General features: G+C 67.6%; 429 protein-coding genes, 10 tRNA genes, 2 pseudogenes and 1 riboswitch (2 of these 442 cut by a window edge). Of the genes and pseudogenes, 221 read left to right on the plus strand and 220 right to left on the minus strand.

Going from position 1 to position 452,728, the window contains the following annotated elements:
• On the minus strand, positions 1-10 hold the 5' end (the start) of the coding sequence (locus tag ACYVN4_RS09955) for an NAD-dependent epimerase/dehydratase family protein (protein ID WP_460719514.1). Its footprint begins 977 nt before the window's first position; 10 of the gene's 987 nt are visible here — the first part of the coding sequence; it begins with the start codon at positions 8-10; its stop codon lies beyond the left edge, outside the window.
• Positions 11-171: 161 nt separating this feature from the next.
• On the opposite strand from ACYVN4_RS09955, the gene ACYVN4_RS09960 reads away from it, so the two are divergent.
• The gene (locus ACYVN4_RS09960; protein ID WP_379361787.1) at positions 172-501 is read left to right on the plus strand and encodes a type VII secretion target; all 330 of its coding nucleotides are present in this window, start codon (positions 172-174) and stop codon (positions 499-501) included.
• Positions 498-2,057, plus strand: coding sequence for a hypothetical protein (locus ACYVN4_RS09965; protein ID WP_460719517.1), 1,560 nt, complete (start codon positions 498-500; stop codon positions 2,055-2,057). Before ACYVN4_RS09960 ends, ACYVN4_RS09965 begins: the two co-directional genes overlap by 4 nt.
• Before the next feature lie 144 nt (positions 2,058-2,201).
• Here the strand turns inward: ACYVN4_RS09965 and ACYVN4_RS09970 are convergent, their stop codons facing one another.
• Positions 2,202-2,951: an SDR family oxidoreductase gene (locus tag ACYVN4_RS09970; protein ID WP_460719519.1), complete on the minus strand. Its 750-nt coding sequence runs from the start codon at positions 2,949-2,951 to the stop codon at positions 2,202-2,204.
• A 247-nt stretch (positions 2,952-3,198) separates the two neighbouring features.
• Here ACYVN4_RS09970 and ACYVN4_RS09975 point away from each other — a divergent pair, with 247 nt between their 5' ends.
• Entirely contained in the window at positions 3,199-4,071 is an 873-nt protein-coding gene (locus tag ACYVN4_RS09975) for a TIGR03619 family F420-dependent LLM class oxidoreductase (RefSeq protein WP_460719521.1), read from the plus strand.
• Here the strand turns inward: ACYVN4_RS09975 and ACYVN4_RS09980 are convergent, their stop codons facing one another.
• The 3 genes from ACYVN4_RS09980 to hisS all read right to left on the minus strand — a co-directional run bounded on the left by ACYVN4_RS09980 (position 4,072) and on the right by hisS (position 7,486).
• A complete protein-coding gene (locus ACYVN4_RS09980) occupies positions 4,072-5,079 on the minus strand; it encodes a malate dehydrogenase (RefSeq protein WP_460720549.1) in 1,008 nt (335 codons plus the stop codon).
• Positions 5,080-5,245: 166 nt separating this feature from the next.
• Entirely contained in the window at positions 5,246-5,893 is a 648-nt protein-coding gene (locus ACYVN4_RS09985) for a hypothetical protein (RefSeq protein ID WP_460719523.1), read from the minus strand.
• A gap of 312 nt (positions 5,894-6,205) precedes the next feature.
• The gene (gene hisS, locus ACYVN4_RS09990) at positions 6,206-7,486 is read right to left on the minus strand and encodes a histidine--tRNA ligase (protein WP_460719525.1); all 1,281 of its coding nucleotides are present in this window, start codon (positions 7,484-7,486) and stop codon (positions 6,206-6,208) included.
• A 171-nt stretch (positions 7,487-7,657) separates the two neighbouring features.
• On the opposite strand from hisS, the gene ACYVN4_RS09995 reads away from it, so the two are divergent.
• Both ACYVN4_RS09995 and ACYVN4_RS10000 read left to right on the plus strand, forming a co-directional pair.
• Entirely contained in the window at positions 7,658-8,515 is an 858-nt protein-coding gene (locus ACYVN4_RS09995) for a peptidylprolyl isomerase (protein WP_460719527.1), read from the plus strand.
• 395 nt (positions 8,516-8,910) lie between these two features.
• Positions 8,911-9,480, plus strand: a complete 570-nt coding sequence (locus tag ACYVN4_RS10000) for a hypothetical protein (protein WP_460719529.1) — start codon at positions 8,911-8,913, stop codon at positions 9,478-9,480.
• A gap of 77 nt (positions 9,481-9,557) precedes the next feature.
• On the opposite strand, the gene ACYVN4_RS10005 is transcribed toward ACYVN4_RS10000, so the two are convergent.
• From ACYVN4_RS10005 to ACYVN4_RS10070, 14 genes are all read right to left on the minus strand, one after another.
• Complete coding sequence (locus ACYVN4_RS10005; RefSeq protein ID WP_460719531.1) at positions 9,558-9,944, minus strand: DUF4913 domain-containing protein; 387 nt, start codon at positions 9,942-9,944, stop codon at positions 9,558-9,560.
• Complete coding sequence (locus ACYVN4_RS10010) at positions 9,941-11,863, minus strand: type IV secretory system conjugative DNA transfer family protein (RefSeq protein ID WP_460719533.1); 1,923 nt, start codon at positions 11,861-11,863, stop codon at positions 9,941-9,943. The genes ACYVN4_RS10005 and ACYVN4_RS10010 overlap by 4 nt, the downstream gene beginning before the upstream one ends.
• Positions 11,864-11,900: 37 nt before the next feature.
• Entirely contained in the window at positions 11,901-12,485 is a 585-nt protein-coding gene (locus tag ACYVN4_RS10015; RefSeq protein WP_460719535.1) for a hypothetical protein, read from the minus strand.
• The gene (locus ACYVN4_RS10020) at positions 12,482-12,790 is read right to left on the minus strand and encodes a transposase (protein ID WP_460719537.1); all 309 of its coding nucleotides are present in this window, start codon (positions 12,788-12,790) and stop codon (positions 12,482-12,484) included. Before ACYVN4_RS10020 ends, ACYVN4_RS10015 begins: the two co-directional genes overlap by 4 nt.
• Positions 12,787-15,723 carry a hypothetical protein gene (locus tag ACYVN4_RS10025; protein ID WP_460719539.1) on the minus strand — a complete coding sequence of 979 codons (2,937 nt, stop codon included), beginning with the start codon at positions 15,721-15,723 and terminating at the stop codon, positions 12,787-12,789. The genes ACYVN4_RS10020 and ACYVN4_RS10025 overlap by 4 nt, the downstream gene beginning before the upstream one ends.
• A gap of 6 nt (positions 15,724-15,729) precedes the next feature.
• A complete protein-coding gene (locus ACYVN4_RS10030) occupies positions 15,730-17,220 on the minus strand; it encodes an SCO6880 family protein (protein WP_460719541.1) in 1,491 nt (496 codons plus the stop codon).
• Positions 17,217-18,701 carry a hypothetical protein gene (locus tag ACYVN4_RS10035; RefSeq protein WP_460719543.1) on the minus strand — a complete coding sequence of 495 codons (1,485 nt, stop codon included), beginning with the start codon at positions 18,699-18,701 and terminating at the stop codon, positions 17,217-17,219. The genes ACYVN4_RS10030 and ACYVN4_RS10035 overlap by 4 nt, the downstream gene beginning before the upstream one ends.
• A 31-nt stretch (positions 18,702-18,732) precedes the next feature.
• The gene (locus tag ACYVN4_RS10040; protein ID WP_460719545.1) at positions 18,733-19,563 is read right to left on the minus strand and encodes a hypothetical protein; all 831 of its coding nucleotides are present in this window, start codon (positions 19,561-19,563) and stop codon (positions 18,733-18,735) included.
• Positions 19,564-19,635: 72 nt separating this feature from the next.
• Complete coding sequence (locus tag ACYVN4_RS10045) at positions 19,636-19,908, minus strand: hypothetical protein (RefSeq protein ID WP_452401876.1); 273 nt, start codon at positions 19,906-19,908, stop codon at positions 19,636-19,638.
• Positions 19,909-19,919: 11 nt separating this feature from the next.
• Positions 19,920-20,210 carry a hypothetical protein gene (locus tag ACYVN4_RS10050; RefSeq protein ID WP_460719547.1) on the minus strand — a complete coding sequence of 97 codons (291 nt, stop codon included), beginning with the start codon at positions 20,208-20,210 and terminating at the stop codon, positions 19,920-19,922.
• The gene (locus ACYVN4_RS10055) at positions 20,207-20,365 is read right to left on the minus strand and encodes a hypothetical protein (RefSeq protein ID WP_460719549.1); all 159 of its coding nucleotides are present in this window, start codon (positions 20,363-20,365) and stop codon (positions 20,207-20,209) included. Before ACYVN4_RS10055 ends, ACYVN4_RS10050 begins: the two co-directional genes overlap by 4 nt.
• Positions 20,366-20,367: 2 nt before the next feature.
• Entirely contained in the window at positions 20,368-21,036 is a 669-nt protein-coding gene (locus ACYVN4_RS10060; protein ID WP_460719551.1) for a hypothetical protein, read from the minus strand.
• Positions 21,033-21,908 (minus strand): MinD/ParA family ATP-binding protein, encoded by an 876-nt coding sequence (locus ACYVN4_RS10065; RefSeq protein WP_460719553.1) that lies wholly within the window; start codon positions 21,906-21,908, stop codon positions 21,033-21,035. Before ACYVN4_RS10065 ends, ACYVN4_RS10060 begins: the two co-directional genes overlap by 4 nt.
• A gap of 17 nt (positions 21,909-21,925) precedes the next feature.
• Positions 21,926-22,585, minus strand: a complete 660-nt coding sequence (locus tag ACYVN4_RS10070) for a hypothetical protein (protein ID WP_460719555.1) — start codon at positions 22,583-22,585, stop codon at positions 21,926-21,928.
• A gap of 291 nt (positions 22,586-22,876) precedes the next feature.
• On the opposite strand from ACYVN4_RS10070, the gene ACYVN4_RS10075 reads away from it, so the two are divergent.
• A complete protein-coding gene (locus ACYVN4_RS10075) occupies positions 22,877-23,638 on the plus strand; it encodes a 3-hydroxyacyl-CoA dehydrogenase (RefSeq protein ID WP_460719557.1) in 762 nt (253 codons plus the stop codon).
• An 84-nt stretch (positions 23,639-23,722) separates the two neighbouring features.
• Here ACYVN4_RS10075 and ACYVN4_RS10080 read toward each other — a convergent pair whose 3' ends face one another.
• A complete protein-coding gene (locus tag ACYVN4_RS10080; protein ID WP_460720551.1) occupies positions 23,723-24,475 on the minus strand; it encodes an ArsR/SmtB family transcription factor in 753 nt (250 codons plus the stop codon).
• Between the two features lie 230 nt (positions 24,476-24,705).
• Between ACYVN4_RS10080 and ACYVN4_RS10085 the strand changes: the two genes are divergently transcribed.
• Entirely contained in the window at positions 24,706-25,755 is a 1,050-nt protein-coding gene (locus ACYVN4_RS10085) for an alpha/beta hydrolase (protein WP_460720553.1), read from the plus strand.
• Positions 25,756-25,791: 36 nt separating this feature from the next.
• Positions 25,792-26,592 carry an SDR family oxidoreductase gene (locus ACYVN4_RS10090; RefSeq protein WP_460719559.1) on the plus strand — a complete coding sequence of 267 codons (801 nt, stop codon included), beginning with the start codon at positions 25,792-25,794 and terminating at the stop codon, positions 26,590-26,592.
• A gap of 4 nt (positions 26,593-26,596) precedes the next feature.
• Here the strand turns inward: ACYVN4_RS10090 and ACYVN4_RS10095 are convergent, their stop codons facing one another.
• From ACYVN4_RS10095 to ACYVN4_RS10120, 6 genes are all read right to left on the minus strand, one after another.
• Positions 26,597-26,881: a hypothetical protein gene (locus ACYVN4_RS10095; protein ID WP_460719561.1), complete on the minus strand. Its 285-nt coding sequence runs from the start codon at positions 26,879-26,881 to the stop codon at positions 26,597-26,599.
• 160 nt (positions 26,882-27,041) lie between these two features.
• Positions 27,042-27,449, minus strand: a complete 408-nt coding sequence (locus tag ACYVN4_RS10100; protein WP_460719563.1) for a hypothetical protein — start codon at positions 27,447-27,449, stop codon at positions 27,042-27,044.
• Between the two features lie 58 nt (positions 27,450-27,507).
• On the minus strand, positions 27,508-28,872 hold the full coding sequence (locus tag ACYVN4_RS10105; RefSeq protein ID WP_460719565.1) for a lipase family protein: 1,365 nt from the start codon (positions 28,870-28,872) through the stop codon (positions 27,508-27,510).
• Positions 28,873-29,124: 252 nt separating this feature from the next.
• Positions 29,125-31,137: a LuxR C-terminal-related transcriptional regulator gene (locus ACYVN4_RS10110; RefSeq protein WP_460719567.1), complete on the minus strand. Its 2,013-nt coding sequence runs from the start codon at positions 31,135-31,137 to the stop codon at positions 29,125-29,127.
• Positions 31,138-31,368: 231 nt separating this feature from the next.
• Complete coding sequence (locus ACYVN4_RS10115; RefSeq protein ID WP_460719569.1) at positions 31,369-32,295, minus strand: hypothetical protein; 927 nt, start codon at positions 32,293-32,295, stop codon at positions 31,369-31,371.
• A 4-nt stretch (positions 32,296-32,299) separates the two neighbouring features.
• Positions 32,300-33,346, minus strand: coding sequence for a 3-oxoacyl-ACP synthase III family protein (locus ACYVN4_RS10120; RefSeq protein WP_460719571.1), 1,047 nt, complete (start codon positions 33,344-33,346; stop codon positions 32,300-32,302).
• 419 nt (positions 33,347-33,765) lie between these two features.
• Between ACYVN4_RS10120 and ACYVN4_RS10125 the strand changes: the two genes are divergently transcribed.
• From ACYVN4_RS10125 to ACYVN4_RS10140, 4 genes are all read left to right on the plus strand, one after another.
• A complete protein-coding gene (locus ACYVN4_RS10125; protein ID WP_460719573.1) occupies positions 33,766-35,433 on the plus strand; it encodes a fatty acid CoA ligase family protein in 1,668 nt (555 codons plus the stop codon).
• Positions 35,434-35,515: 82 nt separating this feature from the next.
• Positions 35,516-36,550, plus strand: a complete 1,035-nt coding sequence (locus ACYVN4_RS10130) for an NAD-dependent epimerase/dehydratase family protein (RefSeq protein ID WP_460719575.1) — start codon at positions 35,516-35,518, stop codon at positions 36,548-36,550.
• A gap of 139 nt (positions 36,551-36,689) precedes the next feature.
• Positions 36,690-37,520 (plus strand): alpha/beta fold hydrolase, encoded by an 831-nt coding sequence (locus ACYVN4_RS10135; RefSeq protein WP_460719577.1) that lies wholly within the window; start codon positions 36,690-36,692, stop codon positions 37,518-37,520.
• Positions 37,521-37,605: 85 nt separating this feature from the next.
• Positions 37,606-38,523 (plus strand): oxygenase MpaB family protein, encoded by a 918-nt coding sequence (locus ACYVN4_RS10140; protein ID WP_460719579.1) that lies wholly within the window; start codon positions 37,606-37,608, stop codon positions 38,521-38,523.
• On the opposite strand, the gene ACYVN4_RS10145 is transcribed toward ACYVN4_RS10140, so the two are convergent.
• The gene (locus tag ACYVN4_RS10145; protein ID WP_460719581.1) at positions 38,471-39,415 is read right to left on the minus strand and encodes a helix-turn-helix transcriptional regulator; all 945 of its coding nucleotides are present in this window, start codon (positions 39,413-39,415) and stop codon (positions 38,471-38,473) included. The genes ACYVN4_RS10140 and ACYVN4_RS10145 overlap by 53 nt on opposite strands.
• Positions 39,416-39,478: 63 nt before the next feature.
• Here ACYVN4_RS10145 and ACYVN4_RS10150 point away from each other — a divergent pair, with 63 nt between their 5' ends.
• On the plus strand, positions 39,479-40,627 hold the full coding sequence (locus ACYVN4_RS10150) for an epoxide hydrolase family protein (protein WP_460719583.1): 1,149 nt from the start codon (positions 39,479-39,481) through the stop codon (positions 40,625-40,627).
• A gap of 1 nt (position 40,628) precedes the next feature.
• On the opposite strand, the gene ACYVN4_RS10155 is transcribed toward ACYVN4_RS10150, so the two are convergent.
• The 3 genes from ACYVN4_RS10155 to ACYVN4_RS10165 all read right to left on the minus strand — a co-directional run bounded on the left by ACYVN4_RS10155 (position 40,629) and on the right by ACYVN4_RS10165 (position 42,830).
• The gene (locus ACYVN4_RS10155; protein ID WP_460719585.1) at positions 40,629-41,501 is read right to left on the minus strand and encodes an LLM class flavin-dependent oxidoreductase; all 873 of its coding nucleotides are present in this window, start codon (positions 41,499-41,501) and stop codon (positions 40,629-40,631) included.
• Positions 41,502-41,573: 72 nt separating this feature from the next.
• Positions 41,574-41,882, minus strand: coding sequence for a pyrimidine/purine nucleoside phosphorylase (gene ppnP / locus ACYVN4_RS10160; protein WP_452402301.1), 309 nt, complete (start codon positions 41,880-41,882; stop codon positions 41,574-41,576).
• A 48-nt stretch (positions 41,883-41,930) separates the two neighbouring features.
• Positions 41,931-42,830, minus strand: a complete 900-nt coding sequence (locus tag ACYVN4_RS10165; protein ID WP_460719588.1) for a patatin-like phospholipase family protein — start codon at positions 42,828-42,830, stop codon at positions 41,931-41,933.
• 100 nt (positions 42,831-42,930) lie between these two features.
• On the opposite strand from ACYVN4_RS10165, the gene ACYVN4_RS10170 reads away from it, so the two are divergent.
• Positions 42,931-43,905 (plus strand): dimethylarginine dimethylaminohydrolase family protein, encoded by a 975-nt coding sequence (locus ACYVN4_RS10170; protein WP_460719590.1) that lies wholly within the window; start codon positions 42,931-42,933, stop codon positions 43,903-43,905.
• A 54-nt stretch (positions 43,906-43,959) separates the two neighbouring features.
• Positions 43,960-44,589, plus strand: coding sequence for a hypothetical protein (locus ACYVN4_RS10175; RefSeq protein ID WP_460719592.1), 630 nt, complete (start codon positions 43,960-43,962; stop codon positions 44,587-44,589).
• Here the strand turns inward: ACYVN4_RS10175 and ACYVN4_RS10180 are convergent.
• The 5 genes from ACYVN4_RS10180 to ACYVN4_RS10200 form a co-directional block, all read right to left on the minus strand.
• Complete coding sequence (locus ACYVN4_RS10180; RefSeq protein WP_460719594.1) at positions 44,565-46,925, minus strand: RelA/SpoT family protein; 2,361 nt, start codon at positions 46,923-46,925, stop codon at positions 44,565-44,567. The two genes, ACYVN4_RS10175 and ACYVN4_RS10180, sit on opposite strands and share 25 nt — an antisense overlap.
• A 151-nt stretch (positions 46,926-47,076) precedes the next feature.
• On the minus strand, positions 47,077-48,675 hold the full coding sequence (locus ACYVN4_RS10185) for an ABC-F family ATP-binding cassette domain-containing protein (RefSeq protein WP_460719596.1): 1,599 nt from the start codon (positions 48,673-48,675) through the stop codon (positions 47,077-47,079).
• Between the two features lie 160 nt (positions 48,676-48,835).
• Positions 48,836-50,038 carry an MFS transporter gene (locus ACYVN4_RS10190; RefSeq protein ID WP_460719598.1) on the minus strand — a complete coding sequence of 401 codons (1,203 nt, stop codon included), beginning with the start codon at positions 50,036-50,038 and terminating at the stop codon, positions 48,836-48,838.
• A gap of 63 nt (positions 50,039-50,101) precedes the next feature.
• Entirely contained in the window at positions 50,102-50,581 is a 480-nt protein-coding gene (locus tag ACYVN4_RS10195) for an RrF2 family transcriptional regulator (protein ID WP_460719600.1), read from the minus strand.
• A 63-nt stretch (positions 50,582-50,644) separates the two neighbouring features.
• Entirely contained in the window at positions 50,645-52,624 is a 1,980-nt protein-coding gene (locus tag ACYVN4_RS10200; RefSeq protein WP_460719602.1) for a peptidoglycan DD-metalloendopeptidase family protein, read from the minus strand.
• A gap of 125 nt (positions 52,625-52,749) precedes the next feature.
• Between ACYVN4_RS10200 and ACYVN4_RS10205 the strand changes: the two genes are divergently transcribed.
• Positions 52,750-53,028 (plus strand): hypothetical protein, encoded by a 279-nt coding sequence (locus ACYVN4_RS10205; RefSeq protein ID WP_460719604.1) that lies wholly within the window; start codon positions 52,750-52,752, stop codon positions 53,026-53,028.
• Here ACYVN4_RS10205 and ACYVN4_RS10210 read toward each other — a convergent pair.
• Positions 53,025-54,215 carry a PucR family transcriptional regulator gene (locus ACYVN4_RS10210; RefSeq protein ID WP_460719606.1) on the minus strand — a complete coding sequence of 397 codons (1,191 nt, stop codon included), beginning with the start codon at positions 54,213-54,215 and terminating at the stop codon, positions 53,025-53,027. The genes ACYVN4_RS10205 and ACYVN4_RS10210 overlap by 4 nt on opposite strands.
• A 237-nt stretch (positions 54,216-54,452) precedes the next feature.
• On the opposite strand from ACYVN4_RS10210, the gene ACYVN4_RS10215 reads away from it, so the two are divergent.
• The gene (locus tag ACYVN4_RS10215) at positions 54,453-55,823 is read left to right on the plus strand and encodes a lipase family protein (protein ID WP_460719608.1); all 1,371 of its coding nucleotides are present in this window, start codon (positions 54,453-54,455) and stop codon (positions 55,821-55,823) included.
• A gap of 4 nt (positions 55,824-55,827) precedes the next feature.
• Here ACYVN4_RS10215 and ACYVN4_RS10220 read toward each other — a convergent pair whose 3' ends face one another.
• The 6 genes from ACYVN4_RS10220 to ACYVN4_RS10245 all read right to left on the minus strand — a co-directional run bounded on the left by ACYVN4_RS10220 (position 55,828) and on the right by ACYVN4_RS10245 (position 63,256).
• Positions 55,828-56,400 carry an adenine phosphoribosyltransferase gene (locus tag ACYVN4_RS10220; protein WP_460719610.1) on the minus strand — a complete coding sequence of 191 codons (573 nt, stop codon included), beginning with the start codon at positions 56,398-56,400 and terminating at the stop codon, positions 55,828-55,830.
• A 38-nt stretch (positions 56,401-56,438) separates the two neighbouring features.
• Positions 56,439-58,157: an ABC transporter substrate-binding protein gene (locus tag ACYVN4_RS10225; RefSeq protein ID WP_460719612.1), complete on the minus strand. Its 1,719-nt coding sequence runs from the start codon at positions 58,155-58,157 to the stop codon at positions 56,439-56,441.
• A gap of 20 nt (positions 58,158-58,177) precedes the next feature.
• Positions 58,178-59,410: a protein translocase subunit SecF gene (gene secF, locus ACYVN4_RS10230; RefSeq protein ID WP_460719614.1), complete on the minus strand. Its 1,233-nt coding sequence runs from the start codon at positions 59,408-59,410 to the stop codon at positions 58,178-58,180.
• Positions 59,411-59,412: 2 nt separating this feature from the next.
• Positions 59,413-61,104: a protein translocase subunit SecD gene (gene secD / locus ACYVN4_RS10235; RefSeq protein WP_460719616.1), complete on the minus strand. Its 1,692-nt coding sequence runs from the start codon at positions 61,102-61,104 to the stop codon at positions 59,413-59,415.
• Positions 61,105-61,207: 103 nt separating this feature from the next.
• The gene (gene yajC / locus ACYVN4_RS10240) at positions 61,208-61,579 is read right to left on the minus strand and encodes a preprotein translocase subunit YajC (RefSeq protein ID WP_460719618.1); all 372 of its coding nucleotides are present in this window, start codon (positions 61,577-61,579) and stop codon (positions 61,208-61,210) included.
• Positions 61,580-61,762: 183 nt separating this feature from the next.
• A complete protein-coding gene (locus tag ACYVN4_RS10245; protein WP_460719620.1) occupies positions 61,763-63,256 on the minus strand; it encodes a flavin-containing monooxygenase in 1,494 nt (497 codons plus the stop codon).
• 40 nt (positions 63,257-63,296) lie between these two features.
• Between ACYVN4_RS10245 and ACYVN4_RS10250 the strand changes: the two genes are divergently transcribed.
• The gene (locus ACYVN4_RS10250; protein ID WP_460719622.1) at positions 63,297-63,962 is read left to right on the plus strand and encodes a TetR/AcrR family transcriptional regulator; all 666 of its coding nucleotides are present in this window, start codon (positions 63,297-63,299) and stop codon (positions 63,960-63,962) included.
• Positions 63,963-64,065: 103 nt separating this feature from the next.
• Positions 64,066-64,626, plus strand: a complete 561-nt coding sequence (locus ACYVN4_RS10255; RefSeq protein WP_460719624.1) for a DivIVA domain-containing protein — start codon at positions 64,066-64,068, stop codon at positions 64,624-64,626.
• 6 nt (positions 64,627-64,632) lie between these two features.
• Here the strand turns inward: ACYVN4_RS10255 and ACYVN4_RS10260 are convergent, their stop codons facing one another.
• Positions 64,633-65,592: a hypothetical protein gene (locus tag ACYVN4_RS10260; protein ID WP_460719626.1), complete on the minus strand. Its 960-nt coding sequence runs from the start codon at positions 65,590-65,592 to the stop codon at positions 64,633-64,635.
• Positions 65,593-65,792: 200 nt separating this feature from the next.
• On the opposite strand from ACYVN4_RS10260, the gene ACYVN4_RS10265 reads away from it, so the two are divergent.
• Positions 65,793-67,364 (plus strand): HNH endonuclease signature motif containing protein, encoded by a 1,572-nt coding sequence (locus tag ACYVN4_RS10265; RefSeq protein ID WP_460719628.1) that lies wholly within the window; start codon positions 65,793-65,795, stop codon positions 67,362-67,364.
• A 177-nt stretch (positions 67,365-67,541) separates the two neighbouring features.
• On the opposite strand, the gene ACYVN4_RS10270 is transcribed toward ACYVN4_RS10265, so the two are convergent.
• Genes ACYVN4_RS10270 through ACYVN4_RS10300 form a run of 7 tightly spaced genes read right to left on the minus strand, consistent with a single transcriptional unit; the run spans position 67,542 to position 75,233 of the window.
• On the minus strand, positions 67,542-69,029 hold the full coding sequence (locus ACYVN4_RS10270) for an amidase (protein WP_460719630.1): 1,488 nt from the start codon (positions 69,027-69,029) through the stop codon (positions 67,542-67,544).
• 9 nt (positions 69,030-69,038) lie between these two features.
• Entirely contained in the window at positions 69,039-70,313 is a 1,275-nt protein-coding gene (locus tag ACYVN4_RS10275; protein ID WP_460719632.1) for a purine-cytosine permease family protein, read from the minus strand.
• Positions 70,314-70,326: 13 nt separating this feature from the next.
• Entirely contained in the window at positions 70,327-71,460 is a 1,134-nt protein-coding gene (locus ACYVN4_RS10280) for an ABC transporter substrate-binding protein (protein ID WP_460719634.1), read from the minus strand.
• A 46-nt stretch (positions 71,461-71,506) separates the two neighbouring features.
• The gene (locus tag ACYVN4_RS10285; protein ID WP_460719636.1) at positions 71,507-72,379 is read right to left on the minus strand and encodes an ABC transporter permease; all 873 of its coding nucleotides are present in this window, start codon (positions 72,377-72,379) and stop codon (positions 71,507-71,509) included.
• A complete protein-coding gene (locus ACYVN4_RS10290) occupies positions 72,376-73,221 on the minus strand; it encodes an ABC transporter ATP-binding protein (protein ID WP_460719638.1) in 846 nt (281 codons plus the stop codon). Before ACYVN4_RS10290 ends, ACYVN4_RS10285 begins: the two co-directional genes overlap by 4 nt.
• 46 nt (positions 73,222-73,267) lie before the next feature.
• Positions 73,268-74,455 (minus strand): amidohydrolase, encoded by a 1,188-nt coding sequence (locus ACYVN4_RS10295; RefSeq protein WP_460719640.1) that lies wholly within the window; start codon positions 74,453-74,455, stop codon positions 73,268-73,270.
• 34 nt (positions 74,456-74,489) lie between these two features.
• Positions 74,490-75,233, minus strand: a complete 744-nt coding sequence (locus ACYVN4_RS10300; RefSeq protein WP_460719642.1) for a sulfite exporter TauE/SafE family protein — start codon at positions 75,231-75,233, stop codon at positions 74,490-74,492.
• Positions 75,234-75,390: 157 nt separating this feature from the next.
• Here ACYVN4_RS10300 and ACYVN4_RS10305 point away from each other — a divergent pair, with 157 nt between their 5' ends.
• Together ACYVN4_RS10305 and ACYVN4_RS10310 are read left to right on the plus strand one after the other, a co-directional pair.
• Positions 75,391-76,077, plus strand: a complete 687-nt coding sequence (locus ACYVN4_RS10305; protein WP_460719644.1) for a GntR family transcriptional regulator — start codon at positions 75,391-75,393, stop codon at positions 76,075-76,077.
• Between the two features lie 80 nt (positions 76,078-76,157).
• On the plus strand, positions 76,158-77,423 hold the full coding sequence (locus ACYVN4_RS10310) for an amidohydrolase family protein (RefSeq protein WP_460719646.1): 1,266 nt from the start codon (positions 76,158-76,160) through the stop codon (positions 77,421-77,423).
• On the opposite strand, the gene ACYVN4_RS10315 is transcribed toward ACYVN4_RS10310, so the two are convergent.
• Together ACYVN4_RS10315 and ACYVN4_RS10320 are read right to left on the minus strand one after the other, a co-directional pair.
• Entirely contained in the window at positions 77,401-78,543 is a 1,143-nt protein-coding gene (locus ACYVN4_RS10315) for an amidase family protein (protein ID WP_460719648.1), read from the minus strand. The genes ACYVN4_RS10310 and ACYVN4_RS10315 overlap by 23 nt on opposite strands.
• Positions 78,544-78,575: 32 nt before the next feature.
• Positions 78,576-79,715, minus strand: coding sequence for an acetamidase/formamidase family protein (locus ACYVN4_RS10320; RefSeq protein WP_460719650.1), 1,140 nt, complete (start codon positions 79,713-79,715; stop codon positions 78,576-78,578).
• Between the two features lie 157 nt (positions 79,716-79,872).
• Between ACYVN4_RS10320 and ACYVN4_RS10325 the strand changes: the two genes are divergently transcribed.
• The gene (locus tag ACYVN4_RS10325) at positions 79,873-80,568 is read left to right on the plus strand and encodes a FadR/GntR family transcriptional regulator (RefSeq protein WP_460719652.1); all 696 of its coding nucleotides are present in this window, start codon (positions 79,873-79,875) and stop codon (positions 80,566-80,568) included.
• On the opposite strand, the gene ACYVN4_RS10330 is transcribed toward ACYVN4_RS10325, so the two are convergent.
• A complete protein-coding gene (locus ACYVN4_RS10330) occupies positions 80,549-81,547 on the minus strand; it encodes a GlxA family transcriptional regulator (RefSeq protein ID WP_460719654.1) in 999 nt (332 codons plus the stop codon). The two genes, ACYVN4_RS10325 and ACYVN4_RS10330, sit on opposite strands and share 20 nt — an antisense overlap.
• A gap of 70 nt (positions 81,548-81,617) precedes the next feature.
• Between ACYVN4_RS10330 and ACYVN4_RS10335 the strand changes: the two genes are divergently transcribed.
• A complete protein-coding gene (locus tag ACYVN4_RS10335) occupies positions 81,618-82,586 on the plus strand; it encodes an NADP-dependent oxidoreductase (RefSeq protein ID WP_460719656.1) in 969 nt (322 codons plus the stop codon).
• Positions 82,587-82,606: 20 nt separating this feature from the next.
• Here ACYVN4_RS10335 and ruvB read toward each other — a convergent pair whose 3' ends face one another.
• The 8 genes from ruvB to pdxT all read right to left on the minus strand — a co-directional run bounded on the left by ruvB (position 82,607) and on the right by pdxT (position 87,958).
• Positions 82,607-83,710, minus strand: a complete 1,104-nt coding sequence (ruvB, locus tag ACYVN4_RS10340; RefSeq protein ID WP_460719658.1) for a Holliday junction branch migration DNA helicase RuvB — start codon at positions 83,708-83,710, stop codon at positions 82,607-82,609.
• Between the two features lie 6 nt (positions 83,711-83,716).
• Positions 83,717-84,322, minus strand: coding sequence for a Holliday junction branch migration protein RuvA (ruvA, locus tag ACYVN4_RS10345; RefSeq protein WP_460719660.1), 606 nt, complete (start codon positions 84,320-84,322; stop codon positions 83,717-83,719).
• Positions 84,319-84,903 (minus strand): crossover junction endodeoxyribonuclease RuvC, encoded by a 585-nt coding sequence (gene ruvC / locus ACYVN4_RS10350; protein ID WP_460719662.1) that lies wholly within the window; start codon positions 84,901-84,903, stop codon positions 84,319-84,321. The genes ruvA and ruvC overlap by 4 nt, the downstream gene beginning before the upstream one ends.
• A gap of 117 nt (positions 84,904-85,020) precedes the next feature.
• Positions 85,021-85,383 carry a hypothetical protein gene (locus ACYVN4_RS10355; RefSeq protein ID WP_460719664.1) on the minus strand — a complete coding sequence of 121 codons (363 nt, stop codon included), beginning with the start codon at positions 85,381-85,383 and terminating at the stop codon, positions 85,021-85,023.
• Between the two features lie 21 nt (positions 85,384-85,404).
• Positions 85,405-85,851, minus strand: coding sequence for a hypothetical protein (locus ACYVN4_RS10360; protein ID WP_460719666.1), 447 nt, complete (start codon positions 85,849-85,851; stop codon positions 85,405-85,407).
• Positions 85,852-85,935: 84 nt separating this feature from the next.
• The gene (locus ACYVN4_RS10365) at positions 85,936-86,463 is read right to left on the minus strand and encodes an O-acetyl-ADP-ribose deacetylase (RefSeq protein WP_460719668.1); all 528 of its coding nucleotides are present in this window, start codon (positions 86,461-86,463) and stop codon (positions 85,936-85,938) included.
• Between the two features lie 68 nt (positions 86,464-86,531).
• Positions 86,532-87,284 carry a YebC/PmpR family DNA-binding transcriptional regulator gene (locus ACYVN4_RS10370; RefSeq protein ID WP_460719670.1) on the minus strand — a complete coding sequence of 251 codons (753 nt, stop codon included), beginning with the start codon at positions 87,282-87,284 and terminating at the stop codon, positions 86,532-86,534.
• A 53-nt stretch (positions 87,285-87,337) separates the two neighbouring features.
• Complete coding sequence (gene pdxT / locus ACYVN4_RS10375) at positions 87,338-87,958, minus strand: pyridoxal 5'-phosphate synthase glutaminase subunit PdxT (protein ID WP_460720555.1); 621 nt, start codon at positions 87,956-87,958, stop codon at positions 87,338-87,340.
• Between the two features lie 208 nt (positions 87,959-88,166).
• Here pdxT and ACYVN4_RS10380 point away from each other — a divergent pair, with 208 nt between their 5' ends.
• Positions 88,167-89,858, plus strand: coding sequence for an APC family permease (locus tag ACYVN4_RS10380; RefSeq protein ID WP_460720557.1), 1,692 nt, complete (start codon positions 88,167-88,169; stop codon positions 89,856-89,858).
• 66 nt (positions 89,859-89,924) lie between these two features.
• Here the strand turns inward: ACYVN4_RS10380 and ACYVN4_RS10385 are convergent, their stop codons facing one another.
• Positions 89,925-90,776 carry an acyl-CoA thioesterase gene (locus ACYVN4_RS10385; protein ID WP_460719672.1) on the minus strand — a complete coding sequence of 284 codons (852 nt, stop codon included), beginning with the start codon at positions 90,774-90,776 and terminating at the stop codon, positions 89,925-89,927.
• Between the two features lie 108 nt (positions 90,777-90,884).
• On the opposite strand from ACYVN4_RS10385, the pseudogene ACYVN4_RS10390 reads away from it, so the two are divergent.
• The 10 genes and pseudogenes from ACYVN4_RS10390 to ACYVN4_RS10435 all read left to right on the plus strand — a co-directional run.
• Positions 90,885-91,454: pseudogene (locus ACYVN4_RS10390) on the plus strand (alpha/beta hydrolase family protein); the annotation flags it as partial.
• A 101-nt stretch (positions 91,455-91,555) separates the two neighbouring features.
• Positions 91,556-92,407, plus strand: a complete 852-nt coding sequence (locus ACYVN4_RS10395; protein ID WP_460719674.1) for a PaaX family transcriptional regulator C-terminal domain-containing protein — start codon at positions 91,556-91,558, stop codon at positions 92,405-92,407.
• A gap of 134 nt (positions 92,408-92,541) precedes the next feature.
• Positions 92,542-93,741: a hypothetical protein gene (locus ACYVN4_RS10400; RefSeq protein ID WP_460719676.1), complete on the plus strand. Its 1,200-nt coding sequence runs from the start codon at positions 92,542-92,544 to the stop codon at positions 93,739-93,741.
• Complete coding sequence (locus tag ACYVN4_RS10405; RefSeq protein ID WP_460719678.1) at positions 93,738-95,996, plus strand: serine/threonine-protein kinase; 2,259 nt, start codon at positions 93,738-93,740, stop codon at positions 95,994-95,996. Before ACYVN4_RS10400 ends, ACYVN4_RS10405 begins: the two co-directional genes overlap by 4 nt.
• A gap of 17 nt (positions 95,997-96,013) precedes the next feature.
• A complete protein-coding gene (locus ACYVN4_RS10410) occupies positions 96,014-97,009 on the plus strand; it encodes a protein phosphatase 2C domain-containing protein (RefSeq protein ID WP_460719680.1) in 996 nt (331 codons plus the stop codon).
• A 2-nt stretch (positions 97,010-97,011) separates the two neighbouring features.
• Positions 97,012-98,304 (plus strand): vWA domain-containing protein, encoded by a 1,293-nt coding sequence (locus ACYVN4_RS10415; RefSeq protein ID WP_460719682.1) that lies wholly within the window; start codon positions 97,012-97,014, stop codon positions 98,302-98,304.
• An 11-nt stretch (positions 98,305-98,315) separates the two neighbouring features.
• Entirely contained in the window at positions 98,316-98,984 is a 669-nt protein-coding gene (locus ACYVN4_RS10420) for an FHA domain-containing protein (protein ID WP_460719685.1), read from the plus strand.
• On the plus strand, positions 98,981-100,438 hold the full coding sequence (locus ACYVN4_RS10425) for a hypothetical protein (protein ID WP_460719687.1): 1,458 nt from the start codon (positions 98,981-98,983) through the stop codon (positions 100,436-100,438). Before ACYVN4_RS10420 ends, ACYVN4_RS10425 begins: the two co-directional genes overlap by 4 nt.
• Positions 100,439-100,479: 41 nt before the next feature.
• Positions 100,480-101,091: a nucleoside/nucleotide kinase family protein gene (locus ACYVN4_RS10430; protein ID WP_460719689.1), complete on the plus strand. Its 612-nt coding sequence runs from the start codon at positions 100,480-100,482 to the stop codon at positions 101,089-101,091.
• A 92-nt stretch (positions 101,092-101,183) separates the two neighbouring features.
• Positions 101,184-101,621: an SRPBCC family protein gene (locus tag ACYVN4_RS10435; protein ID WP_460719691.1), complete on the plus strand. Its 438-nt coding sequence runs from the start codon at positions 101,184-101,186 to the stop codon at positions 101,619-101,621.
• 21 nt (positions 101,622-101,642) lie between these two features.
• Here the strand turns inward: ACYVN4_RS10435 and ACYVN4_RS10440 are convergent, their stop codons facing one another.
• On the minus strand, positions 101,643-102,485 hold the full coding sequence (locus tag ACYVN4_RS10440) for an MHYT domain-containing protein (RefSeq protein WP_460719693.1): 843 nt from the start codon (positions 102,483-102,485) through the stop codon (positions 101,643-101,645).
• Between the two features lie 380 nt (positions 102,486-102,865).
• Here ACYVN4_RS10440 and ACYVN4_RS10445 point away from each other — a divergent pair, with 380 nt between their 5' ends.
• Complete coding sequence (locus ACYVN4_RS10445; protein ID WP_460719695.1) at positions 102,866-103,363, plus strand: MmpS family transport accessory protein; 498 nt, start codon at positions 102,866-102,868, stop codon at positions 103,361-103,363.
• Positions 103,364-103,435: 72 nt separating this feature from the next.
• Here the strand turns inward: ACYVN4_RS10445 and pdxS are convergent, their stop codons facing one another.
• Positions 103,436-104,338, minus strand: coding sequence for a pyridoxal 5'-phosphate synthase lyase subunit PdxS (gene pdxS, locus ACYVN4_RS10450; protein ID WP_460719697.1), 903 nt, complete (start codon positions 104,336-104,338; stop codon positions 103,436-103,438).
• Between the two features lie 400 nt (positions 104,339-104,738).
• Here pdxS and ACYVN4_RS10455 point away from each other — a divergent pair, with 400 nt between their 5' ends.
• Positions 104,739-106,028, plus strand: a complete 1,290-nt coding sequence (locus ACYVN4_RS10455; protein ID WP_460719699.1) for a hypothetical protein — start codon at positions 104,739-104,741, stop codon at positions 106,026-106,028.
• Positions 106,029-106,055: 27 nt separating this feature from the next.
• On the opposite strand, the gene ACYVN4_RS10460 is transcribed toward ACYVN4_RS10455, so the two are convergent.
• The 5 genes from ACYVN4_RS10460 to ACYVN4_RS10480 form a co-directional block, all read right to left on the minus strand.
• Entirely contained in the window at positions 106,056-106,724 is a 669-nt protein-coding gene (locus ACYVN4_RS10460; RefSeq protein ID WP_460719701.1) for a hypothetical protein, read from the minus strand.
• 121 nt (positions 106,725-106,845) lie between these two features.
• Complete coding sequence (locus ACYVN4_RS10465) at positions 106,846-107,250, minus strand: PIN domain-containing protein (protein ID WP_460719703.1); 405 nt, start codon at positions 107,248-107,250, stop codon at positions 106,846-106,848.
• The gene (locus tag ACYVN4_RS10470; RefSeq protein WP_460719705.1) at positions 107,247-107,471 is read right to left on the minus strand and encodes a type II toxin-antitoxin system VapB family antitoxin; all 225 of its coding nucleotides are present in this window, start codon (positions 107,469-107,471) and stop codon (positions 107,247-107,249) included. Before ACYVN4_RS10470 ends, ACYVN4_RS10465 begins: the two co-directional genes overlap by 4 nt.
• A gap of 84 nt (positions 107,472-107,555) precedes the next feature.
• Positions 107,556-109,169, minus strand: coding sequence for a hypothetical protein (locus ACYVN4_RS10475; RefSeq protein WP_460719707.1), 1,614 nt, complete (start codon positions 109,167-109,169; stop codon positions 107,556-107,558).
• 131 nt (positions 109,170-109,300) lie between these two features.
• A complete protein-coding gene (locus ACYVN4_RS10480; RefSeq protein ID WP_460719709.1) occupies positions 109,301-110,326 on the minus strand; it encodes a ParB/Srx family N-terminal domain-containing protein in 1,026 nt (341 codons plus the stop codon).
• 377 nt (positions 110,327-110,703) lie between these two features.
• Here ACYVN4_RS10480 and ACYVN4_RS10485 point away from each other — a divergent pair, with 377 nt between their 5' ends.
• The 5 genes from ACYVN4_RS10485 to ACYVN4_RS10505 all read left to right on the plus strand — a co-directional run bounded on the left by ACYVN4_RS10485 (position 110,704) and on the right by ACYVN4_RS10505 (position 113,688).
• A complete protein-coding gene (locus tag ACYVN4_RS10485; RefSeq protein WP_460719711.1) occupies positions 110,704-111,132 on the plus strand; it encodes a hypothetical protein in 429 nt (142 codons plus the stop codon).
• 111 nt (positions 111,133-111,243) lie between these two features.
• The gene (locus ACYVN4_RS10490; protein ID WP_460719713.1) at positions 111,244-111,555 is read left to right on the plus strand and encodes a WXG100 family type VII secretion target; all 312 of its coding nucleotides are present in this window, start codon (positions 111,244-111,246) and stop codon (positions 111,553-111,555) included.
• Position 111,556: 1 nt separating this feature from the next.
• Entirely contained in the window at positions 111,557-111,862 is a 306-nt protein-coding gene (locus tag ACYVN4_RS10495) for a WXG100 family type VII secretion target (RefSeq protein WP_460719715.1), read from the plus strand.
• Between the two features lie 3 nt (positions 111,863-111,865).
• A complete protein-coding gene (locus ACYVN4_RS10500; RefSeq protein WP_460719717.1) occupies positions 111,866-113,200 on the plus strand; it encodes a hypothetical protein in 1,335 nt (444 codons plus the stop codon).
• Entirely contained in the window at positions 113,197-113,688 is a 492-nt protein-coding gene (locus ACYVN4_RS10505; protein ID WP_460719719.1) for a DUF2247 family protein, read from the plus strand. Before ACYVN4_RS10500 ends, ACYVN4_RS10505 begins: the two co-directional genes overlap by 4 nt.
• Before the next feature lie 141 nt (positions 113,689-113,829).
• Here ACYVN4_RS10505 and ACYVN4_RS10510 read toward each other — a convergent pair whose 3' ends face one another.
• The 9 genes from ACYVN4_RS10510 to ACYVN4_RS10550 all read right to left on the minus strand — a co-directional run bounded on the left by ACYVN4_RS10510 (position 113,830) and on the right by ACYVN4_RS10550 (position 126,240).
• A complete protein-coding gene (locus tag ACYVN4_RS10510; RefSeq protein WP_460720559.1) occupies positions 113,830-114,870 on the minus strand; it encodes an NUDIX hydrolase in 1,041 nt (346 codons plus the stop codon).
• Positions 114,870-115,994: a glycosyltransferase family 4 protein gene (locus ACYVN4_RS10515; RefSeq protein WP_460719721.1), complete on the minus strand. Its 1,125-nt coding sequence runs from the start codon at positions 115,992-115,994 to the stop codon at positions 114,870-114,872. The genes ACYVN4_RS10510 and ACYVN4_RS10515 overlap by 1 nt, the downstream gene beginning before the upstream one ends.
• Positions 115,991-116,998 carry a phosphatidylinositol mannoside acyltransferase gene (locus ACYVN4_RS10520; protein WP_460719723.1) on the minus strand — a complete coding sequence of 336 codons (1,008 nt, stop codon included), beginning with the start codon at positions 116,996-116,998 and terminating at the stop codon, positions 115,991-115,993. The genes ACYVN4_RS10515 and ACYVN4_RS10520 overlap by 4 nt, the downstream gene beginning before the upstream one ends.
• Complete coding sequence (gene pgsA, locus ACYVN4_RS10525) at positions 116,995-117,666, minus strand: phosphatidylinositol phosphate synthase (RefSeq protein ID WP_460719725.1); 672 nt, start codon at positions 117,664-117,666, stop codon at positions 116,995-116,997. The genes ACYVN4_RS10520 and pgsA overlap by 4 nt, the downstream gene beginning before the upstream one ends.
• A 34-nt stretch (positions 117,667-117,700) precedes the next feature.
• On the minus strand, positions 117,701-118,291 hold the full coding sequence (locus ACYVN4_RS10530; protein WP_460719727.1) for an ATP adenylyltransferase: 591 nt from the start codon (positions 118,289-118,291) through the stop codon (positions 117,701-117,703).
• Positions 118,288-120,345, minus strand: coding sequence for a threonine--tRNA ligase (gene thrS / locus ACYVN4_RS10535; protein ID WP_460719729.1), 2,058 nt, complete (start codon positions 120,343-120,345; stop codon positions 118,288-118,290). The genes ACYVN4_RS10530 and thrS overlap by 4 nt, the downstream gene beginning before the upstream one ends.
• A gap of 315 nt (positions 120,346-120,660) precedes the next feature.
• Complete coding sequence (locus ACYVN4_RS10540; protein WP_460719731.1) at positions 120,661-121,368, minus strand: (2Fe-2S)-binding protein; 708 nt, start codon at positions 121,366-121,368, stop codon at positions 120,661-120,663.
• Positions 121,369-121,623: 255 nt separating this feature from the next.
• Positions 121,624-123,834, minus strand: a complete 2,211-nt coding sequence (locus ACYVN4_RS10545; protein ID WP_460719733.1) for a SulP family inorganic anion transporter — start codon at positions 123,832-123,834, stop codon at positions 121,624-121,626.
• Between the two features lie 195 nt (positions 123,835-124,029).
• Positions 124,030-126,240, minus strand: coding sequence for a SulP family inorganic anion transporter (locus tag ACYVN4_RS10550; protein WP_460719735.1), 2,211 nt, complete (start codon positions 126,238-126,240; stop codon positions 124,030-124,032).
• Between the two features lie 359 nt (positions 126,241-126,599).
• Here ACYVN4_RS10550 and ACYVN4_RS10555 point away from each other — a divergent pair, with 359 nt between their 5' ends.
• Positions 126,600-127,646 carry an extracellular solute-binding protein gene (locus ACYVN4_RS10555; RefSeq protein ID WP_460719737.1) on the plus strand — a complete coding sequence of 349 codons (1,047 nt, stop codon included), beginning with the start codon at positions 126,600-126,602 and terminating at the stop codon, positions 127,644-127,646.
• 6 nt (positions 127,647-127,652) lie between these two features.
• On the opposite strand, the gene ACYVN4_RS10560 is transcribed toward ACYVN4_RS10555, so the two are convergent.
• Positions 127,653-128,033 (minus strand): DUF5313 family protein, encoded by a 381-nt coding sequence (locus tag ACYVN4_RS10560; RefSeq protein WP_460719739.1) that lies wholly within the window; start codon positions 128,031-128,033, stop codon positions 127,653-127,655.
• A complete protein-coding gene (locus tag ACYVN4_RS10565; protein WP_460719741.1) occupies positions 128,033-128,368 on the minus strand; it encodes an ArsR/SmtB family transcription factor in 336 nt (111 codons plus the stop codon). The genes ACYVN4_RS10560 and ACYVN4_RS10565 overlap by 1 nt, the downstream gene beginning before the upstream one ends.
• Positions 128,369-128,455: 87 nt before the next feature.
• Here ACYVN4_RS10565 and ACYVN4_RS10570 point away from each other — a divergent pair, with 87 nt between their 5' ends.
• Complete coding sequence (locus tag ACYVN4_RS10570) at positions 128,456-129,259, plus strand: alpha/beta fold hydrolase (RefSeq protein WP_460719743.1); 804 nt, start codon at positions 128,456-128,458, stop codon at positions 129,257-129,259.
• A gap of 1 nt (position 129,260) precedes the next feature.
• On the opposite strand, the gene ACYVN4_RS10575 is transcribed toward ACYVN4_RS10570, so the two are convergent.
• The 3 genes from ACYVN4_RS10575 to ACYVN4_RS10585 all read right to left on the minus strand — a co-directional run bounded on the left by ACYVN4_RS10575 (position 129,261) and on the right by ACYVN4_RS10585 (position 131,687).
• Complete coding sequence (locus tag ACYVN4_RS10575) at positions 129,261-129,818, minus strand: hypothetical protein (protein WP_460719745.1); 558 nt, start codon at positions 129,816-129,818, stop codon at positions 129,261-129,263.
• 43 nt (positions 129,819-129,861) lie between these two features.
• Positions 129,862-130,437 (minus strand): TetR/AcrR family transcriptional regulator, encoded by a 576-nt coding sequence (locus tag ACYVN4_RS10580; RefSeq protein WP_460719747.1) that lies wholly within the window; start codon positions 130,435-130,437, stop codon positions 129,862-129,864.
• Positions 130,438-130,556: 119 nt separating this feature from the next.
• Positions 130,557-131,687, minus strand: a complete 1,131-nt coding sequence (locus ACYVN4_RS10585; RefSeq protein WP_460719749.1) for an agmatine deiminase family protein — start codon at positions 131,685-131,687, stop codon at positions 130,557-130,559.
• 313 nt (positions 131,688-132,000) lie between these two features.
• Between ACYVN4_RS10585 and ACYVN4_RS10590 the strand changes: the two genes are divergently transcribed.
• The 3 genes from ACYVN4_RS10590 to ACYVN4_RS10600 all read left to right on the plus strand — a co-directional run bounded on the left by ACYVN4_RS10590 (position 132,001) and on the right by ACYVN4_RS10600 (position 134,132).
• Positions 132,001-132,732, plus strand: a complete 732-nt coding sequence (locus tag ACYVN4_RS10590) for a maleylpyruvate isomerase family mycothiol-dependent enzyme (protein WP_460719751.1) — start codon at positions 132,001-132,003, stop codon at positions 132,730-132,732.
• Between the two features lie 61 nt (positions 132,733-132,793).
• Entirely contained in the window at positions 132,794-133,519 is a 726-nt protein-coding gene (locus ACYVN4_RS10595) for a hypothetical protein (protein WP_460719753.1), read from the plus strand.
• A 28-nt stretch (positions 133,520-133,547) separates the two neighbouring features.
• Complete coding sequence (locus ACYVN4_RS10600) at positions 133,548-134,132, plus strand: TetR/AcrR family transcriptional regulator (RefSeq protein ID WP_460719755.1); 585 nt, start codon at positions 133,548-133,550, stop codon at positions 134,130-134,132.
• 13 nt (positions 134,133-134,145) lie between these two features.
• Here ACYVN4_RS10600 and ACYVN4_RS10605 read toward each other — a convergent pair whose 3' ends face one another.
• Entirely contained in the window at positions 134,146-135,024 is an 879-nt protein-coding gene (locus tag ACYVN4_RS10605) for a TIGR03619 family F420-dependent LLM class oxidoreductase (protein WP_460719757.1), read from the minus strand.
• 33 nt (positions 135,025-135,057) lie between these two features.
• Here ACYVN4_RS10605 and ACYVN4_RS10610 point away from each other — a divergent pair, with 33 nt between their 5' ends.
• The 3 genes from ACYVN4_RS10610 to ACYVN4_RS10620 all read left to right on the plus strand — a co-directional run bounded on the left by ACYVN4_RS10610 (position 135,058) and on the right by ACYVN4_RS10620 (position 137,242).
• Positions 135,058-135,567, plus strand: coding sequence for a winged helix-turn-helix transcriptional regulator (locus tag ACYVN4_RS10610; RefSeq protein WP_379361996.1), 510 nt, complete (start codon positions 135,058-135,060; stop codon positions 135,565-135,567).
• Positions 135,568-135,650: 83 nt separating this feature from the next.
• On the plus strand, positions 135,651-136,172 hold the full coding sequence (locus ACYVN4_RS10615) for an SRPBCC family protein (protein ID WP_460719759.1): 522 nt from the start codon (positions 135,651-135,653) through the stop codon (positions 136,170-136,172).
• Positions 136,172-137,242, plus strand: a complete 1,071-nt coding sequence (locus ACYVN4_RS10620) for an LLM class flavin-dependent oxidoreductase (RefSeq protein ID WP_460719761.1) — start codon at positions 136,172-136,174, stop codon at positions 137,240-137,242. Before ACYVN4_RS10615 ends, ACYVN4_RS10620 begins: the two co-directional genes overlap by 1 nt.
• On the opposite strand, the gene ACYVN4_RS10625 is transcribed toward ACYVN4_RS10620, so the two are convergent.
• Genes ACYVN4_RS10625 through ACYVN4_RS10635 form a run of 3 tightly spaced genes read right to left on the minus strand, consistent with a single transcriptional unit; the run spans position 137,217 to position 142,169 of the window.
• Positions 137,217-139,130, minus strand: a complete 1,914-nt coding sequence (locus ACYVN4_RS10625; RefSeq protein WP_460719763.1) for a serine/threonine-protein kinase — start codon at positions 139,128-139,130, stop codon at positions 137,217-137,219. The two genes, ACYVN4_RS10620 and ACYVN4_RS10625, sit on opposite strands and share 26 nt — an antisense overlap.
• Entirely contained in the window at positions 139,127-141,007 is a 1,881-nt protein-coding gene (locus ACYVN4_RS10630) for a serine/threonine-protein kinase (protein ID WP_460719765.1), read from the minus strand. The genes ACYVN4_RS10625 and ACYVN4_RS10630 overlap by 4 nt, the downstream gene beginning before the upstream one ends.
• Before the next feature lie 7 nt (positions 141,008-141,014).
• Positions 141,015-142,169: a DUF7373 family lipoprotein gene (locus ACYVN4_RS10635; protein WP_460719767.1), complete on the minus strand. Its 1,155-nt coding sequence runs from the start codon at positions 142,167-142,169 to the stop codon at positions 141,015-141,017.
• A gap of 168 nt (positions 142,170-142,337) precedes the next feature.
• Here ACYVN4_RS10635 and ACYVN4_RS10640 point away from each other — a divergent pair, with 168 nt between their 5' ends.
• From ACYVN4_RS10640 to ACYVN4_RS10655, 4 genes are all read left to right on the plus strand, one after another.
• Positions 142,338-142,997: a GntR family transcriptional regulator gene (locus ACYVN4_RS10640; RefSeq protein ID WP_460719769.1), complete on the plus strand. Its 660-nt coding sequence runs from the start codon at positions 142,338-142,340 to the stop codon at positions 142,995-142,997.
• Between the two features lie 70 nt (positions 142,998-143,067).
• Entirely contained in the window at positions 143,068-144,456 is a 1,389-nt protein-coding gene (locus tag ACYVN4_RS10645; protein ID WP_460719771.1) for an allophanate hydrolase, read from the plus strand.
• Positions 144,453-145,151 (plus strand): cysteine hydrolase family protein, encoded by a 699-nt coding sequence (locus tag ACYVN4_RS10650; RefSeq protein WP_460719773.1) that lies wholly within the window; start codon positions 144,453-144,455, stop codon positions 145,149-145,151. Before ACYVN4_RS10645 ends, ACYVN4_RS10650 begins: the two co-directional genes overlap by 4 nt.
• Positions 145,152-145,163: 12 nt before the next feature.
• On the plus strand, positions 145,164-146,756 hold the full coding sequence (locus ACYVN4_RS10655) for a SulP family inorganic anion transporter (RefSeq protein WP_460719775.1): 1,593 nt from the start codon (positions 145,164-145,166) through the stop codon (positions 146,754-146,756).
• On the opposite strand, the gene ACYVN4_RS10660 is transcribed toward ACYVN4_RS10655, so the two are convergent.
• Entirely contained in the window at positions 146,753-147,775 is a 1,023-nt protein-coding gene (locus ACYVN4_RS10660) for a DUF6745 domain-containing protein (RefSeq protein WP_460719777.1), read from the minus strand. The two genes, ACYVN4_RS10655 and ACYVN4_RS10660, sit on opposite strands and share 4 nt — an antisense overlap.
• Positions 147,776-147,787: 12 nt before the next feature.
• On the minus strand, positions 147,788-148,105 hold the full coding sequence (locus ACYVN4_RS10665) for a hypothetical protein (protein WP_460719779.1): 318 nt from the start codon (positions 148,103-148,105) through the stop codon (positions 147,788-147,790).
• A gap of 174 nt (positions 148,106-148,279) precedes the next feature.
• Between ACYVN4_RS10665 and ACYVN4_RS10670 the strand changes: the two genes are divergently transcribed.
• From ACYVN4_RS10670 to ACYVN4_RS10690, 5 genes are read left to right on the plus strand one after another with little or no spacing between them, the layout of a single operon-like run.
• Positions 148,280-149,233 carry an STM4015 family protein gene (locus ACYVN4_RS10670; RefSeq protein WP_460719781.1) on the plus strand — a complete coding sequence of 318 codons (954 nt, stop codon included), beginning with the start codon at positions 148,280-148,282 and terminating at the stop codon, positions 149,231-149,233.
• Complete coding sequence (locus tag ACYVN4_RS10675; RefSeq protein ID WP_460719783.1) at positions 149,230-150,357, plus strand: STM4014 family protein; 1,128 nt, start codon at positions 149,230-149,232, stop codon at positions 150,355-150,357. Before ACYVN4_RS10670 ends, ACYVN4_RS10675 begins: the two co-directional genes overlap by 4 nt.
• A complete protein-coding gene (locus ACYVN4_RS10680) occupies positions 150,344-151,201 on the plus strand; it encodes an STM4013/SEN3800 family hydrolase (protein WP_460719785.1) in 858 nt (285 codons plus the stop codon). The genes ACYVN4_RS10675 and ACYVN4_RS10680 overlap by 14 nt, the downstream gene beginning before the upstream one ends.
• Positions 151,198-152,637 (plus strand): STM4012 family radical SAM protein, encoded by a 1,440-nt coding sequence (locus tag ACYVN4_RS10685; protein WP_460719787.1) that lies wholly within the window; start codon positions 151,198-151,200, stop codon positions 152,635-152,637. The genes ACYVN4_RS10680 and ACYVN4_RS10685 overlap by 4 nt, the downstream gene beginning before the upstream one ends.
• 6 nt (positions 152,638-152,643) lie before the next feature.
• Complete coding sequence (locus ACYVN4_RS10690; RefSeq protein ID WP_460719789.1) at positions 152,644-153,516, plus strand: STM4011 family radical SAM protein; 873 nt, start codon at positions 152,644-152,646, stop codon at positions 153,514-153,516.
• On the opposite strand, the gene ACYVN4_RS10695 is transcribed toward ACYVN4_RS10690, so the two are convergent.
• Together ACYVN4_RS10695 and ACYVN4_RS10700 are read right to left on the minus strand one after the other, a co-directional pair.
• Positions 153,513-153,689 (minus strand): DUF6374 family protein, encoded by a 177-nt coding sequence (locus tag ACYVN4_RS10695; RefSeq protein WP_452397704.1) that lies wholly within the window; start codon positions 153,687-153,689, stop codon positions 153,513-153,515. The two genes, ACYVN4_RS10690 and ACYVN4_RS10695, sit on opposite strands and share 4 nt — an antisense overlap.
• 64 nt (positions 153,690-153,753) lie before the next feature.
• Positions 153,754-154,506 carry an SDR family oxidoreductase gene (locus ACYVN4_RS10700; RefSeq protein WP_460719792.1) on the minus strand — a complete coding sequence of 251 codons (753 nt, stop codon included), beginning with the start codon at positions 154,504-154,506 and terminating at the stop codon, positions 153,754-153,756.
• Between the two features lie 291 nt (positions 154,507-154,797).
• Here ACYVN4_RS10700 and ACYVN4_RS10705 point away from each other — a divergent pair, with 291 nt between their 5' ends.
• Entirely contained in the window at positions 154,798-156,708 is a 1,911-nt protein-coding gene (locus ACYVN4_RS10705; protein WP_460719794.1) for a glycosyltransferase family 2 protein, read from the plus strand.
• Positions 156,702-158,660 carry a radical copper oxidase GlxA gene (glxA, locus tag ACYVN4_RS10710; protein ID WP_460719796.1) on the plus strand — a complete coding sequence of 653 codons (1,959 nt, stop codon included), beginning with the start codon at positions 156,702-156,704 and terminating at the stop codon, positions 158,658-158,660. The genes ACYVN4_RS10705 and glxA overlap by 7 nt, the downstream gene beginning before the upstream one ends.
• Positions 158,661-158,694: 34 nt before the next feature.
• Here glxA and ACYVN4_RS10715 read toward each other — a convergent pair whose 3' ends face one another.
• On the minus strand, positions 158,695-159,648 hold the full coding sequence (locus ACYVN4_RS10715) for a glycoside hydrolase family 6 protein (protein WP_460719798.1): 954 nt from the start codon (positions 159,646-159,648) through the stop codon (positions 158,695-158,697).
• Positions 159,649-159,758: 110 nt separating this feature from the next.
• Between ACYVN4_RS10715 and ACYVN4_RS10720 the strand changes: the two genes are divergently transcribed.
• A complete protein-coding gene (locus tag ACYVN4_RS10720; protein WP_460719800.1) occupies positions 159,759-160,214 on the plus strand; it encodes a trehalose-phosphatase in 456 nt (151 codons plus the stop codon).
• Positions 160,215-160,226: 12 nt separating this feature from the next.
• Here the strand turns inward: ACYVN4_RS10720 and ACYVN4_RS10725 are convergent, their stop codons facing one another.
• Positions 160,227-160,679 (minus strand): GtrA family protein, encoded by a 453-nt coding sequence (locus ACYVN4_RS10725; RefSeq protein ID WP_460719802.1) that lies wholly within the window; start codon positions 160,677-160,679, stop codon positions 160,227-160,229.
• A 329-nt stretch (positions 160,680-161,008) separates the two neighbouring features.
• Complete coding sequence (locus ACYVN4_RS10730; protein WP_460719803.1) at positions 161,009-162,868, minus strand: HNH endonuclease signature motif containing protein; 1,860 nt, start codon at positions 162,866-162,868, stop codon at positions 161,009-161,011.
• A gap of 155 nt (positions 162,869-163,023) precedes the next feature.
• On the opposite strand from ACYVN4_RS10730, the gene ACYVN4_RS10735 reads away from it, so the two are divergent.
• Positions 163,024-163,965 (plus strand): alpha/beta fold hydrolase, encoded by a 942-nt coding sequence (locus tag ACYVN4_RS10735; RefSeq protein WP_460719805.1) that lies wholly within the window; start codon positions 163,024-163,026, stop codon positions 163,963-163,965.
• Between the two features lie 6 nt (positions 163,966-163,971).
• Here ACYVN4_RS10735 and ACYVN4_RS10740 read toward each other — a convergent pair whose 3' ends face one another.
• From ACYVN4_RS10740 to ACYVN4_RS10750, 3 genes are all read right to left on the minus strand, one after another.
• Positions 163,972-165,195, minus strand: a complete 1,224-nt coding sequence (locus ACYVN4_RS10740; protein WP_460719807.1) for an acyl-CoA dehydrogenase family protein — start codon at positions 165,193-165,195, stop codon at positions 163,972-163,974.
• A gap of 78 nt (positions 165,196-165,273) precedes the next feature.
• Positions 165,274-166,305, minus strand: a complete 1,032-nt coding sequence (locus tag ACYVN4_RS10745; RefSeq protein WP_460719809.1) for a phosphotransferase family protein — start codon at positions 166,303-166,305, stop codon at positions 165,274-165,276.
• 13 nt (positions 166,306-166,318) lie between these two features.
• Positions 166,319-167,146: an SDR family oxidoreductase gene (locus ACYVN4_RS10750; protein WP_460719811.1), complete on the minus strand. Its 828-nt coding sequence runs from the start codon at positions 167,144-167,146 to the stop codon at positions 166,319-166,321.
• 147 nt (positions 167,147-167,293) lie between these two features.
• Between ACYVN4_RS10750 and ACYVN4_RS10755 the strand changes: the two genes are divergently transcribed.
• Entirely contained in the window at positions 167,294-168,232 is a 939-nt protein-coding gene (locus ACYVN4_RS10755; protein ID WP_460719813.1) for an alpha/beta fold hydrolase, read from the plus strand.
• A gap of 1 nt (position 168,233) precedes the next feature.
• Here the strand turns inward: ACYVN4_RS10755 and ACYVN4_RS10760 are convergent, their stop codons facing one another.
• Complete coding sequence (locus tag ACYVN4_RS10760; protein ID WP_460719815.1) at positions 168,234-168,875, minus strand: TetR/AcrR family transcriptional regulator; 642 nt, start codon at positions 168,873-168,875, stop codon at positions 168,234-168,236.
• Between the two features lie 81 nt (positions 168,876-168,956).
• The gene (locus ACYVN4_RS10765) at positions 168,957-169,523 is read right to left on the minus strand and encodes a PadR family transcriptional regulator (RefSeq protein ID WP_460719817.1); all 567 of its coding nucleotides are present in this window, start codon (positions 169,521-169,523) and stop codon (positions 168,957-168,959) included.
• 103 nt (positions 169,524-169,626) lie between these two features.
• Between ACYVN4_RS10765 and ACYVN4_RS10770 the strand changes: the two genes are divergently transcribed.
• The 5 genes from ACYVN4_RS10770 (at position 169,627) to ACYVN4_RS10790 (ending at position 173,934) form a co-directional block, all read left to right on the plus strand.
• Complete coding sequence (locus ACYVN4_RS10770; RefSeq protein WP_460719819.1) at positions 169,627-170,007, plus strand: NYN domain-containing protein; 381 nt, start codon at positions 169,627-169,629, stop codon at positions 170,005-170,007.
• 86 nt (positions 170,008-170,093) lie between these two features.
• Positions 170,094-171,617: a hypothetical protein gene (locus ACYVN4_RS10775; protein WP_460719821.1), complete on the plus strand. Its 1,524-nt coding sequence runs from the start codon at positions 170,094-170,096 to the stop codon at positions 171,615-171,617.
• Positions 171,614-172,180, plus strand: coding sequence for a FixH family protein (locus tag ACYVN4_RS10780; protein ID WP_460719823.1), 567 nt, complete (start codon positions 171,614-171,616; stop codon positions 172,178-172,180). Before ACYVN4_RS10775 ends, ACYVN4_RS10780 begins: the two co-directional genes overlap by 4 nt.
• A gap of 54 nt (positions 172,181-172,234) precedes the next feature.
• Positions 172,235-173,392, plus strand: a complete 1,158-nt coding sequence (locus tag ACYVN4_RS10785) for a hypothetical protein (protein WP_460719825.1) — start codon at positions 172,235-172,237, stop codon at positions 173,390-173,392.
• Entirely contained in the window at positions 173,389-173,934 is a 546-nt protein-coding gene (locus ACYVN4_RS10790; RefSeq protein ID WP_460719827.1) for a hypothetical protein, read from the plus strand. Before ACYVN4_RS10785 ends, ACYVN4_RS10790 begins: the two co-directional genes overlap by 4 nt.
• A 75-nt stretch (positions 173,935-174,009) precedes the next feature.
• Here ACYVN4_RS10790 and ACYVN4_RS10795 read toward each other — a convergent pair whose 3' ends face one another.
• Together ACYVN4_RS10795 and ACYVN4_RS10800 are read right to left on the minus strand one after the other, a co-directional pair.
• Positions 174,010-175,404, minus strand: coding sequence for an FAD-binding protein (locus tag ACYVN4_RS10795; RefSeq protein ID WP_460719830.1), 1,395 nt, complete (start codon positions 175,402-175,404; stop codon positions 174,010-174,012).
• Between the two features lie 88 nt (positions 175,405-175,492).
• Positions 175,493-177,169, minus strand: a complete 1,677-nt coding sequence (locus ACYVN4_RS10800; protein ID WP_460719832.1) for a bifunctional 3'-5' exonuclease/DNA polymerase — start codon at positions 177,167-177,169, stop codon at positions 175,493-175,495.
• Between the two features lie 86 nt (positions 177,170-177,255).
• Between ACYVN4_RS10800 and ACYVN4_RS10805 the strand changes: the two genes are divergently transcribed.
• A complete protein-coding gene (locus tag ACYVN4_RS10805) occupies positions 177,256-178,155 on the plus strand; it encodes an ADP-ribosylglycohydrolase family protein (protein WP_460719834.1) in 900 nt (299 codons plus the stop codon).
• 16 nt (positions 178,156-178,171) lie between these two features.
• On the opposite strand, the gene ACYVN4_RS10810 is transcribed toward ACYVN4_RS10805, so the two are convergent.
• Positions 178,172-179,146: an alpha/beta hydrolase gene (locus ACYVN4_RS10810; RefSeq protein WP_460719836.1), complete on the minus strand. Its 975-nt coding sequence runs from the start codon at positions 179,144-179,146 to the stop codon at positions 178,172-178,174.
• Between the two features lie 275 nt (positions 179,147-179,421).
• Between ACYVN4_RS10810 and ACYVN4_RS10815 the strand changes: the two genes are divergently transcribed.
• Positions 179,422-179,934, plus strand: a complete 513-nt coding sequence (locus ACYVN4_RS10815) for a hypothetical protein (protein ID WP_460719838.1) — start codon at positions 179,422-179,424, stop codon at positions 179,932-179,934.
• Between the two features lie 7 nt (positions 179,935-179,941).
• On the opposite strand, the gene ACYVN4_RS10820 is transcribed toward ACYVN4_RS10815, so the two are convergent.
• Entirely contained in the window at positions 179,942-180,898 is a 957-nt protein-coding gene (locus tag ACYVN4_RS10820) for a DUF1152 domain-containing protein (RefSeq protein WP_460719840.1), read from the minus strand.
• Between the two features lie 169 nt (positions 180,899-181,067).
• Here ACYVN4_RS10820 and ACYVN4_RS10825 point away from each other — a divergent pair, with 169 nt between their 5' ends.
• Both ACYVN4_RS10825 and ACYVN4_RS10830 read left to right on the plus strand, forming a co-directional pair.
• A complete protein-coding gene (locus tag ACYVN4_RS10825; protein ID WP_460719842.1) occupies positions 181,068-182,066 on the plus strand; it encodes a YdcF family protein in 999 nt (332 codons plus the stop codon).
• Positions 182,067-182,104: 38 nt separating this feature from the next.
• Complete coding sequence (locus tag ACYVN4_RS10830; RefSeq protein ID WP_460719844.1) at positions 182,105-182,353, plus strand: hypothetical protein; 249 nt, start codon at positions 182,105-182,107, stop codon at positions 182,351-182,353.
• A gap of 19 nt (positions 182,354-182,372) precedes the next feature.
• Here ACYVN4_RS10830 and ACYVN4_RS10835 read toward each other — a convergent pair whose 3' ends face one another.
• A complete protein-coding gene (locus ACYVN4_RS10835) occupies positions 182,373-182,957 on the minus strand; it encodes a hypothetical protein (protein WP_460719846.1) in 585 nt (194 codons plus the stop codon).
• A 209-nt stretch (positions 182,958-183,166) separates the two neighbouring features.
• Between ACYVN4_RS10835 and ACYVN4_RS10840 the strand changes: the two genes are divergently transcribed.
• From ACYVN4_RS10840 to ACYVN4_RS10855, 4 genes are read left to right on the plus strand one after another with little or no spacing between them, the layout of a single operon-like run.
• Complete coding sequence (locus tag ACYVN4_RS10840; RefSeq protein WP_460720561.1) at positions 183,167-184,537, plus strand: glutamine synthetase family protein; 1,371 nt, start codon at positions 183,167-183,169, stop codon at positions 184,535-184,537.
• On the plus strand, positions 184,518-185,270 hold the full coding sequence (locus ACYVN4_RS10845) for a gamma-glutamyl-gamma-aminobutyrate hydrolase family protein (protein ID WP_460719848.1): 753 nt from the start codon (positions 184,518-184,520) through the stop codon (positions 185,268-185,270). The genes ACYVN4_RS10840 and ACYVN4_RS10845 overlap by 20 nt, the downstream gene beginning before the upstream one ends.
• Positions 185,267-186,628: an aldehyde dehydrogenase family protein gene (locus tag ACYVN4_RS10850; protein ID WP_460719850.1), complete on the plus strand. Its 1,362-nt coding sequence runs from the start codon at positions 185,267-185,269 to the stop codon at positions 186,626-186,628. Before ACYVN4_RS10845 ends, ACYVN4_RS10850 begins: the two co-directional genes overlap by 4 nt.
• A gap of 21 nt (positions 186,629-186,649) precedes the next feature.
• On the plus strand, positions 186,650-187,435 hold the full coding sequence (locus ACYVN4_RS10855) for a 3-oxoacyl-ACP reductase (RefSeq protein WP_460720563.1): 786 nt from the start codon (positions 186,650-186,652) through the stop codon (positions 187,433-187,435).
• Between the two features lie 7 nt (positions 187,436-187,442).
• Here the strand turns inward: ACYVN4_RS10855 and ACYVN4_RS10860 are convergent, their stop codons facing one another.
• From ACYVN4_RS10860 to ACYVN4_RS10870, 3 genes are all read right to left on the minus strand, one after another.
• Entirely contained in the window at positions 187,443-188,996 is a 1,554-nt protein-coding gene (locus ACYVN4_RS10860; protein ID WP_460719852.1) for an amino acid permease, read from the minus strand.
• A 121-nt stretch (positions 188,997-189,117) separates the two neighbouring features.
• Entirely contained in the window at positions 189,118-189,549 is a 432-nt protein-coding gene (locus tag ACYVN4_RS10865; protein WP_460719854.1) for a tautomerase family protein, read from the minus strand.
• A gap of 90 nt (positions 189,550-189,639) precedes the next feature.
• Positions 189,640-190,212: a TetR/AcrR family transcriptional regulator gene (locus tag ACYVN4_RS10870; protein WP_460719856.1), complete on the minus strand. Its 573-nt coding sequence runs from the start codon at positions 190,210-190,212 to the stop codon at positions 189,640-189,642.
• Positions 190,213-190,289: 77 nt separating this feature from the next.
• Here ACYVN4_RS10870 and ACYVN4_RS10875 point away from each other — a divergent pair, with 77 nt between their 5' ends.
• Positions 190,290-190,913 carry a class I SAM-dependent methyltransferase gene (locus tag ACYVN4_RS10875; RefSeq protein WP_460719858.1) on the plus strand — a complete coding sequence of 208 codons (624 nt, stop codon included), beginning with the start codon at positions 190,290-190,292 and terminating at the stop codon, positions 190,911-190,913.
• 14 nt (positions 190,914-190,927) lie between these two features.
• A complete protein-coding gene (locus tag ACYVN4_RS10880; protein ID WP_460719860.1) occupies positions 190,928-191,299 on the plus strand; it encodes a DUF2218 domain-containing protein in 372 nt (123 codons plus the stop codon).
• A gap of 23 nt (positions 191,300-191,322) precedes the next feature.
• On the opposite strand, the gene ACYVN4_RS10885 is transcribed toward ACYVN4_RS10880, so the two are convergent.
• The 5 genes from ACYVN4_RS10885 to ACYVN4_RS10905 all read right to left on the minus strand — a co-directional run bounded on the left by ACYVN4_RS10885 (position 191,323) and on the right by ACYVN4_RS10905 (position 196,204).
• Positions 191,323-192,507: a serine hydrolase domain-containing protein gene (locus ACYVN4_RS10885; RefSeq protein ID WP_460719862.1), complete on the minus strand. Its 1,185-nt coding sequence runs from the start codon at positions 192,505-192,507 to the stop codon at positions 191,323-191,325.
• 122 nt (positions 192,508-192,629) lie between these two features.
• Positions 192,630-193,277, minus strand: coding sequence for a response regulator (locus ACYVN4_RS10890; protein WP_460719864.1), 648 nt, complete (start codon positions 193,275-193,277; stop codon positions 192,630-192,632).
• A 21-nt stretch (positions 193,278-193,298) separates the two neighbouring features.
• Positions 193,299-194,531, minus strand: a complete 1,233-nt coding sequence (locus tag ACYVN4_RS10895; protein WP_460719866.1) for a sensor histidine kinase — start codon at positions 194,529-194,531, stop codon at positions 193,299-193,301.
• Between the two features lie 28 nt (positions 194,532-194,559).
• A complete protein-coding gene (locus ACYVN4_RS10900; protein WP_460719868.1) occupies positions 194,560-195,261 on the minus strand; it encodes an ABC transporter permease in 702 nt (233 codons plus the stop codon).
• 34 nt (positions 195,262-195,295) lie between these two features.
• On the minus strand, positions 195,296-196,204 hold the full coding sequence (locus ACYVN4_RS10905; protein ID WP_460719870.1) for an ATP-binding cassette domain-containing protein: 909 nt from the start codon (positions 196,202-196,204) through the stop codon (positions 195,296-195,298).
• Positions 196,205-196,380: 176 nt separating this feature from the next.
• On the opposite strand from ACYVN4_RS10905, the gene ACYVN4_RS10910 reads away from it, so the two are divergent.
• From ACYVN4_RS10910 to ACYVN4_RS10920, 3 genes are all read left to right on the plus strand, one after another.
• Entirely contained in the window at positions 196,381-197,013 is a 633-nt protein-coding gene (locus ACYVN4_RS10910) for a TetR/AcrR family transcriptional regulator (protein ID WP_460719872.1), read from the plus strand.
• Between the two features lie 2 nt (positions 197,014-197,015).
• Positions 197,016-197,684 (plus strand): VC0807 family protein, encoded by a 669-nt coding sequence (locus tag ACYVN4_RS10915; RefSeq protein WP_460719874.1) that lies wholly within the window; start codon positions 197,016-197,018, stop codon positions 197,682-197,684.
• A gap of 147 nt (positions 197,685-197,831) precedes the next feature.
• A complete protein-coding gene (locus ACYVN4_RS10920) occupies positions 197,832-198,332 on the plus strand; it encodes a hypothetical protein (RefSeq protein ID WP_460719876.1) in 501 nt (166 codons plus the stop codon).
• An 18-nt stretch (positions 198,333-198,350) separates the two neighbouring features.
• On the opposite strand, the gene ACYVN4_RS10925 is transcribed toward ACYVN4_RS10920, so the two are convergent.
• On the minus strand, positions 198,351-198,911 hold the full coding sequence (locus tag ACYVN4_RS10925) for a cutinase family protein (RefSeq protein WP_460719878.1): 561 nt from the start codon (positions 198,909-198,911) through the stop codon (positions 198,351-198,353).
• Between the two features lie 541 nt (positions 198,912-199,452).
• Between ACYVN4_RS10925 and ACYVN4_RS10930 the strand changes: the two genes are divergently transcribed.
• Positions 199,453-203,547, plus strand: a complete 4,095-nt coding sequence (locus ACYVN4_RS10930; protein WP_460719880.1) for an nSTAND1 domain-containing NTPase — start codon at positions 199,453-199,455, stop codon at positions 203,545-203,547.
• A gap of 5 nt (positions 203,548-203,552) precedes the next feature.
• Here the strand turns inward: ACYVN4_RS10930 and ACYVN4_RS10935 are convergent, their stop codons facing one another.
• Complete coding sequence (locus ACYVN4_RS10935) at positions 203,553-204,413, minus strand: universal stress protein (RefSeq protein ID WP_460719882.1); 861 nt, start codon at positions 204,411-204,413, stop codon at positions 203,553-203,555.
• 226 nt (positions 204,414-204,639) lie between these two features.
• On the opposite strand from ACYVN4_RS10935, the gene ACYVN4_RS10940 reads away from it, so the two are divergent.
• The 4 genes from ACYVN4_RS10940 (at position 204,640) to ACYVN4_RS10955 (ending at position 208,737) form a co-directional block, all read left to right on the plus strand.
• The gene (locus tag ACYVN4_RS10940) at positions 204,640-205,809 is read left to right on the plus strand and encodes a L,D-transpeptidase (RefSeq protein ID WP_460720565.1); all 1,170 of its coding nucleotides are present in this window, start codon (positions 204,640-204,642) and stop codon (positions 205,807-205,809) included.
• Positions 205,810-205,926: 117 nt separating this feature from the next.
• Positions 205,927-207,174: a DUF4041 domain-containing protein gene (locus ACYVN4_RS10945; protein WP_460719884.1), complete on the plus strand. Its 1,248-nt coding sequence runs from the start codon at positions 205,927-205,929 to the stop codon at positions 207,172-207,174.
• A gap of 1 nt (position 207,175) precedes the next feature.
• Positions 207,176-207,547, plus strand: a complete 372-nt coding sequence (locus tag ACYVN4_RS10950; protein ID WP_460719886.1) for an effector-associated constant component EACC1 — start codon at positions 207,176-207,178, stop codon at positions 207,545-207,547.
• Complete coding sequence (locus ACYVN4_RS10955; RefSeq protein ID WP_460719888.1) at positions 207,544-208,737, plus strand: caspase, EACC1-associated type; 1,194 nt, start codon at positions 207,544-207,546, stop codon at positions 208,735-208,737. The genes ACYVN4_RS10950 and ACYVN4_RS10955 overlap by 4 nt, the downstream gene beginning before the upstream one ends.
• A 37-nt stretch (positions 208,738-208,774) precedes the next feature.
• Here the strand turns inward: ACYVN4_RS10955 and ACYVN4_RS10960 are convergent, their stop codons facing one another.
• On the minus strand, positions 208,775-209,407 hold the full coding sequence (locus ACYVN4_RS10960) for a TetR/AcrR family transcriptional regulator (protein ID WP_460719890.1): 633 nt from the start codon (positions 209,405-209,407) through the stop codon (positions 208,775-208,777).
• A 97-nt stretch (positions 209,408-209,504) separates the two neighbouring features.
• Here ACYVN4_RS10960 and ACYVN4_RS10965 point away from each other — a divergent pair, with 97 nt between their 5' ends.
• Entirely contained in the window at positions 209,505-210,287 is a 783-nt protein-coding gene (locus ACYVN4_RS10965; RefSeq protein ID WP_460719892.1) for an SDR family NAD(P)-dependent oxidoreductase, read from the plus strand.
• A gap of 91 nt (positions 210,288-210,378) precedes the next feature.
• Here the strand turns inward: ACYVN4_RS10965 and ACYVN4_RS10970 are convergent, their stop codons facing one another.
• Positions 210,379-210,846, minus strand: coding sequence for a helix-turn-helix domain-containing protein (locus ACYVN4_RS10970; RefSeq protein ID WP_460719895.1), 468 nt, complete (start codon positions 210,844-210,846; stop codon positions 210,379-210,381).
• A 204-nt stretch (positions 210,847-211,050) separates the two neighbouring features.
• On the opposite strand from ACYVN4_RS10970, the gene ACYVN4_RS10975 reads away from it, so the two are divergent.
• Entirely contained in the window at positions 211,051-211,479 is a 429-nt protein-coding gene (locus ACYVN4_RS10975) for a hypothetical protein (RefSeq protein WP_460719897.1), read from the plus strand.
• Between the two features lie 24 nt (positions 211,480-211,503).
• Here ACYVN4_RS10975 and ACYVN4_RS10980 read toward each other — a convergent pair whose 3' ends face one another.
• Positions 211,504-212,133, minus strand: a complete 630-nt coding sequence (locus tag ACYVN4_RS10980; RefSeq protein WP_460719899.1) for a nicotinamide mononucleotide transporter family protein — start codon at positions 212,131-212,133, stop codon at positions 211,504-211,506.
• Positions 212,134-212,446: 313 nt separating this feature from the next.
• Between ACYVN4_RS10980 and ACYVN4_RS10985 the strand changes: the two genes are divergently transcribed.
• Together ACYVN4_RS10985 and ACYVN4_RS10990 are read left to right on the plus strand one after the other, a co-directional pair.
• Positions 212,447-213,328 carry a class I SAM-dependent methyltransferase gene (locus ACYVN4_RS10985; RefSeq protein ID WP_460719901.1) on the plus strand — a complete coding sequence of 294 codons (882 nt, stop codon included), beginning with the start codon at positions 212,447-212,449 and terminating at the stop codon, positions 213,326-213,328.
• Positions 213,329-213,547: 219 nt separating this feature from the next.
• Entirely contained in the window at positions 213,548-214,333 is a 786-nt protein-coding gene (locus ACYVN4_RS10990) for a helix-turn-helix domain-containing protein (RefSeq protein ID WP_460719903.1), read from the plus strand.
• Between the two features lie 3 nt (positions 214,334-214,336).
• Here ACYVN4_RS10990 and ACYVN4_RS10995 read toward each other — a convergent pair whose 3' ends face one another.
• Both ACYVN4_RS10995 and ACYVN4_RS11000 read right to left on the minus strand, forming a co-directional pair.
• Positions 214,337-214,690 (minus strand): VOC family protein, encoded by a 354-nt coding sequence (locus ACYVN4_RS10995; protein WP_460719905.1) that lies wholly within the window; start codon positions 214,688-214,690, stop codon positions 214,337-214,339.
• A gap of 58 nt (positions 214,691-214,748) precedes the next feature.
• A complete protein-coding gene (locus ACYVN4_RS11000) occupies positions 214,749-216,191 on the minus strand; it encodes an MFS transporter (protein ID WP_460719907.1) in 1,443 nt (480 codons plus the stop codon).
• Positions 216,192-216,318: 127 nt separating this feature from the next.
• Between ACYVN4_RS11000 and ACYVN4_RS11005 the strand changes: the two genes are divergently transcribed.
• Positions 216,319-216,897 (plus strand): TetR/AcrR family transcriptional regulator, encoded by a 579-nt coding sequence (locus tag ACYVN4_RS11005; RefSeq protein ID WP_460719909.1) that lies wholly within the window; start codon positions 216,319-216,321, stop codon positions 216,895-216,897.
• Here the strand turns inward: ACYVN4_RS11005 and ACYVN4_RS11010 are convergent.
• Positions 216,894-217,457, minus strand: coding sequence for a TetR/AcrR family transcriptional regulator (locus ACYVN4_RS11010; protein WP_460719911.1), 564 nt, complete (start codon positions 217,455-217,457; stop codon positions 216,894-216,896). The two genes, ACYVN4_RS11005 and ACYVN4_RS11010, sit on opposite strands and share 4 nt — an antisense overlap.
• Before the next feature lie 62 nt (positions 217,458-217,519).
• Between ACYVN4_RS11010 and ACYVN4_RS11015 the strand changes: the two genes are divergently transcribed.
• Positions 217,520-218,029: an SRPBCC family protein gene (locus tag ACYVN4_RS11015; protein WP_460719913.1), complete on the plus strand. Its 510-nt coding sequence runs from the start codon at positions 217,520-217,522 to the stop codon at positions 218,027-218,029.
• Here the strand turns inward: ACYVN4_RS11015 and ACYVN4_RS11020 are convergent, their stop codons facing one another.
• Positions 218,030-219,385 carry a DoxX family protein gene (locus ACYVN4_RS11020; protein ID WP_460720567.1) on the minus strand — a complete coding sequence of 452 codons (1,356 nt, stop codon included), beginning with the start codon at positions 219,383-219,385 and terminating at the stop codon, positions 218,030-218,032.
• A 172-nt stretch (positions 219,386-219,557) separates the two neighbouring features.
• Between ACYVN4_RS11020 and ACYVN4_RS11025 the strand changes: the two genes are divergently transcribed.
• Complete coding sequence (locus tag ACYVN4_RS11025) at positions 219,558-220,502, plus strand: hypothetical protein (RefSeq protein WP_460719915.1); 945 nt, start codon at positions 219,558-219,560, stop codon at positions 220,500-220,502.
• 406 nt (positions 220,503-220,908) lie between these two features.
• Here ACYVN4_RS11025 and ACYVN4_RS11030 read toward each other — a convergent pair whose 3' ends face one another.
• Positions 220,909-221,370, minus strand: coding sequence for a MarR family winged helix-turn-helix transcriptional regulator (locus ACYVN4_RS11030; protein WP_460719917.1), 462 nt, complete (start codon positions 221,368-221,370; stop codon positions 220,909-220,911).
• A 113-nt stretch (positions 221,371-221,483) separates the two neighbouring features.
• On the opposite strand from ACYVN4_RS11030, the gene ACYVN4_RS11035 reads away from it, so the two are divergent.
• Positions 221,484-222,980 carry an MFS transporter gene (locus tag ACYVN4_RS11035; RefSeq protein ID WP_460719919.1) on the plus strand — a complete coding sequence of 499 codons (1,497 nt, stop codon included), beginning with the start codon at positions 221,484-221,486 and terminating at the stop codon, positions 222,978-222,980.
• On the opposite strand, the gene ACYVN4_RS11040 is transcribed toward ACYVN4_RS11035, so the two are convergent.
• The gene (locus ACYVN4_RS11040) at positions 222,974-223,354 is read right to left on the minus strand and encodes a DUF2834 domain-containing protein (RefSeq protein ID WP_460719921.1); all 381 of its coding nucleotides are present in this window, start codon (positions 223,352-223,354) and stop codon (positions 222,974-222,976) included. The genes ACYVN4_RS11035 and ACYVN4_RS11040 overlap by 7 nt on opposite strands.
• 143 nt (positions 223,355-223,497) lie before the next feature.
• Between ACYVN4_RS11040 and ACYVN4_RS11045 the strand changes: the two genes are divergently transcribed.
• From ACYVN4_RS11045 to ACYVN4_RS11055, 3 genes are read left to right on the plus strand one after another with little or no spacing between them, the layout of a single operon-like run.
• Positions 223,498-224,490, plus strand: a complete 993-nt coding sequence (locus ACYVN4_RS11045; RefSeq protein ID WP_460719923.1) for an aldo/keto reductase — start codon at positions 223,498-223,500, stop codon at positions 224,488-224,490.
• Positions 224,491-224,535: 45 nt separating this feature from the next.
• A complete protein-coding gene (locus ACYVN4_RS11050) occupies positions 224,536-225,423 on the plus strand; it encodes a DUF5995 family protein (protein ID WP_460719925.1) in 888 nt (295 codons plus the stop codon).
• A 56-nt stretch (positions 225,424-225,479) separates the two neighbouring features.
• Positions 225,480-226,988 (plus strand): carboxylesterase/lipase family protein, encoded by a 1,509-nt coding sequence (locus tag ACYVN4_RS11055; RefSeq protein ID WP_460719927.1) that lies wholly within the window; start codon positions 225,480-225,482, stop codon positions 226,986-226,988.
• Between the two features lie 23 nt (positions 226,989-227,011).
• On the opposite strand, the gene ACYVN4_RS11060 is transcribed toward ACYVN4_RS11055, so the two are convergent.
• A complete protein-coding gene (locus tag ACYVN4_RS11060; RefSeq protein WP_460719929.1) occupies positions 227,012-228,010 on the minus strand; it encodes an AraC family transcriptional regulator in 999 nt (332 codons plus the stop codon).
• 357 nt (positions 228,011-228,367) lie between these two features.
• On the opposite strand from ACYVN4_RS11060, the gene ACYVN4_RS11065 reads away from it, so the two are divergent.
• The gene (locus ACYVN4_RS11065; RefSeq protein ID WP_460719931.1) at positions 228,368-229,318 is read left to right on the plus strand and encodes an RNA polymerase subunit sigma-70; all 951 of its coding nucleotides are present in this window, start codon (positions 228,368-228,370) and stop codon (positions 229,316-229,318) included.
• Positions 229,319-229,322: 4 nt separating this feature from the next.
• Here ACYVN4_RS11065 and ACYVN4_RS11070 read toward each other — a convergent pair whose 3' ends face one another.
• A complete protein-coding gene (locus ACYVN4_RS11070; RefSeq protein WP_460719933.1) occupies positions 229,323-229,646 on the minus strand; it encodes an STAS domain-containing protein in 324 nt (107 codons plus the stop codon).
• Positions 229,647-229,729: 83 nt separating this feature from the next.
• Between ACYVN4_RS11070 and ACYVN4_RS11075 the strand changes: the two genes are divergently transcribed.
• Positions 229,730-231,205, plus strand: a complete 1,476-nt coding sequence (locus tag ACYVN4_RS11075; RefSeq protein ID WP_460719935.1) for an MFS transporter — start codon at positions 229,730-229,732, stop codon at positions 231,203-231,205.
• A 60-nt stretch (positions 231,206-231,265) separates the two neighbouring features.
• Here ACYVN4_RS11075 and ACYVN4_RS11080 read toward each other — a convergent pair whose 3' ends face one another.
• Positions 231,266-231,877, minus strand: coding sequence for a TetR/AcrR family transcriptional regulator (locus ACYVN4_RS11080; RefSeq protein ID WP_460719937.1), 612 nt, complete (start codon positions 231,875-231,877; stop codon positions 231,266-231,268).
• A gap of 74 nt (positions 231,878-231,951) precedes the next feature.
• Here ACYVN4_RS11080 and ACYVN4_RS11085 point away from each other — a divergent pair, with 74 nt between their 5' ends.
• Entirely contained in the window at positions 231,952-232,578 is a 627-nt protein-coding gene (locus ACYVN4_RS11085; protein ID WP_460719939.1) for a hemerythrin domain-containing protein, read from the plus strand.
• Between the two features lie 26 nt (positions 232,579-232,604).
• Positions 232,605-234,017 carry an MDR family MFS transporter gene (locus ACYVN4_RS11090; protein WP_460719941.1) on the plus strand — a complete coding sequence of 471 codons (1,413 nt, stop codon included), beginning with the start codon at positions 232,605-232,607 and terminating at the stop codon, positions 234,015-234,017.
• On the opposite strand, the gene ACYVN4_RS11095 is transcribed toward ACYVN4_RS11090, so the two are convergent.
• Positions 234,004-234,162, minus strand: coding sequence for a hypothetical protein (locus ACYVN4_RS11095; protein ID WP_460719943.1), 159 nt, complete (start codon positions 234,160-234,162; stop codon positions 234,004-234,006). The two genes, ACYVN4_RS11090 and ACYVN4_RS11095, sit on opposite strands and share 14 nt — an antisense overlap.
• Before the next feature lie 50 nt (positions 234,163-234,212).
• Here ACYVN4_RS11095 and ACYVN4_RS11100 point away from each other — a divergent pair, with 50 nt between their 5' ends.
• Both ACYVN4_RS11100 and ACYVN4_RS11105 read left to right on the plus strand, forming a co-directional pair.
• Positions 234,213-234,974, plus strand: a complete 762-nt coding sequence (locus ACYVN4_RS11100) for an AfsR/SARP family transcriptional regulator (protein WP_460719945.1) — start codon at positions 234,213-234,215, stop codon at positions 234,972-234,974.
• Between the two features lie 96 nt (positions 234,975-235,070).
• The gene (locus ACYVN4_RS11105; RefSeq protein WP_460719947.1) at positions 235,071-235,901 is read left to right on the plus strand and encodes a sulfurtransferase; all 831 of its coding nucleotides are present in this window, start codon (positions 235,071-235,073) and stop codon (positions 235,899-235,901) included.
• An 11-nt stretch (positions 235,902-235,912) separates the two neighbouring features.
• On the opposite strand, the gene ACYVN4_RS11110 is transcribed toward ACYVN4_RS11105, so the two are convergent.
• Positions 235,913-236,818, minus strand: coding sequence for a hypothetical protein (locus ACYVN4_RS11110; protein WP_460719949.1), 906 nt, complete (start codon positions 236,816-236,818; stop codon positions 235,913-235,915).
• Positions 236,819-236,893: 75 nt separating this feature from the next.
• Here ACYVN4_RS11110 and ACYVN4_RS11115 point away from each other — a divergent pair, with 75 nt between their 5' ends.
• Positions 236,894-237,508 carry a TetR/AcrR family transcriptional regulator gene (locus tag ACYVN4_RS11115; protein WP_460720569.1) on the plus strand — a complete coding sequence of 205 codons (615 nt, stop codon included), beginning with the start codon at positions 236,894-236,896 and terminating at the stop codon, positions 237,506-237,508.
• A gap of 6 nt (positions 237,509-237,514) precedes the next feature.
• On the opposite strand, the gene ACYVN4_RS11120 is transcribed toward ACYVN4_RS11115, so the two are convergent.
• The 8 genes from ACYVN4_RS11120 to ACYVN4_RS11155 all read right to left on the minus strand — a co-directional run bounded on the left by ACYVN4_RS11120 (position 237,515) and on the right by ACYVN4_RS11155 (position 247,595).
• Positions 237,515-238,906, minus strand: a complete 1,392-nt coding sequence (locus tag ACYVN4_RS11120) for a serine hydrolase domain-containing protein (RefSeq protein ID WP_460719951.1) — start codon at positions 238,904-238,906, stop codon at positions 237,515-237,517.
• Entirely contained in the window at positions 238,903-239,925 is a 1,023-nt protein-coding gene (locus tag ACYVN4_RS11125) for a poly(ethylene terephthalate) hydrolase family protein (protein WP_460719953.1), read from the minus strand. Before ACYVN4_RS11125 ends, ACYVN4_RS11120 begins: the two co-directional genes overlap by 4 nt.
• A 122-nt stretch (positions 239,926-240,047) precedes the next feature.
• Complete coding sequence (locus tag ACYVN4_RS11130; RefSeq protein WP_460719955.1) at positions 240,048-240,959, minus strand: YceI family protein; 912 nt, start codon at positions 240,957-240,959, stop codon at positions 240,048-240,050.
• A 237-nt stretch (positions 240,960-241,196) separates the two neighbouring features.
• The gene (locus ACYVN4_RS11135) at positions 241,197-242,126 is read right to left on the minus strand and encodes a GNAT family N-acetyltransferase (RefSeq protein ID WP_460719957.1); all 930 of its coding nucleotides are present in this window, start codon (positions 242,124-242,126) and stop codon (positions 241,197-241,199) included.
• A gap of 40 nt (positions 242,127-242,166) precedes the next feature.
• Positions 242,167-242,328, minus strand: coding sequence for a hypothetical protein (locus ACYVN4_RS11140; protein WP_460719958.1), 162 nt, complete (start codon positions 242,326-242,328; stop codon positions 242,167-242,169).
• 215 nt (positions 242,329-242,543) lie between these two features.
• Positions 242,544-243,230 (minus strand): hypothetical protein, encoded by a 687-nt coding sequence (locus tag ACYVN4_RS11145; RefSeq protein ID WP_460719960.1) that lies wholly within the window; start codon positions 243,228-243,230, stop codon positions 242,544-242,546.
• A 26-nt stretch (positions 243,231-243,256) separates the two neighbouring features.
• The gene (locus ACYVN4_RS11150; RefSeq protein WP_460719962.1) at positions 243,257-245,929 is read right to left on the minus strand and encodes a CHAT domain-containing protein; all 2,673 of its coding nucleotides are present in this window, start codon (positions 245,927-245,929) and stop codon (positions 243,257-243,259) included.
• Entirely contained in the window at positions 245,919-247,595 is a 1,677-nt protein-coding gene (locus tag ACYVN4_RS11155) for a tetratricopeptide repeat protein (RefSeq protein ID WP_460719965.1), read from the minus strand. The genes ACYVN4_RS11150 and ACYVN4_RS11155 overlap by 11 nt, the downstream gene beginning before the upstream one ends.
• 1,040 nt (positions 247,596-248,635) lie before the next feature.
• Here ACYVN4_RS11155 and ACYVN4_RS11160 point away from each other — a divergent pair.
• Complete coding sequence (locus ACYVN4_RS11160; protein WP_460719967.1) at positions 248,636-250,651, plus strand: sensor histidine kinase; 2,016 nt, start codon at positions 248,636-248,638, stop codon at positions 250,649-250,651.
• A 9-nt stretch (positions 250,652-250,660) separates the two neighbouring features.
• On the opposite strand, the gene ACYVN4_RS11165 is transcribed toward ACYVN4_RS11160, so the two are convergent.
• The 5 genes from ACYVN4_RS11165 to ACYVN4_RS11185 form a co-directional block, all read right to left on the minus strand.
• Positions 250,661-251,320, minus strand: a complete 660-nt coding sequence (locus tag ACYVN4_RS11165) for a response regulator (RefSeq protein WP_460719969.1) — start codon at positions 251,318-251,320, stop codon at positions 250,661-250,663.
• Positions 251,321-251,452: 132 nt separating this feature from the next.
• Positions 251,453-251,845, minus strand: coding sequence for a hypothetical protein (locus ACYVN4_RS11170; RefSeq protein ID WP_460719971.1), 393 nt, complete (start codon positions 251,843-251,845; stop codon positions 251,453-251,455).
• A 15-nt stretch (positions 251,846-251,860) separates the two neighbouring features.
• On the minus strand, positions 251,861-252,256 hold the full coding sequence (locus ACYVN4_RS11175) for a hypothetical protein (protein WP_460719973.1): 396 nt from the start codon (positions 252,254-252,256) through the stop codon (positions 251,861-251,863).
• A gap of 815 nt (positions 252,257-253,071) precedes the next feature.
• Positions 253,072-253,968: a sulfite exporter TauE/SafE family protein gene (locus ACYVN4_RS11180; protein ID WP_460719975.1), complete on the minus strand. Its 897-nt coding sequence runs from the start codon at positions 253,966-253,968 to the stop codon at positions 253,072-253,074.
• Positions 253,969-254,127: 159 nt separating this feature from the next.
• Positions 254,128-256,482 carry a hypothetical protein gene (locus tag ACYVN4_RS11185; protein ID WP_460719977.1) on the minus strand — a complete coding sequence of 785 codons (2,355 nt, stop codon included), beginning with the start codon at positions 256,480-256,482 and terminating at the stop codon, positions 254,128-254,130.
• Between the two features lie 81 nt (positions 256,483-256,563).
• Here ACYVN4_RS11185 and ACYVN4_RS11190 point away from each other — a divergent pair, with 81 nt between their 5' ends.
• The 11 genes from ACYVN4_RS11190 to ACYVN4_RS11240 all read left to right on the plus strand — a co-directional run bounded on the left by ACYVN4_RS11190 (position 256,564) and on the right by ACYVN4_RS11240 (position 268,819).
• Positions 256,564-257,487, plus strand: coding sequence for a LysR family transcriptional regulator (locus ACYVN4_RS11190; RefSeq protein ID WP_460719979.1), 924 nt, complete (start codon positions 256,564-256,566; stop codon positions 257,485-257,487).
• A gap of 86 nt (positions 257,488-257,573) precedes the next feature.
• Positions 257,574-258,485, plus strand: a complete 912-nt coding sequence (locus tag ACYVN4_RS11195) for a LysR family transcriptional regulator (protein ID WP_460719981.1) — start codon at positions 257,574-257,576, stop codon at positions 258,483-258,485.
• Positions 258,486-258,712: 227 nt separating this feature from the next.
• The gene (sfnG, locus tag ACYVN4_RS11200; protein ID WP_460719982.1) at positions 258,713-259,822 is read left to right on the plus strand and encodes a dimethylsulfone monooxygenase SfnG; all 1,110 of its coding nucleotides are present in this window, start codon (positions 258,713-258,715) and stop codon (positions 259,820-259,822) included.
• On the plus strand, positions 259,819-261,042 hold the full coding sequence (locus ACYVN4_RS11205) for an acyl-CoA dehydrogenase family protein (RefSeq protein WP_460719984.1): 1,224 nt from the start codon (positions 259,819-259,821) through the stop codon (positions 261,040-261,042). The genes sfnG and ACYVN4_RS11205 overlap by 4 nt, the downstream gene beginning before the upstream one ends.
• The gene (locus ACYVN4_RS11210; protein ID WP_460719986.1) at positions 261,039-262,478 is read left to right on the plus strand and encodes an LLM class flavin-dependent oxidoreductase; all 1,440 of its coding nucleotides are present in this window, start codon (positions 261,039-261,041) and stop codon (positions 262,476-262,478) included. The genes ACYVN4_RS11205 and ACYVN4_RS11210 overlap by 4 nt, the downstream gene beginning before the upstream one ends.
• Complete coding sequence (locus ACYVN4_RS11215) at positions 262,475-263,851, plus strand: styrene monooxygenase/indole monooxygenase family protein (RefSeq protein ID WP_460719988.1); 1,377 nt, start codon at positions 262,475-262,477, stop codon at positions 263,849-263,851. The genes ACYVN4_RS11210 and ACYVN4_RS11215 overlap by 4 nt, the downstream gene beginning before the upstream one ends.
• 56 nt (positions 263,852-263,907) lie before the next feature.
• Positions 263,908-265,116 (plus strand): SfnB family sulfur acquisition oxidoreductase, encoded by a 1,209-nt coding sequence (locus ACYVN4_RS11220; RefSeq protein ID WP_460719990.1) that lies wholly within the window; start codon positions 263,908-263,910, stop codon positions 265,114-265,116.
• Positions 265,117-265,127: 11 nt separating this feature from the next.
• Positions 265,128-265,682, plus strand: coding sequence for an NADPH-dependent FMN reductase (ssuE, locus tag ACYVN4_RS11225; RefSeq protein WP_460719992.1), 555 nt, complete (start codon positions 265,128-265,130; stop codon positions 265,680-265,682).
• 19 nt (positions 265,683-265,701) lie between these two features.
• A complete protein-coding gene (locus ACYVN4_RS11230) occupies positions 265,702-266,847 on the plus strand; it encodes an LLM class flavin-dependent oxidoreductase (RefSeq protein ID WP_460719994.1) in 1,146 nt (381 codons plus the stop codon).
• Positions 266,848-266,963: 116 nt separating this feature from the next.
• Entirely contained in the window at positions 266,964-267,479 is a 516-nt protein-coding gene (locus tag ACYVN4_RS11235; protein WP_460719996.1) for an OsmC family protein, read from the plus strand.
• A gap of 29 nt (positions 267,480-267,508) precedes the next feature.
• Positions 267,509-268,819 carry a bifunctional o-acetylhomoserine/o-acetylserine sulfhydrylase gene (locus ACYVN4_RS11240; RefSeq protein WP_460719998.1) on the plus strand — a complete coding sequence of 437 codons (1,311 nt, stop codon included), beginning with the start codon at positions 267,509-267,511 and terminating at the stop codon, positions 268,817-268,819.
• A 158-nt stretch (positions 268,820-268,977) separates the two neighbouring features.
• On the opposite strand, the gene ACYVN4_RS11245 is transcribed toward ACYVN4_RS11240, so the two are convergent.
• The gene (locus tag ACYVN4_RS11245) at positions 268,978-269,472 is read right to left on the minus strand and encodes a (2Fe-2S)-binding protein (protein WP_460720000.1); all 495 of its coding nucleotides are present in this window, start codon (positions 269,470-269,472) and stop codon (positions 268,978-268,980) included.
• Positions 269,473-269,694: 222 nt separating this feature from the next.
• Between ACYVN4_RS11245 and ACYVN4_RS11250 the strand changes: the two genes are divergently transcribed.
• Positions 269,695-271,182, plus strand: a complete 1,488-nt coding sequence (locus tag ACYVN4_RS11250; protein WP_460720002.1) for a PucR family transcriptional regulator — start codon at positions 269,695-269,697, stop codon at positions 271,180-271,182.
• Here ACYVN4_RS11250 and pucD read toward each other — a convergent pair.
• Positions 271,158-273,536, minus strand: coding sequence for a xanthine dehydrogenase subunit D (gene pucD / locus ACYVN4_RS11255; RefSeq protein ID WP_460720004.1), 2,379 nt, complete (start codon positions 273,534-273,536; stop codon positions 271,158-271,160). The two genes, ACYVN4_RS11250 and pucD, sit on opposite strands and share 25 nt — an antisense overlap.
• Before the next feature lie 187 nt (positions 273,537-273,723).
• On the opposite strand from pucD, the gene ACYVN4_RS11260 reads away from it, so the two are divergent.
• On the plus strand, positions 273,724-274,515 hold the full coding sequence (locus tag ACYVN4_RS11260; protein WP_460720006.1) for a GntR family transcriptional regulator: 792 nt from the start codon (positions 273,724-273,726) through the stop codon (positions 274,513-274,515).
• 3 nt (positions 274,516-274,518) lie between these two features.
• On the opposite strand, the gene ACYVN4_RS11265 is transcribed toward ACYVN4_RS11260, so the two are convergent.
• Complete coding sequence (locus ACYVN4_RS11265) at positions 274,519-275,505, minus strand: amidohydrolase family protein (RefSeq protein WP_460720008.1); 987 nt, start codon at positions 275,503-275,505, stop codon at positions 274,519-274,521.
• Between the two features lie 439 nt (positions 275,506-275,944).
• Between ACYVN4_RS11265 and ACYVN4_RS11270 the strand changes: the two genes are divergently transcribed.
• From ACYVN4_RS11270 to ACYVN4_RS11305, 8 genes are all read left to right on the plus strand, one after another.
• Positions 275,945-277,381 (plus strand): amidohydrolase family protein, encoded by a 1,437-nt coding sequence (locus ACYVN4_RS11270; RefSeq protein ID WP_460720010.1) that lies wholly within the window; start codon positions 275,945-275,947, stop codon positions 277,379-277,381.
• Between the two features lie 85 nt (positions 277,382-277,466).
• Positions 277,467-278,849, plus strand: coding sequence for a nucleobase:cation symporter-2 family protein (locus ACYVN4_RS11275; protein ID WP_460720012.1), 1,383 nt, complete (start codon positions 277,467-277,469; stop codon positions 278,847-278,849).
• A 7-nt stretch (positions 278,850-278,856) separates the two neighbouring features.
• A complete protein-coding gene (locus tag ACYVN4_RS11280; RefSeq protein ID WP_460720014.1) occupies positions 278,857-280,215 on the plus strand; it encodes a nucleobase:cation symporter-2 family protein in 1,359 nt (452 codons plus the stop codon).
• Positions 280,216-280,261: 46 nt separating this feature from the next.
• A complete protein-coding gene (locus ACYVN4_RS11285) occupies positions 280,262-280,894 on the plus strand; it encodes a UbiX family flavin prenyltransferase (RefSeq protein WP_460720571.1) in 633 nt (210 codons plus the stop codon).
• Positions 280,891-282,291 carry a UbiD family decarboxylase gene (locus tag ACYVN4_RS11290; protein WP_460720016.1) on the plus strand — a complete coding sequence of 467 codons (1,401 nt, stop codon included), beginning with the start codon at positions 280,891-280,893 and terminating at the stop codon, positions 282,289-282,291. Before ACYVN4_RS11285 ends, ACYVN4_RS11290 begins: the two co-directional genes overlap by 4 nt.
• Complete coding sequence (locus tag ACYVN4_RS11295) at positions 282,284-283,270, plus strand: CobW family GTP-binding protein (RefSeq protein WP_460720018.1); 987 nt, start codon at positions 282,284-282,286, stop codon at positions 283,268-283,270. Before ACYVN4_RS11290 ends, ACYVN4_RS11295 begins: the two co-directional genes overlap by 8 nt.
• Positions 283,271-283,296: 26 nt before the next feature.
• Positions 283,297-284,199: an FAD binding domain-containing protein gene (locus ACYVN4_RS11300; RefSeq protein ID WP_460720020.1), complete on the plus strand. Its 903-nt coding sequence runs from the start codon at positions 283,297-283,299 to the stop codon at positions 284,197-284,199.
• A 45-nt stretch (positions 284,200-284,244) separates the two neighbouring features.
• On the plus strand, positions 284,245-285,405 hold the full coding sequence (locus ACYVN4_RS11305; protein ID WP_460720022.1) for an XdhC family protein: 1,161 nt from the start codon (positions 284,245-284,247) through the stop codon (positions 285,403-285,405).
• Here the strand turns inward: ACYVN4_RS11305 and ACYVN4_RS11310 are convergent.
• The 3 genes from ACYVN4_RS11310 to ACYVN4_RS11320 all read right to left on the minus strand — a co-directional run bounded on the left by ACYVN4_RS11310 (position 285,350) and on the right by ACYVN4_RS11320 (position 288,727).
• On the minus strand, positions 285,350-286,834 hold the full coding sequence (locus tag ACYVN4_RS11310; protein ID WP_460720024.1) for an SDR family oxidoreductase: 1,485 nt from the start codon (positions 286,832-286,834) through the stop codon (positions 285,350-285,352). The genes ACYVN4_RS11305 and ACYVN4_RS11310 overlap by 56 nt on opposite strands.
• A gap of 42 nt (positions 286,835-286,876) precedes the next feature.
• Positions 286,877-287,083, minus strand: coding sequence for a CsbD family protein (locus tag ACYVN4_RS11315; RefSeq protein WP_460720026.1), 207 nt, complete (start codon positions 287,081-287,083; stop codon positions 286,877-286,879).
• A gap of 684 nt (positions 287,084-287,767) precedes the next feature.
• A complete protein-coding gene (locus ACYVN4_RS11320; RefSeq protein ID WP_460720028.1) occupies positions 287,768-288,727 on the minus strand; it encodes an SDR family NAD(P)-dependent oxidoreductase in 960 nt (319 codons plus the stop codon).
• A gap of 52 nt (positions 288,728-288,779) precedes the next feature.
• Here ACYVN4_RS11320 and ACYVN4_RS11325 point away from each other — a divergent pair, with 52 nt between their 5' ends.
• Positions 288,780-289,385 (plus strand): TetR/AcrR family transcriptional regulator, encoded by a 606-nt coding sequence (locus ACYVN4_RS11325; RefSeq protein ID WP_460720030.1) that lies wholly within the window; start codon positions 288,780-288,782, stop codon positions 289,383-289,385.
• Positions 289,386-290,044: 659 nt separating this feature from the next.
• Here the strand turns inward: ACYVN4_RS11325 and ACYVN4_RS11330 are convergent.
• The 5 genes from ACYVN4_RS11330 to ACYVN4_RS11350 form a co-directional block, all read right to left on the minus strand.
• Positions 290,045-290,299, minus strand: coding sequence for an alpha/beta hydrolase fold domain-containing protein (locus tag ACYVN4_RS11330; RefSeq protein ID WP_460720032.1), 255 nt, complete (start codon positions 290,297-290,299; stop codon positions 290,045-290,047).
• 273 nt (positions 290,300-290,572) lie between these two features.
• Positions 290,573-291,292, minus strand: a complete 720-nt coding sequence (locus tag ACYVN4_RS11335) for an alpha/beta fold hydrolase (protein WP_460720034.1) — start codon at positions 291,290-291,292, stop codon at positions 290,573-290,575.
• Between the two features lie 61 nt (positions 291,293-291,353).
• Complete coding sequence (locus ACYVN4_RS11340; RefSeq protein ID WP_460720037.1) at positions 291,354-292,220, minus strand: alpha/beta hydrolase; 867 nt, start codon at positions 292,218-292,220, stop codon at positions 291,354-291,356.
• Between the two features lie 176 nt (positions 292,221-292,396).
• The gene (locus tag ACYVN4_RS11345) at positions 292,397-293,167 is read right to left on the minus strand and encodes an SDR family NAD(P)-dependent oxidoreductase (protein WP_460720039.1); all 771 of its coding nucleotides are present in this window, start codon (positions 293,165-293,167) and stop codon (positions 292,397-292,399) included.
• Positions 293,164-293,865 (minus strand): DUF998 domain-containing protein, encoded by a 702-nt coding sequence (locus ACYVN4_RS11350; protein ID WP_460720041.1) that lies wholly within the window; start codon positions 293,863-293,865, stop codon positions 293,164-293,166. Before ACYVN4_RS11350 ends, ACYVN4_RS11345 begins: the two co-directional genes overlap by 4 nt.
• A gap of 58 nt (positions 293,866-293,923) precedes the next feature.
• On the opposite strand from ACYVN4_RS11350, the gene ACYVN4_RS11355 reads away from it, so the two are divergent.
• From ACYVN4_RS11355 to ACYVN4_RS11370, 4 genes are all read left to right on the plus strand, one after another.
• Positions 293,924-294,511 (plus strand): TetR/AcrR family transcriptional regulator, encoded by a 588-nt coding sequence (locus ACYVN4_RS11355; protein ID WP_460720043.1) that lies wholly within the window; start codon positions 293,924-293,926, stop codon positions 294,509-294,511.
• Positions 294,512-294,516: 5 nt separating this feature from the next.
• Positions 294,517-294,810 (plus strand): three-helix bundle dimerization domain-containing protein, encoded by a 294-nt coding sequence (locus tag ACYVN4_RS11360; RefSeq protein ID WP_460720045.1) that lies wholly within the window; start codon positions 294,517-294,519, stop codon positions 294,808-294,810.
• A 968-nt stretch (positions 294,811-295,778) separates the two neighbouring features.
• Positions 295,779-298,466, plus strand: coding sequence for a CHAT domain-containing protein (locus tag ACYVN4_RS11365; protein WP_460720047.1), 2,688 nt, complete (start codon positions 295,779-295,781; stop codon positions 298,464-298,466).
• A 29-nt stretch (positions 298,467-298,495) separates the two neighbouring features.
• Positions 298,496-299,062 carry a hypothetical protein gene (locus tag ACYVN4_RS11370; protein ID WP_460720049.1) on the plus strand — a complete coding sequence of 189 codons (567 nt, stop codon included), beginning with the start codon at positions 298,496-298,498 and terminating at the stop codon, positions 299,060-299,062.
• Positions 299,063-299,520: 458 nt separating this feature from the next.
• Here the strand turns inward: ACYVN4_RS11370 and ACYVN4_RS11375 are convergent, their stop codons facing one another.
• The 4 genes from ACYVN4_RS11375 to ACYVN4_RS11390 all read right to left on the minus strand — a co-directional run bounded on the left by ACYVN4_RS11375 (position 299,521) and on the right by ACYVN4_RS11390 (position 318,584).
• Positions 299,521-308,769: a Tc toxin subunit A-related protein gene (locus ACYVN4_RS11375; protein WP_460720051.1), complete on the minus strand. Its 9,249-nt coding sequence runs from the start codon at positions 308,767-308,769 to the stop codon at positions 299,521-299,523.
• A gap of 3 nt (positions 308,770-308,772) precedes the next feature.
• Positions 308,773-316,359 carry a SpvB/TcaC N-terminal domain-containing protein gene (locus tag ACYVN4_RS11380; RefSeq protein WP_460720053.1) on the minus strand — a complete coding sequence of 2,529 codons (7,587 nt, stop codon included), beginning with the start codon at positions 316,357-316,359 and terminating at the stop codon, positions 308,773-308,775.
• Between the two features lie 526 nt (positions 316,360-316,885).
• Positions 316,886-316,960, minus strand: a tRNA-Val gene (locus tag ACYVN4_RS11385).
• A gap of 76 nt (positions 316,961-317,036) precedes the next feature.
• The gene (locus ACYVN4_RS11390) at positions 317,037-318,584 is read right to left on the minus strand and encodes an acyl-CoA synthetase (protein ID WP_460720055.1); all 1,548 of its coding nucleotides are present in this window, start codon (positions 318,582-318,584) and stop codon (positions 317,037-317,039) included.
• Positions 318,585-318,774: 190 nt separating this feature from the next.
• Between ACYVN4_RS11390 and ACYVN4_RS11395 the strand changes: the two genes are divergently transcribed.
• Positions 318,775-319,077: a hypothetical protein gene (locus ACYVN4_RS11395; RefSeq protein WP_460720057.1), complete on the plus strand. Its 303-nt coding sequence runs from the start codon at positions 318,775-318,777 to the stop codon at positions 319,075-319,077.
• On the opposite strand, the gene ACYVN4_RS11400 is transcribed toward ACYVN4_RS11395, so the two are convergent.
• A complete protein-coding gene (locus tag ACYVN4_RS11400) occupies positions 319,070-319,840 on the minus strand; it encodes an EI24 domain-containing protein (protein WP_460720059.1) in 771 nt (256 codons plus the stop codon). The two genes, ACYVN4_RS11395 and ACYVN4_RS11400, sit on opposite strands and share 8 nt — an antisense overlap.
• 45 nt (positions 319,841-319,885) lie before the next feature.
• Positions 319,886-321,115: a cytochrome P450 family protein gene (locus tag ACYVN4_RS11405; RefSeq protein WP_460720061.1), complete on the minus strand. Its 1,230-nt coding sequence runs from the start codon at positions 321,113-321,115 to the stop codon at positions 319,886-319,888.
• Between the two features lie 254 nt (positions 321,116-321,369).
• On the opposite strand from ACYVN4_RS11405, the gene ACYVN4_RS11410 reads away from it, so the two are divergent.
• Positions 321,370-321,594: a hypothetical protein gene (locus ACYVN4_RS11410; RefSeq protein WP_460720063.1), complete on the plus strand. Its 225-nt coding sequence runs from the start codon at positions 321,370-321,372 to the stop codon at positions 321,592-321,594.
• Positions 321,595-321,652: 58 nt separating this feature from the next.
• On the opposite strand, the gene ACYVN4_RS11415 is transcribed toward ACYVN4_RS11410, so the two are convergent.
• A complete protein-coding gene (locus ACYVN4_RS11415; protein WP_460720065.1) occupies positions 321,653-322,078 on the minus strand; it encodes a VOC family protein in 426 nt (141 codons plus the stop codon).
• Positions 322,079-322,185: 107 nt separating this feature from the next.
• On the opposite strand from ACYVN4_RS11415, the gene ACYVN4_RS11420 reads away from it, so the two are divergent.
• The 3 genes from ACYVN4_RS11420 (at position 322,186) to ACYVN4_RS11430 (ending at position 325,284) form a co-directional block, all read left to right on the plus strand.
• Positions 322,186-323,229 (plus strand): helix-turn-helix transcriptional regulator, encoded by a 1,044-nt coding sequence (locus tag ACYVN4_RS11420; protein ID WP_460720067.1) that lies wholly within the window; start codon positions 322,186-322,188, stop codon positions 323,227-323,229.
• Positions 323,230-323,375: 146 nt separating this feature from the next.
• Positions 323,376-324,485, plus strand: coding sequence for an acyltransferase family protein (locus ACYVN4_RS11425; RefSeq protein ID WP_460720069.1), 1,110 nt, complete (start codon positions 323,376-323,378; stop codon positions 324,483-324,485).
• A gap of 25 nt (positions 324,486-324,510) precedes the next feature.
• Complete coding sequence (locus ACYVN4_RS11430) at positions 324,511-325,284, plus strand: class I SAM-dependent methyltransferase (protein ID WP_460720071.1); 774 nt, start codon at positions 324,511-324,513, stop codon at positions 325,282-325,284.
• Positions 325,285-325,360: 76 nt separating this feature from the next.
• On the opposite strand, the gene ACYVN4_RS11435 is transcribed toward ACYVN4_RS11430, so the two are convergent.
• A complete protein-coding gene (locus ACYVN4_RS11435; protein WP_460720073.1) occupies positions 325,361-325,762 on the minus strand; it encodes a hypothetical protein in 402 nt (133 codons plus the stop codon).
• Positions 325,763-325,935: 173 nt separating this feature from the next.
• On the opposite strand from ACYVN4_RS11435, the gene ACYVN4_RS11440 reads away from it, so the two are divergent.
• The gene (locus ACYVN4_RS11440) at positions 325,936-326,877 is read left to right on the plus strand and encodes an alpha/beta fold hydrolase (RefSeq protein ID WP_460720075.1); all 942 of its coding nucleotides are present in this window, start codon (positions 325,936-325,938) and stop codon (positions 326,875-326,877) included.
• 48 nt (positions 326,878-326,925) lie between these two features.
• On the opposite strand, the gene ACYVN4_RS11445 is transcribed toward ACYVN4_RS11440, so the two are convergent.
• Positions 326,926-326,997: transfer RNA gene (locus tag ACYVN4_RS11445), tRNA-Val, on the minus strand.
• 371 nt (positions 326,998-327,368) lie between these two features.
• On the opposite strand from ACYVN4_RS11445, the gene ACYVN4_RS11450 reads away from it, so the two are divergent.
• The 3 genes from ACYVN4_RS11450 to ACYVN4_RS11460 all read left to right on the plus strand — a co-directional run bounded on the left by ACYVN4_RS11450 (position 327,369) and on the right by ACYVN4_RS11460 (position 327,639).
• Positions 327,369-327,441, plus strand: a tRNA-Gly gene (locus tag ACYVN4_RS11450).
• Between the two features lie 23 nt (positions 327,442-327,464).
• Positions 327,465-327,535: transfer RNA gene (locus ACYVN4_RS11455), tRNA-Cys, on the plus strand.
• A 29-nt stretch (positions 327,536-327,564) separates the two neighbouring features.
• Positions 327,565-327,639: transfer RNA gene (locus ACYVN4_RS11460), tRNA-Val, on the plus strand.
• Between the two features lie 100 nt (positions 327,640-327,739).
• Here the strand turns inward: ACYVN4_RS11460 and ACYVN4_RS11465 are convergent.
• Positions 327,740-328,768 (minus strand): polyprenyl synthetase family protein, encoded by a 1,029-nt coding sequence (locus ACYVN4_RS11465; protein ID WP_460720077.1) that lies wholly within the window; start codon positions 328,766-328,768, stop codon positions 327,740-327,742.
• A gap of 179 nt (positions 328,769-328,947) precedes the next feature.
• On the opposite strand from ACYVN4_RS11465, the gene ACYVN4_RS11470 reads away from it, so the two are divergent.
• Together ACYVN4_RS11470 and ACYVN4_RS11475 are read left to right on the plus strand one after the other, a co-directional pair.
• On the plus strand, positions 328,948-330,300 hold the full coding sequence (locus ACYVN4_RS11470; protein WP_460720078.1) for a cytochrome P450: 1,353 nt from the start codon (positions 328,948-328,950) through the stop codon (positions 330,298-330,300).
• 7 nt (positions 330,301-330,307) lie between these two features.
• Positions 330,308-331,327 carry a terpene synthase family protein gene (locus ACYVN4_RS11475; protein WP_460720080.1) on the plus strand — a complete coding sequence of 340 codons (1,020 nt, stop codon included), beginning with the start codon at positions 330,308-330,310 and terminating at the stop codon, positions 331,325-331,327.
• Here the strand turns inward: ACYVN4_RS11475 and ACYVN4_RS11480 are convergent.
• The 3 genes from ACYVN4_RS11480 to ACYVN4_RS11490 form a co-directional block, all read right to left on the minus strand.
• Positions 331,324-332,055, minus strand: a complete 732-nt coding sequence (locus ACYVN4_RS11480; protein ID WP_460720081.1) for a tetratricopeptide repeat protein — start codon at positions 332,053-332,055, stop codon at positions 331,324-331,326. The genes ACYVN4_RS11475 and ACYVN4_RS11480 overlap by 4 nt on opposite strands.
• 80 nt (positions 332,056-332,135) lie before the next feature.
• Positions 332,136-332,936: a transporter substrate-binding domain-containing protein gene (locus tag ACYVN4_RS11485; protein ID WP_460720083.1), complete on the minus strand. Its 801-nt coding sequence runs from the start codon at positions 332,934-332,936 to the stop codon at positions 332,136-332,138.
• Between the two features lie 49 nt (positions 332,937-332,985).
• Positions 332,986-333,420 (minus strand): VOC family protein, encoded by a 435-nt coding sequence (locus ACYVN4_RS11490; RefSeq protein WP_460720085.1) that lies wholly within the window; start codon positions 333,418-333,420, stop codon positions 332,986-332,988.
• A gap of 79 nt (positions 333,421-333,499) precedes the next feature.
• On the opposite strand from ACYVN4_RS11490, the gene ACYVN4_RS11495 reads away from it, so the two are divergent.
• Both ACYVN4_RS11495 and ACYVN4_RS11500 read left to right on the plus strand, forming a co-directional pair.
• Entirely contained in the window at positions 333,500-334,024 is a 525-nt protein-coding gene (locus ACYVN4_RS11495) for a hypothetical protein (protein WP_460720087.1), read from the plus strand.
• Between the two features lie 132 nt (positions 334,025-334,156).
• Complete coding sequence (locus ACYVN4_RS11500) at positions 334,157-334,666, plus strand: hypothetical protein (RefSeq protein ID WP_460720089.1); 510 nt, start codon at positions 334,157-334,159, stop codon at positions 334,664-334,666.
• 38 nt (positions 334,667-334,704) lie between these two features.
• On the opposite strand, the gene ACYVN4_RS11505 is transcribed toward ACYVN4_RS11500, so the two are convergent.
• Positions 334,705-335,445: a type 1 glutamine amidotransferase gene (locus ACYVN4_RS11505; protein WP_460720091.1), complete on the minus strand. Its 741-nt coding sequence runs from the start codon at positions 335,443-335,445 to the stop codon at positions 334,705-334,707.
• 201 nt (positions 335,446-335,646) lie between these two features.
• Between ACYVN4_RS11505 and ACYVN4_RS11510 the strand changes: the two genes are divergently transcribed.
• The 3 genes from ACYVN4_RS11510 (at position 335,647) to ACYVN4_RS11520 (ending at position 338,441) form a co-directional block, all read left to right on the plus strand.
• Positions 335,647-336,693, plus strand: coding sequence for a fused (3R)-hydroxyacyl-ACP dehydratase subunits HadA/HadB (locus tag ACYVN4_RS11510; RefSeq protein WP_460720093.1), 1,047 nt, complete (start codon positions 335,647-335,649; stop codon positions 336,691-336,693).
• Between the two features lie 104 nt (positions 336,694-336,797).
• Positions 336,798-337,478, plus strand: a complete 681-nt coding sequence (locus tag ACYVN4_RS11515; RefSeq protein ID WP_460720095.1) for a CPBP family intramembrane glutamic endopeptidase — start codon at positions 336,798-336,800, stop codon at positions 337,476-337,478.
• 78 nt (positions 337,479-337,556) lie between these two features.
• Complete coding sequence (locus ACYVN4_RS11520; protein ID WP_460720097.1) at positions 337,557-338,441, plus strand: DMT family transporter; 885 nt, start codon at positions 337,557-337,559, stop codon at positions 338,439-338,441.
• A 71-nt stretch (positions 338,442-338,512) separates the two neighbouring features.
• Here the strand turns inward: ACYVN4_RS11520 and ACYVN4_RS11525 are convergent, their stop codons facing one another.
• Positions 338,513-339,742 carry a glycosyltransferase gene (locus tag ACYVN4_RS11525; protein ID WP_460720099.1) on the minus strand — a complete coding sequence of 410 codons (1,230 nt, stop codon included), beginning with the start codon at positions 339,740-339,742 and terminating at the stop codon, positions 338,513-338,515.
• 269 nt (positions 339,743-340,011) lie between these two features.
• On the opposite strand from ACYVN4_RS11525, the gene ACYVN4_RS11530 reads away from it, so the two are divergent.
• From ACYVN4_RS11530 to ACYVN4_RS11555, 6 genes are all read left to right on the plus strand, one after another.
• A tRNA-Gly gene (locus tag ACYVN4_RS11530) sits at positions 340,012-340,084 on the plus strand.
• A gap of 19 nt (positions 340,085-340,103) precedes the next feature.
• Positions 340,104-340,178 (plus strand) — tRNA-Val (locus tag ACYVN4_RS11535).
• A gap of 401 nt (positions 340,179-340,579) precedes the next feature.
• Entirely contained in the window at positions 340,580-341,152 is a 573-nt protein-coding gene (locus ACYVN4_RS11540) for a hypothetical protein (protein ID WP_460720101.1), read from the plus strand.
• Positions 341,146-341,463, plus strand: coding sequence for a hypothetical protein (locus ACYVN4_RS11545; protein WP_460720103.1), 318 nt, complete (start codon positions 341,146-341,148; stop codon positions 341,461-341,463). The genes ACYVN4_RS11540 and ACYVN4_RS11545 overlap by 7 nt, the downstream gene beginning before the upstream one ends.
• A gap of 38 nt (positions 341,464-341,501) precedes the next feature.
• The gene (locus ACYVN4_RS11550) at positions 341,502-342,335 is read left to right on the plus strand and encodes a hypothetical protein (protein ID WP_460720105.1); all 834 of its coding nucleotides are present in this window, start codon (positions 341,502-341,504) and stop codon (positions 342,333-342,335) included.
• On the plus strand, positions 342,332-342,823 hold the full coding sequence (locus ACYVN4_RS11555; protein ID WP_460720107.1) for a hypothetical protein: 492 nt from the start codon (positions 342,332-342,334) through the stop codon (positions 342,821-342,823). Before ACYVN4_RS11550 ends, ACYVN4_RS11555 begins: the two co-directional genes overlap by 4 nt.
• A gap of 439 nt (positions 342,824-343,262) precedes the next feature.
• Here the strand turns inward: ACYVN4_RS11555 and ACYVN4_RS11560 are convergent, their stop codons facing one another.
• Both ACYVN4_RS11560 and ACYVN4_RS11565 read right to left on the minus strand, forming a co-directional pair.
• A complete protein-coding gene (locus tag ACYVN4_RS11560) occupies positions 343,263-343,781 on the minus strand; it encodes a DUF6232 family protein (protein WP_460720109.1) in 519 nt (172 codons plus the stop codon).
• 8 nt (positions 343,782-343,789) lie between these two features.
• On the minus strand, positions 343,790-344,194 hold the full coding sequence (locus ACYVN4_RS11565) for a hypothetical protein (RefSeq protein ID WP_460720111.1): 405 nt from the start codon (positions 344,192-344,194) through the stop codon (positions 343,790-343,792).
• A 483-nt stretch (positions 344,195-344,677) separates the two neighbouring features.
• On the opposite strand from ACYVN4_RS11565, the gene ACYVN4_RS11570 reads away from it, so the two are divergent.
• The 4 genes from ACYVN4_RS11570 to ACYVN4_RS11585 all read left to right on the plus strand — a co-directional run bounded on the left by ACYVN4_RS11570 (position 344,678) and on the right by ACYVN4_RS11585 (position 346,182).
• Positions 344,678-344,750 (plus strand) — tRNA-Gly (locus ACYVN4_RS11570).
• Between the two features lie 19 nt (positions 344,751-344,769).
• Positions 344,770-344,844, plus strand: a tRNA-Val gene (locus ACYVN4_RS11575).
• A gap of 204 nt (positions 344,845-345,048) precedes the next feature.
• Positions 345,049-345,600, plus strand: a complete 552-nt coding sequence (locus ACYVN4_RS11580) for a hypothetical protein (RefSeq protein WP_460720112.1) — start codon at positions 345,049-345,051, stop codon at positions 345,598-345,600.
• Between the two features lie 24 nt (positions 345,601-345,624).
• The gene (locus ACYVN4_RS11585) at positions 345,625-346,182 is read left to right on the plus strand and encodes a hypothetical protein (protein WP_460720114.1); all 558 of its coding nucleotides are present in this window, start codon (positions 345,625-345,627) and stop codon (positions 346,180-346,182) included.
• 87 nt (positions 346,183-346,269) lie between these two features.
• Here ACYVN4_RS11585 and ACYVN4_RS11590 read toward each other — a convergent pair whose 3' ends face one another.
• Positions 346,270-346,584 carry a hypothetical protein gene (locus ACYVN4_RS11590; RefSeq protein WP_460720116.1) on the minus strand — a complete coding sequence of 105 codons (315 nt, stop codon included), beginning with the start codon at positions 346,582-346,584 and terminating at the stop codon, positions 346,270-346,272.
• Positions 346,585-346,817: 233 nt separating this feature from the next.
• Between ACYVN4_RS11590 and ACYVN4_RS11595 the strand changes: the two genes are divergently transcribed.
• Positions 346,818-347,609, plus strand: a complete 792-nt coding sequence (locus ACYVN4_RS11595; protein ID WP_460720118.1) for a hypothetical protein — start codon at positions 346,818-346,820, stop codon at positions 347,607-347,609.
• 55 nt (positions 347,610-347,664) lie between these two features.
• On the opposite strand, the gene ACYVN4_RS11600 is transcribed toward ACYVN4_RS11595, so the two are convergent.
• A complete protein-coding gene (locus tag ACYVN4_RS11600; protein ID WP_460720120.1) occupies positions 347,665-347,889 on the minus strand; it encodes a hypothetical protein in 225 nt (74 codons plus the stop codon).
• Between the two features lie 4 nt (positions 347,890-347,893).
• Positions 347,894-348,100 (minus strand): hypothetical protein, encoded by a 207-nt coding sequence (locus tag ACYVN4_RS11605; protein WP_460720122.1) that lies wholly within the window; start codon positions 348,098-348,100, stop codon positions 347,894-347,896.
• Positions 348,101-348,266: 166 nt separating this feature from the next.
• Here ACYVN4_RS11605 and ACYVN4_RS11610 point away from each other — a divergent pair, with 166 nt between their 5' ends.
• The 3 genes from ACYVN4_RS11610 to ACYVN4_RS11620 all read left to right on the plus strand — a co-directional run bounded on the left by ACYVN4_RS11610 (position 348,267) and on the right by ACYVN4_RS11620 (position 349,836).
• Positions 348,267-349,172, plus strand: a complete 906-nt coding sequence (locus ACYVN4_RS11610; protein ID WP_460720124.1) for a helix-turn-helix domain-containing protein — start codon at positions 348,267-348,269, stop codon at positions 349,170-349,172.
• Entirely contained in the window at positions 349,169-349,366 is a 198-nt protein-coding gene (locus ACYVN4_RS11615; RefSeq protein ID WP_460720126.1) for a DUF397 domain-containing protein, read from the plus strand. The genes ACYVN4_RS11610 and ACYVN4_RS11615 overlap by 4 nt, the downstream gene beginning before the upstream one ends.
• An 83-nt stretch (positions 349,367-349,449) precedes the next feature.
• A riboswitch (guanidine-III (ykkC-III) riboswitch) is annotated at positions 349,450-349,512 on the plus strand.
• 9 nt (positions 349,513-349,521) lie between these two features.
• The gene (locus ACYVN4_RS11620; protein ID WP_460720128.1) at positions 349,522-349,836 is read left to right on the plus strand and encodes a DMT family transporter; all 315 of its coding nucleotides are present in this window, start codon (positions 349,522-349,524) and stop codon (positions 349,834-349,836) included.
• A 3-nt stretch (positions 349,837-349,839) separates the two neighbouring features.
• Here the strand turns inward: ACYVN4_RS11620 and ACYVN4_RS11625 are convergent, their stop codons facing one another.
• Positions 349,840-350,496: a hypothetical protein gene (locus ACYVN4_RS11625; protein ID WP_460720129.1), complete on the minus strand. Its 657-nt coding sequence runs from the start codon at positions 350,494-350,496 to the stop codon at positions 349,840-349,842.
• 342 nt (positions 350,497-350,838) lie between these two features.
• On the opposite strand from ACYVN4_RS11625, the gene ACYVN4_RS11630 reads away from it, so the two are divergent.
• From ACYVN4_RS11630 to ACYVN4_RS11655, 6 genes are all read left to right on the plus strand, one after another.
• A complete protein-coding gene (locus ACYVN4_RS11630; protein ID WP_460720131.1) occupies positions 350,839-352,065 on the plus strand; it encodes a hypothetical protein in 1,227 nt (408 codons plus the stop codon).
• Between the two features lie 1,801 nt (positions 352,066-353,866).
• Positions 353,867-354,829, plus strand: a complete 963-nt coding sequence (locus ACYVN4_RS11635; RefSeq protein WP_460720133.1) for a hypothetical protein — start codon at positions 353,867-353,869, stop codon at positions 354,827-354,829.
• Positions 354,830-354,832: 3 nt separating this feature from the next.
• Positions 354,833-356,071 carry a MinD/ParA family ATP-binding protein gene (locus ACYVN4_RS11640; protein WP_460720135.1) on the plus strand — a complete coding sequence of 413 codons (1,239 nt, stop codon included), beginning with the start codon at positions 354,833-354,835 and terminating at the stop codon, positions 356,069-356,071.
• On the plus strand, positions 356,068-356,784 hold the full coding sequence (locus ACYVN4_RS11645) for a hypothetical protein (protein ID WP_460720137.1): 717 nt from the start codon (positions 356,068-356,070) through the stop codon (positions 356,782-356,784). Before ACYVN4_RS11640 ends, ACYVN4_RS11645 begins: the two co-directional genes overlap by 4 nt.
• Before the next feature lie 12 nt (positions 356,785-356,796).
• Positions 356,797-358,482 (plus strand): cutinase family protein, encoded by a 1,686-nt coding sequence (locus ACYVN4_RS11650; RefSeq protein WP_460720139.1) that lies wholly within the window; start codon positions 356,797-356,799, stop codon positions 358,480-358,482.
• Positions 358,479-359,489: a hypothetical protein gene (locus ACYVN4_RS11655; protein WP_460720141.1), complete on the plus strand. Its 1,011-nt coding sequence runs from the start codon at positions 358,479-358,481 to the stop codon at positions 359,487-359,489. The genes ACYVN4_RS11650 and ACYVN4_RS11655 overlap by 4 nt, the downstream gene beginning before the upstream one ends.
• Before the next feature lie 10 nt (positions 359,490-359,499).
• Here the strand turns inward: ACYVN4_RS11655 and ACYVN4_RS11660 are convergent, their stop codons facing one another.
• A complete protein-coding gene (locus tag ACYVN4_RS11660; RefSeq protein ID WP_460720142.1) occupies positions 359,500-360,921 on the minus strand; it encodes a DUF1254 domain-containing protein in 1,422 nt (473 codons plus the stop codon).
• A gap of 203 nt (positions 360,922-361,124) precedes the next feature.
• Here ACYVN4_RS11660 and ACYVN4_RS11665 point away from each other — a divergent pair.
• The 5 genes from ACYVN4_RS11665 (at position 361,125) to ACYVN4_RS11685 (ending at position 363,890) form a co-directional block, all read left to right on the plus strand.
• Positions 361,125-361,197, plus strand: a tRNA-Gly gene (locus ACYVN4_RS11665).
• Between the two features lie 196 nt (positions 361,198-361,393).
• Entirely contained in the window at positions 361,394-361,699 is a 306-nt protein-coding gene (locus tag ACYVN4_RS11670; protein WP_379362183.1) for a hypothetical protein, read from the plus strand.
• Between the two features lie 197 nt (positions 361,700-361,896).
• The gene (locus ACYVN4_RS11675; RefSeq protein WP_460720145.1) at positions 361,897-362,112 is read left to right on the plus strand and encodes a hypothetical protein; all 216 of its coding nucleotides are present in this window, start codon (positions 361,897-361,899) and stop codon (positions 362,110-362,112) included.
• 100 nt (positions 362,113-362,212) lie between these two features.
• Positions 362,213-363,406 (plus strand): hypothetical protein, encoded by a 1,194-nt coding sequence (locus ACYVN4_RS11680; protein WP_460720146.1) that lies wholly within the window; start codon positions 362,213-362,215, stop codon positions 363,404-363,406.
• Between the two features lie 277 nt (positions 363,407-363,683).
• Positions 363,684-363,890: a hypothetical protein gene (locus tag ACYVN4_RS11685; RefSeq protein WP_460720148.1), complete on the plus strand. Its 207-nt coding sequence runs from the start codon at positions 363,684-363,686 to the stop codon at positions 363,888-363,890.
• Between the two features lie 37 nt (positions 363,891-363,927).
• Here ACYVN4_RS11685 and rox read toward each other — a convergent pair whose 3' ends face one another.
• On the minus strand, positions 363,928-365,355 hold the full coding sequence (gene rox / locus ACYVN4_RS11690; RefSeq protein ID WP_460720150.1) for a rifampin monooxygenase: 1,428 nt from the start codon (positions 365,353-365,355) through the stop codon (positions 363,928-363,930).
• Between the two features lie 175 nt (positions 365,356-365,530).
• Positions 365,531-366,448 carry a hypothetical protein gene (locus ACYVN4_RS11695; RefSeq protein WP_460720152.1) on the minus strand — a complete coding sequence of 306 codons (918 nt, stop codon included), beginning with the start codon at positions 366,446-366,448 and terminating at the stop codon, positions 365,531-365,533.
• A 293-nt stretch (positions 366,449-366,741) separates the two neighbouring features.
• Here ACYVN4_RS11695 and ACYVN4_RS11700 point away from each other — a divergent pair, with 293 nt between their 5' ends.
• Together ACYVN4_RS11700 and ACYVN4_RS11705 are read left to right on the plus strand one after the other, a co-directional pair.
• Positions 366,742-367,974, plus strand: a complete 1,233-nt coding sequence (locus tag ACYVN4_RS11700; RefSeq protein WP_460720154.1) for an MFS transporter — start codon at positions 366,742-366,744, stop codon at positions 367,972-367,974.
• A gap of 26 nt (positions 367,975-368,000) precedes the next feature.
• Positions 368,001-368,531, plus strand: coding sequence for a GNAT family N-acetyltransferase (locus tag ACYVN4_RS11705; protein WP_460720573.1), 531 nt, complete (start codon positions 368,001-368,003; stop codon positions 368,529-368,531).
• On the opposite strand, the gene ACYVN4_RS11710 is transcribed toward ACYVN4_RS11705, so the two are convergent.
• Positions 368,512-370,167, minus strand: coding sequence for a TlrC/CarA/OleB/SrmB family ABC-F type ribosomal protection protein (locus tag ACYVN4_RS11710; protein WP_460720156.1), 1,656 nt, complete (start codon positions 370,165-370,167; stop codon positions 368,512-368,514). The two genes, ACYVN4_RS11705 and ACYVN4_RS11710, sit on opposite strands and share 20 nt — an antisense overlap.
• A gap of 204 nt (positions 370,168-370,371) precedes the next feature.
• Between ACYVN4_RS11710 and ACYVN4_RS11715 the strand changes: the two genes are divergently transcribed.
• Positions 370,372-370,617, plus strand: a complete 246-nt coding sequence (locus tag ACYVN4_RS11715) for a hypothetical protein (RefSeq protein ID WP_460720158.1) — start codon at positions 370,372-370,374, stop codon at positions 370,615-370,617.
• 12 nt (positions 370,618-370,629) lie between these two features.
• On the opposite strand, the gene ACYVN4_RS11720 is transcribed toward ACYVN4_RS11715, so the two are convergent.
• Both ACYVN4_RS11720 and zapE read right to left on the minus strand, forming a co-directional pair.
• Entirely contained in the window at positions 370,630-371,436 is an 807-nt protein-coding gene (locus ACYVN4_RS11720; RefSeq protein ID WP_460720160.1) for a tyrosine-protein phosphatase, read from the minus strand.
• A 149-nt stretch (positions 371,437-371,585) separates the two neighbouring features.
• On the minus strand, positions 371,586-372,608 hold the full coding sequence (gene zapE / locus ACYVN4_RS11725) for a cell division protein ZapE (RefSeq protein ID WP_460720162.1): 1,023 nt from the start codon (positions 372,606-372,608) through the stop codon (positions 371,586-371,588).
• A gap of 35 nt (positions 372,609-372,643) precedes the next feature.
• Between zapE and ACYVN4_RS11730 the strand changes: the two genes are divergently transcribed.
• From ACYVN4_RS11730 to ACYVN4_RS11760, 7 genes are all read left to right on the plus strand, one after another.
• Positions 372,644-373,417 carry a pyrimidine reductase family protein gene (locus tag ACYVN4_RS11730; RefSeq protein WP_460720164.1) on the plus strand — a complete coding sequence of 258 codons (774 nt, stop codon included), beginning with the start codon at positions 372,644-372,646 and terminating at the stop codon, positions 373,415-373,417.
• Positions 373,418-373,449: 32 nt separating this feature from the next.
• On the plus strand, positions 373,450-375,012 hold the full coding sequence (locus ACYVN4_RS11735; RefSeq protein ID WP_460720166.1) for an alpha/beta hydrolase: 1,563 nt from the start codon (positions 373,450-373,452) through the stop codon (positions 375,010-375,012).
• Positions 375,013-375,139: 127 nt separating this feature from the next.
• Complete coding sequence (locus ACYVN4_RS11740) at positions 375,140-376,426, plus strand: glycosyltransferase family 87 protein (RefSeq protein ID WP_460720168.1); 1,287 nt, start codon at positions 375,140-375,142, stop codon at positions 376,424-376,426.
• Between the two features lie 9 nt (positions 376,427-376,435).
• Positions 376,436-376,882 (plus strand): peptide-methionine (R)-S-oxide reductase MsrB, encoded by a 447-nt coding sequence (gene msrB / locus ACYVN4_RS11745; protein ID WP_460720170.1) that lies wholly within the window; start codon positions 376,436-376,438, stop codon positions 376,880-376,882.
• Between the two features lie 102 nt (positions 376,883-376,984).
• Positions 376,985-377,290 carry a PadR family transcriptional regulator gene (locus ACYVN4_RS11750; RefSeq protein ID WP_460720172.1) on the plus strand — a complete coding sequence of 102 codons (306 nt, stop codon included), beginning with the start codon at positions 376,985-376,987 and terminating at the stop codon, positions 377,288-377,290.
• Entirely contained in the window at positions 377,290-377,646 is a 357-nt protein-coding gene (locus tag ACYVN4_RS11755; protein WP_460720174.1) for a DUF1048 domain-containing protein, read from the plus strand. Before ACYVN4_RS11750 ends, ACYVN4_RS11755 begins: the two co-directional genes overlap by 1 nt.
• Before the next feature lie 2 nt (positions 377,647-377,648).
• Positions 377,649-377,954 (plus strand): DUF1048 domain-containing protein, encoded by a 306-nt coding sequence (locus ACYVN4_RS11760; RefSeq protein WP_460720176.1) that lies wholly within the window; start codon positions 377,649-377,651, stop codon positions 377,952-377,954.
• Positions 377,955-378,136: 182 nt separating this feature from the next.
• Here the strand turns inward: ACYVN4_RS11760 and hemQ are convergent, their stop codons facing one another.
• Together hemQ and ACYVN4_RS11770 are read right to left on the minus strand one after the other, a co-directional pair.
• A complete protein-coding gene (hemQ, locus tag ACYVN4_RS11765; RefSeq protein ID WP_460720177.1) occupies positions 378,137-378,832 on the minus strand; it encodes a hydrogen peroxide-dependent heme synthase in 696 nt (231 codons plus the stop codon).
• Positions 378,833-378,893: 61 nt separating this feature from the next.
• The gene (locus ACYVN4_RS11770) at positions 378,894-379,544 is read right to left on the minus strand and encodes a TetR/AcrR family transcriptional regulator C-terminal domain-containing protein (protein WP_460720179.1); all 651 of its coding nucleotides are present in this window, start codon (positions 379,542-379,544) and stop codon (positions 378,894-378,896) included.
• 78 nt (positions 379,545-379,622) lie between these two features.
• Here ACYVN4_RS11770 and ACYVN4_RS11775 point away from each other — a divergent pair, with 78 nt between their 5' ends.
• Positions 379,623-380,573 (plus strand): serine/threonine dehydratase, encoded by a 951-nt coding sequence (locus ACYVN4_RS11775; protein ID WP_460720181.1) that lies wholly within the window; start codon positions 379,623-379,625, stop codon positions 380,571-380,573.
• Between the two features lie 144 nt (positions 380,574-380,717).
• Here ACYVN4_RS11775 and ACYVN4_RS11780 read toward each other — a convergent pair whose 3' ends face one another.
• Entirely contained in the window at positions 380,718-382,100 is a 1,383-nt protein-coding gene (locus ACYVN4_RS11780) for an NADH:flavin oxidoreductase/NADH oxidase family protein (protein ID WP_460720183.1), read from the minus strand.
• Between the two features lie 99 nt (positions 382,101-382,199).
• On the opposite strand from ACYVN4_RS11780, the gene ACYVN4_RS11785 reads away from it, so the two are divergent.
• Entirely contained in the window at positions 382,200-382,793 is a 594-nt protein-coding gene (locus tag ACYVN4_RS11785) for a TetR/AcrR family transcriptional regulator (protein ID WP_460720185.1), read from the plus strand.
• Positions 382,794-382,881: 88 nt separating this feature from the next.
• Here the strand turns inward: ACYVN4_RS11785 and ACYVN4_RS11790 are convergent, their stop codons facing one another.
• The 3 genes from ACYVN4_RS11790 to hemE all read right to left on the minus strand — a co-directional run bounded on the left by ACYVN4_RS11790 (position 382,882) and on the right by hemE (position 386,569).
• Entirely contained in the window at positions 382,882-384,231 is a 1,350-nt protein-coding gene (locus ACYVN4_RS11790) for a protoporphyrinogen oxidase (RefSeq protein WP_460720575.1), read from the minus strand.
• A gap of 222 nt (positions 384,232-384,453) precedes the next feature.
• A complete protein-coding gene (locus ACYVN4_RS11795) occupies positions 384,454-385,440 on the minus strand; it encodes a hypothetical protein (RefSeq protein ID WP_460720187.1) in 987 nt (328 codons plus the stop codon).
• Between the two features lie 61 nt (positions 385,441-385,501).
• Complete coding sequence (gene hemE, locus ACYVN4_RS11800) at positions 385,502-386,569, minus strand: uroporphyrinogen decarboxylase (RefSeq protein WP_460720189.1); 1,068 nt, start codon at positions 386,567-386,569, stop codon at positions 385,502-385,504.
• A gap of 74 nt (positions 386,570-386,643) precedes the next feature.
• On the opposite strand from hemE, the gene ACYVN4_RS11805 reads away from it, so the two are divergent.
• The 7 genes from ACYVN4_RS11805 to ACYVN4_RS11835 all read left to right on the plus strand — a co-directional run bounded on the left by ACYVN4_RS11805 (position 386,644) and on the right by ACYVN4_RS11835 (position 391,643).
• On the plus strand, positions 386,644-387,270 hold the full coding sequence (locus ACYVN4_RS11805; protein WP_460720191.1) for a DUF3000 domain-containing protein: 627 nt from the start codon (positions 386,644-386,646) through the stop codon (positions 387,268-387,270).
• 221 nt (positions 387,271-387,491) lie between these two features.
• A complete protein-coding gene (locus tag ACYVN4_RS11810) occupies positions 387,492-388,736 on the plus strand; it encodes an HRDC domain-containing protein (RefSeq protein WP_460720193.1) in 1,245 nt (414 codons plus the stop codon).
• Positions 388,737-388,858: 122 nt separating this feature from the next.
• Positions 388,859-389,407 carry a hypothetical protein gene (locus tag ACYVN4_RS11815; protein ID WP_460720195.1) on the plus strand — a complete coding sequence of 183 codons (549 nt, stop codon included), beginning with the start codon at positions 388,859-388,861 and terminating at the stop codon, positions 389,405-389,407.
• Between the two features lie 51 nt (positions 389,408-389,458).
• Positions 389,459-389,971 (plus strand): hypothetical protein, encoded by a 513-nt coding sequence (locus tag ACYVN4_RS11820; RefSeq protein ID WP_460720197.1) that lies wholly within the window; start codon positions 389,459-389,461, stop codon positions 389,969-389,971.
• Between the two features lie 46 nt (positions 389,972-390,017).
• Positions 390,018-390,482, plus strand: a complete 465-nt coding sequence (locus ACYVN4_RS11825) for a hypothetical protein (RefSeq protein ID WP_460720199.1) — start codon at positions 390,018-390,020, stop codon at positions 390,480-390,482.
• Between the two features lie 32 nt (positions 390,483-390,514).
• The gene (locus ACYVN4_RS11830; protein WP_460720201.1) at positions 390,515-391,072 is read left to right on the plus strand and encodes a hypothetical protein; all 558 of its coding nucleotides are present in this window, start codon (positions 390,515-390,517) and stop codon (positions 391,070-391,072) included.
• 25 nt (positions 391,073-391,097) lie between these two features.
• Complete coding sequence (locus tag ACYVN4_RS11835; protein ID WP_460720203.1) at positions 391,098-391,643, plus strand: hypothetical protein; 546 nt, start codon at positions 391,098-391,100, stop codon at positions 391,641-391,643.
• A 98-nt stretch (positions 391,644-391,741) separates the two neighbouring features.
• Here the strand turns inward: ACYVN4_RS11835 and ACYVN4_RS11840 are convergent, their stop codons facing one another.
• On the minus strand, positions 391,742-392,545 hold the full coding sequence (locus tag ACYVN4_RS11840; RefSeq protein WP_460720205.1) for an enoyl-CoA hydratase: 804 nt from the start codon (positions 392,543-392,545) through the stop codon (positions 391,742-391,744).
• 117 nt (positions 392,546-392,662) lie between these two features.
• Entirely contained in the window at positions 392,663-394,615 is a 1,953-nt protein-coding gene (dxs, locus tag ACYVN4_RS11845; RefSeq protein WP_460720207.1) for a 1-deoxy-D-xylulose-5-phosphate synthase, read from the minus strand.
• A gap of 145 nt (positions 394,616-394,760) precedes the next feature.
• On the opposite strand from dxs, the gene glsA reads away from it, so the two are divergent.
• Both glsA and ACYVN4_RS11855 read left to right on the plus strand, forming a co-directional pair.
• Positions 394,761-396,596 (plus strand): glutaminase A, encoded by a 1,836-nt coding sequence (gene glsA, locus ACYVN4_RS11850; RefSeq protein WP_460720209.1) that lies wholly within the window; start codon positions 394,761-394,763, stop codon positions 396,594-396,596.
• Entirely contained in the window at positions 396,593-396,847 is a 255-nt protein-coding gene (locus tag ACYVN4_RS11855; protein ID WP_460720211.1) for a hypothetical protein, read from the plus strand. The genes glsA and ACYVN4_RS11855 overlap by 4 nt, the downstream gene beginning before the upstream one ends.
• Here ACYVN4_RS11855 and ACYVN4_RS11860 read toward each other — a convergent pair.
• Both ACYVN4_RS11860 and ACYVN4_RS11865 read right to left on the minus strand, forming a co-directional pair.
• Positions 396,838-398,343 carry a UbiD family decarboxylase gene (locus ACYVN4_RS11860; protein ID WP_460720213.1) on the minus strand — a complete coding sequence of 502 codons (1,506 nt, stop codon included), beginning with the start codon at positions 398,341-398,343 and terminating at the stop codon, positions 396,838-396,840. The two genes, ACYVN4_RS11855 and ACYVN4_RS11860, sit on opposite strands and share 10 nt — an antisense overlap.
• On the minus strand, positions 398,340-398,924 hold the full coding sequence (locus ACYVN4_RS11865) for a UbiX family flavin prenyltransferase (RefSeq protein ID WP_460720215.1): 585 nt from the start codon (positions 398,922-398,924) through the stop codon (positions 398,340-398,342). The genes ACYVN4_RS11860 and ACYVN4_RS11865 overlap by 4 nt, the downstream gene beginning before the upstream one ends.
• Before the next feature lie 63 nt (positions 398,925-398,987).
• Here ACYVN4_RS11865 and ACYVN4_RS11870 point away from each other — a divergent pair, with 63 nt between their 5' ends.
• From ACYVN4_RS11870 to ACYVN4_RS11890, 5 genes are all read left to right on the plus strand, one after another.
• On the plus strand, positions 398,988-399,914 hold the full coding sequence (locus ACYVN4_RS11870; RefSeq protein WP_460720217.1) for a LysR family transcriptional regulator: 927 nt from the start codon (positions 398,988-398,990) through the stop codon (positions 399,912-399,914).
• A gap of 91 nt (positions 399,915-400,005) precedes the next feature.
• On the plus strand, positions 400,006-400,443 hold the full coding sequence (locus ACYVN4_RS11875; RefSeq protein WP_460720219.1) for a DUF1707 SHOCT-like domain-containing protein: 438 nt from the start codon (positions 400,006-400,008) through the stop codon (positions 400,441-400,443).
• Between the two features lie 16 nt (positions 400,444-400,459).
• Positions 400,460-400,639 carry a hypothetical protein gene (locus ACYVN4_RS11880; protein WP_460720221.1) on the plus strand — a complete coding sequence of 60 codons (180 nt, stop codon included), beginning with the start codon at positions 400,460-400,462 and terminating at the stop codon, positions 400,637-400,639.
• Positions 400,640-400,664: 25 nt separating this feature from the next.
• Positions 400,665-401,696, plus strand: coding sequence for a hypothetical protein (locus tag ACYVN4_RS11885; protein WP_460720223.1), 1,032 nt, complete (start codon positions 400,665-400,667; stop codon positions 401,694-401,696).
• Positions 401,697-401,784: 88 nt separating this feature from the next.
• A complete protein-coding gene (locus ACYVN4_RS11890; protein ID WP_452402871.1) occupies positions 401,785-402,132 on the plus strand; it encodes a hypothetical protein in 348 nt (115 codons plus the stop codon).
• A 1-nt stretch (position 402,133) separates the two neighbouring features.
• Here ACYVN4_RS11890 and ACYVN4_RS11895 read toward each other — a convergent pair whose 3' ends face one another.
• Positions 402,134-402,745, minus strand: a complete 612-nt coding sequence (locus ACYVN4_RS11895; protein ID WP_460720225.1) for a DedA family protein — start codon at positions 402,743-402,745, stop codon at positions 402,134-402,136.
• Between the two features lie 183 nt (positions 402,746-402,928).
• On the opposite strand from ACYVN4_RS11895, the gene ACYVN4_RS11900 reads away from it, so the two are divergent.
• From ACYVN4_RS11900 to ACYVN4_RS11910, 3 genes are read left to right on the plus strand one after another with little or no spacing between them, the layout of a single operon-like run.
• On the plus strand, positions 402,929-403,504 hold the full coding sequence (locus ACYVN4_RS11900; RefSeq protein WP_460720227.1) for a TetR/AcrR family transcriptional regulator: 576 nt from the start codon (positions 402,929-402,931) through the stop codon (positions 403,502-403,504).
• Positions 403,501-404,700, plus strand: a complete 1,200-nt coding sequence (locus ACYVN4_RS11905; protein ID WP_460720229.1) for an NADH:flavin oxidoreductase — start codon at positions 403,501-403,503, stop codon at positions 404,698-404,700. Before ACYVN4_RS11900 ends, ACYVN4_RS11905 begins: the two co-directional genes overlap by 4 nt.
• Positions 404,697-405,440, plus strand: coding sequence for an SDR family oxidoreductase (locus ACYVN4_RS11910; protein ID WP_460720231.1), 744 nt, complete (start codon positions 404,697-404,699; stop codon positions 405,438-405,440). Before ACYVN4_RS11905 ends, ACYVN4_RS11910 begins: the two co-directional genes overlap by 4 nt.
• 1 nt (position 405,441) lies before the next feature.
• On the opposite strand, the gene ACYVN4_RS11915 is transcribed toward ACYVN4_RS11910, so the two are convergent.
• Positions 405,442-406,653 (minus strand): pyridoxal phosphate-dependent aminotransferase, encoded by a 1,212-nt coding sequence (locus ACYVN4_RS11915; protein WP_460720233.1) that lies wholly within the window; start codon positions 406,651-406,653, stop codon positions 405,442-405,444.
• 93 nt (positions 406,654-406,746) lie between these two features.
• Between ACYVN4_RS11915 and ACYVN4_RS11920 the strand changes: the two genes are divergently transcribed.
• Both ACYVN4_RS11920 and ACYVN4_RS11925 read left to right on the plus strand, forming a co-directional pair.
• Complete coding sequence (locus tag ACYVN4_RS11920; RefSeq protein ID WP_460720235.1) at positions 406,747-407,346, plus strand: winged helix-turn-helix transcriptional regulator; 600 nt, start codon at positions 406,747-406,749, stop codon at positions 407,344-407,346.
• 83 nt (positions 407,347-407,429) lie between these two features.
• Positions 407,430-408,110, plus strand: coding sequence for an SIMPL domain-containing protein (locus tag ACYVN4_RS11925; protein WP_460720237.1), 681 nt, complete (start codon positions 407,430-407,432; stop codon positions 408,108-408,110).
• 39 nt (positions 408,111-408,149) lie between these two features.
• On the opposite strand, the gene ACYVN4_RS11930 is transcribed toward ACYVN4_RS11925, so the two are convergent.
• From ACYVN4_RS11930 to ACYVN4_RS11945, 4 genes and pseudogenes are all read right to left on the minus strand, one after another.
• The gene (locus ACYVN4_RS11930) at positions 408,150-408,959 is read right to left on the minus strand and encodes a hypothetical protein (RefSeq protein ID WP_460720239.1); all 810 of its coding nucleotides are present in this window, start codon (positions 408,957-408,959) and stop codon (positions 408,150-408,152) included.
• A gap of 181 nt (positions 408,960-409,140) precedes the next feature.
• Positions 409,141-410,217, minus strand: coding sequence for a class I SAM-dependent RNA methyltransferase (locus tag ACYVN4_RS11935; RefSeq protein ID WP_460720577.1), 1,077 nt, complete (start codon positions 410,215-410,217; stop codon positions 409,141-409,143).
• A gap of 393 nt (positions 410,218-410,610) precedes the next feature.
• A pseudogene (locus ACYVN4_RS11940) lies at positions 410,611-410,988 on the minus strand (TRAM domain-containing protein); the annotation flags it as partial.
• On the minus strand, positions 410,985-412,976 hold the full coding sequence (locus tag ACYVN4_RS11945) for an APC family permease (protein WP_460720241.1): 1,992 nt from the start codon (positions 412,974-412,976) through the stop codon (positions 410,985-410,987). The pseudogene ACYVN4_RS11940 and the gene ACYVN4_RS11945, both read right to left, overlap by 4 nt.
• 210 nt (positions 412,977-413,186) lie before the next feature.
• Here ACYVN4_RS11945 and ACYVN4_RS11950 point away from each other — a divergent pair, with 210 nt between their 5' ends.
• Both ACYVN4_RS11950 and ACYVN4_RS11955 read left to right on the plus strand, forming a co-directional pair.
• Entirely contained in the window at positions 413,187-413,852 is a 666-nt protein-coding gene (locus ACYVN4_RS11950; RefSeq protein ID WP_460720243.1) for a potassium channel family protein, read from the plus strand.
• A 2-nt stretch (positions 413,853-413,854) separates the two neighbouring features.
• The gene (locus ACYVN4_RS11955; protein WP_460720245.1) at positions 413,855-414,544 is read left to right on the plus strand and encodes a potassium channel family protein; all 690 of its coding nucleotides are present in this window, start codon (positions 413,855-413,857) and stop codon (positions 414,542-414,544) included.
• A gap of 93 nt (positions 414,545-414,637) precedes the next feature.
• Here the strand turns inward: ACYVN4_RS11955 and ACYVN4_RS11960 are convergent, their stop codons facing one another.
• The 3 genes from ACYVN4_RS11960 to ACYVN4_RS11970 all read right to left on the minus strand — a co-directional run bounded on the left by ACYVN4_RS11960 (position 414,638) and on the right by ACYVN4_RS11970 (position 416,761).
• The gene (locus ACYVN4_RS11960) at positions 414,638-415,219 is read right to left on the minus strand and encodes a sigma-70 family RNA polymerase sigma factor (protein WP_460720579.1); all 582 of its coding nucleotides are present in this window, start codon (positions 415,217-415,219) and stop codon (positions 414,638-414,640) included.
• 283 nt (positions 415,220-415,502) lie between these two features.
• Entirely contained in the window at positions 415,503-416,195 is a 693-nt protein-coding gene (locus tag ACYVN4_RS11965) for a DUF3159 domain-containing protein (protein ID WP_460720581.1), read from the minus strand.
• 173 nt (positions 416,196-416,368) lie between these two features.
• Positions 416,369-416,761, minus strand: coding sequence for an OB-fold nucleic acid binding domain-containing protein (locus ACYVN4_RS11970; RefSeq protein WP_460720247.1), 393 nt, complete (start codon positions 416,759-416,761; stop codon positions 416,369-416,371).
• A 246-nt stretch (positions 416,762-417,007) separates the two neighbouring features.
• Between ACYVN4_RS11970 and ACYVN4_RS11975 the strand changes: the two genes are divergently transcribed.
• Complete coding sequence (locus ACYVN4_RS11975) at positions 417,008-417,913, plus strand: alpha/beta fold hydrolase (RefSeq protein ID WP_460720249.1); 906 nt, start codon at positions 417,008-417,010, stop codon at positions 417,911-417,913.
• A gap of 320 nt (positions 417,914-418,233) precedes the next feature.
• Here the strand turns inward: ACYVN4_RS11975 and ACYVN4_RS11980 are convergent, their stop codons facing one another.
• Positions 418,234-419,100, minus strand: coding sequence for a DUF3710 domain-containing protein (locus ACYVN4_RS11980; protein WP_460720251.1), 867 nt, complete (start codon positions 419,098-419,100; stop codon positions 418,234-418,236).
• Positions 419,101-419,102: 2 nt separating this feature from the next.
• Entirely contained in the window at positions 419,103-419,603 is a 501-nt protein-coding gene (gene dut, locus ACYVN4_RS11985; RefSeq protein WP_460720253.1) for a dUTP diphosphatase, read from the minus strand.
• 79 nt (positions 419,604-419,682) lie between these two features.
• Between dut and ACYVN4_RS11990 the strand changes: the two genes are divergently transcribed.
• On the plus strand, positions 419,683-420,177 hold the full coding sequence (locus ACYVN4_RS11990) for a DUF3093 domain-containing protein (protein WP_460720583.1): 495 nt from the start codon (positions 419,683-419,685) through the stop codon (positions 420,175-420,177).
• Between the two features lie 145 nt (positions 420,178-420,322).
• Here the strand turns inward: ACYVN4_RS11990 and ACYVN4_RS11995 are convergent, their stop codons facing one another.
• Positions 420,323-420,625: a DUF4193 domain-containing protein gene (locus ACYVN4_RS11995; protein ID WP_033087954.1), complete on the minus strand. Its 303-nt coding sequence runs from the start codon at positions 420,623-420,625 to the stop codon at positions 420,323-420,325.
• A gap of 492 nt (positions 420,626-421,117) precedes the next feature.
• Between ACYVN4_RS11995 and cei the strand changes: the two genes are divergently transcribed.
• Positions 421,118-421,798, plus strand: a complete 681-nt coding sequence (gene cei, locus ACYVN4_RS12000) for an envelope integrity protein Cei (RefSeq protein ID WP_460720256.1) — start codon at positions 421,118-421,120, stop codon at positions 421,796-421,798.
• Positions 421,799-421,973: 175 nt separating this feature from the next.
• On the opposite strand, the gene ACYVN4_RS12005 is transcribed toward cei, so the two are convergent.
• Positions 421,974-422,936 (minus strand): inositol monophosphatase family protein, encoded by a 963-nt coding sequence (locus tag ACYVN4_RS12005; protein WP_460720258.1) that lies wholly within the window; start codon positions 422,934-422,936, stop codon positions 421,974-421,976.
• 108 nt (positions 422,937-423,044) lie between these two features.
• Here ACYVN4_RS12005 and ppgK point away from each other — a divergent pair, with 108 nt between their 5' ends.
• Positions 423,045-423,803: a polyphosphate--glucose phosphotransferase gene (ppgK, locus tag ACYVN4_RS12010; protein ID WP_460720260.1), complete on the plus strand. Its 759-nt coding sequence runs from the start codon at positions 423,045-423,047 to the stop codon at positions 423,801-423,803.
• A 153-nt stretch (positions 423,804-423,956) separates the two neighbouring features.
• Entirely contained in the window at positions 423,957-425,381 is a 1,425-nt protein-coding gene (locus tag ACYVN4_RS12015; protein ID WP_460720262.1) for an RNA polymerase sigma factor, read from the plus strand.
• A 122-nt stretch (positions 425,382-425,503) separates the two neighbouring features.
• Here the strand turns inward: ACYVN4_RS12015 and ACYVN4_RS12020 are convergent, their stop codons facing one another.
• From ACYVN4_RS12020 to ACYVN4_RS12050, 7 genes are all read right to left on the minus strand, one after another.
• Positions 425,504-425,989 (minus strand): hypothetical protein, encoded by a 486-nt coding sequence (locus ACYVN4_RS12020; RefSeq protein WP_460720264.1) that lies wholly within the window; start codon positions 425,987-425,989, stop codon positions 425,504-425,506.
• 67 nt (positions 425,990-426,056) lie between these two features.
• Positions 426,057-426,890 (minus strand): hypothetical protein, encoded by an 834-nt coding sequence (locus ACYVN4_RS12025; protein ID WP_460720266.1) that lies wholly within the window; start codon positions 426,888-426,890, stop codon positions 426,057-426,059.
• A gap of 151 nt (positions 426,891-427,041) precedes the next feature.
• On the minus strand, positions 427,042-427,854 hold the full coding sequence (locus tag ACYVN4_RS12030) for a class I SAM-dependent methyltransferase (protein ID WP_460720268.1): 813 nt from the start codon (positions 427,852-427,854) through the stop codon (positions 427,042-427,044).
• Between the two features lie 19 nt (positions 427,855-427,873).
• The gene (locus tag ACYVN4_RS12035; RefSeq protein WP_460720270.1) at positions 427,874-428,335 is read right to left on the minus strand and encodes an anthrone oxygenase family protein; all 462 of its coding nucleotides are present in this window, start codon (positions 428,333-428,335) and stop codon (positions 427,874-427,876) included.
• Between the two features lie 10 nt (positions 428,336-428,345).
• The gene (locus ACYVN4_RS12040) at positions 428,346-429,839 is read right to left on the minus strand and encodes a UbiD family decarboxylase (RefSeq protein WP_460720272.1); all 1,494 of its coding nucleotides are present in this window, start codon (positions 429,837-429,839) and stop codon (positions 428,346-428,348) included.
• The gene (locus ACYVN4_RS12045) at positions 429,827-430,447 is read right to left on the minus strand and encodes a UbiX family flavin prenyltransferase (RefSeq protein WP_460720274.1); all 621 of its coding nucleotides are present in this window, start codon (positions 430,445-430,447) and stop codon (positions 429,827-429,829) included. The genes ACYVN4_RS12040 and ACYVN4_RS12045 overlap by 13 nt, the downstream gene beginning before the upstream one ends.
• A gap of 2 nt (positions 430,448-430,449) precedes the next feature.
• Positions 430,450-431,688 (minus strand): M24 family metallopeptidase, encoded by a 1,239-nt coding sequence (locus ACYVN4_RS12050; protein ID WP_460720276.1) that lies wholly within the window; start codon positions 431,686-431,688, stop codon positions 430,450-430,452.
• Positions 431,689-431,808: 120 nt separating this feature from the next.
• On the opposite strand from ACYVN4_RS12050, the gene ACYVN4_RS12055 reads away from it, so the two are divergent.
• The 3 genes from ACYVN4_RS12055 (at position 431,809) to ACYVN4_RS12065 (ending at position 438,419) form a co-directional block, all read left to right on the plus strand.
• Positions 431,809-434,547, plus strand: a complete 2,739-nt coding sequence (locus ACYVN4_RS12055; protein ID WP_460720278.1) for a helix-turn-helix transcriptional regulator — start codon at positions 431,809-431,811, stop codon at positions 434,545-434,547.
• Positions 434,548-434,731: 184 nt separating this feature from the next.
• Entirely contained in the window at positions 434,732-436,924 is a 2,193-nt protein-coding gene (locus ACYVN4_RS12060) for a helix-turn-helix transcriptional regulator (protein ID WP_460720280.1), read from the plus strand.
• 295 nt (positions 436,925-437,219) lie between these two features.
• Positions 437,220-438,419 carry an FAD-dependent monooxygenase gene (locus ACYVN4_RS12065; protein WP_460720282.1) on the plus strand — a complete coding sequence of 400 codons (1,200 nt, stop codon included), beginning with the start codon at positions 437,220-437,222 and terminating at the stop codon, positions 438,417-438,419.
• On the opposite strand, the gene ACYVN4_RS12070 is transcribed toward ACYVN4_RS12065, so the two are convergent.
• On the minus strand, positions 438,385-439,047 hold the full coding sequence (locus ACYVN4_RS12070; protein ID WP_460720284.1) for a rhomboid family intramembrane serine protease: 663 nt from the start codon (positions 439,045-439,047) through the stop codon (positions 438,385-438,387). The genes ACYVN4_RS12065 and ACYVN4_RS12070 overlap by 35 nt on opposite strands.
• A 175-nt stretch (positions 439,048-439,222) precedes the next feature.
• Between ACYVN4_RS12070 and ACYVN4_RS12075 the strand changes: the two genes are divergently transcribed.
• A complete protein-coding gene (locus ACYVN4_RS12075) occupies positions 439,223-439,678 on the plus strand; it encodes a hypothetical protein (RefSeq protein ID WP_460720286.1) in 456 nt (151 codons plus the stop codon).
• 28 nt (positions 439,679-439,706) lie between these two features.
• On the opposite strand, the gene ACYVN4_RS12080 is transcribed toward ACYVN4_RS12075, so the two are convergent.
• The 4 genes from ACYVN4_RS12080 to ACYVN4_RS12095 all read right to left on the minus strand — a co-directional run bounded on the left by ACYVN4_RS12080 (position 439,707) and on the right by ACYVN4_RS12095 (position 442,454).
• Positions 439,707-440,552 carry a hypothetical protein gene (locus tag ACYVN4_RS12080; RefSeq protein ID WP_460720288.1) on the minus strand — a complete coding sequence of 282 codons (846 nt, stop codon included), beginning with the start codon at positions 440,550-440,552 and terminating at the stop codon, positions 439,707-439,709.
• 401 nt (positions 440,553-440,953) lie between these two features.
• A complete protein-coding gene (locus ACYVN4_RS12085) occupies positions 440,954-441,097 on the minus strand; it encodes a hypothetical protein (RefSeq protein WP_460720290.1) in 144 nt (47 codons plus the stop codon).
• Between the two features lie 64 nt (positions 441,098-441,161).
• On the minus strand, positions 441,162-442,001 hold the full coding sequence (locus ACYVN4_RS12090; protein WP_460720292.1) for a PIG-L family deacetylase: 840 nt from the start codon (positions 441,999-442,001) through the stop codon (positions 441,162-441,164).
• Between the two features lie 90 nt (positions 442,002-442,091).
• Positions 442,092-442,454: a DoxX family protein gene (locus tag ACYVN4_RS12095; protein WP_460720294.1), complete on the minus strand. Its 363-nt coding sequence runs from the start codon at positions 442,452-442,454 to the stop codon at positions 442,092-442,094.
• Positions 442,455-442,534: 80 nt separating this feature from the next.
• On the opposite strand from ACYVN4_RS12095, the gene ACYVN4_RS12100 reads away from it, so the two are divergent.
• Positions 442,535-443,401, plus strand: a complete 867-nt coding sequence (locus ACYVN4_RS12100) for a LysR family transcriptional regulator (RefSeq protein WP_460720296.1) — start codon at positions 442,535-442,537, stop codon at positions 443,399-443,401.
• Positions 443,402-443,405: 4 nt separating this feature from the next.
• On the opposite strand, the gene ACYVN4_RS12105 is transcribed toward ACYVN4_RS12100, so the two are convergent.
• Positions 443,406-443,885, minus strand: a complete 480-nt coding sequence (locus ACYVN4_RS12105) for a MarR family winged helix-turn-helix transcriptional regulator (protein ID WP_460720298.1) — start codon at positions 443,883-443,885, stop codon at positions 443,406-443,408.
• Between the two features lie 65 nt (positions 443,886-443,950).
• On the opposite strand from ACYVN4_RS12105, the gene ACYVN4_RS12110 reads away from it, so the two are divergent.
• Positions 443,951-444,328 (plus strand): DoxX family protein, encoded by a 378-nt coding sequence (locus ACYVN4_RS12110; protein ID WP_460720300.1) that lies wholly within the window; start codon positions 443,951-443,953, stop codon positions 444,326-444,328.
• A gap of 9 nt (positions 444,329-444,337) precedes the next feature.
• On the opposite strand, the gene ACYVN4_RS12115 is transcribed toward ACYVN4_RS12110, so the two are convergent.
• Positions 444,338-444,874, minus strand: a complete 537-nt coding sequence (locus ACYVN4_RS12115) for a hypothetical protein (protein WP_460720302.1) — start codon at positions 444,872-444,874, stop codon at positions 444,338-444,340.
• A gap of 301 nt (positions 444,875-445,175) precedes the next feature.
• Between ACYVN4_RS12115 and ACYVN4_RS12120 the strand changes: the two genes are divergently transcribed.
• Both ACYVN4_RS12120 and ACYVN4_RS12125 read left to right on the plus strand, forming a co-directional pair.
• A complete protein-coding gene (locus tag ACYVN4_RS12120) occupies positions 445,176-446,264 on the plus strand; it encodes a hypothetical protein (RefSeq protein WP_460720304.1) in 1,089 nt (362 codons plus the stop codon).
• Positions 446,261-446,608: a hypothetical protein gene (locus ACYVN4_RS12125; RefSeq protein WP_460720306.1), complete on the plus strand. Its 348-nt coding sequence runs from the start codon at positions 446,261-446,263 to the stop codon at positions 446,606-446,608. Before ACYVN4_RS12120 ends, ACYVN4_RS12125 begins: the two co-directional genes overlap by 4 nt.
• On the opposite strand, the gene ACYVN4_RS12130 is transcribed toward ACYVN4_RS12125, so the two are convergent.
• Positions 446,577-447,449, minus strand: a complete 873-nt coding sequence (locus ACYVN4_RS12130; protein ID WP_460720308.1) for an alpha/beta fold hydrolase — start codon at positions 447,447-447,449, stop codon at positions 446,577-446,579. The two genes, ACYVN4_RS12125 and ACYVN4_RS12130, sit on opposite strands and share 32 nt — an antisense overlap.
• A gap of 354 nt (positions 447,450-447,803) precedes the next feature.
• On the opposite strand from ACYVN4_RS12130, the gene ACYVN4_RS12135 reads away from it, so the two are divergent.
• Entirely contained in the window at positions 447,804-448,772 is a 969-nt protein-coding gene (locus ACYVN4_RS12135) for an MHYT domain-containing protein (RefSeq protein ID WP_460720310.1), read from the plus strand.
• A 129-nt stretch (positions 448,773-448,901) separates the two neighbouring features.
• Positions 448,902-450,488 (plus strand): Na+/H+ antiporter, encoded by a 1,587-nt coding sequence (locus ACYVN4_RS12140; RefSeq protein ID WP_460720312.1) that lies wholly within the window; start codon positions 448,902-448,904, stop codon positions 450,486-450,488.
• Positions 450,489-450,509: 21 nt separating this feature from the next.
• On the opposite strand, the gene ACYVN4_RS12145 is transcribed toward ACYVN4_RS12140, so the two are convergent.
• The 3 genes from ACYVN4_RS12145 to ACYVN4_RS12155 all read right to left on the minus strand — a co-directional run.
• Positions 450,510-451,574 carry a YdcF family protein gene (locus ACYVN4_RS12145; protein WP_460720314.1) on the minus strand — a complete coding sequence of 355 codons (1,065 nt, stop codon included), beginning with the start codon at positions 451,572-451,574 and terminating at the stop codon, positions 450,510-450,512.
• On the minus strand, positions 451,571-452,605 hold the full coding sequence (locus ACYVN4_RS12150) for a DUF418 domain-containing protein (protein ID WP_460720316.1): 1,035 nt from the start codon (positions 452,603-452,605) through the stop codon (positions 451,571-451,573). Before ACYVN4_RS12150 ends, ACYVN4_RS12145 begins: the two co-directional genes overlap by 4 nt.
• 90 nt (positions 452,606-452,695) lie before the next feature.
• Positions 452,696-452,728, minus strand: the 3' portion of a protein-coding gene (locus ACYVN4_RS12155) for a response regulator (RefSeq protein ID WP_460720318.1). Its footprint extends 612 nt past the window's final position; 33 of the gene's 645 nt are visible here — the last part of the coding sequence; its start codon lies beyond the right edge, outside the window; the stop codon is at positions 452,696-452,698.

A 452,728-nucleotide genomic window follows, 5' to 3' on the forward strand; every position in this document is an offset into this window, starting at 1 on the left:
CGACCTTCATGATGACGAGAATATAGAACTTGTTCTAATTTGCAACCACGGTCACATCCCGATCCGGACAGGGGGTGCGAAGTGCGGCGATGCGACCGACACCACGCCCGGCTGGACGATCGATGGGTTATATTCGGCTCCGCATGTCCACGACGATTGGGGGGCACTGACATGGCCGATCTCTCGGTCGATACCGGTGCGGTTCGCACCTTCGCGGCGGCCAATGACGGCGTCGCCACCGACATCGCCGCGCAGGGCGGCCTCGACACGGTCTCGCATGTCGCCGCCATGACGCCGGTCTTCGGCCTCATCGGCGCGGACTTCCTGGCTTCCTTCGCGGTCGCCGAGTTGCTGCACGATCGCGATATCAACGCCCTCTCGGCCCGCTTCGGCAAGATCGGCCAGGCCGCCTTCGGCTCCGCGGCCACCTACGACGCCACCGACTCCGAGTTCGCCGGGGGCCTGGGCAACATCGCAGGTCAGATCGGCGAGCAGGTATGAGCCCGATCGATTCGGGTGTCATCGGTGCCGCGCCGCAGACCGCTCCGGCCATCCCCACGATGGGAGCAGACAGCATGACCATCCTCGCGCCCGGCCCGCTCCCGGATCTGTTGCTGGGCGGCCTGCCCGACGACGTCGCGCCGTTCGAGCCGCCGGAATTCGCGTTGTCCCGCAAGGAGTTCGAGCAGACCGGCTCCCCGCTGAGCGGTGGCGTTCCGGGTGGCAGTGGCGTACCGACCGGCGATTCCGCGACCGCGGGAGTCCTGTCCCCCGCGCTCGACGGCGCTCACGGCGTGCTGACGGGAGCCCAGAACACCCTCGGCAACGCGCAGAACGTCCTGGCCGACGCCCACCTCGCCCTGAACGGCGTGCCCGCCGCGCTCGGTGCGGCTCAGACCGCGATGGCCCGGGCGATGGCGAATCCCGCCTCGATCCTGCCGCCCCTGCCCGCCGACCCGGTCGGTGATCTCATGAAGGGCCTCGCGTTGCCCGCCATTCCCGGACTGGACGCGCTGTTCAAGCCGTTCCTGCAGCTACTGCAGAGTTTCGGCACCGGAGTGCTGGGCCAGTTCAATCCGACCACCCTGCTCAGCCAGGGCTCCAAGGTCATCGAGTCCGCGGTCCAGGTCGGCAGCGGCGCACTCAAGACCGTCGAATCCCTGTGGCAGGGCAAGGCTTCCAGCAGCGCGCAGGATTCGGGCAAGCAGGCCGAGAATCACGGTCAGGAGACCGCCCAGCGTGGTTTCGACCTGTCCTCGATCACCAATCAGGCCGCGGCGGTGGTGCAGCGCGGCAATATCCAGCTCACCGCCATCGCGCAGGCGTTCGCCGGTGAAGCCACCGCGATGGCCCCGCTCATCCTGACCCCGGTCGGGCAGACCACGCTGATCGCCTCGGCCACCCGGCATCTGGGTGAGGCGGTCGCGGTCGTGAACGCCACGCACGGCGAACTGTCGGTGTACACCGCACAGGTGCAGGGCGTCATCGGCCAGCTGCTGGGCCAGGGCGGCGGCCCGAACCCGGCCGAGGTCGCGCAGTCGCTGGCGCAGAATGTCGGCCAGCCGATCCTGGAGCAGGCCAAGGGTTTGCTCGAAAGTGGTTTACAGGCGGGCACTCCCGGATCCACCGATCCCGGCAAGACCGACCTGGCGGGTGGCGGCGCGCCCGACACCTCTGCCGCGGGCGTCGGCGGGGGCGGTGGTGGAGCCGGTGGCGGTGGAGGCGGCGGTCTCGGCGGCGGAGGCGGTCTGCCCTCGACGCCCGGCGGCCCCGGTTCGTCCATTCCCGGCGGCAAGGTCGCCAATGCCGCCAACCCGTTCGGTGCAGGTGCGGGCGGTATCGCCGGTATGGGCGGTGCGGCCGGTTCGGGCTTCATGGGCTCCCCCGCCGCGGCGGGCGCGGGCAAGGGCGGTGCGCCCGACGGCCAGCACGGCCGCACGGTGCAGCCGCACCAGAGTCCTTCGGCCGAAAGCGAACTCACCGGCAATCTGGGCACCTTCGCCCCGGGCGTGATCGGCCAGGCCGAGGAAGAACCCGCCGACGACGCCGAGGCGTAGCGATAAGCGGCTGAGCGGCAGACGATTCGGCGATCAACGCAGTGATGCCGCGGCGATCGGGGTAGCTGCCCCGATCACCACGGCATCGGTGGAGGCCGATGTGCGGCTGTACACCCCGCGGGCTCGGCCACCGTTCCGGGCGGATTACACCGCGGTCGGGCGGGTCTGCGCGTCGATGCCGCCGTCGATGACGAACTGTGCACCGTGGATGAACCCGGCCTGTGGGTCGAGTAGATACGTAATCAGCGAGGCGATCTCCTCGGGCTTGCCGTTGCGCCCGATGGGAGCCACGAAGTTGCGGATGGCTTCACCGTAGCGCGGATCGTCCAATCCCGCCTGCAGCAGCGGAGTGTCGACGCTGCCGGGCGCGACCGTGTTGAGCCGGACACCCGCCGCACCCCACTCGACCGCGCGCTCGCGCACCGCCACGGTGACCGCGTTCTTGGACGATGCGTAGGCGTAGTGGCCCGCGAAATCCCCGGCCTGGGCGAAGGCTTCGGCCTCGTTGCCCTTGGCGATCGGGTTGTCCTCCCACTTGATCTGGGTGGAGGCGACCGACGAAACCACCACGGCCGCAGGGTTTTCGCCCTTGGTGAGAGCGGGCAGCAGGGCGTCGAGCAGGGCCACGGTGGCGCGGAAGTTGATCTCCACCACCAGGTTCGGGTCGGGCACCTGGGGTCCGACGCCCGCGCACAGCACCACGCCGTCGAGCGCGCCGCCCGAGCGCGCCAGGATCTCCTCGACGGCGGCGGCCCGGGCGGCCGCGTCGGTGAGATCCACGGTGATGTCGGCATTGCGCAGGTCGATGCCGATGATGTCGTGCCCGGCGGCACGCAGGGCCGCGGCGGTGGCCGCGCCGATGCCGGATCCCGAGCCGGTGATGGCGATCGTCATACCGCGATTAGAACAAGATCCAGAGAAGCGGACAAGGCCACCGGGACTGCCATCTCAGCCACCGGGACCGCAACGGCCGGGCAGCCCGGCCACGCGATACGACAGGTGAACGCGCACAGCGCCGCCGATCCGAAGCTCGGCAATGATCGTCGGATCGGGTGCCTTCCGGCGAGTCTACGGCTAGCATCACTCACAGAACTAGAATCTGTTCTAGTTTTCGCACTGCTCACTGTCGAGAGGACGATCGATGCGCTTCACCTACGCGGAGGCGATGACCAACCCGGATTACTACATCCCCCTCGCGCAGGCCGCGGAGGCCGCCGGGTTCCACAGCATCACCGTGGCCGACAGCGTCGCCTACCCGGCCGAGTCGGATTCCAAGTACCCGTACACCCAGGACGGCAATCGCGAATTCCTCGACGGCAAGCCGTTCATCGAGACCTTCGTGCTGTCGGCCGCCATCGCGGCGGCCACCACCACCCTGCGCCTGACCCCGTTCGTGCTCAAGCTGCCGATCCGCCCGCCGGTGCTGGTGGCCAAGCAGGCCAGTTCGCTGGCGCGGCTGAGCAACAACCGCTTCGCCCTGGGCGTGGGCATCAGCCCGTGGCCGGAGGACTTCGAGATCATGGGTGTGCCGTTCGAGAAGCGCGGCAAGCGCATGGACGAATGCATCGAGATCGTGCGCGGGCTGTGCACGGGCGAGTACTTCGAGTACCACGGCGAGTTCTACGACATCCGCAAGATCAGGCTCACCCCCGCCCCCACCGAGCCGATGCCGATCCTGCTCGGCGGCCACAGCGACGCCGCGCTCAAGCGCGCGGTGCGGTTGTGCGACGGCTGGATGCATGCGGGCGGCAATGCCGAGGAGCTCGACAAGTACCTTGCCCGCATCAACGAGCTGCGCACCGAGCGGGATCACAAGGGCGACTTCGAGATTCACGCGGTCTCCTACGACGGCTACACCCCCGACGGGGTGAAGCGCTGCGAGGAGAAGGGCATCACCGATCTGATCGTCGGTTTCCGCAACTCCTACGCCAAGGAGCAGGACACCGAGACGCTCGAAGAGAAGATCGTCAAGATCAAGTGGTACGGCGACAACGTGATCAGCAAGCTGTCCTGATCAGGAACGCTTGGCGTAGCCCAAATCGATGACGGCGTCGCGCTCGCTCACGAGTTCCGCGACGCTGGCATCGATGCGGGCACGGGCGAAGTCGTCGATCTCGAGGCCCTGCACGATGCTGTACTCGCCGTCGGCGCAGGTCACCGGGAACGAGCTGATGAGTCCCTCGGGCACGCCGTAGGAGCCGTCCGAGGGCACCGCCATCGAGGTCCAGTCGCCCGGCGCGGTGCCCAGCACCCAGTCGTGCAGGTGGTCGATGGCGGCGCTGGCCGCGCTCGCCGCCGAGGACGCCCCGCGCGCCTTGATGATGGCCGTGCCGCGCTGCTGCACAGTGGGGATGAAATCGTCGGTGACCCAAGCCTGGTCGCCGATCACGTCGAGGGCGCTGCGCCCGGCGACCGTCGCGTTGGCCAGGTCCGGATACTGCGTCACGGAGTGATTGCCCCACACCGTGACCCGGTGGATATCGGCCGCCGCGGCCCCGGTCTTCTTGGCCACCTGCGCGATCGCGCGATTGTGGTCGAGGCGGGTGAGCGCGGTGAAGCGCGCGGCGGGCACGTCGGGGGCGTTGCTCATGGCGATGAAGGCATTGGTATTGGCCGGGTTTCCGACCACCAGTACCCGAATGTCGTCGGCCGCATTGGCATTGATGGCCGCGCCCTGATCGGTGAAGATGGGCCCGTTGGCGGCCAGCAGATCCGAGCGCTCCATGTTCGCAGTGCGCGGGCGCGCGCCGACCAGGATCGCGATGTTCGCCCCGTCGAACCCGACCCACGGATCATCGGCGATATCGATGCCGGACAGCAGCGGGAAGGCCCCGTCCTCGAGTTCCATGGCCACGCCCTCGAGCGCGCCGACCGCGGCCGGAATCTCGAGCAGCCGCAACCGGACCGGCGTCTGCGCCCCGAGCAGCGCCCCGGAGGCGATGCGGAACAGCAATCCGGAGGCGATCTGCCCGGCGGCTCCGGTCACGGTGACGGTCACTGGCGCGGCGTTGCTCACGACGATCTCCTTGCGCTGCTGGTGGCTCTGCCCTAACCCTATCCAGCCTCACACCCGCGCCGTCGCCCACGTGAGCAAGCCAACATCCCCGAATCCCCCACCCCGCCAACCCTTTCACCGAAAGGCTCACCGGCATCGCAATATTCGGGCAAATGGCCCGTCTATATATGATTCAGTGGGCCAGATCGGCAATGTCCGAATCCGCGAGAATGATCGGCGCGGCCGCGTCCCGAGCCCGAACCATACGGACCGCTCGGTAGAGCGGCCGCTCCTCGGCCACCGCGTCCCGAGCCTCGGCCCGCAACTGCTGCACCAGCATTCCCGAGATAGCCAGAGCCGCCGCCAGCGGGCACCCGGCCAACGCATCGGCAAGCTTGCGCAGACCCAGAATATGAAGCTCGCGCCCGCTGCCCGAGTCGCTGTAGATGGCCAGGGGCACAATCCGCGTATCCGGCCCGGCGGTAATGCGCAGCACGATCCGACTGATCTTGCCCGGATACACCAGAATCTCGGCCGCCGTGGCCGCAGCCACGTCGATGCTGCGTTCGCCACGCCACGTCCGGGCCCGGATCACCGTGCCCGACACCGTAATCCGCCGCCGCTGCACCGCCATGGCATACAACGCCGTCGGTGCTCCCAACACGAGCCCGGTCGCCAGCGCCACCGGCCAATGCACAAACAGCGCCGCCAGCAGCCCGACGCCAACGCCTACCCCAAGGGCGGCCAGGGTCAGTTTGCGCAGCGCCGGAGCCAGCAGTTCCGGTGCCACCAGATCGAGGCCGACTTCGCCGACGGACCCCGGTTTCGATTCATCAGTCACAGCTGCATTCGTCCAAGTCTCGAAGAGTCACGCGGCCCGATGGCACACGCCGCCCCCGCACGACGCACCGCACGGTACCAGCAGGCCATAGCTCCATACCCGATTTCCCGCACCCCAAGCCAGGATTCGCGCCCCGACCCGCCAACCGGGCAGCTCACATCGCCCGTCCGATACCGGTTGGCCGTCTATTCGGCGACCTCACGCACGAGTGGCGGTCGTCCCAGCGCATCGCCCTGGCGTTATGGCGGTGCGATAGCCCGCCGGGGGGCGGAGTCCCGGGCGATGACTCACTACCCGGCACTCCGCGTCGGATCAATCCTGTTGCCCCGCAAGGGCGGCCGCGACCTGCGCGACGGCCTCGTCGAGGGGGATCTGACGCTGGTCACCGGTGCTCAGATCCTTGAGCCCGATCTGGCCGTCAGCGACCTCGCGGTCACCCAACACCAGCGCCAGCTGCGCGCCGGACTTGTCGGCGGCCTTCATGGCGCCCTTCATGCCGCGGCCGCCGTAGGCGAGGTCGGTGCGGATGCCCGCTTTGCGGAGTTCGGCGGCGATGACGACGAGGCGCTGCTTGGCGAGGTCGCCGAGGGGGACGCCGTAGACCTGGATGCGGGGTCCGTCGACAGCGGACTTGCCTTCGGCTTCGAGGGCCAGGACGGTGCGGTCGACGCCGATGCCGAAGCCGATGCCGGACAGCGGCTGGCCGCCGAGTTCGGCCATCAGGCCGTCGTAGCGGCCGCCGCCGCCGATGCCGGACTGGGCGCCCAGGCCGTCGTGCACGAACTCGAAGGTGGTCTTGGTGTAGTAGTCGAGGCCGCGGACCATGCGCGGGTTGACCACGTACGGCACACCCAGCGCGTCGAGGTGGCCGAGCACCTGCTCGAAGTGGGACTTGGCCGACTCGGAGAGGTGGTCGATCATGAGCGGCGCGTCCGCGGTCATCTCCTTGACCTCGGGTCGCTTGTCGTCGAGCACGCGCAGCGGGTTGATCTGCGCTCGGCGGCGGGTTTCCTCGTCGAGGTCGAGCTTCAGCAGGAAGTCCTGCAGCAGTTCGCGGTACTGCGGGCGGCAGGTCTCGTCGCCGAGGGAAGTGAGTTCGAGGCGGAATCCGTCGAGTCCGAGCGAGCGGAATCCGGTGTCGGCAATCGCGATGACCTCGGCGTCGAGTGCCGGATCGTCGATGCCGATGGCCTCCACGCCGACCTGCTGCAGCTGCCGGTAGCGGCCCTTCTGCGGGCGCTCGTAGCGGAAGAACGGTCCGGCGTAGCAGAGTTTGACGGGCAGCTGACCGCGGTCGAGGTTGTGTTCGATGACCGCGCGCATGACGCCGGCGGTGCCTTCGGGCCGCAGGGTGAAGCTCTCGCCGTTGCGGTCGGCGAAGGTCCACATCTCCTTGGACACGACGTCGGTGGACTCACCCACACCCCGCGCGAACAGGGCGGTTTCTTCGAAGACCGGCAACTCCACATGCCCGTAGCCGGCCAGTCGCGCGGTCGCTACGAGGCCGTCACGAACGGCGACGAACTCCGCGGAAGTGGGCGGCAGATAATCGGGGACCCCCCTCGGGGCGCTGAAGCTGCTGGTCTTGGTCACGGCGTTCAGTTTTCACCACGGCCGTCCGCCAAGTCCAACCGGTTACCGGCCTATCTACCATCGGGCCCTGGCATATGTAGGTTTTTCTCAGCGAATGCAGGTAATGTCTGCCGCGGCCGCTGGGCTGACGGCCGTAACTTGTAGAACCGACCGTTCACGGAGGGACAGTTAGTGCCGAGCAATGAACAGCGACGCGCTGCGGCGAAACGGAAGCTGGAGCGTCAACTCGAGAACCGGGCCCAGCGGGCGCGCAAGCGCAAGCAACTCACGATCGCCGCGTCGGCTCTCGGCGTCGCGGTCGCGGTAGCGGCCGGTGTCGGCATCTACTTCCTGACCAAGGGCGATGACAGCAGCACCAGCGCGAAGGCCTCGGAGACTCCCGACGCCTCGCTGACCGCCGCGCCGCCGCCGGCCGCGAAGGCCAAGGCCGCCCAGGTGAACTGCACCTACTCCCCGTCGCAGAAGCCCGCCGACAAGCCGGTGAACGCACCCGGCACGGCGAACATCTCGGCCGCGGGTGAGGTGAAGGCGACCATGGACACCAGCCAGGGTCCGATCACCATGACCCTGAATCCGGGCGAATCCCCCTGCACGGTCAATTCTTTCGAGAGCCTGGCCAAGCAGAAGTTCTTCGACAACACCTCCTGCCACCGCATCACCACGGGCAAGGGCCTGCAGGTGCTGCAGTGCGGCGACCCGACCGGTAGCGGAATGGGCGGTCCCGGTTACCAATTCGACAACGAGTACCCGACCGACCAGTACGACCCGAACGATCAGGCCGCCCAGTTCCCGGTCGATTACAAGCGCGGCGTGCTGGCCATGGCCAATGCCGGGCCGGGCACCAACGGTTCCCAGTTCTTCCTGGTCTACGGCGATTCGCAACTGCCCCCGCAGTACACCATCTTCGGCACCGTCGACGACGCCGGTCTGGCGACCCTCGACAAGATCGCCAAGGCGGGCGTGCAGGGCGGCGGTCAGGATGGCAAGCCGGCCGCGGATGTGAACATCTCAGCGTTCCAAATCAACTGACCAGCATGGTTTTTCGGGCCCGGCGCTGAACTGCGCCGGGCCCGTTGCTTTTCCGGTGAAAGTCTCGAGAAGGTCCCGTTGAACCTTCGGAGTAAGGCTTCCCTAACCAAAGAAAATCCTGAGTTTTTCGCCACCTGCCGGAATTGTGCGATATATGCTGGATCGCGACCCACACGTACGGCGGTATTCGAGTTTTCGCTGGTAACCTCGTAGAACGGAGTACAAAGGCGTAGTAAAGCCCAGGGTCACCCCCCGAATGGGCAGTCTCTGCGCCCCGCGTGCTCCCGGTGTCCACGTTTGCAGGCGGGACATTGCTTCTCGAACCACCGTTCGGGCGATGTCCGTGACGAAGCACCACCATCCATAGTGATCACTGCAGCATCGGGGAGCAGGCAATGGCCGAGGAACTCGACGACATCGGCCGCGAAACAGCGGCGATGATGAGGCAAATGTTGCAGCTGGCGACACTTGTCGCGCTGCGAACCCGGGAACGTGGCCAGAAGGAAGCGGAAGCCCGCGTCAAGGTCACCGAGGCCCGGCAGAAGGAATCCCGTGAGCGTGTGCTCCGTGAGGCCGCAGATGCCAAGGCCAAGGACCCACGCAACCGCGAACTTTCCCGTTTGATCGAGAAGCAGCCCCTGGAAAAGGGTGTGTCCCTTGAAAAGGACCGCTTCGCGGCTCAGGCGGAGGCCACCCGGATGGCAGCGACCCAGGCGGCGATGAACAAGGGTCTCGTCCGCCACGACTCGGTGGAACGCCGGCAGGCACTCGCCCAGCATCTCAATCGCATGGGCATCTCACCCGAATTGGCCTCCGTGCGAATGCTTATGGAGGTCGGTCAGGCGCAGTCCGCGGCCGAGGCCGTACGCGCCCGGGAGCAGGAGGCCACGGTCGCGCAGCGTCGGCAGCGCGAGCAGGAGGCCAGGGCACGGGAACGCGACGCGGTGGTTCGCACCCTCGGTTGACGTCTCGGAACCCATACGTATTGTGGCGGAACGCAAGCAGACACTTGCCTTCCGCCACAACGCGTTTCAGGACGAGATCAGATCCGGAAGTCGCCCACGGTCGGATCGCTGAACAGCCCGTGCTGCGGCGACTTCAACGGCAGCGGGGTCAGCATGTCCTTGTGCCCGTTGCGCACACTGCAGTACTTGAACGGCCCCTTCGGGTCGAACAGCTTGGCCATGTGCATGTCCGCGTGATCCAGGAACCACACGCTCAGACCGGTTTTGCCGTCGAGCCGGTAGTGCTCCCACGACCGCCACATGGCATCCATGCGCGCGACCGCCTCGGCGTGCTTCCACCATTCCGGGCACCACACGGTATCGCTGATATCGGTGACCTGCCGACGGTAGACGAGACTCAGGTAGTTCTCGACGAACTCGACCACGCTGGCATAGACCATGGGTTCCTGTTCCTGGTCGCTCACAGTCCCTTGACCTCCTCAATCGTTGCCGAGTCCGTAGCCGCCTTGGTCACCGGCAGATACAACTGCTCTTTCTGCTGGCGGATCAGCTCATCGACGTTCGTCGTCTCCGGAGCCTGTGGCTCGTGGTTCTTGATGGATCGCGTTACCGCGGCCTCGTATTCGCCCTCCCACCACGGCACCGTGCGGACCAGCACCGCCGGGGTCGCCGAGGAGAACAGCACCGCGCGCCCGCGCGGCAGGGTCGCCAGCGCGTGCACGTTGAAGGTGCGTGAGGAGCCCAGCGAGCGCGAATAGCTCTTGCCGCCACTGGATTCCGACACCGACTGCGAGATCGAGTCGTAGTCGCCGATGGCCTCGGAGCGTTCCTGCAGGAACTTGATGTCGTCGATGCCGCTGCCGAGCACCTTGATATTGGCGGCGCCCCAGAGCGCTTCCATGCCGTCGACGCCCCAGCAGCGTGCGCCCTGCGCCCAGGACTGCAGCACCGTCATCACCACGATGCCGCGAGAACCGAAGTGGCTGTACTGCTTCGGCAGATCACGCCAGCGCACCACGTTGGCGGCCTCGTCCAGCACCGCGAGCAGCGGCACCGGCAGGCGGCCGCGCGGCGAGCGCGCGGCGGTGCGCATGGCGACGTCGATGACGGCCTCGGTCAGCGCGCTCACCAGCGGCGCGGCCGAACCGCGGCCCTCGAGCGAGAGGCTGTAGAGGGTGCCGTTGCGGTAGATGAACTCCAGTTCGTCGAATTGGACGCGACCGCCGCCCTGCATGATCCAGGGGTGCACGTTCGAGAGCTGCAGGCAGCGGATCATCTTCTTGGCCGTGCCGAAAACGCCGCTGCGCGTGCGCGGATCGACGTTGTACTGCTGGGCCAGACCCGAGGCCATGAAGCCGCGCCCGGCGGCGCGCAGGAACTGGATCGGCTGGGTGTTGAGCGGGTCGGTGACCCAGTCCCACACCTGGGTGATGGGCTGGCCCTCGATGGCGGCGGCCAGGAACAGCGCGGCCAGGAGGTCTTCGGCCTCCTGATCGAAGAAGCTGTCGGAGGACGCCTGCACATTGCCGGAGCCGCCGTCACTGTCGGCGAAGTGGCCCGCCAGGCGCGCGGCGCGCATCTCCGAGCCCTCGCTGTGCGGGTCCACCCAGGCCAGCGGATCCCAATACCAGTTGCGGGCCTGGTCGTTCGGGTTGTTCATATCGACCGCGATGTCCTGCGGATCGAAGATGAAGATCGGACTGCCCTTGGCGGCCCGGACATCCCGGGTCGCGTCGACCACGTCACGCTTGTTGGAGGTGACGAGGGTGGCGCCGATGGCCGACAGGATCGCCGGGATCACCCGGGAGGTCGTCTTGCCCTGGCGCGGACCCCAGATGTCGACGTGCAGGTCTTCGTAGGAGCCGTAGAGCATTTCGTTGTCGGCCACGGACATGCCGATCGGGACGCCGGGGACCACGACATCGCCCGGCTGCATCAGCGAGGCCGGAACGTAAGGCTCGCCGGTGATCTCGTGCTTCACCAGTCGGACGCCGAGTTGCTCGGCCTTCTCCGCGACGCCGGCGGCCTTCAGCGATTTGATCGCACCGCCGGAGCCCATGACGTCGGCCTTGTCGTCGACCGCTAGTCGCCCCTTGCCCGCGTTGGCCTTCTGGCGCCGCTTGAACAGCTGCCAGGCCACCCCGAGCAACACGATGACGACGATGATCACGCCGGCCCAGCCCGGCCAGTGCAGCTCGCCCTTGATCATGTTGACGATGATGGAGATCGGGTTGATCGGCATCTTCTGGCGTGGATTGGACAGCATGTTGCCCAATTGGACCGACACCCACAGGGTTCCGAAGATCGCGAAACCGGCGTAGATGAGGTGCAGGGTGGTGTCGGGACCGGGATCTGCCGGGTCCTTCACCGGTGTCTTCGCCATCTCTATCCTCCTGGGATGACCTGTAAGTCGTTACCGCTCAACGAAATTCGTCCAGCAGCCAGCCGCCGGTAGTGCCACGCACGACCGTGGCGACGACCGTGGCCGGGGGTAGCGGTTCACGCTTGCCGTCCGGGTAGACGACCGTTTGCTCGATGCCGATCTTGTACTGCTGCCGGTTCGGGTCGGCGCCGGCGGGCGCCTTCTCACCGGAGGCGAACGCGAAGGCCTCGACATGGGCACCCGCCTTGGCCCACTCGGCCCACCGCAGGGTCGGCCGCGGCGTGTCCACGCTGGTGGACGGGGTATCCAGGGTACGGATCAGACTGGGTCCGAGCCACTTTCGAGCGCGCTGCAAGGCGGCGCCCTCGGATTCGGTGGCGGGGTACCAGGTGTAGATCTGTTCCAGCGCGGTGACCGCGACCCCGTCGGGGGTGGTCGGGTCGGGCGCCGGGGCCTGTTCCAGCAGCCGGGTGGTGGACGTGGGCGGTTGCGCGGCGGTCGATTTCGAGCCACCGCCGGTCGAGTTGCCGCCACACGCGGTGGCCAGCATCGCGACGCTCAGCACAACCATCACCACCTGCGAAGGGCCTGCCTTCCAGGCTAGTCGCCGGAGTCCGGTCATGTGCCGCGCTTGGCGTCGGACAAGGTTTCGACCAGGGTGCGGTTCATCTCCGCGGCGGCGGCCAGCTGCTGTTGCAGCAGGGCAACCTTGCGCCGCAGGGCGATCGCGTCCATGCGTTCGAGGCCGGGGGTTTCCGCCGCGCGCACCCAGTTGCGTACCGAATTGGTGTGCACACCGATCTGGTCGGCCACCACCCGGCAGGCCTCCGACTCCGACCGGAGTTTCCCGGTGAGTGCGATGACCTGCTCGACGGCGGCCTGGCGGACCTCCGGCGACACTCTTCGATACGACCGGTGCGGCATCATGCGGCGCTCCCCTCGTCCGGGCCGCGGCGTGCGGTGGTTTCGGTGAATTCGCTGAAACGCTGGTTGGTGTCGTGGATTCCGCTCTCCTTCTCCGAAAGCGTGAACTCCATGTGGAACGGAATCCCGGGCCGGCGGTCCTCGCCGATCTTGAGCAGGAACTTACCGGTGCCGGGCGCGGGCGGGCGCTGCTGGCCCGGTTTGAGCGCCTCGCCGGTGAGCGCCTGCGGCGCGGACCAACTGGTCACCATCTCCTCCTCGGCGGAAGTGAACGGCACGGTCGAATCCAGGCGCGAGATCTCCTCGGCCGGCAACGCACCGAAGATCTTGGCACGCGCGCGTTCCAGGAAGCCCAGCGCCTTGGCGATGGCGGCCTCCGAGCCGAGGGCCTGGAGATCCTTGATGGTGTGGCTGATCATGATCAGCGAGGTGGCGATGCCGCGCTGCAGTCGGGTGAGTTCGTCGACGCGGTCGACCATGAAGTCGCCCAGGCCCAGCACCTGCCACAGCTCGTCCATCACGACCTGGAAGTAGCGCTGCGGACCCATGTCCGCGTCGGCGAGCACGTGCGCGGCCTCGACGGAGGCGAAACCGTCGGCCCAGCAGGCCAGCATGACGGCGGCCTTGAGTTTCTTGTCGCCGGTGGGGATGTGGGAGACATCGATGCAGACGGCGGTGGCGTCGGTGTCGATCGGGGTGGTGGTCTGGCCGTTGAAGACCGCGCCGAACGGGCCCTGGGTCAGCGCGCGCAGCGAGCGGCGCAGGCCCTTGATGGCCTCGTGGTATTCGTCCGGATTGTCCGCTCCCGCATCGAGTTGCAGCTCGTCGCCGCCCGCCACCACGATATCGAGGAGGTCCTCGATGATGGGCGGCTGATCCGGGGTGAAGCCGCTGCCCTCGCGGTAGAGGATGCGCAGGGCGGTGGCGATGAGGGTCTCCTCGAAGTCGCGCACCCGCGCGCCACGCACCAGTTCCACCAGACCGGCCATCAAAGTGACCTGGCGGGCCCGCATTTCCTGCATGACCTGGGTCTGCAGTTCGGGCAAATCGTGCAGGCGCGGCACGATCGAACCCAGTACACCGGCGGCGAGCGGGTTGAGCTTGCCGTGGCCGTAACCGAGGTCGATGACCTGGCCGCCGACCATCTCCACCAGTTTGCGGTAGTCGGGCTTGACGTCGGCCAGGATCAGCGGCGTGATGCCCTGGGCGACACCGCCGAGCACGATGCGGCGCACCAGCGAAGACTTACCGAAACCGTTGAGGCCCAGGACGAACAGGCTGGGCGCGGTGATGAAGCTGCCGCGCATGAACCAGTTCATCGGGTCGAAGCAGACCGGCGCACCGGTGTGCAGATGCGAGCCGAGCGGGGTGCCGATGAGCGGTGCCCCCGCGCCGACCGACCACGGCCACAGGCCCGCGACCTGCGCGGTGGTGGCGCGATACTCGACCGGGCGGCCGACCACGTTCATCCGCCCGCCGCCCGCACCGATGTAGCCGCGATCGGTGAGTTGTGCGGTGGTGCGGTCGAATTCGTCGAAGCTGCCGTATTCCATCCGCTCCGCGCGCGCCGCGAAATTACGCCGCCGCAGATCGTCGGTGTGCAGCCGGAACGTCGCCCAGGCGGCCTTGATACCGCTGCCCTCGCGCGCGGTGACCTCGAGCTTGGCCCGCATGGAGTCATCGAGCAGCTTGGGCCCGCTCTGCTTCTTCTTGGCCGCCGCCCGCCGCGCCGCGACCCGCTTGGCCGCCGCCTCCCGATCCGCCTGCTCGGTCGCCTTGTCCCGCTTGCCCTTCCGCCCGCGCGGCGGCTCCGTCGGAGTCCGGTCCGGCTTACCCTTCCGCATCGGCCGATCCCGCTCGGGCCGCTCCCCCGGCTCACCCTCCGGCCGCGGCCGCGCCCGGCCCGGCGATCCGGCCCGCCCACCCAGATGCACCCGATCCGCATCGGTGGGCCGCCCGCGCCCTTCGGACTCGCGTCCACGCCGCTCGGATTCGCGCCCACGACCATCCGCCTCGCGGCGACGCGCGTCGGCCTCGCGACCGCGCCGCTCGGGTCCGCGCACTCGTCCGTCGGCCTCGCGCCCACGGCCCTCGAATTCGCTTCCACGGCCTTCGACATCGCCGTGCCGTTCGCGCGGCGGCCGCCGCCCGGCCTCGCCGTTCTCCCCCACCGTCTCGCGACTTCGCCTGCGCTCCATGCGATCCCCCTCGGTCGGTTCCGCCGGACGCACCCGTTTCTTCGCCGGGCGTTCGACGGTGTGCTCCCCCTCGAGCACCGTCGCCCCGGCCCGCAGCGCATCGCCCGGCCCGGCCTCTGTCCGGATCGCGATCTCCCGGCCCACCTCGGATGCACCGGATTCCGTTGCACCCGTGGGCGGTTCGAGCGGAGGCAATGCCGGACGCCGCCGCTTCACCGGCGCACTCACGACCTCTGACACATCAACGGTGCCGTCCGCACCGGCCGGCGTCACGACGCTCTCGGCCGCCGCGTTACCACCCATAGGCGGCGAGGCAATCGGCTCCGCATCCGACGCGATAGCCGAGTCCGTTGGTGGCGTCGCGATCGGCTCCACCGGGGCAGCGACCATCGATTCCGCACGTGGTGCGGCGATTACCGGGTCCGGCTCCGGCGGGAAGGCCGGGGCCATCGGCTCCGGATCCGGCTGTACCGCAAAAGCTTCCGGCCCGGCAGCGGCCTCCGCTACCGGGTCCGTGAATTCCGCCGAGTAGTCGATCGGCGGGTCGCGGCGGAGCATGCGGCGGTCGGGGAGGGTGCCGCGGCGGGGGCGGTGTTCGTCGCGGGCGACCCGGGAGGTCGGCGGGGCGAAGTCGTCCGGGGGTTCGCGGCGGTCGGCCGATTCTTGTTCGCGGCGCGAGCCGCGCCGGATGGGGGCGGCGTCGCGTTCGCGGACGGGGGGTTCGATGTCACGTGGCATGGTGGGTTACCCCGCAAGCGCTTTCGGAATGGTGGCGTGTTCGGGGAGGATCACCCCGCAGCCGAGGGAGGCCGCGAACGCGGCCGCTTGGTACCGGTAACAGCGGCGGATCTTCAGGCGCGCCTGGGTGGACAGGTCGCGGGTGATGGCCTCGATGCGGGGCAGGTCGCCGCGCAGCGGTTCGGTGATGGTGACCAGGGCGCCGAAGCGGGTGACGCCGTGGCCGCGGGCCTGCTCCTCCCGGGCCTGCTGGGTGGCCCCGACGCGCAGGGTCGCCGACGCGGAAACCACGCCGCGCTCGGATTGCTGTGCCACCAAGGCGTTCTTGAAGTCGTCGTCCACGATCTGCGCGGCGTCACCGGCGGAGTGCGGACGGTAGACGATGGTGATGCGCTTGCGCGGCACCTCCGGGTTCGGGGCCAGCAGCCGCTGCAGCACCCGCTCGTCGACCGCGCCCTCGGGGGCGGTGTCCATCTCCCAGGTGACCGAGCGGCCGCCGTCGTGAATGAAGTGGTCCCAACGCTCCTCGTGCGAGACCGGGCCCGCGTCGGCCCAATCCAGCCCGTGCCCACCGGGTTCGGCCGCGGCCACCTCGAGGTCGGCCTGCGCGGCCGGGTCGTAGCTGCGGCGGATGAAGGAGATGATCTCCTCGGCCGCCATGGGCTGGGCGCGCACGCCCGCCTCCGCCAGCGCGGCGCAGATGCCGGGCAGGCGGCGGCCGATCTCGACGGCCTCCTCGGCCGGGTTCTTGCGACGCTCGGCGGTGGTGGCCTTGAAGGTGATGGCCACCCGCGGTAGCAGCTGCACGCGTTCCTGCGGCAGTTCGGTGGCCAGCTCGTACATGACCTGCTGCGCGAGATCGGGCGCCTCGGGCCGGGTGATGGTGGAAACCTCGGCGAGCAAACGGTTTCCGGTCTCGGGCACGGTGTCGATGACCGGCACCACCGCCACGATGTCGGAGGTCTGGCCCAGCGAGGCCAGGAAGGTGCCCCAGGCGCCGACCCAGCGGTCGATGACCGGCTGGTCGACGGCCTCGTGGCCCTGCGGCCAAGCCCGGAGAACCACGGTGTACTGGGCGAATTGCGGCAGGTGGATCATGCCGAAGCTGTAGCCGCCCGCGTCGATGCCCTCGTAGAGCCGCGACGGGGCCATCAGCCCGGGTAGCCGGGTGACGCCGCCCGGAATCCGGGAGAACCGGCCACCCCGATACACGTGCTCGCCCTTGGAACGGCCACGCAACCAATGGAACATCATCAATCCGTTCTCGTAGCCGGAGCGGCCGCCCGACCGCCACACCAGGGGAACCATCACGACCGTGCCGATGACCGCCACGAACAGCGCCGGTTTCGGTCCGGCCACCAGCGCCGTGAGCAGCGCGGTGATGACGACGGCGAAACCGACCACGGTCTCACCCCAGCGCAGGCCGAAAAGGCCGGCGCTGCGGGGCTTCTGCCACAGTCCGTACGAGCGGCGCTCGTAGGTGTCGGTCATCGTCATCGCGGGATGGTGCTCCTGCCCAGGTCGGGTGAACGGTTGACCCAGCGGTCGCCGGCGACGTCACCCGCTGTGTTCTCGGCCTTGCCCAGCGAGGCGGTCGCGGCCCGCACCTGGGAGACCCGGTTGGCCACGCGGGATGCGCCTGACGGTACTGCGCCACCGCCGCCTTGGGCCGCAGGACTCGCGGCGCCACCGCCACCGCCACCACCGGCGGGCCGGGGCTGGGGTGAAGGACGCGGTGCGCCGCCGCCACCGCCGGGTCCGGCACCGCCCGGGCCGGGGCGACCCGGTCGCCCACCTCCGCTGCGAGCCGCGTACCCCGGAGCACCGGCCGCCGCCCGCGGCGCCACCGCGCGCGAACCGACCGCACCGAGCGCCGCGATACCGACGAGGGTGCCGGTGGTCGCGGCCAAACCCGAACCGCCGCTACCGACGATCGCCACCTCGCCCGCGGTCGCCAGGCGCATGAGCGCCGGCAGCACGAAGGCGACGGTGCCCAGCAGCACGATGGCGACCAGCATGCGCTGGGCCTCGTCGGCGTCGGGCAGGTTGGTGGTGCCGGTGCGGTCGTCGGTGGTGCCCGCGGTGGTGAAGGCGATCATGTAGACGATCGCGGCCACCGGCTTGTAGAGCATGAACGCGATGATCCAGCGAATCAGCTTGCTGTAGGACGACATTCCGATACTGGTGCCCGAGCCCGCCGCCGCGAGCGGCAGCACGCCGGCCGCGACCACGAGCATGCCCTGACGCACGATGGCCAGCACGATCTGCGCGAGCGCCCCGAGCAGACCGACGATGGCGATGATCAGCACCAGGCCGGGCGAGAACGCCTGCAGCTTCGAGGTTTTCACCATCAGTTCGGCCATGTTCTTGGCATTGCCGCCGGTGGAGTCGTTGATCACCCACTCGGAGAACTTGTCCGAGGCCTGGGTGGCCGCCACGATCACCGCGCCCAGCATCCAGGAACTGAACACCACCCGGGCGAACATCCAGAACGAGTCGGTGGCCTGGTCGACCGCGGCTCCGCGTCTCGCCTTGGCGAGTCGGAAGCCGGTCAGGATCACCGACGCCATCAGCAGAATGATCTGCGCCTGATAGGTGTAGTCGTTGATCTTGGTGAAGAGTGTTCCCGCGTCACTGACCCGGTCGTTCGGGAGCTTCATCCAGAACGTGAGGGCCAGGATCAGCGCCTCGCCCAGGCCGTTCATCAGCGAGTCCACCACCTTGCCGAAGGTGGAGTCCCACGCCTTGTCCCGCACCGCGGCAGCGGCATCGGACGGATGGGTCGCGACATTGCCCGCCTTGCACGCCGCCGAGGCCGCGTCGCCGAGCGAGATGCCGGGCACGCCCAGCCCGTCGAGGGAGTCGTGTAATTCGTTGCAGGCCTGGTCGAAACCGTAGGTCTGCCCGTAGGCCACCGTCGGGGTCGCGATCATGACGGTGAATACGACCGCGAGGATCGTGACTAGCCGCCTCAGCATGTGGTCCACCTTTCGATGGGTCGCGATGCCATCACCATCGGGTCCACCCCGCCAGTGAGTCCACGTATTCGGTTTGTGCGGTCTTGGAAGTGGAGGGCTTGAGCCGCCAATCGCCGGCGTCCCAGACCATGATCAAACGCACGGCCGCCCAGAGTTGCCGGTTGTCGACCACCGGTCCGCGCGCGGCCAGCCGCACGATGGACATGTCGTCGGCATAGTTCTCGATCTGGAAAGCGTCGGGGGCGACCAGATAGCGGGTCACTTTCTCCGGCTGCTGTTTCGGCAGCCGTTGATCGGCCAGCGCCTGGTCGTAGGCGGTGAGCTGTTCGGCGGCCACGCGCACCTGCCGCACGTACAACTCCCGGTCGGCCGGGCGGGCATTGAGCCGGTAGGTGATCTGCGCGGCTGCCAATGCGGAACCCTGCGGGGTGTGCGAATACCCCACGGCCAGACCGTTTTCCAGTCGGGCCGGGCCGTCGGAGGTGGAGAACGGGACGGACGCGCCGTACACCCGCTGCCAGCCGTCGGGACCCGTGGTGCCCAGCGGCGCGGCGGTCAGCCAGTCGGTGTCACCGGCCTTGCGCTGCTTGGACGGATCCTGCGGCAGCGGCTGCCCGGCGGTGTTGTTCGGGATGTCGACGCGGCGGCCGAACAGATCCACCTCCGGGGAGGCGAATCCGGTCACCCCGGAGGTGTCCGTCGGGGACACCGGGGCGGCGGGGTCGCTCTTCGCGCTCGGCTTGGCGTCGCCGTGCCCGAAGTAGACCACCAGGCCCGCGATGACGATCACCGCGACCAGCGCAGCCGAGGCGATCACGCCGAACGAGACGCCGTCGCGTTCGGGCGACTCCTTCTCGCTCATCGCTTCGCCTCCGAAGTAAGTGGGACAGTGGACAATTCAGTACCTGTGGACAAGTCGGCCGGCCCGTACCCCTCAGGTCGGCAACAGGGCCAGCGCGATGCCGCTCGCCGAGGTCGCCATGATCGCGCCCAGCAGGCTCATCACCACCCCGTGCGTCGCGTCGTTGGCGGCCAGGTCGTCGCGGAACGCGTACCACAGCCGTCCGGCCGCCAGGATCATCCAGGCCAGGCAGAACAGCAGGACGCACCACAGCAGCCAGTCGATGAGCTGCATCAGCGGCCGGATCACATCCGACGGCATCTGTTTGTAGGCCAGCACGGCATCCAGCGCCTGTGGCACTACCACCGCGGCGGACATTACGTGATCACAGCGTTCATGATCGTGCCCGCGCTCGTGGCGACGATTCCTCCGATCATGGCCCCTGCCACCATCTTCGGCGACTCCAAACCGCCTCCCGTCCACTTCTCCCAGGCGAAGCGACCACCCGCATAGGTGATGCCCATGATTCCCGACAACAGTACGAACCAGGTGAAGTACCGAACCAGCTTCAGCAACTTGTCCGACGCGGGCGGCGCCTCGGGCGTCGGATTACCGACCTGGGCGAGGAACTGGCCGTACGCGTCGTGTACGGCGAGGAGCATGCTCATTGTCTGTCCTTCTCCAAAAGCGAACTGCTAGTAACAATCTCGCCGATCACCGGTTCTGCCGTCCAACCGGTCACGACAACTCCCTCGGCTAATCGCCCCTGCATCCCCGGTAACCGGGAAATCTTTGCTGCCCAACGGGTTCCGTCGGTGTCCATGATCACTCCTCCGCGTCTGTGTCATCGGAGCGGGGTGCGTCGAGCGCCTCCTGCGCGGCGGCCACGATGCCGGAGCCGAGCTCGCGCACATCGGCGGTGATCTCCTCCAGCGGATCGGATTTGCGCTTGCGCTGCTGCGGGATCGGGTCGCCCGGCGACCACACCGGCAACTGATCGGCCTCGACCAGCGTCCATTCCTCGTGCCACGGCAGCTGCCAGACCTGCCCGGCCAGCGAACCGACCACATCGCGGTAGCGACGGATCTCGACCGGAATCCGGCCCGGGCGCGCGGCCACGGTCACCAGTCCCAGCACCTCGCACGGACCGGCCAGCCCGGCGTGATGCTGGCGCAGCAGGTCGTGGGCGCGGGTCAGCCCGGCGATGGTCTCGCGCGCCACCAGCACCACGAAGGGGGACTCCCGGTCGAAGACGCCCGGCCAGCGCCGGTACGAATCCGCCGCCGGCGCAAGCACATGCGCGAGCGTCGTCGCGCCCGCGCCGCCGTGCACGCCGAGCAGCCACACCAGCGGTGCGCGGCCGCCGCCGGGTACGGGCCGGTCCCAGATGGGTGCGCGGCGGGATTCCGGTGGGGGCACCACTCCGGCCGCCACTGCGGCTCCGGCGGTGAGGTTCTGGGCGGAGGATCGGCGTTCGGTCATGGCTGCGGTCATGATGCCACTCCAGCAAGCAGGCGGCGATACGCGCGGCGTGTCTCGGCGGCCAGGTTGCTGTGCCGCACCAACTCTCCGCGCGCGAGGTGCGGGTCATAGGGTATCTCGACGATTTCACGAACCCAACCGTCCAAATGCTCCCGCAAATGCTCAGCGATTCGAGAATCACTGCCGGGCAACTGATGTGACACCACGATGGTGGTATCGCCGACAATGCCGTCGCCGGGACCCTCGCCCTGGCCGCCGAACTGGTCGTCGAGCCACTCCAAGGTCACCCGCAGGCGGTTGGCCGCGTCCACCCGCGCCGGAATGGCCAGCACGAGAGCGATATCGGCGTCCTCGAGCAGCGGGCGCAGGTGGCGGCTGGCGATCGGTGAGCCGCCGTCGTACACCGGGGTGTAGCCGGTCTCGCCCAGGGCGCGGGCGACGGTCAGGTAGGTGGCGCGGCGGCGCAGCGGCGCGGGATCGCGCCACAGCAGGCCGATTCCGGAGGTGGCGCGCGAGAGACATTCCTTGAGCGGCGCGGGTTCGTCGTCACCGCGACCGTAGAGCCAGGCCTGCAGGCTGATCGGGCTGAGGTGCTCGTCGGCGCCGCGCAACGCCAGGTCACTGCCGGCGAAAGTGCCGTCCACCGCCACTGTTTGACTGCCCCCGGCGCCCATCTCCCCCGCGATGCCGAGGGCCGTCGTGGTGGTGCCCGCGCCGCCGCAGCCACCCACCACCAGAATCGGGCGCGGCGGCAGATCGGCGTCGCCGCCGTCGCCGCGGCGCTTGCGCAAGCGCACCACGGGAGCCTTGGAACGCGCGGCACGACCCGACGATTCGCCCTCTTCGGGCACCTCGTCGAGCCAGCGGCTCCAGTCCTGATCCATTGTCTCCGCTCTCCTGTTTATCCGGCCGGAACGCCCGCGGCGGGTTCATGGTCGCCGATGATCGCGGGGGCCGTCATTTCGTTGTACGCCGCCGCGACGGCGATCGGGCCGGAACCGGGGCCCGCATCGGGTGTGCCGGTGGATTGCGCAGTGCCGCCGTGGGAATTCAGCACATATAGGGCAACCCCACCGGCGATGGTTAGCAAAACAATGGCAACAATCAGGAAGGCAATGGCGAAAAACCGCCGCCCCGTACCGCGTTCGGCCGGTGCGGCGGCCTCGTCGGCCACGGCGTCCAGCAGCTGGGAGGCCCGATCGACGGGCTCCGCCTCGGCTTCGGTGGCCTCGGAGGGGAATTCGACCACCGTGCTGCCGCGGTAGCGGACCGGCGGTGCGTACGAACCGGTCTCGCCGCGCTCGGTCATCCAATCCGACCAGGATCCGTCGAAGTGGTTGCGGCGCAGCACCGATTCGGGCACCGGCGGCAGGTTCAGCTCGGGGTCGGCGTCGTGGATGTAGTGCGGGAACCGCGCCGCGCCCGCGTCCTGCTCGAAAGCCGGTTCCTCGCCGGGCTGTTCGGGGGCGGCGGACTCGGCGGCGGGGTCGAGGGCGGGGTACCAGCGCGACACTTTTTTGTACGACTTCAACATTCCCGCTGCGGGCACGTCGCTCTGCATCGTCTGACCCTCTCGGCGTCGGTCGTGGCGGACGGTGTGTTGTCGTCGGTGTTCGGCGGTACCGATCCGGCCCGAAAGCATGGCGCTGACCTCGGAACGGTCCCGATCGGAAATTCTCTCGCATGAACAGGAATCCAACGACTCGACGCGCCGGATACCACTCCGTTCAATCCGCGCGCGCGTGCGTGTAGCAGCCATCGCGGCGGCTCGTGAACGCCACGCCGACGGGGCGGTCTTCCGTCCGAATAGGGCAGAATCTACATTAACAAGACCAAGAATTTTGGAGGTTTTGTGAAGACAGCAGACATCGTCGCGGTAGTCACCGGCGGCGCTTCTGGACTCGGACTGGCCACGGTGCGCGAACTGCACTCGGCCGGAGCGAAGGTCGTCATCGTCGATCTTCCCTCGTCGCAGGGCAAAGCCATCGCCGAGGAACTCGGTGAGCGCGTGGTGTTCTCGCCCGGTGACGTCACCAGCGAAGCGGATGTGACCGCCGCGCTGGATGCCGCGCAGGAGCTCGGGACGCTGCGAATCGCGGTGAACTGCGCGGGAATCGGCAATGCCGTCAAGACGGTCGGCAAGCAGGGCGCGTTCCCGCTGGAGGCCTTCACCAAGATCATCAACGTTAACCTGATCGGAACGTTCAACGTGATCCGGTTGGCCGCCGAACGCATCTCGGCGGTCGAGGAGGCCGACGGCGAGCGCGGCGTCATCGTCAACACCGCCTCGGTCGCGGCGTACGACGGACAGATCGGGCAGGCCGCCTACTCCGCCTCCAAGGGCGGCATCGTCGGCATGACGCTGCCGATCGCGCGCGACCTGGCCTCGTTCAAGATCCGCGTGATGACCATCGCGCCGGGCCTGTTCCACACCCCGCTGTTCGCGACCCTGCCGCAGGCCGCCATCGACGCGCTCGGCGCACAGGTGCCGCACCCCTCGCGCCTGGGCGACCCGGCCGAGTACGCGGCGCTGGTGCGCCACATCGTGGAGAACCCGATGCTCAACGGTGAGGTCATCCGCCTCGACGGCGCGATCCGCATGGCTCCGCGCTAACCCGCGGATCTGAAAAGCTAGTCTTCGGACAGGAAAGGCACCGGGGCGAATTCGACTCGCCCCGGTGCCTTTCCCATGCCCCGGCTACATGCTCCAGGGGGCCTGCGGGAGTACCTTGCCGGTCTCCAGCAGCGACTTCAGGTTGGCCAGCACGGCGGGCCAGCCGCTCGAAATGCCCTGCAGCATTTCGTTGTTCGGCAGATTCTCGTGGGTCACGGTGAGCCGCACGATGTCCTGGTGCGATTCGACCAGGAAGGTCACCACCGAGGGCGAACGGTCCTCCTCGGGGGAATCCTCGAAAGTGAGGACCAGGCGGTTGGGTTCGTCGGCCTCGAGGATCTTGCCGACCACGTCGACCTTCCCGGAACCGTCGACGCGGCGGTGCTCCCACTCCGAACCCGGCTGCCAGTCCGACACATTCGCGTGACCCCAGTACTGGGCGGTCAGATCCGCGTCGGTGAGCGCCTTCCAGACCTGTTCGGCGCTGGCGTGAATGTAGGTGACGTAGACGTAGTTCGGGATCGTGGTGGTCATGGCGTACTCCTCTGCCTGGTTCTTGATGGCGCGCAGGACATCCAGCCGGGGGCGGTCGAAGACGGAGATCCAGCGCTGTTCGATGTCGTGAATCGGGGTCGGATTGATGTAGTGCACCCGTTCGCGCCCGCGGCGCACCACCGTGACGAGGCCGGCCCGCTCGAGGATGTCGAGATGCTGGGTCAGCGACTGCCGGGCCATCGCGACCCGTTCGGTCAGTTCGCTCAGGGTCTGACCGTTGTGTTCGCGCAACCGGTCCAGCAGTAGCCGGCGGGTGCTGTCGGCCAGGGCCTTGAAAACCAGGTCCATCTCGGGTTCGGATTGCACACCGAAATTATGCAGGCATTTACCTGCATAAGTCAACGGCGGCCGCGACACGCGCCCGGTGGCACCCCTCCTCACGTGGGAATTTCGTTCTCGGACATGACAATCCGGAAATCGCGGGTCAAGATGATCAACGGCCCCGGCCACAGAACAACGTTGTTTCAGCAGCGCCCGGTGGTTTCGCGGCGCGGAGGGGAGTGCCCGTGGCAATGTCGCCACCGACCGCGGAATCGCCGCAGAACTCGGAGCCCGGCTCGTCGGTGATCGTGGAAACGATCCGACCGGCACGTATCGGGACCCGGCTGGTCCACCCCGTGCTGCGCACCACCCTGCAACAGTTCCTGCGTGCCGGAGCCTGGGTCGCCGATCTCGGCCCGCAGCCCGCGAAGCTGGTCTTCCGCGCCACCCGGCTCTCGGAGAAGCCCGCGGCCGTGCTCGGCACGCCGCGCGGGGTGCGCCGCGAACCGCTGCGATTCGAGCACTGCGATGCCGAATGGCTGTGGCAGTCGCCGATCCCGGATCCGCGCGTGGACCGCGACGCCGCCATCCTCTATTTCCACGGTGGCGCGTTCATCGCGGGCGGGCTCAACAGCTACCGCCGCCACACCGCGCGCATGGCAGTGCTGAGCGAACTGCCCGTGCTGACCGTGGACTACCGGCAGTTGCCCGACGCGCACCCCAACGAGAGCCTCGCCGACGCGCTCGCTGCCTACCGGCACCTGCTGGCCGAGGGATTCCCGCCCGAGCAGATCATCGTCGCCGGTGATTCGGCGGGCGGCGGGCTGGCGCTGCGGCTGGCCCTGACCCTGCGCGAGCTGGGTCTGCCGCTGCCCGTGGCACTTTCGGTGACCTCACCGTGGGCGGACTTCGATTCCACCGCGCGCCTGGCACATCCGAACGCCCGTCACGACGCGGTGCTGCCCGCGGTCGGCCCCGACATGGTGGTGCGCCGCGGCATTGCCGTGGATGGCGTACTGGATCCGGCCTGGTCGGTCGTCAATCACGACTTCGCCGGTCTGCCACCGATGCTGCTGCAGGTCGGCTCGCGGGAGATGCTGCTGTCCGACGCGCTGGCGGTGGCGCGCAATGCCGAGGCGGCCGGGGTGCCGCTGCGCCTGCAGATCCGGCCGAGCGCCCCGCACACGCTCATCCATCTCGGCGCGGGGCTGCTGGCCGACGGCCGCGACGCCGCCCGGGACGCGGCCGAGTTCCACCGTGCGATGATCGAAGCCGGGCATTCCGGTCGCAACGCGGCCTGAACCGCAAGGCTGCGCAGCCTGAACCGAAAGGCTCCGATGACACCGCCTGCCAACGCTTCCGCCGTCTTCGTGACCGGTGCCGCCGCCGGTATCGGCCGTGCCATCGCCGAGCGCTTCGCCCGTGAGGGCTGGACGGTCGGCCTCTACGACATCGACCCGGACGCCGTGCGCGCCACCGCCGAGGCGATCGGCGGCCACACCGTCATCGGCTCCTTCGATGTCACCGACCCGGCGGGCTGGGACGCGGCCCTGAAGCAATTCACCGACGCCACCGGCCGTCTCGACCTGCTGGTCAACAATGCGGGCATCCTGTTCTCCGGCCCCTTCGCCGACATCTCCCTCGACCGCCAGCACCGCTTGGTGGATGTCAACATCAAGGGCGTCCTCAACGGCTGCCACACCGCGCTCCCCTACCTGCGAACCACCCCGAACAGCCAGGTCATCAATCTGGCGTCGGCCTCGGCGCTCTACGGCCAGCCCGGCCTCGCCACCTACGGCGCGACCAAGGCGGCCGTCCGCAGCCTCACCGAGGCCCTCGATCTCGAGTGGCGGCACTACGGCATTCGCGTGACCGACCTACTCCCCCTCTTCGTGGCCACCGACATGATGACCGAGGTGTCCCGAGCCTCGAAGTCCGCCACCACCCTCGGCGTCCACCTCACCCCCGCCGACATCGCAAACACCGTCTGGCACACCGCAACCGCGTCCCGCCCCCTGCGCGGCCCGCACGTCCTGGTCGGCCTGCAAACCAAACTGACCGCCCTGGCCACCCGGCTCTCCCCGCCCTTCGTGACCCGCGCGGTCGTCGCCTGGATCAGCAAGGCCGACACGCTGTAAGGGGCTACCTGACCTGGGTGACCGCGGCTCGCGGGGTCGCCGTCGTGGTGGTCGGGGTCGTGGTCGCCGGTGTTGTAGTAGTTGTCGTCGTCGTGGCGGTGGTCGTTGTCGTCGCCGAGGTGGTGGTGCCGGTGGGCACGTCGATCACGTCGGGGATCTGGCCGCCGCCGAGCATGGGTACCGCGGTGGTGGTGGGCGGGGTCAGCGGGGTGTCGCGGTGGTCGCTGCAGCCCACGAGGGCGGCTGTCAGTGCCGCCAGGATCGCCGTGGTGATCAGGTGCTTGGGCAACGGGGGGCCTTCCGGGTGCGGACTGTGGTGACAGAACCGTCCGGTCGGTGAGTTGTGACCGGACACAAAGATTTTGACGCATCGTTGTGAACGCCGCGCCGTTGAAGATCAACTCGGCACGACCGGTCCGGTGTCGTGGCACGGGTGGTAAGTGCCCCGATCACAGCGCGGCGAGGTCGCCGATGATGAAGATGGCCAGGGCGACGGTGAGGGTCAGTGCGCCCCCGAGCCCGAGCGGTGCGGTGCGGGCCTTCTCGGCGAATTCGTCGTTGATGCCGGTCAGCCAGTTGATGGTGTCCTTGGCGGCGATGAAGATGCCGGAGACGACGGCCAGCCAGGCGGCCGTGAGATTCCACCCACTCGACAGGTTCGACAGGTTGGCGGCGAAGACCAGACCGAACAGGACCACGCCTTGCAGCACCGCGCCGACGTGGGCGACGGTGAGATAGCGAGGAGTCGGCGGGTTGCCCTCCTTCATGCGCAGCATGGTCATGGGATAGCCGAGCAGCGTCCCGTAGGTGAGGGTCAGCAGTCCACCGATGATGAGGACTTTGTCGGTTGCGTTCATGGCGTCCCCCTTCCGGACGGATTCACCGTAGGAGTCCGCCGGAGGGGGTGCGCGCGGTTCAGCGGAATCGATGCTCGAACTTCACCGAGGGTGGCGAGTACGCGGGCGGCAGGCTCCCACCGAGCAGCGGACGGGCGGCCAGCGCGCGGGCCAGCACCCCCGCCAGACCGGCGTATCCGCGCCATGCGGAAATCGAAAGTGCGAGGGAGACAACGGTATCCGTGGTGGACTCCGGCAGCGGACGGCCCGCGAAGCGATCGGCGAGCCAGTTCTCGCACAGCGGGGCAGCCAGCAACCCCAGAGTGACATGCCCAGCCAGAACATCGCGGACATAGCGGACCGGGGTGCCTGCGGCCCGATACCGGTCAACCAGGGCGTCCACATTCCCGCACGGAATGATCAGATCGTGCACGCCCTGCACTGCCAGCACCGGGAAGCAGGGCGGGCGCGCGCCCGGCTCGATATCGGCGAGCACGGCGCGGACCTGCGGCAAGGTGCGCAGGGTCGCCAGCGACGAGCCATCGCGATCCTGCAACCGGGTGCGGGCACTGCGCAGCAACAGGGGCACCGTGGCACTGGTCTCGGCACGATCCAGCAGCGCCAGCGAGGCGGTGTCGAGCTGCTCGCGCAGCGTGCGGTCCAGCGGCGGATAGGCGCGACGCAGTCCCGCCAGGCACAGCGTGGCCAGTCCCCCGAAGGCCGAGCCGTTGAGCCGGAAGAACGTCGATTCCAGCGAGCCGACCGGTGAACCCAGCACGGCCGCGAGGATATTCAGCTCCGGCGCGTAACTCGCCGCCAACTCCGCCGCCCAGGCCGTGGCCAGCCCGCCGCCGGAATACCCCCACAGCGCCACGGGCTCGTCCACGGGCCGATCCAGGAAACCGAGCGTCGCACGCAACCCGTCGAGGGTGCGGTGGCCGGGCTCGCGGGGTGCACCGAATCGTCCGGCGGTGCCGACGTGATCGGGCACCGACACCGCCCAGCCGCGGGTCAGCGCATGCTCGATGAGCAGCAGCTCGTACTGTGGCACCGACCCCAACGCTCGCGCGCCACGCCGAAAAGCGTACGAGGGCAGGCACTTCGAGGCCACCGCGTCGATGGCGCACTGAAAGGAGATGATCGGCCGCGCCACGGTGGAATCCGCCCCGTACGGCAGCAGCACCGTGGTGACCGCCGCCTCGGCCCGGCCGCGCAGATCGGTACTGCGAAACAGCAACTGGGTGGCGGTGATTCGCTGCGGTATCACGCCCAGCAGCGCCAACTCCACCGGCCGCGACCGCAGGATCGCCCCCGGCGCGACCCGGCCGAGCCCGCGCGGCCGGCGGTAGAACGGATCCTGTTCCGGCAGCGGCGGACGGTTCTCCCCGCGCGGTGCCGTTGACTCCTCCGACGCCGATTCTCCCCCGGACCGAGACGCGACCATGCCAATCCCCTTTCGACCGTTGCATATCCGACGGCACGCGGCCGCCCGACCGCGCCGTTCCTCACTCGACCGCGCCGGGTTCCTCACCCGGCTACGCCGGTTGCCAGCCCATGCGCCGTTCGCCGCCCGCGTGCGCCCGCCAGCGCGCGTTCGCTACCCGCCTCCCTCCGCTCGCCAACCGACCGCTCGCCAACCGCCTGCGCCAGTCCGCCACTCGCTTACGTCCGTTCGCCGCCCACCTGCACCCGTTCGTCATCCGACGGCGGTGCGCGCACCCGTCTCCGGCGCGGCGGCCAGCGCGAAGCGCAGTTCGGAGCGGCGCGCGACGGCGAGTTTGCGGTATACCCGGGTCAGGTGCTGCTCCACGGTGCTGGTGGTGATGTCGAGCACCTCCGCGATATCGCGATTGCGATTGCCCACCGCCGCCAGCTCGGCCACCCGCCGCTCAGCGGGACTGAGCGGCTCGGATCCCCCGGCGCTCAGGCCATCCCGGGCCGCGACCGGTCCGGGGTCGATGCGCAGCCGGGCCAGCAGCGGCTCCGATCCGCAGGCCGCGGCCAGCCGGGCCGCCTCGCGCTGCGGCGGCCGCGCCCGGTCGGCCTCCCCCAGCGCCCGGTACGCGTCGCCGAGATCGGCCAGCACGGTGGCCAATTCGAGCTCGTCGCCGCCGGTGCGAGCCAGCGCTGCGGCCCGCCGCAGCAGCGTCACCCGCCGCAGCGGATCGCTGGTGGCCGCCAGCAGTCGCAGCGATACCCCGCCGGTGTGATGGGCTTCGGCCCCGCCAATCGCGTCCAGGTGCCGGGTCGCGAAATTCTGTGCCTGCCAGTGTTGTCCGGCGCGCAGGCTGGCGGCGGCCAGATCGTTGCGCCAGGGCGCAAGCCACGCGAAGTCCATGCCCCACTCGTCCATGAGCCGCCCGCAACGCCGAAAGTGCCGCAGCGCCTCGTCGGGTCGCCCGGTGGCCAGACAGTGTTCGCCGTGAGCGCGCAGATAGCCCAGCGCGAACCGGGATTCGAACAGCGCGCGCGGCACCGGCCTCTCCAACTGCACGGCCGCCTCGGCATGACGACCCTGCGCGGTGCGAGCCCGCACCAGCACCGCGATCGGCCGCCCCAGCCAGACACCGAGCTGTTCGGCGGGCAGCAGGTTCAGCGCGACTAGCGCGTGCCCGGCGGCCTCCTCCAGATTCCCCTTGCGCAGCAGGGTTTCTGCGCGCGCCGAGGCGAACAGCGCCTGCCAGGTCGGGGCGCGGCGCGCGGTGGCCTCGGCCAGCAGGGCGGTGCACCAGGCGTCGGCGGCGTCGAGGCGATCGGCGTGCAGCAGGCAGTCCACCGCCGCCACCAGCACCTCGACGGTGGCGGGGGTGAGCCGATGCTGGGCCAGAATGCGTTGCGCCGCCGCCGCGGTCGCCCCGGCCGGACGCTGCTCGCACAACCCGCGCAGCAGCGCCGCCGCCTGCCGATGCGGTGAATCCCGCTCCGGCACGGGCGAATCAGCCTCCGGCCAGGGATGCCGTTGCGCGGTGACCGGATGCGTGTAGCGCAGCCAGGCACCGAGGAATTCGACCCGGTCGGCCGCCGCGCCGTGCGCGTCGCGGCGCAACCGCAGCAGCGCGTGGTCGGCGTGCAGCACGAAACCGTGCCACAGCATCTGCAGCACCGTCGTGGGCAGGACCGCGGCGGGCACCCGCCCGGTGCGCAGCGCGGCCTTGAGCCGTCCGAAGTTGCGGGTGCGATTGGACGGATTGAGCCGCCATTCCACCTCGACCAGCCGGGTCGCGATGGCCGCGCGTTCGTCCGCGCGCCGGCTGGCCCGGTAGGCCAGCTCCAGATATGTTCCAGCACTGTCGAGTTCGTCAGCGTCGTAGGCCTCCTCGGCGACTTCGAGCAGCACCTGCGCCGCCCACGAGCCGCGCGCGTCGCCCGCCGCGACCAGATGTTCGGCGACCACACCGGCGGGCAGACCGGCGCGGCACAGCAGTTCGGCGGCCGCCGCGTGCAAGGCCCGCCGCTGCGGCCCGGGCAGTTCCCGCAGCACCCGTTCGGCCATCTCCGGGTGCGCACGGCACTGCCCCACGATCAACCCGGCCTGCGCCAATTCCGCAATGACCGTGCGGATTTCGGCGATGTCCGCGTCCAGCAGCTCCGCCACCCGCCCGATCTCGGCGGCGGTGCCCAGCACCGCTACCGCTCGCGCAACCCGTAGTCGCACCGCGTCCGGCGTGACGGCCGGACGATTCCCCCTCCCGCCGGCCCCCACCGGCATCTCCCCTCGGTCCCGAGCGACCGACCGCGCCATCTGACGTCCCTTCACCGATCGGATGCGCCCGGCTGAGCGACATGGCACGGCGAGCTTCGGTGTGCGGGAGCGGCATCATTGCAGCGAGGGCGCGTACGGCGCCCAGGATCAGCCGGGGCACAACGGGTCCGGCGGCCCCGGCGGGCGAGCACTGCCCGCCGGGGCGAATTCACCGGATGAAATCTACTGTCAAACAGTCTATTTCACATTTACCTGCGACATGGTGTCAGCGCTGACGAGCGCCTGCGGGCGATAGACCAGTGCGGCCGCCGAATTCTCGTCCGCCGCCAGGAACACCACCGCGCGCGCCTCGTCGAGCATGCCCTGCCCGGCCGCGCTCAGGTAGGCGTGCACGGGCCCGGCCGAGTACGGGTCGCCCAGGAACGGGTCGATGCCCGCGACCGCCGCCGACGGCAGGCCGACCCGGTAGGCGACCCGCTCCCGGAAGCCGGGCACCGGCGCCGGTGCCAGCAATACGGCTGCGCCGGTAGCGAATTCGCCGGGATCGAGCTTCTCCCCCTCCAGGCAGGCACGCAATGCCTGCTCCGCGAGGGCGAGCGGATCACCGACCCCGTTGCGCACGGTGAGCGCGGTGCGGCCCTCGAGGCCCGCGGCGTCCAGGTCGGCCCACGCGGTCGGCCCGCTCACCGGCGTCTCGCTGGTGTAGATCCGCCCGAACCCGCCCGCGGCCTCGGAGGCGTGCAGCAGGATGGCCGCGCCGCCCGCGGTATAGGGGAAGTCCTCGCGGTCCCGCTCGGTCGAGGGATGGGTGTCACCGGCGACGATCAGCGCGTATTCCACATCGCCGAGCCCGGTGAAGCACTGCGCCGCCATCAGCGCGTGCACCACCCCGGTGCCGCCGTTGAGCAGGTCGAAGGAGAACGCGGGCACCCGCCCGGAGGCATACTCCAGGCCGACGGACAGCCGCTTCTGGATCAGTGCGGCAACGGCGGGTTCGGCGATATTGCTGTCACGGAACACACCGGCATTGATCACCAGGCCGATCCGTTCGGGCGCGACCTCCGCCGCGGCGAGGGCCTGCCGTCCGGCCCGCGACGCCAGCTCGAAGTAGCTGCCGGTATCCGTATCGGTGCACACGGCGGCGGAAACGATTGCGGTGCTCATGAATTCAGGCCTCCAGCCGGGTGATGGTCGCGGCGAGATGCCCGGATACCACGCCGGACGCCTCGGGGATCAGCAGCACCTTGGAGCCGCGTGGAATCTTCTTCTGCGCCAGGTGTTCCCGCAACACCAGGAAATGCGAGGTGGAGGCGGTATTGCCGTATTCGGAATACACATTGAGCGCCTGCGGCATCGGGGTGTCGAAGTGCCGTTCGGTGAGCGAGCTGATGTATTCGATGGCCGGACCGCTGAACTGGTGGTGGATCCAGTAGTCGTACTTCTCGCTCTCCCAGGCCCGCCCGGTCTCCAGCAGGAAGTCGGCCATGCGCGAAATGCCTTGCAGGAAACGGGATTCACTGGCCAGCGCCCGGTTGTCGGTGTACATCGCGATGCCGGTGGTCTTGTCGCTGGGCTGCCCGATGCAGTGCTCGGCGCCGGCCGAGGTGGTCATCAGCTCGATGTAGTGGATCTCGTCGTCGTCGTTGCCCCGGTCGTCGACCACCACCGCGACCGCCGCGTCGCCGACGGTGAGCGCCGCGAACTGCGGGTCGTAGGGCTTGCTGATCTCGCGGACCGCGGTCTCGGCGATGGGCGTGATCTGCTCGCCGCTGACCACCAGGCCGCGGCGCACCACCCCGGACTTGATCATCCGGTCCAGCATCAGCACCCCGGTGATCATGCCCGCGCAAGCATTGGACAGATCGAAGTGCAGCGCCCCGGTCGCGCCGATGGCCGCGCCCAGCTGGGCGGCGAAAGACGGTGCGTAGCAGAACTGCCCGGGCCCGGTGAAGCGGGTGATGGACACCGAGATGATCACGTCCAGCTCGCCCGCGACGTAACCGGAGCGCTGCAGGCAGTCCTCGATCGCCTTGCGCGCCAGCACGAAAGACGATTCGTAATTCTCCGGATCGGAATCGTGGACGCGCCGATTCTTGATTCCGGTAATTCGTTCCAGATCCAATGCCCTCGGCACGGAAAGGCTGTTGATCACGTCTTCGGTGGAGCGAATCGTGGCGGGTGTGTACGCACCGATCGATTCGAAGCGTGTACGCATGTGGCCCCCTGCTCTCTGGACTGTGCGTGTCCGGTCGAATTTGGTTGCGACGGCCGCAATTCGGTGTCCCCCGAGCGGGCCGCGCTGATATCCCGTAGCCCCGATGCCAAGTGAAACGGTACCGTACCGAGCAGTAGCCGGATGTCACACGAGTCACACGAATCACACTGCGCCAGGCCCGGTTTCGATGCGACAGTGCTGGACAGACGCTATTCGACGGCATTCCGGCGGCGCACCCGTAGGGGGTGGAATAGGGGTACACGAAGAACCGGTGTCGGTACCCGACGACACACTAAACACGTTGTATATCAAGTGATTACGGTTCGCCACCGGTGGCGGTTCGACAGCACCGCGTGTAGCCTCACCGATACATTCATCGCATTCCTCGACAATTCACTGGGGGAAGTGTGTCGCATTCCTTGCCCACCATTTATTGGCGCGCCCTCGATCGTTTCCGCGATATCGTCGCCGCCCATCCCGAGCGGGAGGCGGTGATCTATCCCAACGGCAAGAATCGGGCCGGCCTGCCGCAGTACGAGCAACTCACCTACGCCGAACTCGACGCGTGGTCGGACACCATTGCCGAGAAGTTCACCGAGGCCGGGATCGGCCGCGGCGTACGCACCATCGTGCTGGTGCGCCCCGGACCGGAGTTGTACGCGGTCCTCTACGGACTGTTCAAGATCGGCGCGGTGCCGGTGGTCATCGATCCGGGCATGGGCATGTTCAAGATGCTGCGCTGCCTACAGGCCGCCGACGCGGAAGCCTTCGTGGGCGTGACGGAGGCGCAGGCGCTGCGCATCGTGTTCCGCGCCTACTTCCGCAAGGTGCGGGTGGCGGTCACCGTCGGCCGCTCCTGGTGGCAGGGACCCACTCTCGAAAGCTGGGGCCGCACACCGGCCGCCACGCTGCCCGACCGGGAGCACGGCCCCGACGATGAGCCGCTGCTCATCGCCTACACCACCGGCAGCACCGGTCCCGCCAAGGCGGTGATCCTCACCCACGGCAACCTCGCCGCCATGATCGAACAGGTCGACGCCGCGCGTGACCATGTACCGCCGGGCACCTCGCTGATCACCGCACCGGTGGCCGGGATCCTGGAGTTGCTGCTCGGATCCCGCTGTGTGCTACCGCCATTGATCCCCTCTCAGGTCGGCGCGACCGATCCCGCGCACGTGGTGGACGCGGTCGAGCGCTTCGCGGTGCGGACCATGTTCGCCTCACCGGCGGTGATCATCCCGCTGCTGGCGCACATCGAGGAGACCGGCGCGGTGCTGCCCACCATTCAGAGCATCTACTCCGGCGGTGCGCCCGTGCCCGACTGGTGCGTGGCCGCGCTGCGGCAGGTGCTGCCCGAGGACGCCAAGGTGTACTCCGGCTACGGGGCCACCGAGGCGCTGCCCATGGCCACCATCGAATCCCGGGAACTGCTGGGCGATCTCGTGGAGCAGGCGCATCATGGGCACGGCGTGTGCGTGGGGCGGCCCGCGCTGAACGTCTCCGCGCGCATCATCGCCGTCACCGACGACCCGCTGCCCGACTGGTCGGATGTGGAAGCGCGGAGCGCGGACCTGGCGGCCTCGCGCGGCATCGGCGAACTGGTGGTGTCCGGGCCGAATGTCAGCACCCGATACTTCTGGCCGCAGGCGGCCAACCGCATCGGCAAGATCACCGACGGCGAGGTGATCTGGCATCGCACCGGGGATCTCGCCTGGATCGACGACGCTGGTCGAATCCGGTTCTGCGGGCGCAAGTCCCAGCGCTTGGACACCGAGAGCGGGCCCATGTTCACCGTGCAGGTGGAACAGGTCTTCAACACCCTCGAAGGCGTCGCCCGCACCGCGCTGGTCGGCGTCGGCGAGCGCGGCGCGCAACAGCCGGTGCTGTGCGTGGAACTCGAACCGGGTGCCGACAAGGCCGCTGTCGAACGCGAATTGCGCGGCCGCCGTGACGAATACGACATCACGAAGCCGGTGACGGAGTTCCTGTTCCACCCGAAGTTCCCGGTCGACATCCGCCACAACGCCAAGATCGGCCGCGAGAAGCTGACGGTCTGGGCGACGAAACAGTTGGGCGGCAAGCAATGAGAACGCTGGCACTGATCGAGGTGGTCGTCCGAATGGTGGCCGACGAATGGGCCAGCCGCCACCACACCCGCCGGGAGGCACCATGCGCGCTCTGGTGACGGGAGCCTCCGGCTTCCTGGGCGGCGCGCTGGTGCGCCACCTGGTCCACGACACCGACCACAAGGTGTCGATTCTGGTGCGGCCCACCAGCAATCTGCGCGATCTGGACCCGGTGCTCGACCGCGTGGACCGCGTCTTCGGCGACCTGAGCGACCCCGAATCCCTCGACCGGGCGGCGCAGGACGTGGATATCGTCTTCCACAGCGCCGCCCGGGTCGACGAACGCGGCACCCGCGCCCGCTTCTGGGCCGAGAACACCGCCGCCACGGCTCGGCTGCTCTCGGCGGCGCAGGCCGGTGGCGCAACACGATTCGTGTTCATCTCGAGTCCGAGCGCGCTCATGGACCGTGACGGCGGCGACCAGATCGATATCGACGAGTCGGTTCCGTATCCGCGCCGGTATCTCAACTACTACTGCGAGACCAAGGCGGCCGCCGAACGCCTGGTGCTGAAGGCGAATACGCCGGAGTTCACCACCTGTGCGCTGCGCCCGCGCGCCATCTGGGGTGCGGGCGACCGGTCCGGGCCGCTGATCCGTCTGCTGGATCGGGCCGCGTCGGGCACGCTGCCGGATCTCTCCTCCGGCCGCGAGGTCTACGCCTCGCTCTGCCACGTCGACAATATCGTCGAGGCCGCGGTGCTCGCCGCCACCAGCGAGAACGTGGGCGGCAAGCCGTATTTCATCGCCGACGCCGAGCGGACCAACGTGTGGCGCTTCCTCGGCGAGGTCGCCGAAGACCTCGGCTACACGGGTCCCAGCCGCACCCTCGACCCGCGCGTGCTCGGCCTGATCGTGGAGGTCATCGAAAACCTGCGGCGCGTACCGTATCTCGCCGAGCACTGGACCCCGCCGCTGTCGCGCTATTCGGTGGCGGTGATGACCCGCTCGGGCACCTACGACACCGCCGCCGCCACCCGCGATTTCGGATACCGGCCCGTTATGGACCGCGACACCGGCATGACCGAACTGAAATCCTGGATCCGCAGTGCGGGGGTGATCGCCGGATCCACCCGCTGACCAGCGTCAGGGCGCTCTCCGCAAAAACTTGTGTTACGGCCGGTACCGGCTAGCATGGGCACTACTGCGCGAGGGCGAGTCGGTGCTGACGGCCCTCGGGGCCGCAACGCAGCACCGCACTCAATGAGGAGAGCGCCCGATGCCGGAGTTCGATTATCACGGCGTGTCCGTCGCGTACGACCATGCCGGTTCGGGTGATCCGATCCTGTTCCTGCACAATCTCGGCGGCGACCGCCACATCTGGCGCCATCAGATGCGCGCCCTGGCCGGTTCGCACAGCGTGTACGCGCTGGATCTGTTCGGCTACGGCGATTCCGACACCCCGGCGTCCGGGTACACGGTCGACAACTACCTGCGCATGGTGTCGGAGTTCATCGACGCGCACCGGCTGACCAACCTCATCATGGTCGGCAATTGCTTCGGCAGCGCGATGTCGTTGCTGTATGCCCGCCGCGAGCCGCGCAATGTCCGGGCCCTGGTGCTGTGCAATCCGCTGACCGCCGCCACGCTGGCGCCCACTCTCACCGGCCGAACCGCGGCCGTCGCCGCCCACCTGCCCCTCGACTCGCTGGCCAGGATGATCCGGTTGCCCGGTCTCGCCGCCGGTTTCGTGGTGCGCGAGCAGCTCGGCCCGCGCGGCCGGCACATGGACGCCGCCACCTTCTCCGGATTGCGCCGCCGCTGGAGCGAACCCAGCCGCCTGCTGCCGCCCGCCGCGACCACCCGTGATCTCTCGGCGCTCGCGGTGCTGGACGACTTCCGTCCGGGCCCGGGCTTCCCGCCCATCACGACCGTCTGGGGTGCGAAGAATCGTGTGCTCTCGGCGAGCGCCGGTAGCCGCCTGAACCGGACCCTGTGCCCCGCGCAGGCCATCGAACTGGCCGACTGCGGTCACCTGGTCATGCTCGAGGAGCCCGAAACCGTTACCACCGCAATCCGTTCGGCCACCCGGACCGCGCTGGCGGGCTGAGGCAGACGGCCGGAATTCTCGATCTGGTTGGAGTCTTTGCCAGATACCGTGTGCGAGATCACGTGCACGGGAGGGAGTTCGGGCGATGGGCCGATTCATCAAGGGCGACGGGTGGGACGTGGCTGCACCGCTGGGGCCGCAGTCGTTGACCTGGAAGCACTTCGGGGACATCCGGTCGATGCTGATCCTCGGCCGTGCGGGCACCCTGCAGAACATGCATCCGGTCCTGGACGCCGCGCTGCAGGAGCACTCGAACTTCTTCCGCGATCCGATGGACCGGTTCGACCGCTCCATCAAGCCGATTCACGCCATGATCTACGAACCGCGGCCGCGGGAGCACGCGGCCACCGTGCGCGACTTCCACAAGCCGATCAAGGGCAGCCACGCCGACGGCGCGCGGTATCACGCCCTGGATCCGGAGGTGTTCTGGTGGACGCACGTCACCTTCTACGAATCCATCATCGCCACCCAGGAATTCTTCGGCACCCCGCTGACCGAGGACGAGCAGCGGCAACTCATCGCCGAAGGGTTGAGCTGGTGGCGGCTCTACGGGATGAGCGAGCGGCCCGCGTTCGGGGATCACGAGAACTACCAGCGGTATTGGGAACACATGTGGCGCGAAGTGCTGGGCCGCAATACGACCACCGACTTCGCCTCCGCCATCCACCGCGCGAAAGTGCCTGCGCCACCGGGCGTTCCGGAAGCACTGTGGCGGCTGGCTCGGTTCCCGGTCATGGGCATCGGGGTCTGGATCTCCAACGCCACCATGCCGCCGCCGGCGCGTGAACTGTTGGGCTATCGCTGGACGAAATGGGATCAGGCCGCCTTCGAGGTCTTCCGCCGCGCGGTGCGCCTGACCTGGCAGCTCGCCCCGCAGCGGCTGCGCTACATTCCCGAATCCTGGTCAGGCATGCGCAAATACCGCGACGATCCGGCCGCCTACGAGCCGGTCAGCCCGCCGCCCGCACCAGCAGTGCCGCCAGCTCACGAAGCCGCGCCCTGAGTTCCGGCGGATCCAGAACGCTGAACTCGAACCCGAAATGCGTCATATAGGAGGCGATCGCGTCCAGCGAGTGCGCGCCCGTGTGCAGCACACAGGTTTTCGCGTCCACGGCCTCGAGCACACCGACCGTGGGCGCGATGCGCTCGGCGGCCGTGTCGATCGGGGCGTGCAGCAGCAGGCGGACCTGATAGCGGTAGGGGCCGGAAGTCACACCGTGCGAGACGAATTCGGCGGCGTCGGGGGCCTCGCGGGGCGTGAAGCCGGGGCCGGTCGGGATGCGCGGGGTCATCCGGTCGACCCGATAGGTGCGCCAGCCCTCGCGATCCACGTCCCAGCCGATCAGGTACCAGCGGCGACCGGTATGGACGAGGCGATGCGGTTCGGTGGTGCGACGCGAGGCCTCGCCTTCGTGGTTGCGGTAGTCGAAACGCAGCCGATGCTGATCACGAATGGCCGCGGCGATGGCGGTCAGGGTGTCGGGGTCCACCCGCGGGCCGCCCGCGGGTACGGCCACGGTCGCCTCCTGCAAGGCACTCACCCGATGCTGCAACCGCGATGGCAACACCTGCTCGAGCTTTGCCAGCGCCCGCAGCGAACTCTCCTCGATCCCGGCGATGGTGCCGCCCGCCGCGGTCCGCAAACCCATGGCCACCGCGACGGCCTCCTCGTCGTCGAGCAACAACGGCGGCAGCTTCGCCCCCGCACCCAGCCGATATCCGGCGGATCCGGCCACCGCATGCACGGGATAGCCGAGGGTGCGCAGCTTTTCGATATCCCGGCGCACCGTGCGCACATCGACCTCGAGCTGAGCGGCCAGTTCCGCGCCACTCCAATCGCGCGGCGTCTGCAGCAGCGACAGCACCCGCAGCAGACGGGCGGAGGGTTCCAACATGGCTCCGATTCTGCCCGACAGCTAGGGCGGAAAGTGTCCTAACCGGCTCCTAGCGTGGTTCTCATGAGCGATGACATCACGCCCTTCCGGATCGACATCCCCCAGAGTCAGCTCGATGACCTGCGGGCACGGCTCGACAATGCCCGCCTGCCCGCCCCGCTGCCGGGCGACGACTGGGACACCGGCGTCCCCGTGCACTGGCTGCGGGAACTCGCCGAACACTGGCGCACCGGCTACGACTGGCGCGCGGCCGAGGCCGAGCTCAACCGCTACCCACAGTTCCTGACCGAGATCGAGGGTCAACGCATCCACTTCCTGCACGTCCGCTCGGCCGAACCGGATGCGGTGCCGCTGATCATGACCCACGGCTGGCCCGGATCGGTCGCCGACTTCCTCGACATCATCGGCCCGATGACCGATCCGCGCGCGCACGGCGGCGACCCCGCCGACGCCTTCCACCTGGTCATCCCGTCCCTGCCCGGGTTCGGATTCTCCGGGCCGGTGAGCGAAACCGGTTGGAGCCGAGCCCGAATCGGCCGGGTCTGGGCCGAACTCATGCACCGCCTCGGCTACCAGCGCTACGGCGTGCAGGGCGGCGACATCGGCGCAGCGGTGAGCCCGGAGGTGGCCCGGCACGCACCGGATCGGGTGATCGGCGTGCACGTCAACGGCGGCACCAATCTGCCGCCGCCGGACGCCGTGCAGGACATGGACGAACTGACCGAGCTCGAGCAGGATCGCATCCGCCGCATTCAGGCGTTCATGCAGGAAGAGTTCGGCTACATCTCGATTCAGTCCACCCGGCCGCAGGCGCTGGCCTACGGTCTGACCGATTCGCCGGTGGGCCAACTGGCCTGGATCATGGACAAGTTCCGCGAGTGGACCCACCCGCGCAGCGTGCTGCCCGACAAGATCATCGACCGGGACCGGCTGCTCACCGACGTGATGCTGTACTGGCTCACCGGCACCGCCGGATCGGCGGCCTACGTCGGCTACAGCCATCTTGCCGATTGGGGTGTGCCGGGCGTGAATTCGGGTGTTCCGACCGGTGTCATCGCCTTCGCGCACGACGTGTGCATCCGCCGCTACTGCGAATCGTCCAACACCATCACCCACTGGGTGGACGTCGACCGCGGCGGGCATTTCGCGGCGTTGGAAGAACCCGAACTGCTGGTGGCCGACGTGCGCGAGTTCTTCCGCGGCCTGCGCTGAGTCAGGGCAGCAGCGGCCGGACCTGCTCGGCGGCGAAACGCACGAAGCCGACCGGGTCCGGTTCGTCGGCGGTGGGCTGCAGCACCACGCTGGTGGCTCCGGCCTCGGCCCAGCGGATCACCGTGTCGGCGATGGCCCGGGCGTCACCGGCGATCCCGAGATCGGGGATGGTGTCACGTTCCTTGGCCCGCAGCTCCGCGGCCACCCGCTCCTCGGCACCCGCTCCCGTAGCGGCGAGCAGATACACGACGATCGGAAAGGGCTGCGCCACAGGTGATTCCGGACGGGCAGCCCGGATGATGTCGGCGGCCGCGCGAATCCGCTCTGCCGAGGCGGAGTTGTCGAGCACCACTCCGTCGGCGGATTCCCCGACCAGCTGAATAGTTTTCGGCCCCTTCGCCGCACCCAGGATCGGCGGTGCCGCCACCGGCGGCCAGTCCAGGGCGACATCGTCGAGCTGAACGTAGCGGCCCTTCACCGTGATTCGCTGCCCGTCGAGCAAGCCACGCAAGGCCTCGAGATATTCGCGCAGCAGTGTCACCGGCGAGGCGACCCGCGCCCCCACCTGCCCCATCCAGTCCTGCACCCCGTGGCCGACGCCCCAGATCCCGCGGCCGGGGAACATCCGCTCGAGCGTGGCAATCTCCATGGCGGTGATCGCCACGTTCCGCAACGGCACCGGCAGCACCCCGACGCCGATCCGCACCCGCTCACTCCACGCCAATGCCGCTGCGGCCGTGGATATCCCGCCTTCGAGGAAACAGTCCTCCCACAGCCACAGTTCGTCGAGCCCCGACTCGTCGGCCGCGCGCACTACTTCCCGCAGCCGCTCCGGTGGATTCTGCGGCCGGAACACCGCGCCCAGCGTCGTCATGCCTCATGCCTACCAAAAAAGCAGCGGCCCGGCCTCATTCACGAGGAGACCGGGCCGCGCGGGTACGAAGGATCAGCCGAAGTGGCAAACGTAGTGGACGGGCTCGAGGACCTCGATGACGAAGCTGGAGTCGCCGGGCACGGAGAAGGTCTCGCCGCCCTTGTAGGCGGTGGCCTCGGTCTCGCCCGCGAGGGTGACGTTGCACGAGCCCTCGAGCAGCTCCATGATCTCCGGCGCGCCCGTGTTGAAGGTCAGGGTGGCGGGGAGGATGACACCGACGGACTTGCTGGTGCCATCGGCCAGCTCGATATTGTGGCTGACGCACTTGCCGTCGAAGTAGACATTGGCGCGCTTGGTGACGGTGACATTCTCGAACTTCATGCGGCGATCGTACCCGGCGACATCCGGGCAATCCGCACGGTGGGCGACCTACCCGACCGGCGGCACCGCACCCTCGGGCAGCGCGTCCAGTGCCGCGGCCGCCAAGGCCCGGCCCTGCTCGATGATCACCGCGGCCCGATGGAAATCCATGGTGCCGCAGATGTTCTGCGGCACCGAGATCAGCAGGTCCGGCGGATGCGCGGCGAGATGCTGGCGGGTGATCTGGGCGAGCATCAGATCGATGGCCCGCTGCGCCACATCCGTGGCCCGGACACTGGTCAAGGGTGGCGGCGGTTCGACGGGAGCCTCGGTCCGTCCCGCACCCAGACCGCGCCACCACTGCGTGAACCAGTTCGGTCGCGGCAGCGCGCGGTCGTAGGCCGGATCCGGCGGCCCCGACAGATCCACCCCGATGGTCAGATCCGCGGGCCCGAGCGCCATGGTCGCCACGACCGGGACCGGGTCGAGGACGCCACCGTCGACGAGCACGTGGCCGTCCACCAGCACCGGTGTGATGAATCCGGGAATCGAGATGGACGCGCGGATCGCGGCGTCCAGGCCCCCGGTCCGGAACCAGGTGGATCGCCCGGTGGTCAGGTCCGTGGCCACCGCGACATACGGGATGGCGAGGTCTTCGATGCGCAGTTCGCCGAGCATCTCCCGGATGCGATCCAGCACCTTCCCGGCCCGGATCACCCCCGGCTCACTGAACGCCGGATCCAGCAGCCGCGCCACCTCGAACTGGCCGAGAGCCGTTGCCCAGGCCGTGAATTCGTCCAGCCGCCCGGCCGCGAACAGCCCACCGACCAGCGACCCCATCGAGGATCCGGCCACCCCGACGATCTCGTACCCGCGCTCCTGCAACTCCGCGATCACCCCGATGTGCGCGTACCCGCGCGCACCGCCGCTGCCCAGGGCGAGTTTGACGCGCTTGCCTTCGGTGGCCACACCCCGACCCTACGACCCCCAGCGAATGTCCCGCAAATGTGACTCACTACTGCGCGCGGGACCGCCGGACCGAACGAACCGGCGATTATCGTCTTCTCCCATGTCCGGTGACATCGCACAGGTCCGGGTCGAGAGCGAGTTCGCGCCGCTGCGCACGGTGGTGGTCTCGCAGAGCGAATTCCGCGCCCCCGCCGACCCCGCCATGGTGGGCCCCGAGATCCCGGTAGAACCCTCCGCCGCCGACCTCATGGACGCGGTGTGGGGCAAGGACTTCGGCGCGGTCTACCCCGACAAGCAACGCCGCTGGGAGGCCGAACGCGAAGAACTCGCCACGGTCCTGCGCCGCCACGGCGTCGAGGTGCTGCGGCCACGGCTGTTCACCGGAGCCGAAAAGGCAGCCGCGGGTCCCGGCGGCTACGCCAACTTCTTCGTCCGCGACCCGTGGTTCACCGTGGGAGACCATGTGATCGAAGGGGTCCTGCAATTCCCGCACCGCCGCGACGAGATCCTCCCCAGCCGCGATCTCCTCCTCGAACGCGTTATGCCCGCCGACGCCCACTACGTCTCCCTCCCCCGCCCCGGCATCGGTCTCCCCGGCCCGGGCCCCTTCCTCGAAGGCGGCGACGTCCTGGTCCTCGGCAACGACATCTTCGTCGGCATCTCCGGCATGGCCACCAATGCCCTGGGCATCGCCTGGCTCGCCAAATACCTCCGCCCCCAAGGCTTCACCGTCACCCCGGTCCGTCTCCCCCGCCACGTCCTGCACCTGGACTGCGCCCTCGGCCTGGTCCGCGACGGTCTGCTCATCGCCTGCCCCGCCCGCCTCCCCGACGGCCTCCCCCCACGCCTGCGCGCCTGGGACCACATCGACGTCACCGAAGACGAGGCGGCTGCCATGGCCACCAACGGCCTGCCGATCAACCCCGAAACCTATGTAACCGACCCGGAATTCGAGCACGTCGGCAAACAACTCGAATCCCGCGGCATCACAGTCGAATACATCGACTTCGCCGTCTCCCGCATCTTCGGCGGTGCCTTCCGCTGCACCACCCAACCCCTGCTCCGCACCGACTAGTCGGTCCGGCCCGTTACGGTGAGGGCCCGGTCGGCATGCGGATAGATGGTTTACATGGGTTTGATAGTTTTCGTCGTCGCGATCATGACGGCGGCGTGGTGGAACGACGTCAACAACGATGGATTCGCCGCACATCCAACACAATTCGCGTTCTGCGTGGTGGGCTGGATCGTGGCCGTAGTGGCGCTCGTGATCGACGCGCGTCCGGCCCGCGTCGCACCCCGACAGCCGGATGCCGCCTCCCGCGCCGAATGGGAACGCGAACTCGCGGACCGGGAACTCGCGGATTTCCGAACCGCCCTGGGGACCATTGCCGTGCTGATCGCCCCTGAGCGACCGGCATTATCCGCCGCCGCCCGCATCGCCGTGGCGTCGGCGGAGAGCCACAGCGAGGCCCGCGCGGCTCTGCTCGACATCCTGCTCGCGCCCTCGGACGGCGTGCGGGCGCTGGCCGAACTCGATCTCGACGATACCGACAGCCGACAGTACGACGACCTCTTGCCGCCGCTACTGCGCTCGGTCGCGCGCTACAGCGGTCGTCCGCACCTCGTGCCGTTCCTCATCTACGACGAGGACCTGCACCGTGGCTATCTCGTATTCGTGACCCGCACGCGCACAACAACACTCACACGTCTCGCCGGGCAGACCGAGCTCCTGCTCTACGCGGCCGAGGTTACGCGGTAGACGTCGTAGACGCCTTCCACATTGCGGACCACGTTGAGCAGGTGACCCAGGTGTTTCGGGTCGCCCATCTCGAAGGTGAACTTGGAGATGGCGACTCGATCACCGGAGGTGGTGACCGCCGCCGAGAGGATGTTGACCTTCTCGTCGGCCAGCACCTTCGTCACGTCCGAGAGCAGACGCGTCCGGTCGAGGGCCTCGATCTGGATGGCGACCAGGAACACCGAGGACGGGGACGGTGCCCACTTCACCTCGATGATGCGTTCGGGTTCCGAGCGCAACGAATCCGCGTTGGTGCAGTCGGTGCGGTGAACACTGACCGCGCCGCCTCGCGTCACGAAGCCCATGATCTCGTCGCCGGGGACCGGGGTGCAGCACTTGGCGAGCTTGGACACCGTGCCGGGCGCGCCCGGAATCTCCACGCCCGCATCGCCTGTCGTGCGCTGCCGTGACGGCACCGTGGAAGGCGTTGACCGCTCGGCCAATTCGTTCTCGACGTCGCTGACGCCGCCGAGCTGCGCCATGAGCCGCTGCACCACGTGATGCGCGGACACCTGGTTCTCACCGACGGCCGCGTACAAAGCGGAGATATCGGTGTAGTGCAGTTCGTGGGCGAGCGCGCTCATGGCGTCGACGCTCATCAGGCGCTGCAGCGGCAGGCCCGAGCGACGGACCTCCTTGCTGATCGCGTCCTTACCGGCCTCGAGAGCCTCTTCACGGCGTTCCTTGGCGAACCACTGCCGGATCTTGGCCTTGGCGCGCGGGGACACCACGAAGTTCTGCCAGTCCCGCGAGGGTCCGGCGTTCTGCGCCTTGGAGGTGAAGATCTCGACGACCTCACCGTTCTCCAGCTGCCGTTCCAGCGCGACCAGTCGCCCGTTGACGCGCGCGCCGATGCAGCGATGCCCGACCTCGGTGTGCACGGCATACGCGAAGTCCACCGGGGTAGATTTCTGCGGCAGCGTGATCACATCGCCCTTGGGGGTGAACACGAAGATCTCCGGCGACTTCAGGTCGAAGCGCAGCGACTCCAGGAATTCCGCCGGGTCGGCGGCCTCCCGCTGCCAGTCGAGCAGCTGACGCATCCACGCCATGTCGTCGACTTCGGTGGAGTCGTTGGAGTGCTTGCCCTTGGTCTCCTTGTACCGCCAGTGCGCGGCAATGCCGAACTCGGCGGTCCGGTGCATGTCCTGGGTGCGGATCTGCACTTCCAGCGGCTTGCCGTCGGGACCGACCACTGTCGTGTGCAGCGACTGGTAGACGCCGTAGCGCGGCTGGGCGATGTAGTCCTTGAACCGCCCGGCCATCGGCTGCCACAGCGAGTGCACGACACCGACCGCGGCATAGCAGTCGCGCACCTCGTTGCAGAGAATACGAATACCGACCAGGTCGTGGATGTCGTCGAAGTCCTTACCCTTGACGATCATCTTCTGATAGATCGACCAGTAGTGCTTCGGGCGGCCCTCCACGACGGCGTCGATTCGGCTGGCGGCCAACGTGTTCACGATCTCGGCGCGCACCTTCGCCAGGTACGTGTCGCGCGAGGGCGCGCGGTCGGCGACCAGGCGCACGATCTCGTCGTACTTCTTGGGGTGCAGGATCGCGAACGCGAGGTCCTCGAGCTCCCATTTGACGGTCGCCATACCGAGCCGGTGGGCCAGCGGCGCGATCACCTCGAGGGTTTCGCGTGCCTTCTTGGCCTGCTTCTCCGGCGGCAGGAACCGCATGGTCCGCATGTTGTGCAGCCGGTCGGCGACCTTGATCACCAGCACGCGGGGGTCGCGCGCCATGGCGATGATCATCTTGCGGATGGTCTCGGCCTCGGCCGCGGCGCCCAGGTTGACCTTGTCGAGCTTGGTGACGCCGTCGACCAGGTGCGCGACCTCGGTACCGAATTCGGCGGTCAGCTCGTCGAGCGAGTACCCGGTGTCCTCGACCGTGTCGTGCAGCAGCGCCGCCACCAGCGTGGTGGTGTCCATACCCAGCTCGGCCAGGATGTTCGCCACGGCCAGCGGGTGCGTGATGTACGGGTCACCGGACTTGCGGAACTGGTGTGCGTGCTTCTCGTCGGCGACGTCGAAAGCCCGTTGCAGCAGAGCGAGATTCGCCTTCGGGTACAGCTCGCGGTGCACGGTCGCCAGCGGCTCGAGCACCGGTTTGACGGCGGCGATGCCGCGCTGACCGGTCATGCGACGCGCCAGGCGCGCGCGGACGCGACGGGAGGCGGAGGTGGGAAGGGCGGTGGAATTACGAGCGGCGGCCTGTCCATTGGACGCCGGAGTGGCGGACCCGACCTCGGGCGTTTGCCCCGAGTTCGCCTTCTCCAAATTCTGTGTCATGCCACCTCCGCTCGCGGCCTCGATCGGAAAACCATATCGGACCGTTCAACCACCCAGATCATCCACTTTAGTCCTGGAAACGGATACCGACCGGGACAGCCGACGCCGCCAGGCCGAACAGCCTTGGAGCGTTGAACTGTACCCGGTCAGCTCACTGTTCATCCGCAGACTCCACCAGCCCATCGGCGGTCAGCTCGAGCCGGCGCGTCACGCCGATGTCGCTGAGGAATCGCGGATCGTGACTCACCACGATCAGCGCACCCTGGAAGGCCGCCAGCGCCTCGGTGAGATGCGCCAGGCTGGGCAGATCCAGGTTGTTGGTCGGCTCGTCGAGCAGCAGCAGCTTCGGTGCGGGCTCGGCCAGCAGCAGCATGGCCAGCGCCGCCCGCAGCCGCTCCCCGCCGGACAGGGCTCCGGCGAGCACATCCGCGTCACCGCCCCGGAACAGGAACCGGGCCAGCTGCGCCCGGATCTGCTCGGCCGAGGCGTGCGGCGCGGCGGCCGCGACATTCTCGAACACCGAGCGCGATTCGTCGAAGACGTCGAGGCGTTGCGGCAGCATCCGCCACGCCACCTTCGGTCCGTCCTGCTGAATCCGGTGCAGCAACGTGGTTTTCCCGATGCCGTTGCGCCCGGTGAGCGCGATGCGTTCGGGCCCGGTCACTTTCAACGTCACTGTCGGCCCGCACGCCAAGCGCACCTCGTCCAGTTCGAGCACGTCCTGTCCCGGATACAGCCGGGTATCCGGCAACTCGACCCGGATCTCCCGGTCGTCGCGCACCCGCTCCTGCATCTCGCTGAGATGATCACGCGCCCCTTCGACCTTGCCGATGTGGTTGTTGCGCAACTTCCCCGCCGCCACCTGCGCCTCGCGTTTGCGATTGTGCGCGACGATCTTGGGAACCCGCTTCTCCTCCTCGGCCTTGGCCCCGGTCCGCAGTCGCCGATCCAGCTTGATTCGAGCCTCCACGAGCTCGCGCGCTTGCTTGCGCACATCGCTACGCGCATCGCGGACCGCCGCACGGGCGGCCTCCTGCTCGACGGCGATGATCCGCTCGTACTCGCTGAAATTGCCGCCGAACAAACGGATCTCGCCCTGCCGCAATTCGGCGATGGTGTCCACCCGATCGAGCAACTCCCGATCGTGGCTGACGGTCAGCACGGTGCCGGGGAACTGCCCGACGACCTCGTAGAGCCGCTGCCGGGCCACCTGATCGAGGTTGTTGGTCGGTTCGTCCAGCAACAACACCTCTGGCTCCCGCAACAGTTCCGCCACGAGACCCAGCAGCACCGTCTCACCGCCGGACAAGGTGTCCAGCCGCCGATCCAGATCCGCGATATCTCCTGCGACATAATGCAATCCGAGCCGCGCCAGCAACGCCACCGCCCGCTCTTCGATATCCCAGGAATTGCCGACGAGATCGAAGTCGCCGTCGTCGCCGCTCCCGGATTCGATGCGGTGCAGTGCCTTTCGAATCCCAGCCAGCCCGAGCACCTCGTCCACCCGCTGCCCGGTGGCCAGCCCCAGATCCTGCCGCAGGTACCCCACCCGCCCTGACACGCTCACCGAACCGCGCGCAGCCCGCAATTCGCCGGTGACCAGCCGAAACAGAGTGGATTTCCCCGCACCGTTCGCACCGACCAAGCCAATATGACCCGGTCCGAGCTGAGCGTCGAGACCCTCGAAAACCGGAGTGCCATCCGGCCAGCCGAAGGTGAGATCGGAAATAGAAATAACAGATATAGGCATGCGGCCTCCTGAAAGATGAGCGAATGCGGCGCGCGATTGCGGACCACTCGGCGATCACCTCAGAAGAGCAACGGCATGACTCCGATCAACGGGAATAGAACTCGAATACGTTAACCGGGATCAACGAGCCGATGCAAGAACATATTTCGAGATCCAGGTCTCAGCGGGCGACCGACGTGGTGAACCGCAGGTAGCCGAGCGCCATCACCGCCACCACCGCAGCCAGGGTGAACATGGCGGCGACGCCGTGCCCGATCATCACACCGCCCAGCAACGATCCCGCGCCGATACCCAGGTAGATGCATGACGCGTTCAGCGCCACCACCAGTCCGGATTCCTGCGGGGCGGCGGCGATGAGACGGTGCTGCTGAGCCGGAGACTGGCCGAAACTCGACCCACCCCAGGCCGCGGCGAGCACGGCGACCAGGGCGGGGACGGTCCAGTGCTCGGCGGCGAGCCAGCCCAGGACGGCCAGAGCTGCGGCCAGGGTGAGGCAGCCGACGGTCAGCACTCGGGTTGCTCCCCAGCGGTCGGTGGCGTAGCCCGAGAACAGGCTGCCGACGATGGCACCGGAGCCGTACGCGGCGAGCATCCACGCGGTGGACGACGCGCTGATGCCCACCCCACCGAAGGCCGGGACCGCGTAGGCGTAGACGACGTAGGCGGCGGTCATGCCAAGCACGGTCAGGGGCAGCACCTTCGCGACCGCCGGGTTGCGCAGCACCGCCAGGCGGGTGCGCAGCGGGACGTACGGGCTGCCGGGTAGGGCGGGCACCCACGCGGCCACACCGAGCGCGGCCAGCAGGCACAGTCCGGCGACCGTGGCCAGGGCTGAGCGCCAGCCCAGCCACTGGCCGATGGCATCACCCATCGGCACGCCCAGCGCCGTCGCGACGGTCAGTCCCGCGATGACCACCGCAAGTGCCCGCGCTCGCACCTCCGGGCGCACCATCGCCGCGGCCACCGCGCCCGCGTTCGGGGTGAACGCCGACGCGCCGATGGCGGCAATGATCCGAGTAGCCAGCAGGATCGAAAAGGTCGGGGCCAGTGCGGATCCCAGATTGGCGAGTCCGAGCACCAGCAGCGCCGAGACCAGCAGCGCGCGGCGGGGCAGTCGCGCGGTGAGGGTGGCCAGCACCGGCGAGCCCAGCGCGTAGGTGGCGGCGAACACCGTCACCGCCAGCCCGGCGGTGGCCGTCGAGACCCGCAGCGCCCCGGCCAGTTCCGGCAGGAACCCGGCCAGGATGAAGGCGTCGGTGCCGACGGCGAAGGTTCCGGCCGCCAGGATCACCGTGCGGCCCAGGCCGTTCGACGACCGCGTGGACTCGTCTGCCACCCGGGCATTAATCGGGACACTTGCCATCCCGAATCTCCTTCCGAAAAAACCCGGCCCAGCGGCCGGGTGGTTGTGAGCGAGCGGCGACGCTCAGGCGTTCATCCGCTCGTAGAAATCCCGGGCCCGTTTCGCGGCCGCGGGTGAGGTCTCGGCGACCATGTCGGCGATGGTCTGCCCGGCGAGTTCGCGGCGCCAGGCGAGATCCGCTCGGCCCATGACCTTGCTGATGCCGCAGATCTTGCCGAATTCCGAGTCCGCGGCCACCGATCCGGCACCGCGCCGGCGAATCTCGGTGCAGCGGAACGCCCCGGTGCGCCCCTCGACCGCTGCGACCACATCCATGAAGGTGATGCGCTCGGGCGTGCGGGCGAGCCGGTAACCACCGCGCGCGCCGGGCACCGAGTCGAGGATGCCCTCGCGGACCAGCGGTTGCAGCCGCTTCTTGAGGTACTCCGGCGGCAGCTCGTAGATGGCAGCGAGGCGGGCGGTGGCGATGGGCGCGTGATCATCCAGCCACGCCAGCACCAGGCAGCAGTGCAATCCCCACTCGACGCCTTCACCCAGCAACATAAAGGGGACAGTACATGTCCCGAATAGTCGAGGGCAACCCGAAACCCGAAGGCCCCGACCGTGTCAGCGGCTGATGCGGCGGGCCTTCATGCCGTTGGACAGCGGTACCTCGGCCACCTTCCCACCTGATTCGGCGTGCAGCATGCGCCCGCTGCCGGTGTAGATGCCGACATCGGAAGGCCCACGCGGACCGAAGGATCCGAACACCAGATCCCCGGCCTTGGCATTGATCAGCTCGACGTCGGTGCCCTGCTCCCACTGCTGTTCGGCCGTGCCCGGCAGCGTCTTGGTGCCCCCGCTGGCCGCGAAGACCGCGGCCGCGGTGAACCCGGCCTGATCGAAACCGCCGTTGCTGGGCCCGCCCGCCCCGCCGCCACCGAAAACGTAGGGCGTGCCGAGCCATTGCTGTCCGGCCGCCACGATCTGCGTCCCCAGGTCGGCGTTCTCGTCGGCCTGGAAGCGCCCCTCACTGCCGAGACTGCGGAAGCCGGGTTCGGCGGCCAGGATGCGCGAGACATACGGCCGGGTCTCGGTGAAGTGCCGCGAGATCTGATTGGGCATGCCGCCCGAGGCCAGCACCGCCCCCTCGCCCGCGTTGTAGGCGGCGATGGTGAGGGCGGTCAGGTCGCCGGAGACCTTGCCCTCGTTCATCCAGCCCTCGATGGTCTTGGCGATGGCGCACATGTAGCGGCCCTGGCCGATGATCCCGTCGGCCGGATCCAGCGCGCTGGCATAGCCTTTGCCGTCGACATCGATGACGAAGGGCTGTCCGTCGGGGGCGAGCTCCTTGGCGGTGCCGGGCATGAACTGGGCGATGCCCTGCGCACCGTCCGGCGACACCGCGTCGGACCGGAAGCCGGATTCGGCCTGCCCCTGCGCCGCCAGCAGCGAGGCGCTGATCTCCGGGCACAGCGAACCGGCCCGGCGGTACCAGATCTCGAGCTCCGGCGGCACCTTGCCGGAGGCGAGATTGCCTCCCGCCGTGCCGAATCCGTTCTCGCAGTAGGGCGAAGTCGGGGCCGGGACGCTGCCACCGGCCAGCCACGGCATGGGGTCGACCTGATGTCCACCCGTCAACCGGCCGCCCGGTACCAACTCGAAATGCAAATGCGGACCGGAGGATTCACCATTGCTGCCGACATCGGCGATGTGCTGGCCCATCTGCACGATGTCGCCGGTGTGCACGAAGATGCCGTTGTCGTACATGTGGCCGTACACGGTCGAGTAGCGGTGCCCGCTCTCGTCGAGGGAGTCGATGACGACCCAGTCGCCGAACCCGGAGGCCGCGCCCGAGGCCACCACCAATCCATCCGCGGCCGCGTAGATGGGGGTGCCCGCGGGAGCGGCGAGGTCGACACCCATGTGGGTGCCGCCGCGCGCCCCGAACACATCGCTGACCGTGAATACCCCTGGGGCGATGGGGTATTGGTGCCGTCCGGCCCCCAGCAGGCTACCCGCCTCGTTGACGGTGCCCGGCATGGCCGCCATGGAGGCGTCGCCCACCGGGGGCACCGTCGAGGTCGCCACCACGTCCTTGATGGTGACCTGCACGCGGTCCAGGTGATTGCGCGCCGTGTCGCCGCGATCGTCGAGGGGCTTCCACTCGGTGCCCGCCGCCGCGCCCGGAGTCCAGCTGCGCTGCTTCCAGATCAGGTAGTCGACGCGGAAGGCGGCGGCGTTCTCCTGCAGGAACGACACGATGGCGTCACCCTTGCCGGTGTCGGAGCCGACGATGAATTCCACGGCGCGCCCGGCCTTCAGATCCGGACTGGACGCGTCGTCGACAACGCCGCGCATGTCCATCATCCCGAAGTGGGCGACCGTGCAGCGCAGCACCCGCAGCGCCCCGTCCTGCAGCCCGGCCTCGGCCGGTGACCCGGTGGACGGGCAGTTGGGTTCGGTGCGCGCCGAGGTGGCGGCGGGAAGGCTGGGTGTGGCGGGGCCGCAACTGGTCTCGGTCGAGGGCAGAATAATGACCAAGACCAGCGTCATCAGCCCGATGATCAGGCCGACCGCCGCACCCACGAGATGTTTGGGACTCACTCCCGACCGCTCCCGGCCGCCGCGGTGATCACCCGGACATCATGCCATGGCGGACACGCTGATTCACGGACCCAGCGTGTCAGTTTCAACTAGTACACAGCGGGCATCCCTCCCCTATGCCGTACGTGGCCCGCAACGAAGTCCACGCCGCTCGCATCATCAGCGGCGTCGGCGCGCTCTTCGCCCTCATCGAGGGCGTGTACATCCTGCTGCTGATCCTCAATGCGGATCAGTCCAACAAGTTCTTCACCTTCATCAAGGGGCTCGCCGAACCACTCGCCTTGTTCTTTCCCGGGCTGTTCCATACGGGCAGTGTCAATTTCGACATCATTCTCAATTACGGACTGGCAGCGGTGTTCTGGCTGGTCGTGACCGGCTTCGTCGCGCGAGTCGTTGCACGCTAGAGGTCGGCGGCGGACAGATCGAACGCGGTGAGCGCCGCGGCGAACAGCGGCGTGTGCTCGGAGCGGCCGGGATCGTAGCCGGTCAGGGCGGCAATGCGAGTGAGCCGATAGTTCAGCGTATTGCGGTGCACCACCAGCGACTCGGCCGCCGCGACCCGATTGTGGTCGTGCACCAGATACGCCCGCAGCGCGTCCATCAGATGCTGATGCTCGGCCAGCGGCGCGAGCAGACCCAGCAACCAGGCGCGCGCGGGCCCGGGTCGAGCGAACTGATACTGCAGGGCCAGCTCGGCCATGCCGTACACACCGGTCGGTCGACCCAGTCCGAGTGCCAGCCGGGCGATCTCCCCCGCCTCCTCCGCGCGCACCGGAATCTCCGAAACCGTTGCGGCGGTCGCCGTTCCAGCTATCACCCGGACACCGGCGACGGCGGCGATGCGGGCCACGGCGGCTTCGAGCCGCGCGACCGGCTCGCTCACCGGCACCAGCACCCAGCCGCCCGCCCGATCCAGCATGGTCAACGCCAGCGGCGAGAGGGCGTCGATCTCCCCGTGGATGACCCGCATGGCCGGGCGCACCCCGTCCACGGTGGCGGCCGCGTCGGCGGTGCGCAGCGCCACCACGTGATAGCCGCCCAGCGCGATCCCGAACCGGGCGGCCAGCAGTTCGGCCGGTTTGCCCTGCAACAATGCCTGCGCCAGTGCGCGTTTGGCCTCCCGCTGCTCCCAGTGCAGATCCTGCCGCTCGCGCAGATACGATCCGGCCACCCCGGGAATCACCAGGCCCAGATACCGCAGCAGCTGCGGCACCGCACCCAGCAGCTCCTCGCGCTCGGCGGCCGTATTCGCGTGCGCGACCAGGAAATTCCAGGCCGCGAGCGCACCCTGGTGATACACCGCCAGCACCGCGTCGAGTGGAATCCCCTCCCGCGCACGCCGCACCGCGATATCGATCATCCCGTCCAGTTCGTCCGCTCGTGGTTCCCGCCCCTCCCCCAGCAGCCGCACGAACAGCCGCAGGTTGTCCTCGGCGCGATGGATCAGGTCCTGCTCGACCAGTTCCCGGGGCAGCTGTTCGTAATCCGGGACACTGCGCACGATCACGGCCACCATCTCCCGGGCGGCCTCGGGCAGATGCGTGGCCAGGAATTCGGCGAAGCGGGCGGGGTCTGCGGATGCGGCGGTCACCGGCACATTGTGACCGCGACCGAATCGGTTCGCACGGCAAACGAATCCAACTGGGCCGATAGCCGCGGGGCATCCGGCCGACCCTGTCATTCGAACAAATCCGGGCGCTCAACCCTGAGTTCGCGCACACAGACCGCGACCGCCTTCGTCTGAGACGGTTTAGCCCACACTGTCGTGGCAGAGGGAAAGAGAATGATGACCGGTCAAGGATGGGGACGGCGGCATGGACTGGGAAAGATGGTCGCGGCGAGCGCGGCTGCCGGACTACTGATTTCGGCGCAGGCGGCCGGGCTCGCGCACGCCGAGGACAATGTCGCGGTGGAGCCCGCACCGGCGTTCACACTGCCGCCGGAGGTCGACGACTTCTATTCACCGCCCGCCGGACAGGTCGCGGCGGCACAGCCCGGGGAGATTCTGCGTGCCCGGCGCATCAATCCGGCATTCTTCGGGATCGCCCAGCTGAATATCGACGCCTGGCAGCTGTCCTACCGCACCACCAACAGCTTCGGGGAGGCCATCTCCACCGTCACCACCGTCCTGGTCCCGCGCGCCCCCGCGCCCGAGGGCGGCCGCAAGCTGCTGTCCTATCAGATCGCCGAAGACAGTGCGGCCCAGTACTGCGCGCCCTCCTATGTGATCCAATCCGGTTCGCTGCCTTTGGATTACGTCAATGCCGCCGAGACCATGATCCCCATCGCGGCGGGCGTGGGCCAGGGCTGGACGGTGGTGATGCCCGACTACGAGGGCCCGCACTCGTCCTACGGCACTTCGAAACTCAATGCGCAGGCCACGCTGGATGGCATCCGCGCCGCCGAGAGCTTCTCCCCCGCACAGCTTTCCGGCAATGCCACGCCGGCCGCGCTGTGGGGTTACTCCGGCGGCACCGTACCGTCGTCCTTCGCCGCGGAAATCGCGAAAGACTATGCGCCGGAACTGAATATCGTCGGTGTCGCGGCGGGCGGCCTGGCCGCGGCCGACTACCCGGAGGCGCTGCGGCACAACAACCGCGGCCTGTACAGCGGCCTGATCATGGGCGTCTTCGCCGGGGTCGCCGGTGAGTACCCGGAGATCCGGGACATGTTGCGCGACAACGTCGTCGACCCGGTCAGCCAGTTATTGCTCGCCTCCAAACAGCTGCTGTGCCACCCGGAAGGCACCGCGCTGGTGCCGTTCTACGACTACCTCGGTGCGATGAACTACCAGGGTGATCCGCTGCAGCACCCGGCCGTCCAGCGATTCATCGCCGAGAACTCCCTGGGCCAGGCCACCCCGTCCATGCCGGTGTACATCTATCACGCCCAATACGACGAGATCCTGCCCAATGCCGGGGTGGACCGGCTGGTCGACAAGTACTGCGCCGAGGGCGCGCCCAGCGTCGTCTACGAACGAGAACTGGTGGCCGAGCACATCTCCGGGGTCGCCGGACAACTGCCCGGCGCCTTCCACTGGCTGCGCGACCGACTCAACGGAGCCGCTGCCCCGCAGGGCTGCACCATCACCGATCCCACCTTCGTGATGGCGGAACCCCGCTTCTGGCAAACGCTGGGCGAGATCCTGCCGACGGCCGTGCAGGCCCTGATCGGTCAGGCGATCGGGACCGATCGCTGAGCGCTCAGAGCTTCACGATCGACGTCACGGGGTAATCGCCCTGCCGCGCACGGCCTTTCAGGAACTCCAACTCCAGCACCACCGCCGCCGCGGCCACCTCGGCTCCGGCGGCGGTGAACAGCTCCGCCGCCGCGGCCAACGTCCCGCCGGTGGCGAGTACGTCGTCGAGCAGCAACACCTTGCGCCCGGCCAAATCGATGCCGTCGGCAGGGATTTCCAGTGCCGCGGAACCGTATTCGAGCGTGTATTCACGGCTGATCACCGGCGGCGGCAGCTTGCCGCCCTTGCGCACGGCGATCACACCGGTCCCGAGAATGGCGGCCACGCCCGCACCCAGCAGGAACCCGCGCGCGTCCACGCCCGCCACCAGATCCGCGTCCGGCGCGCACGCCGCGAGGCAGTCCAGCACCGCACGGAATCCCTCGGAGTCGGCGAACACCGGAGTCAGATCCGCGAAACGCACACCCGGAGTAGGGAAATCATCGTGCCAGCGGGTCAACCGCTGCACCGCGTCCTCGGCGCGCGCCGCCCGCACTCCTGCCACTTCGGCCGTCTCCAACATCTCGTGCTTGCTCATCTACACCCGCTCCTCATTCAACCACGCCATGACGGCGTTCACCGTGTCAGCACCCAGCGATCCATGTTCCAGCCCGCGCCCGCCCGGGTGGGGCTGGCGATCCCGTTCTCCATGCCGTCGCCGAACCCGATGGTGCGGGGCGCGGCGAACAGCGGAATCGAGGGCATGTCGCTCCAGAGCAGGTTCTCCTGCTCGGTCAGCAGATTCAGCACCGTGGCCGAGTTGTCCTCGGCCGCAAGCTGATCCGCGATGGCATCGTAGCGGCCGTTGCCGAAGCGCCCGAAATTCAGGCCCGAGCCGGTCCGCAGCGAGGCGATGGCGTCGGTGGCCGACAGCGTGCCCGAGGGTCCGGGCATGCCCGCGGTGCCGCCCAGCACGGCGTCCACCTTGCCGTCGGTCAGCTGCGAGGCGGTGAAATCCGGTGCGCCCGCGTCGACCACGGTCACACCCGCGGCCTTGCAGGCGTCGGCGATGGCCGCCACCGTGGCCGCGCGCCGCTCGTCCGGCTTCACATAGCCGATGCGGACGGTCTGATTCTGGATGCCGGAGGACTGCGCGGCCTGCGACGCCGTCGCATCCCCGCCCTTGTACTTGTCACCGGCGCCCGCGATGGACGGGTAGTACACCGAATCCTGCGGCACGGTCCGCGAATTCAACGGTCCGGCGCCCAGCCCGAGCTTGACGTCGTAGTCGGGATGCCCGAACTTGTCGAACAGGGCCTGCCGCGGCACGCACAACGCGAAGGCGCGGCGCGCGTCCGCCGCACCGAACACCCCGCCGGTGCCCAGCACCAGCTGCTCGACCCCGCGACCGGGCAGGTTCTGCTTGTGGAACCCGCCGAGGCTCACATCGCCCAGCGAGCCCGCGCCCACATCCAGCACGCCGATCGACTTGTCCGACACCTTCGACTTCAGGTCGGAATGCCGGTCCCACACCACGATCCGCGGCGTCTTGGGCGCATTGCCCCACCACTTCTCGTTCTTGACCAGCAGCAGACCGCCCTTGTCATCGAAGGAGTCGATCCGGTACGGGCCCGAGGACGGCAGCAGGGTCTGATCCAGCTTGCCGGGCGTCAGCTTCCAGCCGTTGTTCCAGAAGTCGGCGATCTTCTCCAGCGTCGGCTGATCACCGGTCTGCACCGGGGCCACCACGTTCGGGATCTTCACCTGGGTGGCGATCACGTGCGCGGGCATCATCTCCGACGCGTTGAACAGCGTCTTCCACGCCGAATAGTGCTTGCCCGGCCGGAACACCACGGTCGCGTCCTTGGACCCGGCCTGGCAGTCCACCCGCTCGATATCGCGGTAGCCGTCGGTGCTCGCGGCATCGAAGAGCGGAACCGGCCCGCCCGGACCGGCTTTGGTGAACCGGCCGCTGCGCGCCGCCCAGGTCAGCACCAGGTCGTCGCACGAGGTCGCGACGCCGTCGGAGTACACGCCGTCCGGCGAGAGCCGGTACTGGATGGTCTGCGCGTCGCCCGGCACCTCCTTGGCGGTGCCGGTGTCGGTGTCGGCCACCGGTTGTCCGTCCGGCCCGGTGTAGAAGAAGCCGGTCAGCACCCGCGAGAACACCGCGGCCGCACCGCTGTTCGCGCCGAGGGTGCTGCTGCCGTTGTAGCTCGCGATGACCGCGTCCACGCCGTAGCCGATGGAGGGCACCTGATTCTTGGACGAGCACCCGGCCAGCAGCCCGGCGGCGAGCGAACCCGCCGCCAGCGCGATTCCGGCCCGGCGCAGTCCCCTGTGATCGTGCTTCACCGTGGCAAACCCCCTGCGCGTCAGTGCCGTCGCTGCTGTCGTTTCCCGCTCGGCCGGGCTCCGGGCCGCGGCGCACCCGTGTTCTGACCGCGCGCCGCCGGACGCGGAGCGCCACCGGCCATGGCCTCGCCGCCGCGGCCCGCGGCCCCGGCCCGCTCGGCCGCCGCCGCGCCGACGCGCGCCTTGGAGCCACCCTCACGACGGTTGAGCACCCGCTTGGTGTGCTCGGCCACCGGACCCCAGGTCTCCTTGATGGACACCAGGATCGGCACCGCGAAGAAGATCGACGAATAGCCACCCACGATCATGCCGACCAGCTGCACCAGCGCCAGATCCTTGAGGGTGCCGACACCCAGCAGCCACACCGCGATCACCAGCATGGCGATGATCGGGAGGATGCCGATGACGGTGGTGTTGATCGATCGCATCAGCGTCTGGTTGGCCGCCAGGTTCGCCTTCTCCGCGTACGTGTGCTTGGTCAGGTGCAGCACGCCACGGGTGTTCTCCTCGACCTTGTCGAAGACGACCACGTTGTCGTAGAGCACGTAACCCAGAATCGTGAGCAGACCGATGACCGCGGCCGGCGTCACCTCGAAACCGACCAGCGAGTAGATGCCGGCGGTGACGATCAGGTTGAAGAACAGCGAGCCGATGGCCGCGATCGACATGTCGCGTTCGAAGCGAATCGCGATGTAGGCCATGGTCAGCACCACGAACACCACCAGCGCCAACAACGCCTTGTGGGTGACCTGGCCGCCCCAGGTCGAACTGATCTCGGCGATGCTGATCGCGTTGCGGTTGGGCTGGCCGCTGGAATCCTTCGGATGGAAGGTGTCGAACAGTGCGTTCTGCAGCTTGTCCGACTGGTCGGCGGTCAGCGTGTCCGACCGCAGCTGAATGGTGGCCGAGGAGCCCGCACCGACCTTCTGAGTGGTCACCGGGTCGTGACCGATCGCGGTCCGGTAGACGTCGTCCACCTTCGAGGTGGTGACATCGGCGGCCGCCGGCAGCTGGATGCGGGTACCACCGGCGAAGTCGATACCGAGGGTGAATCCCTTGATACCCATGCTCAATGCGGCGATCGCGATGAGCACCGCGGCAATGGCGTAGTACACCTTGCGCTTGCCGACGATCTCGAAACCGCCGGTGCCGGTGTACAACCGCTCGAACAGGCTGTGCTTCTTACCCGAAGCCGCTCCCTCGTAATCGAGTTCGCTGTCGGAATCCACCGCGACGGAAGAGGACTTGGCCATGATCACGCCTCCTTCACCAGGACGCCGGCCGAAGCCTTGCGTTCCTGTGCAAGCTCTGCAATAGCGCCCAGGCCGTTCACCGACGGCTTCGCCCAGAACGGCGAGCGCGAGACCAGCATCATCAGCGGCGAGGTCACCAGGTACAACACGATGACGTCGAGCACGGTGGTCAGACCCAGGGTGAAGGCGAAGCCCTTCACCTGGCCGGCCGCCAGCAGGTACAGCACCGCGGACGCGATGAGCGACACCGTCTTACCCGACAGGTTGGTGCGCTGGGCGCGCTGCCAGCCGCGCGGGACGGCCGAGCGGAAACTGCGGCCCTCACGCATCTGGTCCTTTATTCGTTCGAAGAAGACCACGAACGAGTCCGCTGTCATACCGATACCGATGATCAGACCCGCGATACCGGCCAGGTCGAGCGTGAACCCGATCCAGCGGCCCAGCAACACGATCAGCGCGAACACCGCCACGCCCGCCGCGAGCAGCGAGAAACCGGCCAGGAAGCCGAGCATGCGGTAGTAGAGCAGGCAGTAGAGCAGCACCGCGATCAGGCCGATCGCACCCGCGATCAGACCCGCGTGCAGCGAGGACAGACCCAGGGTCGCCGACACCGTCTCGGCCTCGGAAGTCGCGAACGACAGCGGCAGCGAACCGTACTTCAGCGTGTTCGCCAGTTCCTTGGCGGTCTTGGAGTTGAAGCTGCCCGAGATCTGGGTGTTGCCACCGTACTGGCCACCCGCGGTGACCGTCGGGGCGCTGACCACCTTCGAGTCGAGCACGAAGGCCAGCTGCTTGCCCTGGTACTGGGTGGTGAGCTTGCCCCAGGTGTCCGAACCGCCGGACTTGAAGTCCACGTTGACCACCCAGCCGCGCTGCTGGTCGTAGGCGGAGGTGGCGTTGCTGATCTCCTGGCCGTCGAGCGCGCTCTTGTCCAGCAGGTAGACGAAGGTGCCGTCGGTACCGCAGGCGACCAGCGGCAGGTTCGGATCGTCGTTGCCCTGCAACGGATCCGGCTTCGAGCAGTCGAGGCTGGCCATGGCCGCGGCCTGGACCTGCGGATCGGTGCTCTGGCGCAACGCCTTCGCGGCGTTGATCTCCTGCTGCGTCTGCTGCTGCGGAGTCAGCCCACCGGGCGCGGGGGCCGGGGTCGGCGTGGTCGGAGCCTGCGCCGGGAACACCCGGTTCTGCGGAGCCTCGGTGGTCGCGGGCGCGTCGGTGGTCGGCGCGGCCGGGGTGGTCGTCGGTGCGACCGAGGGGGTCCCGGGCGGGGTGGTCGGCTGCGCGGCAGGCGGCTGCTGACCACCGGCCTTCGCGGCGGGCTGCTGGCTCAACACCGGACGCACATACATCTTCGCGGTGGTCGCCAGCGACTTGGCTTGCGCGCCATCCCCACCCGGCACCGTGATCACCAGGTTGTCACCCTCGATGACGACCTCCGACCCGGCGACGCCGAGGCCGTTGACACGCTTCTCGATGATCGCCTGGGCCTGCTTGAGGCTGTCCTGGCTCGGCTTCGCGCCGTCCGGGGTGCGAGCCGTCAGCGTGACCCGGGTACCGCCCTGCAGATCGATGCCGAGCTTCGGGGTGTGGGCTTTGTCGCCGGTGAAATAGATCAGGCCGAACATCAAAGCCACCAGCGCGGCGTAGACGCCGAGCAAGCGCATGGGATGCGCCGTTCCCTGAGAAGGTGGCACAGTACTTATCTCCTAGGCGGGGGTCAGAGGTGAAACGAGTGGTTACACACCGCAGCGCCACCGGCCGCCGGGTGGGTCGGGCGGCCGATGGCGCGTGGTGTGTTCAGTCCTTGGTCAGCTTCGGCGCGTCGGCGTCGGCGTCAACGTGATTGTCGGACGCGGCCTCGGCGGTCTCGGGCGCGGCGTCCGCAGCCTCCGCCTCGTCGGCCGCGGTCTCCACCGGGCGGATCTCGAGGATCGCGCTGCGCTTCCAGGTGGTGACGACGTCCTCGGCGATCTCGAGGTCGACGGTCTCCTCGTCGGCGTCGATGTCGACGACGGTCGCGAACAGGCCCGACGTGGTGATGACCTGGTCGCCCACCTTCAGGGCGTCCCGCATCTCGTTGACCTTGGCCATCTCTCGCTTCTGGCGGCGCACTCCCAGGAACATCGGGATCAGCAGAGCAACCAGTAGCAGCGGCAGCAAAAGGTCCATCGTCGAAGTCAGCCCCTAGTCAATGGTCGGATGGTGCGTGTGCAGGACAGTCTGCCAGTACACCCTGAGAGACGGCGCGCCGACCTGCAATCCGACCGGCGGTGTTTCGCGCAGAGCTGATCGGACGCCCTCCCTGCCGAGCTGCGCGGTCGACCGCCGACTATGCCGACCGCGCAGTCCCGCTCAGGCCGACTTCACCCCGTAGGTGTAGTCGTCGAGCGGGAAGTTCACCGCTTCGCGGTGCGCGTTGAGGGTGCTGGTCGGGCGCAGCAGCGCGGCCTCGCCGTGCTGATTGAAGTAGTAGCTGCGCGCGGTCGAGCACTCGCCGCCGTAGAACACCGAGGAACCCAGCTTGTCGGTGACGCGATCGAGGAACTCGGTGTTGGCCTGCTCGGTCACCTCGAAGACCTGCTCGCCTCGGCGGAACATCTCACCGAACAGCCGCGCCATGTGCTTCATCTGCGCCTCGATGGTGGTGAAGTACGACAGGCCGCTGTAGGAGTACGGGCTGTTGAGGCTGACGAAGTTCGGGAACTTCGGCACGCTGATGCCCTCGTAGGCCTGGAAACGGTTGTCGCGCCAGAACTTTCCGAGATTGCGGCCCTCGCGGCCGATGATCTCGATGGCGGGGAAGTTGACGTCCCACAGGTTGAAGCCGGTGGCCAGGATCAGGGTGTCGATCTCGGTCTTGTGGCCGTCGGCGGTCACGATGCCGTCGGCTTCCACGTGATCGATGGAGTTGGTCTCCAGGCGCACGTGCGGCTCGTTGAACGTCGTGAAGTAGGTGTTCGAGAACGTGGGCCGCTTGCAGCCGAAATCGTAGTTCGGCGTCAGCTTCTCGCGAGTCTCCTTGTCGCGCACCGAGTTCCGCAGGTGCACCTTGGCCAGCAGGGCCGCGGCCTTGTTCAGCGGCTTGGCCTGCTTGAAGTGCAGCACGCCGACGACCATCAGCGCCTCCAGCATGGAGGTGTTCGCCAGGCGAGCGGCCTTCTGCGTCAACGGGACTCGCGCGAACAGGCTTTGCACGGGGCGCGGGATGGCGGCGTCGAACTTGGGCACCACCCAGATCGGGGTGCGCTGGAACACGGTCAGCGCCGACGCCTTCTTGGCGACCTCGGGGATCAGCTGCACGGCGGTCGCGCCGGTGCCGATGATGGCGGCTTTGCGACCGGTGAGGTCGAAGTCGTTGTCCCACGCGGTGGTGTGGATGATCTTGCCCGCGAAGGTGTCGATGCCGGGGAACGGCGGGGTGTAGGGCTGCGAGAGGAAGCCGGTGGCGGTCATCAGGTAGCGCGCGGTCAGGGATTCGCCGCCCTCGATGGCGACCACCCACTGCTGCTGCTCCTCGTCCCAGCGGGCGCCGCCGACGACGGTGTTGAACCGCATGCGGCGACGCAGGTCGTACTTGTCTGCCACGTGCTCGGCGTACTTCTTGAGCTCGGCGCCCGGGGCGAACAGCCGCGACCAGTTCGGGTTGGGCTCGAAAGAGTAGGAGTAGGTGACCGAGGCGATGTCGACCGCCAGGCCCGGGTAGTGGTTCACATGCCAGGTGCCGCCCAGGTCGTCCTCGCGTTCGAGGATGACGAAATTGCTCAGGCCGAGCCGATCCAGCTCGATGCCCGCGCCCATTCCGCCGAAACCGGCACCGACCACGATGGCGTCGTACTGAGGTGCCACGCCGAACCTCCTGCAAAGAGAGTGATGCACATGTCACGGAATGACATCTCATTCCGTTTGTGATCACCGTATCATCGGGCCTGTGACGAAGCCATCCTCGAGAATCGAACGGCGCAAGGCCGAACTCCGCCAGGAGATCATCGACACCGCCTTCGGGTGTTTCGCCGAGAAGGGCTATCACGCCACCGGCATCGCGGACATCGCCGGCGTACTGGGGATCGGGCACGGGACGTTCTACCGGTACTTCGAGAACAAGCGCGACATCATCGATCACGTCATCGACGATCTGGCGGCGCGGATCATCGAATCGCTGGGGACCGATAACGCACCCGATGCCGCGGACAGCCTGGAGGAGTACCGGGCGCAGGTGGATCGCATCGGCGACGCCCTGAACCGGATCTTCCTCGAGGATCAGCGGGTCGCGCAGTTGCTGCTGTTCCAGGCGACGGGTATCGACAGTGAACTGACCATGCGGCTCTACGGGCTACTGGATACCGCGGACTCGCTGACGGCCGGATATCTCGAGCACGGGGTCGAACGGGGTTATCTGCGCGCGGATCTCGATACCGTCAATACCGCTCGGGCGGTGACGGGGATGCTGCTGGCGGCGATCGTGCACGGCATTCGCACGCCGGACGCGCGGGCGGTGGACGATCTCAGCCATGCCATCCGGCACCTGCTGATCGACGGGGTACGCAAGCACTGAGCCGCTCGCGGGCGCGCACTGAACCGACTCGTTTGTCCGTTGCGGTCGGATCCGCAAGGGGCGGAAGTAATTCGGACATCAAGTCATTGGCACAATGGCGCAAGTGACCCCCGACGACGTCCGCCGCACCCGGTTCGGCCCCGCACCGTCCGGGCATCACAGCTACCACCCGGCCCAGGTGGACGCCTTCTGCGCGCGCATCGCCGACACCATGCTCGGGCGCGATCACCTCGGCATCGCCGATATCCGGCTGGTGGAGTTCGACGCTCCCCCGCCGGGACAGCGGGGCTACGACATCGAGCAGGTCGACGATTTTCTCGACCACATCTGCGTCGTGCTCGAGGAACTACGCCGGGGGCGTGGCCGGATCACTACCAGGCGTACCCACGCCCCATTGACCCACGACGACGTACTGCGTATTCAGTTCTCCGCGCCACCGTTCGGTTTTCGGGGGTATCACGCCGACGAGGTGGGAGAGTTCCTCGACCGGCTTGCCGCGACGCTGGCTCATCACGGGCCCAATGGGCTCACGGCACAGGACATTCGGGACACCAAGTTCAACGTGGCCACCACCGGGGAGCCCGCCTACCACCGGGACGAGGTGGACGCGTTCCTCGATCTGATGGTGCATCAGCTCGAGAATTCCGAAGTGTCGCCGCACTGAGTGGCGCTACAGCTGTCGAGCCCGGTCGTAGGCCGGGAATTGTTGCCGCAGGTCGTGGTCGAAGGCTTTCGCACGGTCATGGGAATCGGCGGGGTCGTAGCCGAAGCGGCGTAGGCCGAGTCGGCGGTAGGGGCGTAGGTACCAGGCCATGAGGTCGGCGGCGGCCTCGACGTGACCGTGCCGGAGAGCCCAGAGCACGGTTTCACTGACCCGAGTTGCGGAGATTCGGTTGTGGCCGTTCGGTTTTCGTGCGGCATCCAGGAAGGTGTCCGGATCGGCGGCAGAGGCGAAGAACTCCATCGGCGGACCGGTGACGAATTCCAGGAACGCCTCGGTCGTCATCTCGCCGAACCGCAGGCTCTCGACCTCCCGCGACTCGGAGCGGATCGAGGCATATCCGTCGATTCTTATGCCGCCGTGGCTGATTCGGATCACCTTGCCCGCGACCGCCAGTTGTATGCCGGGGATCGGGGCCGGGGCGGTGAACCGGAGGTCTGTGGGATTGGGCGGATCGCTACGGGTGAAGCCGAGTCCGGTCATGACTTCCGTCAACCGGGCAGTGAACTCCTCGATCAGTACTCTCGTCTCCGGTCGCTGAAGAATCTCGAAAGGTTCCGGCTCCTGGGAGTTCAGACCCATCGAGTAGCTGTAGCCGACCAGCGCCTCCGCCAGATAGATCGGCACATCCACCGCATGCTCATCTTCCGGGCCCGATTCCACCGCCCACACGCGGCGTCCGTCCACCCACCGTTCGATCCCGCTGTAGCCGGCCCTCTCCACAACTTCGAACCTGATCAGCTCACACCCGGCCGACCACTCCGGCAGCGCAAGCATCTCCTCCAGCTGCTCACCGCCGTCATCGATCACCAAATACCACCCGTCCCTGGCATGAGCCCCGGAGAACGGCAACCCCGCGTACACCGCCCGCTCCCCCGTTCCCTCCAATCCGAGCTCCCGACAGATCACGGCGGAATCCTTTCCCCGCACTGCAATCCAGCTGACCGATGCCCCCATGAGACTCCCTCCCCATCTCGATACAGCTCACGGTATCCAAGGGGTGCGACAGTTCAATCGGCCGCCGAAACAGGTTGTTAGCCAGTGATTTACCATGCGTGTTGCGCCGATCAGGCTGTTGTGTCGCATGGTTCGAAACTATGATCGAATGTATGACTGATATCGCAGATGAGATGGCCACCGCGCAAGCGGTTGTCGCTCAGCTGCGTGACGTGCACTCGCAGATTGCTGCACTGCAGGCCGAAGAGGTCGCGTTGATGACTGCGCTCTACCACCTGCGCCGTGAACAGCAGCTCGATCTCGGTGTCAGCAACCTCAACGCGGGTGAGGACACCGCGACCGAAATCGGTATCGCGCTGAAGGTTTCGCAGGGCACCGCCGATGGGCTCATCGGGTTGGGCCTGGATCTGGAGAACCGCTGCACCGCCACCCGAGACGCATTCGCCGCGGGCCGTATCGACCTGGCGCAGACCCGTGCGATCACCAAGTCGCTGTCCAACGCCTCCGATGAGCTGCTCGCCGAGCTGGAGCCTTCCCTCGCTGCATACGCGGAAAAGGCCGAGCCGCAGCGTATCCGCCGCACCGCCCGCCGCCGCCTGCTCGAGGCCGACCCTGCCGGTCAGGCTGCGCGCCGCAAGGCCGCCGAGGCTGACCGCTACGTCTCCATCACCGCTCACGACGACGGCACCGCCCTGCTCGACGGGGTCCTGCCCGCCGCCGGAGGCCAAACCCTCTACGAGCGCCTGCGCGAAATGGCGTCGACCCAGTGCTGCGGCAAGGATCCGCGCACCGTCGCCCAACGCCGCGCTGACGCCCTGGTCGCTCTCGCCGACGGCACCGGCCGCCTGATCTGCCAGTGCAACTCGGCCGACTGCCCGCGCGCCATCGTCGGTGAAGTCCCGGTCCCCCGCAAAGCCCTTGTCCAGGTAGGCGTCTCGGCCGAAACCCTGGCCGGTCTGCAAGACAACCCCGCCCTCCTGTCCGGCCTCGGCGCGATCGACCCCGCCCTGGCCCGCCAGATCGCCCGCCACGCCCGCTTCGAAATCATCACCGACACCCACCCTGCCACCACCGCGACCACCCACATCGCCACCGGTCACGCCGCCCTCAGCACTGCGACCGCCGCTGTTGCGGAAACCGGCTCCGCCGCTGCTGGAACAACCTCCCTGCCAGCCACTGGCCGCCACGCCGAAAACACCGACAGCGCCACCGAATTGCGCTACCGGCCCGGGGTCCGCACTGCCCGCCAGGCTCGCGCGATTGATGGGATCTGCCGTGCGCCGGGCTGCCACATTCCCGCCGCTGCCAGCGATCTCGACCACCAGGACCGGTTCGACCACAACAGTCCGCAGACCGGAGGACACACCACCGAGGACAACCTCGGCGCTCGCTGCCGTCGTCATCACCGACTCAAGACACTTGCCGACAACCATGCCAATGGCTGGACTGTTCGCCACCACCCGGGCCGGGTCGTCGAATGGCGCACGCCCACCGGGGAATCGGCCATCACCGAACCCGAAGGCAGCCAATACCTGTTCCCGACCACCGTCGTGCCGCCGGTTACCGCGGCCGGGGTGCCGGATGCGGAGCCGACGGGGTCGATCTTTGATCCGGGTGTTGCGGTCAACATCATGACCGAGTTGGTGCAGGTCTACACCACCCCGGGCCAGCGTCGCCAGCATGCGCGCGCCCGCGCTTCGCGGCGGGCTGGGATCAACATGTGATTCGGTGGCTCGAGGCCAGGTAACTCGGGGGGAAGACTACTTGCGTGGCTGTGCTGCAACGGGATTGCGTCTCGGTGGGATGTACCGGAAGTGTGGTTGCGTCGCCTGCCCTACCGGACTTTCGCTGACGCGACTGGGGAGCCGTAACCTCGCCTACCAGCCCACGGACTGCACGGATCACCTTTTACTACCTTCCCTTTCAAACAGCGGTGGGCGGTGGTGGGACCAGGGGGTGGCGTGTTCGATGGCGGCGGCTAGGCGGATTACGGTTTCGTCGGCTAGGTGGCGGCCGATGATTTGTAGGCCTATTGGGAGGCCGGTGGTGGTCCAGCCTGCGGGGATGCTTATTGCGGGCTGGCCGGTGAGGTTGGCGGGGTAGTTGAATCCAATCCAGGTGGAGGTGGAAACCGGTGTGCCACCGATGGTGTCGGGACCGTGCAGGTCGACTGGGAAGGCTGGGACTGCGGTGGTGGGGGTGATGAGGACGTCGTGGTTGCGCATGAGGCGGGCCATCGCGTTCACGAGTGCCTTGCGGGTGATGTTGGCGTCGGTGAAATCCTGTGCGGTCCAGGGCTGGCGCAGCCAGGCGACCAGGTAGGGGGACATGCGCTCGCTGTGCGCATTGGCCATGGCCCGCATGCCGGTGAGGTCGGTTTCGGCCATGATGAGTGCGGAGAACGCGGTGGCGGGGTCGGGCCAGCCGGGGTTCACCGGTTCGACGTGGCAGCCCAGCCGCTCCCCCACCACTTCTCGCACGGCGCGGTCCACGATCGCGCGGACCTGCGGGTCGACGGGTAGATAGCCGAGATCGAGACTGACGGCGACGCGGAGCCCTGCCAACGTTTCCGGGCGCTCGGCTCCATCGCGGGCGGCGGCGATCCAGTCGACGTCCGAGCAGGGGATGGAGTGGCGGTCACGGGGATCGGGACCGGCGAGGACGGAGAGCATCAAGGCCGCGTCGGCGACGGTGCGGGTCAGTGGGCCGATGTGTTCGATGCTCTCCCAGCCGGATACGCCGGGCAGCCGCTCGTCGCGGCAGCCGGGATATACCGGGACCCGGCCCATGGAGGGTTTGACGCCCACCAGTCCGCATAGTGCGGCGGGTGCCCGGACCGAGCAGCCGCCGTCGCTGCCCAGCGCGACGGGGCCGAGTCCGGCCGCGACGGCTGCCGCCGAGCCTGCGCTGGAGCCGCCGGGGCTCAGTGCGGTGTTCCACGGGTTGCGGGTGGCCGGGAACAGCGGGTTGAGACCTGAGGCGCTGTAGCCGAATTCCGAGGTGTTGGTCTTGCCCAGGCAGATCGCGCCCGCTGCCAGGGCGCGTTCGACGACGATGTCGTCCTGGTCGGGGATGTGGTCGCGGTAGACCCAGGACCCGGAGGTGGTGCGAATTCCCTTGGTGGACAGTAGGTCTTTGATGCCGAGGGGTACGCCGCCGAGCGGCCCGGGGTCGAGGCCGCGGACCAGATCGTCGCCGATCCGCCTGGCTTGCTGCCGGGCCAGATCGGGGGTGGGCGTGCAGAAGGCGTGGAGTAGTGGATCCACCTCCTGCATTCGGTCCAGCACGGCATCGGTGATCTCGACCGGTGATAGTTCACGGGACCGGACTCGGGCGACCAGTTCGGTGGCGGGCAGGAAGCAGAGTTCGTCGCGCTCGGCAGCATTCACCGCTTCGCCTCACCCGCCCACGGTGGCGGGCTCGGGGACGGTTACGGGGAGCGCTACCGTGATTCCGGCCTGCACCGCCGCCGCGGTGGCGAATCCGATGACCGCGTCCACCGAGCCCGGCAGCTGGTAGTGCGCGATCCCGGCGGCCAGCGCACCGATCCCCCACGCCGCGAACGCGATCGGCCGGACCGGCGCGGTCGCCGCGATGCGGCGGCGGGACAGGAGGTGGTCGACGATGAGGACCGCGCCGATGGGTGGCACGACTACGCCCAGCAGCACCAGCCAGTTGGTGATGTGTGTCCACACACCGGTGAGCGCGACCACGACGCCGATCAGGCCCAGCGCCACCGCGAGCGGCCGCATGCGTAGTGGCGTGATCCCGGCCCAGCCGACCGCCCCGTTGTAGAGGCAGTGTGCCGCAACCGATCCCAGGTTCGCAAAGACGAACAGCACCGACAGGCCGGTGATGAGGGCACCTTGCCCGGCGAGCAGGCCCAGGAACGCACCACCGTTGTTCGCTGGATCGCTTGCCCCGCCGATGGCCACCACCAGTCCGCCGACGAGGAACGCGACGGTGTTGGCGAAGGGGAAGGCCGATGCCGCGGCCAGTAGGCCCGAGCGGCCGTCGCGGGCCCAGCGGGTGAAGTCGGCGGTCATGGTGCCGGAGTCGGCGAAGCCGCCGACCACGATGCTCACGCACGCCCAGAAGCCCAGCGGGCCACCGCCGCCGGTGTAGTGGAAGGCGTCGGTGAGTGAATGTCCTTGGCCCAGGCCGTAATACAGTGCCAGACCGGCCATCACAAGGAACAGCGGAGTTCCGATCAGCCCGATGACCGACAGGGCGCGGATTCCGGCGAGGGTCAGGCCGACGAAGAAGACTCCGCCGATCAGCCCGCCCCACACCGGATTCCATCCGTACATGCCCTCGAGCGTGGTACCGGTCAAGCCGACCTGATAGGAGAACCAGCCGATCACGACGGTGGCCAGGAAGCCGACCACCGCGGCCCGTCCGCGGTCACCGAAGGCACTGCGCGCCTGTAGCGAGAAGTTGCGGCCGCTCTGCCCGCCGATCCAGCTCAGGGTGCCGACATAGCCGAACAACAGCAGGTTGCCCAGCAGGATGGCCGCGAGGCCGTGGCCCATGCCCTGGCTGTAGACGATCAGGCCGCCGAAGACCGCGTTGCCCAGGCACATCGGGAATCCGGCCCAGACCGCGGCGACCGAGAGCAGGCCGCGGCGGGCCTCGGCGGGGACCGGTTCGTGTTCGTACTCGTGATTCGACATGGTTCGCCCGGTCCTAGCCCTGCTGCTTGAGACCCTTTGCGGGGTCGATGAATTCGTTGGTGATCAGGTCTTTGGCCGTTAGGCCGTCGGGGACCTGTTCACCCTTCGCGCGCAGTAGTGGGGTTACCTGGGTGATGGCTCGGTTGACGCGATCGGAGTCGAAGCCGCCCAAGGTGGTGCCGGTGCCGTTGGCGACGATCTTGTTTGCTAGTTGGACCTTGACCGAGTCGGCGTTGCCCGCGGCGCTGATGGGCGGGCCGTCCGGGATGGTCTGAGCGATGCGCAGCAGGGCCTGGTTGGTGGGGTCGGGGTTGGTGACGTAGTCGATTTCGGACTGCTGCAGCATCGGGACCAGCTTTTGCAGGCACGGGCGGAGCTTGTCCATTTCGCCGCTGCGGATCGACCAGGCGTGCGGGTAGCTCTCGTAGCCGGCGTCGGCGACGAGCAGGTGGCCGGTGGGCTTCTGCCAGCCCTTGACGTCGTGTTCCCAGCGGTAGGGCTCGTTGGAGACGTAGGCCTGCTGCATGACTCGGCCGTGTTCGGCGACGAAGCGGCTGGGGGTGCCGTCGTAGGAAGCGTCGGCCTGTTCCTTCTTCACGTAGCCGTTGGCGATCAGGTAGTCCATGTAGATCTTGCCCTCGGAGTACAGGATCGGGGCGTTCGTCGCGGGGATGTCTTTCCAGGAGTTGACCGTGTAGGTCGCGGGATCCCACATGACGATCTGCGGGTTCTTGTTCAGCGAGGCGAAGACGCCGGTGAGCGGGAACTTGGCCTTGGCGCGGACCTGCTCGTCGGTGGGCACCAGGCCCAGGGTGATGGAGGTGTCCTGGTACATCTGGGCGGGGACGGGCTGGCCGCCGAGGAACGGGCCGCCCAGGCGCACTTCGACATTCACGCCGGTGTCGCCGAGGGGGCCGGAGTAGGCGCCCTTCTTGGCGTCGACGGTGCCGTTCGGCCCGACCAACTGGTAGGCCGCCGCGCGCTCCGGCGTGGCGTACCAGTCCGTCTGGATGACGATGGTGGACGGGCAGACACCGGCCAGCACACCCTGTCCCGTCGGCTTGGGGGTGGCGGCGCCGCCACCGCAGGCGGCGGTGAGCAGGACGCTGCCGGTGAGGGCGGCAGCAGCGAGGACACGTTTCTTCACGAGCATTCCTTGGGGTTGAAACAGGGTGTGACAGTGAGGGGGTCGGCTACTGACCGGCGCGCTTGCCGTGGGCGCGGTCGACGCGACCGGCCAGGAAGTCGAAGATCCAGAAGAGGATCAGGCCGACCAGGGACGACAGCAGCAGGGCGGTGAGCAGTTCCTCGGTGGCCAGGCGCTGGCGGTAGACGTCGATCATGCGGCCGATGCCGGGGTCGCCCTGGCGGAAGAAGAAGTCGGCGACGATGGAGCCGATGACGGCCATGCCGGCCGAGATCTTGAAGCCGGAGATCATCGCCGGGAGTGCCGCGGGGAGTTGGAGTTTGAGCAGTCGCTGCCATCGGGTGGCACCGTGCAGGGTGAACAGGTCGTGTTCGGCGGGTTGCACCGATTTCAGGCCGAACAGGGTGTTGGTGATGACCGGGAACAGCGACACCATGACGCACACGATCACCCGGCTGCCGAACTCGTAGCCGAACCAGAAGCCGAAGAGCGGGACCACCGCCAGCACCGGAATCGTCTGCAGGATCACGGCATACGGGTAGAGCGAGTACTCCGCCCATTTCGCCTGGCTCATGATGACCGCGAACGCGACACCCGCGACGATGGCGATGGCCAGCCCGACCAGGGCGATCTGCACGGTGGAGCCCAGGGCCGAGAGGATTTCGGTGCGGGTGGCGGTGTTGAGCAGGCCCTTGGATACCACGGATTCCGGCGGGGGCAGCAGGAAGCGGGATTCAGCGGGGATGAGGACGTGGCTGGCGAGGGTCCAGGCGGCCAGGACGAAAACAAGGACCAGGACGGGGGCGATGATCCGGATGGGGGCGATGGCGAAGGGCCAGCGCAGTTTTCGGGGCTCACGCGGTGGCACGGTCGCTGTTTCGGAGCTGAGCAGAGCATTGTCGGCGGTTGCGGCGGTCATGCTGCCCTCCCACGGGCCGTGGATAGACCGCGTTCGGCGTCGTGCAGGGCCGCGGATACTTCGGCGGCGATGGCACCGAATTCGGGGGTGTAGCGCGATTCGGGTTTACGCGGAAAGTCCAGGGGGACGGAGATATCCGCGGCTACGCGGCCGGGGCGGCCGGTCAGCACGATGACTCGGGTGGACATGAACACCGCTTCGGCCACCGAGTGGGTGACGAAGACGCCGGTGAAGGCAGCACGCCGGTACAGAGCGCTGACTTCCTCGTTCAGGCGTTGGCGGGTGATCTCGTCGAGGGCGCCGAACGGCTCGTCGAACAGGAACAGCTCGGGTGCGCCGGTGAGGGCTCGGGCGATGGAGGTGCGCATCCGCATTCCGCCGGAAAGCTGTGCGGGCTTGTGGTTTTCGAAGCCGGTCAGGCCCACCAGCTCCAAGGCCTCGCGGGCAGCGGCGCGGCGAGTGGCCTTGTCCGTGCCCGCGAGTTCGGCGGGGAGTTCGATATTGCGCAGCACCGACCGCCACGGCAGCAGGGTCGCCTCCTGGAAGACGTAGCCGACCTTCGTGGTGGCGACGGACAGTGTTCCGCCGGTGGGCTTCTCGAAGCCCGCGGCCAGACGCAGCAGGGTGGATTTGCCGCAGCCCGACGGGCCGACCAGGGAGACGAATTCGCCGGGGTGGATGGCGATGTCGATGTCCTCGAGGGCGTGGGTGCCGTTCTCGAAGGTCAGACCGACGTGGTGAAAGGCCAGGGCGGGGTCGGTGTATACATTGCCGCGTTCGGCGGGGTCCGTATTCCCTTCCGGACCTTGGCCTTTGACGGGAGTCGAGGAGGTCGTGCGCATGGTCACAGTTGTATCGGTGACTCATTGCCGGATGCGGTCGGCGTGATTACGCGCTTGTTTCGTATACGATCGAGCCGCGTTTGACCACGAGCGTGCGGGGCGGCACCGAAACGACAGCGGCAGCAGGGGTTTCGGCGTGGACGGCGAACAGGTCGGCGACGGAACCGACGCTGAGTCCGTAGTCCTCGATGCCGAGAACAGCCGCGCCGCCGTAGGTTCCGGCGTGCAGAGCCAGTTCGATCTCCGGGTCGGAGACCAGGCGGTCACGGAAGGCGACCTGCATGATGCGGCGCAGCATGTCGCCGTCGCCGTAGGGGGTCCACAGGTCGCGGATGCCGTCGTTGCCCAGGGCGAGGCGGGCGCAGGCGGCGGCCATCACGCGGACCGGGACCACGGGTGCGTCGCCGACGGCGCAGGTGACCATGGAAACGCCTGCCTCGGCCAGGCTTTCGGCGATGCGTTGCTGCTCGTCGGCGGGTAGTTCGCCCATGGCGTAGGCGTGGCTGATGGTGACCCGGCCCGCCAGGCCGGTGGCTTTGGTGCGGGCCACGATCAGGTCGTATTGCCAGGCGCCGAGTGCGCCGCGGTCGTGCAGGTGGATGTCGATGCCCGCCCCGTATTTCTCGGCCAGGGTGAACAGCAGATCCAGTTGGCCGTTCGGATCGCGGTCGTAGCCTGCGGGATCCAGGCCGCCGATCACGTCGACGCCCTCGGCCAGCGCGGCTTCCAGGAGGTCGGCGGTGCCGGGGCGCGTCAGGAGGCCACCTTGCGGGAAGGCGACGAGTTGGACGTCCACCCGGTCGGCGTGGCGGGCGGCCGCCTCGCGCACCGCTTCCACGCCCCGCAGGCCGACCTCCGGATCGATGTCGATGTGGCTGCGGACGTGTGCGGTGCCGCCGGAAACCATGGCCGCCAGCAGGTTCGCGGCGTAGTCGGGGCTGGGCAGGCCGAGTTCGTCGCGGCGGCCCTCGCCGTTGGCGATGCGGCCGGGCAGGGTGCGGCCGCCGGTATTGGGGATCCAGGGGCCGCCATACATGGTTTTGTCGAGGTGGCAGTGCGCGTCGACCAGGCCCGGGAACACCAGCGCCCCGGCCAGATCCACGGTTTGCACGCCGTCGGCAGGCAGGTCGGGGCCGATGGCGGCGATGCGGCCGTCGCGAATGAGGAGGTCGGCGGGGACCACCGGATTGCCGGGGGTCCAGGGGCGGCCGCCGGTCAGCAGGAGATCGGTCATGGGAGAAACCACCTGGGTCGAGGGGTGAGCGGGATCAGGACAGCAGCATGGCGGTTCCGGCGCCGAAGCCGAAGACGATGACCAGGGCGCGGAAGGCGTTCGGGCGCAGGCGATCCGCCAAGCGTGCTCCGGCGACACCGCCGAGCAGGCAGGCGGGGGCAAGCACCGCGACCGACCACCACTGCACGGGGCCGAACAGGGCGACGGCGACCATGGCGGTGGTCGAGACGGTCAGGGTGAGCAAGCTTTTGAGACCGTTGAGGCCGGTGATGGAGGCGTCGATGCCCAGCGCGAGGGCGGTCAGCAGCACGATGCCCATGCCGCCGTTGAAGTACGCTCCGTAGACCGCGCCCAGGAAGACGCCCGCGAACAGGCGCAGCCGGGAGTCCGCGCCGTGGGCGGAGAGTTTGCGGGAGAGGGCTGGTTGGGCGGCGAAAAGCGCCGTGGCGGCCAGGATCAGGTACGGCACGAGCGCGGCGAAAACCTTCGGTGGCGCGGCCAGCAGCGCGAGCACGCCACCGGCGGCACCGGCGATCCCGGTCAGAATCAGGCCCGGGAGCAGGGTTCGGTGCTCGCCCAGGCGCTTTCGCAGTGCGGCGGCACCGCCCAGGTAGCCGGGCCAGACCGAGACCGAGTTGGTGACCGTCGCGGTGACCGGGGGCAGGCCGGTGGCCAGCAGGGCCGGGAACGACAGCAGGCTGCCGCCGCCGGCGATGGCATTGCAGACGCCCGCACCGAAACCGGCAGCGGACAGGAGCACGAGGTGCGCGGGATCCATGGAGTCCTTCCGAACGAAATGCGCGCATCGTATACAAAGGGTTGCGGACCGGCGAGCCGAAAGTGATGTGGCACAGGATTTGCGGGACACCGTCGGGCAAGGCCACGATGGATCGTATGCAAACCCGTGTTTCACCCGATCGTCGGATGAGGAAGCCGTGAGCAGCACCGCCGGGCGCATGACACCGCAGCAGCTGTGTCGCGCCATTCGTGAGGACATCATTCGCGGCTCCTATCTGCCGGGGCAGCGGTTGACCGAGGAGGCACTCGCGGAACACCACGGGGTGTCGCGGGTGCCGGTGCGGGAGGCGTTGCGCACCTTGGAAGCCGAGGGTTTCGCCTCGTCACGGCCGTATGCCGGGGTGTTCGTGGCCGCCCTCACCGAGGAGGAGGCGGCCGATCTGCTCGAGATCCGCGCGCGGCTGGAACCGCTGTGCGCGTCGCGGGCGGCGTTGCGGCGCACGCCCGAACAGCTCGGGCGGCTCAAGGAGCTGACCGCGCTCGGGCAGGATGCCGTACAGGCGGGGCGGCTGGACGAATTGGCGCGGCTCAACAGCCGCTTTCACGAGGTGCTCGCCGAGGCGTCGGGCAGCACCCTGCTCGCGCAACTGATCATGCAGCTGAGCTGGAAGATCGCCTGGGTGTACTCGGTGGAACTGCCGCGGCGGGCCGGTGATTCGTGGAACGAGCACGAGGAGATCTGCGCGGCACTGGAGGCCCGCGATCCGGAGCGGGCGGCGGCGGTCGTGGCCAGCCATATCGCGCACGCCACCTCGGCCTACCGGTTCCGTAAGGACTCTGAAGGCGGTGTGCGCCAGGCGGGTTCGGGCTCGCGGGCTTCGTAACATCGGCGCAGCAATTCTCGTGCCGGGACGAAACACGGTTCTCGTATACAAACGGGATCAGTGTGTTCCGGGAGGTTGTCATGACGGTGGATCTGGTTCTGCGCGGGGCGCGCATCGCCGATGATGCGGAGTTGGTGGACATCGCGGTCGCCGACGGTGTCATCACCGCCATCGGACCGCGGTTCCCGGAGCGGGGCGCGAGCGAAATCGATTGCGCCGGACGGGTGGTGATCCCCGGTCTGATCGAATCGCATCTGCATCTGGACAAAGCGCTGCTCGATGCCGAGAAGGCGAATCCCGACGGCACGCTCGCGGGAGCGATCAGCGTGACCGCCGAGCTCAAGCGCGGGTTCACCGTCGCGGCCATTCGCGACCGTGCGCGCCGCGTGCTGGATATGGCGATCGCCAACGGCACCACCGTGATTCGCGCGCATCCGGACGTCGACCCGATCGTGGGGTTGCGCGGGGTGACGGCGTTGCTGGATCTGCAGGCCGAGTATCGCGAGCGGCTCGATCTGCAGATCGTCGCGTTTCCGCAGGAGGGCATCCTGCGGGCGCCCGGCACACTGGAGTTGCTGCGGGAGAGCCTGTGTGCGGGTGCGGATGTGCTGGGCGGCTGTTCCTACAACGAGGCGACGGTCGAGGATTGCCGCCGCCATGTCGACCTGGTCTTCGAGCTGGCCGCCGAATTCGATGTGCCGCTCGATATCCACGCCGATTTCGCCGACGACGGCAGCGACCCGCGCTACGCCATGGCCGATTACATCGCCGAGGTCACCGAGCGGACGGGGCGGTGCGGGCGGGTCACGCTGGGGCATATGACATCCCTGTCCGGACGTGCGCCCGCCGAGCGGGCCCGCACCATCGAGCATCTGGCCGCGGCGGGGATTTCGGTGGTGCCGTTGCCCGCGACCGATATGCATCTGGGCGGGCGGGGTGATGCCACGAATGTGCGGCGCGGGATCGCGCCGATCCGGGAGCTGTGGGAGGCGGGAGTGACCACCGCGTACTCCTCGAACAATATTCGTAATGCGTTCACGCCCTATGGGAATGCGGATCTGCTGGATATCGGGTTGTTTCTGGCACAGACCTCGCATCTGTCGGGGCCGGAGGATCTGGGACGGGTGCTGGGTATGGCCACCACCGAGGCGGCCCGCAATATCGGGATCGCCGACAGTTATGGGATTCGGGTGGGGGCCGCGGCGGATCTGGTGGTGTTGTCGACGGGGCGGGTCGCGGATGCCTTGATCGACCGGCCGGATCGGAACTATGTGCTCAAGGGCGGGCGGGTCACCGCCCGCACCAGCCGGATGCAGGAGTTGGTCAGCTCGCCGAGCGGAGCCTGATGGCCGTGTCGATGAGCGCCCGGTCGGTGCCGGGCGCGCCGATCAGGCAGATCCCGTGCGGGAGGCCGTGAATCGGGGCTTGCGGGATGCTGATCGCGGGGGCACCGGCGATGGCGGCCAGGCAGGTGAGGTGCAGGGTGCGGGTGCGGCCGGATTCGAGGGCGGTCAGCAGGGCGGTGCGGGGCGGGGGCGGGGTCGCAGTGCTGGGCAGGACTAGGACGCGGTCCGCCAGCATCGCGTGGAGGGTGGTCGCGGTCTGCGCCAGGACCTGTCGGGCTGCGAGGGCCTGATCGGGCGTGATGGTCGCGGCGAACTGGAATCGCTGTGCTACTTCGGGTTCGAGGGCACCTGGGTGGGCGGTGATCCACGGGCCGTGGTTGGTCCAGGCTTCGAAGGCTTGCACGGTGCGGAACGCGGTGAAGCAGGATTCGAGGTCGAGGGCTAGGTCGGCGGGTTCCGCGTCCCAGCACTTCGCGGCGGCGAGGGTCGCGGTGGCCAGATCGGTATCGGCCACCGCGCAGAGGTCCGGGTCGACGATCACCGTGGCACCGGTCGATTGCGCTGCCGGCAACAGGCATTCGGCCACAGCCCGCAATGTCGCCGCATCGCGGGTCAGCCAGCCGACGGTATCGAAGGATTCGGCCAGCGGCACGATGCCCGTCACGGGCAAGCTGCCGTGCGTCGTCCGAATCCCCCACAGCCCTTGGTAAGCGGCCGGTACCCGAATGGATCCCGCCGTGTCCGTACCCAGCCCGACCGTGACAGCGCCGCTCGCCACCGCGACCGCCGAGCCACTCGACGAGCCACCCGGAATCCGCTGCGGTGCCGCCGGATTCACCGGCATGCCGTAACGCCCGTTGCCGCCGGTGATGCTGTAGGCGAATTCGTCGGTGTGCGCGATGCCGGTGATCTCGGCACCGGCCGCCAGCAGGCGCGACACCACGGTGGCGTGCGCGGGTTGCGGTGGGCCGAGATAGTCCGGAACGCCTGCGCCGAGCGGGAATCCGGCGACGGCGTAGAGGTCCTTCACCGCGAGGGTCTCGCCGGTGAGGATCCCCTCCCCCGTGGCGGGCACCAGCGGCGTGCCGTACTCCCGCCACACTTGCCCATCGAATTCCACTGTCTCGCGATGATTCTCGCGTGCAGCCGTCATCAGACGCGCTCGAGAATGCGTTTGGCCAGCTCGGTGGTGGCGTAGTGGGCAAAATCGGCCACTCGTACCTCGCCGTGCACCCCGCGCACCTGATCCACCGCCTGCGAGATAGTGAAATCGGCTGCCGCGCTGAGATACAGGTACGCCTGCTGCGGATCGGCGTCGAACAACGACACCACCAGTTCGATCGCGTTGCGGACGCAGACTTCGAGGGCCTTGTTCAGGTCCGCATCCATGCCGGTCGGAATGATCAGCCCGCGCGCGGCGGCGAACGGGCCGATGCTGCGGCCGAATCCGGCGGCCACGTCGGCGGCGGGGATGACATCGACGGTCAGTCGCGCCCGCAGCGGCGCTTCGAGTGCGGTCAGCGCCACTTCGCCGTTGCCCTGCGCGAAATGCGGGTCGCCGATGTACAGCAGCGCATCGGGGACCTGGACCGGCAGGAACAGGGTCGCGCCCGCGGTCAGGCGGCGAATGTCGATATTGCCGCCGTGCGGGCCCGGCGGGATCGAGTTCAGGCGGGTGTCGGTATCGGTGGCGACGCCGATGATGCCCAGGAAGGGCCGCAAGGGAAAACTGGCCTGCCACAGCTGGTCCGGATGCATGGGCATGGTGCCGAACCAGGCGCCGTCACGGGATTCCACCGCGCAGAACTGGCCGTAGTTGCCGTCGAAGCCGCGGCGGTGGGCCAGCACGCCGCGGGCGTGGCGAGTGGAGACCACACCGTACGGGGCGCGCATGGTCAGTTCGTCGATGCGAACGGCCAGCAGGTCGCCGGGCACCGCGCCCGGCACCGCGATGGGCCCGGTCACGATGTGCGGACCGGCCAGGGAGTCGCGGCTGCGGGTGGCCGCCACCGCGACGGCGTCGGTCAGCACCTGGTCGCCGTCGACGCCGAAACCACCGAAGTAGGCGCGCGGATCCGAGCCCTGATCGTCGAGAATCCCTTCGTGGCTGACGGTGTCGACCACGATGCTGCCGCCCGGTTCGACGGTCGCGACGGGCCGGTCCCCGATCCTGGGCAGCCTGCCCCACAACACCGCCGCCGGGTCGGCGGGCAGGTAGGCGTCGCCGCCGATGCCCTGTTCCGGTTGCAGCACCGCAAACGCGGGGGCGAATCCCCGCACGATCGACGTCACGCGCTCTACCTCTCCTACCCCGACCGCAATTGGTCGGACCATCCGATGTTGCGACCATAAGTCAGGTGAACCGTCGGCGGCAGCGTTGGAAACCGAACGTAACTGGCGCTTTACCCGGATGAAATGGCCTGCACAAGAACGGATTTAGAGTTGGGCGATGACGGCTTCGATTCCGCCGCTACGCCGGCGCGTAGGCAGTGTCAGCGCGGAGGTCGCGGCGCATCTGGAGGGGCTGATCACCAGCGGCGAACTGCGCGCCGGGGATCGGCTGCCACCCGAACGCGAACTCGCGGCGGCGATGAACGTGTCGCGGTCCTCGTTGCGGCAGGCCATGTTCGAGCTGGAGTCCAAGAAGCTCATCGAACGGCGGCAGGGCCGCGGCAGCACCGTCACCGAGGCCGCCCGGCACGCGGGCAATCTCGCCGACGGGCTGGGTGAACTGGATATCGAACTCGGCTACGCGCTCGAACTGCGGGATCTGGTCGAGCCGCGGATCGCTCAGCTGGCGGCCCTGCGGGCGGTGGACTCCAATCTGCTGGCGCTGGAACGGGTGCTGGTGCGGTCGAGCGAAACCCTCACGCCCGCCGCGTCGCTGCGACTCGATATCGAATTCCACACGCTGCTCGCGCATGCCGCGCAGAATCCGCTGCTGGTGACGTTGTGCGCCATGACCACCGAATGGACGCGCAATACCCGCACGCTGTCACACCGCACCAGGCCCGGCCGCAGGCTCTCCCTCGACGGGCATCACCGGATCTACGCGGCGGTGACCGGCCACGATGGGCCGGGCGCGGCGGCGGCGATGCAGCAGCATCTGCGGGAGGTTCGCGAACTCAGTGGGTCGCTCCGCTGAGCGCCGCGGCAGTGCGGAAGGTGCGCCGATAGGCCAAGGGCGAGACGCCGATCGCCTCGTGCAGATGTTGGCGCAGGGACGCGCCGGTGGCGAATCCGACCTCTCCGGCGATGCGGTCCACGGAAAGCTCGGTGCTCTCCAACAATTCGCGGGCTCGGAAGACCCGCTGCTGAATCAGCCAGCGGCCCGGACTCATGCCGACCTCGTCGCGGAAGCGGCGGGCGAAGGTGCGGCCGCTCATGCGCGCCTGATCGGCCAGATCGGACATGGTCAGGGGCTGGTGCAGATTCTCGAGAGCCCACTGCCGGGCGTCCGCGGTGCCCGCGGCGGTGGTCGGGGGCACGGGCTGTTCGATGAATTGGGCTTGGCCGCCCTCGCGCCAGGGCGGGACCACGCAGCGGCGGGCAACCATATTGGCGACCTCGCTGCCGTGGTCGCTGCGAATCAGGTGCAGGCAGAGGTCCACTCCGGCGGTGGCTCCCGCCGAGGTGAGGATGTCGCCGTCGTCGACGTAGAGGACGTTCGGGTCGACCTGGATCTTCGGGAACAGCCGCTGGAATTGGTCGGAGAAGTTCCAATGTGTGGTGGCGGGGCGGTTGTCCAGCAGGCCCGCGGCTGCCACCACGATCGCGCCCGTACAGATGGACACCAGGCGCACCCCGGAGGGGAGGGTGGTCAGTGCGTCCGAAACATCCGGCGGGAGACCATTTTCCAGGATCGGGAGCACGTCGCAGGGCGGAATCACCACGGTGTCGGCGGTTTTCAGGATGCTCGCGTCGTGGGCGACGGCGATGTCGAAGTCGGAGTTGCTGCGGACGGGGCGGCCGTCCAGGGAGCAGGTGATGATTTCGTAGCGGCCGTCGGCGGTACCGAAGACGCGGGTGGGGATGCCGAGTTCGAAGGTGTAGACGCCGTCGAGGGCGAGCACGACCACGCGGTGAGGTGGGGTCGCGGTTTCCGGAACGGTCTCACACTGCATGGCACGATTCTATCGAATAATGGCGATCGTGCCATTTTCCGGGATCAGGTCGCACGGCAAGCTGGGATTCATGAGCGAGAAGGACAACGTCATCCCCACCACCATGAAGGCCATTGGCCAGGACGTCCTCGGCGGTCCCGAGGTACTGCACGAGGTGGAACTGCCGGTGCCGCAGCCGGGTCCGAGCGAGATCCTGGTGCGGGTGCGCGCCACCGCGCTGAACCCGACCGACTGGAAGCATCGGGCGCTGAAGGGGCTGTTCCTGCCCGATCCGCCGTTCGTGCTCGGCTGGGACGTGTCCGGCGAGGTGGTCGCGACCGGCGTCGGCGTGACCCTGTTCCAGCCGGGCGACGAAGTGTTCGGCATGCTCCCCTACCCGCACGGCCACGGCGCGGCCGCCGAGTACGTCACCGTCACCGCCCGCGCCTTCGCCCGCAAGCCCGCCAATCTCGATCACGCGCAGGCCGCGGCGATCCCGCTGGCCGCGCTCACCGCGTATCAGGCGATCGTCGATACCGCGAATGTGCAGGCGGGGCAGCGGGTGCTGATCCACGCCGCGGCGGGCGGGGTCGGGCATTTCGCGGTGCAGATCGCCAAATCGCGTGGCGCGTATGTGATCGGCACGGCGAGCGCGCCCAATCATGAATTCCTGCGCTCGATCGGGGTCGACGAAGTGATCGACTACCACGCGGTCGATGTCAACGAGACTGTGCGCGATATCGACTTCGCGCTCGATCCGATCGACGAGGCGCACGCCATCCGCTCGCTGAACACGCTGCGGCCGGGCGGCATCGTGGTCGCGATTCGGGGCGGCGTCGGCAGCGAATTGCGGGATGCCGCAGACCGGCTCGGCGTTCGCGGTGTGTCGCTGCTGGTCGAGGCCGACCATGCGGGGATGGACGCGCTGCGCGAACTCGCGGAATCCGGTGCGTTGCGGCCGACCATCGCCGGGAGCTTCCCGCTGTCCGATGCCGCCAAGGCGCACGCCCTGGGCGACACCGGCCGGACGGTCGGCAAGCTCGTGCTCACCGTCGACTGAATCGCCGCCGCCTGAATTCCCTACGGCTCGAACAGATCCAGCTGAGGTTCGCGGGGACGCACCTCGATGGAACCGAAAACCAGGTCCGGGGGCGGGACCAGGCCCAGATGCTCCCAGGCGGCCGCGGTGGCGACGCGGCCGCGCGGGGTGCGGGCCACCAGACCGGCACGCACGAGGAAGGGTTCGCAGACCTCCTCCACCGTGGCGGCCTCCTCGCCGACGGCGACGGCGAGTGTCGAAACACCCACGGGGCCACCGTTGAAGCTGCGGATCAGCGCGCCGAGGACGGCGCGGTCGAGGCGGTCGAGGCCGAGCACATCGACGTCGTAGACCGCCAGGGCGGCGTGCGCGATGTCGGTGGTGACCAGGCCGTCGGCCTTGACCTCCGCGTAGTCGCGGACGCGGCGCAGCAGGCGGTTGGCGATGCGGGGCGTGCCCCGGGAGCGGCCCGCGATTTCGGCGGCCGCGTCGGATTCCAGTCGGACGCCGAGGATTCGGGCCGAGCGTTCCAGAATCAGTGTCAGTTCATCGGGCTCGTAGAAGTCCATGTGACCGGTGAAACCGAAGCGGTCGCGCAGCGGGCCGGTCAGGGCGCCGGAGCGAGTTGTCGCTCCTACCAGCGTGAACGGCGCGATGTCGAGGGGAATCGAGGTCGCCCCGGGGCCCTTGCCGACCACCACGTCGACGCGGAAGTCCTCCATGGCCAGGTAGAGCATTTCCTCCGCGGGGCGGGCCATGCGGTGGATCTCGTCGATGAACAGGACATCGCCCTCGACCAGGTTGCTGAGCATGGCGGCCAGGTCGCCTGCGCGTTCGAGAGCCGGACCCGAGGTCAGGCGCAGCGCCGTGCCGAGCTCACCGGCGATGATCATCGCCATACTCGTCTTGCCCAGACCCGGTGGGCCCGAGAGCAATACGTGGTCGGGGGTACCGCCGCGCATTTTCGCGCCGCGCAGCACCAGGGCCAACTGTTCGCGCACGCGCGGCTGGCCGATGAAGTCGTCCAGGGACTTCGGGCGCAGGCTGGCTTCGATCTCGCCGTCGGACTGCAGATAGCCTGCGGTGACGGCGGATTCGTCGTCTTCGAAATCCTCGGCCGGGAACTCGTCGTAGTCGTCGGTCATGCGGGTCTACCGATTCTTGCCGAGCAGCCCGAGCGCGGTGCGCAGGGCCTGCGAGGTGCCCAGGTCCGGATCGTCGACCAGGACCGCGTCGACCGCACCCTCGGCTTGCCGGGCCGGGAAGCCGAGCCCGATGAGCGCGTCCACCACCTGCTCGCGCACGGGGGTGACGGCCGCCGCGGGACCGGATCCGGGCGGACCCGATTGCACCGGAACCAGATTCACCTTGTCGCGCAGTTCCACCACCATGCGCTCCGCGCCACGCTTACCGACACCGGGCACCCGGGTCAGCGCCGCCACATTGGATTCGGCCAGCGCCTTGCGCAGCGCTTCGGGCTCGAGGACGGCCAGCACGGCCATGGCCAGCTTCGGGCCGACCCCGGACACGGTCTGCAACAACACGAACAGCTCGCGGGTCTCGGTGTCGGCGAAGCCGAACAGCGTCATCGAGTCCTCGCGCACGATCATGGTCGTATATAGCCGCGCGTCTTCGCCGCGGGTCAGACCGGCCATCGTGGCGGGGGTGGCGTTGAGCCGGTAACCGACTCCGGCGGCCTCGATGACCACATGGTCGAGTCCGATCTCGAGTACCTCGCCGCGAACCGACGCGATCACCGCGTTACCGCCTTCCGTCCATTGGAACCACGCTGCTGGGCCAACTTTTCCTCGTACAGTTTTCGCTGCCGTTCGGCCAGTGCCTCCGCCTTGGCCATGCGGTCCAGCATGGGCGCGCGCCAGCAATGGCAGATGGCCAGGGCGAGCGCGTCGGCGGCGTCGGCGGGTTTGGGCGCGACGGACAGCCCGAGGATACGGGTCACCATCGCGGTCACTTGCGCCTTGTCCGCCGAACCGTTGCCGGTGACCGCCGCCTTCACCTGAGACGGGGTGTGAAAATGCACCGGGATCTTGCGCCGGGCCGCCGCCAGCGCGATCACACCGCCCGCCTGCGCGGTGGCCATGGCGGTGCGCACATTGTTCTGCGAGAAGACCCGTTCGATGGCAACGACTTCCGGGCGATGGGTGTCCATCCACGCCTCGGCGGCGTCGGACACCAGCAGAAGTCGTTGCGCCAGATCCATTTCCGGCGGGGTGCGCACCACGTCGACCTGGATCATCGCCACCTGGCGGCCCATGCTGCCCTCGACCATGCTGATCCCGCACCGGGTGAGACCGGGGTCGACGCCCATCACCCGCACGCAAACCCCTCTCACCGTGAACGAACAACTGTTCGAGAGTCTAACGGACCCTCGCCGCGACATTGTCCATCGACACGGCCGATCCCGGTGCGGGCTCGGGCTATCCGGCCGGAATCCCTACCCGGCGGAGCCCGTGGGAATGCTGTTGTTGACCACGGCACTCAGGTATTCGACGCTCGTCACCCAGTTCGTACGAGGCGGGCTGTCCGACCACGGCCCCTTGCTGTCCGGGCACGAGACGTACACGTGCCGGGTGGAGTGGCGGTTGACGGCGATCGACATGGTGTCCGAAAAGATCGTGCCCGTGCAGTTCACCCGAACCCGCACCACGTAGATGTCGTCGGTGTCGTTGCGGCAGGTGAGATCCACGCACGAGACGCCCTCGGCCAGGTCCGTGGCGAAGGCCGCGGGGGCGAGCGCCCCCACCGCACCGGTGAACAGCGCGGCCGCGCTCAGTCCGATCAGCAATCGAGTAGTCATGTGTATCAACTCCTATCGATGTCACGAGCCGTTGGCAGCGGGCGCGTCAGGGCGGCGGCGACTGGTGTTGTCGACCGACGCGCTGAGATAGTCGATGCCGGTCAGGTAGCTCGGCTCGAACTTGTCGGGCTGCTTCTCCATGGTGGGCGAGCCGAAGCTGCCGTCGGGCTTCATCGAGGGCGAGCCCATGCTGTAACCGCCGTCCACCCAGCGCCCGCTGCATCCGACCTGGGTCTGCTCAGTGGTGTGGCTGTTCACCCAGACCGAGGTCTCGTACCCGTCACCCCATCCCGAGCAGTGCACCCGTACCTGAATGCGATAGATATCGTCAGTGTCGTTGCGACAGCTGCCATCGCCGCACGAGACGCCGTCCGCCAGGTCGGTGGCGAAGGCCGCCGGGGCGAGCGCGCTCGCCGCGGCGGTGATCAGGGCGGCCGCGCCGAGACCGATCAACAACCGTTGAGCCATGCGTGAATCAACTCCATTCAACTACGACCCGACCCGGTAACGATCTTGTCGCACAGGAGCTTTCGTGCATATCGGGATAATCCCCTATTTCGGGCCTTGATCACCCTGAAGCGCACCCGCGAAGATTTTCAGGGCGTCGTCACCGAACAGCACGAAACTCACCTGCTCAACCTTGGTCGGGGTGGTTCGCACGGTGTCGACGGCGATGCGGGCGCCGTCGTCCATGGGCCAGCCGAAGATGCCGGTGGAGATGGCGGGGAAGGCGACGGTCTGCGCGCCGAGTTCGTCGGCGATGCGCAGGGATTCGCGGAAGCAGGAGGCCAGCAGGGCGGAACGGTCCTCGGTTTTCGACCAGACCGGGCCGACGGTGTGAATCACCCAGCGGGCGGGGAGGTTTCCGGCGGTGGTGGCGACCGCCTGACCGGTGGCGAGACCGCGGCCGTAGTGGGAGGCGCGCAGGGCGCGGCAGGCGGCGAGAATCTCCGGACCGCCCTTGCGATGGATCGCGCCGTCGACTCCCCCGCCGCCGAGCAGAGAGGAATTCGCGGCATTCACAATCGCATCCACCTGCTGTTCGGTGATATCGCCACGCACGGCGCGCAATTCAGGCATGCACAGATCCAAACACGACGCGGGCCGCATTCCCACTGGGAATGCGGCCCGCGTAGTCGTGGCTCGGGCTAGGCGTCCAGCTCGGCCAGCACCTCGTCGCTCACGTCGAGGTTGGTGTAGACGTTCTGCACATCGTCGCTGTCCTCGAGGGCGTCGACGAGCTTGAACACCTTGCGGGCCAGGTCGGCGTCCGCGGCGACGGTCATCGACGGCTGGAAGCCGGATTCGGCCGAGTTGTAGTCGAGCCCGGCCTGCTGCACCGCGCTGCGCACCGCGAGCATGTCGCTGGGGTCGGAGATGATCTCCCACTCCTCGCCGAGATCGTTGACCTCTTCGGCACCGGCGTCGAGCACGACCATGAGGATGTCGTCCTCGGACTGCCCGGCCTTGTCCAGGGTCACGATGCCCTTGCGGTGGAACAGGTACGACACCGAACCGACGTCGGCCATATTGCCGCCGTTGCGGGTGACCGCCAGGCGCACTTCACCGGCCGCGCGATTGCGGTTATCGGTGAGGCACTCGATCAGCAGGGCGACACCACTGGGGCCGTAGCCCTCGTACATGATGGTCTGCCAGTCGGCGCCGCCGCCTTCTTCACCGCCGCCGCGCTTGCGCGCGCGCTCGATGTTGTCATTGGGCACCGACGACTTCTTCGCCTTCTGGATGGCGTCGTACAGAGTCGGGTTGCCGTCCGGGTCACTACCACCGGTGCGGGCCGCCACCTCGATGTTCTTGATCAACTTCGCGAAGAGCTTGCCGCGCTTCGCGTCGATCCCGGCCTTCTTGTGCTTGGTGGTGGCCCATTTGGAGTGGCCGCTCATTCCCTACTTCCTCGTTTCAGGGGGCTGAATGGTGTCCGACATTCGAGAGTACGTCAGACTCCGGCGCGCGGACGCACCGCGGTGTCGACGAACAGCTTGTGCACGCGCAGATCGCCGGTGACTTCCGGATGGAAGGAGGTGGCGATGACATTGCCCTGGCGGACGGCGACGATGCGACCGGCGGCGGGACCGGAGGGGACCGTGGCCAGCACCTCGACACCGTCGGCGACCGCTTCGACCCACGGCGCCCGGATGAAGACCGCGCGGACAGCGGAATCCAGGCCCGCGAAATCCAGGTCGGTCTCGAAGGAATCGACCTGCCGACCGAAGGCATTGCGGCGCACCGTCATATCGATGCCGCGCAGCACCTGCATGTCCGGGCGGGTGTCGAGCACCTCCGACGCCAGCAGGATCATGCCCGCGCACGAGCCGTAGGCGGGGAGGCCCTCGGCCAGCCGCTGCCGCAGCGGTTCGAGCAGGTCGAAGACCTCCAGCAGTTTGCTGATGGTGGTGGATTCGCCGCCGGGGATGACCAAACCGTCGACCGCCGCCAGCTCGGATTCGCGGCGTACGGGCACCGCGTGCGCACCGCAAGCCTCGAGGGCGTGCACATGTTCACGCACGTCACCTTGCAGAGCCAGCACACCAATCGTCGGTTTCACGCCGTCGAGCATACGTTTGCCGGTCGGTGTGGCCCTGCTCACCCGAGCCGTCAGGGTTTCGTTAGTACCGGTGTCCTCTTCGTCCTTGCGGTGAACACTGCCGCATGTGACTGATTTGCTACCGCAAACCTCGCCCGGACCGCGTGGTGGTGTCGACGCGCCGCCGCCTCGGCACGGGCTGACTGTCTCGACCGGTCTGGCCGGACTCTCCCTGGACGCCATGGCCTCGGTCGCCTACGGCCCCGAGGCGATCGTGCTGGTCCTCGCCGCCGCGGGCAGTGTCGGGCTCGGTTTCACCCTGCCGGTGACCCTGGCGATCGTGGTGCTACTGACCGTGCTCACGTTCTCCTACCGACAGGTCATCGCCGCCTTCCCGAACGGCGGCGGCGCGTACGCGGTAGCCAAGGCGCGGTTGGGCCGACGGACCAGTCTGGTGGCGGCCGCCTCGCTGATCGTCGACTACATCCTCAATGTGGCGGTATCGATCGCGGCGGGTGTGGCGGCCCTGACCTCGGCCTTCCCCGGACTGTTCCCCTATACGGTGTGGATCTGCCTGGCCGTGCTGGTGGGCATCACCATCCTGAACCTGTACGGCATTCGCGAGAGCGCGCGGGCCTTCATGGCCCCGACCGTGGTGTTCGTGCTCGGCATCTTCGTGGTCATCGTCGCGGGTCTGCTGCGCTCGCACCCGGCGACCGTGGAAACCGGTGCGGCCGTGGCGGAGAACGCCCGCACCATCGGAATCCTGTTGCTGCTCAAGGCCTTCTCGAGCGGTTGCGCCGCGCTGACCGGTGTCGAGGCCATCGCCAACGCGGTGCCCAGCTTCGCGGCCCCCAAGGTCAAGCGGGCGCAGAACGCCGAGGTCGCCCTGGGTGTGGTGCTGGGCCTGATGCTCATCGGCCTGGCCATCCTGATCGGCAAGTTCTCGATCCACCCGATCGACGGCACCACCATCCTGTCGCAGCTGACCGAGGCCGCGCTGGGCCACGGAATCGCCTACTACGTGGTGCAATTCGCGACCGTGATCCTGCTGGCGCTGGCCGCCAACACCTCCTACGGCGGGCTGCCGACGCTGACCAAGATCCTCGCCGACGACAACTGCCTGCCGCACCGGTTCGCGGTCAGCTCGCAGCGGCAGGTCTACCGCAACGGCGTGATCGCGCTGGGTGTGTCCGCGGCCGTGCTGCTGGCGGCGTCGCGGGGCGATATGAACGCGCTGGTTCCGCTGTTCGCCATCGGCGTGTTCGTCGGCTTCACCATCGCACAGGGGGGCATGGTGCTGCACTGGCTGGATGTGCGCACGGCGGGCTGGCAGTGGCGCGCGGCGCTCAACGGGTTCGGCGCGGTGCTCACCTTCGTGGCGCTGATCGTCACCACCGCAATGAAATTCACCGAGGGCGCGTGGCTGATCGTGGTGGTGCTGCCGGTGCTGGTGATCGCCATGGAACGGATCCGCAAGATCTACGGCCGGATCGAGGGTTGTCGAGGAAAGGGCTGTGTGCCCGCAGAGCCCAAGGCCTCCGAAACCGCCATCGTGGTCCCGGTGTCGGAGGTGTCGGAACTCAGCCGGGAAGCGCTCTCGGCGGCCATGTCGCTGGGCCGGGACGTGATCGCGGTGCACGTGTGCCTGCCGGGCGAGAACATCACGGTCTTCACCAAGGAGTGGGAGACCTGGCATCCGGATGTGCGGCTGGTGCTGCTCGAGGACGGCGACTCGACCGTCGGCGGGCCGGTGGCGCGCTACGTCCGCGAGAACTTCACCGGGCGGCGCAAGGTCGTGGTGATCGCCGAGATCGAGCCGCCCGCGGGCTGGAATCATGTGCTGCCCAGTCATCGCAGCGATGAGCTCGAGCGGGTTTTGCGCAAGATGAACGACACCGTGGTGTGCCATCTGCGGGTGCAGACAGCCTGACCCATCACCCGAAAACGACAGCGCGCCACCGGCTTCGGCCAGTGGCGCGCTGTTCTCGCTTGCGGCTCAGGCAGTTCCGGGCGGATACGAGGCGGCCTGGGGGTCACGGAAGGTACGGATCAACCCTTCCTGCATAACCACGGCCACCAACTCCCCCGCCTGATTCCAGATCCGCCCGCCCGTCAGCGCCCGGCCCGCGCCCGCGCTGGGTGACTGCTGGTCGTAGAGCAGCCAGTCGTCGGCGCGGAACGGGCGCAGGAACCACATGGCGTGATCGAGCGAGGCGTTCTGGGTGGGTTCGTCGGGGTGGATGACCTTGGAGGAACCCAGCAGCGTCATATCGCTCATGTAGGCCAGGGTGCAGACGTGGAAGACGGAATCGTCGGGCAGCGGGTGGCGGTAGCGGAACCACACCTGTTGCTGGGCGATGGTGCCCTCGCGGCGGTCCACCTCCTCCTGCGGAATGGTCCGGATGTCCCAGTGCTCCCATTCGCGCATGGCCCACAGGCGTTCCGGGCTCATCGACTCCTTGGCGTCGGCCAGCTCCAGTGGCGGCCGCACGCTCGGCATCACGTCCTGATGCATCGGGCCCTCGTCGCCGACGTGGAAGGAGGCCGACATGGTGAAGATGGCCTCGCCGTTCTGCACCCCGGTCACCCGGCGGGTGACGAAGGAGCGCCCGTCGCGGATGCGGTCGACCAGGAAGACGGTCGGCCGTTCCGGATTGCCGGGCCGCAGGAAATACCCGTGGAGCGAGTGCACCTGGAAGTGCGGATCCACCGTGCGCACCGCCGCGACCAGCGCCTGCCCGGCCACCTGCCCGCCGAACGTGCGCGGCAACTGCGTCTTGGTGGACGCGCCGCGGAAGATGTCGCGTTCGAGTTGCTCTATTTCGAGCGCCTCTTCGATCGTCGCCATGCACTCGTCCCTTCGCCTTGGTCGCGCTCAGGCTAACAATCCTCAGTTATCTATCATTCCAAGCACGATCGTTCTTGCTACGATAGCTTCATGGGCTGGAGGCGACGGATCCTGATCACCGCCGGTTGCGTTGTCGTACTGGTGGTTTCGGCCGGTGCCTGGGTGGTCGCGGCCAACGACTTCGATATTCGCGAGCAGCGGGTCAGCATCACGGGTGCGGCGCAGACCTTGCAGGGCACGTTGGCGCTGCCGAAGCACGGCGACGGGCCGTTCGGGCTGGTGATCTTCGTGCACGGCGACGGACCCGCCAACGCCGACCGCGACGGGTTCTACCGGCCGCTGTGGGAGAGCTTCGCCGCGGCCGGATACGCGTCGCTGGCCTGGGACAAGCCGGGAATCGCTGGCGCGGCGGGCAACTGGCTCGACCAGAGCATGCACGATCGGGCCGTCGAGACCGAGGCGGCGCTGGCCTGGGCACGCGGGCGGCCGGAGATCGATGCGCATCGGATCGGGCTGTGGGGCATCAGCCAGGCGGGCTGGGTGGTGCCGGAGGTCGCAGTCCGGCATCCGGAACTGCGGTTCATGATCCTGGTCGGCGCGGCCGTCAACTGGATGCGGCAGGGCGAGTACACCCGACGGTGTCCGACCATTCCTGACGGCAGTGTTCGCGCCCCGATCCCTGTATGCCCCGGGCTATCTCGACGCGCTGCGCCGGTATGCCGAGCAATCGACGAACAGGAGCACCTCATGACAGTCATCGAACGAGAGCCGGTGGTGTGATGACGATTTCGACCGAGATTCCGACCCGGACACTGGTGGAGAGCCTGGTTCGCGAGGACGCCAGCATTGATGCCGGAGAGCTCTACGACGTGGCCGCGGCGCTCGGGATGAGCGATCAGCAGGTGCGGTTGTGCATCAAAAGGCTGGTGGCCGAGGGACAGTTCAGTCATGAGGGGCGCGGGCGCAAGGCGGTGCTGCGGGCCACGGCCGAGATGCGCGGGGCGCTGGAACCGGATCTCGAGTACCTGCGGTTGATGTACGCGCAGGATCGCGGGCAGGCCGGGTGGGATGGGGTGTGGCATCTGGCGGCGTTCGCGGTGCCCGAATCCCAGCGCACCGCGCGTGACGGGCTGCGCGATGCCATCGTGGGGCTCGGGGGCGCGGCGATTCAGGGCGGGCTGTATGTGTCGGCGCACGCCTGGGAGGGCAGGATCCGTTCGGCCGCACAGGAACTCGGAGTGTCGGGGCTGACGACGGCCGCCACCGTCGACCTCGAAGTGGGCGGCAGCACCGAACCCCGAGAGCTGGCGGAGCGGCTGTGGCCGCTGGATCGGCTGGCCGCCGGGCACGAGCGGTTGCTCGCGGCGGCGGAAAGCACGCTGCGCGCACTGCCTTCGGCGGATGCGACGGCCCGGGTCACGCTGGCGGTCTCGCTGGTGGCCGAATTCGACCGGGCGCACGATCCGGATCCGCTGCTGCCACCGGAACTGCTCCCCCGCGATTGGATCGGCGCGAGCGCGCGGGCGGCGGTGGCCGAGAGCTGGGCCGCGCTGGATTCCGCTGTGCTGCCACCGATTCGACTGTTCCGCTGGTATGCGGACGTGGTGGCCGACATCACCGCAACCACCTAATCTCCCCGCCCCGGCGCGACCTCCGCACCGCATTCCAAGAAATCCTTACGGTTTGCTTACGCCCAGCGGTGGCAGCATGTGCTGACGGGCTCACGCCCGCTGAGTGATATCGCTGCAACAGGGGGGTGCCAGTGTTGGCAATCGCCGAGGTCGATCAGGCCTTGGCCCGGCTCGACGCCGACCATGGTGAGATCCGCGTGAATCTCGCGGAGCTGGAGCAACATCCGGGAGTCCGATTTCTCGACGGCGTGCCGCTGACCGGTGTCAGCGCCGCGCGCTGGGCGTCGGGCCGGGCTCGGCTGGATTGGTTGTGGGCGCAGTTGGGGCTGTTGGAGCGGGTGGTGGCGCGGGCGCACGAGGTGCGGGGACGGCGGACCCGACCGCATCAGGCGGAGCTGGAAGAGTTGACGGAGCTGTTGTGCGGACCGTCGGTCGAGCTGGCGCCGCAACCGATTCCGCTCGGGCAGCGGGATCTGCTCGGCCCGGCCGCGGTGACCCGGTCGCAGACGCTGGCACAGCTAGTGGCCGAGATGAACGCGGCCTACCGCGAAGTGGCGCGGCTGGCGGCCGCGGCCGAGACGGTGTCCGCGACGGTCCTGCCGGGAGTGGATAAGGCGGGCTTACGGCTGGCGCAAGCGCGGCGGCTGGCGGGCGAACTCCAGTTGGCCGCCGTCGACCATCCGCTGCCCGGGCGACTGGATGCCATCGAGGCACGGTTGAACACCCAACGCGCGCAGGGCATGTCGGATCCGCTGGGGTTGGCCGAGGGCGGCGACCCGGACGGGCTGACCCGCGATCTCGACGACGTGCTGGCCAAACTCGAGGAACTGCGGGCCCGCCGCGACAGTGTCGCCGAGCGAGCCGCACGGTTGACCGTGTCCCTCGCCGAGGCCGAGGCGGCCGGACGTGCCGCCCAGGCCACCGCCGCAACCGCCGCGGTCAAGATCCTCGGCTTCGTCCCGGCCACCGTGGAACCGGTCAGCCCGCTGCGGGATCGGCTGACGCGCCTGAATTCCGGCGGCGCCCGGCACTGGACCCGGCTCAGTGACGACCTGGTGGCGCTGGCGCGGGCCATGGACGCGGCCGGTGTCGCCGCCGATGCCGCCCGCGATCACGCCCAGGCGCTGCTGGATCGGCGCGACGAATTACGCGGCCGGGTGGACGCCTACCGGGTCAAGGGCGCGCGCCTCGGGCTCAGCGAGGATCCGGCGGTTAACGCCTGCTACCAGCGCGCCTATGAGCTATTGCATTCCGCGCCGTGTGATCTCGCCACCGCCACGCGGGCGGTGGCCGAGTATCAGCGGGCGATCTCCGAGAAGACGGCAGGACGATGACGAAGTGTTCGCGGCCCGATTGTGGCGGCACGATTCTGGACGGCTTCTGCGACGAATGCGGACTGGCCCCGGCCGGGCCCGCGGTGGTCGTCGCGTCGAGCACGGTGGCCGGTCCTTCGAACAACGGTGCCTCGGCGCCACTCTCGCGGGCAGGCACGGGGACCGGTTTCTCGGGTCGGGCAGGCTCGGGTCGGCAGAGCCGACGCGGATCCAGTCGCTCCTCGTCCCGGTCCACCCGCACCGCACGCTCGAGCCGCGGCCGACTGGGTGCGGGCCTGGTCACGATTCCGCAAGTGCCCTACCGAGATCCGTCCACCGCGATCATGGCCGACCCGCAGGTGCCCGAGCACGAACGCTTCTGCAGCAGTTGCGGGCAGCGCGTGGGCCGCGGCCGCGAAGGTGTGCCCGGCCGCACCGAGGGCTTCTGCCGCCAGTGCGGCACCGCCTACTCCTTCACGCCCAAGCTGACGGCCGGTGACCTGGTCGCCGGACAGTACGAGGTGCTGGGCTGTCTGGCGCACGGCGGGCTGGGCTGGATCTATCTGGCGCGCGACCGCAATGTCAGCGACCGCTGGGTGGTGCTCAAGGGCCTGCTCGACACCGGCGACGCCGACGCCATGGCCGCCGCGGTGGCCGAACGGCAGTTCCTGGCGTCGGTGGAACACCCGAACATCGTCAAGATCTTCAACTTCGTGAAGCATCCCGACCCGCTCACCCACGAGCCGGTCGGCTACATCGTGATGGAGTACGTCGGCGGCGCGTCGCTCAAGGAACTGCGCTCGCAACGGGATTCGTCCGGTCATCTGGCGCCGATGCCGCTCGCGCAGGGTCTGGCCTACATTCTCGAGATCCTGCCCGCCATGGGCTACCTGCACGGCATGAGCCTGCTCTACTGCGACTTCAAGCCCGACAACATGATCCAGACCGAGGAGCAGCTCAAGCTCATCGACCTGGGCGCGGTCCGGCACATGGACGACGAGGAGAGCGCCGGATTCAAGACCGACGGCTACTGCGCGCCCGAGCTGGAAGACGAAGGCGCGTCGGTGGAATCGGATCTGTTCACCGTGGCGCGCACGCTGGCCGTGCTGACCTTCAACTTCGACTACCGCAACGCCTACCGGTACACGCTGCCGCCCGCTACGGAAGTGCCGCTGCTGGCACAGTTCCCGTCGTTCCGGCGGCTGCTCGAACGCGCGACCGCGACCGACCCGAACGAGCGGTTCGGGTCGGCCTCCGAGATGGCCGAACAGGTCACCGGGGTGCTGCGCGAGGTGGTGGCCACCGAGGACGGCCTGCCGCGACCCGCGCTGTCGACCGTGTTCAGCGGGGAGCGCGCGGTGTTCGGTGCGAACCCGGGTCAGTGGCCCGCCACCCCGGAGCCGGGCGTCATCGCGGCGGCGCTGCCGGTGCCGATGGTGGACCCCACCGATCCGGCGGCCGGGTTCCTGGCCACCACCTCCATCGGGGACCCCGTGCAGTTGGTGGCCACCCTGGCGGCCGCGCCGGTCGAGTCCCCGGAAGTGAGCCTCGCCCTGATCCGAGCCCGGATCGAGGCCGGCGATATCGACACGGCGCTGGCCGAATTGGCGGCGCTGGAGGAGTCCGAGGACGCCGACTGGCGGATCACCTGGTATCGCGGACTCGCCGCCCTCGGCAGCCGCGACTTCGCGGCCGCGCGCGACGCCTTCGACGCCGTGTACGGCATCCTGCCCGGCGAGGCGGCGGCCAAACTCGCGCTGGCGGCGGCCCGCGAGTGCGCGGGCGAATACGAGGCGGCATCGCGGCTGTATCTGCAGGTGTGGCGCACCGATCACGGATATCCCAGCGCCGCTTTCGGTTTGGCGCGAGCACGGTTGCAGGAGCGCGATATCGACGGCGCGATCACCGCCGCCGACTCGGTTCCGGCGAGCTCCAGCCATCACACGGCCGCGCAGCTGGCCGCGTTCGGGGCGCAGCTGGCGGGCGGGTCGGGGCAGTATCTGGCGGCGGCGGGCAATCGACTCGCGGCATTGCCGCTGGATCCGGAGCTCAAGGCCTGGCGCAGCATCGCGGTGCTCGACGCGGCGCTCGGCCTGCAGGCCGCGGCCCCGGTCGAGCCGGGAGCCACGGTGCTGGGCTGCCGGTTCACCGATCACGAGCTGCGGCGGGCGCTGGAATCGCAGTATCGCGAACTGGCGCGGCTGTCCTCGGACAAGCTGACCCGGCGCGATCTGGTCAACCGGGCCAATACGATTCGGCCCCTGAGTTGGGTGTGACGGACATGCGGGGGCCGATGACGGCGACAGCGGAGGAGACCGGCGTGTGCCCGGTATGCGGCGCGGCGTTCACCGAAGGTGACCGCTTCTGCGAGGACTGCGGCGTGCCCCTGACGAGCCCGGATCCCGGCTCGGCACCGTGCGGGTCGTGTGCGACCGGGACCCTCGACGCCGACGGGTTCTGCCGGGTGTGCGGCATGCAGCCCAGCGTCGCGGATCGCCACGACCTCGACCTCGGCGTGGTCGCGGCCGTCAGCGATCGCGGAAAACGGCACGCGCACAACGAAGATGCCATGGCGCTGCGGGTCCTCGACGACACCGGCACCCGAATCCTGGTGGTATGCGACGGCGTATCCAGCTCCGATCACGCCGAGGACGCCGCCGCGCGGGCCGCCGCGACCGCCGCCGACCGGCTCGCCAGCGAACTGGCCGGCGGGCTGGGCGCGGAGGCCGCCACCATTCTGGCCATCGGGGCCGCGGCGGATGCCGTTGCCGCCCTGGGCGACCGCGGCGATCGCACGCCGTCGTGCACCATCGTCTCCGCGGTGGTCACGGCGAGCTCGGTGACCACCGGCTCCATCGGCGACAGCCGCGCCTACTGGCTGACCGGCGAGCCGTCCGCCGCTCCCCCGCGCAAGCTGAGCACCGACGATTCCGTCGCGGCCGGACTGGTGGAGCTCGGCGTGGACGAGGCGACGGCCATGTCCATGCCCGACGCGCACACACTCACCGCCTGGCTCGGGGCGGACGCGGACAGCATCGAGCCCCACGTGCGCACCTTCGTGCCGAGCGGGCCGGGCGCGGTGCTGGTGTGCAGCGACGGCCTCTGGAACTACTTCCCGACCGCCGACACCCTGACCGAACTGGCGCTGCCGCAAGCACTCACCGATCCCTGCGCCGCGGCCCATCACCTCGCCGATCTGGCGTTGGCCGCGGGCGGTGGCGACAACATCACCGTGGCCGTCGCACCGTTCGCCGTCCCGCATCGGCCCGCACTCTCGAGGAATCACTGACCATGAACGACCCCTTGGGTTTCCAGATCGAGACCTTCCAGAACGAGTACCTGCCCGCGGGCGCCACCCGGGTGAACGCGGTGGTCACCGTGACCGCGACCGGTGGCGGCGCGGTCCCGACCAGCGGCGGGGCCGCCGAGGTGATCATCGTCGACTGCTCGGGCAGCATGGATCACAGCTACGGCAAGCTGGCCGCCGCCAAGAACGCCACCGCCGCGGCCATTTCCGCCGTGCGCGACGGGGTGGAGTTCGCGGTCGTGGCGGGCACCGACGTGGCCCGCATGGTGTATCCGGCGACACCGTCGCTGATCGCCGCGACACCGCAGCACAAGGCCAATGCCATTGCCGCCGTGCAGAATCTGCGCGCCGGTGGCGGCACCGCCATCGGCAACTGGCTGCGGCTGGCGCGGCAGCTGTTCGGAGATCGGGGCGGGTTGCGGCATGCCATCCTGCTCACCGACGGCCGCGACGAACACGAGACACCGCAGCAGCTGGCGGCCGAAATCGCGTCCAGCACCGGGGTTTACGTGTGCGACTGTCGGGGCGTGGGCACCGACTGGGAGGTGGACGAGCTGCGCAAGGTGTCCAGTGCGCTGCTGGGCACCGTCGATATCGTCGCCGACCCGCGCGATCTGGTGGCCGACTTCCAGGCCATGACCACCGCCGCCATGGGCAAGACGGTCGCCGATGTGTCGCTGCGGCTGTGGACCCCGCGCGGGGCGAGCGTGAAGTTCGTCAAGCAGGTCGCGCCCGAACTGACGGACCTGACCGGGCGCCGCACCGAAACCGGTGCGCAGACCGGCGAATACCCGACCGGATCCTGGGGCGGTGCGGAGAGCCGCGACTATCACATCTGCGTCGAGGTCGCGGCGGGCGCGGTCGGCGATGTGATGCTCGCCGGGCGGGTCGCCCTGGTGCGCGGCAGCGGCGATCAGGCCGAGGTGCTCGGGCAGGGCCTGGTCAAGGCCGTGTGGACCGATGACGTCGTGCAGTCCAGCAAGATCAGTCCCGAGGTGGCGCACTACACCGGGCAGGCCGAGCTCGCGGGCGTCATCCAGGAGGGGCTGGCCGCGCGCCGCGACGGCGATCTCGACACGGCCACCCGCAAACTCGGGCGGGCAGTGCAGATCGCGGCGGCGTCGGGGAATCAGGACACGGCCAAGCTGCTCGAGGGCGTGGTCGATGTGCTCGACGCGCGCACGGGGACGGTGCGGTTGAAATCCGCGGTCGCCAAGGCCGATGAGATGACGTTGGACACGCGGTCGACCAAGACCTCCCGCGTGCACAAGCGGTGAAGGGGGAACAGATGGCGAGCTGTCCGGCCGGACACGATTCGGCGGCCGACGACTACTGCGACGTGTGCGGGCTGCTCATGCGGGCGGGCGAAACACCCTCGCCCACAGCCGAACCCGCCGGGACGCCGTGCCCGGTGTGCGGAGAACCGCAGACGGGGCGGTTCTGCGAGGGATGCAGCTACGACTTCGTCGCGGGCACCGCGCCCGCGGCCACCGTCTCCCTGCTCGCGCCGACCGTCGTCGCACCGGTTGCCGTTCCCGGCCCTCCGCCCACGGAATCGGCCTGGACCGCAACGGTTTCCGCCGATCGCGACTATTTCGACAGCATGCGGGCCGAGGACGACGACGTCGAATTCCCGGTCTACTGCCCCGAACGCGTCTTCGCGCTCGCGGGCGCGCAGGTGCGGGTGGGCCGCTTCAGCGCGTCCAAGGGGATCGATCCGGAGATCGATCTCACCGGTCCGCCGCAGGATCCGGGGGTCTCGCATCTGCACGTGCTGTTCGTCGCCCAGCCCGAGAACCGCTGGGCCATCATCGATCTCGGCTCCACCAACGGCACCCGGGTCAATGCGGCCGCCGATCCCATCCCGCGCGGGCAGGCGGTGCCGGTGTCTTCCGGCGACCGGATTCACCTGGGCGCGTGGACCACTCTCACGTTGAAGCAGGACAACGCGTCATGACGACGATGCTCCCCCGTCCCCCGGCTCCCCGCCCCGAGACCACCCCCGCAACCCTCACCCGGGTCCGTGCGCTGCTGCCGACCCGGGCGGACACGCCGGGCTGGATCCGGCTGCTCGCACTGGTCGCGGTGGTGCTCACGGTGGTGACCGCGCTGGTGATGGCCGCCGACGCCCGCTCCACGCGCCACGGCATCCAGGTCATCGGCGGGCACACCGCGCCGACCGTGACCGCCACCGAGGACCTGTACTTCGCCCTCGCCGATATGGATGCCCAGCTGGCGAATGTGCTGCTGGCCGGGGACGATTCGAGCCTGGCCACGGTGCGCAAGAACGCACTCAGCACCTACGACCAGCGCCGGGTACAGGCTGACGGCGACCTGCAGCAGGCCATGACCATCGCCACCGATGCCACCGCGTCGCAACAAATCCGGGAACTGCTCGACCGGTTCGGTCGGTACCAGGCGGCCGCCGCGGACACCATCCAGCTCGCCGATCTCGACCACGGGGCCGCCGGCCAGCCGTCGGCGCGGACGCTGGAGGCTTATCGGACGGCCACCGGGCTGGTGCCGGATCTGCTGTCGCGGGCCCAGCAGCTGGCCGACTCCAACAAGACGGTGCTGACCAAGGCGTATCAGGACAGTGAGCACACCACCGTCGCGGCGCGGATCCGCATCGCGGTGCTGGGTGTGCTGCTGCTGGTGACGCTGGTCGGGCTGCAGTACGTCATGCGGGTGACCTTGCGCCGCCGGGTCAATCCGGCGCTCGCGGTCACCACGGTGCTCGCGCTGGGGCTGCTGGTCAGCGGGTACACCGCGAACGCGGCTGCGGCGCACGAGCTCACGATCGCCAAGCAGGACGCCTTCGACTCGCTGCTGGCGCTGCGGCAGGCGCGGGCGCTGAGCTACGACGCCAATGCCGACGAGAGCCGGTACCTGCTCGATCCCACCCACGTGCCGAGTTATCAGCAGAGCTACTTCGACAAGTCACAGCAGCTGGTGGGGACCTCGGCGCGCGGGGTCGACGACTATTCGAGCGCGGTCGACAAGGTCGTCACCCAGACCGTCGGGCACGCGCAGACGACCATCGGTGAGAACTCCTCCCTGGGGCAGGAATTCCGCAACCTCACCTTCCCCGGGGAGCGGCAGGCCTCCGAGCAGACGCTCACCGCGTATCAGGCCTACCAGCACGACGATCACACCCTGCGCGGGCTGGCCGGCAGCGATCTGCGGGCCGCCATCGCCCTGGACACGGGCGGTTCCAACGACCATTTCGCGGCCTACGACAAGGCTTTGCAGGCGACCATCGATATCAATCAGCAGGCCTTCGACGCCGCCATCGCCCGCGGCGAGAACCACCTGTCGGGCTGGGACAACTGGCTGCCCTCCGGGGCGGCGGTGCTGTTCGCGGTGCTGGTGCTCGTCGGCGTGCGGCCACGGCTGGCCGAATATCGCTGACCCGGCGATCCCGGGCACGAGACCTCGAGCATGATGGTCTCGTGCCCGATTTCACCGCCCTCACCCCCGACGCCCTGCTCGACCTGATCGCCGAACGGGCCATGGGGACGCGGGGATACGCGGTGATCGCCGTCGACGGCGCGGACGCGGCCGATCCACTCACGGTTGCCCGCGATGTCGCCGAGCGGCTGCGCGCGCGAGGTCGGGCCGCGGAGACGGTGTCGCTACATGATTTCGTCCGGCCCGCCTCGGTACGGCTGGAATACGATCGCGACAGCGAATTCACCTACCGCACCGGCTGGTTCGACTACGCGGCCGTGAATCGCGAAGTGCTGAAATCACTTCGGGACAGCGGCCGGTTTCTACCCGCGCTGTGGGACGAGCGCGCCGACCGGTCCGCGCGGGCCCGGGTCCGGCAGGCGCTGCCGGACACGGTCGTGTTCCTCGCCGGTCCGATGCTGCTGGGCCGCGGCCTGGACTTCGACCTGACCGTCGCACTGCGCATGTCCGAGGGCGCGTTGCGGCGGCGCACCGATCCGGCCGAGATGTTCACCGTGGATGGGCTACTCGAATATCAACGCGGCCACGACCAGGACCCCGACCTGCTGGTCGCCTGGGATCACCCGGACCGTCCGGCCGTACGTATCGGTTAGGGGTCACCCAAGATCGATCACGGGTTCACGCAGGTCCGGCGGTCGTAGGCTCAGGGGTCCAGATCGTAGTTGTCGAAGCGAAAGGAACTGCCATGCCTGCCGCATCCCGCACGGTGACCGTCGCACGGCCGGTCGGCGAGGTGTTCGCGTTCTTCGCGGACGCCACCAACAGCGCCCGCTGGCGCACGGGCGTCAAGGAGATCACCGCCGAAGGCGCGCCCGCGGTCGGGACCGTCTACCGGCAGACGGTATCCGGCCCCGGCGGCCGCGGCGTCTCCGCCGACGTCAAGATCACCGAATTCGTGCCCGACCAGAAGGTCGTCCTCGAAGGCATTTCGGGCCCGCTGCGCCCCACCGTCTCCTACCTGTTCGCGCCCACCGACGACGGCACCGAGGTGACCTTCTCCCTCGCCGCCGAACTCTCCGGCCTCAAGAAGCTCCTCATGAACGGCCCGGTGCAGAAGACCATGACCGCCGAGGTCGCCGGACTCGACCGAGCCAAGACCCTGCTGGAATCGGGCGCGGCATAACGGATCTCGACTGGTGACGGTTCACCACCGGCGATGCCGGGATTCGTAGCTGTCGGTGGGGTAGTCGTCGTCGGTGTCGTCGGGCTCGGCGTGGCGGGCGGGCCAGAAGCGGCTGGCGTACTGGCCGCGGATGCGGCTGAGGTCGGGCTCGTCGATCTCGGTGATGCCGACCTGGAACAGCATGATCATGGTGGCCATGCTGACGGTGATGATCAGCGGCGCAAGCAGTTGCGCGGGTTGCGCACCCGAGGGTGAGTGGATGTGGTCGGCCATGTGCGCGTGCATGGCGTACATGCCGGTGTAGTGCATGCCGCACACGGCGATACCCATGATGAGCGCGGCGCTGATGGTGGCGATGATGCCGCTGACATGCAGCGCGAACCAGAGCGCCGCGGTGGCGGCGACGACCGCGATCACCAACGACAGCAGCACGATCCACGGGTCGTACTGCACGGCCGCATCGGTTTTCATCGCATACATACCGGAGTAGTGCATGGCTCCGACGCCGAGCCCGGTAATCGTGCCGCCGGTGATCAACGCGAACGCCTCCCCGTGCTGATGCACCACGATGTAGAGCCCCAGCCACACCACCACCATCGCGATCGCCGCGCTGAACAACGTGATCGGGATGTTGTATCGAATGGTGCTGTCCTGCACCGAGAATCCGAGCATCGCGATGAAATGCATGACCCAGATCCCGGTCCCGCCCAGCGCAATCGCGCCGGTCACGATCCACCCTCCGTGCCCCTGCTGATTACGCGCCCGCACCATGCACCGCAGGGCCAGCAACGACCCGGTGACGGACATCAGATAGGCCAGGACTGGAGTCAGCCACCCATAGGTGAATTGGTCGATTGCCAGCATGCGGGCTCCTTGCCGGAAGAGCGAAATATGACTGTTCACCGGTGACTGAGCCGAAGACTAGCGAGATAACACCAGGCAGTAAATTTGCCGCAGTACAGTCCGAAAAAATTAGCTGAGTTTGCTGGCCGGTATGCACGCAGGTAGCCCCCGGTATGGCGACACCCCTGCGCGCCCGCACGTCACGTATGCAGCACTTGACATCTAGCATCCACCCCGCAACCCCACTAGGGCCGAAGGTCACTCGGGCACAAGGGATTCGCCATTCACAGCCTGCGACCGATACGACGACCTATTCATGCTGTGAACAAACGTCGCTCGTGCCTCGATTCCACTGATAGTTTCCGCTCCGGTCATCACCGAAGAAAGGTTCGAGGGGTTTCATGACATATCAAGGCGTTCCGGCTCCCGGCTATCCGGGTCAGGGGTATCCGATGCAGCCGCCGCCACCGAAGAAGCGCAAGGTCTGGCCGTGGATCGTGGGTGCGTTGCTGATCTTCATCGTGCTGCCGTTCGCGGCGTGCACGGCACTGGTCGGCACCGCCGCCCACGAGGTCGACAAGGAGTCCAAGCGCACGGTCGACATCACCTACGAGGTGACCGGCAGTGGCGAGGGCACCTACGCGAAGCCGTCGGTCACCTACAGCACCGGTGACACCGGCTCGGGCAACGCCAGTTCGGCGCAGCTGCCGTGGAGCAAGAACGTCACGCTGACGGGTCTGCTCAAGTTCGCCACCCTCACCGCTACCGCCGCCGACGACGACGCGGCGACCATCACCTGCCGAATCAAGCAGGGCGACAAGGTGTTGGTCGAGAACACGGCCACCGGCTCACTGGCGCTCGCGACCTGCAACGCCGATCTCAGCAATATCGGGAAGTAACCCGAGACGCGAAACCGCCGGGCTCCCGAGGGAGCACCGGCGGTTTTTCGTATTCGCTTGTCGCGCTACCGCTTACCAGCCGCGCTCGGCGAGACGGTGGGGCTGCGGGATCTCTTCGACATTGATGCCGACCATGGCCTCACCCAGGCCGCGCGAGACCTTGGCCAGCACGTCGGGGTCGTCGTGGAAGGTGGTGGCCTTGACGATGGCGGCGGCGCGCTCGGCCGGGTTGCCGGACTTGAAGATGCCGGAGCCGACGAAGACACCCTCGGCGCCGAGCTGCATCATCATGGCGGCATCGGCGGGGGTGGCGATGCCACCGGCGGTGAACATCACGACCGGCAGCTTGCCGGTCTCGGCGACCTCGGCGACCAGCTCGTAGGGGGCCTGCAGTTCCTTGGCGGCCACGTACAGCTCGTCCTTGGACAGCGAGGTCAGGCGGCGGATCTCGCCGCGGATGGTGCGCATGTGGGTGGTGGCGTTGGAGACGTCGCCGGTGCCGGCCTCACCCTTGGAGCGAATCATGGCCGCGCCCTCGGTGATCCGGCGCAGCGCCTCACCCAGGTTGGTGGCGCCACACACGAACGGGACGGTGAAGGCGAACTTGTCGATGTGGTTGGCGTAGTCGGCCGGGGTCAGCACCTCGGACTCGTCGATGTAGTCGACGCCGAGCGACTGCAGGATCTGCGCCTCGACGAAGTGGCCGATGCGGGCCTTCGCCATGACCGGGATGGAGACCGCGGAGATGATGCCGTCGATCATGTCCGGATCCGACATGCGGGACACGCCACCCTGGGCGCGAATGTCGGCCGGGACCCGCTCGAGCGCCATGACCGCGACGGCGCCCGCGTCCTCGGCGATCTTCGCCTGGTCCGGCGTGACGACATCCATGATCACACCGCCCTTCAGCATCTCGGCCATGCCGCGCTTGACGCGGGCGGTTCCGATGGTGGGGGTGGTGTCGGGCGTGGTCACGGCAAACTCCTGGGTCATGTGGGCCAATCGGGACGCTCGGAATCGAACAGGTCGATTCTAGGCGCCCCTTCCAGGCCACTTCATAGCCAGTCCGACACGACTGGACTGGCCGGTCTGCCGAGGATGACCGGCGTCACATTCCCGGGGCTACCGGGTCGCTATCTACAGCGGTCCGACGACGAAGATCTTCGCCCAGTATTCGGCCGCGGACGACCCCATCAAGGGCTCCAGGAAGTCATAGAGCAGGTATGACACGAATTACGTTCCTTCCACACACGGTCCGCCGCTTCGTTACCGCGGCAAACCTCCCGTGACCCTATCCGAGACGGCCCCTGGAATCATCCCTTCGAACGCGAAACCCATTTGCGGACACCGCTTTCCTCCCCCAGGATCGACGGCGATGACTGAAACTTTGGAACGGGTCCGGGGCCTGCTGGCCGCCGATGACGTGCCCGGTTCGGTGCGCGCGCTGCGCGCGATCGCCGACACCGCCCCGCTGCCCGAGATCGCCGCGATCACGCGAGAACTCGCCGCTCACACCGGATTCGACGATCTGGCCGCGACCGCGAGCGTGGTCGCCGACGGGCCCGGCGACCCGGACGCCTACCTGCGCTTCGGCTATGACTGCATCGAACGCGGCATCTCCTTCGCCGCGATCTCGGCGCTGCGGGCCGCGCTGCGCGGGGGCACCAGCAAACCGGAACTGGCCCTGAGCGAATTGGTGGCCGCCCTCGAGGACGAGTTCCGCCATCACGAGGCCGCGGCGGCGCTGCTGGAACGCGAAGCGGAACTGCGCGAGCGTCAGGAAACGCTGCGCCCGTGGCCGGACCGGTATCTGCTGGTCTACAACTCGATCATGGCGGGCGATCTCGGCCGGGCCGGTGCGGAATTCGCGCGGCTGCCCGATCCGGAGGACGAGCGTTGGCTGCCCGCGCGGAATCGCGTGCGGCGCATGCTGGAACGCGCGGCACTGCTCGGCGGTCCCGGACCGCAGGACCTGCGGGGCTGGCACTTTGCGCTGACCGGCGGATACCTCGCGACGCTGTCACCACACGGTTTCGCGGCGGGCATGACCGGCCGCTGGGCGTATCTCGGCGACAACCTCACGTTGTGCCGCAACACCCTCGACCGCGCGGCCCAGATCCTGCGGGCCGCCGGGCGGACACCGCGTTCGGTGTCGCTGCTGCCGAATCACTCCGACCTGATCCTCGGCCACGCCGCGGCCGAACTACTCGGCCTGCCAGCGCAGCCCTACGCTCCCGGCCGCCCGGACACCCTGGTCGTCGCCTACGACCTGAACGAACTCGAACCGGAACTGGCATCCTCGCTGCGCGAGCGTGCGCCGGGCCAGATCCTTTTCGAGCACGCCACCTGCTGGACCAACCCGCCCGCCGTCACCGCCGACATCAGCGGCCTGCTGGTGCAGATGGTGGTCCCGAACTGGGAGCCGCGCCAGCGCATGACCGACGACGGGATCGTGACCGAACCCGCCGATGCCCGGCCGGAAGCCGAGATCGCCGCGGGCATCGTCCACGCCGATCCCACGCCCGATCCGGGCGACGGTGAGACACCGCCGGATCCGGACGACATCGTCACCCGCCTGGTCACCGCCACCCGGGACGCATGGCTGACCGGTCCCCGGGACCGGGTGAATTCGCCCGGCCCCGTACCGAGTTCACGTTTCCTCTGACCCCGCGACACGCTGGGCCGATCGCGGTCAGCCCAGCGTGTACCGGTAGCGACTGGTCGGGACCAGATCCAGGTTCAGGTGCGCGCCGAAGCTGACGACGCTCTCCATCATGCGGGTGACGCGACGCTGCAATTCGGCGTCGTCACCGCCGGTGTCGTAGAAGGCGTGCGCGCTGGTCATGGCGGCCATCGGGAACAGCTCCTCCACGAGAGCGTCGGTCCGATTGCCCGGCGTGATGGCCTCTGTCACCGTGCTCTGCACGTACCCGAAGGTGGCCTGCGTTTCGATGGCCACCGGCGTGTGCAGATCATGCCAGCGGTGCAGCCACTCTTCCCGGGTCAGCTCCTCGGGAATCCGCAGAATCGCGAAATTGGCGAGCGCGTCCATCCGTACCCCGTCGGCGATCTCCGGCGGCACGATCGGCGACCGCTCCTCCACGATCCACCCGTTGACGTCCTCGGCGACCGACCGCAGCGCGGCAGTGACCGCCTCGTGCTCCCCGTCGGTCCACACGCTGACCACCGCATCCACCGGCGACTCATAGGTGCTGTGCCGCACCTGCGCAGCCTCGACATCGGCGTCCCGCACATTCACCTGCAGCACGCTCACCCCGGCCGCCGCCAACTCTTTCCGCAGCTCCTCCCCCCGCAGCCGCTCCCCCACACCCTCGCCCCACACCACATACATCAACTTCATGCCGTATTTCCTTGCCCCAGATCACCGTTGACCGCCCGACCATAGCGGGCCACAGGATTCGAAATACACGATTTCACAACCTGGTCCCACCCATCGGGCCACGGATGCGGGCCGCGGATGGCTATTGATCGATTCGCCGCACGGGCTGACCGGATATCCGTGCAATCGTGTCGAAGTCACAGTCGGCATGCAGCACAGTGAGCCTGTGATGCACTGCGCTGACCGCAACCAGGAGATCGACCGGACCGGCGCACTGATGCCAGCCCTTGTCCGCAAGACGCGTTTGGAGAAGCGCCGAGTCATTCCAAACGTCTTCGTGCGTCGTGTAGTACGGAAATGTCTCGCGCAGCAAGGAATCAGCCTCATGAAATGCCGGCGTGCCGCCGACCGCACGAAGGAACTCGAGCCGCACAGGTTCGCAAATACCGACCAGCCCGGACGTCACCGCCTGATCCCACTCCGGACCGGTCTGACCTCGATAGAAGCGGATAAGCGCGCTGGTATCGGCAAGGAAGAGCTCCGTCATGCGACCGACTGGTCGCCGCGTGCTCCCTGCTCGATAACCGTGAAGTCGATCTCGCCCTCAGCGACCATCTCGCGCATCCGCGCAACGGCCGCTGCCCGTCGACGACGATCGACGATCTCATGTAGCGCCGCGTTGACGGTGTCCTTCTTGGTCGTGGTCCCGAGGTAGCGAGCAGCTTCAGCGAGAGCATCGTCATCCACGTCGATTACCGTACGCGCCATGTCGTACCTCCCACCGGGGATTGATATCTAATCTAGAAACAAGATATCACCGCCCGGCGGTCATCGGTTCGAGCGAGACTGCGGTCAGTCCCAGCGGTCCAGGGTGTAGGGGGTGCGGATGGTGTCGGTGGTGACGTAGAAGGTGTGGTCGATGGTGCCCTTGGAGACGAGGAGGCCGCAGGCTTCGGCTTCGTCTCGGCCCGCGACGACCGCTTCGAGGGTGTGGGCCTCGAGGGTTTTGCGGATTTCGTGGAGGTCGCTGCGGAGGTAGGACGGGAAGAAGCCTGCACCCTTGGTGTAGCCGGTGTCGGTGGCTCCGGCGAGGGTGAACATGACGCTCTGCTCGCGGTGGGTGCGGTCCTCGTCGACGTTCCAGGCGGCGGGGTGGTCGACGACGGCGGTGACGTCACGGAGTTCGCCGGGGTGCAGGCCCCAGCGGGCAGGCTTGGAGCCGTCGACGTAGAGGTACCAGGTGACGGGGTTGCGGTGGGCTTCGTTGTCCCACTGGATGATCGGGGGCGCCTCGGGGTTGGCGGCGGTCACCATGGCCCCGTAGCTGGTGGAGCGGGCGGGGACCTGGAATTCGATGCGGTCGGCGGCGGGTAGCACCGTGCGGCGGAACTTCTCCCAGGTCATGACGATCGGGGACACGCCGGACTCGGTGGTGCGAGCGGACTTCTCAGCGGGGATCAGGTGGCCGAAGACGCCGCCGGAGGAGCGTTGCGGGCGGGGGCGGGGAGTCCACATCGGCCGGATATCGGCGAGTTTCGCGAAGCGGCGCTCCAGCGCGCCTGCCGCCTGCAAGTCGCCGATCACCTTCTCCGCGCGCGCGATCATGGCCGCGGTGGGCGCGGCGGTCGGTCGCCGATATTGCAGCGGATGCATTTTCTCCGCGAAGCGGCGCTGCACCGATTCGAACGGCAGGCCGTCGGCGAGATCGCTGAGCAGGGTGCCGATCATGCCGCTCTTGACATGGCAGAAACCGGCCGGTGCCGTTGCCGCCGCGAGCCAGATCAGGTTGTCGCGCTTGCGCTGTGCGGCCTCACCGCGGCCTTTCACCGCATCGATCCGCTGGTGCAGATCCAGCAGCCAGGTGCCCGCGCCGAGGACGGCGTCCGAGCGGTACAACTGCTCACTGCGCAACAACGCCACGGCTCGCTTCACGACATCGTGCGAGAACTCCCCCAGCGCCCGCGCCAGGGTCTCCCGATCGGCATTGCGCGCCGCCACATACTGCGAGGTCGTCGCGAGCACGGCAGGCTTGTGCACGATCGCTTCCGGCGGCGTCACCGCCAGATGCGTCCACGAACCCTTCTCGGCCCGACCCCATTCCGTGTCCTCGGACCGGAAAACCGAAACGATGGACGTATTTTCGACAGCGGCCGCCAGCGCGGCGACGCCCTTCTCATAGTGCGGCGGTATCCCCTCCGCCGACCACAGCGCCGAGGTGGCCCGCCCCTCCGCGTCAACCACCACCAGTCCGCCGTACCGCTGCACAAACGTCCGGCAGGTCCCACAAGCATTCTCAGCCGCGTACTCCGGACTCAACGCGTCCAGAAACACGTCGTAGAGCCTCTCCGAGGCCACCCGAAACAGCTCGGCCCCTTCCCCGACCGCTACCGCGAACCGCCCGCGAACCCCCGCGAGCAGCTCCTCGTACCGATCCTCGCCACTCCCCGCACCCACAGGCCCCGTCATAACCGTCCCTCCACAACTCCCCGTCCCCAGCGGACCGGCCCATGATATGCACTGAATTCCAGTATCGACCAAGGGAAATAGAGCCGGAGCCGCTCCCGCGTTCACGAGAGCGGCTCCGGTGGTGGCCAGCGTCAGTGCGCGGCCTTGTAGGCCAGGGTGTAGGCGATCTTGCCGGGCTTGGGGTCGGAGTAGGGCTTGGAGAGCTTGGCGAATTCCTTGTCGCTGAAGGCGGGGAGGGCGCCGAGCTGGGCGGCGGTGTAGCCGCCGTTGACCTGGGTGTTCGCACCCAGGGCGACCATGGCCTGGGAGACGTTCTTGGTCAGGGTCAGGTAGGACTGCAGGTCGCCCATGTGGCCGGCGAGGGTGAGGTTGGGGTCGTTCTGGTGGGCGCGCAGCCAACGGCCCCAATAGAACTCGTCGAAGCCGGGGGTGTTGTCGGTGGCGTAGCCGACGTCCTTGGCGAAGTAGAGCATGCCGCGGAACTCGTCATTGCGCATGTCGTGCAGCGAGAAGGTGCGGGGCAGCTGGTGCGGCTTGATGGGCTTGTCGTTGTTGTCGTAGAGCCACGCCCAGTTCTTCTGCACCATCGTGTCCCAGAAGGCCGACTTGTTCAGGTTCGACAGGTTGCCGACGACCTTGAGCCGAATGTGCATGGACGGGCCGCCGTCCGCGGTCTCCCAGAACGAGCTCAGCGCGTGATGGCCGTCGGCCATGTACAGCTTGCCGTGCGGGCCGACCACGACGGTCTTGATGTCGTTGAGCGACGCGGCGGTCTCGCCACCGGGCTGCAGCTGGCAGGTGAACGTCTTGGCGTCGCGCAGGGTCGCGTTCGGCTGGGCCGAGGCGACCCCGACCAGGCCGCTGTCGGCGCACCAGTCGTCGAACTTCTTGTTGATGGCGTCCTTGCCCATCGTGTAACGGCCGAGCTTGTAGTCGATCTCGTCGAACCCGACGGAGGGTTGGGTGGGCGACACATCGCCGATCGCGACATCGACGATGTCACCGACCTTGGCGTCGCAGTACGACGCGTGCTTGCCGGACGGGTGGCACGGGAAATTGCCGTTGCCGTTGTCGGCAGCCGCGACTCCGGCACTGCCACCGACGATCGCCACGATCGCCAGCGCGGATCCGATGATCCGCTTCACGGGGTGGTTCATGACCCTCCGAGATATCCGACGCCGGACACCGGCGTCACATCCGAACCTTCCGGATGCCGAGCGGACGTTATGAGCCTCGGATGACCAATCGGCCACCTGCCACCGGTAGCCGCATGAACATCCCGCTAGCGGATGGAGCGGACTTTCGGGGTCAGTGGTGGAGCGCGCATGCGCGCCGCCGACCGGCCTCACCCGAGTCGGAGGGCACGGAGCTGTCGAAGATCGTGTCGAGAATTGTTGTCCGGTCGAGCCAGACAAGACAGCCGTGATGCTGGTCGGCTTCGGGTCGAAGCATCCGCCGTCCGCGCTGTAGGGTGGGACCGATTCGGGTCAGGATGAAACCCTCATCCGCACACCGGAGTTCGAATTGGGGGCTCATGAGGGACAGCAGGAAGCCGGTTGTCGGTGGTTCGCCAAGGGTTTCGGGCGAGGATGTCGAAGCTGTCCGGGCCATCCTGGCGAAAACGGTTGCCTTTGCTTCGTCGGCCGATGGCGCTGTGTCCGTCTCAGTCGATGCCGATGGCAAGGTCCACAAATGGGCAGTGACCGACCGTGCGCGCGGTACCGATCCTGAGCGGGTCGTGGCCACCATGATCGAACTGATCGGGCAGGCGCGCAGCGCAGCGTACGACGCCGTCCGCTCAGATCTTGGCCATGGTGGTGCAAACCAATCCCATTCCGGTCCAGTCGGTGTCGCGTCAGCCGATCCAAGCGGTAGGTACACATTCGTTGACGCAGTGGAGTACGACGACTGGCAACGAGAACAGCAGCTGAACTCGCCCATCCGCAACTCTACGAACTGGTGACGGCTCTCGACCGATCCTCATGCGCGATCGGTGCTCCCTCTATTGCCGATCGACCCATCGTGCCTCCGCCAGCCGTCAGATCGAACGTTAGTGGTGGTAATCTCTGCGGCTATGAGTGATGTGGGGGGCTCTGACGGCCTGTTCGTCGTTCCTGAGGATGTAAAGGTACTGGGACGTTTCGCCCTGGATTTGGCCGGAACTCTACGTTCAGCCTTGGAATCGGCAGGGCGAGATGTTGATTCGCTCCACTGGACAGGGACTGCAGCCAAGTCTTTCAACACCGGGTGGAGCGAATGTTCCGAGGGCGGGAAAACCATCATCGACGCCTTGACCACGTTGGCCAAGGGGCTCGGAGTTGCCGCCGACACCTACACCAGCCACGATCTGCTGTCGGCGGAGCGTTTTACGAGTCTGGATCTGTGACGTGAGCGACGATGATGGCTACTCGGTGGATCTCGACGAACTGGATGCACTTGTATCTCGCTTGTCGAATCTGTCGAAATTTCTGACCGACCAGTTCACTGCCTTGGATACCAAGGTGGCCACCTTGCGTGCAGGTGGCTGGAACAGCGACGCAGCTGCGGCCTACGAAGACGCCCACCGCCAGTGGCTCACGGGTGCACAAGAATTCGCACAGGGTGTTACCGACGTGAGCGATGCCGCGAGCAACGCTCATCGCCATTACAGTTCAGCGATCGGGGCGAATACCCAGATGTTCGGTGGCCGCTAGCATATGGTCACCGTAAATCCGCAGGCGTTCTATGACGCCGCCAAACAGCTGTCCGACCTTGCCAAGGATCTCGCCACCGCTCGGACCGAACTCACTACTGGACTGGCGGCCACCGGCTCTATGGCCGGTTCGACCGACTCCGCCAAGCAATGGGCCACGGGCTACGACAAGCGCGCATCCAGTGCCGTCGATACCGCGAGTCGGCTCGTGCACTCAACCAATCACCTGTCCTACCTGATCAACGTCGCTGGCTACAACCATGCGCTGGCCAACTACAAAGCGGATACGAACCCGAACAAGGGCAACGCGCCCAGCGAGCCATCGGATCCCAACTCTGCCGCGACCGTCGTCAACTGGGTGCATCCGCCCGCGGCCGGTGGCCGTGGAACAGGGCTGGAGACCAGCATTCCGGATCTTCTCGAGAGCATCGGCATCCCGGTCCCCGATGGCGATACCGACAAATTGAATACCGCTGCCGATGCCTGGCATAAATACGCCAACTGTGACGCTGTAGCCAGTGCTCAACTCATCATCAGCTCCGCAATGGCAAAGATCAACGGCATTGATTCACCCGAGGTCGGCGACATCAACAGTCAACTCAAAACACTGAGTTCGAGTGCGGGCAATCTCGAAATCGCAACAGGCAATCTCGAAGCAGACTGCCACAACCTCAAATACAAGCTCGGCGAAATGCGGAAAGCGATCCACGACGCGGTCCGTGAAGTAATCCTCATGATCGACGCAACTCTTGCGCTCGAAATCTGGGCGACCTTCATCACCGCTGGCGTCGGCGCAATCACCGGCGTCGTCCTGGCCGCCAACATCGTGAAGAAGATCAAAGATACCGGCACCTTCATCAAGGGCTTGATCACGGCCGAGAAGTTTGAAGTGGACGCCGTCAAGGTTCAGGAAGCGAAGAACGCTGTCGAAGACGCTGCGACAGAACTCAAGACAATCGATGAGCTCGAAGCAAAAACCATCGAAGAGGACACCGCCCTAGCCGACACTACACCAGCCGCAGATTCGGCTGCACCAGGTGGAGTGAAACCCACTCCCCAAGAAGCTCAACAGATAATCAGTAACGCGGACCGCACTGGGTCCGGACTTAAGAGCGATTCATGGCACCGATCGGCATCGTTCCCTATCGACGAGATCGGCTCGAACTCGACTGTCTACGAGATCACAGGCGGGGATGGGGTAGTTCGGACACTTGTTCAGATGCCCGGTGAAGTGAACGGCGTCACCGGCCGCTTCGAGTGGATCATCGACGGCGATAAGATCACTCACCAGATGTTCGTCCGCAACGGAACAATCAACGGAGTGCCGATCAAACCATGAGCGAACCCCTGCTGCAGTTCACAATCCCAGCATCCTACGTCGAAACGATGGCCCGGCTGACACCGGCAGAGCTTCGGTATGGATTCGAGAACTCGTGGCTCACCGCCGCGGATATCGTGCAATTGTCCTTGCGCAACGTAGTTCCTGACAACGAAGTGATGCAGACTATCGAGGAACTATCACTCCTTCTTTCGGACGAGTTCGATAAGGTCCCGAGTCTGGTCGACAAACTAGCCGTTGACCCCAAACCTGTGTGGGTCTATCTCGCACTGGCATGGCTGCACGACCACCCCGCTGATTTCGACAATCCAATGCAGGCGGTTGAGATGCTGTATGCGGATTTCGACTATCCCTCTGAGATGGAGCCGATTGTGCCCTTCATGCCACCACCAGCGGGTGCAACGCCGGGCATGGCAGGTATCGAAGAACGCTGGCGCTCATACCTGATGCAATGCCGGAACCGATACCTCGCTGGCCGGACGGTCTAGGCTGTCGGTTGACCAAGGCATCAGGCGAAGTTCCTTGGTCATCGCCTTAGCCTCACGGCTAAATCGGCAGCTGGCCGCGCCGTTACTTGGCCACGATCAGATCCGTGGCCAGGGCCTGGTTGGTGCATGTTCGAATTCCGGTCAGCGGATGGAGCGGACTTCGGGGTCGATGTCGGCGTCGGCCGCCGTGATCGCTTCGGCGAGCAGCTGATCCAGGTGGTAGGGGTAAACGGTCTCGCCGGAGTGGTCGATGTGGGCGATGTCGGTGGGGGTGCACCACTTGTTGCCGGTGATGGAGCGGCGTTCGACGTAGTCGAGGTTGGCGGGGTTTACTTCGAAGTTCTTGGTGCGCAAGGCGAAGAAGAGTTCTTCGGAGCGGATGAGTTCGCCGTTGAAGGGGAAGACCGCGACGCGACGCCAGAGGGGGCCGCGGAGGGCGGAGGAGTCGGCGGGGAGGCCGGTTTCCTCGTAGAGTTCGCGGATTGCGGCCTCGCGCAGGGTTTCTCCGGGGTTGACGCCGCCGCCAACGGTGAACCAGAAGGGGACGTCGGGGACCTTCGGGTCGACGCCCTGCAGGAGTAGGACGCGGTCGTTCTCGTCGACGAGGATGACGCGGGCGGAGGTGCGGACGGTGTCGACGTCCAAACCCGTTGAGGCCGCGGCGGTCACGCGCTCGGAGATCTCGAAGTAGGTCGGCAGCGGGGCGGTACCGGCGAGGTGCACCCAGCGCACCAGGCGGCGGGTACGCAACGCGAGAGTGTCTCGGACCGCGTCGTTGTGGAAGCGCCGCGCGATGAGGACGCGAGCCTCGGCGTCGGCCAGCTCGGCGACCAGCTGCGGGGGCAGCAACGCGATGTCGACCGCGGACAGTGCTGCGGCGAGCTGGTTTTCGACGGTTTCGCGGTCGCGCCAGTTGGAGCGTTCGGCGCGGTCGGCCAGCGCGGTGAGGCGCCGAGCCTGCTCGACCAGGGCCGGGTCGTAGAGCCCGGCGAGAATGGTCGCCACCGCGCGGGCGACGACCGCGCGCCGGGCCAGGGCCGCATCCAGCGCGTGGCGGGCCTGGTCGGTGCGCACGTGCAGCCGGTCGAGCCGGTTGGCGGTGCTGTAGGCCCAGACCGCGGCGGTGACCAGCAGCGCCGCGATGAGGGTCAGGACCAGGATGGTGGTCGCGGAGAAAGTGATCATCCGGCGGTCCGGACACGCATGTCGCCGACGGTGACGGTCTCGTAGACCCGCAGAATCTGCTCGGCTACGACCGGCCAATCGTATTCACCGACAACCTGATTGGCGGTGCGGATGTACTCCTCGCGCCGCTCGTCGTCGGTGAGCATGGTGGAGATGGCCTCGGCGAGGCGATCGGAGTCGCCGACCGGGACCAGCTGGCCCGCGGTGCCGTCCCGCAGCACACGGCGGAAGGCATCGAGATCGCTTGCCACGACGGCGGTTCCGGCCGCCATGGCCTCCACCAGCACGATGCCGAAGCTCTCACCGCCCAGGTTGGGGGCGACGTACACGTCCGCGCTGCGCATGGCCGACGCCTTCTCCGCATCGGAGACCTGTCCGAGAAACCGCAGGTGCCCGGCGTTCTCGCCCGCCTCGCGCCGCAGTCGATCCTCGTCACCGCGCCCGACGATCAGCACCTCGAGGTCGGGATGCCGCCGCACCAGTTCCGGCAGCGCGCCGAGCAGGACTTCCATGCCCTTGCGCGGCTCGTCGAACCGCCCCAGGAACAGCACCGACTTCCCTTGCCGCGGATAGCCTTCCAGCAGCGGCGCGTGCGCGAACGCGGGCACGTCGACGCCGTTGGGGATTTCGACCGCATCCCCGCCCAGCGCCTCCACCTGCCAGCGGCGCGCCAGCTCGCTCACCGCGATCCGGCCGCTGATCTTCTCATGATACGGCCGCAGCACGCCCTGAAAAGTACTGAGCACCAACGATTTCGTGGTCGAAGTGTGGAAGGTGGCCACGATCGGCCCCTCCGCGATCTTCAACGCCAGCATCGACAGACTCGGCGCATTGGGCTCGTGGATGTGCAGAACGTCGAAATCGTTCTCCGCGATCCAGCGCCGAATACGCGTATACGCGGTGGGCCCGAACGACAGTCGAGCCACCGACCCGTTGTAGGGAATCGCCACGGCCTTACCGGCGGACACCACGAAGTCCGGCAGCGGTGTGTCGTCGGCAGCGGGGGCGAGCACGCTCACCTTGTGCCCGCGCTCGATGAGCACCTGCGCCAACTCCACCACATGGGCCTGCACCCCGCCCGGCACGTCGAACGAGTACGGGCAGACCATGCCGATCTTCATAGCGCCCCTGTTTCCGGACCCTCGGAACCGGTGTCGGCCAAGGGTTCCGCATACCCGAGTTTCGCCTGCGCGGCCGCGATGCGCTCCAACCGAGCCTGCGACAAATCAGCTTTCCACACGGGCTGCAACATGTGCCAGTCCGCGGGATGGGCGGCGATATTGGCGGCGAACACGTCGGCGAGCGCCTGGGTGGCGGCGACGATGCCCCGCGACAGGTCGAGGGCCTCGAAAACCTCCATGCCCCAGCCCTCACGCCCATCGGCGTCGACGGTGTACCAGCAGTGCACGGGCAGCAGCGCCGCCCCGGTGTCCTGCGCCAGCCGGGCCGCGCCCGCGGGAACCCAGGTCGGTTCGCCGAACATGGTGACCGGCACACCTTTTCCGGTGAGGTCGCGCTCCCCCATCAGGCACACGACCTTGTTGGCGCGCAGTCGATCGGCCAGCTGCGGGAACGGCGGCTGCTCACCGCCGGTCAGCGGGAACACCTCGAAACCGAGGCTGGCCCGGTACTCGATGAACCGCTCGAACAGCGACTCCGGCTTCAAACGCTCCTGGACGGTGGAGAACGGACCGTGGTTCTGCACCAGCCAGACCCCGGCCATATCCCAGTTGCCCGAGTGCGGCAGCACCAGCAGCACACCCTTTCCCTGCGCCAACGCGGCGTCGATGTGCTCGGAACCCGCGACGTGCAGCTGCTTGCCCAGTGCGGCCTGGTCCATGGACGGCAGCCGGAACGCCTCCCGCCAGTAGCGGGCGTAGGAGCGCATGGCGGCCGCGATGAGGCTGTCGGGCACCGCGTCCGGGGTGGTACCGAGCACGTGGGCCATGTTGCGCCGCAACATGTTCGGCTGCCCCCGATGCGCCTTCTTGTTCGCCCGCCGCGCCGCGAAGTTGGCTCCCGCGTCGAATCCCTTGCGCGCCATACCTTCCGGCAGCGCGCGCACGATTCGCCAACCGGCCGCGTACGCCTTGTCGGTCAACGCGGACGTGAAATCGGTGCTCACCGCTGGGGTTCCTCCGGAGCCTTCGCCACGGGGGCGATGATGTCGCGGGCACCGGGCGAGTTGCGCACCGCCAGCACCCGCTGCAGAACGGTGATGATGCTGAGCACGGCGAGCGCGTACATGGCGGCGTAGACCGCGTAGGACAGCCACTCGATGCCGTAATAGCCGCCGATGCCGGTCAATCCGGCACCGACGAGCACGATGATCAGACGATCGGGGCGTTCGATGAGGCCGCCGTCGGCGGACAGGCCGGACGCCTCCGCGCGTGCCTTCACATACGAGATGACCTGCGAGGTCACCAGCACCACCAGCGTCGCCACGAACAGGTGCTGGGAGTTCTCGTGGTACACCGCCCACCACGCCAGCCCCGCGAAGATGGCCCCGTCGGCCACCCGGTCGCAGCTGGCGTCCAGCACCGCACCGTATTTCGTGCCGCCGCCGCGGGCCCGCGCCATGGCCCCGTCGAGCATGTCGAACATGACGAACAGCCAGATCACCATGGTTCCCCAGAACAGGTGACCGGTCGGGAACAGCGTCACCGCCGCCGCGATCGAGGCGGTGGTGCCGATGAGTGTCATCGCATCGGGGGTGAGCCCGGTGCTCACCAGCGCTTTGCCCAGTGGCGCAGTCGCTTTGGCGAACGTCTCGCGACCGAAGAAGCTCAGCACGCTACCCGTTGTCCTTCCGTGCTGTGTCCCCGGCTCATGCCTGGTCGGCTTCCTTCCACGCCTGTGCCAGCAGCGCCCGCGTTTCGCGCAGCAGCTGCGGCATCACCTTCACTCCGCCGACGACGGTAATGAAATTAGCGTCTCCACTCCAGCGCGGCACGATATGTTGATGCAGGTGATCGGCGAGTGAACCACCGGCAACGCCACCGAGATTCAGCCCGACATTGAAACCCTCGGGCCGCGACACCTGCTTCATGACGCGAATCGCCTGCTGGGTGAACGCCATCAGCTCGGCACTCTCCTCCGGCGTCAGGTCCTCGAGGTTCGCGACCCGGCGATACGGCACCACCATGGTGTGGCCGGGGTTGTACGGGTACAGGTTGAGCACCGCGTACACCCACTGCCCGCGCGCCAGGATCAGCCCGTCCTCGTCCGACATCTCGGGGATGTCGGTGAAGGGGTGCCCGGTCTTCTTGGGCACCTTGCGTTCCTCGGCCTCGCCGGTGATGTAGGACATCCGGTGCGGGGTCCACAGCCGCTGCAGGCGGTCGGGATCCCCGGCACCGGTGTCCACGATCTGGTCGACTGCGTTCGTTTCGCGAGCGGGCACGGTCCAATCACTCATTGATCGCCTTTGCGGATCTCGAAACCCTCCGCGGTCGGAGATGCGTTCTCGCGCCGCCGGATCCAGTCGGTGATGGTGGCGACCGCGTCGGCCACCGGCACGCCGTTGACCTGGGTGCCGTCGCGGAAGCGGAAGCTGACCGCGTTGTTCTCCACGTCGCGCGCGCCGGCCAGCAGCTGGAACGGGATCTTCTGCGCGGTCTGGTTGAAGATCTTCTTCTGCATGCGGTCGTCGCTGCGGTCGACCTCGGCGCGAATATTGTTGTCGCGCAACGCTTCGATGACGCCGTCGAGATGCTCGGCGAAGGTCTCGGCGACCGGGATGCCGACCACCTGCACCGGCGACAGCCAGGCCGGGAACGCGCCCGCGTAGTGCTCGGTGAGCACGCCGAAGAAGCGCTCGATGGAGCCGAAGAGCGCACGGTGGATCATGACCGGGCGGTGCTTGGCACCGTCGGAACCGGTGTACTCGAGCTCGAAGCGCTCGGGCAGGTTGAAGTCCAGCTGGATGGTGGACATCTGCCAGGTACGGCCGAGTGCGTCCTTGGCCTGCACGGAGATCTTGGGTCCGTAGAAGGCCGCGCCGCCCGGATCCGGGACCAGCTCCAGACCGGAGTCGGTGGCCACCTTGCGCAGGGTCTCGGTGGCTTCTTCCCACAGCTCGTCGGAGCCGACGAACTTCTTCGGGTCCTTGGTGGAGAGCTCGAGGTAGAAGTCGTCGAGGCCGTAGTCGCGCAGCAGGGAGAGCACGAACTGCAGCGTGGAGGTGAGCTCCGCGTGCATCTGCTCCTTGGTGCAGTAGATGTGCGCGTCGTCCTGGGTCATGCCACGCACGCGAGTCAGGCCGTGTACGACACCGGACTTCTCGTAGCGGTACACCGAGCCGAATTCGAACATGCGCAAAGGCAGTTCGCGGTAGGAGCGCCCGCGCGACCGGAAGATCAGGTTGTGCATCGGGCAGTTCATCGGCTTGACGTAGTAGTCCTGGCCGGGCTTGCGCACCGAGCCGTCCTCATTGAGTTCGGCGTCCAGATGCATGGCCGGGAACATGCCGTCCCGGTACCAGTCCAGGTGGCCGGAGACCTCGAACAGGTGGCCCTTGGTGATGTGCGGGGTGTTGACGAACTCGTAGCCCGCGGAGATGTGGCGACGCCGCGAGTAGTCCTCGAGCTCCTTGCGGATGATGCCGCCCTTGGGGTGGAACACCGGCAGACCCGAGCCCAGCTCGTCGGGGAAGGAGAACAGGTCCAGCTCCAGGCCGAGCTTGCGGTGATCGCGCTTCTCGGCCTCTTCCAGCAGGTGCAGGTACTCGTCCTGGGCCTCGGTGGATTCCCACGCGGTGCCGTAGATGCGCTGCAGGTCCTCGCGCGACTGATCGCCACGCCAGTAGGCGGCACTCGACCGGGTCAGCTTGAAGGCCGGAATGTACTTGGTGGTCGGCAGGTGCGGTCCGCGGCACAGGTCGGCCCAGATCAGCTCGCCGGTGCGCGGGTCCAGGTTGTCGTAGATGGTCAGCTCTTTGCCGCCGACCTCCATGATCTCCGGATCGTCGATGCCCGACTTGTCGGAGATGAGCTCGAGCTTGAACGGCTCCTTGGCCAGCTCGATCCGCGCGTCCTCGACCTCGACCACCCGGCGCGAAAACCGCTGCGCGCCTTTGATGATCTTCTTCATCCGGGATTCCAGCTTGGTCAGATCCTCCGGGGTGAAGGGCCGCTCCACCTGGAAGTCGTAGTAGAAACCGTCCTTGATGAACGGGCCGATACCCAGCTTGGCCCCGGGGAACTCCTGCTGCACGGCCTGCGCGAGCACGTGTGCGGCCGAATGGCGGATCACATTGCGGCCGTCCGCGGAATCGGCGGTGACGGCCTCGACCTCGGTGTCGACGTCGGGCGTCCAGCTCAGATCCTTGAGCGCGCCTTCCTCGTCGCGCACCACGATCACCGCGGCGGGTCCCTTGCTCGGCAGGTCCGCCTCGCGCACCGCGGCCCCGGCGGTCGTCCCGGCCGTAACCCGGACGCGGGCGGCTGGGGTCTGCTGGGCTGAGGTGGTCACGGCTGCGCACTCCTTGGCATCGTCATAGGCGAGAGGTCCCGCCAGGTCTGGTGCGAGGAATGTTCTCCCCGCGATCGTGGCCGGTCACGAAACACATAGCTCCGGCGGCAACCACTCTATCGGCACGCCCGCGACCCCGCGCTCATGGTCCGCCCCCGCCGCGCCGCCACCCCGGCGTGCCACCCGAACCGAACGGCCTGACCTGCCCGAATCGTGCCGCGCCCAGCTCACGAACACGAAAACGAGTGCGCGCGGAAGAAACTCGCGCCCCGGGCGCTCTCGGATCGGGCGTCGGCCGCCTCTCCGAACGAAGGGTCAGCCGCGGGCGGCCAGCTCGGCGAGGCGGGCTTCGCGTTCCGGGGCGGGGCGCTTGGGGCAGCTGGTGCACATTTCGCAGCCCGGGACCTCGAAGACGAGACAACAGGAGATGCGGCGGACGAAGGTGCGGCCGCCGATGTCCTGGAAGCGGGGTACGGGCAGGCGGCCCGCGACGTCGCGGGCCAGGCGGGCACCGGCTTCGGCCGCGCCGATATCCAGGGCGCGATTACCGATGGCGTCGGCGACGATCGCCCAGAGCGAGGGCACGCCTGCGCCGGAGACCTCGGCGACGACGGGGATCACTCGCGACAGGGTGTGGCGCAGCGCTTGGCCGATCGGGGTGGTGGCGCAGCAGTCGGCCGAATGAGGTTCGGGATGAGCACAATTCATCGCACCGACCGCGCCCAGCGCGACGCCGTAGGCATGCGGCTCCGGGATCACCCGTTCGACGCCGCCGTCCGGCCGGATCTCCAGGCTGATGTGTTCGAGGGCGGGATCGAAGGCGGGTTGGTCGGCCGCCACCGCCGCGACGATCGGGTCCACCAGCGACGACGCCGCCATACACCACCACAGCGTCCCCGACACCCGCGTGTTGGCAGTCCCCCAGCTGATCCCCATGTCGGCGATCCGTTCGGCCAGCCACTGCGGCCGCAGCAACTCGGTGCCCGGCACCTGGGCCTGTGAAACAGGGGTCTGCGCAACCATTTCCATCCGACTCCGATCCGGCCGACTCACGGTGACTAGTACCCGGGTTGGTTACAAAGTTCTTCGCTGCTGACACCCACAATGTCACGTTTCCACGCCACCGTGGGCAGCTCCCCCGCCCGCCCCACCCGATCGGGGGAAGCGGCCTCAGCGTATGCCGCGCCTCCTCCCCTGCCCGCGCCGACGCGCCCACGAGAATGCACCGGCGCAGGCCCCCTTTCGGGAAATGCCTGCGCCAGTGCATGTTCACCCATCTCAGTGGGTGTGCGTGAGTGCTCCCGATAGGTCGGGGGCGTCGATTTCGGCGACGCCGTCGGAGGTGACCTCGAGGACCCGTGCGGGGGCGATATCGAAGAACAGGCCCGAGACCTTCAGGCCGCGTTCGGCGATGGCCCGGCGCACGACCGGGTGCGCACGCAGGGTTTCCAGCTGGACGGCCACATTGACGATGGACAGCTGGTCTGCCACGCCGTATCCGGCCCGGGCGGCTGCGGAGGCTACCGGGTCGCCGGTGTGGAAACGGTCCACGCTGGGGCGGCCGTGCACCAGCCAGTTGCCGAGGCCGGGGCCGGTGGGGCCACCCGCGACCAGGGCCTTCATCGCTCCGCAGGAGGAGTGACCGCAGACCACCACGTTGTCCACGCCCAGTTCGTCGATGGCGAAGGTGAGCGCCGCCTCGATGGAGGCGTCGCGTCCGCCGGGGACGACCAGGTTGCCGACATTGCGGATGGTGAACAGGTCACCGGGGCCGCTGTTGGTGATCACGTTGGGCACGATCCGGGAATCCGCACAGGTCAGGAACAGCGAGTGCGGGTTCTGGCCGTCGCGTAGCTCGTCGAGGTGCGGGCGCACCACGTGGGCATTGCGGCGGTGGAAGGCGGCCACACCCTTGGTGATCGGGTTGCCCTCGTCCTCGCGCCAGGGGCGCAGCACGTCGTCGAGCAGGCTGCGGGCCTGGCCGCGGACCGGCGGGCCGGTCAGGGCATGGGCCATGTGCGCGGTGCCGAGCTCCACGAATTCGACTGTGCCGCCGGTGCTCTCGTGCTGGCGCGCCCAATCGTGGATGGCCTCGTAGGCGGCATGGTCGAGGAAGTCGACGCTCAGCTCCACCAGGGCTTCGGCGCCCGCGGGCACCTTGGCCAGTTCCGAGGACAGCTTGGGCAGCGCCAGGAAGGTGCAGGTGCCGTCGATGCTGACCAGCCAGCGGTCGGTACCGGCCACCGGGGCGGCGAGCACCGAGACGCGTACGACCCGCCACAGCAGCAGCGCGAACGCCAGTGCCAGGCCGATGATCACGCCTTCGAGCAGGTTCAGGAACACCACACCGAGCACGGTCACCAGGTACACCAGCAGATCACCGGTGCGCCGGGCGAGCTTGATGTGCGCGAGCTTGACCAGCTGGATGCCGACCACGATGAGCAGACCGGCCAGCGCCGACTTCGGAATCTGCTGCACCAGCCCGACCAGCGCGACCGAGAACACCAGAATCCAAATGCCGTGCAACAGCGCCGAAGCGCGGGTGCGAGCCCCGGCCGCCACATTGGTGGCGCTGCGCACGATGACGCCGGTAACCGGCAGGCCACCCAGCGCACCCGAAACCATATTGGCCGCACCCTGCCCGACCAGTTCCCGGTCGAAGTCGGTGCGCGGACCGGTGTGCATCTTGTCGACGGACACCGCCGACAGCAGACTCTCCACGCTGGCGATCAGGGCGATGGTCAGTGCCGCGAGCACCACCCCACCCCAGTCGCCCGAGGGCAGCGACGGCAGCCCGATGGCGTCGAACAGCGAGCCGTTCAACACGATTCGCTCGGGATCGCCGGGCAGCACCAGCGACAGCACGGTCGCGGTCACCACGGCGACCAGCGGTCCGGGCAGCATTTTCAGCGGCCCGGGCACGTACTTCCAGCTGAGCATGATGCCGATGACGACGATCCCGACGAGGAAGTCGTCGCCGTGCAGATGCAGCAGCTGATTGGGCAGTTCCTCGAGGTTCTCCCACGCGGAGCTCTGCGAGGTGCCGCCCAGCAGCACGTGGAACTGCTGCAGCGCGATGGTGATGCCGATACCGGCGAGCATGGCGTGCACCACCACCGGCGCGATGGCCAGCGCGGCGCGCGCAATCCGGCTCAGGCCGAACAGGATCTGCAGACCACCGGCCAGAACCGTGATGAAACAGGCTGTCTTCCAACCGAATTCGCTGATAGTTGCGGCGACCACCACGGTGAGACCGGCGGCGGGCCCGCTGACCTGCAGCGGCGAACCGCCGAGCAGGCCGACCACGACACCGCCGACGACGGCGGCGATGAGTCCGGCCGCGATGGGCGCACCGGAGGCGACCGCGATGCCGAGCGAGAGCGGCAACGCGACGAGGAATACGACGAGGGATGCAGGAAGATCGTGGCGCAGCAGAGTATCGAATCTGCCGGCGGTTCTGCCTGGCGGTGAATCGGTGTCGCGAGACATATTGCTCCTTGGCGAGCATGTACAGGGGCATCGAATTAAGGCTGCGGGCAGCATTGGCCGCAGACTCACCGGACGAGCAAAGGTAAGGCTAAGGGTAAAGACTTAGCAAAGTCTGAGAAAAGCTGCGCCACAAAGTTAAAGGGGTGTGAACCCTTTCGGATTCACACCCCTGCGGGCGAAAAGACTCCCCGGTCGTCAAGCAGGTTGAGCAACCCGCCCGACACCGTCGATCTCCGCGATCCCGTCCACCGTGACCTCCACCACGCGCGCGGTGGCGATATCGAAGAACAGTCCCGAGAGCACCACGCCGCGTTCCTCGACCCCGCGCCGCACCACCGGATGCGCCGAGAGCGTCTCGAGCTGCACCGCCACATTCACCATGCCCAGCTGATCGACCGGCCCGTAGCCGGCGGCGGCCGCGGCGAGCGCGACCGGATGCCCGAGCCGGAAGCGTTCGAGGCTGGGCCGGGCATGCGCGAGCCAGTCGTCGAGCTGCGAGCCGGTGACCAGTTCACTGTGCAGCGCGCCCATGGCCCCGCAGCCGGAATGCCCGCACACCACCACCGAACGCACATCGAGCTTGTCGAGGGCGTAGATGAGCGCGGCCTCCATCGACGAATCCTGGGCGTCGCGCGGAATCAGATTGCCGACATTGCGGACGGTGAACAGATCACCGGGCCCGCTATTGGTGATGACGTTCGGCACGATGCGGGAGTCGGCGCACGTGACGAAAAGCGAGTCGGGTTCCTGGCCGTCGCGCAGCACCCCCAGGTGCGGGCGCATGACGTGCGCGTGGGTGCGGTGATAGGCCGCCACTCCCGCGACGATCCGATCCACGTCATTGGCGCTGCGCCGCCACGGTCCCAGCACCTCGTCGAGCAGGCTGCGGGAATGCCCGCGCGCGACCGGGCCGTCGGCGGCGTCGGCCATGCGGACCGCGCCGGATTCCACGAATTCGACCGTGCCGCCCTCGATTCGGTGCACGTCGGCCCAGTCCTGCAGGGCGTCGTAGGCGGCGTGGTCCATGAAGTCGACGGTCATCTCGATCACCACGTCGGTGCCGGTGGGCACCCGGTGCAGCTGGGTGGTGAGCTTGGGCAGCGCCAGGAAGGTGAAGCTACCGTCGACGGTGACCCGCCAGCGCAGCACGTCGATCTCCTCGGCGAGGACGCTCACCCGCACGACCCGCCACAGCAGCATCGCGAAGGCCAGCGCGAGCCCGACCAGCATGCCCAGCAACAGATTCCAGAACACCACCACCGACACGGTGGCGGCGTACACCACCAGATCACCGGTGCGCTGGGCGCGGCGGATATGGGCGAGCTTGATCAGCTGGATGCCGACCACGATGAGCAGTCCGGCCAAGGCCGCCTTGGGAATCGAGCGCACCACCCCGACCAGCGCCACCGAGAACAGCAGGATCCACAGCCCGTGCAGCATGGTCGACGCCTTGGTGCGCGCGCCCGCCTTGACGTTGGTGATGCTGCGCACGATGACCGCCGCCACGGGCAGCCCGCCGATCAGGCCCGAAACCATATTGGCCGCACCCTGACCCATCAGTTCGCGGTCGAGATCGGTGCGGCGCGCGGTGTTCTGGCGCATCCGGTCCACGGCCACGGCCGATAGTAGGGTCTCCACGCTGGCGATGAGCGCGATGGTGACCGCCATCAGCGCCACCTGCGCCCAACTGCCGTGCGGGAGTTGCGGCAGGTGCAGTTCCTGCAGCAGCGAGCCGTCGATGGAGATGCGCGCGACCCGTACCGGCAGCACGTGCGCGAGCAGCGTGGCGACGACCACCGCGACCAGCGGCGCGGGCACATTCCGCACGGGTTCGGGCAGGTGCCGCCAGCCGACCAGGATGGCGATCACGACCAGTCCGATGCACAGGTCGCCGGGGTGCACCGAGGCCAGCTGATGCGGCAGCGCGACGATGGCGTCCCAGGAGGAAGTCAGCGAATCGCCGCCGAGCAGCACGTGCACCTGTTCGAGCGCGATGATGATGCCGATCCCGGCGAGCATGGCGCTCACCACGACCGGGGCGATGGCGAGCACGCCGCGCGCAATGCGGCTGAGCCCGAACAGGATCTGCAGGCCACCCGCCAGGATGGTGATGAAACAGGTGGCGGCCCAGCCGAATTGGTTGATGGATTCGGCGACGACCACGGTCAGCGAGGCGGTGGGCCCGCTGACCTGCATGGTCGATCCGCCCAGCAGGCCCGCGACCACGCCGCCCACCACGGCGGCGATGAGTCCGGCGGCGACCGGCGCACCGACGGCCACGGCAATGCCGATGGACAGCGGCAGCGAGACCAGGAAGACGACGAGTGAGGCGGGTAGATCGTGGCGTATCAGCCCGGCGATCCCGGGAAGCGACGTCCGTGGAGGCTGATCGGTGTCGGTGGACATATCTCTCCTTCGCCGGCACGGCTCCGCCGCCCGGTTCATCGGTCAACATGTACTGGCATCGAGAGGCAGCGGCGGGCGAGGCAGAAGAACCACGACGCTTGGCAAACCGCGGGTAAGCGTAAAGACAAGGCAAAGGAAATGAAAAGCGTTTGCGGCAATTGATGTGAACCGCTATCAAACTGTGACACAGCTCACGGAGCAACACCAAACCCGTACAGAGCCTCGCCAAACCCGAACCGGGCAGCGCCAAACCTCGATCGCCGAGTTGTCATCGCCTGTTCACCCCCTACACCCCATCGCGTCAGCGCAGGTGCCTACTGTTCCGCGCCGGACAGCTGTTTTCGAAAGGGTTCCGCGGTATGCCGCTCTCTCGCCGCGCCTTCGTCGCGGCCGTCGCCACCTCGGCCTTCGCGACCGCCGGCTGTGGCAGGCATACCGAGCCGAGTTCCGTTCCGGCCGTGACGAGTTCATGGACCCCGCCACCCGGGCTGACCGGCGAACTGACGCTGTACTCGGCGAATCCGCAGGACCTCACCGATGAACTGGTGGCCGCGTTCACCAAGGCGTCCGGGGTGAAGGTCAAGGTCTTCAGCGGCGAGACCGGCAAGATCACCAGCAAGATCGACGGCGAGGGCCCGCGCTCGCTGGCCGACGTGGTGTACCTGGCGTCCTGGACCCCGGCCGCCCAGTACAACGTCGACGGACGCACCCTGCCCTACACGCCGCGCGGGGCCGACCGCATCCACGACGGCTGGCTCAACAAGGACCACGGTTTCATCGGCCGCGACGGTTCGGCGCTGGTCATGGTGGTGAACTCGAAAATGGTGCCGCGCCTGCCCAATGACTGGGCCGACCTGGCCGCCCCCGAATTCCGCAGCAGCGTGATCATGCCCGATCCCCGCGAATCCGGGACCGCCCGCGACCTGCTCGCGGCCATGGTGAGCGCGTGGGGCCGCGACCGCACCTGGGCCATGTTCGACGCGCTGTTCGCCAACGGGATGACGGTGCGCGGCGGCAACGGCCCGGCGTTGGACGAGGTTACCGCCGGGCACTATGCGGTCATTCTCGGCGGGGTGGACTACTCCGCCTACGACGCCTCGGCCAAAGGTGTTCCGCTGCGGGTCATCTCACCGTCATCGGGCACGGTGATCACGCCGCGCCCGATCTTCATCCTCAACACCACCCGCAATCCGGTGGCGGCGAAAGCGTTGGTGGACTACATGTTCACTCCCGAGGCGCAGCAGATCTCGGCGGCGCACAAGATGATTCCCGCCCGCACCGATATCCCGGTGGCTGCGGGCACCCGCACCTATGCCGAGGTCAAGCAGCTGCCGTTCTCCTGGGATCAGGTCAAGGGCAGCGGCGCCGAGATCCTCGACGATTTCACCGGGCGCTATCTGAGCTGACCGGAATCAGCCGCGTCCGTGCGCTCTTTCGTAGGCGTCGCGGGCGGCGGCGGACCGGGCCCGTTCACGCTGGTCGGCCAGGGCCGGATCGAGTCCGTGCTTGACCAGCCGCGCCCGGCGGAACACGTACATGAGCGCGACGGTGAAGTAGATGAGCGGCAGGTACAGCAGCGCCATCATGGCCAGGCTCATCCACAGCGGCCCGGGGATGAGCAGGAACAGGCACAGCGGCGCGATGATCGGGATGAGGATGCGCAGCAGGTAGCGGCGGGCCGCGCCCGCGCCGGTGAGATCCTCGATCACCCACGGGGCCATCGACGGCGGCAGCGTCCCGCCCGCGATATAGCGCAGGCGCTGAACGAGATTCGGTTCGGTCGAGGCGTTCATCAGTTCTTTCTTTCGGCCAGACGGGGTTCGAGCGCCTCGGCTTGTCCGGTGACCACACCGGTGAGGATGGCACGGGCGACGGCGAGCAGCTCCGCGACCTGAGGAGAGGTGAGTTCGTAGGTGACCGACAGCCCTTCGCGGCGGGCGACGACCAGCCCCGCGCGGCGCAGAATCGACAGCTGCTGAGACAGATTCGCGGCCTCGATGCCGATTTCGGCGAGCATTTCCGACACCGCGTGCTCGCGCTGGCTCAGCAGTTCCAGGACCCGGATGCGCACGGGATGCCCCAGCGTTTTGAAGAAGTCCGCCTTCATTTGATACAGCGGCCGTTGCATTCCTTGCACAGTTGCAGAGTTTAGCAAGCAGGACATCAGCTGGTATTTTCGGTCGTCGCCCGGACCGTCCTAGAGAAAGACCTCTTCGTGCCCCTCGCCACTCTCAACGGGATTCGCCTCAACTACGACGTGACCGGAGACGGACCGCTGGTCGTGCTGGTCATGGGCACCGGCAGCCCCGGCCGGGTGTGGCGCACGTATCAGGTTCCGGCGCTGGTGAAGTCGGGTTTCCGCGTCGCGACCTTCGACAATCGCGGCATCGCGCCCTCGACGGAGAGCGCGCACGGCATGCGCATCGAGGACCTGGTCGCCGACACCGCGGCGCTGATCGAATTGCTCGGCGGCCCGGCCCATGTGGTGGGCACCTCGCTGGGTGCGCGCGTCACCCAGGAGCTCGCGCTGGCGCGGCCGGATCTGGTGCGCAAGGCGGTCATGCTGGCCACCACCGGGCGGCCGCATCCGCTGGCGAGCACGCTGAACCGGGGTGAGCAGGCGCTGGCCGCCCAAGGGGTGAAGCTACCGCCGGAGTACGCGGCGGCGATCAAGGCGATGCTGAATCTCTCGCCGCACACCATCGAGGCCGACGATCAGGCCCAGAACTGGCTCGACATCTTCGAGTTCTCGGCGGGTGCGGAGCCCGCGCCGGGGGTGCTCGCCCAGATGCGCATGGATCGCTCGGCCAACCGGCTGGCCGCCTACGCCGGGATCACCGTTCCCGGCCTGGTGGTCGGATTCGCCGACGATCGCATGCTGCCACCGGTTTTCGGCCGTGAGGTGGCCGCCGCGATTCCGGGCGCCCGCTTCGTGGAGCTCGAAAAGTGCGGCCACTACGGCTATCTGGAACGCCCCGACGAGGTCAACCGGACCATCATCGACTTCCTGAGCGAATAGCTCAGCGCGCGAAGTCCTTGCGCTTGATCTTGGCGCGGCGGCCGTCGGGGTGGTGGAAGACGAGGCCCTCGGCGAGGTGGCCGGGGGCGAAGACGCTGTCGAAGTCGGCCAGGAAGGCCCGCAGTTCGGCGTAGGTGCGTGGCGCGTCGGGGATGACCGGCGGGTGCAGATTGAAGGCGGCGCAACGGTGTTCGTCGAGGCCGAGCGGGTTGCCCTGAATGCGCGGGCCCAGCGCCTCGCAGGAGTGCTCGCCGTCGGGCCAGCCCGACACGTCGGTGTTGTCGGCGGCGGCGAGGATCCACTTGTCCTCGGCGAGATCCTCGTGCGCGTCGACGTACCAGCCGTCCACAATCCCGGCCTGCTTCTGCTCCTTGCTGGGATTGCGCCGCTTCTCCACCCGCACAACGTTTCCCGAGCGCACGGTCAGGCGGATATTGGTGCCGTCGAGCTTCTCGGTGGCGACGCCTTCGCCCGCGAACACCCAGTCGCATGCGGTGCGCGGGCGGTCGACCACCTTGAAGCGATCGTCACGCTCGAACAGGGTCGGGATCTTTTCCATGGTCGGTGATCATGCCGCGCTCCCCCATTGCGGACCACTGCTTTTACCGCGTGTCGAGTTCGGCGGCGAGCGCGCCGATGAGCAGGACGCGGGCGCGGTCGAGGCTCAGCGAGCCGCTGTGCCAGCGTTCGCTGAGGCCCTCGACCAGGGCGGTGAGGCGTTCGGCGACGGCGGCGGCATCCAGATCCAGTGCGATGGAACCGTTTTCCTGACCGTGCAGGATGAGGGTTTCCACGTCGGAGTTCCAGGCGGTGGTGCTGGCCAGCAGCGGCTGGCGCAGTTCGGGATCGAAGACGGCGCTGGCGCGCAGCTCACCCCAGGCGACGCTGTTCTCGCGGACATCCTCGGCGTCCTGCAGTTCCAGCAGCAGCATGCGCTCGACCTGGGCGCGGGGATCGACGAGATCCGCGAAAGCCTGTTCGGTATAGGTCTCCGCGCGATGATTGATGTGGGCGAGGGCAGCGCGCAGGATCCCGGCGCGATCCTTGAAGTGGTAGTAGATCAGCGCGGTGGATACGCCCGCGGCGGCCGCCAACTTCTCGACGCGCAGTCCGCGGACTCCGTCCTGTGCGATGACTGCGACGGCGGCTTCCAGGATCTGGGTCTGACGGTCCGACACGGTTCCTCACTCTAGGGCGCTCGCTCGAAAACGATTGTGCGGCCGGTCCGGAACGGGCGGCGGCCCGGACCGGCCGCGGACCCGGTGAGCTGCAGGGGTTCACCGGGAGTTCGGGGGCCTCAGTCGACGGGCTCCTGCTGAGTGGTGCAGTGGATGCCACCACCACCGGCGGCGATCGCGTCGATATTGATCTGCACCACATGGCGATCCGGGAACAGGCGCTGCAGCGTGGACGCGGCCGCGGCATCGGCTTCGGGGTCGCCGAATTCGGGGGCGACGACGCCGCCGTTGCAGACGTAGAAGTTGATGTACCCGGCCGCGAAGTCGTCGCCCGCGCCCTTGTAGCGCAGATCCGAAGGGGCTTCGAGGGTTTCGACCTGTAGCGGACGACCCTGCGCGTCGGTGGCGCCGTGCAGGATGTCGAGGTGGCGGCGGGTGACGTCGTAGTCGAAGGACTCCTCGTTGTTGTCCAGGCCCGCGACCACGATGCCCGGTCCGGCGAAGCGCGCGTAGAAGTCGGTGTGCCCGTCGGTGATGTCCTGCCCGGCGATGCCCGGCAGCCAGATCACCTTCTTGATGCCGAGCAGATGGCCCAACTCGGCCTCGACATCGGACTTCTTCCAGCCCTTGTTCCGATTGTTGTTCAGCACACAGGATTCGGTGATGATCGCGGTGCCCTCACCGTCGACCTCGATGCCACCGCCCTCGAGCACGAGGTCGGTGTGCACGGTCTCGACGCCGGCGCGGCCGTCGACGAAGGTGGCGACCTTGCTGTCGCGGCGGTGCTGCTGCTTGTTGCCCCAGCCGTTGAAGTTGAAGTCGACGCCGGCCTTGGTGCCGTTGCCCTTCACGAAGACCGGGCCGGTGTCGCGGATCCACAGGTCGTCGAGGTCGGCGGCGATGAGTTCGACGTTCGCGCCGCCGAGCAGGTTGCGGGCCATATCCAGCTCGTCCTGGCGCACCAGCATGGACACCGGTTCGAAGCGGGAGATGGTGGCGGCGACGTTGGCGAGGTCCTTGCGGACCTGCGGCAGCAACTGCTTGCCCCAGATGGCCTCGCTCGCGCCGAAGGCCATCCAGGTGCGCTTGTGCGGGGTGCCCTCGTCGGGCATCACCCAGTCGCGGCCGTCCTTGGCCGCGGACGTGGTGGTGTCACCGTTGAACCACGAGGAGATCGGGCCGTCGCAGGCCGCGGCCAGTAGGCCGCCCATGGCCAACATCCCGGTCTGCATGAATCCGCGTCGTTCCATCTCGCTGTCTCCTTGTATGAGGGGTACGGCGCGGCGTTTCCCTCGGCGGCGCGCTGAAACCGATAAACCCGCTGGTAGAGCGGTCGTCCGCACACGACGACCCGGAGCGGGCACCACGAACTGTATTCCTGACTGAAATTTCAGTCAAGGATTGCGGCGCAGGTCACGCGGCGTGCCGGACTAGTAATTCGCAGCCTGATCACGACGGACCAACCTCGCGCAAGTCGTATATCTTTGCGCGCCAGCATCATTCGCACCGTGACCGGCATAGGGTGATGCTCGACCAAGATCAACGAGGGAAGGATGCCGGGGCGTGACGGGCAAGGGCGTGGAGTGGCTGGCACCGATCGAGGCGTCCACGCGGCGATTCCTCGCGACGGTCGAGACCCTCCCCGAGGACGCCATCGCCGGTGATTCCCTGATCCCGCCGTGGACGCGCGGCCACGTCATCACCCACGTGTGCCGCGCCAGCGACAGCCTGGTCCGGTTGCTGACCTGGGCGCGGACCGGCGTCGAGACGCCGCAGCACGCGAGCATGGCCGCCCGCGCCGCCGAGATCGAGGCGGGCGCGGCACGGCCGGTGGCGGAGCAGGCGGCCGATGTGGCGGCCAGTGCCGAGCGTTTCGCCGCGGCGGTGCACGCATTGACCGATGACGCGTGGGAGCGGCAGGTGCGGCCGCGCACCGGGGAATTGCGGACCCCGGAAACGCTGGTGCCGATGTGGTTGCGCGAATTGGAAATCCATCATGTGGACCTGAACGCCGGATATTCGTTCAGCGATATTCCGTGGTCGGCGGCCCGCTGGATTCTCGACGATATCGCCGACGCCCTGGTTCGGCGCGAGTCCGGCAAGCCCGCGCTGCTGTTGCGGGCCACCGACAGCGATTTCCACCGGGATCTGACCGGCGACCGGGGCGCGACCGTCGAAATCGTTGGGACACAGGCGGATCTGCTGGGCTGGCTCAGCGGCCGGGTGTCCGCCGAGGCCAGCGGGCTGCGGGCGGGGCGCGCGGATGCGGTCCCGACCGCGCCGACCTGGATCTGATCGCGGCATTTTCGCCGATCTTCCTATCGATGCGGCGGCGCACCCGTCAGACTCGATGGGTATGACCACCGTCCGCATTACCGCTGCTCTGGCCGCTGCCCTCGTCATCTCGGGGGCTGTCGCCATCGGTCCGGCCGCCACGCCCGCGCAGGCGTACGGCCCGGCGTCGTGCGTTCCCGGCAATCCCACCCAGCCGACCGGCGAAATGTTCGCCACCAACAACACCGCCACCATCACCGATCCGGCCGATCCGCGGCTGTCGGATCAGCTGTCGCTGTTCGAGCTCGAAGTCAACGCCACCGCGCTCACCGAACTGGCCCTACCGGTCGGTTCGCAACTGCTCGACGGCGTGTTCTGGTCCTCGGATTCGGGCACCACCACCTACGAGCGCTCCCGGCAGTTCCAGCTGGCCTGCACCGATTACAAGAATCTGTGCTGGGTCGCCGATGACATCCGGGTGCGCGACAACCAGGAATCGGTGCTGACCTTCGAGTACCTGCCGGGCGATGACGCGCGCGCCAATGGCTTCACCGTCACCGTGCCCGGTGTCGACCGCACTCGGTTCCACGATGCCCTGGTCGCCGACCCGGCGGTCCGCGACACCTTGGGCGGCGGCTCGGTCACTCAGGACGGCTCCCTGATCCTGGTGGCCGATCGCGGCGATATGGCACTGGTCCGGGATTTCGTGACCGGTCTGGGTGCGGCGTGGAATTCCGATGCCGTCGTCTACGGTCACAGCGAATTCGTCCACTCCACGGGCACTTCTGCGCTTGCATGTGCACTGTGAGGACCCGCCGGGCGACTAGAATTCAGAGATGACGACCAGCAGGAACTCGGTTGTCGGAATTCGCGATCAGCTCGTGCGGGCCGCGTATGAGCTCTACACCCGCACCGGGGTGCGCGCGGTGACCGCCGACATGATCGCGGCGCGGGCGGGGGTCTCGAAAACCACTCTGCTCGAGTACTTCCCGAGTTTGGACGACCTGGTCGCGGTGGTGCTCGACCGCCGGGAACGGCTGTGGACCTTCGGGCTCATCGAGGAGCAGTCGCGGCTACGCGGCGCCACCCCCGAGGAGCAGTTGCTGGCCATCTTCGATGTTCTCGACGAATGGTTCGCCGCAGCCGATTTCGATGCCTGCCTGTTCATCAATGTGCTGCTGGAAATGGGCGCGGAACATCCACTGGGACAGGCGGGGATCGAACATCTGCAGAACATTCGCGATATCGTCTCCGCCCGCGCCGAGCGCGCGGGCCTGACGGATATCGACAATTTCGCGCGCTGCTGGCACATCCTGATGAAGGGTGCGATCGTGGCCGCGGCCGAGGGCGATCGGCAGGCGGCACGCCGCACCAAAATCATGGCCGCGGAATTGATTCGGCTGCACCGCGACGCGGCGTGATCAGCCCGGTGTTTCAGGCGGGTTCGAAACAGCTCAGTTCGCTGAGCGCAGCCAGCTGATCGAGGTACTGCGCAAGGGATTCGTGCCGCAGGCGCGGCTGCACGATGGTGGCGCCCGCGTCGGCGAGTTCGCCCAGTACCTGTTCGGCGTGGCCCGGTTCGGTGATCGGATCGATCCGGCGCGTGGTGCCGATGACCACCTCGAAACCCGGTGTGCGGCAGTCGAATCGATCGAGTCGCTCACGCAATGCCGCCGGGTCCAGTCCGGCCGGGAGCCAGCCGTCACCGAGCGTGATGGCCCGCCGCAGCGCCGCGTCGCTGACACCGCCCACCCACAGCGGCACGCGGGCTTGCACCGCATGCGGTTCCACTACCAGGCCCGAGAATTCGTAGTGCGAACCGGCATACTCCGGCACCCGCTGCCCGAGCGCCGCACGCAGCGCCGCCATCGCGTCGTCGGCACGGCGGCCGCGATCGGTGAACGACGCACCCAGCAGGTCGAATTCCTCCCGCGCGGTACCCACGCCGACGCCCAGCACCACCCGGCCCCCGCTGATCACATCCAGGGTCCCGTACCGCTTGGCAATGGCCAGCGGGTGGTGGTAGCCGAGCACGAGAACGCTGGTGCACAGTCGAATTCGCGTCGTGAGCGCCGCCAGATACGACAGCGTCGCCAGCGGATCCCAATACCGCGTCCCCCGCGTGCCGCCGAGCATCCCGGACTCCGAATGCTCCGCCACCGCCACATGCTCACTACAGGTCAGATGATCGAATCCGAGCCGGTCAGCGGTCTCCGCGATGGCAGCGAGCTCGCCGATCCCCGCGTCACCCTCCCACGCGGCGGACCACCCCGGAATGTCCAGTACCACCGGGGTGGCGATCCCCATGCGCATATTCGTCGGTCCTTCCCCAGCTACTCTCGGGGGATGAAGCGTACGTCCTTCGCGCGGTGGCCCTGCTCGGTGGCCCGGACCATGGATCTGCTCGGCGACTGGTGGACGCCACTGGTGTTGCGGGAGGCGTTCTATGGGGTGCGGCGGTTCGACGAGTTCCAGCAGGAGTTGGGGATCGCGCGCAATACGCTCAGCGATCGGCTGCGGCGGCTGGTCGAGGAGGGGCTGCTGGAGAAGCGGCCGTATCACAGCGAACCAGTCTGGTACGAGTACGTGCTCACCGAGAAGGGGCGCGACTTCTGGGATGTGCTGCTGGTGATGTCGCGCTGGGGTGACCGCTGGCTGGCCGATCCGGACGGGCCGCCGGTGGTGCTCGAGCACACCGCCTGCGGGCACGATACCCAGCTGAAGGTGGTGTGCGAGCACTGCGATCAGCCGGTGCCGATCGAGGAGTCGCGGCTGCGCATGGGGCCCGGCTATCCCGAACGGCTGCGTGAACGGCCCGATATCCAGGCCCGCTTCGCCCGCCAGCAGGCCAAGTAGCTCGTCCCGAATCCCGTCGTTGACCTGCATCGTCTATTTATGCAACCATCGTGGCAACAGCAGCTTTCACAGCGAGGTGACGCATGGAGTGGACCGGCGCGAAGTATGCCGATGGACCGACGGCGCAGGCCGAGATCTGGATCGACGCGCCCCCGGAGGCGGTGTGGGCGCTGGTTTCCGATATCGAGTTGATGCCGCAGCTGAGCACGGAACTGCAGTCGGCGCACTGGGTTTCGCCGGATGTCGCGCCCGGTGTGGGGGCCACGTTCGTGGGCAACTCGCGTCACGATGCGCTGGGTGAATGGTCCACAACCTCGCATGTCGTGGAGTGGAATCCGTTGCATGCCTTTGCCTGGGCGGTCAATGACCCCGAGACGCCCACCGCCACTTGGCGCTTCACTCTGGAGGCCGCGAACGGCGGTACCGCGCTGCGACAGTGGGTGCGGATGGGTCCGGGCCGGTCGGGGTTGAGCATTGCCATCGAGGCCATGCCCGACAAGGAGGAGAAGATCGTCTTCGTGCGCATGCGCGAATTCGAGGCGGGCATGCAGAACGTGGTCGCGGAGATCAAGCGCCGCGCCGAGCTCGGGGCGGGTGAGCGCTGATGCGTACCGCCACCACCGTCGAGTTCTCCCGCGATGCCCAGCAGGTCGTCACCTTCGTGCGTGAGGCCGAGACCATGGGCCTGGACATCTGCTGGGTCGCCGAGGCGTGGGGCTCCGACGCCCCCTCGGCGCTCGGCTATCTGGCCGCTCGCACCGAACGAATCCTACTGGGCTCCGGCATCATTCAGGTCGGCACCCGCTCGCCGGTGGCGATCGCGCAGGCCGCCCTGACGCTGGCGGAACTCTCGCAGGGCCGCTTCCTGCTCGGCCTCGGCCCGTCGGGCCCGCAGGTGATGGAGGGCCTACACGGCGTCCCGTTCGCCCGCGCGCTGACCCGCATGCGGGAGACGATCACGGTGATCAAGCAGGCGTGGGCCGGGGAGAAGGTGTCCTTCCAGGGCGATGCGGTGCGAATTCCCCTGGACGGCAACAGCAAACCTATGCGCCTGTCGATGGCCGCCAACACCGACATTCCGATCTATATCGCCAGCATGTCCCCGAAGATGCTGGAGCTCACCGGCCGGGTAGCCGACGGCTGGCTCGGCACCAGCTTCGTTCCCGAGGGCTCGGCCGCCTACTTCGACCACCTCGACGCGGGCCTGGCCGCCGCCGGTCGCATACGCGGCGACATCGACGTCTGCCAGGGCGCGGAGATCGCGATCTTCGACGATGAGGAAGCCGTCTCCCGCCACATCGCGGGCCGGAAACTGGAGCTGGCCTTCAGCATCGGCGGCATGGGCAGCGCGAAGACCAACTTCTACAACGCCGCCTACGCCCGCCAGGGCTGGTCGGAGGTCACCGAGGAGATCCGCGCCCGCTGGCAATCCGGCGACCGTGAAGCCGCGACCGCGCTGGTCACCGACGACATGATCCTGGCGACCACCCTCATCGGCACCCCCGACATGGTGAAGCGTCGCTTGCAGGTCTGGAGCGACGTCGGCGTCGACACCGTCCGCCTCTATCCGGCGGGTGACACCCTCGACGCCAAACTCACCAACCTCGCCCAGGCCCTCGACCTCATCGCCGATCTGGCTCCCGCACCGGCTATTTCGGCTTCGGAAGGTGACTGACCTCGGTCTTCATGATGGTTCTGGCGGCCGGGCAGGCTTTCGTCTTGTCGCCGGATTGCCAGCCGTCGACGGTCAGGCTGAGAACCTCACGAGTGTCGCCGACGGTGCGGTACACGTAGTCGAGGTAACAGGCCCCGTGGGGGGAATCGTCGGACTCATCGGTCAGTACCTGCACACCGTCGCCGAGATCCACCGACGAGGAAGCCCCGCCACCCTTCCCCAACAGTGTGAATTCGGTTCGCACGGTGTCGATGCCATCCCACACGCAGGAGTGGGCGGTGATGGTGGTGGGTTCCTGCGGGAGCGGGCCGACCAGCCGATCGAGCTCGGCGCGGGAGATGAGCGCGCACGGGTCGACCTCGGCCAGTGTCGCCCGATCCGAATGGACGGGAATCCGGTGCCGGGAGGTGACCATCCGGGACAGGATCTCCTGTGCCAGCACGCAACCGGCGACCGGGTGGACCTGGAACTGGATTCCCCACTTCGCGCCCGACCCCGACAGATCCACGCCTCGATAGCAGAGATCGCCGAAGGCGGCGTCCTTGTCGGCGAGGAGGGGGAAACCGTCGGGCGCCGCGCCGGTGGCGGTGACGGACAGCTCGGTGGACTCCCCCACGGTGATCCACAGGGACGCATCGCCCGACTTCACCGAGCAGCCGTACTCATCGCCCTGCGCCCACGTCCAGCTCGACGGGTCGGCGGCGAAGCCGGACCCGTCCGGCACGGTCGCGGGCAGCGACTGCCGCGCCCACGCACACGGATCCGCCGCGCGCAGCTGAGCCAATCCCGGCTCCGGGAGATGCTGCCCGGCAGCGGATTCCGGCTTCACGAGCACGGCGATTCCGGCCGCCACCAGGGTGAGCACGAGCAGCGCCAGCCCGGCGACGAGCCCGAGCCGACGTCCGCGCCGCGCCCGTGACGCGGCGACCGTGCCGGGGCGGGGCGTTCCGGTGGCGAGTCCGGACCGAAGTCCCGAACGGGAAACGACCTGTGTGGCATACGGACTGGCGGCGAGCCCGGAAAGCTGCTGTGCCTGCGCACGGATCGATTCGTGGACGGCCACGGGCCACGGGGCGTCGCCACCGGGCAGGCGGCCCAGGACGTCCAGCAGCTGGCCGGGCGTCGGCCGCTGCCGAGGATCCTTGTGCAGGCAGGCCGCGATCCAGCCGCGCAGCTGCGGCGGCACCCGGGTCAGATCCGGTTCGGAGTGCGCGATATTGAACAGCGTGTAGGCCATCGACGCGGCGGCGAACGGGGCGGATCCGGTCACGGCGGTCACCAGCAGCGAGCCGAGGGAAAACACATCGCTCGCCGGTGTGATCGGTTCGGACAGCGCCTGTTCCGGCGACATGTAGGCCGGTGAGCCCAATGCCGCACCGGTTTCGGTCAGGCCGGTCGTCCCGCTCTGCTTGGCGATGCCGAAGTCGATGACGCGGGGGCCGTCGGCGGCCAGGATCACGTTGGCGGGCTTGAGATCCCGATGCACCAGTCCGGCGGTGTGGATGTCGTGCAGCGCCACCGCCAGCCCGACCGCCAATGCGCGGACAGCCGGGACGGGCAGCGGGGCGTGTTCGGCGATGACGCGGTCGAGCGGGACGCCGACGACGAAGGCCGAGGCCAGCCACGGTTGCGCGGTGTCGACATCGAAGTCGATGACCGGCGCGGTGAACGCTCCCGAGACGCGGGTGCTCGCGGAGATCTCCTGCCGGAACCGAGCCCGATACTCGTATCCGTCGAGCAGATGGGCGTGAATCTGCTTGATCGCCACCAGGCGGCCGTCGGGGCCCGCCCCGAGCAGCACCCGTCCCATCCCGCCCGCGCCCAGCCGGGCCAGGGTGCGGTAGCCGCCGATCATGACCGGATCGTCCGGACCGAGGTGCTGGGTCATGAGGTCGCCAGCCGCGGCAGGATATCGGTGGCCAGCCGCACGGCCCGGTCACACGCGTCCGTGGTGGCGGTCGGGCCGTACACGGCGATCTGGGCCACTTCGGCCCCGCTGCCCGTGGTGATCCGCGCGATCCATCTGAGAGTGCAGAGGTTCGGGTGCGCGGCGTCGGTCGAGCGATACACGGTATACGGACCGACCTGCAGGGGATCGGGTGGACTTCCGGGCGAGGCGTCGGGCCTCACCTCCTCGTCGAGCCGCAGCTCGAAGGAGCGCTCGCCCTCCACATAGCAGGTATCGACATCGCCGGTGGACCGGGCGGGGTCACCGGCGATCGAGCGGCTCAGCGCCGGATCGAGGACGGCGCAGGGATCCACGCGGCGGATCGAGTGCTCGGGCAACCGTTTCAACGGCGCGTATCGGGCGAGCTGCTGCACGACGGCCACCAGCGACTGCTCGGCCACCGCGCAGACATCGTCGCCGGTGCCCTGGACCGACATCTGGAGTCCATCCTGTTCGCTGTTCGGGATGATCACTCCGCTGGCGCAGCCGCCAGCGGAGTGATCGCGCTCCGCCAGGATCGGCGCCCAGGCCACGGTCCGGCCGGTGAGCTCGCTTCCCGCGAACTGCGTCTCGGCATTGATGCCCACCAAGAGGTTGAATGTCCTGTTGCCCTTGTCCTTGTCGACGTAATAGCCGACGCAGCCGGACTCCCCATAGGAATTGGGATCCGCCGACCGGGTACCGAACCGGTCGCCCAGCGCCTTGACCATCAGGGCGCAGCCGTCGAGCTGACGCAACTCCGCGGGAGTGACGGTGACCGTCGGATCGGCGATCGGCACGGCGTGCCCCGACTGTTGGCCCCACGCACCCGCCACGAACGCGGTGACCGCGACGAACAACACGGCCGCGACCCCCACCGCAAGTCGGCGCAGCCGATCGCGCCGCCGGATCCGGATGCGCTCCAACTGATCCCGGTAGTCCGCCTCACGCTCGGCGGAACTGACCCACCAGTCCGAGTCCGCGTGGTGCGCACCGATCGCCATCCGCATCGATTCGGGCCACACCGGTTCGGCGGGGATCGCACCGGCCGCTTCCAACAACTGGCGGGCCGTCGGGCGCTGCGCGGGATCCCTTGCCAGGCAGGCGTTCACCACCTCACGCAACGACGGCGGCACCGCGCCGGTCTCGGGTTGCGAATGCATGACGTGGTAGAGGATCTGCGGCGTCGAAGTGCCGGGGAAGGGCGTCCCCCCGGTCGCCGCCAGCGTCAGGATGGCACCGACGGAGAACAGGTCGGCGGCCGCGGTGACCGGTGCGCCCTCGGCCTGTTCGGGTGCCATGTAGGCCGGAGAACCGACGGCCGTACCGGTCACGGTGAGTTCACCGGCGCCGTCGAGGGCGCGCGCGATGCCGAAATCGATGACACGCGGACCTGCTTCGGTGAGCAGCACATTGCCCGGAGCCAGATCGCGGTGCACCAGTCCGGCGCGGTGGATCTCGAGCAGCGCGGCGGCCAGCCCGGTGGCCAGCAGCTTCAGTCCGCCCAGGTGCATCGGGCCGCTCCCGGCGAGCACCGTCCGCAGATCGGGTGCGGCGAAGTATTCCGTTGCCAGCCAGGGACTCTCGGCCTCGGTGTCGCTGTCGACCACGGCCGCGGTGTACGCGCCGGTGAGCTGCCTTCCCGCGGCGACCTCGCGCCGGAAGCGCTCGCGGAACTCCGGATCCTCGGCCAGATGCGGATGAACGATCTTGACGGCCACCAGTTTTCCGCTCGGTGTCCGACCCAGTAGGACCCGGCCCATGCCGCCGCGGCCGATCACGGCGATCATCCGGTTGCGGCCCAGTCGGCGCGGATCGCGGGGAGTCAGCGGTTTCATGCGGTCCTCACTTCGCGTCGCCCAGCACGGCGTACTGGGCGGCGGCCAGTTGCCGCACTTCGATGTCGGTGTTCGCGTATACCTCCGCGACCAACGCGTCACGCACGACCAGACAGCGGAAGCGGTGTGGTTGCAGGTTCAGCCCGTCGGGCTTGGTGGCCTCGGCACAGGTGGTGTCCCCCGCCCCGGGTACGCCTCGCACGGGACGGTACCGCGACTCACCATCGCGCGCGGCGAGCGCACGGGCCAGATCGGCGGCCGCCGCCGTGTCCCGGGTTCGGAACAGATACTTGTTGTGGGACACCGCGATCGCGGTGACTCCCCGCGCCGTGTACTCGGCGGAGTCGGGGCCGGGCGTCGTCGACAGCACCGCAAACGCGTGCGGCCCATAGACGGCGAATTCCTTGGCGTCGGGAATGTAGTCGCCGGTCTTCACCAGCCGCGGTAGCAGCGCATCCGAATCCAGAGCCAGGGTCGGGAGATCCGTTGCCGACGTGGGAGTGTAGGAATCCAGCGCCGCTTCCTGCCGCTGATAGGTGCGCGCGACCCGATCGGTGAGCGCCCCCAGATCAGGCTGGGGCAGTTCCGCCAGCACCCGGATGACGAGGCTGTTCCACGCCAGCCAACTGCCGAGATTCGCGACGCCGGGCCGCCAGTGGCTGATCGCCGCGGGCACGGAATCGACTGCTACGGGAACATTGTCGGTATTGGCCTGGAAGTCGGCGTGTTCCATGTCTGCCGCGGCAGCCGTCGCCGTGGCCGCGTCCGGGAACGCCAACACCGCCACCGACAGGAACTTCCGGGGCGCGCTGTTGTCGAGATACGGCTTGTTCGAGGCCAGCACCGCGAATCCGCCGAGCACGCTGTAGTGCCTCAACACCTGCTGCTGTGGTGTGGACAGCGTGTCGTTCACGCCTTGGAAATCGGCGACCACACCACCGCCGTGGCCCTGCGACAGCTCGGGATCGATGTCCGCCGGGTAGACGATCCGCTCGCCCAGCCGCAACGACTCCGCGAGGATCCCCCGCGCCCGGCTCGGCACCCGGTCGTAATCACCGTCCACCCGATGCGTGGGGAAGGAGCCGTAATCCGGTGCCGCCCCGGCCGTTTCACCGCACCCGGTGATGCCTGTCGCGAGTATCGCGAAAACAACCGTGGCCACGGCTGTTCGGCAACATCCTGAACGCAGCAAACACTCCCCCGACCCGAAACCCTCCGGCCGGGAGACTACCTCGCCCACCACCCGCGCGCCACCGCGAAACCGCGTGTGCTGCCTCGTGACCGGGCCGGACCTGGACGGTCGGCCTAATCTCGAATGATGGTGGTGCCGATGACGAGTGCGGTGGGGCTGCCGCTGAGCCTGGTGGAGATGGTGACGCGGCGGGTGCGGGCCGAGGTGTTGAGTGGGGAGTTCGCGCCCGGGGAGCGGATCGGGGAGGAGGCGTTGTGCGGGCGGTTGGGGACGAGTCGGGCGCCGGTGCGGGAGGCGTTGCGGTTGTTGGCGCAGGAGGGGCTGATCGAGCATGTGCCGCGGCGGGGGTTTCGGGTGGCGGTGTGGTCGGAGACGGATATCTTGCAGTTGTTCGAGTTGCGGCGGGTGTTGGAGCGACATGCGATCGAGAGCGCGTTTCCGCTACCGGCGCAGGGGGATCCGTTGCACGGGGTGCGGGCGGCGCTCGAGGAGATGCGGGTGGCCGATGCGGCGGGAGATCTGTTCGAGCGTGACAATGCCCATCGACGCTTCCATGCCGCGATCGTGGCGTTGGCGGGCAATCGGCAGCTGGATCTGGCCTACGAGCCGATCCTGTTGAAACTACAGTTGCCGATGGCCCGGAATCTGCGCACCGAGGCCCGGATCGCGCAGCGGCGCAACGGTGTTCGCAGGCATGCCGAGTTGCTGAGTGCGCTGGAATCCGGGGATGCCGCCGTGGCGTGCGAGGCGCTGCTGCGGCACGGCGAACGCGCCTATCTGGACCTCGATATTCGGTGACCGGCCGCCGCTAACACAGCGGATACATTGCGAGACCATCGATTTCACACGTTTTGTCGACAATCGACAGATGCTGAATCCCGGACCCACGGTGGCGGAGATCCTGGCCTCGCACGAGAGCGGTAGCGGCTCGCCCACGCACACCGCCGCCCGGGTGGCCGACGCCATCGCGGCACGCGGCGCGGACGGCACCTGGATCACGCCGGTGCCGCGCGAACAACTGCTGGCGGCGGCCGCCGAGATCGAACGACGGCCCGGAGCGCGCACGCTCCCGTTGTACGGAGTGCCGTTCGGGGTCAAGGATTCCATCGATGTGGCGGGCTGGCCCACCACGCTGGCCTGCCCCGACTACGCCTACACCGCCACCGAGACCGCGCCCGCCGTGCAGCGGCTGCTGGACGCGGGCGCGTTGTTCGTCGGCAAGACCAACCTGGATCAGTTCGCGACCGGGCTCAACGGCACCCGTACGCCCTATCCGATCCCGCGCAGCGTCTACGGCAACGAACTGATCTGTGGCGGTTCGAGTTCCGGGTCGGCGCGGGCGGTGGCACTGGGCGAGGTGCCGTTCTGCGTGGCCACCGACACCGCCGGATCGGGGCGGGTTCCGGCGGCGCTCAACGGCATCGTGGGCTGGAAGCCCTCGCGAGGGCTGATCAGCACGGTGGGCTTGGTGCCCGCGTGCAAGTCGCTGGACTGCCTGACGCTGATGGCAAGCACCGTCGAGGATCTGGACCGGGTCTTCGAGGTGATCGCCGGGGTGGATCCGGAGGATCCGTGGAGCCGGGCGCGCGGGCCGCGCTGGGACGGGACTCGGCTGCGGGTCGGACTGCCGGGCGTGCACGAACTGGAGTTCTTCGGCGACACTGCCTTCCGCGACGCGCATCTGGCGGTGCGGGATCGGCTCGCCCGCCTGGGTTTCGACTGCGCGCCGACCACCCTCGCACCGTTCCTGGCCGCGGGCGAACTGCTCTACCAGGGGCCGTGGGTCGCCGAGCGGCTGGTGGAATTCGAGACCTTCCTGACCGCGCAGCCGGACTCGATCCTGCCGGTGATTCGCGAAATCCTCACCGGCGGCCTCCGATTCACGGCGGTGGACGTGTTCCGGGCACAGCAGCGGTTGCAGGAACTGCGCGCCGCCGTGGCCCGCATGTGGGATGAGCTCGATGTGATCATGGTGCCCACCATCGGCACCACCTTCACCGTCGCCCAAGTACAAGCCGACCCGATCGCCACCAATACCGTGCTCGGCCACTACACCCACTTCGGGAATCTGCTCGACCTCACGGCGATCTCGGTGCCGGTGGGCGTCACCGCGGACGGGCGGCCGCTGGCGGTCATGATCTTCGGCCCGGCCCTGTCCGACGACGCCGTGCTCGCGGCGGCCGCCCGGATTCTCGACGAGCCACGCCATGTGACGGCGCCGGTGCGATTCCGGCAGGCACAGAAGGAACGACAATGACGGCCCTCCACCGGATCCCGGCGCAACCCGCCGACTTCACCTTCGACCCGGGCGCGCTGGCCCTGCTGGTCATCGACATGCAGCGGGACTTCCTGCTGCCCGGCGGCTTCGGCGAGAGCCTGGGCAATGATGTCGCGCTGCTGCGCACCGTCATCGAACCGCTGGCCGGACTCTTGGCTACCGCCCGCGCGGCCGGAGTCCCGATCATCCACACCCGCGAGGGTCATCTGCCCGACCTGTCGGACTGCCCGCCCGCGAAACTGTTGCGCGGCAGCCCCTCCCAGCGCATCGGCGATCCGGGCGCGTTCGGCCGCATCCTGGTGCGCGGCGAGTACGGCCACGACATCATCGACGAACTCGCGCCGCTGGCCGGGGAGGTGGTGATCGACAAGCCGGGCAAGGGCGCGTTCTACGCCACCGAGCTCTCGGAGGTGCTGGCGCAGCACGGAATTCGCGCACTGCTCGTCACCGGCGTCACCACGGAGGTGTGCGTGCACACCACCGTGCGCGAGGCCAATGACCGCGGTTTCGAATGCCTCGTCGTCGCCGACTGTGTCGGTTCGTATTTCCCGGAATTCCAGCGCGTCGGCCTGGCCATGATCGCCGCCCAGGGCGGCATCTTCGGCTGGGTCGCCGATTCGGCCGCCGTGCGCGCCGCACTGGACGCCGCCAGCTCCCCCACCCCGGCCCAGTGAACAGGAAGACCCATGTCCGTCGATACCAAGCTGCCCGGTGAAACCGGCAGTACCGCACCGCTGTCGCTGCCGTGGTGGACCCGCGGCGACACCAACGCCTTCTTCGGCCTGTCGTTCAATATCCTCGTCAATGTCCTGACCCTGACCACGCTGTCGATCGCGGTGGTCAAGATCCCCAGCCACGATGTGCTCGGGACCGTACTGCCCGCGCTCGGGGTGGCGCTCGTGCTGGGCAACCTCTACTACATGACGCTGGCGCGACGGCTGGCCCGGCGCGAAGGGCGGGCGACGGTCACCGCACTGCCGTACGGGCCGAGCGTGCCGCACATGTTCATCGTGGTGTTCGTGGTCATGCTGCCCATCTACCTGAAGACCAACGATCCGATGCGGGCGTGGTCGGCCGGGTTGGCGTGGGCGTTCATGATCGGCGTGATCGTCATGATCGGCGCGTTCGTCGGGCCGTTCATCCGCCGCATCACCCCGCGCGCGGCCATGCTGGGCACCCTCGCGGGCATCTCCATCACCTTCATCGCCATGCGCCCGGCCGCGCAGATGTGGGAGGCGGCCTGGATCGGATTGCCGGTGCTGGCCATCATTCTCATCGGCTTCTTCACCGATGTGCGGCTGCCCGGCAATGTGCCGATCGGCCTGGTGGCGCTGGTGGTCGGCACCGCGATCGGCTGGATCGGCGGCTACATGTCGGTGCCGGACGTCTCCGCCGCCGCGCACGATGTCGCGATCGGGCTGCCGAACCTGCGGTTGCATCTGCTGTGGGACGGGCTCTCGCATCTGGGACCGCTGCTGGCCACCGCGATTCCCTTGGGCGTCTACAACTTCACCGAGGCGATGAGCAATGTGGAGAGCGCCGCGGCGGCCGGGGACAACTACAACCTGCGCAGCGTGCTGCTGGCCGACGGGTTCGGCGCGATCATCGGTTCCGGATTCGGTTCCCCCTTCCCGCCCGCGGTGTACATCGGGCATCCCGGCTGGAAGGACGCGGGCGGGCGCACCGGCTACTCGCTCGCCAGCGGCGCGTTGATCGGATTGATGTGTCTGCTGGGACTTTTCGGCCTGCTGGCCACCCTGCTGCCGATTCCGGCGATCGTGCCGATCCTGCTCTACATCGGCCTGCTGATCGGCGCGCAAGCCTTCCAGGCGGTGCCGCGCCTGCACGCGGTGGCCGTGGTCGCCGCCCTGCTGCCCAACCTCGCCCAGTGGGGCACCGGTCAGATCGACAATGCGCTGGCTGCGGCGGGCACCACCGCCGACAAGGTCGGGATGGGCGCGCTCGGGCAGGCCGGCGTCGTCTACGACGGGCTGCGGACCCTCGGCGACGGCGCGGTGCTGGCCGGGCTGGTGCTGGGCACCATGGTGACCTTCGTGCTCGAGAAACGGTTCCGGGCAGCCGCTCTCGCCTCCCTCGCGGGCGCGGCGCTCGCCTTCGTCGGTCTCATTCACGCCGCCGAGGTCGGCTGGGACGCCGCGCCCAAGGTCGCCCTCGGCTACCTGTTCTTCGGGGTGGTGTGCCTGGGCTGCTCGTTCCTCCGCGGCACCCGCACGATGCCACCGGCCGAACCCGAACCCGCGGAAGCGAGCGTGGACTAGGTCTGGCGGACCGGCGCGTAGGTAGCCGCGTCGAGGGAGAACGTCCAGGCGACACCCGCTTTGGCGGTCCGGGTGCCGGGCGGGACACGTAGCCAGTAGGTGCGGTGCGTGCCGTCCGGCTCCGGCGTGGAGTTGACCACCTCGACCATCATCACGTCCTCGTCGTCGTCGAGCTCGATGCACCACAGGATGCCCGTCTCGTCGCGATCGATCGGCCGGGCGCCGGATTCGGCGAGATAGCGGTCGTAGCCGAAGAATTCGAGCATGACCCGGCGCAGTTCGGCGTTCTCCTCGGTGCGGATGCGCTCGGCGGTGAGGGTGACCAGGTCCGCGAACAGGCTTGCGGGGACCGGCATTCCACGCCAGGCGTGCAGGGCGAAACCGTCCGAGTAGACCAGGGCCGGGCCGTCGGCGGCGTGCAGACGGCCCGCCTCGTCGCGCAGCAGGCGGGTGGGGCGCTCACTGAAGACGATGACGTGCTCGAAGGGCCACCACCAGCCCGCGTTCCGAGCCACACCGGCCAGTCCCGACAGCCGCTCACTGTCGGGGAAGGCCGACAACCATGCGGCATCGTGCTGGCCGAGAACGGCATCCAGCAGCACGCCCTGGACGTCACGCTCGGCGGCGGCACGGGTGCGACGGTCTGCCGGATCGACATACACGGCGGCCTCGACGACTCCAGTGGTGATGCGGTCGGTGAGGATGCGAGTGGTATCCCACAGGCGGGCTCCGCTGGCGTTCCACAGTTCGGACCATCCGGTCGGACCCAGCTGGTCGTGGACGCGCTGCCGTTCGGCGGCCCAGGGACGGGTGCGGATCTCGTCGCGAACACTGTGCCCCGGATTGTGCAGTGCGCGAACGGCGGCCACGGCCGCGAGTGGGGACGCGGCCCACACGTATCGGGTGGGTGCGGCCAGCCCGGCGCTCTTGTAGGCGCGGCGGGCAGCTGCTTCGGCGGCGGCGCGGTTGGCAGGTCCGGTGGCGGCCGCGACGGCGCGCCACTCGTCCAGATGTGACATGGAAGCCTCCTCCTAGTCGGCGACGATGCGGACCGCGCCGGGAAAGTATTCGCGCTGGCGGATGACGCGGAACCAGCCCTTGGGCAACGGGATCGGCGCGTGCTCCTCGTGCACCACCCGACCGCCCTCGGGCAGGAACAGGAACATGTGCGCGCCGGCGTGCACCAACCGGCCGGGCGCGACAATGGCGTGAGCGTGGCCGGTGACCTCACCCAATGCCAGCACCATGCGGCCGCGCGTATCGCGCGGTTCGGCTGGCGCGGCGGTGACCTGCGGCGGAACGTCGGCCTCGGTGATCGGCATGATCAGCACATCGCCCTGACGGAACATGATGTCCTCCCCGGAATCGGCCGGCGCCCCTGCGTCCGGCTCACCATCGAAACTAGCGCCGGGGTACGACAATTCACGCCGCTGCTGCCCCACTCCCGGCAATTGTCGGGCGGGCTTGGTAGAACTGGCTGCAGAGCAGGATCAACCACCGCCACGGCGTACGGAGCCCGTCACATGACCATTTCGGAACACCTGCAGCAATTTCACGGCCTGCCCGTGTTCGACTACCCCGAGGAGCACCCGGGTGTCGAGCTGCCCGCCCCCGCCGCGGTGGCCTGGCGCATCGCGATCGAGCCGTACGAATCCGAAGAGACCTGGCCCCATGCCTTCGCGCGCTTCCGCGACGAAGTCGACACCACGCAGGTGGTGGCGCTGGTCATCGGCATGTGGGGTGAGGCCTACGACCATCCGTCCACCCTGGTGATCGACGAACTGCTCGCCGCCAAGGCACAATTCCCGGCGCTGCGCGCGCTCTTCGTCGGCGAGATCACCTACGAAGAAGCCGAGATCTCCTGGATCCAGCAGGCCGACGTGACCCCGCTGCTGGCCAATTACCCGGAGCTGGAAGAACTTCGGGTGCGCGGCGGCGAACACCTGGCGTTCCCGCCCACCGAACACGCCAAGCTGCGCACCCTGGCCGTGGAGACCGGCGGGCTGGACGCGGCGGTGGTGCGCGACATCGCGGCGAGCACGCTGCCCGCGCTCGAACATCTCGAAATCTGGCTGGGGGTATCCAATTACGGCGGCACCGCCACCGTCGCCGATCTGGCGCCGCTGCTGTCGGGTGAGCGGCTGCCGAAGCTGACTTATCTGGGCTTGCGCAACAGCGAGATCCAGGACGAGATCGCCGCCGCCGTGGCGGCCGCGCCGGTGGTGGCGCGACTGTCCACGCTGGACCTGTCGATGGGCACCCTCGGTGACGAGGGCGCGGCGGCGCTGCTGCACGGGCAACCGCTCACCCACCTGCGCACCCTCGATCTGCACCACCACTTCATTTCCGAGTCCATGCAGGAACGACTGCGCAAAGCCCTCGAACCCGATGGTGTGAGCGTGGATCTGTCGGAGGCGGAAACCGAGGACAGCTCCGAGGATCCGCGCGATCGCCGCTACACCGCCGTGGCCGAATGAGCGGTGCGGGGGTGCGGCTCGCGGTGGTCGGCAATCCGGACAACCGGCGGGTGACACTGTTCCAGGACGCGGTGCGCCGCGCCGGGCTTCCGGCGGCACGGGTAGTGTCGTGGCGTGAAGTGCTGTGCGGGGGTGCGGAGTTCACCGCAGGGGAGTCCGTGCGGCTGGACTCGCCCGGGGAGGACGCCGACGTCGAGCGGATGCTGCGCGGGGTCGAGGATTCGACCCGGGTGGAGGGCAGCGCGCTGTGGTACCAGCGGTTCGTCGCGGCCGCGCACGCGGTGAGCGTGCGAGCACGCGCCGCAGGTGCACGACTACTCGATGATCCGGCGGAGTTGGCGGTGTTGTTCGACAAACGGCGCTGCCATGGCGTGTTGCGGGAAGCCGGTGTGCCCGTGCCGTTCTCGCCGACTTCGGGCGAGCTCTCCCCGATCGGCGGCTGGGCAGAGCTGCGGGAACTGATGTCCGCGCACCGGATGCCGCGCATATTCGTCAAGCTCGCGCACGGTTCCTCGGCGTCGGGGGTGCTGGCGATCGAAACCGCGAACGGCGGGCGGGTCCAGGCCACCACCTCTGTGCACCGGGAAGCCGACGGGCGGCTGTTCAATTCACTGCGGGTCCGCAAATACGGCACCGAATCCGAGGTCGCCGCACTCGTGAACGCGCTGGCCCCCGACGGGCTGCACGTGGAACGCTGGCTGCCCAAGGCATCCCAGGACGGTCGCAGCGCGGATCTGCGCGTAGTGGTGATCGACGGACGCGCCACCCACGCCGTGGTGCGCACCAGCCACTCCCCCATGACCAATCTCCATCTGGGCGGGGCCCGTGGCGATCTCGCGGCGGCACAGGCGGCAATCACCGCCGCGGGCGGCAGCTGGGATGACGCGCTGCGCATCTGCGAGCAGGCCGCCGCCTGCTTCCCCGGGTTCTCGCGGGTGGGCGTGGATCTGCTACCCACAAGCGGCTGGCGGCGATTCGCGGTCGGTGAGGTCAACGCCTTCGGCGATCTGCTACCCCGTCTGACGGGACTACCAGGCACCGGTGCCGAGCACGGGGACACCTACGACGCGCAGGTCGCCGCCATCCTGCGCCACACCGAAAGCGAGCGGCATGCCTGCGCCTGAACCTGGTGCTCAGACCGATCTGAGCATCGAACCCGATATGAACGAGGTGATCGGGCGGGACGATGTTTTGCTGGTCACGCTCGACACCTTGCGGTTCGATGTGGCGGCCGAGTTGGCGGCGGCGGGGCGGCTGCCGAACCTTTCGCGCTTCCTACCGGGCGGTGTGTGGGAGAAACGGCATGCGCCGGGGAGTTTCACCTATGCCTCGCATCAGGCGATTTTTGCGGGATTCCTGCCCACACCGGCGTCGCAGGGACCGCATCCACGGCTGTTCGCGGCTCGGTTCGAGGGCAGCGAGACCACGGCCGGGCGCACCTTCGTGTACGACACACCGGATTTCGTGTCCGCGCTGGCGGGAGTCGGCTATCACACGGTGTGCCTCGGCGGTGTCGGGTTCTTCAACAAGCGTGGCCCGATGGGGTCGGTACTGCCGGGTCTGTTCCAGGAAAGCCATTGGGACAGTGACTTCTCCGTCGCCTCGCCGACCTCCTTCGAGGCGCAGATAGAGCGCGCCGAACAGGTGGTGACAGCGCTGCCGCCCGAGCGCAGGCTGTTTCTGTTCGTGAATGTGTCCGCGCTGCACCAGCCCAACTGGTTCCACCTACCGGGCGCGACACGGGAGGCGGGTGACACCCGCGAAACCCATGCCGCCGCACTGGAATACGTGGACCGCCATATCGGCCGGTTGTTCGCCGCCGCGAGCAGCCGCCGTCGCTGTTTCGCCATCGTGTGCTCCGATCACGGAACCGCCTACGGCGACGGTGGTTTCACCGGGCATCGGCTCGGTCACGAGGCGGTGTGGACGGTGCCCTACGCTCACTTCTTCCTGGAGAGATCGGTATGACCGCGACAGTGCCCCGGCTAGTCTCCGAGCAGACCCGGCTGCGGCCGTATCAGCAGTACGTCTACGGCTACCCGCACAAGACGGCGTACCGGCCGCTCGGCGCGGATCGGCCGCTGCTGCGGGAGTTGTGGGCCGATGAGCCCAAGCACGCGCTGTCGCTGTACGCGCACATCCCGTTCTGTGAATACCGGTGTGGTTTCTGCAATCTCTTCACCCGGGTCGGCGCGCCGGAAGATCTCACCGGGCGCTATCTCGACGCACTGGAACGGCAGGCCGGGGCGGTTCGCGCGGCGCTGGGCGAGGGACCGATGCGGTTCGCGGCGGCCGCGTTCGGCGGCGGCACCCCGACCTTCCTGAGTGCCGCCGAGCTGGAACGGCTGTGCGACATCATGGAAACGCGGATGGGCGCGGACCTGCGAGCGATCCCGCTCTCGGTGGAGACCTCCCCCGCCACCGCGACCCCCGACCGGCTGGCGGTGCTGGCCGAACGCGGCGCGACGCGGGTGAGCATCGGCGTGCAGAGCTTCGTGGACACCGAGGCGCGTGCGGCGGTACGACCGCAGCGGCGCGCCGAAGTCGAGACGGCGCTGGAAGCGATTCGGGCCGCCCGGATTCCGGTGCTGAACATCGACCTGATCTACGGCATCGACGGCCAGACCGAGGCAACGTGGCGCACCTCGCTGGACGCGGCGCTGGCATGGCAGCCCGAAGAGCTGTACCTCTATCCGCTCTACGTGCGCCCCCTGACCGGGCTCGGGCGATCGAGCCCCGAGGGACCGTCGAGCGAGAACGACTCGGGCACAGCGCATCTATCCGACGCCGACGCCGACTGGGACGCGCAGCGACTGCGGCTGTACGCGGCGGGACGCGACCATCTGCTGGCCCACGGCTACGAGCAGCGCTCGATGCGCATGTTCCGCCGCATCCCGGCCGCGGGCGACGATCCTGCCGGCCTCGATCCTGCTGCCCTCGCCACCGGTCCCGACGACTACGCCTGCCAAACCGACGGCATGATCGGCCTGGGCTGCGGTGCCCGCTCCTACACGTCCGGTCTGCACTACTCGTTCGACTACGCCGTGCAGACGCGCGAGGTGCGCGGCATCATCGACGACTACACGCGGACAACCGATTTCACCCGCGCCGAGGTCGGCCGCCGCATCGACGCCGACGAGGCGCGCCGCAGGCACCTACTGCAATCGCTGTTGCAGGCGCAGGGCATGGACGTGGTTGCCTACCGGGAACGCTTCGGCGGCTCCCCCACCGACCACTTCCCCGCCGAGCTGGCCGAGTTCGCCGAATCCGGTTGGCTGGAACTCGATTCCGGCCCGAACCTGCTGCGCCTGACCCCCGAGGGCTTGGCCTGGTCGGACGCCATCGGCCCGCGCCTGTTCTCCCCCGCCGTGCACGCCGCCATGGCCGCCTACGAAGCCCGGTGAGCCGGTATGGATCTCACCATTCTCTACCGCGGCCCGCTCTCCTCCTGCGACTACGACTGCCCGTACTGCCCGTTCGCCAAGCGTCGCGACAGTCGCGAACAGTTGCGGGCGGATCGCGCGGCCCTGGAACGCTTCACCACGTGGGTCGCCGACCAGCCCGGGGACCGGCTCTCGATCCTGTTCACGCCGTGGGGTGAGGGCCTGGTGCGCTCCTGGTACCGGCGCGCGCTGGTCGAACTGTCACGGCTGCCGAATGTCGAACGGGTGGCGATCCAGACCAATCTCAGCTGCCGCACCGACTGGCTCGCCGAGGCCGACCCGCAGACGTTGGCGCTGTGGTGCACCTACCATCCTGGGCAAACGCCCTACGAGCGCTTCGCCGCCAAGTGTGAGGACCTGACCCGGCGTGGCATCCGCTTCAGCGTCGGCATCGTCGGCTTCCCCGAACATCTTCCGACCGCCCGGCGACTGCGGGCGGATCTACCCGAGCACGTCTACCTGTGGGTCAATGCCCCGGAGGGCCACTCGCTCTCCGACGCGGACGCCGCCGCCTGGACCGAGCTCGACCCACTGTTCCCCTACAGCCGTCACCCGCATCCGTCGGCCGGACTGCCTTGCCGCACAGGCGAATCCGTCATCTCCGTCGACGGTGACGGCACCGTGCGCCGCTGCCATTTCGTCCGCACCGAGCTGGGCAACCTCTACGACGGCAGCTACCGGGCGGCCCTGACGCCCCGCCCCTGCCCGCTGGCGATGTGCGACTGCCATATCGGTTACGTCCACCTCGAAACCCTGCCGCTGTACGACGTCTTCGCGGGCGGGGTCCTCGAACGCATCCCGGGCAGCCTCATCGGCACCAACCTCACCGGTTCCGCCTAGCCGAGATGGTCGGTCTCCTCGAGGAAGATCCGCAGCCCCTCGCGGATCTTGCCGGCCGCGTTCTCCAACTGCTCGGGCGAGAGCGTCTTGCCGAAGGCCGCCGCCTTCAGCAGTTGCCGCCGCACCTCCTCGAGGTTCATCGTCGCCCAGTCGCGTCGTGAGAGTTCCGGCATGGGCCGGTACGATACCTCGAGTAGAACGTTTGTTCGAGTGGCGGCGCGGCCTACCTCGCCGGGGTCAGCCGCGCCCGATGTACGGCATGGCCGTGGCCATGACGGTCAGGAACGGGACATTGGTGTCCAGCGGAAGCTCGACCTGCTGGGCGATGAGCCGGGCCACGTTCGCGGCGTCGATGGTGGGTTCGGGCCGGATGCTGCCGTCGGCCTGCAGCGAGCCCGCCGCGATGCCCGCGGTGAGTTCGGTTGCGGCATTGCCGATATCGATCTGGCCGGCCGCGATATTGTGCGCCCGACCTTCCAGCGCGAGCGCCTTGGTGAGCCCGGTGATGCCGTGCTTGCTGGCCGCGTAGGAGACGGTGTGCGGGCGTGGGGTGTGCGCGGAGATGGAGCCGTTGTTGATGATTCGCCCGCCCTGCGGAGTCTGGGTGCGCATCAGCCGGAAGGCGGCCTGGGCGCACAGGAAAGCGCCGGTCAGGTTGATATCGACGACCTGCCGCCACTCCGCGACGGAGACCTCGTCGATGGGTTTGGTCGGCCCGAAGATGCCGGCATTGTTGACCAGCACATCCAACCGGCCGAAGCGCTCGACGACATACGCGAACGCGGCGTTCACAGCGGTCTCATCGGTGACATCAGCGCGGAACGCCTCCGCGGTGCCCGGTCCGGGCGCACTGGCGACCGCTTCATCCAGGGTGGCGGCGGTGCGGCCGACGGCGACGACCCGGTGTCCGGCCGCCGTCAGCGCGTGGGTGATGGCGCGGCCGAGTCCGGTCCCGGCGCCGGTCACGAGAACGATCTTGGAATTGGTCACTCCGATGAGCCTAGGCAGGCCGCAAAACGCGCCAGCGGGCGGCATCGAATATTTCACCGCGAAGGGCGTGCAGCGTGGCAGCCCATGCCGAACCGTGCACTCGCGCCGGAATCCGTTGTAGCCCAATCCAATCGCTCAGCGAGGCCAATGACCCTCTGCTAATCTCTGGCAGGAGCGTTCGGCGTAGAACGAGAGTTCGCGAAGGGTCCGCTTCAGCTTGGGGGGATACAGTGCTGTTCGTGGTGTGTTCGGCGACCCGTTCGGGCCGCCGACAAGTACAAGGATCGTAGAGTGGTGACGCTGCGCGGCGTCGGCCGCTCCACGCGCCCAGCCGGGCGCGGCCCCCGCGTCCTCGTCCGACACGATACCCAAAACTCTGACGCCGCACCGGATTTGGCCGAGTCGCGGCTCATAAAGGCCACCGTCACCGGCGACATTCTCGATGGCGTTGGCGAGATCGTGTCATTCCGCCATCTCGAGGGCCGCAAACGGCGGCTGCTGACCACCGGACTCGCGCTGATCTCGGCGGGCCTGGGTGGCGGGTATGTGTGGTGGCTGATCGATAATGGCCTTGCGGCACAGGAGAAGTACGACCAGTTCGGGGCGATCGCCATCATCATGGTGACGCTGGTGGTGACCGTCGAGGCGATCCGGTTCGCGCTGGTGCTCGCCATGTCGCTGACCACCGCGCTGGCACGCAAACCGGTGCCGATCCGGGCACGCGCCGGGCTGGATGTCGCGCTGCTGATCACCTTCGTCCCCAGCAGCGAGGATATGGCGGTGCTGGAGCGAACACTGTTGGCCGCCAAGCAGATCCGGCATCGCCACCCCGGCGTGTTCGATGTCTTCGTGCTCGACGAGGGCGATCCACAGCAGCCCGACCGGGTGCGAAAACTGGTGGCCGCGGTGGACATCCGCCCGGGCAATCGGGTGCGGTATCTGACGCGCGGCGGCCGGGCGGAGTACCACCAGCGCAAGGGACCGTTCGAGACCCGCACCAAATTCGGCAATATCAATGCCGGACTCGACATGATCGGCGCGGACGCCGACCTGCCGGACTACGACGTGATCATGGGCATCGATCCCGACCACACCCCCATGCGCGAGTTCGGGGAGCGGATGCTCGGGTACTTCAACGATCCCGACGTCGCCTATGTGGCCGGGCCTCAGGCGTATGCCAATGCCGAGGCCAATGTGGTGGCCAAGCTGGCCGAGAGCCAGCAGTTCGTGTTCCACAGCCTGATCCAGACCGCGGCCAATGCGCACGGTGCGCCGATGCTGGTGGGCACCAGCTACGCCATCCGGGCGAGCGTGTTGCAGACCATCGGCGGCATCCAACCGTCCATCACCGAGGACATGGCGACGAGTTTCGCCATTCTGCCGCAACGCAATCCGGACACCGGACAGCAGTGGAAGGGCGTGTACACCCCGGATCTGCTGGCCCACGGTGAAGGGCCCGCCTCGTGGGGTGACTTCTACAAACAGCAGAACCGCTGGGCGCGAGGCGCGATCGAGCACATGCTGTTCGGGCCGTTCGTGCTGCAGATGCTGCGCATGTGGCGGACGCCCGCGCGAATCGTGCACTACCTGCTGCTGATGGCGTTCTACCCGGTGATGGCGACGGTGTGGTTGCTGGGCGCGGCCAATGTGGCCATCTTCAGTTGGTACGGCGTCAGCGGCGCGGTGGTGTCGCCGGGTAGCTGGTTCCTGTTCTACGGCTGGGCCTCGGTCAGTCAGATGGCGCTCTACACCTGGGTGCGCCGGCACAATGTGAGCCCCTACGAGACGACCAATTCCTGGGGCGTCTACGGCATGTTCATGAGCGTCATCACCGCGCCGGTGTATGCGAATTCGCTGGTGAAATGTCTGCTGCGGCGGCCGGTCGGCTTCGATGTCACGCCCAAGGGGTCCAAGAGCCGCGAGGACAGCTGGTTCACCTTCCGGCTCAATGTGATGTGGCTGGCCTTCTATGTGACCGTCGTGGTGCTCACCACCGTGCGCGGCTGGGCCGCCCCGGCCACCCTCATGTGGCCGGTATTCGGGGCGCTGATCTCGGCTGCGCCGATGCTGGTATGGCGGCTCAATCCGCTCTGGGTGGCGGCCGCCGCCCGCCGGAAGTCGCGCGCCGCCACCGAGATAGCGGTCGAGGTTTCCGAAGATTCCGCAGGTGTGGAGGCGACCGCGGAGGGGCAGGCGTGCTGAAGAAGACGCCGACCCGGTTCGTGCGCTGGGTAGTGACCGTCGTGGCCGTCGGCACCCTCGCCATCGCGACCACCGCGACCGCGGCGGCGCTGTATCACCGCTTCCAGCACAACCGCCTGATCAATTCCGATGACTACAAGGCGAAATACGGTTACTGGGAAGTGATCACGCTGCCCAAGGACATCGACGCCAACATCATTCACTCCGTGGTACTGCCGACCGGGAAGGTGCTGCTCATCGCGGGCAGCGGCAACGACCACCACAATTCCGACAAAGGCATCTACAACTCGCTGATCTTCGATCCGGCGACCCGCACCGCCAAACGCATCGACACCCCGGTGGATCTGTTCTGTTCCGACCAGGCGTACCTGGCCGACGGGTCGGTGCTGATCGCAGGCGGGACTGGCAGCTACGAGGTGCTGCCGGAGAATCTCACCCACGCAGGTGGCTACATGACCATCCGCAACGAGGACCCCGATCACCCCGGATTCGTGCCCAAGGGAACGACGTTCACGGGCAAGGAGAGCGGAAAGGTGTACCGCTCCGACCGGGATATCACCGTGCCGCCCGCCGCCAAGGATCCGGTCACCTACAAAGTGTCCGCGACCGACCGCAATGTGTATGTCGCGGCCGACGCCGCCGGGACCGACGGAGTGTGGGACCGCAACGACCACTACATGATCGGCGGGCTGAGCTACGCCCAGCAGCAGAACCTGTACGGGTTCGCGCCCGAGATGGCGTTGAAGAAGAAGGAATATCAAGGCATCGACTCCTCCTACCTGTTCAATCCGTGGACGGAAACCTATGAGGCCGTGGGCAATATGAACTACGCCCGCTGGTATCCAACCCTCACTCGATTGCCGGACGGGCAGGTGATGGTCACCTCCGGGCTCGACGGGTCCGGGCGAATTCTGGACGGGCAGACCGAGATCTACGATCCCGCGACCCGCACCTGGGTGGAGCGTGACGACCTGCGCCGCATCTTCCCCACCTATCCGGCGGTATTCCAGACCGCCACACCGGGCCGACTGTTCTTCAGCGGGCCGAGCACCGGATGGGGTCCCGCCGAGGAGCATCGGGATCCGGGAATATGGAATCTGACCGACAATTCGTTCGAGCTGGTGCCCGGGTTGCGGGATCCGAACATGCTCGAGACCGGGTCGTCGACGTGGCTGGGGCCGGTCCAGGATCAGCGGCTGCTGGTGGTCGGGGGTGGCGGGGTCGGCGATTCGGCGCTGTCGACCGGACGCATCGACATCGTCGATCTCGCAGCCGCGCAACCGAAGTTCGAGCCGCTGGCGGTGCTGCCACAGGGCACGCGCTACCCGAATCTGGTGCCACTACCCAGCGGGGACGTGTTCATCACCAACGGCGCCAACGACTATCGGGGGCGCGGGGCCAGTGACATTCTCGCTGCGTATCTCCTCGACCAGCAGGGCGGCCTGCATCCGATGGCCGATCCGACGGTCGGGCGCGACTATCACTCCACGGCGGTGCTGCTGCCGTCGGGACAGATCATGACCGACGGGTCCAATCCGCTGTTCGCCGACAAGAAGAACACGCTGCCGGGCAAGTTCGAGCGGCGAATCGAGATCTATACGCCGCCTTACCTGTACAAGCCCGATGGTGGGACGGTGGCGCGGCCGGTGATCACCGATGGGCCCGCGGAGATCCAGCGAGGCACTAACGCCGTGTACACCGTCGGTTCCAGCCTGCCCGGCGTTCCCGGTGCGGCGCAGGTGAAGTCGATGCGGCTGCTCGCTCCGGCGGCGATCACGCATGTCACCGACACCAATGAGCGCGTGATCGACCTACCGATCAGCCGGACGGATACCGATGTGTCCGTGTCGATTCCGATCAGTCCGACCATTGCTCCGGCGGGCTGGTACATGCTCTTCGCGGTCGACACGGCCGGGGTGCCGAGCGTCGCGAAATGGGTGCATCTGACGTGAGGCTCCCGGGGTGTGACGTGCCGGGGCTCGGCCGTTAGGACAGCTGGTCCAGCAGTAGCTGTCGGTCGAATTCACCGGCGGGAGCATCGCTGGTGCCGCAACGCCCGTCGGACTGCCCGGGATTCTTGATGAACGCGTGCGTCACCATGGCGTCCCGGTCGAAGCGGGTGCCCGGCACAGTACCGATACGCTGCCCCTTCGGATTGCACCAGTCGACCAGATCGGCGGTATTGGCCGCGCCATTGACCGAACTGTCGATCATCACGAAGAGCTGATGCCCGTAGGCCTGTTCTATCCGGGTCGCGTAGGCGCGAATCTCGTTCTCGGGCCGCCGATTCGCCACATTCAGCGCGATACCGGCCACCGGCTGCGCGGGACTGACGCTGCGCAGCAAGTCCGCCACCCGACTCGGATCCACCCAGGTGCTGTTGCCGACATCGAGATAGACAGCAGTCTTTGAATTGTGCTGCAGCAGTTGCCCGTACGCATATCCGAGTAGCGAAAGCCGGGCTGCACGGTCGGCGTCGTTCATCTCGGTGGCGTGAGCCAGCGCATCCGGCTCCAGCACCACGATCGCCGCATCCTGGCCGATGGCATCGCTCACCCCGCGAATCCATTGCCGGTAGGCGTCCGCCCCGGTCTGTCCCCCACCGGATTCGCCATGCAAGTCCCGCCCCGGAATGTTGTAGGCCACGAACATCGGGATGGAGTCGGCGGTGTGCGCGCGGCTGATGTCCTGATGGATCGTCGCGGTCGTCACGTCGAGATCGTGCGGTAGCCATTCGGCCACCGGCGTCCGGATCAACCGCTCGAGCCGGTCCCGCACCTGCGGATCGGTGACAGTCGGCAGTGTGGCGCGCAGATCGGCGTAGTACCCGTCATTGGACTCCAGCAGCAATTCCGCACTGGCCGGGGCGTTCCGCTCGGCCGCGGTCACCACCACCGGGGCCGGTCCCCGGCCGCACCCGGTCAGCAGCAACTCCAGCACGACCACGCACAGTATGCCCACCCGGACCAACCGCCCCCGACTCGATCGTCCCCAACTCGATCGTCCTTGCCCCATGCCAGACAGTATGCCGTTCCCGCACAATTGATTCCGTGCAAGGTGAACCGGATCGACCGTTGCTGTTCCTCGACGTCGACGGGACATTGCTACCGCTGGACCGCCCCGACCCGTCCCGCCTGAGTTCCGGTCTCGGTGAACGACTGCTGGCCCTGAACTGCGAGTTGCGATGGGCCACCGGCTGGGGCAACCGCGCGAACGTCGTCCTGTCGCCGCTGCTGGGTCTCCCCCAGCTCCCGGTCGTCACCCTGCCGCCATACCCCCTCGGCGACTACTTCCCCGACGGATTGCACTGGAAGACAAGAACTCTGGTACGACTGGCCGCCGGTCGTCCCTTCATCTGGGTCGACAACGAGATCCGCGATCAGGACCGGATCTGGGTGGAAGACAACCATCCCGGACGAGCTCTCCTGCACCTGATCGACAGCGCCGCAGGAGTTCTCGACGCCGACTTCACCGCACTCACCGAATGGCTTCGAACCTCACGGTAGCCCCGTCGTCCGTCAGAAGACGAAGCCTCGCAGCGCCAGAAATCGCAGGCCACCGACCGCTGCCATGATCGTGATCACGGCGCTTGCTTGCTCCAGCTCACTCAGGCCCGGGGACCAGAATTGCAGTGCGGCGAGTGCTGCCGTGCTGATGACCAGACCGATCAAGGCGAGGCCGCCGCCTTCCCACTGTGCGCTGAACCAGCCGACCCGGTCGGCCGCGCGGAAAGTCAGTCGTCGATGTAGCTCGTTCGCGATCACCGTGCTGACGATCGATCCGGCGATGTTGGCGATCAGCGGGCCGATGCCGTTCATCATCATGAAGAGCAGCGCGTACGAGACATTGCTGAGGCCGCCGACGGCGGCGAATCGGATCAACTGGGCGATCGGGTGGTCGCCGCGCAGCACCTGGAAGTCGGTACCGAGGGCGGTCCATGGTCCGGAGGGGGCGAGTGCGGTGCTGTTCACATATGCACTGTCTCCGGGCTCGCTGACACCGGACTGACGTCAGGCTGACAAGTACCTGTCGTGGTGTATGCGTCCGGATCAGCTCGGAAGAGCAGGACAAAAGATTAAAAGCGGCCAGGAGGAGGAGCTGGGAGGTGGCTGGGTTGGGCTCGCCCACCGGCAGACCCAGCCACCTCACCGTCCGCGAAGTTCATCGTCTCTGTGGAATTGTCAAAGAACCAAAAGCCAAGAACACGAACACGCACCCGACGTGGGCTGACGGCAGGGGACGCGCGGGCTGGCGGCGCAGCCGCGTTTCCGCATCAGCGGGCGGGCGGGGGTCGCGAGGCTCACGCCACCCGGGAACCCCACTGCTGGCAGCTCGAATCCACCGCGGCCGCAACCAACCCGGCCACGTGATGACGCTGATTCACCTTCGCGGACTGAGTCGGATCAACATGCTTGGGGGCGATCCAGCCACAGCGGCCCGGGAAAGCCGAATCCTTACCCATCACCACCGTCTTCCAGCCATCGGCGGAATCGTTGACCAACGCGTGGCAGTGATCGCACGCCAGAGCAAGATTCGACAGATCCGTCGGACCACCCACAGCCCAGTCCGTGACGTGGTGAACCGCGCACATCGAGGCGGGCGCATCGCAACCGGGACGGGTGCAGCCCTTGTCGCGCGCGATCAACGCCAGACGCTGACCCGGGCTCGCGAGGCGCTTGCACTTACCCAGGAACATCGGGATGCCGTGCGGGTCGAGCACTGCCAGCACCGGGCGGGTGCCAGCGGCCATCTTCAAGGCTTCGTTGATGGAGACGTGCCCGCCGGTGGCAGTAGAGGCCAGTCCCGCACCACGTTCGAGGTCGGCCAGGCTCATGGTGAGGATGACCTGGGTCTTGAGGCCACGGTGCTGACCGAACGAAACACCAGGCGTGGCGGACTCATTGAACGCGGCAGGCCCAGTGGCGAGTTCATCGAACCCGACGGCCGAGCCAGTGGAGTGGCCAGACGCGGCGACCGGGGCAGCGGGCTCGGTGAAAGCGGCACCCGGAGTGGTGGACTGACCGAGCACGGCGGCCGGTCCACCGGGGATACCGGACACCGCGGCTGGGGCACCGGGCATGCCGGACACCGCAACTGGGCCACCGGGCATGCCGGACACCGCGGCTGGGGCGGCGGGAATGCCGGACACCATGGCTGGGGCAGTGCGCTCGGTGACTGCGGTAGCGGGAGTGGCGGACCCATCGGTCGTGGTCGCGGGGCCAGCCGGGGCGCCGGTCGCGGCAGGCGAGATGGCAGGCTTGCCGGTTGCGGTGGCGCGCTTGCCCGCAACGGCGGGGGCGGCGGGCTGGAGGAGGGCGTACAGGGCGTCGTGGGTGCGTTGGCCCGCGTCGCGGCGGTCGCGGCGGGCGGCGGCGTCCAGCAGCTTCGAGTCGAACGCCGCCACCGAGAGGGCGAGGGGTTCGAGGTCGTCGATGTTGCACATGCCGGGGCGGGCGTACTTGGCGAAGAAGGCATCCAGGTAGGCGCGCAGTTCCGGGGTCAGCCAGCCGTCGACGTGCGTCATGCCGTCCACACCGGGGCGGCCCAAGGTCAGGCCACGACGGCGGCGACGGTCGGCATCGGAGATCACCGTGCCGTCGAGATCCAGGCGGGCGAGGATTTCGCGACCCATCTTCGGGAGGTCCTCGGGGTGGCCGGTCAGGCAGTGCTCGAGCAGGTGCAGCTCGGTTTCGGCGTACGCCTCGGGGGCGATATCGACGGGCAAGTGCGTCATCACGTCCACCATGTTGCGGACGTGGTCACGCGAGATCGCGCCTGCCTCATAGGCTTCCGCGGTGGCGGAGAGGGTGTCGGCGCGTGGGTGGCCCGACGCGTCGAGGAGACCAGCGCAGGCGCGGGCGATCTTCACGCGGCCGGCGGCGTCGTAGCGCGACAGGCTGAGGGTTTGGCGCAGGAACGCGATCAGGTCACCGGCACCCGTGGACTGCGGCAGGCCGCGGTCGGAGATTTCGAGGATGAGGCGGGAATCCAGTGCGGAGAGTTGGCGTTTGCAGGTTTCGAATTGGCGCAGGAAGTCGGTGAATTCGGAATCGGTCAGGGTGGAGAGGCCGTTGTCGTGGAGGGTCGCTGAGACGGATTGGACGGCGGTCATCAGTTGGATGATGCCGCAGGTTTCGAATGTTTCCCCCTTCGAATGCATGTGCTAATAGTACCGCTGCGCGCCAGCGCCTGGGAACCCGAAATGTCCAGTATCGCAACATAATTCGGTATTCTTCGATACCAAATGGTCGTTAATGATCTTCACGACATCCCGCGTAGCTCTCTGGTTTACTGATCTTTTGACGGGGAGGTTCGATGCGCGGGCGTTGGATGCGGTGGGGCGGTTGGCTTGCGGCCGTCGCGGTGATTGCGGCCAGTGGGTGCACTCGGTCGCAGGCGGAGCCGATCTATTGGGTCGACGGCATGCGGGTGGAGCAGACGGGTGACGGTGGCGCGCCGGTGATCCTGCTTCCGGGCTCGATGACCGGGCCGTGGGAGTGGGGAACGACGATCGCGGAGCTGCGGCGGCACCACCGGACCGTCTATGCGGTCGCCTTCCCCGGGTTCGACGGGGCACCGGCTCCCGCCGAAAGCCACGACCTCATAGGCCGCTACACCGACGAGGTGGTGCAACTGATCTCCACGCGCCGACTGGTGAAGCCAATTCTGATGGGCCACAGCATCGGTGGCACGATTGCGCTGCGCATCGCCGCCCAGCACCCGGAGCTGATCTCCGGCGTTATCGCGGTCGAGGGTCTTCCAGTATTCCCCGGCTACGAGCTAGTGCCTCAGCCGCGACGCACCGAAATCGCCGACGCCACGGCAACCGCCTTGCGCGCGGTACAAACACCCGATGCGAAACTCACGTACGCGCGCAACTACCTTCGCCAAACCGGTGTCATCGATCCCGCCCTGGCCGATCAATACGCTCCGCTGATGGCGCGCAGCGACTTCACCACTGCCGCCGAGTATCTCCGTGAGGACATCCTCGACGACAACCGAGCCGGGCTTGCCGCCGCGACCGTCCCGATCTGGGAAATCTGCCCGTACTACCGACCGCAGGACGAGAAGTTCGCCGACACCGCCACCGACAAGGCCGACTACTACCGGTCGTTGCTCGCCACCGCGCCCAACGCCACGGTCGTTTCCATCGAACCGGCCCTGCATTACGTCATGCTGGACCAGCCCGATGTTTTCAACGAAACCGTCACCGGAATCCTGACCGGATTGTTCGCCACCTCGGCTGCCCGAGGCTGAGGCCCGTCAGGACTTCTTGCCCCAGTTGGGATCCCGCCGCCGCAGCTCCCACTGCGCGATCGAGCGCTTGTGCACCTCGTCGGGCCCATCGGCCAGCCGCAGGGTCCGCAGATGCGCGTACATCGAGGCCAGCGGGAAGTCGTCGGAGACGCCCGCACCGCCGTGCACCTGGATGGCGCGGTCGACAACCTTCAGGGCCACATTGGGAGCCGCCACCTTGATCGCGGCGATCACCGTCCGGGCGGCCTTGTTTCCCACGGTGTCCATCAAAGAAGCAGCCTCGAGCGTGAGCAGCCGGGCCATGTCGATCTCGATCCGGGCTTCGGCGATCCAGTCCTGGATATTGGCCCGATTCGCCACCGGCTCACCGAAAGTGGTGCGAGCCTGCGCACGATCGATCATGAGGTCGAGGGCACGTTCGGCCATGCCGATGGCCCGCATGCAGTGGTGGATCCGGCCCGGCCCCAGCCGCGCCTGGCTGATCATGAAACCGTCGCCCTCACCGGCGAGCAGCGCGGTCACGGGGACCCGCACATTCTCGAAGGTCACCTCGGCATGACCCTCACGGTCCTGATAGCCGAACACCGGCAGACCACGCTGCACGGTCACACCGGGAGTGTCGAGGGGCACGACCATCATGCTCTGCTGCCGATGGACCGGACCCGTCGGATCGGTCTTACCCATGACGATGAGAACCTTGCAATTCTTGTGCAAGGCATTGGAAGTCCACCATTTACGCCCGTTGAGCACGTAGTCGTCGCCATCACGTTCCATCCGCAACTGGATATTCGTGGCATCCGAACTAGCCACCGCAGGTTCGGTCATGGCGAAGGCCGAGCGGATATCACCGGCCAGCAGCGGTGCCAGCCACTCCCGCTGGTGCTCCTCGGTACCGAAGAGGGTGAGCACCTCCATATTGCCGGTATCGGGCGCGCTGCAGTTGGTCGCCTCGGGCGCGAGATGTGCACTGCGGCCCATGATCTCGGCCAGTGGCGCGTATTCTAGATTGCTCAGCCCGGGACCCCATTGCGGATGCGGGTGGAAGAGGTTCCACAGCCCGCGTTTGCGCGCCTCGGTCTTGAGCTCCTCCACGATGGGCGGCTGGAAGTGCGGATCGCCGGCCTCGGCCATCTGCGCCTCGTACACCGTCTCGGCGGGGTAGATGTGCTCGTCCATGAAGGCCAGCAGGTCATCCCGGTAGCGGCTGGCCCGCTCCGACAGCTCGTACATCGAAACTCCTGACGGTGGCGTGATTTTCCGTTTCGGACCGTACGTGAACTTGACACCGGATTCAACTATGGGCCGGGCTCAGGACCCCCGGAGTGCGGAGATGCCCGCCCGCAGCAGCGGTTCGACGGCATCTCCCATGTGCTCGAACCCCGAACCGACGGTCTGACCGTGGATGAACCGGAAGTAGATGCCCTCGCTGATCACCGCGAGCTTGAACGACGCCAGCGCGACGTAGAACCCGATCTCGGTGAGATCGCGGCCCGCGCGGCTCGAATAGCGTTCCAGCACTTCGGCTTCGTCGGGATACCCGGGTGCGAGCGCGACATCGCTCACCCCGATCATGTCGATATCGCTCATGCGCTGATACACCAGCAGTAGCCCGATATCGGTGAGCGGGTCGCCCAGCGTCGCCATCTCCCAGTCGATGACGGCCGCGACCCGGTCCGCATCATCGACCAGCACATTGTCGAGCCGATAGTCGCCGTGCACGATGCCCGTGGGCGATTGCGCCGGAAGGTGTTTGCCCAGCAGTTCGTGCAGTTCCAGCGCGGCGGGCAGCTCGCGGCTGTAGGAGGCGTCGAGTTGCTTCTTCCAGCGCCGGACCTGACGTTCCAGGAAGCCGTCGGGCCGACCGAAGTCCCCCAGGCCGACCGCATCGGGCTCGACGGTGTGCAGCGCGGCGAGAGTATCGATCAGACCGGTGGCAATGGTCCGAGTCCGGTCCGCGCCCAGCGGAACCAGCTCGGCCGCCGTGCGGTACGGCGTGCCGACGACGCGTTCCATGACATAGAAAGGCGCACCGATGATTTCGGGGTCCTCGCACAGCGCATAGGTGGCGGGCACCGGCACACCGGTCCCGGCCAGCGCGCTGATCACCCGATGCTCGCGGACCATATCGTGCGCTGTCGCCAGCACGTGCCCCAGCGGTGGCCGTCGCACGATCCATGACGAGGTGCCGTCACCGACCTCATAGGTCAGATTGGATCGTCCGCCCGCGATCAACCGCCCGGTCAGCGGCCCCTGTGCCAGGCCGGGCCGGATGTCGGCCAGCCACAGGGCAAGTCGGTCGAGGTCGAGGCCGGGTAGCTCGGTGCGCTGATCGTCGCTCATATCTGTCCCCAACTCAGTGCTGCTCGTCGACGGAGCCCAGCAGGCGTGCCTGGTAGTGCCGCATGCCCGCCAGCCAGCGGTCGTAGTCGGCACCCTTGCGACGGTACATATCCAGCACCTCCGGGTGGGGCAGGATGAGGAATCGCTCGTCGTCGACGGCGGCCAGCACCAGTTCGGCCACCGCGTCGGGGGTCAGTACCGCGCCCGCCGAGGTGACCGCGCGGGTGGCGGCGACGCCGAGGGCGTCGCCGGAGTTCTCGCCCGCGCGCAGCAACGCGGTCTCCACGCCCATCGGGCACAGGCAGCTGACCCGGATGCCGCGATCGCCGTAGGTGACCGACAGCCATTCGGCGAATCCGACGGCCGCGTGCTTGGTGACCGAGTATGCGGCCGAACCGATCTGGGTGAGCAGGCCCGCGGCCGAGGCCGTCCCGATGAAGTAGCCTTCGCCGCGTTCCAGCCAGCCGGGGACCAGCAGCCGGGCCGCGCGGATGTGGGCGTTGAGGTTCACGTCCAGGGTGAGCGCCCAGTCCTTGTCGTCGCCGATCCCGACCGGGCCGATCACGCCCGCATTGGCGAAATACAGGTCGACCGGGCCGAATTCGGCCTCGCAGCGGGCGATCAGCTCCTCGATGCGGGCCGGATCGGAGACATCCGCCCCGACCGCGACGGCCGAGCCGGGGAACTCCGCGACCAGCGCCGCCGCCACGGTCTCGGCGGCCGGGCCGTTCAGATCCGCGATCACGACCCGCGCTCCCGCGCGCACCAGCCGGGCGGCCAGCGCGCCGCCGATGCCGCCACCTCCGCCGGTGACAATGGCGTTCCTACCCGCGACCTGCACGTCAAGCTCCCTCCGGTCCACACCGGCAAGCGATTTCGCCGTCGGGCTGGATCGGGTGTGCCGGTCGATGGAAATATGAAACCTACGTCGGATTCAAGTTGACGGTAGGTCCGGCGTCAACCAACACGGTCGCGAGGTGGACAACCGGTGCAGGCATCACAGCGGGTGGACGAGTGGAAGCGGCTGGGCAGCGCCCAGGTCGCGACGAACGGGATCGATTTACGCGTCGTCGAGCACGGGACGGGCGCGCCGGTGGTGTTCTGCCACGGCTTCCCGGAGCTCGGATTCTCCTGGCGGCATCAGGTTTTCGCGCTCGCCGACGCGGGCTTCCGCACGCTCACCCCGGATATGCGGGGGTACGGCGGCAGCTCGCGGCCCGAGCAGATCGATCAGTACGACATGGTCACCATCTGCGGGGATCTGGCGGGACTGCTCGACGCATACGGGCTCGAGGACGCGATCTTCATCGGTCATGACTGGGGTGCGTCGGTGGTGTGGCACATGGCCCGGGAGTATCCCGAGCGGGTGCGCGCGGTGGCCGGGCTCAGTGTCCCCGCCACCCCGCGCTCGTCGGGGCCGCCGACCGCGATCATGCGCTCGCGCCTGGGCGAAGAGTTCTACATGATCTGGTTCCAGGAACCCGGCGTGGCCGATCAGGTGCTGAACGCCGACGTGCGTCGCACCCTGCAGCAGGTACAGGTCGAAATCCTGCGCGCACAGAACTTCCAGGACACCAGCCACCCGATGCCGCCGCTGCCCGAGTGGCTCGATCCGGCCGAATTCGATTACTACGTCGAGTCATTCGCCGCGACCGGGTTCACCGGTGGCCTGAACTATTACCGCAACCTCGACCGCACCTGGGAGCGCACCGAGCACCTCGAGGGCGTGAAGATCGACCAACCGTCGTTTTTCATCGCCGGATCCATCGACCCGGTCATCCAATTCACGCCACTGCACAAGATGTCGACCCTGCTCAGTGATCTGCGCGGGTCGGTCATCCTCGACGGCGCGGGGCATTGGATCCAGCAGGAACGACCCGACGAGGTGAATGCCGCGCTGATCGAATTCGTGCGCGGGCTCGACTGAGCTATTCCGGCCGCAACTGCAAGGCGTTGGCCCAGAGGTCGGTCAGGGTGGCGACCAGCTTTTCGAACGGGATCCGTTGCTGCTGAACGAAAACCAGGTTCGCCATCCGGCTGACCATGCCCGACAAGGCGTGGGCGGTGATCATCGGATCCAGGTCCGCGCTGGCACGCCCGGACTCCTGCAGGTCACGGATCATCCGGGCATTGCGCTGCGCGAAGGCTTTTCCGCGTTCGACCCGCAGTCGACGGAAGTTCTCATCGATGTGAGCGACCTGCTCGAACAAGGCCATCAGGCGCGCATTGCGCTTGTAGGACAACAGGTAATCGCGGTGCGCCGCCTCGATGAGCGCGCGCGGATCGGTGATGCCGCTGCGTTCGCGCACGTGCGGGTGCAGCATCTCCTCCGACACCTGCTCGACCAGGGCCGCGAAGATCTCTTCCTTGCTGTCGAAGTAGGTGTAGAAGGATCCCGACGCCATCCCCGCGGTCTTGGAGATGTCGGCGATCTTGGCGTCCAGGTAGCCGTCGCGTTCGAAGACCTCACGGGCCGCGGCGATCAGCGCGCCGCGGGTCCGCTCACCGCGCTTGGTGCGCGGGGCGGCACGGCGGGATTCGCTCTCGCCTGTACTCGGTTGCGACGCCAACGCTGATGACTGCCTGTCGTTCTACGGACTACTTTTCAGGCCGACACCGTATCAATCGGCACGGCGACCGCCACTGCACGGCTACCCGGCGTGCGCCGCCAGCCGCCGATCGATGACCGGCAGCGCGAACTCCGCCCAGCGAATGTTCTCCTGCTCGAAGGAGATTCCGCGCAGCAGGCTCAGGTACGGGCCGATGCGGTCGGCCTCGGCCAGATACGCCTGCTCACTGCGGCCGTCGAGCAGGCGGTGCCGCAGCCGCTCGTAGCGGGCCAGCTTCGCGCGCGACCATTCCAGTTTCTCGGCGATCGCGGCGCGCACGGTCGGCCCGTCTCCCGTGTCCATCGCCTGCACCTTCACCATCATCTCGTCGCGGATGGCGGTGGGTTTCGAAGGCTCGGCGATGAATTCGTGCAGCGCGGCCCGCCCGGCCGGGGTGATGGCGTGCAGGCGTTTGTTGGGGCGACGCTCCTGCTCCACCACCCGGGTCTCGATGAGACCGGCCGCGGCCATCCGCTCCAACTCCTTGTAGAGCTGCTGCGGGGTGGCCAGCCAGAAGTTGGCGACCGACGCGTTGAACCCCTTGGCCAGGTCGTAGCCCGATGCCTCACCTTCCAGCAGGGTCGCGAGGACCGCATTGCGTAACGCCATCAGGACAGGCTACCTAGTCAACTAATTGAGGTCGTGCGGGCGCGGCACGGCGTGGCTGCCGCCGGAATCGGCCGAATCCCGGCCTGCCGTGCAGACTGGTGCCGTGGATGATGCGGAGCGGTTGATCGTGGTGGATGCCGCCAATGTGGTCGGTTCGCGACCGGACGGGTGGTGGCGGGATCGCGCCGGAGCCGCTCGCCGATTACTGGCGCAGTTGACCGTGCTGCGCGATCAGCTACCCGAACCGACCTCGATCGTGGTGGTGCTCGAGGGTGCTGCCAAACCCGCCGCGGACATCGAACACGAGGGGCTGCGGGTGGTCCTGGCCGACCGATCCGGCGACGACGCCATCGTGGACGTGGTCGCCGCGGCCACCACCGCCGAGGTCACCGTGGTCACCTCCGACCGCGAACTCCGTGCCCGCGTCGAGGCATTGGGTGCGACCACCGTCGGGCCGACCTGGCTGTGGGATTTCTTCCGCTGATGGGTGACCTACCCTGACCGGACCCTGAACGGCTATCCCCCGTGGGTGGGATTTGCGACACGGGGTTTTTCGGTAGCTTCGGAACAGTGCAGTCGCCGTTGAACGTTCGCCTGCGCGGTGTGGTCCTGGTGGTGGGGGTGCTCTGCGCGTCAATGCTGGGTCTCGTCGTGGGGAATGCGCCGGTCGCGCGCGCCGACGGGGCGGTGAGCGGAGGCGACCTCACCGTGGCGGAGTCGCTGGGGGCGCGGGAGTTGACGGTGGTGGTGCGGAGGTCCGAACCCGGCCCGTTGCGCGTCGACGTGGTCACGCATGTGGGGACCGCACCGGGAACGCTGACGCTCACCGCGATGCCGACCGATCAGGGTGGGGAGAAGTCCTCGGGCACCGTGCAACTCGGGAATCAGCCGGGACCGTACTCGGCGACGCTGCGCGTCGACCATGCCGGGCCGTGGGAACTGACGGTCTCCGATGGCGAGCGAACGGCTCGAATTCCATTCCTCGTCGCGGCACGCGTCGTGACGCCCTGGGAGCGGGCCGCCTACGGAGGATTCTTCGCCGCGGGCGTCCTGCTGCTGGTGGCGCTGGGCACCGCGCTGATTTCCAAACGCGGCTGGCCGACCCTGATTCCGGTGGGCGCGTTGATCGCCGCCGTGACCGTCGGCGCCACCGGAGCCGTCCTGTCCGGCAGCGCCCCGCAGGCCCGCCCCGCAGGCAGCCTCCTCGACCCCACCTCCGGCAATATCGGCAACCCCTACCCGGAGCGGGATCTGCCACTGACCACGAATTACTCACGCCCACCGGCGAATCTGACGGTGCGCGCGACGCGACCACCCGACGGCGAGCAGGGCACGGAAGTGCAACTCTCGCTGACCGATTCCGCGACCGGCCGACCGGTGGACGACCTCCTCGTCACCGATGACGCCCTCCTCCACTTCATGGTGGTCGGCCCGGACGGCCGTTTCTGGCACCGCCACCCGATCCGCATCGCCCCCGGCGAGTACCGAGTCGAGTTGGGCCTCGGCACCCCCGGCGACTACGCCGTCGCCGCCGAAATCGCCCGCCGCGGCGGCGGCGTGCAACTACTCCGGTCGGCCCTCCACGTCGGCCCCGAATCCCTCTCCGCCCCAGCCGATCCCTCATCCGGAACCCCTGTTCCACCACCGGCCAATGCCACCCCCGCGCCGGGCAGCGCCACTCCCACGCCAGGCACCGGGAATCCGTCGCCTGGTGCAGCCACGCTGACTGCCACGGAGGCCATTGCGGGCGAACCGGTCACGCTCACAGCCGCATTCGGTGGCGCGGCCGATCTACAGCCGTGGCTGGGGATGCTCGGGCACCTGATCGCCGTGGGCCCGCTACCCGACGGCGTGCCGACCGGAGTCGGAGCCTCCACAGCACCGATCTGGGCGCACGCGCACGCGATGCTCCCGCTACCCGCCCTCGGTTCCCAGCCACCGGACGAGACCGTCGCCGCCTACGGCCCGAATGTGGCCTACACCTTCACCTTTCCCCTGCCCGGCAAGTATCTGGTCTGGGCCCAAGCAGAACGGGGGTACTCCGTCATGACCGTGCCCATCACCCTCGACGTGCGGGCGGAGGCCACACCATGACCACACCCGACAAACCAACCCCGCCCAGCCAACCACCCACCCCCGACAGCGCGACCACCTCCAGCGAACCGCCCCTGCCCACCGAACCGACCAAGTCCGGCGAGGCCACGCCCCCAAGCAAGTCGACCGCAGCCAGCGGGCCGACCCCGCGCGCCAGACTGGCTGGCCGTAATGGACTGATCGCGATCGCTGCCGCTGTGGTGGCGATCATGCTGGTGGTGTGGTGGGTATGGCCGTCGGATGGGGCGAAGCCGGTGGCGCGTAGTGCGGCTGGGCCGTATCTGGTGCAGTTGCGGGTGGATTCGGCGCATACCGGGGATAACACCGTGGATCTCGATATCACTGATCAGCGGGGGGATTCGGCTGCGCCGGATCGGGTTTCGGTGGAGCCTGCGATGCCGCAGATGGGGCATGCGTTGCCGCCGAGTGCGGCTGGCGTGGTTACGCCGGGGCATTACCGGGCGACGGTGAATCTGCCTATGCCGGGGCAGTGGGAGATTGCCGTCAAGCTTTCCGGCGCAGCGGGTTCCGGGAGCGCCACATTTTCTGTCCAAGCCAATTGACACCTATTCAGGCCGAACGATTCGTCCGGGCCATCCGATAACTGGAGCAGCACAATGGACCTCACAGCCACCGCGCGCGGCGTCACCGCCGAGGCGAGCGCGCCGATCACCATCAGACCTTGGTTGCCCGCGGCGATTCTGTTCGCGGCCAGCCTGACCTTCTCGATCGGGTCCACCTGGGATATCCAGTGGCACTCCGATGTCGGGCCCGACACCTTCTTCACCCTGCCGCATCTGTTCATCTACGCCAGTGCGGCGGTGGCCGGATTCACCGGTCTCACCGTCATTCTCGTCACCTCCGCGGCCGGGCGAGCCGGACGCCGGGTGGACGGGGAGCTGGGCGGGCCGGGTGTCGGTGTGTTCGGGCGCACGTTCACCGCGCCGCTGGGATACATGGTCGCCGCGCTGGGCGCGGCCTCGTTCCTGCTCTATGGGCTGTGGGATCTGTGGTGGCACAGCCTCTACGGGTTCGACGCCATCATCGATTCCCCGCCGCACATCGGCCTGTTCCTGTCCAGCACCGTGATCTCGGTGGGCACGGTGATCGTGTTCGCGGCGGCGCGGGCGCATCGGTGGGGGCGGATCGGGGCGCTGTTCGCGCTCGCGCATCTGGCCACCAACAGCACGGTAACCGCGCTGGCCGTGCAGCGGTTGAGCAACGGGAGCGTGCGCTGGACGGTGGCGGTCACCGCGTTCATGGTGATCCTGATGCTGATCGCGGGCGCGGGATTCACCCGCTGGGGTGCGACCGTCGCCGCCGTGTTCGGCACCGCCACCCAGGCCGTGTTCTGGTGGTTCGCGCCGTGGGCGGCGCGCGCGTACGCGGATTTCGTGGGATTGCCGATGCGCGAACACATTCGGGGCATTCCGTCCACGCCCGCGCTGATTCCGTTCGTGCTGATCCCGGTCGGCCTGATCATCGACCTGCTGCTGCGTCGTTCGGGCACCGGGACGGCGCGCGTGCTGCCCGCGCTCGCGGGTGCGGTCGGCGGCGCGATCATCGCGGTCACCAGTCCGGTGCAGAGTGTCTTGATCTACGAGGCGCGCTTCCACTTCTCGGGCCTGTTCCACAATGCGCACTTCGGCGCGGCCTCGGTCATTATCGCCACCACCGTCGCCGGCGCCGTGTTCGGTGCGCTCGGCGGATTCCTCGGCTGGCGTTTCGGCGAGATGCTGCGCCTGACCGCCCCGAGCCAGGAGGCTCTCGCATGATCAAGCGACTATTCGCGGCCGCCGCAACGATTTTCGCGGTATTGGCCCTGTCTATGACCGGTGCGGGCACGGCTTCCGCGTATCAGCCGGTCAATATCGTGCATACCGAGCATGTGCAGGCCGGACCGTACTCGCTGACGATCGGGTTCAGCCAATGGCCTTTGCGGGCCATGCAATCGCTGGACTTCACCTTCATTCCCGACGGCGGGATCGACGACAAGTCGGGGACGTTGAGCGAAATTCAGCCCAACGGCAAGCTCCGCCACCAGGAACCGTTGTCGCGGCATCCGCGTAAGCGTGAGGACTGGGGGTTGGACGTTCGGTCGCTGGACCAGCAGGGGGCGTGGACCTTCCGCTTCGCCATCGACGGGCCGCAGGGGCATGGGGAGGGGGATCTCACCAATCTGACGGTGCTCGAACAGCCCGGTCCCCCACTGGGTATCAGCTGGGCGGTCAGCAGCATTCCGCTGATCGGGCTGATTGTGTTCCTCGCGTACGCCTGGCGGCGGACACGCAAAATAGCCATCCCGCAGCTGGCCTGAGTACGAACGGGGTCCGGAATACTCACCGCGGAATTCTGTCCGTTTTCCCGCACTGAGTACTCCCTGATCTTGTTCTCAGGCAGGGTCTTCGATGAGGTGGAGGCGGCGGGACAGGTCGGAGGCGAAGAGGCGCTCGGGGTCGACGGCGTCGCGGATGCGGCGCCACTCCGCGAGGCGGGGGTACATGGCGCGGATCATGTCTGGGGTGGTGCGGGAGTCCTTGGCGAAGTAGAGGCGGCCGCCCGCGTCGAGGACGCGTTGGTCGAGATCGGCGCAGAAGTCGCCGAGGCCGGGCTTCAAAGGGAAGTCCAGGCTCAGCATGAAGCCGGGGTGGGGCCAGGAGAGCGGGGCGGGGTTGCTCGCACCCATGCGTTTGAAGACGTTCAGGAACGAGCGGTGACCGGAGTGCGCTATGGCGCGAACCGCTTCCGCCAGTTGCGCTTCCGCGCCGAAGGGCATGGAGAACTGGTACTGCAGGAAACCGCGGCGACCGTAGGCGCGGTTCCATTCACCCATCAGATCGAGCGGGTGATAGAACTGCGTCAGATTCTGGATACGGCCACGCGCGCTACGCGGGTAGATGCGGTGGACTGCTTCGGCGGCAAAACGGATGGTGAGGTTGTTGACCATGCCGTTGGGGAAGATGTCCGGCACCGTGAACAGTTGCGGCGCATCGAATTTCAGCGGATTGCTGCGCAGCTTGACCGGCAGCTGATCCACGGTGGCCAGGGAACCGCGGCTGAAGCCCGCGCGGCCGAGTTTCGAACCCGTGCTGATGGTGTCGGGGACCGACATCGAATACTCGTAGCCGTCGTCGGAGCCGCCGGTGAGCAGCTCCATGGTCTCGTCGAGGTTGTCGGTGCGGTCGTTGTCGACGATGAAGTACGCGGTCTCGGTGTGCTTCATGCGGATTCGGGCGCGGGTGACGATGCCGGTCAGGCCCATGCCGCCGACGGTCGCCCAGAACAGTTCCGCCTGCTGGCCTTCCGGCGTCAGGGTGCGCACGGTGCCGTCGGCGGTGAGCAGATCCAGCGACACCACATGATTGCCGAAGCTGCCGTGCGAGTGGTGGTTCTTGCCGTGGATGTCGGAGGCGATCGCGCCGCCCACGGTCACCTGCCGGGTGCCGGGCAGCACCGGGACCCACAGGCCCTGCGGCAGGCCGACTTTCATCAAGGTGTCGAGGCTGACACCGGCGTCCGCGTCGATGATGCCGCTGTCGGGGTCCACGCTGTGGATGCGGTCGAAGGCCGTCATGTCCACGACCAGGCCGCCGCCGTTCTGCGCCGGATCGCCATAGCTGCGGCCCAGGCCGCGGGCGATGACGCCGCGCGCACCGGCCGCGCCGACCGCCTTCGCGACGGTATCGAGATCGGGGGTCGAAAGCACCTGCGCCACCGACGAAGCCGTGCGGGCCCACCCGGACAGCGGACGTTGATCGAGCACCGATCCCCCTCTGATGTGATTCACCTCCGCCACGGTAGCGGCGGCCCCGGGCGCATTCAGGGTGATGCGGCTCACTCGGCCTCTCGGCCAGCTACTCAGCGGCGGCTACTGCTCACTTCGCGTCGGCGTAGCACTCGACTATCGCTGTGGTGAACGGGAATCGGACCGGGGTGGGGCCGAAGGCTAGGCGGCCTGCGGTGTCGGCGGCTGTTGCGATCAGGTCGGCTACTTTCTCCGCCTCGTCTTCGGGACAGTGCACGATCACCTCGTCGTGTTGGAAGAAGACCAGTTCGCCGCGCAGGCCCGCACTGTGCATCGATTGCCGCAGACCGGCCAGCACCAGCAGGGTCCAGTCTGCGGCGCTGCCCTGGACGACGAAGTTGCGGGTGAAGCGGCCGCGGGCCCGGGCGCGGGGGGTGCTGGAGTAGCCGGGGCGCTCCGGCTCGCCGTCGGACTCGTCGAATGCGGTGGTGGGTGGGCAGGTTCGGCCGAACCAGGTGCGCACCAGCCGACCCTCCTCCCCCGCTGCGGCGGCGTCGTCGACGTAGGCGACCGCGTCGGGGTAGCGGCGGCGTAGTTCGGCCATGTGGGTGAGGGCGTCGCCGGAGGTTTGGCCGTAGATCGCGCCCAGCATGGCGATCTTGGCCTGGGCGCGATCGCCACCGAAGGCGCGCGCGGCGAGATCGGCGTACAGGTCCTCGCCGCGACCGGCCACCTCCATCAGGCCGGGATCGCGCGAGATCGCCGCCAGCACGCGAGGTTCCATCTGGTCAGCGTCGGCGACCACCAGCCGCCAGCCCGGATCGGCGCGGATGGCGCGGCGCACCAGTTTCGGGATCTGCAGCGCGCCACCACCATTGGTGGTCCAGCGGCCGGTGACCGTGCCGCCGGGCAGATATTCGGGGCGGAAACGACCGTCGTGCACCCACTGTTCGATCCAGGACCAGCCGTGTGCGGTGTAGAGCCGGTAGAGCGATTTGTAGGCCAGCAGGGGCTCAACGGCGGGGTGCTCGATCTCCTGCAACTCCCATTTGCGGGTGGAGGACAACGAGATTCCCGCGCGTGCGAACGCCTTGATGATGTCGGCGGGCAGATCGGGTCGGACTCGGAAACCGAAGGCCCGCGACACCTCCTCCGCGAGTTCGGCCATGCGACGCGGTTCGCCACCACCGGGCATCCGTTCGCCCAGCGTCTCGTCGAGCAGCTCCCGATGCAGGTCCGCGCGCCACGGAATCCCGGCCCGCGACATCTCGGTGGCCACCAGCAGCCCCGCGGATTCGGCGGCCAGCAGCATGCGCATCCGTTCGGGATGCCCGGCACGCGTGGTCCGTTCGACCTGACCCGCGTACACCTCCAGCAGCGCGGTGAATTCGTCCGTGCCCGACGGCAACGGCACCGTGCCCGACAGTGCCACCGATCCGGAATCGAACAGCGTCGGCTCGGTCTCCGCCGCCCGGGCAGGCGCATCGGACGGGACAGGCAGTCGGTGTAGTCGCGCCCACCCGGCGGCCAGCGAACGCGGCTGCCCGGACTGTCCTTCCTCATGCCCGATGAGCAAGGACTCCGCGGCCTCGACGTCATAGCAGCGATCAACCCGGACCCCGGCGGTCAACAAGCGGCGATACAGCCCGGCCGTCGAGCGCCACACCCAGCGATCGACCTCCGGCCGAGAACGCACCGCCTCGACGAGCGAGGGTTCCTCGACCACGGCACCCGCGGGTCGGCCATCGGGCCCCAGCGGGCACAACCGTGCCCCGCCGTCCTCCGTCTCCGCCAGCGCCCATCGCATGATCACGAGTCTCGCAGCAGGCACAGACAACTTCGGACAACGCGCTGGTTGCCTTTGCCGGGACCAGTTGCCAAGATGGCCGGCGTATGTGTTCTGATCTGAATATCGCGCGCGAGAGCCTCGACGGACTGTCGGTCGGGGATGCGCTGGGGGCTCAATTCTTCGTGCCGGGGCGTTCTGTCGCCGAGTTGATTGCCGGGAAACCACCCGCGGGGCCGTGGGAATGGACCGATGACACCGAGATGGCGTGTTCGGTGTATGCGGAATTGCGTGAGTACGGCGGCATCGAGCGCGACCGGCTCGCGGCGGAGTTCGCCGATCGGTGCGAACCCTATCGCGGCTACGGGGGCGGGACAGTTGTTGTGCTGCACCAGATTCGGGACGGGCGGCCGTGGGCCGAGGCGGCCGGGGCAGTGTTCGACGGGGTCGGGTCGTGGGGCAACGGGGCCGCGATGCGGGTCGCGCCGCTGGGGGCGTATTTCGCCGGGCAGCCGGATCGGGCGGCAGTGCAGGCGGCGGCGAGCGCGGAGGTGACGCACCGGCATCCGGAGGCGATCGTGGGGGCGATGGCCGTCGCGGTGGCGGCCAGCCATGCGGCCGCCACGCGGGAACGACGGTGCGCACCCGAGGAATTGCTGCGGTCCGTCGAGCCGTATCTGGTCGAAGGCGGGACCGCGCGCGGTATCCGCCGGGCTCACGAACTGCTGGGCTGCTCGGTGTCCGAGGCGGCCTATGAACTCGGCAACGGCGCACAGGTCAGTGCGCCCGATACGGTGCCGTTCACGCTGTGGGCGGCCGCGACCTTCCTGACCGACTATCCCGCCGCGATCACCGCGTGCGTGCAGGCGGGTGGCGACGCCGACACCACCGCCGCGATCGTCGGCGGAATCGTGGCCGCACACACCGGCATCGGCGACCACGGGGACCGGCGGGGTATCCCGGACGCCTGGCTGGCGAACCGGGAACCGCTACCGGACTGGGCGTGAGCGCCTCGGGAACGAGCTAGGTGTTCAGCGCGGTCAGGATGTAGGGGCGCGCCTTCCACAGCTCGCCTTCCCAGTACTTCCACGAGTGTGTGCCCGTGATCGGGAAGTCGTAGACGGCCGGGATGTTCAGAGACGTCAGGCGGGCCTGCAACGCGCGGGTGCCGACCATGGCCAGCGACTCGATCCACATGGCATCGAAGGTGTCGACCACGGCCCCGGCGGAATTCGGGCGGTCGTATTCACCGGGCAGACCGGTGGCTGCCGAGATGTACATCGGCACACCGCGCAACTGCTGAGCGAAGACGAACGGGTCCATGCGCAGCCAGGCCGGGCTCCACGGCGGGGCCAGCGAATCACGGTTGTAGGCACCGGCCGAGAGCATCATCACGCGCATGGCCTCGGGCATGCCGGGTGCGGTCAGGTTGAGCGGGCCCGAGAACGAGGAAGCGTGCTTGAACTGCTTGGGATAGAAGGCGGCCAGCCGCAGCGCCGCCGGGCCGCTCATCGACAGGCCCGCCACCGCGTTGTCGGTGCGGGAAACTCCGTATCCGGCAAGGAAATCGGGCAGTTCCTTGGTCAGGAAGGTCTCCCACTTGTAGGTGAACTTCTGGCCGTTGGTGTTGCTCGGCGACACCCAGTCGGCGTACCAGCTGGATTGGCCACCGACCGGCATCACCAGCGTGACGTCGTCGTTCTCGAACTGCTGCATGGCATTGGTGTCGATGACCCAGGCGTTCTGGTCGTCGCGGGCGCGCAGGCCGTCGAGCAGATACAGCGCGCCGCCGCCCCCGTTCTTGGCCCACTGCACCTGGACCTTCACCGGGCCCATGCTCGAGGGCACCATCAGCTCTTCGAAGCCGCCCGCGGGTGCGCGATGCACGGGGGCGGAAATCGGTGCGGCGAGCACGATTTCGGGTGCGGCCACGGCGGTGGCGGTGGAGATGGCCAGCGCGGCGGCGCCGATGGTCAGTAGCCTTGTGACAAAAGGCATTGCGAGAGTTCCCCTCCTCTTCCACGGCAGCGAGCCGCGAAAGCGTTTGTCATCGCATCGATCCCGACCCATCGATGAGTGAAGCGCAACCATGTCAAACATGCGCCGCGCGAAGCGTATTCGATACCAGCGGTTATGACAAGATCGACATCAATAGGCAACGTTCGGCAAATCTAAGAGTGCGATGAGGCGATGGTGAGGATCCGGTCTCGAAAAACTGGACGACCGACTCCCGGCGATGCTTTCTGCGTTACGGACCAGTAGCGTCGCCACTCGTGAACAAGCATCTGAAGATCGGACGCGTCGCGATCGCCGGACTGGCCGTCGTGACCGCCCTCGGACTGTCCGCGTGTGGCAGCGGGGACAAGCCGGGCACCACCAAGCCCGCCAAGACCAGCAGCTCGCAGGCCGCGGCCGCGCCGCAGGCCGCCAACTACCCGCCGGTCCCGACCGCCGCGGACCTCAACACCCTGCTGCAGACGGGTCTGGACCCCAACACCCCCAACGAGTCGAAGCTCGACCTGCTGCAGGGCGTCTCCGTCGACCCGACCCTGCCGCAGCGGCTGACCGACTTCTACAAGCAGGCCAACGCCACCGTCACCGTCACCCACGTCACCGACCTGGGCAACGGCACCCTCACCGCCGACGCCGACTTCGCGCTCAGCGGCGGCCAGCCGCAGAAGGCCGTCGTGCCGTTCGTCGCCGAAGACGGCAAGTGGAAGGTTCAGAAGGACTGGATCTGCAACATGCTCTCCCTCGGCAACCAGACCTCCCCCGCCTGCAGCTGATCTCGGCTCAATGAGGAAACGCACGCCGAGATCGACGGGCCAGGCCCTGCCGGTACCGTTCGATCACGGCGTGCACCTCGAACGCGGACTCGGTCGCCGCCAACCGATCCAGGTAGCCCACCGCGGCCGCCAGCACCGGTAGATCGACACCGAAGTACACACCCATCAGCGGGTTGACGAACAGCTCGCTCCCGGCGGTATCGGCGTTCACCGCCACATTCCCGAACTCGCCGCGCAGCGCGGCCGCGATCTGGCCGTTGACGATGCTGCTGCGAGCCGGTGTGGCGGCCTGCGCGTGCGCCACCGCGTCCAGATATGTTCGCGCTTCGAGGGAATCCGACGGAATCGACAGCGCACCCAGGTATCCCCCGGCCCGATCCAGCGCGGCCAGATTCTCCAGCACGTGCGCGTGACACACGCCGTGATAGGCGTCGATCCCGAATCCCAGGCACACCACCAGCCGCTGCACATCATGGATTTCCGCGACCGCCGCCAGACTCGTCATGTCCTCTTCCGGTGTCCCCAGCCCGGCTTCGTCACCGCGCAACAGGATGTCGGTGCCGCCGTCGACGAGGACGATCGCATCGATGCCCAAGCGCCGCACCAGTTCTCGATAAGCGTCTCGCAGCGGACGGACGCCGGTGCAGGGGAAGGCGTGGACCGTAGCGGGCCAATCCCGCTGGGCGAGCCAGCGGGCGAGGGTACGTTCCGGGAAATACTCCTCGGGGCCGCTGCTGTCCGGGCCGATCGCCGCGACACCCGGGGCCATCCAATCCGTGAGCTCGATCCGATCCAGGTCGCCGAACGAGAGATTCGCCAGATGCACCCGTTTGCCCTGCTCACGCAACGCAACCGCCAAGGGCAGGCCCACGTAGACGTCGAACCCTCCGCCCGCTCCGGCGATCAATACGTTCGACGCGGACTTCAACCTGGTGAACAGCGGTGGTTCGGCGAGTGAGAACACGTCGCCAGGGTAGGGGAAACGGGCAGCCGACGACGGTTGTCAGCGAGTGAGAGGCTCGGCGCGAGTGAGGATCTCGTCAACGGTCTCGGAGACGGTGAGGCCCGGCGTACACCGCCGCCTATCCTCGGCGCAGCCGCATTTCCGCATACCTCGCCGATATGATTGCCGAATGTTTGCCTTTGCGGTGGGTGCGGTGCTGCTGGCCTGGTTCACACTGCGGATGTACCGGGAGCCACGCCGATTCGGCAATGGCGTGCTGCTGCTGATCGCGCTGGCCTTCGCGACGCTCGGGCTGCTGAGCATCGATCACGACAGTCCGTTGACGATCGTGGTGGTCGTCCTGATCCTGGTTTCTCCCCTGCTGCTCCTGGTGTTGGCAGGGTTGCTGATGATCAACGGGGTGCAGATGTGGCGGCGTGAGGGCAGGCGCCTGGCCAATCTGCTGTCGTTCGGGCTCGGCGTGGTGCTGCTGTCGCCGTATGTGATCTTCGTTGTCGAGTTCGAGCTGCAAAACCCCTGGCTCACCGCCGCTTTCGGATCCATCCTGCTGGTCGAGAGCTATCTCGGGTTCGTGCTGGTGGCGTTTCTGCTCTACTCCTACGTCTACCTGCGCTGGCCGTATCGAACGGGCATGGGCGCCATCGTGGTCCACGGTTCCGGCCTCATCGGCTCCCGGGTGCCACCGCTATTGGCGGCCCGCCTGGACCGCGCTCTCGAGGTGTACGCCGCCGAAGTCGCCGCGGGTGGCACCCCGGTACTGGTGACCAGCGGCGGCAAAGGCTCCGACGAAGCCGCCGCCGAGGCCGACGCCATGGCCGACTACCTCATCGACAGGGGCCTGGCCCCGACCGCCGTCCTGCGCGAGGACCGCTCCCGCACCACCCGCGAGAACCTCCTCTACACCGGCGAACTCCTCACCCACCACCGCATCCCCGGCCCGATAGTCCTGGTCACCAGCAACTTCCACGCCCTACGCACCGGCATCCTCGCCCGCCGCCTCGGCCTCGACACCACCGTCGTAGGCTCCCGCACCGCCTTCTACTACCTCCCCAGCGCCATCCTCCGCGAATACGTCGCCATCCTCGTCGAACACAAATACACCAACACCCTCATCTGCCTAACCCTCGCCGCCCTCCCACCCCTCGCCACCTACGCCTCCCACCGCTGACCTTGACGCGAGTTCCGCATCGGCCCGACATTGGACCGATGCGATCGCGAGCAGAAGAACTCGACAAAGCCCCCTCCGACGGATTCACCCCGGTAGGCGCCGTCGAACTGACCCTCAGCCCCCTCGGTGCCAGCGACATCCACGGCTCCATCGACGAAATAGCCCACGCCGCAGCCGAACTGGGCGCCGACCACTTCTACGTCACCGAATCCCTCGGCCCGCGCATCACCGCCATCGCCTACCGCCGCCTCCCCCGCCCCCGCCGCCGCTTCCGCCGCAACCCCTGACGCGCCGCGACCCGCGTGGTCAGAGGTAGACCTCGGGGGGCGCCTCGATCGATTGCAGCAGACCGAAGTCGATGTTCACCCAGTAGAGACGGTCGAGCCCGGAGTCGGGGTCCTTCGCGGAGATGGCGGCGAGGTCTCCCCTGCCACCGAAGCCGTCGATGTGGTCGAGTGGGCCGAACACACTTTCATCGAGTTCGCGTGCGGTGCACGACCACGGTGCGAGGTCCGCGACGGTCCGCAGCGATGGGCCGGGAGCATCGGGCCGACGCACGAGATTCCTGAAAACAACGAGATTGTGGGGATAAGCGGTGTACTCGAGTTGTAGGTCGGGCCAGAAGGTCAGGTCCCAGCGGGCGGTGTGCACCTCGTGGTCCTGGCTGTTGTCGACGGTCTTCCAGACCGGGGCTCCCCATGCGGCTTCGTACTCGGCGATCGACGTCCTCCGGCGCTGTTCGACAAGTTGCGTCCAAGCAGCGGCGGTATCCGCCCGGGTCGCGCCGAGGGTGTCGAGGAGAGCCTGAGCCTGGCACGGTGCGCTGTCGCACATGGGGTGCAGCATGGCCAGTTGATACTCGTAAAGCGTTGTCCCGCGCCCGTTGTCCATCGATCCGCCCCCGCTCGTCCGGTCTCGGCCGAAGGTACCAGCCCGGGAGCCGTGTTGTACTGCGACAAACTTGGTTGGGGCGCGAGCCGGGACCGGGCGTTCGTGATCTTGGGAGGCTCGGAACACGCGGGTGGGATCGTGGGCTATTCGGGCACGCGCGGGGGTGGGGGTCGCTTAGCGTGGGGGCGTTGACGTCGAGAGGGGTCGTGATGCGGGCCGGGATGTTGAGTGTGGCGGAGTTGGTGGGGCTGGTCGAGGCGGGGGAACTCGATACGGTGCTCGTGGCCATGACGGATATGCAGGGGCGGTTGCAGGGGAAGCGTTGTTCGGCACGGTATTTCGTGGAGGAGGTGCTGGATCACGCTACGGAGGCTTGTAACTATCTGTTGGCGGTCGATGTGGAGATGACGACCGTCGACGGGTATGAGATGTCGTCGTGGGATACGGGGTACGGGGACTTCGTGTTGCGGCCGGATCTGGGGACGTTGCGGCTGGTGCCGTGGTGGCCGGGGACGGCGCTGGTGCTCTGCGACGTGGAGCAGGTGGAGGCGCACGGGGGTGCGGGGCGGCCGGTGACGGCGTCGCCGCGGCAGGTGTTGCGGGCGCAGCTGGATCGGCTGGCCGAGCACGGTTTACAGGCTTATGTCGGGACCGAGCTGGAGTTCCTGGTGTTCGACGACACCTATGAGCAGGCGTTCGCGCGGGGATATCGCGAGCTCACCCCGGCCAATCAGTACAACGTCGACTACTCCATGCTCGGCACCGGCCGCATCGAACCGCTGCTGCGCCGCATCCGCACCGAAATGACCGGTGCGGGAATGTATGTCGAGTCCGCCAAGGGTGAATGCAATCCGGGCCAGCACGAGATCGCCTTCCGCTACGACGAGGCGCTGGTCACCTGCGACAACCACAGCATCTACAAAACCGGGGCCAAGGAGATCGCCGCCCAGGACGGGCGCAGCATCACCTTCATGGCCAAATACAATGAGCGGGAAGGCAATTCCTGCCATATCCACTTGAGCCTGCGGACCGCGGCGGGTGAGCCGGTGTTCGCCGACGGCAATGGCGAACCCTCGGCGCTGATGCGGCACTTCCTGGCCGGGCAGCTGGACTGCCTGCGCGAGCTCACCTACTTCCTGGCACCGAACATCAACTCCTACAAGCGGTTCCAGGCGGGCAGTTTCGCGCCCACCGCCCTGGCCTGGGGTCGCGACAATCGCACCTGCGCGCTGCGCATGGTCGGACACGGCCCGTCGCTGCGGTTCGAGAATCGCATTCCCGGCGGCGACGTCAACCCGTACCTGGCCGTCGCCGCCGCCATCGCGGCCGGATTGCACGGCATCGAACACCATCTGCCACTGGAGCCGGAATTTCACGGCAATGCCTACCGCTCGCATCGGCCGCGTGTACCGCATACGCTGCGCGAGGCCGCCCAGCTCTTCGGCGAGAGCAAGGTGGCGCAGAAGGCGTTCGGCCCGGAGGTGGTGCGGCACTACCGCAATGCCGCGCAGATCGAACTCGACGCCTACGACGCGGCGGTGACGGATTGGGAGCGGGTGCGTGGCTTCGAACGACTCTGAGGGCACTCTCGGGGGCAGGCGTCCGCTCATCGGCCTGCCGACCTACTCCGAACGCGCCCGCTTCGGCCGCTGGGACGTGGACGCGGCCGTGCTGGCCCGCACCTACATCGATCTGACCGAGCGCGCGGGCGGCATCCCGGTCCTGCTGCCGCCCAGCGGAACCCCGCGCCCCGAGCTCATCGAACGCCTCGACGGCCTGGTGCTCACCGGCGGCGCGGACCTCGATCCGGCCCGCTACGGCGCGCCCGCGCACCCCGAGACCGGCCGACCGCGCCTGGATCGCGACGAGAACGAGTTCGGGCTCTTCGAACTCGCGCGCGCCGCGGGCATGCCCGTCCTCGCGATCTGCCGCGGCCTGCAGTTGGTCAATGTCGCCCTCGGCGGCACCCTGCACCAGCATCTGCCCGACGTCCTCGGCCACCCCGAACACAACCGGGTCCCGGGCACTTTCAGCATCACCACGGTCGCGACGACACCCGGCAGCCAGGTCGCCGCCATCGTCGGCCCGGAGGTGAAGGCGCACTGCCACCACCATCAGGCCATCGACACCCTCGCCACCGACCTCACCGCCACCGCGCATGCCCCGGACGGCACCATCGAGGCCGCCGAAACCCGCGAGGGACCGTTCCTGCTGGGCGTGCAATGGCATCCGGAGGAGAACACGACCGACACCCGCCTCATGCGGGCCCTGGTCGACCAGGCCACACAGTACGGAAGGGAGCGCAACCGGTGACAACGACCGACGTGGTCGATCCGGCCACCGAAAAGGTGGTCGCCACCATCGAATTGGCGAACGAAGCCGCCACCGATGCCGCGATCGCCCGCGCACAGCGGGCCTTCGAGAGCTGGCGGGCCGTCACACCCGGGGATCGGGCGCGACTGCTGCGCCGCTTCGCCGACGCCGTCGACGCCGAACTCGAACAACTGGCGCGACTCGAGGTGCGCAATGCGGGGCACACCATCGGCAATGCCCGCTGGGAGGCGGGCAATGTCCGCGATGTGCTGCACTACAGCGCGGGCCTGCCGGAACGCCTGCTGGGCAGTCAGATTCCGGTCGCCGGGGGTGTCGACATCACCTTCTGCGAGCCGCTGGGCGTGGTCGGCATCATCGTGCCGTGGAACTTCCCCATGCCGATCGCGGCCTGGGGATTCGGGCCCGCGCTGGCGGCCGGGAACACCGTGGTGCTCAAACCCGCCGAGCTGACCCCGCTCACCGCGATCCGGCTCGGCGAGCTCGCCGTGGAAGCAGGGCTGCCCGAGCATGTCTTCCAGGTGATCCCGGGCAAGGGCTCGGTGGTCGGGGCCCGGTTCGTCACGCATCCGGCCGTGCGCAAGGTGGTGTTCACCGGGTCCACCGAGGTCGGCAAGCAGATCATGGCCGGGTGCGCCGACCAGGTGAAGCGGGTGACGCTCGAATTGGGCGGCAAGAGCGCCAATATCGTGTTCGCCGACGCCGATATCGAACGCGCGGCCGCGACCGCGCCCTACGGTGTGTTCGACAATGCCGGTCAGGACTGCTGCGCGCGTTCCCGGATCCTGGTGCAGCGCAGCGTCTTCGACCGCTTCCTGGAACTGCTCGAACCGGCCGTGCAGGGCGTCGTGGTGGGCGATCCGTCGGATGCGGCGACCGAGATGGGCCCGCTCATCTCCGCCGCGCATCGCGAGCGAGTCGCCAGCTTCTTGGAACCCTCCACCAAGGTCGCGTTCACCGGTTCCCGCCCCGAAGGCCCCGGATTCTGGTTCCCACCAACGGTTGTCCTGCCCTCGGGCCCCGAGGACCGGGTACTCACCGAGGAGGTGTTCGGCCCGGTCGTGACGGTGTCGCCCTTCGAGGACGAGGCCGACGCGCTGCGCCTGGCCAACGACACCGAATTCGGTCTCTCCGGCTCCATCTGGACCAGCGATGTCGGCCGCGCGCTGCGGGTGGCCCGCGGCGTCGAGGCCGGGAACCTGTCGGTGAATTCCCATTCCTCCGTACGGTATTGGACCCCGTTCGGCGGATTCAAACAGTCCGGCCTGGGCCGCGAACTCGGCCCCGACGCCGCGCGCGCCTTCACCGAGACCAAGAACGTCTTCCTCGCCACCGAATAACGCGCCACCGAGTAAGACCCCATCCCAGAAGAAGGAGATACGTTGCAGCGCTTACAGGATCGCGTCGCGGTCGTCACCGGCGGCGGGAGCGGCATCGGGCTGGCCACCGTCCGGCGCTTCGCCCAGGAGGGCGCGAAAGTCGTGGTCGCCGATATCGACGCTACCTCCGGCGAGGCCGCCGCGGCCGAGGTCGGCGGGCTGTACGTGAAGGTGGACGTCACCGACGAGGCACAGGTCGAGGCACTGTTCCAGACCGCGTTCGACACCTACGGCGGCGTCGACATCGCGTTCAACAATGCGGGCATCTCACCGCCGGAGGACGATTCGATCCTCACCACCGGGCTGGAAGCGTGGAAGCGCGTCCAGGAGGTCAACCTGACCTCGGTGTACCTGTGCAGCAAGTACGCGATCCAGCACATGCTCGAGCGCGGCAAGGGCTCGGTCATCAATACCGCGTCGTTCGTCGCGGTCATGGGTGCGGCGACCTCGCAGATCTCCTACACCGCCTCCAAGGGCGGCGTGCTGGCCATGAGCCGCGAACTCGGAGTCCAGTTCGCGCGCCAGGGTATTCGCGTCAACGCGCTGTGCCCGGGACCGGTCAACACTCCCCTGCTGCAGGAGCTGTTCGCCAAGGATCCCGAACGCGCCGCGCGGCGACTGGTGCACATTCCCGTCGGACGTTTCGCCCAGCCGGAGGAGATCGCCGCCGCCGTGGCCTTCCTCGCCAGCGACGATTCCTCCTTCATCACCGCCTCACAGTTCCTGGTCGACGGCGGCATCTCCGGGGCATACGTGACCCCGCTGTAGCGGATTATCAGGCGCCGACGGGGGTTTCGGCCCCCGGCGGGTCCTCCACCGTCCGCTTGGGCCCGGTGAACCAGCGCCGCGCCGAGACGAACCACCAGATCGCGATCGCCCCGACCACACCGACGAGGGTGATCGGCGCGTAATTCACCGCGTTCCAGGTGAATCCGTCCACCCACGGATAGCCGTGATCATCCGTGGGCAGGATGAACAGCACGCTGATGAACACGATCCAGATCAGCGAGATGACACCGATCGGCAGATACCAGCGACCCAATTGCCAAGGGCCGGTCTGGAATCGGTTGCCGTGCCGCAATCGCAGCAGCACGGGCAGGCCGTACGCTATATAGAGCCCGATGGTGGCCACCGACGTGGCGGCGGCATACGCGGTCGGGGCGTTCGCTTCGGGCACCAGCATCGACGGGATCAGCAGGATGAACGCGAACACCGACACGAACAACACCGCGTTCACCGGCACCTTGCGCACCGAGAGCTTCGCCCACAGCTTCGAACCGGGCACCGCGCCGTCGCGGGAGAAGGCGAACAGCATGCGCGAGGCCGCGGTGACCGAGGCGTAGCCGCAGAACAATTGGGCGACCGCGGCGATGATGAGTAGCAGACCCGACCAGAACGAATTCAGCGAGTTCTGCAGGATATAGATGACCGGGTAGCCGCTGTTCTTCGTCGGGTCCAGCGAATCGTCGAGATTCGGAATCGCGAACGTCACCGCCATGATCAGCAGGTAACCCGCGATCGCCGACACCACAATGGTGTTGATGATGCCCTTGGCCGCCGTCCGCGAGGCATCGTGGGTCTCCTCCGACATATGCGCCGAGGCGTCGTAACCGGTGAAGGTGTACTGCGCGTGCAGCAACCCCAGCAGGAAACTGACGGCGACGCCGCCGAATCCGATGGCGCTGTTGTCCACCGTCTTGGTGAACACGAACCCGACGCTCTGATGGTGATGCGCGCCGAACCCGAGCACCAGCACGAACAGCGCGACACCACCCACATGCCACCAGGCCGACACATTGTTGATGACCGCCGATAGATGCGGGCCGATGGCGTTCAGAATCGCGTGCAGCACAATGATTCCCGCGAACACCAGGAAGATGGCATTGCGGTCGGTTCCGATATCCCAGCCGATCACATTCAGCACGACGGTGGTGAAGATCGCCGCCCCGTAATCGATGGCCGCGGTCACCGCGATCTGCCCCACCAGATTGAACCAGCCGGTGAACCAGCCCCATACCGGCCCACCCAATTCCGAAGCCCACCAATACAATCCGCCCGACGTCGGATACGCCGACGCCAATTCGGCCATGGCCAGGCCCACGAACAACACCATCACCGACACCAGCGGCCAGCCCCACGCCATGGTGATCGGCCCGCCGTTCTGCAGGCCGATCCCATAACTGGCCAAACCGCCGGTCAGAATGGAGACAATGGTGAAACTGATGGCGAAGTTGGAAAATCCGGACCAGGATCGCGCCAATTCCTGTTTGTAGCCGAGCTCGGCGAGTCGCCGTTCATCGTCACCGGATCGGGGCTGGGTTGCGGTCATACGTGCTCCCAAGTGAAAACACCGCCCTCACACGGTGTTTGCGTGGAGCCCAGTGTGCGGGAATCCGCCCCGACCCGCAGGCCAACGCCGAAACTCATTACCCGGCACAGCGACCTGCCGCTCAGGCCTCGGCGCGCTGCGCTTTCGCGAAGGCCGCCAGCTCCTTGAAGTTCACGATCGCACCAGCCGCACCCCAGGTGCCCTCGGCCTGCTCGTTGATCAGCACCCACACGCGCAACGCGTCCTCCTGACCGAGACCCGCGGCGGTGAGCACGTTCTCGGTGACCTCGCCGACCAGCCCCGCCTTGCGGCGATCCGACAGCGCACCCTCCGGCACGGTCACATCGACACGGAAGCGCGGCAGATCATCCCCGAGCGCGCCGAACCCACCGCCGGCCACTTCCTCGATGCGGCACCACGCCTGGGCGCGGAAGAAGTCGTTGTCGGGTGCGCCCTCCCATTTCAGCAGGGTGGTGGGCAGCGTCTTGGACAGTTCGCCGCGCGCTTGGGCACTCAGGACTCCGGCGGGAAGGGTGAGGTGGATCATCGGCATCGCAGTACTCCTTCTGATCTCATCGACCGACTATAACGGTCGTTATAGTCAGGGGACGGTACCTCATAACGATCGTTATAGCCAGGCAGGTCAGCGGGCTTGCAGGCCCGCAGTGGTGACGGTGACCAGGCGCGTGATCGCGGCGTCGGAGGTCGCGTCCGCAGCGGCCGACAGAGCATGCAGGCAGTAGGCGGCCAGCTCATCCGGCGGAGTGTCGGTGCGGAGTTCGCCTGCAGCGGCGGCTTCTTCGATCAGTTCCCCAATGAGGTCGCGAAGTTGGTTGTGCGCGTTGCGAATCTGATCATCCGGGTGCAGGAAACGCACCAAATCCCGGTCGTGGCCGCCGGTCTGCTGCGCGATATGGGCGTAGGCGGTGAGGACGGCATCGAGGCGGGCGCGCGCGCTGCCCGCGCCGTCCCGGACCGCGACGAGTTCGCCCAGGTGGGCATCGATGCGACGGGAATGCCAGGCACGCAGGATGGTTTCGACGTCCGGGAAGTACTTGTAGAGCGTCGCGCGGCCGATGCCCGCACGCTCGGCGACCTGCGACATGGTCACCCCACGCAATCCCTGCTCGAAGGCGAGTGCCGCCGTGGCGTCGAGAATCGCGTCGGTGACCCCGCGACGATGGGCGTCGATCGTTTCGTTCCACAGCTTCGGCACCAGACAACCATACAGAATGACCGCCTCGTAGACATTGACGCTTGACCGTAGACACTCTGTCTCGATAAATTTGGTTCATGCACCCGAACAGCGGTAATCCACACCCCGAGTACCACGATCCCGATGCCCCCGACACCCTGTACGCGGTCAAGCCGCCCTGGGATATCGACCGACCACAGCCCGCTTTCGTGACGCTCGCCGAGAGCGGCGCGTTGCGGGGCCGGGTCCTCGACCTAGGTTGCGGCACCGGCGAGCACGCCCTGCTCGCCGCGAGCCTCGGCCTCGACGCCACCGGCATAGACCAGTCCGCGCAGGCGCTGGCGATGGCTCGCACCAAGGCCGCCGAGCGTGGACTGAAAGCCACCTTCGTCCGCCACAGCGCCCTCGAACTGTCCGGTCTCGGCGAGGTTTTCGACACCGTCGTGGATTGCGGACTGTTCCATCTGTTCGACGGCGACGATCGCACCGCGCTGGTGAGCGGACTCGCCACCATCGTTCGGTCCGGCGGCAGCTACCACCTGCTCGGTTTCAGCGATCGTCAGCCCGGCACCTGGGGACCACACCGACTGACCCGCGACGACATCGAATCCGCGTTCCCCACGGCCGATTGGCGACTCGATTCGCTGGAACCGGCCACCCTCGACATCAACCCCACCCCGACGCCCGTCGCGGCGTGGCTCGGCACCATCACCCGGCGCTGATTACCGTGCCCGCCTTGGAATCCCGCATCCCGACCGATCGCGCCACCCGTTATCTGCACCAATTCCGCACGCACGCCGAGGCCATGGCCTCGCCGCGCGGTCATCGCCTGCGCACACATGCGGGAAAACCACACTCCCCCAACGATGTCCACCTCCGTGTCGAAGGCACCGACGACCGGGCCACCGTCCATTTCGACACCTGGGGAACATGCCTGCTGACGGCCGAGCCCGATGCCCTGATCATCCGCATCGAATCCATCGACAGCGCCGACCTCACCCGCCTGCGCGACCTCGTCACCGCCGACCTCACTCGCTTCGGCCGTGGCACGCTGAGCATCGAATGGCGTTCGCCCGGTACAGAATACCCACGCGGCCGACCCAGGTAGGAGACCGCGGCACCTGTCACGGGCTAGGCGATCGCGCAGGCGACGGCGGTGAAGGCGGCCGGGAAGCGGTCGTTGGTCTGCTCGGTATCGATGCTCAGGGAGGCGGCGGTGCCCCGGGGTGTGGCGAATGCCAGGGTGATGAATCCGGGAATGCCACCGGCGTGGCCCCAGACATCCTTGATGTCCTGCCCGTCCGGGCCGCAGGGCATCCGGAAGCGGATCAGGCCCAGACCGTAGGCCATGTCGTCGGAGGACGGCATCGGCACGGTCTGCTGCATCTGCGCGAGTTGGGTTGCGGGGAGCAGCTTTCCGGAGAGTAGGGCGGCGAAGAAGCGGCTCAGGTCGGATCCCGTCGAGACGATCGCGCCCGCCGCGCCCGCCCACGCCACCTCCATATCGGTGACATCGACCCACTTTCCGTCGACACTGCGGTAGCCGTGCGCGAAGGGAGCCCGCAGCCCGGTGTCGCCGGCGGCGGGGAAGTAGGTGTCGCGCATACCCAGCGGATCCAGGATGCGGCTGCCGATCTCCGTGGCGAGCGGCCGACCGGTCACGCGCTCGATCAGCAACTGCAGCAGCGCGTAATTGGTGTTGGTGTACTCGAATCGCGCGCCCGGCTCGAACTGCGGCGGCATGCTCATGGCGATACCGACCACGTCGGCCGCGGTGAGATCCCGGTAGGCCTTGCCGTCGCTCGTCTGGTCGAGTTGCTGCGGCAGTTTGTGGGTGGGGTCCTCGGGAGCGAAATCGGCCAGGCCGCTGGTGTGCTGCAGCAGCTGATGCACGGTAATCCGGGTGCCGTCGTTACCATTGCCCGCCACCACATCCGGCAGATAGCGCGCGATCGGGGCCTCGAGGTCGAGCTTGCCCTCCCCGGCGAGTTGCAGCACGACCGTGGCGACGAAGCTCTTGGTGACGCTGCCGATCCGGAAGTGGGCGTTGTCGGCGTAGGGTGCGCCGGTGGCCAGGTCGGCCGCGCCCGCGGCGGCGGTGCGCTGCCCGTCGGGTCCAAGCAGAATGACCTGCGCCCCGGGCAGATCGGGGCCGACCAGCGCGGTCAGCGTGTCGGAGACCGCCGCGGGCATCGGCGCGGACCGGGCCGAGGTCGGCGCGGGCCGGCTCGAAGTCGCCTCGCTCCCACCGCAACCGGCCGTCACCAGCATCGCGGCGGCCACGAGGCCGTATCGTCCACGCCGAAAAATGCTCACGCAGTTCCTCTCCACAGGCCGTCGGTCGGTTCCGACGCTAGGGACACCGGAGACTCGTTCCTATCCGGTATCACCCGGACAGCCACCCTGAATTCGTCCTACCTCTGTGGTGGTAGGCGCGGTCAGGCGAGTCCGGCCCGCAGCACCAGAATCGCTATCTGGGTGCGGTTTTCCAGGCCCAGCTTGGCGATGACGCGGCTGATGTGGACCTTCACCGTGGATTCGCTCATATGCAGGGTGCGGGCGATCTCGGCATTGCCCGCACCGGTGGCGACCGCCTGCGCCACTTCGCGTTCGCGGTCGGTGAGCTGATCGAGCTGGGCCAGGGCGTCGGGCTGCTGGGCTCCGGGGCCCTGGGTGAAGGCGGTGAGCATGCGTTTGGTGACAGCGGGGGCGAGGATGGCATCACCCGCCGCGACCACCTCGACCGCGCGGGCCAGCTCGCGCGGCGGGGTGTCCTTGAGCAGGAAGCCGGCGGCACCGGATTCCAGTGCCGCATAGACATACTCGTCCAGGCCGAAGGTGGTGAGAACCACGACCGCCGGGGCGTCGGGCAGGGCGCGGACCCGGCGGGTCACCTCCAGACCGTCCACGTGCGGCATGCGGATATCGGTGACGACCACGTCCGGGCGGTGACGGTGCACCAGCTCCACGATCGAACGGCCGTCGGCGTCCTGGGCCACCACCTCGATGCCGCCACCGGCCTCCAGGATCATGGCGACGCCGGAGCGCACCAGTTCCTCGTCGTCGAGCAGCACCACCCGAATCACGAAACCTCCTTCACCGCAGCGTCATTCATCCAACAAGCCCGATTCGTCGAGCGGGAACGTCGCATGCACCCGAAAGCCACCGGCGGCCAGCAGACCGGAATGCAGTGCGCCCCCGGCAAGTTCGACTCGTTTGCGCATGCCCACCAGCCCGAAGCCGGAGCCGGACGCGGCCAGTGCGGTCGCGTCTCCGCGACCATTGCGCACGTCGATGTCCAGGCGGTCGCCGACCACGGTGAGCGCGGCCCGCACCTCCGCACCGGCGGCGTGCTTGGCGGCATTGGTCAGCGCCTCCTGGACCACGCGATACGCCGCGCGGCCGACCGGGCCCGAAACCTGCGGCAGCGCGGTTGGAGCGGTGAATTCCACCCGCTGCCCCGCCGCGACGGCGACCTCCACGAGCTCGGCGATGGCCGCCAGATCCGGCGCGGGCCGTAGCGGCGCCCGATCGGCTCTGGCGTCGACGGCTCCACTCTCGGCGGCCGCGGTGTTGGTGGGGCCGGTGTTGGCAGGTTGGCTATTCGCGGAATCACCCAGCACCACAGCGCCTTCCGGCGCACGCAGCAGGCCCAGCAACTCCCGCATCTCGGTCAGCGCCCGCGACCCGGTCGTGCGAATGGTCGCCGCGATCTCGGCGGGCTTGCCGTCGGCGGACACCTCGAGCGCCCCGGCCAGCACGGTGATCTGCGAAATACGATGCGCCACAATGTCGTGCAGCTCGCCTGCGATGCGCAGCCGCTCGGCCTCCACGGCCGCGTGCGCACGCAGATCGCGTTCCCGCTCCGCCTGCTCGGCCCGTTCCCGCAGGGCGACCAGGGTTTCCGCGCGCTGATTGGCCCACAGTCCCCACAGCAGCGGGATGATCAGCATCGGCACCACGATCACCGAGCGGGTGACGAATACGTACCAGCCGTTGGGCGCGCCCCAGGGCACCATGGCCACCACCACCGCAGCCAGGGACCACAGCCAGGTCGGTCGTCGATTGCCGTGGCGCCGGGCCACGGCGTAGATCGCCACCAGCAGTGGCGAGGTCGCGCCGACGAGCAGCTGCCCCGCCATGGCCGCCCCGAGCACGGGCAGCGGGCGGTAGCGCCGCAACAGCAGCGCGAGACCGACCGCGATCGCCACGGGCGGTCCGGCGGCGGCGGGCAGCAGGCCGATCGAGGAGGTGTGCACCTCGGTGTAGCCGACATAGCCGAAGGCCGCGGCGAGCACGACATCGAGGATCGTGCTGCCGATCCGCCGTGTCGTGCTCACTCCGGCAACCCTAGTCGCCGCGGCATTCTCAGACGTCACGGCGCGCTAGCCGCACCGCACCCACCGCCAGCAAACCCGCAGACAAGGCGAACAGCGGCAGCACCAGCAGCAGCGGATTACCGGAACCCGGCTGCACCGACTGACCGGCCGACAGGAACGGCATCAGCTTCGCGTTCACCCCCGCCAGCACGCCACCGGTCTCCACCACGGTCGGGAAGCCGATCGCCGCGACCATGGCCAGGGTGCCGTTGCGGGTGATGGCGGCGACCCCGAGACCGGCCAGCGCCGCGAGCATCACGTACACCGGCATCCCGGCGAAAGCGTAGGTCAGGTGCGAGGTTCCGGTGGGCAGGGTCGAGACCAGGCCCTGCACGAGCACGGTGATCCCGGCCAGCGCGGCGCCGTACAGGGCGGCGACACCGCCCGTGGTGATCGCCTTGGCGGCCATCACCCGGCCCGGACGACGCAGGGTGAGCATGGTGGTGGTGATGGTGCCGTAGCGGTATTCGTGGCCGAAGGCGTTGACCGCCACGGCCGTCGCGAACAGGGCGGCCAGCATCAGGGGCAGGCCGTGCACCGAGGCCGCGAACTGTTCGGCGGGCGTCGCGTAGTCGCGGCTCGCGGACAGGTAGGCGATGAAGCCCTGCACGGCCAGGCCGAGCACCAGCATTGTCCAGGTGGAGCGCACGGTGGCCAGGCGGGTCAGTTCGTAGCGAATCGCGTTGATCATGAGTCGAATTCCTTCGGTATCAGGCGGCGTGGATTCAGGCGGCGACGTGGCCGCGGTACTGGGCGGCGTCGGCGGTGGCGTGGAAGTAGGCGTCCTCGAGGCTGGTGTGCGCCTGGGTCAGCTCGGTGACCAGCAGGCCCGCCTGCATAGCGAGCACGGCGACCCGCTCGCGGTCGTGGCCGTCGACCACGACCGCGCCGTCGGCCTGGATGCCGACCCGCAAGCCGTTGCGGCTCAACACCTCCGCGAGCGCCTCGGGGCGATCGGTGCGGGCCACCACGCGCGCCGCGGAATTGCGGCCCACGAATCCTGCCACCGATTCCGCGGCCAGCAGTCGACCAGCGCCGATCACGACGAGCGAATCCGCCAGGTGCGCCATCTCATTGAGCAGATGTGAGGACACGAAGACGGTGCGACCCTGGCGCGCAAGCTCTTTGAGCAGGTCGCGCAGCCAGCGCACGCCCTCGGGATCCAGGCCGTTGGCGGGCTCGTCGAGAATGATGGTGGCCGGATCGCCCAGCAGCGCGCAGGCCAGTCCCAGCCGCTGCTGCATGCCGAGGCTGAATCCGCCCGCCCACTTGCCCGCGACATCGGCCAAACCGACCTGTCCGAGCACGTGCTCGACCCGGCCCTCGCTGATCCCCGCCCCGGCCGCGATCATGCGCAGGTGACCGATGGCGGTCCGCTTGGGATGCACCGAGCGAGCATCCAGCATCACGCCGACCGAGCGCAGCGGGTCGGTGAGTTCGGCGTAGGTCTGCCCATCGAAGAGGGTCCGGCCGCTGCCGTGATCCAGGCCGAGCATGAGGCGCATGGTGGTGGATTTGCCCGCGCCATTGGGTCCGAGGAAGCCGGTCACCACGCCGGGCCGCACGTCGAAGGACAGATTGTCGACCGCCGGGACATCGCCGTAGCGCTTGCCGAGTCCGCGTGCCTGGATCATGCCGTTCACCTCTCGCCGGTGGGTGCCGCCCGCTGCGGCACCATGTCGGGTTCGACGATGCCGGTCCGCGGTCGCCCTTCCATCAGACGACAGCACATGGCTGGCTAACACTTTTGGCTTATGCACAGGCCAGATACCTCTTGCTCGGTTGAGCAAACCGACGTACGGTTTTGCTCATGCAAGCAAAAGTCAACTCAGGCGAGCAAGAGGCGGTGCGGACGTTCACCGAGCTCGCCCGGCGCGCGCAGATCGTGGACGCGGCCATCGAGGTCATTGCCGATCAGGGATACGCGAACGCCTCCTTCGCGAAGATCGCCAAGCAGGCCGGGCTCTCCAGCACCGGGATGATCTCCTACCACTTCCGCGGCAAGGGCGATCTGATTCGCGAGGTGGTCACCCGCATCATGGCGGTGTCGGCCGAATTCATCGGCGGCAAGCTCGATTCCGAGCCGGGGTACCGGGGTCGGATGCTCGCCTTCTTCGCCGCCAATCTGGCGCTGGTCGACGAATATCCCAAACATGTGCGGGCACTGTCGAATATCGCGGCCAATGCCGGGACCGACGACCCGCACCTGTTCGGACTGCTCGACCAATTGGGTTCGGTCGCCACCGCACAGGCCGACATTCTGCGCGCGGGCCAGCGCGACGGCGTCTTCCGCGAGTTCGACCCGACCGTCATGGTGATGGCGATTCGCGGATCCCTCGACGCCGCCATCGCCCGTGCCGCGGTCGATCCCGGCTTCGACGCCGCGGCCACCGCGCGCGAACTCGCCGATCTCTTCGATCGCGCCACCCGGAAGGACTCGTGATCATGACCCAGCCGACTACCACCGACGCCATCGAGCGCAGCCCAGCGCAGAAACGCGCCGCTCTACGCAGACACATTGCGCGCCAGGTGATCCTGGAGCTGATCCTGCCGATCGGCGCGTACTACGGGCTGCGCGCGGCCGGGGTGAGCCCGTGGACCGCACTTGTCGCACCGGCGCTGCTCACGCTGCCGTTCCTGGCCTACGATGCCCTGCGCCACCGCCGCGTGGACGCGGTCGCGCTGTTCACCCTCACCATGATCGCGGCCGCCACCCTCGTCTCCCTGGTCACCGGTGACCCTCGCACGTTGCTGGTGCGCGACAGCTGGCTCTTCGGCGCGATCGGCCTGTGGATTCTGGCCACCCTGGGCACCCAGCGGCCGATGATGCGGAGTATGGCCCGCACCGTTGTCACCGTGAAAATCGGTGAGGCCGGATATCGCGAGTGGGATGCGCGCTGGGACAGCGATTCCCGTTTCCGGCATCACCTGCGGATGCTGTCGGCGGTATGGGGTGCGGGCTTCACCCTGGACGCGGTCATCCGTATCGTCGTCGCCTATTCGCTGCCGCTGGATGCCATTCCGTTGGTCACCACGTTGCAGTGGCTGGCGGTTCTCGGCGGGCTCATCGGGTTCCATATCTTCTACGTCAACCGGAATGGTTTGAAGGTGTGAATCCGTGTGGGGCGGGCGCCGAGCCGGGAAATTGCCGAAAATTGTGTTAGCCCCCTCGACAGATCTGCCGTGTACACACCGTTCGGTGATACGTTTTCTCTATGGCCGCAGGTGGCCGGGTAATCGTATGTGCATCAGGGAGATGCTGTGTCCAGAGCTGTGAAAGTTACTACCGCATGGCTGTGCGGGGGGATTCTCGGGATTGTCGCCGGGTTGTTCGGAGCGGGCGGCGCCTACGCCGACGACTCCGGCGGGCCGGCGCAGGTCGGGGACACCGTGTATTTTTCGCTCGGACAATGGAATTGCTCGATCGCCGGGGACGGCGCGGTAGGTTGCGATCTCGCAGTTCCGGCCGCCGTCATGAATGTGCTGTACGCGGGAGCACAGGTCCCGTTCCCGAATGTGCCTGCCATTGTCATCGATTCGACCGCGGCGCCCGCGCATCCACAGTGGAACTCGGGCGGCAGCCACACGCTGCCGGGCGGAAACCCCGGTCTGGCGGCCATCACGCAGGTCAGCGGGCACGACCCGGAGTTCTCCATCACCCATGCCGGGGCCACCTGCCAGATCACCTTCAACGGTTCGGCGGTGTGCAGTTCACTGGGGCATGGGTTCAGCCAAAGGGGACCAGTGCCTTTCGGCTACTGATCCCCTTCGAATCACCGATTACCGGTACCAGACGCCGGAATCCCAGTCGCCGTAGTCCCAGACATTGAAATCGTAACGACCATGTGCTCCCCCGAAGAGGTAACCCCACCAGCCGGCCGAAGTGTCGCAGATCTGGTCGTCGTGGTTGCACACCGACAACACCGGGAAGCCGCCGAACCAATCATCGACGCCCGCAAGCGGATAGCCGACGATGCCGCTGCCGGGAGTGGAGGACAAACCTGCCCCGCCCGGGCCCGCATCCCGCTTGGGATCCGAGAGCAGAATGGCATTCGCGTTATCGACATCCTGGTGTGCGGTGACCCAGGCGTGCACGATTCCGGCACCTTCACTGTGCCCGATGATCCGGATGTGGTCGCCGGGGCATTCGTTGCGGTGCTGCCAGAACAGCCGATCGAGTTCGTTCAACCCCGACATCGGGTCGGCGGAGTTGTACCCGACGGGCTGGTTCACATAGGCGGAGAAGACCGACGAGTTGTTGTCGCCGAGCCCGCCGATGCCGATCGACCAATCACCGGTGCAGTCATCGGCATTGGCGGTCGCGACCGTCAGGTGTGTCATGGTGGAAAAGAGGATAGCCAACAATAATGCGGCGAAGAGCGCCGTTGCTCTACGCATGGTCGTAACTTTCTTATAGCACTGGCCTCCGGGGCGAGCCCGGCTTGCTCACGATGTACCCAGCAATTGCTGGCGTTCTTCATTCCTGCCGAAACAGTTATCTCACCCCTGTTTTCGTAGGCCGTTTCGCGATGTCAGGGCCCTGCGAGCGCCGCACGGACCCCGGCTTGCCCGCCGTTGACACGCTGTCCGGTCCGGACGGCGACCAGGGCCGGACCGGATAACCCGTACTCCATTCCCCACCAGCGCTTTTCACGCTCGCCGCCGGTTTGCCACGATCGGGCGCCGCGACGAATTCCCTACCTTCTGTTCGGAGCCCATCGGCCCCCACCGGATCAGGAGGAAACATGATCAAGTCCACTCGCCAGGTCCGCACCGGGCGACAGTCATGAGGATTCCTGGAAAAAGGCTCGGCGATTCCGCTCGGCGGCAACTACATTGGCCGGATACTGGCGGGGGTCCAGCGGGTACGGGGGAAATCGTGATGACTGTGGAGCTCGATGACGGCCGGATACGGTCGCCGCGCGCGGTTTTCGCCGAACGCTTCGGGGAACTGCATGCGGCGGCGGGCAATCCGACCCTGCGGCGCGTCGCGACGGCCGCCGACAACCGCATGCGCGCCGCGCGCGGCAATCGGCCCGGCGGCGCGTCCGCGCAGCGCATCAGCGACTGGAAGGCCGGGCGCAACGTCCCGGCCCGCTTCGAATCCCTGCTGCCGGTGGTACTGACCCTCGTCGAAATGGCCGCGAAGGCGGGCAACCCGCTGCCGCACCCCGTCGCCGATCCCGCCGAATGGCAACGACTCTGGCGCGAAGCGACCAGCTGGAACCCCGAACACGACACCGAGGCAGCCTGCCCGTACCAGGGCTTGCGCGCCTACAGCGCAGCGCAACGGAACCTGTTCTTCGGCCGCACCCGCGCGGTCACCGAGTTGGCGGCGATGGTGCGCTCGGCCACCGGGGTCACCGCCGTGATCGGTGCATCCGGAGCCGGTAAATCCTCACTGCTGGCAGCAGGATTGGCACCCGCACTGGGAGATTGGGAGATCACCACGCTGACTCCCGGCGCACACCCGTATGTGGCGCTACGCGAAGCACTCGGGCAGGCAAGCGAGACCCAGTCGACCGCAGCCGAGAACCCGCCGCCCGAGAGCGAAGATCCACCGAACCAAGCGGAGGAGCAGCCGGAGGCCGGTGCGGTTTTGGCTGCGCTGGCCGCGCGGAGCGGCGGGGCGCGACGGTTGGTGATCGTCGATCAGCTGGAGGAGCTGTTCACCGCCTGCACCGATGAGCGGGAGCGGGAGTTGTTCCTGAGCGTCCTCGACGGATGCGCGAACCGCTCGGACGATCCCGTGGCGGTGGTGGTGGCGTTGCGCGCGGACTTCTACGCGCACTGCCTCAACCATCTGATACTGCAGGATGCACTCGAGCATCGCGGGTATCTGCTGGGGCCGCTGCGGATGGATGAACTGTCGCAGGCGGTTTCGGGTCCGGCGCGGGCGGCGGGGCTGGAGTTGGAGCCCGGGCTCGAGGAGTTGATCACGAGCGAATTGTGCGGAGCCGGGGACCATCACGGCCGACGCACCTACGATCCGGGCGCGCTGCCGATGCTTTCGCACGTCATGGCCGCCACCTGGCAGCATCGGGAGGGGCGACGGCTGACCATCGCCGGGTATCGACGGGCGGGCGGCGTGGTCGGATCGGTCGCCGAGACCGCCGAATATGCTTGGAACGAACTGACTTCCGACCAGCAGCGCGCCGCCCGCGAACTGCTGCTCGGCCTGGTGACGGTGAGCCAGGATTCCCGTGACACCCGCCGCACGGTGGCCCGCGACGAACTCCTGCGCCGCACCGACGCCCACGAAGACGCCACCGCCGCACTCGAACTCCTCGCCCGCACCCGCCTCATCACCCTCGACGCCGACGCCGTCACCCTCACCCACGAAATCGTCCTCACCGCCTGGCCGCGCCTGCGCGGCTGGATCGACGAGGACCGCGTCGGGTACCTGATCCGCCAGCGCCTGGAATCCGACGCCGCGGAATGGGCTGCCCAGGAACGAGATCCATCACTCCTCTACAGCGGCACCCGCTTGCAGAGTGCCCGCGACCACGCCGACCCACCACCGGTCGGCCCACTGGCCCAGGAATTCCTGACCAGCTCGGCGAGCGCGGTCGGCACCACCCGGCGCCGCGCGAGGCGGCTCCGAGTGATCCTCGCACTGTTCGGGGTGGGACTTCTGGTTCTGGGCGTCGGCCTCTACTCGCAGACCCGGCTGGCCGAACAACGCAGTGCCGACCGCGATTTCGCGGCCGTGCTGGCGGCCGCCGATCAAGTGCAACCGACCGATCCATCGCTGGCCGCACAGCTGAACCTCGTCGCGTGGCGGCTGCGACCGGGTGATCCGGCCGTGCGGTCCAGATTGCTGGAATCGCAGACAAGTCCGCTGCTGACCGTAACCCCGGCCCACACCGAGAGCATCAGCAAGATCGCTTACCAGCCCGCCGCGCGCTTGCTGGCCTCGATCGACGACACCGGCAATCTGCGGCTGTGGGACACCGCCGATCCGAAGCACCCGCGCGCACTCGGGCAGCAGCTCACCGGGCTCGGCGCGGTAGCCCTCGCGGCGACGGGCCGGATGATGGCCACCGGCTCCAGTCCGGCGTGGCCACTGGACACGCCGGACCCCACGAATCCCGTCGTCACGCTGTGGGATACCTCGAATCCCGCGACGCCCAAACAGCTCGCTACCGTGCCGACCGATGCGAACCAGACGGAGCTGGCGTTCGCGCCGGACGGTCGGACCCTCGTCACACTGACGTCGCATCGGCTGACGCTGTGGGACATCGGCAATCCGGCCGCGCCCGTGCAACTGGCCAGCCGCGAACTGCGTCCGGCCGACGATAACGGCGCGACCGGCACCCTGCGGTTCAGCCCCGACGGGCGGCTGCTTGCCCTGATCGTCCAGGACGGGAACACCGAAACGGACTCGGTCCGGCTCTGGGATCTCACCCATCCGAATACACCGATGCCGTTGGACTCCGCTATCGCCGTCAGCTCGCACGCGACACTCCAAAGCGGAATCAGCGCCATCGCTTTCCGCCCGGGCAGCAACATTCTGGCCGTGGGCATCACGCCGGAATCGGGATCGCACGCCATAGTGCAGCTGTGGGAGATCAGCGATCCGCAGCATCCGCGCCTGATATCCAGCCGGGAAGTCGAGCATGGCAGCATCTCGGCGCTGGACTTCTCGCCCGACGGCCGACAGCTGGCGACCGCGGCGGGCAAGACCGTGACCGTGTGGAACGTCACCGATCCCACCGACCCGACCCACCTGGTGGACGGCTTGGCCACGGGGGCGGGCACCTGCCACTCCCCCGTCGGCGGTGGCCCATCCGCCACCAATGCCTTCCAGTGCTATCCCAGTCCGCGCGCGGTGGCATTCACCTCCGACGGCCGCAGCCTGATCACCGGGGTTTCCACCGGCGACCTCCACACCTGGTCGCTCCCGACCGCGCTGACGCCGATCAAGCCGGGCTCGAACGACATGTCGGTACTGACCGGCGACAGCGTCAAGCTCGCGATCATGTCCGACGTGCGCCGGGCGACCACGATCTGGGATATCGGAGGCACGCAGGCGCCCAAGATGATTGCCGAGTACCGGACGGACGAGAACTTCGCTTCGGTCACGCTCTCACCCGACGGCACCATGCTCCTCGAGTTGAAGGCAGCCGACACCGGCTCCATGACGATCGTCGACGTGTCCGACCCGGCGGCCGTCCATATCCGCGGCACCTGGACCTTCCCCGATCCGGGAGCGATCCGCCGGTGGGCCATCAGCGCCGACTTCCGCACGCTCGCCACGGTCGACAAGGACGACATGCTGCAGCTGTGGGACTTCACCGACCCACCGCACGCCACCCAACTCGGGGCCCCCATCCGGATACCGGCCGCGGCGGGTTTCGATTTCGGGCCCGACAGCAAGTCCCTGATCGAAACCGAAACCACCGGCGACAGTGGGCATCAGGAACGAGTGACCACGCTGTGGAGCCTGGCGGACCGATCGCATCCGCGCCGCGTCGCCGACCTCCTGCGCCACCCCGCGGACGCATTGGAGGCCGTCACCCTCTCCCCGGATCTGCGAACGATGGCGGTTTCCAGCGGCAAGGGCTCGATCCAGCTCTGGGACATCAGCGATCCGGCGCGACCGCGGCGGCTGGGAACACCGATCGTGACGACGGTCCCGGCGATACAGCAGACCACGTTCACCCCCGACTCCCGGACCTTGCTCACGAGCGGATTCGACGGTGCCCTCGGGCTGTGGGACCTCAGCGACCGCAGCCACCCGACCGAATTCGCGACGCTCACGCCCAACGGCGGATACAGCGATGGCGGCGGGCTGTCCGTGGGTGATCAGCGGCTCGCCGCGGTCAACACCGAGGGCATCTTCGCCCTGTGGGACCTCGACCCGCAGCATGCCGTCGACCGCATCTGCTCGGCCACCGGCTCGTACTGGACCCAGGATCTCTGGACTCGGTATCTGCCGCAGTTCCCGTATCAGCCACCGTGCCAAGCCAATTGAGACGTTCAGTGCCGCCGGACGATCGCGATCGGAATCTCGGTGCCGTGCAGCAGAGCGTGGCCCGTCGAGCCGAGTGCCATGCCGGGGTACCCGCGGGTGCCGTGACTGCCGACCACCAGCAGTTGGGCATCCGCGGCGGCCTCGGCGAGGACTCGCGCCGGATGGCCCTCCACCACAACAGATTTCACGTCCACGGTCGGATGTGCCGTGACGTTGGGGGCCAGCACCGTCGACAGGAGACCGACGGCGTCCGTGTGGGTATGGGTGTCGCTGTCGCCGGACAGTTCCCAGGCGTGGACGACGATCAGCGGCACCGCGCGGCGGGAGGCTTCGTCGAAGGCGAGCTGCAAGGCTCGGGCGCTGTGCGGGGAACCGTCGACCCCCGCGACGATCGGGCGGGCGGTGAGGGTGAGTGGGTCGGCGGGGACGATCACGATCGAGCCCTCGGCCTGCCGGGCGACGCCGGTGCTGACCGAGCCGAGCAGGCTGCGGTGGTAGGCACTCATTCCGCGCACGCCGACGACCAGATAGTGGGCGGTCTCGGCCAGTTCGGACAGGGCCGGGACGGCGGGCGCGTCCACGATGAAGGTGGCGATGTCGGCCAGTGGGCGATCCCCCGCCGCGTGCCGGGCGACCTGCACAGCACTGTCGAGGGCGGCTTGGGCGGTCTCGCGTAATCGGTCGTGCAGCAGCCGGACTGGGCTCTCGTCCGGACCGGCGTCGGCGATCGGCGCGACCGCGAAGACCAGGTGCAGCGGTGATCCGCGCAGGGCGGCGGCGAGCGCGGCCCAGCGGACGGCGTGCAGCGCCGACTCCGAGGAATCGACCCCCACCACGATCGGGCGATCGGGACTGTCGGCGGGCACGGAATTCGCCTCCTTAACAGGGGGAACGCGGATGGCCCGATCCTACGAGCCCGGGCGGCGCGCACCCGGCGGCTCGCCGAGCGGGAGAGCGGCGGCGCATGGTCGAGGAATGGTGTCGGTTCGACGTCGGATCGGTGCAGGTGCGGCCGGTCGGTTTCATCGATGGTGCCCGCCCGGCACACGCTGAGCACGGTCGTGAGGCCAGGCGAAGGGAGACACGGTGGGAATGCGACGGCGTGAACTATTGCTCGGTATCGCCGGAGGCGTCGTCCTGGCCGGATGCGGCAGCGACAGCGAGAAACCCCGGCAGCCACCGAAACCCGCGACCATCCGCTTCGATCCGGGCCCCGGCCCGGCCGAGGCCCGCAAGCTGGGCACGGTCAGCGTCACCGACGGCACCGTGACCTCCGTGCAATGGCTCGACGAAACCGGACGGCCTCTGCCCGGTACACCGTCGCCGGACCGGCGCACCTGGACCAGCTCCGAACCGCTCGGCTACGGCCACACCTACACCGCGACCGCGGTGGCGCACGGCGAGACCGGCGACATCACCGCCACCACCACCTGCACGACCGTCGAACCGGATCGGCTGGTGGATGTCTCGCTGCGCTCGGCGAACCTGGTCGAGCTCACCGAAAACGACACCTACGGTGTGGGTTTCGTCCTGGTCGCGCATTTCGACGAGGCCGTCGACCGGGCCGCCGCGCAACGCTGTTTGCAGGTCGAGACCGTGCCCAAGACCACCGGCGCCTGGTACTGGCTCGACGACCGCAACGCACACTGGCGGCCCGAACACTACCACGCGCCCGGAACCCGAATCACGGTGTCGGCCAACCTCTTCGGTGTCCAACTCGGCGATGGCGCGTACGGTCAACGCGACCAACGTGTTTCGGTCAATATCGGCCCCGCCCACGTCGCGATCGCCGATGACGACACCAAACTGATCCAGGTCTTCGACAACGGAAACCTGGTGCGTACCATGCCCACCTCCATGGGTATGGGCGGCACCGCGGTGATCGGCGGCCGCCAGCTGTCCTTCTGGACGCGCCCCGGCGTCTACACCGTCCTGGACCGCAAAGACCCGGTCATCATGGACTCCGAAAGCTACGGCCTGCCGACCAATTCCCGTCTCGGCTACCGCACCAGCATCAACCACGCCGTGCGCATCAGCCACGACGGCATCTACGTCCACGAACTCGCCGCCAGCGTCTGGGCCCAGGGCAATACCGACACCTCCCACGGCTGCCTCAACATCTCCCCCGACGACGCCGCCTGGTTCTACGACTTCGTCCTACCCGGCGACGTCGTCGAGGTCCGCAACACCGGCGGCGACCCCCTCGACATCTGGCAGAACGGCGACTGGACCATCCCCTGGCCCGACTGGCTCCGCGGCTGACTCCACAACGCTCCGCCATCACGACCACCCGGTATCCCGGACACAATCATGCGTTCGCCCTCCCGCCGCGGCGCGCTGCTGTCATCCTCGAAACAGGGACTGCGGCAAGGGGGAAGCATGAACTCCGCACCACCGGATTGGTATCCCGACCCCCGGGACGAGGGCTTTCTGCGCTGGTGGAACGGCTCTGAGTGGACCGGCGACCTCCGCCCGGCCCGGGCCGGGCAATCTCCGTCCGGCCTCGAGCTCACCGCCCTGCAACGAGAGCGAGAGCAGCTCAACGCCGAGATCACGGATAAACGGGCGGAGTTGGACGGCCTGCGCGCCCAGGTGATCCACACAAGTGACGAGCTGGCGCTGCAGGAGATCGGCATCTACGAATACCGCCATCCGCTCACCGACGCGGTCACCCGTCAGGAAGAGCTGCGTCAACTGCGCGGCAACATCAAATACCTGGCGCGGCTGGACGGCGGCGCGATCGAAGCTCCCGCGACATGGATGATCGGCGATTCGGTCACCCAGGGCCGCAAGATGATTCGTGAATACTCGATGCTGATGCTGCGCGCTTACAACGCCGAGGTCGACAATCTCGTCCGCGACCTCAAACCCTGGAAACTGCCCACCGCACTCGAACGTCTCGACAAGATCGCCACTGCCCTCGAGCGGTTCGGTCAGACGATGAAACTACGCATCGCACCGCAATATCACGGGCTGCGCCGCCGGGAACTGGAGATGACCGCCGACCATCTCGAAGAAGTCGCCCGCCGCAAGCAGAAAGAGCGCGAAGACCGCGAGAAGCTGCGCGAGGAGCGAAAGGTCCACGAGGAACTCGCGCGCAAGCGTGCGGCGCTCGAGCGACAGCAAGAGGATTGCCGCACCGCCCTCACCTCGTCCGAGGCGACCGGGGATACGGCTTCCGCGGACGATCTGCGCAAGAAACTGTCGGCGCTGGAAGAAGAGATCAAGACCGTCGACTATCGCGCCACCCACGTTCGAGCCGGGTACGTCTATGTCATCTCCAATCTCGGCGCTTTCGGCAAGGACGTGGTCAAGATAGGCCTGACCCGGCGCTTCGACCCGTATGAGCGGATCCGTGAACTGAATATCGCGTCGGTGCCGTTCCGTTTCGACGTGCACGCCCTGTTCCCCGCGGACGACGCTGTCGGGATCGAAGCCGAGATGCACCGCCGCCTGGATCGCTGCCGGGTCAACCGGGTCAACAACCGGCGCGAGTTCTTCCGGGTCCCGCTCGCGGAGGTGCGCCGGCATCTACAGGAGGTCGCGCCCGACGAACTGCTCGAGTTCACCGAATTCGCGGCGGCCGAGGAATTCCGCCGGAGTGAGAACGTCCGCGAGGAGGACTGATATGCCACATGCCCAGGGCCAGTTGACAATCCGCACCGACGGCGGCGCCGACGAACTGTTCGAACTACTGGACTGGTTCAACACCGAGGACGAGCTACGTGGCCGGGTGAGCCTGCCCGACAACCGGATTCAGCCCGGCCGGATGGGGGATCTGTACGAAGTGCTGACCGTCGCGGTCGGCGCGGGCGGCCTCGCGCCGGTGCTGGTCCGGTCGCTGGCCGGATGGTTCACCCATCGGCGCTCCGATATGACCGTCACTCTCACCCTCGACGGGGATCGCACCGAGATCACGGTCGACGCCAAGCGCATCAACGCACCGGAGGTGACCCGCGCACTACAGACCATGCTCGAGCACACCGACCCGCCGCAATGAACGCGGTGCCGGATCGCGGCGGCCGGCGGGCCGCCGTGATCGGCGTGGGCCGCTACCGCCATCGGGATATCCCCGATATCCCGGCCGCGCACAACAATGTCGAGGACATGGCCCGGCTGCTGACGGCCGGAGGCGGGTTCGCGACCGAACATTGCCATGCCCTGGTCGATCCCGAGCATGGTTCCCGCGTCGGCGAGGCGGTCGCGCGGGCGGCCCGGGAAGCCGACGACATCCTGCTGGTCTATTACACCGGGCACGGGCTGCTCGACCGGCGGGGGCGATTGCACCTCGCCCTGCCCGACAGCGATCCCGGCCATCTGGGCTGGAGCTCGGTCCCGTTCACCATGCTGCGCGATGAGCTCGCCGAAAGCCGGGCCCGCACCCGAATCCTGATCTTGGACTGCTGCTTCTCCGGGCGTGCATTCGAGGCCATGAGCTCCCCCGCCACCGTGGTCGACGGCCAGCTCGACATCCACGGCACTTACACCATCTCCTCCTCGGCCGCGAACGAAACCTCGCTCGCACCACAGGGACACCGCAATACCGCCTTCACCGCCGCCCTGCTCAGCGCCGCCACCGACACCGACCTCACCCTCGACCAGCTCTACGTGCGGGTGGACGATATCCTGTACAACCGCGGGCATCCCCGCCCGCGGCGGCGAAGCATCAACTCCGCCAGCGAATTACGCCTGTTCGCCCGGACGTCCGACGGCGATTCCGAGCAGGAACGCGAGTGGCGGCGCGCCGCCGCACGGGGTGACGCCCAGGCGATGACGAAGCTCGCCGACCTCCACTACGCCAGGGGTGAGATCACCGCAGCACACGAATGGCTGCGCCGCGCAGCCGAACTCGGCGATCTCGACGCGATGGGCACGCTGGCGAGCCTGCTGCACAAGGTCAAACATGTCAGCGAGGCCGAAGGCTGGTGGCGGCTGGCGGCATTGGGCGGGCATGCCGACTCGATGTTCAACCTGGCGGTCGTCCTCGACCATGCCATGCAACTCGACGAGGCACTCACCTGGTATCGCCGTGCCGCCGAGACGGGCAACAAGGACGCGATGCACAACCTTGCGATCCGGCTGCGCTATCGGGGGCAGCTGGAGGAGGCCGCCCAGTGGTGGCAACGCGCGGGCCATCGACGTGCCCAGGGGGTGTACGAGAAGCCGCGCGGACTGACCTCACCCCGGTGAGCACGCCTATCACCTTGCCTCCCAGCGTGATTCCCGATCACAGCAGGGAGTGGGTGCTGAGGCGGATTAGGCAGGATTCGACGAGGTCAGCGGCGGAGCCGGGGGTGTCGGAGGCGGCCCAGAGTTCGGTGGCGAGGCGGACGGCGGTGTTGGCGAGGGCGGCGGTGAGGACGACGTCGAGGTCGTGGGGGGCGCGGTTGGTGCGCGCGGCGATGATGGGGACGAGTTGGGTTTCGGTGTCCTGTTGGATGCGCAGCCAGGTGGCGCGGAGGGCGGGGAGTTGGGTGGCGGCGAGGATCAGGGGGCGTAGGTCGGCTGCCGCGATGCCTTCGGCGGCCGCGGTGCGGGTGGTGGCGGTGCGGTAGGAGTCGGCGAGGGCTTCGCGGAGGGGGATTTCGGGTGGCCAGGCGGACAATTCGTCGGCCCAGGCCTGGCTGCCGATGGCGAGCAAGGGGGCCAGGACGTCCTCTTTGCCGGCGAAATAGCGGTAGAAGGTGCGCAGGCCCATGCCCGCGGCGGCGGCGATGTCCTCGACCGTGGTTGCGGTGTAGCCGTTTTCGATGAACAGGCGGGCGGCGGCCAGGGCCACTGCGCGGCGGGTGGCCGCGCGGCGGGCCTCGGTGAGGGTGGGGCGGCCGGTGCGGGGCCTGTCGCTGGCGGCGCTGGTCATAGGGGCACTCTAGCCAAGGCCGAAAGTATTTATGGCGCGGAGTGCCGTTAACGGCATATTGTGTCATTAAGTAGTTCCATCGATCAGGAAGTGATCCATGAACCGTCTCGAGCAGCGCCGCATTCTGGTCACCGGCGCCGGGTCCGGCATCGGCCAGGCCACCGTTCTCCGTCTGCTGTCGGAAGGGGCGGTCGTCGCGGGCGCCGACGTCAATGCCGAGGGTCTGGCCCTGACCCGCAAGCAGGCCGCCGAGGCGGGCACCGACTCGCGGCTCACCACGATCGAAATGAACATCGGCGCCGAAGAAGAGGTGATCGCGGGCGTGCGCACTGCGATCGAATCCCTCGGCGGACTGGACGCCGTGGTGAACGCGGCGGGCATCCTGCGTGCGGCCCACACCCACGAGACTTCGCTCGAGCTCTGGAACCAGATCATCAGCGTCAACCTCACCGGCACCTTCCTGGTGATCCGCGAGGCACTGCCCGCGCTGCTGGCCAATCCGCGCAGCACGGTCGTGAACTTCAGTTCCACCTCGGCCAACTTCGCGCACCCCTATATGGCCGCATACTCGGCGAGCAAGGGCGGCATCCAGACGCTGACCCATGTGCTGGCCTTGGAATACGGCAAGCGGGGCCTGCGCGCGGTGAGCGTCGCCCCCGGCGGCATCAAGTCGGGCATCACCGACGCCACGCCCAGCTACCTCCCGCAGGACGCCGACTGGTCGCTGTTCGGCCGGTTGATCGCCGTACTGCCGCAGGACAATCCCGAGGAGCTGGCCGGTCCGGAGAACGTGGCGGGGGTGATCGCCATGCTGGTGTCGGATGACGGGCGCTTCATCAGCGGCACCGAGATCCGCATCGACGGCGCGGCCCACACGTAAGCACCGCAGTCAATGACGAAGGCCCCGATCGGGATTCGATCGGGGCCTTTCATGTCGACGGGTCCGCGTCGGTGCGCGGCGCCCACCGGTGTCAGTTCGCGGCGCCCACCAGTTCGGCATTACCGCGCAGAATCGCATCCGCGGTGCCCGCCGGCCATTCCAGCGCCGCATCGAGTTTGACCAGCACGTCCTCGGCGGGCGACTCCATCAGGCACCGTTCGATCTGGCTGATCATGCCCGTGGACGGTCCGCCGTTCTTGGCCACATCGGCCTGCGTCCAACCGTTTTCGCGCCGCCGCGCCTTGACCCGGTCGGCCAGCGCCTTGATATCGGGCGCTGCGCCACTCACGGCCGAAGTCGCGCCACTCACGGCCGCGTCCCCTGCACTGGCGGCCGGTGCCGCGGTGGCCTTCGCAGCCACCGGTGCGGTAACTCGCGCCGTCACGGGTTCCGCAACCACCGGCTCCGCGGCCTGTGCCCGGTCCTTGCCGGACGTCAGCAGGCCCTGCGTAATGAGCCGGGACCGCTTCTTCCGGCCCATCTTCCCCATTTTCGCCATCCACCGCTCCTCGATCGCACTCAAAACTTCGCTCAAACCCCGGCAAGGTTGCCACAGGTTCGCGACAAACCCGGGGTAAACCCGAACTTCGGCGTGCCATCCGTGAGAAACAGTGTTGATTCCGATTTCATCGGCTCGATATCGGATAGCCAATAGGTTGCGCCCGATTTGACCCATGCCGCCTTATTGCAGTAAGACTGCAGTATGCGTATTCGACTGCTCGCCGCCTGCACCCTCTCGGCGGCGACCATGGCCGTCACCGCGGCCACCGCGCACGCGGACACCCCCGCCGAGAGCGCACCACCCGCCGCCCCGGCCCACCAGCAAGCCCTCGCCGACCTCGGCAATGCCGTCACCCTCGGCACCGGCGCGGGCGCGATGGCGGGTACCGCGATCGGCCTCGGCGCGGGCTGTCTCCTGGGCGGCATCGTCGGTGGCGTCGGCGGTGCGGCCGTCAGCCTCGGCGTCCTCGCCCTGCCCGGCGCGCTCGGCGGCTGCCTGGTCACCGCCGCCGCGGTGGGAGCCATCGGCGCGGTCGCGGGCACGGTCCTGATCGGAGCACCGGTCGCCATCGCCGTCGGCGCACCCGACATCACTACCCTGCTGACCCAGCCCGCACCCCAGGCCGGGTAGCGAAACCGGCTCCCTTCGAAGCGATTACGCGGGGGCGGCGGCGAGTAGGTCTCGGCGGGAACGGTATTCGCGACGCCAGCGCAGGAAACCGACGGTGACCATGACGAAGAAGACGCCGTAGACCGCGCCCGACGCGTAAAGGCCGGACTTCAACGCCAGTGGCACGCCGACCAGATCGACGAGCATCCAGATGATCCAGAAGTCGGTCAGGGCGCGGCTCTGCGCGAAGGTCGCGATGGCGCTGCCCACGAAAACGTAGGCGTTGGCCCACGGCGACCAGGCGATGTGCAGCCACGACAGGTGGGAGAACGCCTCGGCCACCAGGGCGGTCCCGATTGCCAGCACGCCCAGCAGGATCACCCGTTCGCGGGTGGAGGCCGGGCGCACCAGCAACTCGTGATGGTCGCGGGTGCCGCGGCCCCAGGCCCACCAGCCGTACCCGGCCAGCGCGATGAACAGCATCTGCTTGAGCGCATTGCCGGGCACGTGCGCATGAATCGACGCCGCCAGCAGCAACAGCGCACCGGCCAGCTGCACCGGCCAGGTCCACATCGTCTTGCGCATGGCCAGCCACACCACCGCCAGCGACAGGATGTTGCCGATGGCGTCGGTCCAGAGGATGTGCTCCCCGAGCAGGTCGAAAGCCGCGTTCACGCCGACCACCGTGCCATATGGGCACATTCGCGGCGCGGGCCAGTCCCGTTGGATGCCGCGATCACGCGGTGCATCCCTTCGACCGTCACGGCGAAATGCCCGGGAACCAACGTCGCGGGAGGAACTGGAGCCACGCGCCTGTCAACACACATCGCCGCCGCGCGAATTCCCGTCACCCCGGGCTTGCCCGATTACCTGCGCCAACCCCGCCCCGATGGCGTGAAATCCGATGCGGCATGCGATTCGTGGAGGATTTCCGCGGCCGGACCCGGGCGGGGTGCCCGGCGGTGATCGCGTGGGTACGTTGGCGATCATGCGTACCGACAATGATTCCTGGGATATCAAGACCGGTGTCGGATCGACCGCGCTGTTCGTGGCGGCGGCCCGGGCGCTGGGTGGCCGCGACGCCGCCGCACCCGCACACGACCCCCTGGCCGAGCTGTTCGTGCGGGCGGCCGGTACCGAATGGGTCGACCTGCTGGAGGGCCGCGCGCCCGATCATCCGCTGCTGACACCGGATTTCGGTGCACAGTTCCAGCAGCATCAGATCGCCCGCACCCGCTACTTCGACGACTACCTGTCCGCGGCCACCGCCGCGGGCATCCGGCAGGTGGTGATCCTGGCCGCCGGCCTGGACTCCCGTGCCTACCGGCTGGCCTGGCCGGACACGACCGCGATCTACGAACTCGACCGCCCGCAGGTGCTGGCGTTCAAGCGCGAGACCCTCGCCGCGGCCGGGCACGCGCCGGGCGCGGACCGGCACGAGGTGGCCGTCGATCTGCGTGAGGACTGGCCGAAGGCGTTGCGCGAGAACGGCTTCGATCCGGCCCAGCCGACCGCGTGGCTGGTCGAGGGCCTGCTGATCTATCTGACCCCGGCGGCGCAGGACCAGCTGTTCACCGCAATCGCCGCGCTCAGCGCGCCCGGCAGTCAGGTCGCGATCGAGCAGATGGATCCCTTGCCCGCCGAGGCGGTCACCGCCATGTCCGGTGGCGACGAGGCGGGCTCGGAGTGGGTGAGCATGGTCTACAACGAGCCGCGCACCGACGCCACCACGTGGTTCGGCGAGCACGGGTGGAGCGGCGAGCGGATCTATCTCACCGACTACTTGGAGAAGCTCGGCCAGGTTCCGGCGGCCGCCGGTCCGCAGCAGCAGTCGCTGATCAATCTGGTCACCGTCGTCCGCCCCGGGTAGCCACCTACGTTGTCCGCCGAGTTGCTGCGCTCCCCCGCGTGCGCGGCAACTCGGCCCGCCCCGGCCTCCGGCATTTCGGCGACCACACTGACACAAAGTGAATTCCGTCCTGCCCCCACCGCTTTCACCACTGATTGCGACTCGATTGCCGGTATTGTTTCCCGAAGTGCAGAACGGACCGGCGACATCTCGTCCCCGGGCAACGGAGAGGCGGCGGTGGTGGAATTCGGCGCGAACGCGGAAACGCCGAAAGACGAACTCCCACAACCCCCTACATTCGGATCATCATTACGGCGACTGCGCGAGGAACGCGGTCTCTCCCGCGAGCGGCTGGCCTTCAACGCCGGAGTGAGCGCCAGCTACGTGACCAGCCTGGAGAAGGGCGACCGGGCGCACCCCACCCGCGAGGTGATCGAGGCGCTGCTCCGCTGCCTGGCGCGGCTTTCCGAACTCGCGCCAGGTCAGCGTCGCCTGCTGTTCGATCTGGCCGGTCTGCCCGCCACCGAACTACCGAGCATCGAGGATCTGCGCGCGGATCTAGGTCGAGGCATCCCGCGCGCGCTCGAGCTCTACGAACCGCATCTGGCCGCCTACACCGACACCCGGCTCAATATCCTCTACTGCAATTCCAGCTTCGCGCAGGGCTTTCCGGGCCTGCGCGAGGACGGCAACCTGCTGCGCTGGATGCTCGGCAATCCGCTGGCCAAGCAGGCCCTGGTCGAATGCGATCGCGAGGTCCGGATCTCGGTCCAGTGGCTGCACGGCTTCACCGCCGAGCACGCCGACCCGAGCTGGTCGGAGGAACTGCTGGCCGAGCTGGGCGGCTATCCGCTGTTCCGGGAACTGTGGTCGACCACGCTGGCCCGCTACGAACGCGAGCGGCCCATCATCCGGCTGCGCGATCCCGGCACCGGGCAGCAGATGTCGATCGTGGGCCAGCTTTTCGGCGTGCCCAGCACCAGCTACCCGGGTCGGATCCAGATCTTCCTCGGCCTGCGGATGTAACCCTCAGCGAGCGAGCGGCTGGTAGAACACCAGCCCGTTGCCCTTGTTGTCGTAGACGACCGCGCGGCGTTCGTGCGCGTCGTCGTAGGGACCGCGCACGATGCCGCCGCCACTGGCTTCGACCGCCTTGGCCGCGGCGTCCACGTCGGCGGTCTTGATGCCGACGACGACCTGACCGTGGATCGGGTGATCGACGGCGGTGGCCAGCGCCAGCGTGATCGCGCCGCCGTCGAGCGCCGCGAAATGCGTGCCGTCGCGGAACTTCACGGGCATGCCGAGGGTCTCGCTGTAGAACTTGATCGATTCATCCAGGTCGTCGGTGGACAGGATGATCATCTTCACTTCGTGCTCGCTCAAGGAAACCTCCTGTGGCCTTGTCGTTTCCGACTGTCGAAGTCCAAGTCCCGGATCGACCCTAGCGCGGCCGCGAATTCGACCGGAAGGTGAGGGCGACCAGGAAGGTCAGCGCCGCGATACCCGCGGCCACCGCGAACACGACCGTCATCCCACCCACGAGCGCATGCTGCGCGGTGCCGCCCGCAGCCCGCGCGGCGGTGCCGAAGATGGTGACCAGGATGGCCAGCCCCAGCGCCGCCCCGGTCTGCTGCAGGGTCTGCAGCGCGCCGCCGGCCGCACCCGCCTCGTGCGGTTCGACATTCGACATGATGACCACGTTGAGCGGCGAAACCGACAGTCCGATACCGCATCCCAGCAGCAGCATGGCCGCGAACAGCAGCGGGAAGTAGCCGCTGTGCTCGGTCAGCGTGGTGAGCAGCACCAGTCCGCTCGCCATCGCCACCGCGCCGGTCATGGCCACCGGTCGGGGGCCGAAGCGGGCCAGCAGCCGCGGGATCAACCGGACCATGGTGAACATCATCACGGCGGTCGGCAGGAAGGCGAAACCGGTTGCCAGCGCGCTCAATCGGAGCACGTCCTGCAGGTACTGGGTGAGGAAGAAGAACATCGACAGGCCCGCCATGGGCACCAGGAACATATTGGCGTAGGCGGCGGCGCGATTGCGGTCGGTGAACAGGCGCAGCGGCAACAGCGGCTGGCGGGTGCGGGATTCGATGGTCAGGAACGTGGCCAGCAGGGCCACACCGGCCGCGAGGCAGATGTCGGTGATCGGGTCGCCCCAGCCGCGGGAGGCGGCGCTGATGAAACCGTAGGCGAGGGTGGCCACGCCCGCGGTCGCGGTGACCGCGCCGGGCAGGTCGAGGTGGTGGTCCGGTTCGCGTTCCGACGCAGGCAGATTCAGCAGTGCCAGCACCACGACCACCAGTCCGAAGGGCACGTTGATGAACAGCACCGAGCGCCAGCTCAGCCACTCGGTGAGCAGGCCGCCGACGATGAGCCCGATGGCGAATCCGGCGCTCGACATGCCGGAGAACCAGGCCAGGACGCGCACCCGCGCCTTGGGGTCGGGGAACGAAGTGGTCAGCAGCGCAAGGGTATTGGGCGCGGCCATGGCCCCGCCGATGCCCTGCAGCACCCGGGCGGCCAGCAGCCATCCGGCGCTGGGCGCGAGTCCGCCCGCGAGGGAGGCGGCGGTGAACAGTGCCGCGCCGACGATGAACAGGGTGCGGCGGCCGAACAGGTCACCGGCGCGGCCGCCGAGCAGCAGCAGGCCGCCGAAGACGAGGCTGTAGGAGTTCATCACCCAGGACAGGCCGGTGGCGCTGAAGTGCAGGTCGGTTTCGATGCGCGGCAGGGCCACGTTCATCACGGTGATGTCGAGGACGATCATCAACTGGCAGGTCAGCAGGGTGGCGAGCACGATGCCGGATCGAAGTCTGCGCGGGGCTGCCGGTTCGCGGGGCGCCGCGACGACAGCATTGGGCGAAAAAGAGGTCGACAAAGGGAACGCTCCAGAAGAGGGAATCAAACGGAGGTATCCTCCGTTTCCGATAGAGCTATCATATGGAGGGTTCCTCCATTTACGCAAGCCTATCCGGAGGGTCCATCCGTTTTCTAGTGGAGGGTTCGTGGAAGCACCGTCGACGGGAAAGCCGATGCGCGCCGATGCGCGCCGGAACTACGAGCGGATCGTTGCCACCGCCCAGTCCGCCTTCACCGAACTCGGACCCGATGCCCCGCTGGAAGAGATCGCGCGCCGCGCGGGCGTCGGCATCGGCACCCTCTACCGCCACTTCCCCAACCGCGAGGTGCTCATCGAGGCCGTCTACCGCTCCAATATCGAGCAGTTGAGCGACCGCGCCCGCGAGCTGCTCGAAATTGGCTCGCCGAGTACGGCTTTCGAGCTCTGGCTACGCGAGTACGTGGCCTGGGTGCGGCTCAACCGGACCCTCGCCACCACCCTGAAGGCGGGCATGGACCGCCAGACACCCACCTTCCAACTCTGCCGCGCCGCGATCAACGAGGCGGCCACGCTGCTGTTGGAGGCGGCCCGCGGCGTGGATGCCATCCGGCCCGATATCGAGCCCGCCGACCTGCTGCGCTTCGGGCACGGCATCGGCGTCGCCTGCGAGGCAACCACTCCCGAGGCCACCGAGCGGATGATCTCGGTGACCATCGACGGCCTGCGCGCCACGCCTCGCGACTAGGGCGTGCTCAGCGCCCGCCAGACCTCGTCGATGAAGGACTCCCAGGCGGCGGGGTCCGTCGGCAAGGCTCCGGGGGCGGTCCGGAAGAGCTGTCCCGTACCCAGATACGTCGTGTACACCAGCACCGCGCGATTGCGCGCGGCCGCGGCCTCGAAGCCGAGGCGGACGAACAACTCCGCCAGATAATCGATGCGGCGGTTGGTGACTCGCGTCAGCACCGGCTCGACCAGCGGGTCGGTGACACCGGCCAGCATGACCGCGAGGTTCTCGTCGGGGTGTGACAGCGCGGTCGCCATCAGGGTCCGCAATCCCACGGCCGGGTCGGGCTCGGCCGCGACCAGGGCGATCACGGCCTCGGTCTCGTCGCGTTCCCAGCGTTCGAGGGCCGCGCCCAGCAACTCGTCCCGGTTCGCGAAATGCCAGTAGGCGCTGCCCTTGGTCGAATTCAGCCGGGCCGCAAGGGGTTCGATGGCCACCGCGGTCACGCCGCCCTCGGTGAGCGCCGCGAGCGCCGCGGCGATCCAGTCATCTCGATTGAGCCGTTGCCTCTTCTCCGCCACGATTCCGTACGCTACCGTATGGAGAGGAACCATACGGTAGCGTACGGAAGTGGGCGGGCACCATGATCTGGAATATTCACGAGCGCGAACTGCCGGTATCGGCGAAAGAGGCGGGCGCACTGCTCGACACGGTGGCCGAGCCCGGCAATATGCTCTGGCCCGCCGAACACTGGCCCGCCATGAAACTCGACCGCCCGTTGCAGGTCGGCGCCGACGGCGGCCACGGTGCCATTCGCTACACCTGCACCGCCTACGAACCGGGCCGTCTGGCCGAATTCACCTTCCCGGCGGGCGGGCTGCTCACGGGCGCACACACCCTCGAGATCGTCGATCGTGGCGAATCCGGTTGTGTCATGCGGCATCTCATCGTCGCCGAGGCGCACGATCCGCGCGGGTGGTTGATGTGGACGGTGGCCGTCCGCTGGCTGCACGACGCGGTCGTCGAGGACATGCTGGATCGCGCGGCGACAGCCGTGGGTCATCCCCCGGCCGAGCCCGCCCGCTGGTCGCCGTGGGTGCGGTTGCTGCGGTTGGGATTCGATCGGATCCCCGAGCCGGTTTCGGTCGGCTGATCACCGGTTGTAGGGCTGCTCCTGCACCCAGCTGAAACCGCGCTCCAATAGCGGGAACGACTTCGGGTCGAGCTGGTCGAAATACGCGTGAATGCGATGCCCCGCATAGTCATCGGCGTCGATCACGAGCTTGCCGGGCCCCGGCCACCAGTAGCTCAGGCGAACGTGGACCGGGGTCTCGGCGTAGGTGCCCAGCTCGATGCGGTTGTGCAGGTCGATGAAATGCCGCTTGGGATCGATGGTCCCGCCGTAGATCTCGAACGAGTCGTCCATGTGCTGGATGGTCACCACCACCGGATCCGAGACATGGAAGGGCCGGTCGACAATGACTCGCCGCCAACGCAATTCATCGGTGAGCAGCGGATCCCGCGCATATCCCTCGGATGAGAAGTGATCCACCTGATAGATCCCATACAGCTCCGGCGCAGGATGCTGCCACTGCCGCCAATTCTGCACACCGGTCACCCCGAGCAGCACCAGACCCGCCACCAGCTGCGCGATCAACGCAATCCGATTGGCACGGGCAGAAGCGAACAGCGCGACCGGCCGTAAGGCGGGCGCAGCCCGGTCGGAGAACAACACCGTGTACACCCTTCGCAGGTGCGGTGCCAGCAGAAACAGACTCAGCAACAAGAACTGCGACGACACCGTCTTGAGCCGAATGTCATAGGTCATGTTCAACAGGAACACCTGAGTCATATCCATCGCACACAACAACGCCCCCGCCGTAGCCGCCCGCGGCACCACCAACAACACTCCCGCCAGCAATTCCGCTGCCCCCAAAGCGATCTCGTACGGCTGCGACACACTGACCTGCGACCACAACACCCCTTCGGGACTGAAATTCCCGAAGGGCTCCACCAACCGATTGAGCACGAACGGCATCTGCGTCGGAATCGCCTTCGCCATCCCGAAATAAAACATGGCAACCGCCAACACGAACCGCAGCCCCACCCGCGTCCACGCATACAACCGCGTATAGCGCGCCCTACGCCGGTCCAACACCGACCAGACCACCGTCCCAACCACGGCGATCACGAACACAAGAAACAGTGCGGTCCACTGAAATCCGCTGTCACTGCCAACCTGGGTGCTGGTCACCCGCAATCCGAGAACATGTGTAGCCGTCCATTGGATCGGCGGCCGCGCCCACCCCAAGAAGTGATGCACCGACGCCCACCCCGTATCGATCCCGATCCCCGCCAACAGAATCGGCACCAGCCCGAGCACCCCAACCACCCCGAACAGCCCGAAATAGCAAGCCCCGAACCGGAATCCGATCCGTGTGGCCAGGCTCCACGGCGACAACTCCGCTCCCACCGATTCCGGTGCGGCCGCCGAGTCCGGCGACTCGATCACTCCACCCTGCTCCGCCACTGCCACCGCACCCTCCCCCACCTCGCCCAGCCTGTGCCGCGACGCTAGACCGCCCCACTTAACAGGGACCAGGTGCTTCGCTGAAGAAATTCGTGGTGATGTCAGGACCGAATCCGGATACGCGAAGGGCCCGGGGGTGGATATATGAGGCATGACTGATGATCAGGCGGTGGGGGTCGCTCTTGGGCGGCTGGTCGATGATGGGGTTTTGAGCGCTTCGCAGCGGGATGCGGTGGTGGCGGCGTTGGTGCGGGAGCGGGGGCGGCCGCCGGTGCGGCGGGTTGTTACGGAGATCGCGGCGTATGCGGGAGCCGGGTTGGTGCTGGGTGGGATTGTGCTGCTGATGGATTCGGCGTGGGGCAGGCTGGATCGGGTCGGGCAGGAGCTGGTGTTGGCCTTCGTGACCGCTTTGCTGGTGGGTGGCGGGGTGACGCTGGTCGGGGCGAAACAGCTGTTCACCGAGCGGGTGCCGGTACGGACCCCGCAGCAGCGGCTCGCGGCGGCGCTGTTCGCGTTGTCGACGCTGTCGGCCGGGGGGCTTGTCGCGGTTGCGGAAGCGGACAGTGGCGACGGGAATTGGCTGTGGGCCGTGCTGGTCGCGGCGGTGGTGGCCGGGGCGGGGTATCGGGCGTTGCCGTCGCTGGTCGGGTTGGTGACTGTTGTCGGGTTCGGCACGTGGGCGGTGGGCGGGATGCTCGAGAATTGGGCACAGGCGCCGAACTTCGTGGTCGGGATCGCGGTCTTGGCGATGGGCGGAATCTGGTTGGGACTCGGCCGGATCGGCTTGGCGGTGCCCACCTGGGCCGGGTATGCGGGCGGCATTGTGGTCGGGACCATCGGCGCGGAGTACACGGACCACGGCTGGCTGTGGGTCGCCGTGCTGGTGCTGCTCTTGGGTGCGGCGTGTTTCGCGCTGTATGTCACCGATCGCTCACCGGTGCTGGTGCTCGGCGGCGGCTTCTGTGTGGCCTTGGCCGTGATTCGCGGTGTCTGGCATTGGACCGATCACTCGACCGGCGCGGCGGCGGTCGTCGTGCTGATCGGCGCGGTCTTCCTCGGAATCGCCGGAAGGCGTCTCGCACACGATCATTCGTGACCGCCAACGTAGCTGTCTGGCCGGCTCCCGAGGCCGACGGTGCCGCGGATCTGCTCGCGGTTCTCACCGTGAACATGCCTGTTGCCGGTTCGGAGTGACCTCGGGGTCGGGATGAGCTGCGCGGTGCGGAGAACTACCGGGGCGGCTTCACAATGGAGGGTGCTGGCGCGCAGGTCGCCGGGGGACCGGGGGTCGGCGCCGAGGGCAGCGATTCGATCGGGACCGGGTGCGAGTCCGGTTGGCCGGGCGCGCATCCGAATAGCAGGAGGCCCGTCGACAGCGCTGCTACCAGGGCTTTCAACACGCGGACTGGCCGCTTCCCGACATTCATCGGACCGACGATAGGGATTCGCCGCGCTCGGCCGCATCCGCCGCCGCATCCGTCATGCGGCGGGCGTGCGGGTCGTCAGCTGTCGAGGCGGAGTGTTTCGCCTGCGGCGGTGAGGTTGTTCTCGACGCGGCGCAGCAGTCGCAGCAGGTCGTCGCGTTGGCGTTGCGACATGCCCTGGGTGAGAATGCCTTCCAGTTCCGACCAGGTGGATTCGACCTTCTCGCGCAGGGCCCGGCCGTCGTCGGTGAGCGAGACGATGGTGGCGCGGCGGTCGACCGGGGACGGGGTGCGCGCCAGCAGACCCTGCTGTTCGAGGCTGCGCACGGTGCGGGTGACCGTGGACGGATCGAGTTTGAGCGCCTTGGCCAGATCGGCCTGCGACTGCCCGTCCTGCTCCCAGAGCTGCATGAGCAGCAGTTCCTGTCCGGCATACAGCCCGAGGCGGCGCAGCAGCGCGGAGGTAACGAGCCAGTAGGCCCGGTTCATGTGGACAACCATCTGGTTGAGCTCTCCGGCCCCCGCGCGAATAGTTGACATGCCATTCAGTATATGGGCCGTGACCGGCGGCTATCCGCGACCACCTTGCCATTTAGTTGGTATGCCATCAATAATCATTGGCATAGCAACTATCTGGGTGGAGGACTGCCGATATGGCGAACACAGGCGAATCGACCGAGGCGGCGGACGTCCGAATGCCGTCGGAGGACGCGGCCGCGCGGTCACGGCGCTGGTGGGCACTGGCCGTACTCGGCATCGCCCAGTTGATGGTCGCGCTGGATGTGACGGTCATGAATGTCGCGCTGCCCGCGGCGCAGCACGCGCTCGGCTTCGCCGATGTGGATCGGCAGTGGGTGATGACCGGTTATGCCCTCACCTTCGGCAGCCTGCTGCTGCTCGGCGGGCGGCTCGGTGACCTGTTGGGCCGCCGTCGGGCCCTGGTGATCGGTCTGCTCGGCTTCGGAATCGCCTCGGCCGTCGGCGGTCTCGCCCCGAACTTCGTCACCTTGGTCGCGGCGCGGATCGGGCAGGGACTCTTCGGCGCGCTGCTCGCCCCCGCGGCTCTCGCCCTGGTCGCCGTCACCTTCACCGATCCGGCCGAACGCGCCAAGGCGTACGGCCTGTTCAGCGCGATCTCCGCGGTCGGCGGCGCGATCGGACTGCTGCTCGGTGGTGCACTCACCGAGTGGGCCTCCTGGCGGTGGGCGCTCTACATCAACCTCGTCTTCGCCGTCGCCGGGATCATCGGCGCGTTGCTCACCCTCCCCCGCGAAACCCCCACGCAGCGGCCACGACTCGACATTCCGGGCGTACTGCTCATCAGCACGGGCCTGTTCGGTGTGGTCGGCGGTTTCTCGCGCGCGACCGACCACGGCTGGGGCAATCCGGTGACCATCGGCCTGCTGTGCGGCGGAGTCGTGCTGGTCGTCGCCTTCGCGGCCTGGCAGTCGCGCTCCACCGACCCCCTGCTGCCGCCGCGCGTGGTGCTCGATCCCGCCCGCGCCGGTTCCTACCTGGCGGTGGCGCTGATCGCGGTCGGCATGTTCGCGGTGTTCCTCTTCTTCATCTACTACTTGCAGACGATCCTCGGCTACTCCCCGCTCAAAGCTGGCGTTGCGTTCATGCCGATGGTCACGACCACCATCCTCTCGGCCGCCGCCGCGGTCCCACTGCTGCAGCGCATCGGCGCGAAAATCACTGTCTCCCTGGGCTTAGCGATCTCCGCGGCCGGAATGGTCTGGCTCACCGGGGCGGGCCCGACCAGTACCTACCTCGCACATCTATTGCCCGGCTTGACGGTTCTGGGCCTGGGCATCGGCGCGGTCATGTCGGTGGCCTTCCAAGGCGCGACGGCCGGTGTCGAAAACCGTGACGCCGGAGCAGCTTCCGCGCTGGTGAACGCGGTCATGCAGGTAGGCGGTTCCCTCGGCATCGCGGTGCTGACCACCGTCGCCACTGACGCGACCCGCTCCTACGCGACGAGCCACACCCCGTCCCCCACCCTGCTGGCGCAGGCCCAAGTACACGGCTACACAACGACTTTCTGGTGGGCAGCCTGGATCTTCCTGATCGGCGGGCTACTGGTGACCATCCTCATCCCCGCCTTCCTCCCCAAGCCGCCACCCGGCACACCGATCATGGCTCATTGACCACGCCGACGAGCCACCCGAACCTGACGCTCGACCAGGAACAGCGGAAACGCGACACTGATCGCGACCGCGAAGGTCAGCACAACGTAGAGCCACAACCTCCGCATCCCGAGCCGACGACTCTCCACCACCATGAACACCAGGGCCACCACCGCGACGGTCAGCAGATCCACCGTACTGAAAGTGCTTGCCGGAGTGGCGAACAGATCCCGTCCCGCGTCCGCCATCGACCCGCCGCGCGAAATCTGCGTGATCAACGTCCACTGCGTCCCGACCAACGCCGCCACCGCCAACGCGATATACCCCGCGATCAGCGCCCGATCCCCGCCACTCAGCGGCCCGCCCGTCCGTCCCTGCCCGGTTCCGTCCGACATCCCGATCTCCTGTCCACCCGTGCCGCCCGATCCCCACATTCAACACACCGATCGCCCCGGCACCGGTAGCCCGAACCTTTCGATCATGCGAACACATGAAACGCTGGGTCCCGATCGGGGGACGACCGAAAGGATCTTCAGTGATGGGCGACCCGGTTTCCGGATCTTTCAGCGACGCGGTGTGCGCACGGTTCGGGTTGGGTACCGCGGCGGTGGGGCGGCCCGGGTACATCACGCTCGGACGGGATCGCGATCTGCCAGGTGAGCGCACGGTGGACGAGATGCGCGCGCGGACGCACGAGTTGCTCGATGCGGCGTGGGCGGCCGGGGTGCGGTATTTCGATACGGCTCGGTCTTATGGACGGGCGGAGGAGTTCGTCGGCGAATGGCTGACGGCGCGGCCGGAAGTCGCGGCCGACGTGGTGGTCGGCAGCAAGTGGGGCTATACCTACACCGCCGATTGGCATGCCTCGGGGGTGCCGGTGCACGAAGTCAAGGAGCACACGGTTGCCGTGTTCGACCGCCAGATGCGGGAGACCAGAGCGCGATTGGGCAAGCACCTGGATGTCTATCTGGTGCATTCGGTGACGCCCGACAGCCCGGCCTTGACCGATGTCGCCCTGCACGCGCGGCTGGCGGCGCTCGCGGCGGAAGGCGTGCGGGTCGGGCTGTCGACGAGTGGACCCGCACAGGCGGAGGTCGTGCGGGCCGCGATGGATATCACCGTGGACGGTCAACCACTGTTCGCCGCGGTACAGGCGACCTGGAACCTGCTCGAGACTTCCGCGGGAACGGCTCTGGCCGAGGCGCATTCGGCGGGATGGCTGATCGTGGTGAAGGAGGCGATGGCGAATGGCCGCCTCGCCGATCGCAATGCCACCGGACCCGACACTGCGATCCTGCGCACAGTGTCGGATCGAGTCGGTGCCGGGCGTGATGCGGTAGCTCTGGCCGCGGCGGCGGCACAGCCCTGGGCCGACATCGTGCTCTCCGGGGCCGCGACCGTGGACCAGCTGACCTCCAATCTGACGGCCGTCGACCTCGATCTCACCCCCGACGATCTGGCCGAACTCACCGCGCTCACCGAACCCGCCGAAGCCTTCTGGCGCACTCGCGCCGCATTGCCCTGGGCCTGAACCGCCGATCATGCGGTTCCGAAGGAACAGTGCTACAAATTCATCGTGCACAATGTACTTGCGACCTCGTTCGCCGCGCTGTCCCTGACGACCGTCGCGGTCCTCACGCCCGCGACGGCCTCGGCTCAGCCCGAAACCCCGTCGTGTTCCCCGAACCTGTCGGCGGCCGAGAACGACGAGATCGCCCGGCTCTCCGACACCGGCACCCTTGCCGATGACAATGGGCTGGCGCGGCTGGAGGATGCCGTCGAGCGGGAGCACCGGATCACCGAGATCTACGAGCAGCATGCGGATCGGCGCGGCACCTTTGCCTCCGGTCTGGACACGGTCGAGTACGAATCGGTCCTGCCGCTGCAGCGGGATCCGCAGGCGTTCAACGACTCCGAGTACGCGCACCGCCTCAGCTTCGATCTGCTGCGCCGCTACCTCGACAATGTGCACACCGAATTCACCGGCGGCACACCGGAACCGCACTGGGCCCACTATTTCGCGCTCGCGGCCGACTGCACCGCGACCCCGGCCCGCGTGGCCCTGGCCGGTTACAACGCCCATTTGGTCGTCGACCTGCCGCGCGCGGTCGCCGAGGCCGAATCGCAGCCGTCGAATGCGGCCGACTACTTCAAGATCGTGGCGAGCATCGCCGAGACCGGCGATCAGATCACCGAGCGCACCGACCGCACCTACTCGGCCAATATGGGCCCGCTGTGGCGGTTCTACTTCTTCGGCGAGGGCCTCGACCGCGTGCTGGGCAAGGGTGTGGCCACCAAACCCCTGCTCGTCGCCGCCGATGTCGGCGCCAACACCACCATTTTCGCCAACGGTCTGGCCCTGCAGAACCCCGCGCTCGCACCGGCGGTCGCCGCCGAGATCGACCTGCAGCACGGGACCGCCGAACAAGCCTTCGACGTGCTGGCTGAACTCGACGGGCTCTGAACCCGCCCGCGCGCGGCGATCTCTGCGCGATAGTGGAGTCCGGCAAAGGAGTTCACATGGCAGAGATCGTGACCGTCTCCGGCGGTGAGGTGCGCGGTTCGAGTGCGGGCGGTGTCACCCGTTTCCTCGGCATTCCGTATGCGGCGGCACCGGTCGGGCCCGCCCGGTTCGAGGCGCCCCGGCCGGTCGCGGCCTGGTCGGGGGTGCGTGATGCACTCGAATTCGGTCCCACCTGTGTGCAATCCCCGTATCCGCCACCGATTCACGCACTGCTGGGCAGCGACGGGATTCCCGGCGACGAGTACCTGAACGTGAACGTGTGGGCCCCGGAGAACGCGGGCACCGGTCTGCCGGTCATGGTGTGGATTCACGGGGGCGCGTTCACGCGTGGGGCCAATGCGCGCACGATCTACGACGGCACCGCCTTCGCCCGCGACGGCGTGGTACTGGTGTCGATCAACTACCGGCTCGGCATCTCGGGGTTCGCGAACATCCCGGGCTCGGCGTCGAATCGTGGTCTGCGCGACCAGATCTTCGCGCTGGAATGGGTGCGCGACAATATCGCCGCCTTCGGTGGCGATCCGGGCAATGTCACCGTCTTCGGCGAATCCGCGGGCGGCATGAGCGTGGTGGCGCTGCTGGCCTCGCCGCGGGCGCGCGGGTTGTTCCGGCGCGCGATCGCGCAGAGCGCCAACGGTTCCGCGGTCGCAACCGCCGAGGACGCGGGCAAGGTGGCGACGCAGCTCGCCGATCTGCTCGGCATCGAAGCCACCACGGCGGCCTTCGGTGCGCTCGGCGCGGACGAATTACGCAGTGCCCAGGACGCTCTCGCCCTGGAGTTGCTGGCCGACCCCGACCCGGATCGCTGGGGTGCGTCGATCATCACCAACGGGCTGGGCCTGATGAGCTTCTTCCCGATGATCGACGGCGATATCGTCCCGGACCGCCCGGTGGATGTGCTGGCCGCCGCACCGGATCGGACGGTGCCGCTGCTCACCGGCTGGACCGCCGAGGAATTCCGGTTCTTCACCTTCCCCTCGGGCTTGGCCGCCGCCATCACCGAGCAGACACTGGCGCCGTTGCTCGCCCGCTACGGCCTGGACCCCGCGGTCGCCGACCGCTACGCCGCCAACCGTCCACAGGCCGGGCCCGCGGACGTGTTCGCCGCCGTCCTCACCGATCACGTATTCCGCGACGACGCCATGCGCATCGCGGAAGCCAGTGCCGCGGCAGGCAATCCGGCATTCGTCTACGAATTTGCCTGGCGTTCCGGCATTCCCGACCTGGGCGCCTGCCATGTCGTCGAGATCCCGTTCGTCTTCGACCGGCTCGACGCCGCCCACGCCCTCCTCGGCGCCACTCCCCCGCAACGCCTGGCCGACGAAGTGCACCGCGCCTGGGTGCGTTTCGCCACCCACGGTGATCCGGGCTGGTCGCGCTTCGATACCGCCACCCGCACCGTCCGCGTCTTCGACAGCCCCGAATCCCACGAGGTCGCCGACCCGCGCGCGGACGAACTGCGCGCCCTGCGCCGCGCCAAACTCACCTCGGACGCGACGGTGTGACCGTCACGCTGGCGTGAGCCGGATCAGGCCGGTCGCTCCCGGCGGAATTCCGTCGGCGTGCGGCCGTGCCAGCGTTGGAAGGCGCGGCGAAACGAGCGATTATCGCTGTAGCCCAACCGATTCGAGATCGACTCGACCGTCAGCGCGGTGTCGTGCAGCAGGGTCCGGGCCCGTTCCTGGCGAACGGTCTCGACCTCGGCACGCCAGCTGGTGCCCCGCTCGGCCAGCCGGCGCTGCAGGGTGCGGGGGCTGATCGCGAGGCGCTCGGCGACCCCGCGCAGATCGGCGTCCGAGGACGGCAACGACCGCGCGATCGCCGAATGCAGTTCGGCCCGCCAATCCGGGGCGACGCGCGCGGACCTGAGCAGCAGTTCGGCGTAGTGGCGAAACAGGGCCGCCTGGTGCGGATCCCACGCGGTGGGTAGCGCGGCCGCGTCGATCAGGGTGAGCTCGGTGTGCGGTGCACCGAAATCGATTCGTGCAGTGCCGAATTCGTCGATCAGATAGGCGTGGCGGCCCGGGGCCCGCATGCGGAAGGCGACGCGGACCGGGATCAGCGGGTGCCCGGTCGCCTCGCGTGCCCGACGCAGCAGGAGCGCGAGGGTGAACTCCTCGATCGCCGGCAGCACGCTGTCGTCACACGGACCAGATTCCCGCAGCGTGAGCAGTCCACCGTCGACGATCACGGCACCGCAGTCCGCCGGATTCGAGAGCACGGCGCGGAATTCGACCGCGGCGGCCAGCACCTCGGCCAGCGTGGGCGCACTGCTGAACAGATAATCCCAGACCCCGAAGGTCCCGCGCTCGGCCGCGGTCACCGCCAGGCCCGCACCCGGCCCGACCGCGTCGAGCATTTCCCACATCTGCCACACCGAGGCGGTCGGCACGCGGATCAACTCGTCGCCGAACGCTTCCGGCCCCAGCCCCGGCACACCGTCCAGCTGCGCCCGCGACACACCGATGCGCAGCGCGGCATCACGCACCGCCGCCGCGGTGCGCGCGGGAACGGTACCGACGATCACCGCAGCAGCCTAGCGACCCGATCACGACCCGGGCCCGCCGATACCCGGGGGCCGCCGGGCGTCAGCCCGGCACGTCGGTGGCATCGCCGAAACCGGAGGTTGGCAGCGCATCAGCCCAGCGCGCCGGTGGCAGCGCTGAAACCGGACGTTGGCAGCGCATCAGCCCGGCACGTCGGTGGCAGCGCCGATTGCGGTGGCTGGCAGCGCATCAGCGCAGCGCTTCGGTGGCGGCCGATTGTCATCACCCCCCGGCCGCGTCGGACCGATGCGTTCGGGCCGGCGCGACGACTTTCGGGGGCGGAGTCGGTCCTAATGGGTGACGGCGTGCTGTGTGCGCCCCGACCGCGAGGAGCTCGCATGACTCAGACCTCGGCACCGGCCGTGCCCGCCCTGGCCGACGCACTGGCTGGGTTGCGGCCCGCGTTGCTGGCCTACTGCTATCGCATGCTCGGCTCGACGTTGGAGGCCGAGGATGCGGTGCAGGAGACGATGATGCGGGCTTGGCGGTCGGCCGGCGGGCTCGCGGACCCGGCGGGGTTGCGGCCGTGGGCGTATCGGATCGCGACGAACGTCTGTATCGACGCTGCCGCGGATCGGCGACGGCGGGCGCTGCCGATGGACCTGGTCGCCGCGGCCGACCCCCGCGGCGAGCTGGGCGCGCCGCTGCCGGAATCGACCTGGGTGCAACCGTTTCCGACCAGCGCGACCGCGGATCCCGCCGCTCAGGCCGAATCCCGCGAATCGGTGCGGCTCGCCTTCGTCGCCGCCCTGCAGTATCTGCTGCCGCGTCAGCGCGCCGTGCTGATCCTGCGTGATGTGCTGTGCTGGCGGGCCGCGGAGGTGGCCGAATTGCTCGGCCTCAGTACGGATGCCGTCAACAGCATGCTGCGGCGGGCGCGCGCGGCGCTGGCGCAGGCGAGCTCGGCCGCGGCGGGGTCCGATCCGATCGACACCGCGCTGCTCGAACGCTATGTCGCCGCCTTCGAGCGATTCGACATCGACGGCATCGTGGCGCTGCTGCGCGACGATGCCGTCATCGATATGCCGCCGGTGGCGTTCTGGCTGTCGGGGCGGGAGTCGTTCCGCGACTGGCTGGGTGGTGCCGGCGGCGAGTGCCGGCCCGCGCGGCTGCTGGCCATCGAGGCCAACGGCTGCCCCGCCGTCGCCATCTACCGCGAGGTCGACGGGCACATCACGGCCTTCGCTATCCAGGTGCTCGAGTGCTCGGACGGTGAGATCACGGCACTGCACACCTTCATCCAGCCCGAACTGTTCGCGACCTTCGGGCTGCCCGATCAGCTCGTCTGACGGTTCACTGCCCGCACTCCGGTCCGGCGATGCCCAACACCTCGCGCAGCCCCGCCAGCTCCAGCAGGAGCAGCATGCGATTGTCGGCGTCCACGAGGACGAGCCGGCATCCGGATCGCCTGGCCGTCAGGGCGATTCGCGCCAGCGCCTGGAGCACGGTGGCGGCGCAGCCCGAAACCCCGTTCACCTCACACGCGATCACGGTGTGCCCGGCGGCGCGCAGCGCTCGGACTCGGGCACACCAGGCGGCGGTGCGGGTTTCGTCGGGTTCGCCGGTGAGCACCATGAGCACCGGGCCGGACACCTCGTCGGGACGCATACCTTCCATCACCGAGCCGGCCTCGGAAACTCGTCGCGACCCGGGAACCGGTGCCACGACGAGTTTTTCGCGTCCGGCCGGTTGTCGGAAGCATGGTCAATCACACGCATTCCCCGGCCGGGCAGTCACCTTCTCTGGCTGAGCAGTCCGCCCCGCCGGTGCGGCCGGGTTCGGCCGCGAAACCCTGGGCGATCCTCGCACTGATGTGCGGCGTCCAATTCATCGTCACGCTCGACATCGCGATCGTGAACGTCGCGCTGCCGTCGATTCAATCCGATCTCCGCCTCGCCGCCTCCGACCTGCAATGGGTGGTGATCACCTACGGTCTGCTGCTCGGCGGCCTGCTGCTGCTCGGCGGTCGGCTGGGCGACCTGCTGGGCCGACGCCGGATCCTGTCGCTGGGCCTGGCGTTGTTCGCGGGCGCCTCGCTCACCGCCGGACTGTCCGGGTCGTTCGCTCCGCTCGTCGCGTCGCGGGCGGTGCAGGGGGTGGGCGCGGCACTCGCCGCTCCCGCCGCGCTGGCGGTGCTCGTCGCGACGTTCCCCGAGGGCGCCGCCCGGAACAAGGCGCTCGGCGTGTTCGGTGCCGCCGGCGGCAGCGCCGCATCGGTCGGGGTGGTGGTCAGCGGCGCGCTGACGGCGGGACCCGGCTGGCAGTGGATCTTCTTCGTCAATGTCCCGATCGTGGTCGGCCTACTCACGCTGATCGCGAAATATGTTCCCGCCGACCGGAAGATCCATCGCGGGCCGTTCGACACCGCCGGGGCGGTCACGGTGACCGCCGGGCTCACCGCGCTCGTGTACGCCATCAACAAGAACGTGGACCACGGCTGGACGTCGGCAACCACGCTCGGCTTCCTGACGGCCGGGTGCGCGCTGCTGGCCGCGTTCGCCGCCATCGAGTACCGATCGGCCGCACCGCTGGTGCCGCTGGCGATGTTCCGGCGGCCTACCCTGAATGCCGCGAATATTGTTGCAGCACTGGTGTTCGCGGCCTTCTTCGCCACCATCTTCCAGGCGTCGCTGCTCATGCAGCAGGCGCTCGGGTACTCGGCGCTGCGGACCGGGGTCGCCTATCTCGCGATCGCCGCGACCGCGGTGGTGGCGGCCGCCGGGATCGCGCCCGTCCTGCTCACCCGCCTGGGCGCCGGATGGACGCTGACGCTCTCGCAGGTCGTCGCGGCGGGCGGACTGCTCTGGCTGGCCCGCATCCCCGTGCACGCCGCGTACTGGCCGGACCTGTTCCCCGGATTCGTCGCGGTCGGCGTCGGCATCGGGCTGTCGCAGGCGTCGCTGCAGGTCGCCGCGTTCATCGGAATCCCGGAGCAGGTCAGCGGTTTGGCGGGCGGCATGGTGGAAACGGCGCGAGAGATCGGCGGCGCGCTGGGCATCGCCATCGTGGCGGCGGTGGCGATCGCCGCGGGCCGTGGCGTCTCGACCGGCCCGGCCGCCGCACTCACCGAGGGATTCCACCGCGGATCGCTCATCGCGGCCGGATTCTGCGTCATCGCGGCCGTCACCGCGGTCGCCGTCGTGCGTCGCGCCGAACGCTCGGCCGCAACCAGTTGAGCCACAACATGATTCGCCGTAGTGGGGCGGACGCCGAACTTCGGCCCGAGCGGGCCGTCCCTAGGCGTTCGCCCCCAACACGTCGGTCGCGATGCCGGTGATCACCGGGACGACCTCCAACAGGTCGCCGTCGGGTCCGACCATGGTGTCGAAGGTCTCGAAGCTGGTGAGGGCCAGCAGGATTCGCACGTGCCGATCGATGTCCTCCGCGGCGAGGTTCCCGTCCCCGAAGCGGCCCGACAACACCGCCAAGCCTTCGCGGCGGCGCTCGTCGCGGGCGCTGATGACCGCGTGCACATCGGTGTCGAGCGCGGCCAGTGCGCGTAGCCGCCGCATGGCGGGGCGGTCGGCCTGCCAGAAGCGGGCGAAGCAGGCGATGAATTCGGCCAGCGCCGCGCGGGGTTCGGGGTCGGTGAAGGCTTTCACCAGTTCGGACAGCCCGCCCTCCGCGCCGAGGTCGTCGCAGACCGCTTCCAGCAGACCGGTTTTCGACTTGAACTGGTAGTAGACCGTGGCGCGGGCGACGTCCGCGCGCTTGGCCACCGCGTCGAGCGTGAATCCGTTGTAGCTGTCGGCCTCACCCAGCAGCGCCCTGGCCGCATCGAGCACCTGTCGTCGGCTCTGCTCGATCTGCGCGGTCCGCTTCCCCAGGTTGTATTGGCGTGGGCTCATGGCCTTGACAGTACCCGGCGGACCTGTTTTATTCATACACACAGTCTAACTAAATTGTTCGAGAGTGGATGACCATGAACAACCACCGACCCACCACGACAATCGACTTCTTCGGCATGTATCTGGCCCACGACGCGTGTATGCGCGATCTGATCCGCCTCACGGCCGCCGTCTCCGAGAACCGCCTCGGTGAACCGGCGGTGCGGATCGGTTGGGAGACCTTCCGCCGCCAGCTCGATCGGCATCACAGCACCGAGGACGCCGCCCTGTGGCCACTGGTGCGCGCCGCGGTCACCGATCCCGCGGACCTGGTGATCCTCGACGAGATGGAGGCCGAGCACGAGGGTCTCGAGGAATTGCTGATCAAGGTCGAGGCCGGAATGTCCGGTCAAGACGGCGACTTGCGTTCCGCCGTGGACGATTTGGCCGCGGCGTTGGATACCCATTTCACGCATGAGGAGCAGGTGGCGCTGCCGCTCATCGACCGCACCGTCGGCGGGCCCGGCTGGGCCGCGTTCGGCGAGGAGATGCGCAAGCAGAACGGACTCGGCGCGGTGACCGAGTATCTGCCGTGGGCGCTCGACGACGCGCCCGCGGAGGCGCAGGCCAAAATGCTCGGGTTCCTGCCTGCACCGATTCGCGCTCTCTACCGGTACGTGCTCAAACCCCGCTATGCCCGGCCGCGCCGAGGCTGGCTGTAACCGGAGCGATGGTGAGGAGTACGCAGATGACAACGGCGCCAACGGCTTCGACCGAGTTCGACCCGGCGCTGCGCAAGCTGGTGATCGTGGTGGTGCTGGGCGCGATCATGACGATCCTGGATACCACAATCACCAGCGTGGCCGTGAATACCCTTGGCGCGCAGTTCCATACGCCGCTCAGCACGATCCAGTGGGTGCTGACCGGCTACACCCTGGCGCTGTCGGCCAGCATCCCGCTGTCGGGGTGGGTGATCGTACGCTTCGGCCCGAAGACGATGTGGATCGTCTCACTGCTGCTGTTCATCATCGGGTCGATCCTGTGCGGGTCGGCCTGGAACATGCCCGCGCTCATCGCCTTCCGGCTGCTCCAGGGTTTCGGCGCGGGCATGGTCATGCCGATCGGGCAGACGATGCTGGCCCGCGCCGCCGGTCCCGCCCGCATGGGCCGTGTCATGAGCGCGGTCGCCGTGCCCGCCATGCTCGCCCCCGTCCTGGGTCCGACGGTCGGCGGCCTGATCCTCGACCACCTATCGTGGCGCTGGATGTTCTACATCAATATCCCGCTGTGCGCGATCGCGGTCCTGGCCGCGGTCCGATTGCTACCGCCGGACCCGGCCCGCGACCGCACCGCCCAACTCGACCTGCTCGGATTGTCTTTGCTGTCACCGGGTTTGGGCGCACTGGTGTACGGCGCGTCGCTGGCGGGCGGCGGAACCAGCCCGACCGACCCGAAGGTGGTGGCGGCCGGGCTGGCCGGAGTGGCGTTGGTCGGCTGCTACGTCGTGCATGCCCGGCGGCGGGGCGATGCCGCGTTGGTCGACGTCCGCCTGCTGCGGGATCGAAATTTCGCCGCCGTCAACGCAATGATGTTCCTCGACATCGGCGCGCTCTCCGGCCTGATGGCCTTGCTGCCCTTGAACTTTCAAACCGTCGACGGCGACACCCCACTCCGCTCCGGAGTTCTGGTCGCACCCCTCGGTGTGGGCGCGATCCTGACCACCCTGCTCTCCGGCCGCCTCACCGACAAGTACTCCCCCAGGCTCCTGATCCTCACCGGACTCCCCGTAGTCCTGCTCGCCGTCCTAATCCTCACCCAGGTCGGCCCCACCACCAGCGACACCCTGATCCTGCCAATCCTCTTCGTGATCGGCCTGGGCCACGGCATGATCATGCCCGCCGCCATGGGGGCCACCTATCAAACCCTGCGCCGCACCGAAATCCCTTCGGCCACCACGGCTACCAATGTCGGTATCCGCGCGGGCAGCTCCTTCGGTGTCGCCGTGCTCCTGGTGCTGCTGCAGCGCAATATTCACGGCGCTCCCGATGTCGCCGCGTTCGCCCACACCTTCTGGTGGGCCCTCGCCATCACTGCCGCGGCGGTGGTCCCCGCGCTGATCATGCCGCGCCGGAGGGCGCCCGAGCCGATTACTCGATCTTGATCCAGCTGACGAGATCGTCCCGGCTGACCGTCGCCAGCAGGGCTGGATGGTCGCTGGCCAGGTGACCGCGGATCATCTGGACCACGCGATCCTCCAGCTCGTCGCGGGCTACGAATCCGCATTCGCATCGAATCAGTTTCGTCATCGGCGTCTCCGCTCTGGCCCCCACCAGCAGTCTATTGCCATGATATTGACGTGACCTCGGTGTCCTCGGATCCCGTGCGAATCCAGATCTGTGGCCCGCTGGCCATCGTGCGGGACGGACAGCGCCTCGACGACCGGCTCCCCGGCCGCCAAGGCCGGCTGCTGTTCACCTACCTGGTGGTCAACGCCCATCGCCAGGTCCCGCGCGACGAATTGGCCGAGGCGTTGTGGCGGGAGCCCGACCCGGCGGCCGTCGACGCCCGGCTCAATCCGCTGCTGTCCAAACTGCGCCGGGTACTCGGGCCGGATGTCGTGCAGGGCCGCGCCCTCCTGCGACTGTGCCTGCCCGACGCGTGGATCGACCTGCAGGCCGCGGCCGACGCGGTCCATCGGGCGGAATCGGCGGTGGCTCAACAGGACTGGGCGCGCGCATGGGGGCCCGCGTTGACCACGCTGTTCGTGGCCGAGCGCGGCTTCCTGCCCGGCGAGGACGGGTGCGAGTGGATCGACGCGGTCCGCCATCACCTCACCGAGCTGCATGTGCGAGCCCTGGAGAGTTACGCGGCAGCCGGGCTCGGCCTGGGTGGTACCGAGCTGGCCGCCGCGGTCCGGGCCGGTCGGCAACTGACCCGGCTGGCCCCGCTGCGTGAGAGCGGCTACCGGCATCTCATGCGGGCGCTGGCCGCCCAGGACAATCTGGCCGAGGCGATCGGCGTCTACGGTGCGCTCAGCGATTGCCTGCGCGAACAGCTCGGCGTCTCCCCCAGTCCGGCCTCGCGCAAGCTGTACGAACAACTGCTGGCCGACACCTGAGCCGCGCGCCAAGGTTTCGCCAACATCGGCGCAACGTTGCCACAATGACAGCGTCGTAGAACTGACCCGAAGACACACCCGACGGGGAGGTTCGACATGACGACAACACAGCAGGGACGACCGGATTCGCGCGCCGACCGCGCGCTCGTGGACCCGCACCGGCTCGCCGCACACCTGGCCGATCCGCGGGTTCAGATCCTCGAAATCGATGTCAGCCCAGCCGCTTTCGACGCCGGACATATTCCCGGCGCGGTGCTGTGGAACATCTACCGAGACCTGAAGGACGACACCTACCGCACCGTCGACGCTGCCGCGCTGCAGCGGCTCGTCACCGACTCGGGAATTCGGGCCGACAGCACGGTGGTGTGCTACGGATACGCGCCCGCCTTGGGCGTCTGGCTTCTGAAGCTGTTCGGGCACAAGGATGTTCGCATTCTGGATTGTTCCCGTGACGCCTGGCAGGCCGCGGGTCACCCGTGGAGCGTCACCGCCGATACACCCGCCCCCGGTGATTTCCGACTGTCCGAACCGGACCCCCGCGTGCGGGCGGACCGCACGGCGGTACTGGAGGCCATCGGCCGGGCGGGCACGACCCTGGTGGATGTGCGCTCGGCGGCCGAGTACGCGGGCGAATGCTTCTGGCCTTCGGGTGCAATGGAACCCGACGGTCGCGCCGGTCACGTGCCGTCGGCCGTCCATCGCCCCCTCGACGGGCTGCTGCGCGCCGACGGATCCTTCCGCTCCACCGCCGAACTGCGCGATGTGCTCGCCACCCTCGATGGCGAACTGATCACCTACTGCACCGTCGGCGGCCGCGCCGCCACCGCATGGTTCGTCCTCACCGCCCTGCTCGGGCACGAGGACGTCCGGGTCTACGACGGCTCGTGGGCCGAGTGGGGCCGTTGCACCAGCGTCCCGGTCGCCTGAACTGCCACCGTTCAATCTTGTGTTCGAGGTACGTCCCTGAGCGCGGCCGCGAAACGGTACAGGGCGAGTAGGGAAATGAAGCCGAACATGAACAAGGTGACGCTGCCGACCGAGCGGTTCACCGGGTTGAGGTACAGGGCGAAGGCGTAGGAGCCGAGGACGATGATCGGGGCGGTGTCGACCCAACCGAGGGGACGCCGCTCCGATCGGGTGAGCGCGTCCTTGCCGAGGGTCGGGATGAGCACGAACGAGACGACGAGGGTGGTGACGAAACCCCAGACCGTCCAGCCGATCGGCAGTTCGGGGTCGCCGAAGAACGAGTCCTGCGGCGAGAGCGCCGCGGATTTCCCGACCCATTCGTAGACACCGAATTTCGTGCAGAAGCCGTTGGTGAGGAAGGCAAGCCAGGCGTGCAGCATCCCGTAGAGCAGGCAGCGCCACACGACCTGCCAGGGCCGCAGGGAGCGCGGGTCCACGAGGATCTTGCCGTCGAGGACCACGTTGATGATCACGTAGACGGGCCACAGCAGCGCGGTCATCGCGATGGGTACCAGTAGCGGGACACTCCCGATGTGCGGGCCGAGCATCGACAGATGGCCGTAACGCAGATCGCCCCAGACGAAGCCGCCGAAGGAGATATTGGCCTGCTCGAAGCACCATTCGATGGCGGTGGCGATCACGAAGTAGGCGGCGGCCAGCTTCACCCCGAGGTGTTTGAGCATGTGCCCGATCACGGCCACCACCAGCGCCAGCGAGGTGATCGTCTGCGGGATCACCGGCAGCCCCTTGCCGCCGGTCTGGATCCCCGACCACAGCGTCATCCCGACCCACACCACGCAGGCGATGCCGAGGGCCACGTCGAGCGGATCCGCCCGCCTCGCTTCACCTTTGGTCGGGTTGTCGGTTGTCGTACTCATTCGCGATGGTCCTTCCGGTCACGCATCTCACGTCAGGACTAGAATATTGTTCTAGAATAATTCTCTAGTCAATGCCTGATTCGGTACTGTTCGGTGGTGCCCACAGCCTCGAATGCCGGTGTCGCCCGGCGCAGCGCGATCCTCGACGCGGCCCTGACGGTCTTCCTCAAGACCGGCGTGGCAGGCACCAAAGTCGATGCCCTGCACCGCGCTTCGGGAGCCAGCGTGGGCAGCATCTACCACTTCTTCGGCAGCAAAGAGGGGGTGGCCGCCGAGCTCTACCTGGAGACGCTTCGCGACTACTTCGACACCTATCTCGCTGCCCTGCAAGCCAGTTCGACCGCGCGCGCCGGAATCGAAGGCACCGTCCGCACCCACCTGGAGTGGGTCGCAGCCAACGAACTGCGGGCCCGCTTCCTCTTCCACTGCCGCGAATACGAAATCATCGACGAATCCCGCCCCGCCATCACCGCCCTCAACGAGCACTTCTACGCCGAAGCGACCGCCTGGCTTCGCCCCCACGTCGAAAAAGGCCGCATCAAACCCCTCCCACCCCGCCTCTGCCAGGCCCTCTGGATGGGCCCCTGCGTCGAATACGCCCGCCTCTGGCTCGCCCGCACCACAGATTTCGACATGCTCGGCACCGCCCCGGTCCTCGGTCAGGCCGCATGGAACGCTGTGAAGGCGTAAGCCTGGTTACCTCGGGGTGTTGTTCAGGGCCGTGACCGCACCCGCCAGCTGGCCACCGATGTCGAGCACGAGCCGGAAGACGTCGGCGGGAACGGGTTTGCCGTTGCACCACAGGATGTTGCAGGCGGTGGAGGCGTAGGGACCGACGCCGAGGAGGATGTTCGCGGCGGTGACCGGATCGATCAGCTTGCCGATGTCGTCGAGGTTATGGATGGGCAGCGGCGGATCCGACAGCGCGTACGGATCGACGTACGGTTCGGTGGGGAGGTCGGTGACGGCGGCGGTGATGCGTTCGTAGAGTTCCTTGTTGTCTGGATTGCCGCTGCCGGTGAGCATTCCGACCGGGTTGCCGATGTCGACACGCAACGGGATGCCCATGCGGACGACGACCAGGTCGCGGCTGGGGACGACGGTGACGAACTGTCCCAGTGCGCCTTCGAAGGAGTAGAGGTCGCGTGGTGCGCCCGGGAACTGCGGGCGGTCGTAGCTCACCGCGGTCGGCACCTCGGTGCCCTTGTAGGTGTCGCCGGAGTTGAGCCAGGTGAGGAAGCCGTAGCCGGGGTTGGCGTCGGTGCCGGTGGTGGCCTGCCCGATGTAGTCCGCGTCGATCAACTGCTGATCGCCCCAGCGGCCGCGTTGCAGCATCAGCCGCCCCAGTCGCGCGAGATCGTCGGGGCGCATGGCGAGCCCGCCGTTGACTGCGGTGACGCCACTGCGGTCGCGCAGCCAGATCCAGTCGCCGCGGGCGATCCCCAAGGGCTGGAACACTTCTCGCTGCGCGAAGTCCTGGAAGTCGCTGCCGGTGGTGAGCTCGATGATCTTGGGTAGCAGGGCGATGACGTTCTGCGCGTACTGGAAGGTGCTGTCGGGCGGGTAGTCGGCGGGTTCGGCCAGGGTCTGCAGCGCCGAGTCGGTGTAGAGCCCGGCGATATCGGCGGGCCAGCTGAAGTGCAGCCCGGTGGTCTGCGTGAGTACCTGCCGCACAGTGAGATTCGCGTGCGCGGCATCGGCCTGCGGGAAGAACTTCGAGAGCGGATCGTCCACACCGAAGTAGCCCAGGCTCACCGCCCGCCCGACGATCGCCGAGGTGACACCCTTGGTGGCGCTGGCCAGCGGCAGCGGCAGATTCCCGCTCGGCGTGCGATCGCCGACCAGGCAGCCGTGCCGGTAGATCTGCACGGCGACCCCGCCCGCGCGCGTACCGAAATCGAGCGCGTCGGCCACCTTGGCCGAATCCATGCCGACGTCTTCGGGATTCGCGCGGGGCAGCGGCTGGCCCGGCACCGGTTCGTCACAGCTCCGGTCCCCGGCGGGTGCGGCCGTCGCCACCGGCGCGACCAGCGGCAGGGTGGCGATCACCGCGGTGAGCAGGCCGGTGATCCACGCGGCGCGGGTCATCGAGCCAGTCCGTTCGCGAGGGCGTTGCGTTCGACGCTGAAATAGGTCTTGTCGTCCTTCAGCTTCCAGTCGGGCCCGACGAAGAACTGTGCCGCGGTGTCGTCTCCGAAGGCGAGGTATTCCAGCCAGGCCATGGCGGTGCCGGAGGACAGGTACGCGCCCGGCCCGTCCACCGGCGAGAAGTGGCTCACCCCACGGGCATTCGCGATCCAGGCGGGGGCGTTGAAGGTGAGGTTGTACTCCCACCAGCGCACCCACGCGAAGTCGGGGACCACGAAATCGTTGTAGCCGGTGAGGAACAGGGTGGGCACGCCGATCGCGGCCCCGATCGCCAGGGGTCCGGGTTCGATGGCCAGCGCGCCGATGATCCGCAGCTTGGGATCGACCGCTCCGGCCAGCGGCGGGAACAGGGCCGCGGCCTGCAAGGTGGCCTGGCCGCCGCCGGAATGCCCGGCGAGCACCGTACGGCTCAGGTCGATCTTGTTGAACAGCGGGGAATTCGGGTCCCGGTTCTGCGTGACCGCCACCGCCAGCCCGAGCGCGGGCATGTCGGGGGTGGAGTTGAAGAAGTCGTAGGCCATCACCACGACGAACCCGTGGCTGGTCCACTGCCGCGCGAGCGTGTCGTAATTGCCCGGGTTCGACAGGATGCCGCCCTCGAACAGGATCACCGGCGCGTTGTCCATATCCGCGATGTCAGCCGGGTAGTACGTATTTACCCCGATCGGCGACTGCAGCCCGTAGGGAAACGCCTGCGTGCACTGCGCGTCATCGCGATTGCCGAACAGGTGCACGGTGATGTGCGCGATCATCCCCACCACCGATTCCTGACAGGGGTTGGTCACCGTCGGAGTGGCCACCGCGTGCGGCCCGAGATTGTCGAAAACACTCTGAGCCGTTGCCCCGGAATCGATTTCGTCCGCGACCGCCGGACTTCCCCCGATCAGCAGGCTACCGGCCACGGCCACCGCCGAGACGACCGCGAATGCGCGCGGCCGCAGAGTGTTTCGCCTCTTCATCGAGGGCTCCTCGTTCTCCGGCCCGGCTATGTCGGGTCGGCAATAACTGGGACTAACTGGTTTCGGATACGAGACGCTAGCCCAGCCGTGACGCACAGCACAACCGCAGAAATAGTGCGGGATCAGGTGCGGTCGAAGGCGATGAGGAGTTCGATGTCGGTGTTGCCGATGCTGCCCATGGGGTTGTTGCTGACCGGAGGCTGGATGGCGTAGTCGGAAGGGTCCACCGGGATGGTGGCCTTGAAGGCCAGGCGGCTGCCGACTTCCGTGGTTTGGAAATCGAAGGTGACCGTTCTGGTTACGCCGTGGATGGTGAACTGGCCGGTGGCGGGGACGTCGGAGATGGCGCCCGCGGCGGGGACCGAGGGGAAGGTGATGGGGGCGGTCAGGGTGAATTTCGCGGTGGGGAACTTGGTGGTTTCGAGCATTTCGTTGTACGCGGGATCGTGCATGCAGTTGCAGAGGGCTGTCTGCATGTTCACGGTCAGTTGCGCGGAGGTGATGGTCAGGGCGTCGATGTGGAGGGATCCGGAAACGTCGTTGGTGCGGCCGATGATTCGGGTGGTTTGGCCGAGGAGGGTGTCGTCGGTGGACCAGCGGGCATCGGTGCCCGCGCCGACAGTCCAGTCACCGGCGATCGGACTGGCGACCGTGGTCGGAGCGGCGACGGTGGTCGGGGCCGGGGCGGGCGGGGCGGGCGTGGGCGCTGCCGGGGGCGGAGTGGTTGTCAGCGCGACATCCGTAGTGGGAGGGGCGGATTGCGGTGCGGACGTGGCGGCCGGCGGCAGCGCGGCCGCCGGTGTGGATGGTTCGGTCGGCATGACGGTCGTTTTGGCCGGGCCGGTACTCGTCGTCGCCAGGTCGTTGAAGCTCAAGGCGGGCGGATTGTGGGCGCTGACCATGTGCAGGTACACGTAGGGGCCGCCCACCCCCAATCCGAGGAGAACCAGCACCACCACGACCCAGGTGACCGGGCTGCGCAGTGCTCGTCGAATTCGTCTGCGTTGCAGCGGTTTCCGGCCTCGGTCTGTCATCGGATACTCCCTCATCGAGGCGGATCATCCTCTTGCGTCGAGCAACCTCGAGTCAGGCAGTGTCTGGGTCGGCAACGAAGAGCGTCATTCAACGGTAGAGGCCGCAGACCGGCCTTGTGAGCAGCTCACCAACTGTGGCGGCATCGGTCACCCTCGCCGCCGTGAGAGTGAATTTCTTTCCGCTACGCAGCAATTCGGCGACCTTGTCCCAGACGCACCTGAGGGTGTCTCGGATTGCTATTGGCTGGTGTCGGTTTCGAGGTGCTCGATGGTCCGCACGCGCATCGTCGGCGCGTCGAAGATGTACTCGATGGTGCCGCTGACCGTGGCCAGGTGGTGGCCGTAGTAGAAGTCGTAGTGGACGGCTTCGCCACCGGACGGGTGCGGGTGCGTGCGGTGCGGCATCGTCGCGCCACGGGCCCAGCCGTCGTAGATCTGCAAGGCGGAACTGATCGGCTTACCGTCGAGGGTCAGGCACCAGGTGGTGTCCTCGTCCTCACCGAAAGCGGAAGACACCCAGGTGGTTCTGAAATGGGCCCGCACTGCCCTGCCGTCACTGAGGATCGCGAACGGCACGTGCCCCTCGGCCAGCACATCGCCCACGCTGAAGTCGAAGATCTCCCGGCGTCGGTCGACAACAACCGGCGGCTCCCAACCGGCCCCGACAGCGACCTCACGCACCTGTCGACGCCGTTCCTCTACGGCTAGGTCCGGTCCGCGAGGCAGCCGCGACGCGTAGGCGTAGACCTCGTCATCCAGGACGGCACTCAATTCAAAGGGGTTGAGATCACGGGGATTGGAGTCCATACCCAGCACGACATGGCGCGAGCCACGCTCCGCCGCATGCGCGGACACCGCCTCGAAAAGGGCTCGGCCAATACCCAATCCACGCGCCCCTGCGGTCACGATGAATTCCTGGATTGCGGAATATCGGGGCTTATCACGCCGTGCGGCCGTGGTGTCGTAGTAAGCGAACCCCACCGGAACACCGTCCAGGAACGCGATCAGCGGCCCCCACGCGGCCTCGCCCATCCGAAAGTACGCCTTGTGCACACGCACCCAGACAAGCTTCGGATCCGGCCGCCCGTAATGATCATGCAGCTCGACCAGCAGCGCGGTGAGCGCCTCGGCATCCTCCGGCGTTGCCCGACGGACATACACGGCCACGATCGCCCCCGACCTCGAAACTCCCTGAGCGACAGCGATTCTAGTGCAGCACCGACGGCATGCAGTCGGAGGTCACCTTGTCGCCGGTCTCGAGGAACAGGGTCGTCGGGCCGGTGATCGTGCCGGTCAGCGCCTGCTGCGGCCGGCCGGAGCTGCCGGAGACCAGATCGTGCATCTGCCCGTTGCCGACGTAGGAAGCCACCTACCACCAAGCCTCGCGAACCCTGCAAAATCGAGCCACCTCGACGCCGGCACGCTTGAGGAACTCGTCCGTGCCAACCTCAGCGGCACCTACACCTTCGGTCCACTTGGACCGAAATCGTGGGGTCAGGTCAGGTCCGTACGACACGCATCGGTCGTCCCGGTGGGATACTTTCCCAGAGATCTTCGGGGCCGCTTGCCATTTGCGGGTCTCGCTCACGCACTTGGAGCGGCGACGAGAGTAACCGTCGAGTCGAGGCTTCCCTTTTTGGCTCGCATGGGAATGAGATTCTTCACCCCCTGCATACGAAGTCTCGCACGAACTGCGAAAGAAACGTCGATGGGCGCATTGGCCGGAGCGGTTACTAGGAGCCGCAATTCCCGGTTCGTGTGAAGGTAGTTCGAACCCTTCGCAAGGAAATCCCAGTAAGCCTTGTGGAATCCGGTACCGGACGCGGTCACCGTGGGGAAGAAGACCGTGCGCTTCCGGGCCAGCTCCGGCCTCACTTCGACATTCACCGACCTGAACAAGGTAGCGAATTTCAGCCCTGCACCGACCCGAGTTTCCACATCGACAGGGGTGTCTTCGACCTCGGTAGGCACCATGTCCTCGATGACTGCTCCCGGCGTCGTACTCAGGTCGACCACCAAGCGGGACCAAACGAAACGGCATTCAGGATGGGCGTGAACGACCATGACCAAGCCGACATCGTAGGCGACGCGGCCGGTACCGACTGCCTCGGAGACGACCGGGACCGGCTCTCGCACAGCAATCCCGACACGGTTCTCGCGGCCTATAAGGACGAGTTCACGCTCCTCGGTGGCGGTGAACTGGGATCGATCATTATCGTGGTCGTCGAATTCGAGAATTCCCTCTGCGATCGTCGAGAAGCTGCTATCCATACCGTCTCCTGAGTCGTCGGAAGTCGTCACATCCATGAGCCGATCAGTGTGAAGCCAGCCCAGTGGTCCAATCTCTCATTCCTCGCACGTATACCTAGTGCCGCGCGGCGCAACGCTTCTGCCTTAGGCACGCCGGCTCTCACCTGCTCGTAGAAGGACGACATGAGGTGCCATGTCGACTGGTCCGGCACCTTCCAGAGACTCACCAGAATCGAATCGGCGCCCGCGAACAGCAATGCGCGAGAAAGTCCCATCGGATCCTCGGACAAGTTCGTCCGGGTGATACCACTCTCACAGGCAGACAGAGTGACGAGGTCGAGCCCGGATGCCTTGGTACCTAAGATCTCTCGCGCGGTCACCACCCGATCGGACATCTGCAGGCCTGAGGCCAGCGGGTCGTCGGAGTCGAAGCCCGCGTGTGCCGCGACGTGAACGGTGCCACCGGCTTGGAAAGCATCAAGCAGCGCGTCACCCGTTGCCGCGGAACCGAGTCGAGCCGAGACGCCCCACTCCCGCGCCAACTCCTCTGCCTCGCTTCGCGCAGCTGGCAGATCACCCGTGGGATCCCCGAGAACCGCGTAGGGTCGTCCCAAACCGTGTCGCCCGGCCTTCTGCCGCCCCTGCAGCATAGAGGCGCTCGGACTGATGACCAGCGGATTGCGGTCGAGCAACACACCCGCGCCGAGCCGAGCCGCGCCGAGTGGCAAATGGTGGAGGGGTCCGGCGGGGCAGACAATGACAGTCTCGCCAGGGTCGCACAGGTCCACGATCGGTGCGACGACGCCGGACAACTCATGCTGGAACAGGTCCTCTAGATCAAGCGCGACCTCACGGACTCGTGCTGCCGAACCGAAATTCGCGGCGACGAACTTGGTCAAACGGCGACGGTCGACGCGGCTGGTGGCCAATCGGACATGTTGATCCAAACCGTTCACCGCGAGCGCGACAAGTCGGTCATCGTCGGGAAAGAATAGATTAATCATGACAGCGTTGCCGCGCGCGGCAATTGCGCTCTTCTGAAGTAACAACGCTGCCACCGCTGTATGCGCTGCCGGACGAGCCTGCCGCATGGTCACATAAGCGGAGGCTGCATCGGATGTGCTGGCCATCTCATGCCAGACAGCGGCCAATTCTCGCTCGACTGCACGACATTGCGGCCAGAACTCAGCACTGCGGGTCCGCTGAGCCCGCAGCTGGCGCCTTGTATCCAACAAAGCAGCCTCCTTGCGGGCTGCGGCTTCGGAAATCCCCTCCGGCGCCACAGCATCGGTGTCACCTACCATGTCAAGGAAGGTGCGTGCCCGGAGAGTCTCCACGGCTAGCCATGCGGCGTCGATGTAGTCCACCGAGCCTTGTTCCCCGGCCAGAGCCAGCTGTGTGCGTGCCAGGACGACCAAAATCTCGCCGAGTTCGTCCTGTACCGCGATCCGGGCAGTCTCGTCATGCGCGCCAACTCGAACATATTCGGCGACTTCGGTTGCCAAAAAGCAGAATTCGACAGTTTTAAGGAGTTCGCATCGACTCTCGAGAGTCTTCACAATCCCGAACAGAATTGGCCAGACGATATCGAATTCAGCAATGCGAAATGTCCTGCCGTTTGGTGCCGACCAGGTGGCGCCGCCACCAGGCGAATCGCGAACACTACAATGCTCCAACGCATGCAGTAGGTAGCGAAATGAGTCTCCGAGAAAAGGATGGGCACCGACGATTCGGGCGGCGGAAAAGTCTATTTCCGCTAATCGGCCCGAGTCACCCTTGATTTCGACGAGCGCCCTGGCCTTGCCGAGCATGGCCAGGGCAACACGAGGGATTCCGAGCTTGCCGTAAGCGTCCGCCATTGCCTGGTAGGCATATCCGGCGGAATCTGCGGCCAGAGTCGGTTGTGACTGGATCTGCTCGGTCTCGCTGAGCCGTACCGCATCCTGAAAATGCCGCAAGGCTTTGTCCGGCGCACCGGTTTCGAGGTAGAACCTACCCCTGAGGATGAGTTCGCTGATCTGCTGGACCTCGGTCGGATCATCCAGTCTGCGACTGATCGCAAGGTCGTGATAGTACCGCGCTCGATCCTCGTTGCCCATACGAAATGCCGACTGCGCCAGGCCCCTGTAAAGGTGTACCGGAGTGGGTGCGATCCCAAGGATTCGATTGACAACCGGCCGCGCAGTGATCTGGTCGCGGCGGCGGGCCTCCTCTTCGGCCTCATGATGCCGCTCCGCTTCCAGGAGTAGGTCATATGCATGTGCGATCGCACCCCGCATGTTCTCCAGCGTCGCCAATCCCGCTAGCGCGCTGGAGATATACCAATCGCGGCCGTAGCCGACGCGGCTCTGCGCAGGACCGAACCACAAGGGCAATGACTGCGCCAGGCGCAGGTGAATCCCGGCCCAATGTAGCGCGGCGTCGATTGCGTGCTCCCTGCGATAGGCGATTGACAAGGATTGGACCGTGATGAGGAACCTCTCACGATCATGGGGTTGCACGCGTGACAGCCAAGCGAACCACGCTGTTTCGATGTCGGGCAGGGTGAGGAACTCATGGACGACCGGATCCCCTAGGTACTTCCGGAGTAGGTCGTCAGCGCGAATCCTCTTGTCGCGGTCGGCATCACTTCCACCCTGCCACGCCGAAAGTGGGCGGCCGATCAATGGACTGATGTCATCCTCGAATCCGAACCTGAAGTTGGTGGCGTCATCGGTCATCGGTTCGGCCCGCCTCCAGATCGCGTGTCACCTGGCGCAGCGCCTCTCGGGCTCCGCCATAGTTCGGATCAAGTTCCAATGCCTTCTCATAGCATTGCTTCGCACTGTGGATATCTCTCCGACCGGACCGATAGGCATCGCCTAGGAAGCGATACGCCTGCGGTGTGGGGCGAATCCCGATCGATTCGATGAAATGCGCGATAGCCAGCTCGTATTCGCCGATCATGTAGTGGGCGTCACCGAGCCCGAGATGAGCGAATTCGAGATGCGGATCAAGTACGATCGCCTGGCGATACTCCTCGATGGCTGTCTGGAACTGCCTTTGCGCAAACGCCTGTTCTGCCTCGGCAAGATGATGTTGGGCGGGGGACTGCGGTCGGATGTCGAATGGCAGCAGTTCCGTGACCTTTGGGAAGAGATCCGGGTCCTTCGCCGCGATATCCTCAAGGAATTCAACGGCTTTCCCCGGACCGAGGCCGATGGCGATCGCCGCCATCACGTGCACTTGGATCTGCTCGCCATCGAGTGTTTCCATTGCTCTCCGGTCGACGGTCAGCGTTCCGTTTGCGAAGCGGGCGAGCAACTGCGGCGGCGGCCCACTCGGCGGAAGCATTGTCGGGGGAGGCATTGCTGACAACGGCATTTCAGCGTTCAGTGATCGCAGCGTCGCCCACCATTGTGCGCAGTCCGGGTCTTGGGCCATTGCCCCCATCATGATCAGAAGCTGGAGCGGTTCCACAGACGCTGGGCCTGGTTGGGGACCTATGTGATCTAGCAATATCGATTTCGCCTCGCTCCATCGGCCGAGTTCATGCAGTGCCTTGGCCAGATGTAACGTCGTGTCCGGTCGATTATCACCATGGGCGAGTAGGTCTCGGAGTAGGTGGACGCATGCCTCCCATTCGCGTACACCCCACAGCATGTTGATCAGAGTGTCCGGCTCCTCTGTCGAATCGGGTGGCAAGCGACGCAACTCTTGAATCCACCACACAACCGCCGTAAGCCGCGTCGGCTCGTGCAATGCTCCGATCATGGTTCTTCGCAGGATATGTAGCTCGTCATCGGTCACTGTGAACGGAATCCGAGGCAGAACGCTGCCCGCGGTCACTTGCCTGACCACACCTACAACATGGACAATTCGCTCCAGCCCGACAGCAAGCCTTCGGGCACAGTGCGCATCGGCAGTCTCAAGTCGGCCGAAGGCTTCGGTCAGACCAGCGGAGAATGCCGGGTCATCCTCGGAGATCGATGTTGCCGCAGCAGCGAGTGCCGTCAGTGATTCCAGTGTGCGCCAACCCAAATCACGATAGAAGAGCTGGGCTTGCCGGAGCTGTCGCAAGCTCTCCTCCCCCCGGAATCGACGTGCGTAGCCGACACAGAAGCGACCTGCGGCTTGGTGCTCGTCTGAGCCCCCCAGTGCGATCAGCGTATGCCCGATTTGTTCGAGTCGGCCTCGGGTGGAAATGTGTGCACGAGCGTCGTCGAGCACCAAGTGGCGCAAAAGATCTCGCTCACTGTCAGCGCTGAACGAGCGTACGTAGTTGGTCAACTCCTCGGCGGTGAGCGCTAGCACGGTCCGGAGCAGAGCCTCGTCGCTCGGACTTCTGTCACGAGCGCGCGGCACGACATGCCGCACCCACTCAGCGCCGATTCCTTGCATCAGCATGATGCCCCCCGCTTATGAGCCTGCGGCCATTGTATGCATGATTCGTTGCCGCAAGGGGAAATCGACGTAGGCTGGGTTACCCCGGACTCAGGTGCCGGAAGGCGTGCTGGTGCCGGAGTGCCGTTACCAATGGGCTGATGGCCCGACGGGAGGGCGCTTGAGGCCTGGCATGGGAGAGCGCGCCCAGCACATCGGGCAGCTTGCGCTCGCGGAGACCCACGATGCAGCGCATCGCACCAAGAACACTTTTTGAAGCGTATGTATTTCATACGACCCGGACCAGTGCGGCGAGGGTCGCCTCATCGGCAGGGTCGAAAGATATGAGGACAACTTCCTGCAGCGAACGATTTTCGTGGGTACTGTCACTTGCTCATTGCTCGGTACTGGGTTCGGAACCGCTGAGGCGGAGGGGATTACGAGACGCCGCCCGATTCGAATGTGCCGACTGGGTCGGCGAAGGATTTGGGCAATCTGATCGGTACCGGGTCGGTGGATGTGGGGAGTACTGCCGCGGCGCTGGGGAGTGCGCTCGGTGGTGGTTACCTCGGCGGGGGTGTTGAGCGGGCTTTCGTCGCAACATGGATGACGGGAAGGACTCGTACGAGCTGCGGGTGGCAGACGAGAAGCTCCCATTCGTCGCCGACCTCCATCAGGCCGGACGCACCTGCACCAGCCGCTCATTCACCAGAAAGCCGAAGGGACTCATCCAGACTGGCGAGCGAACGCTGGTTTGAATAAGCCCCTTATGGTGGTCCTAACGCTAATCAACCCGAACCACCCGACGGCCCACGGCCCACAATTGCGGATCAAGCCAGTCGGTATGCGCAGCGCATCATCAGGGGCTTGATCTGCGGCCTCATCTCGTCGAATGTCCTGATCCGCTGTACGGACTAGGTCTCCACCCGATGTCGAAGCATCCGGCAGTTGTGATGGCCGACGGTTGCGGCCTACATCGCCACACGCTACGCCCGAGTGCCCGAACCGGACACCCGAGTGCCGAGCCGCGCCGCCACCGGATAGTCGTTGGCTATCATTCCTGCGTGGCTGGGCTGCGGCGTTGGGGGGCGTTGGGATGGTTCGTGTCGGTGTGCGCCGTACTGGTTTTCATCGTTGTGCTGCAGATCGCCTACGGGGTTCCGCGGTTCGGCAGTGGCGAGACTGATTGGGCCATACGCTATTCGCTGGTATCGATCGCGTTCGGAGTGGCCGGACTGGTCGTTGCGGGCAATCGTCCGCGAGGTGGTTTGTGGGTCGTGTTGCTGGTCGGGGCGACCGCGTTCGCGCTGGCATCGCTGGATCGCAGTCTGTACGGCTTGGGGGTGATGACCGGGTCGGAAGTGCCCGGCGGACGACGGCTGATCGTCGAGGGTCTGGCCACGGTGGGGTTCAGCGCGTCGATCATCATGCTGCCGTTGTGGATTCCCGCCGGACACACCTCGCCGCGTCGGCTCCGCGTCCTGGTCGGGACGGCGATCAGCGTGGGACTCGCATACCTGGCCGTGGCGGTGTGGCAGGCGTGGAACGTCACCGATCCCGACTACACGTTCGACGCCCTCGCCCGTGATCATCCGCTGTGGTCGGCACTGCAGGCTCCAGTGACGTTGATCCTGCCCCTAATTGTGCTCTCGGCCGTCTGCGGGGACACGGTACGCCGCGCCAAGGCCGGCCGGGGACTGACACGAAGACAGCTTGTCCTGATCATCGCGGCGGAGCTGGGATATTGGACGATCGTCTCCCTCTACACGGTGGTGCGCCTGATCGGTCCGTGGGACAAGCAGTGGGAGGATGTGCTGCTGCTCGGGCCGCAGACGGTGGTCATCCTGTTGTTCCCGATGGTCGCGATCGCGCAAACCGGTTCGCGCCGTGCGCGCTTGGCGTTGCAGGCCTGGCTGTGCGCCGCGGTTCTCGTCGCTGGCCTGTATGCCACGTTCAAGGCGGTGTTGCTGGTGGTCGCGGCAGTGCTGCCCTGGAGCGCCACGGTGCGGATCGCGGCGGCGGCGACCGTGGCGACGCTGGTCACCCGCCGGATCGCGGCGTCGGTGTGGCAGGTGATGGGCTGGATGCTCTACGGCGGCAAATCCCTGCCCTACCGGACGATACGCAGCCTCGGCCGCAGTCTGCGGGAGCATCGCGGTGACGACGATGTCGCCGCGGACGCCTGTGGTCTGATCGTCGACCGCCTCGATGTGGAGCGCGCGAAGCTGATCGTGCACACCGGCGACGGTGAGCGCACGGTCGCCGAACGCGGTGCCAGCGGCGGCACAGCGCATCGATTCGAGTTGCGCCACAACGGCACCGATATCGGCGAGTTGGTGGTGCACGCTGAGCGGTTGAGCCGCCGCGACCATGTGTTGCTGGCCTCGATGGCGGACCAGCTCGCTCCGATGGTCGCGGCCATGCGCCTGCGAGAAGTGTTGCGCGCCAGCCGTGAACGTGTCGTGCTGGCACGCGAAGCCGAACGGTATCGGTTGCGCCGTGACCTGCATGACGGGCTCGGCCCGGCCCTGGTCGGTATGCGGCTGCGACTGGAAGCGGCCGCGGTCGCCCTGCCGGCCGGCACGCCCATCGGAACGCATATCGCCGACACCATCGACGACCTCGACACCGCGCTGGTCGAGGTCCGGCGCATCACGGCCGGGCTGCGACCGGCCGATCTAGACGAGCTCGGATTGCCGCGCGCGCTGCAGCGGCTCGCCGCATCGATGCCGAATACGAGATTCCATGCACCGGAACGAATCCCGGCGCAACCGCCCGCGATCGAGGTGGCGGCCTACCGGATCGTCGCCGAGGCCCTGACCAATGCCGCCCGGCATGCCGCGGCGAGCGCGGTTGAGGTGACGATCACGGCCGAAGCCGGAGTCCTCACCGTCACCGTCGCCGACGACGGCCACGGGTTCGTGCCCTCGAAACCACACCTCGGACTCGGTCTGAGCTCGATGGTGGAACGGGCCGAAGAAGTCGGCGGCAGTTGTTGTATCGACGAATCCTCTTATGGCGGTGTGCGAGTGAGCGCTCGACTCCCTTATCAACCGCTACCCACGGACAGCGTGTACTGACGTGTCCGGTCAGTCTCCGCCCATCCCCGCCCGGCGAGCTCGGATGACAGCTTCCGCGCGGTCGTGCACCTGGAGCTTGGCGAAGATCGAACCGATGTGATTGCGGATCGTCTTGTCGGTGACCACCAACCGCTGGGCGATCTGATGGTAGGTGAGCCCGCGGGCAACGTGGTCGAGGATCTCGAGCTCACGAGCTGTCAGCGTGGGGAAGGCTTGTTGACCGGTCGCGGTGTCGCCAGCGGTAAGCAGGGCGCTGAGATGTTCCGCTGTGCCGGTACCGAAGGCCGATCCGCCGCGCGCGACGGTGTGCAGGGCGTGCAGCGTTTCCTCGAGTCGGGAGTCCTTGCGGAGGTACCCGTGCGCACCCGCACGCATGGCCGCCAGCAGACTGTCGCTGTCCTCGGACATGGTCATGACAAGTATGCGCAGCCGCGGGTGGTGCGCCAGCAGTTCGCGGATCGCCTCGACGCCCGACAAGCCGGGGAGGCCGAGATCCATCACCACCACTTCGGGCTGAGTCTGTTCCGCCGCGGCGAACGCTTCGTGCGCGGTGGCGGCTTGAGCGACGACGGTGAAGGCGCGGTCGGTACCGATGGCGTCGGCGAGTCCGGCGCGAAACAGCGGGTGGTCATCCACGATCAGTACCCGTCGGGTGGTCTCGACGCTCATGAGCCGCTCCTTGCCTGTTTGGTGCACACCACCGCGGGAGAAACTCGAAACGTCAAGTGGCCGAAAATGAACGGAGTGTTCGAGGCAGATCGACTCGGCCGGGGCCCCGGCCAGGTCGATCCGCCTCGGGTACTACTTGCCCGCGAAAACGTGCACGACCGCGTTCTTGTCGTAGGTGTTCGGGCAATCATTCATCAGATCGACGCTGAGCGGGACCGTCTTGGAACCGGTGTTGGAGTACACCAGCCCGCCCGACCCGTCGCCCCGATACAGCCGTTGATCATGATCGACGTTGCCACCGACCCGTGCACGGGCCTCGATGGTGGCGCACATGCCCTGTTTGTACTGGACGTACACCTTGCTACCAGGCTTGGCGACGGCATCGACGCAATGCCGCCATCCGTCGGAGAAGGCATAGCAGGTGACATCCAGAACACTGTCCGGCTCCTTCGCCTCCGCACTCCCCGAGCCGACGGAAGAACAGGCCAATGCCGTCAACACAGCCGCTGCCAGCAGCATCTTCATCGCTCTCACCGTCCTTTATCCGGCCAGTGCCATAATGGCGCGGGCGATTTCAGCCGCGTAGCGACGCGGCACCCCAAGTCGCACCAGGTACTCGGTGATCTTCTCCGTCGCCCAGTTCTCGGCGCGATCGAGGAAGTCCGCCAGCTGCGTGGAGTGCCGCAGCACGTAGCTCGCGGCCTCCTTACTGAAGTGCTTCAGCAACCAGGCCAGCGCCTTGCCGCCGTAACGCAGCGCATAGACGATCAGCCTCCGCTTGATCCCGGCTACGGTCTCGGGCGCCGGGTCTGCGGCGACGCCGCGCAGAGCGTCCGTGACGGCTTCGATCTCGTGGGTGTCCACGTCGGCTTCCCGGACGAGGTCGACAAGGTCGTCGAAGTCGGCCGGAGCGAGGTCCCACTGTGCGTCTGTCATAACAGTGACTCCCGATGGTTGGACCGCGGGCTCGGTGTGCCCTGCGGAACGTGACATCACTGTCTGTGGCCCGATAGCCCAGGCACATGAGTCATTCGCCTCAACCCGCTCGGGCGGTTGTCCCACGGTGGGATGGGCTGTGAGCCAGGTCGGCAGCTGGGCCACAATGAAAGCCGCCGACTAGCTCGGGGCGGGGACGCTTCACTGGGTTTTCGGGCTGAGGAAGCGTTCGGCTGCGATCTCTACTGGATCACGGTGGTGCGCTTGGGAATTGGCCGGAGATCAGTCTGGGACTCGCCAGCTTGATGCCCACCGATGATCGAACGCTCCGCGCGCAGCCGTTCGCCCTGCTCGGTGAGCCGATGGCGGACGGCGCAACCCTGGCCCGCCGCCCAGATGCGACTGCGCTTCGGCTACACGCAATCGAAGATCGAAGCGGTTCGGGTTGATACCCATTTGCGGCAAAGCCGCAGGTATTCTTACCTGCGACTTTGCCGAGTTGTGGTCCTAACAATGATCAACCCGAACCACCCGACGGCGGATGGACCGAAGCTCCGGGTCAAACCGGCGGGCAGGCGCCGGGCACCATCTCATGTGGCTGATGGTCGCTACTGACACCCGGTCGTTCGTGCCCGCGAGCGCTTGGGCGTTCAGACTTCGTCACCGGGGGAAGCTGCATCCACCCCATCATCCTTGCTGCCAAGACCGTAGTGCACCACATCGAACCATCGATCGAAGTGAAATGACCTGTCGTGCTCGGTATAGAAGGTTTCGGAGAAGAGCGGCCCACATCGTGGACCGACCGTTCGGTAGTTCTATCGGGTCGCGGCATCGGCTGTAGCCGGTTCGGCGCGACGGGAGCGATCGGCGGTGAGGAAGATGCTCGCGATCAGTGCCAGCGCGGTGCCGACTGTGAGGAGGGTGAGGTCGGCTCGCAGGAGCGACAGGGCCGAGGCGGTGAGGATGGTGGTGAAGGCGGGGCGTATGATCGCGGCCGGGGCGTGTGAGGACAGCAGCGCGCCGAGGATCACGCCCGGAATCGCGCCCAGCACAAGGGATCCGGTGAGAGCGAGGCGGACGTCGCCGAAGAACAGGTGGCCGAGGGTGGCCGCGGCGACGAGCGGGATGGCTTGGACGATGTCGGTGCCGACGAGCTGGTTGGGGCGCAGCGTCGGGTAGATGATGACGAGGGCCGCCATCATGATCGCGCCCGCGCCGACGGAGGTGAGGCCGACGAGCAGGCCACCGACAGTGCCGATCACGACGGTGAGGACGGGCCGGATGATCAGCGGTTGATCGTCGGCCCCCGGTTGCGGACGGTCGCGCCTGCGGCGTTCGATCGATTGACGCAGCAGGTTGAACACGACGGACAGGGTGAGTCCGATGCCGATGGCGAATTTCAGGTTGTTCTGGACGCCCGCGGTGTGTCCGAGGAGCCCGACGAGCACCGCGCCGAGGATGGCGGAGGGAACCGAGCCGAGCACCAGTAGTCCGACGAGTTTCCAGTGGATTGTGCGGCGGCGCAGGTGAACCGGGACGGCGAACGGTTTCATGATGAGCGAGGCGAACAGGTCATTGGAGATCGCCGCCAGCGGTGGGACGTGGAATACCAGCACCAGTAGCGAGGTCAGCAGGGCGCCGCCGCCCATGCCGGTGAGGCCGACGAAGAACCCGATGATCAGTCCGACTGTGGTCAGGGTGGGGGAATGCATGTGTGCGTGTCTTTTCCGATGGGTGCGCACCGGAAGTCGGTGGCGCGTGCGGTTGTCGGGCGAGGTCGGCCGTGGGCCGCACACGCGCTGGCGGCGACGCGCATCAGATCGATGTGCAGGCGCCTGATCAACCGGAGTCGTGCGTGAATCATCATGGGCTCAGGAATGTTCTGGCCGGGAAAGGAACAGCGGGCTGGTCCAGACCTGGTGGCCATCGGCTTGGCGGGCGCGAAGGTACACCGCGCTGTCGGTGACGGGCACGGTAAGGGCGAGGTCGCCGCTGACAGAGACCGGGAGCTCGGCAGGGTCGGCGATGCGTTCGATGCGCAGTCGCAGATTCAGCCCGCCCATGGCGAGGTCGTGGTGCCCGGTGGCGAGGAGATCGGCTCCCGACACCGTGAGTGTGCCGTGTCGGCCGTCCTCGAGGACCGACGTGTCGAGGTCGAAGCGAGCCCGCGCGAGATCGCCCAGGGTGAGGATCACGCCGATGTCGGATCCGTAGGTGGTGGTGCGCCAGCTGATCTCGCTGTCGAAGCGGTCGATGCGCTGTTCGGGGTGCAGGCGCGCCCACGGCCGCGCGGACGCGATGTCGGTGCCGGTCACCCGCAGGCGTCCGGTCCAAGTGGCCCAGCGGTACCGGTCGCGGTGGCGGGCGCCGCCCCAGCGCAGGCGGATGAGCGTGTCCGACAGGCCGGTTTCGGCGTGCAGGTCGCGACGCCAGACTTCACCGGTGGTGTCGAGGAGCCGGATCTCCTCCCATCCGGTGGTGCCGTACAGGGCGTATTCGGCATCGAGTTCGGTTGCGGCGGTGACGATATCGTCGCCCATCCACTGGTTTCCGGTGCGCAGCAGCGCGACCGCGCGAACGCCGGTGGTGGCCCAGGTGCGGCGCGATCGCAGGGTGCGGCCGACCTCGGCGGCGGTGAGCTCGGGCGCGAGCACACCGGTCAGACCGCCGGTGGAGCCGAAGATATTGGCGCCCGGCGCACCGCCGCCGGGTCGGCCGCGGTGCTCGTCGCTGGCCGCGCTCGCGCCGAGCCGCAATCCCCGAGCGAGCGCGTCTTCGAGGAACCAGGGGCTCGAACCCCAGGTGGAGTGGACTTCGATCAGTCGCTCCAATTCCGGGTGATGCCAGTCGAGCACGGCGCGGCGCCCGCCCACGTGCGGGATGAGCAGATAGGAGTCGGGGTCCTTGTCGTAGGCCGCGTACAGCTGTGTGATGGGCCAGGTTTCGGGCACCGGAGTGGTCGCGACCATATTCGCGTGCCAGACCAGTGAGCGGGCCAGCGTGGTGTCCTCGCCGAGGAACACCACATTGTGGTCGCCGCCAACTCCCGCCGTGCCGCACCATTCGACACCGGGATAGCAGACGAATCGGCCATCCTCACCGGCCCGGCGGCAGGCGTCGACCACCTGGTTCCAGGTTTCGTCGGTGATCTGGAAGTCGTTGGCGGTGTAGCCGAGCACATCCAGCGCGCCGATCTCGCGTCCGTAGGCGAGATTCCAAGCGGTGTCCTGGGTTCCGACGGTGTCGTCGGAGTGCACGTGCAAGTCGGCGAAGAACGCGCGCGGTCCGGGCAGGTCGTCGATGACGTCGAGGTGGCAGTGCGCGACGGGCACCGTGCCGCCGTCGAACTTCGCGCGAATCTCGACCTCGATCGGGTCGCGCACCGGCGGCATGGTGAGTGTGGCACGCGCCCAACCGGATTCGGGCGTGGTCGCGGTGGCCAGGGCGCGCCCGGCGACGGTGGCGTGGACCCGCGCGGGCAGGTCGCGGCAGGCGTTGCCCCACCGGTCCCGCAGGTGTGCGCGCAGCTCGACCGCCGCCTCACCGGCGCGCACCAGTCGTGGGCCGTGCACCACGAGCGCCTCGGGCGGACCGGGCACGAGGGCCAGGTGGGCGACGCCCGCGTGCGCCATGCGGGAGGTGCCCAGCGGATCGACGAACAGATGGAAGGCGAACGCGTCCTCCACGAAGGTCTGCACCCGGGTACCCGGACCGCCGAAATCACGGTCACCGAGCCGGATTTCGAGCACGTCGCCCGGACGCAGGTAACCGTCCACGACATGGATCAGCACCGACTTCTGGAACGGCCGCTCGCCGCCCTTGACGTCGTAGCGCACGTCCAGCCGCTGCGCGGTGGCCGCACTGTCGGGCGACACACCGCCGAGTAACGAGCGCTCGACCAGGCGCGCGCTCACGTAATCACGTCCGGCCGGGTCGTCGGTCTGCAGGTCCCAGTCCGAGTAATAGCGGAAGCACAGCTTCAACCAGCCGCTGTCGGCGATACCGGAACTGCCGACGGTGTAGGTCAGCACGATTTCCTCGGTCGCGCCCGCGATCAGGGTGCCGGCCGAGCAGCTCAGCGTGCCCAGGAACGGCAGGGCGGTGAGCTCGTCGGTAACCCGGTCGCGCACCGCGGGATCCGAGCAGTCGGCAACACGCGGCTCACCCTGCGGACGCAGGGATAGGACGGCGGGCAAAGACGGGCCATGGCCAGGGCGGGAAGGCATGCCGATGATTCTGGATCCACCCGCACTGACCAGTCCAAGGTATAAATATGATCGGACTCATCACTGAGAGTGACTAATCGGGTGAACCTTCAACAGTTGCGCTATGTCGTCGCCGTCGCCGAGACGGGCAGTTTCACCAGGGCCGCGGCCGACCGATTCGTCGTGCAGTCCGCGCTCAGCCAGCAGGTGCGCAAGCTCGAAGACGAACTCGGGGTGCGGCTTTTCGAACGCACCACCCGCTCGGTCGCCCTGACACCGATCGGCCGGGCGCTGCTCCCGCAGATCCGGCAGGTGCTGGCGGGGGTGGAGCAACTCACCGTCGACGCACAAGCGCTGCGCGGCACCATCCGCGGCCGGTTGACGGTCGGGCTCATGGAGGTCCCTCCGGAGATTCTGGATGTGGCCGCACTCATGGCCACCTTCCACACCCGCTACCCCGAGGTGAGCGTGACCCTGCGCAGCGGCGGCAGCGATCTGCTCGTCGCTGCGGTACGCGATCGCAAACTCGACGTCGCCATCGTGGGACTGGCCGTCGAATCTGCCACGGCCCGAGTCGAATTCACACCGCTGTTCACCGAATCACTGGTCGCTGTGCTGCCCGCGGGTCATCTGCTCGCGGCCGAATCATCGGTCTCTGCGTACGAATTGGCGGAGTACCCCTTCATCGACTTCCCGCCCGGCTACGGCCTGCGCCACGAGACCGATCGCGGATTCACCGGCACGACAAGGCATGTCGCGTTCGAGGTGACCCGGGTCGAGCAGGTCGTCCAATTCGTCTGCCAGGGCTTGGGCGTGGCGCTGCTCCCCGAGTCGGTGGCCCGCACCAACGCCGACCGCGAGACCGGCCTGACCCTGCGCCCGGTCACCGGCGTCGAACTACAGCGGCAAGTCAACCTCGTGGTCCCCCGCGCTCCGGCGGGCACCGCCGCGTGCCGGGCCTTCCTCGGCTGTGTGCACGAGTGGTCATCGGTTGGGGCTGCTCGCGGGGCTATCGATTCTCGGTGATTGCAACGCTCTGATCGTCGCGGGCGAGCCCGCACACTCGATCGCGGGAGGGCATGCGGGATCACCGACGCGGACGAAGAGGGACCATGCGGATCGAGCAGCTCGAGTATGTCCAGGCCGTGACCAGGTTGGGGTCGTTGCGACGCGCGGCGGAAGAACTGCACGTGTCGCAGCCGGCGTTGAGCGAGACGCTGCGGAATCTGGAACGTGAACTGGGCGTGGAGTTGCTGGACCGGCGGCGATCGGGTGCTCGCATCAGTGATCAGGGCCGGGAATTGCTGCCGCATATCGCACAGGTGCTGGATGCGGTGGACCTGTTGCGGCGTGCGGCCGACGAACAGCATCGGGTCAGCCGGATGGTGCGGGTGGGAACGGTCAACGCGGCGACCGTGTCGTTGGTGCTGCCCGCGATCCGCGAGTTCCGGGACGCACATCCGCGGACGCAGGTCGAGGTGGTCGACGCGCAACAGGCCGAGATCCATACGGCGTTGCGGGAGGGCAGTTTCGATCTCGGGCTCGTGAACTACCTGCACGGAGACGATCTCGCGCCGGAGTTCCACAGCACCGAGTTGCTCCGTGGGCGACCGGTCGTCTGCGTCCGGTCCGACAGCCGCCTGGCCCGCCTACCCGCGGTCGGGGTCGAGGATCTGCTCGACGAGCCGTTGATCGTGATGCGGTCGGGATATGTGATGCACCGGTTCGTCCACCGGCTGCTCGACGGGCGGCAGCCGTTGTTCTCCTACTCCACCGACGGCGCCGAAATGGGAAAGATCATGGTGGCGAAGGGATTGGGCGCCACCATACTTCCCGATTACAGCATTTCCGGTGATCCGCTCGAGGAAAACGGTGTGATCACCTCGCGCCCGCTCGATTGCCGCACCACCGAGGTGCTGCTCGTGGCGCAGCGGCGCAAATCGACGGTGCCCCCGCACGCGGCGCGCACGTTGCACGACGTACTGGTCAGGCGGGCCGTATCACTCGGGACGCGGGCGGCCTGAGCACGGCTTCGCGGCGTGGCAGGGAAATCCTATCGTGGCATCCAAAATGCCTGTTGGACAACATATTTCAACAATTCTAGGCTGGTGGTCATGATCGACGAGAGCTGTTGTTCCAGCGCTTCCTGAGCGCGCGAGCCCCGCGCGCGGGAATTCCGTCTTCCTCTCCCTACTTTCGATGGAGTATCACTGTGTCCGCGGATCCTGAAATCGATATCGCCTCAGAGCCTGTGAAATTCGCGTATTGGGTGCCGAATGTGAGCGGCGGTCTCGTTGTCAGCAATATCGAGCAGCGCACCGACTGGAGCTACGAGTACAACAAGAAGCTGGCCGTGCTGGCCGAGAACAACGGCTTCGAGTACGCATTGAGCCAGGTGCGGTACATGGCCAGCTACGGCGCGGCCTACCAGCACGAGTCGACCAGTTTCAGTCTCGCGCTGCTGTTGGCTACCGAACGGCTCAAGGTCATCGCCGCCGTCCATCCCGGCCTGTGGCAGCCGGCGGTGCTGGCCAAGCTGCTCGCCACCGCCGATCACCTCTCCGGCGGCCGGGCGGCGGTGAATGTGGTGAGCGGCTGGTTCAAGGGCGAGTTCACCGCGCTCGGGGAGCCCTGGCTCGAGCACGACGAACGCTACCGGCGCTCGGAGGAATTCATCGAGGTGCTGCGCAAGAGCTGGACCGAGGACTCGGCCCAGTTCGCGGGCGACTTCTACCGGCTGCGCGGTTACGACCTCAAACCCAAACCGATCTCGGCGCCCGGACGCCCGCATCCGGAGATCTTCCAGGGCGGCAATTCGACCGCGGCGCGCGCCATGGCCGGGCGCGTGTCGGACTGGTATTTCAGCAATGGCAAGGACTTCGACGGCATCACCGAGCAGATCACCGAGGTGCGTGCCTCGGCCGCCGAGCACGGGCGGACAGTGCGGTTCGGGCTCAACGGATTCCTCATCGCCCGCGACACCGAGGCCGAGGCCCGCGAGACCCTGCGTGAGATCGTCGCCAAGGCCGATCCCGAGGCCGTCGAGGGGTTCCGCGGAGCGGTGCAGCAGGCCGGCAACTCCACCGGCGACAAGCGCGGCATGTGGGCCGATTCCACCTTCGAGGATCTCGTGCAGTACAACGACGGTTTCCGTTCCAAGCTCATCGGAACCCCCGAGCAGATCGCGCACCGGATCGTGGAGTACAAGAAGCGCGGAGTGAACCTGCTGCTGCTGGGCTTCCTGCACTATCACGAGGAAGTCGAGTACTTCGGCAAGCATGTGCTGCCGATCGTGCGCGAGCTGGAGGCCGAATTCGCGTCCGGTGCGGGCACTCGCGAGCCGGTGGCGGTGGCGCGATGACCACCGTCGAGGCGAAGACCACCACCGATGCCGAACTCGACGCGATCTTCGGCCCGATCTTCGAGCGCATCGCCGCGGGCGCGGTCGACCGCGAGACCGACCGGCGACTGCCGTTCGAGGAGATCGGGTGGCTGCGCGACGCGAAGTTCGGCGCGCTGCGCGTGCCGGTCGAGTTCGGCGGCTACAGCGTCACGGTGCGTCAGCTCTTCCGTCAGCTCATCGCTTTGGCTGCGGCGGAATCGAATCTGCCCCAAGCCCTCCGGGTGCACTTCTCCTTCGTCGAAGACCAACTGCTGGCCGAGCCCGGACCCGAGCGGGAGCGCTGGTTGCGGGCGGCGGCCGACGGGACGCTGGTCGGCAATGCGATCACCGAGCCCGGGGTCGGCGCGGTCGACCGCTATCGCACCCGGCTCACCCGGGACGGCGAGCGGTGGCGGCTCAACGGCACCAAGTACTACAGCACCGGCTCGCTGTACGCGGATTACATTCTGGCGGCTGCGGATCGAGACGGTGAGCGGGTCGGCGTACTGGTCGACGCCGCGGCCGACGGGGTGCGGCAACACGACGACTGGGACGGGTTCGGACAGCGGCTCACCGCCAGCGGCACCACCGAATTCACCGACGTGGTGGTGACCGACGAACGAATTCTCGGACCCGGATACGGCGCCCCCGGCCCCACCTACGCGACGGCCTACCTGCAGCTGGTGCAACTGGCGGTGCTGGCCGGGATCGCCCGGCGCGCGGAAAGCGATGCCCGCGCATGGGTGTCCGCGCGCACCCGCGGCTACACCCATTCGGTCGCGGATTTGCCGCGCCAGGATCCCTTGGTGCAGCAGGTAATCGGGCGGCTCTCGGCCGCCGCGTTCGCCGCCGAGGCGAGTGTGCTGGCGGTCGCCGATGTACTCGACACGGTGCTGGCCGCGGGCGCGAAGGACGAAGAGCAGGTGGTGGCGGCCGAACTCGCCGCCGCCCGGGCCCAACTCGCGGTCATCGACCTGGTGCTGCCCGCGACCACGCTGCTGTTCGAGGTCGGTGGCGCGTCCGCGGTGTCGGAGCGGCTGCGGCTGGACCGGCACTGGCGCAACGCCCGCACCATCTCGGTGCACAATCCCGCCATTCAGAAGGCCCGCGCGATCGGCGACCATCTGCTCAATGACACGGCATTGCCGTTCGCGTGGAGCGCGGGCGAGCGCGCACCGGCCCCGGAGACCGTGCGATGACCCGCCGGATCCGGTTCAACGCCTTCGACATGAACTGCGTGGCCCATCAATCCCCGGGCCTGTGGCGGCATCCGCAGGACCAGTCACACCGCTACAAGGAGCTCGGCTACTGGACCGAGCTGGCGAAGCTGTTGGAGCGCGGGCGATTCGACGGCATCTTCATCGCCGACGTGCTGGGCACCTACGACGTCTACGGCGGCGACGATATCGCCGCGCTGCGTCAGGGCGCGCAGATCCCGGTGGCCGATCCGCTGCTGCTGGTCTCGGCGATGGCCGCGGTCACCGAGCATCTGGGTTTCGGGATCACCACCGGCACCGGATTCGAGCATCCGTATCCGTTCGCGCGTCGGCTGTCCACCCTCGATCACCTGACCAGTGGACGGCTGGGCTGGAACGTGGTGACCGGGTATCTGCCTTCGGCCGCAAGGAATTTCGGCGCTGACGATCAACTCGATCACGATGAGCGCTACAACCAGGCCGACGAATACCTCGAGGTGCTCTACAAGCTCTGGGAGGGTTCCTGGGAAGACGACGCGGTGGTGCGCGACGCGGCCCGCGGCGTCTACGTCGATCCGGCGAAGGTTCATCACATCGGGCACCGCGGCACGCACTACACCGTGCCGGGCATCCACCTGTCCGAACCGTCACCGCAACGCACACCGGTGATCTACCAGGCCGGAGCCTCGCCGCGCGGGGTGCGCTTCGCCGCCGAGAACGCCGAGGCCATCTTCGTCGCCGGACCCTCCAAACGCATACTGGCACAGACTGTTTCCCGGATCCGGGACGCACTCGAGGCCGCGGGCCGGGGCCGCTACGCCGCCCGGATCTACGCGCTCGCGACCATCATCACCGATGCCACCGACGACGACGCGCGCGCCAAACACGACGAGTACCTGTCCTACGCCAGCGTGGAGGGCGGTCTGGTGTTCATGTCGGGCTGGATGGGCATCGACCTGTCGACCTACGACCTGGACGACCCGATCGGTCAGGTGCAGAGCAACGCCATCCAGTCGGCGGTCGCCGCGTTCCAGGAGTTCGATGACGACGGCCGGGAATGGACCGTGCGGGATATCGGACGATGGGCGGGCATCGGCGGGATGGGGCCGGTCTTCGTCGGCTCCGGGTCCACGGTCGCCGACCAGCTGCAGGACTGGGTGGACGCCACCGATGTGGACGGCTTCAACCTGGCCTACGCCATCACCCCCGGAAGTTTCGAAGACATTGTGCGCCATGTCGTTCCGGTCCTCACCGCACGCGGCGCGTACGCGGCCGACTACGCGCCGGGCACCCTGCGCAACGCCTTGTTCGGCGCGGGCGACCGGCTGCCACCGCAGCATCGCGGCGCGAGCTACCGCCTCGGCGGCGCCGCGTCGACCGCACTGACCGACACGGAGTCCCGGCCGGGATCCCGCACAGAACAGGAGATTCACGCATGACCGCAGCACAGCGCTCCACCCGGTCGGCCGCCGTGATCGGCGCCGGGCAGACCGGCGTCACCGCGGCCCTCGGCCTGCTCGACGCCGGATTCGACGTCACCCTCTACAGCGACCGCGATCAGCGCGCGCTGCGCGACGACGTCCCGGCCACCGGCACCGCCCTCGAGTTCGGCGAAACCCAGCAGGCCGAAACAGCTCTCGGGCTCGACACGTACACCGCCCGCGCACCCCGCCACACCGGCCTGAGCGTGCGCATCGCCGGGCCCGAGCGCGAGGAGCTCATCGCCTTCGACGGGCACTTCGACGGCTATGTCGGCGTGGCGGTCGACACCAGACTCAAGGCCGACGAGCGATTGACCGCCTTCCAGGAACGCGGCGGCCGTTTCGTCGTGGACCAGGTGACGCCCGAATCGCTCGACACCATCGCCGGCGCAGCCGATCTCACGCTGGTCGCCACCGGGCGAGGCGGGCTGTCGCAGCTGTTCGCGGTCGACGAGTCCCGCAGTCCCTATGCCGCGCCGCAACGTTCGCTGCTCACCGTCACGGTCACCGGGCTCGGCCACGACCCGGGCGTGTTCGCCCATCGCAGCCGCGCGGGCGGCGCGCACAGCGGATTCTCCATCTTCGCCGACCAGGGTGAGGGCTGGTGGGGGCCGTATCTGCACAAGGACGCGGGCCCCAGCTGGGCCTCCCTGGGCTGGGCCCGGCCCGGCAGTGACTGGGAAAAGCGTTTCGCCGCAGCCGATTCCGCGGACACCGCGTTGCGGATCGTGCGTGAGCTCTACCGCGACTACATCGACTGGGACCTGCCCGAGGTGCTCGCCGCGCAGGTGATCGCCGAGGATCCGCACTCCTGGCTGAAAGGCGCGGTGCGGCCGGTGGTTCGCGCCGGGTCCGGGCGCACCGCCGGCGGTCATGTGGTGGCCTCTCTCGGCGACACCGCGGCGGCCCACGATCCGATCGCCGGGCAGGGCGCGCAGAGCGGGCTGATCCAGGCGCAACGGCTCGTCGCGGCAGCGGCCGTGCACGACGGACCGTTCGACCAGGACTGGATCGATCGCCGATACCAGGAGTTCCTGGCCGCGCGCGGGGATGCGGCGAATCGGGTGACCCGGCTGTTCCTCGGCGATCCCGAACTCGCCGAGATCGGCAATCAGCTGTTCGCCGCGGCCGCGGTGGACGGGCGCGTCGCCTCGGCGCTGGTCGGCCTGCTGCATCGGCCGCAACCGCTGCTGGGCATCGATTCCGTCGAGACGGCAGGACGATTCATCACCGAGGTCACCGGGGAGGACGCGAGCGCCCTGCTGGCCCGCTTCGCACCCGCCGGGCGATTCGACCGCTCCGCCTTCGCCGATCACCTCGCCACCGCCTGACCCACCGCCCCGAAGGAGTCCGCCATGAGCACGACCGGAAAACCTTGGCGCACAGCATGACCGAGATCGCTGATCGGGTGGTCGCCGCGGACGTGATCGCCGACGCCGAACAGGCGTTGGCGGTCGCGACGCGGCTCGCCGCCCGCTTCGCCGCCGGCGCGGCCGAACGCGACGCACACCGGCTGCTGCCGCGCGCCGAGCTGGACGAGCTGTCCGCCAGCGGGCTGCTCGGCATCACCGTGCCGCGCGAATTCGGGGGCGCGGAGCTGCCGACCGCCGTGGTGGTGGAGGTGTTCCGGCTGCTCGCGGCCGCCGACCCCAATATCGCGCAGATCCCGCACAGTCACTTCGTGTACGTGAACGCATTGCGCGAGAACGGAACCGAAGAGCTGCAGCGTTTTCTGTTCGGAGAGGTGCTGGCGGGCAGGCGGTTCGGCAATGCGCAATCCGAGGCGGGCACCAAGCACGTACAGGACTATCGCACCCGGTTGCGGGCGCACCCGGACGGCGGATACGTCCTCGACGGGGTGAAGCACTATTCGACCGGTGCGCTGTTCGCGCACTGGATTCCGGTGCTGGCCAAGAACGACGACGACAAGATCGTGGTCGCCTACACCCCCGCCACCGCCGACGGCCTGACCGTCGTCGACGACTGGGACGGCATGGGGCAGCGCACCACCGCCAGCGGCACCGTGCGCCTCGACGGCGTCCGAGTGCCCGCCGATCACGTTGTGCCGCACCACCTCACGTTCACGGGTCCGCAGCTCTACGGTGCGCGAGCGCAAGTCCTGCACGCCGCGATCGATACCGGTATCGCCCGCGGGGCGCTCGAGGAGGCGGCCGAGTTCGTCCGGACCCGCAGCAGACCGTGGTTCGAGGCAGGCGTGGAGCAGGCCGCCGAGGATCCGCTCACGATCCAGCGATTCGGCGAACTCGAGGTCACCGTCCGCGCCGCCGAGGCGCTACTGGCCGTGGCAGGCCAGACCATCGACCGGTCCCATGCCGACCTCGACACCGAGAGCGCCGCGGCCGCGTCCATCGCCGTCGCCACCGCGAAAGCCGCCGCCGATCGGGCCGCGATCGAGGTGACCAACGCGCTGTTCGAGGTCTCGGGCACGCGCTCGGCATCGGATTCGCTGAACCTGCACCGGCATTGGCGCAACGCCCGCACCCACACCCTCCACGACCCGATCCGCTGGAAGTTCCAGCACATCGGTCGCTACCTGCTCGCCGGCACGCCGCCACCGCGGCACGGCGTCCTCTAAAGGAGCCTTCCATGCCCACCCTGATCGTCCTGTCCGGCAGCCCGTCAGCGACCTCACGGACCGCGGCCCTGTCGGAGCATCTGGCCAGGCGCCTGCGCGGTGACGGCCACACCGTCACCACCGTGCGGGTGCGGGATCTGCCCGCGCACGCGCTCCTGCACGCCGACGCCACCCATCCCGAGATCGCGGCGGTGGCCGCGGCCATCGCCGAGTCCGACGGCGTGGTCGTCGCCTCGCCGGTGTACAAGGCGGCCTACAGCGGGCTGCTCAAGACCTTGCTGGATCTGCTGCCGCAGTTCGCGTTGGCGGGCAAGGTCGTTCTGCCGATCGTGACCGGCGGCAGCCCCGCACACGTCCTGGCGATCGACTACGCGCTGCGACCGGTGCTGTCCTCGCTCGGCGCCGACCACATCGTGCCCGGCTGGTTCGTGCTCGACCAGCACATCGAAACCGCCGCCGACGGCACCGCCGCGACCCTGGAAACCCGTGCCGCCGAAGCCCTGTACCCGATCGTCGACGCGTTCTCGGCCGCGCTGGCCGCCCGCCGGGCACCCGTCACCGCCTGATACGGAAGGTACGCCGGACATGTTGCGCTTCCACTGGTTCCTGCCCACCTACGGCGACAGCCGCTATCTCGTCGGCGGCGGTCACGGCACCGCGGTGACCGCCGCGAGCGGTGACCGCCAGGCCGACATCGGCTATCTGTCCCAAATCGTGCGCAGCGCGGAGCAATTGGGTTTCGAAGCGGCGCTCACCCCCACCGGCGCCTGGTGTGAGGACGCGTGGCTGACCACCGCGATCCTGGCCCGCGAATCCGAACGATTGAAGTTCCTGGTCGCCTTCCGCCCCGGACTGGTCTCCCCCACCCTCGCGGCCCAGATGGCCGCCACCTACCAGCGCCACACCGGGGGACGGCTGCTGCTGAACGTGGTGACCGGCGGCGAAGACCACGAACAACGCGCCTACGGCGACCATCTCGACAAGGAGCAGCGCTACCGGCGCGCCGACGAATTCCTCACCGTGCTCCGGCGACTGTGGGCCGGGGAACGAGTCACGTGGCAGGGCGAGCACATTCACGTCACCGACGCGGCGCTCGACCGAATCCCGCACCCGCGGCCCGACATCTACTTCGGCGGCTCCTCGGCCGCCGCGGGCCGGGTCGCCGCCCGGCACGTCGACGTCTACCTCACCTGGGGCGAACCGCCGGCGGCGGTCGCCGCCAAAATCGACTGGATCCGCGAACAGGCCGCCGACGCGGGCCGCACGCCACCCCGCTTCGGAATCCGATTGCACGTCATCAGCCGCGACAGCGCCGAACAAGCCTGGGCCGAAGCCGCCCGGCTGCTGGACGCGCTCGACCCCGCCGCCATCGCCACCGTGCAAGCCGGCCTGGCCCGCAGCGGATCCGAAGGCCAGCGCCGCATGCTGGCCCTGCACGGCGGCACCACCTCCGACCTCGAGGTCTCCCCGAATCTGTGGGCGGGAGTCGGACTCGTGCGCGGCGGCGCCGGGACCGCACTGGTCGGCAGTCACCGTGAGGTCGCCGAACGCATCGAGGAGTACCACGCGCTCGGCATCGACGAATTCGTGCTCTCCGGTCATCCGCACCTCGAAGAGGCGTACTGGTTCGGGGAGGGCGTCCTCCCGATCCTGCATCGAAAAGGGCTGTGGCAGCACCCATTCAGAACGGCCGACGCCTCGATCGCGGCGACGGTCCCGTTCGCCCGCTGACAATCCCCCGGGCGTGTCGCAGGACTTCGCTCGACGTCGCTGAGCGGTTGCCGGGTTCGGCTCACCGCAACTCTTATGGTCGTTCACCGCGCTGCCACGACATACCGTCGCCGAGTATGACCACTGAGCTGAGCACGCCGTTGAACGCGATCGTCGAGGCGACCGCGCAGGCCATCGCCGAGGATGCCGCCAAAGGCCGGGTGACCTTTCGCGCCGCGGGAACACCGGAAGGCACGGTGGGCAGCGCGATCGCCCTGGGGCAGTACACGGTTCGGGTGGACGAGCCGCCCGCCCTCGGCGGCGAGGGGAGCGCGCCGAACCCGGTCGAGGTGTATCTGGCCTCGCTGATCGCCTGCCAGGTGGTCACCTACCGCTTCTGGGCACAACGACTCGGTGTCACGGTCGAGGAACTGTCCATCGACGCCGAAGGAGATCTGGACGTGCGCGGATTCTTCGGCCTCGACGACACCGTGCGCCCCGGCTTCCAGGCGGTGCGCGTCACCGTCCGGATCAGCGGACCGGAAGCGGCCGAGCGCTATGCCGAACTGCAGCGGGTCGTGGACGCGCACTGCCCGGTCCTGGATCTCACCACCGGCCACACGCCGGTCGAAACCACCCTCGTCACACAGTAATTCACGCCGATCACCATCCGGAGGCCCCGATGACCGCAGCAGATCTCCCCGAAGACCCCACCGCCGCTTGGAGTTTCGAGACCAAGCAGATCCACGTGGGGCAGACCCCCGACGGCACGACCAACGCCCGTGCCCTGCCGATCTACCAGACCACCTCCTACACCTTCCGCGACACCGCCCACGCGGCAGCGCTGTTCGGGCTGGCCGAGCCGGGCAATATCTACACCCGCATCATGAATCCCACCCAGGACGCGGTCGAACAGCGCATCGCCGCGCTGGAAGGCGGTGTGGCCGCGCTGTTGCTGGCCTCGGGGCAGGCGGCGGAGACCTTCGCGATCCTCAATATCGCGGGCGCGGGCGATCACCTCGTGTCCAGCCCACGCCTCTACGGCGGCACCTACAATCTGTTCCGGTACACGCTGCCGAAGCTGGGCATCGAGGTGAGTTTCGTCGAGGACCCCGACGATCTCGAGCAGTGGCGCGCGGCGATCCGCCCGAACACCAAGGCCTTCTACGGCGAGACGATCTCCAACCCGCAGAACCACATCCTCGACATCCCCGGCATCGCGCAGGTCGCCCACGGTTCGGGCATTCCGCTCATCGTCGACAACACCGTCGCCACCCCCTATCTGATCCAGCCGTTCGCGCACGGCGCCGACATCGTCGTGCACTCGGCGACCAAGTATCTGGGCGGCCACGGCGCGGCCATCGCGGGCGTGATCGTCGACGGCGGCACCTTCGATTGGCGCGGTGGACGATTCCCCGGCTTCACCGAACCCGACCCCAGCTACCACGGTGTCGTCTACGCCGATCTCGGCGCACCCGCCTACGCGCTCAAGGCCCGCGTCCAACTCCTGCGCGATCTCGGCTCGGCGATCTCCCCGTTCAACGCCTTCCTCATCAGCCAGGGCCTGGAAACCCTCAGCCTGCGACTCGAACGGCACGTCAGCAATGCCCGAGCCGTCGCCGAATTCCTCACCGAGCGACCGGAAGTCACCTCCGTCTCCTACGCGGGCCTGCCCTCCTCCCCCTGGTACGAGCGCGGAAAGCAGCTGGCCCCCAAGGGAGTCGGCGCGATCATCGGCTTCGAACTCGCCGACGGCGTCGACGCCGGCAAGCGCTTCGTCGAGGCCCTCACCCTGCACAGCCACGTCGCCAACATCGGCGACGTACGCTCCCTGGTGATCCACCCCGCCTCCACCACCCACTCCCAACTCACCCCCGAACAACAACTCGCCGCCGGCGTCACCCCCGGCCTGGTCCGCCTCGCCGTCGGCATCGAAGGCATCGACGACATCCTCGCCGACCTCCGCACCGGCTTCGCAGCCCTGGAAGCCTGAACCATCCAGCGCCACCGAATAATTCACGACCGATTACCACCCCGGCGCAGCCGCAGACCTTCCGGCCTGCGGCTGCGCCGGGGTGCTCATGGGCGGGAGCGTGAGTTCCCGGGGCAGTTCGCATTCCCGGCTGTGAGCGCGACCTACGAGCATCGCCGTCACGACTCGACCGTCCCGGCGGGTTCACGGGACACGCGGCGCTCGGCCGCCAGCCGGACCGCGTCCATGATCTTCTCGTAACCGGTACAGCGGCAGAGGTTTCCGGCCAGCGCCTCGCGGATCTCGGTATCGGAGGGCCGTGCGACGCGCTCGATCAGGTCGTGTGTCTGCACGATCAATCCGGGCGTGCAGAAGCCGCACTGCACCGCACCGGCCTCCAGGAACGCCTCCTGGACCCCGTCCAGCTGCGATCCGGTGGCCAGGCCCTCGACCGTGCGCACCGACCGGCCTTCCACCTGGCCGGCCGCCACCAGGCAGCCGCACACCGGCGCGCCGTCCAGATACACGGTGCACGAACCGCATTCGCCTTGCTCGCAGGCGTTCTTGGAGCCCGACAGGCCGATCCGGTCGCGCAGCATGGAGAGCAGACTCTCGCCCGGCCATACCTCATCGACGATTTCGGGTGAGCCGTTGACAGTGAATGTGACGCGCATCGGGCCACGTCCTTTCGGTCGGGAAATCGAATTCCGGCCGCTCGCCGGAAGCCGCCACGCGCCAGAGGAATTGCACCGCGGCCACGGGCCCGAAGGGCCCCGCCTCCATTGCAGCACTCCCCTTTCGCGCGGGACAGCGCTCCGGTCTCCGAATCCCGCACCGCCACAACGGTGTCCGATTGTGCGTTCATCCAAGGGAACCGGCTGATAGCGTGGGTGATCGTGCTACTGGGTTCCGTGCTCACCATGACCGACCTGGGGCTCGAACTCGTCACCGGAGACTCGGCCCTGGATCGCGAGGTCCGATGGCTGGTCACGACGAATCTGCTCGAGCCCGGCCGCTACCTGTCCGGTGGCGAACTCGTGCTCACCGGACTGCACTGGCGACAGCATCCGGCCGACAGTGACGTGTTCGTGCGCGCGCTGGCCGCCGCCGGCGCCACGGCCCTGCTCGCGGGCCAGGCCAGATACGACGGGATTCCCGACGACGTCGTCGCAGCCTGTGACCGCCACGGGATTCCGCTGCTGCGGGTCCCGCGCGCGTTGAGATTCGAGATCATCACCGAACGCGTCAATCGCGAGCTGTCCACCGGCCGGGCCGGGGACCTCAGCGCCGTTCTCGATCGGCACCGCAGCCACCTGGCCGGCAATGGTCTCGCGCCCCTGCTGGAATTGGTCGAGCAGCATCTCGGCATCCGGTGCTGGATTCTCACCGCCACCGGACGGGTCGTGGCCGGAGCCGCGCTCGCGCCGCCCGAGGCCGCCACCGCGGCCTTCCTCACCGCCGCGACGCTGCCCACGGTGCTGCGCGACAACGGAATCGCCTACTCGATCCTCGCCGCCGACGAGGACGGCACGCCCCGGATTCTGGATCGGCTACTGGTCCTTGAGGGCGACTACGCCGAATGGCCTGACGAACATCGCACGCTGGCGCGCGAATTGGCCGCCTTGGTCGCCCAGCTGCGCACGCCGACCCCCGCGCAGGGGTCGGCGGACCAGCGGCTGATCGATCTCGTAGCCTCCGATCCCGCACCGGCACTGCTGAATTCGCAGCTACAGCCGGTCGGGCTGGGCAGCGAGGGGAAGTATGCCTCGGTGGCCCTCACCGGACTGCGCAACCGGTATCGCCACGAACTGGCGGGCCTGCTGCGCGAAATCCTCACCGGCGCGACACCGGTTGTCGGCCTGATCGCGGAAACGGCGGTGGCGTTGCTGCGCGCCGACAACAAAACTCTCGCCGCGCTCCCCCGCACCGTCGCCGCCCTGGCCGCCGGCCTCGACGGCGACCGGCTCTGCGTCGGGATCAGCGGCGCGGTGGCGGTCGAGGGCTTGCCCGGCGCGATCGAGGAGGCGCGCTACGCCTGCCGGATCGCCGCCGAGCACACCGAGCCCAGCCGAGTGGTCGGTCGCGACGAACTCGCCTCCAGGACAGCGTTGCTCGCCAGCGTGCCCGGGAACACGCGCCGCGACTTCCGGCGCGAGCTGCTCGAACCGCTGCTGGCCTATGATCGCGAGCACCGCGCCGACCTGCTCACCACCCTGGAGACCTTCCTCGACGTCTCCGGGTCCTGGGCCAAATGCGCCGCGACGATGTACCTGCACGTGAACACGGTGCGTTACCGCATTCAGCGCATCGAGGAGCTCACCGGCCGCGACCTGTCACGCTTCGAGGACCGCGTCGACTTCTATCTGGCACTGGCGCTGCGCTGACCGTCGGCCAGCGCGATATCGTGCGGCCGCAGGGGAACTCGCGGCAGGTCCAGACCGGTCGCGTCCCGCAGTGCGTTGAGAATCGCCGGGGTGGACGACAGGGTGGGCGGCTCACCGACGCCGTTGAGCCCGTAGGGCGAATCCGGATGCGCGAACTCGAACAGTGAGATCGGCATCGGCGGCACGTCCAGAATGGTGGGGATCAGATAGTCGGTGAACGACGGATTGCGCACCCGCCCACGTTCGTCCAGCAGGATCTCCTCCATCAGCGCCAAACCCAGTCCTTGTGCGCTGCCGCCTTCGATCTGGCCCTGCACCGCCAGCGGATTCATGGCCTTGCCGACATCCTGGGCGACGGCCAGCTCCACCACCCGCACCAGTCCCAGCTCCACGTCGACATCCACCACGGCCCGGTGCGCGCAGAACGCGAACGCGATGTGCGCATCGCCCTGTCCGCGTTCGGGATCGATGGCCTGGGTGGGGCGGTGGTGGTACTCGAATTCGGCCTCCACGCCGCCGGTCCCCAGCACATCGTGCAGGGTCGCGATCCTCGCGCCCGTCACCGCGTCGGCAATGGCGTTGTCACGCAGCACGAGTCCGTTCACCCGGTGCCCGGTGATCTCGGCGGCCCGGCGCAGTATCTCGCGCGCGACCTGCCTGCACGCACCCTGCACCGCACCCGCGGACATCCAGGTCATCCGCGAGGCCGACGCGGAACCGGCGTCGCCGATCCGGGTGTCGGCGGGCAGCACCACCACCCGGGAGACACCCAGTTCCGTGGTGGCGATCTGTGATTGGACCGTCGTGATCCCCTGACCGCATTCGGAGGCCGCGGTGTGAATCGAGACGACCGGCTCGCCAGCGGTGATCGACACCGCCACCCGTGCGGTCGAGATGTCGTCCACGCCACCGGAATAGCCGATCGCCTTGACGCCGACCGCGTACCCGACACCCCGGCGGATGCCCTCGCCGTGGGTGGTATTGCCGACGCCGCCCGGCAGCAGGCGCACATCGCCGCTGGTCGCCGCGGGCGGCAGCGGCCGGGTGCGCAGCGCCTCCAGTAGTTCCCGCACCGGCGCCGGGCCGTCGACCGGCTGACCGGTTGGCAGCACCGTCCCGGTGGTCATGGCATTGCGCAGGCGCAGTTCGAGCGGATCCATGCCGAGGGCGCGCGCGAGCTTGTCCATATTGGATTCGCAGCCGTAGGCCGATTGCACGGCGCCGAAACCGCGCATCGCCCCGCAGGGCGGATTGTTGGTGTAGACCGCCAGGCCGTCGATCTCGGCGTGCGGCACCTCGTAGGCGCCGGCGACGAAATAGGCGGCATTGGCGATCACCACCGGTGAGGTGGAGGTGTACGCGCCGCCGTCGAGCAGCAGCCGGGCCTTGACGTAGACGAGTTTTCCGTCGCGGGTCGCGCCGTGCTCGTAGTACATCGTGGCCGGATGGCGGTGCACGTGGCCGAAGAACGATTCGTAGCGGTTGTAGACCATCTTCACCGGTCTGCCCAGCCGCAGCGCCAGCATGCAGGCGTGCACGTGGACCGACAGATCCTCGCGCCCGCCGAAGGCTCCGCCCACACCCGCCATGGTCAAACGCACCTGTTCGGGCGGCAGCGCCAGGCAGGGCGCGAGTTGCTCGAGATCCTTGTGCAGCCACTGCGAGGACACGTACAGCTCGACGCCGCCGTCCTCGGCGGGTACCGCGAGACCGGATTCGGGCCCGAGGAACGCCTGGTCCTGCATGCCGACCTCGTACTCGCCGGTGACGACGACCTCGGCGGCGGCGCGCGCCCGCGTCATATCGCCGTGCCGAATCTTCACGTGCCGCACCAGGTTCGGGCCGTCGTGCAGGCGCTCGGCGGCGGGGTCGAGGGCGTGTTCGGGGTCGGTGAGCGGATCGAGTTCCTCGTAGTCGACGACCACCAATTTCGCGGCGCGCCGGGCGATTTCGGGGTCATCGGCCGCCACCAGCGCCACCGGCTCGCCCTGATAGCGCACCCGATCGATGGCCAGGACCGGCTGATCGGCGATCTTCATGCCGTAGGTCTTCGCGCCGGGGACGTCCTCGTGGGTGAGCACCGCGTGCACGCCGTCCACGGCCAATGCCTTGCTCACGTCGATGGATCGGATGCGCGCGCTGGCGTACGGGCTGCGCACCGTGGTCGCCCACACCATGCCCTCGAGCCAGAGGTCCGAGGAGTAGGCGAATTCACCGGTGACCTTGAGCAGGCCGTCGGGGCGGCGGGCGCTGGCCCCGACGCCGAGCCCGGCGCTGGTCTGCGAGCCCCGCACCAGCGGGTGGGTCCCGCTGTAGGCGGTCGGAACATGGTGGGTGTCAATGGCTTCGAGCATGGCCGCGAGCTCCTGCGCTGTGAGGCGTCTGGGCGACGCCGGGAATCGGAACAGGTCGCCCGGCCCATCCCCGTGACGAGCACCCGCCGCGGCCTGCGGCGCATTCCGACCGGAACCTGCCGAGAAGTCTATCCGCGGTGCCTCTAGGATTGCATGTAATATTCGATATTCATCCAGGAGGGCCACCATGGCGGAATCGCCTGTCCCGGAGGCCATCCCCTCCGCCGCACTGCTCACCGACAGCATCCACGAGGTGCTCAAGACCGCGATCTTCCGCAATCAGCTCGCGCCGGGAACACCGTTGAGCGTGCCGGAGCTGGCCCGCCAGCTCGCGGTCAGCCGCACCCCGGTGCGAGAAGCGGTGCAGCGGTTGATCTATGAGGGCCTGGCCGTGCACGCACCGCATCGCGGCGCCCAGGTGAGCCGGGTCGACCTGGACGACCTGCGCGAACTGTACGTGGTGCGCGAGTCCCTGGAGGGCCTGGCCGCCCGCCTGGCCACCGAGCGGCTCGACACCGCCCGCCTGCACACGCTGCGCGCGATCATCGACGAGCACGAGCACGCGCTGGCCGTCGGCGCGGACCAGGCCACCCACATCGAGCTGGATGTGCGCTTCCACCGGACGGTGCGCGAGATCGCCGGAAACCCGCACCTGAGCGCGGCGTTGGAGCCCATCGCGGGCCGCTCGCACATCGCGCTGCACTCGCTGTGGCGCAATGCCGACGCCCCGCGACTGGCCCTCGACGAGCACGCCCAGATCGTGGCGGGCATGGCCACCGGCGATCCGGAGCTGGCCGAGACCGCGGCCCGCCGCCACATTTCGCGGCTGCGAATACGCTTGTCCCAAGCCAAGTTCCGCGAAGCCCCGCGCGCGGGACGGGCCCGGCGGCACAAGCCGGTGCTCACCGGCGACCAGACCCCCGCAACGCCCGACGGCCCGGCACGAGATCGTGCGCGGGCCGCCGGGACGAACTCCTAGCCCTCAGCCGAGAGCCGCCTCCTCGGCCCACGCCGAGGGGGTGTACCCGCTGTAGTGATCGGCGTGGGAGTTGGTGGCCGAGGCCTGCGGCACCTCACCGCGCAGATAGGCCTCCGCCTCGGCCTGATCCTTCGGCGGCGGGGTCGGGGCCAGCCCGAGCAGCTTGGCCATATTGTTGCCCAGGTAGCCCTCGAGATCGTCCTCGGACAGGTTCAACCCCTGCGGCGGCTCGTGGCAGAGCACCTCGAGCTCGCGCGCCCACATGCCCGGCTCGTTGGGCGGCGAGTCGGTGCCGAAGACCATCTTGGACTTCTTCATCTCCTTGGCGAACTCCACGATCCGCGATTGCAGCAGCCAGCCGGATTCACCGATGACATTCTGCGAATCCTGGATCATCCAGAACGCCTCGAAGCAGTAGACGCCGCCGGTCTGGATGCCGAAGTGCCCCAGAATGAAATTCACGTTGGGGAACTCGCGAATGATCGGATAGAACTGCGTGGGAATGGAATACGGGCCGTCACCGGTATGGATCAGCACCGTCACGCCCAGCTCGTCGCACACGCGCAGGGCCGGGCGCAGCCAGTCCAGCGCCCGATCGGGGCGGTAGGAGTGCATGTTCGCGTGCAGCTTCATCATTTTGTAGCCGTGCTCACGCACATGGAAGGCCAATTCGGCGGCGCCGTTCTCCGGGCCGAATCGCGGGTTGTAGATGAAGTTTCCGATGAAGCGGTCCGGATAGTTCTGCACCAGCGAGGTGATGTAGGCCTGGTAGTCGCGAATGCCTTCGCGGCCGCTGCGATTGCCTTCCCGCCAGGCGGTGTTGCCCGGCGGCGGCATGATGCAGCTGACATCCACCCGGCGCGGTTTGCCGTTGATCCAGAACGGTCCGTCCATCATCTTCAGGACGCGTTCGCCGGTGAACGGCTCACCGGTGTGACGCCACGCCTCGTCCACGAGGTTGGTCGGATGGACATGGGTATCGATGATCACAGTGATTCTCCTCGATCGGGTCGGGATTGAATCCCCGGCCGCGAATCACACGCACCTACGGGCCCACCGGATCTCACGGTGGTCGAGCCGGCCCGACCGGCGGCTCGATAGCACGAGTGGACCACAGCGACCGCGACGGCGTCAACGGATTGCATGTAATTTCAGCTCGAGACGGTTCAAAGTATGTCCAGCTCAGTGGCTTTCAGACCGTCGAGACCGTGTGATCTTGGTCAATATTCGGCGTTGACAAAGGACTCGGCCCCCGGTTTACATGTATATGCGGCTGAGCCACTCGCTCGGCGGCACTGCCGGTGACCTCCCGACTTGGGTTAAACCGTTCGGCTGACACCAGGATTCGCTTCCTGGTCCGGGAGCGCGACTCCCGTTCGCCTACGGATGTGGCGGCCCGAGCGGCCGCCCGGGAAAGGCCCAGGCGGCTATGACTTCCTCCGAACTGCCGACGTCCACGACGCCGGCTTCCCCCACCCCGCATTGCGATCTGCTGCTCACCGGCGGCACGGTGATCACCATCGACGACACGCGCACCGTGTACGAACACGGCACCGTCGCGATCCGCGGATCCCGCATCGTCGCTGTCGGGCCCGATGACCAATTCCTCGACTGGCACGCCGATTCCGTGCTCGATTGCCGCGGCCGCGCGGTGTTGCCGGGCCTGATCGACGGGCACAACCACCTGGCCCAGGCGCTGGCCCGCGGGCTCGGGGAGGGCATGTCCATCGTGCCCTGGCTGTGCGAGTTCATGTGGCCCTATTCCATCGCCATGACGCCGGCGGACGCCCTCGCCGCCACCCGGCTCGGCGTGGTGGAGGCGCTGCGGGCGGGCACCACGACCATCATCGAAAACCATTACGCGCCCAGCGATCTCGAGACGACCATGGCGGTCGCCGGCATCATCGAGGGCGCCGGGCTGCGCGGTGCGGTGGCGCGCGGGATGCTCGGCGACCGCACCGAGGTGGCGGCCCGGCGGGGCCAGCCCGACGGATTGTTCCGCTACGACACCGCGAGCGAAGTGGCCATGACGCGGGAGGCGATGCAACAGCGTCCACGCGGCTCCAAGGTCGAGATATGGCCCGCCGCATTGAATCTCACGTACGTGGACCAGGAGCTCGTGCGCCGGTGCGTGGAACTGGCCGCGGAGTTCGACACCCATTGGCACACCCACTGCTGTGAGAGCAGCAGCGATCCGACCGGCTATCTCGACGCCTACGGGGTACGGCCGGTGCAATGGCTGGCCAAGACCGGGCTGTTGGATCGGCGCGCCACCCTCGCGCACGCCATCTGGCTCGACGCCGAGGAGATCGAACAGGTCGGCGTGGCGGGGGCGAAGATCGCCCACAATCCGTCGTCCAATGCCTATCTCGCTTCGGGCACAGTGCGTTTGGCCGAACTACGCCGCCACGGCGCCACCGTGGCGCTGGGCAGTGACGGGCCCAGCTGCGGACACCGCCAGGATCTGTTCGAGGCCATGAAGCTCGCGGTCTACGCACAACGGCTGGCCACCCTGGACCCCACCGCCTGCCGCGCCGAGGACGCCCTCGAGCTCGCGACCCGCGAAGGCGCGGCCTACGCCGGGATCGACGCCGGGGTGCTGGCCCCGGGAAAACTGGCCGACATCATCGTCGTCGCGCTCGACCGGCCCCACGTGCGCCCCGTGCACAATCCCGTGAGCTCCCTGGTCTATTCGGCACGCGGGTCCGATGTGGAGACCACCATCGTCGACGGCCGCATCGTCTACCAGCACGGCCGCTGCCTGCTCATCGACGAGGACGCCGCGATCGAGGAGGCCGGGTTCCGGGCCGAGGAGCTGATCGCGCGGAGCGGTATGCGTGCCCTGCGCGCGCCACTCGCCCGCTGATCCCCCACGGCCCCAGCCTCTTTCGATCCTCCAGCTCTGCACGACGTCGTCCGCCGCGTCGTATCCGCTCGTCCAGGAGTCCCCCATGAACACCCCGTTCCTTCGCCGGCGCAGTCGGTCCACCACACCGCGCGACCCCGTCGATTCGATGCCCCCGATCCGGCACCTGGTGCCCCTCGCCCTACAGCACGTGATCGTCGCCTACTCCGGCATGGTCACGGTGCCTTTGGTCATCGGCGCGGGCCTGGGCCTGTCCCCCGCGCAGGTCACCACGCTGGTCACGGCGAATGTTCTGGTCAGCGGCTTCGCGACCCTGTTGCAGACCCTCGGGGTGTTCAATGTCGGTGTCCGGCTGCCCATCGTGATGGGTTCCACCTTCACCGGCATCACCCCGGCCATCATCGTCGGCGGCAACGCCGGACTGCCCGCCGTGTTCGGCGCGACCATCGTGGTCGGTGTGCTCACCTGGCTGATCGCGCCGTGGTTCGCCAAGCTGGCGCCCTATTTTCCGCCGATCGTGACCGGCACGACCATCGCCATCATCGGCTTCTCCCTGCTGCCCTCGACCTCGCGGCTGATCGCGGGAGCGACGACGGCCGCCGATCACGGTGCGCCGAAAAGGCTGCTGCTCGCCCTCGGCACCGTGGTTCTGGTGGTGCTCATCGAACGGGTGGCGCGTCCGGCCATCGGCCGCTTCGCCATTCTCATCGCCTTGCTGACCGGCACACTGGTGGCCTGGCCGCTCGGTCTCACCGACTTCTCGGCCACCCGCAGCGCCCCCATAGTCGGTCTGGCACATCCGTTTTCGTTCGGCGCGCCCGTCTTCGCGGTGGCCGCCATCCTGCCCATGCTCGTGGTGCAGGTGGTGAACATGGTGGAATCCACCGGCGACACCTTCGCCACCGGAGAGATCGTGGGCCGCGAACTCGGACCGCGCGATATCGCCCGGGCGCTGCGCGCCGACGGGGTCGGGACGGCATTGGCGGGAGTGTTCAGCTCCTTCACCTTCGTCACCTTCGGCGGCAACGTCGGCCTGGTCAGCATCACCCGGGTGATGAGCCGCTACGTCGTCGCCACCGCCGGATTGATCCTGGTGATCATCGGGTTGATGCCCAAACTCGGCGCGGTGGTGGCCTCGCTGCCGGGGCCGGTACTGGGCGGCATCGGGATCGTCATGTTCGGCACCCTGGGCGCGATCGGCGTGAAGTTCATGCTCGCAGCCGATTTCAGTCGGCCACGCAATCACCTGATCGTGGCCATCGCTTTCGGGTTCGGCCTCATGCCGGTGGGCGCTCCCGATTTCTACGCACACCTGCCCATCGCCCTGCAGACCGTGCTGTCGAGCGGGATCGCCGCGGGCGGCATCGCCGCGTTCCTGCTGAATCTGCTGCTCAATGGAGTGCAGCGCCCGGCGACGTCGCAGCCGCACACCGAATCGATTCCCGCGCAACCGAATCCGGCGAGCTGAGCGTGCCATGACCCTCGACAAGCCCGACCGCCCCGCCGCCGCTGCCGGCGCGCGGAGCGCCGTCGACGAGCGCATGCCCTTCTGGCACACGGTATTGCTCGGATTGCAGCACACCCTGGTCATGTACGCCGGTGCGGTGGTGGTGCCCATCGTGGTCGGCACCGCCCTCGGCTTGGACGCCGACCGGATCGCCGATCTGGTGAGCATCGATCTCGTGCTCGCCGGGGTGGGAACGCTGCTGCAGGCGGGCGGGCTGTGGCGCTTCGGGATCCGCATGCCGCTGGTCGTGGGCGCGGCCTCGAGCGGCATCGTGCCGATGATCGCGGTCGGCCAGAGCCGCGGGCTCCCCACCGTGTACGGGTCACTGCTCGTCGCGGGTGCGGTCTGGGTGCTCGTCGCACCGTATTTCAGCCTGCTGCTGCGCCTGTTCCCCGAGGTCGTGACCGGCACCGTGATCACGCTCATCGGGCTGACGCTCATTCCGGTCGGTATCCGGCTCGTCGCCGGATCCGACCCGGGCGCAGGCGATTACGGCGGGCTCGGCCGGCTGGCGCTGGCGGCGGCGACGATGGCGCTGATGGTGGTGTTCCGGCGGATGCTGCGCGGGTTGCTGGGCCAGTTGTCGATCCTGCTGGCGCTGGTCGCCGGTGCGGTGGCCGGGTGGGCGAGCGGGATCGGTTCCCTGGCCCACGTCGGTGACGGGCCGGTGGTCGGGCTGATGGGTCCGATGCACTTCGGCGCACCGCGGTTCGACCTGCCCTCGGTCCTGCTGTTCCTGGTCATCGTCTTCGTCCTCATGGTCGAGGGTTCGGGCCAGGGGCTCGCGGTCGGCCGGGTGGTCGGCACGCCGGTGGGGCCCGGCGATATCGCGCGGTTGCTGCGCGTGGACGGGCTGATGACACTGTGCAGCGGATTCTGTAATGGGTTCGTGTACACCACTTTCGGGCAGAACATCGGCCTGATCGCGCTGACCCGGGTGCGCAGCCGCTATCCGGTGGTGGTGGTCGGCGTGCTGCTCATCGGGTGCGGAGTGCTTCAGCCGGTCGGTCGGGTGGCGGCCGCGATTCCCTCGCCGGTGATCGGCGCGGCCGCGATCATGACCTTCGGGGCGCTGACCGTGTCGGGCATCCAAATCCTCGCGCGGGTCGATTTCGAGAGCTCCGCGAATCTGACCATCGTCATGCTGTCGCTGGGCGTGGGGCTGGTGCCCGCGTTCGCCCCGCACGTCTACCGGCAGTTGCCCGACTTCGCCGAGATGTTCCTCGACAGCGGAGTGGCGACGGGCACGCTGCTCGCGATCGGGCTCAACGCGGTATTCCATCCCCGCCCGGCACCGCTCGCCGAGCCGGAGCCGTCGACCGGTTGACCCGCGCGGATTCCCCTGCTGCCCTTCGCATCCCAGAAAGCTCATGATGATTCTCGATAGTTCCGACGGCGGGCCCGCGCCCGGCCGGCCCCGCTTGATCGTCGGCGTCACCGGTGCGAGCGCGCCGCAGCTGGCCGTCCATCTGCTCACCGCCTTGCGCCGATGCGGTGCCGTGGAAACACATCTGGTGCTCTCGCGTGCCGCGCATCGCACCCTCGAACTCGAGACGGGCATGCGCGCCGACGAACTGGGCGCGCTCGCCGACTTCTGCCATCAGCGCGGCGATATCGCGGCCTCCATCGCCTCCGGATCGTTTCTCACCATGGGCATGGTGGTGGTGCCGTGTTCGATGAAGACGCTGGCGGCCATCGCGCACGGCTATTCCGACGATCTGCTGTCGCGGGCGGCCGATGTCTGCCTCAAGGAGCGCCGCCGGCTGGTGCTGGTGACGCGCGAAACCCCGTTGAGTCTGGTGCATCTGCGCAATATGACCGCGGTGACCGAGGCGGGCGCGACCGTCCTGCCGCCGGTGCCCGCCTTCTATCAGCGCCCCGACTCCCTCGAGGACCTGCTCGCCCATCTGAGCGGGAAGATCCTCGACCAGTTCGGCATCGCCCACGAACTGTTCCCCCGCTGGCAGGGCCCCGCACCCGCCCGACCGATCGGAGTCGCCCGATGACCTATCCCAGCCTCTCCCCCGGCCAGGACCCGCACGCCTTCGTCGAGCGCTACCGCCGCGAACACCCCGAGGACGTGCTGGTCGTCGAGGATCCCGTGCCCGCCGATCAGGGCGTCACCGGCCTGATCTACGAGCTGGCCGCGCAGGGCCGCGCCGAGATGCTGTTGTGCCGCAAGGTCGATGGCGTGGACGCGCCGGTGGTGAGCAATATGTTCGCCTCACGCACCCGGATCGCCCGCATGCTCGGCACGACGCCCGAGGACCTGCACCGCCGCTTCGCCGCCCGGGCCGCCGCACCGCTGCCGCCGCGGCGAGTGGACACCGGCCCCGTCCTCGAGCACATTCTCTCCGGGGCCGAGGTCGATCTGGGTGCGCTGCCCATGCTGCGCCACTTCGCCTCCGACCGTGCGCCCTACATCACCAGCGGGATCCTCGTGGCCGCCGATCCGCACACCGGCGTCGGGAACATGAGCTATCACCGCGCCATGGTGCATTCCCCGAACGAGCTGGCCACCAGCCTGCATTCGCGAGGCGATCTCTGGCGCATCCTGGCGCGCTACGCCGAACTGGGACAGCCGATGCCGGTGGCGATGGTCATCGGCGGGCATCCGCTGTTCATGCTCGCCGCCTCGGCACGGGTCGGTTACGAGGTCGACGAGCGGGCGGTGGCGGGCGGGTTGTTCGGGGAGCCGCTCGAGGTGGTGGCCACCCCTGCCTACGGCATCGACGTGCCCGCCTGGGCCGACTTCGTGCTCGAGGGGGTCATCGATCCCGGCGCGCACGCCGAGGAGGGGCCCTTCGGCGAGTTCTCCGGGTATTCCTCGAATCGCTCCACCAACAACGTCTTTCGAGTCGACACGGTGCTGCGCCGCGAGCGGCCCATGCTCTTCGACGTCGAGGGCGGCAATACCGACGAGCACCTGAACCTGGCCCGGGTGCCCCGGGAATCGGAGATGGCCGAGAAGCTCATGGCCCGATTCCCGGATGTCACCGCGGTGCACTATCCGACCTCGGGCACCCACTTCCACTGCTATGTGGCGGTGCGGCAGTCCCGTGCCGGTCAGGCCCGCCAGATCATGCTCGGGCTGCTGGGCTGGGACCCATACCTCAAGACCGTGATCGCAGTCGACAGCGATATCGACATCACCGACGATCGCGCGGTGCTGTGGGCGCTGGCCACCCATTTCCAGCCGCACCGCGACATCCTCACCGTCGACGGGCTGCCGGGTTCACCGTTGGACCCGTCCTCGACCGGCGACGGCACCACCTCGCGCATGGGGCTGGACGCCACCCGCGGGCCCGGATTCGAGGGCCGGCGCATCGAGATCTCCGAGGACGCGCTGCGGCGGGCCCGCACGATCCTCACCACACCCACGAATGGAGCGAATCATGGCTGACAACAACAAGATTCCGGTGACCGTGCTGACCGGATTCCTCGGGTCCGGCAAGACCACGCTGGTCAATCACATCCTGACCGCCAACCACGGGCATCGCATCGCGGTGATCGAGAACGAATTCGGGGAGATCCCCATCGACAACGATCTCGTGCTGAACGCGGACGAGAAGATCATCGAGATGAGCAACGGCTGCTGCCTGTGCTGCACGGCGCGCACCGATCTGATCGAGATCCTGCGCTCGTTACTGGCCCGCAGCGACCGCTTCGACCGCGTTCTCATCGAGACCAGCGGCCTGGCCGACCCGAACCCGGTCGCGCAGACCTTCTTCGTCGACGACGAGATCGCCGCGCATTTCACGCTGGACGCCATCGTGACCCTGGTCGACGCCAAGCACATTCGCGGTCATCTCGCCGAATCCGGTCATGAGGGGCTGGGTTCCGCGGTGGTCGACCAGATCGCCTTCGCCGACCGGATCGTGATCAACAAGGTCGATCTGGTCGATACGGCCGACGTCGAGGCCGTGCGCGGGGAGGTGCGCGCGATCAACGCGACCGCCGACATCATCACCAGCCGCTACGCCGATGTCGAGCTGGCCGATGTGCTGGGCATCGAGGCCTTCGACCTGTCGCGGCCCATGTCGGGCGACCCGCACTGGCTCGAAGACGATGGGCACCAGCATGATCCGAGCCTGACCTCGGTCGGCATCGAACTCGACGGCACCGTCGACCATGCGGCGCTCGAGCGGTGGCTGGCCGCGCACCTGCGCGAGCGCGGCGACGACGTCTACCGGATCAAGGGCTTGTTCGCCGTCGAACAGGATGCGCGCCGCTTCGTGCTGCAGGGCGTGCACAGCGTGTTCGACATCCGGCCCTCGACGCCGTGGCGCGGTGAGAACCGCACCGGCAAGGTCGTTTTCATCGGTCGCGACCTCGACCGCACCGAACTCGCACGGGGACTGCGGTCCTGCCTGGCCCACTGAACCCACTGCTGGAAAGGCCCCGCGCCATGGAATTCCTCAAACCGGCCACCTGGTCCGATGCCCTCGCCGCCAAGGCTGCGCAGCCCGACGCGGTCCCCCTGTGCGGGGGCACCGACGTGATGGTCGACCTCAATTTCGACCGTGCGCGCCCGGCCGCGCTGCTGGATCTCACCCGCCTCGGCGAGCTCGCCGAATGGACGCCCGCCGAGGGGTATCTGCGCGTGGGGGCCGCAGTCACCTACCACCGGATCATCACCGAGCTCGGCGCCCGGCTGCCGGGACTGGCGATGGCCGCGCGCACCGTCGGCTCGCCGCAGATCCGCAACCGGGGCACGGTCGGCGGAAACCTGGGCGCGGCCTCACCCGCCGGTGACGCGCATCCGCCGCTGCTCACCGATGACACACTGGTGGAAGCACATTCGGTGCGCGGGGTGCGCCGCATTCCGATCACCGACTTCTACACCGGGGTCAAACGTAATGCCCTCGCGCCCGACGAACTGATCGCCGCCTTCCTGATGCCCGCCGCCACCGGGCCCCAGCAGTTCGCCAAGATCGGCACCCGCAATGCCATGGTCATCGCGGTCACCACCTTCGCGGTGGCACTGCATCCCGAACGAGGAAGGGTCGGTACCGGATTCGGCTCCGCAGCCCCGACCCCGCGCCGGGCCGAGGCGGCCGAACGGTTCCTCGGCCAGGAACTGTCGGCCACCGGGCGCTGGGAGACCCGCGCCGACCTCGCGCCGGGCACCGCCGCCCGCTTCGGCGAGCTCGTCGCCGCGGCGGCCTCGCCGATCGACGACGTCCGCGGCACCGCCGCCTACCGCCGCCACGCCCTGTCCGTCATCGCCCGGCGAACGCTGGACTGGGCTTGGACCGAGTACCGGCGCTCGGGGACACCGATTACCCGAATGACAAGGAGCGCAAGGTGATTCGGCCGACGAGACCCGATCACGGCACGGCGACCGGGGGCGACGATGCGTGATGTCCTCGATCGGCTGCGGGACTGGAATGCGAGGGGCGTGCGGTACGCCGTGGCCACCGTCGTGGCGGTGAGCGGGAGCGCCCCGCGCGAGCCCGGGACCGCGCTGGTGGTCTCGGCCGAGGGCGAAACGGTCGGCAGCGTCTCGGGCGGGTGCGTGGACGGCGCGGTGTACGACCTGTGCCTCGAGTCGCTGCGCACCGGGCAGGCGATGCGAGAAACCTTCGGCTACAGCGACACTGACGCCTACGCGGTCGGATTGACCTGCGGGGGCTCCATCGACGTGGCGGTCACGCCCGCACCGGTGCCGACGCGGGCGCTGGAAGCGATCGCCAGTGGTGACCGTGTCGCGCTGGCGCACGTACTCGGTTCGGGGGTGTCGACCATAGCGGTCTGGCCCGACCGCCATCTCGGCACCACCGGCACAACCGATCTCGACGCCTCGGTGATCGATCGGGCCCGCGCGCTGCTCGACGCGAACCGGACCGGCTTGCTGTCCCTGCCCGACTGTGCGGGCACCGAGTTGTTCGTCACCGCGTTCGTGCCACCACCACGACTGCTCATCTTCGGGGCGACCGATTTCGCGGTCGCACTGGCGAGTATCGGGAAGCTGCTGGGCTATCACGTGACGGTGTGCGACGCACGGCCCGTATTCACCACGCGCACCAGGTTTTTCGACGCCGACGAGGTGGTCGTCGACTGGCCGCACCGCTACCTGGCCGCAGCGGTCGAGAGCGGACTGGTCGATGACCGGACCGTGGTGTGCGTGCTGACCCACGACGCCAAATTCGACATCCCCCTGCTGAGGCTGGCGCTGCGGCTCCCGGTGGCCTACGTGGGAGCGATGGGCTCGCGCCGCACCCACCACGACCGACTCGAACGCCTGCGCGCAGACGGCATCGAGGACGCCGAGACGGCACGACTGCACTCGCCGATCGGCCTGGACCTGGGCGCGCGCACCCCCGCCGAGACCGCCGTCGCCATCGCCGCCGAATTCACCGCGGCTCGCCGCGGTGGCGCGGCGGCGTCACTGACCCACACCGACGGCGCGATCCACCACGACCTGGTCACGGTTTCCTCGACACCCGCCCGTCGACGGTCTACCCTGCCGGAGCCCGCCGACAATTGGCAGCCATTGCTTCCGCGGCGCCGGTGATGTTTCTGAGCATGCCGCCGAAGATGAGGTGATGGAACGGGGCAATCGTTTTCCAGTAGGCGTGCCCGGTCAGGCCGCGTGGTTCGAAGACGGCACGTTGCCGGTAGAGGGTGCCGCCGTCGGGCTCGGGGATGGCCGACAATTCCAGCCACGCCTCACCGGGCACTCGCATCTCGGCGCGCAGCCGCAGTGTCCGGGGACGGTTGAGATGTTCGACCCGCCACCAGTCCAGTGCTTCGCCGGTGTGCAGGCGGTGCGGGTCGCGTCGGCCGCGGCGCAGACCTGCGCCGCCCGCGAGCTTGTCGACCCATCCGCGGACCGACCAGGCCAGCGGGAACGAGTACCAGCCGTGTTCACCGCCGATGGATTCGATGACCCGCCACACGGTTTCGGGGTCGGCGGTGGTGCGGCGTTCGCGCAGGTCTTGATAGAGGGAGCCGCCGGACCAATCGGGGTCGCTGGGCAACGGATCCGAGGGTGCCCCCGGGGTGCTGGCGTCCGACCAGCGGGTCGAGACGTCGGCACTGCGGATCCGCGACAATGCCAGCCGCACCGCAGGTTCGAACCCGGTCAGCCCCCCGGGAGGGTCGGGTATGTACTCGGCGATGTCGTGCTCGTGGCAAATCACTTCGTGGATCAGCGATTCCACCAACGGCACCGCGATCGCACGCGGAACCGGAGTGACCAGGTTGACCCATTGCGCTGAGAGCCAGGGGGTCAGAATGGGCACCGGAAGGACCGCCCGGCGCGGCAGTCCGGCGAGGGTGACGTACCTGCGCAACATGTCGAGGTAGGTCAAGACATCGGGCCCACCGATGTCGAAGGATCGATTCACCGTCGCGGGCAGGGTGGCGGCGTGGGTGAGGTAGTACAGCACGTCGCGGATGGCGATCGGCTGGATGCGGTTGCGCACCCAACGGGGCGTGATCATCGCGGGCAGTCGTTCGGAGAGGTAGCGCAGCATTTCGAAACTGGCGGAACCGGATCCGATGATCACCGCGGCCCGGAACTCGACGGCGGGGACACCGGAGGCGAGCAGAATCTCCCCGACCTCCGCCCGCGACGACAGGTGCGCCGAGAGCCGCTCCCCCTCGGGCTTGATCCCGCCCAGATACACCATCCTCGTCACACCCGACGCCGACGCGGCCCCGGCTACCGTCCTCGCCGCTCGCCGGTCGATATCGACGAAGTCGCGACGGGTCAACGAATGAACCAGGTAATATAGGACGTCGATGTCGGTGAGCGCGGCCTCGACGGCATCCGGATCGGTGACATCCCCGGCGAGTATGTCGACCTTGTCTCGCCATGGCGTCTCGGCGAGCTTGCCGGGATTGCGTGCCAGGATCCGCACCGAGTGACCTTCGTCGATCAGCGCGGGCACCAACCGACCACCGATGTACCCCGTTGCTCCCAGCACCAGACACCGCATACGCAACACCTGCCCGTCGAGAGGTCGCCCGTGCGCGTGAGGCTACTTCTTGAAGGCGCTCTTGACCTTGTCGACGGCGCCTTCGACGGCGTCCTTGACGTTCTCCACCGCGCCCTTCAGCTCCGACTCGATCTGGTCAGCCTTGCCCTCCGCACGCAGTGACTCGTCACCGGTCAGATTCCCGGCCGCTTCCTTGGCCTTACCGCCGAGCTCCTCGGCCTTATTGCTGATCTTGTCACTCAGAGACATGAAACCCTCCGAATCGATCAATCACGCCCGACGGTCGAGCGCACCAGACCAACCGTACAGTTATCCAACAGCTACTGCCATCGTGCCGGTTTCGGGCGCGACGGCATCGCAGCTGGCATCCACCAGCTTGAAGGCGACTGTCCAAGATGCGGCAGCCGCTGGAACGAATGTGGTTACGAAACACCGCTTGCCGGGATGCGCGCGGCTATCCCGGCCGCGAACAGTCCCGCGATAATGCATCTCATCGGCGACAACGTCATGCCCGCAGAGGTGATGTGCGCGCTCCGGACAGTTCGGGCTCTTCCCCTCGCCGACGCACGGGCCCTGGCGAACGAGCTTGGCAAACGGGGGCTGGAAGGAACCCGGATACGAATGGATGCTCCGATACCCCGTGAGCCACAAGCTGATCGGCAGATGCGGACTTTCCGCCGACCCCGGCTCAGCCGTTGATCTTCAGTGCACCAGCGTTGGCCGGTTCGGTCCGCGCGCCTCGCGGCATAGTGCGTTCGTGGAGTGTGCGTCTGACCTGAAAACTAGGAGGCGCTGGCGATGAGGATGTCCATCCATTGGGTGAGGTCGGCGACGTTTTGACTCTTCGACCAGGGCGTCAGGTGAGGGCGCAGCGGCTGGCCATCGCAGCCCCGCCGAGGTCGATGGAGAACTCGTCACCCAACCGAGGGGTCGTCATGAGATGAACCGATGGATGGCCTCGTTGGCGTGGTCCTGAAACATGGGGTTGGCCAAATCGGGCAAGAAGTCCGCCTGGTTGAACAACGGACCCGTAAGCGTGTTGGCCGCGCTGGCGTAGAACACGCCGCTGGACAGGGTCGGATCGGTGACGCCGTCGACGAGCCGCTTCGCTCCCACGTCGAGTGTGTGGGCGAGACCTAGGGCGGGCATCACGTATTTGGCGGCCAGCCGCATCGGTAGGGGAAGGTCGCTAGCGGCTTGGGTGCCGGTGGTGTTCCCGGGGCTCACGGTGATGAATCGGCGGTCGGGGTGTTGGCGGGCCAGGTAGGCCATCCACAGGGCCCCGATGTATTTGGCTTGGCCGAACGCGAGGTTGAAGTCAGCTTTCCTGTCGGCGAAGTAGCTGCCGTCGATGACGGTGGCGAGTTCATCGGCTGAGGTTGAGACGAAGGATGGCCCTTTCATCCGTAACTTCGGAACTCCGCGGACTGCTTCGCTTCCGGCGAGGACCGCGACCTCGCCGAGCCGCCCCTCGGCCAGGAGCCCTTCGAGGAGAACGACATGGCCGAGGACGTTCGTCGCGAAGCCGGTGGTGACCCCGTCAGCGGTCAATCCCATCGCCCGCGGGCCGATGACACCGGCGTTCATGACCAACGCATCGACGGATCCGTCGATGGCCGCCAGGCTGGCTCGGACCGAATCCAGATCGGCGACATCCATGACAACGATGTCGAAGATGCGTCGGCCGGTAGTGGCTTCGAGGTCGGCCTTTGCCGTTGTCGCCCGATCTGCGTTCCGGCAGGCCAGATAGATGCGCGCCATCTCGGAACGCACTGCCAGTTGCCGGGCCACCTCCTTGCCGATTCCGGCATTGGCGCCCGTGACCAGAGCGGTCTTGCGTTTTGAATCAGTCATTTGTGCGTGTCCCTTCTGGAAATGGGTTGTGCAACCCACTATGGCGATAGCGAACTGGGTTGTGCAACCCAGAATCTGCTAACCTGGGCTCATGCTCGACGAGACGGCCGACCGGCCGAGGCTCACACCCAAAGGCGCGCGTACCAGGGCGCGAATAGTCGAGGCGGCCGCGGTTTTGATCCATGAGCGCGGGGTAGCGGGCACCACCTTGGAAGATGTCAAGGTGGCAGCAGAGGTCAGCGGCTCGCAGCTGTACCACTACTTCGCCGACAAGAACGCACTTGTTCAGGCGGTGATCGACTACCAAGCCGACACCATCGTCGAACGCAACACGCACGTGCTCGGCAGCGCGAACGGCATCGAAGCTTGGCGGAACATGGTGATTGCTGCGGCAAGGCGCACCCAAGCAATAGGCGGCTGCCAGCTAGGTTCGCTCGGTGGTCAACTCGCCGAGAGCGACTCCGAGGCCCGAGCGCTCATCGCGGCAGGGTTCGATCGGTGGGCAGCCGCTATCAGTGATGGACTCAGAACGCTTCATGCCGACGGGAAACTCCCGCCCGACATCGACCCGGACGACCTCGCTACTACGCTGCTCGCGGCGCTGCAAGGAGGGCTTCTACTCGCCCAGGTGCAACGGGATATCCGTCCGTTCGAAACCGCGGTCAATACCGTTCTCGATCTCGTGATCGGCAAATGAACCCAAGCCTGGTTCGTTCACAGCCATCGCCGACGTCGGCGCACGGCACTGGGATGGTGCGCGTGCATGGAGGAAGAGATCGGCGGTGTGGCTGGCGCAATGTCGGCCCCACGGCACGCTGATCAAGACGCTGAAATCGGCAATATATATCCGGCCCGCCGGAAGGGCGTGGGCCCAACCTTCAAGCTGACTGCTAGAGCTAGGCCGAAGGTTAGCGGGCTGCGGCCGGATAGCCCCGCACAACTGGCCGCCAATGCACCAGGAAAACAGCGCTTTCATCGTCACGGGGGTGGTGCATCGTGCAGAACTCGGACCGATCCGGGCGACCTGCACCTCAGTGCCGAATCGAGCGTCTAGGTGCCGCTCTGTCAGCCTGCGATTCATTGCGCGGCGGCGTTCTTGTGCTGCGGCTCTTGTCTTCTCGCGGGCACGCTCGGCCAACTGCTCCTGTGCTCGCGCCGACGTCTGACCGGCTCGTTGAGGGTTCCGGCGCGGTGGTTCCCGGCGAATGGTGTACTGATACCAGAACATTGCATGGCGTCAGGACGTAACTCTCGGCGAACCGGCGATAGGACTCGGTGTCGAAGTTCGTGTCCGTCATCGGTAGAACAAGATCTGAGCGCGCAGAAGGGCATCACCGCACTGCTTGGTGAGCAGGGTCAACGCGGCGGCCATATTCCGTCCACCGAGTCTCCGGCCACCGCGATCCGCGACGGGTCCAGGCCGTGGTCGGCGGGCCAGCGGGCGCTGGCGTAGTTCTGTTCCACGGCTACCGGGTATCGAGCCTCAGATGAGAGGTCGCACTCCGGGAAAACCACCGCTGCAATGGTTTTCACCGTCAGCCCCTGGACCAGGCGGTCATGGGTGTGCGCGTTGCCGAGAACCCAGCCCGCACCGTGAATGTGGAGCAGCAAGGGCGTCAGCCCGAAGGTCCTGACCCAAACACCGCGCTGCCCAGAGGATTTCGGCCTCGTCGACCCGCCGGTTTACCCTACTGTCCGACTTCACGTCGAGTACGCGCTCACCCCGCTCGGCCACAGCGCGGCCGTCCCCTCGACGACCTGCGCGCCCGGGTCGAGAACAACCGCCCGGGTCGAGGACAACATCGACGCTGCCCTCGACCGTCGGCATGAGGCGAGCCGGATCTGGTCGGCCACTCCGGCAGGCCCCACCGGGGTAGGGGTCGCTCAGCGCCCGGCGATGGCGCTGTCGATGAATTCGGCGACGCGCACGGGTTGGCTGATGAAAACGGTGTGGGATCCGTCGATCTCGTCGAGGGTGGATCCCATACGTTTGGCCATGAACCGCTGGGCTTCGGGGTTGATGGCCCGGTCGTGGCGAGCCACCTGATACCAGGAAGGAATCTGCTGCCATCCGGCCGCGGTGGCCTGCTCGGCCAAAGCGGCTGCCGCGAGCGGTCGTTGGGCGGCACCCATCACCTGTGCCAGGTCGACGGGGACGTCGGCGCAGAAGGTTTCGCGGAACCGCTGCCGGTCGATGTAGAGATCGGGCCCACCGGCCGCGCCCGGCGCGTCGTAGGGTGTCGGGCGTGCGGTCTCGGCCAGCAGCGAGGGCGCGAACGGCTGCTGCACATCGAGGCAGCTTTCACCGACCTCGAGGCTGAACGCCGCCAAATACACCAGCGCGGTCACGTTACTCAGCCCGGCAGCGGCCTGACCGATCACCGCACCTCCGTAAGAGTGACCGACCAACACCACCGGTCCCTCGATCGCCGCGACGACCGAGCGCACCGTCCCGGCATCATTGGCCAAGCCCCGCAAGGGATTCGGTGGCGCGATGACCGAATGCCCGGATGAGGTCAGTTCTCGGATGACCCCGGCGAATCCCGAGGCGTCGGCGAAGGCGCCGTGGACGAGCACTACCGTCGGAGCTGTCTGGTCGGACATCGTGTTCTCCTTCACGTTGTGTTGATTCAGCATGCGCGAGCCGGTCTCGCCGCACACGGTTTCAATGCGTCGCGACCGCGGCCTGTTCGATCAGATCGGTCACCGCATCGGGGTTGGTCTGCATGATCAGATGTGGTCCTTCGACCTCGACGGTGTGCGCGCCCGCACGAGTCGCCATGAACCGCTCCAGGTCCGGCGCGATCGCACGATCCTGTTTGGCGACCAGATACCACGACGGCAACGTCTTCCACGCGGGAACGCCCGATACTCCGGTCACCGAGGCGAGGCTGAGCGGACGCTGTTCGACCGCGAGCGCCCGCTGCTGATTCGGCGCGATGGTGTTGTCCAGGAACACATCCGGGTACCGGGCCGGGTCGATGGTGAGCTCGGTGCCGGTGCCGCCGCCCGTGTCGGGGAACGACGACGGCGTAGCGGGCACCGCGGGAATCTGTTTGCCCTGCGGACTGGAGTTCAGACTCGCCAGCGAGTCACCCTGATCGGGCGCGAAGGCCGCGATGTACACCAGCGCCTTGACCTGGCTGTTGCCCGCCACCGCGTTGGTGATGACCGCGCCACCGTAGGAATGCCCCACGAGGATGATCGGCCCGGTGGTCTGACGCAGCACCTCGGAGACATACGCGGCATCGGAATTCAACCCGCGCAAGGGATTCGGCGGAGCCTTGACCGGGAACCCGGCTTTTTGCAGTTCGGCGACCACGGGTGTCCAGCCCGCCGCGTCGGCCCAGGCCCCGTGCACCAGCACGATCGTCGGCTTGTCTCCCTGCCAGTCCGCGACCCGCGACACCTGGGCCGAGGTGGACGTTGTCGCCGAGTCGTGGTGATCGGTTTGCGTGCAAGCGGTAAGGGCCCCGGCCGCGGCGGCCAGGACGGCGGTAGCCACAGCGGCCCGGCGCGCAAGGGTTTTCATAACAGCAATCTCCCCATCGTGTGGATTATCTGGGCGAATTGAAGTGGTGGCTTCGAAGCATGGACGAGCGCGCACCCGTCACTCCGAAATTGCGGGAAAGTCATACCCTTTTGCCTTGCGGTACCGTCGAATCGATGAATCCGCGGCCAGGAGTGCGGGTAATCGAAATGACGCGCTCAACGCACGGCCTGATGCCCGCCGTCGACAGGCAGGACCGCGCCGTGAATGTGGGCCGCCTCGGCGCCGGCGAGGAAGACCACCGCAGCGGCGACCTCGTCGGCCGTGCCGGGCCGGCGGTCGGGCGTCGACGCCGCCAGACTTCGCAATGTTTCGTGATAGGAGGCGTTTTCGTCGGTCATGGTCGGGCCGGGGGCGACGGCGTTGACGCGAATACCGCGCGGCGCCAGTTCGGCCGCCCAGGACGTGGTGAGCGAATGCAAGGCAGCTTTGGTCGCGCCGTAGAGGGCGGACACGGCATTGCCGGCCAGACCGCTGAGCGAACCGGTGTTGACGATCGCACCGCCTCCGGCGGCGATCATGCCGGGGACGATCGCGGCGGTCAGCAGCGCCGGCGCCTTCACATTCACCGCCAAGGCCAGATCAGCGAGCGCCTCGTCGACATCGAGCAGCGACTGGGCGGGGATGAGCACTGCGGCATTGTTGACCAGCAGATCGACCGGGCCATCCAGTGCCGCAGCCGCGGCATGCGCGAGTTCTGTTGCGGTACTGCCCGATTCGGCAAGGTCGGCGCGGACGTAATGCGCTACGCCTCCGGCCGCTCGAATCGTCTCGACCACGGCCTCACCCGCGTCCTTGGCGCGGCCCGATACGACTACCGCCGCGCCCTCACGAGCCAGTGCGATGGCGATCGCGCGTCCGATACCCGAGGTCGACCCGGTGACCAGCGCGCGGCGACCGGTCAAACGTTGTGTTGCGGTGTGATTCATGCGGGGAGCCTTTCCATGGTGGGAGGTAGCGAGCAGTCCGGAGCCCGGCGGGCCCCGGAGACGAGAAGCGCTGTGCCGAGCAGGATTTCGAAGGCCAGGATGGTGTAGACCGCGCCGCGTTCGGGTATCCCGCCGGCCGCGTGATACAGCGGCCTGTCGGCCTGCAACAGCACGAACGACACCAGTCCGAGGGCACCCAGGGCAAGGCTGGTTCGACGCAACCATGGCGACACGTCCCGCCGGGTACCGACGAGGATCGCGACGACGTTGCCGCTGACGATGGCCACCGCCGCGGCGATGCCGTGCACCACGAGAACACCGTTGTGCTGGTTGGCGGCCGATTCGTGGAAGAACCCGACCAGGATCACGCCGAAGCCGTGCGCGAGCACGAACCCGAAGAGCCAGCGTTCACGCCGTTTTCGGGTTGCGAGCAGCAGTGCGGCGGCGATGAACAGCACACCTTGGCCGATGAACGCCGTGTTCATGACCGTGTGCAGGGGTGAATCGATCGCGCGGCCGTCGAAGACATCCCCGGCGACCGGGTTGCCCAGATCGCTGATGAAGTTCACGGCGTAGCTATAGCCCGGGCCGCGCCACGCGCGAGCGGTGACGTACTCCAGGACCAGGTATTGCAGTCCGGCCAGCACCAGCAGCGCGCCCGCGAAACGGCTTCGGCCCGAAAGGTTTTGGACTTTCACGTCCACTAGGCTGGCACCAATTTTTTGGACTTACAAGTCCAGAACGGTAGGGTGGGGCATGCCCACTCGCAAAGGGGAGGCGACCAAGGCCCGCATCGTCGAAGCCGCCGCCGACCTTCTCGTCACCGGCAACGACGTCAATCTCGACGACGTCATGCGCCTGACCAGCACCAGCAAAGGCCAGCTGTTCCACTACTTCCCGGACGGGAAGGATGAATTGCGCCGGGCCGCCGCCGAACGCCACCTGACCCGCCTCGCCGCCGCCGACGCCCCGGCCATTCCGCTCACCACGTGGCAAGGATGGGAAGCCTGGATCGAGCAGATCCTCCAGCTGCACTCCCAGCAAACGATCACCGATGCCTGCGAGATCGCGGCACTCGCGGGCCGCGCGCTCGACACCGACACCTTCACCCGCGATCTGGTCGGCCGCATGTACGAACGCTGGGTCGACCTGCTGCACGAACAACTCTCAGCCATGCAACACAACGGCCTGCTGCGTCCCGACGCCCCGCTGCGCGCCCTGTCCTCCGCGTTCGTCGCCGCCCTGCAAGGCGGCGCGATCATCGACAAGGCCACCGGGTCAGCCGAACACCTCACGAACGCGTTACACCAGTCCCTCGCCCGACTACGCGCCTACGAGGCCTAGCCCGAGTGCCCGCAAGCCGACGTGGACAGCACCGGGCGGCTGATGGGGAAGGAATCTCGAATCATGCTCGCGCGGAAGGCAATTGCCGTGCGGAGATCACCACGCTCATCCAACCCCTCATCGACCGGTTCCCCGCCTTGGGCAACGACACCATCTCGGGCATTGTCAGCGAAGTCCACCGACGCTTCGACGACAGACCGGTTCGTGATTTCGTCCCTCTGCTCGTCGAACGCGAGGCCCTGCGGCGGCTTTCGGCGACCGGCGGAGACGGGCGTTCGTCGCGTCCACGCGGGCCCTAGCCGTCGCGCCCGCAATATTGCACGAAAATCGGCCGGTCATCGCGAAACCTGCGATGACCGGCCGTTTTTCAGTGGTTCTAACCATGATCAACCCGAACCACCCCACGGCGTATGGACCGCAATTGCGGATCAAGCCGGTCGGTACACGCAGCACGCAATCACGGGCTTGACCTGCGGCTTCATCCGGACGCGTCCGACGACGGCATTATCCGTGCGTCGCATTCGGCGCATGCCCATCACCGGTCGGCCCGTCCACCAACCGTCGGTCCACCGCTCGGTAAGAATCACCGTGGAGGATCGGAGGCAACACCATTGGGACCATTCGAAGATGTGTTGCCATAACCGCCTGATTCCGTAGGCATCAGCGGACGCTGGCCGGGCTCGCCCCGGGCGAGCTCCCGGCCGGCGCGTGCGACCGCAAACCAGACGAGCGGACTCGAATCCCTTGCCGCACTGGTCGAGTGGAGGCTGCACCGTTGGCAGACTGAATGGAGGTACTGCTGACAGGGAGAGAGGGCGACGTCGGGGAAACCTTGACAACGCTCTGCCACTTCCAGCCGTCGATGCTCAAGTGGAGGATACGCCAGGAGGTACACGACGAACGCATGAACGCGTGATGCAGCATCATCGGGTGATCCATGGGCGGACCGGCCGCCGTCGACCGAATCCCCGTCGGCGGCAGCGGCGCAGGCAACCGACCAGCGTCGAGAATGACCGGAGATGAGATTGGTTGATGTGGAGATGATTTCACCAACGAGACCGCCTGCGAGACTGCGCTCCTGTGCGAGATGTGCTGCGTATCAAACAATTGCGTGACACAGGAAAGATGACGTAACGTCATGCACACAAGATGGCCAGGTCAGCGGAGATGGTCCGGCAGTCTTGTCATGCAGTACCGCTGCGCCGACGGCGCGGACACAGGTCAGTCGGGGAGGCGGATCGTGGCTTGGGCCCGTAGCATGGCGGCCTTGGCCCGAGCTCGCCGCCGGATGGATGCGTTCGAGCGCTCTCACGCCATAGCAGACCTGGACCGGGCGATCGCGATCGTCGAACACGCGGTGACGCTCGAAACCGGCTCGTTCCTATCAATTCTCGTTCTCTTCCTACTCAGGGTCGGCACCGCTGGCCATTCGGCCACGGGCAACCGCGAATACCTCCGAAAGGTCGAGGTGATCGCGACCAGCGTGCGCAGCCCGTCTCCCCTGACCGTTTCGGCAGAACAATGCCGGGAGTGGTCCGAAATCGAGAGGACCCTCTCGGCCTGGCTGTCCGGTCCCGATCGCAGCATGCGGGATCTCGAGGAAGCGAAAACCCACGCGCTGATGGCGGTGGCCCATTCCATGGCCGCTGGGGATCACGCAGCCATCCGTGCAGCAGCCGATTCCTGGTTGACGGTCACGAGGTCGACGATGCAGCGAACAATGTACGACGTCGACATTCTGGATGCGGTTGACGCGCTGCATGGATTGGTTACCGATCCCCGGTTTCGCGAATTGTGGGAACCGCTCGCCGATCTCAGCCAGGGATGTATCTGGACGGTCATCGGCGCCGCTTATCTACTGCTGGACTGCATGATCTGCGAGCGGTACGGGGTGGATGGTGGTCCACACATGGAAGAAGCCATATCGAGTTGCGAGCGCGGACTGAAGCACTTCGCCCGTGCGGGACAACGCACGGGCGAGGAGGCTCAATGCCATTTCTTCCTTGCACAGGTGTGGCTGATCAAGTACCGCCGGAGCGGGGACAGCCGGTATTACGACTCAGCGTGGTCGTCCTTGGCTGTGGTGAGGGATCTTCCGTTCGACCCGCGATCACGCGTGGAGGCGGACTTCACCGAGTCCGTGCTGCACAGTTTCGGCGCCCTCCGGTGCAAGGATCCGGACGCACGGCAAGAGGACCTGGAGCGGGCAGTGGAGGCCGCCGAACGCGCCTACCGAGGAGAGGGAACCGACCCTGCCCGCCGTTGGATTCAACTCGTCTTCGCCACCGCGCTCTCGAATGCCGACAGCACGGTAGCTGCCTGCCCTTCCGCCCCGAAATCACTGGCACCGAACGAAATCCAGCCCTTCCTCGGATATATCTCGACCATCATCGAGCTACCGACCGATCCGGCCGTATTGGATGCCTCGATCGGGTTGTTCGAGCGCACCGTGAGCGAAACTCCGGAAGGTACCGACGAACGCGCGGTGGCGGAACTGGGGCTTGCACAGGTTTTGAAGTGGCGAAGTGGCGGCAAGTACGGGAGTCGAGTGCCAATCGACCGACGCCTGTGTTTGTGGGAGGGAATACTGGACGACGGCCGAATTGCGCCCGTGCACAGGGTTTCCGCCGGATACGAGGCAGGTTTGGCTTGTGCGTTCGAAGGTGACTGGCATCGCGGACTGGCCGTCATGACGCGAACGATGTCGGCCGCTGCGGATCTGATCGACACGTCGGACTATCTCGGTGGTCGATTGCGAGCCATGTCACCGGTGTCGGGAAACCCGGTCGGCCTGATATGTCTCGCTGCGGAGTGCGCGGTCCGCACCGGCAACGAGGAATTGGCCCTCGATCTGATCGACAGCGGTTTGGGCCTCATACACAAAGATGCGCCGGATGGGCTGCGGGATCCGCGGCAGGTGGTAGCTACCGCAGGAGACCCGGTGGTGGCTGTTTTCGACGGCGTGGTCACGGCATACGCGATTGTCGTGACATCCCACGGCATCACTTCGCTCGAACTCGGCGTGCCGTTGCACGATCGGGCGCATCCGAATGAAGACGATTTGACGGTCATGGCCAGCAGATTCTTCACCGCGACGGTCGTCGTCGACGACGACGAGATGAGCACGATCCTCGAATGGCTGTGGGCGACCCTGGTGCAGCCCGTACTCAACCATCTCCGCGATGCCGGAGTCGATCCGACGCACCTCTACTGGCTGCCGGTCGGCCCGGCGGCTCACCTTCCCCTTCACGCGGCCGGATTCCATCGAGATTCTTCACGCCGCACCCTGCTCGATCAATGCTCCTCCTCGTATATCGCAGGATTGGCGATCCTCGATCGGTCGAGCGGCCGGCGAGGCTCGCGCGGCATGGACGGCATGACCGCACTGACCCTCGTCGGGCCGCATCTGGGCAACGAGGCCACCGGTACGAATCCTGCTGAACTCGAATGCGCGGTGGTCGCCGAGTATCTGACAGCCACAGGATGCCGCGTCGATATGGTGGTCCCCCCGCAGGCAACTGGTGCTCGAGCAACTCACGCGGTCGCATCGGTGAACATCGCCCATGTGATCTGCCACGGATACGCCGATCGCGCCGGCGGGCCCTCCAGCGCGCTCGAACTGTGCGACGGCCCGCTGAACGTCGAGGAGCTGATGCGGCTGCGGCCGAACGACCTTTGGCTGGTTTATCTCTCGGCGTGTTTCACGGCAGTGCCCGCGATCCTGCGGAGCGAGACGCCCGCCCACCCGGCGTTCGCGTTTCACACGCAAGGTGCGGCGAACGTGGTCGCGACATTGTGGGAGATCGACAACGAACATGTCACCGCGACTACGTTCTACGCGGCCCTGACCGACGGATCCGATCCACACGCTGCCTGGCGTCACGCCGTGCTCACCAGACGTGCTCAGTACTCGGACGCCCCCAGCAAGTGGGCAGCCCTGATCCATATCGGATAGCGATCAGCTTGCTTTCAGAAGGAGCCCCCATGGCACAATCCACGCCGCATAGGCCGTACCTCGCATTCACCACCCAGTTTTGGCTGCTCCGATCGGAGTTGGCGAGCGCAATCGATGCCAAGGACGAAGACCGGCACGAGCGTCTCAGCAGCGAGTTGACGGACTTGACCACGAAGGCGTTGGCCGGCAAGAACATCCGCGAGCCGCTGACCGACCTGGCCGCCCGCCTCGACATCGATCTCACCTTCGGGACCCGATTCGACCCCGAGGCGGCCGCGCTGGCCATGGGCGGCGCAGGGGTCGCGGTATTTTTCAAGGCCTACATCACAGCGCTGGGGACCCGACTCGGACAACATTCGTTCAAGGTCATCCATCGATCCGAGAACGAACTGGACGTCTGCGTCTCCGACGACACCGTGACCGTGCAGCTTCCGCTCACGGACAAGGATGAAGCTCTTTGCCAGCTGATCTCGCTGGACGTCGGAGACCATTCGGGGCACACATTGAGCTGGAACTCCGAAACCCGAGAATGGGTCCGGGCTGAGCCGCCTCAGCCCCGGCGTCGCTTCGGCATCGGTAAACGGGTCGGCAAGTGAGAAGCTGAGCAATCCTGTACCGCAACGCTTCTCGTCACACGGCGAGGACTCGAGCGCACACCCGCCGTCCACCCGCAGACCTGACGATCATCCGAATCACATCGAGCGATGTCGATCACTTGGCCCGTCAAGGACATTCCACGAACCACCCCCACATTGAAAGCAAAAGATCGGTCCATCACGAAACTATGATGGACCGATCCTTGTGGTGGTCCTAACGCTAATCAACCCGAACCACCCCACGGCCTATGGACCGCAATTACGGATCAAGCCGGTCGGCACGCGCAACACGCCATCAAGGACTTGACCTGTGGATTCACCTCAGACATCGATCGATGGCACCGTTCGTGCGCAGCATTGAGCGCGTATCCATCATTGCCTGACGCGTCCACCTGCCTTCGGCCCATCGCTCGATGAGAATCGCCCTGCGCAACATACGGTTGGATGGCGAGGGAGGCTCAGGTCAGGGAATAGGTCACCAGCAGGACGAGATCGCGGAGCTTGGCAGGGTCACAGCTGAGTGAGATCGGAGTGCCTAAGGACGGTGTGCCCGCGCTGCCGGTGCACAGGGTGGGCATGGCGGGATCGCGGTTCAGTGTGCGGGACGTGCCGTCGATGGTGATAGCGAACCCGGCAGGGGCGCCGTCGACGGACGCGGCGCAACTCAGTGCGGTTAGCGTGGGCGCGTGATCGCGGGCGAAGAAGGGCAGGTGCTCCAGTCCGAGGGTGAGGGTGGTGGATCCGGTGTCGGTGAGCTGCCACCATTCGGTGGGGAAGCTCTCGCGAAGGCTGAAGGCGATGTGCAGTCCTTTCTCTCCCTCGGCGGTCAGTGTCTCGTTGATGACGGCGGCCGTGGCCTTCTCGACCATGGTGCGGAATGCCGAACCGCCTTCTCTGGCCGTGTAGCGGATGTGCAGGATAAGGTCGCTGATGGTGTCATGGTCGAATTGTGGATAGGCGGTGGGCAATTCGAGCTGCCAGGTGCTGATCGCGCCCGCACCCTCGAACGGTAGGTAGCGGTCGTCGTGGAAGTTCAGCTCGAACAGGCCCGAATCCGATACGGCCGTGCTGGTCGCGATCGAGGACATGCTGGCGACGTGGTAGGCGAAGCGGGGATCGTTGCCGGGGTCCTCGGCATATTTGTCTTTGTCGGTGGTCGCGCCGGGGCGGGCCGCGGCGGCCGTGCGATAGCGGCTGTCGACCAACGACAGTGTCATGCCGACAGTGGTGTACGGCCCGGCGTTGCACAGCAGCGAGGTGCCGACGGTCTTGATGCGACGCATGTAGTGGCTGGGGTGGTCGAGGTCGAAGACCACCTCGGGCACCTGGATGGTGGCTTTGCCGGTCGCCTTGAGACGTAGCAGCGCGCCGGGATCGAGCTGGGCCAGCGACACGTGTTTAGTGAGCTCGTACTCGCGGATGTTGTTGTCCAGGTACGCGATCTCCATGCGTTTGATGGCGTGCAGCATCGGCTCGGCTGCCAGCAGGCCCTTCTTCGTGCTGTCCCAGTAGCCGAATTGGATGAAGTCCGAGTCGACGCCGAGTTCGTAGTTGTAGCAGCGTTCGGCCTTCTTTGCCACGTCGAAGGCGAGCCTGTAAGCGTCGAAGTACACGCGGGTTACCTGCGCGATCATCCAGGTGTACAGCTCGGCGTTGGTGTACTTGCCGCTCATGAACTCCGCGAGTGCTTTGGCGTTGCGGGTCTGCAGGTCGTGCGTCGCCAAATCTTTGGTGAGGGTGGCCACATGCAGGTCGGCGTTGTCGATCTGCACCTCGAGCTGAGCAAGTTCGGCTCGTGCCAGGGCGAGCTGGTGGTTCCATTCGTCCTGACGGCGTTGGTATCCGCCCTGGGATCCCGCCATGGCGGCGCTCTTGTCGGCCACACGCGTCAATGCCGCCAGGACCTGGGAGGCGTAGCCGGACGCGCCACCTGCCTGCTCGCCGCCGATGGTCGTGGTGACCAGCGGTGAGCCGCCGAAACCGGCTGCTCCGACCATGAATTGCGGCATGAGTGTGAGCCCGCCAGCGAGAATACACCCCAGTGCCACGGCCGCTTCGCCTAGCAGAGAGGCCCCGTTGAGCGCCACTGAGACGGTTTCCCAGGTGTTCATGTAGTCCTGGCCGGAGTAGTAGTTGATCCGCTCGTTGATGACATCCTTGCTCTTGGTCAGGGCGATGACGGCGCCGCTCGCTTCGGCGATCGTCGCGAGCTTCACATCGCGGGTCGAGTCCAGTACCGCGATCTCATGGCCCTGACGCAGCCGCGCCATCGCCTCGCCGTCGCGTTTCTCGAGCGCGGCGAGCAGTTCGACGCCCAGTCCCGCGACGTGCTGCGTCAGCTCGGCGGCCTTCGCGACCATGACGGTGAACCGGTAGTGCGGCGGCGGCGCCCCCAATCCCGCAACGATCGACGAGACGTCCGCCCCCGCGGCCATCGCACGGACCAGCGCGCCGGGGTCGATCGGCGGCGAGAACAGCGCCAACGACGCGGCGACGCCGTCGATGTTCTGGCAGTGCCTGATCTTGAAGAGGCGGTCGGCCACCAGATCCCATTTCGCCAGCAGAACTGCGTTAGGCGGGATGCAGAAGTACAGCATGCCGAACGTCGTGGGCGGCGGGGGGAGTTCGGCGCCCTTGTGCGGAAGGGTACGCACATCGGGAACCAGGTTCTCCAGATCGATCAGGGCGTTGCCGAAGATGTCCAGCCGCGACCGCAATTGGCGGTAGTTCATGTCCGGAACGGGCACCATCGGTGCGACGACGCGCGGCTTGGGACCGAGCAGCTTGTCCGCGAGCACGTAGAGCTGGGTGGCCTGGTTCACCGATTCGCGAGTGAACTGTCGAAACAGGCTGTCCCCCCAGTCGATGAGATTCTGGACGTAGTCGATCACCACCGCCATCTGGTAGGCGACGGTGCGCGAACGGGCCACCACGTCCGGCCGGAGCGGATCGGAGCGCCACTCGGCGATCGCGAAAGCCAGCTCGCCCGGCGGGTTCTGGCCGAGGTCGCCGAGTATCCGGTCGATCCGCTGCGACAAATAGTCTTGAGCCCGCCGCTGGTAGAACGGCTTGGTCTGCCAATACCGGTCCGGGACGGCTGCGTCCGCCGTGCCGACCGGGTTGAAGATGTAGTGAAGCCAGTCTCGTGCGGCGGCGAAGCGCTGATCTTGGTTGAGTTGTCGCGCGACGGTCAGCGGCAGGTGAAAGAACAGCTCCCAGTTATAAGACGAGTATGCCCCGTCGAGTTCGAAGTCCACGTTCTCTCGCGGATAGGGCTGCACGACATCCGGCGTCGGCTTATAGACGGCCTCGAAATCGAAACCGGTGTCGGTCAATTGGAGCTCGCGTGCCATCAGCGCAGGTACTCCACCTGAGTCGAGCGCGATGCGCAACGCGCAGACCAGCGGGTGGTAGAGGTTGTGAATCCGAATGCCGTAGCGCAGCCCGGCGAATTCCGCGAGCGCGGCCCGCACCGGCGGATAGTCCGGGTCCTGGGTTACTGCGTCGAGGAACGCGGCCAGCGGCATGTCGGGATTCTGCAGGCGATACATCGCCCACTTGATGATGAAGGGTCCCGCCTTGTCCAGAAATTCGAAGATGTCCGCCGCGGTCTTGTCCGCGCCGGACATCGCGGGCAGGGCGCGCTCGCCATAGTGGGCACCGGGGTACCAGCCCGGTACGAGGATGTAATCGCGTTGATAGTCGCCGTAGACGTAGGGCAGCAGCGTGCCGAGCGGCAGCGCGAGTTCGACGGTTCGCCCGCCGCCGAAACCTCCGTGCGATCCCGCCTCGACGAGCAGCAGTATCCAGTCGATGGTGGTCAACTGCATCGGATAGGCGACGGTGAATCGTCCCGCTGGGGTCGCGGCCAGGATTTGTCTGCGCAGACCGGGCAGCGGCTCGATGGTCAACTCGCCGCCGACGCTTGCCGCCTGCTCATCGAAGCGGCCCGAATCACGGTCGGTGTTGACGAATCGAGGATAGATCCGGGCGTCGATGGCGCCGTCCGCGCTGGGCTCGGGGTAGCCCTTGCAGCCCGTCAGCGCGAACGATCCCAGGTACCCGCCCGACGGCAGGAAGCACGACACGGCCTGGTCGGCGCCGAAGCCCCACTCGAAGAAGTTGAAGCCGGCCGAGTCCGGTGGGTACTGCGTGAACTGCGTGAGCAGCGCACCCCTGGATACCTTCTTCTCCCGCCACCGGCCGCCCGCGTTCTCGCTGACTGCCAACTGAATCCGCCAGCGATGGTCGGGCCGATCGTTGGGTTTGCCGCCGGTCAGACCGGCTGGGTCGGGGATGCCGGGCGGCTGCTTGTCGGTGTCAGGTTCGCTGGTGAACTCGGGCCACGCCAGGGTGAGCCGGTCATTGCGGGAGAACGCCAACAACGCGTCGCCGGTGATGTCCAGGGGCACCTTCGCCCACGGTGTCCACGCGCGTTCGTGGTGGAGCTCGCGGTGGTAGTACACGGCCGGGCTGCCGCCTCTGGTGCGGGCGAAGATATGCGTCGTTCTCGCCTTCTGGTCGTAATAGACCGACATCACCTCCAGGAAGGCGAGGTCGTCGAGGCCCTCCAGGTAGCGGGCGGCGGCGTCCTCGACCGCGATATCGGTGAGCTGGTCTTGACGCAGCGTGTTCTCCAGATCGACGAACAGCTCGGACTTGTCGTCACGCAGGTCGGGTGAGAGCCAGTTCTCCGGCCAGAGAAAAATCTTGCGATTCGCCTCCCACACCCGGAAATTGGCCATCCAATCCCACTGTTTCCATCCGTCGTCGTCACCGACCGCGGCAACCGCCGTTGGCTCCAGGCCCATCAGGCACCGCATCGCGAAAAGTTGTACGGCGGCATGTGCCGTCACGATGCGCGAGGTCGTCATGAGGGCGGTCATATCGGTGTCGATGAGGAAGTACTCGTACAGCTCCGCTGAGGAGGTGATATCCGGGTTGTGCGCGAGCAGATACGCCACCAGCGCGTCGCGTTTGCGCTCACGCAGCGGATCCTGCAGCTGCTTCAACACGCCGAGCCAATCACGCTCGGAATAGCGACATTTCAAAGATCGGCGCAGGGTCGGCGCGTCGTCGGCATCGAGTACGGGTCGGGTGAGTCGCGCTGCGGCGGCGGCATCCAGACCGAGGGTGCGCAGCATCGCGGCGGCGTCGAGCAACCGGCGCACGGTCGCGGGATCGGCGTAGCCCTTGGTGCTGGGGGTGGACAAACCGAGCAGGCTGTCGAGCGCGGTCAGCGCAGTGACGCCGGAGCCGGTGAGCGCGGCGAGGGCTTGCAGCAGGTCGGCGGTGGGCGCGGCGGCGCGGACGGCGTCGAAGCAGAACTCCACCGAAATCGGCCGCGCCGGCTCGGCCGGATTCACGATGTCCGGGTAGGCGGCCCGCAGGTCGAGGTAGCCGAGGAAGGTGCGCCATGCCGCCGGGTCCCAGGGCGGTTGGCCCGCGCGATATGGCAGACGGTCGGGTTGCGGCCAGCCCAGCGCCTCGGCGTTGGCCAACAGCCACGACACCGCCGACGCTGGGAGAGCGAGGCTGCTGAAGAGTCCGGCGAGCACATGCAGCAGTTCGACGGCGCGGTGCTGGGCGTCGGCGGTGGCGGCGGTGGTCGAGTCGTCCAGCAGAACGTCGAACAGGATCGGACCGCCCAGCGCCGCAGGCTCTTTCAATCGCGCGGCGCCCAGCAGCGCCACAGTGACGCCCTCTCCAAGTGCCAACGCGGCGGCGAGCGCGGTGACGAGTGTTCGGCTGCGGTCGAGGCGGTATCGGTAGGCGCTCACGGCGTCGCCGATGGCGCCGATAACGGCATTGCGGGCGGCGGTGTCGGTCGCGGGTGTTCCCGCGCGCGCGGCGAGGGCGACCTTGATTCCCGATGTGTCCGCGTAGGGACCGAAAACCGTGTCGACGAAGGCGGACTCGGTGGTCGCCGGATCGGCCCACGAATCCGACATCAGGGTGCGCAGTGCGGTGAGAGTGTGTTGCGCGCTGCCCGGCAGCGTGGCCAGGAACGGCATCATGGCTGCGATGTTCTCCGCGACGCTGCTCGACGGCGAATAGGGCGCGGCGTCGGTAGCGCGCGCGGCGTCGTACTCGCTGTGCAGGTTGGAGAGCAGCGCAGTCACGGCGGCGGGGGCCATATCGCGGGCGGCGAGGTCGGCGTTGTCGTGGCGCAGCAGGTAACGCCAGGTCTGGATGGTCAGCGCGGAGCCGCGCAGGGCCGACGCGGTGCGCGCGAAGGACTGCAGAGCCGCCGCTGACGGCGCGCCATCGAAGATCGGAGTGCCGGTAAGAGCGATCAGGTCAGCGATCTGCGAGATCGACAGGCCGAGCGCCTTCGCAGTGCGCGAGATCGCGTATGCGGCGCTGAGGGTATGCGTCGTCAGCGGCGGGTCGACGCCGATGATCGCGATGAGTGCGGCGGTGTCGATCTGTTCGAGGCCGAGCGCCAAGCGTAGGTAGTCGCGGACAGCCGATAGGCGAGTTCCGGAGCCCGGGGTGGTCATCTCCAGCGTCTCGTTGGCGCGGACCGCGTCCGGCGCGAACCGGGGATCCAGAACGCCGACCGTGACCGGGTCGCGGAATGTCGCAGCGTAGACACCTGCGGGGTCGTCGAGGTGCAGCGGTTCTAGCAGGTCCAGGGTGGCCACGACTGTCAGCCCCAGCAGGTCCGCCGCCTCCCGCAGCACGGCCAGGGTCGCCAGACAGTTGTCGTCGAGCAGCCCCGCCCCGCCCGCGGCGGAGCGGATCGCGCGGTCGAGCACACTGTTCGACCACCCGGTCGCGGCCCGGAGCCGAAGGAACCGGTGGAGGCGATCGAGTGCAGCGTCGTCGAGGTTGACGATCCGTTTGGCGGCCAGATCGGCGCTGGCGTCGAGACTTTGCACGAACAGTTCGGTGCCGGCCGCGATCCATGCCAGCGTGAGCAGTTCGAGCAGGTCCGGAAAACTGATGTTCGCGCGTGTCACGAACGCGGCCACATTGCTCAGGGTCGCTGCCGCTGGAGCGGCCGGTGTGGTCCAGATCCGCTGCTGGTCGCCGAGTGCCGGGGTCACGATCAGCGCCCGCTGAGCATCGGTGAGCCCGAATCGCTGTGCCGCGATCTGCGCCGGCGACGGACCGGCGCTGGTGACCAACAGGCTCATCAACTCCGCTCGCTCGACGCCGAACTGCGCGAAATACTGCCGGGTTTCCTGATCCGCAAGGTCGAACGGCAGCGCGAAGCACGAAACATCCGCTGCCACAACCTGATACGCGGCCCGATTCACATACCGCGGTGCGGCTGCGAGCTCGGATTCGGTCCCGAAGGTCTGCCGCAGCTCGGTCAGAGTCCACCCGCTCGGCACAGGCCTGATCCCGACGACGAGCCGGGCGTCGCGCAGCACGTATTCACCGTCGCTCGGGCCGTAGACGATCGCTTGTCCGGTGCAGTCCAGACCGCCCGCCGTCAACGCCGCGCGCAGGCTCGGCGACACCGCGCCTGCCGTGACCGGCCCGGCGAAGGCGATGCCGGGATCGAGCGCAACGGCATCTTCCAGCAGTTCGCAGACCAGATCGAGGTAGGGCAGCGGGATCTCGGCGTTGTCGCAGTTCAAGTCGGTTACCGCGAGATCGGGGCGCCGAGCCAGCAGCACATCGAGCGCACCGATGCCGGCGGCAGGCGGTGTCGCCGTGGTGTCGACGACTCGTCGGTGGCGCAGAAATTGGAGCGCGTCGACCAGATACGCGGCGGGGCCGTGCACCGAACGACAGTCGGGGCACTCGGCGGAGTCGATGCCCTGGAACAGGCTTTTCATGTTCGGGAAGGAGCTGACCACGGGCTCGAGCTTTGCCGCGACGGCCGTCGCAACTCCCCCGAGCGCGGGCAGCAGGTTCGCCGTCGCCGCGCCGTGCAGTTGCCCGGCCATGATGGCCGCCGCCGCATGGAGGTCCGTCGCGGCGGCGAACGTGGCGGCGGCTGTAGCCGGGGTGAACGCGCCGGACCGCACCGCGTTCCGCGCGAATTGCCCGCGACCCCGCGCGACGATCTCGCTCGCGGACCCGATCCCCATCCCCGACAGCGCTGTCACCTGAGCGTAGCTCGGCGCCAGGCGGTACAGACGCTGTGCGGTGCGCAGCGCCGCGGCCGTGTCGGCGGGGTGCGGAATCGGATCCGGATGGCCTTCGAGCAATGCGGCGACATTGCCCGCGGCGAGGTCGAACTCGGGATGTGCCGCGAGGATCGCCGCTACCGTGTCCGCTTGCCGCACGGGCGGTTTCACATCTCGCGCCAGCCGGGCGGCGAACGCGGCGGTGGGATATTTGGCGGCGGCGCGGGCGGCGGCGCCCGCCGCACGTAGCCGCACCGTGTCCTCGTCCAGCGCCACCCCGTGTGCGGCGGCGTGCGCCGCTATCGTCTCCGACCAGTCGGCCTCGTCGAGCGCCGCCAGCCGGTGCAGTTGGTCGCCGCCCGTCAGACCGTGCCGCGCCCGGATCGAGGCGGTGAGCGTCGCGTCGTCCCCGAACAGTTCGGTCACGGCCAGCGCGGTGCGCGCGTCCTCGGCGGCCGGACCCTGCGGCACCGCCCCGGCGGCCACCAGCCGGTCCAACACACCGGGCAGGTCGCCGTAGCCGTTGCCGCCCGCGAGCTCGGACAGCCTGGCGAGCACGTCCGGGGACAGTAGATGCCCCGTCGCTACGACGAGCACCCGCCGCCGTTCGGCATCGGCGAATTCGCGGGCCGCGCCGCGGTGCTCTGCGAGGGCGTGCACGACATCCGGCAGCTCCTCGGCCAGCGTGCTCGGCACCACGTAGGCGGCGATAGCGCGGGTTACCGCGTCGGTGATCTTGTCGTCGGGGAGCAAGGCGATATCAGCGAAGAGTGCTTCATCCGAGCTGGCGACGCTGCGCCACAGGCGCGGTGTCAAGGTCGCCCAATACTCGGGAGCGGCGAGGGCGTCGCCCGCGAGCAGCGCGTAGACGAACGCAGCGGGCAACACACCCCTGGACGCGATGCGGTGCGCGAGTACCACATCGGTGATCTGCCCGGCGGGCAGCCCGGTCCGGCCTGCTAAGAAGGCGATGTCGTGATGGTCGCTGTCCTCAGCGAGATCGGACCAGTCACGCCCTGCGAGGGCGGATTCCAATGTCCCGGTGAACCGCTCGTAGTCGCTGAACTCCGGTGCGACGCGGACCGGCAGGTGGATCTCCAGTGAGACAAGCGGACCGGCGTCGAAAACCGTGTCGGTCATGGGAGTCTCGAACAGTTGCCCGCGGTCGCGGTCCATCGCGCGCACAGCGATGTTCACCCCGTCATCGCCGGTCGGGCGGTCGTATCGCGCCAGGAAGTAGCCGCGCTCGTCGGTGTGTGTCCGTGCGAGCGTGCGCATCGCGCGCATCTCCCGGTCGCATACCAACACCGAGATACCCTCTGCCGCATCACCGTCCGGGCCGAGCGCGCGACCAACGACGTAGCCCCGTCGCGGCGCTTGCGCCCGCGCGAGCGCGTCCGCGGTGTCGGCGTCCACGACGCCGGTCCCGGGCAGCTGGAGCAGACGTTGGGCCACGACCACCTGGTATCGGGTGCTCGGACCGAAGAAGCCCTCGGCAAGTTCGTCTAGCGCGGGCGGCGCGTCAAGATCCAGCAGTCGCGCGTGCAGGTCGCGGACCGCCAATCCACTACTGCCTGCGGCCAGCACCTGATACGCGTCGTTCACGGTGTCTCCCGCCATTGCTCAGAAATTGCACTTGTCGATCAGGAACCACGAGATCTTGTTCTTGTTCTTGTATCCGGGCTGATTGGGGTCGTCGGGGATCACCGCCGAAACCACCGTGTCCCACATGTTCAATTGCAGTGCGATCGCATGCGAGGGCGAAAGATCCACGCCGATTGTGCTCGTCGACGCCTTCTTGATGCCGGCGTCGGCGAGCCCGCCGAACGTGTATCCGGTCGAGAAGCTCTCGCCGACCGGGCCGAAATAGGGCGCGACCGAGTTCACGAAATCGCCTGCCGCTTCCATGCGATTGGTGTTGTTGGGCGCGGTCACCATGTCGTAGCCGGAGGACACGACAGCCAACGGAGCCGCCACCTTGCCGACAACCTTCAGTCCGGTAGCCACCTTCTGGGCTACCGGTCTGACCTTTTGCAGCACCGGAGCCGCTTTTCGCATGCCCTTCACCGCGGTATCGGTGACCTTGGTGAGCAGCTTCGTGTCCTGCGCAAGCACCTCGGTATTCTGTGTTATCTCGGCTGTAGCGTGAATGTCCTGGCCGACGGTCGACACGGTCTTCGCCTCGGCCGACACCTCATTGCCCATCTGTGCCGCATCGGCGGGAGCCGGACCGGGCGATGACGCGACCACCGGATCGGCGGCGGGCGTGGACGGCGGGACCGGATCGGCGGCGGGCTTAGGGGTCGCTTGCGGTTGCTGACCCTCGATCGCGTCCGACGTCAACTGCGTCGGTTCCTGCGACGGTGCTGGCCCGGCACCCGCGCTCGCGGGCAGATCGGTCGGCTTGGGCGCGATCAGTTCCACGTCTGTCGCAGATGACGGCGAGGCGGTCGCGGCAGGGCTCGACCCCGTCGCCGGCTCGGGCGGCTTGGCGGAAGCCGGGCTTTGCTGTTGGGTTCCTGGCAGTTCCAACTGCGTCGATGTCTCGCCCGCCGGCGTCGGCGTACTTGGGGGCGCGACGGGCGGCTTGTTCGCCTGCGCCGCCGCCCACAGCTCGCCCGGCGTCGGATCTCCCAACTTTCCCAACGTCGGCTGTGTGAGCGGTTTGACTCCCAGATCCAGGGCGGGCTGGCCCTTCATCGGATTGGGAACCGACACCGTCGTCTTGCGCGCGGTTCGGGTGAACCAGCCTTGCGCGGCCGCGTTCGCGCGGTCGATGCCCTCCTGGATCGACTGTCGATTGTTCAGATCGGGAGCCTGGATGCCGACGAGTGATACCTCGCCGATCTTGAGCGACCACAGCGGTGTATCCGCGGCGTGACCGAGCTGATACCCCTGTGGCGCGCCGCCCCACAGCGCGGCCAGTTCCTTGGCGAAATCATAGTGCTTCGCCTGGAACTTTCCGCTGCCGGTGGCCTTGACCGCGAAGCGAAGTCCGGTGGACTCGGTGAGGTACGTCTGCACCCAGGGAATCTCCTGGAACGTCGGAACCCCTTGTGTGCCGGTAGGATCGCTCCGCGAGACGGGATTGTTGTCCACATAGCGGTAGCGGTTGACACCGTCGATCAGCCCGGCCGGGTCCGGACTCATCCACCGCCCCAGCCAGCACGCGTACTGGCGCACGCCGATGTGATAGAGCCCGGACTCCTCGTCCTTCTCCTTGCCCAGGTACCGATACCGTTTGGTGCTGACCGCCGCCGCACCGCGAGCCAGCCACAACGCCGTGCTGCCGAAAGGGTGGTACTCCTCGTACGAGATCACCGCGCCCACCTGGTCGCACTCCACCGCGACCGAACCGAGCACATCGCCGAGCTGATACCGAATCCTGAACGCGGCGTCGAAGCCGGGGTGGTCGGCGTCCACGGTGACAGTCTCGACCAGCGCCTCGATCCGCGCCTCGTCCGGAATTCGCACGGTACGCCGCTCGAACACGAGCGACCCCGCGCGATACCGACGGAACAGTTCCACATTGCCTAGGTAGATCCGCTCCTCGCGCAGCGCGCCTGGCCGCTGCCACACCTTGCGCACTCGGTTGCCGGGTCCATCGTAGAAGTAGTCGACCAGCCCACCGCCGCTGCTCAGGTTCGCGGTGGCGAGGCGTCCGACGTGGTCCCAGGCCATCGCGGGCATGCCGTAACCATCCACCGTGTTGCCTGCGTCGTCATACGCGAACACGGCGTGGTACGCGCCGCCGTCGGGATCCCCGGGGAGCTGATGCGCGACAAGACGATTGGTGCCCGCCGCGTAGCGGTAGCGGCGCGTCCACGCGCCTGACGCGGACGCGTGCCGCAGCGTCGTGATATTGCCGACCGAGTCGTAGTCGAAGTACTCGGTGTACCGGCGCAAGGCCGCGGCGTCGTTGGGATGCGGTAGTGGTGCGACAGCGGGCTCGGCATTGTCGGGCTGCGCCGCGAGGCTCCGATGTTCGCGGCCGGTCGCGGTGCGCAGACGATAGCCAGGATCGTAGGTGAACTCACCGCCCGGCGCGACGACGCTGCCCGCGAAGAAGACGGTGTCCGCGACGGCGTCCTGGACCTGGACCACATTGCCCACCGGATCGTAGGTGTAGCGCAGATCCTGAATCGCGGCCGCGCCGCGCCGCGCCGCCAGCGCAACCAGGCGTCCCGACCGCGAGTCGAATTCATGAGTGCTGACCACACCATTTCCGTGCGCGATCGACGTCCGCCTGCGCCGCGCGTCGTAGCGGACATCGGACAGGAAACGAGTCGGGGCCGGGGTTCCGGCGAGCGTGGCGTCGATCCACGCCTGCGGCCCGCACGGATGGTATCCGAACACGAGCTCCGTTCCGTCGGCGAGCCGCTGCCGCACCGGACGTCCGAGCGAGTCGAAATCAGCTGTCTCGGTGAACAATTCGCCGTCAAGACGAGTCTGGTCGGCCGCGTCCAGGTCCGCGAGCGCCGCGGCGGCGAGCGCCGTCCAGTCCGCGCCGGCGCCGAGCCGCAGTAGTCGGCGGGAGCCAGCGATCACGTTTCCGCGCGGGTCGTAGCGCTCCATCCGCGACAGCCCGGCCTCGTGGTAGCGCCGGTGCACACGCCCGACCAGACCGAGCTCAGCGGCGTTGGGGTGCGTTTCGCCGTACACGGTGAGTTCGGCGAGGCGGTCGGCGGCCGCACCCGGATCGCGCACCAGCAGCTGGGTCGGCCGACCCAGCAGATCGTAGCGACAGGACACGACGTCGCCCGCCGCCGTGATCTGCGCCAATGGCCGACCGGCACCGTCGGGCAGCACGATCTGTGTTCCCGCGTCGATGCTCTCGGTGCGCAGCGTTCGGCCCGCCGCGTCGACGAAGACAGCGCACGCCCGTACTCCCCGCGCGTCGTGCACCTCGATCGTCCTGCCATGTGGATCGAGGGTGTAACGGGTCTCCCAGATCCCGTCCGGACCGTTGTCCTCCCGCACGCGCACGGTCCGGCCGAGCCCGTCGTACAGCAGCACCGTGTCGGTCCCCGCGTGCGCGGCCGTTAGCGCCGCCGCCCGCTGCTGTTCGGCCGAAGCCGCGCCGCCCGGCAGGCGTTCGGCGTACCAATCACTCAGCAGCACAGTGTCGTTGCGGTCCGAGCCGACCTGGCGCCAGGGTTCGAATCGCATCGTCTCGACCGTGCCGTCCGGATGGTCCACCCGCACCAGCCGACCGAGCGCGTCGTACCGTCTGCGCTGCAACGGGGCGCGCTTGACTAGGCTGTCGGCCATATCGAAGCTGGCGTCGACGGCGAAATAGGGCTCGTACTGCTCGATCGGAAGGCCTTGGCCGTTGAAGACGGTGCGGCCGGTGCCGATCCAGCGAGGCGCGGGGGCGGTGTCGACCAGAACCAGGCCGCCCGCGCCGTCGTCGGCCCACGCTTCGCCCGGTTCGGCCGTGGATTTCGTCATCGCGAGCCTGCCGAGCCCATCGACGAACACTCTCTGCTCATGCGGCGGAGCTGTCGCGTCGCCGCTGCGAGCACGGATTTCGGAATGCGACCACGCGGGGCCGCGTCCTTGCTGCCAGGCCACCGAGTCGTAGCTGTGCACGACGCCCGGCAGCGCCTCGGGATCGCCGCTCCCGTCCGGCGCGGTCAGCCACCCGGCGATCACCCGGCCCAGCGGATCGCAGCGCACCCGACTGACGACGCCGTTCGGGTCGACCAGGCGCCGCGGACACAGGGTGTGGTAGTCGTTGGCCACCTCGACGGTGTTCGACGACAACGGCATCGCCGTCGCGGCTCTGGTGCGCACGAGAAGCAGCGCGTGGCTGTCGTATCGCACGTCCGCGGTATTGCCCTGCGGCGACGTATGCGCCGACGGTAGGTAGAAGGTCGTCGGATCATAGTGGCGGACACCGTCGGTGAGCCACCACAGCTTGTCTTGCCACTGGTATCCACCCACTCCGGTCAGGGTTGCCGGGTCATCCACGGCTCCGAACACGGTGGTCGCCACGTGTTGGGTGAAGGCGAACCGGAACACGCTCCGGACCAGGGCGCGGCTGCCGATCGCCGACCCGGGCAGCGCCCCGGCCAGCGAATCGTCCCAGTATTCATGGCGGGTCGCGGCGACCAGTCTGCGCTCGAGAAGGCCGGGCGTCGGCTCGGACAGATAGTCGCGTTCCGCGGATCCGGGATCGAGCAGACCCGTCAGATCGGCGGTAAGAAAGCGGCCCGTCGGCGGCAGCGTCAGTCCGGTGATCTCGTACTCCCGGGTGCTGATTGTCTCGGCGATCCGGTGCACAGCCGCAGTGTCGACATTCGCGTGGTCCGTCAGAGTCAAGTCGGCGATCACCGGCCGCTGTTCGTCGATCTCCGGTGCGCGGCGTGGATACGCGAGGGTCGCGGTCGCCCACGGTGTGCCGTAATCATCGGTCGCCAGCGTGAATTCGTGGGTCACTCGGGGGTCACCGAATGTGCGGTCGTAGTGCGCGGTCATCGATTCCGAAGGCTCGACCCGAAACACGGCCGCAGACCCGCCGCGGCTGGGCTGCAGTTGACGCGCGCACAGCGTCCACTGCGTCACCGTGAGCGGGGCCGACGGGCCGACGTCGACGGCGTAGGTCTCCGAGCGCACCTGTCTGCCCGCGAGCGCCCGAAGGGACTGTCGGTACTCCGTCGCACCGGTCAGGCCCAGCTGCCGGCGGCCTGGCAGCCGCACCGCGTCCGGGTCCGACTCGAAGACGTCCTCGGGCTCCTCACCCGGACGCCCGGTGTAAAACCATTCACAGGTGCGCAGTGCCGATCCGGTGCCGGAAGCCGTCGTCTCAGCGCTAATCGTCTCGGCGTAGCTGAAACCCCGAGATTCGCGTTCGATCGGGTCGAAGTACGCGTCTCGGTAGAGATATCGGGTCACCTGCGTCGTCTGTGCCACGTCGTCGAAAACCCGCATCCGGCTGACGACCACCGCCGGGCAGCCGACCGTGCTGCGCCACGGCGCGCCCGCGCGGCGCGCGGCCAGCGCCTGCCGCGCCGAACTGTCGTATTCGATGACCGTGCGGCCGCCGAGATTGTTGGTGACAGAACGCATCTGGTGCGCCTTGCCGTCGGCTGCGAGCTCGAGGAACCGGACCGTCGCAGCCTGGCCAGGCCGCGACGACGTCCAAACCAGACATGGTGTGGCGTTACCGAGTAGATCGAGAATCTGCACATCGGCAGCGTTGTCGGTGGGCGGCAGCGGCGCGATCACGGTGGGAGAGGACCACGCGGTCCCCGAAAGGTTGCGCCATCGGGTGACCATGCTGTCGCCCAGATACAACAGATCGGCGGCGCCGGTTCCGTCCAGGTCGACCAGCCGCACCCGGGAGCCGTCGAACTCGCTCGCACTGGCCAGCATCGGCGGACTCGTCATGGTGACCCGGCTCCCGTACCGGCCGTATCCGAGGTTGGGCCAATAGTCGACGCCGCAGGCGCGTACCCGCACCAGGTCGGCGAGTCCGTCGCCGGACATATCCGCGACGAACCACTGGTGCGCCTGGTCGGCGCTGGGCGGGCGGGGACCGGAACGCTCGTCGGCCGCGGTGGGGATCCGCATGGTCGCGCCGTAGCCCGCGCGTCCACGCGCGGCGACCCATGAGCAGCCGTCCGGACCCAAGAAAATCGGGTCGGGCAGGCCGTCGCCATTGAGATCGACCCGCCGGCCGCGCGGATCGGTCAGGTCGGCGACGGCGCGACTGGCGTAGGGCTGAAACCGATCCCAATCGCCGGTGGGCAGGCGCACCGACGATCCCGCCAGTCCATGGCTCTCCACGACCGATGCCACGCGGACCGATCCGTCGATGTCGCGCAGCCCTGCGACGCCGCCGCCCGGATCGGACGACGGCAGCTGCGTGAGCCGAACCGGCCGCTCGAACCGGCCGTCGCCCGCCGGAGCGCGATACCACCAGCCGCCCGGCGTCTCGCTGAGCACCCCCGGCATCGCGTCGCCGTTCAGATCTGCGAAACGCAGTGGAGCGCCGTCGATCAACGACGGGAGATCGACGACACGCACGTCCGATGCTGTGCGCGCGTCGACGTACTCGAACTCCAGCGGCGGCAGCGCCGATTCGGCGTACTGGGTTCCCGTCCACTGGTAGCCCACATGGCGCAGCGAGGTCAATCGTGCCAGTGTTGTGTCGTGGCCCAGCTCCACCGTGCGAACCAGTCGCGGCGTCGGCCCGGGTCCCATATCTGTCCCGAAGTCGTGAAACATCATGATCCTGCGACACAGTCGCCAGGTGCGGATCTCGAAACCGGCTTGATAGACCGAATAGGGGTCCCACCGTACCGGCCAGGGACGTGTAGCAAGCGCCGCGAGATCATGGTCGCCGTAGTCGAACACCACCAGCATGCGCGACGAATCGGGATCGTCGGGCACCGTGTTCGCATAGCGAATGCGCTTGAGGTAGCGATTGGTCTGCGCAGGCGCGCCGGATGCGAGGCGATGGGCCTCGCCCGGCTGCGGCACCACCCCGGCTGTGTCCTCGGCCTGATACTCGTAGCGAGCAACATTGCCCCGATCGTCGCGCACCTCCTCGAGCAGCCATTCGAAGATCCGCTGCCCCGTCGGGTCGGCAATTCGCGCGTGCGGCGACCTCCCGAACACGCGAGTGACATTGCCCGCGTCCACTGTTCGCCAGAAGACATCCGTGCCTGCCGCCGCAGTGCACCGCTCGATGCGCAGCCGGCTCGTGTCGGTGCGTGGCCGGAAACGTCGGATTCGGTAGAGCCTGCCCTCGATTGACTCGGTCGAATCGACCGGCCCAGCGCCGACGGTCAGTTCCGGGACGAGATCGTCACTGCCGGAGACGCCGAACGCGTCGGCATCGGTGTACGTCGGCAACGCCTTGGTGGCCCGGCGCGTCACCTTGGGCACCGACAGCGACCACCCGTAGCCGAACGGCGAGCGACCCGCCCCATTGGCGAAATCCATAGTCAGCTCAACCGAACTCGCGCCTCGACCAGTGCTCACTGGTATCGGTACGGACACCGTCACCGCACCGGTCTGAACGTTGACCGCACATCGCTCGCCCATACCGTGCACCGCGACACCGCCTTTGGGCAACGCAGGCTCGGGCAGGAACCCAGCATCCTCAGCGCTTGCCGCCGATGCTCGCACGCACTCACCCCCCAGCGTCGGATGCCGCAGAATGCACTCCGCCAGGCTACCGACTCTTCTGTTCGCGCACATCAGGTTTCAGCGCACCCGAACCGCAGCGCCGCGACGGCGCCGGGCTGTGCGAATCTTGCCGCCCGAACGATGCGACGCCGATCCACTCGTCCGCTGCTCCGATCGCCATGCCAAGCAGACTCTGGCGCGCCAACTGGCCTCGCAAGGCAACCTGGGAACCAGCTGCATTTGCGGTCATCTGAAACCTGCCTTACCGCGATCTGGGGTTCCCCTGCCGCGGACGGTCGCGACGTGCTGGCCGCGCCGGCGAACGCCACCCACACCGATTCCCCACCACGGCACCGAGGATCCTCGACCTACCCGACACTGTCTGGATCAACCACCAGTCAAGAAGACCGTCACCAGCGAGGAGCCCACCGCCACAACCGCGTAAGCACCGGCTGGTCTCATATGGCTTGAAAAATTCCGCTGCATCGTTATCAAGATCACGAACGAGCTAATGCGGCGGCAACGAGTCGATATCCCCGACAAGTTCTGCCGGAACCGGAGGTAACGGACATGTCTGCAACCAATAACGAATTGCCTATGGTGGTTCTAGCTGGGATCGAACCAGCGACCCCTCGCGTGTGAAGCGAGTGCTCTCCCGCTGAGCTATAGAACCTCGGGGCAGCCGTCGGAACGGCTGTCCGGCTTGGTGTTTTGCACCCTGCCGGGTGGGAAAAAATTAGCACACTCCCCTACCCGGGCGGCAAATCGGCTGGGTCGGCGGGTCGCGGGAGCAGGCCTTTGGCTAGTTTGCCGGTGGGGGTGCGGGGTAGGGAGTCGACGAGGGTGAAGGTGCGGGGGATTTTGTAGCCGGCGATGCGTTCGCGGAGGAAGGCGGTCAGTTCGGTGGCGAGGTCGGTGTCGGCTGCGTCGGGGGCGGGCTGGACGAAAGCCTTGACTGATTGGCCCATTTCGGCGTCGGGGATGCCGATCACGGCTACGTCGAGGACCTTCGGGTGGAGGGCTAGGGCGTTTTCGATTTCCTGGGGGTAGATGTTCACGCCGCCGGAGATGATCATGAATGCCTGGCGGTCGGTGAGGTAGAGGTAGCCGTCCTCGTCGACGTAGCCGATGTCGCCGGTGGTCGTCCAGTCGGGGTGTGCGGGGTGGCGGGTGGCGGCGGTCTTGTCGGGGGCGTTGTGGTATTCGAATGCCGCGGTGTCGCGTTCGAAGTAGACGGTGCCGATTTCCCTGGGCGGCAGGGGTTGTCCGTCGTCGGCGCAGATGTGGAGCACGCCGAGGGCGGGGCGGCCGACCGAGCCGGGGCGTCGCTGCCATTGGGCGGAGTCGATGAAGGTGAGGCCGTTGGATTCGGTGCAGGAGTAGTACTCGTGGATGATCGGCCCCCACCAGTCGATCATGGCCTGCTTCACCTCGACCGGGCATGGAGCGGCGGCGTGCACGGCCACTCGATGACTCGACAGGTCGTACTTGCCGCGAACACCGCTGTCCAGCTTCAGCATTCGGATGAACATGGTCGGCACCCATTGGCTGTGCGTCACCCGGTAGCGTTCGATCGCCGCCAGTGCGGCCTCCGCGTCGAAGCGGCTGAGCAGCACTACCGTGCCGCCGAGCGCCTGCACGACGCCGCCGAAGCGCAGGGGCGCGGCGTGATAGATCGGCGCGGGTGAGAGGTAGACGGTGTCGCGGTCGAAACCATAGAGCTGACCGAACAGCGCGGTCGCCAGGTCACCGGGTTCGTCGACCGCGTGGGTCGGGAGCGGGACCCGAATTCCCTTGGGCCGTCCGGTGGTTCCGGAGGAGTACAGCATGTCCGCGCCGCGCGGTTGGGCGGGCAACCCCGGTTCCGTCACTGCGGCCAGGGCGGCCTCGAAGCTGTCGTAACCGTCGAGCGCGCCACCGAAGGCCAGATGGCTCTCCACCTGCGGAGTCCGCTCTCCGACCTGCCGGGCGAGCTCGCCGAGCGCGGCCGAGGCCACGAGTATCCGTGCGCCGCAGTCGTTCACGATGTAGGCGGCCTCGTCGGCGGTCAGGTGCGAGTTGACCGCGGTGATGTAGAGCCCCGAACGCAACGCCGCCCAGTACACGACGAAGGCGGTGACAGCGTTGTCGGTGATCATGGCGATGTGGTCGCCGCGCCGCAGCCCCGCCCGGTACAGGTGGCTCGCGAACCGCAACGATTCGTCGTCGAGCTCGCGAAAGCTCAGGGCCGCACCGGTATCGGCGACGATGACCGCCGCCCGATCAGGCTGCTCTGCTACGTGGTTGCCGGGGAACATGCGCATTCCTCCCGTGAGAGATCGACATGCCGACGCTATCAACCTGCCGGTGCCGCACGGGCCGAATTCGCCTGCGGGACCGGATCAGACGAAACATCGCCGTATTCTGCCGGTCACGTGACGGTGCCCCGGGCGCGATAGCTTGCAACGGCCCCGAGGGATGGGGCGCTGTTTCACGACGGAGGATCTGATGAAGTTGCGTATTGCTGGTGTTCTCGGCGCGGCCGCAGTGGCCGGGATGGTGGCGGTGCTGGTGCCCGGTACCGCTCAGGCTGCGAACGGCGTCCTGGTCTCGAATGGCCGGGTGCTGGTCGATCCGACGGGCTGTGTCCGCATCGCGCTCACCGACCTCGACACCACGGTCGTCTCCAACACCACCGATCAGGACGCCACCTTCTACGCCAGCATCGACTGCTCGGGCGACCCGATCGGCACCGTGACCGCCGGCGCCGACGGCACGCCGCCGATGGCGGGCAGCTTCACCATCAACTGAGCTTCGGCACAGCCGATCTCGGTTCACCCAGCAGGTCGCGGGCCATCATTGTCGCGCCCGCGACCGCGCCGGGCATGAGGAAGACCGCGACGAAGGGGACGAGGAACGCGACGCCCAGCGGCGCGCCGAAACCCCAGGCGAGACCCTTGCGGGCGCGCAGCAGTGTCAGCCGCTCGCGCAGATCGATCGAACGGCGTTGCAGCGCAACCGCGGTCAGTTCGTGAGCGAGGAAGAATCCGGTGACCAGGGCGGCGATCACCGGCACCACGGTCTGGCCGACGAACGGGACGAATCCCAGTGCGAACAGCAGGATTCCCCAGAGCGCGACCCGCACCAGGATCCGGCAGCTGTCGCGCGCCGAGATCCAGAGTTCCGACCACAGCGACCGCCCCGATTCCGGGGCCGCACCGTCCGGGGACACCGAGCGATCCACGCGCATCGAGAGCGCCTCGTAGAACGGCTGCCCGATCAGCAGGGTGACGGCGGTGAAAGCCAGCACCGCACCCAACATGACCAGGCAGAACAGCGCGACTGCCAGCAGCCCACGAAACACGCCGAGCCAGGGGCTGGGCCAGTGATCGGCGAACGGCGTTGCGGCGGTGACCAGATCGGATCCCCACACCACCAGCGCTATCAGCGCCGCGACATACAACACCAACGTGATAAGCCCCGGCAGCAACCCGAGCCCGTAGTCACCCCGATGCCGCACCATCCACCGCTGCCCCTCCAGCAGATACCCGAACCCCACCCCGAAATCGCGCACGCCAGAACCCTAGCCGGTCCCCCGGCATCCGCCGGTCGCGGGCTCTCAGCTCTCGGGTAGCGGCGGTGCGGGGGCGAATATGACCGGCAGCGCGCCCAGGGCGCGGTGGAATGGGCCTGGTCGCCAGGACAATTCGGTGGTCGGGACGGCTAGGTGGATCTCGGGTAGCGCGTCGAGGAGCTGGTCGACCGCTTCCTGGGCAATGAGATAAGCCAGCGAGCTGGCGGGGCAGGTGTGGGGGCCGGCGCCCCAGGCCAGGTGTGAGCGGTTGCCGGTGAATTGGCCGCCTCGGATGGCCGGGTCGGTGTTGCAGGCCGCCATGCTGATGACGACCGGTTGGTTCGCGGGTAGCCAGCTGTCCTCCACCAGGACCGCGCGCGGCGGGTAGCTCAGACAGAAGTTGGCCATCGGGGGATCGTCGAAGAGCACCTCGTCGAGAGCGTCTCTGGTGGACAGGCTTCCACCCAGTGCGCTGCCGCGGAAGCGGTCGTCGACGAGCAACAGCAGGAGCGTGTTGACGATCAGATTCTGCTGCGGCTCGATACCCGCGCCGTAGAGGGTGGCCAGCTGATGCACCATCTCGGTGTCGCTGAGCCCGACCGGGTGGCGCAGCATGCGGGTGGTGACATCGTCGCCCGGATGCGCGCGCTTGTGCTGGGCCAGTTTCAGCAGCGCGTCGGCGAGCAGCGCATTGCCGCGTTCCGCGCCGACCCCTTCGAAGATGGCGCGGAATCCCTCCGCCGCCTGCCCCGCGATCTCGACCGGACAGCCCAGCAGCTGGTTGAGCACCCGGAAGGCCAGCGGAAAAGCGTAGTCGCGCACCAGATCCGCCGATCCGGCCGTACAGAACCCGTTGATCAGCGACACCGCGACCCGTTCCACGGTGCCCTGCAACCGATATCGGTCGATCCCGGTCAGCCCCGCGGTATTGGTCTGCCGATACCGCGCGTGTTCGCTTCCGGCACTGCGTAATGCGTTGGGCCGCCACTGCATCATCGGCAGGACCGGGCAGTCGGCGGGCACCCCGGCCTGCCAGGCCCGTGGATCGGCGGGGAAGCGTTCGGGATCGTTGAGAATCCTTACCGCCGTGCGATATCCGAGCACGAGGGTGGCCGGTATCCCCGGCGCGAGCTCCACCGGAGCCAGCGCCCCGAATCTCTCCCGCATCTCGCGGTAGTACCGGTGCGGATCGGCGGCGAATTCCGGGGTGTACATCGGCACCCGCCCGATGGCCTCGGTACGGACGGCCTGGACAGGCGACACTGACTCTGACATCGAACGGCACCTTACCCGGGAGTAACCCAGTTCGCGGGCCGATTCGGTGCCCAAGCATTGACAGCGGTGAGTCGGGGGCGCAGGCTCTACGAGGCGCAATTGTTGTCTACACAGTTGCTGCAAGCACCCGGTTGCCGGCGTTCCCGCCGATCGCGGTGAACAGCCCGGCGACGCTCGGAGATTCGGAGGACGCGGCCTCACTCCGCGTCCTGACTGGTTGTCTCGGACCAAGACCTACCGACACGGAGGTTGGAATGTCTGGCAAGCACGGCCGAAAACCCGGTCAGATGGCGAACAAGGTCAAGCAGGGCATGCAGGACCAGGGTCAGCGCATGGAGCGCGACATGGACCGCGTCGCCGATGAAGCCCGCCGCGACATGGATCGCATGGGCGCCGGCATGAAGCGGGAAGCCCAGCAGGTGCGCGCGGACGCGCAGAACCTCGACAAGGAGATGAAGCGCAAACTCCAACACCACTGACAAGGCCCAGACAACACCGGAGCCGCAGGTCCATGACCTGCGGCTCCGCCGTGTCCGATCAGGATGCGCGGTAGTCGGCGACCACGTCCAGCACCCAGGTGATGCCGAATCGGTCGGTCAGCATGCCGTAGAGCGGGGCCCATCCGGCAGGCCCGAGGGGTTGCAGGATGATCGCGCCGTCGGCGAGCTGCTCCCAATAGCGGGTGATCTCCTCGGCGCTGTCGCCGCGCAGCGAGACGAAGAACGAATTCTCGCCTCGGCTGAACGGCAGATCCGCGGGGACGTCGTAGGCCATCACGCGAAAACCGTTGTCGGCGAGCACTTGTCCCCACATCACCTGGTCGGCCTCCGACTCGCGACGGACGTTCTCCGCGTCCTTGTAGGTGACGATGATCGTGTCGCCGCCGAAGACGGATTGATAGAAGGTCAGGGCCGCGCGGGCATCGCCGCGGAAGTTCAGGTGGGCGACGGTGTTGACGGTCATGGTCGGCTCCTCGGTTGCTCGGGTCGGGACGCTGTTGCGTCCGCTGCGACCACCCTCACGGAGGTAGCGGACAGGGAGTGTCCGCTATTGCGGGCAGGATCTCGGGCATGCCGAAAACTTCCGCGCGATTGTTGTCGCTGCTGTCGCTGCTGCAGGCTCGCCGGGACTGGCCCGGACTGTTGCTGGCGCAGCGGCTGGAGGTGAGTCCGCGGACGGTGCGCCGCGATGTCGACCGGCTGCGCGAGCTCGGCTATCCCATCGTGGCCAGCAAGGGCCCGGACGGTGGCTACCGGCTCGATGCCGGATCACGGCTTCCCCCACTGCTTTTCGACGATGAGCAAGCGGTGGCGCTCGCCGTCGCATTGCAGATCGCCGCTGCGGCAGGCGGAGTCGGCATCGAGGAGGCTGCGGCGCGAGCGCTGCACACGGTGCGACAGGTGATGCCTGCCCGGCTGCGGCATCGCATCGACACGCTGCCGGTGACTGCTGTCGAATCTGTTGCGGCCCAATCCGATTCGATGGTCGACAGTACGGTGATCACCCAGCTCGCGGCTGCCGTGCATGCTTGTGAGGAGTTGCGTTTCGACTATGCTCCAGCGTTCTCGCGGACCGCGGATGAACCGGTCGCGATGCCGCCGCGCCGAGTACAACCGCACCACCTCGTCGTCCGGGCCGGGCGTTGGTATCTGGTTGCCTGGGATCTCGAGCGTGCCGACTGGCGGATCTTCCGGGCCGACCGCATCACCCCGCGCACGCCGACCGGCCCTCGATTCACCCCGCGTGCGCTTCCCGGCGGGGATGTCGCCGCCTTCGTGACCAGCAGATTCCAAGGCACCGACGGTTCCGGCGCGCCGCCTTGCCGCGGCGAAGTGATCCTCGCGCTGCCCGCTTCCGAGGTTGTCCCCTATCTCAGGGATGGGACCGTCGAGGAGCTCGGGCCGGATCGCTGCCGCCTGGTGCTGGGCTCGTGGTCCTGGACGAGTCTCGCCGCCGACCTTGGCCGGTTCGATGCGGCGTTCGAGATTGTCGGACCGCCTGCTCTGGAAGCCGCGTGCGTACAGCTGGCGCGTCGTTACGCCGAGGCAACGAGACAGCGCACCGAGGTCCAACCGACCAGTTTCCGTCGCGGCGACGATTCTCCAATTCCTTGATGGCGGAAGCGAGTTCACGCATTCACAGGTTCGCCGGATGCGCTGCGATGTCTACCGGCACCGCATAAAATAGCTACCGCAGTTGCTCAATGACTGCTCGCAGTTGCTCGATGGAGTGGTTGAGGGCAATACCCGATCGGATGCGGATGTCTCACATCGTGGCGGCCCCGGGCGCATCGCCGACCCGCCGGCAAGACCCTTCCATTCAGGCGCTCCGGGGGATGGCCGTCATTCTCATGGTGGCCGGGCATATCATCGGCATCGGCAATCAGGGCCTACGCGTCGGCGATCATTCCGGTTGGCACTATTCGTATCTCGCGCTGGCCGATATTCGCATGCCGTTGTTCACGTTGCTCTCCGGCTACGTCTACGCCATGGTGCCGATCACCCGCTGGCAGCAGTATCCGCGGCTGATCAAAGGCAAGTCCCGCCGCCTGCTCTACCCCTTGGTCACGGTCGGCACGGTGCAATACATTCTGGCCTGCAACATCCCGGGCACCAATTACAACCCACACAATCTGCCCATTTGGCGCATCTATGTGTTCGGATTCGAACATCTGTGGTTTCTGCAGTCGATCTTTCTGATCTTCCTCACCATCGGAATTCTCGACAGCCTCGGCGTTCTCGAATCGCGCACCGGCTGGGCCATCGCCACATCCCTTGCGGCCGTGGGATATATCGTCGTGCAGGTCCCGGCCCGGGTCGACGTCTTCACCGTCAGCGGAGCGGTCCGCCTGCTCCCCTTCTTCCTCATCGGCTATGGCCTGCGCCGCCACTCCCTCTTCGACCTGCGCGGCACCCCAGCGGTCCTGGCCGTCACCGCATTCATCGGCTTCTACACCGTGCGCCTGCTGTCCATCGACAACGTCTTCCACCCCGACGGCTACGAGGACCGCTCGATCACCCTGACCGTAGGCGCAACCGCCCTGATCCTCATCTACTCGGCCCGCGACTACCTCAACCTCAAACTCCTGGCCTGGATAGGCGGCTTCTCCTTCGGCATCTACCTCCTCCACGACCTGGCCACCGCAGGAACCCGAATAGTCCTCGAACACCTGGGCATCCACCACCGCTGGGAACTCTTCACCCTCGGCCTCTTCATGGGCATCACCGCCCCCATCGCCTTCCAACTCCTTTTCCGCAACGTCTCGATAATCCGCACCTACGTCCTCGGCGAAAAACCAAAACCCAAACCTCCCCGAACTCCCCACCCCACCCCCCAACCCGCAATCACCCCACAGATCGCAGACAGCTAGCGGGAAGCGGCCTACCCTGACGGTCGTGCTTGGTGACGAGCGAGTGACGAGCGCCTACGCGCGCAATGCCGAATTCTGGATCAACGTCATCCGAGATCGACTCGACCCCTACCAAACCCAACTCACCGACCCCGCGCTGTTCGACGCCGTCGGCGACTGCACCGGCCTCGAAATCCTCGACGCAGGCTGCGGCGAAGGCTATTTCGCCCGCCAACTCCTCGCCCGCGGCGCACGCCACGTCCACGGCGTCGACACCTGCGAAGAATTCATCACCGCGGCCCGCTCCCATCCCGACCACCGCCCCCAATCCGCCTCGTACCACCATGCCGACGTAGCGAATCTCCCCCTCCCCGACGCCACCATCGACCTGGTCATCGCCAACCGCCTCCCCAACGGCATTTCCGATCCCGGCCGCCGCTTCCAGGAATTCGCCCGAATCCTCAAACCAACAGGCCGCATGCTCCTCCTCAGCATGCACCCCTGCTTCTATACGGCCCGCGCCGAACGCACCCCACCCGGCAGCAACGACCTCCCCATCGACACCTACTTCGGCGTCCGAACCGTCGAACAACAATTCAACGTCGCCGGCCACCTCTCCCCCGTCCCCTCGGTCCAGCAGTTCTATTCGCTGGAGACCTACATCGCGATGATCACCTCGGCAGGCTTCGCCATCACCGCCCTCCGCGAGCCCCACCCCACCCCCGAGCAACGCCGCGGAAACCCCTGGTGGAACACCAACTTCCCCCGCCCCCTGTTCCTCCTCCTGGAATGCGCGCCACACCCCGCCAGAATGCACTGAGGCACAACCCTTCTCGACGTTCGTGCGCCAGGTTGCCTGCTCGTCGAATATCGGGGGCTGTAGGGATGAGCAGTGGTCAGGCGAGGGATTCGCGCTCTGCGAGGAATTGGTCGAGGAGGTCGAAGAGCACTTCCAGGATGTGGATCTCCTGTTCGGGGGTGAGGTCTGTGATGAAGTCCCAGTCGGGTAGTGCAATTTGCTTGATCAGACCATCGAAGGTGAAGCTGCTCTCACGGCGAAGGTGGTTGGTGAGGAGCCAATCGCGAAAGCCATCCAGGCCTGGGCCGCCCGATCGGCGGGCAGCGTAGTCGTAACCGTGGAGGAAGCACATCACGCCGCGGACGCTGGTGAAGCCGATGAATATGCCTGGGCGGGCCGCGAACTGGCGCAGGTACTCGCGTTCGGTGAGGTTGTTCGGGTCTGCCGGATGCGGTTGGATTTCCCGCGCTCGGCGGGCGAAGTGAGCGTCGAGGTCCATGGGCTTCTCCATGCCGCGAGTTCATCATGCCGACGGTGGCCGTGGCCGGGTGAGAGCTCACCTTGGTGGAATTGGGCGACACCTTGGGGAGGGGTCTTCAGTCCCCGGGAGGCTCTGATCGGCGGGCTGCTCAGCGAATAGTGGGATTACCCCGCTGAGCAATTGGAGTACCGATGTCGATCGTGAGCAGCCTCGCCAACTCGGCGCAGACTCGTGCCGTGGTCCGGGCCGGGGATGGGGTGGCGCTCGAGGTTCGGGTCGATGGACCCCGGGAGGCCGAGCTGACGGTGGTCCTCTCGCATGGGCATTGCGGCCACAGCGAATCCTGGGTCCCGGTCCGCGACGACCTGCTGCGGCAGTACCCTCACGCGCGGTTCGTCTGTTATGACCATCGCGGTCACGGCGACTCCGCCCACGCCGATCGGCGCACGTACACCCTCGAACAGCTCGCCGACGACCTGGGGACGGTGCTCGCCACTGTGGCTCCCACCGGACCGGTCATCCTCGTCGGCCATTCCATGGGCGGCATGAGCGTCCTGACCTATGTCAGCCTCAACCCGCACGAAATCGGCACCCGTGTCGTCGGCGTCGGGCTCATCGCGACGGCGGCGGGCAACCTCACCGAGGCGGGGTTGGGTCGGTTCCTGCGCCACCCGGTCATCTCGGTGTTCCGGGCTGCGGTGCGCTACGCGCCCGGCCTCATGCATGGCGCGAAACTAGTGGCGGGCAAGGCTTTTACGCCGGTCATCCGCAGGGCCCAGCGAGGAGATCGCAGGGTTGGCGCCCACTGGCTGACCCTTGCGAACGCGATCCACAACCAAACGCCGATCGTCACGATGGCCGCCTTCCTCCAAGCCCTCGCCACCTACGACCGCACCGACGCACTGGCGACACTGTCGTCCATCCCGACCCTGGTGCTGTGCGGTTCAGCCGACTCGCTGACTCCGCCCTCCCATTCCGTCGCCATGGCCGCGGCCGTCGACCACTCGGATCTGGTGTTGATCGAAGGCGCCGGGCACTCGGTGATCATCGAACAACCGACCCAGGTCGCCAACGCCCTCACCCGCTTGATCACCCGCTCGCACACCCGCCCCCGATTTTCGGTGGCCGCATAGCCGGACAAACGAAAATGGCCGGTCCATGTGATGGACCGGCCATTTCAGTGGTTCTAGCTGGGATCGAACCAGCGACCCCTCGCGTGTGAAGCGAGTGCTCTCCCGCTGAGCTATAGAACCTCGGGATGTCGCCGAGGCGACTGTTCGGAGCGGCGTTTTCGTGCCGCTCGAACGAGAATGAAGACTACACACCTGGTTGCCGATGGACCAAATCGCGTGCACAGCGGCGTAAAACTGGGGTTTCTGAGGGGTGTGGGGTGGGTGAGGTTTCACCGGGGTGTTGCCAAGGGGACACGGGGGCGTCGCCGGGGCGCGGTGGGATGGGAGGCGATCCGTGTTCCGCGAGAACCGCATCCGCGCAGGCCATCGCGGAACTACACGCCTGTAGTTCGGATTTACCCCGGTCTACCAGGCGATTTGTTGCATGCGCATCGCGTCGGCTAATGTTCTACCTCGTCAGCGGGACAGCCGAAAGGCCCCCGGGACGAAATGCGGATGTAGCGCAGCTGGTAGCGCATCACCTTGCCAAGGTGAGGGTCGCGGGTTCGAATCCCGTCATCCGCTCGAGGGGCCAACACGGCCTGCTTGGCGGTGTGGCCGAGTGGTGAGGCAACGGCCTGCAAAGCCGTGCACACGGGTTCGATTCCCGTCGCCGCCTCTTCTCTTTTGAAGAGGAACTAAATACCCGCGCGATTAGCTCAGCGGGAGAGCGCTTCCCTGACACGGAAGAGGTCACTGGTTCAATCCCAGTATCGCGCACCAAGTTTCATACAGATCAGGCCCGGCTCCCGCTGGGCCTTTCTGCTGTTTCGACCCACCTAGGATCCGGCCGGGTGAGATGGCCGCTCCAGCGAAGCTGACCTCAGGCCCCTCGTCGCCCTACGGCCTGCGCCAGCATCCTCAGATCGGCGGTCGAGATGTGGTCGGGAAGCGCGGCGAGTGCCTGCGCGATCCGGCGATCGGCTTCGGCGGTGGTGATCTCACGCGCTCCGCTCGCCTCCAACAACGCTGTCGCACGGGCGATCTGCTGGCACGTCAGCATCGGCCCGGGGCGATATAACTCTGCCAACTCCGCGGCGATGTCACCGCCGCCGGCCAAGGCCACCAGCACCGGCAGCGACCGCTTACGCCGGGCCAGATCCGCGCCGACGGGTTTACCGGTGACCGCAGGCTTTCCCCAGATCCCGAGCAGATCGTCGACGATCTGGAACCCCACCCCGAGCGCGCGGCCGAACGCTTCCAATTCCATTACCACCGAGGTTTCGGCACCGGCGGCGAGTCCGCCCAGCGCGCACGCGGCGCCCATCAGTGCCCCTGTCTTACCGGTCACCATCCGCGTGTAGTCGGCCATCTCGACTGTCGCCTGTGTTTCGAACGCCAGATCCTCGTACTGGCCCCGGCACAATTCCATAGCGGCGGCCTCGAGGCGCATCACCATCGCCACCGCCGTCGTCGACGGCTGATGCCCCGCGAGCGTCTGAATCGCCAACGCATGCAACCCATCCCCGATCAGCACCGCGGTATCGGCACCCCACACGCTCCACACCGTGGCGCGCCCGCGTCGCAGACGGTCGCGATCCATCAGATCGTCGTGTACCAGCGTGAAATTGTGCAGTAACTCCACCGCTGCGCCCGCCCGCGCCGCCCGGCCCGGACTTGCCCCGCACGCCACACCCGCACACACCGCGAGCCCACCCCGGAAGCCCTTCCCGCCGGGCCGCGCCGCCACCGCGGTGCCGTCGGCATCCCACCACCCGAAGTGATAGCCCGACATCCGGGCCAAAGGTTCCGGCGCGGTCGCTACCACCTGCCGTAACACCGGAAGCCACACGGCGGCGGCCGCTTCCAGCAGGGCCTCGGGCCGGTGATCCTCGATCGACAATGTCGTCACGTCGACCATCGCAGCCCCTCACAAACGAAACGGTCACCTCAGTGTAGAAACCCGCCCCACCCGGCATCGTCTCGATTTACCATCGAAATGACCGAGTACCTATGCAGGACAAACACATTCACCGCACCAGCGCACCGCGCGGTCGGGATCGTCGGCGACCGCCGAGGAGATGGGTCATCGTGGAGGTCACGTCGAAGGTGGTATCAGCTCGCGGAGCCTTGCCGCTGATCGGCCACCTGCTTCAACTGCGCACGGGCCTCGGGTTCCTGGAATCGCTACCGGCGCAAGGCGACCTGGTGGAAGTCCGAATCGGGACTTGGAAGGCCGTTGTCGTTTGCGATCCGGACCTCACTCACCAATTACTCATCGACCACCGTGTATACGACATGGGTGGGCGGGTCCACGACAGTTTTCGGAAAGTCCTCGGGAATGGTGTGGGCACCTGTTCGTACCACGATCATCGAAGGCAGCGACTGCTGCTTCAACCCGCCTTTCACAGCGGCCGCTTCCCTGGATATTCGCGGATAATGACCGAGCAGATCGCGGGCCTCGTGGGGTCATGGCACGACGGTCAGATCATCGATGTCTATGCGGAGACAAGCCGACTCACCAGTCAGATAACTGCGAAGGCCTTGTTCGTCGCCGATTCGGCCGGACCGGCCGCAGCTGCCGTCGAGGAGTCGCTCACCGACATCAACCGCGGTGTCTTGCTGTACGCGATTGCCCGTCTGCCGGACAATTTTCCGGCCCTCTGGAACCGTCGTTTCCAACGCGCCCTCGCCCGCGTTCGTAGTGCCGTCGATACTGTCATCGACAGCTACCACCGCAGCGGAGTCGATTACGGCGACCTGCTTTCGGCACTCCTTGCGGCGCGCGACGACGCCGGCGACCCCTTGAGCAATACGGAGATCCAAGACCAAATCCTGACTCTCCTGACAGCTGCGATCGGAACGGCGGCATCGTCATTGACCTGGGCGCTGCACCTACTCGCGCATCACCCCACTGTCCTGGCGAGGCTACGTTCAGAAGTCGACGTCGTGCTCGAAGGGCGGATCGCGACCTGGAACGACCTGCCGCGTCTGCAGTTGACACGGCAGATCCTCAACGAGTCTTTGCGGCTGTACCCGCCCGGCTGGATCTTCACCCGGACCGTCATGGTGGACACGACGCTGGCGGGAGTTCGGCTTCCTGTCGGCAGCGCAATGATCTACAGCCCCTACATCATTCACCATCGGGCCGACCTGTTCGCCGACCCCGACCGCTTCGACCCCGATCGGTGGAGCGCCGATCAATCGACGCAATGGCCACGCAACGCCTGGATCCCCTTCGGGGCGGGCGCCCGCAAATGTATGGGCGAAACCTTCGCCCTCGCCGAGGAAACCCTCGCTCTCGCATCCATTGCCGCGCGGTGGACTGTCGAGCCGGTCACCTTCCCTCCCTCACCGCTCGAGGCTCGACTCGGCCCGACACTGATTCCGCGAGAACCGCGCTTACGTCTTCATCAACGACACGGCACACCAGATTCGGAATGAGTCGGACATGCATATTCCTGAGCTGTACTGTCCGATTCCCTCGTCGGTGGTCGTGAAGGATCCCGGGGCCGGGGAGGAACTCATTCGCTGGGGCGTGGATCAGGGGTTCTTCTCCTTCGACAGCGATGCGGCCAATTTGGTGCGCGCTATCGATATTCCGTTGTGGACCGCGCTGGCCCACCCGATGTTGAAAAGTGCCGACGATCGCTCCTTCCTCAACCGGTGGTGGACATGGGGTGCCGTATTCGAGATGCGATTCGATACCAATGCCGGCCAGGAACTCGACGGGTTCTTCGAGAAGTTCATGGAAACTACAGCGCGGACACAGATCCGGATACTCAGCAATAGTCCGCCGCTGCGAGATGGTGAAGACTTTTCCGAGCCGATGGATCGGACACTGGTAAGTCTGCTGCGCGAGACCGAGCAGCGATTCGGAAGCCCGTGGAGGTCGCGGATCTCGCGGTCACTGCTTGCATCGGCCGAAACCGGCGTCTGGGAGACGCGGGCGAACTACCTGAGTCAGACACCCGACTTCGACCTCTATCAAGGGCTGCGGCGGCACAGCTACGGCCAGACCTATATCACCGACTGCGCCATGATGGCGATGGGGATCGATGCGGAAGCCACGTTTCTCCGGCACCCGGTAATCGAGCACATCCAATATCTGGTTGCCTTGTACGGAGGTTTTGTCAACGACCTGAACTCGCTCGACCGAGACCTCTACGCAAACAATCGATGCAGCTCGGTCATAGCCTACCGCCATCAGCATGGAGTGACTCTCGACGAAGCCATCCGTGCCGTGGTGAACATGTGCAATGACTACCTGCGATCAGTCCTTGCCATAGAAGCGGCAATGCCCGACTACGGCAAATACTCGTTCGATGACAAGGAAGCGGATCAGATCGATATTTTCTTTGACATCCTCAAAATGCTGATGCGCGGCAACATCGACTGGTATGAAGTGTCGCCTCGCTATAACGGCGGCTGGAAGCCGGGCGGGCCGATCGACCCAGCGCCGTGGGGTTAGGTGGATTTTGCTTGGTTGAGGCGGTCCAGGAACAGGTCTCGATTGTGTGTTGCCAGGTCTACCTGGAGTGCAAAGGAATTCGGGTGGTCGCGAGCGAGATGTACGTACAGCTGGACGGATTCGTTGGCGAGACGCAAGGCGTCGGTGAGATCGCCGGCGTCGGAGGTGTAGCCGGCGAGTTGATGCAGGGCGCTGGCCAAGTAGCGCTGGTAGCGAGGTCGGAGAGGGGCGAGGCGAGGCAGGATGTCGACGAGTTCCTCGCCGAAAGGTAGTGCCTGGCCGGGTTCACCGGTTCTGTCGAGGGAGCGGGCCAGTTCGTCCAGCGAGCTCAGCAGGTGGGGACCGAATCGGTGCGGCGCGTGCGGGAGCCGCTCTCGGCACAGGGTGAGCGCCGCCCGCGCGTCGTCCACTGCCTCCTGTTCTCGACCGACACACCGTAAGAGGTTGGCGCGCAGGCTCAACGCCGCGGCGAATTGAACCTCTGCGGTCGTGCGTCGAAAGATGGGCGTGCGAGGGCAGATTCGTAGTGCCTGCTCGACATCGATCAGGGCATCGTCGTAGCGATATTCGAGGGACAGGGCCAACGCCCGTAAACGAAGTGCGGAGGCGAGGTCCAAGCGGAGGCCCGGTAGAACCGAGGCCCATGGACGCAGCGTCGCGACCGCCATGGTCGTGATTTCGGGGTCACGCGCCCACCGCTGGAACGTGTCGGCGACACGGTTTGCCATTTGAACCACCCCCCTAGGTATACCGAGGTTTTCGGTAGGACCGCTTCCCAACGATCGCCACCTACGAACGCGCTCTGCTGTCAGTTGAGCCAGGTGTCGAGAAGTTGCGTGGATCTGCCGCTGCTGAGCTGAGCTTGCAGCCACATGTTGACGACCGTGTCGAAGGCGAGATCGCCGCGCGGCAGGAGATACGCCTTGGTGGCGGAGTCGAAGGGGTGGTCGGGGTGGAGGACCTGGAGGTCGGGGTGGGTGCGCTGGCGGTAGCGGCCCTCGACGGAGTCGGTGACGAAGACGTCGGCGTTGCCCTGCTCCAGCTGGTCGTAGATGGTCAGGTTGTCAGGCCAGACGATGATGTTCGCGTCCGGGAAGTTGGTGCGGGCGAACTTCTCGTTGGTGCCGCCGGGGTTGACGATGACGCGGACGCCGGGCTGGTTGATGTCGGCGATGGTGGAGTAGGTGTCGCCGGTGGTGCGGCGGGTGACGGGGGTTTTGCCGTCGGTGGCGATCGGGAGGGAGAAGTCGGCGACGCGGCGGCGATCGGGGGTGTCGGAGATGCCGCCGACGGCCAGGTCGCAACTCGCCACGAAGTCGTCGGCCAGCCTGGCCCAGGTGGTCGGAATCCATTGCGGCACTGCGTGCAGGGTGGTGGCGAGGTCGGTGGCGAGGGTGATGTCGACGCCCTGGTAGGTGCCGTCCGCGCCGCGCACGGTGTAGGGCGGGTAGTCGCCGGTGGTGCACACGCGCAGCACGCCGGACTGCATCACGGTGAGCAATCGCGACGGCGTCGGCTCCGCGGCGGCAGGTCCGGCCATCCCGGCGACGGCCAGACCCCCGACCAGCATCAACTTCAGCAAAGGCGACAATCGACTCGAAATACGCACGCGCCGAAGGCTACTCGAGAGCGACCGGGACGCGCGGTGAATCGGCCGGTCAGTCGAGGCAGAATTCGTTGCCTTCGACGTCCTGCATCACCTGGCAGGACTCGTTGAAGCCGTCGGCGCGCAGCAGTTCGACGCGGACCGCACCGAGCTTCTCCAGTCGAATGCATTCGGCTTCGAGGGCGGCCAGGCGTTCTGCACCGACCAGGCCGGTGCCCACCCGCACGTCGAGATGCACCCGATTCTTGACGACCTTGCCCTCGGGGACCCGCTGGAAGAACAGTCTCGGACCGACACCCGTGGGGTCGACGCAGGCGAAGGCGGAACCCTGCCGCTCGGCCGGGAGGGAGCGGTCGAACGCCGCCCAGTCGACGAAGCCCGGCGGCGGGGGCGGGACGACGTAACCCAGTACCTCGCACCAGAATCGGGCGACGCGTTCGGGGTCGGCGCAGTCGAAGGTGACTTGGATCTGTTTGACCGATGCCATCGCTTCACCATAGAGGTGGAGTGCGACAGCTCGGGGGTGAGAGCGCGGGGGTAGCGTGGGCCCCTGCTGGACGATCGCTGTGTTTCCGCAGTTCCGCGCGAGAACAGGAGTCATGATGCGAAGCGTTTCGAGGGGTGCGGCAATTTCGATCTTGCCGGTGGTTTTGTACGCGCTGTCGAGTGGGCCGGCGTCGGCGGATGGGCATTTGTATTTCGATCCGGCGCATGTCGATCAAGGGCCGGGATGCACCGGAACGATGACCGCCGAGCTGATGGCCGATCAGGGCCAGCAGGCCGGTGATTTCGCGAACTTCATCGATAGTTCGGTAAGGGTAACGGTGAGCTTCAAGGTTGATGCCGCCGCGAATCCGCTGGGTTCGGCCGCACCGAACAATGGCAGCAACTGCCAAATCCCCGCAACCGTCACGATGACCAATCTCGATTCCGGCGCCAGCGACACCCAGACGAAGAGCACCCAGTACGACGGCCACTACGGCTGGAACTCGGTGATTTTCAGCATGCCGGGTTCGGGGCGGGTCGCGGTGTCGGTGAGCACCAACCCGACTCCGGATCAGCTCGTCATCAATGTGCCCGCGCCACGCTGAATTTGCGAGGTTTGTCCGGCTTCACAAGGTATGTCCGCCCTCACTTCACAGGGTATGCAAGGAAATTCGTAGAGAGTTCCAAGGGCGTGGCCGTAGATTGATCGCAACGTCCCGCCGAGAGAGTGGATGGCCATGTCGCTCCGAATTTCCGGTCGCGCGATTACCAGCGATATGACGCCCGAGACCGCGCACCTGGTGCCCGGTCCCGCGGGCGGCGCGTGGGTGCTCAGCTGGCTGCCGGGATGGGATCTGACGCAGGAGCAGGCCATCGACGGCATGGCGCTCGACGAGATGCTCAGTGACCCCAGCGCGATCGAGGGCGAGTTGGCCCTCGAATTGGCCACGCTGCGGGCGGAATCGATCGGGCTCGGGCTCGAGGATGTGGTGGTGCGGTTGGCCGCCCGGATCCTCGAGCGGGACCGGATCCAGCATCGGCAGGCGAGGGCGGACCGCCCGGCCGGGGATTCTCCGGAGCGGTCCACCCTCGGACCTGCCGCAGCACATGGCGAGTCCACGGGGTCGGGGTGGCTGCGGGCGGCCGGGGCGGCCTGGCGCCGGGCGGTCATCGCGCTGCTGTGGGCCGGATACAACCGCCGGCACGCGAATTCCCTTGGCTCGCAGAATTCTTCCGCGTCACGCTGATCTCCCTGGATAGGGAGGTTTCGACCCGTCGGCCGGGGTCACCCGGCGGTGCGGGCGCGGATCAGGTCGCAGAAGTGGCTCAGGCTGCGCTCGACCAGAGGGCGCACTGCCGGGAACGCCGTGCGGGCCTGCTCGCGGAGGATGTCGAGGGCGTCGGGGCCGAGGACGCGGTGGGCCTCGGCAGCGAAATCGGGTTCGGCCAGCCACTGGTCCAGCAACGCAGGATCGACTTCGGGATGGAACTGCAAGCCCCAGGCGGCGGGCCCGGCCCGGAAGGCTTGCACGGGAGTGGAATCGGTCGCGGCCAGGACGGGTAGGGCGGCATCGGGTCGGATGCGGTCGCCGTGCCAGTGCAGGACGGCGGGGGCGTCCGCGAGCGGGCCCACCAGCGGGTCGGTGCGGTCGACGTCTCGTAGTGGGGCCCAGCCGAGTTCGTCGGAATAGCCGTGGCCGCCGGAGTACACGGACAGTCCGGCGGCGCGGGCCAGCAACTGTGCGCCGAGGCAGATGCCCAACGTCGGCAGTTCGAGTTCCAGTGCCTGCGTGAGCAATTCGCGCTCGAGCTTCAGGGCCGGGTAGGTGTCGAGCTCGTCGGCGTTCATCGGTCCGCCCATGACGACGAGTCCGGTCAGGTTGGCGACCGGGGGCAGGTCCTCGGCGGACACGCCCGGTTCCGCGGTCAGGATGCGGGTGGTCGTGGGGATCGCGTGCTCGCGCAGCACCTCCAGGATCACGCCGGGTTGCTCGACTTCCAGGTGCTGGATGATCAGAACGGCCATCCCTGCAGTATTGCCGAACCACGCGGGTGGCTATCCTTCGCATGCCGCCCGGAAGGTTTCGGTGGCTACCGCCCGACATCGATGGCTCGGATGTGGGCGGGGCCGGTGCGGCTCCCCTTCGATCGAGCGCAGGGTCGCTTGATTTCCGTCAGTTCGTCATCCACGACAGAGGGGATCGTCTTGCGCATTCTGGAGTCCGACATGACCGATATGGCCGGCATGGCCGAGCCCGCGACCTTCGACCCGATCGCACACGCGATCTCGATGGTGGACCGTCGTTTTCAGCTCGACGGGTATTACGAGGTCGGGCGGGAGAAGGTGCGCGAGTACGCGGCCGCCGTTCAGGACGATCATCCGGCGCACTGGGACGAGCGGGCCGCCGCCGAACTCGGCTACCCGGCGCTGCCCGCGACCTCGACCTTCGCCTCGCTGCTGGCCGCGCCGGTGCAGCATGCGATGAGCGGCATGCTGACCGGGTACGACCTGCGGGCTTCGGTGCAGACCGATCAGGTGTTGGACTTCCATCGGCCGATCCTGGTCGGGGATCGGTTGGTCAGCAATGTCGCGCTGACCTCGTTCCGGCAGGCGTTCGGTGGGGACATGTTCATGTTCGAGAACGTGATCACCGATCAGCACGGGGAGGCGGTGATGACGGGGAGTACCAGTGTGATCGCGCGGTCCGAGCGTTCCGATGAGCACGCGGAAGCCAATCAGCTCATCGGTGAGATCGTGCACCGCGGTATGGACACCTTTATTCGGCGCGCGCCCCGCCGGACCGAACTGCCCGTCTGGAATCCGACGCTCGCCGACTACCGCAGCACCCACTCGCGGCCTGCCGCCACGGTGTCGGTTGGTGACGAACTTCCTTCCCGCACAGTTCAACTCACCATCGGCGATCTGGTCCGCTACGCGGGTGTCGCGGGCGACGCCAACCCGATTCACTGGCATGCGCGAGCCGCCCAACTGGTCGGTCTGGAGCACGGTGTGGTCGCGCACGGGATGCTCACCATGGCTTACGGGGCCGGGTTCGTCACCTCCTGGCTCGGTGATCCGGGCGCGCTCAAGCAGTACAGCGTCCGCATGAGCAATCCGGTGTATGTCACCGATATCGAGCCTGCTGCTATCGAATACACCGCCAAGGTGAAGTCACTCGACCCCGAAACCGGCATCGCGACCGTCGCGATCACCGCAACTCACCAGGGCCGCAAGATCTTCGGCCGCGCCACCGCCAAGGTGCAACTGTCCTGACGGCCCGCCCCGCCCGGAGCGAACAACCCGGGCGGGGTGGACAAACCGGAAGGTTCACTTTCCGTGCCCGGCGCGGTCACTGGCCGCAAATTATGGTGGAGGCCATGAGGATTCAGCGGTGGCGGCGGGGGTATCTGGCTGCTGAGTATGTGGCGTTGTTCTTCGGGGGGACGACGTTGTACAACGCGGTGTTGCGGGGGAAGCCGCCGATTCCGGCGTTGCTGGTGTTGGGGACCGGGGTGACGCTGTATCTGCGCAGGTCGAAGGGGTTCGATCGGGGATCGTTGTGGCGGGCGGAGGCGTTTCCGGAGCAAGCCAAGTCGATGGCGGTGACGGCGGGGGTCAATGCGGTGGCGTTGACCGCGGCTACCGCGCTGCTGCGGCGGGAGGATCTGTTCGCGTTGCCGCGGCGCAATCCGTTGGTGTGGCTGGCGGTGATGGTGTTGTATCCGGCGTTGAGTGTGTATCCGCAGGAGTTGATCTTCCGGTCGTTCCTGTTTCATCGGTACGCACCGGTTTTCGGTGAGGGGCGCGCGATGGTCGCTGCCAGTGCCGCGGCTTTCGGGTACGTGCACATCGTGTTCGGCAGCTGGTTCTCGGTGGCGGCGAGCACGGTGGGCGGCTGGTTGTTCGCGGCCCGGTACTTGAATTCGCGGTCGTTGTTCACCGCTTCGGCCGAGCATGCGCTCTACGGGCAGCTGATCTTCACCGTCGGGTTGGGCCGGTACTTCTATCACGGCGCCGCCCCGGCGGCCCGCTACCCGCTGACCGCCGGTCCCGCCTGAGGCGAGCTCGATCCCGCCCGAACCTGCGAGCCGGGGTCGCCGACCGACCGGGATCGTGTGGTCGGGCAGACTGGCCGGGTGGGAAACCTACCTATTGCCGCGGTCGTGTGCGCGTTTGTCGGGGCCGTGTTGTTCGCGGTGTCTGCGGTGGCGCAGCAGCGAGCGGCGGCGGATGTGCCCGAAGGGGATGCGCTGCTGGCCAAATTGATTCGCAATCCGCGGTGGGTGGCGGGGTTGATCGGGGACGCGGGGGGATTCGGCTTCCAGGTGGCGGCGCTGGCTTTGGGGTCGGTGCTGGTGGTGCAGCCGATTCTGGTGACGGCGCTGGTGTTCGCGCTGCCGTTGGCCGCGCATTACAGCGGGCGGCGGGTGACCGGGGTGATGTGGGCGCAGGCGGCGGCGCTGTCGATCGCGCTGGCCTGCTTCCTGGTGGTCGGTGAGCCGACCGAGGGAGTGTCGGATGCGCCGTGGCACAAGTGGTTGCTGCCGCTGGGACTGTTGATCGGGGTGATCGTGGCGGCCATTGCGGTGGCGACGACGGTGAAAGTGCCGACGCTGCAAGCGCTGTTGCTGGGTTCGGCGGCCGGACTGCTGTTCGGGATCTCGGCGGCGCTGACCGCGAGCGTCACCCAGCAGTTCGGGCGCGGGATCTCAGATGCGTTCACGGGCTGGGAGCTGTATGTGCTTGTCGCCTGCGGCATGCTCGGGCTGTATGTGCAGCAGCTCGGCTATCAGGTGGGGCCGTTGTCGGCGTCGCTGCCCGCGTTCACCGTCGCCGAGCCGCTGGGGGCGGCGGTGCTGGGGATGACGGTGCTCGACGAGCGGCTGCGCAGCGGGCCGATGGGGACTGCTTTCGTGGGTTTGTCGGTGGTGGTCATGTGCGTTGCGGCGGTGCGACTTTCCCGCGCTCAGGCCGCGCCGGTCGCCGAGACCAAGTCGGTTGCCGACCAGCCGGCCGCGTGAGCCGCGAGTGCCCGTGACCGTTGACGGGCACGGCACCGCTTTGGGGCCGGTACGTTCCAGGCCACCTGCGATTACGCACTGTTCGGGGTGAGCGAGAGGATCCGTTCGGCGGCGCGCGACGCGCCGTCGGGGATGAGGGTCGGGGCGAGTTCGCGAGCGCGGGCGATGGTCTCCGGAGTGAGGGCTTGCTCCAGCGCGGGGATCAGGGTGGCGGTGGTGACTTCGCCTGGGGCGTGGGCGAATCCGATGCCCAAGGTGGTCACCCGGTCTGCCCAGTAGAACTGGTCGAAGCGTTGCGGCACGACCACGTGGGGCACGCCCGCGCGGGCAACAGCGGTCGTCGTGCCCGCGCCGCCATGGTGGACGACGGCAGCCACACGGGGGAACAGGGCCTGGTGATTCACGTCGCCGATGACCAGGCAATCGGTGGCGTTGTCGGTCACGTCCAGACCCGACCAGCCACGCAGGATCAGCGCACGGCGGCCCAGTGCGCGGGCGGCGTCGAGGGCGGCGCGGCCGGTTTCCGGAGCCATGTGCATGCTGCCGAAACCGAAATACACAGGCGGTTCTCCCGCGGCGAGAAATTCCTCGAGCTCGGCGTCGAGCGATCCCGGCTCACGCACGAACCACGCGCCCGGCTGCCAGACGCCGAGACCGCTCCCGCGCTGCCGCACGCCCGGTGCAGAATCGGGCCAAGGGCCCAGGATCGGGTCGGCAGCCAGCCAAGGGCGGTCGGTGAAGATGTGGTCGCGGACATCGGTGACCGGGGACAGGCCCAGGGCGGTGCGGCGGGCGTTCAGCGGTTCGGCCCAGAGGGCGTTCCAGCGGTCGGCGTCCTGTTTCCACTGGGTGAGGTTGTCGGCGGTGGTGTCGACGCCGGGGCCCAGCGGCGGGGGTGGAAGGTGCTCGGAGGGAAGGGTGTTGGGGGCGTAGGCGGCGTAGACGTAGGGGATGTCACGCAGCTCGGCGATGGAGTGGGCGGCGATCTGCAAGGCTCCGCAACCGATCAGCAGTTCACAGTCTTCGGCTGCCGCGCCAACGGCGTCGAACTGGTCGGCCACGGTGCCCGCGATCATGTCGCGCCGTTCCTGCGGAGTCGGCAGCGCCCCGCGCACGGCCCCCGCCTGGCTCACCTCCGGACCGACCGGCACGAACTCGAGCCCGTAGGCGCCGATCAGCCCCCGGAAGTCGGGCGGTGCGCACAACCGGACCTCCGCCCCCTGCCGAACCAATTCCAACCCCAGCGCCAGCATCGGCTGCACCTCGCCCCGCGACCCGATGGTCGACAGCAGAACTCGCATCGAAACTCCTCCCACTCGCTCTCCGACCAGCAGTTATAGCTCACTGACCGGGTCTTGCGGCAAGCCCCGCCCGACGCGCTATGGTGGAGTGGGAAAGAGATCCGGCCAACGCCGGATCTCTTCGTCGTTTCCGGGCGCGGGCCACCTCGCCACTCCCCCTCCACCACGCCCGAAACACCCGGTTTTCCAGGCGATTTGCATTGACCACCCACCCATACGCTAATGTTCTGTCCCGCAAGCCGATCGGCCCACAAGGCCAAGGCGAGCATGCGGATGTAGCGCAGCTGGTAGCGCATCACCTTGCCAAGGTGAGGGTCGCGAGTTCGAATCTCGTCATCCGCTCAAAGAACGATTTACCCCCGCGCGATTAGCTCAGCGGGAGAGCGCTTCCCTGACACGGAAGAGGTCACTGGTTCAATCCCAGTATCGCGCACCACAATTCGACCCGATCAGGCCCGGTTCCCGCCGGGCCTTTCTGCTGTCGTGAATTTCCCATATCACGAACTTACGTATGACACCTGGACCCAGGGGCTCGCAGCCCGGCGGCGAAGGCGCCACGAAACGGCTGGTCGTGTCGGATTGTACTGATACTGGCCGCCTGATACCTTGTCGCAAGTTGATATTGGGCAGCAGGGGGTGTTGTTCACCGCAATGGTGATTCACTACACGAACTTCGGGAACTTCGGCGGCGATGACTGGGAGGACGAGCCGACGCCTCCACCGCCTCCACGGCGAGCACCACAGCCATCCCCGCGACCAACCGCATCCCAGGCATCACAGGCACAAGCTTCTCCGAGCAGCGCCACACAGCCAGTGGCAGTACCGGGATCGTCATTCGTGACCATGGAGGTAGACGGTGGCCTCCTTCCCGTCCGACTTCAGTTCACGAGCAATTGGCACTATCAGGTGTCAGCGCATGAGGTAGGGCGAGAACTCCAGAAGGCTTATCAAAGTGCGATGGCGCGGCACTTGGGGCGACTACGCGAAGCAAACGGCGGCGAATTTCCGTTGGACTACCCACATGGTCACTTCCTCTCCGAACGACAGCAACTGATCATGCTTCTGGAGACAAGCACCTGGGAGCAGTACAGCCGTCTGCGAGATGAGTTATTCGGGGCCGGGCGATACCGTGTACATGGCCAAGCCTTGCAAAACGACGAACCGGTTACAACCATAATCGGCAATCGCGAGAACATCCGTTCCATCCGTGTTTGGTCTCAATGGTGGGGATGCGCCGATCCATATGCGATCGAGTCCGAAATCTTAGCATGTGCCGACCAAATTCGATCTATGCAACAAAAATTTCACGCACAAAGAGACTGGTCGCGTTATTCCGACGCACAATTGGCCGAATTCAAGAATCAGCACCGGCAAGAACTAATCGACGCGAGGGGGATTTCTGCATGGTAGACGAGGTCGTCAAGGCTTCTTTGACGGAACTGAAAAGTCTTGAGAATGACTGGTCCGTTGCCGGACTGTTCATGTATAACGCCGTCAATTCCCTGAAATACGGCAAAGTGGACCTCGTGAAGTCCGAGATGGGGCTGTTCACTAAATTCTACGATGATTACAAGGATGTTGCTCCGTGGGCTAGCGACCGGGCAACCGAGGGAATGAACGCTTGCAAGTACGTCATGCAAGCGCTGTCAGCAGGTCGCGAGCTATATGCAAACCAGGAGCATGTCAACAAAGACACCTTCGACGATTTATCAGGGCAGTGAGCAAATCTTCATCCTGCAACTACACCAGGACTTGAGTCATGGACACTACAGCGCTATCGAATTACATCGAACTGATACATGACAAGGAAAAGGACCTATACGGCCTGGTCAGTAACGCGGAAAAGGATTTCGACAGCCTCCAGAAGTCGATTGCCTACACATCAATGGCATCAATCGCTGGCGCACCAGCTGGACTCGCAGCCGTTCTACTGCTGGAGTCAAAGAAAGGCGATGTCATTGACGCAATCGACAAATGCGTAAATGGTAATCAGGAGAACGGAAATCCCGGCATTCTGCAGTTTGTTGACGGCATGTACCTGCCGTTGACCCTGATCAAGGTTGCTGATGAATGGCGAAACGTCAAGGGAAATGTGACCAACGCCGAGGATGCCGTTAATGCGGCGGCGGCGAAACATTGGCGAGGATACGGCGCTACCAATTACGAAACAATGCGGTACAAGGAACAGATGCCCGCATTCAAGGCCATGGTCGCATTTTGCGAGAAGTGCGCCTCCGAACTCGAGGACACAGCCAAGAGTGTAGTCGGATTCTACGGCGACCTACAAGATAATATCAACAAGCTGGTTGATACCGTCAAGAACTTTGTTCATGACTTCTCTTCTGCCAAACTTGTATGGAGTTTTATCAATCTCGTTACAGATGTATGTAGCACGATAACTACCCTGATCATGAAGATCGTAAAGGTTCTCACCGATGCACAGATCAGCAGTAATCGCCTGAAACAGGAAACAACCTCACAGGAAGGGTTTACCTGGAGTAATACATGGCCAAATCCAGATACCAATTCGTTCTCAGACTTCTCACCAACGGATGGCGATAATGTCTACAATCATTGGTCGATAATCAAATGACCACATCAAAAGGCAAGATCATAGCCTATGCCGTTCCGCTACTGGTAGCTCTGTCCGCCTGCGGGCTGTCCAGCAGTGGCACAAACTCGACGCAGTCGAATTATGATCAAAAGAAGCTGTGCGCGGAGTTCGTAGCCTTCCTTAAGAGCGAGTTCGCCGTAGATGCCGAGGACCCCAATAGCGGCGACCCTAGCAAACCAGTCGGACTGGGTAGTGTATGCATACTCAACCGGACCGGTGGCCTACGAGTAGGAATGCTGGATATGTCACAAAGCAGCTCCATGAGCGCGGACCGACTCCGAGACCCCAGCTTCGAAGCACAGAAAGGTTTCGATGATAAGGTTTGGATCGGACCGAACAATAACGTACGCGTTCAATCGGGATCTTGGGTAGGGACAATGGACCTCTCCAAGCTCGAACTCAACGATCAGAAAACCCGCGATTCCATTGAATTCTTAATCAAGGCCACAAACGAGGTAAATGGTTGATCCGAGGATAGTACCCCGCATTCTGCCGGTACACCGTTGTTGGACTTGCGCCCGCCCTTTCGGTTCGGTTCGTGCCGTCGTGAGCCCCAATTCCTCACCAAGAGCGCAGTATCGCTCGTTGTGCCATCGCCACGCTGGAGCCCTTCCTCACGAATGAACAGTTCGTGGAGCTCGTATTCGCCGCGGATCCAGCGGGTCGGAGCAGAGTTCCCAAGGGTCATTTCGCTGGTGCCTGTCGATCCGGCTCCCACGGTCAGTGCGACGTTGGGGACGTCGGGGTGATGGGCTTGGATTGCAGCCCAAGTGTTTTCAGCAGCGGTGACGAGTAGGCCGGTGATGGTGTCGGAGTCGGGTCATGGCAGAAGCACATTTTTGCTGCACAGGGCCCTGAGGTGAGTCTGCGCGATACTGGTTCAATCCCAGTATCGCGCACCAGCTGTCAATGGGTGGGCGGCAGGCCGAACGAGTTGCTTTGCCTTGCATGATCTCCGATATTGCCGATATTCGCGCCTCGCGCGTCCACGGTGATGTTTCGCGCGAACTCGAATTGCGGGTCGTCGATCGCCTTCATGATGTTCTGCGCGATTTCGACCATGGTGTCGATATCGCTGCTGACCAGGGCCGTGTTCGGGGTGCCGGCGGTTTCGATCATCAGGGCGTAGAGCCTGGTCTGTTCGTTCGTCAGCACGCGAATCAGCCGGTAGGTGGCGAGGCCGAAGACGACGAGGAACACCATCCATCCCAGTCCGGCGCCGAACATGAGGCCCAGGATGAGCGCCGGAAGCACTCCGGCCGCCAATAGTTTCAGGTAATCCTTCACGGGTGTCTGCTTGGGAGGCACGATCTCTCGTGGACCTACCCGGGCGATATTCTGCAGCGGATAGGCGTCGTCACCGATCCAGAGCACCCGCCGACTGATCCTGACCCCGATGACCCGGTGTTCGCTAGCGTCCGACAACGCGGTCCCTACTTCCCGTCACGGTTGGCAGGCGCAACACCGAAGTTATTCGTCTGCCGGGCATGGTTTCCGATATTCCCGATATTCGCGCCCTGCGCGTTCACCACATACGGCTGCGAGCCGCCTCCGGCGGAAACGGACAGTGCGAGCAATTGCTCTGCGGCAGCGAGGATTTGCTCGTCGCGATCCGCGCCGGTCTCGGTCAGGACCTTGGTCAGCGGGACCTGCCATACGTCCGGATCCGACTCGTGTTGGGCCAGTACCAATTCCGCGGCCGGATTCCCGCCGAACAGCCGCGCCAACCCGGTCTTCAACGCGTGGTAGGCGTCAGCAACCGCCGTCGAGGCGCCCTCGCCGACTCCTTTCGCCACGCCCGCGACCAACGCCGTCATGATCATCGTCACTGGATCCATCCAAAACCCTCTCCCGCCTAGAGCACCCGCCGTATCGGGGCGCGATCACTGAACCAAGCCGCAACCATCCGGACAAGAGTGGGACGCAAGAATAATCATCGGTCTCATACGACGATCCAGCCGCGGCATTAAATGCCTCTGCCTGAGCGGATTTCGGGATATCCAGGATTTCGATACGTCAGGCGTGAACCCAGTTCTGCTGTACCCCAGCACTTTTCACATGTCGACATTCCCGCATACCGAACGGTCACCGTACAGCGTCGAATCGCGCGGCCTTTGCCGCATTTGCCCGATCTCATCGCGCGCACGGCCTCCGACCGCCCAACCTCGCCGCACGTCTAGTGAGCTGGACGACACCCCCACCACGTCACGTCTCGTTCACCACCCGAATAGGTCGATTTCCAGGCGATTTGCATCTACCCCACACCCATACGCTAATGTTCTGTCCCGCAAGCCGATCGGCCCACAAGGCCGGGTGAGCATGCGGATGTAGCGCAGCTGGTAGCGCATCACCTTGCCAAGGTGAGGGTCGCGAGTTCGAATCTCGTCATCCGCTCAAAGAACGACCGAGACCCGCGCGATTAGCTCAGCGGGAGAGCGCTTCCCTGACACGGAAGAGGTCACTGGTTCAATCCCAGTATCGCGCACCAACGTTCGACCAGATCAGGCCCGGCTGCCGCCGGGCCTTTTTGCTGTCGTGAACTGAGCGGGCGGTTGGCGTAGGCATCCTCGACCCGGTGCTGTCAATGCCACAATATTTGTGGAACATACCTGTTTCACCACTGGTCTACCGCGGTTACGCTGCGCTCGTCCGGGGCGATCCTGCCTGGGTCAAGCAAGGAGACACCACAGCAATGAAGTGGAAAGCATTGGGCGGCAGAGGGATCGGGATGCTCGCGGTGGGCGCGGCCGTGGGGCTCGCCATGCCCGCGGCACCGGCCTCGGCCGCTATCACGGCCGTCAGCGCGTCCTGTCCGGCCAGCGGAGTCGACGGGCCGTGCACCGAGTCCTATGTGTATGTGTCGACGACGGATTCGAATCCGGTGTGGATCACGCTCAACGGAAACACGCTCGGGACAGGTGCCTTCACCCCGACTGCGAACGGTGCGGGCGGATATTCCCTACAGCTGTGGCTCGATTGCCTCTACACGCCGTTCCATGTGGTCGCCACCGAGAAGGACGCGAACGGCACCACGATCAGCCAGGGCTCGGCCGACTTCACACCGAAGTACAACTGGATGGGCGCGATCCTGGGCGATCTCACCACCGGCAGTCTCGGCGCCGGAGTCCAGGGCTTCTACAACGGCAGTTCCAATGGCGTCGCGCCCGGCCTCGCCACCAACGGCAGCAGCAATGCGGCAGCCACCGGCAGTTCCGTCCTCAACGGTTGCCACGTCGTCGGGTAAGACCGAGCTAGGAGACAGTTCAGAATGCAGTGGAACACCTTGATGGGCAAGGGATTCGGAGCCCTGACCCTCGCCGCGACGGCCAGTCTCGCGGTGGCCGCGACACCGGCGTCGGCCTCCATCAACTTCGTCGCCGTGAGCTGCCCGCCCCCGGCGACCGGCGGCGCGTGCACCCAACCGCTGGTGTTCATCCGGGTGACGGATCCCGGTCCGCTCTGGATCACCGTCAACGGAAACCCGATCGGCTACAGCAACGGGCTCTTCAACCCCATGCAGGACAATCTCGGCTACTACAGCCAATTCAACCTCGACTGCGCCTACACCCCGTTCCATATCGAGGCCGTCGAGAAGGACAGCAGCGGGACCGTCATCAGCAATGCCGGGGCCGATTACAGCCCGGCGGTCTCCGGGCCGAGCACCATCGTGCGCGATCTCGTCACGGGCAGCGTCGGCGCCGGTACGCAGAGTTTCGACACCGGCGTGGCCAACGGCGGCCCGGCCAATGCCGCGGCTACCGGCAGCAGCAGCGCGTCCGCCGCCGGTAGCGCCGCGACGAAGCCCTGCCAGCTCGCGTCCCTCTGATACCGCACGATCGGAACCTGATCGGCCCGGCTCCTGCCGGGCCGCATCAACGTCACGGGCACCGAACCCGTTGCCGGGCCGGGTGGTTCAGCGGGGGCGGGTGTAGGCGGTTTCGGCGAAGTGCAGCCAGCGGTCGGCGTTGGCGTGCGGGACGCTGACCCAGTCCTTCATGGGGCGGTGGCGGGAGGAGGGGTCGAACAGTTCCGCGCCGGGGAGGGCGAGGGCCTCGGTGTGCTCGGGGGTACCGGCGAGCAGGCGGCAGGCGAGGGCGTCTTGGAAGAGACAGGCGAAGGCCTTGCCGTCGGCATCCTTGTACGCGGGCTTCCCGAACACCTTGGCAATCGTCACGCCGCGATCGGCCAGCTCGGTCGCCACCCGCTCGAAATCATCCTGGACGGTCATGCAGGGAGTCTGTCATGTCCGGACCGGTAGCGCGGAGCACGCGGCCGCCGCCTCAACGAATCCCTCGGCCCACCCGATGAGCCCCCGCGCGGTGCGAAGTCTGGAATTCAGCCTCGGCGAGCCGAATAGCCGATAAGGGTTGAGGAATGGGAGATTCGGGGGAAGCATTTTCGGGGAGTTCGGCTGTCGACCGTGGCGAGCTGAGCCGGTGGGCAGTTCGCGGATGTGTGCGGGTGGCGCCGGACACGTTCGTGCGGGCCGGGGTCGAGTTGGATGCGCGGGGCCGGGCACACGCGGCGGCGATGTGGGCCGGGGATGGCGCGGTGGTAGTGGGATGCTCGGCGGCGGCCGCGCACGGGGCCCGGTGGATGGACGACCAGCCCGCGGAGGTCTCGATCCCGAGGCGGGCTCGCGCGCCGCAGCACGTATTGGTGTACCGAGATGCCCTGCCCGAGACCGAGATCTGTGTCGCGGACGGCCTGCGATGCACCACTCCGGTGCGAACGGCGTTCGATATCGGGCGGCGGATCGGCGGGGACCGGGCAATCGAGCTGATCGATTCATTGTGCCGGGCAACAGGTCTCACGGCGGAGGAGATTGCGGAGTTCGCGCAACAGCATCCCGGAGCGCGGAATCGCCGAAAGCTCGAGGCGCTGCTGCCGTTCATCGACGGCGGAGCCGAATCGATCCCGGAAACCCGCACCCGCCTGCTGCTGTACCGCTCCGGCCTCCCCAAACCCGAGACCCAGATCAAGGTCTGGAGAAACGGAATCGTCATAGCCCGCATCGACATGGGCTGGCCAGATTGGCTGGTCGGCGTCGAATACGACGGCGCCCAACACTGGACCGACCCCCGCCAACGCACCAAAGACCTGATCCGCTACAACGACCTCCCCGCCCTCGGCTGGATCATCATCCGAGTCGACGCCACCACCCTCAAAAACCCATCCACCCTAATCGCCCTAATAACCGCCGCCCTCCAGAAAAACGGCTACCCCTCACCGAGTGGCACATCCTGGAGGTGAATCGCGGGATGAGCCTCCAGGATGTGCCACTCGACGGATGTTCAGGGGGTGGGGGCTAGGCGAAGCGGGCGCGTTTGGTGAGGAGGGCTAGGCGGCCTCGGGGGGTGATGCGGTAGTGGCCTCGTCGGTGGGTGGGGGTAATGAGGCCTCGGGATTTCAGGTGGGACAGGGCGGTTCGGGTGCGGTGGGAGGTTAGAGCGGCGGAGGTTTGGATTTGGGTGGCGGTGAGGGTTTGGTTGGGGTGGAGGGCGGTGAGGACGGAGATTTCGGCGGGGGTCATCGGGTTACCTGATGGGGTGGGGGCGGCGGTGGCGGGGTACGGGATGGGTTGGGGGGCAGGGGATGTCGAGGTGGCCGCCGGTTGATAGGGGGAGGCGGAGGGTGTTGTGGGGGTGGTCGTGCGACAGGCGGTAGGAGTCGCGGGCGGTGAGGGCGATGATGGTGAGGCAGAGGGTGATGATGGACAGCAGCGCCCATGCGTCCCAGGGCATTTCGGGCTACCGTTCACGAAGTTGACGAATTCGGATGACAACAAAGCCAGTAGACGACTGGCTGATCCAAAACGTGAACGCCGCAGTGTGGAATCGCCGATAATCAATAGGAGATCCAGTTTGGCCTATTCCATATTGGCGCATCCCAGATAGCGAGGCTAACGAAATGGCCGGATCATCGCTTCCCCGCAGGGCACTTGGGCGAGCTCTGCGTAATCACCGGATTCGCACCGGGAAGACGCAGAATGCCGCGGCAATTCGGCTCGAGACATCTCCGCAGAGCGTGAGTCGTATGGAGGAAGGGCGGAAGATCAAGCTTGCGACCGCACAGCTCAAGGATCTGCTCGACTTCTACGGAGTTCCGGATCCGAGTCAGGAGCGCGATGAGATGCTCGGGCTGTGGCAGGAGGTCCGACAGCAGGATCTCATCGCGAAATCGCAAGGCACGGCCAAAGGCTGGTGGCGGTCGTACAGCGATCAGCTCGACGCGCACTTCGACCACTACCTCGATCTGGAGTCGGCCGCCAATCGCCTTACCACGCACCAACTCTCACTGGTGCCTGGCCTATTGCAGACTCCGGGCTATCGGCGCGTCCTGATCCAGGTCGCCCATCCCGACCTGTCGGCGGTCAACATCGAACGCAGACTCGAGTTCGCCGCACGGCGGCAGACCCGGCTCGGCGAGGTCGACTTCTGGCTGGATGCCCTTGTGTCCGAGGCGGTTCTGCGGCACCAGCCAGGCGGCCCGGCCGTAATGGCCGAGCAATTGCGGCGACTGGCCGATGAGAGCGAACGCACCAACGTTTCGATCCGAGTCGTCCCCCATGCGGTGGCCACCAACAGCGGGTTGGTGTTCCAATCGTTCACCCTGCTCGAATTCCCGCCGCTGGCAAGCCGAATGGTCGAACCGCCGATTGTCTACGTCGAGGGGTACGAAGGCGCGCTCTACCTCGAGCAGCCCGACGTCATCACGCGCCATCGGCGGGCGATCAACGACCTCGAGCAGGTAGCGTTGACCGAGGACGCCAGCCGTGACCTGGTGTGGCGCATCGTGAAGGAGTGCATGGCGTGAGCCTCGACATTTCGACCGCCCAGTGGTTCAAGTCCAGCAAGTCCCCCAATGCTTCGGAGTGCGTCGAGGTCGCATTCGCGGGTGACGGGGCGAGCGTCGTCGGGGTGCGGGACTCCAAGGATCCGGGTGGTGCGGTGCTGGTGTTCTCCGGCGAGCAGTGGGATCGGTTCCTTGGGAGCAGCATCCTGGGGTGAGGGGTCTGACCGGGGTGGCGGGTGGAGGTGAAGATCACCGGCCTGGAATTTGCCCTGGTCGCTGGGGGTTTGCCATTGTGTAGGTAGTCCCTGAATTGGGGCCCGGACGATGGAGCCGTACCCGGTGTGCGACAAGACGGCCTTCGGAGGTTGTCATGTCCTGGTTGGTATTGGTTGTGTCCGGGGTTTTCGAGGCCGTGTGGGCCACTGCGCTGGGGAAGTCCGAAGGGTTCACGAAGCTCGGGCCCACCGCTGTGTTCGCGGTGGCGCTGGCGTTGAGCATGGCGGGGCTGGCTTATGCGATGCGGGGGTTGCCCGTCGGGACCGCGTACGCGGTGTGGGTGGGGATCGGGGCGGTGTTGACCGTCGTCTACTCCATGGCCACCGGCGGGACGGCCGTCAGTCTGGTCAAGCTGCTGTTCCTGGGTGGGATCGTGGCGTGCGTGATGGGGCTGAAGCTGGTCGGGTAGCGGCTATTTCGCGGGCGGCAGGGTGACCACGTCCGCGGGGATCGCAGGGACCGATTGCACGGTCTGGGTTTTGGCGGTGGGGTCTGGCAGGAGGAGCCGCCAATCCTCGGAGACCCAGCGAACGGTTTCCGTGGTCGCGGTGATGCTGGCGTCGGAGTAAGTGGCGTAGACGGTTAGGTCGGCACGGTCGGGGGTGTAGGCGGTGATCTTGTAGGCGGTGAGATGCGGGGCGACCGTCGGGTTGGCGGGGGCCGTGATCGACACCTGGGCGCGGGCCAGCACCCAGGAGTCCTTGGCGGGGCCGGGGATCAGGGAAATGGCTGCCACCTGCGGCCATACGCCGTCGGGGGCCAAGGCCAGGCGGGTGCTGTGGTTGATGGCGGCCAGGGCCGCGCCCTGGGGCGTGTGGGTGAAGCCCGCGGCGGTGGTGCCCAGTTTGCTGGGGCCGTCATGGCCGCCGATGGGAAGCAGCACACCCTGGTAGTTCTCCCAGTGCACGTCGGCGGGGGCGCGGGCCGGATCGACGGTGGTGGTGGTCGCGGTGGAGGCGCTGTGATCACTGATTCCGCAGGCCGAGACGGTGAGAACGGACGCCGTGGCGAGCAGCGCGACGGCCGCGGCGGCGAAAGTTTGCGCATGGTGTGCTGGCTTGGCGCGCATGGGAATTCCTTCGGGCGGACCGCTAGGCGGTCGAGAAGTGTTGCGGTGACGCTGGTTCGAGCCCGGAACGGGCGGCCGATCGGGACGATCCTATGGGTCACGAACAGTTGGGTTTAACAATTCGTCACTCCCGTCACGGATCCGGTTGTGGGACCCTGAGATCCGGGTAAGATCGGGTCCGCAACATGATCATCGCAGGTGGTGGGGTTTCATGATGGATCATCGGAACGCAGTTCCGGTGGGCCACCTGTGTTGTCGGCCAGTGGTGCGGAATGCCATGGCATCCGGGGGAATAGGGCTACCGGCCCACTGCTGTCCGTTCGGGGAAGGGGAATTGGGGACATGAAAGCCAAGAAGACTTCGCTGCTGTTATCCATGCTGCCCATCGCACTGGTCGCCGGCCACGGCGTGGCTGTTGCCGCCCCCGGGCAGCCGGGGCTCGCGGTACCCGGTGACGGGCAGCCCGGGCTGAGCACGCAACCCCAGGCGCCCGTGCAATCCGCGCCCAGCCCGGCCGATTTCATCCCCGATCCCCCGGTCCCGGCCCCGAACCGGCCCCGGCCGAAGCAGCAGACCACACCGCAGCAGGACACGATCGTCCAGCCTCCGACGCAGCAGCAGGTTCAGCCGACGGAACCGCAAGCGACGCAGCCGGATAGCGCCGGGGCGAATCCGCCGGAAGTGATGCCTACTGACCCGCATCAGCTGCGCATAGGCACAAACAAGGTCGAACTGCCGGACTTCGTCGACACCAAGTCACGCGATAAGGCACAGTCCTACCTGGATATGGCGGAGTGGCAAGTAGCCGCCTTCTACGACACTTTGGGTTTCCCTCGGGACCAATCTGACCGGATGGCTGCCGGAAGCGTGGCTGGCAGCGCAATCGGTGGTGGATTGGGCATTGCGGGGACCGCAGTGTTCGGCCTGACCGGTTGTGTAGTCGGCGGCGTGATTGGCGCGGTCGCCGGTGCTGCGATCGCCGGTGTTCCGACTGCCGGGGCTGGGGCTCCAATCGGCGCAGCTATCGGAGGCGGTACCGGCTGCGTAATCGGTGGCGGCATTGGCGCATTCCCCGGGTTTGCAATCGGTGTCGGTCTCGGCGCGCTCGCTGGTGGTGTGTTCGGTGGCCTCTCTGGTGGCCTGCCGACAACCGCTCCTCCCGCTCCCACGTCGCTGATCGATACCGCTGCGCAAGTGCCGCTTTCGGGTGCCGACGGGAATTCCGGGGTGCAGCCGGTGGCTGCTTACGCGGAACTGCCGGGTGTGCCCGCGCCGATCGCGCAGGTGGCCGCGCCTGTAGTGCAGGCGGCCGCTCCGGTGGTGCAGCAGGTGGCTAATACGGTGGTGCAGCAGGTTGCGCCTGCGGTGGAGGCTGCGGCTCCGGCGGTGGAGCAGGTCGTCTCGGGGGTCGGGCAGCAGGTGGCTGCCGCGGTGCCGGAGGCCGCGCCCGTCGTGCAGCAGGTGACGGATGCCGTGGATACGCAGGTGGATTCGCTGCGGACGGCGGTGGCGCAGATGCCCGTGTTGACGCCGGACGCGTTCATGGCCGCGCTCCAGCCCGGTGCGTGACCGGAACGACACGGATGACGCCGTGACCGCAGACAACGACTCCGCCCTCGAATCCGCCCCCGGCCACCTATCCCCCACCGCACCGAAACCCCCACACACCGGAACCGAGCCCGCGGCAACCACACCCGCACCCGCCGGAACCCCACCGCCCGAACCCAAGCCCGCCGCAACCAGACTCACCGGCCCCGCGACAACAGCGCTCACCGGATCCGGGCCGAGCACGGCCACATCCCCTGGATCCGGCCGCACCGCAACCTCGCCCACCGGAACCGAACCTGGCACGGCCTCGCCCATCGGAACCGAACCCGGCACGGCCTCGCCCACCAGGACCGAGCCCGGCACGACCGCACCCACTGGAGCCGAGCCCGGCACCGCCTCGCATTTCGGAGCCGAGCACGGCACGACCACGCCTGGCGCACCCGGACTCAGGGCAACCACGCCAGCCGGAACCGCGCCCGGCGCAACCACACCCGCGGGAACCGGGCGCAGCGCGGCCGCGCCCATCGAAACCGAGATCGGTGCAACCGCACCCGCTGGTACCGAGCGCGGCGCGACCTCATCCACCGAAACCGAGCCTGGCACAACTACGCCCGCAGGAACGGGGCGCGACGCGACCTCGCTCACCGGAAACGAGCGCGGCGCATCTCCGCTTGCCGGGGCCAAGTCCGGCACCAGCGCACTCGCCGGGGCTGAGCCCGGCGCGGCGACAGCCTCCGGGGTCGAGGTCGGTGCGGAACCGATCCTCGGGTTTGGTGTCACCCCGCGTGTGGGGAGCGGACGCGGTTCGGCCTCCGGTGAAACCGAGTCTGCGGCAACGGCACCCGCCGGGGCTGCGTTCGGTGGGGTGGATTCGGCTGGTCGAGATGGGTTTTCGGTCGGAGTCGGGGTCGGTGCGGGCGAATCGCGTCCGGCACCAGGTGAATCGGGGGTGGAGGGGTCGATAGCCGATGGCTCTCGGCCGAAGGTCGGGCGGCTCACCAGCGATATTCGGCCGAGTCGGTCTGCCGGGCGGCTCACGGGTGAGTCTGGGCGGCCGCGGGCGGGAAGTAGCGGTTCCGGTGATGGCAAGGCCGGGAAAAACGCTGGCGTCCGGCTCACCGGCGGCAATGCGCCGACCGGAGCGCGCGGCAATGGTGCGGGTGGCGGTGGCTCGACGGAACAGTCCGGCGGGAGTGCCGGGGCGGGCCGGAGCGCCGATAAGCCGTTCACCGGAGACGGTGAGCAGGGCAAGCCCGTGACGGGGCGACCCGGTGGAGATACGGCGCGGGACAAGCCGATCGGCGGTGCCGCCGCGAGCAGCCGGGCGGGCGGTGAGCAGGCCACCGGTGACTCGGCCCTCAATACCACCGGTGACTCGACGCTCGGTGCCACCCGTTACTCGACCCTCGGCGCCACGGGCGACTCGACGGTCGGTGCAGGGCAGGAGGCTGGCATTTCCTCCGGCGATGATGCGCACGTTCCTGACGTTTCGGCCCGCCGATCGGGCAACGAGAACTCGACGGCTGACACGTTCACCGCAGGCGAGCCCAGCACGGAACGGTCGACCGTAACCGGGTCGGCCAGCACGGGATCGGCCATTGCCGGGTCGGTTGTGGCCGGGGCCGGGACGAACACGGCTGGAGCGGACGCGATCTGGATGAGCAAGGTAGGGACCAACGGGGCAGGGACCAACGGGGCAGCGATGAGTGGTGCAGGGGAAAGCGGTGCGGGCGTCAGCGGTGCGAGGGCCAACCCGGTCGGGGCGACTGCGGGCGAAAAGAGTGCAACCGGATCGCAGCCAACCGGATCCACTGCGGCAGGGATGAACGCTCGGGCTGCGAGCGGATCGCGGGGCGGGGAGGCTTCGGGGCCGGGCGAATTCGGGGGCCACGAATTCGGAGCCCGCGAATCCGGCGGCCGTGGTGCGGCCGACTACTGGTCGGGGCCGTCGCCACGGCGGAGCAGTGCGGGAGACGCGGGCGCGGGCCGGAACCCGGATCGGGGTGCGGGGCGGCCGGTCATGCCGGAGCTCTCGCCCAGCGGGAGCGGGCGGGCGATGCCTGCCGCGCAGGCCGCGGGCGCGCCGGGGTGGGCGTCCTGGCTGGACGAGGCGGCCTGGGCGGGCCAGGAGAACGAGCGGGGGCGGGAGACGGGCAGTCCGTACGACCTCACGTCCGAGGATCCGATGGCGGCGCTGGTGGTCGAGGCGCGGCGGCGGGCGGCACAAACGCAGCGGCGGATGCGAATTCGACGGCGCGCACTGGCGATAGCTGGAGTTTCGCTAGCCTTGGTGCTGGTGGCCGTCGCGGGCTGGTGGTCGCTCACCCCGGACGATTCCAGCGCCCCGCAAGCGGTTCCGGTGCGCTCCAGCGTGCACCCGACCACGACCGGCGGGAATCAGCCGGGGCTGATCGCCTGGTGCCAGGAACGCAATACGCCCGATCGGGTGAGCGGGGCCAGCGCCGGTGATCTCGGCAGCGGACCCGGCGTCATCCTGCGCCTCGAATACGCCTGGTACGTGCTGCGCGACCCGGCCGCCGTGCGCGCGCTGCTCGCACCCGACGCCAAGGTGGCGCCGGAACAGGCCACGCGCGATGCCATTTCGGCCACGCCCGCCGGGACCAAGCACTGCGTGAACATCACCGGCGTGGACGCCGACCACTGGAATGTCAGCATCGACGAGAAGCACCCGGACGGCAGTCAGGTCTCCTGGCAGCAGGTGATCACCACGGTCACCCGCGACGGTCAGGTCCGCATCAGCGCCATCACCGACGGAAGCCGGTGAGCCATGGTCGATATCGACGACCGGCTGCGACCCGGGCCGGGGCCCGGCGACAACCCGCCGCCGGACTTCTGGTTCCGGCGCGACGGTAGTGCGCCACCGGCGGGTGTGGATTCCGGCCAAAACCACGCCGGAATGACGGGACCTGACCACGCCGGAACGACGGGGCCCGACTACGCCGGAACCACGGGGCCCGACCACGCCGGAACCACGGGGCCCGACTACGCCGGAACCACGGGGCCCGACCGCGCCGGAACCACGGGGCCCGACCACGCCGGAGCGGAAGGGGCCTACCATTCCGCAAACGCGCAGCCCCGGAACGGTAGACACGCAACGGAATTCGATGGCGGGCCTGGGCAGGCGGAAGTTGCGGCGCGGCTGGTCGAGGCGGCGCGGATAGGGGCGGCCGGGGGCGAGGAAGACGCGGCGGTGGCCGCGCTCATGCAGCCTGCACCGGTCGGATCGCCCACCGACGGGGTGCCGTTGCGGGGCGGGCAGGGGCGGCTCGTGCGAGCGGCGCTGCCGCCGGTGCTGGTGCTGGGCGGGTCCGGAGCCTCGGGGGCGACGACCGTCGCGCTGGGGTTGGCCGCGGCGGCGGGCGTGGACAGTGAGGGCGGGGTGTGGCCGGTCGTGGTCGATGCCACGCTCGGGGGCGGGGATGTGGCGCTGCGCGGCTGCGACGCGGTCGCGCCGGTGAGCACGCTGCAGAACTGGCTGGGCACCAGCGATCCCGGGGTGGCCGCCACCGTGGGGGCATGTTCGGGACAGACCTCGACCGGGGTGCGGGTGCTGGCGCGGACGCCGGAACCGTTGCCGCGGCGGGAATCTCTGGTCTCGGTGGCGCGGCATCTCGAAAATGCCGGGCTCCTGGGGGTTTTCGACGCGGGTGCGCCGGTCACCAGCCGGTTGGCCGCGCCGCTGCTGGCCGATCCGCGAGTCGGGTTGGTGCTCACCGTCGCCGCCCGCCCCGATGCCATCAACCGGCTGCAGCCCGCCTTGGCTTGGCTGGACGAGAATTTCGGTGAATTCGTGGTGGGCGACGCGGTCATCGTGCTCACCGAGCAGGTGCCGGGATCGGCGGCCTCGGTGTTCGAGCACGTCCGCACCCATCTCGGATCCTGGGTGCGGGCAATCGTGCAGGTGCCGTTCGACATTCACCTCGCCACCGGCGGGCCGATCACCTGGCATCGGCTCACCGCCGAAACCCGCGACGCCTACCTGGCCTTGCTGGGAGCCCTGCGATGAGCAGCCAACTCTTCGAGCGTCCCGCCTCGGCGAGCCGGCCACCGGCCCCCGCGGTGACGGCTGCGACCCCCGCCGCCGAGCCGGTGCCGATGTGGCATCGGGCGGTACCGAATCGGCCCACCCGACCGCCGCTGGTATGGCTGGTCGGGGTGCACGGGGGTGCCGGGGTGAGCAGTCTGGCATCAAGTCTGAGTTGGGCCGGGGATGCCGGGCAACGGTGGCCCGCGCGGATCGGGCTCACAGGGGACATGGATTCGCCACTGGTGGTGTTGGTGGGCCGCAGTCATCTTCGGGGAGTCAACGCGCTGCACCGGGCGCTGCTGGCGCACCAGGCGCAGGCGACACCGATGGGCAGCGCGGTGGTGGGCGTGCTGACCGTCGCGGATGCGGCTCGGCCACTGCCGATTCCGGTGGCACAGCGGCGCGAGGAGATGGAGGGGCTGGCCCTCACCCTGGGTGCGCGCACCTGGCGGCTGGGCTGGCTCGAACAGTGGCGAGCCCTGGAACCCTACGAACTGGCGGCGTGGGATCCCGCCGCCGGCCACACTCCGGCGGACGACGGCGACCCCACTCGCACTCCCCCGCAACCGGTTCGGCTGCTAGCCGAGCAGATCCTCACCGCGGCCAGGACCGCCGGGGCGCGGATCACCGAACAGGCGCAGCACGGCCACCCGGTCGTCGATGAGCGCGGAATCAGCCAGTCACCGACCTGAACGAGGTGCGACATGCATCGAAAACTGCTGCCCACCCTACGATTCCGGCGTTCGGCACCGACGTTGCGGAGCTCGGCGATACTGACCGCCGCCGTCTGCGTCATCGCGACCGCGGCCGTCGGCCTGGCCAGCGGCGGACCGCCGGACACCACGGTGCCGATCGACAAATGCCCGGCCCTGTTCGCCCTCGGCATCCAGGGCACCGGCGAATCCTCCCCCGACGCCGCCGTCACCACCGACACCGGCATGCTCTCGGAAGTGTTCCGGCCCATGATGGCCGCCGCCTCCGACGCCGGACTCGTCGACCGCGCGTATGTCCCCTACGAAGCGTCCTTCGGCGGGGCCACCTCGATCAGCACCGTCACCTACACCAAGTCGGTGAGCGAGGGCCTGGACCGGCTGCGTTCCATGGCCAAACAGGTCGTGGACCGTTGCCCCAGCAGCAAACTGGCGATCGCCGGATACTCGCAGGGCGCGCACGTCGCCTCCCAGTTCGCGCAGGAGGTCGGGTCGGGGCAGGGCACCGTCCCGGCCGAGAGGATCGCCGCGGTAGCGCTTTTCGGTGATCCCAACCGCAATGCCAATGCGCCGCTGTTCCCGGGCAAGCCCGATCAGAAGCTGCCGACCGCAGCACCGGGCACGGATGGCAAAGCGGTGTCCGGACTTTCGGATCCGCCCGCCACCAAGACCGCGTCCGGGGCGGGCATCGCACCCGACAGCGCCACCCTCGAGAACTTCGGCTCCCTGGTCGGGCGGGTCGCGGAATTCTGCACCGAGGGCGATCTGGCCTGCGACACCCCGGTGGGGGCGCCGCTGGTGCGCACCGTCGCGAATATCGCGGGGCAGGTGGAGCTTTCGGCCGGTGACCCGATCGGGTCACTGAAGTCGATCGCGGAGGCGTTGGCGTTCACCTCGATCAAGACCGTCACCAATGTGGTCAACAACGACGTGTCGGGCAACTCGATCTCGGATCTGTCGTATCAGCCGCAGAAGTCGATCTCGCAGCGCATCGCCGACGCCTCCAACCCGGCCAACCAGGTCGACATCCCGGGGGCGCTGCAGGCGCTGCTCAAGGTCGGACTGATCGCCGTCAATTCCGTGGTCGCCGTGGTGAAGGACATTCTGACCCCGGCCAATATCGCCGAGATCGCCACCGCCGGGCTCGCCAATCCCATTGCCGGACTGGCGGTCTTCGGGACCAAGCTGCTGGGCGCGGTCACCAATCTGGTGCCGCCCACCACCATCAGCCGGCTGGTGAGCCAGTCGTTCTCGGCCGTCACCCAGAACATCACCGACAACAAGGACCTGCTCGACATCACCACCTGGGTGCGGTACTGGGACACCGCGCAGAAGCACGACTACACGCACGCGCAGGGCGCGGGCTTCGGGGACAGCCCCACCGACTGGGTCGGGCAGTGGTTCGCAGCGGTCGCGCACGATCTGTCCGGGGCCGCCCAGTCCGGCGGCACACCGCTCGGCGGCAGCGACAAGCCCAGCCTCGGCATGGATTTCGCGGGCACCTCGACGACGCCGACCAGCGTGGCACCCAACGGGCAGTTCCCGCTCGGCGGTGACCCGTCCGCCACCGGCACCCCGTCGAGCGGGGCGCCCATCCTGTCCTTCACCCCCGGGACCAGCACGCCCCCCACCAGCGGGGCGCCGCTGATCCCCAACCTCGGCGCACAGGCGACACCATGAGCACCACCGAATCCGACTCGGCGACAACGCAACCGCCCGACCACGACGGACCCGACGCCTACACCGGGCGCTGGTCGGACTGGATCACCGGTGCGCCCGCAGCCGCCCCGGCGACCCGGGCTCCGGCGTATCAGGAGTACGAGAGCCTCGAATTCGACGACGACTACGACGAATTCGACGAGGACGAGTACTACGAACCCCGCGCACGATCGGGGGCCGCACCGCGTGCACGATCCGGGGACGAACCGTACGGACGATCCGAGGACGAACCGTACGGGGCGGGGCACGAACCGTCCCAAGCCCGCTACGAGGCAGCCTCGGCCCGGCAGACGTCCTGGTCGGACTACGGCAGCGAGCGACGACCGTTGAAGCGGCCCACCCGCCCGGCACGGACACGCACCGCCCGCGGCGCGGTCACCGCACGCGGACGGCAGTGGGCGGTACCGCTTTTGGGGCTGCTGGCGGTGCTCGCGGTGACGGCGGCGATCGCCGTGCAGATCGCCAAGGTCACCGGCGACAGCGCGCCCGCCAAACCCGGGGTCGCCACGCCGCAGGCGGCCGTCGCCGTCACCACCACACCCCCGGCCACCGACCAACCCGCCGCCGGACTGCCCGCGGGCCTGTGCCCCAACGAGACCAAGAACGGCACGGTCCGCGGCAACGGGCCGGGCAGCACCAAATCCGGGCCGGATGTGATTCTGGCGCTACAGAATCGGTACTACGTCGACCGCAACGGCAAGGCGGTGCGCGAGATGTTCGCCCCCGACGCCACCGCACCCACCGTCGAGCAGATCCAGGCCGGCATCGACTCCATCCCGGTCGGCACCACCTACTGCGTGCAGATCATGCCCGGACCCTTCGACGGCCAGCACGTCATGGTGGTCAGCGAACAACACCCCGACGCCACCAAACGCACCTGGTCGCCGCAACTCGTCATCACCACCAAGGTCGGCGACGCCACCCTCATCTCCGCCATCGTCCCGATGAGCGACGACGCACCGAAATAGTCGACGCGGGTCAGGGGGCGGGGGTGAGTGCGGGGGGCTGCCATTTGCCCTGGGCGGCAGCGGGTTTGGGGGCGTAGAGGCGCAGCGTCAAGGAGAATTTGCCGGTGGCGGGGATCGGGAGCCAGTTGCCGGTGGGGACGGCGGGGCCGGGGTCGGCGTTCTGGACAGTCAGGTCCAGGGAGCCGTCTGGGTTTTTGGTCACGGGGATCTGGTGGCCGACGGCGTAGATGTTGGCGAGGTTGGGGATCAGGAAGCTGTCGGCGTCGTAGGCGGTGATCGACCAGAAGGCGTCGACCGGGGGCAACTGGTCGGCGGCGAAATGCAGGCGGAAGCGTTGCGGGGTGCCGTTCGCGTCGGCCGTGCCGGACAACGTCGGATAGAGGGCGTCCTGCGGCAGATTCGCGCCCAGGGCGAAGTAGGCGGTATGCGCGCGCAGGGCGTAGTTGGTGCCGTAGGTGCCCAGATCGGTCGAATACGACCAGCCGTTCACGTTCGCGGCGTGCGGATCCTGGTAGTCGGCCAGCTGCTTCCTGCCCGCCTCGACACCGGCGGTGAGCACCGCGGCATCGGCGAAAGGTGAGCCGCCGGGCTTGATGCCCAAGGTGGCGAAGCGGTTCAGGGCGGCGGTATCGGCCGCGCCGGGCGGGTTGGCCGACATGAGCGCGCACAGTTTGGTGAAGAAGGCCGGGCCGTCCAGCGCCGCCACCTCCTGCGAGGGCGACGCGCCCCGCGTGCCCGCGCTGAAAGGCACACCGGGCGTGGCGATTCCGGGATCGGCCAGATAGCCGCTCAACGGCGCGAGCACCAGTTTCGACTGGATGGCGCGCACGGCGGGGATATCGTCGGTCCCGTTGACCTGGACGCGGCCGATGATCCACACCGTATTGGTCGGCATGGCCAGCCGTGTCATGCCCTCCGGCACGTCGCCCGACCAGCCGGGGCCGGTGATCAGGTAGGTGAACGGCGGCGTCGGCCCGGCCGCGGTCGTCTGCGGGCGCAGGCTGCTCGGATCGTGGGTGGTGTCGGTCCAGGCGTCGAGCAGCTGCATCAGCCAGTACCGGTCGGCTTCCATGCCGGGGACGCGCAGCACCAGCGGCTCGGCGGTCAGATCCAGCCAGGCCTGCGAGTACAGGGTGTCGAGATTGACCCGCACCACGATCCGGTCCTCGGGGCCCGGCAACGAATCGGCATGGACGAACTGATTGACCGGGCCGCCCGCCGCGCGGGTGGCATCCATGAGGACCAGCGGATAGCCGAAGGTGTAGGCGTCCGTCGCGATCGCCGTGGGGTCATTGCTCGCCGAGGTGGCAGTCGCGCTGCTACCGCTGTCTTTTCTGCTGGACCCGCAGGCGGAGAGCGCGGCCCCGGCCGCGACCGCCAGGCCCAGACCGAACAGTCCACGGCGACTGACACTGCCGAACAGCTCCGACACAGCGACCTCCTGAAGAGTGGGTAACCGCATGGCAACCATCGCCGCCTCGACGCTAACAAGGGCCGCGCGCCGACGGTGGAATTTCCGGGGCCGACTCGCGTAGGGAACTCGCCGTTAGCCAGGCGTTTTGGAAATGCGCCAGAGGTGGGCTATCGTTCTTTCTCGCAGCCGGACGGGCCCAAACAGCCCGGAAGGACGCGAATGCGGATGTAGCGCAGCTGGTAGCGCATCACCTTGCCAAGGTGAGGGTCGCGAGTTCGAATCTCGTCATCCGCTCAATTTCTTCCTCCCCGGCCCGGAAATTTTCCGGAGCTCTCGGGATTTCTCCGACGCTCTCCCAGCAGATTCACCGCAATCTCGGAGCATCTCCACAAGTGTCTCGCAGCAGGGACGCAGCGAAAACCGTTCTTACACAGTAGATCTCACAGACGTTCCCGGGCATGTCGGCGTGGTTTCGCGGTACCTTTGCAGGGTGACCCTCTTGCTCAGCGCCTTTCACGACACTGTGCTCTCCCAACATGCCGTGCTCGCCCAGCTCGGCAACCCCACGCCGGAGACACCCCCGGTGGCCGACAAGCTCATGAAGCTGGTCCGCTACTTCACCTGGTTCGTGCTGTTGTCGGGGGTCATGGCCATCACCTACGCGGGTGGCCGCTTCGCCTGGGAGAAGTGGTCCGGCAGCGGCCTCGCCTCGCCGAAGATGGTCGCCGGAGCCATGATCGGCGGCATCATCGCCACCAGTGCGGGCACCATCATGAACGCCGTCATCACCACGTAGCCCCCGGCGCACTCCCCCGCGCCGTCCCCGCAGCCGGATCCACCGCGTCCGGTGACGGGATCGGCGCTACCCGAGCACATTTCGCAACGGGCCGCCCATCGCTGCGGCGGCCCGATGCCCGATCCGCACCTTGCGTCCTTGTTTCGGCAGGCGTGGGATCGACCGAATTCGCGCTTCCGAGTCCTAGACTCCGTCCCATGAGCGCTGAGACTGCAGGGTCGCCGTCGTTCGAACTCTTCGACCGGGTCACGGTCGACACCGACCGCTTCGCGCCGATCGGCGTGCCACGCGGCTCCATCTGCCACCTGATCGATCAGTACACCCCCACCGATTTCGAGCTCGACTTCTCCGACGACACCGGCGCGACGCTGGTCACCTTCAGCGCCTCGACGGAGGAGCTCCGCCCCGCGTGACACCCGCCGCTCCGGCCGTTCACTGCTCCGACGCGGTCGAACCGAGTGTGTCGGTGGGCGCGGTTAGGCTCGTCGAACGGATTGGCGAGGACGAGCAGGGGTGGCATTGACGACGAGCGATGCGGGGCTCACGCGGCAGGTGCCGCGCGAGGATCCGGCCGACGGGGTCGACTTCGGGCTGGAACAGGTCAACGAGGTGCTGGCCGGGATGGTCGCCGAGGTGGCGGCGGATCGGCCGCGCGATGCGGAGCTGATGACGTGCCGGTTGGGGCTGGACGGGGAGAGCCCGGAGACATTGATGTTGCTGGGGGCGCGGTTCGGGGTGTCGCGAGATCGGGCGCGGCAGTTGTACACCCGGGCCGTGGGGGTGATGGTGCGGCAGGCGCTGGCCACCGGGGAACCGGATCTGGGAGTGTTCGCGGCACGGTATCCGGTCGGGTGGGGTGACGAGCGGCTGGTGCGGACGCTGCTCGCGGAAACCTATGCCACCGACGGGGATATCGCCGCACAGGACTGGGCGTACCTGAAGCTGCGGCTGGCCGGGCACGACCTGCAGGACTCGAAACGGCTGGCGGGGTTCGTGTTCCAGCGCATCGCCGGATGGCAGCAGAAGGGGCGCTGGCATCTGCTGCCCGCGGCGTCCTCCGACGACGCGCCGGAAGACATGTGGAACGCGTGGCTGCCACGGGTCGAATGGCCCGGCGGCACACCCGAACCCGTCCCGGTGCTCCCGGCCGGACGCCTCGACTACGAGGACGATGGGCGTGGCCGGATGTACTCCGAAAAGCTCGGCCGCGAAGTCACTTTCGACACCGCGCTGCAGGCACGACTGCTGCGCGCCCTCGATGCCAGCCCGCGTGTAGCCACCTTCGCCGAGCTGCCGGTCGCCGTCACCTACGAACTCGACCACACCGACCGCGTCCACTACCCCACCGCCGCAGCCACATTCACCGACGGCCGCACCGTCCTCATCGACGTCCTCCCCCTCGCCCACACCGCCCTGCACCCCCAGCGCGCCCGCGCCGCAGCCACCCGCGGCCACGCCTTCGCCCGCGGCTGGGGCTTCCTCACCTGGACCGGCAGTCGCGACGGCATCCCGGAACTGCTGTCCCGCAAGGTAAACCCCCACCACGAAGCCACCTTGACGTCCCGCCTAGCCACCGGCCCGATGACCTGGCAGGCCCTCGACGCTTATCGCACCCTCTCCGGCCTGGATCTCCTGGACCTCGCCGCCCTGACGCTGCGCCACGACTGGCACTGGCACCGCGCCCCTTTCCGCCTGACCGCCCCCTGAGGACTCCCCCGTCATCCCGGCAAGACTCCCCCGGTCATCCCGGCAAGACACCCCCGTCATCCCGGCAAGACACCCCGTCATCCCGGCAAGACACCCCGTCATCCCGGCGCGTTTTTGGCCGGGATCCACACTCTGAACGGTTGGATTCCGGCCAAGAGCACGCCGGAATGACGAGAGGGCCGGGGATTCTTCGGGTGCTCCTCGCGGATTCTCAGGTGGGGGGCGTGTGCTGGAGGGCGAGGAAGTGATCGCTGGATCGTTCGAGAGGAGTCTCGTGATGAGCAGGAAGATCAGGGTGGCGGCTTGCGGTGGAGTTCTGGTGGCGCTCGTGGTTGCCGGGGCGGGGGTGGCCAGTGCCGATACCGGCACGGGGTGTGCCTATCCCGATGTGAACAATCCGACCTGTCAGACCTTCGGGCATGACAGCAGCAGCCCGTCGATGGGCGGGCCCACCCATGACCACGGTGGCGGCCATGGGCGGTGAATCCCGGCCCCGAGCTGAACGGGCCCGGGGCTTCGAGTCAGTTCGTGGGGGAACCGAACCAGCGGGGTAGGGCGGTGAGGAGGTCCTGCTGGTCGGAGCCCAGCCAGGCGATGTGGCCGTCGGGGCGCAGGAGGACGGCGGGGGCTTCGAGGTCGTCGCTGACATCGATGACGTGGTCGACGCGGTCGGACCAGCCCGCGGCCGACAGTTTGCCGGTTTGGTCGAGGAGTAGGCCGCGGCCTTCGTGCATCAGTTCGTAGAGGCGGCCGTTCTTCAGTGGGATGTCGCGTTGGCGGCGGCCGAGGAGGTCGGGGCCGTCACCGAAGTCGTAGCGGATGTTGACGGCGATGACCTTCTCGGTGAGGTAGCGCTTCCCCTCCGGGAAGGCCATGAGCTCGGTGAGCAGGCGGCGGATCGACTGCGGGCCGGGGTCGGGCAGGGACAGTTCGGTTTGGGCGCGGGTGTTGTTGAGGACGTCTTCGGCCCAGGTGCGGCGTTCGGATTCGTAGGTGTCGAGCAGGTCGGCCGGGGCCCAGCCCGCTACCGCGGCCGCCAGCTTCCAGCCGAGGTTGAAGGCGTCCTGGACGCCCAGATTCAGGCCCTGGCCGCCGACCGGTGGATGAATGTGGGCGGCATCGCCCGCAAGCAGGACGCGGCCGACCCGGTAGTGGTCGGCCAGGCGGGTGGCGTCGCCGAACCGCGAGAGCCAGCGCGGTGAGTGCATGCCGAAATCGGTGCCCGCGATGGCCAGGAACTGGTCGCGCAGTTCCTCCAAGGTCGGCGGGACGCGAGGATCGTCGGTGAGGCCCGCGGCGGGTGCGCCCACCCGATAGCGGTTGCCGCCCAAGGGAACCGCGCCGAAACGGTGGTGAGTCTTGTACAGCTCCATGACCGTGGCGATCACCTCTTCGCGCGGTGCGGTGAGTTCCACCTCGCCCAGCAGGGTCTCGATGCGGCTCGGTTCGCCCGGGAAGTCGATACCGACCGCCTTGCGGACCGTGGAGCGGCCGCCGTCGCAGCCGACGAGGTAGCGGGTGCGCAGGGTGCTGCCGTCGGCCAACTCGACGGTGACGCCCTCCTCGTCCTGGCTGACCCCGACCAGTTCGGTGCCGCGGCGGATCTCGGTGCCGAGTTCCACCGCGCGTTCGGCCAGGAGGCGGTCGGTGATGGGCTGTTGCAGGCCCAGCACGAACGGGAAGCTGGTATCGAGCTGAATCGGGACATCGTTGCGGATGCCCGCGAAGAAGCCGTTGGTCGGGTGCTGGGTACCCAATGCGGTGAATCGATCCGCGATCCCGCGCTGATCGAGGATCTCCACCGTGCGGGCATGCATGCCCATCGCCTTCACGACCTCGGTCGGTTCGGCATCGCGCTCGATCAGCAAGGTGTTGACGCCGTGCAGGCGCAATTCACTGGCAAGCATCAAACCGGTCGGCCCGGCACCGGAAATGATCACATCGAACATGAACCCACCCATCGTCGAAGTTGCCTCGGATCGGCATGCGGGAACGCTATTTCCGCAGGTGCCGACCCACGGCCGACGATTCTGCAGCACGACGGGGGTCTTGCCGCAAGCCCCCCACTGCGATATACGTTAAAAGGGGGAGGGATTCAGTTTCTTCAGCGCTCGCCCTCGGCGCTCACTTCAGCACCAATCCCGCGACGATGAACGTGATGATCACGAGCACCGCGAACCAGGTGATCAGCTGCCATTGCAGGATGGCCGAGCGCTGACCCGCCACCGTCAAGCGCAGGGTCGCGTCCACGCGGTTGTGATCGGCGATCTTGCGGCGGGTTTGAGCCAGGTCGTCAGCCTGCTGTTGCGAGGCGATCTCGGCGCGTTCGAGGCGGTGGGTCATGCGCATCAACTGCTTGGTCTTGTCGCGAGTGGCCTTGCGCGCCAAGGCCAGAGCCGTGCGCTGGTTCTGCAGTTCCTGACGTTGCCGCGCGATGACGGCCGCCTGTGTCCGAGTGTGGCGTTCCCAGTCGGTCACCGTCGCCCATCCTCCCTGGTGCTCGTCGCGGCAGCCGAACGCTATTTCTTCGGCCACCCAACCCGTAATGAATTCTCGCAGTTCACAGGCGGATTGGCGGGCCGAGACGACGCCGCCCGGTCCGGCGGTGAGCAGACCGCCGACCACCCGGTACTCGCAGCCGTCGGCGGCGAAGTCGTCGATGCCGAGCGCGGGCAGCTGCGCGGTCCAGAAACCGGGCGGGCAAATCCATAGCACTTCGCTACAACCGCTGGTCCGCAGCTCGGTGGTGCGGGTGCGCGCGCGGGTCAACTCGGGTGCGGCGCTGGACACCTCGATGGCGCAGACCCGGTCGCCCTTGCGCCACAGCACGTCCACGGTGATCCCGCCCAGGCTCGCGGCCACCTCGACATCTTCCGCGCCCGCGGCCAGCAGCCGCCCACGCAACCAGAATTCCAGCCGCCGCACATCCCAGCGGCAGGCCGCGCAGTCGGCTTCGCGGCAGCGCTCCCCCGCCGTGTGCCCGCGCGCGTCCTTACCCTGGGCGCGCGGCCGGGAACGGTCGCGAACGGACGAATCACCCACTGACGTAGTTGGATTCGAGTGCGGATCCGGTTCGGCAAGTGCCACCGGTACATCCACTCGCCTCGTGCTCACAAGATCACCCCAGACACCACACTCACCGCAAGGACCGCTTCCGTCGTATCGGAAACCACCAGCCCTAGCCGTCACTTCCAGAGTGCCGCAGGGCAACCGCCTGCAGACCCGAAAGCGACCACATTCGTTATCCAACTGCGAGCCGGGTGTGATCAAGCGAGACGCGGATCGTAACCGAGGTCCGGGATGCCGGACACGGCCGCCGCCGCTACTCTTTCGAAATGCTCCCGCCTCACCCTCCGAAGTCGCAGCTCAGCGCTCTCGATCCGACGCTGCGGGCGGCACGCACCGCGAACTCCGTCGCGTTCGCGCTGCAGGGGTTCTTCCTGGCGGTGATCCTCACCGAATTGCCGCAGATGAAGGACAAATTCGGGCTGTCGGACGGGCTCATCGTGGCGATCGTCGCGCTGATCTCGCTGCTGGCGGGCGTCGGCAGCATCACCGCCGAACGGATCGCGCTGCGCTGGTCGAGCCGCACGGCGCTGCGGATCGGGCTGGGGGTGATCGCGGTGGCCGGTGTGGCGATCGCGGTGTCGCCCAACCTGATCTGCGCTTTCGTGGCGCTGGGGGTGTACGGCGTGGCGGTCGGCATGGTGGATGCCGGCACCAATATGCAGGCGGTATTCATTCAACACGGCTATGGCCGATTCATTCTGGTGTCGTTCTACGCGGCCTGGAGCGCGGGCTCGATCCTCGGCGCGCTGTGCGTGGCGGCGTTCGAGTGGCTGCACGTGCCGCTGTGGGCTTCGATCGTGATCGCGGCCGCGGTGGTGGCGGTCGGGTGCCTGGTCGCCGGACCGCGACTGCTGGGCAGCGACGAGGCGGAAGCCGGTCCGGCCGAAGGGGAACCGGCCGGTTCGGTGCCGACACGACTGTTCCTGATCTTCGGCGTGGTGATCGCGCTGGCCTTCGCCATCGACCTCGCGGTCGGCAACTGGTCGGCACTGTATCTCAAGGACGAATTGCTGTCGGCCTCCTCGACCGCCGCCCTGGCGCTCGCGGCATACCAGGGCGCGTCGCTGGTCGGACGACTCACCGGCGATCTCTGGGTGCGGCGATTCGGGCCGCGCACGGTGGTGCGGGTGGCGGCGGCGGTCGGCTCGATCGGGCTGCTGATCGTGGTCACCGCGCCGGGACCGGTGGTCGCCATCCTCGGATTCCTGGTCGCCGGCATCGGATTGCCGGTAATCGCGCCGCTGTGCTTCAGCGAGGCCGGGCAACTCACCAGCGGCCGCGACCTCGACGCGCTCATCGCACGGCTCAACCTGTTCAACTACGCGGGCACCCTGGTCGGCGGCGCGGTGGTCGGCGCGGTCGCCGATGCCGCGAATCTGCGTGCCGGATTCTCGATTCCGCTCGCCTTCGCGGTGGTGCTGATCGGGTTCGCGCGCATCTTCCACCAGCGCACCGCCGCCACCCCCTCGGCGACCGAGCCCGCCGCCGAACCTGCTTGACTGAAGCGGTGAGCGATTCCGCAGCCATCGACACGACCATCGATCGGGCCGAGCCCGCCGACGCCGAGGCCCTCTCCGCGGTGGCCGCGGTGACCTTTCCGCTGGCCTGCCCGCCCGGGTCGACACCCGCCGACGAGGCGGCGTTCATCGCAGCCAATCTCTCGCCCGAGCGGTTCCGCGAGTACCTCGGGGATCCGGACCGGCTGGTGCTCAAGGCGGTTCACGACGGGGAGATCATCGGCTACGCGCTGCTCAACGCCATGGCACCGGCCGATCCCGACGTGGCGGCCGTCATCATCGAACGGCCGGTGACCGAGCTCAGCAAGATGTACGTGCTGCCCGGCCGCCACGGCAGCGGTGCGGCGGCGGAGCTCATGCGCGCCGGGCTCGAGGCCGCTCGCACCGACGGCAGTGTCGCGGTGTGGCTGGGCGTGAATCAGCAGAATCTGCGGGCCCAGCGCTTCTACGGCAAGCACGGGTTCACCGTGGCCGGTACCAAGACCTTCACCGTCGGTGCGCAGCTGCACCACGACTACGTCATGCGCCACCGGTTCTGACCAGTTCGAGGCGGCGGCCGGTGAAGCGTTCGCGCATGCGGCGGTCGTGAGTGACCAGCACCACCGCGCCGGTATAGCCGTCCAGGGCCTGTTCCAGATCCTCGACCAGGGCCGGGGACAGGTGGTTGGTCGGCTCGTCCAGCAGCAGCAGATCCACCGGATCGGTGACCAGCCTGGCCAATTCGATGCGGCGGCGCTGACCGTAGGACAGCTCGGTCACCCGTAGGCCCAGCTCCTGCGGGCGGAACAGGCCCAGCGACAGCAGGGTGTCGGCGTGCTCGTCCGGGTAGCCGGGGCGACCGGAGGCGAAGGCGCGCAAGACCGTCCAGGCCGGATGCCATGGCGACTCCTCCTGCCGCAGACGCCCGACCCGGCCGCGTACGGTGACCGTGCCCGCGTCGGCGGCCAGTTCACCGGACAGCAGGCGCAGCAGCGTGGTTTTGCCCACACCGTTCGGACCGGTCACCAGCAGCCGCTCCCCCGGCTCGATCCGCAGGCCGTCCAGGCTCAGACGGTCGTGCACCACAACGGAACTCACCTCGGCGATGGGGAGAGCAACGTCACTCGACACACCCTCGTCCGCCGCCGCAACGGTCAGACTCGGGGTGAAGCGGAGCGGATCCGGTGGCGGGGCAACGGGATCCGAGGTCAGGCGCGACACCCGCTGCTTGGCGTTGCGGATGCGCGACTGGGCGCCGTGGCCGCGGCTACGGGTCCGGAAGGGACCCGCGGCGAACACCGCAAGCGGGAGTTTGCGCGGAATCGCCTCCAGCCGCACCACATTGGATTCGGCCAGCCGCTCGTTGCGGGCCAGCTCGGCACGCCACTCTCGGTACTCCAGTTCCCGGCGATGCCGCTGCGCGGCCTTGGCCCGCAGGTATCCGGCGTAACCGTTGCCGTGGCGGGTCACCGCGCCCGCATCCACCTCGAGCACCGTGGCGGTGATGCGTTCGAGGAAGACCCGGTCGTGAGTCACCGCGACCACGGTGCCGTCGTGGGCGCGCAGCTGCCGTTCGAGCCATTCCACGGCCTCGTCGTCGAGATCGTTGGTCGGCTCGTCCAGGAGCAGCAATTCCGGTGCGGAGGCCAGGATGGCCGCCAGCGCCAGCCGCTGCCGCTGACCACCGGACAAGGTGCCCAGCAGGCGATTTCGGTCCAGGCCGGGCAATCCGAGCGCGTGCAGTGCGGCGTCGACCCGGGCGTCGGCGTCGTAGCCGCCGCGTGCCTCGAAGCGGGCGGCCAGTGCGGTGTAGTCGTCCAGGCGGCGGCCCAGCGGACCCGGGGCCGCCAATTCCGCTTCGGCCGAGCGCATTCGGGACTCCAGGTCACGAATGTCACTCAGCGCCAGGTCGATTGCCGCGCCGACGGTGGCGGTGGGCGGCAGTTCCAGGGTTTGGGCCAGGTAGCCGAGGCCGCCGGGGGCCTGCACGGTCACCTCGCCGTCGTCGGGTGTTTCGCGACCGGCGATGAGCCGCAACAGCGTTGACTTGCCCGCGCCGTTGTCACCGATCACCCCGACCTTCTCGCCGGGACGGATGGACAGGTCGACCGCGTCGAGCACGACACGGTCCGGGAATCGCTTGGTGACGGCGGACAGGGTGAGTTGGGATACGGCAGAAGATCGGAGGGTAAGCACAAGGGTCTCCCGGTTTTTGGGGTGAAAGAGGACTCGACGCGGAGCGGAGCTCAACGCGGCGAACTGATCACAAAAACAGGAAACCGATACCCATGAGGCTCGGAACATTAGCGAGGAAGTCGCGGGGGTGTCAACCCTATTTGAACCCGCACGAAACCCGCTCCCGGCGTAGCGTTTACGTACCGAACGGCCTGGGAGCACAGCATGGCGAACGAACCGGCACCCGATCCATCGAGCGTGTCCCAGGGCAAGGGACTGGCCGTGACCGCCTTCGCGGCCGCCGGGCTGGCCCTGCTGATCCCCTGCCTGTTCGGTTGGGCCGGAATCCTTCTCGGACTGGCCGCCAACCAGAAGGGCCACCCGCTGGGCAAGGTGGCGGTCTATACCTCGATCGCCACCATGCTCATCGGATTCGTGCTGTCGGCCTTGGCCCGGAAGTACCTGATGTAGCGAGAACCGCTGTCAGGCGAGGAGTTTGGCCTTCAGGGCGGCGATGTCGGCGTCGGTCAGCTTCAGGCCGTCGCGGACGTAGTTGTCGAAGCTGCCGTAGCTCTTGTTCACCTGGTCGAAGGCGGCGTCCAGGGCCGAGGCGGTGACGCCGTTCATCATGTCGCCGTCCTTGGCGCCACGGTAGTAGTTCGACAGCAGGTAGTCGTAGTAGACGGTGTCCTTGTCCACGCCCAGGATCGTCAGCAGCACGGCCGAGGTCCAGCCGGTGCGGTCCTTGCCCGCGGAGCAGTGGAACAGCACGCCGCCGGGGTTGTCGGCGATGTCGCGCAGCACGTTCGCGAAGCCCTCGTTCGCGCCGGGGGCGGTGATGAAGGCGCGGTAGAGGTCGCTGCCCGCGGAGAGGGTGGAGGCCATCACCTGCGGCGGGGCCTGGCCGATGATGTCGTCGTGGTGCTCGGTCGCACCGGCGGGGACCTTGTCGACGCCCATGAACTGCTGCTCGTAGGAGGTCCGCAGATCGTGCACGGACACCACATTCAGCGAGGTGAGCTTGGCCAGGTCGGCGTCGGTGGCCTTGGACAGGTCGCCGGTGCGGAAGACCAGGCCGGTGCGCACGGTGTGGCCGTCGGTGGTCTTGTAGCCGCCGGCGTCGCGGGCGTTCAGCACACCCGTGAGGCCGAGGGCGCGGTTGTCGGTGTTGACGACCACGTCGGAGGTGGCGGCAGGCGGGTCGGTGGCGAAGGCGGTCGCCACCGAACCGAGGCTCGCGGATAGGGCGATGGTGACCACCGCAGCGGCTTGGACAGCACGTTTACGCACGGTACTTCTCCTTCCGAGGACGAAAACCGAACCGGGACCGGTTTTCGTTGACCCTCGAAATTTATTACCTGTGGGGACCTTAAGAACCACCGGGGTAGCCCCAACTCTCGGGGGCTCTCAGGGGCAAGCCCCTGAAACCCCAAAGGCGGTCAGGCGTGCGCGGGCGCCTCGAAACGCGAAAGCGCAAGCAGGCGGGAGATGGCTCGCAGGTACTTCTTGCGGTAGCCGCCGTCCAGCATCTCCTGGGTGAAGATCTCGTCCAGCTTCGCGCCCGAGACGGTCACCGGGATGCCCGCGTCGTAGAGGCGGTCGGCCAGCACCACGATGCGCAGCGCCACGGCCTGATCGGTGACCGTGTGCACGCCCGAAATGTTCACCGACGTCACGCCGTTGATCAGCGCGCCGTAGCGGGACGGGTGCAGGGTGCTCAGGTGCTTCAGCAGCTCGTCGAAGTCGTCGAGCGTGGAACCCGGTGTGTGCGCGGCCTTCTCGACCAGCGTCTCGTAGGAGGCGGGCTCCGGGGCGGGCGGGAGATCACGGTGACGGTAGTCGGGGCCGTCCACGCGGACCGCCTCGAACAGCGCGCCCAGCTTCTTGATCTCGCGCAGGAAGTCCTGGGCGGCGAAGCGGCCCTCGCCCAGCTGGCCGGGCAGGGTGTTGGAGGTCGCCACGATGGAGACGCCGCGGTCGGTCAGCTCGGTGAGCAGACGCGAGACCAGCATGGTGTCGCCCGGATCATCGAGCTCGAACTCGTCGATGCACAGCACGCTGTTGGCCGAGAGCCGCTCGACGGCATTGTTGAAGCCCAGCGCGCCAACCAGATTGGTCACCTCGCCGAAGGTGCCGAACGACTTGGGGTTGGGGACACTGTGGAAGATCGACGCCAGCAGGTGGGTCTTGCCCACACCAAAGCCGCCGTCCAGGTACAGGCCGATGCCGTGCACCGGCTTCTTCTTCCCGAACAGGGACTTCTTGTCCGCGGCCTTACGCAGCGCGGTCACCCGCTGGGCGAACTGCTCGGCCTGTTGGACGGCAGCGGCCTGGGAGGGTTCCTTCGGGTCCGGAATGTAGGAACCGAAGCTCACCTCGTCGAAGGTGGGCGGCGGAACCATCTGGGCCACGAGCTGGTCTGCCGGAACCTCCGGGTGGCGATCGACGAGGCGTTGTTGCACTGCGCCAGCCTAGAACCGTGATGGGATGGGACCTTATGCAGCGTATGCCTAATGCGATTCAGCTCACAGATCTCACCCGCGACGACCTGGTCGAGCTGTACGCGTATCCGGTAGAGGCAAGTGTCCCGTACGTCCGGGTCAACTTCGTGACCAGCATCGATGGCGCGGTCAGCGTGGACGGGCGCTCCGGCGGGCTGGGTACGCCCGCCGATCACAAGGTGTTCGGGCTGCTGCGCGATCTGGCCGATGTGATCCTCGTCGGGGCGGGCACCGCGCGGGCCGAGAACTACGGTGCCGCGCATACCGATTCGGAGTTGCGGCGGGGACTGCACAAGGAAGGGCTCGGGGGCGACGTGCAGGGCACGCCGCCGCGGATCGCGGTCGTCACCGCCCGCGGCGCGCTGGACCCGGCGAGCCGGTTGTTCACCGATACCGGTGCGCGGCCGATCGTCTTCACGACCGCCATCGCCCCGGAGGACAGCAAGCGGCGGCTCGCCGACGCCGGGGCCGAGGTGATCGTGGTGGGTGAGGACCGGTGCACCGTCGAGAGCATCCGCGCCGAACTCGACCGGCTCGAGCTGCGGCGGGTGCTGTGCGAGGGCGGGCCGTCCCTGTTCGGCGACTTCCTCACCGCGGGCGGCGTCGACGACCTCTGCCTGACCCTATCGCCGCAGCTGGTGGGCGGGACCGCGGGCCGAATCGCGGTGTCCCCCAAGGCCGCGCCCACCCCCATGGAACCCCGGCACCTGCTGCTCGACTCCGACGGCACGATCTTGACCCGATTCGAACGCGCGCACACCCGAGGCTGAAACCGCGCCCCGGACCTGGCAGGCTGTAGCGCATGCGCTGGACTCGGGCCGCTCTGCTGGCGTCGACACTGTCGGTATTGGTGACCACCGCCTGCGGGGCCGGGCCGTCGGACCGGCCGGCCGTTGCCGTGGAACAGCCGCACCAGGCCGGGGTCGCGCCCAGCACCGCGCCCGCCGACGCGGTCGTGCCCGCGCCCGAGGTGCCCAAGACCGACCTGGCCTGGAAGGACTGCACCGCACCGACGTTCAGCCTGCTCTCGCTCGGCGCGCCCCCGGCCGGGCTGGTGCTCGAATGCGCCGAATACACCAGCCAGATCGATGTGGCCGGGAATGTGGCGGGCAACTTCCGCAATGCGGCCATGCGGGCGCGCTACGACCGCACGCCCAAGGACGCGGCGCCGCTGATCCTCACCTCCGGCAACGACCGGTCCTCCACCGCGACGCTGGCGGGACTGGCCGCCGGGAACGCCAGCGCACTGCTGGCGGCGCGGCCCATCATCGCGGTGGATCGGCGCGGCATCGGCAGTTCCGTGCCGGTGGCCTGCATGACCGACCCGCAACGCAAGGTGCTGGCCGATCAGGCCCAGTTCACGCGCGGCGCAAGCGATCCCGTGGACGCCGTGAGCGTCGCCGGACGCGAGGCCACCGTCGCCTGCCTGGACTTCCTCGCGCCCGGCCAGGGCATGTACGACGCCCCGCACGCCGCCGACGACCTCGAACAACTGCGCAAGCAGCTGCAGGTCGACCACATCGCACTGATGGGCACCGGCACCGGCGCGAACGTCGCGTTGAACTACGCGCGCAAGTACGGCGAACACCTCGGGCGGCTGGTGCTGGATTCGCCGCAGGCGGTCGGGCTGGACGCCAACGGGCGGGCCGAACAGAAGGTCAAGGGGCAGGAGGCGGCGCTCACCGCGTTCGCGCAGCGCTGCTCGTCGCTCACCTGCTCGCTCGGGGCCGATCCGCACGCGGCCGTGGTCGACCTCGTGAACCGCGCCGGGGCCGCGCAATTGGGCGACCTGTCGGCGTCGGTGCTGGTCACCACGCTGAGCAGCTTCCTGGGAGACTCACGCTCGCAGGGCAATCCGCAGCTCACCGAGTTCGCCGACGCGCTCAGCGCGCTGGGTCGCGGCGACCACGGGCCGATCACCCCGTTCATCCTGCGGGCCGCCGCGGGCGTCGGCACCGACGGTCAATTCGTCAACCGGTGCAGCGACAACCACGAGCCCTCCACCCCGGACAAGGCCAAGGCCCTCGAAACCAGTTGGGGCACGCAGTATCCGGTGTTCGGCAAGGTCGCGGCCATCGACCTGATGGCCTGCTCCGCCTGGCCCGCCGCCACCCCGATGACAGCCCCCGACAAACTCAACCTCCCCGTCCTGGTCCTCGGCGGCAGCGCCGACCCCGTAGTCGGCCAAGACGGACGCCCCACCGTCACCGGCGCCCTCAACGCGGCCGGCGCCACCACCTCCACCGTCGTCTGGCAAGGCTGGGGCCACCCCACCTTCGCCCACTCCGGCTGCGCCCAACAGTCCCTCGCCGACTACCTCAAGGACGCCAAACTCCCCGCCGACGGCACCGCCTGCCCGGCCTAGGCGATTTCGGACGCACCCGGCGCGTCAACTCGACCGGCGCGAGATCGGTTGTCGCATCGGTAGACGGTCGCCGGTCATTCGCGGGTCGGCGCATGTATGGGGGTGGGTTTCGGTGTACCGTGCCCGAGTGTTCCTTCGACAGCTCGAGCCGCGCACCGCTCGCACCACCGCCGAGGTACTGAACTTCGCCCTGTGGCCGCTCGCGATCCTCACCGTGATCCATCGCGTGTTCATCAATGCTGTCAACTACCACGTCACCAATGACTTCACGCCGGTGTACAACGCGTCGCTGGCGTTTCTGAATCATCGGGCCGTGTACAACGCCAACTTCAACTCGACCGACCCGGCGTACCTGTACCCGCCCAGCGGCACGCTGCTGATCTCGCCGCTGGCGATCATCGATCCGGAGAAGTCGCGGTGGGGCTTCATCCTGATCAATGCGATCGCGCTGCTGCTGGCCTGGTATCTGCTGCTGCGACTGTTCAACTACACGCTGAACTCGGTCGCCGCGCCCGCGCTGCTGCTGGCCATGTTCGTCTCCGAGACGGTCACCAACACGCTGGGCTTCACCAACATCAACGGGTGCCTGTTCCTGGCGATGATGGCGTACATCCACCTGCTGCTCAAGCGCAAAGACCTGTGGGCCGGTGTGGCATTGGGGTTGACCATCGCGGTCAAGGGGCCATTGCTGGTGCCGCTGTTGCTGATTCCGCTGGTGCGCGGGCAGTGGAAGGTGTTCATCACCGCACTCGGCGTCCCGGTCGTGCTGAACCTGCTGGCCTGGCCGTTGATCGTGGACTACAAGGCGTTCTGGACGCACACGCTGCCCTACCTGTCGGAGGCGCGCGACTACTTCAACAGTGCGATCGTCGGCAATGCCGGGTATTACGGTGTCGCCGACTGGCTGACCTGGAGCATCCGCATCGTCATGGGTGTGCTGGTGCTGATCTCGCTGTGGCTGCTGTACCGCTACTACCGCGAGGACGAGGTGTTCTACATCTGCACCACCTCCGGCATCCTGATCACCGCGACCATGCTGCTGGGCCCGCTGGGGCAGATGTACTACTCGATGTTCCTGTTCCCGCTGCTGATGACCGTGGTGCTGCGAAACTCGTTGCTGCGCAACTGGCCCGCCTGGCTGGCGATCTTCGGGTTCATGTCCTACGACAAGTGGCTCTCGGACCGTTGGCAGAGCATCGGCCGCGACCTGGAATACCTGCGCACCACCTTCGGGTGGGGGCTGCTGCTGATCGTGGTGTTCTGCGTGCTCGGCGACCGCTACCTGGCCGCCAAGCGCGAAGGCCGGCTGCAGACCGGCAAGTCGCTGGATCCGGCCTGGATGCACCCGGAATGGGACATCGACGACACCGAGGTCGCCGTCACGCCGCGCACCAAGGCCGGTGCCGCGTACTAGCGTGGAACCATGAGTTCCGATGCTGACACCTCGACGGGGGCCGAACAGCCCGTCCCGCGCATCCAGCTGACCCCGCAGGAATGGCGGGCCAAGCTGAGCCCGGAGGAGTACCACGTGCTGCGCGAGGCGGGCACCGAACGGGCATTCACCGGCGAATACACCGACACCGAGACCGAAGGCGTCTACTCCTGCCGGGCCTGCGGGTCCGAATTGTTCCGCAGCGGTGAGAAATTCCATTCGCACTGCGGCTGGCCGTCCTTCTTCGACCCGGCCAAATCCGACGCGGTCGTGCTGCGCACCGACGACACCCTCGGCATGCGACGCGTGGAAGTGCTGTGCGCCAACTGCCACAGCCACCTCGGACACGTCTTCGAAGGCGAGGGCTACCCCACCCCCACCGACAAGCGCTACTGCATCAACTCCCTGTCGCTGCGGCTGGAACCGACCGAGAACTGACCCGCCTGCGGGCCCCTACTCTGTGCTACAGTCTAGTGGTAGTCATTACCACTGAGTAGTACACTCCGAACAAAGGGGCCTGCCACGGAAAACTTGACGGAGATGCTGAAAGGCACGCTCGAAGGGTGCGTTCTCGAGATCATCGGGAGCGAAGAGACCTATGGATATGCCATCACGCGTCGGCTTAATGATCTCGGTTTCACGGATGTGATCGAGGGGACGGTTTACGCCATTCTGCTCCGGTTGGAGAAGAGCGGGTTGGTCGATGTTTCGAAACGACCTTCCGGTGTCGGACCGCCGCGTAAGTTCTATGCACTGAATGACGCGGGGCGGAAAGAACTCTCGACCTTCTGGATGAAATGGGAATACGTCTCATCGCGGATCAATGAGCTCAAGGGAAGTCAGTAATGAATTTCTGGGAGACAGTCACGGGTAGCGATCTCACCAGGGAATACAAGGCCTTCAATGCTCGGGCGGCGGCGCTGCCGGACGAGTATCGAACGGCTTGGGAAGAGATCAAGCGCACTATTTCACCGCACTCCGATTTCACCGGGCGCAATCTGATGCCCATTCTCGACGGCGTCCTCGGGCTGCTCGAGGAAACGGCGGCGGAGGGGCAGAGTGTCGCCGAGGCGCTCGGCGACGACATCGGAGGGTTCAGCGCGGCGGTCGCCGGTAATGCGGGGGCCAAGGATTACCGCGACAAATGGCGTGCGCAGTTGAATCGGAATGTGGCCCGCAAGCTGGATCGGCTAGGAGGATAATCGTGGGCATCCGCGACATCATCGAAGGCAAACGAGAGTGGCGGGCGCACATGGCGCGGGTCAACGCGCTCCCACCCGATTATCGGATCGTCTACAAGGAGATCCAGAAATACTATTTCAAGATCGGACCGGTCGAACTGACCAACGGTAATCTGCTGGCGGGCATTCTCGACTTCTTCGAGGAAGGGGTGGCCGAGGGCAAAGGGGTCATCGAACTCATCGGCAGCGATGTCGCCGCCTTCAGCGACAACCTGCTGGGCGACTCGCGCACCTACGCCGACCTCTATCAAGAGTCCCGACACCGATGAGTCCTTCGGCGTGCCGCCCAACAACACGCCGAAGGCTGCTCGATCGTCCACTCGACCTCGCTGCCGCTACACCCCTCGGGCAGGACAGCTGATCGAGTCGCAGGAACACTATGAGACGGGCGCGATTTCGGCGCATGCCCCGAATTCTGCGGGCAGCGCCGAAAGTCGCAGCACCGGAATCCCTACGGCAGCGCCGCGATCAGCTTGTCGACCTCGACGCGCGGACCGGTGAAGAACGGAATCTCCTCGCGCACATGGCGACGCGCCTCGGTGGCCCGCAGGTCACGCATGAGGTCGACGATGCGGTGCAGTTCCGGCGCCTCGAAGGCGAGGATCCACTCGTAGTCGCCGAGCGCGAAGGAAGCGACGGTGTTGGCGCGCACGTCCGGGTAGTCGCGGGCGGCCTTGCCGTGATCGGCCAGCATCTTGCGGCGATCCTCGTCGGGCAGCAGGTACCAGTCGTAGGAGCGCACGAACGGGTAGACGCAGATGTAGTTGCCCGCGTCCTCGCCCGCCAGGAACGCGGGGATGTGGGACTTGTTGAACTCGGCGGGGCGGTGCAGGGCGGCCTGGCTCCACACCGGGTTGGAGATCTGACCCAGCTCGGTGGTGCGGCGGAAGTCGGCGTAGGCGGCCTGCAGTTCCTCGATCTGCTCGGCGTGCCACCAGATCATGAAGTCGGCGTCGGCGCGCAGACCCGCGACATCGTAGAGACCGCGGACCACGACGCCGCGCTCCTCGAGGCTGTCGAAGAAGGCCTGCGCCTCCTTGATCGCGGCCTTGCGGTCATCGCCGAGCACGCCGGGCTCCACCTGGAACACCGAGAACATGAGGTAGCGGATGGTGTCGTTGAGGGCCTTGTAGTCGAGTCGCGCCATGGCACCCATCGTGCCACTGCGCCCGAACCCGCCCGGAATCGGGCAGGGCGGACATGGTGATTCAGGTCGCGCTCGCCGCCCAGGAGGTGATGAGGCGGCGCAGGCCGTCACGGAAGACCGTGTCGTCGGTGAGCAGTTCGCTGATGGTGTCCAGATGGGTTGCCATCACCGGGTATTCGTCCGGGTCCAGGGCGGCCAGCGCGGAGCGGGTGCGCAGCTGGGCGGGTTTGCGGTTGCGATGTTCGACCAGGGCCGCGCAGCCGAGGGTATAGAGGTAGAGCTCGCGGTAGCAGCGGAAGGCGTCGGCGGCGCTCAGGCCCAGTGAAACGCTGTCGGCCAGTTGCGGTTCGGTCAGGCGGGAGAGCAGGCGGCGGCCCAGCCAGGGGCGCGGGCCGCGCAGCATCACCAGGCCCGGGTAGGCGGTGAGCAGGGTGTACCAGGCGGCGAAGCGCGCCTCGGTGGCCGTCGGCCAGTCGCCGGAACCGGCGGGGATCTCGGGCAGGTCCAGGGCCAGCACGTCGGCCACCAGCTCGACCAGGCCGTTGAAATCGCCGCCGCCCCTGCGCAGCACGGTGGTGTGCGACACGCTCAGATCGGTGGCGATGGCGCGGAAGCTCAGCTCGGTGGCACCGCGGTTTTCGATGATCGCCAACCCGGCCCGGGCGATCGCCTCGGGTGTCGCCTCTTCGAGCAACTTCGAGTTCCTGGGCATACGACCAGCGTAAGTTACAGTGGAACAACGGGGGTCGATCGGCCCGTACATCCCGCCACGAGAACGAAAGAAGCGCACGTGCATCCGACATATGCCGAGGTGACAGCGGCCGCCGAACGAATCTCCGGCCACACCCGGCCGGTGGTGCTGGCCCGCGCCGACGCCGACACCGTGCCGGTCGCCGGAGAGGTCTGGTTCGCGCTCGAGCACATGCAGCACACCGGCAGCTTCAAGGCTCGCGGGGCCGCGAACTTCGTGCTGGCGCAACGGGAACAGGGGCGGCTGCCGCGGGTGGGGATCACCCTGGCCTCCGGCGGGAACGCGGGCGTGGCCGGGGCGTGGGCGGCGCGACTGGTCGACTCCGCGGCCACCGTCTTCCTGCCCGACAACGCGCCCGCGATCAAGGTGGCGCGGCTGAGATCGCTGGGCGCACAGGTGCTTTCCGGCGGCAACGCCTACGCCGACGCGGCCGCCGAATGCGAACGCTTCGCCGAAGTCAGCGGCGCACTGCGCTCCCACGCCTACGACGACCCCTACATCGCCGCCGGTGCGGGCACGCTGCTCGAGGAGATCGTCGCCCAACTGCCCGACCTCGACACCGTCGTGGTGGCGGTCGGCGGCGGTGGACTCCTGACCGGAATCACCGTGTCCGCCAACGAACACGGCATCCGCGTAGTAGCCGTCGAACCCGAGAACTGCCGAGCCTTCCACGCCGCCATCGAAGCCGGGGAACCCGTCGACGTCGACATCGATTCGGTGGCTTCGGACTCCCTCGGCGCCCGCCGCGTCACCCCGATGGCCCTCTCGGCCGCCGCCGAAGGCGACGTCATCCCCGTCCTCGTCACCGACAAACAAATCATCGCCGCCCGCCAAACCCTCTGGGACTGTCGCCGTCTCGCCGTCGAACACGCCGCCGCAACAGCCCTGGCGGCCCTGTTGTCCGGCGCTTATGTGCCCGCCCCTGGCGAGCGCGTAGCCGTCATCATCTGCGGTGCCAATACCGACCCCACGGATCTCGTCACCCGCTGACCACCTGCCGCACCATGGTTTTCGGTGCGCGGATCGAGGACGGACCGCGGGCCTGGATGCCGCGGCCGTGCCAGACCTCGCAGCGGCGGGGTGAATTCCATGCGGGCCACGCCGGGGGCAGGGCGCAGCAGCGGTTAGCCGGGGTCAGCGGGCGGCGCGAGTAGGCGCGGCGGGGGCGAGTGCGGATTGCGGGCGGTTGGTCAGCCAGCGGCGGTAGCGGCGTAGGGCGCGGGACTGGAGGAGCTGGTCGGTGATCAGGGCGTAGGCGGGATGGATTGTGGGGGAAGGGTTTCGGGAACCGGCCAGGCGGCGCATTTGGTGGCGGACCTGGGCCATTCCGGCTATGGAGGCCAGGGACTTGTCGGACCAGGTGATGGGGCGCAGGGTGGTGGTGGCTTCGAGGTTGTCGCGCCAGCGGGCGGGGAGGTCGGGGGTGACGGCGAGGGCGGTGCCCATGCCGATCACGGCGACCTTGCTGGATAGGACGCGCTCGGCGGTGGCGCGGCGGGTGATGCCGCCGGTCAACATCAGTGGGAGAGCGCTGGTTTCGGCCAGTTCGGCGGCCAGGTCGAGGAAGTAGGCCTCGCGGGCAACGGTGCTCGACACCGCAGCGCCGCTACCACCGGTAGCACTTGAACCGCCAAGGCCGTTCGACTCGGCGGTGGTGGGCGAGTCAGCAGTGGTGCTCGAACCAGCGGTGGCGCTCTCGGCGGCGGGGCGGCCCGACATGGCGGGGCTTTCGTAGCTGCCGCCGGACAACTCGACCAGGTCGACGCCCAGGGGTTCGAGGAGGGCGATGACGTGTTGGGCGTCGGTGGCGTCGAAGCCGCCGCGTTGGAAGTCGGCGGAGTTGAGTTTCACCGCTACCGCGAAGGTCGGGGAGACGGTCGCGCGGATGGCGCGGACCACGTCCAGGAGGAGGCGGGCTCGGTTTTCGAGGGAGCCGCCCCAGGCGTCGGTGCGGGTGTTGACCAGGGGTGAAAGGAATTGGGAGAGCAGGTAGCCGTGGGCGGCGTGGACTTCTACGCCGTCGAAGCCTGCTTGTTCGGCGCGGGCGGCGGTGGTGGCGAAGCGGGTGACGGTGTCGGTGATCTGGGCGGGGGTCATGGCGGTGGGGCGGCCGAAACGCTTGCTGTGCCTGCCTAATTCGACGGCCTTCTCGGAGGGACCCCAGGTGACGCCGGGCATGTTGGCCTGGACTTGGCGGCCGGGGTGGCTGATCTGCATCCACATTGCGGCACCGGCCGCCTTGCCCGCGCGGGCCCAGGCGGCGAACGGTTCCAGGGGTGCGGCGGCGTCGAGGACGATGCCGCCGGGGCCGGTGAGAGCCTCCGCGTGGACCATCACATTGCCGGTGATGAGCAGGCCCGCGCCACCCGCGCCCCAGCGGCGGTAGAGGGTGACGAGGCGCTCGTCGGGGAGTTGGCCGGCGGCCGCCATGCCCTCCTCCATGGCCGCCTTCGCGATCCGATTGGGCAGGATTGCGCCCGAGCGCAGGGCCAACGGCGAGAACAAGTCGGTCGTCATCCGCGATCACCTTCATATGTGTGCAGTGCTTACATAATGTGGACAGCGCTAACATAGAGGCTTGATGTAAGCGCTGTCAACACTTGTTAGGTTGAAGACATGCCGACCCCGAGCACGTCGTACCACCACGGCGATCTGCCCGCCACGCTGCTGCGCGCGGCCATCGAGCTCCTCGAAGCGGACGGTGCGGCCGGGCTCTCACTGCGGGCCGTCGCCCGCCACGCCGGGGTCTCGACCGCCGCGCCCTACCGGCATTACGCCGACCGCGAGGCGCTGCTGTCCGCGGTCGCCGCGGTCGGCTATCGCGAACTCGCCGCGCAGCTGCTCGCCGCGCACCCCTCCCCCACCAGCCCGGACGATCTGGCGACCATCGCGATCGCCTACATCCGCTTCGCGCTCGACCGGCCGGCCCTGTTCCGCGTCATGTTCGCCGAACCCTGCAACCCCGCCGACCCCGACCGCGTCGCGGCCACCGAGGCCATCAGCGCCTACGTCAAAATGATTGTCCAGCAGTCATTCCCGACCGTGGACCCGGACAACCTCGCGACGGCCGTCTGGGCCCTCGTCCACGGCCTGGCCTTCCTCCACATGGACGGCAAACTCGACAACTCCACCCCGGAAATCGTCGCCGCCCAAACCCGCGCCGCCATCCACGCCCTCATCGCCGCGGCCGCCACCGTCCCGAACCCGTGAGAATGCACTGACGCACAAGTCTTCTCGATGTTCACCTGCACCAGTGCATTCTCGGCGGCAAGGCGCGGCCGGGACGGCGGGATTCTGGTCAGTCGGCGAGGTGGGCGGTGATGATGGCGGCGGCCTTGGTGCCGGTCGCGGCGCAGGCGGGGACGCCGACGCCGTCGAGGTAGGCACCGGCCAGGGCCAGGCCGGGGAGATCGGCTGTGGCGGAACGCAGGTCGGCGATTCGGGTGGTGTGGCCGGGAGCGTATTGCGGGAGGCCGCCGGGCCAGCGTTGGACGACCGCGTGCAGGGGGCGGATCTCGATTCCGGTGACCGTGGAGAGGTCTTCGACAGCCGCACTGACGAGTTCATCGTCGGACCAGGACAGTGGGGCGGGGTCGCCGAAGCGGCCGAAGGAGGCGCGGACCAGGGCCACGTCGCGGGCGGCGAGGTGCGGCCATTTGCGGCTGGAGAGGGTGAAAGCCTTGGCGCGCAGGGGTTCACCGGTGGCGACCAGGATGCCGGAGTTGTCGGGGAGCGCGGTGCCTGCAGCGAGGGCCAGCGCTACCACCGCGGACGAAGCCAGTTCGATGCCGCCGGCGAGGTCGGCGGCATCGGGAGCCACCTCGCGCAGCAGATCCGCCGTGACAGGGGCGGGCGTCGCGAGGATGACCGCGTCCACCTCGCCCACCGGGTCGAGCCGCCAGCCGGTGGCGGTGCGCGCGAGCTTGGTTGCGGCGGTGCCGATTTCGGTCTTCACGTCGGCGGCGGCCCGCAGGGCGTCGAGCAGCGCGCGGTAGCCATCGCGAATGCCGCCGAACACCGGGGTCGTGCTGGGCGGCGGCAGCGCCTCGGACACCGCCTGCGTCAGGCTGGTCGCCCCCCGATCGAGGGTGGCGGCGAGGGTCGGCAGCGCAGCCCGCACCCCGATCGAATCCGCCAGTCCCGCATACACTCCGCCGAGCAGCGGATCCACGCTGCGTCGAACGACCTGCTGCCCGAACCGATCCCGCACCAACTCCCCCACCGACATATCCCCGCCGCTCACCCACACCAGCGGCCGGTTCGACTCATCCTCGATCATGGCCAGGGTCGCCGCATCGACCAGTCCCGCAACCGATTCCGCACCCGCCGGAATCCCCATCAACGTCCGCTCCGGCAGCCGATGCCCCGCCCCCTGCGACCACACCAGCGGCCGCTTCCCCGCCGGATGCACGAGCTGCTCCTCGATCCCCAATTCCCGCATCAGAGCCGGGATTTCGGGCCGCCGCCCGACAAAAGCCTCCGCCCCCAGATCAACCGGATCCCCCTCGATATCTACCGTCCGCAGAATCCCGCCGACCCGATCCCGCCGCTCCACCAACACCAGTTCCGCCGCGTCCCCCAACGCCCGCCGCAGTCGATAGGCAGCCACCAGCCCGCTGATCCCGCCACCAACCACCGCGACCCGCATCGACCACTCCTCGTCACCTGCGCCCCGCACCTTCACGTCGAGCCGCTCCGCAAGTCAACCTACTCCCGCCGGACGCGCCCGCCGCCCGCGCGGTGCCTTGCCCCACCAACCCCCCGGCCCGGGGACCGACCGGCCTCACCAGGCATTTCAACAAACCCGCCGGAGAAATGGCGCACACCGGAACGTGATTGACGCCGCGTCCGACGGATCGGAATCTCGGGGTCAGGGGACGGTCAGTTCCGTGCGGAGGTCGGTGGCGGCGTGCAGCACCCCGGCCCATTCGGCATCCGAGGGGTCGACGGGGCGGTGTTCGGTGAACAGGGGGTTGAGCTGCACGTTCTCGGATTCCTTGTGCAGGTCCTGAAATACGGACAGCATGCGTTCGACCGGGTTGTGGCCGAGGCGTTTTCCGAGACGGTCGAGTACGGCATCGAGGATCTCGGACGGGTCGGGAGCCGGTACCTCGATCGCGTCGCCGCAGCGGGCCAGCTGCTCGGTGTAGCGGTCCTCCCAGAACTCGACGCGCCAGCCGGGCCACAGGTCGATCAGGGCGGGGAGCAGACCGGGCATGGTGAAACCGATCCACACGCCGATGCTGCGGGTGTCGATGTCGATGTGCAGACCGCTGGTCGGCACGCCGGTGAGGGCGAGGTGCGTGGTGCCGCCCACGGGGAGCCGCTCCAGCAGGGCCGGGCCTTGCCAGGCGGTGTGCTGGAACGTGTAGAGCGGGTAGGCGGTGACAGTTCCGGCGGCCGCGACGGTCAGCAGGTGGGGATCGTCGAGGTCGTCGGTGACCGACTCGGGCAGTAGCCGGTCGTCCTCGTCCAGACGCCGGACAACGGAGCGGTCCACCCCGGCGGCGGCAGCCAGATCGCCGATGCCGTCGTAGGCCCAGCGGATCCGCCAGCCCGGCCAGGTGCGGGCCAGCAGGGCGGCATAGATCCGCTTGTGCGGCACGGATTCCTCGAGCAGCTGGTCACCGAAGTAGACGAGCTCACGCCGGGTCAGGTCGACGACCGCGCCGCCCTCGCACCAGACGTCGTCGAGCCAGTCGGTGGCCGGGTCGCACAGGCGCTGGGCGGAGATGAAACGGCAGGCCGCATCCGGGCCCGCGATCAGCACGGACCCGATGGTGTCGGCGGCCCAGTGCGAATAATGCAGTCGCGGGCCGTCACCGTCGATCAGGACGAAATTGGCTCTGGCACCCATGCGGGAGACGGTACCGGCAGGTAACCGCTGATCTCACATGGTTTTTCGGCTGCCGAGGACCTCAGAGCGGGGCGGGCAGCGAGTGGATGAGGGCGACGGTGTCGGTGATGACGGTCGGGTCGGTGTTGGGCAGCACGCCGTGGCCGAGGTTGAAGATGTGGCCCTTGGCGCCCAGGGTGATTGCCTCGTCGGCCTCGCGGGCGATGCGGCGGACCTCGGATTCGATGGCGGCGGGGCCGGCGAACAGGACGGCCGGATCCAGGTTGCCCTGCAAGGCTTTTCCGGGGCCGACGCGACGGGCGGCCTCGTTCAACGGGATTCGCCAATCGACGCCGACCACGTCCGCGCCCGCCTCACCCATGGCGCCGAGCAGTTCGCCGGTGCCGACACCGAAGTGGATGCGCGGGATGCCCGCGTCGGCGACCTCGGTGAAGACTCGTTGCGAGTGCGGCATAACGTATTCGCGGTACTGGGCCAGGGTCAGCGCACCCGCCCAGGAGTCGAACAGCTGCACGGCGTCGACGCCCGCGCCGATCTGGGCGCGCAGGAATTCGACGGTGATGTCGGTGAGCGCGCTCATCAGCTGATGCCAGGTTTCGGGGTCGGCGAGCATCATCGCCTTGGTGCGCTCGTGGTTCTTGCTGGGCCCGCCCTCGACCAGGTAGGACGCCAAAGTGAACGGGGCGCCGGTGAATCCGATCAAGGGGGTGGTGCCGAGCGCGTCGAGCAGCAGCTTGATGCCCGCGGTGACCGCACCCACCTCTTCGGCGCGCAGCTGCGGCAGCGCGCGCACATCGGCGACCGTGCGTACCGGATTCGCGACCACCGGGCCGACTCCCGGCACGATGTCGAGGTCGATGCCCGCGGCCTTGAGCGGAACGACGATGTCGGAGAACAGGATTGCCGCGTCCACATCGTGGCGGCGAATCGGCTGCATGGTGATCTCGCACACCAGCTCCGGGTCGAAACACGATTCCAGCATGCCGATTCCGGCACGCACTTCCCGATACTCCGGAAGGGACCGACCGGCCTGTCTCTGGAACCACACCGGCCGACGATGCGGCACGCCACCGGTGGCGGCGGCAAGGAACGGGGCATCGGTCAGCAGGCGGCGGGTTGAAGTACTCATCACCGCCCATCGTAAAGGGGGCCCGGCGGCGCGCCTCGCACCGCTCGGCTCCCCGGGGGTCTACGGTGCCATTCGTGACACCGCTCGACTTCCGCGACGGCGCTGCCCCGACCCCGGAGCCCGAAGAACCAGCCCGGTTCCGCGCCGCGGTCGAGGCCATGGGAACCGCATCAGTGCACCCCCGAATCGAACTGGCACCGATCCGTCCGCCCCAGCGCCTGGCCCCGTACTCCTACGCCCTCGGCGCGGAAGTCACCCGGCCCGACGCCACCGTGATACCCGTCGACTCCGACGGCGACGCCTTCGGCCGCCTGATCCTGCTGCACGACCCGGCCGGTCAAGAGGCCTGGCACGGCGTCTTCCGGCTGGTCGCCTACATCCAGGCCGACATCGACTCCGCGCTCGCGGCCGACCCGCTGCTACCGGAGGTGGCGTGGAGTTGGCTGGTCGACGCGCTGGATTCGCGCACCCCGTTCACCGCGCTCGGCGGCACGGTCACCTCCACCAGTTCGGTGCGTTACGGCGATATCGCCGGACCGCCGCGCGCGCATCAGCTCGAATTGCGTGCGTCCTGGACGGTCACCGACACGACGATGCGACCGCATGTCGAGGCGTTCTGCGAGGTGCTCGCCTTCGCGGCCGGACTGCCGCCCGCCGGTGTCACCCGACTGGATGTGCGCCGGGGCGAGAGCACTGAATAGCCCGCGCACCCGGCCGCGGTATCACGCGGCCGCCATCCCGCCCCCACCCGAATTCCCACGCCCTGCGCCAGGAAATAGCCCCTCGCCTGCGAGAACGTCTGTACTGCAACGAAATCGGCGCCCGGCACGTACGATTCCCAATGGCCCGACGCAGTGTCACGGCCCGGCGTTTCACCGACGTGACGCGGCTCGCCATTGCCCTACCCGTAGAGTTCAAGACCATGTCCGTACCAGATGAACCCGAAGCCACTGCCGCGGTACCGTTGCTCGCGCCAGTGGAGGGTGTACCGCCGGTACTGGACACTGCTGCCGAAATCGAGGCGGCCGCGCGGCGACTGGCCGCCGGCACCGGACCGCTCGCGGTCGACGCCGAACGCGCCTCCGGGTTCCGCTACTCCAATCGTGCGTATCTGATCCAGTTACGCCGCGAGGGCGCGGGCAGCTTCCTCATCGATCCGATTCCGGTGGACGGCGATCTCGAACCGCTCGCCGATGCGATCAACGATCTGGAGTGGGTGCTGCACTCCGCCGATCAGGATCTGCCCGGACTGGCCGAACTCGGCCTCTACCCGGCGGTGCTCTTCGATACCGAACTCGGCGGTCGGCTGGCCGGATACGAGCGGGTCGGGCTGGCGGCCATGGTCGAGAAGCTGCTGGGCCGGGAGCTCAAGAAGGGCCACGGCGCGGCCGACTGGTCCACCCGGCCGCTGCCCGACGACTGGCTGAACTACGCCGCCCTGGATGTCGAGCTATTGATCGAGCTGCGCGACGCGGTCGCCGCGGATCTCGAGGAGCAAGGCAAATCCGAGTGGGCCGCACAGGAATTCGAGCATGTGCGCACCGCGGAACCGTCCGCGCCGAAGTCCGATCGGTGGCGGCGCACCTCCGGCATCCACGCGCTGCGCCGCACCCGCCAGCTCGCCATCGTGCGCGAACTCTGGACCACCCGCGATCGGCTGGCCCGCCTGCGCGATGTGGCCCCCGCCCGCATCCTGCCGGACTCGGCGATCGTGGCCGCGGCCACCAACGAACCCAAGACCATCGCCCAGCTGCGCACGCTGCCGATCTTCGGCGGACCGCGGCAGCGCCGCTACTCGCGCGAATGGCTCGGCGCGGTCGAACGGGCCCGCGCGCTGCCCGACAGCGAACTGCCCCCGCTGACCCAACCCTTCGACGGCCCGCCCCCGGTCAACCGCTGGGAGCGCCGTGATCCGGCCGCGGCCGCCCGCCTGCAGCGCGCCCGCGCGGCCATGACCGACCTCTCCACCGAAGTCTCGGTCCCGGTCGAGAACCTGCTCACGCCGGATCTGTTGCGTCGCATGTGCTGGGACGGTCTGCCCAAGTCGGCGACCAACGGCGAGGCCCCGGGCTTGATCGAGGACTACCTCGCGGCCGGCGGCGCGCGCCCCTGGCAGCGCGACCTCGCGGTCCCGCGGCTGAGTGAAGCCCTGTACCCGAAGGACTGACCCCGGAAATACCGCCCACAAAAGTTGGGGCACACCGGTTTTCTGAAGTGGACTCATTTCACAGTACGTGAAAGTTAGATTCTGTCGACCCTGATCCGAGGGGTACGACAAGGAGTCCACACATGCCCGCCGCCCACCGCCGCACCCACCACATCGCCTGGGGCACAACCGCTCTCGCGATTGCCGCGACGGTCACCACCGTGCTCGCGCCCACCGCGTCCGCGACCATCGACACCCCCAACGTGCTGGACTGCCCGACCACCAACAACTGCACGCCGGTGACATCGTTCGTCGTGGGCCACAGCTACCTGTTCGGGTCCAAGACGGTCCACAGCGACCTGGTCGCCTTGCGGGTGTACTTCTACGACAACGGGCAGTGCCTCGGAAACACCCCGCAAGCCGACAACGGTGACGTCACCGTCCTCGTCGGCGATCCCGCCTACATCACCTGGGTGCCGCAAACCGCCGGAACCCACAAGCTCACCGTGCAGCAGGGCACGGAATCGCAATCGATCACCGTCACCGTGGCCGCCGCGCCCGCCGGATCCCCGACCGCGCAACAACCCACCCAGGGCGGCTGCGACGGCGCAGGCCTCCTCGGCACCGGCAGCGCCGACCTCGGAGCCGGCAGCTCCCTGATCAAGGGCCTGACCTCCGGCAGCGGGCACTGACCCCACCGCGAAGCAGCACCGACCCGAGCTCATCGACAAAGGAATACACCAGTGCACGTCGAATCCCGAATCATGCGCCGGATCGCCTGGGCCGCAACAACTGTCGCCCTGTCGTCGACCATCATCGGGCTCTCCGCACCCACCGCCACCGCTCATATCCCGAGTCCCGAGATCGACGATTGCTCGACCGGCTTCTGCGCGGTGCCCGCGTCCTACATCGTCGGACACACTTATTCGTTCGACGCGGACTACTCGCTGGACAACCCGACCTCGACGAACTTCTACGCCGATGGGCAATGCCTCGGCAGCATCACCTACCCGCACGCCGGGCGCAATGCCGTTCCATGGGTTCCCACCACCGCGGGAACGCACGTCCTCACCTTGAAGGAAAACCTCCCGTTCCCGTGGGCGGGGCCTCCAGCGGGGACATTCACGGTGACCGTGCTGGCCGCGCCGCCGGGATCACCCGTTCCGCAGCCACCACCGCCGCAGGGCAACTGCGTCAGTTCCGGCAGCGGCAGTCTGCTCGGCTCCGGTAGCGCGGGGCTGCCCGGATCGAGTTAGTCCGCGCCGTCCGCACCCCCAATCCGAACAAAGCAAGGAGTCATCAATGTCTATCCCAACTCGCCGTGCACGCCACTTCGCCTGGGCCGCAAGCCTTGTCGGCGCCGTCGGCACCCTCACCGTATTGTCCCCGGGCCTCGCCACCGCCGGTATTCACGGCATCGAGGTGTTGGACTGCTCGGGTGGCGGCAACAATTGCCCGAACGCCACGACCGTCGTTGCAGGGCAAAGCTATCTGCTCTACGCGCCTTATGACGGCACGAGCACCACCACTCCCCCGAGCAGCTTCTTCGACAACGGGGCCTGCATCGGGAACAACAGCGCGAAGGCCGTCACCTGGGTGCCGCAAACCCCCGGAACCCACACGCTGACCACCAAGGGCGGGGCATGGGCGGATTCGTTGACGGTGACCGTGGTCGCCGCGCCCGCCGGAACAACGATCGCGCCGCAACCTCAGCAGGGCGGCTGCAGCATCGGGTCCGGCAGCTCGAGCCTGTTCCCCGGCAGCTAGCCGCCATCCGAATCGTCATGGAGAGCAAGATCATGGGTACCACTCCCCTCCTGCGCCACACCTTCTGGGGTGCAACCACTTTGGCTATGGCCGCGACCGTCACCACCCTGTCCGTTCCCACCGCGAGCGCTGAGTTGCAGGGGCAGCCGGCCGGAGTCTGGGACTGTTCGACCAGTCCCTGCACGCAGCCCTCGACCTACGTCGTCGGGCACACCTACTCGTTCGACACCGGATCCGCCGGGGGTACCCCCGCCTGGCAGTACCAGTACACGTCCGCGAATTTCTACGACGACGGGCGATGCCTCGGCAGCATCTCGTTGCCGACCAACGGCCCGACATCCGTCCCCTGGGTTCCGACCACCGCCGGGACACACAAAATGACCCTCGCGATGAACGGCATCCTCCCGCTGATGGTTCCCCAGCCGACGGTGTTCACGGTGACGGTGGTCGCCGCGCCGCCGGGATCGCCTGTCGCGCAACAACCGCCGGTGCAGGGCAACTGCGCCATGACGGGCAGCGGAACCGGCAGCGCCGACCCGCTCGGATCCGGCAGCGCACGACTGCTCGACACCGGCCACAGCGGCAGCTGATCCCCTCCCACGAAGGCTCACACCTATGCACACCGCCCACCGCCCCATCCACCGCATCGGTTGGGGTACAACAACTCTCGTATTGGCCGCGACCATCACCGCGTTGACCACCCCCACGGCGAACGCCAGTATCGAGGACGAGGTTCCCAACGTCTGGGACTGCTCGACCGGATCCTGCAACCTGCCCTCGACCTACGTGGTCGGACACACCTACATGTTCAGCCCGGGCTCACCCGGGGGTATGCCCACTACCGATCCCCTGCACACCTCGGCGAACTTCTACGCCGACGGGAAATGCCTCGGCGGCTATTCGCTCCCACACACCGGCTCCGACAGTGTCCCGTGGATGCCTACCGCTGCCGGAACCCATACGCTCACCCTCCGCTACCTCGACATCATCCCGTTCGTGTACACCCCGGCGACAGTGTTGACGGTGACCGTGGTCGCCGCACCCGCGGGATCCCCCACCCCGCAGCCGCCCGCGCCACTGGGCTCCTGCACCGGCTCGGGCAGCGCCGACCTGTTCAACCCCATCGGATCCGGCGGCACGAAAGGGACCGGATCCGCCTAGGCTGCGGCAGGCCCGCCGCGGAGCTGGCGGCAGCCTCGACCTCACTGACCGGATGCTCTTCCCTCGGCACGCAGGGGTGTCGAGGGAAGAGCATCCGCTCAGTCCTGGAAGTTGGGTGGGCGGCGGTCGCGGCGGGCTCGGATGGCCTCGTCGAAATTGTCGGTGGTGAGGCGGACGTAGAGCTGGGCTAGGCCCTCGTTTTGCATGTGGGATTCGAAAGAGCCTGCCTCCAGGCCGTTCCAGAGGAGGCGTTTGGTGAGTTCGCCGCCGACGCGGGACCAGCGGATGATCTGGTCGGCGGTGTCGTAGGCGGCCTCGAGGAGTTTGTCGGCGGGGACGACGCGGGAGACGATGCCGATGCGTTCGGCCTCGGTGGCGTAAACGTCGCGGCCGGTGAGCATGATCTCGAAGGCGCGGGTGGAGCCGATGGCGCGCGGCAGCGTGTAGCTGATGCCGAGTTCGGCGGAGGTGAGGCCGTTGTTGATGCCCGCGGCGCGGAAATACGCTTCGTCCGAGGCGATTCGGATGTCGGTACCCATGGCCAGGCAGAAGCCGCCGCCAATGGCCGCGCCGTTGATGGCGCTGATCACCGGCTGATGCATGCGCTTGATCGTGAGCATCACGTTGTCCAGCAACGACATCGAGCGGCGTGCGATGCTGGTGCGCGTCAACCCCTCCACCCCGGGCACCTTGCCGGCGTGCTGCAAATCCGCGCCCGAGCAGAACCCGTGCCCGGCCCCGGTGAGCACCACCACCCGCACCTCGTTGTCGGCCGCCACGTCCTCGAGGGTCTCGCGCAGCGGCACCATCACGTCGAACGCCATGGCGTTCATCCGTTCGGGCCGGTTCAACGTGACCAACGCGATCTGGGGACGCGGCTTCTCGACAAGCACAAACGACATCCGAACTCCTGACCAGAAAACTGTAACCTGTTTCAGAATCTACGCGAGAAGTCCAGCTCCGCACAGAAAAACGGGCCCGCGATCGGTGGATCGCGGGCCCGTGGGTGTCGCTGCGCGCTACTCGGTGGGGAGAAGCGCGTTCTGAATGTTCTCGGCCGAGGTGTCCGAGGTGTCGGCGGCGCCGAGCCAGACGTGGACGCGCTGGGCGACCTCGCCGGGGGTGAGGCCGATCTCCTGGTGGATCTTGGCGCGCGAGGCGTGGTCCAGGAAGCGCTGCGGGACACCGAGATCGCGGGTCGGGACGTCGACGCCCATGCTGCGGAGACGGGCGGAGATGGTGGAACCGATGCCGCCGTGCAGACCGCTGTCCTCGAGGGTGACGACGAGCCGGTGGTTCTCGGCCATCTTGACCACGGCGTCGGCGACCGGCAGCACCCAGCGCGGGTCCACGACGGTGACCGAAACCCCTTCGGCCTCCAGCAGATCCGCCACCTTCAGGGCGAGCTCCGCGAAGGGACCAACCGCGACCAGCAGCACATCGGCGCGCACCGAGTAGGAGGCGGCGTCCTGCACGTCGGGCATGCGCAGCACGTCCACGCCCTCGAAGCGCTCGACCGCCGGAATCTCCTCGATGGCAGCGCCCTTGGGGAACCGGATCGCGGTGGGTCCGTCGCTGACGTGCAGCGCCTCCGCGAATTCCTCACGCAGCGTGGCCGCGTCACGCGGGGCGGCCACCCGGATGCCGGGGACGATGCCCAGCACCGAGAGGTCCCACATGCCGTTGTGCGAGGCGCCGTCGTCGCCGGTGATGCCCGCCCGGTCCAGCACCAGGGTCACCGGGAGCTTCAGCAGCGAGACGTCCATCAGCAGCTGATCGAAGGCCCGGTTGAGGAACGTCGAATAGATGGCGACGACCGGGTGCAGGCCACCCAACGCCATCCCGGCCGCGGAGGTCATGGCGTGCTGTTCGGCGATGCCGACGTCGAACATCCGGTCCGGGAAGCGTTCCCCGAATGCCGACAGACCGGTCGGCCCCGGCATGGCGGCGGTGATCGCCACAATGTCGTCGCGCTGCTCGGCCTGGGCGATGAGCTCCTTGGAGAACACCGAGGTCCACGAGGTGCCCGACGAACCGCCCAGCGGCTCACCGGTCTCCGGGTCGATCTGGCCGACCGAGTGCATCTGATCGGCCACATGATCCACGGCGGGTTTGTACCCGCGGCCCTTCTGCGTCACCGCGTGCACGATGACCGGACCGCCGAAGTCCTTGGCCCGCTTGAGCGCGGCCTCCAACATCACCGGATCGTGCCCGTCGACCGGACCCACATACTTCATGCCCAGATCGCTGAACAGCTCCTGCGGCGCGACCGCATCCTTGATCCCGGTCTTGATGGCATGCAGCATCGAGTACGCCGAATCCCCCACGCGCGGAATGCTCTGCACGATCCGCTTGGTGGCGTCGAGCGCGTGCTCGTAGGCGGGCTGGGTACGCAGACCGGCCAGTCGCTCGGCGAGGCCGCCGATGGTCGGCGCGTAGGAACGGCCGTTGTCGTTGACCACCACGATGACCGAACGATCCTGGCCGGCGGCGATATTGTTCAACGCCTCCCAGCACATGCCACCGGTCAACGCGCCGTCGCCGACAACCGCGACCACGTGCCGCTTCTGCCGGGTCAGCGCGAACGCCTTGGCGATGCCGTCCGCATAGGACAGCGAGGCTGAGGCGTGCGAGGACTCCACCCAGTCGTGGGCACTCTCGGCCCGGCACGGGTACCCCGACAGGCCGCCCTCTTTACGCAGCGTGTCGAACCCGTCCTTACGGCCGGTGAGGATCTTGTGCACGTAGGCCTGATGACCGGTGTCGAAGATGATCGGGTCGGCAGGCGAGTCGAAGACTCGGTGCAACGCGATGGTCAGCTCCACGACCCCGAGGTTCGGCCCTAGGTGCCCGCCGGTGACGGCGACCTTCCGCACCAGGAACTCCCGAATCTCCTCGGCCAGCTCGTGCAGCTCCGGTACCGACAGCCGACGCAGATCCTCGGGCGTGTCGACCCGGGAAAGCACTCCCACGGCTATTGCTCCCTCCGGATGTCTCCTGTGATTGCAACAGTCTACGGAGCCCGTAGTGGACCCCGATGCCGGGAACGAAACGCCACCTGCGACATCCGTAACAGATGTGAGGCTCCCCACACGTTACGCCGGTTAGAGTGGCTCGGTGGTCCCCTCCGGCGGCGTCGTGGCCCGCATCATCGACGAAGTGTACGAGCTGTGCCGGGCCGACACGTCGGGAACGCTGGCCGACTACATTCCGGAACTCGCGGCGGTGCAACCCGATTCGTTCGGCATCTGTCTGGCTACCGCGGACGGGCGGGTGTACGGGAGCGGAGATCTGGACACCGCCTTCACGATTCAGTCGATCTCGAAGCCGTTCACATACGCGCTGGCCCTGGCCGATCGGGGCCCGGACGAGGTGTCGCGGCACATCGATGTGGAGCCGTCCGGGGAGCCGTTCTACGAAATCAGTCTGGACCCCCAGACACAGCGGCCCCGCAACCCGATGATCAATGCCGGGGCGATCGCGGCGGCCTCGCTGATCAAGGGCACCGACGCGGCCGACCGGTTTGCCCGAATTCGGCGGAGCTACAGCCGATTCGCCGGACGCGAGCTCACCATGAACGAGGCGGTGTACGCCTCGGAGGCGCGCACCGGATTCCGCAATCGCGCGATCGGGCTGCTGCTGCGCGGCGCGGGCATCGTCGACATCGATCCGGACGAAGCGGTCGACACCTATTTCCGGCAGTGCTCGATCGACGTCACCGTGCGCGATCTCGCGGTGATGGCCGCGACCCTGGCCAACAACGGCATGAATCCGCTGACCCACGAACGCGCGCTGACCCGGCCGCTGGTCGAGCAGGTGCTCTCGGTCATGACCACCTGCGGCATGTACAACTCGGCGGGCGAATGGGTGACCACGGTCGGGCTGCCCGCGAAAAGCGGTGTGGGCGGCGGCATCCTGGCCGTGCTGCCCGGGCAGATCGGCATCGCCGTGTACTCCCCCAGGCTTGACGCGCACGGCAGCAGCGTGCGCGGGGTGAAGGTCTGCCGGGAACTCTCGGACCGCCTGGGCCTGCACTTCCTGCACGTGACCCGCGCTGCGCACACCGCGATTCGCGCCGCCTACTCGGTGGCCGAAGCCCCCTCCCGGCTGCGGCGCGACGCCGATGAAATGGCCGTACTGCACGAATTCGGTGACCACGCGCGGATCTTCGAGCTGCACGGCGATCTCTTGTTCGCCGGTGCGGAATCGGCGGTCCGCGCCGCCGAGGAGACCCCCGGCGAGCTCGAGGCGCTGGTCCTGGACCTGCGCGAGGTCGGCGATGTCAGCCCGGTCGCCATCCGCATGCTCAACGACCTGGAGGCCGCGCTCGCCGCCACCGGTTGCCGGGTGGCCCTGGTCGATCCGGACGCCAAGCTCGGGCACCTGGTGTCCAGCCTGGATCCCAAGGATCCGCGCGGGCGGGTGTTCGTCGACCGCGACGCCGCCACCGAGTGGTGCGAAGAGCTCATCCTCGACCGGCATCGCCCACCCGGCCAGGAGTGTCCGGCCGCGCTGACCATCGACGAACATCCCGCGCTGGCCGATCTGCCCGATGACGAACGCGCCCGGCTGGCAAAGGAATTCGAGACCCGCACCATCGCCCGCGGCGAGCTCATCGTCGCCCGCGACAGTCCCCGCAGCGGCCTGTTCCTGATTCTCGACGGCCGGGTCCGCTTCACCTTCACCGACCGCGACAACCGCCGCCACCGCCTCATCACCCTCACCCCCGGGCTGTCGTTCGGTGAGACCTCCATGCTCGCGGATGTGCCGTTCGCCAATGACGTGCACGCCGAAACCATGGTACGGGTGGCCGTCCTGTCCCCCACCCGCTTCGATGCCCTGACCGCCCAGGCGCCGGAAGCCAAACTGGCTCTCCTGCAACGCCTGGCCGCGACGGCCTACACCCAGGCCGACGCCGCACTCCGCTCGGTCGCCACCCATCCCTCGCTATGAGCCTTCAGGCCGACGCCGCCGAGCGCGCGCCGGTGGCGCCAACCGCCCGTTTCGACCGGCTCACCAGCCAGGCCCCGCATATCGAACTCGCACTGCTGGAACGGCTCTCAGCCGCGGCCTATCCCCAGGCCGATGCCGCCGTGCGCGTGGTTGCTGCGCACGGCGGCATCCGACCGTTCCGGGAGAAGATCGCCCGACACCCCGCGGTCGGTCGGACGATCACTCCCGAAGTCGTTGCGGCTCAGCGGTAGCCGTACTCCTGCCAGCGGTCGAGGACGCGCTGCTGGATCTCGGTGGGCCAGCCGTTCTCGAAGCTGCCCTTGATCGGGCGGCGGCCGGCGGGGAAATGGTCGGCGAGCAGGCAGTTGTAGATGACCTTGCCCGCCTTGAAGGAATGGGATTCCTCCGGGGAGAGGTAGACCGCGAGCTGGTCGGAAATCGCTGCCGGGTAATGGAATTCGCCGCGGTCGATATCGGGATGCGAGCGAGTCGCGAAGGCCCACACCACCTCGTCGAGGTTGGTGATGTCGACATCGTCCTCGACCACCAGGATCTTGGGCGCGTTCACCGACGGCTTACCCGTGAAGATGATCTTCGCGATCTGGTCGACCAACTCGTGCGAGCCCAGACCGGTGGTCTCGTGCCAGTCCTGCTTCACCGCGAGGGTCAGCCAGTGCACGGCCGCCTCGAAGTTGTACCAGGCCGAGGAGACCGGCAGTCCGGCCTGCCGCAGCAGGTAGAGGATCTCGGCGGCACTGGTGGTGCCGATGATGGTGTGGTCCTCCTCCACCGGCGGGCCCGCGGCCACGGTCGGCTGGATGGCGCCGTCACGGTAGGTGATGGCGGAGACGTGGAAGACCTGCTTGAGGCTGGCCTCGGTGGCGTTGTAGCCGGGGAATTCGTTGAACGGGCCCTCCAGGACCGTCTCGTCGAGGGCGATGTGGCCCTCGATGACGATCTCGGCGGTCGCGGGGACCAGCAGGTCGACGGTCTCGGCGGGCACCAGTTCCAGGCCCTCGCCGAAAAGCGCGCCCAGGAAATGGGTTTCGTCCTCACCCTCGGGAATCGGCATGCCGCCCACCCACGGCAGGCCCGGCTCCACGCCGATGGCCAGCGCGATCGGCATCGGCTTGCCGATCTCGGTCCACTTCGAGCGGATGATGCCCAGATGCTGCGGCCCGGGGATCAGGCACGCCAGGGTGTTGCGGTCGTGGATCATCATGCGGTTGATCGACCAGTTGGTCCACGAGCCGTCAGGGGTCTTGACGATGTTCATCCCGTAGGTCTGGATGTAGCGGCCACCGTCATTGCCGTGCAGCTTCGGCGTCGGGAACGCGAACAGGTCGATCTCGTCGCCGAGCTTGACGTTCTGCTTGCAGGGCGCGTCCGCGCGATCCACCACCACCGGCGGGATACCGGGCTTGGCGCGGGCATCCGCGAGCGCCTCCACGATCTGCTGACCGGTCGCGTCGGCGGGCAGGCCCAGCGCCAGCGCAATGCGCGCCAGCCGGTGTTCGGGACCCGAGAGTGCACCGGGCGCACCCAGCACACGGAAGCCGCTGTCCTGGTAGTCGGTGATATTGGTGAACAGCGGCGCGGGTGCCTTCAGGTCGTAGGAGCGGCGAATGATCGCGCCCAGCTCCATGTTCCAGTCGACCTCGGTGTCGATCTGCTGGATCTCGCCGATCGCGGTGAGCGCGTCGATGAACTCGCGCAGGCTCTTCAGATGGGCCACAGCCTCTTTCACTTTCCTTCGATCGAGGATTCGCCCCAGCGGGGCAGGTCGGGGACGTCGATGCCGAGCAGGTCCAGGGCGCGCCCGGCGGTGTGGTCGACGATGTCGGCGACCGATTCGGGATTCAGGTAGAAGGCGGGCACCGGCGGCATGACGATGCCGCCCATCTCGGTGACGGCGGTCATGGCGCGCAGATGCGCCAGCGTGAGCGGGGTTTCGCGCACCATGAGCACCAGGCGGCGACGCTCCTTGAGGGTGACGTCGGCGGCGCGGGTGAGCAGGTTGTCGTTATTGGCGTAGGCGACCGCCGACAGCGTGCGAATCGAGCACGGGGCCACGATCATTCCGGCGGTCCGGAACGAACCGGACGCGATGGCCGCGCCGATATCGGCGGGCCGGTAGGTAACGTCGGCCATGGCCGCGAGATCGCCTGCGGTGAGACCGGTTTCATAGGCGCGGGTCTGCTGCCCCGCCGGGGTCACCACCAGGTGCGTCTCCACCCCCGCCTTGCGGGCCAACTCCAACACCCGCACCCCATACGCGATACCCGTCGCGCCGCTGATACCCACCACCAAACGCCGCGCACCACTCACCGAACAAGGATCGGGCACCGCCGGTTGGCCATCAACGGCGAAATCCGGGAGAATCGATAAGAAATGCTAATCGAAGACTCTTTGCGCGATACCCGCGTCGATCCGGCCGAATTGGAAGCCTTCGTGGTGCTGGCCGAAGAACTGCACTTCGGGCGCACCGCGATTCGCCTCGGCGTGTCCCAGCCCCGGGTGAGCCAGTTGATCCGCAGCCTGGAACGGCGCATCGGCCGCCGCCTGGTGGAACGCACCAGCCGACGGGTCACCCTCAATCCGCTGGGCGAGCAATTGCTGTCGCGGGTCCGCCCGGCCTTCGACGACCTGCAGCGAGCCATGATCGAAACCCGGACGCTGGCACGCGGATTGCGGATCGGCTTCCTCGGGCCGTACGGGTCCACGCTGGAGGCACCGCTCGCCGGTTTCCGGGCCCGACATCCGCACTGCGCGGTCACACTGACCCAGATCCCGTGGACCGACATCTACGGACCGCTGCGGCGGGGCGAAGTGGATGTGCAGATCAGCCTGACCCCGATCGATCAGCCCGATCTCACCGTCGGTCCCGAGGTCGGCGAGTTCCCGCGGCTGCTGGCCATCGCGCGCCGCCATCCGTGGGCATCGCGCGCCAGCATCGATGTCGAGGATCTGGCCGAATTGCGGGTCATCGGACCGCATCCGGATGTCAGCCCCGAATTCGCTCGCGGATTCTGGCCACCCGCGGTCACCCCGTCGGGCCGTCCGATTCCGGCCGCGCCGCCCGCGCGCACCGAACCCGAGATGCTCTCCGCGGTCGCCCACAATGACGCGGTCTTCGCGACCACCACCGCCATGCCCACCTACTTCACCCACCCGGAGGTGGCATTCGTGCCGCTCACCGGCCTGGCCGCGGCCCGGGTGCGGCTGGTGTGGCGCAATCGGGCCGACAATCCGAAGGTCGCCGAATTCGTCGCGCTGGCCGCCGAAACCACCCGGCCGGGCCTACGTCAGCCGACGTAGCGAGGATTACGTCGACACGTGCAGGCACGCCGCCGCGAACGGGCCTACGCTGGCGGACAACGAGATTCCCTTCCCCTCTAGGCCGGATGTCATGACCGATTTCGATCCTGCGGTCTACGGACCGCCCGATGTCCGCGTCGGCACCGCGGAACGTGAACGAGCCGCGGCCGCGCTGGGAGACCACTTCGCGGCCGGCCGCCTCGACGTCACCGAATACGACGACCGGGTGAGCCGGGCGTACGCCGCCAAGACCGCGGGCGAACTCGCGGTGTTGTTCGGTGATCTGCCCCGCCCACAGCCGGTCACCCCGCAGATCCTCACCCCGCCACCGATGCCGCGCCGCCCACCGCCGTTCGCCCCGATCGCGCTGATCGTGGCGTTGATCTTCGCGATCGCCTTCGCGGTGGCCACCCACTTCTTCCCCTTCTTCCTGTTCCCGCTCGTGTTCTTCGCGTTCGCGCGCGGCCGCCGCGGCTGGGGACCGCGCGGTATCGGGCCCACCTACGGCTCCCGGCGCTACCGGATGTGAGGGTTAGGGTGGAGGGATGGGCGTCATAGGCGAACTGTTCCCCGGTAAGAAGCTCGAAGACGACAGCAGCGAGGCGGGCGACGGTCAGCAGCATCGGCCGCGGTTGGCCGTGGATCTGGACGCGGGTGTGATCACACTGTCCCCGCGCCGGACCCCCGTCGATCCGGAGCCGGAAACTCCCGCCTCGCAGGGCTAGTGGACACCCGATAGGGTGACCAGGCGTGACGGACAACAACGATCACTGGGCCAACCCCTACGGATCACCGAATCCCGGGACTCCGAACCCCGGGCAGCAGGCGTGGGGGTATCCGGATGCGGGACAACAGGTCTGGGGCCAGCCGCAGACCGGAGCCCAGCCGATCGAGTACCCGGCGTACGCGCCGCAGCCGGGATATGTGCAGCAGCCGGGATACGAGCCCACACAGCAGTACTATCCGGGGCAGCAGCCGGACCCGAATTACCCGCCCGGTTACCCGCCGAATTACCCAGGGCAGCAACCGATTCCCGGTTACGGTCCGACGCCGCCGCCCGGCGGTCCGAACCGCACCTGGATCGTTCTCGGGGCCATCGCGGCGGTCGTCGTCCTGGTCGGCGGTGGCCTCGCGGCCTACGTGCTGACCCGCGACGACTCCACCACCACCGCCGCGCCCTCCACCAGCGCGAGCGCGGCCCCGACCGGCAAGCCCAGCCCGTCGAAGGGTCCCTCCACCTCCGGTGGACCCAAGGCCGGGGCCACCACCGTGGTCGCCCCGTCGCTGGGCATCAGCTACGACGTCCCCAACGGCTGGACCATCGCCGCACCGACCGAGACCTCCCTGCAGACCGGCACCGACGGCGCCCTGTTCGGCTACGCCAAATCCAGTGAGGGACAGAACTACTGCCCCGGCTCGGCCTACCGGGCCCTCGCGTTCGTGGCCCAGGTCGACGGCGTCACCGACCTCGGAGCCGCCGCCACCAAGGCGACCAAGATCTCCGTGGAGAGCGGCTACGACGACGCCAAGGGCGGCAACCCCGGCGCCCCCACCCCCGTCACCACCAAGAGCGGCATCGCCGGTCAACAGGTGGAAGCCTCCGGCCCCTGGAAGCCGACCCTTTCCGGCTGCACCGCCAACGCCTACTCCGTCTACACCTTCGCCTTCACCGGCCCGCGCAACGCCACCCTGGCGCTCGTCGTCGAAGCCGACCGCGGCACCATCGGCGAACTCGCCGCCGACCAGGCCAAGGCCCTGATCGCGAGCGTGCGTACCTCCTGAGCGGTCACAGAGCGGCGTCGCCCGCGAGCAGCCGACCTGAGTGCCGGTGTACCAATCCAGCGGCGCGCCAACCCAATAGACTGGGCCGATGCCGCTCGTCGAGGTGACCTACAACCCGGAACTACCCGAGACCGTGTTGCGGGAGTTGGGGGAATGGTTGCCGCATCTGGTGTCGACGGCGGTCGAGTGTCCGGAGGAGCCGTATGACGGGGATCTCCAGCCCGGGGATGTGGAGATCCGATTCCGGCCGTTGGGGAAGTTCGATCGCAGTGGGATGGATCTTGTGATCGAGGTGCGGTCGAAGTACTTCGCGAGCCGGGCGGAGAACCGGCAGGAGCGGTGTGATCGGATGCTGGCCGATATCGAGAAGTTCGTGGACGCGAATATCGGTGTGTACCTGACGCTTCCGGTCGCGGCCTGGGCGCAGAGCGAGTAGCTCACTCCGCGCCGGCGCTGCGGTGGCGGTGCCACTTCCAGTAGATCAGGGCGAGCACCGCGAGAATCGGGACGATGATCAGCAGGTCGGAGTCGATGCGCTTCAGGATGACCGTGAAGGACTGGCCGATCAGGTAGCCACACAGCACCAGCACCGAGCCCCAGATGATCGCGCCCACCGCGCTCGCGGCCAAGAACCGGCCGAACGACATCGGGGACATGCCGACCAGTTCGGGCAGCATGGTGCGGAAGAAGGTGCTGAAGCGGCCGACGAGGATCGCCCAGCCGCCGTGGCGCTGCAGGAATTCGCCTGCCTTGGTGAGGTTGTCGCGGTAGCGGTTGAAGATCTTCCACTGCAGCATGCGGGTGCCGTACACCCGGCCGATCCAGTAGCCGATACTCGCCCCGACCAGCGCGGACACGATGACCAGTGCCAGCGTGGCGGCGATGCTCAGATGCCCGCGGCTGGCGGCCACACCGGCCAGAATGGCGGCGGTATCACCCGGGACCAGCAGGCCGAAGACCATCGCCTCCTCGGCGACGACCAGCAGCGCCACCACGACGTACGTCCAGATCGCGGGGAAGCTCAAGACGCGCTGCACGATCGAGTCCATGCCGCCGACGCTAACCGCCCCGGCTGCTCCCGCCCGCGCCGACACTCCCACACCACCGACGACACCCTGCGCAGCCCGGCCATTCCCGCCCGGGGAGTGCCCGCCGCACTCGCGGCGGGCACTCTCTCGCATCAATTCAATCACTGATTGAATTGATGATTGAAACGTGTTTCACTACTGGGCATGGTCGAGAAGGTGGCGGCGGGAACCCGCGAACGATTGCTGGCCGCGGCCGAGCAGCTGCTGCTGACCGAGCCCTACGACGAGGTCTCGGTGCGGGCCGTGTGCGCCAAGGCCGGAGCCAATCCGGCGGCCGTGCACTATCACTTCGGGTGCAAGGAGGCGCTCGTCGGCGCGCTCATCGAGGCGCGGCTCGGTCCCCTGTGGGCCGACGGCATGGCGCGCGCCAAGGGCGGGCGGGATTCGGTGCCGGAGATGGTCGACACCATCCTCGCGCCGTTCCTGGAGCTGGCCGCGGATCCGTTGGGGCGCTTGCACCTTCGGCTGCTGGCGCGCTTCGTGCTGGGCCGCCACCTCACCTCGTGGCAGGGCCCCTGGTTCCGGATGGACAACTGGGCTCCCCTGCTGCCCGAGCTCCCTCCGAGCGTTGCCAAGCGGCGCTGGATGTTGGCCTTCGACCTGATCATCATGCGCTTCGGCAGTCCCGAGCTCGACGAGCACGGCATGTCCGGACCCGCGCTGACGGCCCTGCGCGACTTCGTGGTGGCCGGACTCACCGCACCGGGAGAACATTCATGAACGACATCTTCACGCCGGCGAAACTCGGCCCGATCACCTTGCGCAACAGGGTGATCAAGGCGGCCACCTTCGAGGGCCGCACGCCGAAGGCGCTCGTCACACCCGAGCTGATCGAGTTCCACCGCGAGGTCGCGGCGGGCGGGGTGGGTATGACCACGGTCGCCTACTGCGCGGTCGCGCCGGGCGGTCGCACGGACCGGCATCAGATCTGGATGCGTCCGGAAGCCGTTGCGGGACTGCGGGAACTGACCGACGCCGTGCACGCCGAGGGTGCGGCCGCCAGCGCCCAGCTCGGGCATGCCGGGCCGGTCGCGAATGCCGCCTCCAATCGCGCGCCCGCGCTCGCGCCGAGCCGCCTGTTCAGTCCCTTGAGCATGCAGGCCATGCACGTGCCCGATGACACCGAGATCCGCGAACTCATTGCGGCACACGCGAATGCGGCGCGGCTGGCCGAACAGGCGGGGTTCGACGCGGTCGAAATCCATTTCGGCCACAACTATCTGGTGAGCTCATTCCTGAGCCCGCTGCTCAACCGGCGGCGCGACCGGTGGGGCGGATCGCTGTCCAACCGGGCTCGGCTGGCCCGCGAAATCGCCTGCGCAGTAAGGGAAGCCGTCGGCGATCGGCTCGCGGTGACCGCCAAACTCAACATGGAGGACGGGCGGCGCGGCGGCCTCACCGTCCCCGACAGCGTGCAGGTCGCCGCCTGGCTGGAAGCCGACGGCGCACTCGACGCACTCGAATTGACCGCGGGCAGTTCACTGCTCAACCCCATGCTGCTCTTCCACGGCGACGCCCCGCGCGCCGACTTCGCGAAGGTCCTCCCCGGCCCCGCCCGCCTGGGCTTCCGCGCGGTCGGCCGCGCCTTCCTGAAGGAATACCCCTACCAGGAGGCCTACCTCCTCGACCGCGCCCGCCAGTTCCGCCGCGAACTGTCCATGCCGCTGATCCTGCTGGGCGGTATCACCAACCTCGACACCATGACCCTGGCCCGCACCGAGGGCTTCGAGTTCGTCGCCATGGCCCGCGCCCTGCTCCGCGAACCGAACCTGTTGCGCCGCATCGAATCCGATGCGGCGACCCGCTCGGCCTGCGTGCACTGCAACAAGTGCATGCCCACCATCTACACCACCACCCGCTGTGTGTTCCGCCCGGAACGCACCCTCATCGATCTGGACGGAAAACAGCGAGCATGACTGGAAGACTCGACGGGCGGGTAGCCCTGATCAGCGGTGCGGCATCGGGGATGGGGGCCTCGCATGCGAGAGCCTTTGTCGCCGAAGGGGCTTCGGTCCTCATCGGTGACATCTCCGACGAGGCGGGCGAGAAGCTGGCCGCCGAACTCGGTGATGCCGCGGCGTTCATCCATCTCGACGTCACCAGTTCCGCGGACTGGCGGGCGGCCGTGGATACGGCGGTCGAGCGGTTCGGCAAGCTCGACGTGCTGGTCAACAATGCGGGCATTCTCGACTTCGGGCCGCTGGGAACATATTCCGAGGAGCAGTGGCAGCGAACCCTGGCCATCAACCTGACCGGACCGTTCCTCGGCTTGACCGCCGCCCGCGACGCGCTGGTGGCGGCCCGACCCGCGTCGGTGGTGAACATCTCCTCCGCGGCCGGGATCCAAGGCGTGCCCGGCGCGCACGCCTACACCGCCTCCAAGTTCGGGGTGCGCGGACTGACCAAGTCGGCGGCGATCGAATTGGCACCGCACGGGGTGCGCGTGAATTCCGTGCACCCGGGCGGGATTCTGACCCCGATGATCGGTGTGCCCGAGGGCACCACCGCCAATCGTGACGCGAACCCGCTGGCCAGGCTCGGCGCGCCCGAGGAGGTCACCGCGATGGTGGTCTTCCTGGCCAGCCACGAATCCAGCTACTGCAACGCGGCCGAATTCGTGGTCGACGGTGGGATGACGGCCGGACGCCCGGTCTGACCTACTGCTTGTACGTTGCCAGGAAGCGGCCGATGCGCTCGATGATCGCTTCGAGCTCATCGGCGTGCGGCAGCGTCACGATCCGGAAGTGGTCGGGGCGCGGCCAATTGAAGCCGGTGCCCTGCACGATGTGAATCTTCTCGCGCAGCAACAGATCCAGCACGAACTGCTCGTCGTTGTGGATCTTGTACATGTCGAGATCGATGCGCGGGAAGGCGTACAGCGCGCCCTTGGGCTTCACGCACGAGATGCCCGGGATCGCGTTGAGCGCCTCCCACGCCCGATCCCGCTGCTCGCGCAGGCGGCCGCCGGGCAGGGTGAGGTCGTAGATGCTCTGGTACCCGCCGAGCGCGGCCTGAATCGCCTGCTGCGCGGGCACATTCGCACACAGGCGCAGCCCGGCCAGCATGGTCAGGCCCTCGATGTAGTTCTCGGCGTGCTCGATCGGGCCGGTGATGGCCAACCAGCCGCCGCGGAATCCGGCGGCCCGGTAGGACTTCGACAGCCCAGAAAAGGTGAGGCACAACAGATCCGGGGCCAGCGACGCGGTCGCGGTATGGGTCAGGCCGTCGTAGAGGATCTTGTCGTAGATCTCGTCGGAGAACACCACCAGGTTGTGGCGGCGCGCCAGCTCGAGCATCTCCTTGACCACCTCGGGCGCGTACACCGCGCCGGTGGGGTTGTTCGGGTTGATGATGACCAGCGCCCGGGTCCGGTCGGTGATCTTGGATTCGATGTCGGCGATATCCGGCATCCAATCCGCGCCCTCGTCGCAGATGTAGTGCACCGGGCGCCCGCCGTTGAGCGCGGTGGCGGCGGTCCAGAGCGGGAAATCCGGTGCGGGAACCAGCACTTCGTCGCCGGTCTCGAGCAGCGCGGTCATGGCCATCATGATCAGCTCGGAAACGCCGTTGCCCAGGAAGACCTGTTCGACGTCGAGCTCGGCCAGCCCGAGGGTCTGGTAGTACTGCACCACCGCGCGCCGCGCCGAGAGCAGCCCCTTGGACGAGGAGTAGCCGCTGGACTGCGGCAGATTGCGGACCATGTCCTGCAACAGCTCGGCGGGTGCTTCGAAGCCGAAGGTCAGCGGGTTGCCGGTATTGAGCTTCACGACGTGATGCCCCTCCGCCTCCAGCCGTGCGGCATGCTCGGCGACCGGCCCGCGGATCTCGTAGGACACGCCCGCCAGCTTGCTCGACTGCTTCACCTGCATGAACGACCCCTTCTCGGTGTGGTTGCCGCACACTCTACTTGGAAATTCCAAGTTTGCACTTTGTTTTTCCAAGTTGTTGGTTACAGTGGGATCGTGCCACGCCGCAGCTATGACCACTACGACACCGTGAGCCGCGCCCTCGACATCGTGGGCGACCGGTGGAACCTGTTGGTGGTCCGCGAATTGTGTTCGGGACCGCGCCGCTACAGCGACCTGTTCGCCGACCTCCCCGGCATCAGCACCGATGTGCTGGCCGCCCGGCTCAAGGACCTCGAACGTGACGGGATTCTCACCAAACGCCGGGTCGGCCCGCGCGCGGGCACCGCCCTCTACGAACTCACCGACTCCGGAACCGCACTCCGCCCGGTCCTGGACTCGCTGTCCGCCTGGGGCACCGCTCAACTCGGCGAGCAGCGCGCCACCGACGCCGTCCGCGCCCACTGGTTCGCCCTCCCCCTGGGCCGGGCCGTGGCCGAACTCGTCCCCTCCGGCACGGTGACGGTCCGCATCGGCGACACCGCCTTCCACTACGTGATCACCGACTCCGGCATCGTCCACCACGACGGCCCCGCCGCCGCCTCCGATCACGACATCCGCCTCGACCTGACCGCGGCCAGCGAGATCGCCACCGGCGCACGCTCACTCGCCGCGGCGCTCGATCAGGCAACCGATACCGAGCAACCGGTCGCCTGAGGGTCGCGCGCGGCAGCGGGGGGTGGGTTCGGGGCGTCGGTAGCATCGGCGGGGTTGTGGCCGGTTCGATCGAGGAGGAATTCGTGAGCAGCGAGAACACCGTCGGGACGATCACGATGATCGGGGCCGGGTCGGCCAGTGCGACACCGGACATCATGCGGGTGTCGCTGTCGGTGGAGACCCGGGCGGACAGTGTGGCGGCCGCTTACGCGCAGGCCGGGGTGCGGGCCGATGCGGTGATCGGGTCGCTGCGGGCCGACGGGGTCGCGGGGCGCGATATCAATACCAGTGGGTTGACGGTGCGGGCGGACACCGTGTGGACGGACGGGAATCGGGAGAAGCTGGTCGGGTATATCGCGGGGACGTCGCTGACGGTGACGTTGCGCGAGATCGCCGATGCCGACGGGGAAGCGAAGTCCGAGGGCGGACCGGCGGACATCATCGCGCACGCGGTGGCGGCCGGGGGCGACGATGTGCGGCTGGGCGGGCTCACGCTCACCGTGGCCGACGAGGAGATCCTGATGGTCGGCGCACGGAACGCGGCCTGGGATCACGCGCTGGGCAAGGCCGAACAGTACGTGTTCCGGGCGGGACGCACCCTCGGACCGGTGCTCGAGATCACCGAGAACATTTCCGGGCCGGTTCCGCAGCCGCGCATCGCCTTTGCCGCGGAGAAGATGGCCGACTCCGCGGGCGCGATGCCGGTGCAGCTGGGCGAGAGTGAAGTGTCGGCGAGCATTCGGGTCACCTGGCAGCTCGCCTAAGCCAATCGTCCCGACGCCGCCGGATCCTGGGCTGCCGGGTCAGAGTTCGACTTTCGCCAGCAGTGAGGCGGCGCGGGCGGCGGTGAGCTGGATGCGGAATCGGGTGGCGTCGGGGCGGGTTCGGTGCGGGAACGGGTCGTCGACGATCAGGCCGCGCAGATCGTGCAGCAGGCGGGTGCCGTCGGCGATGGTGACGCGGCCGGTGTCGACGAGGTGGCGCACATTACGCGGGCCGTCGGGGTCGCCGGTGCCCGCGGCGTAGGCGGCCACCTGCTGCAGGGCCGAGCGCAGCCGCTTCTCACAGGCCGGAAAGCGGCCGCGCTCATAGTGTTTGATCGCCTGACGCAGATGGTCGAGCGCGGTCTGCTGGCCGCGCACCTCCAGCTCGGTGCACAGCAGCGCCACCCGTTCGGCCAATCGTGCGGGCAGCCACGGGGTGGGTTTCAACCGGCAGCGCACCTCACCCTCGGGGCCGGTGCCGCCCGGCCGGTCGAGCTTCATCCGGTACCCGTCCACCAGCAGCGCGGTGCGCAATCCCGCCATCCACGCCGGAAGCTGCTTGCGCGCCAACGACTCTCCGCGCAGGAACCGCGCCACCGTCACCTCGACCAGATCCAGCAGCGCCCGATCCGCCTCCGCACTCCCCTCCAACGCCGCCACCCGCGCCCCGTACACCGGCGTCACCAGCCGCCCCCAGTAACTGTCCGCATTCACCCACAACTCGGCCCGATACTCCGGCCGCTTGAGATCCACCCCCAACAGCAACGCCTCGAGCGAATGAAACCGCGACTGATCCCCATAGATCAGCTCGACCACCGACGCCACAGTCGGATCCGACAACGTAGTCACGGGCTACATCTTGGCGCACCCCCAATCCCCCCGTCCCCCAACCCTTCCCCTGTCCCCATCACGCCACCGCCCACCCCACCCACTCCGTCATCCCGGCGTGCTTTCGGCCGGGATCCACACCGGCCGAACTCCACGGCGACTGTGGATTCCGGCCAAGGGCACGCCGGAATGACGAGTGGCGTTATCGCTCGAGGAGGGTGATGCACTCGATGTGGTGGGTGCCGGGGAAGGCGTCGAAGACTCGCAGGGCGCGGGGTTCGTACCCGGCGGCGCGGTAGAGGCCCACGTCGCGGGCGAAAGCTGCGGGGTCGCAGCCGATGTGGATGATGCGACGAGGGGAACGTTCACTCAGGGCGGCGATGACTTCCTTGCCTGCGCCCGCGCGGGGCGGGTCGAGGACGACCACATCCGGTGCGGTGCTGGGCTGTTCGTGGATCCAGCGCTCGACGCGGGCGACCGTCAGATCAACCCACGGCATGTCGCGCAGTGCGGCACGGCCTTCGGTGACCGCGTCGCGCGCGAATTCCACGCCGTGCACGAAACCCGCATCCCCGACCTGCCCCGCGAGCCGGGCCGCGAACACCCCGACACCGCAGTACAGATCCCACACCAGCGACCCCGGCGCAGCCTGCGCCCACTCCGCCACCACATCCGAATACGCCTGCGCCGCACCGTAATGCGGCTGCCAGAACCCGGTCGCCGACACCTCCCACCGCCGCTGCGCCACATACTGCACAGCCCGCCCGGTCCCGTCGATCACCCGCTCGGCACGAGCACCGTGCGCGGCAGCCCGCCGCGCGGCAGTACTACCGCGATCCCCGCCCCGCCGCCCGGCAGCGCCCCGGCCACTTTCACGCCGATCACCGCCCCGGCCGAGACGATCGGCGCCCCGCCCGCGCCGATCGCCACGCTCATCGGCGGCCGGAGCCACCTCGACGAGATGCCGCATGCCGTCACCGTCCACGGCGACAACGAGATCCGCGCCGGGTGTCCACTTTCGCTCGGCGATTCCCTCCATCGCCCCGGCCATCGGCTGCGGGCACCGCAGATCCGTGATCACCTCGGTACTGCGGTACCGATGTACCCCGGCCCTGCCATCCGAGTCCACTGTCAGCCGCACCCGGCTCCGCCAGCCCCCGGCGTACGCATCCATCGACAATGACGCGACACCCGAAGCAGCGCCGGTCTCTTCACGATGCGCGGCCGGGGTGACGATCGCGCCGCCCTGCACCGTTTCCACGTCCGTGAAGTTGGCCATGCCCGGATTCGCCGTGCGCGAGCGGCCCGGCACCGCTGTCGCCAGCGACGTGTCCTCCGATGCTTCGGAACGAGTCACCAGGGTGCGTGCGAGGTGGGTTGCCACGCCGCCGATCCGACCCGGCGTGGCGGCGGGCAGGTCGTCCGAACCCCCACTCGCCGTGGTCAGTTCGTGCGCCGGGGTGGGCTCCGCTGCCGCACCCACGGCGCCAGATTCAGGGGCCAGGAGTGTGGCGGCCAGGCGGGTAGTCGCACCGCGCACCTGACCGAGACCTGTCGGCCGCACGGCCAATGTCGCGGAAGGTCCGCCAGAGTGGGCCGTGCCGACGTCCGGGGTCGCGCCGGTCAGGGTGTCGAGTTGCGCCGCAACGCCGCTCGGGAGGCCTGCGGGCACGGGGATCGCTTCGACGGTGAAGTCGGGTTCCCAGTTGGCGAGGCGGCGGAGTTGTTCGGCGACTACCTGGTGTTTGAGGTCGCGTTGGGCGGCGGGGGTGGCGAAGGTGAAGTCGCAGCAGCCGGCGCCGCCGGGGCCGGAGACCGGGCAGGTGGCGGGGATGCGGTCGGGGGAGGGTTCGAGGATGTCGATGGCGTCGGCGCGGCAGAAGGAGCCGCCGCGGTCCTCGGTGATCTGGGCGCGGACCAGTTCGCCGGGCAGGCCGTGGCGCACGAACAGGACGCGGCCCTCGTGACGGGCGACGCAGAAGCCGCCGTGGCCGGGCGGGCCGAGGCGGACCTCGAAGATCTCGCCGTACCAATCGGATCCGGCGCTCATCGCTCGTCTCCGAAGCCGCGACGGATATTGCCGGGCGCATTCGCGATGCGTCCCGGGCGGGCGCGACCCGCCGAGGAGGACAGCTGCCACGGGACGCTGGTCACCATCACACCGGGCTCGAACAAAAGGCGTCCCTTCAGCCGCAACGCACTCTGGTTGTGCAGCAACTGTTCCCACCAGTGACCGACCACATACTCCGGAATGAAGACGGTGACCACGTCGCGCGGGGCGTCCTTGCGCACCCGCTTCACGTAATCCACCACCGGCTTGGTGATCTCACGATACGGCGACTCGATCACCTTGAGCGGCACCGCGATATCGCTGTCCTCCCACTGGCGCACCAGCGCCCGGGTATCGGGTTCGTCCACGTTCACGGTGATCGCCTCGATGGTGTCGGGTCGGGTGGCACGGGCATAGGCGAGGGCGCGCTTGGTCGGCAGGTGCAGCTTGGACACCAGCACGATGGAGTGGGTGCGGCTGGGCAGCACACCGTCCCATTCGGTCTCGTCGAGTTCCTGCGAGACCGTGTCGTAGTGGCGGCGAATGAGTTTCATCAACCCGAAGATGGCCGCCATGGTGACGATGGCGATCCACGCACCCGCCAGGAACTTGGTGACCAGCACGATGATCAGCACGGTCGCGGTCATGGTCAGGCCGATGGCGTTGATCACCCGCGAACGCTTCATGCGCGCCCGCTGCGCCGGATCGGTCTCGGTGCGCAGCAACCGCGTCCAATGCCGCAGCATGCCGGTCTGACTCAGCACGAACGACACGAACACGCCCACGATGTAGAGCTGGATCAGCCGCGTCACTTCACCGCCGAACAGCACCACGAACGCGATGGCCGCACCGGCCAGGAACAGAATGCCGTTGCTGAACGCCAGCCGATCCCCGCGCGTGTGCAGCTGGCGCGGCAGGAAACGGTCCTGCGCCAGAATCGAACCCAGCACCGGGAACCCGTTGAACGCCGTATTGGCCGCCAGCACCAGGATCAGCGCGGTGACGATGGTGATGAAGTAGAACCCCACGGGGAAGCCGGAGAACACCGCACCCGCCAGCTGCGCCACCATCGTCTTCTGCTCGTATCCGGCCGGCGCGCCGATCAGGTCGGCGCTGTCGTGCGCGTACACGATGCCGATCTTCTGGGCCAGGATGATCATGCCGATGAACAGGGTGATCGCGATGCCGCCCAGCAGCAGCAACGTGGTCGCGGCATTGCGGGACTTGGGCTTGCGGAACGCGGGCACACCATTGCTGATGGCCTCCACACCCGTCAGCGCGGCACAGCCGGACGAGAACGCGCGCGCCACCAGGAACACGAACGCCAACCCGGCCAGATGCGACTCCTCGGCCTTGAGCCCGAACCCGTAGGACTCGGCGTGCACGGTCTGCCCCAGCACGCCGATCCGGGTGAAGCCCCACAGCAGCATGACCACCATGCCGATCATGAAGGCGTAGGTGGGAATCGCGAAGGCGGTACCGGATTCGCGGATGCCGCGCAGATTGATCGCGGTGAGAATCACAATCGCGCTGACCGCGAACAACACTTTGTGCGTTGCGACGAACGGCACTGCCGAACCGATATTCGACGCCGCCGAGGAAATCGACACCGCCACGGTGAGCACGTAATCCACCAATAGCGCACTGCCGACGGTCAATCCCGCGGTGGGCCCCAGATTCTTGGTCGCGACCTCGTAGTCACCGCCACCGGACGGGTAGGCGTGCACGTTCTGCCGGTAGCTGGCCACCACCACCGCCATCACCAGCGCGACCGCGAGACCGATCCAGGGTGCGTAGGCGTAGGCAGACAGCCCCGCCACCGACAGCACCAGGAAGATCTCCTCGGGCGCGTAAGCCACCGATGACAGCGCGTCCGAGGCGAAAACCGGGAGCGCGATCCGCTTGGGCAGCAGCGTATGCCCGAGAGAATCGCTGCGGAAAGGGCGGCCGACCAGCATGCGCTTGGCGGCCGTCGTCAACTTCGACACTCCTGGCAGCATAAGGCAGTGCGGCGACGGCTGTGTTCGCGGCGCGAGTCGGTCGTAGGGTTGGCCTCGAGGGCTGTGAGGTTTTTCCGATTCCGGTTTGAACAACTTCCGGAGGGGGAAAGTGCTCGCGGTGAAACTCGAGCGGTACGGTTGCCACCCGAACAAGCAACCAAACCGCACACCACGCTTTTCGGGAATGGGGTTCGTACGGTGTACGTCGTGATCATGGGTTGTGGGCGGGTCGGTTCCTCGCTCGCCCGCGCCCTCGTCCGCATCGGCCACGAGGTCGCGGTGATCGATCAGAACTCCAGTGCCTTCCTGCGGCTGGGCCGTGACTTCCCCGGACTGTGCCTCACCGGCGTCGGCTTCGATCGAGATGTGTTGACCCGCGCCGGAATCGAACGCGCCGGCGCCTTCGCCGCCGTCTCTTCCGGCGACAACTCGAACATCATCTCCGCCCGCGTGGCCCGCGAGACCTTCGGTGTCGAACGCGTCGTGGCCCGCATCTACGACGCCAAACGCGCCGCCGTCTACGAGCGCCTCGGCATCCCCACCATCGCCACCGTGCCGTGGACCACCGACCGCTTCCTGCGCACCCTGGTCGCCGATCAGTCCACCACCACCTGGCGCGACCCCACCGGCACCGTCGCGGTCACCGAACTCGTGCTGCACGAGGAGTGGTACGGGCGCACCGTGCACTCGCTCGAGGAGGCCATCGGCGCACGGGTGGCGTTCGTCATCCGCTTCGGACAAGGCGTGCTGCCCAACGGCAAATCCCTGCTGCAGGCCGATGACCTGGTCTACATCGCCGCCACCTCCGGGACCGTCGGCGAAGCTGTCGCCTTGGCGGGCAACGCACCTGCGAGCGAGGACTGAACATGAAGGTAGCCATCGCGGGCGCGGGAGCCGTCGGACGCTCGATCGCCCAGGAACTACTGCGCGGCGGCCATCAGGTCATGCTGCTCGAACGCCGCCTCGACCACATCGACCCCACCAGCGCGCCCAACGCGGTCTGGACCCACGCCGACGCCTGCGAACTCGAGACCCTCGAAGAAGCCGGGCTGGAAACCTACGACGTGGTCATCGCCGCCACCGGCGACGACAAGGTGAACCTGGTGTTCGCGCTGCTGGCCAAGACCGAATTCGGGGTGGGCCGAGTGGTGGCCCGCGTCAACGATCCCCGCAACGAGTGGCTCTTCGACTCCTCCTGGGGTGTCGATGTGGCCGTGTCGACGCCGCGGCTGCTGGCCTCGCTGGTCGAAGAGGCGGTCTCCGTCGGCGATCTGGTGCGGCTGATGACGCTGCGGCAGGGTCAGGCCAACCTGGTCGAGATCACGCTGCCCACCGATACGCCGTTGGCGGGCAGGGCCGTTCGGACCCTCACGCTGCCGCGCGACGCGGCCCTGGTGACCATCCTGCGCGGCGGGCGCGTCATCGTCCCGCAGCCCGACGACCCGCTGGAAGGCGAGGACGAACTGCTGTTCGTCGCCTCCGTCGAGGCCGAGGACGATCTGCGCAAGGCGCTCGGCGTCAACGGATTCGGGCACGACGCCGACACTCCGGCCTGATCTTCCCGCACACACGACAGTGGGCCGGGCGCACTCCCCGGTGCCCGGCCCACTTCTTCGTCGTAGCTCATCGTCGAGCGTCCCCCCGAACTGTCAGGACGCCGCCCGCAGTTCGGCACGCAGCCGATTGAGCGCGCGGTGCTGCATGACCCGCACCACGCCCGGGCTGGTGCCGATGGCCTCGGCGGTCTGCGCCGCCGTCCACCCCAGCACGATCCGCATCACCAGCACCTCACGGTGCGTGGTGGACAGCACCTGCATGAGATCGCGTGCCGCCATGCGGGTTTCCATCGCCAGCGCCCGCTCCTCCGGACCCGCCTCGTTCACGGGAGCGTCCGGGAACTCCGCCACCGGGTAGGCCGGGTGCAGTTGCGCCCGTCGGAAGGCATCGGCCACCTTGTTGGCCGAAATCCCGTACACGAAGGCCAGGAACGACTTGCCCTGGTCGCGGTAGCGCGGAATCGCCTGCACCGTTGCCAGGCAGATCTCCTGCGCCACATCGTCGGCGGTCACATGTAGGTGACCCGCCCCGCTCATGCGAGCCGCGCAGTAGCGGCGCACCAGCGGATAGACGATCTTCAGAATTTCGGAGACCGCCTCCCGGTCACCGGCCGCGGCCGGGCCGATCAGCTTCTCCAATTCAGCGGCCGCACGCCGGGATTCCGACGTCGCCACACTCGTGCTCTTGACTCCCCGCCCCGCCGGGTGCCGGCGCGAGGCTGCCGTCTGCACCGCGGTCCCGAGCCCCTCGCCCCGTTCCTGCGCTGCCACTGCCTTCTCGTCGGTAACCACTCCGCTCGATCCTTTCTCGTAGCTTCTGAGAAAGATCGTGCTCGCAGCGGGGGCTCGGAAATAGGTACCCCAGGGGTGGGTTGGTTACCCCCTTACGTCCCCCCATGGCCCCGAAGGTGTTGCGCCTTGGGCTTTTATGGCGATAAGGGGCCGATCGGGCGGATGTCTAGACCGCAGAGTCGGGGGCCTGGGCCCCGGAAGCGGACGCTTGGGCCTGCTGCTGCGAGGGCAGATGGCCCGCCTTGCGCACCGCCCAGAAGGTCACCAGCGCCGCGACAGCGGTTAGCGGCCAGCCCATTCCGATGCGAGCGGCGGCCAGCAAGCCGGTGCTGTTGGAGTCGTAGAGGTGGTTCTGCACCAGGTAGCGGGCCACGAACACCACCGCCCACACCGCGGTCGCGATGTCGTAGAGACGCATCGCGGCCTTGTCCGAACGCCAGCCCGTGCCGTGCCCGTTGAGCGCACCCCAGATCACGCCCGCCAACGGCCAGCGCACCACCAGCGACAGCAGGAACGCACCACCGTAGACCAGGCTCGCGTAGATGCCGAACAGGAAGAAACCCTTGGCCTCACCCATGCGGTAGGCGATGAACGCGCACACGCCGACACCCAGGAAACCGGAGATCGCGGGCTGGATCGGATCGCGACGCACCAAGCGCCACACCAGAATCGCCGCGGCCACACCCAGCGACGCCCAGATGGCGGCGGTCAGGCCGAGGAAGGAATTCATCGGCACGAACACCAGCACCGGGAGCGAAGAGTAGATCAGGCCGCTGATCCCGCCCATCTGCTCGAGCAGCGTGGGCTCGGGTTCGTCGGTATCCGCGGCGGCCGTCTCGGCGTCCACCAGGGCCTGCATGTCCTCGTCCAGCAGCGCCTTGTCCAACCGTAGCGGTGGCTCGTCACCGGCCGCGTCCGTCCCGGGCATCGCGTGGAACTGGACCGTCGGCGGATCGAACGCGGCGGAGGCGCCGGAAACTGCGCTCCGATCGCGGCTCTCGTCGCTGCTACTGGTGGGGTTCGGCATGAGTGTCAGGAGTTCCCGCGCAGTTCGTAGTAGGGGTTGTAGATGACCTTGCCGCCATCGCGTTCACCGACACGGCCGCGGACCAGAATACGACGGCCCGGCTCGATTCCCGGAATGCGACGCCGACCGATGAACACCAGCGCGATCGAATCGGTGCCGTCGAAGAACTCGGCCTCCACCTCGGCGCCCGCCGACTTGGGACAGGCCTCGACACTGCGCAGGCGACCCAGCATGGTGACCTCTTCACCGCGCCGGCACTCCGATGCCCGGCACGCGCCCGACGCTTCCGACGTCTCGGCGAGTTCCTCGGCATCCAAACGATCCAGGTCCTCCGTCAGGCGACGGCTCAACCGCCGGAAATAGCCCGACGGGGTGTCCTTCCCACCCGCGGATGGCATCTCGCACGCTCTCCTGTAGAGCTCGACGGCGTGGGTCTCACGTCGTTCGTTTCCCCACGAGCCCGGTGGTTTGCCACCCGGCCGCCCGTGGCCGTACACCGCCACTGTAGATGCACCGACCTGCACCCGCCACGCACGCCCGTCACCGACCTACCCGTCGGTCACGACCAAACCGCCCCCGCCCTACCCACCGGTCACCGGCACATGGTGACCGCCGCACGTATAGGCCCCGACTAGGCTCGGCCGATGCCCGATCTACCGTCTCCGACGGCAGCCCCGTCCACCGCGGCGATGACCTCGCCCGGTTCGGCAGCCGCCTCGGCGAGTCCCGCAGTGCCCCCGGCCAACCCGGCACCAACCCAGGCAAGCCAGGCCGCGACCCCGGCCGGTCGGGCAGCAAGCTCCGCGAATCGGGCAGCGAGTTCGGCAAATCGTGCGGCGAGCTCCCGCGGTCCCGCGATCGCCGTAGCCCTGCCCGGGACCGGCTCCGACGCCCACTTCGCGCGACGTGCCTTCGGATCCGCTTGCGCGGCAGTGGATCTGCCGTTCCTGGCAGTCGACCCGGACCCGCGCCGGGTGATCGAGAGCTACCGCGCTGCCCTTGATGCCGCGGCCCGCTCCGGACCGATTCTCATCGCGGGCATCTCGCTGGGCGCGGCCGTGGCCGTGGATTGGGCTGCTGAGCACCCCGATTCCGTATACGGCGTGATCGCCGCGCTCCCTGCTTGGACCGGCGCCGACACTACCGGCTGCCCGGCCGCCCTCAGCGCCGCCGCCACCGCCGCCCAACTGCGCGCCGACGGCCTCGACGCCATGGTGACCCGCATGCGCGAATCCAGCCCCGCCTGGCTCGCCGACGCCCTCACCCGCTCCTGGACCTCCCAGTGGCCCGACCTCCCCGCCGCCCTCGAAGAGGCCGCCGCTTACGCCTGGCCCGAACCCGACCTGCTCGCCCGCGTCACCGCCCGAGTCGAAATCATCGGCGCGACAGACGATCCCGTCCACCCGTTCCCAGTAGCCGAACGCTGGACCACCCTCATCCCCCGCGCCACCCTGCACACCATCACCCTCGACGAGCTCGGCGCCGACCCGTCCATCCTCGGCACCCGAGGCATCACCGCCCTCCTCCCCCGCCGCGTCCCGGCCCCCTGACCCGAATCCCCGACACCCCATCGCAAACCCGCGAGCACCGACCAACACTCACCACCGGTGGTGACCAGCCTCCGGCGGGTCATAGCCGCCCAGCGCCGTCACGCGACGCGCTGCCGGCGCCGGACCGTCGCCGCGACCGGAGCTGATCCGGCAGCCCGCTGAGTTCCCCGGGCTCGGGCGGGCCGGTCCGCACGAGGCCGCAGACGGAGCGCGCGGACGTTGCGCTCTAAGCGAAACGGGGCACCGCCACACTGGCGGTGCCCCGTTTGTCTTGTCCTACGGCCGAATCCGGACGCGGAGGTCCGTCCCGGACCGGCCGGTCAGTTCAGGCCGAGCTGCTGCATGGCCGAACCCTCCGCGCCGCGGCGGGGTTCGGCGGAGGGCTGCTCCGGCTGGAAGGCCGGGCCGCCCTGCATGGCGGCCATCTGCGCCTGTACGGCCTGCTGCTGGGCGGCGAGCTGCTGTTGGTGGGCGGCGGCGAGCTGGTCGGCCAGCTCCTGGGGTAGGACCACCGGCAGGGGTTCGCGCACCGGGAGCGGTTCGTCGCCGCGGCGGACCACGGTCTCGCCGAGCACCGCGCGGGCGGCGGCGACCAGCGGCGAGTTGTCGTCGGCCGCACCGGTCGGACCGGCCGCGACCAGGCGGACCATCCAGCGGTGGCCGTCCACGCCGATGAAGCGCAGATCCGCGCCCTGGGTGACGGCGTGCAGCTCACGACCCCACGGGCCCTGCACGACCGACACCTGCGCGCCGTCCTTGCGCAGCGTCTCGGCCAGATCGGCTGCCACCGAACGCCATTGGCCCGCGGACTTGGGAGCGGCGTAGGCCGCCACCGTGATCCGGCCGTGCTGGGTGGCCAGGTGCACCGCCTGCGGGGTGCCGTCGGGGGTCATCTCGACCTGCAACTGCCCGCCCGGCGGCACCGGCACGATGACCGAACCCAGGTCCAGGCGCTGCTCGGCAATGGCTTCGAGCCGATCGGCGACGTTCTCGTAGTCGTAGGGGCCCGTTTCCGTGGGGACGGTCACCCGCGCGAAGTTGGCGGTGTCGAATTCGCCCGCGGTGTCGCCGACTTCCTCGTACTCGTCGTACTCGTCCTCGTACTCGTCGTACTCGGTGTACTCGTCGTCGTAGCGACCCTCGTCGGCGTTGTCGCCGCCCTTGTTCTTCTTACGTCCGAAAACCATTGTCATGCCTCCTTGCCGGTCGCCTGACCCGCCCCACCGGACCCCGCGGCGAGGCTGGCATGCCCACCGCTGGATCCGTATCCTCCTGCGCCACGCGTGGTGTCGTCGAGGGTCTCGACCTCCACGAAATCCACCAATTCGACCTTCTGCACCAGCAACTGAGCGATGCGGTCACCCCGCCGGAGCTCGATGGCCGCGCGCAGATCGTGATTGATCAGGCACACCTTGATCTCACCGCGATAGCCCGCGTCGACCGTGCCGGGGGTATTGACGACCGAAAGCCCCGCCTTCGCCGCCAGACCCGAACGGGGATGGATCAAACCGACCGTACCGAGCGGGAGCGCCACCGCGATGCCGGTGCCGACGAGCACCCGCTCCCCCGGTTCGATGATGACGTCCTCGGTGGTGCACAGGTCCACGCCCGCGTCACCCTCGTGGGCGCGCGTCGGTACGGGGATGCCGGGATCGAGCCGCAGCAGGGGAATAGGTGGAATACCGGTCACGTGGGCCGAGCCTACGCGTTCGGGTCGCGAGTCATTGACCTAGTCTGATGTCGTGTCCGACCAGCCCCCTCAGGTGACCATGGAACCTCAGCAGCAGACCACGCCCCTCTACACCGAGCGCCTCTGGGTGCCGTGGTGGTGGGTGCCCGTCGCCATCGTCGTGACCGGGCTGCTGGCAGCCGAAATCCACATGGGCGCACCGGGAGTGCGGGCCTGGCTGCCGTACGTGCTGCTGTTCCCGATCGCGGCCTGGGTGCTGGTGTGGTTCTCACGCCATCGCGTGGAAGTGGTCGCGGACGCCGACGGCGTGCCGGAGCTGCGCACCGATCGCGCCCACCTGCCCGCGACCTTCGTGAAACGCGCGGCGCCGGTGCCGACCAGTGCGAAAAGCGCGGCGCTGGGTCGCCAGCTCGACCCCGCCGCGTTCGTTCAGCATCGGGCCTGGGTGGGTCCGATGGTGTTGCTGGTGCTCGACGACCCGGACGATCCGACGCCGTACTGGCTGGTCAGTACGCGTCATCCGGAAAAGATCATTGCCGCCCTTGGCCTGAAGAACGCGGCCGAGCAGGTCTGACCTGCCGAACATTTCCTCCCGGGACCGGTCGTGAACTACGCGGCCGGTTCCGGACCGCGCTCGGCGAACCGAGCGCGGGCTGACGGAATCCTCTGGATCCTTCGGATCCCCTGCACAGACAGTGCGTTACGCGGCCTTGTCGGCCTTATGCGGCACAGTCCATGCAGATCAGCTGACCGCCGGCTTCGCTGGCCAGTCGGCTGCGGTGGTGCACCAGGAAGCAGCTCGAACACGTGAACTCGTCGGCCTGCTTCGGGATCACACGGACCGAAAGCACCTCCTCGGAAAGGTCCGCGCCGGGAAGCTCGAACGATTCCGCGGTATCGGATTCGTCGATATCCACGACGGCGGACGCGGCTTCGTTGCGGCGAGCCTTCAGCTCCTCCAGCGAGTCCTCCGAAACCTCGTCGGATTCACTGCGCCGCGGTGCGTCATAGTCGGTTGCCATCTCGTCTTCCCCTCGTCCTTACTCCGTATATCCCGGACCGGCACCCACCTCACCGGCTCCTCGCGGAGCCGGATCGGGTCGGAGTGCCGCCCCGCCCGTGGTGTACGTCACGCGTACACCGGTCACAGATCCGAGCCGGATACTCCTCATCCGCACCGGATCGCGCTCGGTCAACGCAGGACATGCCCTTGTTGTTCCCGAAATCGATCCCCAGTTTCACCCTGGTTGTACGATCTGGGCCGCCAGACAATAGCGGACCCCGGGACAAAAGTCGCAATCAAAACCCTTGCGAGTTGAAAATGAGGGTCAATCGTCACCGATGAGGGAACGCTCCGAGATCTTCCTCGCAGCCTCCGAGACCTGATGGCGACCGTCGGGACCTGGTGGAACCAGCTGCGGCCCGGTCTGATTCCCGCGGCGCGCGCCACACCGAATGCCCGACTTGCCGTGGCCCTGCACGCACCGGCCCGCACGTTTTCGTAGAGTGTGGGCGTGGTTTCACTGATCACCCAAGGTAACTCGACCGATCCGAAGAGCGGACGGCCGTTCATCCGGCGTCGCTGGGAGCCCTGGGCGGCCATGGTGGGTGTCATCGCTCTCATCTGTGTCGGCGTCTGGTTCAAGGCGCTGACCACGACCGAGAGCGATCAGGGCGCCATGTCCTGCAACTCGCCGAGTCCCGCCTCGAGCACGTCCGCGGCGGCGCCCGCGCCCCTCGGTGAGCGGGTGTCGGCGTCGAAGTTGCGTGATGTGGAGCCCGCCGCCCTCGCCTCCTCGAAGGTGCGTGTCTTCAACGCCAACAACCAGCGCGGCCAGGCCGCGCACGTGGCTTCCGAGCTGGGCGATCTCGGTTTCGCCAGCGCCCCGGACGTGCAGATCGGCAACGACCCGGTCTACGTGAACGGTGATCTGGAGTGCACCGGGCAGATTCGCTTCGGCGTGAACGGCCGGTCCGCGGCGGCGGCGACGCAGCTGGTCATGCCGTGCGCCGAGCTGATCGAGGACCAGCGCCAGGACGACACCGTGGATCTGGTGCTGGGCACGCTGTTCCGCGACCTCCGGCCCGGTACGGATGCCGAGGAAGTGCTGAAGTCGCTGAAGAACCCGACGCCCGGCACCGCGCCGGCCATCGACCCGAAATTGCTGGAAGCCGCGCGACACGCCAAGTGTTGATTGTCTCTTTCGCGGGGACCCGGCTCTGATTGTCCGAGCCCTCGCGAAACTCGAACCGGCACAACACAACAGAAGCATCGGGACAGCAGAATCGCCGCGACCTTTCGGTCGCGGCGATTCGTTTTGCGTGCTTCGCCCGGACAGTTCGTTTTATCCGAAGCTGTTCAGCCCCCTGTCAAGAAACGGGGATAGGGGTGGTGACATCCAGCCGCTCAAACAGACCGAACAGTTCGTCAGCGATGCCCGGGGCCGCGGCCGAGACCAAATCGCCTGCCGCGCCCGGCGAGTCGGGCGCGGGCGGCAGAATCAGGCGCGCCCCGGCCTCGGTCGCGATGAGCGCGCCCGCCGCCCAATCCCACAGATTCAGCCCGTGCTCGTAGTAGGCGTCGGTGCGGCCCTCGGCGACCGCGCACAAATCCAGTGCCGCCGAACCGAAACGGCGGATATCGCGAATGTGCGGCAACACCTGGGCCACCAGCTCGCCCTGCCGGGTGCGCCGCGGCGTGGCGTAGGCGAAGCCGGTGGCCACCAGCGCCATGTCCACCGCGTCGACGGGGTTGGCGCCCAAGGCGATCGGCGTGCCGCCCGGGGCGGTGCCGTCCACGCTGGAGTCCGCGCGGTGCGCGCCCAGGCCCAGCCCGGCACTGTAGGTGACCGCGTGCGCCACGTCGGCGACCGCACCCGCCACCGACCTGCCGCCGCGCACGGCCGCCACCGAGACCGAATACGAGGCGATGCCGTAGACGAAGTTGACGGTGCCGTCGATGGGGTCGACGACCCAGTGCACGAGATCGGGATCGTCGGTCAGGCTGCCGCCGTCCTCCTCACCCACCACGAGGTCGCCGGGGCGCAGCTCGGCCACCAGTTTGCGGACCAGTTGCTCGGTCTCGGTATCGACGATGGTGACCGGGTCGACGGGCGTGCTCTTGGACTGCACGGCATCGGGCTCGTTCGCATCCGGCCCGAAGACCTCGGGACGCCGGGCGCGCACGTGTGCGGCAGCGGTCTCGGCGAGATACACGGCGACGCGGCGCAGTTCGGCTATGTCCGAAGTGTCGGTCTTGCTGGCGGCGGTGGCATCGGTATTGGCGGCGGCGGGGGCAGGGGTGGTGAAATTCGATTCCGGCACGAGCTCCATCGCAGCACAGATCCGGCATCCCGCGCATTAGGCTTGTCGTGCACGACACAGCTCACGGGCCGGGGAGCTGCGACTTTCCGGCAATCACTGGAGAACGAGGAGTGGTCCATGTCCGATCCTGGGCGCGCGTTCGGCATCGATATCGGTGGCAGCGGGGTGAAGGGGGCCGAAGTCGATCTCGCGACCGGTGAGCTGGTGTACGACCGCATCAAGATCGCGACCCCGCATCCCGCCACGCCCAACGCGGTCGCCGAGGCGGTGGCCAAACTGGTCGCCCAGTCCGGATGGGAGGGTCCGGTCGGCATCACCATGCCGAGCGTCGTCCTGCACGGCCAGATCCGCACCGCCGCCAATATCGACAAGACCTGGGTCGGCATCGATGCGCGCCACCTGTTCTCCGTCGCGCTGGGCGGCCGCGAGGTGACCGTCCTCAACGACGCCGATGCCGCGGGCATGGCCGAGGACAGCTACGGCGCGGCAAAGGATCTCAGCGGTTTGGTAATGCTGCTCACCTTCGGCACCGGTATCGGATCGGCCGTGATGTACAACGGCGTGCTGATGCCCAACAGCGAGCTCGGGCACATCGAGGTCGACGGCCGCGAGGCCGAGCACCGGGCCGCCGCCTCGGTCAAGGATCGGGTCGGCATGAGCTACGAGGAGTGGGCGCGCGAGGTGTCCAAGGTGCTGGTCACGCTGGAAAATCTGTTCTGGCCGAACGTCTTCGTGGCCGGTGGCGGCATCAGCCGCGACTACCAGGAATGGATTCCGTTGCTCACCAACAGAACCCCCGTGGTGCCCGCCGCGCTGCGCAACACCGCGGGCATCGTCGGAGCAGCCATGGCGGTGTCAGCCGGTATCGCACCATAAGTAAGCTGGTTCGATCGTTACAATGGAACACATGCCCGGCGGTGAGCCGGAAACCGACACCGGCACGAGAGCCGGTATATCCCCCGACAGAACCGCTCCGCCGGATGATCACTCTGGCGTGACGCCGCACGAGACCGTCACGAAAGGGCGTACGTGGTAGCCACGAATACCCGAGAGACCGCCGAATCGGCCGACGCTGCCGACTCAGCAGACACCACTGAAGCACGGCCGGTCAAGAAGGCTGCCGCCAAGAAGGCCCCGGCCAAGAAGGCCGCGGCAAAGAAGGTCGCGGCCAAGAAGACCGCCGCGAAGAAGGCCACCAAGGCCACCGCCAAGAAGGTGGCGGCCAAGAAGGCCTCACCCAAGGCCGAGGGTGGCGAGGGCGACGAAGTCCTCGACGACGAAGCGATCGAGCTCGACGAAGACCTCGACGATCTCGAAATCGACGAGGACGACCTCGAAGAGGAAGAAATCGTCGACGAGGTCGAGGACGACGAGGAGGAAGGGGCCGCGACCCCTGCCGTTGTCACCGCCGCGGGCGCGGAGGCCGAAGAGGCCGACGAGCCCACGGAGAAGGACAAGGCCTCCGGTGACTTCGTCTGGGACGAAGAGGAATCCGAGGCGCTGCGCCAGGCCCGCAAGGACGCCGAGCTCACCGCCTCCGCCGACTCGGTCCGCGCGTACCTCAAGCAGATCGGCAAGGTCGCGCTGCTCAACGCCGAGGAGGAGGTCGAGCTCGCCAAGCGCATCGAGGCCGGCCTCTACGCCACGGAGAAACTGCGCGAGTTCGCCGACAAGGGCGAGAAGCTGCCCGTGCAGTCGCGCCGCGACCTGCAGTGGATCATGCGCGACGGTAACCGCGCCAAGAACCACCTGCTGGAAGCCAACCTGCGACTGGTCGTCTCCTTGGCCAAGCGCTACACCGGCCGCGGCATGGCGTTCCTGGACCTGATCCAGGAAGGCAACCTCGGTCTGATCCGCGCGGTCGAGAAGTTCGACTACACCAAGGGTTACAAGTTCTCGACCTACGCGACGTGGTGGATCCGCCAGGCCATCACCCGCGCCATGGCCGACCAGGCCCGCACCATCCGCATCCCCGTGCACATGGTCGAGGTCATCAACAAGCTCGGTCGCATCCAGCGCGAACTCCTCCAGGACCTGGGCCGCGAGCCCACCCCCGAAGAGCTCGCCAAGGAAATGGACATCACTCCGGAGAAGGTGCTGGAAATCCAGCAGTACGCCCGCGAGCCGATCTCCCTGGACCAGACCATCGGCGACGAGGGCGACTCGCAACTCGGCGACTTCATCGAAGACTCCGAAGCGGTCGTCGCGGTCGACGCGGTGTCGTTCACCCTGCTGCAGGACCAACTCCAGTCGGTCCTCGAAACGCTCTCCGAGCGTGAAGCAGGCGTCGTCCGCCTCCGCTTCGGCCTCACGGACGGCCAGCCCCGAACCCTGGACGAAATCGGCCAGGTCTACGGCGTCACCCGCGAACGAATCCGCCAGATCGAGTCCAAGACCATGAGCAAACTGCGCCACCCCAGCCGCAGCCAGGTCTTGCGCGACTACCTGGATTAACGGTCACCCCAAGATTGGGCCGCTGAGCTGAAGCTCGGCGGCCCAATCGTTGTTTTCAACGAGTGCACAGCGTTTCACTGAAGCGAGGGTGTTCGCCGGGCTGACGGACGTACCGAACCTGATCAGACTGACTCGCGCAGGAGCTCGATCTGCCGGTCGAAACGAAACTGCTCGAGGAGCGGGCGGGTTCTGGCTGAGACATTGATGCCGTACTCGGGCTTCGAGATCTGGCCGGGCTTGTCGTACGGACGATGGACGAGGAGGCGGGAATTCTTCTCACCCGGCAGCGGCCAAGCCGGGCTCGGGATGAGGAAGAGTTCGGGTTCGGCACCGACTCGAAGCCATACGAAGGCAACTAGATACGTCGGCCGCCGGTCGAATTGCTCCTCGAGTATGAAGGTGTAACTGGTTCGTTTTGGCCGAAGTGCCTTGACCTGGATGTCGTAGACGTGGTCATCGGCGAGTCGGGCGTGGAAGTAGTTTCTCTTAACATCGACGTCGGCTTGCTGGACGGCGAAACCCCAACGGCTGAACTCCATCTCGACCAACTGCTTGGCGTACCTCCCCACCTGGAGAGGCTTCAGCCGGTCCCAGTCCTGCCGGTCCATCCCGACATTGTCGCAGCCGACCTACGGGGAAGCGGCCCAATCTTGTTTTCGACGAAGACAGAGCGATTCACTGGAGGGTTAGGGCGGCTTCGGCTAGTTGAGGGCAGTGGGAGTTTTTGTAGCCGGATTGGCGGCGGCGCATGAGGTTCAGGTTGTGGTGGGCTGCTGCGGATTGGATGGTGGGGAGGGATAGGACGGAGGGGAAGTTGGATAGGTCGGGGATTTGGATGGCCTGTTCGAAGGCTCCGGCGGAGGAGTGTTTTCGTTCGCGCAGCGTTGCCCCGCGGCGGCGTAACTTGTTGCGGCCGAGCAGGTTGAGGGAGAGGTGACGGTTGTCGACGAACATCGTGGCGGCGATTCTGGAGGGGTCGTCGCCGACCTCGAAGTAGATGGTTTCGAGCATGACCATCGAGACTCTGAAGTACACGTGGCGTTGGTGGTCGGGCAGGCAGCTGACTGTCCAGAAGGTGGCTTCCGTGCGGCGTGGGAACGGGATGCATGCCGATGCGTACTCCCCCAGCGCCGTAATGACTTCCATCGCCTCGGGGAGGGCCGCCAGGCGATCGAACTCGTGCTGGTGGGCTGCCGACTGGCTCGGGTCGACGCTGATGAGCTGCGGGCCGTCGGCCGCGTTCATACCGATCGGGTCGGCCAGCCACGCAAGCTGCTCGTCGGGGCTGACGATCTCGTCCAGCACCGACGCACCGACGACACCGGTCACGTGTTCGCGGTTGCGGACCACGAATCCGGCCTGTTGTACCGACTGAACAAGCTCACGTTCGATGGCGTGACGCTCGGTGTGAGTGGCCCGCGCCTGTTGTCCGGGAACGCCGTTCGAAGTTCCTTGAACCCCGTTGGCCCGTAGGTGATCGGCCCGCCGTAGCCGTTGCGCGCCGCCCACTTGGCGATCTTGGCGTCCACTGACCATTGCTGCCGAGATGCCTTGGCCTCATCCATAATTCGAACCACCCACGGATGCTAACCACGGCGATCGGAGAGGCCTGGGCTGATCCGAATTTTGATGGCCTCGGATTCGAGGCCATCATTTCGGGTCAGAAGCGGTAGCGGAGGATGCGGGCGCCCTGGCGGGATAGGGCTGTGCTGCGGGCCATGGCGCGGGTGAGAGCGCGTAGGGGTTGGGGCCAGGCTGCGATTTGGGGGGCTCGGGTGAGGAAGTCCTCGGTGATTAGGGTTAGGGCGGGGTTCCAGGTTTCGGGGATGTGGGGGTCGTCGAAACCGGCTGCCGCTTTGATGCCGAGGGCCTTGATGGTGGGGTGGTATCTCATTGCCCAGGCTGCGAAGCGGGTGTAGCCGTTGAGGGCTAGCTCGCCGGTGGTGAAATGGGTTGTGAGAGTGCGGGTCAGGAGTTGGAAGGAATCGCCGGGGAGGAAGGGGATCAAGCCTTCGGCGATGATTATTGCCGGGCGGTCGCGTGGGATGTCGGCTAGCCAGTCTGTGTCGGTGATATTCGCGCCGATGAGATGGGTTGGTTCGGGGAGGAATTGGGGGCGGAGGGCTACGACTTCCGGGAAATCGATGTCGTACCAGTCGATTCCGGCGGGTGGTTGGCAGCGGATCATTCGGGGGTCCAGGCCGCAGCCGAGGTCGAGGACCACTGCGTTGGGGTGGGCGGTGGTGAAGGAGCGGACGGTGTCGTCGAGCATTCGGGTGCGGAGGGCTGTTTCGTAGGTCAGGCTGTCTTTGATCTTCAAGGTGGTGAAGTCGTAGTCGATTTGGTCCGCTATTTCGGCGGAGAGGGTGTCGCCCAGCATTGGGACGGGGAGTTTGCTGTCGAGGGCCTTGGCCCACAGGGTGATCAGCAGGGTTTCCTCTAGCTGATTCAGGTTCAGGCGGATGCGTTGCATATCGGGTTCCTTGCGCGGATCAGAAGACGGCCACGAAGAACAGGATTGTGGTGGCGAGGGCGGCGGTTAGGCGGCCGAGGTTCGATGCGTGGAAGTGGCGGATCTGTTTACGGACATCGCTCGGGGTGGATTCGGTGAGGTTCCATTTGGCGACTGCCTTGTAGATCGGCAGGTTGAAAATGGCTGTCCAGAGGAAGAATCCGAGGAGGAAGACGCCGCCGCCGGTGAGGGCGCAGACCTTGGCCGTGGTGCTGGGGGCGTGGAGGAAGGCCATCCAGACGGCGCTGATGATGGGGATGATGGTGAGGGTGGAGAGGATTCGGTTCGTGCCCGCGTGTTGCAGGAAGGCTTGGAAGTTGCGGGCGGCTTCGAGTTCGGGCTGCTCATCCCACAGACCGCGCATAACGGTGAGCAGGGTGGTCATCAAGCCGACCAGCATGGCAGCGGAGAGGATCGCCAGGAAGTCCAGTGTGCGATACATTTTCGTGTTCCTATCGGTAGCCGTACGCACGCCAGTTGGCGAGGACGCGTTCTTGGATGTCGGTGGGCCAGCCGTTTTCGAAGCTGCCCTTGACCGGTTTCTTGCCGTCCGGGTAGAGGTCGGCGAGCAGGCAGTTGTAGATGACTTTGCCTGCCATGTAGGTGTGCCTTTCTTCCTCATCGAGGTAGATGGGCAGGTCGTCGGAAAGCTTGTGCGGGAAATGGAATTCCCCGCGTTCGGCGTCGGGATGGGAGCGGGTGGCGAAGGCCCACACCACCTCGTTGAGGTTGGTGATATCGACGTCGTCTTCGACGAGCAGGATCTTCGGCGCGTTCACCGATGCCTTACCGGTGAAGGCGACGTCGGCGACCCGCTGCACGAGTTCGGCCGACGAAATACCCAGCGTCGCATGCCAGTCCTGGCGCACCGACAGGGTCAGCCAGTGCATGGCCGCTTCGGGGGTGTGCCAGGCGGAGGTGATCGGCAGCCCGGCCTGGCGCAGTTGGTAGAGCAGTTCCGCGCCGTGCATGGTGGCGGTGCAGGTGTGGTCCTCCTCGACCGGCGGGCCCGCGGCCACCACCGGCAGGATTGCGTTGTCGCGGTGGGTGATCGCGGTGACGGTGAACAGCTGTTTGGGTGAGGACGCGGTGGCGTTGTAGCCCGGGAACTCGTTCATCGGGCCTTCCATGACCGTCTCGTCCAGGCTGATATAGCCCTCGATGACAATCTCGGCAGTGGCCGGGACCATCAGGTCCACGGTCTCGGCGGGCACCACTTCGATGCCCTCACCGAAATACGCTCCGATGTAATCGCTTTCGGAGACATGGTCCGGCAGTGGCATTCCGCCTACGAACGGCAGGCCGGGCTCGACACCGAGGGCCAGCACGATCGGCATAGGCTTGCCCAGATCGGCCCAGGCGGTGCGGACCACACCGAGGTGCTGCACGGGTGCGATCAGACAGGCCAGGCTCTTGGCATCGTGGATCATCATGCGATTGACCGACCAGCTCGTCCACGAACCATCCGGCGTACGAGCGATATTCAAGCCCCAGGTCTGGATGTAGCGGCCACCGTCGTTGCCGTGGATCCACGGAGTGGGGAACGTCAACAGGTCGATGTCGTCACCGAGCAGGATGTTCTGCTTGCACGGCGCGTCGGCGCGCGCCACTTCGACCGGCGGAATGCCCGGCTTCTCCCGCGCCGCGACCAGCGCCTCCATCAACTCCTGACCGCTGGCGTCCGCGGGCAGGCCGAGAGCCAGCGTGATGCGGGCCAGCTGATGCTCGGGTGCGCTCAAGGCCCCGGGTGCGCCGAGCACCCGGAATCCGGTGCCCTGATACCCGGTGATATTGGTGAACAGTGGTGCGGGCGCACGCAAGTCGTAGGAGTGCCGGATCACCGCCCCGATCTCGAGCTGCCAGTCGACCTCGTGCTCGATGGTCTGGATCTCGCCGATGCTCTCGAGTGCGGTGATGAATTCCCGGAGACTCTTCAGGTGTTCCATACCAATCCTTCCTGATGCGACATGGTTTCGCGGCCGGGTGTCGTCTCCTCGCCCCAGCGCGGCAGGTCCGGCACATCGATGCCGAGTAGATCCAGCGCCCGCCCGGCGCTGTGTTGGACGATGTCGTCGACGGATTCGGGCCCGAGATAGAACGCGGGCACCGGCGGCATGATGATCCCGCCGGATTCGGTGACCGCGGTCATGGCGCGCAAATGCGCCAGGGTGAGCGGGGTTTCGCGCACCATGAGCACGAGCCGACGGCGTTCCTTGAGCGTGACGTCGGCGGCGCGGGTGAGCAGATTGTCGTTGTTCGCATAGGCGATCGCCGACAGTGTCCGGACCGAGCAGGGCGCCACGATCATGCCCGCGGTGCGGAACGACCCGGACGCGATGGCGGCCCCGATCTCCGCCGGACGGTAGGTGACATCGGCCATTGCCGCCAGATCGCCTGCGCTGATATCGGTTTCGTGCAGGCGGGTCAGCTGCGCGGCGGAGGTCACCACCAGGTGGGTCTCCACGTCGGCCTTGCGGGCCATCTCCAGAATCCGCATGCCGTAAGCGATCCCGGTGGCACCGCTGATGCCGACCACCAGACGTTGTGGAGTCATGCTCAGGCCCGCAGCAGGTTCGTGGTGAGCGAGTTCAGCTCCAGCGCGCCGTCCGCTCCGACGACGACGGTGCCGCCGATGTTCGCCAGCTTCCCGTTGATCACGCAGTTGGGTTCGAAGGCGAAGGTCATACCTTCGGTCAGCGGCAGATCGGTGCCGATGGTCGGCACCTCGGCCAGCAGCCCGTACGAGGCGGCCTCGGGCAACTCCCGCATGCCGCGGCCGAAACCACACACGGTCCCATAGGGATTCATCCCGTGCACCAGCGGATGAATGTTCCAGCCGCCCGCCGCCTCGAGCGGAGCCTTCATGGCGTCGACCACCTGACCGAAGGTGTTGCCGGGCCGCAGCGCGCCCAGCCCGGCCTCGTAGGAGGCGCGCGCCACCACAGCCGCCGCCTCGATGTCCGGATGCACCTCCCCCACCGCGATGGCCACCTGATGCTGGGTTTCGCGCATGCCGAACTGGCAGAACACTTCCGCCAGGATCAGATCGCCGTCCTCGATGACGCGCGGCGCCTGCGGGCGGTAGGACCAGACCGGCGGGCCCCAGCAGGCGAACCCGGGCCCGGACTGGATGAGCATGCCCGGTGCGACGGTGCCGAGCCGGAACGATTCGGCCATCCCGGCGGCATACACGTCGGCTTCGGTGACGCCCGCCGCGGTGGCCTTCAGCATGGCGGCCGCCATCGCTTCGCCGATCTCGGCCGAATGCCGCAGTACCGCAAGCTCTTCCGGTGACTGGGCCAGGGTACGCAGCAGGAACGGGAACCACATCGGCTTGAAGGTCACCTGCGGCAGCTGCTGCTGGACCGCGGTCCACAGCGTGTAGGGCATGATCGGGTTGAAGTGGAACGGCGGGTACGGCTCGAGGCCGATCACGCCGACCGGCGACCGTTCCAGCCCATGCTCTTTCAGCACATCGACCACGCCCTGCGCGTGCTTGGCCACCCGCATGTTCTGCGGCTCGGTCCAGCAGGCGTCGCCGCGACGGCGGGCCTCGATGTGGTCGGCGATATGCATGGGCGACCACACCAGCGAGATGGGGTCGGCGTCACGCGGGAACACCACGATCGCACCCGGGCGCTCATTGGTGAAATAGACGTCGGGTGAGAACGAGGCCGGGCCGCCGTTCTCGTGTTCGCCGTAGATCACCAGGGCGTCGACGCCCTGCTCGTCCATCAGCTCCCGGGCCAGCGCCCAACGTCGATCGCGTTCGCCCAGCGAGTAATTCGGTTGCATATCACAGCTCCTGATTTCGTGTGAATCGGCTGGTGAAAACGCTATGGCGAGGCGAACGGAAAGGATTCAGTCGATCGACTGGTCCTTGATCTGTCATGTCGGTTAAGTAGGGTCCGTCGAGTGCTACACGGGCGTGCCGAGGAATCGGCGCTGATCGATCGACTGCTGGCGGAGGCGAACGCGGGCCGCAGCGGAGCGTTGGTGTTGACCGGGCCCGCCGGTATCGGCAAGACGGCCCTGCTCGACTACGCCGCGCAACGGGCCGACGGACTGAGGGTGATCCGCGTCGCCGGGATCGAACTCGAGGCGGAATTGCCCTTCGCCGGACTGCATCTGCTGCTCGGCCCGGTCCTCGATCGCCTCGACGCGCTGCCCGAACCACAGGCCGTCGCGCTGCGCGGCGCCTTCGGCCTGGCCGCGGCCCAATCCGGTGATCGCTTCCTGATCGGCCTGGCCGTATTGTCCCTGCTGGCCGAACTGGCCGACGAGGGTCCGGTGCTGTGCCTCGTCGACGACGCCCAATGGCTGGACCGATCCTCCGCGGAGGCACTAGCTTTCGCAGCCCGCAGACTCCAGCACGAAGGCGTGCTGCTGCTGATCGGCGTGCGCGGTGTCGCCCAGCCCATGGCCGGGCTGCCCACCCACGAGGTGAGCGGGCTCGACGGTGTGGCCGCCACGGCCCTGTTGGACGAGCACTATCCCGAACTCACACCACCGGTGCGCGCCCGCATGCTCGCCGAAACCGAGGGCAACCCACTGGCTCTGGTCGAACTGCCGTCCGCGCTGAGTATGGAGCAACGCACCGGCGCCGGGCCGGCGGTGCCCTATGACCTTGCGGTGCTGCCGCTGTCGGTCCGGGTGCAGACCGCGTTCGGTGCGCGCGCCGCCCGGCTGGACGAGGCGGCGGGCACCCTGCTGCTCGTCGCGGCGGCCGAGTCGACCGGGGAGTTGTCGGTGGTGCTGGACACCGCCGCCACGTTCGGCGCGAGCACCGCGGACCTGGCCGCCGCCGAGGATTCGGGATTGCTTGTCCGCCAAGGAGATACGGTCAGTTTCCGACATCCCCTGGTGCGGGCCGCCGTACTCCGCGATGCCCCGCTGCATCGGCGGCTGGCCGTCCACCACGCGCTCGCCGACACGCTGCTGCGGACCGGCGACCCCGCAGCCGCCGACCGCGCCGTCTGGCATCGCGCGGCGGCGTCGACCGGTTCCGACGATGCCCTCGCCGACGATCTGGAGGCCGTCGCGGGCCGGACATTCGAACGCGCCGATCATGCCGCGTCATCCGCGGCGATGGAGCGGGCCGCCGAGTTGACCGTCACCGTTGCGACCGGCACCCGACGCCTGATCGCCGCGGCCGGAGCCGCCGCGGTCGCCGGTGATCTGCACCGGGCCGACACCCTGGTGCGCCGGGCCCGCCGTAGAACGGTCAGCAACGCCGATGCCCCGCGGCTGGCCTCGCTGCAAGCCATGGTCGAGGCCGAATTCGGCTCCCGGCACACGGCCGCGCGCCTGCTCATCGACGCCGCCGGGCAGGCGCCCGCCGAGGCCGCGGGCCCGATGCTGGTCGACGCCGTGCGCAATGGTTTCCTCGTCGGCGACGCCGAACTCACCACCCGCGCGGCCAGTCTGCTGCACGATCGCCACGGCCCCAGCAGGGTGACCGAAGGACTGCTCGGCCTGGCCCGAATGCTCAGCGGCGACGACGAATACGCGTTGCCGAAACTCCGTGCGTGCGCCGAATACGCGCACGCGCACTCGGCCGAACTGACCCAGGACGAGCGGATGAACGGCGCTGCCATGGGACTCATGACCGGTTTCGACCGCGAGGCCCGCGACCTGCTCGAAACCCTGGTGGCAGAGGCGCGGGAACAGTCGACGTTGGGGACGCTGCCGTTGCGGCTGCACTACCTGGCTTCCGCCGAATACGCGACCGGCCACACGCGCGACGCGGTCGTGCACGCGGAAGAGGCGCTCGCACTGGCACATTCGATCGGATTGCACCACCAGATGGACGGCCCGCGCTGCGTGCTGGCGTGGGGTGCGGCGCTGTCCGGCGACGAAACGCGCTGCCGCGCACTCGCCGAGCCCGCCCTCGCGGCCGCATTCGACCGTCGCGAGTCCGCGACCGCGGCACTCGCCACGACGACGCTCGCCATGCTCGATCTCGGTGCGGGCCGCTACGACCTGGTCTTCGATCGCCTCGAATCCGCGGCTCGCGAACCGATGTTCGTGGCCGCGGCCTTCACGGTGGCCGTGGCGTCCACTCCGCTCCGGGTGGAAGCCGCCGTGCGCGTCGGCCGCACCGACCACCTCGCCGAGCCCCTCGACCGGTTCCGCAGCTGGGCGGACGCCAGCGGATCCCCCTGCACGCGAGCGGTTTACGAGCGCTGCCTGGCCCTGACCGCTCCGGTCGGCGAGACCGAGCACCACTACGACGCGGCCGAGCGCCTGCACGAAAAAGGCGGACGCCCCTTCGAACAGGCCCGCACAGCCCTGCTCTACGGCGAATGGCTGCGCCGTGACCAGCGCAAGGCCGAGGCCCGCACCCGCCTGCGCGCCGCCGCGGAAACCTTCGACCGGCTCGGCGCCCATCTCTGGGCAGACCGTGCCCGCGCCGAACTGCGCGCGACCGGCGACACCAGCGGCCGCCGCCCCACCGCATCCGTCCTGGATCTGCTCACGCCGCAAGAACTTCAGGTCGTCCGCCTGGCCGCCCAGGGCTTGTCCAACCGTGAGATCGGCGGCCACCTCTTCCTCAGCCCCCGCACCGTCGGCTACCACCTCTACAAGGCCTACCCGAAACTCGGTGTAGCGACCCGAGCCGAACTGGCCAACCTGCTGCACGAATCACGCTGAAGGGGAACGGCTCCGGTCGGGCGGCGACGCCGATCACGTTCGCCCAGCGAGTAATCGGCCGCCCGCCGGTTCCTCGATTCCCGGGGGAATGAGCCGGTAGCGGCCCTATTCGCGAGAGCGGCCCGATCGATTCGGCCGATCAGACTATCTAGTACCGACCAGTTTGCGTTGGTAGGGTCTGCCGGTGCTACACGGGCGCGCCGAGGAACTGGCGCTGATCGATCGCCTCCTCGCCGACGCGCAATCCGGCCGCAGCGGGGCGCACGTACTGAGCGGGCCCGCCGGCATCGGCAAGACCGCACTGCTCGACTATGCCGCGTCGAAAGCCCAGGGGCTGCGCGTGATTCGGGTGGCGGGCATCGAATTGGAGGCCGAGCTGCCCTTCGCGGGCCTGCATCTGCTGCTGCACCCCGCGCTGGACCGCCTCGACGCCCTGCCCGCGCCCCAGGCCGTCGCGCTGCGCAGCGCCTTCGGCCTGGCCCCGGCCCAGCCCAGCGATCGCTTCCTGGTCGGCCTCGCGGTGCTGTCCATGCTGGCCGAACTCGCCGAGGACGGGCCGGTGCTGTGCCTGGTCGACGATGCCCAGTGGCTGGACCGATCCTCCACCGACGCACTGACTTTCGCGGCCCGGCGGCTGCACCACGAGGGCGTGCTGCTGTTGTTCGCCGTGCGCGGCGATGTCCGCGATCCGGCCGGACTCTCCGCCCTCGTCACCCGGGAGCTGACCGCGCTCGAGCCCGCCGCCGCGGCCGCACTGCTCGACGAACGGTATCCGGAACTGGCGCCGCCGGTGCGCGCCCGCATGCTGGCCGAAACCGAGGGCAATCCGCTCGCATTGGTCGAACTCCCGTCCGCGCTGAGCACCGAACAGCGCACCGGCACCGCGTCGACGGGCTCCTACGACCTGGCCACGCTGCCGCTCTCGGCCCGGGTACAGACCGCGTTCGGCGCACGCGCCGCGGGACTGGACGAAGCGGCCACCGCCCTGCTGCTGATCGCGGCCGCCGAGGAGACCGGGCGGCCGGAAATCGTGCTGGCCGCGGCGGCCACCTGTGATGCGGGGCCCACCGAGCTCGCACGGGTCGAGGACTCGGGATTGCTGGTGCGCCAGGGCGATCGGATCGCCTTCCGGCATCCGCTGGCCCGCGCGGCGGTCTTGGACGCCGCTCCGATCCACCGTCGGCTGGACGCGCACCGCGCGCTCGCCACCGCGCTCGCGGCCTATGGCACCGTCGAAGCCGATGATCGAGCGGCATGGCATCGCGCGGCGGCCGCGACCGGACCCGACGACGATATCGCCGCGGCCCTCGAGGCCGCCGCCGACCGTGCCTCCGAACGAGCCGACCACACCCTCGCGGCCGCGGCGATGGAACGCGCGGCCACGATGACCGTCGATCCGGCCGCGACCACGCACCGCCTGACCCGCGCCGCCGAGGCCGCCGCCACGGCGGGTGATCTGCAAAAGACCGCCGCGCTGCTGCGCCGCGCGGCCCGCGGACCCAGCGACGAGCGCGACGCGCCGCGCCTGGATCACGTGCGCGCCATCGTCGAATCGGAATTCGGTTCCCGACACCGCGCCGCCCGCATGCTGATCGACAGTGCCGACCGAGCACCCGCCGAGCTCGCGGGCACCATGCTGGTCGACGCGATGCGCAACGGTGTGCTGGTCGGCGACACCGAGCTCGGGCTGCTCGATCTGGGCGCTGGGCGCTACGACCGGGTACTGGACCGCGTCGAATCCGCTGCCCGCGGTCCCATGGGCGAGCACTACATGGCCGTGTTCTTCACACCCTTGCGCGTCGACGCCGCGTTGCGCACCGGCCAGCCCGAGCGCATCGGGGAGTCACTCGAGCGTTTCCGGCGTTGGGCGGACGCCAGCCGAGCGCCCTGGATCCAGGCCGTTTACACACGGTGCCTGGCCCAGATGAGTTCCGGCGAGCAGGCCGAGGCGCACTTCACCGCCGCGGTCCGGTTGCACGAGAAGGGCAGTCGTCCCCTCGAGGCCGCCCGCACCGACCTGCTGTACGGGGAATGGCTGCGGCGCGCCCGGCGAAAGACCGAGGCGCGCACGAGTTTACGTGCGGCGCTGGAGACGTTCGAACGCATCGGCGCGAAGGTGTGGGCCGAGCGGACCCGCGCCGAGCTGCGCGCCACCGGCGACACCGGCCGACCGGCGGCCGGTGCGTCGGTGCTGGATCTGCTCACGCCGCAAGAACTTCAGGTGGTCCGGCTGGCAGCGCGCGGACTGTCGAACCGCGAGATCGGCGGGCACCTGTTCCTCAGCCCCCGCACCGTCGGCTACCACCTCTACAAGGCGTATCCGAAGCTCGGCGTCGCGGTCCGGGCCGAACTGCCCGCACTGCTCGATCAGCTGTAGCAGGACAGACTCCGGTAGGTCGCCAGCACATTGAGCCGGTGCAGATTCCGGCACAGCGTGAGCAGGCCCTGGGTGGCGAATTCGACCGGGACGGCGTAATCACTCAGCGCGGCAACAAGACTCGGGATCAGTGTCTCCGCCGACGGAATCAGTCGATCGACCGGTGTCGAATCCGTCGGTTTCCGCGCAATGACCTGAATGTTCCCGCATCGCCTCGAATGTCTGGCACTGCCTTCGTGATTCCGGTTAGACCTGGGGAGTCCTGACCGATTCCCGACACGAAGGAAGAATCCTGATGACCAAGCAATACGACACCGGCCGGCACGCGATCATCGCGGGCGGTGGCATCGGCGGACTCGCCGCGGCCATCGGCCTGCGCCGGGTCGGATGGTCGGTCACCGTCCTGGAGCGAGCGGGCGAATCACGCGAGGTCGGGGCGGGCTGGTCCTTCGCGCCGAATGCTGTGAAGGCCGTCGAGGCCCTCGGCATAGGCGCGGAATTCCGCGCCATCTCCCAGCTCTCCGAGGCAGCGGTCAACCTGCGGACCCCAGCCGGGAAATACCTGATGAAGTTCGAAAATGGCCGTGACACAGCACTGTTGGCGAACCATCGAGGCGATCTGCAGCAACTGCTGCAGCGGCACCTCCCCGCCGACAGCGTGCGGACCGGGGCGGAGGTCACCGGCGTCGAGCAGACCGACGCGGCCGTCACGGTGACGTACCGGACCGGCGACGACATTCAGCGGCTGACCGCCGACGTCCTGATCGGCGCGGACGGAATCCACAGTGCGGTAAGGACTTCCGTGTGGCCGCACACCCCGGACCCGGTCTTCCAGCGCATCCTCGTCTGGCGCGGGGTGACCGCGCCCGGTTCGGTCTGGCCGGTCGACGGCTTCCAAACCTGGGGACGCGGTGTGCGTTTCGCCGCGCATCCGATCTCCGAGGAGCGCGTGTTCTGGTTCGTCGCCATTCGCCAGTCCGAACCGCACGTGCACTACGACGACGACATGGCCGAAGTCGTGCGGCGCGTGGGCACTTGGCACGACCCGATCCCGAAACTCATCGCGGCGACACCGCCGCACTCGCTGCTGCGCAATGATGTCTCCGACCTCGAGCCGCTGCCCGCCTACACCGAGGGCCGCGTGGTCCTCCTCGGCGACGCCGCGCACGCGATGACTCCGTTCCTCGCCCAGGGCGCCTGCCAATCCTTCGAAGACGCGACCGTCCTGGCCGCCGAACTCGCCGACAACGCCGACATCCCCACCGCCCTGGCCCGTTACGACACCCTCCGCCGCCCCCGGACCCAAGCCGTGCAACGCGGCGCCCGGAAGGACCCGTCGATCAGCCTCTCCACCAACCCCTTCCTCTACGCCACCATGACCCGCCTCACCGCCCTGGCCGGCAGCCGCATAGCCGCCCGCAAAACCGCCAACCTGTGGAACTGGACCCCGCCGACCCTCGTCAGTCACCCCGTGACGAACGGGACGGGGCGATAGCGGCTGCGCCCAGCAGCAACGCTGCACCATGAATGTTCGCGGTCGCGGTGAGGACCAGGCCGACGGCCACGAGTAGGACCGCCACCGGGCGGCGAAGATCGATGCCACGGGCCGACAGCATGATCGCTGGGCCCACCAGCAACGCGCACCCCAACGCTGCGGGTAGCCATGCTCGGTCCCAGAGGGTGGCGAACATGGCTGTGCTCCAGATTATTACGGCCATCGGCGTCCAGTCCGGCAGGCGTTCCCTCCGGCGCCACAGCGACACCGCGAGCCCGCCTGCGAGACCACAATCGGCGATGGAGTTGCCGCCTCCCACGGGCTGCCACGCGTATGCGATGAACTCGACCACCAACCCGACGCCGAAGTATTGAACCAGCCAGCGCCACCGCCGGAGGACCTGTTCGGCAGCCGTGCCCAACACCAGCAGAAAGACCAGATTCAGCAGTGCACCTCCGAACCCGCCGTCCTGCACGAACAGCGCGGTACCCGACCGCCACCAATCCCCGTGCAGCCCGGACGGAGTTCGCTCCAGGTGTGCCAACACATCCGGCACCAGCCGCTGCAGAAGGTACGCGGCCGCCGTCACCACGAACACCCCGACAGTCAGCCCGGGAAAACGCTCCACCCCCATACGCTTCAGAACATGCACGCCTGAGGCTAATCCACGGGCACAGCGACGCCCACGGGGGCCGACTCAGTCCAAGATGTCGGCCCCTTCTGCACCGTGAAACCGCCTCTCGGACTTACCATCGGGCGTGGGGCTGCACGTTGCGACGGCCGATCCGGGGGCGGTTATGTCGATGTCCGTCAAGGTCAAACTTCTGCTGGCGAGCGTTCCGCTCGCGGTGGCCGTGGTGCTCGGAATCGTAGCGCTGGGCCTCGGCAGCGACATCGCTGTTCGCTACGCGGTGGTGGTGGGTGCGGGGGCCGCCGTGTTCTTCGTCTTGTTCGCCGCTGTAGTGGTCTCGCCCCATCGCAACCATGCGGGACCGCGATCACTGGCATCACCGCCGCCGAGCCCCGCGTTTCCACCGCCACAGAACCTCGCCCAACCCTGGGAACCCTCGCAGCAGCCTCGGCCGAATCCGGCGCCGCCCCAGGACAAGTACGTCGAATTGCTCACCATGGTGTTGGGCATCGAGAGCACGGCCGAGCGGTTGATCGACTACGAACGGCAGCGGCGGCCGACCGCCAGCCGCTCAGAGCTGATCGATCTCGCGATCGAGCGAATTCGGCATGACAACCAACGCGGGTGACATTCGAGTCGGCGACTCTTCGTGCTGCTCAAGGCAATTGGCGCAGCATGGCTACTGCAACCTGAGGTTGGGCGGTGCCGCAACGGGGGCAGGCCTGGCCGGCTTTGGGGATGTTGAGCCAGTAGCCGTCGACCGATGAGCGGGTGGCGGTGATGGCGGCTCGGAGTTGGTCGGGGGTGACGGTTTGGCCGCTCGGGTTGGTGCTGAGACCCGCGAGGACAACGACATTGGGGTTGGCGGTGTGGGCGGCGGCTGCTGCTTGGCGGACGAAGTCGGCGTAGCGGGTGGTGTCGGATTCGCTGCCTTGGGCTTGGATGTCGATAACGTCGGCGGCTTTCGCTGCGGCGGCGGATATGCCGAGGCGAAGGTAGGCGGCGTAGGAGTTTTCGCCGGGGGCGAGGACTCGGGTCAGGTCGGTGGCGGGGGTGGCGATCAGGAGGAGGTGGTGGGCGTGGGCGAGGTCGGCGGCCTGGGATTCGGCGGTGGCCGGGTCCTGTTGTTCGGCGGCGGGGGTCAACGGCCAGGCTTCGTTGTCGTAGAGGACCGCGTGGATGGACTGATCCAGGCCGTGGCCGAGGGCCGAACGTAGGGCATCGAGGCTGGTGAACGATTGTGTGCGAACGGCTTTGGTGTACTCCGCCGGGTCCGTGCCGCCTGCTGTCACATAGGTCGAGGCGTTGTCGAAGTCCGTGGACAGTTCGGACTGGGACATTCCCGCGCCCGCGAGCAGCGAGAGGGCTTCCCCGGAGATCAGCCATTTCGGCAAGGCCGCGGCCGCGGGGACAGAGAGGGAAGAGGTGGCGGCCGGTGTGGACGGCCGACCCTCCTGGCAGCCACTCACTACCGCCACCACCGCGACTGCGAGCGCAGCCACCGCCCGCACCTTCATCGTGGCGAGATCCTCCCGTTCGAAACCGCTTGTCCGCTCCCCGTATTCAACCGCTCGGTCCGCGTCGAACGGAGTCGGGGTCAGGAACCGCCCATCGATGAGCACGATCGTGCCCGGACGAGCCTGATAGGACAAACCCCCAAAGCAACCGCGCCAGCATCCGCGCGCCGTGATCGTCCAGCAGGACGCTGCTGTTTCATCGCGTCCCATGACGCCACAGCAATCCCCTTGTCTACAACCGATTTTCCGGGCTCACTCGGTGGCGAACAGTTGTTCACGGGTTTGGGAGTCTGATGTCACCAGCACCCGCACGGGTGTCGCCCGGGTTCGTGTACAAGAACCCAAGCGCGCTCGGCCGCAGCGCCGCGGCGAGCGCGCTTGGCCTGCTAACGGCGCTTCTTGGCCTTGTTGTCCGCGCCCTCGACCCCCGAGGGCGGCGTGGCCGGATCGGCCTTCTTCTCCGCTCGTTTTTCCTTCAGGGACTTGCCCTGAGCCTTGGACATTTTGCTGCGCGGAGATTTGTCGGACAACTGGTACGCCCTTTGTTTGGAAGACCTCTACGGCCTCGTGGGCACGACAGTACGCGTACGGGGGTCATCGCCTCGCTGATTCGGCCGCGCCGTGGCGCAGGCCCGCGAAAAGATCGGTCTCCTGAGCCGGGGCGGTGGGGACGCGGTTGAAGTGGCGCACGAAGACTTCGGTGCCGAACATCAGCTGCTGCATGTCGGTGGGCAATGCCAAGAAGGGCACGCTGTCGGATTGGCTGGCATGGGCCGCAAGGGCTTTGGCCTTGCGTTCGGTGTAGGGGCTGACGTCCACGGTGGCGGTGATCTGATCCATCGGGATGCCGAAGTCTTCGGGCGGGTCGAAGTCGATGAGACCCTTCTCGCGCAGCAGGCCGAACATCTCGCGGGACGCTTCGCGGGGAATTGCGGTGTAGTAGAGCTTGTCCGGAATGCCGGTGGCCGCCGCGGCCGCCAGCGTGATGCGGTTGGCCTGGATGTGGTCGGGATGGCCGTAGTTACCGTTTTCGTCGTAAGTGACGACGACCTGCGGACGGTAGTGCCGCATCAGCTCGCCCAGCCGGGCGGCCGCCTGATCGACCGGGGTGTTCCAGAAGACGTCGGGGTCGTGGTTGGCGTCCCAGCCGTCCATGCCCGAATCCTGATAGCCGAGCAGCTCGACGTGCTCGATCCCCAGCAGCGCGGCCGACTCCTGGAGTTCGGAAAGCCGTTGCGCCCGTACCGCGTTCGGATCGTGGCCGGGACTGCCGGGCTTGATCCCGCCGGGCGCGTCACCCTGCTCGCCATTGGTGCAGGTCACCAGGACCGTCCGGATGTCCTCGGCCGCGTACCGGGCGAACACGCCGCCGGTGCCGAGCACCTCGTCGTCGGGATGGGCGTGCACCGCCATGATCGTCAGCTGGTCGGTCATGAGTCTCCGTCTGTCGGCGCCGAGTGGATCCGTGTCGTCACTCTACGAAGCAACACCGACGCCCGCAGTGGTGATTCCGCCCGCCGCCGATCACAGCCACGTCGTGGCGAGCCACACGGTGACGGCCGCGGCGAGCAGCAACGCGATGTTCAGGCCGATCTGCCGGTCCTTGCTGGTCAAGTGGACCGGGACGGCACCGCATTGCAGCAGCACGAAACCGATCGCCGCGGCCAGCGCGAGCCCGGGCGCGATGCCGGTGAGCGGGGGCAGGATCAGCCCGAGCGCGCCGAGCACCTCGAGCGCACCCAGGGCGCGGACGGCGGGTAGCGGAATGCGGTCCACCCAGGCCATCATCGGCCGGAGTTGATCCGGGCTGCGGACGAGCTTCAGGACACCGGCGTAGAGATAGAAGGCAGCGAGTAGAGCGGCGACGATCCAGTAGGCGATAGGCACGCTTCCATCCCAGCGCCCGGAACGGGCGGGTGTCCAAGTCCTATTCCGATCGGCCGATACCGAGCGGGTATCGTGCCAGGGTGGAGCTACGCACGCTGCGCTACTTCGTAGCCGTCGCAGAGGAACGCCATTTCGGTCGCGCCGCCGCCCGCCTGCACATGACGCAACCCCCGTTGAGCCGGGCCATCCGGCAGCTGGAGTCGGAAGTCGGTGCGGCACTGCTGGATCGGTCACCGGCCGGGGTCGGTCTCACCACCGCGGGCGCGGTCCTGCTCGACGAGGCGCGCGCCCTGCTCGCACATGCCGACCGCGTCGCCACCCGGGTCGCCACCGCGGCCGGGAACACCACCCTCACCGTCGGCATCCTGGGCGGCGCCACCGATCCGGGTATCACGCGACTCGCCGCCGCGTATCGCCACGAGCACCCGCAGGTCGAGATCCGCATCCGCGACACCGATCTCACCGATCCCACCTGTGGACTGAAAGCCGGGCTGGTCGATGTCGCCGTGACCCGCGCACCGTTCAACGCCACCGCCCTGACCGTGCACGAACTGCGCGCCGATCCGGTCGGCGCGGTGCTGCGCACCGACGACCCACTGGCCGGGCGGACCCGCTTGGCGCTGGCAGACCTCGCGGACCGCCGCTGGTTCCAGTTCCCCGCCGACACCGACCCACTGTGGCAGTCGTATTGGAATGGCGGCGAACCGCGTCAGGGCCCGGTGGTCCGGGTGGTCCAGGAATGCATGCAGGCCGTGCTCTGGAACGGAACGGTCGGCATGACTCCGCTCGGGCACGAACTCCCGGCGGGACTGACCGCGATTCCCCTGGTCGATATGCCGCCGAGCCGGGTAGTGGTGGCCTGGAACGAAGGCGACACAAACCCACTGATCCGATCGTTCGCCCGAACCGCAACCGCCGCATACCGATCGGACCTCGCGGACAACTGACCCGTCACTCCTCGAGTTGATGGGTGGAGCGGCGTCCGGCTTCGGTGCAGCGAGTCAGGAAGTCGGCCAACAACTCCAGTTCAGCGGTGGTGTAAGACGCACAGAGTTCGTCCATTTCGGTGTTCATGCCGGAGAACAGCGCGTAGATCTCCGCGGTGCGATCGGGCACGGCCCGGATCACCACCGCGCGACGATCGGCTTCGGCGCGTTCGCGCGCAATGAATCCGGCCCGTTCGAGGCGATCGAGGATGCCGGTCATGGTCGCCGGATGCAGCCGAGCCGCCCTCGCCAGCGCGGTCGGACTGATCGGCCCCTGCGCGGTGATCAGGTCGAGGCAATCCATATCGGCTTCCTTGAGTTCCACCCGCGCGCCGACCTGACGGTTGAGCAGCGCGAGCTGACCGCGCAGATCCCGCAGCGATCCCTTGACGGCGGTGACCACCCGACGCCGAGCACGCGGATCCTCAGATGTTACGGAACTCATATAATATCCTTCTCGAATCAGTATATTATGAGATCCATATAATACCTCAACCGTAGGAACAGGTCATGTCTGCCATCTCCACCGCCGCAGTCGTCATCACCACCGTCAACGCAGTAATGGTCGCCGGATCCGGCCTAGGCGCCGCCCTGAAGATCAAGCCCATCCTCGAACCCATGGCCAACCTCGGCGTCCCCGAATCCTGGCTGGTCTTCCCCATCGGCACAGCAAAGTTGGCCGGTGCCCTCGGCTTGTTTCTCGGCTTGCTCGGCGTCCCGCTCATCGGTCCCGCCGCCGCGGTCGGCCTGATCCTCTACTGGGTGTGCGCCATGTACACCCACATCCGCAGCAAGGATTTCAGCCCGCAGTTCTACCTCGGAATGATCTTCTGCGCCTTGTCCGTTGCGACTCTGTCGCTACAGATCCAATCCATCACGCTCCGCTAGCACCCGACGTCAGGAGCGCGGGGTGGGACCGTTCGGCGGCGGCACATCGGTGTCATCCGGTTTGCCGTCGGCCTGGGGGTCGACGCCGGTGTCCTGGCCGATGCGGCGGGGGCGGGCTACGCGGCGGATGCCGGCGGCGGGGGCGATGTCGCCGGCGCGTTTGCGGCGGGCGGCATTGAGGTCGATGACGCTGCCGTCGGGGGCGTTGGGGTCGGTGTCCGGTGGAGTGGCGGGAAAACCGGCTTGGCCAGGGTCGACCGGCCACCAGCCGGTTTCGCGTTGGAGTTCCGAGCGGAGTACCGGACGCGTGGGGGCAGGATCGTAGGCCGAGAGAGCGGCGGGATCGAAGGTTTTGCGGGGGCGCTCGCTCGCCTCTTCCGACATGCGGCGCGGGCGACGCGGCATACGGGTGAGATTCGAGGCACCCTCCTCGGTTTCGGGCGTTTTCTGCTCGCCCGCTTTCAGGCTTTCCAGTTTCCGACGCAATTGCTCGACCGCGTCGAACCGGTCCCCGCCCGGTCCCGGCAGGCCTCCCCGCCCCGGCACCTCCCGATCCGACATCGGAACTACCAGCCGACGAGTGCCGTGGCACCCGCCGACCATACGACCGCCGGTGCCCCGAACCGATCTCTCAATTTCTTGCCTCTTGCGTCGATCACGTCTGTATTCTCCCTCAGCACTGCACACGCTCCCTGTCCAGTGTCCCACCGACCACCGACACCGGGCGCACAGGCATTACCGGGCGTTTCGCGGTGACAGGTAGGTTCGGGGAATGGGGAGTGCGAGCGGTCCGGGGGACCGGTCATTCAATGCGCGGCGATGGATTTCGATCGGGATCGGAATTGCGGTGGCCGCCTTGGTCGTAGCGGTGGTTCCGGCCTGGTGGTGCGGGCGCGACGCCGACGCCTGGTATCGCGGGGATCCGGGGCGGGTGCGCGGGCTCGCCGAGGAGATGGTGGCTTACGAAGCGGCCGATGACCAGCAGCGTTCCGGGAATGCGGACGGCATGTGGGGGCTGCTCGCGCATCAGATGACCGCGCTGGGGTTGGCGCAGGTGGTGCTCGCACATCCGGAATGGCGGGACCGCTACGCGCCGATCGCGACCAAGGCCGCGGCCAAGAGCCTGCGGGCGAACATGCGCTCGGAGTTCACCGCGGCCTGGCACGGCGAGGACGGGATCACCGTCCCCGACTCACCACACGGTCACGCCTACCTGTCCTATCCCGCGCTCGCGCTCGGGATGGCACGACTGGTAGATCCTGCCTTCCCCGCCGAGCTGGCCGCCCAGGACGATGCACTGATCGCCACTTTCGAGCGGCGACTGCTTGCGTCACCGAACGCGCTGCTGGAAACGCTTCCGGGCGAGGCGTATCCGACCGATGTGGCGGCGGTGGCCGCCGCGATCGCGGTGCATGGGCGTGCGACCGGCATCGATCACTCGGCGGTGCTCGCCCATTGGGCACAGCAGGCGCGGGCGGTGCACATCGACCGGGCGACCGGACTGGTGTGGCAGCGCATGGGCATCGACGGTCGGCCCCACGACGCCCCACGCGCGTCCGGGACCGGATTCGCCGCGTACTTCGCGGGTTTCGCGGATCGCGCGCTCGCGCAGGAATTCGCCGACGGCTTCTTCCACCAGGAGCGCAGCGTGTTCGGCTTCGGCGCGATGCACGAATACGGCGGTGGCACCAGCGGTCCCGGCGATATCGACAGCGGCCCGGTGGTGCTCGGAATCTCGGTGTCGGCGACCGCGTTCGCGCTCGCCCCCGCGCGGGCCTTCGGACACCATGACCTCTTCACCCGCATCTACCGCACCGCGGCGCTGACCGGTCTGCCGATGCGCAGCGGTGATCGCCTGCGCTTCACGACCGCCGGCGCGATCGGCAATGCGCTGCTGCTCGCCTTCCTCACCTCCGGCCCGGAGGTGGCCCGATGAGACGACCCGATTCCGCGATGCTGCTGGCCGGATGGCGGCTGGTCCGCGTCCCACTGATCTTGACCGTGGCGTATCTCGTACTGCGCGAAACACTGTCGGCGCTCTCCGCCCGGCACGGCCTGGGCTCACCGGATGGCCTGGGCCTGGGCTATCTGGCCGTCGCGGTCCTGACCGAGGGGCTGCGGCTGATCCTGCTGATCGTGGTGCCCGCGGTCGTAGCCTACCGCGTGGTGGCGTTCGCGGTCTCGCGCCGGCTGCACCGAGACGCCGCGCCGGTCGTACCCGTCGGCGCCGGAGCGGAACTCGCCGAGGTCAGCGAGCCGACGCGGCAATCCGGGCGATGATGACGGCCGCCAGCTCGGCGGGCCGCTCCTCCGCGATCCAATGGGTGGCGTCGAGCACCTCGTGCGTGAACGGCCCCTCGACGTAATGCCCTGTCAGCGCCGCGTTCTCGGGCACGATGTAGTGGTCGCGAGTACTGGAGACATGGGTCGTCGGGACGGTGACCTTGCGGAATGCCTTGCGCGGGTCGGCGATCAGCATGGCCCGATACCAGTTGATCGAATACTTCAGCGCTCCACCGCCGATGATGTCGTGCACGACACGGTCGAGCGACTCGGCGTCCATGCCCGAGGCCGCCAGCGCCCGCTCGCGGCGTTGCGGATGCTGGGGATCACTCAGCGCGGGAAGCAGTTTGGCGAGCGCGAGTTCCGGTAGCCACGGCACCTGGAACAGCACCATGTAAGGGGTGCGCAGCAACTGACTCGTCGTGAGCGCGGTGCGGATGAAGGCCCCGGGATGTGGGATCGAGACCGAGGTGAGGGTCGCGACCAGGTCGGGCCGGGCGGCGGCCAACGACCATGCCACCGCCGAACCCCAGTCGTGGCCCACGACATGGACGGGCCCGACCCCGAGCGCGTCGATCAGCGCCACGGTGTCGCCGACCAGTGCGGTCATCCGGTAGGCGTAGCGGCCGCGCGGGCGCGCGCCTGGCGAATAGCCGCGTTGGGTGGGAGCGATGGTGCGGTAACCGGATTCGTGCAGATACGGCGTGAGCCGCGACCACTCGGTGGCCGTCTGCGGCCAGCCGTGCAACAGCACGACCGGTGTGCCGTCGAGCGGACCCTCGTCGATCACGTCGAACGTCAATCCGTCATGCGTATAACTCGTAAGCCGCGTGGTCACCGCTCCCCCTTAATGCCGAGACTGCGTTATTGCCGCAGCCTACCGTCGAGGCCATTGCCACTTCGCGCGGAAAGTTGTTCGTGGACCGGTCACCGAGTGATAGCCGACACATCCGGTAAACCACAGGGACACAGTGCAATCCGATCCCTCGGAACACACGCGAGCAGCGGGAATCTGCCACCCGGAAGTAATTCGAATGAAACATCACCTTTCAATTTCCCAAATCGAATACCGGCCGGTAGTGTGCCCCCGTCACCTCTCCGATGACGAAACCCCTGTTCTGGCAATGGAGTTCGAGTGCTGGAAATTCACCACTTCAGCTTTGGGTTGGTTACACCCATCCTGGCTTACATCATGTCCGTCATCGGATCGCTGCTCGGCCTGCGATGTACGGCACGGGCAGGCTCGGGCGACGGCCGCAACAGCTGGCTGATCGCGGCCGCGGTCGCCATCGGCGGCACCGGCATCTGGGTCATGCACTTCGTCGCCATGCTCGGCTTCAGCATCCGCGGCGCGGAGATCCGCTACAACGTGCCGCTCACCATGCTCAGCGCCGTCATCTCGGTGACGGTGGTGTGGATGGGGCTGTTCATCGTGGCGCGCGAGCCCTTCGGACGGCTGTCGCTGTTCGCGGGTGGCGCGGTCACCGGCCTCGGCGTGGGCGCCATGCACTACTCGGGCATGTATGCCATGAAGTCCGATGCCACCATCGACTACGACCCGGCGATCGTGACGCTGTCGATGGTGATCGCGGTGGTTGCGGCCACCGTGGCGCTGTGGTTCACGCTGGTCATCAGGGGCATCTGGGCCACCCTCGGGGCGGCGCTCATCATGGGCGTAGCGGTGACGGGCATGCACTACACCGGCATGGCGTCGATGAGCGCGCACCACGTGGACAATGCCGCGGCCCCGCACGGCACCGCGGCCATGGAGTTGCTGGCACCGCTGATGATCACCGTCAGCATCGTGACGCTGGTGCTGCTCATCCACGTGGGACTCACCGAGGTGGACGAACGCTCGATGATGCCGGAACCGGTGCGGCCCCAGCCGGATTCGGCGGCGACCTGGTCGCTGCGGCCGTCGGCGTCGGCCGGTCAGGCGCGCGGCTTCGGTCCGGACATGCACGGCTCCGGCCAGGACGTCGCCGGATCCACCGACTACCGGACCGCCGGGCTCTACCCGCCCGCCTCCGACTATCCGGTGCCGGGACGGCACGCGGCGGGGGCCGAGACCGCGAATCCGGGCCGCTACCAGCCCGCCGGTGCGGGCCCCGCCGTCCGGCAGGACCACCAACCGCTGCCGCAGCGGGGTCGCCGCGGGTGATAGCCGCAGCGCCCCGGATGTGGGCAATCTCCGCGCCGGGCCGCGGCGACTGAGAATTGCCATGCCGGTTCGCTGAGAATACGGACCGGGTGTTCGACTTTCGGGCATATCGGCAGCAAACTGACTGCCGTGGAGCACCACCAGCTGGAACTCATCTTCGCGGTCCTGTTCGCGACCATCCTGGCCCAGCCGCTCGGACGGCGGCTGGGCCAGGCTCCGGCGGTACTCATGACGGCGTTCGGGGTGGTGCTGGCGCTCATCCCGGCGGTCCCGAATATCCAGATCGACCCGAAACTCATCCTGCCGCTGGTGCTTCCGCCACTGCTGTACGCGGCCGCGCGACGCACCTCGTGGCGGCAGTTCGCCGAGAACTGGGCGGCCATCAGCCTGCGGGCGGTGGTGCTGGTGATCGTCACCACGGTGGCCGTGGCCTGGGCCTTCCACCTCTGGTATCCGGCCGTGCCGATCGGCGCGGCGGTAGCCCTCGGTGCGCTGGTCGCGCCCCCGGATCCGGTGGCGGTCTCGGCGCTGGCGGGCAAGCTGGGGCTGCCACGACGACTGGTGGCGGTGCTCGAGGGCGAGGGCCTGTTCAACGACGTGACCGCGATCGTGCTGTATTCCGCGGCGATCGATGCCGTGGTGACCGGAAAGTTCTCGGCCTGGGGCGCATTCCGCGATTTCGGGCTGTCGGCGCTGGTCGGAGTGGCGGTGGGGCTGCTGTTCGGTTGGGCCGGAAGCAAACTCATGCAGTGGCTCGACGAGGCGCCGTGGCGGGTGGCACTGGGTCTGCTGCTGCCGTTCGCGGCCTACGGGCTCTCCGAATCGCGGGGCGGGTCCGCGGTGCTGGCGGTGCTGGTGTGCTCGATGTATCTCACCGACGCCGCCACCGATTTCAGCGACAGCGACTACCGGCTGGTGGGTGACTCGTTCTGGGAGATCACCGAAATGCTGGTCACCGGCTTCGCTTTCGGGCTGATCGGGCTGGAGTTGAGCACGGTGATGCGCGACGCCGGACCGCATTGGCCGCGGTTCATCGGCGGGGCGCTGGTGGTGATCGCGGTGGTGGTGGCGCTGCGGTTGATGTGGCTGCTGACCACGACCGCGCTGTTCCGGTCCTGGTGGCGCACCCGGGACAAAGACGAGCCCTACACCTGGCGGGAGACCGTGGTCACCTGGTGGGCGGGCATGCGCGGGGTGGCGACCGTGGCGCTGGCGCTGGCCGTGCCGTTCACCACCGATGACGGAAAACCGTTTCCTGGGCGCACCGAAATCCTGTTCACGGCGATCGCGGTGGTGTTGTTCACGCTGCTGCTGCAGGGCCCGACGCTGCCCGCGGTGGTGCGGTTGACCGGCGTGCACGCCGACACCGGGGCCGAGCGCGCGCTGGAACGGCAGCTGTGGACGCGGGTGTTGCAGGCGGAACTGGCTCGGCTCAAGGAGATTTCGACCTCCGAGCAGCTCCCCGATGAGGTGTACGAGCGGCTGCGCACTGGGTTCGAACGGCGGCTGGCACAGGCCGATCCGGAGGCCGCCGACAGCAATGCCCGCATGCATACCGACCGGACCGTGGCCTTCACCAAGCAGATTCGCGCCATCAGCAACGAGGTACTGGAGGCGGGGCGTGCCGAAGCGATGGCCGCACGCCGGGAACCGGGGGTGCCGCCGGATGTGGTGGACCGGGTGATGCGGCGGCTTGACCTGCGCGGCAGCAGCTGATTACGGACCAACGGCCGACCGCTAACCGGCGGCCAGCCCGACCGGCAGGTAGCTGACGACCAGCAGCGCCGCAACGGCGGCCAGCAGCACGCCCGAGACGGCAAGGTTGACCCGGCGATGGGTCACCAGCACGGCCACGAACTCGCGCAAGAACGCGGCGGGCACGAAGTAGCGGGCGGTGCGCGAGCCGGTGACCTGGGCGTTCAGGCCGAGGCGGCGGGTCAGCGCGGCGGTGCGCAGGACGTGGAAGTCGCTGGTGACCACCGTCATTCGCACCGTGGCAGGGTCGAGGCCGCGGCGGCGCAGCTCACGCAGGGTGAAGCGCAGGTTCTCCTCGGTAGTGCGGGAACGGTTCTCGCGAACCAGCACCTCCGCCGGAATGCCCCGGTGCGCAAGGTAATCGGCCATGGCATCGGCCTCGGGCACGGATTCGCCGGGGCCTTGACCGCCGGAGGTCACCAGCAGCGGGCTGCCACCGTGGACGCGGGCGGACTCGAACACCTCGGCGGCGCGATCCAGGCGCGAGGCCAGCAGTGGCGTCACCGCGTCCCCGCGCAGCCCGCAGCCGAGCGCGACCACCACATCGGTGCCCGGGTCGCGGGGCAGCCGCGCGTAGAGCACGGCGTATCCGATGAACGCGACCAGCTGGACCAGGACCAGCAACGCGAGCAGGGTCACCGCCACAACCAGCGCCATCACCCAGGCCGGTCTGGGCGTTCCGGTGTCGAGGATCTGAAATGCGAGGAAGGGCAGGCCGATCAGGCCGATACCGGCCAGCGGGGCCACCGCGGTCGCGACCCGCAGTCCCTCGCGGCGAGTCAGCACCACCCCGTTGGCCACCAACCCGATGCCCGCCGCGAAGATCGAGAGCGGAGGTAACAGGATCACCAGGGCGGCAACCAGTTCCGCCGCCGGGCCGGGCGCGAGAGTGGGCAGGGTCGAGACCGCGGCGAAGGCGAGCAGCACGGTGGCGGCGAGCAGGATCAGGCCGGTGGAAATCCGGCGCGGGTCGCGAATCACCCTGAGCGCGCCCAGAATTACCAGTCCGACACCGGCGACCGGCAGGACGGCATATGTCGCGGTCATCGCTGGACTGCCCGACTCGCATCGAACAGAGCTTTCCCATCACCGGAATCGTGTGTGCCGGAGGCTGTTTCCCGGACGGGCGCAGCTCCGGCCCAGCTGACGCGGCGCACGAGATACTCCAGCGGGCCTTGCGGGAAGCGATGCAGCCACCACATGGTGGCCGCGGCCTGGACGGTGAGGATTGCGACGCACAGCACGAGCATGAGCGTCCATGCGCTGTGCGCACCCGATTCCAGGCCCAACCGCGGCGCGAAAGCCCCTGCGGCGACCACGAATACCGTCGCGGCGAGGTAGTTGGTGAGCGCGGTCCGGCCGAGTCCGGCCAGCACCGCCGCCACCGCACCCTCGGGACGATTGCCGAGCAGCAGCAGGACCGCGCAGCCGTAAGCCGCGGCGAGAATAAGACCCGTGACCGCCCCGTATTCCGGATGCGCCGACTGCAACAGCAGCGCCGGAACCGCGGCCACGCCGAGCACGAGCAGTGCAACGGGCAACACCCGATGCCCCGATTCGGCCAGCCGAGAAGGCAATCCGGCCAGCCCCGCCGCGAAGCCGAGCAGGAACAGGCCCGGCACCTCGAGCAGCCCCGGCGCGCCCAGCACAGCCGCCACCGTCACCACCGCACCGACGCCGGCGCACACCGGCACCGCCCAACGGGGAGGAAGAAACGTCGCGGGCAACAGCAGCACCAACGCGACAATCGCATACGGCAGCAGCGCCTCACCCGGCTGCAACAGATGATGCAGCGCCCCCAACGCCCCGATCACAATGATCCGCCGCAGCATCACCACCCGCGGTGATCCCGCCCGCTGTCGCGCCGCCTGCCACATGAGCGCGAAACTCACCCCGAACAGCAATGAGAACAGCGGGAAGAACCGGCTGTAGACAGCGAATTCCAGCCACCGCACCACCGGGTCGACCGTCCCGTCGTCCCGCACCGGAGACAGCCGCAGGATCGCAGGCGCATTCGCGAACAGGATCCCGCACAGGGCGAATCCCCGCAGAATATCGAGGCTCGGCAGTCGTTTCATACCAGCCATGGTGGTTCGCCAGGGGTATCCCCGACATCGGCCGAACGGCCGGAACCCGCGCAGACCCCTCGGCCGAACGGATGATCAGGTTCAGTCCATCAGTCCGGCTTGCCAGATGCGGGC

It is taken from the genome of Nocardia heshunensis, assembly GCF_054782115.1.

Coding starts and splice junctions, on each gene's coding strand:
- ACYVN4_RS11110 (WP_460719949.1), bottom strand. CDS start 236,818: ATGAGTACGACAACCGACAACCCGACCAAAGGTGAAGCGAGGCGGGCG.
- ACYVN4_RS10035 (WP_460719543.1), bottom strand. CDS start 18,701: ATGCTGAGGCGGCTAGTCACGATCCTCGCGGTCGTATTCACCGTCATG.
- ACYVN4_RS10945 (WP_460719884.1), top strand. CDS start 205,927: ATGAACTCCGCACCACCGGATTGGTATCCCGACCCCCGGGACGAGGGC.
- ACYVN4_RS10805 (WP_460719834.1), top strand. CDS start 177,256: ATGTGTTCTGATCTGAATATCGCGCGCGAGAGCCTCGACGGACTGTCG.
- ACYVN4_RS11080 (WP_460719937.1), bottom strand. CDS start 231,877: ATGAGCCCACGCCAATACAACCTGGGGAAGCGGACCGCGCAGATCGAG.
- ACYVN4_RS10145 (WP_460719581.1), bottom strand. CDS start 39,415: ATGTTGGAACCCTCCGCCCGTCTGCTGCGGGTGCTGTCGCTGCTGCAG.
- ACYVN4_RS10970 (WP_460719895.1), bottom strand. CDS start 210,846: ATGGCGAAAATGGGGAAGATGGGCCGGAAGAAGCGGTCCCGGCTCATT.
- ACYVN4_RS10965 (WP_460719892.1), top strand. CDS start 209,505: ATGAACCGTCTCGAGCAGCGCCGCATTCTGGTCACCGGCGCCGGGTCC.
- ACYVN4_RS09975 (WP_460719521.1), top strand. CDS start 3,199: ATGCGCTTCACCTACGCGGAGGCGATGACCAACCCGGATTACTACATC.
- ACYVN4_RS11325 (WP_460720030.1), top strand. CDS start 288,780: ATGCTCGACGAGACGGCCGACCGGCCGAGGCTCACACCCAAAGGCGCG.
- ACYVN4_RS11915 (WP_460720233.1), bottom strand. CDS start 406,653: ATGCAGGTGAAGCAGTCGAGCAAGCTGGCGGGCGTGTCCTACGAGATC.
- ACYVN4_RS11880 (WP_460720221.1), top strand. CDS start 400,460: ATGGGCGTCATAGGCGAACTGTTCCCCGGTAAGAAGCTCGAAGACGAC.
- ACYVN4_RS11280 (WP_460720014.1), top strand. CDS start 278,857: ATGACCCTCGACAAGCCCGACCGCCCCGCCGCCGCTGCCGGCGCGCGG.
- ACYVN4_RS10625 (WP_460719763.1), bottom strand. CDS start 139,130: ATGACCCAGCACCTCGGTCCGGACGATCCGGTCATGATCGGCGGCTAC.
- ACYVN4_RS11090 (WP_460719941.1), top strand. CDS start 232,605: ATGACAACGGCGCCAACGGCTTCGACCGAGTTCGACCCGGCGCTGCGC.
- ACYVN4_RS12020 (WP_460720264.1), bottom strand. CDS start 425,989: ATGGACCGGCAGGACTGGGACCGGCTGAAGCCTCTCCAGGTGGGGAGG.
- ACYVN4_RS10060 (WP_460719551.1), bottom strand. CDS start 21,036: ATGACCGCAGCCATGACCGAACGCCGATCCTCCGCCCAGAACCTCACC.
- ACYVN4_RS11750 (WP_460720172.1), top strand. CDS start 376,985: ATGCTGAAAGGCACGCTCGAAGGGTGCGTTCTCGAGATCATCGGGAGC.
- ACYVN4_RS10155 (WP_460719585.1), bottom strand. CDS start 41,501: ATGACGACGCTGGGCGCGGTGTTCCGGCCGCAGAATCCACCGGAGCGG.
- ACYVN4_RS10840 (WP_460720561.1), top strand. CDS start 183,167: ATGCGGGCCGGGATGTTGAGTGTGGCGGAGTTGGTGGGGCTGGTCGAG.
- ppgK (WP_460720260.1), top strand. CDS start 423,045: ATGTCCGATCCTGGGCGCGCGTTCGGCATCGATATCGGTGGCAGCGGG.
- ACYVN4_RS11235 (WP_460719996.1), top strand. CDS start 266,964: ATGACCACTGAGCTGAGCACGCCGTTGAACGCGATCGTCGAGGCGACC.
- ACYVN4_RS10550 (WP_460719735.1), bottom strand. CDS start 126,240: ATGTCCACCGACACCGATCAGCCTCCACGGACGTCGCTTCCCGGGATC.
- ACYVN4_RS11580 (WP_460720112.1), top strand. CDS start 345,049: ATGAAGTGGAAAGCATTGGGCGGCAGAGGGATCGGGATGCTCGCGGTG.
- ACYVN4_RS11825 (WP_460720199.1), top strand. CDS start 390,018: ATGTCTATCCCAACTCGCCGTGCACGCCACTTCGCCTGGGCCGCAAGC.
- ACYVN4_RS11425 (WP_460720069.1), top strand. CDS start 323,376: ATGTCTCACATCGTGGCGGCCCCGGGCGCATCGCCGACCCGCCGGCAA.
- ACYVN4_RS10650 (WP_460719773.1), top strand. CDS start 144,453: ATGACGGCCCTCCACCGGATCCCGGCGCAACCCGCCGACTTCACCTTC.
- ACYVN4_RS10300 (WP_460719642.1), bottom strand. CDS start 75,233: ATGGATCCCGCGCACCTCGTGCTCCTGTCCGCTGCCGGTTTCGGTGCG.
- ACYVN4_RS10730 (WP_460719803.1), bottom strand. CDS start 162,868: ATGCATTCGAAGGGGGAAACATTCGAAACCTGCGGCATCATCCAACTG.
- ACYVN4_RS11995 (WP_033087954.1), bottom strand. CDS start 420,625: ATGGCAACCGACTATGACGCACCGCGGCGCAGTGAATCCGACGAGGTT.
- ACYVN4_RS10655 (WP_460719775.1), top strand. CDS start 145,164: ATGTCCGTCGATACCAAGCTGCCCGGTGAAACCGGCAGTACCGCACCG.
- ACYVN4_RS11795 (WP_460720187.1), bottom strand. CDS start 385,440: ATGGGTGCCAGAGCCAATTTCGTCCTGATCGACGGTGACGGCCCGCGA.
- ACYVN4_RS10110 (WP_460719567.1), bottom strand. CDS start 31,137: ATGCCGGTGGGGGCCGGCGGGAGGGGGAATCGTCCGGCCGTCACGCCG.
- ACYVN4_RS10785 (WP_460719825.1), top strand. CDS start 172,235: ATGGACCTCACAGCCACCGCGCGCGGCGTCACCGCCGAGGCGAGCGCG.
- ACYVN4_RS10680 (WP_460719785.1), top strand. CDS start 150,344: ATGCCTGCGCCTGAACCTGGTGCTCAGACCGATCTGAGCATCGAACCC.
- ACYVN4_RS11075 (WP_460719935.1), top strand. CDS start 229,730: ATGGTCAATCACACGCATTCCCCGGCCGGGCAGTCACCTTCTCTGGCT.
- ACYVN4_RS11015 (WP_460719913.1), top strand. CDS start 217,520: ATGATCTGGAATATTCACGAGCGCGAACTGCCGGTATCGGCGAAAGAG.
- ACYVN4_RS10115 (WP_460719569.1), bottom strand. CDS start 32,295: ATGAGCACCGCAATCGTTTCCGCCGCCGTGTGCACCGATACGGATACC.
- ACYVN4_RS10440 (WP_460719693.1), bottom strand. CDS start 102,485: ATGCTGGCAATCGACCAATTCACCTATGGGTGGCTGACTCCAGTCCTG.
- ACYVN4_RS11040 (WP_460719921.1), bottom strand. CDS start 223,354: ATGTCGGACGGAACCGGGCAGGGACGGACGGGCGGGCCGCTGAGTGGC.
- ACYVN4_RS11780 (WP_460720183.1), bottom strand. CDS start 382,100: ATGACGACCGACTTGTTCTCGCCGTTGGCCCTGCGCTCGGGCGCAATC.
- ACYVN4_RS11770 (WP_460720179.1), bottom strand. CDS start 379,544: ATGCCCAGGAACTCGAAGTTGCTCGAAGAGGCGACACCCGAGGCGATC.
- ACYVN4_RS11525 (WP_460720099.1), bottom strand. CDS start 339,742: ATGCGAGTTCTGCTGTCGACCATCGGGTCGCGGGGCGAGGTGCAGCCG.
- ACYVN4_RS11620 (WP_460720128.1), top strand. CDS start 349,522: ATGTCCTGGTTGGTATTGGTTGTGTCCGGGGTTTTCGAGGCCGTGTGG.
- ACYVN4_RS11440 (WP_460720075.1), top strand. CDS start 325,936: ATGTCGATCGTGAGCAGCCTCGCCAACTCGGCGCAGACTCGTGCCGTG.
- ACYVN4_RS10925 (WP_460719878.1), bottom strand. CDS start 198,911: ATGACACACCTGACGGTCGCGACCGCCAATGCCGATGACTGCACCGGT.
- ACYVN4_RS10745 (WP_460719809.1), bottom strand. CDS start 166,305: ATGAGCGACGATCAGCGCACCGAGCTACCCGGCCTCGACCTCGACCGA.
- ACYVN4_RS10065 (WP_460719553.1), bottom strand. CDS start 21,908: ATGGATCAGGACTGGAGCCGCTGGCTCGACGAGGTGCCCGAAGAGGGC.
- ACYVN4_RS11970 (WP_460720247.1), bottom strand. CDS start 416,761: ATGCCATCCGCGGGTGGGAAGGACACCCCGTCGGGCTATTTCCGGCGG.
- ACYVN4_RS11975 (WP_460720249.1), top strand. CDS start 417,008: ATGCCCGATCTACCGTCTCCGACGGCAGCCCCGTCCACCGCGGCGATG.
- ACYVN4_RS11340 (WP_460720037.1), bottom strand. CDS start 292,220: ATGAAAACCCTTGCGCGCCGGGCCGCTGTGGCTACCGCCGTCCTGGCC.
- ACYVN4_RS10575 (WP_460719745.1), bottom strand. CDS start 129,818: ATGGAAAAGATCCCGACCCTGTTCGAGCGTGACGATCGCTTCAAGGTG.
- ACYVN4_RS10545 (WP_460719733.1), bottom strand. CDS start 123,834: ATGTCTCGCGACACCGATTCACCGCCAGGCAGAACCGCCGGCAGATTC.
- ACYVN4_RS11095 (WP_460719943.1), bottom strand. CDS start 234,162: ATGACGAAACTGATTCGATGCGAATGCGGATTCGTAGCCCGCGACGAG.
- ACYVN4_RS11035 (WP_460719919.1), top strand. CDS start 221,484: ATGGCGAACACAGGCGAATCGACCGAGGCGGCGGACGTCCGAATGCCG.
- ACYVN4_RS11590 (WP_460720116.1), bottom strand. CDS start 346,584: ATGACCGTCCAGGATGATTTCGAGCGGGTGGCGACCGAGCTGGCCGAT.
- ACYVN4_RS11735 (WP_460720166.1), top strand. CDS start 373,450: ATGCGCTGGACTCGGGCCGCTCTGCTGGCGTCGACACTGTCGGTATTG.
- yajC (WP_460719618.1), bottom strand. CDS start 61,579: ATGGACCTTTTGCTGCCGCTGCTACTGGTTGCTCTGCTGATCCCGATG.
- ACYVN4_RS10425 (WP_460719687.1), top strand. CDS start 98,981: ATGACGACGATGCTCCCCCGTCCCCCGGCTCCCCGCCCCGAGACCACC.
- ACYVN4_RS11370 (WP_460720049.1), top strand. CDS start 298,496: ATGGCACAATCCACGCCGCATAGGCCGTACCTCGCATTCACCACCCAG.
- ACYVN4_RS10605 (WP_460719757.1), bottom strand. CDS start 135,024: ATGCGCATGGGGATCGCCACCCCGGTGGTACTGGACATTCCGGGGTGG.
- ACYVN4_RS11025 (WP_460719915.1), top strand. CDS start 219,558: ATGACTGATGATCAGGCGGTGGGGGTCGCTCTTGGGCGGCTGGTCGAT.
- ACYVN4_RS10335 (WP_460719656.1), top strand. CDS start 81,618: ATGAGCGAGAAGGACAACGTCATCCCCACCACCATGAAGGCCATTGGC.
- ACYVN4_RS10620 (WP_460719761.1), top strand. CDS start 136,172: ATGCGTACCGCCACCACCGTCGAGTTCTCCCGCGATGCCCAGCAGGTC.
- ACYVN4_RS11065 (WP_460719931.1), top strand. CDS start 228,368: ATGACTCAGACCTCGGCACCGGCCGTGCCCGCCCTGGCCGACGCACTG.
- ACYVN4_RS10800 (WP_460719832.1), bottom strand. CDS start 177,169: ATGCGATGGGCGCTGGCGGAGACGGAGGACGGCGGGGCACGGTTGTGC.
- ACYVN4_RS11890 (WP_452402871.1), top strand. CDS start 401,785: ATGCCGCTCGTCGAGGTGACCTACAACCCGGAACTACCCGAGACCGTG.
- ACYVN4_RS11120 (WP_460719951.1), bottom strand. CDS start 238,906: ATGACCCGCGCCGCGTGGATCACCGGCCTGCTCACCGCGGTGATCGCC.
- ACYVN4_RS11610 (WP_460720124.1), top strand. CDS start 348,267: ATGGCCGGATCATCGCTTCCCCGCAGGGCACTTGGGCGAGCTCTGCGT.
- ACYVN4_RS11685 (WP_460720148.1), top strand. CDS start 363,684: ATGAGCAGGAAGATCAGGGTGGCGGCTTGCGGTGGAGTTCTGGTGGCG.
- ACYVN4_RS10385 (WP_460719672.1), bottom strand. CDS start 90,776: ATGGCGACGATCGAAGAGGCGCTCGAAATAGAGCAACTCGAACGCGAC.
- ACYVN4_RS12105 (WP_460720298.1), bottom strand. CDS start 443,885: ATGAGTTCCGTAACATCTGAGGATCCGCGTGCTCGGCGTCGGGTGGTC.
- ACYVN4_RS10810 (WP_460719836.1), bottom strand. CDS start 179,146: ATGCCTTTTGTCACAAGGCTACTGACCATCGGCGCCGCCGCGCTGGCC.
- ACYVN4_RS11245 (WP_460720000.1), bottom strand. CDS start 269,472: ATGCGCGTCACATTCACTGTCAACGGCTCACCCGAAATCGTCGATGAG.
- ACYVN4_RS10395 (WP_460719674.1), top strand. CDS start 91,556: ATGACGATTTCGACCGAGATTCCGACCCGGACACTGGTGGAGAGCCTG.
- ACYVN4_RS11165 (WP_460719969.1), bottom strand. CDS start 251,320: ATGAGCGTCGAGACCACCCGACGGGTACTGATCGTGGATGACCACCCG.
- ACYVN4_RS10030 (WP_460719541.1), bottom strand. CDS start 17,220: ATGACGATGACCGACACCTACGAGCGCCGCTCGTACGGACTGTGGCAG.
- ACYVN4_RS11030 (WP_460719917.1), bottom strand. CDS start 221,370: ATGTCAACTATTCGCGCGGGGGCCGGAGAGCTCAACCAGATGGTTGTC.
- ACYVN4_RS10415 (WP_460719682.1), top strand. CDS start 97,012: ATGAACGACCCCTTGGGTTTCCAGATCGAGACCTTCCAGAACGAGTAC.
- ruvB (WP_460719658.1), bottom strand. CDS start 83,710: ATGACCGACGACTACGACGAGTTCCCGGCCGAGGATTTCGAAGACGAC.
- ACYVN4_RS10025 (WP_460719539.1), bottom strand. CDS start 15,723: ATGCCACGTGACATCGAACCCCCCGTCCGCGAACGCGACGCCGCCCCC.
- ACYVN4_RS11905 (WP_460720229.1), top strand. CDS start 403,501: ATGAACGACATCTTCACGCCGGCGAAACTCGGCCCGATCACCTTGCGC.
- ACYVN4_RS11085 (WP_460719939.1), top strand. CDS start 231,952: ATGAACAACCACCGACCCACCACGACAATCGACTTCTTCGGCATGTAT.
- ACYVN4_RS11345 (WP_460720039.1), bottom strand. CDS start 293,167: ATGAATCACACCGCAACACAACGTTTGACCGGTCGCCGCGCGCTGGTC.
- ACYVN4_RS11260 (WP_460720006.1), top strand. CDS start 273,724: ATGGCGGAATCGCCTGTCCCGGAGGCCATCCCCTCCGCCGCACTGCTC.
- ACYVN4_RS11475 (WP_460720080.1), top strand. CDS start 330,308: ATGCATATTCCTGAGCTGTACTGTCCGATTCCCTCGTCGGTGGTCGTG.
- ACYVN4_RS11565 (WP_460720111.1), bottom strand. CDS start 344,194: ATGGATCCAGTGACGATGATCATGACGGCGTTGGTCGCGGGCGTGGCG.
- ACYVN4_RS10135 (WP_460719577.1), top strand. CDS start 36,690: ATGCCGGAGTTCGATTATCACGGCGTGTCCGTCGCGTACGACCATGCC.
- ACYVN4_RS11935 (WP_460720577.1), bottom strand. CDS start 410,217: ATGGCCAACTTCACGGACGTGGAAACGGTGCAGGGCGGCGCGATCGTC.
- ACYVN4_RS10175 (WP_460719592.1), top strand. CDS start 43,960: ATGGGTTTGATAGTTTTCGTCGTCGCGATCATGACGGCGGCGTGGTGG.
- ACYVN4_RS11045 (WP_460719923.1), top strand. CDS start 223,498: ATGGGCGACCCGGTTTCCGGATCTTTCAGCGACGCGGTGTGCGCACGG.
- ACYVN4_RS10215 (WP_460719608.1), top strand. CDS start 54,453: ATGGTCGCGGCGAGCGCGGCTGCCGGACTACTGATTTCGGCGCAGGCG.
- ACYVN4_RS10985 (WP_460719901.1), top strand. CDS start 212,447: ATGCGTACCGACAATGATTCCTGGGATATCAAGACCGGTGTCGGATCG.
- ACYVN4_RS11310 (WP_460720024.1), bottom strand. CDS start 286,834: ATGCGGTGTCTGGTGCTGGGAGCAACGGGGTACATCGGTGGTCGGTTG.
- ACYVN4_RS11145 (WP_460719960.1), bottom strand. CDS start 243,230: ATGGATAGCAGCTTCTCGACGATCGCAGAGGGAATTCTCGAATTCGAC.
- ACYVN4_RS11840 (WP_460720205.1), bottom strand. CDS start 392,545: ATGTCGTTTGTGCTTGTCGAGAAGCCGCGTCCCCAGATCGCGTTGGTC.
- ACYVN4_RS11285 (WP_460720571.1), top strand. CDS start 280,262: ATGATTCTCGATAGTTCCGACGGCGGGCCCGCGCCCGGCCGGCCCCGC.
- ACYVN4_RS11150 (WP_460719962.1), bottom strand. CDS start 245,929: ATGACCGATGACGCCACCAACTTCAGGTTCGGATTCGAGGATGACATC.
- ACYVN4_RS11545 (WP_460720103.1), top strand. CDS start 341,146: ATGGTAGACGAGGTCGTCAAGGCTTCTTTGACGGAACTGAAAAGTCTT.
- ACYVN4_RS11155 (WP_460719965.1), bottom strand. CDS start 247,595: ATGCTGATGCAAGGAATCGGCGCTGAGTGGGTGCGGCATGTCGTGCCG.
- ACYVN4_RS11185 (WP_460719977.1), bottom strand. CDS start 256,482: ATGCCTTCCCGCCCTGGCCATGGCCCGTCTTTGCCCGCCGTCCTATCC.
- ACYVN4_RS10645 (WP_460719771.1), top strand. CDS start 143,068: ATGCTGAATCCCGGACCCACGGTGGCGGAGATCCTGGCCTCGCACGAG.
- ACYVN4_RS10420 (WP_460719685.1), top strand. CDS start 98,316: ATGGCGAGCTGTCCGGCCGGACACGATTCGGCGGCCGACGACTACTGC.
- ACYVN4_RS11405 (WP_460720061.1), bottom strand. CDS start 321,115: ATGTCAGAGTCAGTGTCGCCTGTCCAGGCCGTCCGTACCGAGGCCATC.
- ACYVN4_RS10360 (WP_460719666.1), bottom strand. CDS start 85,851: ATGGCTCAACGGTTGTTGATCGGTCTCGGCGCGGCCGCCCTGATCACC.
- ACYVN4_RS11875 (WP_460720219.1), top strand. CDS start 400,006: ATGACCGATTTCGATCCTGCGGTCTACGGACCGCCCGATGTCCGCGTC.
- ACYVN4_RS10585 (WP_460719749.1), bottom strand. CDS start 131,687: ATGGAACGACGCGGATTCATGCAGACCGGGATGTTGGCCATGGGCGGC.
- ACYVN4_RS10960 (WP_460719890.1), bottom strand. CDS start 209,407: ATGACCAGCGCCGCCAGCGACAGGCCCCGCACCGGCCGCCCCACCCTC.
- ACYVN4_RS10640 (WP_460719769.1), top strand. CDS start 142,338: ATGACGAGTGCGGTGGGGCTGCCGCTGAGCCTGGTGGAGATGGTGACG.
- ACYVN4_RS10405 (WP_460719678.1), top strand. CDS start 93,738: ATGACGAAGTGTTCGCGGCCCGATTGTGGCGGCACGATTCTGGACGGC.
- ACYVN4_RS10500 (WP_460719717.1), top strand. CDS start 111,866: ATGGTCACCGTAAATCCGCAGGCGTTCTATGACGCCGCCAAACAGCTG.
- ACYVN4_RS10540 (WP_460719731.1), bottom strand. CDS start 121,368: ATGGTTGCGCAGACCCCTGTTTCACAGGCCCAGGTGCCGGGCACCGAG.
- ACYVN4_RS12035 (WP_460720270.1), bottom strand. CDS start 428,335: ATGTATCGCACACTGGACTTCCTGGCGATCCTCTCCGCTGCCATGCTG.
- ACYVN4_RS10470 (WP_460719705.1), bottom strand. CDS start 107,471: ATGGCGCGTACGGTAATCGACGTGGATGACGATGCTCTCGCTGAAGCT.
- ACYVN4_RS10170 (WP_460719590.1), top strand. CDS start 42,931: ATGTCCGGTGACATCGCACAGGTCCGGGTCGAGAGCGAGTTCGCGCCG.
- ACYVN4_RS11355 (WP_460720043.1), top strand. CDS start 293,924: ATGCCCACTCGCAAAGGGGAGGCGACCAAGGCCCGCATCGTCGAAGCC.
- ACYVN4_RS10020 (WP_460719537.1), bottom strand. CDS start 12,790: ATGATGCCGCACCGGTCGTATCGAAGAGTGTCGCCGGAGGTCCGCCAG.
- ACYVN4_RS10940 (WP_460720565.1), top strand. CDS start 204,640: ATGCGACGGCGTGAACTATTGCTCGGTATCGCCGGAGGCGTCGTCCTG.
- ACYVN4_RS11395 (WP_460720057.1), top strand. CDS start 318,775: ATGAAGTTGCGTATTGCTGGTGTTCTCGGCGCGGCCGCAGTGGCCGGG.
- ACYVN4_RS10150 (WP_460719583.1), top strand. CDS start 39,479: ATGAGCGATGACATCACGCCCTTCCGGATCGACATCCCCCAGAGTCAG.
- ACYVN4_RS10930 (WP_460719880.1), top strand. CDS start 199,453: ATGACTGTGGAGCTCGATGACGGCCGGATACGGTCGCCGCGCGCGGTT.
- ACYVN4_RS10120 (WP_460719571.1), bottom strand. CDS start 33,346: ATGCGTACACGCTTCGAATCGATCGGTGCGTACACACCCGCCACGATT.
- ACYVN4_RS10370 (WP_460719670.1), bottom strand. CDS start 87,284: ATGAGCGGCCACTCCAAATGGGCCACCACCAAGCACAAGAAGGCCGGG.
- msrB (WP_460720170.1), top strand. CDS start 376,436: ATGAGTTCCGATGCTGACACCTCGACGGGGGCCGAACAGCCCGTCCCG.
- ACYVN4_RS12150 (WP_460720316.1), bottom strand. CDS start 452,605: ATGAAACGACTGCCGAGCCTCGATATTCTGCGGGGATTCGCCCTGTGC.
- ACYVN4_RS11230 (WP_460719994.1), top strand. CDS start 265,702: ATGTTGCGCTTCCACTGGTTCCTGCCCACCTACGGCGACAGCCGCTAT.
- ACYVN4_RS10630 (WP_460719765.1), bottom strand. CDS start 141,007: ATGAAACCGCTGACTCCCCGCGATCCGCGCCGACTGGGCCGCAACCGG.
- ACYVN4_RS10070 (WP_460719555.1), bottom strand. CDS start 22,585: ATGCAGAGCGACGTGCCCGCAGCGGGAATGTTGAAGTCGTACAAAAAA.
- ACYVN4_RS11895 (WP_460720225.1), bottom strand. CDS start 402,745: ATGGACTCGATCGTGCAGCGCGTCTTGAGCTTCCCCGCGATCTGGACG.
- ACYVN4_RS11125 (WP_460719953.1), bottom strand. CDS start 239,925: ATGAAGAGGCGAAACACTCTGCGGCCGCGCGCATTCGCGGTCGTCTCG.
- ACYVN4_RS10915 (WP_460719874.1), top strand. CDS start 197,016: ATGACCCAGCCGACTACCACCGACGCCATCGAGCGCAGCCCAGCGCAG.
- ACYVN4_RS10040 (WP_460719545.1), bottom strand. CDS start 19,563: ATGAGCGAGAAGGAGTCGCCCGAACGCGACGGCGTCTCGTTCGGCGTG.
- ACYVN4_RS11815 (WP_460720195.1), top strand. CDS start 388,859: ATGCCCGCCGCCCACCGCCGCACCCACCACATCGCCTGGGGCACAACC.
- ACYVN4_RS11555 (WP_460720107.1), top strand. CDS start 342,332: ATGACCACATCAAAAGGCAAGATCATAGCCTATGCCGTTCCGCTACTG.
- ACYVN4_RS10790 (WP_460719827.1), top strand. CDS start 173,389: ATGATCAAGCGACTATTCGCGGCCGCCGCAACGATTTTCGCGGTATTG.
- ACYVN4_RS11215 (WP_460719988.1), top strand. CDS start 262,475: ATGACCGCAGCACAGCGCTCCACCCGGTCGGCCGCCGTGATCGGCGCC.
- ACYVN4_RS10475 (WP_460719707.1), bottom strand. CDS start 109,169: ATGACGGGGCCTGTGGGTGCGGGGAGTGGCGAGGATCGGTACGAGGAG.
- ACYVN4_RS10010 (WP_460719533.1), bottom strand. CDS start 11,863: ATGGCGAAGACACCGGTGAAGGACCCGGCAGATCCCGGTCCCGACACC.
- ACYVN4_RS10780 (WP_460719823.1), top strand. CDS start 171,614: ATGACCACACCCGACAAACCAACCCCGCCCAGCCAACCACCCACCCCC.
- ACYVN4_RS10860 (WP_460719852.1), bottom strand. CDS start 188,996: ATGACCGCAACCCAGCCCCGATCCGGTGACGATGAACGGCGACTCGCC.
- hemQ (WP_460720177.1), bottom strand. CDS start 378,832: ATGGCGCGACTCGACTACAAGGCCCTCAACGACACCATCCGCTACCTC.
- ACYVN4_RS10050 (WP_460719547.1), bottom strand. CDS start 20,210: ATGAGCATGCTCCTCGCCGTACACGACGCGTACGGCCAGTTCCTCGCC.
- ACYVN4_RS10950 (WP_460719886.1), top strand. CDS start 207,176: ATGCCACATGCCCAGGGCCAGTTGACAATCCGCACCGACGGCGGCGCC.
- ACYVN4_RS11645 (WP_460720137.1), top strand. CDS start 356,068: ATGAGCAGCCAACTCTTCGAGCGTCCCGCCTCGGCGAGCCGGCCACCG.
- ACYVN4_RS11390 (WP_460720055.1), bottom strand. CDS start 318,584: ATGTTCCCCGGCAACCACGTAGCAGAGCAGCCTGATCGGGCGGCGGTC.
- ACYVN4_RS10600 (WP_460719755.1), top strand. CDS start 133,548: ATGACGACCAGCAGGAACTCGGTTGTCGGAATTCGCGATCAGCTCGTG.
- ACYVN4_RS10690 (WP_460719789.1), top strand. CDS start 152,644: ATGGATCTCACCATTCTCTACCGCGGCCCGCTCTCCTCCTGCGACTAC.
- ACYVN4_RS11070 (WP_460719933.1), bottom strand. CDS start 229,646: ATGGAAGGTATGCGTCCCGACGAGGTGTCCGGCCCGGTGCTCATGGTG.
- ACYVN4_RS10660 (WP_460719777.1), bottom strand. CDS start 147,775: ATGTCACATCTGGACGAGTGGCGCGCCGTCGCGGCCGCCACCGGACCT.
- ACYVN4_RS11910 (WP_460720231.1), top strand. CDS start 404,697: ATGACTGGAAGACTCGACGGGCGGGTAGCCCTGATCAGCGGTGCGGCA.
- ACYVN4_RS10180 (WP_460719594.1), bottom strand. CDS start 46,925: ATGACACAGAATTTGGAGAAGGCGAACTCGGGGCAAACGCCCGAGGTC.
- ACYVN4_RS11630 (WP_460720131.1), top strand. CDS start 350,839: ATGAAAGCCAAGAAGACTTCGCTGCTGTTATCCATGCTGCCCATCGCA.
- ACYVN4_RS11195 (WP_460719981.1), top strand. CDS start 257,574: ATGCGGATCGAGCAGCTCGAGTATGTCCAGGCCGTGACCAGGTTGGGG.
- ACYVN4_RS11420 (WP_460720067.1), top strand. CDS start 322,186: ATGCCGAAAACTTCCGCGCGATTGTTGTCGCTGCTGTCGCTGCTGCAG.
- ACYVN4_RS11500 (WP_460720089.1), top strand. CDS start 334,157: ATGTCGCTCCGAATTTCCGGTCGCGCGATTACCAGCGATATGACGCCC.
- pdxT (WP_460720555.1), bottom strand. CDS start 87,958: ATGCTCGACGGCGTGAAACCGACGATTGGTGTGCTGGCTCTGCAAGGT.
- ACYVN4_RS10330 (WP_460719654.1), bottom strand. CDS start 81,547: ATGCAGTGTGAGACCGTTCCGGAAACCGCGACCCCACCTCACCGCGTG.
- ACYVN4_RS11170 (WP_460719971.1), bottom strand. CDS start 251,845: ATGAAGATGCTGCTGGCAGCGGCTGTGTTGACGGCATTGGCCTGTTCT.
- ACYVN4_RS12135 (WP_460720310.1), top strand. CDS start 447,804: ATGTCCGTCATCGGATCGCTGCTCGGCCTGCGATGTACGGCACGGGCA.
- ACYVN4_RS11855 (WP_460720211.1), top strand. CDS start 396,593: ATGAGCCTTCAGGCCGACGCCGCCGAGCGCGCGCCGGTGGCGCCAACC.
- ACYVN4_RS11300 (WP_460720020.1), top strand. CDS start 283,297: ATGGAATTCCTCAAACCGGCCACCTGGTCCGATGCCCTCGCCGCCAAG.
- ACYVN4_RS10455 (WP_460719699.1), top strand. CDS start 104,739: ATGACTGAAACTTTGGAACGGGTCCGGGGCCTGCTGGCCGCCGATGAC.
- ACYVN4_RS10130 (WP_460719575.1), top strand. CDS start 35,516: ATGCGCGCTCTGGTGACGGGAGCCTCCGGCTTCCTGGGCGGCGCGCTG.
- ACYVN4_RS10295 (WP_460719640.1), bottom strand. CDS start 74,455: ATGACCGATCTCCTGCTGACCGGCGGCCGCCCCTGGACCCCCGGCAAT.
- ACYVN4_RS11700 (WP_460720154.1), top strand. CDS start 366,742: ATGCTCCCGCCTCACCCTCCGAAGTCGCAGCTCAGCGCTCTCGATCCG.
- ACYVN4_RS11180 (WP_460719975.1), bottom strand. CDS start 253,968: ATGCATTCCCCCACCCTGACCACAGTCGGACTGATCATCGGGTTCTTC.
- ACYVN4_RS11600 (WP_460720120.1), bottom strand. CDS start 347,889: ATGACCCCCGCCGAAATCTCCGTCCTCACCGCCCTCCACCCCAACCAA.
- ACYVN4_RS10835 (WP_460719846.1), bottom strand. CDS start 182,957: ATGGACAACGGGCGCGGGACAACGCTTTACGAGTATCAACTGGCCATG.
- ACYVN4_RS10290 (WP_460719638.1), bottom strand. CDS start 73,221: ATGCGCACGACCTCCTCGACTCCCGTCAAAGGCCAAGGTCCGGAAGGG.
- ACYVN4_RS10325 (WP_460719652.1), top strand. CDS start 79,873: ATGACGGCTTCGATTCCGCCGCTACGCCGGCGCGTAGGCAGTGTCAGC.
- ACYVN4_RS10140 (WP_460719579.1), top strand. CDS start 37,606: ATGGGCCGATTCATCAAGGGCGACGGGTGGGACGTGGCTGCACCGCTG.
- ACYVN4_RS10220 (WP_460719610.1), bottom strand. CDS start 56,400: ATGAGCAAGCACGAGATGTTGGAGACGGCCGAAGTGGCAGGAGTGCGG.
- ACYVN4_RS11965 (WP_460720581.1), bottom strand. CDS start 416,195: ATGCAGGCCCTGGTGGACGCCGAGACGGCCGCCGCGGATACCGACGAA.
- ACYVN4_RS11990 (WP_460720583.1), top strand. CDS start 419,683: ATGGAACCTCAGCAGCAGACCACGCCCCTCTACACCGAGCGCCTCTGG.
- ACYVN4_RS10905 (WP_460719870.1), bottom strand. CDS start 196,204: ATGATCCAGGCACGCGGACTCGGCAAGCGCTACGGCGATGTCCCGGCG.
- ACYVN4_RS12005 (WP_460720258.1), bottom strand. CDS start 422,936: ATGGAGCTCGTGCCGGAATCGAATTTCACCACCCCTGCCCCCGCCGCC.
- ACYVN4_RS11055 (WP_460719927.1), top strand. CDS start 225,480: ATGGCAGAGATCGTGACCGTCTCCGGCGGTGAGGTGCGCGGTTCGAGT.
- ACYVN4_RS10285 (WP_460719636.1), bottom strand. CDS start 72,379: ATGACCGCCGCAACCGCCGACAATGCTCTGCTCAGCTCCGAAACAGCG.
- ACYVN4_RS10670 (WP_460719781.1), top strand. CDS start 148,280: ATGACCATTTCGGAACACCTGCAGCAATTTCACGGCCTGCCCGTGTTC.
- ACYVN4_RS10490 (WP_460719713.1), top strand. CDS start 111,244: ATGAGTGATGTGGGGGGCTCTGACGGCCTGTTCGTCGTTCCTGAGGAT.
- secF (WP_460719614.1), bottom strand. CDS start 59,410: ATGGCCAAGTCCTCTTCCGTCGCGGTGGATTCCGACAGCGAACTCGAT.
- ACYVN4_RS10195 (WP_460719600.1), bottom strand. CDS start 50,581: ATGTTGCTGGGTGAAGGCGTCGAGTGGGGATTGCACTGCTGCCTGGTG.
- ACYVN4_RS11295 (WP_460720018.1), top strand. CDS start 282,284: ATGGCTGACAACAACAAGATTCCGGTGACCGTGCTGACCGGATTCCTC.
- ACYVN4_RS11650 (WP_460720139.1), top strand. CDS start 356,797: ATGCATCGAAAACTGCTGCCCACCCTACGATTCCGGCGTTCGGCACCG.
- ACYVN4_RS10250 (WP_460719622.1), top strand. CDS start 63,297: ATGACATCTCATTCCGTTTGTGATCACCGTATCATCGGGCCTGTGACG.
- ACYVN4_RS10275 (WP_460719632.1), bottom strand. CDS start 70,313: ATGTCGAATCACGAGTACGAACACGAACCGGTCCCCGCCGAGGCCCGC.
- ACYVN4_RS11730 (WP_460720164.1), top strand. CDS start 372,644: ATGCAGCGTATGCCTAATGCGATTCAGCTCACAGATCTCACCCGCGAC.
- ACYVN4_RS09960 (WP_379361787.1), top strand. CDS start 172: ATGGCCGATCTCTCGGTCGATACCGGTGCGGTTCGCACCTTCGCGGCG.
- ACYVN4_RS11675 (WP_460720145.1), top strand. CDS start 361,897: ATGAGCGCTGAGACTGCAGGGTCGCCGTCGTTCGAACTCTTCGACCGG.
- ACYVN4_RS10740 (WP_460719807.1), bottom strand. CDS start 165,195: ATGTACGAGCTGTCGGAGCGGGCCAGCCGCTACCGGGATGACCTGCTG.
- ACYVN4_RS11625 (WP_460720129.1), bottom strand. CDS start 350,496: ATGCGCGCCAAGCCAGCACACCATGCGCAAACTTTCGCCGCCGCGGCC.
- ACYVN4_RS12040 (WP_460720272.1), bottom strand. CDS start 429,839: ATGGAACACCTGAAGAGTCTCCGGGAATTCATCACCGCACTCGAGAGC.
- ACYVN4_RS10485 (WP_460719711.1), top strand. CDS start 110,704: ATGAGGGACAGCAGGAAGCCGGTTGTCGGTGGTTCGCCAAGGGTTTCG.
- ACYVN4_RS10085 (WP_460720553.1), top strand. CDS start 24,706: ATGTCGCCACCGACCGCGGAATCGCCGCAGAACTCGGAGCCCGGCTCG.
- ACYVN4_RS11980 (WP_460720251.1), bottom strand. CDS start 419,100: ATGGTTTTCGGACGTAAGAAGAACAAGGGCGGCGACAACGCCGACGAG.
- ACYVN4_RS09965 (WP_460719517.1), top strand. CDS start 498: ATGAGCCCGATCGATTCGGGTGTCATCGGTGCCGCGCCGCAGACCGCT.
- ACYVN4_RS11410 (WP_460720063.1), top strand. CDS start 321,370: ATGTCTGGCAAGCACGGCCGAAAACCCGGTCAGATGGCGAACAAGGTC.
- ACYVN4_RS10410 (WP_460719680.1), top strand. CDS start 96,014: ATGACGGCGACAGCGGAGGAGACCGGCGTGTGCCCGGTATGCGGCGCG.
- ACYVN4_RS10555 (WP_460719737.1), top strand. CDS start 126,600: ATGCCGCTCTCTCGCCGCGCCTTCGTCGCGGCCGTCGCCACCTCGGCC.
- hemE (WP_460720189.1), bottom strand. CDS start 386,569: ATGAGTACTTCAACCCGCCGCCTGCTGACCGATGCCCCGTTCCTTGCC.
- ACYVN4_RS10185 (WP_460719596.1), bottom strand. CDS start 48,675: ATGCCTATATCTGTTATTTCTATTTCCGATCTCACCTTCGGCTGGCCG.
- ACYVN4_RS09970 (WP_460719519.1), bottom strand. CDS start 2,951: ATGACGATCGCCATCACCGGCTCGGGATCCGGCATCGGCGCGGCCACC.
- ACYVN4_RS12090 (WP_460720292.1), bottom strand. CDS start 442,001: ATGACCGACCAGCTGACGATCATGGCGGTGCACGCCCATCCCGACGAC.
- ACYVN4_RS10875 (WP_460719858.1), top strand. CDS start 190,290: ATGCACCCGAACAGCGGTAATCCACACCCCGAGTACCACGATCCCGAT.
- ACYVN4_RS10100 (WP_460719563.1), bottom strand. CDS start 27,449: ATGAACGCAACCGACAAAGTCCTCATCATCGGTGGACTGCTGACCCTC.
- ACYVN4_RS11335 (WP_460720034.1), bottom strand. CDS start 291,292: ATGTCCGACCAGACAGCTCCGACGGTAGTGCTCGTCCACGGCGCCTTC.
- ACYVN4_RS10865 (WP_460719854.1), bottom strand. CDS start 189,549: ATGCCGATGATCCACCTCACCCTTCCCGCCGGAGTCCTGAGTGCCCAA.
- ACYVN4_RS10685 (WP_460719787.1), top strand. CDS start 151,198: ATGACCGCGACAGTGCCCCGGCTAGTCTCCGAGCAGACCCGGCTGCGG.
- ACYVN4_RS11130 (WP_460719955.1), bottom strand. CDS start 240,959: ATGACAGACCGAGGCCGGAAACCGCTGCAACGCAGACGAATTCGACGA.
- ACYVN4_RS11305 (WP_460720022.1), top strand. CDS start 284,245: ATGCGTGATGTCCTCGATCGGCTGCGGGACTGGAATGCGAGGGGCGTG.
- ACYVN4_RS10735 (WP_460719805.1), top strand. CDS start 163,024: ATGCGCGGGCGTTGGATGCGGTGGGGCGGTTGGCTTGCGGCCGTCGCG.
- ACYVN4_RS11835 (WP_460720203.1), top strand. CDS start 391,098: ATGCACACCGCCCACCGCCCCATCCACCGCATCGGTTGGGGTACAACA.
- ACYVN4_RS10955 (WP_460719888.1), top strand. CDS start 207,544: ATGAACGCGGTGCCGGATCGCGGCGGCCGGCGGGCCGCCGTGATCGGC.
- ACYVN4_RS12145 (WP_460720314.1), bottom strand. CDS start 451,574: ATGACCGCGACATATGCCGTCCTGCCGGTCGCCGGTGTCGGACTGGTA.
- ACYVN4_RS10480 (WP_460719709.1), bottom strand. CDS start 110,326: ATGAACCACCCCGTGAAGCGGATCATCGGATCCGCGCTGGCGATCGTG.
- ACYVN4_RS10615 (WP_460719759.1), top strand. CDS start 135,651: ATGGAGTGGACCGGCGCGAAGTATGCCGATGGACCGACGGCGCAGGCC.
- ACYVN4_RS11220 (WP_460719990.1), top strand. CDS start 263,908: ATGACCGAGATCGCTGATCGGGTGGTCGCCGCGGACGTGATCGCCGAC.
- ACYVN4_RS11715 (WP_460720158.1), top strand. CDS start 370,372: ATGGCGAACGAACCGGCACCCGATCCATCGAGCGTGTCCCAGGGCAAG.
- ACYVN4_RS11290 (WP_460720016.1), top strand. CDS start 280,891: ATGACCTATCCCAGCCTCTCCCCCGGCCAGGACCCGCACGCCTTCGTC.
- ACYVN4_RS12050 (WP_460720276.1), bottom strand. CDS start 431,688: ATGCAACCGAATTACTCGCTGGGCGAACGCGATCGACGTTGGGCGCTG.
- ACYVN4_RS10515 (WP_460719721.1), bottom strand. CDS start 115,994: ATGAAGATCGGCATGGTCTGCCCGTACTCGTTCGACGTGCCGGGCGGG.
- ACYVN4_RS11375 (WP_460720051.1), bottom strand. CDS start 308,769: ATGGCGGGAGACACCGTGAACGACGCGTATCAGGTGCTGGCCGCAGGC.
- ACYVN4_RS10665 (WP_460719779.1), bottom strand. CDS start 148,105: ATGTTCCGTCAGGGCGATGTGCTGATCATGCCGATCACCGAGGCCGAC.
- ACYVN4_RS11515 (WP_460720095.1), top strand. CDS start 336,798: ATGAGGATTCAGCGGTGGCGGCGGGGGTATCTGGCTGCTGAGTATGTG.
- ACYVN4_RS11105 (WP_460719947.1), top strand. CDS start 235,071: ATGACGACAACACAGCAGGGACGACCGGATTCGCGCGCCGACCGCGCG.
- ACYVN4_RS12075 (WP_460720286.1), top strand. CDS start 439,223: ATGTCCGTCAAGGTCAAACTTCTGCTGGCGAGCGTTCCGCTCGCGGTG.
- ACYVN4_RS10105 (WP_460719565.1), bottom strand. CDS start 28,872: ATGGTCGCGTCTCGGTCCGGGGGAGAATCGGCGTCGGAGGAGTCAACG.
- ACYVN4_RS11870 (WP_460720217.1), top strand. CDS start 398,988: ATGCTAATCGAAGACTCTTTGCGCGATACCCGCGTCGATCCGGCCGAA.
- ACYVN4_RS11755 (WP_460720174.1), top strand. CDS start 377,290: ATGAATTTCTGGGAGACAGTCACGGGTAGCGATCTCACCAGGGAATAC.
- ACYVN4_RS12110 (WP_460720300.1), top strand. CDS start 443,951: ATGTCTGCCATCTCCACCGCCGCAGTCGTCATCACCACCGTCAACGCA.
- ACYVN4_RS10900 (WP_460719868.1), bottom strand. CDS start 195,261: ATGATCAACGCGATTCGCTACGAACTGACCCGCCTGGCCACCGTGCGC.
- ACYVN4_RS10190 (WP_460719598.1), bottom strand. CDS start 50,038: ATGGCAAGTGTCCCGATTAATGCCCGGGTGGCAGACGAGTCCACGCGG.
- ACYVN4_RS11955 (WP_460720245.1), top strand. CDS start 413,855: ATGAAGGTAGCCATCGCGGGCGCGGGAGCCGTCGGACGCTCGATCGCC.
- ssuE (WP_460719992.1), top strand. CDS start 265,128: ATGCCCACCCTGATCGTCCTGTCCGGCAGCCCGTCAGCGACCTCACGG.
- ACYVN4_RS10675 (WP_460719783.1), top strand. CDS start 149,230: ATGAGCGGTGCGGGGGTGCGGCTCGCGGTGGTCGGCAATCCGGACAAC.
- ACYVN4_RS11315 (WP_460720026.1), bottom strand. CDS start 287,083: ATGTCTCTGAGTGACAAGATCAGCAATAAGGCCGAGGAGCTCGGCGGT.
- ACYVN4_RS10505 (WP_460719719.1), top strand. CDS start 113,197: ATGAGCGAACCCCTGCTGCAGTTCACAATCCCAGCATCCTACGTCGAA.
- ACYVN4_RS10380 (WP_460720557.1), top strand. CDS start 88,167: ATGGCCTCGGTCGCCTACGGCCCCGAGGCGATCGTGCTGGTCCTCGCC.
- ACYVN4_RS11830 (WP_460720201.1), top strand. CDS start 390,515: ATGGGTACCACTCCCCTCCTGCGCCACACCTTCTGGGGTGCAACCACT.
- pucD (WP_460720004.1), bottom strand. CDS start 273,536: ATGCTCGAAGCCATTGACACCCACCATGTTCCGACCGCCTACAGCGGG.
- ACYVN4_RS12030 (WP_460720268.1), bottom strand. CDS start 427,854: ATGCAACGCATCCGCCTGAACCTGAATCAGCTAGAGGAAACCCTGCTG.
- ACYVN4_RS10445 (WP_460719695.1), top strand. CDS start 102,866: ATGACATATCAAGGCGTTCCGGCTCCCGGCTATCCGGGTCAGGGGTAT.
- ACYVN4_RS10055 (WP_460719549.1), bottom strand. CDS start 20,365: ATGGACACCGACGGAACCCGTTGGGCAGCAAAGATTTCCCGGTTACCG.
- ACYVN4_RS10765 (WP_460719817.1), bottom strand. CDS start 169,523: ATGGCGTTACGCAATGCGGTCCTCGCGACCCTGCTGGAAGGTGAGGCA.
- ACYVN4_RS11435 (WP_460720073.1), bottom strand. CDS start 325,762: ATGGACCTCGACGCTCACTTCGCCCGCCGAGCGCGGGAAATCCAACCG.
- ACYVN4_RS11605 (WP_460720122.1), bottom strand. CDS start 348,100: ATGCCCTGGGACGCATGGGCGCTGCTGTCCATCATCACCCTCTGCCTC.
- ACYVN4_RS11900 (WP_460720227.1), top strand. CDS start 402,929: ATGGTCGAGAAGGTGGCGGCGGGAACCCGCGAACGATTGCTGGCCGCG.
- ACYVN4_RS10530 (WP_460719727.1), bottom strand. CDS start 118,291: ATGAGTGATTGGACCGTGCCCGCTCGCGAAACGAACGCAGTCGACCAG.
- ACYVN4_RS10695 (WP_452397704.1), bottom strand. CDS start 153,689: ATGCCGGAACTCTCACGACGCGACTGGGCGACGATGAACCTCGAGGAG.
- ACYVN4_RS11175 (WP_460719973.1), bottom strand. CDS start 252,256: ATGACAGACGCACAGTGGGACCTCGCTCCGGCCGACTTCGACGACCTT.
- ACYVN4_RS12125 (WP_460720306.1), top strand. CDS start 446,261: ATGAGACGACCCGATTCCGCGATGCTGCTGGCCGGATGGCGGCTGGTC.
- rox (WP_460720150.1), bottom strand. CDS start 365,355: ATGTTCGATGTGATCATTTCCGGTGCCGGGCCGACCGGTTTGATGCTT.
- ACYVN4_RS10610 (WP_379361996.1), top strand. CDS start 135,058: ATGAAGCGTACGTCCTTCGCGCGGTGGCCCTGCTCGGTGGCCCGGACC.
- ACYVN4_RS11380 (WP_460720053.1), bottom strand. CDS start 316,359: ATGTGCGCGAACAGAAGAGTCGGTAGCCTGGCGGAGTGCATTCTGCGG.
- ACYVN4_RS11270 (WP_460720010.1), top strand. CDS start 275,945: ATGACTTCCTCCGAACTGCCGACGTCCACGACGCCGGCTTCCCCCACC.
- ACYVN4_RS10830 (WP_460719844.1), top strand. CDS start 182,105: ATGCGATCGCGAGCAGAAGAACTCGACAAAGCCCCCTCCGACGGATTC.
- ACYVN4_RS11275 (WP_460720012.1), top strand. CDS start 277,467: ATGAACACCCCGTTCCTTCGCCGGCGCAGTCGGTCCACCACACCGCGC.
- ACYVN4_RS10565 (WP_460719741.1), bottom strand. CDS start 128,368: ATGCAACGGCCGCTGTATCAAATGAAGGCGGACTTCTTCAAAACGCTG.
- ACYVN4_RS10825 (WP_460719842.1), top strand. CDS start 181,068: ATGTTTGCCTTTGCGGTGGGTGCGGTGCTGCTGGCCTGGTTCACACTG.
- ACYVN4_RS11210 (WP_460719986.1), top strand. CDS start 261,039: ATGACCCGCCGGATCCGGTTCAACGCCTTCGACATGAACTGCGTGGCC.
- ppnP (WP_452402301.1), bottom strand. CDS start 41,882: ATGAAGTTCGAGAATGTCACCGTCACCAAGCGCGCCAATGTCTACTTC.
- ACYVN4_RS10560 (WP_460719739.1), bottom strand. CDS start 128,033: ATGAACGCCTCGACCGAACCGAATCTCGTTCAGCGCCTGCGCTATATC.
- ACYVN4_RS11585 (WP_460720114.1), top strand. CDS start 345,625: ATGCAGTGGAACACCTTGATGGGCAAGGGATTCGGAGCCCTGACCCTC.
- ACYVN4_RS11785 (WP_460720185.1), top strand. CDS start 382,200: ATGCCGACCCCGAGCACGTCGTACCACCACGGCGATCTGCCCGCCACG.
- ACYVN4_RS10595 (WP_460719753.1), top strand. CDS start 132,794: ATGACCACCGTCCGCATTACCGCTGCTCTGGCCGCTGCCCTCGTCATC.
- ACYVN4_RS10910 (WP_460719872.1), top strand. CDS start 196,381: ATGCAAGCAAAAGTCAACTCAGGCGAGCAAGAGGCGGTGCGGACGTTC.
- ACYVN4_RS10975 (WP_460719897.1), top strand. CDS start 211,051: ATGCGTATTCGACTGCTCGCCGCCTGCACCCTCTCGGCGGCGACCATG.
- ACYVN4_RS10460 (WP_460719701.1), bottom strand. CDS start 106,724: ATGAAGTTGATGTATGTGGTGTGGGGCGAGGGTGTGGGGGAGCGGCTG.
- ACYVN4_RS10265 (WP_460719628.1), top strand. CDS start 65,793: ATGACTGATATCGCAGATGAGATGGCCACCGCGCAAGCGGTTGTCGCT.
- ACYVN4_RS11415 (WP_460720065.1), bottom strand. CDS start 322,078: ATGACCGTCAACACCGTCGCCCACCTGAACTTCCGCGGCGATGCCCGC.
- ACYVN4_RS11205 (WP_460719984.1), top strand. CDS start 259,819: ATGACCACCGTCGAGGCGAAGACCACCACCGATGCCGAACTCGACGCG.
- ACYVN4_RS10365 (WP_460719668.1), bottom strand. CDS start 86,463: ATGCCTGAATTGCGCGCCGTGCGTGGCGATATCACCGAACAGCAGGTG.
- ACYVN4_RS11810 (WP_460720193.1), top strand. CDS start 387,492: ATGTCCGTACCAGATGAACCCGAAGCCACTGCCGCGGTACCGTTGCTC.
- ACYVN4_RS11635 (WP_460720133.1), top strand. CDS start 353,867: ATGAACGCTCGGGCTGCGAGCGGATCGCGGGGCGGGGAGGCTTCGGGG.
- ACYVN4_RS12065 (WP_460720282.1), top strand. CDS start 437,220: ATGACCAAGCAATACGACACCGGCCGGCACGCGATCATCGCGGGCGGT.
- ACYVN4_RS11240 (WP_460719998.1), top strand. CDS start 267,509: ATGACCGCAGCAGATCTCCCCGAAGACCCCACCGCCGCTTGGAGTTTC.
- ACYVN4_RS10465 (WP_460719703.1), bottom strand. CDS start 107,250: ATGACGGAGCTCTTCCTTGCCGATACCAGCGCGCTTATCCGCTTCTAT.
- ACYVN4_RS11510 (WP_460720093.1), top strand. CDS start 335,647: ATGACCGATATGGCCGGCATGGCCGAGCCCGCGACCTTCGACCCGATC.
- ACYVN4_RS11490 (WP_460720085.1), bottom strand. CDS start 333,420: ATGGCATCGGTCAAACAGATCCAAGTCACCTTCGACTGCGCCGACCCC.
- ACYVN4_RS10000 (WP_460719529.1), top strand. CDS start 8,911: ATGGCCGAGGAACTCGACGACATCGGCCGCGAAACAGCGGCGATGATG.
- ACYVN4_RS10435 (WP_460719691.1), top strand. CDS start 101,184: ATGCCTGCCGCATCCCGCACGGTGACCGTCGCACGGCCGGTCGGCGAG.
- ACYVN4_RS10090 (WP_460719559.1), top strand. CDS start 25,792: ATGACACCGCCTGCCAACGCTTCCGCCGTCTTCGTGACCGGTGCCGCC.
- ACYVN4_RS11505 (WP_460720091.1), bottom strand. CDS start 335,445: ATGGCCGTTCTGATCATCCAGCACCTGGAAGTCGAGCAACCCGGCGTG.
- ACYVN4_RS11480 (WP_460720081.1), bottom strand. CDS start 332,055: ATGGCAAACCGTGTCGCCGACACGTTCCAGCGGTGGGCGCGTGACCCC.
- ACYVN4_RS10310 (WP_460719646.1), top strand. CDS start 76,158: ATGACGGTGGATCTGGTTCTGCGCGGGGCGCGCATCGCCGATGATGCG.
- ACYVN4_RS11655 (WP_460720141.1), top strand. CDS start 358,479: ATGAGCACCACCGAATCCGACTCGGCGACAACGCAACCGCCCGACCAC.
- ACYVN4_RS12045 (WP_460720274.1), bottom strand. CDS start 430,447: ATGACTCCACAACGTCTGGTGGTCGGCATCAGCGGTGCCACCGGGATC.
- ACYVN4_RS11790 (WP_460720575.1), bottom strand. CDS start 384,231: ATGCGGGTCGCGGTGGTTGGTGGCGGGATCAGCGGGCTGGTGGCTGCC.
- ACYVN4_RS11550 (WP_460720105.1), top strand. CDS start 341,502: ATGGACACTACAGCGCTATCGAATTACATCGAACTGATACATGACAAG.
- ACYVN4_RS11640 (WP_460720135.1), top strand. CDS start 354,833: ATGGTCGATATCGACGACCGGCTGCGACCCGGGCCGGGGCCCGGCGAC.
- ACYVN4_RS10015 (WP_460719535.1), bottom strand. CDS start 12,485: ATGACCGGACTCCGGCGACTAGCCTGGAAGGCAGGCCCTTCGCAGGTG.
- ACYVN4_RS10355 (WP_460719664.1), bottom strand. CDS start 85,383: ATGACTACTCGATTGCTGATCGGACTGAGCGCGGCCGCGCTGTTCACC.